General features: G+C 33.0%; 590 protein-coding genes, 4 tRNA genes, 1 other RNA gene and 1 pseudogene (2 of these 596 cut by a window edge). 322 read left to right on the top strand and 274 right to left on the bottom strand.

Translation table 11 applies throughout. From position 1 onward, the window contains the following. A protein-coding gene (locus C5F47_RS03745) for a hypothetical protein (protein ID WP_246271185.1) crosses the window boundary here: on the bottom strand, positions 1–328 show its beginning. 353 nt of this gene lie to the left of the window's left edge; the window shows 328 of its 681 coding nt (coding positions 1–328); its start codon is at positions 326–328; the stop codon falls past the left edge of the window. A gap of 235 nt (positions 329–563) precedes the next feature. On the opposite strand from C5F47_RS03745, the gene C5F47_RS03750 reads away from it, so the two are divergent. From C5F47_RS03750 to C5F47_RS03760, 3 genes are all read left to right on the top strand, one after another. Continuing rightward, positions 564–989, top strand: coding sequence for a pyridoxamine 5'-phosphate oxidase family protein (locus C5F47_RS03750; RefSeq protein WP_179361771.1), 426 nt, complete (start codon positions 564–566; stop codon positions 987–989). 122 nt (positions 990–1,111) lie between these two features. Then, positions 1,112–1,444 (top strand): pyrimidine dimer DNA glycosylase/endonuclease V, encoded by a 333-nt coding sequence (locus C5F47_RS03755; RefSeq protein ID WP_179361558.1) that lies wholly within the window; start codon positions 1,112–1,114, stop codon positions 1,442–1,444. Positions 1,445–1,524: 80 nt separating this feature from the next. Then, entirely contained in the window at positions 1,525–1,842 is a 318-nt protein-coding gene (locus C5F47_RS03760; protein ID WP_179361559.1) for a hypothetical protein, read from the top strand. A 6-nt stretch (positions 1,843–1,848) separates the two neighbouring features. Here C5F47_RS03760 and cysS read toward each other — a convergent pair whose 3' ends face one another. The 5 genes from cysS to C5F47_RS03785 form a co-directional block, all read right to left on the bottom strand. After that, positions 1,849–3,237, bottom strand: a complete 1,389-nt coding sequence (gene cysS / locus C5F47_RS03765; protein WP_179361560.1) for a cysteine--tRNA ligase — start codon at positions 3,235–3,237, stop codon at positions 1,849–1,851. Position 3,238: 1 nt separating this feature from the next. Continuing rightward, positions 3,239–4,030 (bottom strand): NAD+ synthase, encoded by a 792-nt coding sequence (locus C5F47_RS03770; RefSeq protein ID WP_179361561.1) that lies wholly within the window; start codon positions 4,028–4,030, stop codon positions 3,239–3,241. A 187-nt stretch (positions 4,031–4,217) separates the two neighbouring features. Then, positions 4,218–4,850 (bottom strand): hypothetical protein, encoded by a 633-nt coding sequence (locus C5F47_RS03775; RefSeq protein WP_179361562.1) that lies wholly within the window; start codon positions 4,848–4,850, stop codon positions 4,218–4,220. A 14-nt stretch (positions 4,851–4,864) separates the two neighbouring features. Next, entirely contained in the window at positions 4,865–5,248 is a 384-nt protein-coding gene (locus C5F47_RS03780) for a hypothetical protein (protein WP_179361563.1), read from the bottom strand. Positions 5,249–5,391: 143 nt separating this feature from the next. After that, the gene (locus C5F47_RS03785) at positions 5,392–5,694 is read right to left on the bottom strand and encodes a Rieske (2Fe-2S) protein (RefSeq protein WP_179361564.1); all 303 of its coding nucleotides are present in this window, start codon (positions 5,692–5,694) and stop codon (positions 5,392–5,394) included. A 74-nt stretch (positions 5,695–5,768) separates the two neighbouring features. Between C5F47_RS03785 and C5F47_RS03790 the strand changes: the two genes are divergently transcribed. From C5F47_RS03790 to C5F47_RS03800, 3 genes are read left to right on the top strand one after another with little or no spacing between them, the layout of a single operon-like run. Beyond that, a complete protein-coding gene (locus tag C5F47_RS03790; protein ID WP_179361565.1) occupies positions 5,769–7,010 on the top strand; it encodes an adenosylhomocysteinase in 1,242 nt (413 codons plus the stop codon). 37 nt (positions 7,011–7,047) lie between these two features. Beyond that, positions 7,048–8,703: a methionine--tRNA ligase gene (gene metG / locus C5F47_RS03795; RefSeq protein ID WP_179361566.1), complete on the top strand. Its 1,656-nt coding sequence runs from the start codon at positions 7,048–7,050 to the stop codon at positions 8,701–8,703. Between the two features lie 2 nt (positions 8,704–8,705). Continuing rightward, a complete protein-coding gene (locus tag C5F47_RS03800; protein WP_179361567.1) occupies positions 8,706–9,458 on the top strand; it encodes a DUF726 domain-containing protein in 753 nt (250 codons plus the stop codon). Between the two features lie 441 nt (positions 9,459–9,899). Here the strand turns inward: C5F47_RS03800 and C5F47_RS03805 are convergent, their stop codons facing one another. Beyond that, entirely contained in the window at positions 9,900–10,742 is an 843-nt protein-coding gene (locus C5F47_RS03805; protein WP_246271186.1) for a TrmB family transcriptional regulator, read from the bottom strand. A 178-nt stretch (positions 10,743–10,920) separates the two neighbouring features. Between C5F47_RS03805 and C5F47_RS03810 the strand changes: the two genes are divergently transcribed. Genes C5F47_RS03810 through ilvC form a run of 3 tightly spaced genes read left to right on the top strand, consistent with a single transcriptional unit; the run spans position 10,921 to position 13,034 of the window. Beyond that, positions 10,921–11,841 (top strand): EF-Tu/IF-2/RF-3 family GTPase, encoded by a 921-nt coding sequence (locus tag C5F47_RS03810; RefSeq protein WP_179361569.1) that lies wholly within the window; start codon positions 10,921–10,923, stop codon positions 11,839–11,841. Between the two features lie 34 nt (positions 11,842–11,875). After that, a complete protein-coding gene (locus C5F47_RS09740) occupies positions 11,876–11,998 on the top strand; it encodes a hypothetical protein (RefSeq protein WP_281361093.1) in 123 nt (40 codons plus the stop codon). Positions 11,999–12,035: 37 nt separating this feature from the next. After that, positions 12,036–13,034 (top strand): ketol-acid reductoisomerase, encoded by a 999-nt coding sequence (gene ilvC / locus C5F47_RS03815; protein WP_179361570.1) that lies wholly within the window; start codon positions 12,036–12,038, stop codon positions 13,032–13,034. Positions 13,035–13,043: 9 nt separating this feature from the next. Here the strand turns inward: ilvC and C5F47_RS03820 are convergent, their stop codons facing one another. Then, positions 13,044–13,466, bottom strand: a complete 423-nt coding sequence (locus tag C5F47_RS03820) for a cobalamin B12-binding domain-containing protein (protein WP_179361571.1) — start codon at positions 13,464–13,466, stop codon at positions 13,044–13,046. 101 nt (positions 13,467–13,567) lie between these two features. Here C5F47_RS03820 and C5F47_RS03825 point away from each other — a divergent pair, with 101 nt between their 5' ends. From C5F47_RS03825 to C5F47_RS03835, 3 genes are all read left to right on the top strand, one after another. Next, a complete protein-coding gene (locus C5F47_RS03825) occupies positions 13,568–13,831 on the top strand; it encodes a hypothetical protein (RefSeq protein ID WP_179361572.1) in 264 nt (87 codons plus the stop codon). A gap of 141 nt (positions 13,832–13,972) precedes the next feature. Continuing rightward, positions 13,973–14,872, top strand: a complete 900-nt coding sequence (locus C5F47_RS03830; protein WP_179361573.1) for a transcription initiation factor IIB — start codon at positions 13,973–13,975, stop codon at positions 14,870–14,872. 72 nt (positions 14,873–14,944) lie between these two features. Next, positions 14,945–15,274 (top strand): winged helix-turn-helix domain-containing protein, encoded by a 330-nt coding sequence (locus tag C5F47_RS03835; RefSeq protein ID WP_179361574.1) that lies wholly within the window; start codon positions 14,945–14,947, stop codon positions 15,272–15,274. Positions 15,275–15,281: 7 nt separating this feature from the next. Here C5F47_RS03835 and C5F47_RS03840 read toward each other — a convergent pair whose 3' ends face one another. Beyond that, entirely contained in the window at positions 15,282–15,797 is a 516-nt protein-coding gene (locus C5F47_RS03840) for a hypothetical protein (RefSeq protein WP_425489571.1), read from the bottom strand. Positions 15,798–16,061: 264 nt separating this feature from the next. Here C5F47_RS03840 and C5F47_RS09745 point away from each other — a divergent pair, with 264 nt between their 5' ends. Genes C5F47_RS09745 through C5F47_RS03860 form a run of 5 tightly spaced genes read left to right on the top strand, consistent with a single transcriptional unit; the run spans position 16,062 to position 21,707 of the window. Beyond that, complete coding sequence (locus C5F47_RS09745; protein WP_281361094.1) at positions 16,062–16,190, top strand: hypothetical protein; 129 nt, start codon at positions 16,062–16,064, stop codon at positions 16,188–16,190. Positions 16,191–16,236: 46 nt separating this feature from the next. Beyond that, the gene (locus C5F47_RS03845) at positions 16,237–18,738 is read left to right on the top strand and encodes a M1 family metallopeptidase (protein ID WP_179361576.1); all 2,502 of its coding nucleotides are present in this window, start codon (positions 16,237–16,239) and stop codon (positions 18,736–18,738) included. Continuing rightward, positions 18,731–19,138 carry a hypothetical protein gene (locus C5F47_RS03850; protein WP_179361577.1) on the top strand — a complete coding sequence of 136 codons (408 nt, stop codon included), beginning with the start codon at positions 18,731–18,733 and terminating at the stop codon, positions 19,136–19,138. Before C5F47_RS03845 ends, C5F47_RS03850 begins: the two co-directional genes overlap by 8 nt. A gap of 42 nt (positions 19,139–19,180) precedes the next feature. After that, the gene (meaB, locus tag C5F47_RS03855) at positions 19,181–20,101 is read left to right on the top strand and encodes a methylmalonyl Co-A mutase-associated GTPase MeaB (protein WP_179361772.1); all 921 of its coding nucleotides are present in this window, start codon (positions 19,181–19,183) and stop codon (positions 20,099–20,101) included. Positions 20,102–20,105: 4 nt separating this feature from the next. Next, positions 20,106–21,707, top strand: coding sequence for an acyl-CoA mutase large subunit family protein (locus C5F47_RS03860; protein WP_179361578.1), 1,602 nt, complete (start codon positions 20,106–20,108; stop codon positions 21,705–21,707). 38 nt (positions 21,708–21,745) lie between these two features. Here the strand turns inward: C5F47_RS03860 and C5F47_RS03865 are convergent, their stop codons facing one another. Continuing rightward, positions 21,746–22,567, bottom strand: a complete 822-nt coding sequence (locus tag C5F47_RS03865; RefSeq protein WP_246271189.1) for a hypothetical protein — start codon at positions 22,565–22,567, stop codon at positions 21,746–21,748. Between the two features lie 132 nt (positions 22,568–22,699). Between C5F47_RS03865 and mce the strand changes: the two genes are divergently transcribed. Both mce and C5F47_RS03875 read left to right on the top strand, forming a co-directional pair. Further along, a complete protein-coding gene (mce, locus tag C5F47_RS03870; RefSeq protein WP_179361579.1) occupies positions 22,700–23,098 on the top strand; it encodes a methylmalonyl-CoA epimerase in 399 nt (132 codons plus the stop codon). Positions 23,099–23,106: 8 nt separating this feature from the next. Beyond that, on the top strand, positions 23,107–23,289 hold the full coding sequence (locus tag C5F47_RS03875) for a hypothetical protein (RefSeq protein ID WP_179361580.1): 183 nt from the start codon (positions 23,107–23,109) through the stop codon (positions 23,287–23,289). On the opposite strand, the gene C5F47_RS03880 is transcribed toward C5F47_RS03875, so the two are convergent. Genes C5F47_RS03880 through C5F47_RS03915 form a run of 8 tightly spaced genes read right to left on the bottom strand, consistent with a single transcriptional unit; the run spans position 23,290 to position 31,141 of the window. Next, a complete protein-coding gene (locus C5F47_RS03880) occupies positions 23,290–23,916 on the bottom strand; it encodes a CBS domain-containing protein (protein WP_246271191.1) in 627 nt (208 codons plus the stop codon). Beyond that, positions 23,906–24,085 carry a hypothetical protein gene (locus C5F47_RS03885; protein ID WP_179359962.1) on the bottom strand — a complete coding sequence of 60 codons (180 nt, stop codon included), beginning with the start codon at positions 24,083–24,085 and terminating at the stop codon, positions 23,906–23,908. The genes C5F47_RS03880 and C5F47_RS03885 overlap by 11 nt, the downstream gene beginning before the upstream one ends. A gap of 60 nt (positions 24,086–24,145) precedes the next feature. After that, positions 24,146–24,322 (bottom strand): DUF1059 domain-containing protein, encoded by a 177-nt coding sequence (locus C5F47_RS03890; RefSeq protein WP_179361581.1) that lies wholly within the window; start codon positions 24,320–24,322, stop codon positions 24,146–24,148. Positions 24,323–24,350: 28 nt separating this feature from the next. Continuing rightward, positions 24,351–27,029, bottom strand: a complete 2,679-nt coding sequence (ppdK, locus tag C5F47_RS03895; RefSeq protein ID WP_179361582.1) for a pyruvate, phosphate dikinase — start codon at positions 27,027–27,029, stop codon at positions 24,351–24,353. Positions 27,030–27,056: 27 nt separating this feature from the next. Beyond that, positions 27,057–27,713: a triose-phosphate isomerase gene (tpiA, locus tag C5F47_RS03900; protein ID WP_179361583.1), complete on the bottom strand. Its 657-nt coding sequence runs from the start codon at positions 27,711–27,713 to the stop codon at positions 27,057–27,059. 38 nt (positions 27,714–27,751) lie between these two features. Beyond that, positions 27,752–28,042: a SemiSWEET family sugar transporter gene (locus C5F47_RS03905; RefSeq protein WP_179361584.1), complete on the bottom strand. Its 291-nt coding sequence runs from the start codon at positions 28,040–28,042 to the stop codon at positions 27,752–27,754. Positions 28,043–28,050: 8 nt separating this feature from the next. After that, on the bottom strand, positions 28,051–30,609 hold the full coding sequence (locus tag C5F47_RS03910; protein ID WP_179361585.1) for a DNA-directed DNA polymerase I: 2,559 nt from the start codon (positions 30,607–30,609) through the stop codon (positions 28,051–28,053). A 4-nt stretch (positions 30,610–30,613) separates the two neighbouring features. Then, the gene (locus C5F47_RS03915; RefSeq protein ID WP_179361586.1) at positions 30,614–31,141 is read right to left on the bottom strand and encodes a deoxycytidylate deaminase; all 528 of its coding nucleotides are present in this window, start codon (positions 31,139–31,141) and stop codon (positions 30,614–30,616) included. A gap of 98 nt (positions 31,142–31,239) precedes the next feature. Here C5F47_RS03915 and C5F47_RS03920 point away from each other — a divergent pair, with 98 nt between their 5' ends. Together C5F47_RS03920 and C5F47_RS03925 are read left to right on the top strand one after the other, a co-directional pair. Then, positions 31,240–31,398 carry a hypothetical protein gene (locus C5F47_RS03920; RefSeq protein WP_179361587.1) on the top strand — a complete coding sequence of 53 codons (159 nt, stop codon included), beginning with the start codon at positions 31,240–31,242 and terminating at the stop codon, positions 31,396–31,398. A 295-nt stretch (positions 31,399–31,693) separates the two neighbouring features. Beyond that, positions 31,694–33,202: a DEAD/DEAH box helicase gene (locus C5F47_RS03925; RefSeq protein ID WP_179361588.1), complete on the top strand. Its 1,509-nt coding sequence runs from the start codon at positions 31,694–31,696 to the stop codon at positions 33,200–33,202. Positions 33,203–33,204: 2 nt separating this feature from the next. On the opposite strand, the gene C5F47_RS03930 is transcribed toward C5F47_RS03925, so the two are convergent. After that, a complete protein-coding gene (locus C5F47_RS03930; RefSeq protein ID WP_179361589.1) occupies positions 33,205–33,465 on the bottom strand; it encodes a hypothetical protein in 261 nt (86 codons plus the stop codon). A gap of 107 nt (positions 33,466–33,572) precedes the next feature. Here C5F47_RS03930 and C5F47_RS03935 point away from each other — a divergent pair, with 107 nt between their 5' ends. Then, a complete protein-coding gene (locus C5F47_RS03935) occupies positions 33,573–33,719 on the top strand; it encodes a hypothetical protein (protein ID WP_179361590.1) in 147 nt (48 codons plus the stop codon). A gap of 1 nt (position 33,720) precedes the next feature. On the opposite strand, the gene C5F47_RS03940 is transcribed toward C5F47_RS03935, so the two are convergent. Beyond that, the gene (locus tag C5F47_RS03940) at positions 33,721–33,999 is read right to left on the bottom strand and encodes a peptidylprolyl isomerase (protein WP_179361591.1); all 279 of its coding nucleotides are present in this window, start codon (positions 33,997–33,999) and stop codon (positions 33,721–33,723) included. 123 nt (positions 34,000–34,122) lie between these two features. On the opposite strand from C5F47_RS03940, the gene C5F47_RS03945 reads away from it, so the two are divergent. Continuing rightward, complete coding sequence (locus tag C5F47_RS03945; RefSeq protein ID WP_179361592.1) at positions 34,123–34,488, top strand: response regulator; 366 nt, start codon at positions 34,123–34,125, stop codon at positions 34,486–34,488. On the opposite strand, the gene C5F47_RS03950 is transcribed toward C5F47_RS03945, so the two are convergent. Both C5F47_RS03950 and C5F47_RS03955 read right to left on the bottom strand, forming a co-directional pair. Continuing rightward, a complete protein-coding gene (locus tag C5F47_RS03950; RefSeq protein WP_179361593.1) occupies positions 34,485–34,883 on the bottom strand; it encodes a pyridoxamine 5'-phosphate oxidase family protein in 399 nt (132 codons plus the stop codon). The two genes, C5F47_RS03945 and C5F47_RS03950, sit on opposite strands and share 4 nt — an antisense overlap. Further along, a complete protein-coding gene (locus tag C5F47_RS03955) occupies positions 34,876–35,157 on the bottom strand; it encodes a hypothetical protein (protein WP_179361594.1) in 282 nt (93 codons plus the stop codon). The genes C5F47_RS03950 and C5F47_RS03955 overlap by 8 nt, the downstream gene beginning before the upstream one ends. A gap of 71 nt (positions 35,158–35,228) precedes the next feature. On the opposite strand from C5F47_RS03955, the gene C5F47_RS03960 reads away from it, so the two are divergent. Then, positions 35,229–35,630: a DUF2203 domain-containing protein gene (locus tag C5F47_RS03960; protein ID WP_179361595.1), complete on the top strand. Its 402-nt coding sequence runs from the start codon at positions 35,229–35,231 to the stop codon at positions 35,628–35,630. Positions 35,631–35,727: 97 nt separating this feature from the next. Here the strand turns inward: C5F47_RS03960 and C5F47_RS09660 are convergent, their stop codons facing one another. The 4 genes from C5F47_RS09660 to C5F47_RS03975 all read right to left on the bottom strand — a co-directional run bounded on the left by C5F47_RS09660 (position 35,728) and on the right by C5F47_RS03975 (position 38,482). Further along, positions 35,728–35,895, bottom strand: a complete 168-nt coding sequence (locus C5F47_RS09660) for a hypothetical protein (protein WP_246271193.1) — start codon at positions 35,893–35,895, stop codon at positions 35,728–35,730. Next, a complete protein-coding gene (locus C5F47_RS03965) occupies positions 35,892–36,578 on the bottom strand; it encodes a TrmB family transcriptional regulator (RefSeq protein ID WP_246271194.1) in 687 nt (228 codons plus the stop codon). Before C5F47_RS03965 ends, C5F47_RS09660 begins: the two co-directional genes overlap by 4 nt. A gap of 194 nt (positions 36,579–36,772) precedes the next feature. After that, complete coding sequence (locus C5F47_RS03970; protein ID WP_179361596.1) at positions 36,773–37,843, bottom strand: DMT family transporter; 1,071 nt, start codon at positions 37,841–37,843, stop codon at positions 36,773–36,775. A gap of 84 nt (positions 37,844–37,927) precedes the next feature. Beyond that, positions 37,928–38,482 carry a hypothetical protein gene (locus tag C5F47_RS03975; protein ID WP_179361597.1) on the bottom strand — a complete coding sequence of 185 codons (555 nt, stop codon included), beginning with the start codon at positions 38,480–38,482 and terminating at the stop codon, positions 37,928–37,930. 255 nt (positions 38,483–38,737) lie between these two features. On the opposite strand from C5F47_RS03975, the gene C5F47_RS03980 reads away from it, so the two are divergent. Continuing rightward, on the top strand, positions 38,738–39,358 hold the full coding sequence (locus C5F47_RS03980; RefSeq protein WP_179361598.1) for a transcriptional regulator: 621 nt from the start codon (positions 38,738–38,740) through the stop codon (positions 39,356–39,358). 38 nt (positions 39,359–39,396) lie between these two features. Here C5F47_RS03980 and C5F47_RS03985 read toward each other — a convergent pair whose 3' ends face one another. The 6 genes from C5F47_RS03985 to C5F47_RS04010 form a co-directional block, all read right to left on the bottom strand. Next, complete coding sequence (locus C5F47_RS03985) at positions 39,397–40,206, bottom strand: histidine kinase (RefSeq protein WP_179361599.1); 810 nt, start codon at positions 40,204–40,206, stop codon at positions 39,397–39,399. Between the two features lie 97 nt (positions 40,207–40,303). After that, positions 40,304–40,801, bottom strand: coding sequence for a HEAT repeat domain-containing protein (locus tag C5F47_RS03990; protein WP_179361600.1), 498 nt, complete (start codon positions 40,799–40,801; stop codon positions 40,304–40,306). Positions 40,802–40,894: 93 nt separating this feature from the next. Further along, positions 40,895–41,740: a TrmB family transcriptional regulator gene (locus tag C5F47_RS03995; protein WP_179361775.1), complete on the bottom strand. Its 846-nt coding sequence runs from the start codon at positions 41,738–41,740 to the stop codon at positions 40,895–40,897. A gap of 277 nt (positions 41,741–42,017) precedes the next feature. Next, a complete protein-coding gene (locus C5F47_RS04000) occupies positions 42,018–42,947 on the bottom strand; it encodes a type II secretion system F family protein (protein ID WP_179361601.1) in 930 nt (309 codons plus the stop codon). Positions 42,948–42,952: 5 nt separating this feature from the next. Beyond that, positions 42,953–43,876, bottom strand: coding sequence for a type II secretion system F family protein (locus tag C5F47_RS04005; RefSeq protein ID WP_179361602.1), 924 nt, complete (start codon positions 43,874–43,876; stop codon positions 42,953–42,955). Further along, positions 43,873–45,492 (bottom strand): type II/IV secretion system ATPase subunit, encoded by a 1,620-nt coding sequence (locus tag C5F47_RS04010; RefSeq protein ID WP_179361603.1) that lies wholly within the window; start codon positions 45,490–45,492, stop codon positions 43,873–43,875. Before C5F47_RS04010 ends, C5F47_RS04005 begins: the two co-directional genes overlap by 4 nt. 137 nt (positions 45,493–45,629) lie before the next feature. Here C5F47_RS04010 and C5F47_RS04015 point away from each other — a divergent pair, with 137 nt between their 5' ends. The 6 genes from C5F47_RS04015 (at position 45,630) to C5F47_RS04040 (ending at position 53,371) form a co-directional block, all read left to right on the top strand. Continuing rightward, the gene (locus tag C5F47_RS04015) at positions 45,630–46,841 is read left to right on the top strand and encodes a TackOD1 domain-containing metal-binding protein (RefSeq protein ID WP_179361604.1); all 1,212 of its coding nucleotides are present in this window, start codon (positions 45,630–45,632) and stop codon (positions 46,839–46,841) included. Next, the gene (locus tag C5F47_RS04020) at positions 46,838–47,368 is read left to right on the top strand and encodes a hypothetical protein (protein WP_246271196.1); all 531 of its coding nucleotides are present in this window, start codon (positions 46,838–46,840) and stop codon (positions 47,366–47,368) included. The genes C5F47_RS04015 and C5F47_RS04020 overlap by 4 nt, the downstream gene beginning before the upstream one ends. Positions 47,369–47,377: 9 nt before the next feature. Beyond that, the gene (locus tag C5F47_RS04025; protein WP_179361605.1) at positions 47,378–48,061 is read left to right on the top strand and encodes a hypothetical protein; all 684 of its coding nucleotides are present in this window, start codon (positions 47,378–47,380) and stop codon (positions 48,059–48,061) included. Then, a complete protein-coding gene (locus C5F47_RS04030; protein WP_179361606.1) occupies positions 48,061–49,845 on the top strand; it encodes a hypothetical protein in 1,785 nt (594 codons plus the stop codon). The genes C5F47_RS04025 and C5F47_RS04030 overlap by 1 nt, the downstream gene beginning before the upstream one ends. Positions 49,846–49,947: 102 nt before the next feature. Beyond that, complete coding sequence (locus tag C5F47_RS04035; RefSeq protein WP_179361607.1) at positions 49,948–50,598, top strand: archaellin/type IV pilin N-terminal domain-containing protein; 651 nt, start codon at positions 49,948–49,950, stop codon at positions 50,596–50,598. Positions 50,599–50,659: 61 nt separating this feature from the next. Next, entirely contained in the window at positions 50,660–53,371 is a 2,712-nt protein-coding gene (locus C5F47_RS04040) for a hypothetical protein (RefSeq protein ID WP_179361608.1), read from the top strand. On the opposite strand, the gene C5F47_RS04045 is transcribed toward C5F47_RS04040, so the two are convergent. Further along, positions 53,368–53,577, bottom strand: a complete 210-nt coding sequence (locus C5F47_RS04045; protein ID WP_179361609.1) for a hypothetical protein — start codon at positions 53,575–53,577, stop codon at positions 53,368–53,370. The two genes, C5F47_RS04040 and C5F47_RS04045, sit on opposite strands and share 4 nt — an antisense overlap. An 84-nt stretch (positions 53,578–53,661) precedes the next feature. Here C5F47_RS04045 and C5F47_RS04050 point away from each other — a divergent pair, with 84 nt between their 5' ends. From C5F47_RS04050 to C5F47_RS04075, 6 genes are all read left to right on the top strand, one after another. Further along, positions 53,662–54,546, top strand: coding sequence for a prenyltransferase (locus C5F47_RS04050; protein WP_179361610.1), 885 nt, complete (start codon positions 53,662–53,664; stop codon positions 54,544–54,546). 38 nt (positions 54,547–54,584) lie between these two features. Beyond that, positions 54,585–55,685: an aldo/keto reductase gene (locus C5F47_RS04055; protein WP_179361611.1), complete on the top strand. Its 1,101-nt coding sequence runs from the start codon at positions 54,585–54,587 to the stop codon at positions 55,683–55,685. 71 nt (positions 55,686–55,756) lie between these two features. Beyond that, positions 55,757–56,122, top strand: coding sequence for a DUF6659 family protein (locus C5F47_RS04060; protein WP_179361612.1), 366 nt, complete (start codon positions 55,757–55,759; stop codon positions 56,120–56,122). A gap of 69 nt (positions 56,123–56,191) precedes the next feature. Then, positions 56,192–56,383, top strand: a complete 192-nt coding sequence (locus C5F47_RS04065) for a hypothetical protein (protein ID WP_179361613.1) — start codon at positions 56,192–56,194, stop codon at positions 56,381–56,383. After that, entirely contained in the window at positions 56,380–56,634 is a 255-nt protein-coding gene (locus tag C5F47_RS04070) for a hypothetical protein (RefSeq protein ID WP_179361614.1), read from the top strand. The genes C5F47_RS04065 and C5F47_RS04070 overlap by 4 nt, the downstream gene beginning before the upstream one ends. A gap of 53 nt (positions 56,635–56,687) precedes the next feature. After that, the gene (locus C5F47_RS04075; RefSeq protein WP_179361615.1) at positions 56,688–56,834 is read left to right on the top strand and encodes a YHS domain-containing protein; all 147 of its coding nucleotides are present in this window, start codon (positions 56,688–56,690) and stop codon (positions 56,832–56,834) included. Here C5F47_RS04075 and C5F47_RS04080 read toward each other — a convergent pair. Then, positions 56,831–57,775 (bottom strand): asparagine synthase C-terminal domain-containing protein, encoded by a 945-nt coding sequence (locus C5F47_RS04080; RefSeq protein ID WP_179361777.1) that lies wholly within the window; start codon positions 57,773–57,775, stop codon positions 56,831–56,833. The two genes, C5F47_RS04075 and C5F47_RS04080, sit on opposite strands and share 4 nt — an antisense overlap. Before the next feature lie 108 nt (positions 57,776–57,883). On the opposite strand from C5F47_RS04080, the gene C5F47_RS04085 reads away from it, so the two are divergent. Continuing rightward, positions 57,884–58,300, top strand: a complete 417-nt coding sequence (locus tag C5F47_RS04085) for a transcriptional regulator (protein ID WP_179361616.1) — start codon at positions 57,884–57,886, stop codon at positions 58,298–58,300. Here the strand turns inward: C5F47_RS04085 and C5F47_RS04090 are convergent. Together C5F47_RS04090 and C5F47_RS04095 are read right to left on the bottom strand one after the other, a co-directional pair. Further along, the gene (locus C5F47_RS04090) at positions 58,297–58,611 is read right to left on the bottom strand and encodes an AlbA family DNA/RNA-binding protein (RefSeq protein WP_179361617.1); all 315 of its coding nucleotides are present in this window, start codon (positions 58,609–58,611) and stop codon (positions 58,297–58,299) included. The genes C5F47_RS04085 and C5F47_RS04090 overlap by 4 nt on opposite strands. Before the next feature lie 122 nt (positions 58,612–58,733). Further along, the gene (locus tag C5F47_RS04095; RefSeq protein WP_179361618.1) at positions 58,734–59,267 is read right to left on the bottom strand and encodes a DNA-directed RNA polymerase subunit K; all 534 of its coding nucleotides are present in this window, start codon (positions 59,265–59,267) and stop codon (positions 58,734–58,736) included. A 13-nt stretch (positions 59,268–59,280) separates the two neighbouring features. On the opposite strand from C5F47_RS04095, the gene C5F47_RS04100 reads away from it, so the two are divergent. Continuing rightward, positions 59,281–59,667 carry a cyclophilin-like fold protein gene (locus C5F47_RS04100; RefSeq protein ID WP_179361619.1) on the top strand — a complete coding sequence of 129 codons (387 nt, stop codon included), beginning with the start codon at positions 59,281–59,283 and terminating at the stop codon, positions 59,665–59,667. On the opposite strand, the gene C5F47_RS04105 is transcribed toward C5F47_RS04100, so the two are convergent. Beyond that, positions 59,649–59,954 carry a MarR family transcriptional regulator gene (locus C5F47_RS04105; RefSeq protein WP_179361620.1) on the bottom strand — a complete coding sequence of 102 codons (306 nt, stop codon included), beginning with the start codon at positions 59,952–59,954 and terminating at the stop codon, positions 59,649–59,651. The genes C5F47_RS04100 and C5F47_RS04105 overlap by 19 nt on opposite strands. A 123-nt stretch (positions 59,955–60,077) precedes the next feature. Between C5F47_RS04105 and C5F47_RS04110 the strand changes: the two genes are divergently transcribed. Continuing rightward, complete coding sequence (locus C5F47_RS04110; protein ID WP_179361621.1) at positions 60,078–60,290, top strand: hypothetical protein; 213 nt, start codon at positions 60,078–60,080, stop codon at positions 60,288–60,290. On the opposite strand, the gene C5F47_RS04115 is transcribed toward C5F47_RS04110, so the two are convergent. Then, positions 60,287–61,372 (bottom strand): homospermidine biosynthesis protein, encoded by a 1,086-nt coding sequence (locus C5F47_RS04115; RefSeq protein ID WP_179361622.1) that lies wholly within the window; start codon positions 61,370–61,372, stop codon positions 60,287–60,289. The genes C5F47_RS04110 and C5F47_RS04115 overlap by 4 nt on opposite strands. A gap of 48 nt (positions 61,373–61,420) precedes the next feature. Here C5F47_RS04115 and C5F47_RS04120 point away from each other — a divergent pair, with 48 nt between their 5' ends. The 3 genes from C5F47_RS04120 (at position 61,421) to C5F47_RS04130 (ending at position 63,841) form a co-directional block, all read left to right on the top strand. Next, entirely contained in the window at positions 61,421–62,722 is a 1,302-nt protein-coding gene (locus C5F47_RS04120; RefSeq protein WP_246271218.1) for a dicarboxylate/amino acid:cation symporter, read from the top strand. A gap of 47 nt (positions 62,723–62,769) precedes the next feature. Then, positions 62,770–63,102 (top strand): hypothetical protein, encoded by a 333-nt coding sequence (locus C5F47_RS04125; protein WP_179361623.1) that lies wholly within the window; start codon positions 62,770–62,772, stop codon positions 63,100–63,102. Between the two features lie 112 nt (positions 63,103–63,214). Continuing rightward, a complete protein-coding gene (locus C5F47_RS04130; protein WP_179361624.1) occupies positions 63,215–63,841 on the top strand; it encodes a hypothetical protein in 627 nt (208 codons plus the stop codon). Positions 63,842–63,873: 32 nt separating this feature from the next. Here C5F47_RS04130 and C5F47_RS04135 read toward each other — a convergent pair whose 3' ends face one another. Next, positions 63,874–64,371 (bottom strand): pentapeptide repeat-containing protein, encoded by a 498-nt coding sequence (locus tag C5F47_RS04135; protein WP_179361625.1) that lies wholly within the window; start codon positions 64,369–64,371, stop codon positions 63,874–63,876. Between the two features lie 51 nt (positions 64,372–64,422). Then, on the bottom strand, positions 64,423–64,572 hold the full coding sequence (locus C5F47_RS04140; protein ID WP_179361626.1) for a hypothetical protein: 150 nt from the start codon (positions 64,570–64,572) through the stop codon (positions 64,423–64,425). A gap of 142 nt (positions 64,573–64,714) precedes the next feature. On the opposite strand from C5F47_RS04140, the gene C5F47_RS04145 reads away from it, so the two are divergent. From C5F47_RS04145 to C5F47_RS04155, 3 genes are all read left to right on the top strand, one after another. Continuing rightward, positions 64,715–66,583, top strand: a complete 1,869-nt coding sequence (locus tag C5F47_RS04145) for a threonine--tRNA ligase (protein ID WP_179361627.1) — start codon at positions 64,715–64,717, stop codon at positions 66,581–66,583. Between the two features lie 3 nt (positions 66,584–66,586). Continuing rightward, positions 66,587–67,462, top strand: a complete 876-nt coding sequence (gene speB / locus C5F47_RS04150) for an agmatinase (protein ID WP_179361628.1) — start codon at positions 66,587–66,589, stop codon at positions 67,460–67,462. 240 nt (positions 67,463–67,702) lie between these two features. After that, positions 67,703–68,275, top strand: a complete 573-nt coding sequence (locus C5F47_RS04155; protein ID WP_179361629.1) for a CDP-alcohol phosphatidyltransferase family protein — start codon at positions 67,703–67,705, stop codon at positions 68,273–68,275. A gap of 2 nt (positions 68,276–68,277) precedes the next feature. On the opposite strand, the gene C5F47_RS04160 is transcribed toward C5F47_RS04155, so the two are convergent. Further along, positions 68,278–68,565: a 30S ribosomal protein S26e gene (locus tag C5F47_RS04160; RefSeq protein WP_179361630.1), complete on the bottom strand. Its 288-nt coding sequence runs from the start codon at positions 68,563–68,565 to the stop codon at positions 68,278–68,280. A gap of 263 nt (positions 68,566–68,828) precedes the next feature. Between C5F47_RS04160 and C5F47_RS04165 the strand changes: the two genes are divergently transcribed. Further along, entirely contained in the window at positions 68,829–69,698 is an 870-nt protein-coding gene (locus tag C5F47_RS04165; RefSeq protein ID WP_179361631.1) for a PfkB family carbohydrate kinase, read from the top strand. Positions 69,699–69,738: 40 nt separating this feature from the next. Next, on the top strand, positions 69,739–70,737 hold the full coding sequence (locus tag C5F47_RS04170) for an NAD(+)/NADH kinase (protein WP_179361632.1): 999 nt from the start codon (positions 69,739–69,741) through the stop codon (positions 70,735–70,737). Here the strand turns inward: C5F47_RS04170 and C5F47_RS04175 are convergent, their stop codons facing one another. The 3 genes from C5F47_RS04175 to pyrG all read right to left on the bottom strand — a co-directional run bounded on the left by C5F47_RS04175 (position 70,738) and on the right by pyrG (position 73,379). Continuing rightward, positions 70,738–70,893 (bottom strand): hypothetical protein, encoded by a 156-nt coding sequence (locus C5F47_RS04175; protein ID WP_179361633.1) that lies wholly within the window; start codon positions 70,891–70,893, stop codon positions 70,738–70,740. Between the two features lie 123 nt (positions 70,894–71,016). Next, positions 71,017–71,616, bottom strand: a complete 600-nt coding sequence (locus C5F47_RS04180) for a matrixin family metalloprotease (RefSeq protein WP_246271199.1) — start codon at positions 71,614–71,616, stop codon at positions 71,017–71,019. Between the two features lie 158 nt (positions 71,617–71,774). Beyond that, complete coding sequence (gene pyrG, locus C5F47_RS04185) at positions 71,775–73,379, bottom strand: glutamine hydrolyzing CTP synthase (RefSeq protein ID WP_179361634.1); 1,605 nt, start codon at positions 73,377–73,379, stop codon at positions 71,775–71,777. 50 nt (positions 73,380–73,429) lie between these two features. On the opposite strand from pyrG, the gene C5F47_RS04190 reads away from it, so the two are divergent. Beyond that, the gene (locus C5F47_RS04190; protein WP_246271201.1) at positions 73,430–74,269 is read left to right on the top strand and encodes a cupredoxin domain-containing protein; all 840 of its coding nucleotides are present in this window, start codon (positions 73,430–73,432) and stop codon (positions 74,267–74,269) included. 175 nt (positions 74,270–74,444) lie between these two features. After that, the gene (locus C5F47_RS04195; RefSeq protein WP_179361635.1) at positions 74,445–74,864 is read left to right on the top strand and encodes a hypothetical protein; all 420 of its coding nucleotides are present in this window, start codon (positions 74,445–74,447) and stop codon (positions 74,862–74,864) included. A gap of 214 nt (positions 74,865–75,078) precedes the next feature. Here the strand turns inward: C5F47_RS04195 and trpA are convergent, their stop codons facing one another. From trpA to C5F47_RS04225, 6 genes are read right to left on the bottom strand one after another with little or no spacing between them, the layout of a single operon-like run. After that, on the bottom strand, positions 75,079–75,879 hold the full coding sequence (gene trpA, locus C5F47_RS04200; protein WP_179361636.1) for a tryptophan synthase subunit alpha: 801 nt from the start codon (positions 75,877–75,879) through the stop codon (positions 75,079–75,081). Continuing rightward, positions 75,866–77,056 (bottom strand): tryptophan synthase subunit beta, encoded by a 1,191-nt coding sequence (gene trpB / locus C5F47_RS04205; RefSeq protein ID WP_179361637.1) that lies wholly within the window; start codon positions 77,054–77,056, stop codon positions 75,866–75,868. Before trpB ends, trpA begins: the two co-directional genes overlap by 14 nt. Next, positions 77,053–77,829: an indole-3-glycerol phosphate synthase TrpC gene (locus C5F47_RS04210; RefSeq protein WP_179361638.1), complete on the bottom strand. Its 777-nt coding sequence runs from the start codon at positions 77,827–77,829 to the stop codon at positions 77,053–77,055. The genes trpB and C5F47_RS04210 overlap by 4 nt, the downstream gene beginning before the upstream one ends. Beyond that, positions 77,822–78,868 carry an anthranilate phosphoribosyltransferase gene (gene trpD, locus C5F47_RS04215; protein WP_179361639.1) on the bottom strand — a complete coding sequence of 349 codons (1,047 nt, stop codon included), beginning with the start codon at positions 78,866–78,868 and terminating at the stop codon, positions 77,822–77,824. The genes C5F47_RS04210 and trpD overlap by 8 nt, the downstream gene beginning before the upstream one ends. Next, positions 78,865–79,461, bottom strand: a complete 597-nt coding sequence (locus tag C5F47_RS04220; protein ID WP_179361640.1) for an anthranilate synthase component II — start codon at positions 79,459–79,461, stop codon at positions 78,865–78,867. Before C5F47_RS04220 ends, trpD begins: the two co-directional genes overlap by 4 nt. Continuing rightward, the gene (locus C5F47_RS04225) at positions 79,458–80,807 is read right to left on the bottom strand and encodes an anthranilate synthase component I family protein (protein ID WP_179361641.1); all 1,350 of its coding nucleotides are present in this window, start codon (positions 80,805–80,807) and stop codon (positions 79,458–79,460) included. Before C5F47_RS04225 ends, C5F47_RS04220 begins: the two co-directional genes overlap by 4 nt. A 151-nt stretch (positions 80,808–80,958) precedes the next feature. Between C5F47_RS04225 and C5F47_RS04230 the strand changes: the two genes are divergently transcribed. Then, positions 80,959–81,147 carry a hypothetical protein gene (locus C5F47_RS04230; RefSeq protein ID WP_179361642.1) on the top strand — a complete coding sequence of 63 codons (189 nt, stop codon included), beginning with the start codon at positions 80,959–80,961 and terminating at the stop codon, positions 81,145–81,147. Between the two features lie 184 nt (positions 81,148–81,331). Here C5F47_RS04230 and C5F47_RS04235 read toward each other — a convergent pair whose 3' ends face one another. Continuing rightward, a complete protein-coding gene (locus C5F47_RS04235) occupies positions 81,332–83,974 on the bottom strand; it encodes a DEAD/DEAH box helicase (protein ID WP_246271202.1) in 2,643 nt (880 codons plus the stop codon). 235 nt (positions 83,975–84,209) lie between these two features. Between C5F47_RS04235 and C5F47_RS04240 the strand changes: the two genes are divergently transcribed. Next, a complete protein-coding gene (locus tag C5F47_RS04240; RefSeq protein WP_179361644.1) occupies positions 84,210–84,623 on the top strand; it encodes a hypothetical protein in 414 nt (137 codons plus the stop codon). A gap of 36 nt (positions 84,624–84,659) precedes the next feature. Further along, the gene (locus C5F47_RS04245; RefSeq protein WP_179361645.1) at positions 84,660–85,337 is read left to right on the top strand and encodes a PD-(D/E)XK nuclease family protein; all 678 of its coding nucleotides are present in this window, start codon (positions 84,660–84,662) and stop codon (positions 85,335–85,337) included. A gap of 1 nt (position 85,338) precedes the next feature. Here the strand turns inward: C5F47_RS04245 and C5F47_RS04250 are convergent, their stop codons facing one another. Together C5F47_RS04250 and C5F47_RS04255 are read right to left on the bottom strand one after the other, a co-directional pair. Further along, on the bottom strand, positions 85,339–86,019 hold the full coding sequence (locus C5F47_RS04250) for a hypothetical protein (RefSeq protein WP_179361646.1): 681 nt from the start codon (positions 86,017–86,019) through the stop codon (positions 85,339–85,341). Positions 86,020–86,061: 42 nt separating this feature from the next. Continuing rightward, positions 86,062–86,313 (bottom strand): hypothetical protein, encoded by a 252-nt coding sequence (locus tag C5F47_RS04255; RefSeq protein ID WP_179361647.1) that lies wholly within the window; start codon positions 86,311–86,313, stop codon positions 86,062–86,064. A 34-nt stretch (positions 86,314–86,347) separates the two neighbouring features. Between C5F47_RS04255 and C5F47_RS04260 the strand changes: the two genes are divergently transcribed. From C5F47_RS04260 to C5F47_RS04270, 3 genes are all read left to right on the top strand, one after another. Next, positions 86,348–86,551, top strand: coding sequence for a hypothetical protein (locus C5F47_RS04260; protein WP_179361648.1), 204 nt, complete (start codon positions 86,348–86,350; stop codon positions 86,549–86,551). Positions 86,552–86,650: 99 nt separating this feature from the next. Then, entirely contained in the window at positions 86,651–86,836 is a 186-nt protein-coding gene (locus C5F47_RS04265) for a hypothetical protein (RefSeq protein WP_179361649.1), read from the top strand. Between the two features lie 24 nt (positions 86,837–86,860). Next, positions 86,861–87,157 carry a rhodanese-like domain-containing protein gene (locus C5F47_RS04270; protein WP_179361650.1) on the top strand — a complete coding sequence of 99 codons (297 nt, stop codon included), beginning with the start codon at positions 86,861–86,863 and terminating at the stop codon, positions 87,155–87,157. Positions 87,158–87,161: 4 nt separating this feature from the next. Here C5F47_RS04270 and C5F47_RS04275 read toward each other — a convergent pair whose 3' ends face one another. Beyond that, entirely contained in the window at positions 87,162–87,512 is a 351-nt protein-coding gene (locus C5F47_RS04275; RefSeq protein ID WP_179361651.1) for a hypothetical protein, read from the bottom strand. 68 nt (positions 87,513–87,580) lie between these two features. On the opposite strand from C5F47_RS04275, the gene C5F47_RS04280 reads away from it, so the two are divergent. Beyond that, complete coding sequence (locus tag C5F47_RS04280) at positions 87,581–87,811, top strand: hypothetical protein (RefSeq protein ID WP_179361652.1); 231 nt, start codon at positions 87,581–87,583, stop codon at positions 87,809–87,811. A 174-nt stretch (positions 87,812–87,985) separates the two neighbouring features. On the opposite strand, the gene C5F47_RS04285 is transcribed toward C5F47_RS04280, so the two are convergent. The 10 genes from C5F47_RS04285 to C5F47_RS04325 all read right to left on the bottom strand — a co-directional run bounded on the left by C5F47_RS04285 (position 87,986) and on the right by C5F47_RS04325 (position 92,806). Further along, a complete protein-coding gene (locus C5F47_RS04285) occupies positions 87,986–88,378 on the bottom strand; it encodes a roadblock/LC7 domain-containing protein (RefSeq protein WP_246271203.1) in 393 nt (130 codons plus the stop codon). 58 nt (positions 88,379–88,436) lie between these two features. Beyond that, the gene (locus tag C5F47_RS04290) at positions 88,437–88,595 is read right to left on the bottom strand and encodes a hypothetical protein (RefSeq protein ID WP_179361653.1); all 159 of its coding nucleotides are present in this window, start codon (positions 88,593–88,595) and stop codon (positions 88,437–88,439) included. 38 nt (positions 88,596–88,633) lie between these two features. Next, positions 88,634–89,680, bottom strand: a complete 1,047-nt coding sequence (locus C5F47_RS04295) for a hypothetical protein (RefSeq protein WP_179361654.1) — start codon at positions 89,678–89,680, stop codon at positions 88,634–88,636. A gap of 387 nt (positions 89,681–90,067) precedes the next feature. Continuing rightward, complete coding sequence (locus C5F47_RS04300; RefSeq protein WP_179361655.1) at positions 90,068–90,535, bottom strand: hypothetical protein; 468 nt, start codon at positions 90,533–90,535, stop codon at positions 90,068–90,070. A gap of 109 nt (positions 90,536–90,644) precedes the next feature. Further along, entirely contained in the window at positions 90,645–90,878 is a 234-nt protein-coding gene (locus tag C5F47_RS04305; protein ID WP_179361656.1) for a hypothetical protein, read from the bottom strand. Positions 90,879–91,003: 125 nt separating this feature from the next. Continuing rightward, positions 91,004–91,138 carry a hypothetical protein gene (locus C5F47_RS09750; RefSeq protein ID WP_281361095.1) on the bottom strand — a complete coding sequence of 45 codons (135 nt, stop codon included), beginning with the start codon at positions 91,136–91,138 and terminating at the stop codon, positions 91,004–91,006. A gap of 211 nt (positions 91,139–91,349) precedes the next feature. After that, complete coding sequence (locus C5F47_RS04310; RefSeq protein ID WP_179361657.1) at positions 91,350–91,496, bottom strand: hypothetical protein; 147 nt, start codon at positions 91,494–91,496, stop codon at positions 91,350–91,352. 101 nt (positions 91,497–91,597) lie between these two features. After that, on the bottom strand, positions 91,598–91,951 hold the full coding sequence (locus C5F47_RS04315) for a hypothetical protein (protein WP_179361658.1): 354 nt from the start codon (positions 91,949–91,951) through the stop codon (positions 91,598–91,600). Between the two features lie 19 nt (positions 91,952–91,970). Next, positions 91,971–92,558, bottom strand: a complete 588-nt coding sequence (locus C5F47_RS04320) for a hypothetical protein (protein WP_179361659.1) — start codon at positions 92,556–92,558, stop codon at positions 91,971–91,973. A gap of 41 nt (positions 92,559–92,599) precedes the next feature. Further along, positions 92,600–92,806: a hypothetical protein gene (locus C5F47_RS04325; RefSeq protein WP_179361660.1), complete on the bottom strand. Its 207-nt coding sequence runs from the start codon at positions 92,804–92,806 to the stop codon at positions 92,600–92,602. A 65-nt stretch (positions 92,807–92,871) separates the two neighbouring features. Here C5F47_RS04325 and C5F47_RS04330 point away from each other — a divergent pair, with 65 nt between their 5' ends. The 4 genes from C5F47_RS04330 to C5F47_RS04345 all read left to right on the top strand — a co-directional run bounded on the left by C5F47_RS04330 (position 92,872) and on the right by C5F47_RS04345 (position 95,484). Then, a complete protein-coding gene (locus C5F47_RS04330) occupies positions 92,872–93,126 on the top strand; it encodes a hypothetical protein (protein WP_179361661.1) in 255 nt (84 codons plus the stop codon). Positions 93,127–93,341: 215 nt separating this feature from the next. Then, positions 93,342–94,244, top strand: coding sequence for a matrixin family metalloprotease (locus C5F47_RS04335; protein ID WP_179361662.1), 903 nt, complete (start codon positions 93,342–93,344; stop codon positions 94,242–94,244). 506 nt (positions 94,245–94,750) lie between these two features. Beyond that, a complete protein-coding gene (locus tag C5F47_RS04340) occupies positions 94,751–95,284 on the top strand; it encodes a hypothetical protein (RefSeq protein ID WP_179361663.1) in 534 nt (177 codons plus the stop codon). A gap of 56 nt (positions 95,285–95,340) precedes the next feature. Further along, on the top strand, positions 95,341–95,484 hold the full coding sequence (locus tag C5F47_RS04345) for a hypothetical protein (protein ID WP_179361664.1): 144 nt from the start codon (positions 95,341–95,343) through the stop codon (positions 95,482–95,484). On the opposite strand, the gene C5F47_RS04350 is transcribed toward C5F47_RS04345, so the two are convergent. The 4 genes from C5F47_RS04350 to C5F47_RS04360 form a co-directional block, all read right to left on the bottom strand. Beyond that, entirely contained in the window at positions 95,481–95,747 is a 267-nt protein-coding gene (locus C5F47_RS04350; protein ID WP_179361665.1) for a hypothetical protein, read from the bottom strand. The two genes, C5F47_RS04345 and C5F47_RS04350, sit on opposite strands and share 4 nt — an antisense overlap. Before the next feature lie 88 nt (positions 95,748–95,835). Further along, positions 95,836–95,967 carry a hypothetical protein gene (locus C5F47_RS09755; protein ID WP_281361096.1) on the bottom strand — a complete coding sequence of 44 codons (132 nt, stop codon included), beginning with the start codon at positions 95,965–95,967 and terminating at the stop codon, positions 95,836–95,838. 118 nt (positions 95,968–96,085) lie between these two features. After that, positions 96,086–96,328, bottom strand: a complete 243-nt coding sequence (locus C5F47_RS04355) for a hypothetical protein (protein WP_179361666.1) — start codon at positions 96,326–96,328, stop codon at positions 96,086–96,088. A 63-nt stretch (positions 96,329–96,391) separates the two neighbouring features. Then, the gene (locus tag C5F47_RS04360; protein WP_179361667.1) at positions 96,392–96,709 is read right to left on the bottom strand and encodes a GIY-YIG nuclease family protein; all 318 of its coding nucleotides are present in this window, start codon (positions 96,707–96,709) and stop codon (positions 96,392–96,394) included. A 96-nt stretch (positions 96,710–96,805) separates the two neighbouring features. Here C5F47_RS04360 and C5F47_RS04365 point away from each other — a divergent pair, with 96 nt between their 5' ends. Continuing rightward, a complete protein-coding gene (locus C5F47_RS04365) occupies positions 96,806–98,488 on the top strand; it encodes a helicase C-terminal domain-containing protein (protein ID WP_246271219.1) in 1,683 nt (560 codons plus the stop codon). Between the two features lie 12 nt (positions 98,489–98,500). Here the strand turns inward: C5F47_RS04365 and C5F47_RS04370 are convergent, their stop codons facing one another. The 4 genes from C5F47_RS04370 to ilvD form a co-directional block, all read right to left on the bottom strand. Beyond that, positions 98,501–98,722, bottom strand: a complete 222-nt coding sequence (locus C5F47_RS04370; RefSeq protein ID WP_246271205.1) for a hypothetical protein — start codon at positions 98,720–98,722, stop codon at positions 98,501–98,503. Between the two features lie 11 nt (positions 98,723–98,733). Beyond that, positions 98,734–98,946 (bottom strand): hypothetical protein, encoded by a 213-nt coding sequence (locus tag C5F47_RS04375; protein ID WP_179361668.1) that lies wholly within the window; start codon positions 98,944–98,946, stop codon positions 98,734–98,736. Positions 98,947–98,980: 34 nt separating this feature from the next. Then, complete coding sequence (locus tag C5F47_RS04380) at positions 98,981–99,190, bottom strand: hypothetical protein (RefSeq protein WP_179361669.1); 210 nt, start codon at positions 99,188–99,190, stop codon at positions 98,981–98,983. 150 nt (positions 99,191–99,340) lie between these two features. Continuing rightward, positions 99,341–101,014, bottom strand: a complete 1,674-nt coding sequence (ilvD, locus tag C5F47_RS04385; RefSeq protein ID WP_179361670.1) for a dihydroxy-acid dehydratase — start codon at positions 101,012–101,014, stop codon at positions 99,341–99,343. A 124-nt stretch (positions 101,015–101,138) separates the two neighbouring features. Between ilvD and C5F47_RS04390 the strand changes: the two genes are divergently transcribed. The 8 genes from C5F47_RS04390 to C5F47_RS04425 all read left to right on the top strand — a co-directional run bounded on the left by C5F47_RS04390 (position 101,139) and on the right by C5F47_RS04425 (position 106,430). Continuing rightward, positions 101,139–102,191 carry a tyrosine-type recombinase/integrase gene (locus tag C5F47_RS04390; protein WP_179361671.1) on the top strand — a complete coding sequence of 351 codons (1,053 nt, stop codon included), beginning with the start codon at positions 101,139–101,141 and terminating at the stop codon, positions 102,189–102,191. A 166-nt stretch (positions 102,192–102,357) separates the two neighbouring features. Beyond that, a complete protein-coding gene (locus C5F47_RS04395) occupies positions 102,358–102,561 on the top strand; it encodes a hypothetical protein (protein WP_179361672.1) in 204 nt (67 codons plus the stop codon). 201 nt (positions 102,562–102,762) lie between these two features. Next, positions 102,763–104,295 (top strand): DNA primase family protein, encoded by a 1,533-nt coding sequence (locus tag C5F47_RS04400; RefSeq protein WP_179361673.1) that lies wholly within the window; start codon positions 102,763–102,765, stop codon positions 104,293–104,295. A 220-nt stretch (positions 104,296–104,515) separates the two neighbouring features. Beyond that, positions 104,516–104,815, top strand: coding sequence for a hypothetical protein (locus tag C5F47_RS04405; protein ID WP_179361674.1), 300 nt, complete (start codon positions 104,516–104,518; stop codon positions 104,813–104,815). A 201-nt stretch (positions 104,816–105,016) separates the two neighbouring features. Further along, positions 105,017–105,589: a tyrosine-type recombinase/integrase gene (locus tag C5F47_RS04410; protein WP_179361675.1), complete on the top strand. Its 573-nt coding sequence runs from the start codon at positions 105,017–105,019 to the stop codon at positions 105,587–105,589. Between the two features lie 315 nt (positions 105,590–105,904). Further along, positions 105,905–106,060 (top strand): hypothetical protein, encoded by a 156-nt coding sequence (locus tag C5F47_RS04415; protein ID WP_179361676.1) that lies wholly within the window; start codon positions 105,905–105,907, stop codon positions 106,058–106,060. A 2-nt stretch (positions 106,061–106,062) separates the two neighbouring features. Further along, positions 106,063–106,224: a hypothetical protein gene (locus tag C5F47_RS04420; RefSeq protein WP_179361677.1), complete on the top strand. Its 162-nt coding sequence runs from the start codon at positions 106,063–106,065 to the stop codon at positions 106,222–106,224. Further along, the gene (locus tag C5F47_RS04425) at positions 106,221–106,430 is read left to right on the top strand and encodes a hypothetical protein (protein ID WP_179361678.1); all 210 of its coding nucleotides are present in this window, start codon (positions 106,221–106,223) and stop codon (positions 106,428–106,430) included. Before C5F47_RS04420 ends, C5F47_RS04425 begins: the two co-directional genes overlap by 4 nt. Here C5F47_RS04425 and C5F47_RS04430 read toward each other — a convergent pair. Beyond that, entirely contained in the window at positions 106,405–109,557 is a 3,153-nt protein-coding gene (locus C5F47_RS04430; RefSeq protein WP_179361679.1) for a ribonuclease HepT family protein, read from the bottom strand. The two genes, C5F47_RS04425 and C5F47_RS04430, sit on opposite strands and share 26 nt — an antisense overlap. After that, a complete protein-coding gene (locus tag C5F47_RS04435; protein WP_179361680.1) occupies positions 109,557–109,784 on the bottom strand; it encodes a hypothetical protein in 228 nt (75 codons plus the stop codon). The genes C5F47_RS04430 and C5F47_RS04435 overlap by 1 nt, the downstream gene beginning before the upstream one ends. 120 nt (positions 109,785–109,904) lie before the next feature. On the opposite strand from C5F47_RS04435, the gene C5F47_RS04440 reads away from it, so the two are divergent. Beyond that, positions 109,905–110,105 carry a hypothetical protein gene (locus C5F47_RS04440; protein ID WP_179361681.1) on the top strand — a complete coding sequence of 67 codons (201 nt, stop codon included), beginning with the start codon at positions 109,905–109,907 and terminating at the stop codon, positions 110,103–110,105. A 5-nt stretch (positions 110,106–110,110) separates the two neighbouring features. Here C5F47_RS04440 and C5F47_RS04445 read toward each other — a convergent pair whose 3' ends face one another. Next, the gene (locus C5F47_RS04445) at positions 110,111–110,707 is read right to left on the bottom strand and encodes a protein-disulfide isomerase (protein WP_179361682.1); all 597 of its coding nucleotides are present in this window, start codon (positions 110,705–110,707) and stop codon (positions 110,111–110,113) included. A 357-nt stretch (positions 110,708–111,064) separates the two neighbouring features. Here C5F47_RS04445 and C5F47_RS04450 point away from each other — a divergent pair, with 357 nt between their 5' ends. Then, on the top strand, positions 111,065–111,469 hold the full coding sequence (locus C5F47_RS04450) for an HIT domain-containing protein (protein WP_179361683.1): 405 nt from the start codon (positions 111,065–111,067) through the stop codon (positions 111,467–111,469). Here the strand turns inward: C5F47_RS04450 and prf1 are convergent. Genes prf1 through C5F47_RS04465 form a run of 3 tightly spaced genes read right to left on the bottom strand, consistent with a single transcriptional unit; the run spans position 111,462 to position 114,255 of the window. Further along, a complete protein-coding gene (gene prf1, locus C5F47_RS04455) occupies positions 111,462–112,742 on the bottom strand; it encodes a peptide chain release factor aRF-1 (RefSeq protein WP_179361684.1) in 1,281 nt (426 codons plus the stop codon). The genes C5F47_RS04450 and prf1 overlap by 8 nt on opposite strands. 52 nt (positions 112,743–112,794) lie before the next feature. After that, positions 112,795–113,439, bottom strand: coding sequence for a DsbA family protein (locus C5F47_RS04460; protein ID WP_179361685.1), 645 nt, complete (start codon positions 113,437–113,439; stop codon positions 112,795–112,797). 39 nt (positions 113,440–113,478) lie between these two features. After that, positions 113,479–114,255: a response regulator gene (locus tag C5F47_RS04465; RefSeq protein WP_179361686.1), complete on the bottom strand. Its 777-nt coding sequence runs from the start codon at positions 114,253–114,255 to the stop codon at positions 113,479–113,481. A 144-nt stretch (positions 114,256–114,399) separates the two neighbouring features. Between C5F47_RS04465 and C5F47_RS04470 the strand changes: the two genes are divergently transcribed. From C5F47_RS04470 to phnE, 8 genes are all read left to right on the top strand, one after another. After that, positions 114,400–114,627, top strand: a complete 228-nt coding sequence (locus C5F47_RS04470; protein ID WP_179361687.1) for a CbtB domain-containing protein — start codon at positions 114,400–114,402, stop codon at positions 114,625–114,627. 12 nt (positions 114,628–114,639) lie between these two features. Next, positions 114,640–115,368 carry a CbtA family protein gene (locus C5F47_RS04475; protein ID WP_179361688.1) on the top strand — a complete coding sequence of 243 codons (729 nt, stop codon included), beginning with the start codon at positions 114,640–114,642 and terminating at the stop codon, positions 115,366–115,368. Positions 115,369–115,439: 71 nt separating this feature from the next. Next, complete coding sequence (locus tag C5F47_RS04480) at positions 115,440–115,769, top strand: ArsR/SmtB family transcription factor (RefSeq protein ID WP_179361689.1); 330 nt, start codon at positions 115,440–115,442, stop codon at positions 115,767–115,769. Between the two features lie 8 nt (positions 115,770–115,777). Beyond that, entirely contained in the window at positions 115,778–116,128 is a 351-nt protein-coding gene (locus C5F47_RS04485; protein WP_179361690.1) for a helix-turn-helix domain-containing protein, read from the top strand. 99 nt (positions 116,129–116,227) lie between these two features. Continuing rightward, positions 116,228–116,389, top strand: coding sequence for a hypothetical protein (locus C5F47_RS04490; protein WP_179361691.1), 162 nt, complete (start codon positions 116,228–116,230; stop codon positions 116,387–116,389). A gap of 90 nt (positions 116,390–116,479) precedes the next feature. After that, complete coding sequence (locus tag C5F47_RS04495) at positions 116,480–117,568, top strand: phosphate/phosphite/phosphonate ABC transporter substrate-binding protein (protein WP_179361692.1); 1,089 nt, start codon at positions 116,480–116,482, stop codon at positions 117,566–117,568. 17 nt (positions 117,569–117,585) lie between these two features. Continuing rightward, complete coding sequence (locus tag C5F47_RS04500; RefSeq protein ID WP_179361693.1) at positions 117,586–118,416, top strand: phosphonate ABC transporter ATP-binding protein; 831 nt, start codon at positions 117,586–117,588, stop codon at positions 118,414–118,416. Further along, on the top strand, positions 118,397–119,185 hold the full coding sequence (gene phnE / locus C5F47_RS04505) for a phosphonate ABC transporter, permease protein PhnE (protein ID WP_246271206.1): 789 nt from the start codon (positions 118,397–118,399) through the stop codon (positions 119,183–119,185). The genes C5F47_RS04500 and phnE overlap by 20 nt, the downstream gene beginning before the upstream one ends. A gap of 5 nt (positions 119,186–119,190) precedes the next feature. Here the strand turns inward: phnE and C5F47_RS04510 are convergent, their stop codons facing one another. From C5F47_RS04510 to C5F47_RS04520, 3 genes are read right to left on the bottom strand one after another with little or no spacing between them, the layout of a single operon-like run. Then, positions 119,191–120,216 (bottom strand): formate--phosphoribosylaminoimidazolecarboxamide ligase, encoded by a 1,026-nt coding sequence (locus C5F47_RS04510; protein WP_179361694.1) that lies wholly within the window; start codon positions 120,214–120,216, stop codon positions 119,191–119,193. A gap of 26 nt (positions 120,217–120,242) precedes the next feature. Then, entirely contained in the window at positions 120,243–120,455 is a 213-nt protein-coding gene (locus tag C5F47_RS04515) for a hypothetical protein (RefSeq protein WP_179361695.1), read from the bottom strand. 46 nt (positions 120,456–120,501) lie between these two features. Beyond that, positions 120,502–120,681 carry a hypothetical protein gene (locus C5F47_RS04520; RefSeq protein ID WP_179361696.1) on the bottom strand — a complete coding sequence of 60 codons (180 nt, stop codon included), beginning with the start codon at positions 120,679–120,681 and terminating at the stop codon, positions 120,502–120,504. Between the two features lie 120 nt (positions 120,682–120,801). Between C5F47_RS04520 and aspS the strand changes: the two genes are divergently transcribed. The 7 genes from aspS (at position 120,802) to C5F47_RS04555 (ending at position 128,895) form a co-directional block, all read left to right on the top strand. After that, complete coding sequence (aspS, locus tag C5F47_RS04525; protein WP_179361697.1) at positions 120,802–122,112, top strand: aspartate--tRNA(Asn) ligase; 1,311 nt, start codon at positions 120,802–120,804, stop codon at positions 122,110–122,112. A gap of 9 nt (positions 122,113–122,121) precedes the next feature. Next, positions 122,122–122,391: an Asp-tRNA(Asn)/Glu-tRNA(Gln) amidotransferase subunit GatC gene (locus C5F47_RS04530; RefSeq protein WP_179361698.1), complete on the top strand. Its 270-nt coding sequence runs from the start codon at positions 122,122–122,124 to the stop codon at positions 122,389–122,391. Then, positions 122,388–123,833 (top strand): Asp-tRNA(Asn)/Glu-tRNA(Gln) amidotransferase subunit GatA, encoded by a 1,446-nt coding sequence (gene gatA / locus C5F47_RS04535; protein ID WP_179361699.1) that lies wholly within the window; start codon positions 122,388–122,390, stop codon positions 123,831–123,833. The genes C5F47_RS04530 and gatA overlap by 4 nt, the downstream gene beginning before the upstream one ends. Further along, positions 123,830–125,236: an Asp-tRNA(Asn)/Glu-tRNA(Gln) amidotransferase subunit GatB gene (gatB, locus tag C5F47_RS04540; RefSeq protein WP_179361700.1), complete on the top strand. Its 1,407-nt coding sequence runs from the start codon at positions 123,830–123,832 to the stop codon at positions 125,234–125,236. Before gatA ends, gatB begins: the two co-directional genes overlap by 4 nt. Next, the gene (locus C5F47_RS04545) at positions 125,236–125,499 is read left to right on the top strand and encodes a hypothetical protein (protein ID WP_179361701.1); all 264 of its coding nucleotides are present in this window, start codon (positions 125,236–125,238) and stop codon (positions 125,497–125,499) included. Before gatB ends, C5F47_RS04545 begins: the two co-directional genes overlap by 1 nt. 42 nt (positions 125,500–125,541) lie before the next feature. Next, complete coding sequence (locus C5F47_RS04550) at positions 125,542–127,467, top strand: AMP-binding protein (RefSeq protein ID WP_179361702.1); 1,926 nt, start codon at positions 125,542–125,544, stop codon at positions 127,465–127,467. A 69-nt stretch (positions 127,468–127,536) separates the two neighbouring features. Next, positions 127,537–128,895 carry a pyridoxal phosphate-dependent aminotransferase gene (locus tag C5F47_RS04555; RefSeq protein WP_179361703.1) on the top strand — a complete coding sequence of 453 codons (1,359 nt, stop codon included), beginning with the start codon at positions 127,537–127,539 and terminating at the stop codon, positions 128,893–128,895. Between the two features lie 3 nt (positions 128,896–128,898). Here the strand turns inward: C5F47_RS04555 and C5F47_RS04560 are convergent, their stop codons facing one another. The 12 genes from C5F47_RS04560 to C5F47_RS04615 all read right to left on the bottom strand — a co-directional run bounded on the left by C5F47_RS04560 (position 128,899) and on the right by C5F47_RS04615 (position 143,187). Next, entirely contained in the window at positions 128,899–129,867 is a 969-nt protein-coding gene (locus C5F47_RS04560) for an SHOCT domain-containing protein (RefSeq protein WP_246271207.1), read from the bottom strand. An 88-nt stretch (positions 129,868–129,955) separates the two neighbouring features. Beyond that, positions 129,956–131,053, bottom strand: a complete 1,098-nt coding sequence (locus tag C5F47_RS04565) for a sensor histidine kinase (protein WP_179361704.1) — start codon at positions 131,051–131,053, stop codon at positions 129,956–129,958. Between the two features lie 18 nt (positions 131,054–131,071). After that, on the bottom strand, positions 131,072–131,476 hold the full coding sequence (locus tag C5F47_RS04570; protein ID WP_246271208.1) for a response regulator: 405 nt from the start codon (positions 131,474–131,476) through the stop codon (positions 131,072–131,074). After that, complete coding sequence (locus C5F47_RS04575; RefSeq protein ID WP_179361705.1) at positions 131,473–132,432, bottom strand: TrmB family transcriptional regulator; 960 nt, start codon at positions 132,430–132,432, stop codon at positions 131,473–131,475. The genes C5F47_RS04570 and C5F47_RS04575 overlap by 4 nt, the downstream gene beginning before the upstream one ends. Before the next feature lie 76 nt (positions 132,433–132,508). After that, the gene (locus C5F47_RS04580; RefSeq protein WP_246271209.1) at positions 132,509–133,204 is read right to left on the bottom strand and encodes an A24 family peptidase C-terminal domain-containing protein; all 696 of its coding nucleotides are present in this window, start codon (positions 133,202–133,204) and stop codon (positions 132,509–132,511) included. An 82-nt stretch (positions 133,205–133,286) separates the two neighbouring features. After that, the gene (locus C5F47_RS04585) at positions 133,287–135,872 is read right to left on the bottom strand and encodes a hypothetical protein (RefSeq protein WP_179361706.1); all 2,586 of its coding nucleotides are present in this window, start codon (positions 135,870–135,872) and stop codon (positions 133,287–133,289) included. 63 nt (positions 135,873–135,935) lie between these two features. Beyond that, positions 135,936–137,381, bottom strand: coding sequence for a type II secretion system F family protein (locus C5F47_RS04590; protein ID WP_179361707.1), 1,446 nt, complete (start codon positions 137,379–137,381; stop codon positions 135,936–135,938). A 2-nt stretch (positions 137,382–137,383) separates the two neighbouring features. Further along, on the bottom strand, positions 137,384–138,919 hold the full coding sequence (locus C5F47_RS04595) for a type II/IV secretion system ATPase subunit (RefSeq protein ID WP_179361708.1): 1,536 nt from the start codon (positions 138,917–138,919) through the stop codon (positions 137,384–137,386). A gap of 122 nt (positions 138,920–139,041) precedes the next feature. Then, entirely contained in the window at positions 139,042–139,677 is a 636-nt protein-coding gene (locus tag C5F47_RS04600) for a hypothetical protein (protein WP_179361709.1), read from the bottom strand. Positions 139,678–139,839: 162 nt separating this feature from the next. Further along, positions 139,840–140,475, bottom strand: a complete 636-nt coding sequence (locus C5F47_RS04605) for a hypothetical protein (protein ID WP_179361710.1) — start codon at positions 140,473–140,475, stop codon at positions 139,840–139,842. 111 nt (positions 140,476–140,586) lie between these two features. After that, on the bottom strand, positions 140,587–142,158 hold the full coding sequence (locus tag C5F47_RS04610) for a vWA domain-containing protein (RefSeq protein WP_246271210.1): 1,572 nt from the start codon (positions 142,156–142,158) through the stop codon (positions 140,587–140,589). After that, on the bottom strand, positions 142,159–143,187 hold the full coding sequence (locus C5F47_RS04615; protein ID WP_179361711.1) for an AAA family ATPase: 1,029 nt from the start codon (positions 143,185–143,187) through the stop codon (positions 142,159–142,161). A gap of 99 nt (positions 143,188–143,286) precedes the next feature. Here C5F47_RS04615 and C5F47_RS04620 point away from each other — a divergent pair, with 99 nt between their 5' ends. From C5F47_RS04620 to C5F47_RS04650, 7 genes are all read left to right on the top strand, one after another. After that, positions 143,287–143,814: a hypothetical protein gene (locus C5F47_RS04620; RefSeq protein ID WP_246271211.1), complete on the top strand. Its 528-nt coding sequence runs from the start codon at positions 143,287–143,289 to the stop codon at positions 143,812–143,814. A 47-nt stretch (positions 143,815–143,861) separates the two neighbouring features. Next, the gene (locus tag C5F47_RS04625) at positions 143,862–144,362 is read left to right on the top strand and encodes a hypothetical protein (RefSeq protein WP_179361712.1); all 501 of its coding nucleotides are present in this window, start codon (positions 143,862–143,864) and stop codon (positions 144,360–144,362) included. Further along, on the top strand, positions 144,359–147,106 hold the full coding sequence (locus tag C5F47_RS04630) for a LamG-like jellyroll fold domain-containing protein (protein ID WP_179361713.1): 2,748 nt from the start codon (positions 144,359–144,361) through the stop codon (positions 147,104–147,106). Before C5F47_RS04625 ends, C5F47_RS04630 begins: the two co-directional genes overlap by 4 nt. 75 nt (positions 147,107–147,181) lie before the next feature. Then, positions 147,182–147,727, top strand: coding sequence for a hypothetical protein (locus C5F47_RS04635; RefSeq protein WP_246271212.1), 546 nt, complete (start codon positions 147,182–147,184; stop codon positions 147,725–147,727). 2 nt (positions 147,728–147,729) lie between these two features. Beyond that, a complete protein-coding gene (locus tag C5F47_RS04640) occupies positions 147,730–148,431 on the top strand; it encodes a hypothetical protein (RefSeq protein WP_179361714.1) in 702 nt (233 codons plus the stop codon). Between the two features lie 129 nt (positions 148,432–148,560). Then, positions 148,561–149,412, top strand: coding sequence for a TrmB family transcriptional regulator (locus C5F47_RS04645; protein WP_179361715.1), 852 nt, complete (start codon positions 148,561–148,563; stop codon positions 149,410–149,412). Between the two features lie 81 nt (positions 149,413–149,493). Further along, positions 149,494–150,231: an RAD55 family ATPase gene (locus C5F47_RS04650; RefSeq protein WP_179361716.1), complete on the top strand. Its 738-nt coding sequence runs from the start codon at positions 149,494–149,496 to the stop codon at positions 150,229–150,231. Here C5F47_RS04650 and C5F47_RS04655 read toward each other — a convergent pair whose 3' ends face one another. Both C5F47_RS04655 and C5F47_RS04660 read right to left on the bottom strand, forming a co-directional pair. After that, positions 150,232–151,455 carry an ornithine cyclodeaminase, nickel-pincer nucleotide-dependent gene (locus C5F47_RS04655; RefSeq protein WP_179361717.1) on the bottom strand — a complete coding sequence of 408 codons (1,224 nt, stop codon included), beginning with the start codon at positions 151,453–151,455 and terminating at the stop codon, positions 150,232–150,234. Positions 151,456–151,506: 51 nt separating this feature from the next. Further along, a complete protein-coding gene (locus C5F47_RS04660) occupies positions 151,507–151,854 on the bottom strand; it encodes a hypothetical protein (RefSeq protein WP_179361718.1) in 348 nt (115 codons plus the stop codon). Between the two features lie 75 nt (positions 151,855–151,929). On the opposite strand from C5F47_RS04660, the gene C5F47_RS04665 reads away from it, so the two are divergent. Continuing rightward, on the top strand, positions 151,930–152,229 hold the full coding sequence (locus tag C5F47_RS04665; RefSeq protein WP_179361719.1) for a hypothetical protein: 300 nt from the start codon (positions 151,930–151,932) through the stop codon (positions 152,227–152,229). Here C5F47_RS04665 and C5F47_RS04670 read toward each other — a convergent pair. Then, on the bottom strand, positions 152,226–152,450 hold the full coding sequence (locus C5F47_RS04670) for a hydrolase (RefSeq protein ID WP_179361720.1): 225 nt from the start codon (positions 152,448–152,450) through the stop codon (positions 152,226–152,228). The two genes, C5F47_RS04665 and C5F47_RS04670, sit on opposite strands and share 4 nt — an antisense overlap. Before the next feature lie 2 nt (positions 152,451–152,452). Further along, the gene (locus tag C5F47_RS04675; protein ID WP_246271213.1) at positions 152,453–152,983 is read right to left on the bottom strand and encodes an HD domain-containing protein; all 531 of its coding nucleotides are present in this window, start codon (positions 152,981–152,983) and stop codon (positions 152,453–152,455) included. Between the two features lie 52 nt (positions 152,984–153,035). On the opposite strand from C5F47_RS04675, the gene C5F47_RS04680 reads away from it, so the two are divergent. From C5F47_RS04680 to C5F47_RS04690, 3 genes are all read left to right on the top strand, one after another. Further along, complete coding sequence (locus tag C5F47_RS04680) at positions 153,036–153,572, top strand: cob(I)yrinic acid a,c-diamide adenosyltransferase (RefSeq protein ID WP_179361721.1); 537 nt, start codon at positions 153,036–153,038, stop codon at positions 153,570–153,572. 45 nt (positions 153,573–153,617) lie between these two features. Further along, positions 153,618–153,992, top strand: a complete 375-nt coding sequence (locus tag C5F47_RS04685; protein WP_179361722.1) for a hypothetical protein — start codon at positions 153,618–153,620, stop codon at positions 153,990–153,992. A 95-nt stretch (positions 153,993–154,087) separates the two neighbouring features. Further along, positions 154,088–154,161: transfer RNA gene (locus C5F47_RS04690), tRNA-Phe, on the top strand. Positions 154,162–154,169: 8 nt separating this feature from the next. Here the strand turns inward: C5F47_RS04690 and C5F47_RS04695 are convergent. Further along, the gene (locus C5F47_RS04695; protein ID WP_179361723.1) at positions 154,170–154,616 is read right to left on the bottom strand and encodes a thermonuclease family protein; all 447 of its coding nucleotides are present in this window, start codon (positions 154,614–154,616) and stop codon (positions 154,170–154,172) included. Positions 154,617–154,796: 180 nt separating this feature from the next. Further along, positions 154,797–155,087, bottom strand: coding sequence for a hypothetical protein (locus tag C5F47_RS04700; protein WP_179361724.1), 291 nt, complete (start codon positions 155,085–155,087; stop codon positions 154,797–154,799). A gap of 214 nt (positions 155,088–155,301) precedes the next feature. On the opposite strand from C5F47_RS04700, the gene C5F47_RS04705 reads away from it, so the two are divergent. The 4 genes from C5F47_RS04705 to C5F47_RS04720 are packed head-to-tail and all read left to right on the top strand — an operon-like array spanning position 155,302 to position 156,474. Then, positions 155,302–155,538 (top strand): hypothetical protein, encoded by a 237-nt coding sequence (locus C5F47_RS04705; protein ID WP_179359963.1) that lies wholly within the window; start codon positions 155,302–155,304, stop codon positions 155,536–155,538. A 34-nt stretch (positions 155,539–155,572) separates the two neighbouring features. After that, positions 155,573–155,812 carry a hypothetical protein gene (locus tag C5F47_RS04710; RefSeq protein WP_179359964.1) on the top strand — a complete coding sequence of 80 codons (240 nt, stop codon included), beginning with the start codon at positions 155,573–155,575 and terminating at the stop codon, positions 155,810–155,812. Next, positions 155,806–156,024 carry an Lrp/AsnC ligand binding domain-containing protein gene (locus C5F47_RS04715; RefSeq protein ID WP_179359965.1) on the top strand — a complete coding sequence of 73 codons (219 nt, stop codon included), beginning with the start codon at positions 155,806–155,808 and terminating at the stop codon, positions 156,022–156,024. Before C5F47_RS04710 ends, C5F47_RS04715 begins: the two co-directional genes overlap by 7 nt. Positions 156,025–156,060: 36 nt before the next feature. Further along, positions 156,061–156,474: a VOC family protein gene (locus C5F47_RS04720; protein ID WP_179359966.1), complete on the top strand. Its 414-nt coding sequence runs from the start codon at positions 156,061–156,063 to the stop codon at positions 156,472–156,474. Here C5F47_RS04720 and C5F47_RS04725 read toward each other — a convergent pair. Together C5F47_RS04725 and C5F47_RS04730 are read right to left on the bottom strand one after the other, a co-directional pair. Next, the gene (locus tag C5F47_RS04725; protein WP_179359967.1) at positions 156,471–156,857 is read right to left on the bottom strand and encodes a hypothetical protein; all 387 of its coding nucleotides are present in this window, start codon (positions 156,855–156,857) and stop codon (positions 156,471–156,473) included. The genes C5F47_RS04720 and C5F47_RS04725 overlap by 4 nt on opposite strands. A 64-nt stretch (positions 156,858–156,921) precedes the next feature. Beyond that, positions 156,922–157,287, bottom strand: a complete 366-nt coding sequence (locus C5F47_RS04730) for a hypothetical protein (RefSeq protein WP_179359968.1) — start codon at positions 157,285–157,287, stop codon at positions 156,922–156,924. 137 nt (positions 157,288–157,424) lie between these two features. Between C5F47_RS04730 and C5F47_RS04735 the strand changes: the two genes are divergently transcribed. Beyond that, positions 157,425–157,571: a hypothetical protein gene (locus tag C5F47_RS04735; protein ID WP_179359969.1), complete on the top strand. Its 147-nt coding sequence runs from the start codon at positions 157,425–157,427 to the stop codon at positions 157,569–157,571. 9 nt (positions 157,572–157,580) lie between these two features. On the opposite strand, the gene C5F47_RS04740 is transcribed toward C5F47_RS04735, so the two are convergent. Then, positions 157,581–158,375 carry an adenylate/guanylate cyclase domain-containing protein gene (locus tag C5F47_RS04740; RefSeq protein WP_179359970.1) on the bottom strand — a complete coding sequence of 265 codons (795 nt, stop codon included), beginning with the start codon at positions 158,373–158,375 and terminating at the stop codon, positions 157,581–157,583. An 8-nt stretch (positions 158,376–158,383) separates the two neighbouring features. Beyond that, positions 158,384–158,506, bottom strand: a complete 123-nt coding sequence (locus C5F47_RS09760; protein WP_281361055.1) for a hypothetical protein — start codon at positions 158,504–158,506, stop codon at positions 158,384–158,386. 73 nt (positions 158,507–158,579) lie between these two features. Between C5F47_RS09760 and C5F47_RS04745 the strand changes: the two genes are divergently transcribed. Then, positions 158,580–159,422, top strand: coding sequence for a hypothetical protein (locus C5F47_RS04745; protein ID WP_179359971.1), 843 nt, complete (start codon positions 158,580–158,582; stop codon positions 159,420–159,422). 180 nt (positions 159,423–159,602) lie between these two features. After that, complete coding sequence (gene ilvA, locus C5F47_RS04750; RefSeq protein WP_179359972.1) at positions 159,603–160,811, top strand: threonine ammonia-lyase; 1,209 nt, start codon at positions 159,603–159,605, stop codon at positions 160,809–160,811. Here ilvA and purE read toward each other — a convergent pair whose 3' ends face one another. Continuing rightward, positions 160,812–161,387, bottom strand: coding sequence for a 5-(carboxyamino)imidazole ribonucleotide mutase (gene purE / locus C5F47_RS04755; RefSeq protein ID WP_179359973.1), 576 nt, complete (start codon positions 161,385–161,387; stop codon positions 160,812–160,814). Positions 161,388–161,493: 106 nt separating this feature from the next. Between purE and C5F47_RS04760 the strand changes: the two genes are divergently transcribed. From C5F47_RS04760 to C5F47_RS04775, 5 genes are all read left to right on the top strand, one after another. Further along, complete coding sequence (locus C5F47_RS04760; protein ID WP_179359974.1) at positions 161,494–162,636, top strand: 5-(carboxyamino)imidazole ribonucleotide synthase; 1,143 nt, start codon at positions 161,494–161,496, stop codon at positions 162,634–162,636. 34 nt (positions 162,637–162,670) lie between these two features. After that, positions 162,671–163,060, top strand: a complete 390-nt coding sequence (locus tag C5F47_RS04765) for a hypothetical protein (RefSeq protein WP_179359975.1) — start codon at positions 162,671–162,673, stop codon at positions 163,058–163,060. Positions 163,061–163,071: 11 nt separating this feature from the next. After that, a complete protein-coding gene (locus tag C5F47_RS09765) occupies positions 163,072–163,206 on the top strand; it encodes a hypothetical protein (RefSeq protein ID WP_281361056.1) in 135 nt (44 codons plus the stop codon). An 88-nt stretch (positions 163,207–163,294) separates the two neighbouring features. Further along, positions 163,295–163,543, top strand: a complete 249-nt coding sequence (locus C5F47_RS04770) for a hypothetical protein (protein WP_179359976.1) — start codon at positions 163,295–163,297, stop codon at positions 163,541–163,543. Beyond that, positions 163,544–164,212: a nucleotidyltransferase family protein gene (locus C5F47_RS04775; RefSeq protein ID WP_179359977.1), complete on the top strand. Its 669-nt coding sequence runs from the start codon at positions 163,544–163,546 to the stop codon at positions 164,210–164,212. 11 nt (positions 164,213–164,223) lie between these two features. On the opposite strand, the gene C5F47_RS04780 is transcribed toward C5F47_RS04775, so the two are convergent. After that, entirely contained in the window at positions 164,224–164,370 is a 147-nt protein-coding gene (locus C5F47_RS04780; protein ID WP_179359978.1) for a hypothetical protein, read from the bottom strand. A gap of 100 nt (positions 164,371–164,470) precedes the next feature. Between C5F47_RS04780 and C5F47_RS04785 the strand changes: the two genes are divergently transcribed. Genes C5F47_RS04785 through C5F47_RS04795 form a run of 3 tightly spaced genes read left to right on the top strand, consistent with a single transcriptional unit; the run spans position 164,471 to position 166,852 of the window. Continuing rightward, a complete protein-coding gene (locus C5F47_RS04785; protein WP_179359979.1) occupies positions 164,471–165,436 on the top strand; it encodes an LLM class flavin-dependent oxidoreductase in 966 nt (321 codons plus the stop codon). A gap of 1 nt (position 165,437) precedes the next feature. Further along, complete coding sequence (locus tag C5F47_RS04790) at positions 165,438–166,547, top strand: thiolase C-terminal domain-containing protein (RefSeq protein WP_179359980.1); 1,110 nt, start codon at positions 165,438–165,440, stop codon at positions 166,545–166,547. Further along, entirely contained in the window at positions 166,544–166,852 is a 309-nt protein-coding gene (locus C5F47_RS04795) for a PhlB family protein (RefSeq protein WP_179359981.1), read from the top strand. Before C5F47_RS04790 ends, C5F47_RS04795 begins: the two co-directional genes overlap by 4 nt. On the opposite strand, the gene C5F47_RS04800 is transcribed toward C5F47_RS04795, so the two are convergent. Both C5F47_RS04800 and C5F47_RS04805 read right to left on the bottom strand, forming a co-directional pair. Further along, on the bottom strand, positions 166,845–167,672 hold the full coding sequence (locus C5F47_RS04800; RefSeq protein WP_179359982.1) for a hypothetical protein: 828 nt from the start codon (positions 167,670–167,672) through the stop codon (positions 166,845–166,847). The two genes, C5F47_RS04795 and C5F47_RS04800, sit on opposite strands and share 8 nt — an antisense overlap. A 41-nt stretch (positions 167,673–167,713) precedes the next feature. Next, positions 167,714–167,917, bottom strand: a complete 204-nt coding sequence (locus tag C5F47_RS04805; RefSeq protein WP_179359983.1) for a hypothetical protein — start codon at positions 167,915–167,917, stop codon at positions 167,714–167,716. Positions 167,918–168,034: 117 nt separating this feature from the next. On the opposite strand from C5F47_RS04805, the gene C5F47_RS04810 reads away from it, so the two are divergent. From C5F47_RS04810 to C5F47_RS04820, 3 genes are all read left to right on the top strand, one after another. Then, positions 168,035–168,607 carry a PDDEXK family nuclease gene (locus tag C5F47_RS04810; RefSeq protein WP_179359984.1) on the top strand — a complete coding sequence of 191 codons (573 nt, stop codon included), beginning with the start codon at positions 168,035–168,037 and terminating at the stop codon, positions 168,605–168,607. Between the two features lie 50 nt (positions 168,608–168,657). Then, a complete protein-coding gene (locus C5F47_RS04815) occupies positions 168,658–169,107 on the top strand; it encodes a hypothetical protein (RefSeq protein WP_179359985.1) in 450 nt (149 codons plus the stop codon). 70 nt (positions 169,108–169,177) lie between these two features. Further along, the gene (locus C5F47_RS04820) at positions 169,178–169,489 is read left to right on the top strand and encodes a hypothetical protein (RefSeq protein WP_179359986.1); all 312 of its coding nucleotides are present in this window, start codon (positions 169,178–169,180) and stop codon (positions 169,487–169,489) included. 294 nt (positions 169,490–169,783) lie between these two features. Here the strand turns inward: C5F47_RS04820 and C5F47_RS04825 are convergent, their stop codons facing one another. Beyond that, the gene (locus tag C5F47_RS04825; protein WP_179359987.1) at positions 169,784–170,158 is read right to left on the bottom strand and encodes a hypothetical protein; all 375 of its coding nucleotides are present in this window, start codon (positions 170,156–170,158) and stop codon (positions 169,784–169,786) included. Positions 170,159–170,263: 105 nt separating this feature from the next. On the opposite strand from C5F47_RS04825, the gene thrC reads away from it, so the two are divergent. Together thrC and C5F47_RS04835 are read left to right on the top strand one after the other, a co-directional pair. Then, a complete protein-coding gene (thrC, locus tag C5F47_RS04830) occupies positions 170,264–171,601 on the top strand; it encodes a threonine synthase (protein WP_179359988.1) in 1,338 nt (445 codons plus the stop codon). Positions 171,602–171,743: 142 nt separating this feature from the next. After that, complete coding sequence (locus C5F47_RS04835; protein WP_179359989.1) at positions 171,744–172,997, top strand: hemolysin family protein; 1,254 nt, start codon at positions 171,744–171,746, stop codon at positions 172,995–172,997. Here C5F47_RS04835 and C5F47_RS04840 read toward each other — a convergent pair. Beyond that, positions 172,994–174,046, bottom strand: coding sequence for a type II glyceraldehyde-3-phosphate dehydrogenase (locus C5F47_RS04840; protein WP_179359990.1), 1,053 nt, complete (start codon positions 174,044–174,046; stop codon positions 172,994–172,996). The two genes, C5F47_RS04835 and C5F47_RS04840, sit on opposite strands and share 4 nt — an antisense overlap. Before the next feature lie 79 nt (positions 174,047–174,125). Here C5F47_RS04840 and C5F47_RS04845 point away from each other — a divergent pair, with 79 nt between their 5' ends. The 5 genes from C5F47_RS04845 to C5F47_RS04865 all read left to right on the top strand — a co-directional run bounded on the left by C5F47_RS04845 (position 174,126) and on the right by C5F47_RS04865 (position 179,915). Then, on the top strand, positions 174,126–174,314 hold the full coding sequence (locus tag C5F47_RS04845; RefSeq protein ID WP_179359991.1) for a hypothetical protein: 189 nt from the start codon (positions 174,126–174,128) through the stop codon (positions 174,312–174,314). A gap of 50 nt (positions 174,315–174,364) precedes the next feature. Beyond that, positions 174,365–174,673 carry a hypothetical protein gene (locus C5F47_RS04850; RefSeq protein ID WP_179359992.1) on the top strand — a complete coding sequence of 103 codons (309 nt, stop codon included), beginning with the start codon at positions 174,365–174,367 and terminating at the stop codon, positions 174,671–174,673. A gap of 323 nt (positions 174,674–174,996) precedes the next feature. After that, positions 174,997–175,296 (top strand): hypothetical protein, encoded by a 300-nt coding sequence (locus C5F47_RS04855; RefSeq protein ID WP_179359993.1) that lies wholly within the window; start codon positions 174,997–174,999, stop codon positions 175,294–175,296. A 115-nt stretch (positions 175,297–175,411) separates the two neighbouring features. Next, complete coding sequence (locus C5F47_RS04860) at positions 175,412–177,238, top strand: glycosyltransferase family 2 protein (RefSeq protein WP_179359994.1); 1,827 nt, start codon at positions 175,412–175,414, stop codon at positions 177,236–177,238. 1 nt (position 177,239) lies between these two features. Beyond that, a complete protein-coding gene (locus C5F47_RS04865; protein WP_179359995.1) occupies positions 177,240–179,915 on the top strand; it encodes a polysaccharide deacetylase family protein in 2,676 nt (891 codons plus the stop codon). Here C5F47_RS04865 and C5F47_RS04870 read toward each other — a convergent pair. Next, entirely contained in the window at positions 179,902–180,858 is a 957-nt protein-coding gene (locus C5F47_RS04870) for a TackOD1 domain-containing metal-binding protein (RefSeq protein ID WP_179359996.1), read from the bottom strand. The two genes, C5F47_RS04865 and C5F47_RS04870, sit on opposite strands and share 14 nt — an antisense overlap. Before the next feature lie 72 nt (positions 180,859–180,930). Here C5F47_RS04870 and C5F47_RS04875 point away from each other — a divergent pair, with 72 nt between their 5' ends. The 3 genes from C5F47_RS04875 to C5F47_RS04885 all read left to right on the top strand — a co-directional run bounded on the left by C5F47_RS04875 (position 180,931) and on the right by C5F47_RS04885 (position 183,891). After that, on the top strand, positions 180,931–181,638 hold the full coding sequence (locus C5F47_RS04875) for a hypothetical protein (protein WP_179359997.1): 708 nt from the start codon (positions 180,931–180,933) through the stop codon (positions 181,636–181,638). Positions 181,639–181,680: 42 nt separating this feature from the next. Beyond that, on the top strand, positions 181,681–182,385 hold the full coding sequence (locus tag C5F47_RS04880; RefSeq protein ID WP_179359998.1) for a DsbA family protein: 705 nt from the start codon (positions 181,681–181,683) through the stop codon (positions 182,383–182,385). A 111-nt stretch (positions 182,386–182,496) separates the two neighbouring features. After that, a complete protein-coding gene (locus tag C5F47_RS04885) occupies positions 182,497–183,891 on the top strand; it encodes a hydroxymethylglutaryl-CoA synthase family protein (RefSeq protein ID WP_179359999.1) in 1,395 nt (464 codons plus the stop codon). Positions 183,892–183,907: 16 nt separating this feature from the next. On the opposite strand, the gene C5F47_RS04890 is transcribed toward C5F47_RS04885, so the two are convergent. Then, positions 183,908–184,378, bottom strand: coding sequence for a hypothetical protein (locus tag C5F47_RS04890; RefSeq protein WP_179360000.1), 471 nt, complete (start codon positions 184,376–184,378; stop codon positions 183,908–183,910). Between the two features lie 76 nt (positions 184,379–184,454). On the opposite strand from C5F47_RS04890, the gene C5F47_RS04895 reads away from it, so the two are divergent. After that, a complete protein-coding gene (locus C5F47_RS04895; protein ID WP_179360001.1) occupies positions 184,455–185,003 on the top strand; it encodes a hypothetical protein in 549 nt (182 codons plus the stop codon). On the opposite strand, the gene bioD is transcribed toward C5F47_RS04895, so the two are convergent. Continuing rightward, a complete protein-coding gene (gene bioD, locus C5F47_RS04900) occupies positions 185,004–185,687 on the bottom strand; it encodes a dethiobiotin synthase (protein WP_179360002.1) in 684 nt (227 codons plus the stop codon). A 72-nt stretch (positions 185,688–185,759) separates the two neighbouring features. On the opposite strand from bioD, the gene bioA reads away from it, so the two are divergent. From bioA to C5F47_RS04940, 8 genes are all read left to right on the top strand, one after another. Next, complete coding sequence (gene bioA / locus C5F47_RS04905; protein ID WP_179360003.1) at positions 185,760–187,076, top strand: adenosylmethionine--8-amino-7-oxononanoate transaminase; 1,317 nt, start codon at positions 185,760–185,762, stop codon at positions 187,074–187,076. 73 nt (positions 187,077–187,149) lie between these two features. Further along, positions 187,150–188,127 (top strand): biotin synthase BioB, encoded by a 978-nt coding sequence (gene bioB, locus C5F47_RS04910; RefSeq protein WP_179360004.1) that lies wholly within the window; start codon positions 187,150–187,152, stop codon positions 188,125–188,127. Then, the gene (locus C5F47_RS04915) at positions 188,111–189,244 is read left to right on the top strand and encodes an aminotransferase class I/II-fold pyridoxal phosphate-dependent enzyme (RefSeq protein WP_246271030.1); all 1,134 of its coding nucleotides are present in this window, start codon (positions 188,111–188,113) and stop codon (positions 189,242–189,244) included. The genes bioB and C5F47_RS04915 overlap by 17 nt, the downstream gene beginning before the upstream one ends. Positions 189,245–189,442: 198 nt before the next feature. Then, positions 189,443–190,174 carry a cytochrome c biogenesis CcdA family protein gene (locus tag C5F47_RS04920; RefSeq protein WP_179360005.1) on the top strand — a complete coding sequence of 244 codons (732 nt, stop codon included), beginning with the start codon at positions 189,443–189,445 and terminating at the stop codon, positions 190,172–190,174. Between the two features lie 4 nt (positions 190,175–190,178). Continuing rightward, positions 190,179–191,288, top strand: coding sequence for a redoxin family protein (locus C5F47_RS04925; RefSeq protein WP_179360006.1), 1,110 nt, complete (start codon positions 190,179–190,181; stop codon positions 191,286–191,288). Positions 191,289–191,378: 90 nt separating this feature from the next. After that, entirely contained in the window at positions 191,379–192,029 is a 651-nt protein-coding gene (locus tag C5F47_RS04930) for a Snf7 family protein (RefSeq protein WP_179360007.1), read from the top strand. Between the two features lie 107 nt (positions 192,030–192,136). Then, entirely contained in the window at positions 192,137–193,099 is a 963-nt protein-coding gene (locus C5F47_RS04935; protein ID WP_179360008.1) for a hypothetical protein, read from the top strand. Between the two features lie 65 nt (positions 193,100–193,164). After that, positions 193,165–193,530: a hypothetical protein gene (locus tag C5F47_RS04940; RefSeq protein WP_179360009.1), complete on the top strand. Its 366-nt coding sequence runs from the start codon at positions 193,165–193,167 to the stop codon at positions 193,528–193,530. Here the strand turns inward: C5F47_RS04940 and C5F47_RS04945 are convergent. Beyond that, complete coding sequence (locus C5F47_RS04945; protein ID WP_179360010.1) at positions 193,522–193,863, bottom strand: hypothetical protein; 342 nt, start codon at positions 193,861–193,863, stop codon at positions 193,522–193,524. The genes C5F47_RS04940 and C5F47_RS04945 overlap by 9 nt on opposite strands. Positions 193,864–193,983: 120 nt before the next feature. Here C5F47_RS04945 and C5F47_RS04950 point away from each other — a divergent pair, with 120 nt between their 5' ends. Further along, positions 193,984–195,240, top strand: coding sequence for a PQQ-dependent sugar dehydrogenase (locus C5F47_RS04950; RefSeq protein WP_179360011.1), 1,257 nt, complete (start codon positions 193,984–193,986; stop codon positions 195,238–195,240). A gap of 178 nt (positions 195,241–195,418) precedes the next feature. On the opposite strand, the gene C5F47_RS04955 is transcribed toward C5F47_RS04950, so the two are convergent. After that, positions 195,419–195,835 (bottom strand): DUF371 domain-containing protein, encoded by a 417-nt coding sequence (locus tag C5F47_RS04955; protein WP_179360012.1) that lies wholly within the window; start codon positions 195,833–195,835, stop codon positions 195,419–195,421. 80 nt (positions 195,836–195,915) lie between these two features. Between C5F47_RS04955 and C5F47_RS04960 the strand changes: the two genes are divergently transcribed. The 27 genes from C5F47_RS04960 (at position 195,916) to C5F47_RS05085 (ending at position 210,062) form a co-directional block, all read left to right on the top strand. Further along, the gene (locus C5F47_RS04960; protein WP_179360013.1) at positions 195,916–197,670 is read left to right on the top strand and encodes a DUF1214 domain-containing protein; all 1,755 of its coding nucleotides are present in this window, start codon (positions 195,916–195,918) and stop codon (positions 197,668–197,670) included. A gap of 73 nt (positions 197,671–197,743) precedes the next feature. Next, positions 197,744–198,481 carry an archaeal proteasome endopeptidase complex subunit alpha gene (gene psmA / locus C5F47_RS04965; protein ID WP_179360014.1) on the top strand — a complete coding sequence of 246 codons (738 nt, stop codon included), beginning with the start codon at positions 197,744–197,746 and terminating at the stop codon, positions 198,479–198,481. Between the two features lie 31 nt (positions 198,482–198,512). After that, a complete protein-coding gene (locus tag C5F47_RS04970) occupies positions 198,513–199,322 on the top strand; it encodes a putative RNA uridine N3 methyltransferase (protein WP_179360015.1) in 810 nt (269 codons plus the stop codon). A 205-nt stretch (positions 199,323–199,527) separates the two neighbouring features. After that, a complete protein-coding gene (locus C5F47_RS04975; RefSeq protein ID WP_179360016.1) occupies positions 199,528–200,523 on the top strand; it encodes a 50S ribosomal protein L3 in 996 nt (331 codons plus the stop codon). Continuing rightward, positions 200,523–201,335, top strand: coding sequence for a 50S ribosomal protein L4 (gene rpl4p, locus C5F47_RS04980; RefSeq protein WP_179360017.1), 813 nt, complete (start codon positions 200,523–200,525; stop codon positions 201,333–201,335). Before C5F47_RS04975 ends, rpl4p begins: the two co-directional genes overlap by 1 nt. After that, a complete protein-coding gene (locus tag C5F47_RS04985; RefSeq protein ID WP_179360018.1) occupies positions 201,332–201,598 on the top strand; it encodes a 50S ribosomal protein L23 in 267 nt (88 codons plus the stop codon). Before rpl4p ends, C5F47_RS04985 begins: the two co-directional genes overlap by 4 nt. A gap of 44 nt (positions 201,599–201,642) precedes the next feature. After that, positions 201,643–202,038, top strand: coding sequence for a 30S ribosomal protein S19 (locus C5F47_RS04990; protein WP_179360019.1), 396 nt, complete (start codon positions 201,643–201,645; stop codon positions 202,036–202,038). 5 nt (positions 202,039–202,043) lie between these two features. Beyond that, positions 202,044–202,502 carry a 50S ribosomal protein L22 gene (locus tag C5F47_RS04995; protein ID WP_179360020.1) on the top strand — a complete coding sequence of 153 codons (459 nt, stop codon included), beginning with the start codon at positions 202,044–202,046 and terminating at the stop codon, positions 202,500–202,502. A gap of 2 nt (positions 202,503–202,504) precedes the next feature. After that, positions 202,505–203,302 (top strand): 30S ribosomal protein S3, encoded by a 798-nt coding sequence (locus C5F47_RS05000; RefSeq protein ID WP_179360021.1) that lies wholly within the window; start codon positions 202,505–202,507, stop codon positions 203,300–203,302. Continuing rightward, the gene (rpmC, locus tag C5F47_RS05005) at positions 203,299–203,505 is read left to right on the top strand and encodes a 50S ribosomal protein L29 (protein ID WP_179360022.1); all 207 of its coding nucleotides are present in this window, start codon (positions 203,299–203,301) and stop codon (positions 203,503–203,505) included. Before C5F47_RS05000 ends, rpmC begins: the two co-directional genes overlap by 4 nt. Beyond that, positions 203,502–203,768 (top strand): ribonuclease P protein component 1, encoded by a 267-nt coding sequence (locus C5F47_RS05010; protein WP_179360023.1) that lies wholly within the window; start codon positions 203,502–203,504, stop codon positions 203,766–203,768. The genes rpmC and C5F47_RS05010 overlap by 4 nt, the downstream gene beginning before the upstream one ends. Continuing rightward, complete coding sequence (locus tag C5F47_RS05015; protein ID WP_179360024.1) at positions 203,765–204,088, top strand: 30S ribosomal protein S17; 324 nt, start codon at positions 203,765–203,767, stop codon at positions 204,086–204,088. Before C5F47_RS05010 ends, C5F47_RS05015 begins: the two co-directional genes overlap by 4 nt. Continuing rightward, positions 204,088–204,510: a 50S ribosomal protein L14 gene (locus tag C5F47_RS05020; RefSeq protein ID WP_179360025.1), complete on the top strand. Its 423-nt coding sequence runs from the start codon at positions 204,088–204,090 to the stop codon at positions 204,508–204,510. The genes C5F47_RS05015 and C5F47_RS05020 overlap by 1 nt, the downstream gene beginning before the upstream one ends. Before the next feature lie 4 nt (positions 204,511–204,514). Next, complete coding sequence (gene rplX / locus C5F47_RS05025) at positions 204,515–204,967, top strand: 50S ribosomal protein L24 (protein ID WP_179360026.1); 453 nt, start codon at positions 204,515–204,517, stop codon at positions 204,965–204,967. Then, positions 204,967–205,683, top strand: a complete 717-nt coding sequence (locus C5F47_RS05030; protein ID WP_179360027.1) for a 30S ribosomal protein S4e — start codon at positions 204,967–204,969, stop codon at positions 205,681–205,683. The genes rplX and C5F47_RS05030 overlap by 1 nt, the downstream gene beginning before the upstream one ends. 4 nt (positions 205,684–205,687) lie before the next feature. After that, positions 205,688–206,209, top strand: a complete 522-nt coding sequence (locus C5F47_RS05035; protein ID WP_179360028.1) for a 50S ribosomal protein L5 — start codon at positions 205,688–205,690, stop codon at positions 206,207–206,209. Then, positions 206,209–206,388, top strand: coding sequence for a 30S ribosomal protein S14 (locus C5F47_RS05040; protein ID WP_008300270.1), 180 nt, complete (start codon positions 206,209–206,211; stop codon positions 206,386–206,388). The genes C5F47_RS05035 and C5F47_RS05040 overlap by 1 nt, the downstream gene beginning before the upstream one ends. A 6-nt stretch (positions 206,389–206,394) precedes the next feature. Then, complete coding sequence (locus C5F47_RS05045; protein ID WP_179360029.1) at positions 206,395–206,787, top strand: 30S ribosomal protein S8; 393 nt, start codon at positions 206,395–206,397, stop codon at positions 206,785–206,787. Then, the gene (locus C5F47_RS05050; RefSeq protein WP_179360030.1) at positions 206,777–207,334 is read left to right on the top strand and encodes a 50S ribosomal protein L6; all 558 of its coding nucleotides are present in this window, start codon (positions 206,777–206,779) and stop codon (positions 207,332–207,334) included. The genes C5F47_RS05045 and C5F47_RS05050 overlap by 11 nt, the downstream gene beginning before the upstream one ends. A gap of 15 nt (positions 207,335–207,349) precedes the next feature. Continuing rightward, entirely contained in the window at positions 207,350–207,637 is a 288-nt protein-coding gene (locus C5F47_RS05055) for a hypothetical protein (protein WP_179360031.1), read from the top strand. Positions 207,638–207,708: 71 nt separating this feature from the next. Next, a tRNA-Asn gene (locus C5F47_RS05060) sits at positions 207,709–207,782 on the top strand. A 189-nt stretch (positions 207,783–207,971) separates the two neighbouring features. Continuing rightward, positions 207,972–208,220, top strand: a complete 249-nt coding sequence (locus tag C5F47_RS05065; protein WP_179360032.1) for a hypothetical protein — start codon at positions 207,972–207,974, stop codon at positions 208,218–208,220. An 8-nt stretch (positions 208,221–208,228) separates the two neighbouring features. Beyond that, the gene (locus C5F47_RS05070) at positions 208,229–208,456 is read left to right on the top strand and encodes a hypothetical protein (RefSeq protein ID WP_179360033.1); all 228 of its coding nucleotides are present in this window, start codon (positions 208,229–208,231) and stop codon (positions 208,454–208,456) included. 127 nt (positions 208,457–208,583) lie between these two features. Continuing rightward, positions 208,584–209,033, top strand: coding sequence for a DUF2299 family protein (locus C5F47_RS05075; protein WP_179360034.1), 450 nt, complete (start codon positions 208,584–208,586; stop codon positions 209,031–209,033). Between the two features lie 60 nt (positions 209,034–209,093). Beyond that, positions 209,094–209,243, top strand: a complete 150-nt coding sequence (locus C5F47_RS05080) for a hypothetical protein (protein ID WP_179360035.1) — start codon at positions 209,094–209,096, stop codon at positions 209,241–209,243. Positions 209,244–209,665: 422 nt separating this feature from the next. Beyond that, positions 209,666–209,791 (top strand): hypothetical protein, encoded by a 126-nt coding sequence (locus tag C5F47_RS09770; protein ID WP_281361060.1) that lies wholly within the window; start codon positions 209,666–209,668, stop codon positions 209,789–209,791. Between the two features lie 115 nt (positions 209,792–209,906). Continuing rightward, positions 209,907–210,062, top strand: coding sequence for a hypothetical protein (locus tag C5F47_RS05085; protein ID WP_179360036.1), 156 nt, complete (start codon positions 209,907–209,909; stop codon positions 210,060–210,062). 244 nt (positions 210,063–210,306) lie between these two features. Here C5F47_RS05085 and C5F47_RS05090 read toward each other — a convergent pair whose 3' ends face one another. After that, positions 210,307–210,822 (bottom strand): hypothetical protein, encoded by a 516-nt coding sequence (locus C5F47_RS05090; protein ID WP_179360037.1) that lies wholly within the window; start codon positions 210,820–210,822, stop codon positions 210,307–210,309. Positions 210,823–211,209: 387 nt separating this feature from the next. Here C5F47_RS05090 and C5F47_RS05095 point away from each other — a divergent pair, with 387 nt between their 5' ends. Beyond that, the gene (locus C5F47_RS05095; protein WP_179360038.1) at positions 211,210–211,701 is read left to right on the top strand and encodes a DUF4352 domain-containing protein; all 492 of its coding nucleotides are present in this window, start codon (positions 211,210–211,212) and stop codon (positions 211,699–211,701) included. Between the two features lie 102 nt (positions 211,702–211,803). Further along, positions 211,804–212,196, top strand: a complete 393-nt coding sequence (locus tag C5F47_RS05100) for a hypothetical protein (protein WP_179360039.1) — start codon at positions 211,804–211,806, stop codon at positions 212,194–212,196. Positions 212,197–212,277: 81 nt separating this feature from the next. Here the strand turns inward: C5F47_RS05100 and C5F47_RS05105 are convergent, their stop codons facing one another. The 3 genes from C5F47_RS05105 to purC form a co-directional block, all read right to left on the bottom strand. After that, positions 212,278–212,682, bottom strand: coding sequence for a PPOX class F420-dependent oxidoreductase (locus C5F47_RS05105; protein ID WP_179360040.1), 405 nt, complete (start codon positions 212,680–212,682; stop codon positions 212,278–212,280). Between the two features lie 148 nt (positions 212,683–212,830). Beyond that, positions 212,831–213,334 (bottom strand): winged helix-turn-helix domain-containing protein, encoded by a 504-nt coding sequence (locus tag C5F47_RS05110; RefSeq protein ID WP_179360041.1) that lies wholly within the window; start codon positions 213,332–213,334, stop codon positions 212,831–212,833. A 346-nt stretch (positions 213,335–213,680) separates the two neighbouring features. Beyond that, positions 213,681–214,505: a phosphoribosylaminoimidazolesuccinocarboxamide synthase gene (gene purC / locus C5F47_RS05115; RefSeq protein WP_179360042.1), complete on the bottom strand. Its 825-nt coding sequence runs from the start codon at positions 214,503–214,505 to the stop codon at positions 213,681–213,683. A gap of 83 nt (positions 214,506–214,588) precedes the next feature. On the opposite strand from purC, the gene C5F47_RS05120 reads away from it, so the two are divergent. Next, on the top strand, positions 214,589–214,792 hold the full coding sequence (locus C5F47_RS05120; protein ID WP_179360043.1) for a hypothetical protein: 204 nt from the start codon (positions 214,589–214,591) through the stop codon (positions 214,790–214,792). A 152-nt stretch (positions 214,793–214,944) separates the two neighbouring features. On the opposite strand, the gene C5F47_RS05125 is transcribed toward C5F47_RS05120, so the two are convergent. The 12 genes from C5F47_RS05125 to C5F47_RS05170 form a co-directional block, all read right to left on the bottom strand. After that, entirely contained in the window at positions 214,945–215,331 is a 387-nt protein-coding gene (locus C5F47_RS05125; protein ID WP_179360044.1) for a hypothetical protein, read from the bottom strand. Between the two features lie 35 nt (positions 215,332–215,366). Then, on the bottom strand, positions 215,367–215,645 hold the full coding sequence (locus C5F47_RS05130) for a DUF427 domain-containing protein (RefSeq protein ID WP_179361792.1): 279 nt from the start codon (positions 215,643–215,645) through the stop codon (positions 215,367–215,369). 52 nt (positions 215,646–215,697) lie between these two features. Then, complete coding sequence (locus tag C5F47_RS05135; protein WP_425489572.1) at positions 215,698–217,146, bottom strand: amidophosphoribosyltransferase; 1,449 nt, start codon at positions 217,144–217,146, stop codon at positions 215,698–215,700. Between the two features lie 542 nt (positions 217,147–217,688). Then, positions 217,689–217,958 (bottom strand): hypothetical protein, encoded by a 270-nt coding sequence (locus C5F47_RS05140; protein ID WP_179360045.1) that lies wholly within the window; start codon positions 217,956–217,958, stop codon positions 217,689–217,691. Between the two features lie 58 nt (positions 217,959–218,016). Continuing rightward, entirely contained in the window at positions 218,017–218,523 is a 507-nt protein-coding gene (locus C5F47_RS05145; protein WP_179360046.1) for a dihydrofolate reductase family protein, read from the bottom strand. Positions 218,524–218,776: 253 nt separating this feature from the next. After that, positions 218,777–218,911, bottom strand: coding sequence for a hypothetical protein (locus C5F47_RS09775; protein WP_281361061.1), 135 nt, complete (start codon positions 218,909–218,911; stop codon positions 218,777–218,779). 5 nt (positions 218,912–218,916) lie between these two features. Then, positions 218,917–221,094, bottom strand: coding sequence for a phosphoribosylformylglycinamidine synthase subunit PurL (gene purL / locus C5F47_RS05150; protein ID WP_179360047.1), 2,178 nt, complete (start codon positions 221,092–221,094; stop codon positions 218,917–218,919). Then, positions 221,091–221,771, bottom strand: coding sequence for a phosphoribosylformylglycinamidine synthase subunit PurQ (gene purQ, locus C5F47_RS05155; protein WP_179360048.1), 681 nt, complete (start codon positions 221,769–221,771; stop codon positions 221,091–221,093). The genes purL and purQ overlap by 4 nt, the downstream gene beginning before the upstream one ends. A 68-nt stretch (positions 221,772–221,839) precedes the next feature. Continuing rightward, complete coding sequence (gene purS / locus C5F47_RS05160; RefSeq protein ID WP_179360049.1) at positions 221,840–222,100, bottom strand: phosphoribosylformylglycinamidine synthase subunit PurS; 261 nt, start codon at positions 222,098–222,100, stop codon at positions 221,840–221,842. Between the two features lie 139 nt (positions 222,101–222,239). Next, positions 222,240–222,452: a hypothetical protein gene (locus C5F47_RS09665; RefSeq protein WP_246271035.1), complete on the bottom strand. Its 213-nt coding sequence runs from the start codon at positions 222,450–222,452 to the stop codon at positions 222,240–222,242. 9 nt (positions 222,453–222,461) lie between these two features. Next, positions 222,462–222,587 carry a hypothetical protein gene (locus C5F47_RS09780; protein ID WP_281361062.1) on the bottom strand — a complete coding sequence of 42 codons (126 nt, stop codon included), beginning with the start codon at positions 222,585–222,587 and terminating at the stop codon, positions 222,462–222,464. Positions 222,588–222,665: 78 nt separating this feature from the next. After that, positions 222,666–222,821: a hypothetical protein gene (locus tag C5F47_RS05170; RefSeq protein ID WP_179360050.1), complete on the bottom strand. Its 156-nt coding sequence runs from the start codon at positions 222,819–222,821 to the stop codon at positions 222,666–222,668. A 93-nt stretch (positions 222,822–222,914) separates the two neighbouring features. Here C5F47_RS05170 and C5F47_RS05175 point away from each other — a divergent pair, with 93 nt between their 5' ends. From C5F47_RS05175 to C5F47_RS05185, 3 genes are read left to right on the top strand one after another with little or no spacing between them, the layout of a single operon-like run. Further along, entirely contained in the window at positions 222,915–223,382 is a 468-nt protein-coding gene (locus C5F47_RS05175; RefSeq protein WP_179360051.1) for a hypothetical protein, read from the top strand. A gap of 29 nt (positions 223,383–223,411) precedes the next feature. Further along, positions 223,412–224,203, top strand: coding sequence for a twin-arginine translocase subunit TatC (tatC, locus tag C5F47_RS05180; RefSeq protein ID WP_179360052.1), 792 nt, complete (start codon positions 223,412–223,414; stop codon positions 224,201–224,203). Between the two features lie 27 nt (positions 224,204–224,230). Continuing rightward, positions 224,231–224,437 (top strand): Sec-independent protein translocase subunit TatA/TatB, encoded by a 207-nt coding sequence (locus tag C5F47_RS05185; RefSeq protein ID WP_179360053.1) that lies wholly within the window; start codon positions 224,231–224,233, stop codon positions 224,435–224,437. Here C5F47_RS05185 and C5F47_RS05190 read toward each other — a convergent pair. The 3 genes from C5F47_RS05190 to C5F47_RS05200 are packed head-to-tail and all read right to left on the bottom strand — an operon-like array spanning position 224,434 to position 225,628. Continuing rightward, positions 224,434–224,862, bottom strand: a complete 429-nt coding sequence (locus tag C5F47_RS05190; protein WP_179360054.1) for an SRPBCC family protein — start codon at positions 224,860–224,862, stop codon at positions 224,434–224,436. The genes C5F47_RS05185 and C5F47_RS05190 overlap by 4 nt on opposite strands. 7 nt (positions 224,863–224,869) lie before the next feature. Beyond that, positions 224,870–225,427 carry a UbiX family flavin prenyltransferase gene (locus tag C5F47_RS05195; protein ID WP_179360055.1) on the bottom strand — a complete coding sequence of 186 codons (558 nt, stop codon included), beginning with the start codon at positions 225,425–225,427 and terminating at the stop codon, positions 224,870–224,872. Positions 225,428–225,484: 57 nt separating this feature from the next. Continuing rightward, a complete protein-coding gene (locus tag C5F47_RS05200; protein WP_179360056.1) occupies positions 225,485–225,628 on the bottom strand; it encodes a hypothetical protein in 144 nt (47 codons plus the stop codon). 97 nt (positions 225,629–225,725) lie between these two features. On the opposite strand from C5F47_RS05200, the gene C5F47_RS05205 reads away from it, so the two are divergent. The 3 genes from C5F47_RS05205 (at position 225,726) to C5F47_RS05215 (ending at position 227,773) form a co-directional block, all read left to right on the top strand. Next, on the top strand, positions 225,726–226,817 hold the full coding sequence (locus tag C5F47_RS05205) for a formate--phosphoribosylaminoimidazolecarboxamide ligase family protein (RefSeq protein ID WP_179360057.1): 1,092 nt from the start codon (positions 225,726–225,728) through the stop codon (positions 226,815–226,817). A gap of 376 nt (positions 226,818–227,193) precedes the next feature. Continuing rightward, complete coding sequence (locus C5F47_RS05210; protein ID WP_179360058.1) at positions 227,194–227,334, top strand: hypothetical protein; 141 nt, start codon at positions 227,194–227,196, stop codon at positions 227,332–227,334. 178 nt (positions 227,335–227,512) lie between these two features. Next, a complete protein-coding gene (locus C5F47_RS05215) occupies positions 227,513–227,773 on the top strand; it encodes a hypothetical protein (RefSeq protein ID WP_179360059.1) in 261 nt (86 codons plus the stop codon). A gap of 22 nt (positions 227,774–227,795) precedes the next feature. Here the strand turns inward: C5F47_RS05215 and C5F47_RS09670 are convergent, their stop codons facing one another. Together C5F47_RS09670 and C5F47_RS05225 are read right to left on the bottom strand one after the other, a co-directional pair. Next, positions 227,796–228,221 (bottom strand): hypothetical protein, encoded by a 426-nt coding sequence (locus C5F47_RS09670; protein WP_246271036.1) that lies wholly within the window; start codon positions 228,219–228,221, stop codon positions 227,796–227,798. Positions 228,222–228,382: 161 nt separating this feature from the next. Beyond that, positions 228,383–228,775 carry a hypothetical protein gene (locus tag C5F47_RS05225; protein WP_179360060.1) on the bottom strand — a complete coding sequence of 131 codons (393 nt, stop codon included), beginning with the start codon at positions 228,773–228,775 and terminating at the stop codon, positions 228,383–228,385. 36 nt (positions 228,776–228,811) lie between these two features. Between C5F47_RS05225 and C5F47_RS05230 the strand changes: the two genes are divergently transcribed. Further along, complete coding sequence (locus C5F47_RS05230; RefSeq protein ID WP_179360061.1) at positions 228,812–229,018, top strand: hypothetical protein; 207 nt, start codon at positions 228,812–228,814, stop codon at positions 229,016–229,018. Here the strand turns inward: C5F47_RS05230 and C5F47_RS05235 are convergent, their stop codons facing one another. Then, on the bottom strand, positions 229,019–229,237 hold the full coding sequence (locus C5F47_RS05235) for a hypothetical protein (RefSeq protein WP_179360062.1): 219 nt from the start codon (positions 229,235–229,237) through the stop codon (positions 229,019–229,021). 60 nt (positions 229,238–229,297) lie between these two features. After that, entirely contained in the window at positions 229,298–229,726 is a 429-nt protein-coding gene (locus C5F47_RS05240; RefSeq protein ID WP_179360063.1) for a bifunctional nuclease family protein, read from the bottom strand. A 150-nt stretch (positions 229,727–229,876) separates the two neighbouring features. On the opposite strand from C5F47_RS05240, the gene C5F47_RS05245 reads away from it, so the two are divergent. After that, positions 229,877–231,715, top strand: a complete 1,839-nt coding sequence (locus tag C5F47_RS05245; protein WP_179360064.1) for a potassium transporter TrkG — start codon at positions 229,877–229,879, stop codon at positions 231,713–231,715. Between the two features lie 289 nt (positions 231,716–232,004). Continuing rightward, positions 232,005–232,832 carry a hypothetical protein gene (locus C5F47_RS05250; protein ID WP_179360065.1) on the top strand — a complete coding sequence of 276 codons (828 nt, stop codon included), beginning with the start codon at positions 232,005–232,007 and terminating at the stop codon, positions 232,830–232,832. Here the strand turns inward: C5F47_RS05250 and C5F47_RS05255 are convergent. After that, positions 232,829–233,077, bottom strand: coding sequence for a hypothetical protein (locus C5F47_RS05255; RefSeq protein ID WP_179360066.1), 249 nt, complete (start codon positions 233,075–233,077; stop codon positions 232,829–232,831). The genes C5F47_RS05250 and C5F47_RS05255 overlap by 4 nt on opposite strands. 77 nt (positions 233,078–233,154) lie before the next feature. Here C5F47_RS05255 and C5F47_RS05260 point away from each other — a divergent pair, with 77 nt between their 5' ends. Together C5F47_RS05260 and C5F47_RS05265 are read left to right on the top strand one after the other, a co-directional pair. Then, positions 233,155–233,388, top strand: coding sequence for a hypothetical protein (locus tag C5F47_RS05260; RefSeq protein WP_179360067.1), 234 nt, complete (start codon positions 233,155–233,157; stop codon positions 233,386–233,388). 16 nt (positions 233,389–233,404) lie between these two features. Beyond that, positions 233,405–233,971 (top strand): hypothetical protein, encoded by a 567-nt coding sequence (locus C5F47_RS05265; protein ID WP_179360068.1) that lies wholly within the window; start codon positions 233,405–233,407, stop codon positions 233,969–233,971. Here C5F47_RS05265 and C5F47_RS05270 read toward each other — a convergent pair. After that, positions 233,968–234,240, bottom strand: coding sequence for a DUF5615 family PIN-like protein (locus tag C5F47_RS05270; RefSeq protein WP_179360069.1), 273 nt, complete (start codon positions 234,238–234,240; stop codon positions 233,968–233,970). The two genes, C5F47_RS05265 and C5F47_RS05270, sit on opposite strands and share 4 nt — an antisense overlap. Before the next feature lie 83 nt (positions 234,241–234,323). Between C5F47_RS05270 and C5F47_RS05275 the strand changes: the two genes are divergently transcribed. Further along, positions 234,324–234,557, top strand: a complete 234-nt coding sequence (locus tag C5F47_RS05275; protein ID WP_179360070.1) for a hypothetical protein — start codon at positions 234,324–234,326, stop codon at positions 234,555–234,557. Further along, positions 234,541–234,747, top strand: a complete 207-nt coding sequence (locus tag C5F47_RS05280) for a hypothetical protein (protein ID WP_179360071.1) — start codon at positions 234,541–234,543, stop codon at positions 234,745–234,747. The genes C5F47_RS05275 and C5F47_RS05280 overlap by 17 nt, the downstream gene beginning before the upstream one ends. On the opposite strand, the gene C5F47_RS05285 is transcribed toward C5F47_RS05280, so the two are convergent. Both C5F47_RS05285 and C5F47_RS05290 read right to left on the bottom strand, forming a co-directional pair. Beyond that, positions 234,744–235,097, bottom strand: coding sequence for a hypothetical protein (locus C5F47_RS05285; protein ID WP_179360072.1), 354 nt, complete (start codon positions 235,095–235,097; stop codon positions 234,744–234,746). The two genes, C5F47_RS05280 and C5F47_RS05285, sit on opposite strands and share 4 nt — an antisense overlap. Before the next feature lie 24 nt (positions 235,098–235,121). Then, entirely contained in the window at positions 235,122–235,496 is a 375-nt protein-coding gene (locus C5F47_RS05290) for a DUF6659 family protein (protein WP_179360073.1), read from the bottom strand. 95 nt (positions 235,497–235,591) lie between these two features. On the opposite strand from C5F47_RS05290, the gene C5F47_RS05295 reads away from it, so the two are divergent. Then, positions 235,592–236,200, top strand: coding sequence for an O-methyltransferase (locus C5F47_RS05295; protein WP_179360074.1), 609 nt, complete (start codon positions 235,592–235,594; stop codon positions 236,198–236,200). On the opposite strand, the gene C5F47_RS05300 is transcribed toward C5F47_RS05295, so the two are convergent. Both C5F47_RS05300 and C5F47_RS05305 read right to left on the bottom strand, forming a co-directional pair. Then, positions 236,201–237,673, bottom strand: a complete 1,473-nt coding sequence (locus tag C5F47_RS05300; RefSeq protein ID WP_179360075.1) for a coiled-coil domain-containing protein — start codon at positions 237,671–237,673, stop codon at positions 236,201–236,203. Between the two features lie 137 nt (positions 237,674–237,810). Beyond that, on the bottom strand, positions 237,811–238,620 hold the full coding sequence (locus tag C5F47_RS05305) for a plastocyanin/azurin family copper-binding protein (protein ID WP_246271037.1): 810 nt from the start codon (positions 238,618–238,620) through the stop codon (positions 237,811–237,813). A gap of 94 nt (positions 238,621–238,714) precedes the next feature. Between C5F47_RS05305 and C5F47_RS05310 the strand changes: the two genes are divergently transcribed. Next, positions 238,715–238,939 carry a hypothetical protein gene (locus tag C5F47_RS05310; RefSeq protein WP_179360076.1) on the top strand — a complete coding sequence of 75 codons (225 nt, stop codon included), beginning with the start codon at positions 238,715–238,717 and terminating at the stop codon, positions 238,937–238,939. Here the strand turns inward: C5F47_RS05310 and C5F47_RS05315 are convergent. Continuing rightward, the gene (locus tag C5F47_RS05315) at positions 238,936–239,127 is read right to left on the bottom strand and encodes a hypothetical protein (protein WP_179360077.1); all 192 of its coding nucleotides are present in this window, start codon (positions 239,125–239,127) and stop codon (positions 238,936–238,938) included. The two genes, C5F47_RS05310 and C5F47_RS05315, sit on opposite strands and share 4 nt — an antisense overlap. Before the next feature lie 101 nt (positions 239,128–239,228). On the opposite strand from C5F47_RS05315, the gene C5F47_RS05320 reads away from it, so the two are divergent. Next, complete coding sequence (locus tag C5F47_RS05320; protein WP_179360078.1) at positions 239,229–239,654, top strand: hypothetical protein; 426 nt, start codon at positions 239,229–239,231, stop codon at positions 239,652–239,654. Positions 239,655–239,656: 2 nt separating this feature from the next. On the opposite strand, the gene C5F47_RS05325 is transcribed toward C5F47_RS05320, so the two are convergent. The 4 genes from C5F47_RS05325 to C5F47_RS05340 form a co-directional block, all read right to left on the bottom strand. Then, a complete protein-coding gene (locus C5F47_RS05325) occupies positions 239,657–239,887 on the bottom strand; it encodes a hypothetical protein (RefSeq protein WP_179360079.1) in 231 nt (76 codons plus the stop codon). Continuing rightward, the gene (locus tag C5F47_RS05330) at positions 239,884–240,111 is read right to left on the bottom strand and encodes a hypothetical protein (RefSeq protein ID WP_179360080.1); all 228 of its coding nucleotides are present in this window, start codon (positions 240,109–240,111) and stop codon (positions 239,884–239,886) included. The genes C5F47_RS05325 and C5F47_RS05330 overlap by 4 nt, the downstream gene beginning before the upstream one ends. A 57-nt stretch (positions 240,112–240,168) precedes the next feature. Beyond that, positions 240,169–240,732 carry a hypothetical protein gene (locus C5F47_RS05335; protein WP_179360081.1) on the bottom strand — a complete coding sequence of 188 codons (564 nt, stop codon included), beginning with the start codon at positions 240,730–240,732 and terminating at the stop codon, positions 240,169–240,171. 61 nt (positions 240,733–240,793) lie between these two features. Next, complete coding sequence (locus C5F47_RS05340) at positions 240,794–241,999, bottom strand: MBL fold metallo-hydrolase (RefSeq protein WP_179360082.1); 1,206 nt, start codon at positions 241,997–241,999, stop codon at positions 240,794–240,796. Between the two features lie 310 nt (positions 242,000–242,309). On the opposite strand from C5F47_RS05340, the gene C5F47_RS05345 reads away from it, so the two are divergent. Next, on the top strand, positions 242,310–243,584 hold the full coding sequence (locus C5F47_RS05345; RefSeq protein WP_246271038.1) for an RAD55 family ATPase: 1,275 nt from the start codon (positions 242,310–242,312) through the stop codon (positions 243,582–243,584). Here C5F47_RS05345 and C5F47_RS09785 read toward each other — a convergent pair. The 4 genes from C5F47_RS09785 to C5F47_RS05360 form a co-directional block, all read right to left on the bottom strand. Continuing rightward, a complete protein-coding gene (locus C5F47_RS09785; protein WP_281361064.1) occupies positions 243,581–243,712 on the bottom strand; it encodes a hypothetical protein in 132 nt (43 codons plus the stop codon). The two genes, C5F47_RS05345 and C5F47_RS09785, sit on opposite strands and share 4 nt — an antisense overlap. Before the next feature lie 52 nt (positions 243,713–243,764). Continuing rightward, a complete protein-coding gene (locus C5F47_RS05350; RefSeq protein WP_179360083.1) occupies positions 243,765–244,349 on the bottom strand; it encodes a hypothetical protein in 585 nt (194 codons plus the stop codon). Continuing rightward, complete coding sequence (locus C5F47_RS05355; protein ID WP_179360084.1) at positions 244,346–244,855, bottom strand: hypothetical protein; 510 nt, start codon at positions 244,853–244,855, stop codon at positions 244,346–244,348. Before C5F47_RS05355 ends, C5F47_RS05350 begins: the two co-directional genes overlap by 4 nt. A gap of 110 nt (positions 244,856–244,965) precedes the next feature. Further along, complete coding sequence (locus C5F47_RS05360; RefSeq protein ID WP_179360085.1) at positions 244,966–245,265, bottom strand: hypothetical protein; 300 nt, start codon at positions 245,263–245,265, stop codon at positions 244,966–244,968. Positions 245,266–245,363: 98 nt separating this feature from the next. Between C5F47_RS05360 and C5F47_RS05365 the strand changes: the two genes are divergently transcribed. Further along, on the top strand, positions 245,364–246,461 hold the full coding sequence (locus C5F47_RS05365; RefSeq protein ID WP_179360086.1) for a hypothetical protein: 1,098 nt from the start codon (positions 245,364–245,366) through the stop codon (positions 246,459–246,461). A gap of 138 nt (positions 246,462–246,599) precedes the next feature. Here the strand turns inward: C5F47_RS05365 and C5F47_RS05370 are convergent, their stop codons facing one another. Further along, a complete protein-coding gene (locus C5F47_RS05370) occupies positions 246,600–247,013 on the bottom strand; it encodes a hypothetical protein (RefSeq protein ID WP_179360087.1) in 414 nt (137 codons plus the stop codon). Positions 247,014–247,397: 384 nt separating this feature from the next. Between C5F47_RS05370 and C5F47_RS05375 the strand changes: the two genes are divergently transcribed. Next, the gene (locus tag C5F47_RS05375; protein WP_179360088.1) at positions 247,398–247,622 is read left to right on the top strand and encodes a hypothetical protein; all 225 of its coding nucleotides are present in this window, start codon (positions 247,398–247,400) and stop codon (positions 247,620–247,622) included. A gap of 32 nt (positions 247,623–247,654) precedes the next feature. Here C5F47_RS05375 and C5F47_RS05380 read toward each other — a convergent pair whose 3' ends face one another. After that, the gene (locus tag C5F47_RS05380; RefSeq protein WP_179360089.1) at positions 247,655–247,879 is read right to left on the bottom strand and encodes a hypothetical protein; all 225 of its coding nucleotides are present in this window, start codon (positions 247,877–247,879) and stop codon (positions 247,655–247,657) included. A 139-nt stretch (positions 247,880–248,018) separates the two neighbouring features. Here C5F47_RS05380 and C5F47_RS05385 point away from each other — a divergent pair, with 139 nt between their 5' ends. Both C5F47_RS05385 and C5F47_RS05390 read left to right on the top strand, forming a co-directional pair. Continuing rightward, complete coding sequence (locus C5F47_RS05385; RefSeq protein ID WP_179360090.1) at positions 248,019–248,243, top strand: hypothetical protein; 225 nt, start codon at positions 248,019–248,021, stop codon at positions 248,241–248,243. A 322-nt stretch (positions 248,244–248,565) separates the two neighbouring features. Then, on the top strand, positions 248,566–248,922 hold the full coding sequence (locus C5F47_RS05390; RefSeq protein WP_179360091.1) for a hypothetical protein: 357 nt from the start codon (positions 248,566–248,568) through the stop codon (positions 248,920–248,922). Between the two features lie 18 nt (positions 248,923–248,940). Here the strand turns inward: C5F47_RS05390 and C5F47_RS09620 are convergent, their stop codons facing one another. Continuing rightward, a complete protein-coding gene (locus C5F47_RS09620; protein ID WP_218841249.1) occupies positions 248,941–249,696 on the bottom strand; it encodes a hypothetical protein in 756 nt (251 codons plus the stop codon). Positions 249,697–249,804: 108 nt separating this feature from the next. Between C5F47_RS09620 and C5F47_RS05400 the strand changes: the two genes are divergently transcribed. Then, complete coding sequence (locus C5F47_RS05400; protein WP_179360092.1) at positions 249,805–250,023, top strand: zinc-ribbon domain-containing protein; 219 nt, start codon at positions 249,805–249,807, stop codon at positions 250,021–250,023. Between the two features lie 245 nt (positions 250,024–250,268). Here C5F47_RS05400 and C5F47_RS09625 read toward each other — a convergent pair whose 3' ends face one another. Together C5F47_RS09625 and C5F47_RS05410 are read right to left on the bottom strand one after the other, a co-directional pair. Continuing rightward, positions 250,269–250,553, bottom strand: a complete 285-nt coding sequence (locus C5F47_RS09625; protein ID WP_218841250.1) for an SHOCT domain-containing protein — start codon at positions 250,551–250,553, stop codon at positions 250,269–250,271. Further along, positions 250,550–251,182: an SHOCT domain-containing protein gene (locus C5F47_RS05410; RefSeq protein WP_179360093.1), complete on the bottom strand. Its 633-nt coding sequence runs from the start codon at positions 251,180–251,182 to the stop codon at positions 250,550–250,552. The genes C5F47_RS09625 and C5F47_RS05410 overlap by 4 nt, the downstream gene beginning before the upstream one ends. 279 nt (positions 251,183–251,461) lie before the next feature. Here C5F47_RS05410 and C5F47_RS05415 point away from each other — a divergent pair, with 279 nt between their 5' ends. Next, the gene (locus C5F47_RS05415) at positions 251,462–252,757 is read left to right on the top strand and encodes an AlbA family DNA-binding domain-containing protein (RefSeq protein WP_179360094.1); all 1,296 of its coding nucleotides are present in this window, start codon (positions 251,462–251,464) and stop codon (positions 252,755–252,757) included. A gap of 21 nt (positions 252,758–252,778) precedes the next feature. Here C5F47_RS05415 and C5F47_RS05420 read toward each other — a convergent pair whose 3' ends face one another. The 5 genes from C5F47_RS05420 to C5F47_RS05440 are packed head-to-tail and all read right to left on the bottom strand — an operon-like array spanning position 252,779 to position 256,526. After that, the gene (locus tag C5F47_RS05420; RefSeq protein WP_179360095.1) at positions 252,779–253,855 is read right to left on the bottom strand and encodes a hypothetical protein; all 1,077 of its coding nucleotides are present in this window, start codon (positions 253,853–253,855) and stop codon (positions 252,779–252,781) included. An 11-nt stretch (positions 253,856–253,866) separates the two neighbouring features. Further along, positions 253,867–255,648, bottom strand: a complete 1,782-nt coding sequence (locus tag C5F47_RS05425; protein WP_179360096.1) for a DNA polymerase — start codon at positions 255,646–255,648, stop codon at positions 253,867–253,869. Next, the gene (locus C5F47_RS05430) at positions 255,627–255,944 is read right to left on the bottom strand and encodes a hypothetical protein (RefSeq protein ID WP_179360097.1); all 318 of its coding nucleotides are present in this window, start codon (positions 255,942–255,944) and stop codon (positions 255,627–255,629) included. Before C5F47_RS05430 ends, C5F47_RS05425 begins: the two co-directional genes overlap by 22 nt. A gap of 19 nt (positions 255,945–255,963) precedes the next feature. Continuing rightward, on the bottom strand, positions 255,964–256,299 hold the full coding sequence (locus C5F47_RS05435; RefSeq protein ID WP_179360098.1) for a hypothetical protein: 336 nt from the start codon (positions 256,297–256,299) through the stop codon (positions 255,964–255,966). Beyond that, entirely contained in the window at positions 256,296–256,526 is a 231-nt protein-coding gene (locus tag C5F47_RS05440; RefSeq protein WP_179360099.1) for a hypothetical protein, read from the bottom strand. Before C5F47_RS05440 ends, C5F47_RS05435 begins: the two co-directional genes overlap by 4 nt. A gap of 56 nt (positions 256,527–256,582) precedes the next feature. On the opposite strand from C5F47_RS05440, the gene C5F47_RS05445 reads away from it, so the two are divergent. Continuing rightward, positions 256,583–257,224, top strand: a complete 642-nt coding sequence (locus C5F47_RS05445; protein ID WP_179360100.1) for a hypothetical protein — start codon at positions 256,583–256,585, stop codon at positions 257,222–257,224. A 4-nt stretch (positions 257,225–257,228) separates the two neighbouring features. Here the strand turns inward: C5F47_RS05445 and C5F47_RS05450 are convergent, their stop codons facing one another. Continuing rightward, positions 257,229–258,842 carry a hypothetical protein gene (locus C5F47_RS05450; protein ID WP_179360101.1) on the bottom strand — a complete coding sequence of 538 codons (1,614 nt, stop codon included), beginning with the start codon at positions 258,840–258,842 and terminating at the stop codon, positions 257,229–257,231. Positions 258,843–258,924: 82 nt separating this feature from the next. Between C5F47_RS05450 and C5F47_RS05455 the strand changes: the two genes are divergently transcribed. Then, complete coding sequence (locus C5F47_RS05455) at positions 258,925–259,716, top strand: hypothetical protein (protein WP_179360102.1); 792 nt, start codon at positions 258,925–258,927, stop codon at positions 259,714–259,716. On the opposite strand, the gene cas1 is transcribed toward C5F47_RS05455, so the two are convergent. The 5 genes from cas1 to C5F47_RS05480 all read right to left on the bottom strand — a co-directional run bounded on the left by cas1 (position 259,661) and on the right by C5F47_RS05480 (position 265,051). Next, entirely contained in the window at positions 259,661–260,677 is a 1,017-nt protein-coding gene (gene cas1, locus C5F47_RS05460; RefSeq protein WP_179360103.1) for a CRISPR-associated endonuclease Cas1, read from the bottom strand. The genes C5F47_RS05455 and cas1 overlap by 56 nt on opposite strands. Beyond that, complete coding sequence (locus C5F47_RS05465) at positions 260,667–261,572, bottom strand: hypothetical protein (RefSeq protein WP_179360104.1); 906 nt, start codon at positions 261,570–261,572, stop codon at positions 260,667–260,669. Before C5F47_RS05465 ends, cas1 begins: the two co-directional genes overlap by 11 nt. Next, entirely contained in the window at positions 261,569–261,796 is a 228-nt protein-coding gene (locus tag C5F47_RS05470; RefSeq protein ID WP_179360105.1) for a hypothetical protein, read from the bottom strand. The genes C5F47_RS05465 and C5F47_RS05470 overlap by 4 nt, the downstream gene beginning before the upstream one ends. 111 nt (positions 261,797–261,907) lie before the next feature. Beyond that, positions 261,908–264,100, bottom strand: a complete 2,193-nt coding sequence (locus C5F47_RS05475; RefSeq protein ID WP_179360106.1) for an elongation factor EF-2 — start codon at positions 264,098–264,100, stop codon at positions 261,908–261,910. Between the two features lie 48 nt (positions 264,101–264,148). After that, complete coding sequence (locus tag C5F47_RS05480) at positions 264,149–265,051, bottom strand: SIS domain-containing protein (protein WP_179360107.1); 903 nt, start codon at positions 265,049–265,051, stop codon at positions 264,149–264,151. An 80-nt stretch (positions 265,052–265,131) separates the two neighbouring features. Here C5F47_RS05480 and C5F47_RS05485 point away from each other — a divergent pair, with 80 nt between their 5' ends. The 4 genes from C5F47_RS05485 to C5F47_RS05500 are packed head-to-tail and all read left to right on the top strand — an operon-like array spanning position 265,132 to position 266,944. Beyond that, on the top strand, positions 265,132–265,959 hold the full coding sequence (locus C5F47_RS05485) for an MqnA/MqnD/SBP family protein (protein WP_179360108.1): 828 nt from the start codon (positions 265,132–265,134) through the stop codon (positions 265,957–265,959). 27 nt (positions 265,960–265,986) lie between these two features. After that, positions 265,987–266,277 (top strand): hypothetical protein, encoded by a 291-nt coding sequence (locus C5F47_RS05490; RefSeq protein WP_179360109.1) that lies wholly within the window; start codon positions 265,987–265,989, stop codon positions 266,275–266,277. A 47-nt stretch (positions 266,278–266,324) separates the two neighbouring features. Next, positions 266,325–266,600: a hypothetical protein gene (locus C5F47_RS05495; protein ID WP_179360110.1), complete on the top strand. Its 276-nt coding sequence runs from the start codon at positions 266,325–266,327 to the stop codon at positions 266,598–266,600. A 38-nt stretch (positions 266,601–266,638) separates the two neighbouring features. Continuing rightward, entirely contained in the window at positions 266,639–266,944 is a 306-nt protein-coding gene (locus C5F47_RS05500; RefSeq protein WP_179360111.1) for an MTH1187 family thiamine-binding protein, read from the top strand. 129 nt (positions 266,945–267,073) lie between these two features. Here C5F47_RS05500 and C5F47_RS05505 read toward each other — a convergent pair whose 3' ends face one another. The 3 genes from C5F47_RS05505 to C5F47_RS05515 form a co-directional block, all read right to left on the bottom strand. Next, positions 267,074–267,232, bottom strand: coding sequence for a hypothetical protein (locus C5F47_RS05505; protein ID WP_179360112.1), 159 nt, complete (start codon positions 267,230–267,232; stop codon positions 267,074–267,076). A 69-nt stretch (positions 267,233–267,301) separates the two neighbouring features. Beyond that, positions 267,302–268,399, bottom strand: coding sequence for a radical SAM protein (locus C5F47_RS05510; RefSeq protein ID WP_179361797.1), 1,098 nt, complete (start codon positions 268,397–268,399; stop codon positions 267,302–267,304). A 79-nt stretch (positions 268,400–268,478) separates the two neighbouring features. Further along, positions 268,479–268,727: a hypothetical protein gene (locus C5F47_RS05515; protein WP_179360113.1), complete on the bottom strand. Its 249-nt coding sequence runs from the start codon at positions 268,725–268,727 to the stop codon at positions 268,479–268,481. A 115-nt stretch (positions 268,728–268,842) separates the two neighbouring features. On the opposite strand from C5F47_RS05515, the gene C5F47_RS05520 reads away from it, so the two are divergent. Continuing rightward, entirely contained in the window at positions 268,843–269,016 is a 174-nt protein-coding gene (locus C5F47_RS05520) for a hypothetical protein (protein ID WP_179360114.1), read from the top strand. Here the strand turns inward: C5F47_RS05520 and C5F47_RS05525 are convergent. From C5F47_RS05525 to C5F47_RS05535, 3 genes are all read right to left on the bottom strand, one after another. After that, a complete protein-coding gene (locus C5F47_RS05525; protein WP_246271222.1) occupies positions 269,003–269,500 on the bottom strand; it encodes a tetratricopeptide repeat protein in 498 nt (165 codons plus the stop codon). The two genes, C5F47_RS05520 and C5F47_RS05525, sit on opposite strands and share 14 nt — an antisense overlap. Before the next feature lie 136 nt (positions 269,501–269,636). Beyond that, complete coding sequence (locus tag C5F47_RS05530; RefSeq protein WP_179360115.1) at positions 269,637–269,786, bottom strand: hypothetical protein; 150 nt, start codon at positions 269,784–269,786, stop codon at positions 269,637–269,639. A gap of 45 nt (positions 269,787–269,831) precedes the next feature. After that, on the bottom strand, positions 269,832–270,059 hold the full coding sequence (locus tag C5F47_RS05535; protein WP_179360116.1) for a tetratricopeptide repeat protein: 228 nt from the start codon (positions 270,057–270,059) through the stop codon (positions 269,832–269,834). A gap of 123 nt (positions 270,060–270,182) precedes the next feature. Here C5F47_RS05535 and C5F47_RS05540 point away from each other — a divergent pair, with 123 nt between their 5' ends. Continuing rightward, entirely contained in the window at positions 270,183–270,626 is a 444-nt protein-coding gene (locus C5F47_RS05540; protein WP_179360117.1) for an Lrp/AsnC family transcriptional regulator, read from the top strand. Between the two features lie 8 nt (positions 270,627–270,634). Beyond that, a complete protein-coding gene (locus C5F47_RS05545; protein WP_179360118.1) occupies positions 270,635–271,189 on the top strand; it encodes a DnaJ domain-containing protein in 555 nt (184 codons plus the stop codon). Here the strand turns inward: C5F47_RS05545 and C5F47_RS05550 are convergent. Beyond that, positions 271,186–271,590, bottom strand: coding sequence for a hypothetical protein (locus C5F47_RS05550; protein WP_179360119.1), 405 nt, complete (start codon positions 271,588–271,590; stop codon positions 271,186–271,188). The two genes, C5F47_RS05545 and C5F47_RS05550, sit on opposite strands and share 4 nt — an antisense overlap. A 133-nt stretch (positions 271,591–271,723) precedes the next feature. On the opposite strand from C5F47_RS05550, the gene C5F47_RS05555 reads away from it, so the two are divergent. The 4 genes from C5F47_RS05555 (at position 271,724) to C5F47_RS09790 (ending at position 275,307) form a co-directional block, all read left to right on the top strand. After that, positions 271,724–273,013, top strand: a complete 1,290-nt coding sequence (locus C5F47_RS05555; RefSeq protein ID WP_179361799.1) for an HD domain-containing protein — start codon at positions 271,724–271,726, stop codon at positions 273,011–273,013. A 9-nt stretch (positions 273,014–273,022) separates the two neighbouring features. Further along, the gene (locus C5F47_RS05560; protein ID WP_179360120.1) at positions 273,023–274,474 is read left to right on the top strand and encodes an FAD-binding oxidoreductase; all 1,452 of its coding nucleotides are present in this window, start codon (positions 273,023–273,025) and stop codon (positions 274,472–274,474) included. A gap of 69 nt (positions 274,475–274,543) precedes the next feature. Beyond that, the gene (locus C5F47_RS05565) at positions 274,544–274,969 is read left to right on the top strand and encodes a hypothetical protein (RefSeq protein WP_179360121.1); all 426 of its coding nucleotides are present in this window, start codon (positions 274,544–274,546) and stop codon (positions 274,967–274,969) included. 194 nt (positions 274,970–275,163) lie between these two features. Next, on the top strand, positions 275,164–275,307 hold the full coding sequence (locus C5F47_RS09790) for a DUF5679 domain-containing protein (RefSeq protein ID WP_014964934.1): 144 nt from the start codon (positions 275,164–275,166) through the stop codon (positions 275,305–275,307). An 18-nt stretch (positions 275,308–275,325) separates the two neighbouring features. Here C5F47_RS09790 and C5F47_RS05570 read toward each other — a convergent pair whose 3' ends face one another. The 4 genes from C5F47_RS05570 to C5F47_RS05585 all read right to left on the bottom strand — a co-directional run bounded on the left by C5F47_RS05570 (position 275,326) and on the right by C5F47_RS05585 (position 278,113). After that, positions 275,326–275,577, bottom strand: a complete 252-nt coding sequence (locus C5F47_RS05570; protein WP_179360122.1) for a hypothetical protein — start codon at positions 275,575–275,577, stop codon at positions 275,326–275,328. A 57-nt stretch (positions 275,578–275,634) separates the two neighbouring features. After that, the gene (locus tag C5F47_RS05575) at positions 275,635–276,009 is read right to left on the bottom strand and encodes a hypothetical protein (protein ID WP_179360123.1); all 375 of its coding nucleotides are present in this window, start codon (positions 276,007–276,009) and stop codon (positions 275,635–275,637) included. Positions 276,010–276,132: 123 nt separating this feature from the next. Next, a complete protein-coding gene (locus C5F47_RS05580) occupies positions 276,133–277,440 on the bottom strand; it encodes a DUF7482 domain-containing protein (RefSeq protein ID WP_179360124.1) in 1,308 nt (435 codons plus the stop codon). A gap of 52 nt (positions 277,441–277,492) precedes the next feature. Further along, positions 277,493–278,113, bottom strand: coding sequence for a superoxide dismutase (locus tag C5F47_RS05585; RefSeq protein WP_179360125.1), 621 nt, complete (start codon positions 278,111–278,113; stop codon positions 277,493–277,495). Between the two features lie 91 nt (positions 278,114–278,204). Between C5F47_RS05585 and C5F47_RS05590 the strand changes: the two genes are divergently transcribed. Next, positions 278,205–278,819, top strand: coding sequence for a hypothetical protein (locus tag C5F47_RS05590; RefSeq protein ID WP_179360126.1), 615 nt, complete (start codon positions 278,205–278,207; stop codon positions 278,817–278,819). On the opposite strand, the gene C5F47_RS05595 is transcribed toward C5F47_RS05590, so the two are convergent. Beyond that, positions 278,820–280,544: a DEAD/DEAH box helicase gene (locus C5F47_RS05595; RefSeq protein ID WP_179360127.1), complete on the bottom strand. Its 1,725-nt coding sequence runs from the start codon at positions 280,542–280,544 to the stop codon at positions 278,820–278,822. Between the two features lie 398 nt (positions 280,545–280,942). Between C5F47_RS05595 and C5F47_RS05600 the strand changes: the two genes are divergently transcribed. Together C5F47_RS05600 and C5F47_RS09795 are read left to right on the top strand one after the other, a co-directional pair. Then, entirely contained in the window at positions 280,943–281,623 is a 681-nt protein-coding gene (locus C5F47_RS05600) for a PAC2 family protein (RefSeq protein ID WP_179360128.1), read from the top strand. 23 nt (positions 281,624–281,646) lie between these two features. Next, positions 281,647–281,781: a hypothetical protein gene (locus tag C5F47_RS09795; RefSeq protein WP_281361066.1), complete on the top strand. Its 135-nt coding sequence runs from the start codon at positions 281,647–281,649 to the stop codon at positions 281,779–281,781. 30 nt (positions 281,782–281,811) lie between these two features. Here the strand turns inward: C5F47_RS09795 and C5F47_RS05605 are convergent, their stop codons facing one another. Continuing rightward, positions 281,812–282,471, bottom strand: coding sequence for a Rho GTPase-activating protein (locus tag C5F47_RS05605; RefSeq protein WP_179360129.1), 660 nt, complete (start codon positions 282,469–282,471; stop codon positions 281,812–281,814). A 161-nt stretch (positions 282,472–282,632) separates the two neighbouring features. Between C5F47_RS05605 and C5F47_RS05610 the strand changes: the two genes are divergently transcribed. From C5F47_RS05610 to C5F47_RS05620, 3 genes are read left to right on the top strand one after another with little or no spacing between them, the layout of a single operon-like run. Next, on the top strand, positions 282,633–283,553 hold the full coding sequence (locus C5F47_RS05610) for a carboxypeptidase-like regulatory domain-containing protein (RefSeq protein ID WP_246271041.1): 921 nt from the start codon (positions 282,633–282,635) through the stop codon (positions 283,551–283,553). 47 nt (positions 283,554–283,600) lie between these two features. Further along, positions 283,601–283,768 carry a hypothetical protein gene (locus C5F47_RS05615; protein WP_179360130.1) on the top strand — a complete coding sequence of 56 codons (168 nt, stop codon included), beginning with the start codon at positions 283,601–283,603 and terminating at the stop codon, positions 283,766–283,768. Positions 283,769–283,823: 55 nt separating this feature from the next. Continuing rightward, complete coding sequence (locus C5F47_RS05620; RefSeq protein ID WP_179360131.1) at positions 283,824–284,159, top strand: arsenate reductase family protein; 336 nt, start codon at positions 283,824–283,826, stop codon at positions 284,157–284,159. 3 nt (positions 284,160–284,162) lie between these two features. Here the strand turns inward: C5F47_RS05620 and C5F47_RS05625 are convergent, their stop codons facing one another. Next, on the bottom strand, positions 284,163–284,405 hold the full coding sequence (locus C5F47_RS05625; protein WP_179360132.1) for a hypothetical protein: 243 nt from the start codon (positions 284,403–284,405) through the stop codon (positions 284,163–284,165). A gap of 217 nt (positions 284,406–284,622) precedes the next feature. Continuing rightward, positions 284,623–284,964, bottom strand: a complete 342-nt coding sequence (locus C5F47_RS05630) for a CxxC-x17-CxxC domain-containing protein (RefSeq protein ID WP_179360133.1) — start codon at positions 284,962–284,964, stop codon at positions 284,623–284,625. A gap of 95 nt (positions 284,965–285,059) precedes the next feature. On the opposite strand from C5F47_RS05630, the gene C5F47_RS05635 reads away from it, so the two are divergent. After that, positions 285,060–286,109, top strand: coding sequence for an ABC transporter permease (locus tag C5F47_RS05635; protein ID WP_179360134.1), 1,050 nt, complete (start codon positions 285,060–285,062; stop codon positions 286,107–286,109). Continuing rightward, positions 286,106–287,473, top strand: a complete 1,368-nt coding sequence (locus tag C5F47_RS05640; protein WP_179360135.1) for an ABC transporter permease — start codon at positions 286,106–286,108, stop codon at positions 287,471–287,473. The genes C5F47_RS05635 and C5F47_RS05640 overlap by 4 nt, the downstream gene beginning before the upstream one ends. Here the strand turns inward: C5F47_RS05640 and C5F47_RS05645 are convergent, their stop codons facing one another. From C5F47_RS05645 to C5F47_RS05660, 4 genes are all read right to left on the bottom strand, one after another. Next, positions 287,474–287,785 (bottom strand): hypothetical protein, encoded by a 312-nt coding sequence (locus tag C5F47_RS05645; protein ID WP_179360136.1) that lies wholly within the window; start codon positions 287,783–287,785, stop codon positions 287,474–287,476. A 10-nt stretch (positions 287,786–287,795) separates the two neighbouring features. Beyond that, complete coding sequence (locus tag C5F47_RS05650) at positions 287,796–288,137, bottom strand: hypothetical protein (RefSeq protein ID WP_179360137.1); 342 nt, start codon at positions 288,135–288,137, stop codon at positions 287,796–287,798. Positions 288,138–288,214: 77 nt separating this feature from the next. After that, positions 288,215–288,613 carry a Mov34/MPN/PAD-1 family protein gene (locus C5F47_RS05655; RefSeq protein WP_179360138.1) on the bottom strand — a complete coding sequence of 133 codons (399 nt, stop codon included), beginning with the start codon at positions 288,611–288,613 and terminating at the stop codon, positions 288,215–288,217. 31 nt (positions 288,614–288,644) lie between these two features. After that, the gene (locus C5F47_RS05660) at positions 288,645–289,925 is read right to left on the bottom strand and encodes a coiled-coil domain-containing protein (RefSeq protein WP_179360139.1); all 1,281 of its coding nucleotides are present in this window, start codon (positions 289,923–289,925) and stop codon (positions 288,645–288,647) included. A 76-nt stretch (positions 289,926–290,001) separates the two neighbouring features. Here C5F47_RS05660 and C5F47_RS05665 point away from each other — a divergent pair, with 76 nt between their 5' ends. Together C5F47_RS05665 and C5F47_RS05670 are read left to right on the top strand one after the other, a co-directional pair. Beyond that, entirely contained in the window at positions 290,002–290,454 is a 453-nt protein-coding gene (locus tag C5F47_RS05665; protein WP_179360140.1) for an SRPBCC family protein, read from the top strand. Positions 290,455–290,516: 62 nt separating this feature from the next. Beyond that, positions 290,517–290,852: a hypothetical protein gene (locus C5F47_RS05670; protein WP_179361801.1), complete on the top strand. Its 336-nt coding sequence runs from the start codon at positions 290,517–290,519 to the stop codon at positions 290,850–290,852. Positions 290,853–291,008: 156 nt separating this feature from the next. Here C5F47_RS05670 and C5F47_RS05675 read toward each other — a convergent pair whose 3' ends face one another. From C5F47_RS05675 to C5F47_RS05695, 5 genes are all read right to left on the bottom strand, one after another. After that, entirely contained in the window at positions 291,009–291,389 is a 381-nt protein-coding gene (locus C5F47_RS05675) for a hypothetical protein (protein WP_179360141.1), read from the bottom strand. Positions 291,390–291,455: 66 nt separating this feature from the next. Beyond that, positions 291,456–291,632, bottom strand: coding sequence for a hypothetical protein (locus C5F47_RS05680; protein ID WP_179360142.1), 177 nt, complete (start codon positions 291,630–291,632; stop codon positions 291,456–291,458). Positions 291,633–291,655: 23 nt separating this feature from the next. Beyond that, a complete protein-coding gene (locus C5F47_RS05685) occupies positions 291,656–291,889 on the bottom strand; it encodes an Lrp/AsnC ligand binding domain-containing protein (RefSeq protein WP_179360143.1) in 234 nt (77 codons plus the stop codon). 52 nt (positions 291,890–291,941) lie between these two features. After that, entirely contained in the window at positions 291,942–292,589 is a 648-nt protein-coding gene (locus C5F47_RS05690) for a nitroreductase family protein (RefSeq protein WP_179360144.1), read from the bottom strand. A 62-nt stretch (positions 292,590–292,651) separates the two neighbouring features. Beyond that, a complete protein-coding gene (locus C5F47_RS05695) occupies positions 292,652–292,837 on the bottom strand; it encodes a hypothetical protein (protein WP_179360145.1) in 186 nt (61 codons plus the stop codon). 62 nt (positions 292,838–292,899) lie between these two features. On the opposite strand from C5F47_RS05695, the gene C5F47_RS05700 reads away from it, so the two are divergent. Then, a complete protein-coding gene (locus C5F47_RS05700) occupies positions 292,900–293,094 on the top strand; it encodes a hypothetical protein (protein ID WP_179360146.1) in 195 nt (64 codons plus the stop codon). Then, positions 293,087–293,281, top strand: a complete 195-nt coding sequence (locus tag C5F47_RS05705; RefSeq protein ID WP_179360147.1) for a YwbE family protein — start codon at positions 293,087–293,089, stop codon at positions 293,279–293,281. The genes C5F47_RS05700 and C5F47_RS05705 overlap by 8 nt, the downstream gene beginning before the upstream one ends. 49 nt (positions 293,282–293,330) lie before the next feature. Here the strand turns inward: C5F47_RS05705 and C5F47_RS05710 are convergent, their stop codons facing one another. Then, positions 293,331–293,486: a hypothetical protein gene (locus C5F47_RS05710; RefSeq protein ID WP_179360148.1), complete on the bottom strand. Its 156-nt coding sequence runs from the start codon at positions 293,484–293,486 to the stop codon at positions 293,331–293,333. A 444-nt stretch (positions 293,487–293,930) separates the two neighbouring features. On the opposite strand from C5F47_RS05710, the gene C5F47_RS05715 reads away from it, so the two are divergent. Then, entirely contained in the window at positions 293,931–294,131 is a 201-nt protein-coding gene (locus C5F47_RS05715; RefSeq protein ID WP_179360149.1) for an Ada metal-binding domain-containing protein, read from the top strand. Between the two features lie 145 nt (positions 294,132–294,276). On the opposite strand, the gene C5F47_RS05720 is transcribed toward C5F47_RS05715, so the two are convergent. Then, a tRNA-Ser gene (locus tag C5F47_RS05720) sits at positions 294,277–294,358 on the bottom strand. A 43-nt stretch (positions 294,359–294,401) separates the two neighbouring features. Then, entirely contained in the window at positions 294,402–294,668 is a 267-nt protein-coding gene (locus tag C5F47_RS05725) for a hypothetical protein (RefSeq protein ID WP_179360150.1), read from the bottom strand. Positions 294,669–294,779: 111 nt separating this feature from the next. Here C5F47_RS05725 and fen point away from each other — a divergent pair, with 111 nt between their 5' ends. Both fen and C5F47_RS05735 read left to right on the top strand, forming a co-directional pair. Beyond that, a complete protein-coding gene (fen, locus tag C5F47_RS05730; protein ID WP_179360151.1) occupies positions 294,780–295,799 on the top strand; it encodes a flap endonuclease-1 in 1,020 nt (339 codons plus the stop codon). Positions 295,800–295,837: 38 nt separating this feature from the next. After that, complete coding sequence (locus C5F47_RS05735) at positions 295,838–296,368, top strand: PAS domain-containing protein (protein WP_179360152.1); 531 nt, start codon at positions 295,838–295,840, stop codon at positions 296,366–296,368. On the opposite strand, the gene acs is transcribed toward C5F47_RS05735, so the two are convergent. Beyond that, entirely contained in the window at positions 296,369–298,288 is a 1,920-nt protein-coding gene (gene acs, locus C5F47_RS05740; RefSeq protein WP_179360153.1) for an acetate--CoA ligase, read from the bottom strand. A gap of 55 nt (positions 298,289–298,343) precedes the next feature. Next, positions 298,344–299,225: a CdvA-like protein gene (locus tag C5F47_RS05745; protein WP_179360154.1), complete on the bottom strand. Its 882-nt coding sequence runs from the start codon at positions 299,223–299,225 to the stop codon at positions 298,344–298,346. Positions 299,226–299,358: 133 nt separating this feature from the next. Between C5F47_RS05745 and C5F47_RS05750 the strand changes: the two genes are divergently transcribed. From C5F47_RS05750 to C5F47_RS05770, 5 genes and pseudogenes are all read left to right on the top strand, one after another. Then, positions 299,359–299,652: a hypothetical protein gene (locus C5F47_RS05750; protein WP_179360155.1), complete on the top strand. Its 294-nt coding sequence runs from the start codon at positions 299,359–299,361 to the stop codon at positions 299,650–299,652. A gap of 32 nt (positions 299,653–299,684) precedes the next feature. Next, positions 299,685–301,304, top strand: a complete 1,620-nt coding sequence (locus C5F47_RS05755) for an FAD-dependent thymidylate synthase (protein ID WP_179360156.1) — start codon at positions 299,685–299,687, stop codon at positions 301,302–301,304. Positions 301,305–301,340: 36 nt separating this feature from the next. Further along, positions 301,341–301,742, top strand: a complete 402-nt coding sequence (gene msrB, locus C5F47_RS05760) for a peptide-methionine (R)-S-oxide reductase MsrB (protein ID WP_179360157.1) — start codon at positions 301,341–301,343, stop codon at positions 301,740–301,742. 110 nt (positions 301,743–301,852) lie between these two features. Next, positions 301,853–302,872 (top strand): annotated as a pseudogene (locus C5F47_RS05765) (homoserine dehydrogenase); the annotation flags it as partial. Then, positions 302,869–303,345: a PUA domain-containing protein gene (locus C5F47_RS05770; protein ID WP_179360159.1), complete on the top strand. Its 477-nt coding sequence runs from the start codon at positions 302,869–302,871 to the stop codon at positions 303,343–303,345. The pseudogene C5F47_RS05765 and the gene C5F47_RS05770, both read left to right, overlap by 4 nt. Positions 303,346–303,369: 24 nt before the next feature. Here C5F47_RS05770 and C5F47_RS05775 read toward each other — a convergent pair whose 3' ends face one another. Further along, complete coding sequence (locus C5F47_RS05775; RefSeq protein ID WP_246271043.1) at positions 303,370–303,966, bottom strand: Ntn hydrolase family protein; 597 nt, start codon at positions 303,964–303,966, stop codon at positions 303,370–303,372. Between the two features lie 95 nt (positions 303,967–304,061). On the opposite strand from C5F47_RS05775, the gene C5F47_RS05780 reads away from it, so the two are divergent. Beyond that, a complete protein-coding gene (locus C5F47_RS05780; RefSeq protein ID WP_179360160.1) occupies positions 304,062–304,478 on the top strand; it encodes a DoxX family protein in 417 nt (138 codons plus the stop codon). Here the strand turns inward: C5F47_RS05780 and C5F47_RS05785 are convergent. From C5F47_RS05785 to C5F47_RS05795, 3 genes are read right to left on the bottom strand one after another with little or no spacing between them, the layout of a single operon-like run. Next, the gene (locus C5F47_RS05785) at positions 304,475–305,827 is read right to left on the bottom strand and encodes a M20/M25/M40 family metallo-hydrolase (protein WP_179361803.1); all 1,353 of its coding nucleotides are present in this window, start codon (positions 305,825–305,827) and stop codon (positions 304,475–304,477) included. The genes C5F47_RS05780 and C5F47_RS05785 overlap by 4 nt on opposite strands. Positions 305,828–305,832: 5 nt before the next feature. Continuing rightward, complete coding sequence (locus C5F47_RS05790) at positions 305,833–306,696, bottom strand: NAD(P)H-hydrate dehydratase (protein ID WP_179360161.1); 864 nt, start codon at positions 306,694–306,696, stop codon at positions 305,833–305,835. Between the two features lie 50 nt (positions 306,697–306,746). Then, positions 306,747–307,700 carry a tRNA (adenine-N1)-methyltransferase gene (locus C5F47_RS05795; RefSeq protein WP_179360162.1) on the bottom strand — a complete coding sequence of 318 codons (954 nt, stop codon included), beginning with the start codon at positions 307,698–307,700 and terminating at the stop codon, positions 306,747–306,749. 481 nt (positions 307,701–308,181) lie between these two features. Between C5F47_RS05795 and C5F47_RS05800 the strand changes: the two genes are divergently transcribed. The 9 genes from C5F47_RS05800 to C5F47_RS05835 all read left to right on the top strand — a co-directional run bounded on the left by C5F47_RS05800 (position 308,182) and on the right by C5F47_RS05835 (position 311,546). Continuing rightward, positions 308,182–308,484: a hypothetical protein gene (locus C5F47_RS05800; protein WP_179360163.1), complete on the top strand. Its 303-nt coding sequence runs from the start codon at positions 308,182–308,184 to the stop codon at positions 308,482–308,484. A gap of 87 nt (positions 308,485–308,571) precedes the next feature. After that, the gene (locus tag C5F47_RS05805) at positions 308,572–308,835 is read left to right on the top strand and encodes a hypothetical protein (protein ID WP_179360164.1); all 264 of its coding nucleotides are present in this window, start codon (positions 308,572–308,574) and stop codon (positions 308,833–308,835) included. Between the two features lie 198 nt (positions 308,836–309,033). Beyond that, entirely contained in the window at positions 309,034–309,222 is a 189-nt protein-coding gene (locus C5F47_RS05810) for a hypothetical protein (RefSeq protein ID WP_179360165.1), read from the top strand. 51 nt (positions 309,223–309,273) lie between these two features. Beyond that, the gene (locus C5F47_RS09800; RefSeq protein ID WP_281361067.1) at positions 309,274–309,399 is read left to right on the top strand and encodes a hypothetical protein; all 126 of its coding nucleotides are present in this window, start codon (positions 309,274–309,276) and stop codon (positions 309,397–309,399) included. A 47-nt stretch (positions 309,400–309,446) separates the two neighbouring features. Further along, positions 309,447–309,674, top strand: coding sequence for a hypothetical protein (locus C5F47_RS05815; protein ID WP_179360166.1), 228 nt, complete (start codon positions 309,447–309,449; stop codon positions 309,672–309,674). 398 nt (positions 309,675–310,072) lie between these two features. Then, complete coding sequence (locus C5F47_RS05820; RefSeq protein ID WP_179360167.1) at positions 310,073–310,393, top strand: hypothetical protein; 321 nt, start codon at positions 310,073–310,075, stop codon at positions 310,391–310,393. Positions 310,394–310,479: 86 nt separating this feature from the next. Further along, a complete protein-coding gene (locus C5F47_RS05825; RefSeq protein ID WP_179360168.1) occupies positions 310,480–310,617 on the top strand; it encodes a hypothetical protein in 138 nt (45 codons plus the stop codon). Positions 310,618–310,666: 49 nt separating this feature from the next. Then, a complete protein-coding gene (locus C5F47_RS05830; RefSeq protein WP_179360169.1) occupies positions 310,667–311,179 on the top strand; it encodes a hypothetical protein in 513 nt (170 codons plus the stop codon). Positions 311,180–311,246: 67 nt separating this feature from the next. Further along, positions 311,247–311,546 carry a hypothetical protein gene (locus C5F47_RS05835; RefSeq protein WP_179360170.1) on the top strand — a complete coding sequence of 100 codons (300 nt, stop codon included), beginning with the start codon at positions 311,247–311,249 and terminating at the stop codon, positions 311,544–311,546. A 3-nt stretch (positions 311,547–311,549) separates the two neighbouring features. Here C5F47_RS05835 and C5F47_RS05840 read toward each other — a convergent pair whose 3' ends face one another. The 3 genes from C5F47_RS05840 to C5F47_RS05850 all read right to left on the bottom strand — a co-directional run bounded on the left by C5F47_RS05840 (position 311,550) and on the right by C5F47_RS05850 (position 315,053). After that, a complete protein-coding gene (locus C5F47_RS05840; RefSeq protein WP_179360171.1) occupies positions 311,550–312,143 on the bottom strand; it encodes a response regulator in 594 nt (197 codons plus the stop codon). A gap of 328 nt (positions 312,144–312,471) precedes the next feature. Next, a complete protein-coding gene (locus tag C5F47_RS05845) occupies positions 312,472–314,355 on the bottom strand; it encodes an arginine--tRNA ligase (RefSeq protein ID WP_179360172.1) in 1,884 nt (627 codons plus the stop codon). Between the two features lie 2 nt (positions 314,356–314,357). After that, positions 314,358–315,053, bottom strand: a complete 696-nt coding sequence (locus tag C5F47_RS05850; protein ID WP_179360173.1) for a phosphoglycolate phosphatase — start codon at positions 315,051–315,053, stop codon at positions 314,358–314,360. Positions 315,054–315,141: 88 nt separating this feature from the next. Here C5F47_RS05850 and C5F47_RS05855 point away from each other — a divergent pair, with 88 nt between their 5' ends. The 3 genes from C5F47_RS05855 (at position 315,142) to C5F47_RS05860 (ending at position 317,216) form a co-directional block, all read left to right on the top strand. Beyond that, positions 315,142–316,251 (top strand): OBG GTPase family GTP-binding protein, encoded by a 1,110-nt coding sequence (locus tag C5F47_RS05855; protein WP_179360174.1) that lies wholly within the window; start codon positions 315,142–315,144, stop codon positions 316,249–316,251. Positions 316,252–316,523: 272 nt separating this feature from the next. Next, the gene (locus C5F47_RS09870) at positions 316,524–316,928 is read left to right on the top strand and encodes a hypothetical protein (RefSeq protein ID WP_425489561.1); all 405 of its coding nucleotides are present in this window, start codon (positions 316,524–316,526) and stop codon (positions 316,926–316,928) included. A 144-nt stretch (positions 316,929–317,072) separates the two neighbouring features. Further along, positions 317,073–317,216, top strand: a complete 144-nt coding sequence (locus C5F47_RS05860; protein ID WP_179360175.1) for a hypothetical protein — start codon at positions 317,073–317,075, stop codon at positions 317,214–317,216. A gap of 18 nt (positions 317,217–317,234) precedes the next feature. On the opposite strand, the gene C5F47_RS09805 is transcribed toward C5F47_RS05860, so the two are convergent. Next, positions 317,235–318,869 carry a collagen-like protein gene (locus C5F47_RS09805; RefSeq protein ID WP_179360176.1) on the bottom strand — a complete coding sequence of 545 codons (1,635 nt, stop codon included), beginning with the start codon at positions 318,867–318,869 and terminating at the stop codon, positions 317,235–317,237. A 125-nt stretch (positions 318,870–318,994) separates the two neighbouring features. On the opposite strand from C5F47_RS09805, the gene C5F47_RS05870 reads away from it, so the two are divergent. Then, positions 318,995–320,128 (top strand): tetratricopeptide repeat protein, encoded by a 1,134-nt coding sequence (locus tag C5F47_RS05870; protein WP_179360177.1) that lies wholly within the window; start codon positions 318,995–318,997, stop codon positions 320,126–320,128. Here C5F47_RS05870 and C5F47_RS05875 read toward each other — a convergent pair whose 3' ends face one another. Then, positions 320,129–320,926, bottom strand: coding sequence for a sulfurtransferase (locus C5F47_RS05875; RefSeq protein ID WP_179360178.1), 798 nt, complete (start codon positions 320,924–320,926; stop codon positions 320,129–320,131). Continuing rightward, positions 320,923–322,734, bottom strand: coding sequence for a nitrite/sulfite reductase (locus C5F47_RS05880; protein ID WP_179360179.1), 1,812 nt, complete (start codon positions 322,732–322,734; stop codon positions 320,923–320,925). Before C5F47_RS05880 ends, C5F47_RS05875 begins: the two co-directional genes overlap by 4 nt. Before the next feature lie 190 nt (positions 322,735–322,924). Between C5F47_RS05880 and C5F47_RS05885 the strand changes: the two genes are divergently transcribed. Together C5F47_RS05885 and C5F47_RS05890 are read left to right on the top strand one after the other, a co-directional pair. After that, positions 322,925–323,743 carry a sulfide-dependent adenosine diphosphate thiazole synthase gene (locus C5F47_RS05885; RefSeq protein ID WP_179360180.1) on the top strand — a complete coding sequence of 273 codons (819 nt, stop codon included), beginning with the start codon at positions 322,925–322,927 and terminating at the stop codon, positions 323,741–323,743. Positions 323,744–323,766: 23 nt separating this feature from the next. Continuing rightward, complete coding sequence (locus tag C5F47_RS05890; RefSeq protein WP_179360181.1) at positions 323,767–324,540, top strand: DUF6775 family putative metallopeptidase; 774 nt, start codon at positions 323,767–323,769, stop codon at positions 324,538–324,540. Here the strand turns inward: C5F47_RS05890 and C5F47_RS05895 are convergent. From C5F47_RS05895 to C5F47_RS05905, 3 genes are read right to left on the bottom strand one after another with little or no spacing between them, the layout of a single operon-like run. Beyond that, complete coding sequence (locus C5F47_RS05895; RefSeq protein WP_179360182.1) at positions 324,531–325,433, bottom strand: malate dehydrogenase; 903 nt, start codon at positions 325,431–325,433, stop codon at positions 324,531–324,533. The genes C5F47_RS05890 and C5F47_RS05895 overlap by 10 nt on opposite strands. A 16-nt stretch (positions 325,434–325,449) precedes the next feature. Next, complete coding sequence (locus C5F47_RS05900; protein ID WP_179360183.1) at positions 325,450–325,887, bottom strand: universal stress protein; 438 nt, start codon at positions 325,885–325,887, stop codon at positions 325,450–325,452. Then, positions 325,884–326,225 (bottom strand): hypothetical protein, encoded by a 342-nt coding sequence (locus tag C5F47_RS05905; RefSeq protein WP_179360184.1) that lies wholly within the window; start codon positions 326,223–326,225, stop codon positions 325,884–325,886. Before C5F47_RS05905 ends, C5F47_RS05900 begins: the two co-directional genes overlap by 4 nt. Before the next feature lie 110 nt (positions 326,226–326,335). On the opposite strand from C5F47_RS05905, the gene C5F47_RS05910 reads away from it, so the two are divergent. Further along, a complete protein-coding gene (locus C5F47_RS05910) occupies positions 326,336–327,190 on the top strand; it encodes a CBS domain-containing protein (RefSeq protein ID WP_179360185.1) in 855 nt (284 codons plus the stop codon). A 2-nt stretch (positions 327,191–327,192) separates the two neighbouring features. Here C5F47_RS05910 and C5F47_RS05915 read toward each other — a convergent pair whose 3' ends face one another. Together C5F47_RS05915 and C5F47_RS05920 are read right to left on the bottom strand one after the other, a co-directional pair. After that, positions 327,193–327,621, bottom strand: coding sequence for a universal stress protein (locus C5F47_RS05915; protein WP_179360186.1), 429 nt, complete (start codon positions 327,619–327,621; stop codon positions 327,193–327,195). Then, positions 327,618–328,049, bottom strand: coding sequence for a universal stress protein (locus tag C5F47_RS05920; protein ID WP_179360187.1), 432 nt, complete (start codon positions 328,047–328,049; stop codon positions 327,618–327,620). The genes C5F47_RS05915 and C5F47_RS05920 overlap by 4 nt, the downstream gene beginning before the upstream one ends. 111 nt (positions 328,050–328,160) lie before the next feature. Here C5F47_RS05920 and C5F47_RS05925 point away from each other — a divergent pair, with 111 nt between their 5' ends. From C5F47_RS05925 to C5F47_RS05935, 3 genes are all read left to right on the top strand, one after another. Beyond that, positions 328,161–328,598 (top strand): CBS domain-containing protein, encoded by a 438-nt coding sequence (locus C5F47_RS05925; protein WP_179360188.1) that lies wholly within the window; start codon positions 328,161–328,163, stop codon positions 328,596–328,598. A gap of 48 nt (positions 328,599–328,646) precedes the next feature. Next, complete coding sequence (gene trxB, locus C5F47_RS05930) at positions 328,647–329,654, top strand: thioredoxin-disulfide reductase (protein WP_179360189.1); 1,008 nt, start codon at positions 328,647–328,649, stop codon at positions 329,652–329,654. 244 nt (positions 329,655–329,898) lie between these two features. Then, positions 329,899–330,375, top strand: coding sequence for a hypothetical protein (locus C5F47_RS05935; RefSeq protein WP_179360190.1), 477 nt, complete (start codon positions 329,899–329,901; stop codon positions 330,373–330,375). Here the strand turns inward: C5F47_RS05935 and C5F47_RS05940 are convergent, their stop codons facing one another. The 5 genes from C5F47_RS05940 to serB form a co-directional block, all read right to left on the bottom strand. Then, positions 330,376–331,368 (bottom strand): cysteine synthase family protein, encoded by a 993-nt coding sequence (locus C5F47_RS05940; RefSeq protein ID WP_179360191.1) that lies wholly within the window; start codon positions 331,366–331,368, stop codon positions 330,376–330,378. A gap of 8 nt (positions 331,369–331,376) precedes the next feature. Next, positions 331,377–331,613 (bottom strand): sulfurtransferase TusA family protein, encoded by a 237-nt coding sequence (locus tag C5F47_RS05945; protein WP_179360192.1) that lies wholly within the window; start codon positions 331,611–331,613, stop codon positions 331,377–331,379. Positions 331,614–331,696: 83 nt separating this feature from the next. Beyond that, the gene (locus tag C5F47_RS05950; protein WP_179360193.1) at positions 331,697–331,927 is read right to left on the bottom strand and encodes a hypothetical protein; all 231 of its coding nucleotides are present in this window, start codon (positions 331,925–331,927) and stop codon (positions 331,697–331,699) included. Between the two features lie 67 nt (positions 331,928–331,994). After that, positions 331,995–332,720 carry a coenzyme F420-0:L-glutamate ligase gene (gene cofE, locus C5F47_RS05955; RefSeq protein ID WP_179360194.1) on the bottom strand — a complete coding sequence of 242 codons (726 nt, stop codon included), beginning with the start codon at positions 332,718–332,720 and terminating at the stop codon, positions 331,995–331,997. Positions 332,721–332,754: 34 nt separating this feature from the next. Continuing rightward, positions 332,755–333,405, bottom strand: a complete 651-nt coding sequence (gene serB / locus C5F47_RS05960) for a phosphoserine phosphatase SerB (protein WP_179360195.1) — start codon at positions 333,403–333,405, stop codon at positions 332,755–332,757. A 103-nt stretch (positions 333,406–333,508) separates the two neighbouring features. Here serB and C5F47_RS05965 point away from each other — a divergent pair, with 103 nt between their 5' ends. The 3 genes from C5F47_RS05965 to egtB all read left to right on the top strand — a co-directional run bounded on the left by C5F47_RS05965 (position 333,509) and on the right by egtB (position 336,657). Continuing rightward, a complete protein-coding gene (locus tag C5F47_RS05965; protein WP_179360196.1) occupies positions 333,509–333,793 on the top strand; it encodes a hypothetical protein in 285 nt (94 codons plus the stop codon). A 62-nt stretch (positions 333,794–333,855) separates the two neighbouring features. Beyond that, on the top strand, positions 333,856–335,298 hold the full coding sequence (proS, locus tag C5F47_RS05970; protein WP_179360197.1) for a proline--tRNA ligase: 1,443 nt from the start codon (positions 333,856–333,858) through the stop codon (positions 335,296–335,298). Positions 335,299–335,346: 48 nt separating this feature from the next. Further along, entirely contained in the window at positions 335,347–336,657 is a 1,311-nt protein-coding gene (gene egtB / locus C5F47_RS05975; RefSeq protein ID WP_179360198.1) for an ergothioneine biosynthesis protein EgtB, read from the top strand. Here egtB and egtD read toward each other — a convergent pair. Further along, positions 336,654–337,673, bottom strand: coding sequence for an L-histidine N(alpha)-methyltransferase (gene egtD / locus C5F47_RS05980; protein WP_179360199.1), 1,020 nt, complete (start codon positions 337,671–337,673; stop codon positions 336,654–336,656). The two genes, egtB and egtD, sit on opposite strands and share 4 nt — an antisense overlap. Before the next feature lie 96 nt (positions 337,674–337,769). Between egtD and C5F47_RS05985 the strand changes: the two genes are divergently transcribed. Further along, positions 337,770–338,735 (top strand): ABC transporter ATP-binding protein, encoded by a 966-nt coding sequence (locus C5F47_RS05985; RefSeq protein ID WP_179360200.1) that lies wholly within the window; start codon positions 337,770–337,772, stop codon positions 338,733–338,735. Here the strand turns inward: C5F47_RS05985 and C5F47_RS05990 are convergent. Beyond that, complete coding sequence (locus C5F47_RS05990; protein WP_179360201.1) at positions 338,732–342,256, bottom strand: chromosome segregation SMC family protein; 3,525 nt, start codon at positions 342,254–342,256, stop codon at positions 338,732–338,734. The genes C5F47_RS05985 and C5F47_RS05990 overlap by 4 nt on opposite strands. Before the next feature lie 181 nt (positions 342,257–342,437). On the opposite strand from C5F47_RS05990, the gene C5F47_RS05995 reads away from it, so the two are divergent. Further along, positions 342,438–343,175: a carbon-nitrogen hydrolase family protein gene (locus tag C5F47_RS05995; RefSeq protein ID WP_179360202.1), complete on the top strand. Its 738-nt coding sequence runs from the start codon at positions 342,438–342,440 to the stop codon at positions 343,173–343,175. A gap of 2 nt (positions 343,176–343,177) precedes the next feature. Here C5F47_RS05995 and C5F47_RS06000 read toward each other — a convergent pair whose 3' ends face one another. Further along, positions 343,178–344,272, bottom strand: coding sequence for an inositol-3-phosphate synthase (locus tag C5F47_RS06000; protein ID WP_179360203.1), 1,095 nt, complete (start codon positions 344,270–344,272; stop codon positions 343,178–343,180). A 102-nt stretch (positions 344,273–344,374) separates the two neighbouring features. Here C5F47_RS06000 and C5F47_RS06005 point away from each other — a divergent pair, with 102 nt between their 5' ends. The 3 genes from C5F47_RS06005 to C5F47_RS06015 are packed head-to-tail and all read left to right on the top strand — an operon-like array spanning position 344,375 to position 346,738. Continuing rightward, a complete protein-coding gene (locus C5F47_RS06005; RefSeq protein WP_179360204.1) occupies positions 344,375–345,322 on the top strand; it encodes a deoxyhypusine synthase in 948 nt (315 codons plus the stop codon). A 37-nt stretch (positions 345,323–345,359) separates the two neighbouring features. Then, positions 345,360–346,073: a proteasome assembly chaperone family protein gene (locus C5F47_RS06010; protein ID WP_179360205.1), complete on the top strand. Its 714-nt coding sequence runs from the start codon at positions 345,360–345,362 to the stop codon at positions 346,071–346,073. Positions 346,074–346,117: 44 nt separating this feature from the next. Continuing rightward, a complete protein-coding gene (locus C5F47_RS06015) occupies positions 346,118–346,738 on the top strand; it encodes a LysE family transporter (RefSeq protein ID WP_179360206.1) in 621 nt (206 codons plus the stop codon). A gap of 216 nt (positions 346,739–346,954) precedes the next feature. Here C5F47_RS06015 and C5F47_RS09875 read toward each other — a convergent pair whose 3' ends face one another. From C5F47_RS09875 to C5F47_RS06030, 3 genes are all read right to left on the bottom strand, one after another. Then, positions 346,955–347,653: a DNA-binding protein gene (locus tag C5F47_RS09875; RefSeq protein ID WP_246271047.1), complete on the bottom strand. Its 699-nt coding sequence runs from the start codon at positions 347,651–347,653 to the stop codon at positions 346,955–346,957. A gap of 49 nt (positions 347,654–347,702) precedes the next feature. After that, complete coding sequence (locus C5F47_RS06025) at positions 347,703–347,942, bottom strand: hypothetical protein (RefSeq protein ID WP_179360207.1); 240 nt, start codon at positions 347,940–347,942, stop codon at positions 347,703–347,705. A gap of 80 nt (positions 347,943–348,022) precedes the next feature. After that, positions 348,023–349,585, bottom strand: coding sequence for a porin PorA family protein (locus C5F47_RS06030; RefSeq protein WP_179360208.1), 1,563 nt, complete (start codon positions 349,583–349,585; stop codon positions 348,023–348,025). A gap of 121 nt (positions 349,586–349,706) precedes the next feature. Here C5F47_RS06030 and dinB point away from each other — a divergent pair, with 121 nt between their 5' ends. Continuing rightward, the gene (gene dinB, locus C5F47_RS06035; RefSeq protein WP_179360209.1) at positions 349,707–350,801 is read left to right on the top strand and encodes a DNA polymerase IV; all 1,095 of its coding nucleotides are present in this window, start codon (positions 349,707–349,709) and stop codon (positions 350,799–350,801) included. A 6-nt stretch (positions 350,802–350,807) separates the two neighbouring features. Here the strand turns inward: dinB and artG are convergent, their stop codons facing one another. The 4 genes from artG to C5F47_RS06055 all read right to left on the bottom strand — a co-directional run bounded on the left by artG (position 350,808) and on the right by C5F47_RS06055 (position 353,342). Further along, complete coding sequence (gene artG / locus C5F47_RS06040) at positions 350,808–351,725, bottom strand: thaumarchaeosortase (RefSeq protein ID WP_179360210.1); 918 nt, start codon at positions 351,723–351,725, stop codon at positions 350,808–350,810. 238 nt (positions 351,726–351,963) lie between these two features. Further along, a complete protein-coding gene (locus C5F47_RS06045; RefSeq protein WP_179360211.1) occupies positions 351,964–352,449 on the bottom strand; it encodes a hypothetical protein in 486 nt (161 codons plus the stop codon). Beyond that, complete coding sequence (locus C5F47_RS06050) at positions 352,450–353,112, bottom strand: DsbA family protein (protein WP_179360212.1); 663 nt, start codon at positions 353,110–353,112, stop codon at positions 352,450–352,452. It abuts the gene before it with no gap. A gap of 32 nt (positions 353,113–353,144) precedes the next feature. After that, positions 353,145–353,342, bottom strand: coding sequence for a hypothetical protein (locus C5F47_RS06055; RefSeq protein ID WP_179360213.1), 198 nt, complete (start codon positions 353,340–353,342; stop codon positions 353,145–353,147). Between the two features lie 50 nt (positions 353,343–353,392). Here C5F47_RS06055 and C5F47_RS06060 point away from each other — a divergent pair, with 50 nt between their 5' ends. Beyond that, positions 353,393–353,689 carry a hypothetical protein gene (locus C5F47_RS06060; protein ID WP_179360214.1) on the top strand — a complete coding sequence of 99 codons (297 nt, stop codon included), beginning with the start codon at positions 353,393–353,395 and terminating at the stop codon, positions 353,687–353,689. Here the strand turns inward: C5F47_RS06060 and C5F47_RS06065 are convergent. Further along, entirely contained in the window at positions 353,680–354,051 is a 372-nt protein-coding gene (locus C5F47_RS06065; protein ID WP_179360215.1) for a C2H2-type zinc finger protein, read from the bottom strand. The genes C5F47_RS06060 and C5F47_RS06065 overlap by 10 nt on opposite strands. A gap of 82 nt (positions 354,052–354,133) precedes the next feature. Here C5F47_RS06065 and C5F47_RS06070 point away from each other — a divergent pair, with 82 nt between their 5' ends. From C5F47_RS06070 to C5F47_RS06095, 6 genes are all read left to right on the top strand, one after another. Beyond that, complete coding sequence (locus C5F47_RS06070) at positions 354,134–354,520, top strand: hypothetical protein (RefSeq protein ID WP_179360216.1); 387 nt, start codon at positions 354,134–354,136, stop codon at positions 354,518–354,520. 24 nt (positions 354,521–354,544) lie between these two features. Then, complete coding sequence (locus C5F47_RS06075; protein WP_179360217.1) at positions 354,545–355,417, top strand: NAD(P)-dependent oxidoreductase; 873 nt, start codon at positions 354,545–354,547, stop codon at positions 355,415–355,417. 65 nt (positions 355,418–355,482) lie between these two features. Beyond that, entirely contained in the window at positions 355,483–356,244 is a 762-nt protein-coding gene (locus C5F47_RS06080) for an SDR family NAD(P)-dependent oxidoreductase (protein WP_179360218.1), read from the top strand. A 33-nt stretch (positions 356,245–356,277) separates the two neighbouring features. Next, positions 356,278–356,475, top strand: a complete 198-nt coding sequence (locus C5F47_RS06085; RefSeq protein ID WP_179360219.1) for a hypothetical protein — start codon at positions 356,278–356,280, stop codon at positions 356,473–356,475. A gap of 234 nt (positions 356,476–356,709) precedes the next feature. Further along, a complete protein-coding gene (locus tag C5F47_RS06090) occupies positions 356,710–356,919 on the top strand; it encodes a hypothetical protein (protein WP_179360220.1) in 210 nt (69 codons plus the stop codon). 47 nt (positions 356,920–356,966) lie between these two features. Next, positions 356,967–358,181, top strand: coding sequence for an NAD(P)/FAD-dependent oxidoreductase (locus tag C5F47_RS06095; RefSeq protein WP_179360221.1), 1,215 nt, complete (start codon positions 356,967–356,969; stop codon positions 358,179–358,181). Here the strand turns inward: C5F47_RS06095 and C5F47_RS06100 are convergent, their stop codons facing one another. Beyond that, the gene (locus C5F47_RS06100; protein WP_246271048.1) at positions 358,182–361,139 is read right to left on the bottom strand and encodes a hypothetical protein; all 2,958 of its coding nucleotides are present in this window, start codon (positions 361,137–361,139) and stop codon (positions 358,182–358,184) included. It abuts the gene before it with no gap. 403 nt (positions 361,140–361,542) lie between these two features. Between C5F47_RS06100 and C5F47_RS06105 the strand changes: the two genes are divergently transcribed. Together C5F47_RS06105 and rnpB are read left to right on the top strand one after the other, a co-directional pair. After that, a complete protein-coding gene (locus tag C5F47_RS06105) occupies positions 361,543–362,172 on the top strand; it encodes a class I SAM-dependent methyltransferase (RefSeq protein ID WP_179361806.1) in 630 nt (209 codons plus the stop codon). Positions 362,173–362,205: 33 nt separating this feature from the next. Further along, positions 362,206–362,484, top strand: an RNA gene (rnpB, locus tag C5F47_RS06110) — RNase P RNA component. Positions 362,485–362,654: 170 nt separating this feature from the next. Here the strand turns inward: rnpB and C5F47_RS06115 are convergent. Together C5F47_RS06115 and C5F47_RS06120 are read right to left on the bottom strand one after the other, a co-directional pair. Beyond that, positions 362,655–362,798, bottom strand: a complete 144-nt coding sequence (locus C5F47_RS06115) for a hypothetical protein (RefSeq protein WP_179360222.1) — start codon at positions 362,796–362,798, stop codon at positions 362,655–362,657. A 121-nt stretch (positions 362,799–362,919) separates the two neighbouring features. Continuing rightward, positions 362,920–364,284, bottom strand: a complete 1,365-nt coding sequence (locus C5F47_RS06120; RefSeq protein ID WP_179360223.1) for a hypothetical protein — start codon at positions 364,282–364,284, stop codon at positions 362,920–362,922. A gap of 116 nt (positions 364,285–364,400) precedes the next feature. On the opposite strand from C5F47_RS06120, the gene cofD reads away from it, so the two are divergent. The 3 genes from cofD to C5F47_RS06135 all read left to right on the top strand — a co-directional run bounded on the left by cofD (position 364,401) and on the right by C5F47_RS06135 (position 366,982). Beyond that, on the top strand, positions 364,401–365,321 hold the full coding sequence (gene cofD / locus C5F47_RS06125; RefSeq protein ID WP_179360224.1) for a 2-phospho-L-lactate transferase: 921 nt from the start codon (positions 364,401–364,403) through the stop codon (positions 365,319–365,321). 1 nt (position 365,322) lies between these two features. Then, on the top strand, positions 365,323–365,961 hold the full coding sequence (gene cofC, locus C5F47_RS06130; protein ID WP_179360225.1) for a 2-phospho-L-lactate guanylyltransferase: 639 nt from the start codon (positions 365,323–365,325) through the stop codon (positions 365,959–365,961). 112 nt (positions 365,962–366,073) lie between these two features. After that, positions 366,074–366,982 (top strand): transcription initiation factor IIB, encoded by a 909-nt coding sequence (locus C5F47_RS06135; RefSeq protein ID WP_179360226.1) that lies wholly within the window; start codon positions 366,074–366,076, stop codon positions 366,980–366,982. 1 nt (position 366,983) lies between these two features. Here C5F47_RS06135 and C5F47_RS06140 read toward each other — a convergent pair whose 3' ends face one another. The 3 genes from C5F47_RS06140 to yciH are packed head-to-tail and all read right to left on the bottom strand — an operon-like array spanning position 366,984 to position 369,387. Then, positions 366,984–368,033 (bottom strand): hypothetical protein, encoded by a 1,050-nt coding sequence (locus C5F47_RS06140; protein ID WP_179360227.1) that lies wholly within the window; start codon positions 368,031–368,033, stop codon positions 366,984–366,986. A 46-nt stretch (positions 368,034–368,079) separates the two neighbouring features. After that, the gene (locus tag C5F47_RS06145) at positions 368,080–369,072 is read right to left on the bottom strand and encodes a CPBP family intramembrane glutamic endopeptidase (RefSeq protein ID WP_179360228.1); all 993 of its coding nucleotides are present in this window, start codon (positions 369,070–369,072) and stop codon (positions 368,080–368,082) included. 6 nt (positions 369,073–369,078) lie between these two features. Further along, complete coding sequence (yciH, locus tag C5F47_RS06150) at positions 369,079–369,387, bottom strand: stress response translation initiation inhibitor YciH (protein WP_008298941.1); 309 nt, start codon at positions 369,385–369,387, stop codon at positions 369,079–369,081. Positions 369,388–369,490: 103 nt separating this feature from the next. Here yciH and C5F47_RS06155 point away from each other — a divergent pair, with 103 nt between their 5' ends. Together C5F47_RS06155 and C5F47_RS06160 are read left to right on the top strand one after the other, a co-directional pair. Then, entirely contained in the window at positions 369,491–369,820 is a 330-nt protein-coding gene (locus C5F47_RS06155; protein ID WP_179360229.1) for an Sjogren's syndrome/scleroderma autoantigen 1 family protein, read from the top strand. 83 nt (positions 369,821–369,903) lie between these two features. After that, the gene (locus C5F47_RS06160) at positions 369,904–370,956 is read left to right on the top strand and encodes a site-specific integrase (protein WP_179360230.1); all 1,053 of its coding nucleotides are present in this window, start codon (positions 369,904–369,906) and stop codon (positions 370,954–370,956) included. 102 nt (positions 370,957–371,058) lie between these two features. On the opposite strand, the gene C5F47_RS06165 is transcribed toward C5F47_RS06160, so the two are convergent. Together C5F47_RS06165 and C5F47_RS06170 are read right to left on the bottom strand one after the other, a co-directional pair. Beyond that, positions 371,059–371,277 carry a hypothetical protein gene (locus tag C5F47_RS06165; protein WP_179360231.1) on the bottom strand — a complete coding sequence of 73 codons (219 nt, stop codon included), beginning with the start codon at positions 371,275–371,277 and terminating at the stop codon, positions 371,059–371,061. A 54-nt stretch (positions 371,278–371,331) separates the two neighbouring features. Then, positions 371,332–371,892: a hypothetical protein gene (locus C5F47_RS06170; RefSeq protein ID WP_179360232.1), complete on the bottom strand. Its 561-nt coding sequence runs from the start codon at positions 371,890–371,892 to the stop codon at positions 371,332–371,334. 68 nt (positions 371,893–371,960) lie between these two features. On the opposite strand from C5F47_RS06170, the gene C5F47_RS06175 reads away from it, so the two are divergent. The 14 genes from C5F47_RS06175 to C5F47_RS06240 all read left to right on the top strand — a co-directional run bounded on the left by C5F47_RS06175 (position 371,961) and on the right by C5F47_RS06240 (position 382,175). Continuing rightward, complete coding sequence (locus C5F47_RS06175; protein ID WP_179360233.1) at positions 371,961–372,137, top strand: hypothetical protein; 177 nt, start codon at positions 371,961–371,963, stop codon at positions 372,135–372,137. After that, positions 372,127–372,330 carry a hypothetical protein gene (locus tag C5F47_RS06180; protein ID WP_179360234.1) on the top strand — a complete coding sequence of 68 codons (204 nt, stop codon included), beginning with the start codon at positions 372,127–372,129 and terminating at the stop codon, positions 372,328–372,330. Before C5F47_RS06175 ends, C5F47_RS06180 begins: the two co-directional genes overlap by 11 nt. A gap of 20 nt (positions 372,331–372,350) precedes the next feature. Further along, positions 372,351–372,506, top strand: coding sequence for a hypothetical protein (locus C5F47_RS06185; protein ID WP_179360235.1), 156 nt, complete (start codon positions 372,351–372,353; stop codon positions 372,504–372,506). Next, positions 372,503–373,339, top strand: coding sequence for a hypothetical protein (locus tag C5F47_RS06190; protein ID WP_179360236.1), 837 nt, complete (start codon positions 372,503–372,505; stop codon positions 373,337–373,339). The genes C5F47_RS06185 and C5F47_RS06190 overlap by 4 nt, the downstream gene beginning before the upstream one ends. A 125-nt stretch (positions 373,340–373,464) precedes the next feature. Beyond that, positions 373,465–374,919 (top strand): hypothetical protein, encoded by a 1,455-nt coding sequence (locus tag C5F47_RS06195; protein ID WP_179360237.1) that lies wholly within the window; start codon positions 373,465–373,467, stop codon positions 374,917–374,919. Further along, positions 374,916–375,269 (top strand): hypothetical protein, encoded by a 354-nt coding sequence (locus C5F47_RS06200; RefSeq protein WP_179360238.1) that lies wholly within the window; start codon positions 374,916–374,918, stop codon positions 375,267–375,269. Before C5F47_RS06195 ends, C5F47_RS06200 begins: the two co-directional genes overlap by 4 nt. A gap of 16 nt (positions 375,270–375,285) precedes the next feature. Beyond that, positions 375,286–376,710 carry a hypothetical protein gene (locus C5F47_RS06205; RefSeq protein WP_179360239.1) on the top strand — a complete coding sequence of 475 codons (1,425 nt, stop codon included), beginning with the start codon at positions 375,286–375,288 and terminating at the stop codon, positions 376,708–376,710. Further along, the gene (locus tag C5F47_RS06210; protein WP_179360240.1) at positions 376,691–376,879 is read left to right on the top strand and encodes a hypothetical protein; all 189 of its coding nucleotides are present in this window, start codon (positions 376,691–376,693) and stop codon (positions 376,877–376,879) included. The genes C5F47_RS06205 and C5F47_RS06210 overlap by 20 nt, the downstream gene beginning before the upstream one ends. 48 nt (positions 376,880–376,927) lie before the next feature. Continuing rightward, positions 376,928–377,725 carry a hypothetical protein gene (locus tag C5F47_RS06215; protein ID WP_179360241.1) on the top strand — a complete coding sequence of 266 codons (798 nt, stop codon included), beginning with the start codon at positions 376,928–376,930 and terminating at the stop codon, positions 377,723–377,725. A gap of 43 nt (positions 377,726–377,768) precedes the next feature. Beyond that, entirely contained in the window at positions 377,769–378,977 is a 1,209-nt protein-coding gene (locus C5F47_RS06220; RefSeq protein ID WP_179360242.1) for a KAP family P-loop NTPase fold protein, read from the top strand. 60 nt (positions 378,978–379,037) lie between these two features. Further along, complete coding sequence (locus tag C5F47_RS06225) at positions 379,038–379,214, top strand: hypothetical protein (RefSeq protein WP_179360243.1); 177 nt, start codon at positions 379,038–379,040, stop codon at positions 379,212–379,214. Then, entirely contained in the window at positions 379,211–380,626 is a 1,416-nt protein-coding gene (locus C5F47_RS06230) for a zinc metalloprotease (RefSeq protein ID WP_179360244.1), read from the top strand. The genes C5F47_RS06225 and C5F47_RS06230 overlap by 4 nt, the downstream gene beginning before the upstream one ends. 43 nt (positions 380,627–380,669) lie before the next feature. Then, the gene (locus C5F47_RS06235; protein ID WP_179360245.1) at positions 380,670–381,704 is read left to right on the top strand and encodes a hypothetical protein; all 1,035 of its coding nucleotides are present in this window, start codon (positions 380,670–380,672) and stop codon (positions 381,702–381,704) included. A 54-nt stretch (positions 381,705–381,758) separates the two neighbouring features. Next, positions 381,759–382,175, top strand: a complete 417-nt coding sequence (locus tag C5F47_RS06240; protein WP_179360246.1) for a hypothetical protein — start codon at positions 381,759–381,761, stop codon at positions 382,173–382,175. 38 nt (positions 382,176–382,213) lie between these two features. Here C5F47_RS06240 and C5F47_RS06245 read toward each other — a convergent pair whose 3' ends face one another. After that, on the bottom strand, positions 382,214–382,435 hold the full coding sequence (locus C5F47_RS06245; RefSeq protein WP_179360247.1) for a hypothetical protein: 222 nt from the start codon (positions 382,433–382,435) through the stop codon (positions 382,214–382,216). A 99-nt stretch (positions 382,436–382,534) separates the two neighbouring features. On the opposite strand from C5F47_RS06245, the gene C5F47_RS06250 reads away from it, so the two are divergent. Both C5F47_RS06250 and C5F47_RS06255 read left to right on the top strand, forming a co-directional pair. Then, positions 382,535–382,702: a preprotein translocase subunit Sec61beta gene (locus C5F47_RS06250; protein ID WP_179360248.1), complete on the top strand. Its 168-nt coding sequence runs from the start codon at positions 382,535–382,537 to the stop codon at positions 382,700–382,702. A gap of 7 nt (positions 382,703–382,709) precedes the next feature. Further along, positions 382,710–384,458, top strand: coding sequence for a DUF2070 family protein (locus C5F47_RS06255; RefSeq protein WP_179360249.1), 1,749 nt, complete (start codon positions 382,710–382,712; stop codon positions 384,456–384,458). Here the strand turns inward: C5F47_RS06255 and C5F47_RS06260 are convergent. Further along, positions 384,442–385,095, bottom strand: a complete 654-nt coding sequence (locus tag C5F47_RS06260) for a hypothetical protein (protein ID WP_179360250.1) — start codon at positions 385,093–385,095, stop codon at positions 384,442–384,444. The two genes, C5F47_RS06255 and C5F47_RS06260, sit on opposite strands and share 17 nt — an antisense overlap. A gap of 82 nt (positions 385,096–385,177) precedes the next feature. Between C5F47_RS06260 and C5F47_RS06265 the strand changes: the two genes are divergently transcribed. After that, a complete protein-coding gene (locus C5F47_RS06265; RefSeq protein ID WP_179360251.1) occupies positions 385,178–387,631 on the top strand; it encodes an ABC transporter substrate-binding protein in 2,454 nt (817 codons plus the stop codon). On the opposite strand, the gene C5F47_RS06270 is transcribed toward C5F47_RS06265, so the two are convergent. The 4 genes from C5F47_RS06270 to C5F47_RS06285 all read right to left on the bottom strand — a co-directional run bounded on the left by C5F47_RS06270 (position 387,628) and on the right by C5F47_RS06285 (position 392,031). Next, positions 387,628–388,119 (bottom strand): DUF367 family protein, encoded by a 492-nt coding sequence (locus C5F47_RS06270; protein WP_179360252.1) that lies wholly within the window; start codon positions 388,117–388,119, stop codon positions 387,628–387,630. The two genes, C5F47_RS06265 and C5F47_RS06270, sit on opposite strands and share 4 nt — an antisense overlap. Before the next feature lie 34 nt (positions 388,120–388,153). Next, positions 388,154–391,429, bottom strand: a complete 3,276-nt coding sequence (locus C5F47_RS06275) for a lamin tail domain-containing protein (protein ID WP_179360253.1) — start codon at positions 391,427–391,429, stop codon at positions 388,154–388,156. 137 nt (positions 391,430–391,566) lie between these two features. Beyond that, positions 391,567–391,812: a hypothetical protein gene (locus C5F47_RS06280; protein ID WP_179360254.1), complete on the bottom strand. Its 246-nt coding sequence runs from the start codon at positions 391,810–391,812 to the stop codon at positions 391,567–391,569. 142 nt (positions 391,813–391,954) lie between these two features. Beyond that, positions 391,955–392,031: transfer RNA gene (locus C5F47_RS06285), tRNA-Pro, on the bottom strand. A 72-nt stretch (positions 392,032–392,103) separates the two neighbouring features. On the opposite strand from C5F47_RS06285, the gene map reads away from it, so the two are divergent. Further along, positions 392,104–393,000 (top strand): type II methionyl aminopeptidase, encoded by an 897-nt coding sequence (gene map, locus C5F47_RS06290; RefSeq protein WP_179360255.1) that lies wholly within the window; start codon positions 392,104–392,106, stop codon positions 392,998–393,000. Between the two features lie 138 nt (positions 393,001–393,138). Here map and C5F47_RS06295 read toward each other — a convergent pair whose 3' ends face one another. Both C5F47_RS06295 and C5F47_RS06300 read right to left on the bottom strand, forming a co-directional pair. Next, positions 393,139–393,321: a hypothetical protein gene (locus tag C5F47_RS06295; RefSeq protein WP_179360256.1), complete on the bottom strand. Its 183-nt coding sequence runs from the start codon at positions 393,319–393,321 to the stop codon at positions 393,139–393,141. Beyond that, the gene (locus C5F47_RS06300; RefSeq protein ID WP_218841251.1) at positions 393,318–394,439 is read right to left on the bottom strand and encodes a DUF1512 domain-containing protein; all 1,122 of its coding nucleotides are present in this window, start codon (positions 394,437–394,439) and stop codon (positions 393,318–393,320) included. The genes C5F47_RS06295 and C5F47_RS06300 overlap by 4 nt, the downstream gene beginning before the upstream one ends. A gap of 145 nt (positions 394,440–394,584) precedes the next feature. On the opposite strand from C5F47_RS06300, the gene C5F47_RS06305 reads away from it, so the two are divergent. Beyond that, the gene (locus C5F47_RS06305; RefSeq protein WP_179360258.1) at positions 394,585–395,145 is read left to right on the top strand and encodes a TATA-box-binding protein; all 561 of its coding nucleotides are present in this window, start codon (positions 394,585–394,587) and stop codon (positions 395,143–395,145) included. Between the two features lie 50 nt (positions 395,146–395,195). On the opposite strand, the gene C5F47_RS06310 is transcribed toward C5F47_RS06305, so the two are convergent. Both C5F47_RS06310 and C5F47_RS06315 read right to left on the bottom strand, forming a co-directional pair. Further along, the gene (locus C5F47_RS06310) at positions 395,196–395,525 is read right to left on the bottom strand and encodes a tRNA-binding protein (protein ID WP_179360259.1); all 330 of its coding nucleotides are present in this window, start codon (positions 395,523–395,525) and stop codon (positions 395,196–395,198) included. 40 nt (positions 395,526–395,565) lie between these two features. Next, a complete protein-coding gene (locus C5F47_RS06315) occupies positions 395,566–395,763 on the bottom strand; it encodes a hypothetical protein (RefSeq protein ID WP_246271049.1) in 198 nt (65 codons plus the stop codon). Between the two features lie 174 nt (positions 395,764–395,937). Between C5F47_RS06315 and C5F47_RS06320 the strand changes: the two genes are divergently transcribed. The 6 genes from C5F47_RS06320 to C5F47_RS06345 are packed head-to-tail and all read left to right on the top strand — an operon-like array spanning position 395,938 to position 402,574. After that, on the top strand, positions 395,938–396,354 hold the full coding sequence (locus tag C5F47_RS06320) for a type II toxin-antitoxin system RatA family toxin (protein ID WP_179360261.1): 417 nt from the start codon (positions 395,938–395,940) through the stop codon (positions 396,352–396,354). A 5-nt stretch (positions 396,355–396,359) separates the two neighbouring features. Then, positions 396,360–397,568: a glycosyltransferase family 2 protein gene (locus C5F47_RS06325; RefSeq protein WP_179360262.1), complete on the top strand. Its 1,209-nt coding sequence runs from the start codon at positions 396,360–396,362 to the stop codon at positions 397,566–397,568. A gap of 38 nt (positions 397,569–397,606) precedes the next feature. Beyond that, positions 397,607–398,749, top strand: coding sequence for a S1C family serine protease (locus C5F47_RS06330; protein ID WP_179360263.1), 1,143 nt, complete (start codon positions 397,607–397,609; stop codon positions 398,747–398,749). A gap of 42 nt (positions 398,750–398,791) precedes the next feature. Next, a complete protein-coding gene (gene cofG / locus C5F47_RS06335) occupies positions 398,792–399,961 on the top strand; it encodes a 7,8-didemethyl-8-hydroxy-5-deazariboflavin synthase subunit CofG (RefSeq protein WP_179360264.1) in 1,170 nt (389 codons plus the stop codon). Then, complete coding sequence (gene cofH, locus C5F47_RS06340) at positions 399,958–401,214, top strand: 5-amino-6-(D-ribitylamino)uracil--L-tyrosine 4-hydroxyphenyl transferase CofH (RefSeq protein ID WP_179360265.1); 1,257 nt, start codon at positions 399,958–399,960, stop codon at positions 401,212–401,214. Before cofG ends, cofH begins: the two co-directional genes overlap by 4 nt. 1 nt (position 401,215) lies before the next feature. Next, positions 401,216–402,574, top strand: a complete 1,359-nt coding sequence (locus C5F47_RS06345; protein WP_179360266.1) for a TldD/PmbA family protein — start codon at positions 401,216–401,218, stop codon at positions 402,572–402,574. Positions 402,575–402,594: 20 nt separating this feature from the next. Here the strand turns inward: C5F47_RS06345 and C5F47_RS06350 are convergent, their stop codons facing one another. Then, positions 402,595–403,542 carry a calcium/sodium antiporter gene (locus C5F47_RS06350; RefSeq protein ID WP_179360267.1) on the bottom strand — a complete coding sequence of 316 codons (948 nt, stop codon included), beginning with the start codon at positions 403,540–403,542 and terminating at the stop codon, positions 402,595–402,597. A 181-nt stretch (positions 403,543–403,723) separates the two neighbouring features. Between C5F47_RS06350 and C5F47_RS06355 the strand changes: the two genes are divergently transcribed. Next, a complete protein-coding gene (locus C5F47_RS06355) occupies positions 403,724–404,080 on the top strand; it encodes a helix-turn-helix domain-containing protein (RefSeq protein ID WP_179360268.1) in 357 nt (118 codons plus the stop codon). 5 nt (positions 404,081–404,085) lie between these two features. Here C5F47_RS06355 and C5F47_RS06360 read toward each other — a convergent pair whose 3' ends face one another. Further along, the gene (locus C5F47_RS06360; protein WP_179360269.1) at positions 404,086–404,526 is read right to left on the bottom strand and encodes a universal stress protein; all 441 of its coding nucleotides are present in this window, start codon (positions 404,524–404,526) and stop codon (positions 404,086–404,088) included. An 88-nt stretch (positions 404,527–404,614) separates the two neighbouring features. Beyond that, positions 404,615–404,752 carry a hypothetical protein gene (locus C5F47_RS06365; protein ID WP_179360270.1) on the bottom strand — a complete coding sequence of 46 codons (138 nt, stop codon included), beginning with the start codon at positions 404,750–404,752 and terminating at the stop codon, positions 404,615–404,617. Positions 404,753–404,873: 121 nt separating this feature from the next. Here C5F47_RS06365 and C5F47_RS06370 point away from each other — a divergent pair, with 121 nt between their 5' ends. From C5F47_RS06370 to C5F47_RS06405, 8 genes are all read left to right on the top strand, one after another. After that, positions 404,874–405,599 (top strand): proteasome assembly chaperone family protein, encoded by a 726-nt coding sequence (locus C5F47_RS06370; RefSeq protein ID WP_179360271.1) that lies wholly within the window; start codon positions 404,874–404,876, stop codon positions 405,597–405,599. A 49-nt stretch (positions 405,600–405,648) separates the two neighbouring features. Beyond that, a complete protein-coding gene (gene purM, locus C5F47_RS06375; RefSeq protein WP_179360272.1) occupies positions 405,649–406,671 on the top strand; it encodes a phosphoribosylformylglycinamidine cyclo-ligase in 1,023 nt (340 codons plus the stop codon). A gap of 74 nt (positions 406,672–406,745) precedes the next feature. Next, positions 406,746–408,005: a cation:proton antiporter gene (locus tag C5F47_RS06380; protein ID WP_179360273.1), complete on the top strand. Its 1,260-nt coding sequence runs from the start codon at positions 406,746–406,748 to the stop codon at positions 408,003–408,005. 47 nt (positions 408,006–408,052) lie between these two features. Continuing rightward, positions 408,053–408,451 carry a hypothetical protein gene (locus C5F47_RS06385; protein ID WP_179360274.1) on the top strand — a complete coding sequence of 133 codons (399 nt, stop codon included), beginning with the start codon at positions 408,053–408,055 and terminating at the stop codon, positions 408,449–408,451. A gap of 56 nt (positions 408,452–408,507) precedes the next feature. Further along, positions 408,508–410,094 (top strand): elongator complex protein 3, encoded by a 1,587-nt coding sequence (locus C5F47_RS06390; protein WP_179360275.1) that lies wholly within the window; start codon positions 408,508–408,510, stop codon positions 410,092–410,094. Between the two features lie 9 nt (positions 410,095–410,103). Further along, the gene (lysS, locus tag C5F47_RS06395) at positions 410,104–411,693 is read left to right on the top strand and encodes a lysine--tRNA ligase (protein WP_179360276.1); all 1,590 of its coding nucleotides are present in this window, start codon (positions 410,104–410,106) and stop codon (positions 411,691–411,693) included. Between the two features lie 2 nt (positions 411,694–411,695). After that, positions 411,696–411,893: a hypothetical protein gene (locus C5F47_RS06400; protein ID WP_179360277.1), complete on the top strand. Its 198-nt coding sequence runs from the start codon at positions 411,696–411,698 to the stop codon at positions 411,891–411,893. Positions 411,894–411,929: 36 nt separating this feature from the next. Then, on the top strand, positions 411,930–412,712 hold the full coding sequence (locus tag C5F47_RS06405; protein WP_179360278.1) for a DNA repair protein: 783 nt from the start codon (positions 411,930–411,932) through the stop codon (positions 412,710–412,712). On the opposite strand, the gene C5F47_RS06410 is transcribed toward C5F47_RS06405, so the two are convergent. Next, positions 412,707–413,147 (bottom strand): pyridoxamine 5'-phosphate oxidase family protein, encoded by a 441-nt coding sequence (locus C5F47_RS06410; RefSeq protein ID WP_246271051.1) that lies wholly within the window; start codon positions 413,145–413,147, stop codon positions 412,707–412,709. The genes C5F47_RS06405 and C5F47_RS06410 overlap by 6 nt on opposite strands. Before the next feature lie 221 nt (positions 413,148–413,368). On the opposite strand from C5F47_RS06410, the gene C5F47_RS06415 reads away from it, so the two are divergent. The 3 genes from C5F47_RS06415 to C5F47_RS06425 are packed head-to-tail and all read left to right on the top strand — an operon-like array spanning position 413,369 to position 414,055. Continuing rightward, positions 413,369–413,518 carry a hypothetical protein gene (locus C5F47_RS06415; RefSeq protein WP_179360279.1) on the top strand — a complete coding sequence of 50 codons (150 nt, stop codon included), beginning with the start codon at positions 413,369–413,371 and terminating at the stop codon, positions 413,516–413,518. A 29-nt stretch (positions 413,519–413,547) separates the two neighbouring features. Further along, a complete protein-coding gene (locus C5F47_RS06420; RefSeq protein WP_179361808.1) occupies positions 413,548–413,847 on the top strand; it encodes a hypothetical protein in 300 nt (99 codons plus the stop codon). 34 nt (positions 413,848–413,881) lie between these two features. Next, complete coding sequence (locus C5F47_RS06425; RefSeq protein ID WP_179360280.1) at positions 413,882–414,055, top strand: hypothetical protein; 174 nt, start codon at positions 413,882–413,884, stop codon at positions 414,053–414,055. Between the two features lie 2 nt (positions 414,056–414,057). Here C5F47_RS06425 and C5F47_RS06430 read toward each other — a convergent pair whose 3' ends face one another. The 6 genes from C5F47_RS06430 to C5F47_RS06455 all read right to left on the bottom strand — a co-directional run bounded on the left by C5F47_RS06430 (position 414,058) and on the right by C5F47_RS06455 (position 418,036). Continuing rightward, a complete protein-coding gene (locus tag C5F47_RS06430; RefSeq protein WP_179360281.1) occupies positions 414,058–414,390 on the bottom strand; it encodes a hypothetical protein in 333 nt (110 codons plus the stop codon). 42 nt (positions 414,391–414,432) lie between these two features. After that, positions 414,433–414,948 carry a ferritin gene (locus C5F47_RS06435; protein ID WP_179360282.1) on the bottom strand — a complete coding sequence of 172 codons (516 nt, stop codon included), beginning with the start codon at positions 414,946–414,948 and terminating at the stop codon, positions 414,433–414,435. Positions 414,949–415,000: 52 nt separating this feature from the next. After that, positions 415,001–415,690, bottom strand: a complete 690-nt coding sequence (locus tag C5F47_RS06440; RefSeq protein ID WP_179360283.1) for a hypothetical protein — start codon at positions 415,688–415,690, stop codon at positions 415,001–415,003. Positions 415,691–415,723: 33 nt separating this feature from the next. Then, positions 415,724–416,995 (bottom strand): NRAMP family divalent metal transporter, encoded by a 1,272-nt coding sequence (locus C5F47_RS06445; protein WP_179360284.1) that lies wholly within the window; start codon positions 416,993–416,995, stop codon positions 415,724–415,726. A gap of 91 nt (positions 416,996–417,086) precedes the next feature. Further along, on the bottom strand, positions 417,087–417,452 hold the full coding sequence (locus C5F47_RS06450) for a carbonic anhydrase (protein WP_179360285.1): 366 nt from the start codon (positions 417,450–417,452) through the stop codon (positions 417,087–417,089). A 29-nt stretch (positions 417,453–417,481) separates the two neighbouring features. Then, positions 417,482–418,036: a DNA-3-methyladenine glycosylase I gene (locus C5F47_RS06455; protein ID WP_179360286.1), complete on the bottom strand. Its 555-nt coding sequence runs from the start codon at positions 418,034–418,036 to the stop codon at positions 417,482–417,484. Positions 418,037–418,084: 48 nt separating this feature from the next. Here C5F47_RS06455 and C5F47_RS06460 point away from each other — a divergent pair, with 48 nt between their 5' ends. Further along, positions 418,085–418,510, top strand: coding sequence for a hypothetical protein (locus C5F47_RS06460; protein ID WP_179360287.1), 426 nt, complete (start codon positions 418,085–418,087; stop codon positions 418,508–418,510). Here C5F47_RS06460 and C5F47_RS06465 read toward each other — a convergent pair whose 3' ends face one another. Then, positions 418,511–418,909: a CBS domain-containing protein gene (locus tag C5F47_RS06465; RefSeq protein WP_179360288.1), complete on the bottom strand. Its 399-nt coding sequence runs from the start codon at positions 418,907–418,909 to the stop codon at positions 418,511–418,513. 131 nt (positions 418,910–419,040) lie between these two features. Here C5F47_RS06465 and C5F47_RS06470 point away from each other — a divergent pair, with 131 nt between their 5' ends. Continuing rightward, complete coding sequence (locus tag C5F47_RS06470) at positions 419,041–419,292, top strand: DUF5654 family protein (RefSeq protein WP_179360289.1); 252 nt, start codon at positions 419,041–419,043, stop codon at positions 419,290–419,292. Further along, positions 419,289–419,660 (top strand): DUF5654 family protein, encoded by a 372-nt coding sequence (locus C5F47_RS06475; protein WP_425489563.1) that lies wholly within the window; start codon positions 419,289–419,291, stop codon positions 419,658–419,660. The genes C5F47_RS06470 and C5F47_RS06475 overlap by 4 nt, the downstream gene beginning before the upstream one ends. Positions 419,661–420,108: 448 nt before the next feature. Here the strand turns inward: C5F47_RS06475 and C5F47_RS06480 are convergent, their stop codons facing one another. Further along, positions 420,109–420,246 (bottom strand): hypothetical protein, encoded by a 138-nt coding sequence (locus C5F47_RS06480; protein ID WP_179360291.1) that lies wholly within the window; start codon positions 420,244–420,246, stop codon positions 420,109–420,111. A gap of 259 nt (positions 420,247–420,505) precedes the next feature. On the opposite strand from C5F47_RS06480, the gene C5F47_RS06485 reads away from it, so the two are divergent. The 5 genes from C5F47_RS06485 (at position 420,506) to C5F47_RS06505 (ending at position 423,394) form a co-directional block, all read left to right on the top strand. Next, positions 420,506–421,111 (top strand): hypothetical protein, encoded by a 606-nt coding sequence (locus C5F47_RS06485; RefSeq protein WP_179360292.1) that lies wholly within the window; start codon positions 420,506–420,508, stop codon positions 421,109–421,111. 171 nt (positions 421,112–421,282) lie between these two features. Further along, positions 421,283–421,738 (top strand): RidA family protein, encoded by a 456-nt coding sequence (locus C5F47_RS06490; RefSeq protein WP_179360293.1) that lies wholly within the window; start codon positions 421,283–421,285, stop codon positions 421,736–421,738. A gap of 45 nt (positions 421,739–421,783) precedes the next feature. Next, a complete protein-coding gene (locus C5F47_RS06495) occupies positions 421,784–421,981 on the top strand; it encodes a hypothetical protein (protein ID WP_179360294.1) in 198 nt (65 codons plus the stop codon). Between the two features lie 202 nt (positions 421,982–422,183). After that, positions 422,184–423,002: a PEFG-CTERM sorting domain-containing protein gene (locus tag C5F47_RS06500; protein ID WP_179360295.1), complete on the top strand. Its 819-nt coding sequence runs from the start codon at positions 422,184–422,186 to the stop codon at positions 423,000–423,002. Positions 423,003–423,025: 23 nt separating this feature from the next. After that, positions 423,026–423,394, top strand: coding sequence for a PPOX class F420-dependent oxidoreductase (locus C5F47_RS06505; protein ID WP_179360296.1), 369 nt, complete (start codon positions 423,026–423,028; stop codon positions 423,392–423,394). Here the strand turns inward: C5F47_RS06505 and C5F47_RS06510 are convergent. Beyond that, a complete protein-coding gene (locus tag C5F47_RS06510; protein WP_179360297.1) occupies positions 423,391–423,870 on the bottom strand; it encodes a hypothetical protein in 480 nt (159 codons plus the stop codon). The two genes, C5F47_RS06505 and C5F47_RS06510, sit on opposite strands and share 4 nt — an antisense overlap. Next, entirely contained in the window at positions 423,870–424,988 is a 1,119-nt protein-coding gene (locus tag C5F47_RS06515) for a DUF3179 domain-containing protein (RefSeq protein WP_246271053.1), read from the bottom strand. Before C5F47_RS06515 ends, C5F47_RS06510 begins: the two co-directional genes overlap by 1 nt. A gap of 97 nt (positions 424,989–425,085) precedes the next feature. On the opposite strand from C5F47_RS06515, the gene C5F47_RS06520 reads away from it, so the two are divergent. Continuing rightward, a complete protein-coding gene (locus C5F47_RS06520; protein ID WP_179360298.1) occupies positions 425,086–425,508 on the top strand; it encodes a DoxX family protein in 423 nt (140 codons plus the stop codon). On the opposite strand, the gene C5F47_RS06525 is transcribed toward C5F47_RS06520, so the two are convergent. Then, the gene (locus C5F47_RS06525; protein WP_179360299.1) at positions 425,509–426,657 is read right to left on the bottom strand and encodes a DHHA1 domain-containing protein; all 1,149 of its coding nucleotides are present in this window, start codon (positions 426,655–426,657) and stop codon (positions 425,509–425,511) included. 47 nt (positions 426,658–426,704) lie between these two features. Beyond that, positions 426,705–426,896: a hypothetical protein gene (locus C5F47_RS06530; protein ID WP_179360300.1), complete on the bottom strand. Its 192-nt coding sequence runs from the start codon at positions 426,894–426,896 to the stop codon at positions 426,705–426,707. 118 nt (positions 426,897–427,014) lie between these two features. Between C5F47_RS06530 and C5F47_RS06535 the strand changes: the two genes are divergently transcribed. Next, a complete protein-coding gene (locus tag C5F47_RS06535; RefSeq protein ID WP_179360301.1) occupies positions 427,015–428,178 on the top strand; it encodes a citrate synthase in 1,164 nt (387 codons plus the stop codon). A 2-nt stretch (positions 428,179–428,180) separates the two neighbouring features. Here the strand turns inward: C5F47_RS06535 and C5F47_RS06540 are convergent, their stop codons facing one another. After that, positions 428,181–428,387, bottom strand: coding sequence for a hypothetical protein (locus tag C5F47_RS06540; protein WP_026090100.1), 207 nt, complete (start codon positions 428,385–428,387; stop codon positions 428,181–428,183). Between the two features lie 175 nt (positions 428,388–428,562). Between C5F47_RS06540 and C5F47_RS06545 the strand changes: the two genes are divergently transcribed. Both C5F47_RS06545 and C5F47_RS06550 read left to right on the top strand, forming a co-directional pair. Next, the gene (locus tag C5F47_RS06545) at positions 428,563–428,874 is read left to right on the top strand and encodes a hypothetical protein (protein WP_246271055.1); all 312 of its coding nucleotides are present in this window, start codon (positions 428,563–428,565) and stop codon (positions 428,872–428,874) included. Positions 428,875–429,108: 234 nt separating this feature from the next. Then, on the top strand, positions 429,109–429,735 hold the full coding sequence (locus tag C5F47_RS06550; protein ID WP_179360303.1) for a cupredoxin domain-containing protein: 627 nt from the start codon (positions 429,109–429,111) through the stop codon (positions 429,733–429,735). A gap of 22 nt (positions 429,736–429,757) precedes the next feature. On the opposite strand, the gene uvrC is transcribed toward C5F47_RS06550, so the two are convergent. Genes uvrC through uvrB form a run of 3 tightly spaced genes read right to left on the bottom strand, consistent with a single transcriptional unit; the run spans position 429,758 to position 436,099 of the window. Beyond that, complete coding sequence (uvrC, locus tag C5F47_RS06555) at positions 429,758–431,344, bottom strand: excinuclease ABC subunit UvrC (protein WP_179360304.1); 1,587 nt, start codon at positions 431,342–431,344, stop codon at positions 429,758–429,760. After that, on the bottom strand, positions 431,341–434,160 hold the full coding sequence (uvrA, locus tag C5F47_RS06560) for an excinuclease ABC subunit UvrA (protein WP_179360305.1): 2,820 nt from the start codon (positions 434,158–434,160) through the stop codon (positions 431,341–431,343). The genes uvrC and uvrA overlap by 4 nt, the downstream gene beginning before the upstream one ends. Continuing rightward, the gene (gene uvrB / locus C5F47_RS06565) at positions 434,147–436,099 is read right to left on the bottom strand and encodes an excinuclease ABC subunit UvrB (protein WP_179360306.1); all 1,953 of its coding nucleotides are present in this window, start codon (positions 436,097–436,099) and stop codon (positions 434,147–434,149) included. Before uvrB ends, uvrA begins: the two co-directional genes overlap by 14 nt. Before the next feature lie 134 nt (positions 436,100–436,233). Here uvrB and C5F47_RS06570 point away from each other — a divergent pair, with 134 nt between their 5' ends. Continuing rightward, a complete protein-coding gene (locus C5F47_RS06570; RefSeq protein WP_179360307.1) occupies positions 436,234–436,371 on the top strand; it encodes a hypothetical protein in 138 nt (45 codons plus the stop codon). Positions 436,372–436,383: 12 nt separating this feature from the next. Here C5F47_RS06570 and C5F47_RS06575 read toward each other — a convergent pair whose 3' ends face one another. Next, the gene (locus C5F47_RS06575) at positions 436,384–437,016 is read right to left on the bottom strand and encodes a pyridoxamine 5'-phosphate oxidase family protein (RefSeq protein ID WP_179360308.1); all 633 of its coding nucleotides are present in this window, start codon (positions 437,014–437,016) and stop codon (positions 436,384–436,386) included. A 76-nt stretch (positions 437,017–437,092) separates the two neighbouring features. Here C5F47_RS06575 and C5F47_RS06580 point away from each other — a divergent pair, with 76 nt between their 5' ends. Together C5F47_RS06580 and C5F47_RS06585 are read left to right on the top strand one after the other, a co-directional pair. Beyond that, positions 437,093–437,317, top strand: coding sequence for a hypothetical protein (locus tag C5F47_RS06580; protein ID WP_179360309.1), 225 nt, complete (start codon positions 437,093–437,095; stop codon positions 437,315–437,317). Between the two features lie 210 nt (positions 437,318–437,527). Then, entirely contained in the window at positions 437,528–437,938 is a 411-nt protein-coding gene (locus tag C5F47_RS06585) for a hypothetical protein (protein WP_179360310.1), read from the top strand. 1 nt (position 437,939) lies between these two features. On the opposite strand, the gene C5F47_RS06590 is transcribed toward C5F47_RS06585, so the two are convergent. The 3 genes from C5F47_RS06590 to C5F47_RS06600 form a co-directional block, all read right to left on the bottom strand. Continuing rightward, entirely contained in the window at positions 437,940–438,170 is a 231-nt protein-coding gene (locus C5F47_RS06590) for a hypothetical protein (protein ID WP_179360311.1), read from the bottom strand. Between the two features lie 59 nt (positions 438,171–438,229). Then, on the bottom strand, positions 438,230–439,336 hold the full coding sequence (locus C5F47_RS06595) for an LLM class flavin-dependent oxidoreductase (protein WP_179360312.1): 1,107 nt from the start codon (positions 439,334–439,336) through the stop codon (positions 438,230–438,232). 93 nt (positions 439,337–439,429) lie between these two features. Then, entirely contained in the window at positions 439,430–440,374 is a 945-nt protein-coding gene (locus C5F47_RS06600) for an iron-containing alcohol dehydrogenase (protein ID WP_179360313.1), read from the bottom strand. Positions 440,375–440,426: 52 nt separating this feature from the next. Between C5F47_RS06600 and C5F47_RS06605 the strand changes: the two genes are divergently transcribed. Then, positions 440,427–441,701, top strand: a complete 1,275-nt coding sequence (locus tag C5F47_RS06605; RefSeq protein WP_179360314.1) for a glycerate kinase type-2 family protein — start codon at positions 440,427–440,429, stop codon at positions 441,699–441,701. A 120-nt stretch (positions 441,702–441,821) separates the two neighbouring features. Further along, the gene (locus tag C5F47_RS09810) at positions 441,822–441,944 is read left to right on the top strand and encodes a hypothetical protein (RefSeq protein ID WP_281361071.1); all 123 of its coding nucleotides are present in this window, start codon (positions 441,822–441,824) and stop codon (positions 441,942–441,944) included. 188 nt (positions 441,945–442,132) lie between these two features. On the opposite strand, the gene C5F47_RS06610 is transcribed toward C5F47_RS09810, so the two are convergent. Next, positions 442,133–443,095, bottom strand: a complete 963-nt coding sequence (locus C5F47_RS06610; RefSeq protein ID WP_179361810.1) for an MBL fold metallo-hydrolase — start codon at positions 443,093–443,095, stop codon at positions 442,133–442,135. Positions 443,096–443,171: 76 nt separating this feature from the next. On the opposite strand from C5F47_RS06610, the gene purN reads away from it, so the two are divergent. Next, positions 443,172–443,789 carry a phosphoribosylglycinamide formyltransferase gene (gene purN, locus C5F47_RS06615; protein WP_179360315.1) on the top strand — a complete coding sequence of 206 codons (618 nt, stop codon included), beginning with the start codon at positions 443,172–443,174 and terminating at the stop codon, positions 443,787–443,789. Here purN and C5F47_RS06620 read toward each other — a convergent pair. Both C5F47_RS06620 and C5F47_RS06625 read right to left on the bottom strand, forming a co-directional pair. Beyond that, complete coding sequence (locus tag C5F47_RS06620; protein ID WP_179360316.1) at positions 443,786–444,106, bottom strand: cupin domain-containing protein; 321 nt, start codon at positions 444,104–444,106, stop codon at positions 443,786–443,788. The genes purN and C5F47_RS06620 overlap by 4 nt on opposite strands. A 2-nt stretch (positions 444,107–444,108) precedes the next feature. Continuing rightward, entirely contained in the window at positions 444,109–444,393 is a 285-nt protein-coding gene (locus C5F47_RS06625; RefSeq protein ID WP_179361811.1) for an antibiotic biosynthesis monooxygenase family protein, read from the bottom strand. A gap of 92 nt (positions 444,394–444,485) precedes the next feature. Between C5F47_RS06625 and C5F47_RS06630 the strand changes: the two genes are divergently transcribed. Continuing rightward, a complete protein-coding gene (locus C5F47_RS06630) occupies positions 444,486–445,349 on the top strand; it encodes a bifunctional 5,10-methylenetetrahydrofolate dehydrogenase/5,10-methenyltetrahydrofolate cyclohydrolase (protein WP_179360317.1) in 864 nt (287 codons plus the stop codon). After that, positions 445,339–445,902 carry a 5-formyltetrahydrofolate cyclo-ligase gene (locus tag C5F47_RS06635; protein WP_179360318.1) on the top strand — a complete coding sequence of 188 codons (564 nt, stop codon included), beginning with the start codon at positions 445,339–445,341 and terminating at the stop codon, positions 445,900–445,902. The genes C5F47_RS06630 and C5F47_RS06635 overlap by 11 nt, the downstream gene beginning before the upstream one ends. On the opposite strand, the gene purD is transcribed toward C5F47_RS06635, so the two are convergent. Next, positions 445,893–446,673 carry the 3' portion of a phosphoribosylamine--glycine ligase gene (purD, locus tag C5F47_RS06640; RefSeq protein WP_179360319.1) on the bottom strand. 482 nt of this gene lie beyond the right edge of the window, so the window shows 781 of its 1,263 coding nt (coding positions 483–1,263); its start codon lies beyond the right edge, outside the window — the gene reads right to left on this strand; the stop codon is at positions 445,893–445,895. The two genes, C5F47_RS06635 and purD, sit on opposite strands and share 10 nt — an antisense overlap.

Here is a 446,673-nt window from a genome sequence, read left to right on the forward strand (position 1 = left end):
TTCCTTCATATGGAAATTTCTCTGAATTATACTGTCCATTGATTTCATTAACTAGAATCATGGTTGGAGAATACTCTTCTAGTCCTGAAATTTTTGGAATTACTATACTGGCATAAAGAGAATCTCCTTTTTTTGCCTCAAATGTGTAGTATTTTGCCTCATTTACGCCTAGATTTTCATAAACTGCCCATGAGATCTTATGATCAGGAATTCTTAGTGCCGAATCAAAATCCCTATGGGTATCATCATGAGAAATGAGTTTGTGACCATAGGCTGATTGCATTGATAACATTCCTATCAAAAATATCACTAGTAGAATTTTTTTCAACTTGAGTATTTACTTTGTTTAGAATATTTAACTAGTGATAATTATAAAAACTAGTGCTAAATTGGCACTAGGATTAGTTTTTTCTTCTAGTTAAATACAAAAAATGACTGAAAAAAATAATGGGTAAAGTTATTTTACGTTGTACCTCTTGCGGTTCTGAATACTATGATTGGACTTGTGATTATTGTTACACTCAATCTATTATTACTAAAATGGAGACTTGAATTTGCAAAAAATGAATAATCCAACAATTGGGAATAACATTTCTAATAAAAAAATACCTGTTAGAATAGCTTTCATCAAGCCTGACGGCACTCCCAATATAATTTCTCTATGGTATGAACAAATAGATGGAAAAATTTTTTGTGCAACACAAAAATCGGCTAAAATTGTTTCATATTTACAAAACAATCCTAAATGTGGATTTGAAATAGCAACTGATACACCTCCATACATGGGCACAAGAGGAACTGGTACTGCAAAAATCATTAATGATGATGGAGAAAAAATTCTTACAATACTAATGAACAAATATCTTGGAGACAAAAAATCTATCCTTTCTGAATTTTTAAAAAATAACTCAAAATCTGAAATTGCAATAGAGATAACTCCTAGCAAAATTTTCAATTATGATTATTCTCAAAGAATGAAGGATGTTTAAAATAATGAAAGATAACTTATGCCCTACATGTGGTTCTACAAATTTTAAAAATGTAGAAATTTCAAGAACCATGAATAACAAGTTCAAGTGTAGTAATTGCAAAAAATTTTGGTTTATCTAAAATGAGAATTTGGGATATTTCTCCTGCATTGCTTTGCAGAAATCATTTACTTGGAGAGCATCGAGAACTTCATGCGATGTGGACAGTGATCACTGAAAATAAAAAAGGATATTCTAAGCATCCTGAAACCTTAAGGTGGATTGGAAAGCTAAAAGCCATGTATTTTAGGCACGAAAAGTTGGTTTCAGAAATGAAATCTAGAGGTTATAATCACCAAAGCCCTCTAGACAAAAGAAAAGCCGTTGGGGGTGGAATTCAAGATATTTTTATTGATACTCCCATGAATCAAATACGTATTTTAAAAAACAAAAAATGTGATTGTAAATTATCTTAAAAATTCTTTTAAAAGTTAGCACCAGTGAAAAAGTTGCCCCTAGGTTATATTCTATAAAGTGCAAATAGTGTTGAGGAGAAATGCAACAACAAACAACAAACCAAAAAACTCCACAGTTAAAGTTCATAGCAATTTTAGCTGTTGCAATTTCAGTAACATTGGTGTTTACAATTACTCCTTGGAATATTGTTCCTACTTCTGTTACTGAAGATGTGACAGTCATTGCTGTAACGAATTATGGCTGTGTTGGAGAATCCGCTATTGGACGCTCCGTCGTAGTTCCAAATTGCAGTGCTGCAGTTGGCGATTCTGTATCTGCAACATTTAACATTCCTGCAATGGAAATAAACGGATACTATGACAGAATTGGGGATAAATTAGAAATGATTAATCCTTAATCTTTTTTATTTTTCAGCATTAATTTTTTCTTTTCTCATCCAGATTGTTTTTCCTTTATGATCAATTAATTCTATATTCATTTCATTTAATTTATCTCTAATTTTATCTGCGTCATCGTAATTCTTCTCTTCTCTAGCTTTTTCTCTGTTGATAATTAATTTATCAATTTCTTGTATTTCATTTTCCGTGATCCCTGGAATGTTTAATCCTAAAATCTGCAACATTCGTTTTAATTCTTTTTTAATAATTTGTGAATTTTCTTTTCCTAGTTTTTCATCAGCTGCTAATCGATTAGTCTCTTTTACTAGTTGGAAAAATGCAGATAATGCCAAATGTGTATTGAAATCACCATCTAATGCATTATCAAAATCTGTGCCTATTTTTTGTATAAATTCATCAATATTTTCAATATTTTCACTATTTGCATGGATTAATTCGTAATGACACGTTTCTACCTGCCTCCATTTGATTAGGTTTTCTTTTAGCAATTCTTCAGAATAATCAATTGGTTTTGAATAGTGTCCTGACAAACAGAACAGTCTGATGATGTTTGGCCCCCAATTTTCTATTACATGTTTAATTGATTTTACATTGCCAATTGATTTTGACATTTTTTCACCCTCTATAGTTACCATGCCTACATGCATCCAAATTTTTGCAAACTGACTATCTGTACATGATTCTGATTGTGCAATTTCATTCTCATGGTGTGGGAAAATCAGGTCTCGCCCTCCTCCATGAATGTCAAAGTTTTCTCCAAGATACTTTATGCTCATTGCAGAACATTCTATGTGCCATCCTGGCCTTCCTTTACCCCATGGGCTATCCCATGTTGGTTCTTTATCTGATAATTTCCATACTGCAAAGTCTAGTGGATCTTTTTTTTCTTCATCGACTTCTATTCTTGCTCCTGATTGAAGTTCATCAATTTTCTTTTTTGATAATTTCCCATATTCTGGAAATTTTGATACTGAAAAATATACTCCGTTCTTTGTAGCATATGCGATATCTTTTTCAATTAATTTTTCAATAAACTTTATAATGTCTCCAATATGTTCAGTTGCTTTTGGATAGTTTGTTGCACGTTTTACATTTAATCCATCAAAATCGGTATAATAATTCTCAATGTATTTTCTGCTGATTTCTTCTGCTGTTGTATTTTCTTTATTGGCCCTATTGATTATTTTGTCATCTACGTCTGTAAAGTTTTGAATGAACTCAATTTCCACTCCTTTGTTTTCAAGATATTTCCTAAGAACATCAAAAACTATGATTGTTCTTGCATGACCTATGTGGGATTCATCATATACTGTGACTCCACACAGGTAAATTTTGACATTTTTAGAAATATCTACTTCTTGTTCTAATTTTGATAATGTGTCTTGTAGTTTCATTCTACTCTCTATCTGGTTTTTGTGATGGCAATCTTTTATGTTCACTGTTTATGTGTAGTTGATGAATTTTTTCAATAATTTTTCTGTCAATTTGTGTCTCTGTCTCGGTTTCTTCAATTGATTTGTTTTTATCCAACAAACAATATAAAATTGAATCAATTTCTTCGTATTGCACTCCTAGTTCATTTTCTGCCTCATGATCTTTCCATAGATGAGGGCTGCTTTTCTTTGCAATAACATTTTCTGGAACTCCTAAATATTTTGCAATCTCTCTGACTTGTAATTTGTATAATGAGATTATTGGCGTAATGTCTGATGCTCCGTCTCCAAATTTTGTAAAATATCCTATCATGTATTCACTTTTGTCACTTGATCCTAGTACGAGATAGTTTTTGGCATTTGCATAATAGTACAAAATATTAGTTCTTACTCTAGCTCTTAGATTCCCTTTTGCTTTTTCATTGGGTTCAAGATACATTGAATATTCGTTGACAATTGGTTTGATGTCTATTAGCTTGTATTTGATACCTGTCAATGAAATCATTTTCAGAGCATCTTCAGTTTCTGAATTTGGTGTAATTGAAGTGTCTGGCATTATTAGGGCAAGAGTCTTGTCTTGTAATTTTCGCTTACATATGTAGGCTAGAACTGCAGAATCTATTCCTCCGCTTAACCCTAAAATTAATCCGTCAGAATTATTTTTTTCAATCTGACTTGATAGAAAACCTTCTATTGTTTCAGTTATTTGTGAATAATCTTGATTTTTTATCTCATTTATGATACCTTGATTCAATATTTTTTTTATAATATGTGAGAATAAAATCTATTCCTAATATTGGAACAAAATAGTTCATTTTGAACACACATTATTCCATATACTAACTTCGTATAGTAATATTACAGAATAATCTGTGCCCAACATAACCCATACCTAGCACAAGGGAGGGGAACTTTGTCCCTTCTCTTTGCATTCTATCTTTCTAAATTTTACCTGTTGCCAAATTACTCAAAAATACAATTTTTTCAATTGATTCTTGACTGTAATGACCTTCGATCAAATTAACTCTTATCCGCACATCTTTTTTGGCACATTCTGAAAATAGCAAATCATTTTCAATTTCATTTTCTTCTCCATAATAGTCATAATATCCAACAACGCAATTTGGAATCAAATCTAATCCGTCAATAATTTTTTCAGTTTTGGCATCTATCTGTAAAAATATGTTGTTTACTGCATCTTTAGAAATCCAATTAGAAACAAGTTCTCCTTTCCAAATAAAAATCTGATATGTTTCATTATTCTTATATGAATAAGTGTAAGATGTAGACAGTATTTCATTTCCTGCAACTGTTTTTTTGATTATGACTGGATTCTCTCCTTTAATGAATTCTTTACTGGAATCAGACCATAACAAATTCCAGTCTTTTCCTAATTCTCCTCCTCTTGGAAGAATTTTTGTTATCTCTTCATTCCATTCAGAATCGTATATTTTTTCTTTGTATACTTGAATTTTATTTTCAGAATCTGCTTGTTGATCTGATATTACTACTGCTCCTGAAATTATGGCCGCACCAATGATCAAATTTATGCCAATTATTGTAATCGAATTCATTTAATTTCCTATTTTTATTGATTTTCTAAAATATCAAATGATGTTGATAAAGAATTCTCGTAATAATTCAATGTGACCAAATGTTTTCCTATCTGTGAATCCTGGGTGACGTGGAGTAGTGTGTAAATTTCTCCTTTCTTTGAAGCATAAGTATTGATTTCTTCTATAGTTTTATCAGGATATGTAATGGTGATCACAATCTCTTCTCCACGATTATAGTTTTCAACAAATCCGATAATTGTTAATTCTTGATAATTGTATTTTGATTCGGGTTGTTGGAATTCCACCTCGTCTACTGCAATGAATGGTGTTTTTTCAACTTCTTGTCCAAATGCAGTTTGAGCAATACCTACTACCAAAATCCCCAGTAACATTGGGAGTATTACTTTACTTTGCATAAATTAATTTCAATTTTTTAAGATAAAAGGCGTGTGCGAATATACCAGTTTTGGAAGTTTGCTTTAATTGTAATTTTACGAGAATACAGAATCTGTGACTAAAACGACACTGTATTTTTTTTAATTTACAAATAATTTAGAGATTAAATGTCGATGTAAATGCCATCATCTCTGGCCTCAACTGGATAAGTTTCTAGTTTGACTTCTTTTAGATAGTCTGTTAATTCTCCTGTTTTGATATTGTAATGCCAAAAATGTAATGGACATTCTACAATATCTCCTTCTAACTTACCAGGTGCAATAGAGCCATCTTGATGTACGCATAGATCATCCATTGCATGATATCCATCTTGATTGAAAATTGCTATCTGCTTGCCGTCGACTTTGAAAGCTTTACCTTTACCTGCTGCAACTGCTCCTTTATCTGCAACTTTCTTCCAAGCCATACTCATGTGATATACTTGTCATTTATTTACATTCGCATGATAGAATTTTATACTGTAGTCTAAGCGTTGAATCATTGAGTAAAGTAAAGTCTAGTCCAAAATTGATCAAAGAAGGTAAGTTATCTTATGAATGGGCAAGATCTCATATGCAAATTTTAGATAATACTATTAATCGATACAAAAAATCAAAACCTCTCAAAGGAATTACTTTGGGATTTTGTCTTCACATCACTAAAGAAACATCTGTTTTATTGATGGGTGCTAAAGAACTAGGAGCCACAGTTGCTTGTTGCGGTGGAAATCCGTTAACCACACAAGACAATATTGCAGCATTTTTAGCATCTCAAGGAATCAATGTTTATTCTTGGCATGGACAATCTGTCAAAGATTATGATTGGTGTATTGATCAAGTTCTAAAACACAAACCAACTATCCTTACCGATGACGGAGCTGATATGAACATCAAAGCTCATTTTGATAAACGATTCAAAGACATGGAGGTTCTTGGGGCAACAGAGGAGACTACTGCTGGTGTTACAAGAATTAGAGCTGTAGAAAATCAGGGAAAACTTCGCTACCCTGTAATTTTAGTTAATGAAGCATATACAAAACACATGTTTGATAATAGATATGGTACAGGACAAAGTACCATTGATGGATATCTCCGTGCAATGAATCTTCTCATGGCATCAAAACGTGTAGTTGTTGTTGGTTATGGATGGGTTGGACGTGGTGTTGCATCCCGATGTAATGGAATGGGTTCCAAAGTAATTGTAACTGAAGTGGATCCTATCAAAGCTCTTGAAGCTCACATGGATGGATTTGAAGTAATGCCAATGTCACAAGCTGCAAAGATTGGAGATATGTTCATCACTTGTACTGGAATGACCAGTGTGATTCGCAAAGAACACATTATGAAAATGAAAGATGGTGCAATCATGGGTAATGTCGGTCACTTTGATGTTGAAATTGATAGTAAATTCTTGTTGAAATCTTCAAAATCTGTTAAAGAAGTACGACCAAGTCTTGATGAATGTATTTTGAAAAATGGAAAGAAAGTTTATCTCATTGGACAAGGACGTCTTGCAAACTTGGTTGCAGCAGAAGGACATCCGCCTGAAGTAATGGCACAGTCATTTTCAAATCAAATTTTATCTGTTTTGTATATTCTTAAAAATCACAAAAAGATGGAAAATAAAATCATCAATGTTCCTGAAGAAATTGATCAACAAATTGCAGTTGATGCTCTAAAGGCTATGGATGTTAAAATCGATAAATTAACTCCAGAGCAAGTAAAATATGCCAATAACTGGTAAACTTCTTAAGATCAATATCGCCACATGCTAATATCTGATGAACAAAAAAGCTATCATTACAAGTGCGTTACCATATGCAAATGGTGAAATCCATTTAGGACATGTTGCATCCACATATCTTCCAGCCGATGTAACTACAAGATTTCTAAAACTAAACGGTGTTGAAGCATACTATGTTTGTGCATCTGATGATTTTGGAACTCCTATTTTGATTCAATCTGAAAAGGAAGGCAAAACTCCTGCAGAATATGTTGCACATTGGAACAAGAGAGATTATGATGATTTTGCTGCATTCAATATTGGGTTTGACTATTTTTACAAAACAAGCTCCTCAGAAAATATCTCATTTGTTCAAGATGTTTTCAAAAAACTAAATGATTCTGGATATATTTATGAAAAAGAAATAATTCAATTCTATTGCAATAATGATAAAAAATTCTTACCTGACAGATATGTGAAAGGTATCTGTCCTTATTGTAAGGCTGAGGACCAATACTCTGATCTTTGTGAGAGTTGTGGCCGTGTACCTGAAGAAATAACTGATCCAAAATGTTCTCTATGTGGTAAGCCTCCTACTAAAGAAAAAACAACTCATTATTTTTTCAAACTCAAAGATTTTGGTGAACCCCTATCTAAATGGCTAGAAGAAAGTCCACATCTTCAAAAAGATGTAAAAAAATATGTGCAAAATTGGATCAAATCTGGATTAATTGATTGGGATATAACTCGAGATATTCCTTGGGGCGTTCCTGTTCCACTTGATGGTGCTGATGGCAAAGTTTTCTATGGTTGGTTTGATAACCACTTGGCATACATTTCTACTGCAATGAAATTTCTAAATGATAAAGGAATAGATGGAAAAGAATTTTGGAACTCTGCTGATATTTACCATTTTATTGGAAAAGATATTGTATACCATCATTATCTATTCTTACCTGCAATGAGGTTGGGAATCGGCTCTGAGTACAAATTACCTGATTATATTCCAACTCGAGGTCACTTGACATTACAATCAAAGAAAATTTCAAAAAGCAGGAATTGGTATATTGGATTAAAACAATTTTTAGAGTACTATCCTGCTGATTATTTGAGATTCTATCTTGTTTCAATTAATCCGTACTCTCAAGATGATTTGAATTTTGATTGGGATGATTTTACAACTAGAATTAATTCAGAATTAATTGGCAATCTTGGAAATTTCATAAATCGTGCACTTGGATTTACTAAAAAAGCATTTGATGGAAAGGTTCCAGAATCTGATGCCTTTGATGAAAAAGATTCTGAAGCTGAACAAAAAATCAAACAACTTGCAAGTGATGTTGGCATATTAATGGAACAAAATCATCTTGATCGTGCATTGAAAAAGATCATGGAATTCTCATCCTTCTTCAATCAATATTTTCAACACAAGGAACCTTGGAAAAAGGGGCCTGGCACTGCAAACTGTGTTTATCTATCTGTAAATGCAGCTAGGGCTTTGGCTATAGCAATTTGCCCGTTCATGCCTGAATCTGCCCAAAAAATTTGGATTCAATTAGGGTTGGATGGTGACATTGCCAAATCTTCTTGGTTTGATATGTCTGAATTAGGAATTTCAGCAAATCATGAATTAGGTGAAGCATCACCATTATTTGCAAGAGTTGAAGAAGAAGATATTAAAAAACACAAAAGTCAATTAGGTCCTTCTGAATAATCATGAATCCTATTCCAAGAATTTCCACTAGGGGGTATTATGATCTTTCAACTGGTAGTACGTTGAAAAACAATTCTTACTTTACATATCCAAAAAAAGATTTTAAAAAATTGGTAAATTCAAAAGAACTCACAATCATGATTCATGGATTACGAAATGACAATGCAGGAGCAGTTGCTAAGGTTCTTTTAGCAAAAAAACAATTACGTAAACTTGGATATGTTCATCCTGTAATTGGATATAGTTATGACTCAAACACTACAGGAGCTCATTTGATAAAACACGCAAAACATGCTCTTGCCGTAGGTCAAAAAATTGCAAAGAAAAATGGTAGAAATCTTGGTAAATTTATTGAAGATTTCAAATTAACTAGTCCAAAAACAAAGATTAGGCTGATGGGTCATTCTTTAGGTTCTCAAGTAATTTTAAGCACTTTAGAGTATCTTGCAAAAAAGAAACAAAACATTGGAGTTGTTGAAGGTGTTTATTTTTTTGGGGCGTCTATAACTGAAGATGTTCCATCCTCCAAAAAATATGGGAAAATTATCCAATCTATTGTAAATTCAAAAGTTGTAAATCATTATGCTCCAACTGATGAAGTTCTCAACTGGGCAAATAATGAAAAATATGTGAAAGGTCCATTGGGTCTTAATGGTGCCACTGGAAAACCTGTGAAAAAATATCGACAAAAATTGGTAAAACCAAAAAATCACCGATTTGCAAGTTATGCTGATGTTTTGAACTCGTTCCCGTAGGCCAAAACGGTCTCCATGTTTAGTATGATTTGTACGTTAGTCTTTTATATAAAAAATGAACCTCATACCTTATTATGACAACTAGAATGGGTTCTTCAGCAAATAAATCTATTTTATACCATCTTCATATTTTGGATGAACAACAGGATGTCAAAACTGATCTTTCCGAATATCCATGCTAGAACTCTTTTTAGACTTCATTTTCTATGACTATTCATGAATGGAACTAGCTGTGACAGTTGCTTTACTGGATATAGGCCTGGACAACTAATTTCATGTGATCAATGTGGGGATGAATTTTGTGATAGTTGCATAAAGAACCACAAGCATTAATGCTGTTTTCTATATTTTATTGATTTTTTACTTTGGCCTGAATTTTAATTCTGTTTAATATCAAACCTGTCAACTCGTTCAATTTGTCGATATTGGGAATGTTTTTACTCAATATGCTTTTTCTCCTTTTTCCCAAGATAATTCAAACAAAGTACTCATCATGTCTACCAAAGTGTCTGAATCGGACCACCATGCAAAGATTTGTCTTGTAGGGTGATTTGCATTTCTCATAAAAATTAAAACTTCTTTGGAATCATTAATTACAAAACATTTGTTTTCTGTTTTTAGATCACACATTCGAATTTTATTCTGATCTAAATCTGAAAGAAATTCTGGCATTTGTGATGATGGTGAGATGACTATGTCTAATTCTGATGTTGAATCTTTTACCCAATCAAAAACATCTGCATAATACATTCTTAACACATCTGCCATACTTCCTAAAACTTTGATTGATTCGGTACTAGAACTAACCATGTCTTTAATTTTATTTGAAATTGGACCTGAACCATGTAACAATTGCATTTTTTCTGATTTTGATTCATCGGTTTCTACTGCAAAATATGGTATTGCATCCCACATTTCAGATAATGATTCTTCTTTAACTGCAAGTGTGTCGATTCTATCTTGTTCTTGTTTAACTAGAGTTGTAACTGCTTCTTTCATTTCCATTGCAGTGTATTTGGTAGGGTGTGTAAGTTCTGCAGTTACTAGACCCAAATTCTGCAGAGAATTCACAAGATGATATGTTTCAGTTCTTGGCAACTGTAATGCTTTAGAAATCTCTGATGCGGTTTTTGCACCATATTTTCCAAGATAAATGAAAACTTTGGCCTGGCTTTTTGTTAATCCAAAATTGATTAATTCATTTCTAATTTTTTCTAATGTAATTTTGTGCTTATACATTGCAGTGTCTGATTCATTATCAAATAGGTTGAGTTGTTCTTTCATCGTCATTTTTCTTGTATTCCTTAGGTATGTCTATTCTATATCTCCAAAGGAACATTTAACCTTTGATCGCTTCCAGGCTGGTCTTTTATTTTTTTCACACTTTAATTTCAGTTTGAAAATACTTCCAGTTTTTTAGACTCTTCAAAAATTCATAAGGTCTGTTTTTTTGTTATCCGTTATGGTACGATCAATCAATTTTGTTGTTCTAGGAAAACAAGAAATTGCATCTGAGTTTGGAAAAAAAGGTACAGAATCTGATCTTACTCTATATGATAGAAAAGAATCTGACATAATCAAAACCTGGGTAATTCCAAATGGATTTCCTGACAAAATCCAACCTCTCTTTCAGGCAATTAATTTGGCTGAATATGTGATATTACATGTTGATAAACTAGACAAATTTACTGGCGAACAAATTATTGCTCTTGACTCTTTAAAAAAGGAAAAGGGAATTCTATCACATACTTTTGATGTTGATGAATCCAAATTGGAGATGATGATTAAAGGAACAGTTGTAGAAAATTACATCAAAGTTGAACAAGATAAAATTAAAGAAGAAATGGATAAACTAGAACCAATTACCAATGATGATCCATCTGAATTACTAATAGATCATTGTTTTGATGTGAAAGGTGTTGGTACTGTCATTTTAGGTAAGGTGACAAATGGAACAGTAAAACAATATGACAATTTGAAATTATATCCTGCTGGAATTGATGTTTTGATAAAATCTATTCAAATGCATGATGATCCTGTATCTGAATCGATATGCCCTGCAAGAGTTGGGTTGGCAGTAAAGGGCGCAAAACCTGATGAAGTTAGTCGTGGTGATGTTATTTCAGTAGAGGGTGCAGTTGATGTAAAGACTGAGATTAAACTTGATTTTCAAAAGAGTCCATTTTACAAAAGTGATATTGCAGAAAATCAAGGATGTTTAGTTAGTATTGGTTTGCAAATCAAAGCTGCCAAATTTTCATCCATCTCTCCATTAAAATTAACATTTGAGAAACCAATTGTTTGCAAAAAAGGCCAAGTGGCAATAATTCTAAAACCTGAATCCCCTACCATTCGAATTCTTGGTAGTGGCCCTATCCAATAGACTGATTTAATTAAATCAAATCTTGTTATTGCATATGGGAGAACCACTACGTGCATGTCCTATTTGTCCTGAATGTGGTTCAAAGAGATTCATTAGAATTCCTGGTGATAAGGTCACTGTAAAATGTCGTTCTTGTGATAAAGTAATTGAAATCTAAATCATAGTTAATATTTGCAATATTTCTGCCAGAATCTATGGCAAAAACATGGAAAGATACCGATATCAGTCTTGATCCAATTAAAGATCAAACAATTGCTGTAATTGGTTACGGAATCCAAGGTGATGCACAAGCAAACAACATGAAAGACTCTGGTCTTAATGTGATAATTGGTCTTAAGGAAGGCGGTAACAGCTGGAAAAAGGCAGAAGCTGATGGTCACAAAGTAATGTCTGTTACAGATGCAACAAAACAAGCAGACATTGTTCACATATTGATTCCTGACATGATTCAAGGTCAAGTATACAAAGACGAAATCGGACCAAATCTTTCAGAAGGAAAAGCATTGTCATTTTCTCATGCAGCTGCAATCTATTGGAAATGGATTGAAGCACCAAGCAATGTTGATTTAATCATGATTGCACCAAAGGGACCTGGTTCCAAAGTCCGAGAAACTTATCTTGATAATTTTGGTACTCCTGCAATTGTTGCAGTTGAACAGGATTTTTCAGGAAAAGCCTGGGATAGAACATTAGGAATTGCAAAAGGTATTGGAAGTGCAAGAGCTGGATTAATCAAAACTGAATTCAAAGAAGAAGTAGAAACTGATTGGTTTGGTGAACAAGCAGACCTTTGTGGTGGAGCAGCTTCTATGGTAACAAATGCATTTGAAACTCTTGTTGAAGCAGGATACCAACCAGAAATTGCATACTTTGAAGTTTTACATGAACTCAAACTCATTGTAGATATGATTCAGAGATATGGAATTAATGGAATGTGGAGACGTGTTAGTGAAACTGCCAGGTATGGTGGATTAACTCGTGGACCAATGGTCATGGATGCTGCAAACAAAGCAAACATGAAAAAAGTTCTTACCATGATTCAAGATGGTACATTCAACAGCGAGTGGATTTCTGAATATCAGAAAAATGGTAAAGATGCATTTGACAAATACATGAAAGAATATGACGAACACCAAATTGAAAAAGTTGGTAAAGAAATGCGTAAAATGATGTGGCCTGATTCCACAGAATAATCTTTTTTCTTATATTTTTCTTAATTTAGACACGCCAGTTGTAATGTGGTCTATGATTGTTGGTAATGGTGTTCCTGGACCAAACACGTGGTCTACTCCACCTTTAACTAAGTCCTTATGATCAATTTCTGGAATTACTCCTCCTCCAACTATTAGTACATCTTTGATACCTTTCTTTTTGAGATTTTTAACTACTCTTGGGAAGAGTGTTCCATGTGCCCCATTAAGTAAACTCATTGCAATTGCATCTACATCTTCATCTTCTGCAATTTGTGCAACTCTGTCTGGGGTGGCAAAAAGTCCTGAATAGATTACTTCCATTCCTGCATCTCTGAATGCTCTACATAATACAAGAGCGCCTCTATCGTGCCCGTCTAATCCTAGTTTAGCAACTAAAATTTTGATACTTCGTGATGCTGCTTTTTGCTTCATGATGATAGTTGTATTTTGGGATATTTTAAAAGGTTTATTTGATTTACTCTGCTTGACCTCTTCAAATATATTGATTCATCTATCAATAGTGACGACAAGATATGACTGAAGATGTATGTGATTTTTGTAAAGGCGTTGGTTCTTCATCTACAAATATCTGTGTTTATTGTAATGGAACTGGAGAATGGAATCAGGCAGCACAAGCATATGTGAAAAATCATATTTGTCAATGTATTGTGCTTGATAGAAAATTTTGTCCTGTTTGTAACAAAGCCTGTCATCATGATACTTCATTGAATCCCAAACAAACTATTGATCCTGGTTATGGGGGCATGTCGTCTCGTGAAATTATTGTTGGTGCATAAAATCTAAAATCTTTTTGTCATTAATTCAAGAAAATACTCACCCTTCTTATAGATGAGAATTGCTTCTAAATCATGTTTAATTATATTGGTTCATCTATTGTTTCAATTATGACTTTTCAAAAAACCAAGGTAGGGTTCTAAATGGAAAATCCATCTTGTGCACGTTGTGGAAAAAATTCCATTCTGTCTGATGAAGTTACAGGTGAACAGTTTTGTGGAAAGTGTGGATATGTAATTGATGGAAAAACTCAGGAATCTGGTCCTGAATGGAGATCATTTCAAAAAGATGGTGGTGCAGATCCTGCAAGAACTGGTGCTCCTTCGTCATTGATGATTCATGACATGGGTCTCTCAACTGTAATCAATCCTCTAAACAAAGATGCATCTGGAAAACCACTTTCAACATCTATGAAAAGTACTATTGAGAGATTACGAACTTGGGATAGTAGAAGTCAAGTTCATGCTCCTGTTGACAGAAATTTAAGACAAGCTCTAAGTGATTTAAATAAATTAAAAGATAAAGTTGCAATTCCTGCAAACGTTTTAGAAAAAGCAGCTTACATTTATCGAAAAGCTTTAGAAAAGAAATTAGTTCGAGGAAGATCTATTTCTGCAATGATTGCTGCATCCCTGTATGCAGCTTGTAGAGATACAGAAACTCCACGAACTCTAAAAGATGTTGCTGATGCTGCAAATGTTAAACGAAAAGACATTGCAAGATGTTACAGGTTACTCCATCATGAATTGGAATTAAAAATGCCTGTAGTTGATTCCATTCAATGTATTGCAAGAATTTCAAGTAAGCTTGAGATTTCTGAAAAAACTAAACGTTATGCAGTCAAAGTTCTCAAAGAAGCACAAGACCGTAAAGAATCTGCTGGAAAAGATCCTATGGGGCTTGCAGCAACTGCACTTTATCTTTCCTGCGTCAAGAATGGTGTATCAATAACTCAAAGGGATCTTGCAGAGGCTGCAGGAGTGACAGAAGTAACAATAAGAAATCGTTACAAGGGTTTGAAAGCAGAACAGTCGACAAAATAATTCTTTGTATTGTCTTGCAATGCACACATGTGTCTTCTCGGCAATTATATCTTAAAATCACATAGTAATAGTATGCAAATCTTAAATCAATTAAAAATAGAAGAACCAGAAAGAAAAGAATCTTTTCTAGAAATTCTTTCTGACAAATACTGTAGAGCAATATTAGAAGCAATTATGGACACTCCAAAATCTGCAATTGAAGTATCTAGAGAAAAAAACATCCCTCTAAGTACTGTGTATAGAAGAATTCAACAATTACATGATTCAAAAATGATTAGAACTTCTGGAGTGATCACTGATGAAGGCAAGAGATTATTTTTGTATAAGAGTAAGATCAAGGCAGTCAACACCAGTTTTAGTGATGGCAAAATAGATGTGGATGTAGTTTTTAACAAAAACTAATCTTCATTTAATATTCATGCTCGCTAAAATCTCCGCCCAATGCTATTGTTGCAATGACTGTTGATTCAGTAGTTTGACATTTCATTTTTGAATCTGGCAAGAACTCTTTGAATATTTCTTGTAGTAGTTGTTCTGTAAATATTGACCAATTACTTCCTAGTTCATGCTGAATGATAAAGTGGTGGAGTTCTCCTTCTATTCTGTGATCTGACTTCATTCCTGATGCACGCATATAGTCCTCTAATGTTTCAATACATCTTTTCAAATCATATTTTCCTTTGATAAACAACACTGTATCTTTAATTACTGGTTTTATCACATTGATAATTTCATTAATTTCATCTGCAGTCATTTCAATTCCAAGAGTGTCAAGTATTTTTTTAGGAACTGGAATGATGCCTATTTTATCTGCAAATCTGTCCCATTGAACATATTTTTCTAAAATCTGTCTTGCCATAACATTGTGTGAGATATTTTTATTCATAGCTTCTGTTTCTATTTCTTCAACAAGTTTAACAGGCAAACGATAGGTTACACTACGTGTTTTTTCTTTTTTAGGAGGATGCTGCTGGCGTTTTATTGTGGAATCCAATTAACACAACTATCCGAAATAGATTGAATATAAAGTTGATTCAAGAGTGCCTGAAAATCTGTTCTCAAATTTGATAATCGTATTTCACTATAAAATAAAATAATTCTGTAATGTCTAATGAGGGAATAAATGTGGAAATTTCAACATTAATTCATTTGAGACATGGGACAATATTGCAAAAATTGTGAAAAATTTATGAAAAATCCTGATATGACTCATTGTTCTGATGAATGTTTATTGATCTCAATTAAGGATAGCAATTCACTAGATGAATATGGATATAGTGCAATTACTTGGGATGAAAAATCAGATCCTTGGACATGATATAAAATAGAAAATCTACTTAAAGTGTAATTAGAGTACCTCAAATGTGGACGTAATTCCTAAAAATTATCAGTTAACTTTTGAACCAAATTTGACAAAATTTACTTTTTCTGGTAATGAAACTATCACTGCTGATTGTAAAAAACTAACAAATCTTATCACTATGGACTGTGCTGAGATAAAAATTACCTCTTGTACAATAAAGTCCAAAGGGAAAATTATTACTTCTTCTGCAAAAACAGATGAGAAAAAAGAAAAATTGCAAATTAAACTAGGTCAAAAAATTAAAGGAAAAATTTCCATTGATTTAGAATTTCAAGGTATCTTAAATGATAGATTACTTGGATTTTATCGAAGTCAATATGTACAAAATGGAAAAACAAAATATCTTGCAACTACTCAATTTGAAGCAGCTGACGCTAGACGTGCATTTCCTTGTTGGGATGAGCCTGAATCTAAAGCAACTTTTGAGATATCTATAATTGCTGACAATAAATTTACTGCAATTTCAAACATGCCAATTAAATCAAAGAAAAAAATGGGTGGTAAAACACTCTATAATTTTTCAAAAACACCTGTTGTTTCAACTTATTTGATTTATCTTGGTGTTGGTGAATTTGAATATCTCACAGGCAAGATTGGGAAAATACAGATAAGAGTAGTTACTACAAAGGGTAACAAATCTAAAGGAAAATTCTCTTTAGAGTTGGGCAAGAAATTACTTACTTCATATGAAAAATACTTTGGAATAAAATACCCATTACCAAAATTAGATTTGATTGCGGTTCCTGATTTTGCTGCAGGTGCAATGGAGAACTGGGGAGCAATTACATTTAGAGAAACTATTTTGCTTTATGATCCTAAAACTTCTTCTACTAGAACAAAACAATTCATTGCCGAAGTAATTTCACATGAAATTGCACACCAATGGTTTGGAAATCTTGTAACTATGAAATGGTGGAATGATTTGTGGTTAAATGAAAGCTTTGCAACTTTTATGGCTACAAAATTTGTTGACAAATTCTATCCTGAATGGGATTTGTGGAATCAATTTGTTGAGGATGCAATGAATGTTGCAATGGGACTTGATTCACTTAAAACAACGCATCCGATAGACGTCACAGTAAACTCTCCAGCTGAAATTAGAGAAATTTTTGATGCTATATCCTATGATAAAGGAGGATGTGTATTGAGAATGCTTGAGCATTATGTTGGTGAACCTAATTTTCAAAAAGGTTTGAAAAAATACCTCTCTGATTTCAAATATCAAAATGCCCAAGGACAGGATTTATGGAATGCGATTGGCAAGGCATCAAAAATGCCTGTTTCATCAATGGTAAATACGTGGTTAAAGCAGCCTGGATTCCCGCTTGTTGAAATCAATCAGGATGGAAATAATCTGAAATTAAAACAAAAACGATACTTGCTTGAACCTGATAAAAAATTCAGTAAAGGTTTGTGGTCTATTCCTCTATCATTGGGATTAGAATCCGAGATATCTGCAAAATTATTTACAAAGAAATCCATGTCTGTAAAACTACCAAAAAATACTTTGGGCTTTGTTGCTAATTACGGAAGAAAAGGATTCTACCGTGTTAAATATGATGAAGGAATTTTACTTGATTTGAAAATGTTAGTTGATGAAAAACGTATTCCTGCTATAGATAGATGGGCTATTCAAAATGATTTATTTTCATTATGTGTTTCTGGGGATGAACAAGTAAGAAATTATCTTGATTTCTCTGATGCTTATTTTGAAGAAGATAGTTATCTTGCATCAGTTAATGTTGCACATAATTTGGCATCTTTGTATTTCCGTTCTTTTGATGAATCTTTTGCAGAAGAAATACGCGGGTATGCTGTAAACTATTTTAGAAAAATCTTGTTTAATTTAGGATGGGAGCCACAAAAATCAGATAAACATACTGATGCATTACTTCGTGGATTCACAATTTCTGTATTGGGTAAAATGAATGATGAAGATGTAACTGAAGAAGCTCTTAGAAGATATAAAAAATTCTTAAAATCTCCTAACTTTATCTCTCCTGATTTAATTGAACCAATTTGTTCTATTGCTGCATGGAATGGAAATTCTAAAACTCACTCTGAACTAACTAAACTATACAAAAATGCAAAAACAATGGAGGAAAAACTTCGATTCTTAGGTGCATTATGTGGATTTAAAGACAAAAAATTACTTTTAAAATCGCTTGACTTTTCTCAAACCTCTCAAGTTCGTTCTCAAAATATGCAATTACCGATTATGAAAGTTGCAGCAAATCCATATGGTGAAAAAGTCTTGTGGCCTTGGCTAAAGAAGAATTGGAAAAATATCAACAAAAAAGTTGGACATGGAAACCCTCTCTTTAACAGAATTGTTGCAAGCATTACTGCTGTGGCAGATGACTCTATGGAAAAAGAAATTAAAACATTCTTCAAAAAAAATCCTACTCCTGGAACAGAAAGAACTCAATCTCAAACTCTGGAGAGAATTAGAATAAATTCAAAATTCCTTAGACGTATGAGAAAAGAATTCAAAGATGGCTAAAAAATTAGGTCCTCCAATATTTCTTGGAGTTTTCACTGTTTTGGCAATTGTTTTCTTGACTGGAGGTGCATCTGATGATAAGGATGTGTATAGAGAAGCATTTCAAGTAGATGCAGTTTACTATGATACTGGACATGTTGAAGTTTCATATTTTGATAAAACTGATAAAACAACAAATGTTGTGTTGGAGATTTTAGGAATGGATGAGTCGTTTCAAAAAACATTTTCTGATTCAGAATTTATAGAAATTGTTCCATTTCCAAATGTTCCCAAATATGGATGGGAAGTTCATCCGATAGTTTTAGAAATTGATCATGAGGATTTTGGCCACATTCAATTAAAAACTGAAATTCATCCTATGGGTGAGTCTCTTCCTCCTGTAATCTATTCTGCTCCTTAGATCGAACACAAGATTTTATTGCACCTCTAATTCATTTACAATATCTTGGATTTGCTTGTAGATCTCAAAAAAGGGAAACGCGGTGCAATTGCAAAAGCAATAACTGTTGTTGAAAATGATCAAAAAGAATCAAAGAAATTATTAAAAAAAATTTTCAAAGATAGTGGCAATTCTATGATTATAGGAATAACTGGTCCAGCTGGTGCAGGCAAAAGTTCTTTGATAAATAAAACCGCAATTGCTATGAAAAAATTAGGCTCAAAACCTGCTGTCTTGGCAGTAGATCCTACAAGTCATGTAACTGGTGGTGCTATTTTGGGAGATAGGGTTAGAATGAGTGAATCTACTGATTCAGGTACTTACATTCGAAGTATTGCATCTAGAGGTGCCACTGGTGCTGTTTCTCGTTCATTACGAAACAGCATTAGAGTTTTAGAATATGCTGGATTCAATCCAATAATTATTGAAAGTGTAGGTGCTGGACAGACAGAAGTTGAAATTTCAAATATTGCAGACATTACGGTTGTTGTTTTTAATCCAAACACTGGTGATAGCATTCAAACGATAAAAGCTGGTCTAACTGAAATAGGCGATATTTACTTGGTTAACAAAAGTGACCTCAGTGGAACAAATCAATTATTTGATGCTGTACGTGATTTCATTGGAGATTCTGAAAGAAATCCAATTATTCTCAAAACCTCTGTGAAAAAGAATTCTGGAATCACAGTTTTTGCAAAAACTCTCAAAGATATGATGAAATCTAAAAAGAAATTCAAGGATGAAAAGGACCGTGAACGACTTGAAACTGAACTAAAAGATATTGTTTTAAATAACATTAAAGAAAAGATTGATGACATGCTGATTTCTGATAAAACATTCTCAAAATATCTTAAAAAATTACAATCTAAAGGTATTGATCCATATGATGCAGGAGACAAAATTACAAAATCTTTGTTAAAGTGATACTATGGCCACAAAAAAATCTAGCAAATCAAAAACACCTGAGAAGAAAATTTTTACAGATTCTGAATATCCTGTAAAACGAGTCTATCAAAAATCTACTAAAAAAAGACCTGTTGAAGATGCAGGAAAATATCCATTCACCAGAGGAATTCATCCTGGTATGTTCCGAGAACGATTTTGGACTATGCGACAGTATTCTGGGTTTGGTGATGCAAAACTTACCAATGAACGATTCAAATTCATGCTTGAAAAGGGTCAGACTGGTCTTAGTATGGCATTTGACTTACCAACTCAAATTGGTTATGATTCAGATTCTCCTCAAGCTGAAGGTGAAGTTGGAAAAGTTGGTGTATCCATTACGTCAATTAAAGACATGCAGATTGCCTTTGATGGCATTCCATTAGGAAAAGTCAGTTCTTCAATGACCATTAATTCTACAGCATCTACGTTATTAGCATATTATATCGCAGTTGGAGAATCTCAAGGATTCAAAAGTCATGAGCTTCGTGGAACTACACAAAACGATATTCTCAAGGAATACATTGCAAGAAATACCTACATCTATCCTCCTCAACCATCAATGCGATTAATTGGTGATATGATAGAGTATTGTGCAGAAAAAGTTCCATCCTGGTATCCTGTATCTATATCCGGGTATCATATGAGAGAAGCTGGTTGTACTGCGACACAAGAAGTTGCATTTACTTTAGCTAATGCAATAGCATACATCCAAACTTGTATTGACAAAGGATTGAAAATTGATGACTTTGCACCTCGACTTTCATTCTTCTTTTGCTGTACTATAGAATTCTTTGAAGAAGTTGCAAAGTTTAGAGTTGCACGAAAAGTTTATGCAAAAATTCTAAAAGAAAAGTTCCATGCAAAGAATCCACGTTCATTACAATTAAAATTCCATACTCAGACTAGTGGTGAATCTCTAACTGCACAACAACCAAACAACAACATTGTTCGTGTTGCAATCCAGACAATGGCTGCAGTTGCAGGTGGAACTCAATCATTACATACTAACTCTAGAGATGAAGCTCTTGCACTTCCTACTCAGGAATCTGCAAAAATTGCACTTAGAACTCAACAAATTGTTGCCCATGAAAGTGGTATTACAAAGACTGCTGATCCTCTGGCTGGTTCATATTATTTGGAAGAATTATGTGATCAAATTGAGGCTGATGTGTGGAAATATCTCAAAAAAATTGAAAAAATGGGTGGCTCTGTAAAAGCAATTGAAAAAGGATTTTTCCAATCTGAAATTAGAGCAAACGCCTACCGATTAAAGAAAGAAACTGATGATGCTGATAGAGTGATTGTAGGTGTAAACAAGTATGCTGAAGAAGAAGAACAGCCTGAATTACTGAGAATTGATGGTAGAATTGAGATTCAACAAAAGAAGGCTTTGAAAAAATTACGTGCAGACAGAGATTCTAAAAAATTAGAAAAGGCATTATCTGCAATGCAAAGTGCAGCTGATACTGAAGAAAATCTTATGCCATACATTGTAACTGCTGCAAAAGCATTTGCTACCACTGGAGAAATTAGTAACACCTTCCGTGAAGTCTTTGGTGAATATCGTCCAAAAGAGGTCTTTTAGTTAGACTATTCCTGAATTTATTTTAAAATAATGATGAACTATTTTTTGGATTTTGCAATATAAAAATCCGCATAAAAATTATCCTCATCTTCATATTTTTCAGTATTAACTTTCATATCGTGTAATATGGATATAGTTTGTGCCTTTTCTTTAGAATCGGAAAAACTTCTTTGACGGATTGGTTTTATGTCACTTTTTACAATAGAGTAGTCATACATCTCAAAAACTTCTTTAATGTCATTCATATCGAACATTCTGAGCACAGAGAATGCAAAGATTGGTGAGGTATACTCTTTTTCAGATTCGATATAATTGGACTGTCTGTTTTTAATCACTTTTAATAAATTTGAAAATGTCTTGTATCCGATATAACCCACACAACCCGTTGCAATCACTACATCTATTTTTGGAAATGATTCTAGTGGATTTAATTTTTCAGCCTCAAGATCTACATTTATGCCTCTTTCACACAATTTCATATCTTCAGAGAATTTTAGAGCCTCTTCTGAAATGTCTATTTGATAGAAGTTTATGTTATCATTACTTGTACATTCATCATAGAATTGCTTGGTCTCTTTTTTTGTAGGTTCAGTTCCGTTTAAAAAGAAATTATTTAATTCTGCCATTGTTAAATCATATTTCATTAATGATGAATTGATGCCGTATGAACTTCCCAAGTCTAAAACATTGATGGGTCTAGATAATTTATCTTCAAGTTGATTTATGATGGAGTTGTACAATGGTTTTGTAGAATCTGATATGTCATATTCCAATCTTTCCATCTCCTTTAGATATTCATATGGAGAATCCTGTGTGTAAATATTAGTAAAATCTTTTTTCACTTTTAGTTCATTCATCATAGGAGTAACGATACAATTCCACCCTTAATAAAACCCGGACAATACTCTAGTCGTGAAATAGATCTTTTATTATTTTTTATAATTTAAAATAAAATAAATCCATTAATACTGTAATTTGATGAGGTCTTTTAGATGAAAATTGATCATATTGCAATTGCAGTAAATAATGTAGAAGAATCTGCCAAAATTTATCAACAAGCCTTAGGTGTTGATGACATTGAATTTGAAACAGTTGAATCTGAAGGTGTCAAAGTTGCAATTTTACATTTAGAAAATGCACGTGTGGAATTAATGCAGCCTACAAACGATGAAAGCCCAATTAAGAAATTCCTTGATAAAAAAGGTCAGGGATTACATCACATGGCCTTAGATACTGACAACATTGAAGGTGAAGTTGAACGAATGGAAGGCTGCGGAATTCAATTTTTAGGCAAAATACGTCCTGGTTCTGCTGGAACTAAAGTTACTTTTATCCACCCAAAATCACTTCACGGTGTTTTAGCAGAACTATGTTCTCACCCTAAAGAGTGAAAAAACCCTTGAGTGATTCTGAAACACTTTCAAAAATTCAAGCCCATTTGGAAAAAACAAATGAAATTATTGAAAATTCTATAGAACAAGATTCATTATTCCATGACTCTTCTAAAAATAAAATATTCAAACTATGGCTAGAATCAAATCATTTTGCTTTGAATATTTTAGAGAAAAATTCTAAAGAATAATTATTCCATCATTTTCAAAGTGTCAGAGGCTGTAATGATGCCTATTATTTTGGATTTTTTTGAAACTAGTATACATTTAGAGTATCTTATCAGTGGTACCAAAACATTTGCTGGTGTGTCAAAATCCACTATTGGTGGAACTGGCTCCATTGTATCTGATAATTTAGATTTTTTCAATTCTGCTTCCCCTAAATCTGATAAATGTTTTACAATCCCATCTTCTGATACTACTCCAACTACGTCTGAATTATCAAAAACTGGGATTTGGCTGATTGATGATTGATGCATTTTCTTTATTGCATCATGGAGTGTATTGGTAGGTTTTAGTTTTACAATATCTTTACTGCAAAAGTCTCCTGCTGTATGAGATGATGACTCTCCTTCTAATTTTGCTAAACTTTCAAAAATTTTCTTAGCAGTATCATAACTTGGTTGACTTCTTCCTGATTCAATCTGATTGATCATTGACGTACTGACTCCTGTCATTGCTGCAAGTTTTTTCTGAGTTATGCCTATTTTTTGTCTAATTTGTTTAATAGAGTCAATTCTAGGAAGCAATTCATTTAGAGATGATTTTGATTGATTTAAAAATTTATTTTCTGATGATTTTAGAGAATTAATCATCATTTCTTAATCTCCATTTTAGTTCACCTGCTTCTCTTACAAATGTCTGAGGTGATTCTTTGTTGTGATTATTTTTGATATGGGACATGTATGTGACAAGTGGGGAAAAATTTTCATTACATACTGGACATGTTTTAGCAAATCCCATACTGGATAGTACTCTGTAAGGCATATTAGCAAAGTTGTGATTTTCAAGTTTGATATTGTTATAATGTGTGAAATCGTTTGAGATTTAGATTTCTTTGATTAATAATTTAATGCTAGAAATTGATTCAGAATTCAATTCAATTTCTTTATGCTCTTCTTTTACGTGTTCTGTAACTTTGCCCATCAATTCTTCTTCTGTTTGTGCAGTTGCTGACCATCCGCAATCTTTTCCTGCATCAGAACAGCTAATACTTTTTGTCATAATTATACTAATTTGGTCTAGAATTTATTTATTTTTTCTTTGATTTTGTCTTTTTTGGTTGTTCAATTGCTGCTTGTGCTGCTGCAACAATGGCTATTGGAATTCTATGTGGTGATGCACTAACATAACTTAGACCTACACTATGACAGAATTTAATAGAACTAGGATCTCCTCCATGTTCTCCACAAATTCCAACTTCCATGTTTGGTCTGAGTGCACGTCCTGCAGCAACCCCAATTTTGATTAAACTTCCTACACCGTTTACATCAATTGATTGGAATGGATTTCTTTCTAGTAGTTCTTTTTCCATATACTCTGGAAGGAATTTTCCTTCTACGTCTTCTCTACTGAAACTAAATGTGCCTTGAGTAAGGTCATTTGTACCAAAACTAAAGAATTCTGCTGTTGTTGCAAGTTCATTTGCAGTCAGTGCTGCTCTTACAACTTCAATCATGGTTCCAAAGTTAATTTTTAATTTCATTTTGTGTTTTGATTCTGTTTCTTTTTTAATAGAATCATAAATTTTCTTGATGTGATTTAGTTCTGCAATGCTGCTGATTTGTGGAATCATGATTTGGGGGTGTGCTTTGACTTTTTTCTTTGTCAATTCAACTAGTGCATCAAAGACTGCTCGAATTTGCATTTCATAGATTTCAGGATATGTAATTCCTACACGAACTCCTCTATGTCCCATCATTGGATTGATTTCTGCTAATTCTCTTGCTCTTTTCAAAACTACTTTTGCTTGATTAATTTCACTTGTATTTCCACTTGATTCTAGTTTCTGAATTTTTTCAACTAATTCTTCTGGATTAGGCAAGAATTCGTGAAGTGGAGGATCCAATAATCTAATTGTTACCTCATAGCCTTCCATGGCTTTTAGGATTTCAATAAAGTCACTTTTTTGTAATTGACCCAATTTTTGCAAAATCTTACTTCGCTCTTCAATATTTTCAGCCATGATCATTTCTACAAACAAGTTAATTCTATCACTGCCGTTGAACATTCTTTCTGTTCTACATAATCCGATTCCTTGACCTCCAAAGATTCTTGCAAGTTTTGCACCTTCTGGTGTATCTGCATTTGCTCTAATTCCTATCTTCTTTGCTTTTTGAGCCCAATCTAAAATCTGTTCAAAGTCTTTTGTAACTTTTGGTTCTACTGTTGGTACTTCGCCAATGAAGACCGTACCTGCACTACCATCAATGGTGATTGTATCTCCACGTTTGATTGTTACTCCATTTGCAGTACATGTGTTATTATCATAATCGATTTTTAATTCTGGACATCCTACGATACATGGTTTTCCCATTCCTCTTGAAACAATTGCTGCATGGGATGATTTTCCTCCTAGACTGGTCAATATTCCTTCTGATGAAAAGAATGCTGGAACATCTTCAGGTTTTGTTTCTTTTCTTACTAGTATGACTTTGCTTCCTGTATCTCCTAATTCTATTGCTCTTTTAACATCAAATTCTACTATTCCACTTGCTGCACCTGGAGATGCTGCAATTCCTTTTGCTAATTGCTTATGATTTTTAATTTTAGATTCATCCATTGTTCTATGTAACAATGCTTCTAATTGCTGTGCTGGAATTCTTGTAAGTGCTTTATCTTTAGTGATTAATTTTTCTTTTACCATGTCTACTGATGTTTTAACTAATGCTGCTGCACTCATCTTTGCAGTTCTTGTTTGTAAAAGATAGAATTTTCCTTGCTCAATTGTAAATTCTATATCTTGTGGTTCTCTGAAATGTTTTTCCAATTTTGTGCATGCATTACTCAATTCTTTGTGTGATTTTGGCATATCTTTTTTCAGTAATTCTATACTTTTTCCAGTTCTCACTCCTGCAACAACGTCTTCGCCTTGAGCATTTATGAGATATTCGCCTTCAATCTCTTTTTTACCATTATGGCCATTTCTTGTAAATACTACCCCTGTAGCACTATCATCTCCCATATTTCCAAATACCATTGTAACTACGTTAACTGCAGTCCCATTTGCAATGTCTTTTGTAATGTTATTTTTTTCACGATAAACTATTGCTCTTTCTCCCATCCAACTTTTGAAAACAGCTTCTATGGATAATACTAATTGTTCATCAGGCGTATCTGGAAACTTTCTTTTTGTATGTTCTTCACAGATTTTTTTATATTCTGATACAATTGTTTTTAGAGATTCTACGTTTAGTTTACTATCGTCTGAAACTCCTTGTTTGGCTTTTGCTGCATCTAATACATGATCAAATTTTTCATCATTTACACCAAATACCACTTTTCCAAATAATTGAATAAATCTACGATATGAATCCCATGAAAATCGTGGATTTTTAGTTTGTTCTGCAAATCCTTCTACTGTTTTTTCATTTAATCCTAAATTCAAAATCGTATCCATCATTCCTGGCATTGAGATTGCAGCACCGGAACGAACTGAAACTAGTAATGGATTCTTTGTAGAATTCCATTTTTTACCTGTCTTTTTTTCCATCTTTGCAATATTTTTCATTACTGCTGGCATGACATATTTTGGAAGTTTTCTGTTGTTCTCGTAATACTTGTTACAAACTTCAGTGGTGATCGTAAATCCTGGAGGTACTGGCAGCTTTAGTCGAGTCATCTCGCTTAATCCTGCACCTTTTCCGCCTAGAAGCATTCTTTTTTTGCTGTCTGCTTCTTCAAATGCATAAACTGGTTTGTTTTTTGCCATGCAGAAATTTGTAAATTATTTGGCTTTTTAAACTAATGCCTTAGCAAATTCAGAAATTACTTTATCCCAGTTTTTTGCTTTAATTATTCCGCTTGCCACTAAGATCCCCTCTGATCCTAGCTCTGCAGCTTTGGCCACATCCTCTCCCGATACAATTCCTGCACCACAAAGTAATTTTGTTTTATTTTTTGAACCATTCACTATGCTTGCAGCTTTTTCAATCAATTCTGGCTTTTCTTTTGAAACTGCCTTACCTGATCCAATTAACTCCGGTGGTTCTATTGCAATAAAATCTGGATTTAGTTTGACATATTTTTTTACTTCTGCAATATCTTTTACGCAAAGAATGGATGTCATTTTTAGTTCTTTTAATTTTATAATTAATTTTTCAATTTCTTTACTTGAAATTCTATGTTCACTATGATTAATCAATGATCCATTTACTTTTGATTTTTTTAATAATTCTGGAATTACAAAACCTGTGGTACTTCCTATTTTAGAGTCATCAATGTGTTGGGCAAAAATTGGAATCGAACTATTTGATACCAGACCGATTAAGTGCTGTGGTGGGCAAATTGCTATTTTGACTTTATATTTTTTAGAAATTTTTTCTGCTGTTTTTACAAATTTGATTATTTTATCTCCTGCAATTTCTTCATAATTTTTGCAATTTACTACAAACATCTTTCTTTGAAATTTTTTGCATTGTATTTATTCCTTGATTATGATTCTGGTGCTTTGGCTTGAATGTCGTATCGCTTCTTCATTCCTAATACGATGATCATTAAGATTAATCCTGACATGTTTGTACCTATGATAAATACATCTTCTACAATTATGCCATAAATCAGCCACAAAATTGAACCTGCAGCAATGAATATCATTAAAAATTTTGAAACATCTCTGAGTCTTTTTGTCTTGTATCCTTTGTAGATTTGCTCTACCCATCCCATTAAAATCAAAATTCCCGCAGCTATTCCTAACATCGTTAGAAGTGTTCCGTCAACTTCCATTTTCTATTTTAACTCCAAAAGAATTCATCTAATCCTGTTTGTTTTGGTTTTCCTAACATTGTATCAAAATCTAAATCCATTGAAGCTGTAATTTGCTCTAGTGTTGATTCTAAAAATTCCATGTACTTTTTAGAATCTATTTCTTCTTTCTTTGCTAATTCGACTGGTTTTACGCCTGGTTTGTTTAGAATTTTGATAAATGAAATTTTATCTCCTTTTTTTATTTCTCTAATTGATTCTAATTGTTTGGCAGCCCTGATGTGTTGTGGGATTGTTTTGACATATTCTGATGGTGCCTTGCTTAACATAACATTGAATGTTAGATCTTCTAGTGGAATTTCTTTAGCTTCTACTTTTTTTCCACACGTTGCAATTTTTTCAGTAATTTCTTGTTTTGCCTTTACAAAATCTTCCATAGTTTGAACTTTGGATAATACTTCGATTAATTCATAGAATAAGTTTTTGATAAATGCAGGTGTGTGGGATTTTTTCCCTGTTAGTCCTTTAACATCTACTTTACCTGATTTTGTAACTCCTAGATAGTTTTTCTTTCTGTTGCTTAACACACAATATCTATATGATTTATCAATCTCTAAATCTACTCCGTGATCTCGCTTTGCTTGGTCTATTACAATTTGAATTTGTTCCTTTGTTGGATTTTTGATAAATAGTGAATCCGTATCTCCGTAGAGAACTTCTATTCCTGCTTCTTCACATTTTTTGATTGTCTCTAAAATGGTATGTCGTCCAATGGCTGTGGTTGCTTCTGCAACTGGTAAGAAATAGAGTGGAAATATTTCAGCACCCATTACCCCATAACTGGCGTTTAGAATTACTTTGAGTGCTTGACTGACTACTGTGTATTGTTGTCTTTGATCTTCAGTTAATGTCTCTTTTTTTGATAAACTCTTGTAGTAATTTACTCGCAAATCTCTCAATGAACCGATAATCATTGATGTTAGTCCATTTTTCTTTGTACATGCCCAGTGGTTAGTCCCAGGAATTGTATTTGTTTTACACTCTTCATGAGCGCATCTTACTGTTTCATATGACAAGTTTCTAACTTTGATAATACTTGGATACAGACTTGCAAAATCCATCACGACTACATCAAAATGAATTCCTTCTTTTGGTTCAACAACAAGACCGCCTCGATATTTTTTATCTTTAATGACTGCGTCAGACATTACTCCTTCTGATCTTCTTTGCAATTCTTCTCGTTTTGGAATTAAGCAGTTTCTTCGTCTATGCTCATAATACAATAAACTTCTAATCCACTGGGATACCCCCATCCTGGCAATATCGTCAATAGGCATTCTGGCAATCCTTGCAATGATTACAAGTAGGTCCATCATCAAATCTTTGTTAAAACTAGTTAATTCGTATGTTAACAGGGCATCATTGTAACAATAATTTGCAGTTTGATACAATGATAACTCGTCAAACTCTAAACCATAGTCTATCTTTTCTTTTCCTAGAAGTGCCTTCGATACACTATTTAGAGAAAAATCTGTATATTTTTGACTGAATGCATAGATTTGGAACGAACGATTTGAAAGAACCTTGTACAAATCAAGATGAACTCCTTCTTTGAGAGTTGCTGAATCTCTCATCATGTATAATGGGTTTTCAGAATTTTTTACTCCTAGTCTTTCTGCTCTGTTGTATAGATACGGTAAATCAAATTCATCTCCGTTGTATGTGAGAACAAATGGAAATGATTTGATAATTTGAAATGCATCTTGAATCATTTCTTTTTCTTTATCTAAATCATAAAATGTGACTTTGATATTTTGTTCTAATTCGTTGGTTCCTTGCTCAGTTCCTTCTGTTTTTAGCACAAAAATCTGGTCAAATCCATCAGAACCTTTCAATCCTATGGCTGTAACTTTCTTTTCAGCTAGTTTTGGATCTGGAATTCTGCCAATTTCTGCCTCTACTTCTATATCTACACTCAGTCGCTTTATTTTTGGAATTGGTTGGTTTAACAAATCAGCCCATTCAGAAATATATTTTTTAAATTCTTCTGCATCAACCATGCTCTCACTATCCACTTTATCCCAAAGCAAACTTTTCAGAGCTAGTTTAACTTCATCTGAAATATCTAGATCATGTTGTTTAATTTTTCCATCGGTAATTTCATAATATTTTCCAACGATTAATTTTCTATCGTACAAATAATTTTCATAATATTTTATATCTGATTCCCATGTTTCAATTACATTTCTAATACTTTTGTCCCCTGCAGTTCCTCCAATTGCAAGAGGATCTGCGACAGTAATTTTTGACATATCGATTTCACTATCTTTCATCAAATCATATCGTTTCACCGTTTTAATTTCTAAAACATCCTCTCGTTCTTGGAGAAAATCTAATTCGTCTGGTGATAATCTTGAATAACAATATGGTTTGTGACCAATTTCATCTTTCCATAAAAACAGTTTTTTAGATTCTGGTTCGTAGAATTTTAAAACTGCTGATTTTGAAATGTTGTCATATGTAGCAGAAACTAACATTGATGCTGGCATTGAATCAATTCTCTTAGTTTCTGGCAAACTTACTTGCATTTTCTCACTCTGATTTTTCGTACTTGCTTACTAGTTCTCTTGCCCATTTTGCAATTTTATTTTTATCTAAACTAATCACCTCTACTCCTGCTTCCTTTAGTAAATCATAATCTGTTTCAGGATATGCGTCTAGACAAACAAATTTTCTAATCCCTATGGTGATTGCCATTTTTGTGCATTCTAGGCATGGAACAAATGTGGTGTAAAGAATTGCTCCTTTTATGCCAGCTTCTATTCCTAAAATTGCACAATGCATTATTGCATTAGCTTCTGCATGATTACATAAGCAGCGGTCTAATGATGCACCTGATTCAATTTTTCCTTCCATTCTAAGTTGACATCTTTTACAACCTCCTTCAAAACAATTTTTGATTCCTGGTGGAGTTCCATTATATCCTGTTGCTAGTTGTCTGTTGTTTCTAACAATTACTGCTCCAACTTGTCTTGTCATACAATTTGAACGAAGTTTAGCAAGTTCTGCCTGAAGCATAAAATATTCGTCCCAATTTGGTCTGTCAAAAGAACTGCTCACACGAATTCTGTTTGTCTGTTCAATATATGGATCACGTTAATCTGCATTTGATTTGCGATCAAATATAGTTATTATCTGGTTGAGACAAAAATTTTGGTATGGGATTCAAAAAAGGCATTAACAAATGTGTAGAATGTGAGAAAAAAATGAAAGAGAATCCAGATGACACAGGTATGTGTAGTAAATGTGGTGCAACAGAAACTCGTATTGAAAAAACAGTTTACAAAGAATTAATCGATGAAGGACGATTCCCTTAATCTGGATTTTTGTTGTATTTTTAATTCATGATGAATCTATTTGAGGTGATTCTTTTCTATATTTTATCAAAAGCGAGATTGAAAGAACTGAAGAGGTCCTTCCAATCTCATGAAGAATGGAGAGAATCCGTTCTTCAAAATTGCGTTTGATTGCCCGATTTGGCAATCGCGATTTTTGGAATCACGCAACAGATTTTCTGCATAGTGCTGTAAATACTTGATGAATGGTACCCATTAGCTAACATGTGACAATACGAAAGCATAAAATCAATAAATTATGATCTTTGAATGGCTGATGACTGAATTTGTCGAGAAAAAGTATGTGAAAAAAAATTCTATTGAAAAACGTGATTACCAAATTAACCTTGCAAATCAGGCTATTGATGAGAATTGTATTGTGGTTTTGCCTACTGGGCTTGGGAAAACAGCTGTTGCTTTACATGTAATTTCAGAATTTTTGTCAAAAGGAACTGGCGGAATTTTATTTTTAGCTCCTACAAGAGTTCTAGTGCATCAACATTATGAATTTCTAAAAAACAATTTGACACTAGATGACATTTCTCTAATTACGGGTGAGGATCCCATACTAAAAAGAACAAAACTTTGGAATAATAGTATTGTTTGTGCAACTCCTGAAATTGCCAGAAATGATTTGAATAGAAAAATCGTTTCCCCAGAGCAATTCAATTTAGTTGTGTTTGATGAAGTTCATAGAACTGTGGGTGATTATGCATACTCTGGAATTGCTGAATGGTTTGCTGAGTCCTCTGCTCGATTACTTGGAATGACTGCAACTTTGCCTAGTGAAAAAGAAAAAGCCACAGAGCTTTTGACAAAGTTACGAATCTCAAGTGTTGCCGAGCGTACAGAAGACAGTCCTGATGTAAAACCTTACACTCAAGAAACCAATACAGAATGGATTAACGTTGAACTTCCATCTGAACTCAAAGACATTCAAAAATTATTAAAATTAGCATTAGATGAAAGATATGACACTCTAAGAAAAAATGGAATAAAATTAGCAGAACAACAATCTCTTTCAGCACTGTTAAGAATTAGACAGTTTGTTCTTAATCAGAATAGACGTTCTGCAAAACCTTTGTTCACTGCAATTAGAATACATTATGCTCTCAATATGCTGGAAGCTCATGGTGTTACACCATTTCTAAAATTCTGTGAACGTGCAAAAGCAAAGAAAGGCGTTGGAGTAAAAGAATTATTTGAAATTGATCCTAATTTTACACGTGCAATCCATTTGGCAAATGAAGCTCAATCTAAAGGAATTGAGCATTCAAAAATTCCTAAATTAAAAGAAATTATTGAATCCGTTCCTGGCAAAGCACTAATTTTCACAAGTTATCGAGATTCTGTTGATCTGATTTACTCAAAACTTACTGAATTGGGCATTCCTGCAGGAATTTTAATTGGTAAGGCAGGTGACACTGGTCTAAAGCAAAAGAAGCAGATTGAAACGGTACAAAATTTTAGAGATGGTGTATTTCGTGTATTGATTGCAACTCGTGTTGGCGAAGAAGGATTAGATATTGCCGAAGTAAATCAAGTGATATTTTATGATAATGTTCCAAGCTCTGTTAGGCATATTCAGAGACGCGGAAGAACTGGTAGAAAAGACACTGGTAAACTTGTTGTCTTGATTGCAAAAAATACTATTGATGAAACATACTATTGGATTGGCAAACGGAAAATGACTGCAGCAAAATCTATGGGTGATAAAATGACTCAAGTTTTAGAGAAAAATCAAGAAATTGAATCCAAAAAGTCTGGACTAGATGCTTTCATCTGATTTTAATTTTGTATATTATCCAAAATAGATTGTTTTCTTTGGATGACTTTGTTTTTCATACCTGATTCTAAATGATGAATACTGCTTTTCTTTGCTACTAGCAAATTCTCCAACCTGATGTCAAATTGACTTTGAATAAAATCTTCTACTCCTTGAAATTCTCCATCTATTTCCAAATTCTCTAATGCATCTTTTGCTAAATTTTTCATTGAGTTATCCAAATATGCTAAAATTTCATCCAAATCTTTCTCAGTTAATACCATGATTGGCCTTGTTTGTGAACTGAAAAAAATGTTGTGTATTTTATTTTGGTTTTTTAGGTGTGTAAATTGATAATTATCTTCTAAACTATTATTTTTAATCTTACAGTATGTCTGATACTGACAAATCAAAAGAAATGAAGGATTTGCTTGAAAAAGAAAAAAAATTACACAAAGAGATAAAAGAAGATTTTAAAAAAATCAGTGAAAAAATAAATTATGATTTTGAAAAGGTCAAAGAATCAAAATCTTCCTAATCTATCCTAATCTTTTGATAATATGATATCCAAATTCTGATTTGACTGGTTCTGAGATCTCTCCAACTTGAAGTTTGAATGCTGCCTCTTCAAATGGTTTGACCATCATTCCTTTAGTAAAATAGCCTAAATTCCCTTCTTTTTTTCCACTGCCTGTATCTGTTGAGAACTCTTTAGCCAAATTCCCGAATTTTTCACCATTTTTGATCTTCTCCAAAATAGTTAGAGCTTCATTTTGTTTTTCGACAAGTATGTGTGAGCATTTTATTTTGTTAGACATACTGAATGTTCATATTTCCAATCTTTATCTGTTAGGAAAAAACTATGTTCCTTATTCATAAATCTCCTAGTTTGTTCAAATGAGCAAACTTGTTTTTATCAGTTTTAACTTATTTCATATTGTATGAAAATCCTTCATGTTGAAGATGTTCCTGAAATAAGTCAGATTTTTGCAGATATTTTATCTACTAAAAATTATGATTTTGATAGCGTCTCTGATGGTAGAGCCGGTTTGGAATTGGCAGTGTACAAAGAATATGATTTGATTTTACTTGATATGTGCATGCCAAAGTATAGTGGCGTAGATTTTTTATTGGACCTAAAACATAGACGCCCTACAATGTTATCCAAAGTGGTAATTGTCAGTGCACTTGAGATGAGTACAATGCAAGAACAGGAATTATTGAATTTGGGCATACGTGCTGTTATGAGAAAACCTATTTCAGTTCAGGGTCTGCTGTCTCAGATTGAGCAAGAAATTGCCTTCTAACTGATTCCCCAACTGGTTTTATTTTTTGTAATAATTTTCAAAAATGGTGCCTCATTCTCTTTCCAAGGATCTTTTCTAACCCATGAAAATTTTGAATAAAAAATATCGTATATTTTTTTGAATTCTTCTCCGTTTTCAATAATTTCACAATCTCCCTGAATGCATATTGCTTTATGATTTCCTGACTTGTAAACATCTATTACAATTCCTACATTGGGATTTGATTTTAAATTCAAAAATGTACGTGTTTTGTAATCTGTTGCCACAACTATTGAATTATCTATGAACACAAATGATACTGGTTTAACATGTGGAATATCATCATGTGATGTAGCCAACCGTGCTTCTTCTATTGAATTTAGAAATTGTTTTTCTTTATCGTTAAATTCAATCAACGAAAATTCGTTCTCTTATCTCTGGAATGTGTTTGTAAACAATTTCTCTGATTTTCATTTGATCTTCTTCAGTTGGTGTTTCTTTTTGTGCACTAAGAATTGCACCTCCCATCCCTAATGCCATACCCATAACAATTCCATAAACAAATTCTTGTGGGTTTTCCACTTTTAGTACTTCTTTGTTTGCTTTAATTTCGTCTAAATATGATGGGATGGTAGTTACTGCCCCATTGATAACTTGAATGATTAATGCTTCTAGTTGATCTTCACTCATGAATAGTGTCAATTGGATTTCTTAATAAATCTGCACCTAAGATTTTTAATCTCTCTTTTTTGACAAGATACATGTTCTCTTTTTTTACCACCAATGAAGCAAACTCTGCATTACCTGATGTGATAAAAAAATATGAGTATGCTTTAGCAAAAAATGCCGAAGTAAAGAAAATAGAGCAAGAATTACAAATTAGCATCTCGACTTCGAATTCTTTTGAATCTTATGTGAATCTGAAACAAAAACTAAATTCTGCAATTACAAAATTCTATGAATCTGTTGAAATATTGGAAAATACAGGTGTGGTAGTCAAAAGTATAGAACAAGGCTTACTTGATTTTCCTTCAAAAAGATTTGATGAGGAAGTGTGGCTCTGTTGGAAATATGGTGAAACTGAAATAAAATTCTGGCATGAAAAAGATTCGGGGTTTATGGGTAGAAAACCAATTGAAGTAAGTGATGATACTTTAGTTTGAAAATTTTAAATCGTGAACGTTTCTAACGTCGTTCCAAGTATTTGCTAAATGAGCACAAAATTCATCTCTGCATTTTGTACTGTAACCACAACTACATCTACTCATTAGTATCTACCTCAGTTGAATCTGTTTTTGACCAAATATTGTTAAACAATAATGCCTTGGAGTAGATGATAGTTTCTGAATTTGTCCAAATTGCTCTCATCTCTTTATTGTTACCTTCGTTTTTGATAAAGAATAAAACTTCATCATCATCTTTTATCAAAAAGCATAGGTTTTCTTTAACTGATGAGAGCATAATTGCTTAATTTTTGATTTATCGATATCTTCAAAGATGTATTTTGATTTTTTTGAAATTGGAGTTAATAATTTGTAATCAATATCATGTTCTTCTAATGCATCAAGGAAATTTGCATGATAGAATTTCATAAAGTCTTTTTCTGAACCTAAAATCCTACACTCTTTTTTAGCATTTAGAATCATGTCGAAAATTTTACTATTGACTTGATTTCCTCCTTGTAGTACTTTGAATTTCTCTTCTTCATCTTCCTCATTAGTTGTTTCAGCACCTGGAATCTTTTTCCAAATTTCTTCTAACACTGGACCTGATTTTTTTAATTTGTTAAGTCGTTCTGTTTCTGTACTGATTAAAAGATTGATTGCTTTTTTTATTGGTAATGCTGTAAATTGAATTGGGTGCTGAAACGATGCTTCTACAATTCCTTTGTTTTGTAGTGCTGTAAGTAAATGATATGTTTCACTTCTTGGCACATTAACTGCTTTAGCAATATCTGATGCAGTTTTGGCACCTATTTTTCCTAAATAAAAGAAAACTTTGCTTTGATTTGGAGTTAATCCAAATCCTACTAATGCATCTCTGACTTCTTCATAATGTGTTTTATCCACAGGGAAAGTTCCTAACTGCATAGTATTTGCCACAATTACCATAAATGGAAATGATCGATTTTGTCTTAAAAGACTGATCGTTCAATCGTATACATTTCATTACAAATTACTACATTTGAAAAAATACTTGATTTTTCATGCCTAACTACAAGTAGTTTTTTATGATTATTTTATTTTTAAGGAAAAATAATGATTACTTTTTAACATTATCCAATATTGAAAATGAATGTTTATGGTTAGCCTGCTCCAATCCAACCATGGAAAACAATCTTTTCTTCTATCTTCTTTGGGATTGATGTTTTAGGCACATATTTGCCACGTTTGATTGATGATGATTTCCTTGCCGTTGTTACTATGATTTCTTCTTCTGTACCTGAATCATGTTCTCCTTCAGCTAATCTGTTTCTAAGCAAAAATATACCTGCCAAAACTAGTACGAGTGAAATAACATCCAATGCAGTAATTGCCTCTGACAATATTATTCCTGAAAATAATACTCCGAATACCGACGTTGTAGAATACAGCAAAACCGTTCTTACTGCTCCTATCAATTTTAGACCTACTAAGAAAAACAATGTTGACATACCTGTTCCTAGGATAGACATTACTAAAATTCCTGGTAACTGGGCTATGTCTATATCCATTGGAATTTGAAATAGTACTATGACTGAAATTGCTGCTGCTGCACAAACAAATGAAACAATCTGTGTCACTCGCTTAACATCAAATCTGTCTCCTACGTATTTACATAATGTGATATCTACTGCATACAAGAATCCTGAAAATATTATCAACAAATCCCCTATGACCATATTTCCTAGAGTGAAATTATTATGAATTAAATCATTGCCAATTGGAATAACCATCATTCCTATAATGATCATGGAAAATGGAATGCATTCTTTGATGCGTAATTTTTCTTTAAACACTAACATTGCAATTACTAATGCAAAAATTATTTCACTATTACTGAAAATTGATGCATTTACTGCAGTCGATGTTGATAATCCGTAAAAATACGTGATTAATGCTGCAACTTCTGTAATTCCTATAATTCCCATAAACATCCAATCTTTTTTCCCAAATTTGGAAATTGAATGTGTTTTTTTTGCAAGTGGAGTAAAGAATATTCCGCAGATAAAATATATCAAAAATGCCATTACAATTGGGTTGATTTCAACTGAATGTGTTGAATTTTCAAGCATAGGTTTTGAAATTACATGAATAAGAGCAGATAATGCTGCAGCTATTATTATGAAATAATATCCATTCTTAGATTTTTTTAACGAAAGGCCCTTTGGTATCATTTATTCCCATTTTTGGAAATGAGATTATCCTTAATAGGTGGATCCTCAATTTTCTGGGAATGTTAGGCGTAATTTACGATCTTCTTAAATCTCCTCAATCTTGGCAATTTCAAAGGAAAATCCTTGTTTATTGTATTCGTCATTCAAAATTCTATACCCGATTTCATTTAGAATTGAATTCATCTGTCCCACGATAAAAAATGGCCAATTTTTACCTAAATCATGTTGAATGATAATTTTGTTTTTACCATTTACTTCCATCTCTCTATATTGAACATTCATACTGAGACATCTTTTTTTGAACAAATCTAAAATTGAATCTAAATCTACATAGCCGTAAAGATAGTTCAATGAATTTTTTAAATCTGATGTACCTGTGGTTTCTGCAATTTTTTCGATTCTTTCTTTTGAAATTGAGTCTGATAATTCCCTAAATGTTGATCTAAACATTGGAATCCATCCCATCTGAGCAGTTAACTCATTCCAATTGACTTGCTTTTCTAATAGATGATTGATGAGTGTATTCAAACTAATTTTTTGTTCTATACACTTCTCATGAAGCTTGCCACTGAGATCCGAATCAATTCTAATTGATACGTTATCTGTTTTTTTTAACATTTGTTTTTCTTGAGCGGTCATTTTTTAACCTCCTTTAAGATCAAGCCTGTTCTTTTCATTTACAGTTATCTTATTTCCAAATTTGGTGATATCAGTTAGTATGTTATTTTCGATACATACAGGATTGTACATTTAACTACAATGTAGTAATTTGTGATCGATCAGTTATGTAATATTGAATATAGATCGTGATAAATTATTTTTGATATAAAAAGAAATGTTTGTCATAATTGTTTTGACACACTGTTTATTATCTAATAATTATCAATCTTGATAATGGAAAACGGTTTAGACAATCTACTTGTACCATCTTTAAGAAAATCTATAGAGGAAAATTTAGGTAAGGAAACGTTACACAAAATTGAAGAGAGATTAATGGAAAGACATGGTCTTGGTTTAGTTCAGGCAATTAAAAATTTCAATAAATTTGATAGTGTATTAAGAGAATTCTTTGGTGCAGGTGCTGATGGTTTAGAACAAAAATTCTTGCAAAAAATTGTTGATGTTGAATCCTCAAAACAATCTACATCTAATTGGATTTCAATAAAAGATCCTGAATTGTCAAAAGTTTTCTTGGAATCATTTGCTGATCAAGATAAAAAAGCAATCTTAGGATCTGTAATGGATGAATCATTGATTATTGCTAAAATTTTGGAAACTTGTAACATTCCACAAACATCTGGATATAGAAAAATCAACTTTTTGATCAATAATGGACTACTTGTTTCAAATGGATTTGAATTAGCTCATGATGGAAAGAAAGTTAAAAAATATGAAACCATATTTGATAATGTTAAAGTTGATATTATAAAAAATGATGTTGCAGTTAAAGTACAACTCAAAAAGACTTTGTTAGCTGAAAGTTCAATTTTACAAACTGTTCAAATTTCTAATTAATTATCTTAAACTCTTTTTGATTGAATTGATTTTTTGGCCTAAAGTGTTTTCTTGTGTTTTACTAGAGCATACATTACTAACCAATAACCTGCATACCAAAACATGTTAACAGGGTGCAATAGATCATATTTGCCAAATAATTCCAAATTGTAATACCAGGTGTCTCCAATTGTGTTAAACAAAATTCCCATTACTAGTAGGAACCATGCTTTTCCAATTACTCCTTCTTTGAAAATTATGGCTCCGAGTACTGCAAAACTTAATGTCAAAGTTGAAAAATAAACAAAAATTACCCCATAGTAAAAATCAAATTCAAAAATGCTAATGTCTGCTTGAGTAGTAGATATTATTGAATATCCTATTAGAACTGCTATTGGCATAATTATTACCCATAATTTTGCTTTACGACCAATTTTAGGTGTGAAGAACTTGATATTCAGAATCAAATGAACTAGTAATAGAGGGTATGACATGAAAAAGAAGACATCTGCAATTGATGGAAAAGGTTCAATGTTGAAAACAATATCATATATCATGTAGGTAACTTCGCCTAGAAATAATCCTAAATATCCAATCGCTAATGCAGCATATGATTTTCCAAAAATTAATGATTTTCTATATCTAATCGCTATGGAAAATCCAATCACTGAAACTATCAGTGGATTAAGAAATGAAAATACTGATGCGATGGAATCTGAATTCTCTTCTGAAATTGCAAAGTTGATCAAAACATGAAATGAAATTACTATTGCTGCAATGATGATGAATATTTTAAAATTATATGGACTCTTGATCTTTTCAGGTACTACTTCTGGAACTTCATTTGGATCAATTTCAGGATCTCTCATACCTTAGGAATTATTTGTTAAGTTAAATTAATTCCGGGTTAAACTAATATCACTATGCCAATTGATTTTTTAAACAAAAAGTTGTATCTATACAATATTACAAAATATTGTATGGTTTGTATTCGCCTTGATTTTTCATTCTGGCGAATCTTTTGAGTACAAATTCAGCAGTTTCTCTAACATCTGTGCTTGGATCTTTAAGTGCTTCTTTGATCAAATCTTCTACCTCAAAAGCTCTCATCAATCCTAATGATTCGATTGATTCATGTTTTGTTAGAACACTCTCACTGTGTAATGCTGCATCAATAAGTACTGGGATCTTTGAACGCATGTTTCTTGCTGCAATTTGAAATGATGCTTCATGTTTTACTACTCCATTGTTATCATGTTTCATAACCCATTCAATGACGTCTGCCACTCTGTTAAACATTGGATCTTCTTCAGTTTTGTTTTCTGCCAATTCTCCGATTAGCCATACTGCATCCCAACGTTTTGACTCATCCTCTTCATTTTTCAAAATTTGCTCACAAGCATTGAATCTATCTTCGTCTGATAGCTCTCTCATCTTGCTTTCATCGAATACTTCTATTGCCATTTCCAATTTTGGGAATTAGTGCCTTTTAACGATTTCTAAATAGTTAGGCTCGATTTTTATGAATATCTTATTTTTGTATAATATTATGACTTTCTATCTTTTTGTTTTCTTTACAAAATTCTTCACATCAATGGTTTTGAGTGTCTTTGATGAATCCCACAGGAATGAACATAATGTGAAAATATTGTCGACCATTTCTGATGAATTTGTACATAGGGAATAATCTGAATCAGCACTTGCATTTTGTGAGGATGCTGCAGAATCTGACATTATCATTTTCTTATTTTCTTGCACTACCATTCTTCCTTTAGATGGTAGTTTTCCAATTCGTGTTTCAGTAGCATTAAATCTTTTAACAAATGGTGCCAATTTTGGATCATTCATATCGACAAGTAATCTAACTTTACCCCCGTTTTTTTCACAAATACTAATTTTTTCTGGAATGGTACTGTGATACATTCTTGATACATCATCAAGTGTAGTTGCTATGTATGTGATACCTGTAGAATTTTCAATTAACTGAGCAATATCTGCATAGATATTTTGCCTTCCTTGAACTACTCTGAATGTAGGTACTGTACTACTTTGGTTTGTTGTAATTTCATTATTAATTTTATCAATAATTGCTTCCCCTGATTTTTTTATTTTGTTTACCTCGTCTTCTTTTTTCCCTAATGCAATCTTTAATGCATCATGAGGATCAGCTGCAATACATAATTTAGGACTAGAAAGTGTTGTTGAAATAATATTTCTACTTACTAACTTGTCGACTGTTCTGTACATTCTTGCTCTGTCAATGTCAAGCTCTTTTGCAAGTGCACTTGCTGTAATTGGTCCTGCTCTAAGTAAGTTGAGATATACTTTAGCTTCTAAATCATCTAAATCTAAAATTTCTTCTAGTTCGGATGCAATTCCTGTTACTTGCTCTTGATAAGACATCATTTTATTTTGTCATCCTCTTTACCCTAGGCTCATTTTTCATGATTGCATTTAGTACTTTCGTACAATTCCTCAGTCTATCATAATGTATCATTTCCATTTTTGGTACTTTCTAAAAGATCGATTAGAACTAAAGCGTGTGGTTGTATGGAATATTACAAACAAAAAAAAATTGTATTTTTTTAAAATTACAGTTTATCATTTTATTATCCTACTATGTTATGAGTATTTGTTAACATTTAGAACAATTTTTGGGAATAAATGTCTGATTTGTATTTTACATTGGAATGTTAAATGCAATTACTGCGATGACAATCATGGCAACTACGTGTTTTGTTCCTGCAACATATGAGCCCGCTCCTATTTTTCCCGCCGCTAGACCTCCAAAGAGTGCCTCGATGATTGCCATGTTGAATAATGCTGATTCTAATTTTTCAATTTCCATACTTGCTAATGAACCAAACAGTCCTTCGGTTCCACTACCTGATGCAAGTAATCCTTCCTGAACTTTTTCAATTTCTGTAAAAAAGCTTGTAGTGAGTAAAACTGCAACTGCCAAAAATACTCCAAATGAAATGTAAATTGTGTAAGTGTAAGGAGCTAAAGCTGATTTTCTACTTTTTTCAATATTTTGCATTTCTGAAACATGTTTTTGAATCATCTCTAAATTTTCAGAAACATCGCCTCCAATTTTCATTGCCATTTCTAATAGTACTGTAACTCTTCTTGCAACTCTAGTTCCGGTTCTTTCAGCAAAATGCTCAAAAGCTTCCTCGATAGGTGTTCCCCAACTGATATTTGCCCTGAGATTTTTTAATTCTGGTGTCAATGCTCCTAAATTTCTGTCTCCTGCCTGCTCTATGGCCTTGATCAGATTTGCACCACTTTGAACGGAGCTTAGTAATGCCAACAAAAATACGGGCAGATTTCTATCAATGTTATCTTTTCTTTGAACTTCTTTTAATTGGTGAATTGTTAATGGAATTATTCCTACCATTATACCAAAGATTAATCCGACATCTCTAATTGTGGTGGAATCTGAATATTCAGAAAAATAGAAACTCATGGAAAGTACACTAATTGACGCAACTAGAGAAAATGTTATTGTCTTTAAAATATTATTTTGAAAGATGGATTGAGTTGGCTCTAATGTTTTGAACCTTTTTACACTCTTTCTTTTCCTTTCTTTTCTTTTTACTACTTCCATTTTTTCTACCTCTTTGGCACCATTGTATCCATCATCACAAGCATCAATACACCGCTAAGTGGAATTACTGCAAATGTCAGAATGTTCATCAATGTTAACAAATCAAATCCTGCTAGACTTGGACTCATGATGCCCATAATTGATAACATAATTACTGCAAGTAAAGGAAAAACAATTAGTAAAATCGTATAAATTTCTGCAACACTACCTAAAGATTCTGTAGTTTTTTGCATGAGCATCTTTTTTTCTTCAAGTTGAACTTTTGCAGTTGCATTGAAATATTCTTTGAGATCTCCTCCTGATTGAACTGTCACAATTGCCCCTTCGAGTAGTTCGGAATATGGCCCAGAAGGAGTCCTGTGGACTAGATCTTTGATAGCGCTAATCAAATCCATTCCTAAAATATCTATATTTCGTACGATGAATCTTGCATCTTTAACGATGTCTTCGTCTGTATCTTCTTTAGATATTGCTTTGAAAATTCCTTCCAAAGTTAGACCACTCGTGGCCAATGTTGACATGTATCCAATAAAATGAGGAATTTCTTCAATTAATTTTGCTGATCTATTTTTTACTCTGATGGCAGGAATCATTTGTAAAATGCCAAATGTCATTCCAAAAAGCATCAGTCCACTTAACAACGGAAGAAGCATTCCAACACTTGCTGGTTGTATGTTGATAAATTGAGCTGCAATGATGCCCATTATTGCCCCACATCCTCCTGCAATTAAACTAAAAAATACCATGCTTGACACATACACTTCAAATGGTATTGGCATCATTGCTTGTTTGATTGCTTTATCTAGAGAACTTAATTTTGGATGTAGAAATTTCACATGATCATTTAGTAACTTGTAGCTGTATACATGAAGCTGACCGACTGATTCTTCTTGTATTTTCTTTTTTTGTTTATTACTTGCTAGTTTCAAACTTGAACCTCTAATCTTTTTCTTTCATAGTATCTCTCTGGGTCAGCATAATAGTCCATGACATTTGATGATACTTCTTTATGATCTCGAATGTCATTTTTAACCATCCATTCTAAAGCTAATCTTCTTTTTGTTAATTCATAATTGATTTTTTCTTCTGTATCTCCATCTCTCTCTTTTAATTTTCTAAATAGAACACTGTTCCCTGCATAATCATGAGCATCAGTTTTTGGGTTCCATTTAAAAATTTCATGAGTTTTAATTTCTCCCGTGTTTTCATCAATACCATCAATTTCTGAAACTTGAATTACTCTTCTAAGCGATTTGTCACCTACTCTGATTTTTAATTGAAGTGTAATCAAATCAAGACTATTTGCAATTAGTGCTTTTGGAACATCCATTGGAGATGAAGTTAATCTTGTTAATGTAGCGTCAACTGAATCTGCGTGAATTGATGAAAAGCCACCGTGACCTGTTGCCATTGCTTGAAATAATGTATATGCTTCTCTTCCTCTTGTTTCTCCTACGATGATAATGTCTGGTCTTTGTCTTAGAGCTGCTCTTAGAAGATCAAATTGGTTAATTTCGCCTACTTGAGTATCTGTAAAATTTTGTCTTGAGACTGCTGGAATCCAGTTTTCATGAGGGAGATTAAGCTCTTGAGTATCTTCTATGCTGACTACTTTTTCTCCTGGTCTGATGAATGTGGCAAGTGCATTTAATGCAGTTGTTTTTCCACTTGCTGTTCCTCCTGCAACAAGCATGGTAGATTTTTTTTCAGCCAAATACCACATATAGGCTGCAATATCTATTGAAATTGTTCCAAATTTAATTAAATCAATCACTGTAATTGGGTCTGCTCTGAATCTTCTAATTGTAAAAGTACTTCCTCTTTTTGTAATTTCATGACCTAAAGTTAAGTTAATTCTACTTCCATTTGGCAGTGATGCATCAATAATTGGGTCTGCCATGGATACATGTTTTCCACAGACATATGCCATTTTTCTTGAAAAATTATTTAATTCTGATTCTTTTTCATAAATGATGTTTGTTGGCATCGATTCATGTTCTCTATGCCAAATGTATATTGGAATATTTGTTCCATCACAACTAATTTCTTCAATCATATGATCTCTCATCAATGGCTCGATTCTTCCAAGATGAACAAAGTCTCTTATAGCAAAATAATTTATTTTTGCTATATTTTTTGGTGGAATTTTTAATCTATATTTTTTAATCATTGATGATATTTTCTTTTTTAATCTTCGTTCCGCATCTTTCTTTGATTTTATGTCGTGTAGAGAAACAGTAAGCTCTGTCATGAGGAGTTTTTTAATAATTTCAAAGGCTTTCTGGTCTCTTTCTGAAAGTACTGGTTCAATTACTTGGTATCTTAAACCTCCTTTAGCTGTTGGATCTTTTATAATGCCTGCATGGATATCATTATTGTCCCAATCTAGTTTTGACAATGTCATGTATTGAGGGATTTTTATCTCATTATCCATTCCATTTGAAATATTTTTTGATATTTTTTTATCTAATTTGAGGTCTGGTTTTTTGACTGTTTGTATTTTTTGTATAACTGATAGGCCATCTTTTAAAATATTGAATTTCAATTTCGACTTTTTATGCACAAGATATGTGTTTTAACGCTTGTTCGTCCATTTGAACAACCTTTTCCTTTTACTCTTCAATGTGCTAAGAAATCTACCATGGTTAGTGATATTTTCATATCTTGTGAGGTGTTTATTTGATGTTTAGAAAAAAATCTATGCCTAATGATGAGAAATCAGGCTCAAAAATTGAACATAAAATGCCTGGGTTTGATAATATTTCATCTATTTTTAAAGGAAATTCAAAAAATGAATTAATCATAGAGGATTCTCTCATTGAAGAATCTCTTCCTATATCTGAAACTGATTTACCTAAACCCTCTAACAATAAAGCAGTACAATTAATTCAAGAAGTTCAAAAACTTGAAGATAGGACGATTAAACCCTTTGTTGATTATAACGAAGGTAGATTATTTTATCCAATTTTATCCAAGATTGGGGAAGTTCAAGATAACATTACATGTCTTGATGATTTAGTTGCTGATGGAATTTTAGAAAAAAAAGTTTATGAAAAATTGATTGTTTGCCCAATTCATCCAGATACCTTTTCATCTAGCATGCGACTGTATTGTCCAAAATGCCATTCTATGAGTGTAGAGAAATTAAATCTTTTTGAACACAAGAAATGTGGTTATATTACTGAGAGTGCAAATTTTGATTTTACTGATAGTGGTAATTCTAGTTGTCCTTCGTGTAACAAACTTATCAAAAATTTTGAAAAAGAAATACGTGTACCTGCAATGTGGTATCAATGTGATGATTGTTCAGAAAAATTTGATAACGCTGTAATTAAATTACATTGTAGAAAACATGAACATGATTTTGATACTAACTCTGGTCAGTTCGTAACTACATTTAGCTACAAATTGAAAAATTCTGAAATTTCAATTAACTCTGATACAAATCAAATTAAAGATGAATTGTTAAAATTATTAGAAGGATTCAATTTCACTGCAAAATTAAACATATCGATTAAAGGAAAAAGTGGAAATGTGCATGATATCCCAATATATGCAAAAAGTCAAACCAGTTCTGAATCAATCCTGATTTTTATCAAAAATCAAAATAATGGAATTGATCAAACTGACATGAATTCAATTCTTGTTCCAAAATTGGATATTGATCCAACTCATACTGTATTGGTAACTGTATCTGGCATTAATGATGGGGTTGAAAATCTTGCAAAACATTATGGCATACATCTAATTTCAGAGCCTGATTTCTCACAGATTCTTACTAGGGTGGAAGAATTTGTTTCTGAATGGTATTCTCAAAATCATTCCAAACCTGCTAGTTCATCCTTTGAATCTCTAGTATCTGATTTAAAATCAAAAAAGGGTGGAAAAAAGTGAAAAATGTCTTCTCATTCATGCCTGTAAAAAATCGACGTGCTGTCAGTCAAGTTATTGGCAGTGTTGTAATTCTTGGCATTGTCAGTTCTGTAGGTTCAGTGATTTTGTTTAATGGTATGGATAGCATTAGTGCATTTACCTATGACCTTTCTTTTCATGAAAAATCTAAAAATCAAATTCATCGAGAAGATGTGATTTTTGAACATGTTAGATTTGAACCTCTTACTGATAATATGGAAATAGATTTGGCAAATATTGGTACTGTCGAATCCACTATCACCAATATCACTATTCTAAAAATTGACACACAAGAAATAATTGCAGAATGGGTTGATGTAAATGAATCTGTTGCAATAAAAGACAATCAAAAAATTATTCTTGATTTATCTGATGATTCTGATATTATTCTTTCAATCGGTTCCAATACTTGGGATGATCCATATTATGTTAATTCAGAGTATAAAATATCATTAACAACTTCAAAAGGTAACTTCATCACAACAGTTGCAAGTCCATATAATACATAGGAAATTTAAATGATGTCAAAAAATATTGAAAAGAAAAAGAAATCTCGTTTAAAGACTAGACGTGGAGTTGCAGATGTAATTAGTACTATGATGTTGATGGCTGTTACTGTTACTGGTGCAAGCACATTAACTTATTTTATGAATGATGCATTTGTATCTGGTAATCTTGGAACTGTTTCTACTCTTGAATCCTCATCACTAAATTTACTTCTTTTAGGATATGATACTAGAGATTCATTTGATTTACTGACATTATCTGAAGTAGACAATTTAACAAATTCTTATTTATGTAGGTTATCTTGTAGTGGAAATTCTGATACTATTCCAGCACTTGGCGGAACTGAATTTATTGTAATACAAATTCAAAATAACGGCCTAAATTCAATATTTTTGGAAGATGTATTCATTAGCGGTGAACGATATTCATGGGACCCTACTACAACTGGTTCTACACTAAATTTACTTGGTGGTGAATTTCCTCGCGATGGAATGTATTCAATTTTAGAAACAGGAAATAATCCTAATCAACACACTGATAATATTGAAATTGAAAATGGCAAGATTGTTAATGTTCTAATAAAACTTGATTCAACTAACCCTGACATTCAACTAAACAAAGGACTTCCCATATTGCTCAATACAGGTGGTACTCATCCTGTTGAATTCCTTATTGAATCTGGTGATGCTCGATAATGGTTAACAAATTCCCTTTTTCACCGAAAAATAGGCGTGGATTATCCTCTGTTGTAGGTGCTTTATTTTTCACTGTTTTAATGATTGCTGGATTTTCTGTATTGAGTTTAGCTTTGGATGCACAAACTGATATTGTAACAACTCAAAGAATTGTTTCAGATATTGAAATAAAAAAACAACAGGAAACTTTTGGAGTTTTTGCATCTACTGATGCAAATGATATCTTAAATCTTAGTATCAACAATCAAGGTCAAAATCCTGTTGAAATTTCTAGTATATGGATTACAAACAAAACATTACCTACTCAACCTACACAAAGATACACAATAAATTACGATGATGCATTTGTTCCTCCTAATTTTGTTACAAATGTTGTTTCGACTCAGACATTAGAAATGATTCCAGACACCTATGATATCAAAATTGTTTCTGCATTAGGAACAATCAAAACAGTTGAAATGGATAATAATGGTGGTGCTACTTCTGATTTACGTGTTGAATTAATTACGGATCCCCCTGATCCTGTAATTGGAAAAAATGTTACAGTTGCATTGATGGCTACTAATACTGGTCTTGTTGATACTATTTACAACGTACAACCTTACAATTTTGACTTTAGTGCACCTGGTGGAGTTGTTGTCACTCCTGATCCTCTTTCCAACCCTCCTTCCACCCCTGCATTTGCTAATCTTAATCCTGGAGCATCTGTATTGTTTAGTTGGGATTTCCAAATAACTGGTGATAGTGGAGATGAACTAACTTTTTCATCTGCTGCAACTGGAGATGGTGTTGGAAGTAGTAACACTGCTTCAGATACAAGTCTCTTAAGATTGGCAGGTGAAGGTGGCGGTACTCCTGATCCTGATATTGTAAATGATGATTTACTTGCACGACCTCAGATGTTTTTTATTATTCCTTCTTCTCAGGGAAAATCTACTGCTGATCAAGCTATTTGGGGAGTTAATGTTGTAAATCCTGTTAATGCCCCTATGAAAGTGAGTAAAATTGTAATTACTGCATTTGCTCCTGGTGCAAACAATAATGATAAAATATTTGATGGTTCTTGTGATACAAATCCAATTTATCCTGTAACTGGCCCTGATTCTAATTGGACTTGTCCTAATGAAAATGCAATAATGTGGAAAAGTTCTACTCCTATAACGATTCCTGAAAATTCTACACAGGCTTTTTTGCTCAAAATTGAGCCTGGAAAACCTAGCGGCTCTTCATCTTTGGAATCTATAGTTGTTCAAGGTTCTGTATTTACTGATTTTGGTTCCTTTGGAAAATCTGGCTACCAATCTACCATGTCTGGAACGACGTCATCGCTCGTTAATGTATTTTTGACTGATAACATTTCTAATCCTCGACTTGATGCCAATATTGAATCTACACGTATAGGAATATCTCCTAATAGTGTCCAAACTTTTGATATGATTTTTGCTGATATGGATGATGATGAAGATACTTACGTCAATACTGGTGCACAATTGATCATTAATGTCCCAAAAGATTGGACAGAAGTTTCAGTTGTTAGTGATAATGGATTTGTGGGTACTCCTTTAGTAACTCAATTTGGTGACGGTTCCCATCAAATTGTTGGAATCACTGATGATCTCTTAGGTGATGGTGATAATGTGGCAGATAGAATTACTTTTACTGCACGTGCTCCCAATATCACAGAAGATGAACTTTTTATAATGTATGTGTTGGCTCAAGGAAGCACTGATTCAAATTTCTCTATAGGCCCATTAAATGAAATTGTATTACAAGTTGATGGTTAATTTTTTGTTCATTTTCATACACATACGCACACCCTATCCAATTGTAGTCCATTTTGAACAAAGATCTCTTTAACACCTTTTTTAATTCTAAGAAATTCAGAAATGACAAAACTACAGTCAAAACAAAACAAATTGACTTCAAGAAGAGCAGTTGCTCCAGTTATCGCAACACTTCTTTTGGTAGCAATCGCAGTCGTTGGTGGAAGTATTGTCTTTGTGTTCTCACAAGGATTCTTTAGTTCCGCACAAATCAGTGGTGCCCCAACAATTGAGTCACTCCAAATTAATGGATATGACGCAACTGATGTGACTAACCTACAATTACACGATGGTGGTTTAATTGATCAACAAGCAACTCCAAATGTATTCTCTGGTGCTGCAAATGATGGTCTTTTGACCGGTGAAAGAGTTGCAATCTTTGTAACAAACCAAGGTGTTTCACAAGCAGCATTAACTGAAGTACGATTTGCAGGTAGTGTATACACATATGCAACCGCAGCAACATTAGATGACTTTGCAGCCAACACATGGTTAGATGCAAATGAGTTTACAATTCTTGAAAGAGGAGTTGCATTAGGTGTTGCAGATGTATCACAAAACCCAACTGCTATCCTACAACCAGGTCAACAAGCTACACTTCTACTTGAATTGGAACAAGACGTTTCATTTGGTAGAGATGCACAAATCAAACTAACTACAGCTAATGGTGCTGTGTTTGTTGGAACTGTCGTAGCTGGACAACTAAGTGGATAACTCCACCCTTTTTTCATTTTTATGAAAAATCAACGGAGTAAAATGAAAAATGGAGAAAAAAATGAACACAAAAAAACCAACCATCATACTACTTGCGTTAACATTACTTTTAGCTGGAAATTTACATACTGCTGCGGCACAAAACTTGGAAGCGTTATCTGATTATTCAATTAAACTTGCAATATCTCCAGATCATTTGGAGAGTGGAATGGCTGAACATCCAGTTGGTTATCTCTATGTTCTAAGTAAACATGGTGTTCCAATAACCTCTACATATGATGTACCAGTTAGTCTAAACTCCGATGATCCTTCAGTTGCTTCAGTTCCAAAAAAAGCAATTTTAAAAGCAAATGAAGAATATGTTTCCTTTCCTGTAATTACTGGTGAAAAATCTGGTAAAACTACCATCACTGCTAGTTTAAACGGTAAAACAACATTTCAAAAAATCGAAGTAGGGACAGATGAAAGTCATCTTCCTGATGATTTAATTTTAGAATTGAATTTACCAACATCTGAAATGCATGTAAACTCTGAAATGCCTTTTTCAGTATATCTTACAACTATGGATGGTGTGATAGTTAGGGCTCCAAATGATGTTGAGATTTTACTAGATCATGAGGAATCCTTAGCATCTCCTAATTCTGAAATTTTGACAATAAAGCAAGGACAATACTATGCTTGGGGTGTATTGTCTGCTCATGAAAGAACAGGAAATACCTTTTTGCGGGCAATACAAGAAGATTCTGGACTAGATGTTGCAAAGAGTGTAAAAATTTCTTCTACATTGCCAACTGCAATCAAATTATCTATATTTCCCGAACTTGTTCCAGCAGAGATTGATAGACAATTAAATATTTTTGTAACTGTTGTAGATTCTGAAGGCAATCCTACAAAAACTCCTGATGATATTCCATTAGAATTCTTTTCTAGTGAACAATACCCAATTGGTGAAACTTTGGCTGATTTTGGAAAATCTGAAAAACCAGTGATTGAGAAAGGCCAATTTGGTTATTTGCTTCAAGAAAAATTTAGCTTACAAAATTTACTTGAAAATGATATTTTGATTGGTGTAACATCTCCTGGATATGGTACGGCAACTGATACTTTTAGAACTGTTGGAACTTCAATAGAGGGTATCAATAATATAAAAAAATCTATGAATCATGTATTTGATTATGGGTTTGACATAAAAAATTATGAACATACAGTTGGAGTTTATGGGCTAACACACATTCCAAGTAACTCATCTGCATATTTTACATATCAATTATCTGTAATCGAAGATGACGATGATGATGATGGAACTCGTCCTGATGGTTCACCTATAACAATTCATCCCGAATGTGCCGAAGAAACTGATGAGAGTGGTGGTTCTGATGATGATGTGGAGAGTAATGCAAATTTAGATTTTGAGGATAGAACTTTGTACTCTGTTGATTGCATGGATGATGAAATGCTTTATCCTATTCAAGCAGAAGAAAATCAATACAGTGATGGCTATGTTCAACAAATTTCTATAACTTCTAGTGATGCTGATTTGGCAAAAATTACAGATGGTGGAAAAATAACTAGTTCATATTCTTTTGGAACTACTGAAATTTCGACTGGACAAAAAACAGGACCTGTCACCATTTCCACTTCGGTAAATGGTGTTGGAACTGGCTCGTTTACCACTAATGTGATAAACACATTGGAGCAAAAAGAGGTTAGGATATTTTCTCCTACTGGGGAAGATAGTTTAATTTTTGATCGAGATGGATTCTTTGATGTATTTTTAATTGCACTTGATGGAAATGAGAGACCTAAAGTGATGAAGGAAACTGAAAAATATTTAGTTACTCCTACCAACGGTCTTGTTGAAATTGAAAAAGGTGCAACCTTTACTTTTACTCAATTACGTAGTGATACATTTGATGTTGCAATAGAGGAAACCCGTGTAACTCTAAATGTGGAGCCAATTGGCGAGAAAACAAATTTTGATTTAAAGGGAACTAAAACATTCATCACACAGCCTTCTTCTAAAATACAAGTAACCTTACCTTTATCAAAAATAAATTCTGAACATACTCAGAACATAGGAATTATTCAGTTGGTTGATTTACAAGGAAATCCCGTAATCCCAAAACTTCCAGTTAAATCCAAAATCACATCCTCTGTAGATTCTATTGTACAAATAATTGATGATTCTATAATTCCTACGGGTACATCATATGCTACATTCCCAATTAAAACAACTGGGTCTATTGGTAATTCTATGATTTCTGCAAGTGCTAAGGGTGTAAATGGAACATCAAATTTGATTACTACTGCATCTTCTCAAACTCAATTACAAATATTCACAGGTGGATTAGCTAGTGAAATTAAAGTTGATGAACCTTTTGAGTTTAGGTTATTTGTAGATGATGAAAATGCTGATTCAGTTTCTGGTGCATCTCTAAAAATTATAACAGGTGATGATGCAATAATCACCCCAGAAGTTGTACGAACAAGTTCTGATGGAAGTGCCATTGTTAGTTTAACTGCATTTGAAGGACCAGATATTTCATTTGAAATTATTGCTACTGCAGAAGGTTATGCTGAAGGAAAAGATTCTTTCACCGTCAATGTTGATGCCCCAGAAAAAGTATTTGATGCTATAGATCTAGAATTACCTGAGTGGATGATTTACATTGTGATAGGTGGAATTCTACTGGTTGGTGTAATTGTATTCATGTTCTTACGAAAATCAAAAACTGATTTAGAAGAAGAATGGGAAGAGGAAGAAGAGCTCTAATTATTATCTAGTCTTTTCTTATCTCTACATATTCCGCAAAGATATTTTTTTTTAAATTCTTTAATTTCTATTTCAAATTCCTTAGTTTGAGAATATTTCTCTCCAGTTTTTAGCCCTCCTGGAACTTGTTTTCCACAGTTTGTGCAGTAAATTTCAGCCTGAATTTTAATCATTTTTTCATTATCTGAAATTTTCCCTATTCTCATAATCTCTACTCATTCAATTTTATTATAAACAAGTTTTATTTGTAATCTCATGAATATTATATTGAAAAAGAATCTTAGTTTTTAATGCTATCCGTTTGGCTTAGGGTGATACGTGTTAGATTCCTTCTAGCCTCTGTAATTGCAGTTTCAGTAGGGCTTTCATTAAATTGGTGGCAAAATTCATCATTTGAACTATTTGAAGCAGTATTGACTTTTGCAGGAGTTATGGCTCTACATGCAAGTGTCGATTTACTAAATGATTTTTGGGATTTTAAAAGAGGAATTGATACAAAAACCACAAGAACAAAAATGAGTGGTGGAACTGGTGTTTTGCCTGAGGGTTTACTTAAACCATCTTCTGTTTATCGTGCTGGTATTGCATTTTTAATTATTGGAACTGTGATTGGTGGATATTTTGTAATTACAGATGGTATTATCATTGCAATAATTTTGGGATTTGCAATTCTATCTATCTATTTCTACTCTACAAAAATTGTTGATTCTGGTCTAGGTGAATTTTTTGTTGCTGTGAAAGGATCAATGATTGTCATTGGTACATTTTTCATTCAATCTGGAGAGATAACTTTTGAATCCATTCTTGCAGGGATAGTTGTGGGTTCTTTATCTTCACTAGTTCTTTTCATTGCATCTTTTCCAGATCATGATGCAGATAAATCTAAAGGAAGAAAAACATTGGTTATTGCATTAGGAAAACATAAAGCTGCAAAATGTTTTTGGATTTTCCCACTGGTGTCTTATTTGGCTATTCTCATTGGAGTTTCTACTGATGTATTTCCTGTTTTTTCATTGATTAGTTTTCTGAGTATCCCTTTAATGATAAAATCTGGTTTAGGTTTACAAAAAAATTATGATTCTATTGAGAATCTTGTTCCATACATGTCATCTACACTGATGTTTGGAAGAATTACTGGTGCTCTGTTTGTAATTGGATTTTTAATTGATTTTTAGCACTCTAAACATAAATTTAGCATCATATGAGAACCTTCATGATTTCTGGATGTGCTAGCGTTGAGGGTACTGAAAAATTTGCTCAAAATTCAGGCGTAAATAAAGAAAACTTTAAGATATTTGCAAATTTATCTTTGTCAAATATTGGCATTGGAACTTATCTGGGTGAACCTGATGCAAAAACTGATGAATTAGTTACTAGTGCAGTAAAACAATCTGTTTTATCTGGAATTAATGTAATTGACACTGCAATCAATTATCGATCTCAAAAAGCAGAGCGTTCTGTTGGAAAGGCTATTGCTGAATTAATTCAAGATGGAAAAATTTCACGTGATCAAATCTTCATTAGTTCTAAAAATGGATATGTTACAAATGATGCTGATGTTGATCTAGGTTTTTGGGAATACGTAAAAGAAGAATATTCTAAAAAAGGTGTGATTCAAGAAGGAGATGTTACATCCGGTTATCATTGTATGACTATTCCATATCTATCTGATCAATTAGATAGAAGTTTGAAAAATCTTAATGTTGAATGCTTAGATTTACTCTATCTTCACAATGCTGTTGAGGGACAAATTAAAGATGTATCAAAAGAAAAATTTTTAGAAAATCTAAAATCTGTTTTTAAATTATATGAAGAAAAACGAAAAGAAGGAAAAATAAAATTTTATGGAATGGCAACTTGGGAGTGTTTTAGAGTTGCACCTGATAATCCTCAATATCTTTCACTTGAAGAAACAGTAAACATGGCAAAAGAAATTGGTGGTGAAAATCATGGGTTTAGATTTATTCAATTACCTTACAACATGAATTATGATCAAGCGTTACTTTCAAAAACTCAAATCCTTGGAACCGAAAATGTTTCTGTATTGGAAGCTGCAGTTAGATTGGGAGTTGGGGTATTCACTAGTGTTCCTTTCATGCAGGGAAGATTGTTGTCTCCGGGAGTAATGCCTGAGTTTGATGAATTAAAACCATCGTCACGTGCTTTACAGTTTATTCGTTCGACTCCTGGGGTTATTGCTCCTTTGGTTGGGCAAAAATCCTCTGAACATGTTTCAGAAAATCTTGAAGTGATGACTATTCCTCCGATGTCTGAGGATGAATTTCTTTTATTGGTCAAAAAATTGACTTCTTGATTTGATTGTTGTCAGCCTCAAAAATTTGTATAAAGATAATAAATGAGTGATATTTAGTGTGACTTAGTAATTTGTCTGCAAAAATTTATGATTATACCAAAATCTGTGATTCTATACTGGCTGTTGATCCTAAAATTAGATTCGCTGGTGTGATTAACGAACGTGGTCGTCTAGTTGCAGGTGGCATGAAAGAAAATGTCGAACCTTTGGAAAGTGAAAAAGATGACGAAATGATTTTCATGGAACTAGCTTTACGTGTTAAAATGAGAAAAGAGTTTGATAAGCAACTAGGGCAAGTAAATTTTGCTATGGCCTCTAGAGAAAGAGCACTAGCAATTAGTGTAATAATCAATGATGACATTTTGTATGTTGTAGCCGAACCTGACTCTGATTATGGCATACTCCCAAAGAAAATTATTGAAATAATTCAATCTTAAATTGATCGGGTTTCCACTTTTGGGACTTTATGATCTTCTTAATTAATGATAAAATATCAAATCGATCACATGAATTATTCGAAACTTGATTTTGATTATTTTGCAATATCTGAATTAACTAAAGAGATTGGTTCAATTGTACAAAATTCATTAGATGCTGGAAATACTGATTTGTCCTCGTCTGACGTTGAACATATTTTGAAAATCACCTCTGATGTAACATGTAAGATAAAATCTCAACCTGAGGAATTAACCGTATGAATCAGTGCAATGATAGACATGAATCAATATACAAAATAAAATACAAACCCACAAAGCTTGGCGGAATTACGAGTGAATGGTTAGTTTGTGAAAATTGTTTTGGTAAGAAAGAATTTTTTGGTGAAGCAGAAGAAATTGAATCAATAATATCTCTACGTAATCATAATGAAATTAGGCTGGAAATTAATCATCTATCAATCCTGACTAATACAGTAACAAAAAAACTCAAAAAAATTCTATTGCTTAATTAGCTCGCTGATTCTATTTACTGAATCTATAAATAGAAATTAAGAGAGGAAAATTTGTGCCAGTAGATCCTGTATGTGGAATTGAATTTGATGAAGATTTAGCAGTTATTCATGAACATGATGGAAAAAAATTCTATTTTTGTTGTAATGGCTGTAGACGTATTTTTATCAAAAAACCTAGAAAATACAAAAATAATGTTTAGATTGGGAAAGCCCCGCACATTCTACAAAACTTTGATGTACCTACATGGTGCTTGCAATATGGGCATAACTCATCTGATTTAGTATCTGCTGGAGATCCAAACAACTTCTTGAAAATTTCATAATAATGCATTGATTCTCTACTCCTAATTACCACTCCGTCTGTTTTTTCAACTGTCAATTTCTTTTCAACATATTTTTCTTCTCCTATGATTGATTCAAACAAATTGGTCAATCCTGCAGTTCCTGAACCATCTTGCATTGGTGATTTATCTCTCCAAGCAATCTGTTGTGGAATATTTTTTTCAAAAGTTTTACGCAATATCCACTTCCCATGTCGTTTTCCATTCTCTTCTTTAACTTTGAATTTGACCGGAATATCTTCAGCAATTTTTATTACTCTTTCATTAAGAAATGGTGATTCAACAGTTATTCCTAAGGCATTTCCAATTTTTTGGGTTGGAAAATGCATAACTGAACATATTCTTTTAATTTCTTTTTCTAATTCTTCTTCTGATTTGTTGACTAGGAAACTATATCCTGCAAATAATTCATCAGCCCCGTCTCCGGTAATGATTGATTTTTCTCCATTGTCTTTTGCCCATTTCATTGCAAGGTACATGACTACATTGTTTCTAATTTCTATGTCATTGAAATTTTTTAAGATTTTGATTGTTTTTTCTACTGCTTCAAGAATCTCTGCAGTTTTGACATTGAAAATTGTTAATGGTAATCCTAAATCTTTTGAAATCATTTGACAATATGTTAAATCTGTAGATACGAAATCTTCTGCAATAACTGCAATTGCTTTAGGCTTTTTTTGCTTTAACAAATACGCTATAATGGAACTATCTAGGCCTCCTGACAATGAAATTAAATTTGATGTGCATTCCTTACATGATTCCTCTAAAGCAGTGTACAGATTTTGAGAATATTCTTCCAACACAATCAATCTAATTTTGAAATTAAAATAGATATGCCTAAAGAGGCTCAGAAAATTGTATTGATGACATTGCAAACTTTAAATTCGTTATCAAATTCTTGAGGGGTAATGCTACTTCCTGCTGAAATAGAATCTAAAACTCTAATTCCTGCTTTACGTGCAATTCTTGCCAAAAAGCTTGCCGAAGATCATAATATTAGAGAAGATGAAATTTCTAAAATGCTTGGAGTAACACAAGCTGCTATTAGCAATTATATCCGTGGTACTAGAGGTGACCCTTCTTTGATTGCTAAACTGTTAGCAGAAAAACAAGTTGCAATTATGATTGATGAATTAAGCGATAACCTCTCTTCTGATATGGCATACACTCCTTCTAGTCTTTCCAAATTCATTGGTTTGTGTAATTATATCAAATCAAGTCTGCTAATTTGTGAGATTCATCATAATTTGGAATCCAACATTGATGAACAAGTATGCAAAGAATGTGAAAATATGCTTTTAAAAGGTCCTGGAAGCGTTTACTAGATTTTAATTAATATAATTTCTATTGTTGATGTCATATTTCCAATTCCTGCAGCAGCTACTGTATCCAAATTAATTTTTTGAACTTTAGAATTACCTTTTAACATTTTTTCGGTAATGATATTTGCCACTGCAACTGCATTTGGAATTGAATTTCCTTTTGATTTTAAAATTATTTTATTTTTTTTGCCTAAAAATGTCAATACATCTAGTGCAGATTCCATTACAGGATAGTTTCCAATTTGTATCGTGGTATCTTCAGACTTTTCGGTCTGCTCTTGACCACTCGGTTCGATTGTCTCGTCCATGAGCATTATTCAATATCTAGAAATTTTATGTTCTTTTAAGTTTTATCGACGATAGGTTCATGCCAATTACTCCATATTCAATTTATTTTAGGATTATGAACAACGGATAATTTTTTGTTTGTTATTGATTATTTCTCAAAATAATCAATTGGAATATTTTGATAATCTCCATTTGGTAATACTCTTCTAATTGTGATTGGAATTACTCTTTCCTCTAATTCTTCCATGGATATGTCTAGTGAAATTCTTGCTGATTTTGGAATTGGAATAAATGGTGGTGCTCCTAATGATAATTGTAATGCTCTTGCTCCCATAATTCTTGCTTTTTCAAATCTAGTTAATGTTGGTGGTCCAATTGTGATTTTGTTTTTTTCACAAGGGATTTCTACTGGATCGTGCTCTTCAATTTTTTCTACGACTTCTCTATTTTCAATTTCTTTAATTCTTTTTTCTAAACTGTCTTGTTCTTTTTCAGTTAATGGTTCAACAAGATCTTTTCTATCGATTAATTTTCGATATGTATCTAATGCTTTGTTTAATCCTGCGTTTTCTTCTATTTCTGCATCAAGCTCCTCTTCAGGTTGTGGTGCTTCAATGATTGCAGGATCTTCAACTTTAGACAAGTAAGAAAATTTCCTTAAAACGTTATATAATCTAATCATTTTAAAGTACGAATTGAGCACATCTTCAGTCTCCCGAAAACAACTAGTTTTAGAAATTCGAGGAAAAGCAAAACTTTCATGTGATCTTAAACGACATCTATCTCCTAGAACTGTTGGAACTATCATGAGATCTTTACCCTTAGAGGGACATGCTCATTTGTTGGGAAAAAGTATTTTGTATTTTGAAACAAGTGTTGATAGCGGGATTGAAAGATCTAGGACTGAATTCAAAAAAGGTGATGTTGCTTACTTACCATCCTCTGGAAGTGTTTGTTTTTTTCTAAATGATGCAGTCTTTACAAAAGCAATGACTCCAATAGGTAGGTTAACTGAAAATATTGATGCATTAAAGGATGTTAAATCTGGAGATGTATTTTGTATCTATGAAGAAACTGATTGATACAAATGATGGCCTGAATATCCGCCAACTTTTTTCACAACCCCTTTGGTTGTAGATTCTTTAAGAAATGCATTTGCTGCAGAAATTTTTACTCCTGTTTGTCTTGCAAGATCTTGAACCGTGATAACTTTGGAATTTTGAATTATTTTTAATGCTTGAGCTTCGTTTACCTTTACAACTATCTCTGCTTTCTTTGGTCCGCCTTCACCCTTGTCTTTCTTTTTCTTTGTGTCTTTAGAACCACCTGATTTGTCTTTGTTTGTTGTAGGTTTCTTTGCTCCGGCCATAAATTAGGAAAAAAATATTCCTCTTATAAACGATGAATCTATCTTTTTTTAATATTATTTATCGTTATTTGAAAACTAGAAAAATATTTTCAAGTATAAATAACATCTTGATTACTATTGAATATGGGAATAGTATCCAAAGGTGCAAAATGCAATTTTGAAGGCTGTGATCAAGATGGTGCACGTTCTCTTAATACAAGTAAAGTTGAAAATGCTGGTTTGCGAGTAAATTCAACTGGTAAAAAAACTGTTCTTTGCAAGGAACATTACAAAGAATACAAGAAGGAATCTAAAGATGATCGTGATCTTGAACGTGCACGATTTGACAAGTTTTAGTTTTTCTTTTTTATTTTGTTATCTGGGTTCTTGAAATAATCTTCACTGAGACTTGAATACAATCCATTTAATTTCTTGTACAGTCTTTTTGGCTTTCTTGTTTTTTGATTACTTAGTACGTATAATGCAAGAATTGGAAATGCTATAGTTGCATCTGCATAAACTGTGACCATTCCATTATGCGCATCCTGAACTTTTCCCCAACTCTTTCCTTCTTGTAATGTTGCACCTGATAGTCCACCTGTATCTGGACGTGCATCTGTGATTTGAATAATGTAATCCTGACCTCCATCATCTCGTTTTAATATTTGATCTAATAGAGGACCTGTTTGCTGTGCTGTATTTTTTGGAACCCCTCCTCCTAATTCTAAAATGCCTGATTTTTTTGAACCATATAGAATTGCAGCTTGTTCTATGATTTCTCGTACAAAATCCAAATTGTATGTTTTATCTTGTAATCTATGAACGGCTAAATTTAGTGCAAGTGATGAATCTTTCATAGTTGAAATGTACACTGGTACATCATAATCGTATGCAGTTGTAATGAAACTTTTTTCAGGATGCTTTGATTTTTCTTTACTTAATTTTCCCATTAAATTACAAAATTCTGCAGTTGTAAATGGCTTGTCTGGAAAATCTTCTCCGAACATTTTTTGAACTAATTCATCTTGTGCCTCTAATGTTTCATGAAATTTGATGTAAACATCTCTGATTCTGACAATTTCGTTTTCATACAATTTCATATCGTCTACATTGAAACTTCCTTGTTTGACTGGTAATCCCCATGCAAAATGATCCTCATGATACACATTTGCCCCTGTTGTTACAATCCAATCCACAAATCCTTTCTCTATGAGAGTTTTGATTATTCCTCCAAATCCCACGGGTGTCATTGCCCCAGAAACTGTAAGACAAATTGTTGCATCTTCTTCAATCATTTTTGCATAAAGTTTTGCTGCATCTCCTAGTTGTCTTCCATTGTATCCTGAACTTGCAAATACATTGACCAAGTCTTCTATGGTCATTTTTGGATCTAATTTTATGTGAGGAATATCCTTACCATGAAATTCATGTGGATCCATGTTTGAAAAACTAATTTTTTAGTAAATAATACTATCGAATCCTTTTTGATGGATGTTGAAAATCTAAGAATATCTCAAATGACGTTAAAAAATTATATTTTTAAAAATTTGTGGCTACAAGTTGTTTTATCTTTAATCATAGGGCTTTGTGTAGGGTTAATTTTAGGTGATGATGTAGGTGTTGGGTTAGATGATGATTCTTTAGATTCTTTATCATCATATCTAAAAATCCCTGCCAACATATTTTTGAGTGTAATTTTGATGATAATAGTCCCATTGATCTTTGCATCAATTGTTGTTGCTATTGCTAATTTGGGTGCAAAAGAAAAACTAAAAACTCTGGGGTTGGGCATTGGTGTTTATTTTGTTATTACTACCACAATTGCAATTCTCATTGCAATCACTCTTGCATCAATTATTGCTCCTGGAAGTATTCTTGATCTTACTGCGCTTCAAGAATCACATGATCTTTCTGAGGAAGATTTGAAAGTTACAGAAGGTTTTTCATTAGATGATATTCCTGAAGTGGTATCAAACATTATTCCACGAAATCCGATTGTTTCTTATCTTGAAGGACAAATGTTTAGCATTTTGATAATGGCTCTAATTGTTGGTTTGTCGATGGCGGCTCTTCCAAAAGATTCCGTTAAACCTTTACTTGATTTACTAGAATCTATTCAAAAAATTACGTTATACATTCTACTCATGGCTATGAAGATTGTACCCTTTGCCGTTTTTGGTTTAATTGTAGGTATGGTTGCCACAGTAGGAATTGGAACAATGGTTGGACTTGGAGTATACATGGTCACCGTAGTTTTGGGACTTGGAGCTATGTTGTTGGTATATGCAATGTTCATAAAGTTTGTAGCAAAAAGATCATTTTCTTCTACATTTTCTAAATTCCGCAATCCTCAAACATTGGCTTTCTCAACTGCAAGTTCAATGGCAACAATGCCAATGACACTAAAGACTGCTGAGGATGATCTAAAATTAGATCCTCGTGTTTCAAAATTTGTGATTCCTCTAGGAACAACTGTGAATATGGATGGTACTGCTCTGTATCAAGTAATTGCCGTCTTCTTTTTGGCACAACTCTTTGCAATTGAATTGAGTATGCTCTCTATACTTGTGATAATTGTTACTTCTCTTTTGGCATCTATTGGAACTCCTGCTGTTCCGGGAGCTGGAACAATTGTTTTATCTACAATTTTAATAACTGTAGGAATTCCCCCTGTTGGAATCTTACTATTGCTGTCTGTGGATAGAATATTGGATATGATTAGAACTATGGTGAATGTCACTGGAGATCTTACCGCGTCTTGCGTATTTGATAAAATAACGCGAGATTAAGATTTTTGTGTTATTACTTATTTAGGAATGATTCTAAATAATACAGAATGAATATTGTAGATTTACATGATCCTAAGCGAGTAGATAAGATTCCTGATGATGTGGAGGTTTTACTTTCAGATGGAAATTTTATTCAAGATGAATTTAAAATTTCTAGAGTTGAATTACGACTTTACAATGAAAAAACTGATAATCAATTAGGTATTTTTTCATTGATTACATCTTTTGTTGAAACTGATAGATGTTCTATAGAAATGATTTATGATGAAGGGTTTCGTGGAGAAAATTCTCTTTTGAGGGCAAGTGAATTTCTTAAATCTAATTTAGGAATTTCTGGTTTAATTTTACGTTCAGTAATTGCATTACGAGAAAAATCTTAATTTTATTTCAGGCTCGTTTTGAAATTATCTGTAATTTCATTTTCTGACACAGAGAATCAATACTGATAATTTCTGCTTGTTCCTTAAGTATTATTTTTCATTTTTTCCCTCTATGAAACAAACCAGTAAAAAACATTCATTGCTTTTTGCACTACCTGTGTTGGCAGTACTTGTTTTTGGTTCAATAGGAACAACTAATGTATTTGCAGAAGATGCAAACAATGGTTTTATCCCTACTACCGTTTCATCAGTGACTACTGATACATTATCTGATGTAGCAGTAGAATCTCCAGATAGACAAGCCGAAGTAAAATTTGATGGTAAAACTAGTGGCTGGGCAATTGTTGCCGGTCAGGCATTCCCTTCAAGTATAGCACTTGATGGTAAAGCAGTTCATCAAAATAATGGTGTTTGGAAAGTAAAATCAACTGCAGAAATTTCTGTAGGTGATAGAGAAAACATCGAATTGGATTTGAAAGGCAAAGCAGTCAATGGAAAACTTAGACTACATGGTACAGGAACCTTAGATGGTGGCGATACTTTTAGAATTATTCTAAGAGGACATTATGCCCCTGTTGCTGATTCTCCTGGTACCTTTATCCTTGACTTCTCCACTGCTAAAGTCCAAAACATGGAAAACGGTTTGAGAATACCGCTATTTCAACATGGTCCAATCACTGTTGAACCTGTAGTCTCAACTGTAGATGATTTAGTAACTGATTCAAACGTAGAGGAATAATTCCTTTCTTTTTCTTTTTTTAAAATAATTTTTTACCATGAATTGCCTTGTTTCTTTAATTCTTCTTTTGTAATTTTTGATAATGTATCTAATGTATGGGAATCATAATTTGCATTTGATAAATCTGCTTCATTTAGAATTGCCCCTTCAAAATTTGCATGTCTAAGATTTACTCCGCTTAGATTTGCTTGACTAAAATCAACACTTCGTAAATCTGTATAAAATAAATCAGCACCTTTCAAATCAGCTCCTCGCAAATCAGCTCCGTACAATTCTGCATCCCATAATTTTGCATTTGATAAATCCACCCCTCTCATGTCAGCTCCTCTTAATTTAACATAGAATAGAATTGCTCCGCTTAAATCAGCCCCAGAAAGATCCGTACAACTCAAATCTGCATTGTGAATATCTCTGTTTTTGAGGTTTACTCCTTTCATGTTGGAGTCTGATAAATCCCTGCCAATCAATTCTTCATATTCAAAATTTACTTTTGAAAGATTTCTCTTTCGAAAAACATCTGATGGTTCCATGATGATTATTTGTTTATTTTAGTACATTTGAATTTAATTCAAAAATAATGGTTAATTGTATAATTCCAATTCTTGCAAGATTTTGCCCATAGTATGCTTCCAACGTCTCATTTCCTCAATTCCGTGAGGTCTATTTTGCTCTAATTCTTTTTTTTCTTTTAGCAATTCTTGATGTCTTTTCTCATTTTTCTTAGACTGCATGGATCAGTTATGCTTGGGCAACATAAATTTCGTTATGGGTAAAACCCTCAATTACTTTCAATAAACACATCTGTCTTCTGTGATTGGATGCCTGCGCTTTTTTGAGAATCGTATATTTATGCCACTTTTGACATCTCTAATCATGCGTATATTGCAACTTCATTGTGATCATATTGAGTATACTCCAACTAAAAAGGAGATTAAATCTGCTGAGGATATTGAAAATCCTCAAACTCAAAGATTAGAAGAACTTGTAGTTGTATTTGTTGCTATAGAAGATGGTGATGATTCATCTGTTGCCCAAAATGCAATTTCTCAAATTAAAGCATCCATGGAAAAAATTGGATCTAAAAAATTATTGTTATATCCTTATGCACACTTGAGTTCTAATCTTGCAAAACCTTCCATTGCAATGTCTTTACTAAAAGAAATGGAAGATGGTGCATCTGAACTAGAAGTTTCACATTCTCCATTTGGTTGGACAAAATCATATAAAATTCAAGTCAAAGGTCACCCTCTTGCAGAAAGCTCCAAGGTTGTAACAAAAGATTCTGCAGATTCTAAACCTGACGAGGAAATAACATCAGATGCTCTTAAGGGAGAATCTAAAATACGCTCATACTGGAAAATACTTTCTCCAGATGGAACCATGACTAACATTGGTGATTTTAATTTCTCAAAATATCCTAAATTAGAAATTTTAGCAAAATATGAATCTGCAAAAATTAGAAAAGTTGATCAACCTCCACCTCATGTAGCATTGATGAAAAAAATGGGCATTTCTGATTATGAACCTGCATCTGATTCTGGAAATATGAGATTTTATCCAAATGGAAGATTGATCAAATCCTTGATTGAACGTTATGTTACTGATAGAGTTAAGGAATATGGTGGATACGAAGTTGAAACTCCGATAATGTATGATTCAGAGCATCCTAGTATGGTTAGTTACTTTAATCGATTTCCTGCAAGACAGTACAATATTGATTCAGAAGGCAAAAAACTATTTTTAAGATTTGCTGCATGTTTTGGTCAATTCTTAATGGCTAACCAATACCAATTATCTTACAAAAATTTGCCCTACAAACTCTATGAACTTACAAGATATAGCTTTAGACGAGAACAATCTGGAGAATTAGTTGGTTTAAGACGACTTAGAGCCTTTACCATGCCTGATTGTCATGCATTTTGTAAAGATATGGCTCAAGCAGTTGATGAAATCAAGGTTCGTTTTGATCTTTCACAAAGTGTTCTACGTGAACTTGGTATAGATGAAAATGATTATGATATGGCAATTAGATTTACTGAGGACTTTTACAATGAGAATAAAACTGCAATAGAAGAACTAGTCAAGAAACATGGAAGACCTGTGTTGGTAGAGATGTGGAAAGAGAAATTCTTTTACTTTGTTTTAAAATGGGAGTTTAACTTTATTGACGGTCATGGAAAAGCATCTGCATTATCTACAGATCAGATTGATGTTGAAAACGGACATAGATATGGAATTGACTTTGTTGATGAAAACAATACAAAACAACATCCTATCATTTTACACAATTCTCCTAGTGGTGCAATTGAGAGAATCATCTATGCATTATTGGAAAAAGCTGCTAAAGATTCCTATGAAGGACGTAAACCTCAATTCCCCCTGTGGTTAGCTCCTACTCAAGTTAGGATAATTCCACTTAAAGAAGAATTTAATGAGTTTACTGAAACTCTGAGTGATAAAATTTCAACAAATGATGTACGTGTTGATATTGATGATAGAAATGAAAGTATTGGAAAAAGAATTCGTGAAGCTGAAAAAGAATGGATTAGATATATTCTTGTAATCGGTGAAAAGGAAGCAAATTCACAAAATCTTAGCATACGTGATAGAGTTTCTGGTGATGTCCGAGAATTACCCTTTGATGATTTCATTAAAGAAATTAATGATCAAACTAGTGGAAAACCATTCACTGGATTGAACCTGCCAAAACATCTCTCTAAGAGACCTAATTTGATGGTGTAAAAAATGAGTTTTCTAGATCTATACATGAACAAAAACCCCCTAATTACTGCCTCTGATGATGATTCTGAGCCTGTAGCTACCATATTTGGTATTCCTTTTGATGCCACTCATTCATACAAACCTGGATGCCGATTTGGACCTGATTCAATTCGTGATTCATTTAACAATATTGAGATTTTTCATCCTGATCTTGGAATCGATTTAGAAACTGTAAATATTGAGGATTTAGGAAATACTCGACATACTGTTGTTGCATCTGAGATGATTGACATGGTTAAAAAAATCACCACTGAACTTGTTTCAAAACAAAGACAATTGTTCATTTTGGGTGGTGAACACTCTATCACATATGGAACGTATACTAGTTTTCCAAAAGATACTGGATATGTTGTATTTGATGCCCATTATGATTTACGTGATGAATTTGCTGACATTAAATTAAGTCATGCCTCCTATTTGAGAAGAGTTGTTGAAGAACGTGGTTCTGAAAATATCTTACATGTGGGTGCCAGAGCATTTGTAAAAGAAGAGTTGGAATTTCTTACTGAAAATAAAATTAAAACTATTTCATACAAACAAATTCGTGAAGGTAAAGGACCAAGCCTTCTAAAAGACTATGTTTCTACATTTGATACAATGTATTCAAGTTTTGATCTTGATGTTTTGGATCCTGCATATGCCCCTGGTGTAGGTAATCCTGAAGCTGATGGAATTACGTCTAGGGAATTATTTGACATGATTCGTACTTTAGAAAATACCGAAGTAACTGGTGTGGATATTGTGGAGTTAAATCCCTATCATGATAATGGGGCTACAGCATCTTTGGCTGCAAAAATTATCTCTACTTTGATTGCAATTAATTTATCTCAAAATAATTAATTTTATTTCAAATTTACAAATATGATTTTATCACTAACGTAAACAATATTGAAAAAGCCACTATTCCTGAAAAAGCTATTTTCATATATGTATCCATAATATTTTCATATTTACATCAAGTATTATTATCTTCTTATTTTTATTCCATGGCTAAAATTAGACATTTTAATTGATTTTTGCCCCTTTTTGGCTCATTTTGACTCCTGTTCACTTTATTAGATGGTATTTTGGGTGTAACTCGTGTTAAACAATCTCAGAGAAACACTTCGCCCTACTTTAGAAAAGATTGGAAAAGGATTTGCATCTACTGGATTATCTGCCAATTTCTGGACTTTTGTAGGTTTAGGGTTTGCACTAGTTTCTGCAGTTGTTTATGGGATGGGAATTGAATTTGGATTAATTATTGGTGGTATACTATTGCTTGTTTCTGGATTTTTTGATATGGTCGATGGTCAAGTTGCACGAGTTACAGGAAAGACCTCGAAAAAAGGTGAATATCTTGATTCGATGTTTGACAAGATTTCTGAAGTTGCAATCTTTTTAGGTATTCTTGTAGGTGGATATGCAGAACCATATCTAGTATTACTTGCAATCACGTTATCTTTGTTAGTTAGTTATGCTAGAGCAAAATCCGATATTATCAATATCAAACTTCAAGGTATTGGAATTGGAGAAAGAGCTGAAAGGCTCTTGGTAATTGCAATAGTAGGAATAATTGGTTTTATGGATTATGCTGTAATTATAGTGGTGATAATAGCTGGAATAACTTTAATTCAAAGAATGATTTTCACTGCAAAAAATATTAAAGAATAATACTAACGAAGTTTTCCACGTTTTCTTCTATTGTCTGCTGATCTAATTTTTAGAATCTTAAAGTGAATTGCACATGAAATACAATAATGTTTCAAAACTGTTGGTGATGCGATGTAAGCGCCTTGTGCACGGAGTTCTTTGGCTAAAGTATGTTCTACTAGATTTAATCTAGAAGTTACTTTTTTTGCCTTGTCTTTTGGAACTGTTTGTCCGCAGTTCGTACATTGTACAACTCCTGAGGAACCTTTTCCTCCTTTTGTTCGACCTCTACTTGCACGCTTAAGTGGCATGCACATGAACAAATTTGCCTACTTATATTCTTGTAGAATTTTCTCAAAAACAGGGTAATCTGTGCCTAGATTATGAGTCAAAATCCTTTATGTTTTAATCTTAGATCGTCTAATTTCAATTGATATATCATGCGTGGTTTATGCCATACTTGTCTAAGATCTGGAGTTGAATTGGAGATAATCAAGGGCGAGATAATTTGCCATAAATGTATGTCTGAAATCAATGCAAAAAACTAAATCTATACTAAAACAAATCTAGGGAAATGAAATTAGCAGTATTTTCTCACTGTGCAATTGATACTATTACTATTGGCGAAAATAACTATGAACAAATTGGCGGAGCTGCTTGTTATTGTGGGATTACTGCCAGACAATTCAAATTCGATGTTGATTTGTTTACAAAATTTGGACCTGATTTTCCAAAACAATATCTAAGTGAACAAAAAATTAATTTTCCAAATTCTGAATCTAAAATAAATACCACAAAATTTGCAATTTCGATTACTGGTTCAGATAGAACACTAAAACTTGAAAATAAATGTGAGGATATTGATTATCCTGGAGTTGATGCTGATGGGCATTTGGTCAGTCCTATTTTTAATGAAATTTCTACTGATACATTCAAAAAAATAAAAAATGATTCCAATTTCCTTCTTGTTGATCCACAAGGATTTTTCCGACAAAAAGATTCACAAAACAATGTATTTTTACAAAAAACTGATCTTGATTTATCTCAAGTTAATGCAATAAAAGTAAACCCTGAAGAATCAAAACAAATTGTTGATGGAACTCCTGATGAAATTATGTTATCTTTACAGAAGAAAGGGATTGAATATGTATTGTTTACAAACAAAACTGATGTTTCATTATTGGTAAAAGATAAAATTTATTCTATTACTTTGCCCAATAAACAAGTTCACGATACTACTGGTGTTGGAGATATTTTTTGTGCTGCATTTACTTGTACAATGCTTAAAGAAAAAGACTTTTTGTGGGCTCTTTGTTTTGCTGGAGGGGCAGCCCAAGCTGCATTAGAATCTAATAAAGTGGGCTTGCAAAAAATTCCTAAAAAAGGCACAATTGAAACTAATGCTTCATATTTTTACAATTTGGTAAAATTCCGAGATTTGTAATACATTATTCTTTTATTGTACTGAATTGAATGTTTCTTCTATGCAAATAGGGATTTATGGTTCAGGTACAGCTGATTCTGCTGCAAAGACAATCAAAAAGATCCTTGACGAGTCTGGAATCAAATCATTCCCAATCACAAAATCCAAGAACAAACCTGCAGACTGTATTATTGTATTGGGTGGAGATAAGGGTGTCCGAAATTATTTTCATAGAACATTTGATTCAACACTGCCAGTATTGGGAGTCAGTGAAGGTGAAGCAAGTGGATTTTTGGCTCAAATTGAATTAAGAGAATTTTCAACATATGTCAATGTTTTAAAAAAACAAAACTACACTGTGGAAGAGGTTCCACGTCTTGGCGTAAAAATAGATGGAAAAAATGTTTACCCTGTACTAAATGACGTTGCAGTTTTTTCATCAAAAAGTGCAATGTTGATGGAACATACCCTACGTGTTAATGGTGATGAAGTATGGCACGATAACAGTGATGGAATTATAGTTTCAACTCCTATTGGTTCTTCTGCATATTCCATGTCTGCAGGTGGGCCTGTACTTTTTCAAGATTCTGCTGTGTTTGAAATAATTTCAGTCAACTCCCTTGATGTAACTCGTAGACCCATTATTGTTTCAAATGATAGCTCAATTGAGATTGATGATATTTCTGCAAGATTACATTGTGAGGTAGTTCTTGATGGTTTGGATAGATACAAAGTTAACAAAACTGTTGAATGCACCCAATTCTTTCCTCCTGCAAAAATTATCAGATTAAAAAAAGATTCTACTGCTATTTCAGCACTTGCAAAAAAGGTACATTTGGCTGAAGAATTACTCAGTATGCCTCCAAGTTCAAAACTATTGCTAAAAACTCTAGAATATGAGGGGGCACTTACTCAAAAAGATCTGGCCAACAAAACTTTGCTTCCTGATAGAACTGTTAGATTGGCATTAAGTCATTTGTTGAAAAAGGGATATGTGAAAAAGAAAGTTTCCATTCGAGATGCAAGACAAAAAATTTATGAAATTTCTAAAATAGAATAATTAAGAATCTTCTTTGGTTAGTTTACTTGTGTGTGATTTTTCATTTGCAGTGGCATCGTCAATTCTTTTTTGAATATTTTTTTTAAAACAATCTTCTGAACAAAACTCTCTTACCCCAACCTCATATCCATTACCACATTCCTTACACTGCGTCATTGTTCTTACGTTTGCAAGAATTGTAAGCTATTTACTATATATGACAAATTCCCATTTTTGGAACTTTTAAAAAGAAATCTGCTTGCTTGCCTATTTGAAAACAAAAAGTGGTTCATCTACTGTTTAGTAGATGAGTGCAAGAGCTTGCAAATCAAAGAGCGATATTGCATTGTAGTTCATGTTGATTTTTGGTTGCATTAGATCATTTTCAACATTTGTATGTCCTAATCCCAATGCATGTCCTATCTCATGTCTTATGATTGACTCTAGTTCTGATTTGTTTAGATCATCAGTGTTGTAAATTGTCACGAGTGCTCTTTGGATTTTCCCATTTTTGTCATAAAACAGATTTGTATATCCGTTGAAGTTGTTTTGACTGGGTTTGTCTCTCAGGAATATCGTGATGGCTTCTGTTCTGTCTAACTTGTGTTGGATTTCTAATGTAGGAACATTTACTCCATATGATTCTGAAATTTCTTTTATTCCTTCATTCCATCCGAGAAATAGAGTTCTTCCTGAATTTTTTTCTTTAGAATTGATTGCATCTTCTACAATGTCAACCTGAGTTTCACTGACTTTTGCATCTCTAATAATTAAGACTGGAATTTTGTTGTCTGTTGACTCTTTCCACACTTTTAATTCATTCCATTGCTTATCATCTTCTGCCCACACATCTAGCGGAACAAAGATGATAGTTGCCACTGCTATACTTAGCAGTATCATACCTCTCACAAAGTATGATTATCATAGATTATATTATTCATAAGTTTGTAATTAGTATTACATACATATTTTCATACAAATTTGTAATCTGAAAAATTTTACAATGATTTTTAGGCGATAGATTTTACAACAAAAGTTGTAATAATTTCAATTTACATTCAACTTTTTTCAGATGATGCTTTTACAAAAGCTAAAAATGCTTCTTCGGGAAATCCTGGTCTACTGTTAAATTCTGGATGAAATTGAACTCCGAGATAGAATTTATGTAATGGAATTTCAAGCATTTCCATTCGTTTACCTCCATCACTATCTGCAGAAAATATGAGTCCATTTCTTTCAAATTCAGGAATGTAATCTTTGTTTATTTCGTATCTATGTCTGTGACGTTTACTGATTGTGGATGAATTGTAAATTTTCTGAGCATTTGTATTTTCTTTAATGATTACGTCGTTAGCTCCTAGTCTTAGTGATCCTCCCATATCTGAAATATCTTTTTGTTCTGGTAATAGGTCTACAATTGGATTCCTTGTATCTGATTTTATTTCTGTAGAATTTGCATCTTCTAAATTCAAAACATTTCTTCCAAATGCAATTGCTGCAAGCTGGAATCCAAAACATATTCCAAGATATGGTATGTTTTTCTCTCTAGCATAGTTTGCAGTTTGGATGATGCCTTCTGATCCTCTGGTGCCAAACCCTCCTGGAACCAAAATTCCATCATAGTTTGATAATGTACTATAATCTGTAATTGATTCAGAATCTATCCAATCAATGTCTATTGATTTTCCAATTTTTGCCCCTGCATGTTTTAATGCATGATTTACACTCACATAGCTATCAGTTAATGTTACATATTTTCCAACCATTGCTATCTTGACTTTATCATTTTCATGATTAACCATATTTTCAGCAATTTCATTCCATTTGTCCCAGTTAGATGATGCATTCACCATTCCTACTTTTTCAAACTTTCTAAATATGGAATCCATAATCCCTTGATCATACAACATTTGAGGAACTTCAAAAATTGATTTTGCATCATGGCATGATAGCACATCTTTAGTTGTAACATTTGTAAACATTGCAATTTTCTTTTTTGTTTTCTCTTCTAATGGCAAGGTACATCTTACTGCTAAAAAGTCCGGTTGAATACCAATTCTTCTTAATTCTTGAACGCTATGTTGAGTTGGTTTTGTCTTTTGTTCTCCAACTACATCCAGTGATGGGGCCAAGGTTACATGAACAAATATTACACTTTGAGGTCCCTCTTCCACTCTCATTTGTCTTAATGCTTCTAAAAATGGCAATGATTCAATATCTCCAACGGTTCCACCACATTCCACAATTAGAAAATCTAATTTTTCATCTTCTGCAATCTTTGTAATTCTATTCTTAATTTCATCTGTAATGTGGGGGATAATTTGGACACATGCTCCTAGATATTCTCCTTTTCTTTCAGCTTCGATAACTGAGGAATACACTTGAGCAGTTGTAATGTTGTGGCTTTTAGGTATGTTCTGATTTAGAAATCTTTCATAATTTCCAATATCCATATCACATTCTCCTCCATCATCTGTTACGAAGACTTCTCCATGAGCTACTGGATTCATAGTTCCTGCATCATAGTTGAGATAAGGATCTATTTTGATACAGGATACCTTTTGATCTGCCAACTGTAATAATTTTGCAATCGAGGAAGTTGTTACACCTTTTCCAAGGCCAGACATCACACCACCTGTGACAAAAATAAACTTCGTCTGCACATTAAACTAACGAATATCTGGTTTTTGTATGTTTTGTCGATCCTGATTAGTTGAAATACTGGATATTGTTTTGTTTTGTTGTGAGAACTTTATTCTATATTCTTCCATTGATAATTACATTAATTGCAAGTTCTGGCGGGGTGGCTTTTGCTGAATCCTTTGAAATAGTCATGCCTTCTGGAGCCTCTGATCCTGGAGCTCCGTTCTTTTGGAAAGAGAAATCTACTGGCGTCACTACCGGTGAAATTACTATATTCCCTAATGATTCGGTAATTTGGAAAAATGCTGATACTGCATTTCACACCATTACATCTGTTACACAATCAGGAGAAGTTGATGGTCTTTTTGATAGTGGTTTCATAAATGCTGGCGATTCATATGAAATGCAATTTTCTGAATTAGGTGATTTCTATTATTTTTGTAGTCTTCATCCTTGGATGAGCGGAATTGTCCATGTAGTAAAAAATCCTGGCAGTGTCCAGTCTATTGATAATGTCGGTTCAGGATATAGTGAAGATGGTTTAGGTTTTGAAGTAAAATACATCCTTGACACAAATTTGCAAAAAGCAGTTCATGTAAATCCTGATGACAGAAGTTTGACCTTTAGGGTATCTGGTGATACTGAAAATGAACAAATTACTTTTGTTCTACCTTTTGAATTAATCGAAAATCCTAATGCTGTGTGGATTGATGGGGTAAAAACTCCATTTGAAATGTTGTCCACTTCTTCTGGAAGCCAATTGATTATTCCTATGCCTCCACATTCTCAAGAAATTAAAATTATGGGAACAAAGGTAATTCCTGAATTTGGATTTTTGGCATTGAGTATTTTGAGTATCGGTCTTATCTCTACACTATTTTTAGCCCGCTCAAAACTGTCTATTTTCTAAACATCATCCATATTCTAGATCCTACAAAAATTCCCACTGCCGATATTATCAATAATGGAACTATTATTTGTCCTTCTTCCATATCTTATACTCGTTATTCTTTCTTCTAAACTCTTTTCTCACTCTGCCTATGATACATGATTTTCATAAATAAGAGAAACAAATCCGTATTTCATTGAGCAAAAATTCTGAATCAAAATCTTACAAAGAACTAGAGAAAAAACTTGGTAGAGAATTAAAAAATGTCTCTGAGAAATTAATTAAAGAAAAACTAGACAAGAAAAAACTTGATTATGATACTGTGTCTCTAGTTCTGGAAGTTTTTAGAAAATCTAATTTTGAATGGAAGCCTGAGCATTTTGATACATTTGATTCTACTCCTGATACTTTTAGAGGAAAGACATTGCCTACCAATTATAGAGAATGTGTCATGTTGGGGATTAGATTAGGAACAATGCGCGGAAAAATTATTTTTAATTTACGTGGTAGCCAAATTACCGAAAAACAACGACAAGAAATTGATGATTTAACATGGAATTTAATTTGGTATTCTTGGCAAGAGGCAAGAATTCTACATGATCGTAAAAATAATTAATAAAAATCTCGTAACAAAAATCTAATTCCTTGTCTTTAAACTTGTAAGATATTTTGCTTTTTTTCAAATGAATTTTAGAATTTTCAAACGTTGTTTTTTTATTTTTCTTATGGTATCATAATATGAGAACCTCTAGTTTGGCGGCCACTAACTGAAATTGAGTTCCCCTCCATGAAGTATGAATATTTGACCGCCAACTTAGACGATTATGTTGTTACAGAATAGTTTGTTTTTTCAGACTTTTTGTAAATGATGCAATCTTTGATTCAAGTTGATTTTGAGGTGTTTTTTCGATCAGTTTCAAATATGCACTCCCAACAATTACTGCATCTGCCCCTGCTTTGATGTATTTTTTTACATCATCCGGTGTTGAGACGCCAAATCCTATTCCTATTGGAATTTTTCCTTTGGTTTGTTTTTTAACTTGCTTGATTGCATCTAATGTGTATTTTTTAATTCCTGATTTTACTCCAGTTGTTCCAAATACTGCAACAAGATACAAAAAGCCTGATGATGCCTTTGCAATTTTTTGAATTCTTATTTTACTGGTATTTGGAGAAATTAGAAATATTGTGTCTGCTTTGTTTTTTGCTGATTGGAGATATTCTTTTGATTCCTCAACTGACATGTCTGGAAGGATGAATCCGTCAATACCTGCTTTTTTAGCCTCTGAAATGAATTTTGCGTATCCTTGATGGTATAGTATGTTGGTGTATGTCATTAGGATTAATGGAATGTCTGTTTCTTTTCTGATCTTTTTTACAAGTGTGAAAAACTTTGCAATCTTGGTTCCCTTTTCTAGAGATATGGTACTTGCATTCTGAATTACAGGACCATCGGCAAGCGGGTCTGAAAATGGAAAACCTAATTCAATAATGTCTACTCCTCCTTTTACAAGACCTCTAACTGTGGATAATGTGGCTTTTTCATTTGGAAACCCTGCCATGATATATGAGATTAAGGCTTTTTGGTTTTTGGCCTCCAACTCTGCAAATTTTTCTTTAATTCTTGTCATGTTTATTCAAATAATTTTGTACTTCTTCGATGTCTTTGTCTCCTCTTCCAGAAAGTGTAACAACAATTGATTCTGACTTTTTACTCTTTCTTGCAACTTTGATTGCTTCAGCAATTGCATGTGATGATTCTAAAGCTGGAATAATCCCTTCAGTTCTTGTTAGTGTCAGAAATGCATCAATTACTTCTGCATCTGTTGCCGCATGATATTTTACTCGTTTAGTGTCTTTATAGTAAGAATGCTCAGGCCCTACTCCTGGATAATCTAATCCAGCTGAAATACTATGAGTTTCAGTAACTTGACCTTCTTTATCTTGTAATAGATATGTCATCATTCCGTGTAAAACTCCTTTACTTCCAGCTGATAGTGTAGCTGAATGCATTTTTGATTTTAATCCATGACCTGCAGCTTCAACTCCTATAATTTCTGAATTAGAATCTACTAGTGGATAGAATGTTCCAATTGCATTTGAACCTCCACCCACACATGCAATTACTGTGTCAGGTGTTTTGTTGTTAATTTTTTTCATTTGTGATTTTATTTCATTACCGATAACACTTTGAAAGTCTCTAACCATTACAGGATATGGATGTGGTCCGACTGCTGATCCTAAAAGATAGTAAGTATTTTCAACATTCGTTATCCAGTCACGGATTGCCTCATTAATTGCATCTTTGAGTGTTTTTGAGCCTGATTTTACTGGATGAACTTCACACCCCAACATGTTCATTCGAAATACGTTTTGTTTTTGTCTTATTGTATCTCTATAACCCATGTATACTTCAGCTTTCATTCCTAGTGCTGCACATGCCATAGCAGTTGCAACTCCGTGTTGTCCAGCACCTGTTTCTGCAATGATTCTTTTCTTGTTCATTTTTTTTGCAAGTAATGCTTGACCTAATGTATTGTTTATCTTGTGAGCTCCTCCGTGAAGTAGGTCTTCTCTTTTAAGGTAAATTTTTGCTCCTCCGATTTTCTCAGACAAATTTTTTGCATAGTACAACGGAGTTGGTCTACCTGCGTAAACTTTGAGATAGTAATCTAGTTCTTTTTTGAATTTTTTGTCATTTTTGAATTTCAGATAATTCTCTTCTAATTCTTCAATTGCTGGAACTAGTGTCTCTGGAATGTATTTTCCTCCAAATTCTCCAAATCTGCCATTTTTAGGATATTTCAATATGCATTCACCAATTTTTTTACTTGTTCTTCAATGTTGTCACTTTTCATTATGCTTGACCCTATCAAGAAAGCATCTGCTCCACATTTTTTTAGATATTGAATATCCTCAGATGTATTGATTCCACTCTCTGATAAAATAGGTCTTGATTTCTCTATTCCTGAAAGTATGGATTCTGTAGTTTTGATATCTATTTCCAAAGTGTCTAGATTTCTGTTATTAATCCCGATTAAATCAGCTTTTGTGTTTAGTGCATTTTCTAATTCTTTTTTTGTATGAACTTCAAGTAAAATTTGCAATCCTTGTTTATGCCCATAATCTATGAATTCATCAATGTCTGAGAGGAATTTCTGATCAAATAAAGACTGAATCACTAACATGTAATCTGCTCCTATCTTCTTTGCAGCATCAATCTGAATTTTGTCTATCATGATATCTTTCATTAACATTGGTACATCTACTGCCTCCCTAACTTTCATGAAATATTCCGGTGAGCCCTGAAATAGGTGTGGTTGGGTCAATACTGATAATGCTTTTGAGCCTCCAGCAATCATTTGTTTTGCAATGCTTACAGGATCAGTCAATGTCTTGATTTTACCTAACGATGGTGATGCAAATTTTATCTCAGTTAGCAGTGTGGCATGTGGGTTTGCATTGATAATTTGAATAAAGTCTTTACTTGATTTTTCCAAATTTGCGTCTATATCATAAACTCCATCATCAATTGCCATTTGAGAATTGTTCACTAGTTTTCGTAAAATATTTTCAGCCATCTTTAATCTCCTTTAATTTTGCAATGTCTCCAGTGTCTTGAACAAATTTTTCCAACAATGAAAATGCTTTGCCACTTTTTATTGTGTTTAATGCTAATTCTACAGCTTCCTCAAAGTTTTTCGAAATATTTGCAACAATTAATCCTCCAGCTGCATTTAGTGCTGTAGTTTCAATCATTGCTTGATTTGCGGTGTTGTTTAATACATTGACAAACGACTTGACAGCATCTTCTTTTGAATTGATTTGAATATCTTGTAATGATGATTTGTGTAATCCTACGATTTCAGGATCAATTGCATTCATCAATACTTTGTCATTTTTCAACATACAAACTCGATTAACTGAACTGGTAGAGAATTCATCCATTCCGTCATCCGAACGAACTGTCATGATGTTTTCAGCTCCCTTTCTCTTTAGAAGTAATGGGAGTCTATCTAGATACTCTGTAGAGAATACGCCTACTAGTTGATTTTTCACTCCTGCAGGATTTGAAAGTGGTCCTAGAAGATTAAATGCCGTTCTTTTTCCTAATTGTTTTCTTGCTACAGATACATGCTTCATTGCTGGATGAAATTTTTGTGCAAACATGAAACAAATATTGTGTTTTTGTAAAATATCTGCAATTTTCTCTGGTTCTATATTCAAATCATATCCAAAATATTCAAAAATATCTGCACTTCCAGAAACTCCTGAACTAGAACGATTACCGTGTTTTGCTACTATCCCGCCTGCAGCAGCTACGACAAATGAGGCTGTAGTGGATATGTTGAATGTTTGGAGTTTATCTCCGCCTGTACCACACATGTCTATGACTGGGCCTTGATTTGTTGTATCCACCTTTAATGAAAATTCCTGCATTTTATCAAGCATTCCTAATAATTCATCATCTGTCTCTCCTTTTTCTGCCAGTAGTGATAAAAAATCGGCATTCTGTATATCATTAGTTTTACCCGATAATACATCTGTCATCACTTGATTCATTTCGTCATATGTGAGGTCTGTCTTTTCTTGTAATTTTGAAATTAATTCTGAAATCATTTTTTTCTATCCTTTACTTGTTTGATAAAATTTCCAAGAATAATTTTTCCATCTTCAGTCATGATTGACTCTGGATGAAATTGCACTCCTTGAATAAGATATTCTTTATGTTGGATTGCCATTACTTCTCCATCATCTGATGCTGTTGCAGTTACCTCTAACACATCGGGAATTATTGTTTTATCTCCTACCAGACTATGGTATCTAGTAGCTTTGAATGGATTTTTTACATCAGAAAATAATTTTGAATTATTGTGATCAACTGGACTTGTTTTCCCATGTCTCACACATCCTGCATTAGTTACCTTACCTCCAAATGCATCAATTATTCCCTGATGTCCTAGACAGACTCCGAGAATAGGTGTGGTTGGTCCAATGTCTTTGATAACTTCAGAACATACTCCAAAGTATTTTTTATCTTCTGGCGTTCCAGGTCCTGGAGAAATTATTATTGCGTCATAATTTTTTTCTTTAATTTGTTGTAATGTAATTTTGTCATTTCTTATTACATCGCACTCTACTCCCAACTCTCCTAGATATTGCGCAATATTGTATACGAATGAATCATAGTTGTCTATGATTAGAAAATTCATTTAGATGCCTCCTTTAATGCTTGTAGCATTGCCCCTGCTTTGTGCTCTGTCTCCTTGAATTCATTTTCTGCAATTGAATCTGACACAATTCCTGCACCTGATTGAACAAATCCTTTATTGTTTTCAATGAATATGCTTCTAATTGCTATTGCAAAATCACAACATCCATTGTATGAGAAATATCCTACAGCCCCTGCATATGGGCCTCTTGCCTCTGTTTCCAGCCCATCAATTATCTCCATGGCTCTAACTTTGGGTGCTCCTGAAACAGTTCCAGCTGGAAATACTGCCTGAAATGCATCAAACATGTCATTTTCAGGAGCCAAATTACCTACTACGTGACTAACAATATGCTGAACATGGCTAAATCTCTTGATTTCCATCAGGGATTCAGGATGTACACTTCCATATTTGCAGACTCGACCAATGTCATTTCTTCCCAAATCTACAAGCATTGTATGTTCTGCAAGTTCCTTTTCATCATGAATTAACTCCTCTGACAATGCCTTGTTTTTTTCTTCATCATCTGTAATTTTTCTAGTTCCTGCAATTGGAAATGTCTCTACTTTATCATCTGTAATTCTAACTAACATCTCAGGGGATGCTCCGATTATTGTCTTGGTATCTTGTTTTAGATGATACATGTATGGTGATGGATTTAGTTTTCTTAGTGTTTTGTATAATGTCAAATTATCTCCATCTGTATCAAAAGTAAACTTTCTAGATAATACCACTTGGAAAATATCTCCATCATGAATGTATTTTTTTGCCTTGTTAACTATTTCAGAATATTTTGGTTCATCCATGTTTGGTGTTACTTCACCTGCATGAAATTCTCCAAATGCCCCGTCATCCATCACAAATTTCTCAAACCTATTTTCATCATGATAAAAATAAAATAATTTTTCATGTATTTTGTCATATAGTATTCCGTCATCATAAATTCCAAATTCAATTAACGGCTGTGGTGAATCGTGTGAATCTTCTATGTTTTCAACTAGTCTAATTGCATCATAATTTACTACTCCTACTGCTCCTCCCAAGTATCTATAACTTTGATCGTCTGATTTTCCTAATAATTTTTTTAGTTCCTCAAATGGTTTTGTGGTTTGAATAGTTTGTGTTTCTCCGTTTTCAATAATTTCCACTTTGTCTGAATATCCTTTGAGAATGATTTTTGGATCAAAACCCATTACCGATGTTTCAGCTAATACTTCTGGCCCTGTCAGTGATTCAAATAGAAATGAATGTGAATAATTTCTTGAAATTTTATTATAAATTTGAAATTGATTTTCAGATAAATCTAGAGGTATTACTTTTGCTTGTGTTTTTCCAAAGGTGTCCACCCATAGACAAATTTCTGGTGGTTTATTATTTAAAGTGATGAGATGTTTGTGATCTCTCTACTATTGTCTGAAATTATTGATTTCTTAGGCGTATAACCATTACGGTATAGTACGGTACCTTTATAGTCTAGTAGATCGTATTACAATCATCATGCAGGGGGCAAATCAGACAATCATACAGGATATGCAGATTCTAAAATCACATTCTGTTTCAACATCTGTTAGTAAGGTGGAGTGTTACGTTTGTGGAAAAGGATTGCAGGATGGTCATTCTATTACTGCTAAAACATTACCTAACGGCATAGTGCTATTTTGTGATGTTCACTATTCATTACAGTAATTCTTCGATCTAGCGTGCCATTTTGGAATTGCATTTTTAATGAAAATTCCATCATCATTATGTGCTTATGGTGTATTGTATAATCATGGTACAATGCCCTCATTGTGAAATACAGTTATTGAGTAATGGTTTTCTAAACCGTCATGTAAGAACTATTCATGCTCCTGAAAAACTTATTTCAAATTTACAATAATTGAAACGCAGAAAAAAATTCTTTTGCACCATTTTTAGTTAGTTCTTTGTTTTTTGTTTGACAATAGTTTGTGGTAAATGTACATTTGGGACATCCTCCCCAATTTTTCCCATCCTCTATTTGGGATTTATCTGTAGGACAATCACAATCTTGTAAAAGAGAAAATCCTGTATTCAGAACTTTTTCAAATTCATCATAGACTATCTTACTACATCCATTAAACCCGTCTGATGAATTATCATAAAGATAGATTACCCCTTTCTCATAATAAACATCAATATCACTAGATTCTGATTTTGTTAAAATTTTACTTGCATTAACTAGGATGTGTGATATAGTGTGAATTCTAGGATCATTGACTATGGGGCTTTTAGAATCTGAAATTGCTTTTGAGATGAATTCTGGTGGAATTATTATGCTCACTGATGAATGCTTTGATTTCCAGTGGAAGTTTCTCCAACCTGAAATATTACTACCATTATACATTGCAAATTTATCTGCTGATTCATTGTAGTTTCCTTTCATGTATCCTGTAATGGTTCTATCAAGTGAAATCATTCCATATCTTAATGATATTTTGTTAGATTTTACTTCAATTTCTCTATGAATTGCCTTACCTTCTGAGGTTTGAATGATGGATGTTTTAACTACTGGAATTGTTCTTTTTCCTTTTTCATTTGACCTCACAAGATATGCTCTAGCACCATTTTGAGATTTTATGAGTGAGTTTACCTCATAGTTTTGTTTGTTAAAATGATAGATTGCCTTTTGATGAAGCTGATAATATCCTACAGGAACCCCTCTGGTTCCAATTTTTCTAGAATTATAATAGATGGAAATTTCTCCTGATGCTCCTCTAAGATTTACACTGTTTGCAAAATCAAAGAATTGTGATTTGTCTGATTCCTTTGCAGATTGATCTTCAATTTCTACTGACTCTACATGTCTTTCTGAAATAATTGGATTCTTTTTGTTGATTGGAATTATGTGGTTTTGTTTTAGATATTCATCTATGTGTCGTGCAAAATAGTGACATGCTGCATCTTCAGGATCAAAAACACAAATTGCATATGATTTTTGACCCATTCTACCTGCTCTTCCAATTCTTTGAATAAAGGAATCAAATTCATTTTTGAATGCAGATATTACCACATCTACATGGCCAATATCGATACCAAGTTCTAGTGTAGGGGTACATGATAGTACATCAAGTTCTCCTGCCTTCATTTGAGATTCATACATTTTTCTATCTCTTTGGTCAAGACCTCCCCTGTGGATTTGAATTCGCATTCCTTCATTTGCAGACTCTACATTTGATGCAAGAAATTCTGCATCGTTATGAGAATTACTAAAGACAAGTTGAGTTGATTTATTTTTGTAACATACTGATGAGAGCATTTCCATAGTGGTTCTTTGTTTGAATTTTCTTGGCATGATGAAAAACATATGCATGTTTTGTTTTCGTCTGAACTGACTTTTGATGTATGAAAAAGAATCTTCAGGTAAATCAAACATGTTTGAAAAGAATTCTTTTGAATTATCCAAGGTTGCTGATGAGCCTACAAACTGAACTTTGCCCATAAATCGCTTCATTCTTTTTAAAACATGGTATACATTGGAACCATGAAAACTTGTGTAAGAGTGTGCTTCATCCATAACAATTATTTTTGCATTTTTGAATAATTCATTCCATTTTTTGTCTTGTAAAATCAAATGATAATTAATAAAATCAAAATTTGTGGCAATGATTAAGGATTTACTACTTGCATCTGATATGATCATGTCTTTGTATTCTGTACTTTGCCCTCCGTGAATGGAATACACTCCCACTTTGTCACCTAGTTTGCATTTCTGAACTAAATCTGCAATTTTTGAAACCTGATCATCAATTAGTGCATTTAGTGGGTATACTAGTAATGTGAATACTCCTGGTGTCACCTTTTCTGAAATTTTCTGCAAAATTGGTATGGCAAATGCCTCTGTCTTTCCAGATCCTGTTGGTGCTGAAATAATTGTATTATTTCCTTTTAGAACTTCTCGAATTGACTCTTCTTGAAATGGTAGAACTCCTGTGAACCCATATTTTGCTAATCCTTTTAGAATATTTTCTGATAAAACATCTTTTAGTGAATCAATTGGAATTTTTTCTGCTTCTGGCGCAATTAACCTTTCATAGTGAATTAATGCAAGTGACTCTTCTTTGTGACCTTGAATGATTTCTCGAATAATACTGTCGTTGTCAATTAATGATTTTGGAATTTTATTTATATCAAATAGAATGCTTTCTGGAATTGGAATACTCGGTGTCGGATCTTTTACTTTTGGTTTTGAATACTTTTTAATCTCATCTGGGAAGTATTCTCCGCCTTCTGTGGGTCCGTCACATCTGTGTGGTTCATCTGTTCTTGAATCAATTGGAATGAATTTCCCACTGTCTGATTTGAAACCTTCATCCCAGTAAATTTCTGCACCGCAACCTTTGGAGCATTGCTTTGTTCTTCCAGAATAGTTTACTCCATATGTTGGGGCTTTGATTTGGATTTTTTCAGGGTTACATTTGGGACAAACCCATGGTCCTCCAACGTCTTCATAACTTTGTACCAGTCTAGAATCACAGTTAGAACAAAACTTCATGAATAAGATTTGAGGTAAATTTACCATTAATGAACATATGAGACTGTGTTATTACCCAAGAGTTGACTGGTTTTATCAAACACACTTAAGAATCTGTTATGTACAATCTAACTATGGGATGGAAAAAGACCTTGAGTAAATTTTGTGTTATGAAAAAGGTTAGAGACAAGGCAAACGAGCCTGAAGAAGATTAATTCTTTTAAAAAATTATTAATCAAACGTTTGAAATTTGATTATGCCTTTAGACAAAATGCCTGATTCTGAAGAGTTTGTACTTACTCATGAATCTACGGTTTTACACACTCAAGGCGTGCCTGTAGCGTGCATTATTGATAAAAATGGATTAGAATCTAGTTATCAATCCCTCCCAAATGATCTTTCTTTGAAGGCTGGTCTTACTGGATTTTTGAATAAACATGATGATTTGGGATTACTTATGGGATTCAAACTGCAAATCAAAACTGATTCAGAATTTTTTGAATACACTGTGTATCCGAATGATGAGTTTATTGACACTGTAATTTTCAATGAATCTATTTCTATTATTGATGAAAAAATGAAAAACTTGTTTACATTAAGAAAAATCGTAACGGATCAATTTGTAAAAACTAGATCCGAGTTTGATAAATTTAAAAAAATGATTTCTTGATCTGTCTTTTCCAAATCATTCAATAACTACGATTCTATGCAATTTTTAGTGACAAACTTTACTCAGATGTTAAAGGCCCGAGAACCTGAATTGTTAGATAGAGAAGATGGCCATTGGTATGAAACAAAATTTGACAAAGTTTACCCTTCAATTAGTACCATTTTGTCTGCCACTGCACCAGAACATAAGAAAAATGGATTGGCCCGATGGAAAGAAAATGAACCTGCTCATGAATACATTACAAAACAAGCACAAGATATTGGAACTCAATCCCATAAAATGATTGAAGATTATTTGAGTAATAGTTTGGCTATGGACGAATTTGATTTATTGCCAATTGCCCACTTTAACAATCTGAAACCTTTTCTTGAAAATATAACAAATGTTACCTGTATTGAACAGAGAATGTATTCAGATAAACTAAAGGTTGCAGGTACTAGTGACTTGATTGCTGAATATAATGGGGAATTATCTATTATAGATTACAAAACAAAAAGAAAACCTCAGGTTGATGAATACATGTATGAGTACTATTTACAAACTACCTGCTATGCCCACATGTTCGAGGAAGTCACAGGACAAAAAATCAATCAGGTGGTAATTCTAGTTAGTAGTGAGAAAAATACTAGGCAGGAATTTATCAAAACCTGTGATGCTTATGTTGAGCCTATGATGGAAAGAGTTGAAAAATACTATTTGAATAATTTAGAATAATTTAAGAAATTTTATCGAGTTTTTTATCTAGTTCTTGTACTTGTTTTGCTAAATCACTAACTATGTCGTCTAATTTATCTGGTTTCTTTTCTTGATTTTTTGTTATTCCATTTGACCAATCAAACATTGCAGCTAGTATTTCCATTGCTTGCGATGAATAGTCTGCTAAATCTTTAATGTCAAACTGTTTTTGCATTTTTGAATCATTTGGATTAATTATCAAATAACCTGTTTTTTCAATAACAAAATGCTCTTGTGTAATTGCATCTTTAAAATCAAGTAAAAATAAACCTCTGATTGAATTTTGTAATTTTTGATTATAATTCATTTTTTTACAAATCCTATCAACCATTTGCTGCAGTGTGGTATCTTTACCAAAACCGTCATCTAATTTTATTGGGTTGATGATAATTTTCAAAAATTTCTTTATTGCGTCTAAATGAGAATTGATAAATGACATTTCTGAATACACCATGAAACTTGTCATTTCCTCATGTTTTATTTCAAATGTGTCTAGATTAGTAATTAATTCACTAATTGAATGCGAAAATACTTTTCTGAATTTCATAAAATTTTTGAAGAATTTTTCATCTGCATATTCTTTGTTAAATTGTACTAGTCCATTTCTTTCAATATCATTTAAAATCACTAGTGTTGCTTTGTAATTGGGCTCAAAACTCAATAATTTTTTGGATTTTCTGTGAACTTAAGCTTATTGATAATTTTATTTCCAGCCCTTCCATCTACTTTTGAATTCGATCTCTTCTTTTTTCTCAATTATTTTTCTGCGATTCATTTCTAGGTTCTTCTTTTTGTTTTCTAATTTATCCCATTTTTCTTTAATCTCTGCCCTGAGTACTGGATCTTTACTACTTCGATATTCGTGTTTTAGCACTGCCCATTGTTTTGATATGGCATCGATCTCATAATCTGCTGCTATCAATTGCTTGGATATCTCTACTATGGGATCTTCCATCTATCTTTTTTTGTAATTTCCAAACTTAAGCTTATTGATAATTTTCCTAATTGGTATGTTGTTAGCTATTGGTTTGTACTATTTGAAAAGAGAAGATTATCACAAAGAGAATCCATATTCCTATATGAAAACTGAAAAAGAAATCAAGTTGCTAAAAATGGAATTGATGGAGTCATTGAAACCTGTTGATAATTCATACTATGGATTGTCTCTTGAAAATTTAATTGTGAACAATTAATTTACTATGACTAAAAATTAGTGTAAACTAATTAGAAGAAGCTAATTAGGATTGTCTAATTTTCATATTGTTTAAATTCAATATTGTACATACTAATACATGAAACAAGATTCATGCAGACGTTGTGGACACGAATTAGAATTGAACAAAAAATGTGAAGTGTGTAATGAAGTGAACCAATTCTATTGTCATGAATGTGGATTTGTTTCTGAAGAACAAATTCATTTTCAATGTATGATGATTAGTATGGATCATGCATTACTATCAAACCAAGTGCAGAAATAAATTACAGAACATCTTTTAGTATTCATGGCAGATAAAATTACTGCAAATGATCTAAAAACACAACAAAGTGATTTTGTGATAATTGATGTTCGAGAAGCTGATGAATTATCTGGTGGAGTTGTAGAAGGCTCTGTTCATATGCCCTTAGGACTATCAATTAGAAATGCAAAGAAAAAACAAATTGAAGATATGAGAGACAAGAAAATTTGTACCTATTGTGGCACTGGTTATAGGGGAAATATTGCAGCTGATGAATTAATCAAAGAAGGATTCAATGCAGTTACTCTTGATGGTGGGTACGGTTCTTGGAATCAATCTTAATTTTTTATTCATTCCATATTGCCTGAGTTTTCAGCCAAGCAATGAGGTCTTGATATAATTTGCTCTTTTGCATATTCAAAACCCCTATCTCTAAATTTGTTGATGATTTTACTGTCTTTGAATAATTTTCATATACTGCAAAAATTATCTTATCAAGAAACATTTCGTTCTGCATCTCTTTTTTTGCCAATTCTTCAGACTCAGTCATAGCAAAACTGGCAAATAACACTCCATCAACCCAGTAAGCATTTGCGGCTTCAAGTGATGACATCATACCAATCAGATCATCTAAACTGAGTTTGATCATGTCTCTGACATAGATTTTGTCATATGGTCTGTGGACAAATTCTGTCATATCATTTTCATTTTGTATGGTCTAATAAATTATGGAAATTTTATATCTGGTTTTTATGAAATTAAACTATGAGTGAAAAACCTGATGATCTTTCAGAACATGAAATGTTTGTAACTGAATTCCCAAAAACCGGATTTGGAATAGTCGATTATCTTCAAGGTAGGGTTCATTTTTCATTAATGGATCAAATGAAACTAATGCACAAATCGGGGATGAGTCAAACCCAAATCAAAGAAACAATTCTTACCAGTGTGACTGAGATCATTGATAATTTTGAACCTGAATCAAAAAGTCCTTGATTCAAGTTTTGAAGATTCTGCCATGATTATTTTGTGACATTGGCAATAACAATTTGTATGTGGCATGTCGTTATTCATTCTGTATTTGCATTCTTTTGTATGCTCGATCATAGTCATTATTGATAACTCTCATTATCATCTATCAAATTTATAATCTCTTTTCAAAATAATTTTTTATTGTTTTGTAGGATCTTTGCTTAAAATATTCAACACGTGCTCAATAATCTGTTTTTGTCCTCCTTCATGTAAGTCTGTTCTGACTGTATCAGAACCCATACTGACAAAAATCAAATTATCTTCTCCTAATGGGAATGTCATTCTTGTAATTTTTTCAAATGTTGCAACCGCATACAATCCATGACCAATTTTTGGGGCTAACTCATTCCTGCCTTTCCATGCAACTGATGCTCTTTTCAAAGAAGCCTCTGTCTCTTCTGCAGAAAGATAATTTGTAATTCCTTCCCTGTGACTGGTTGCTAAAATATTACCATCGCTATCTGTTACTACACTATGTCTAATGTTTACATCTGAATCCATAATTCTCTTTAGAAGATTTTCAAAATTCATCTTCATCTGTTACGTCAAAATAATACTTAAGATCTACCCCTAAAATCATACGTGATTTTTATTCTGATGATGATTTACATTCAAAATATTCTGTAACTATATTGTTAAAATCTTCCAATAATTGCTGATCAGCAAATCCAGATTTTTCAAGCAATTTCCATGATTTGTAGACCTCTTCTTTTAACACATACAACGTTCGTTTATCATCGCAGTGCATATTGATATTGTTCTAAAATAGAATTTAATCTTTGTAATTTACACAGTTGATTCTACTGGCAGAGTGATTTTCTTTTTTGCAATTTTTACTGCTATGATGCCTGTTATTGCACTTGGTATACTCATTATTCCAAATACTATTGCTAGGGTTTCTGAGAAATCTGGGAGTAATGAATATCCTGAGACCTCATTGAACACATAAAATTGAATAAAAGACATTCCAACAAGAGGCATACTGTTTATGATAAACACAGCACCTACTAATCCTCCTGAAATTTCCTCTTTGAATTTTCTGATTTTGATCTTATCATTCATTATTGCATCTGCAATTACTGCTACAATCATTGGCACTGCAAACCATGGCAAAAATCCAAACAAATTTTCATTTGGAATCACATTTGCTGTAATATTCATAATGATTAATCCTGCAACTGCTGTACTTGCCCATCCAAAACCTTTCATTGATTTAACGGCTCCCCAAAAAATCAATGTGCAGAAAAATGGTATTGTAATGCCTAGAATGATTGCTCCCACATATGGATCTGGGTTTAAGTTGATTGTTTCTCCATTAGATATTGGCAATCCAAATTGGAAACAAAATGCAATTACGATAAACCATAATGCTGAAAATCCTATAGTCGTTGCAGGTTTTGTTGCTTTGAAATTATATGGAATTAATCTTGTTAACCCGACAATAATTCCTACCGACTGAATCAAAATGCCTGTAATTAGTGTCAAATGAGTTGGACTGAGTAATCCATCTGTTCCAAAGAGTTCATGCCACAAATAATCTGAAGGCCCTGCGACAATCTGTATCATGCTTCCAACCAAAATTAATTTTAAACCTAGGGAAAATGATTCACGACGGATTTCTTTATCTCTGCCGATGATTCCTAGAGATGCAATTGCTGCAATCAGGGATATCCCTACCCCTGAATACAATACTGCATGTGGTGGTGTGAAAAATGACTCTGGCGCTCCAACTGCGTGACTAGTAATATCCCAACTTCCTCCCCAAATTTCTAAAACACTTCCAAATAATGAAACGAGTAAAACAATCAAAACAAATTTTGGTGTCATTTTCATACAACAAGACCAAAATATTACTTTATGAATATTGTGAATTAAAAAATTAAAGCCTTAGAAATTTCTAAAGCTGGTCGTCGATGTTTTCAGATTTCTCTATTTTACACCAACAATTTGGGCTGCATATTGAATTAAAACTAGACATTTTATTCATCTGATACTAGCCATGAAAGGCCTATTGCTTCTTCCCATTCTGATTGATTGTTATTATTTTGCATATTTTGTTGTGGCAAAATTTCTATTTAATGAAGATGAACGATTTATCAGTACAATTTCTCAGTAAAAATGAGTAGTGATTCTTTATATTGAATTTATGATAATTCTATTACCCGACCATACCTGGTGATGATTCAAATCCTAGATTCATTTTTGAATCTCACCTTTTTCTTAATTTAGAGAATTTGCAGTTTTTTCATAATAGTATTCTTGTTTCTTCAAATCTTTTTCTGAAATTATTCTGCATTTTCGCATTGGGACTAGTCTTGATATTTGCTCATATGTCTTCATATCCCTTACATCTGCTGCATATGCAATTTGTAACAGAGGTGGTTTCTCTACAATCATGGGTTTTGCTTGTTCATATCCTCCACTTTGTCTCATACCTGTTCTGAATAATCCTAAATGGCTATCATTTTTTGAAATCTGCGGATCTTGATATACACAAATTGCAAATTCATCATTGTCTTTTTCAATAATTGTCAGTCGTGTAAATTTATCACTCCAATCCTCAATTTCTTTGGCAATCAAAATTGCTTCTTTTTTATCCTCAAACACAGTTGATACTACCAATCTGTCCTTCTCATATGCCCAGGATATGCCGTAGAAATTATTTTTCCAATCAATATCTAATGACATGAATATCTGTAGAAAAATATCCCATTAATGCTTTCTAATTGTGTTCATTTCTGGTAGTCTGCACAAAAATCTCAAGAAAGCAATTATCTGCCTAAAATAAAAAATGTGACTAGCATGTTTTGTCACATTCGCATTGTCTACTTGTAAACAAATTTTTGAATGTTTCAAATTTTGACTGACCAATTGATGGTTTTTGTCTTCCGACAATTTTGAATAAATTAATTCCAGTCTCTGAGCTAGTTCCTTTTAGTGCCCATGATCCATTTTTCATTAGATATGGCTGTGGATTTTTCATTGATACCTTTTTTCGTGCTTTGATATCATATGCCTCTATTTTTGACATGTGCCCTTATGACAAAATCACTATTACAAATTCAAAGTAAGTTTTTTCACATCTAATAGCTGAAAATTAATCAAATATTATGCGTAAGAATTTTTTAAATTATTTTTTAGGCTCGTAAAAATTCACTATGATGATGACAATGTTGCCATTTCACAATTACAATCTTCACGTTTTCCACAATACGGACAATTACAATCACAGTAAATTAATGCCTGATCACATGAGATGCATTTTGTATACTCTGCAAAATCCTCATTCACTTTGTTTTACCATCCGTGAGTATTATGTTCATTTTTAATTGATAAACAACATGTTGTAAATTCTAAAAATTAGTTTTATTTTTTCATCTTTAGTGAACAAATGTTTGATAATCACATGATTTGTCTTTTATATCTCGAGCCTAAAGTAATATTGGCGCCTTCGATTAGTGGTCTAGGCATGCTATAAACGACCACTATTCCAAGACGTTAATTATCGTTTTTTTAATAATGCGTCTTCTGGTGTTTTATCTTTATTTGATTCCCAATGCCAACTGTGATGTTTTTTCCAGTGAGTCTCAAGTTCTTCTGTAGTTGGTTCTTTTCCTAATGGGGTTCCACATAATTTACACTGTATCATGATTTGGCTCCTTTTGTTTTTTCTTTTTTGATTTTGGAATTGGATGACATTGTGCAGGTAAATTCTCTTCATCCATTAAAATATGTCAAACTGAATTGAAATTAAGAGTTTGCTTTTGGTGGTGATTTCTTTTTTGATTGTTTTTTATTATTTCTATACTTGTCTTTTTTTCTTTTTCTTTCTAAATCTAGAATAGAATATGTTTTGCCATTTTCACAAAGCTTCATCTCTCCAGAATATTCATCATGAATTGATTCGAAAGATCCACTTGATAATAATTCTCCAACAATACTCCATGCCATGTCTTCTGATACATCAAATTTGTATGAAATGGTTGATACTTTGGTAAAATACCCGTTTTTAGAATTACGAATTACAAATTGTTCTACCTTTTGCTCTGTTGTCAAGCTAGGTTCACGTTTTTTGAAATTTCTATATGGTTTTCTTTCTGACATTTTTATCTGATTTTAAATTTTAACTCTCAGCATTAAGTGTGTCAGGATCATTATTTCCTGGCATATACTTGTCTCCTAGTTTATTTTTCATTTTTTCGTCAAATTCTTCTTGTAATCTGGTTAGATACATTTCTGCCTCTGTTTCATCATCTGGAATTCCTGTATCTGTATCAAAATTAAATCCTGTTGCTAGGTGATAAAATTCTTCAAAAAATTCTTTACAGTCAATGACGTCTGCTTTTTCATCCATTGTGGATACAAGACAATTATTTTCAATTCTAAAATTTAGGCATATTTCTTCTTCAATCATCACATCTGCCATGACTGACATGAGGTATGCCACGTACTTTTCATCCAATTTTTCGTCATTTTTGTTTGCAATCCATAACTCATTTCCATCCAAAAAATTATCAAAAGTTCTAACTACCATTTCACGGATATCTGAATCTGGATAAGATAATTTTGATTTCCAAGATTCAAAATTACCTGGTTTAGCATAAACTGCGTCAAATGTCAAATCTTCATTGATTTGTTCAAATTCCCAAATCTCTCTATTAGTCCACATTGGTGAAAAATCAACAATTAGTTTTCTTGTAGTCTGATCCAATGTCTTATCTGATTTTTTCTATAGTTTAATCTTATCTTGAATTAGTTGCTAATCCCTGATTTGAGGAACTCTATGGTACATTCTGCTAGTTCTTTACTGGAGTGCTTTTTGATATCATGTTTACAATTAGGACATGTTCCTGTTTCTTCATCTGAAACCCCTTCTCCTACTTGTTTCATACAACATTCCATCAACTCTTCAGTTGAATGTGATTCCATTGCAAGTTTACACGTAGGGCATTCTGTCAAATTGAGATGACTTTAAGATAATCTAGTTGCTAATAAATTATATTTGATTTTTTAAAGAAATTGTTATGGATTTGAATGGAAAATTTCAAAATAAATTACGATGTATTTGTAATGAGAATATCGTTTTTGAAATAATTGAAGATATTGAATGTGATTGGGGTTCTCACTTTGTTGTTCAATGTTCTAAATGTGAAGAATTGTTTTCTGCTGATTGTGAGTGTCCTGCATTTTCAAATATTTTATCTCTGTTAGAAAATAATCCTTTGTTATATTCTGATACAGAAAAATCTGAATATTTGACTAATTCACATCCAAAGTAAAATTTTTGGCCACAGATAAAATTGGTAATCAATGTCGAATTGCGTTAGCGATTACCAACATCCAGCTATTCTATGGCAATGATTATTCTGTGATTATTCTTTTAAAATAAAAAAAGTGTGTTAAAGTTGATTTATGTTGTCAAAAAAATCCATCCAGCCTATACACTGCTTATTTCATGGAAAGTTTTAGGTAATGCGATGTTTTTCTTTTATTATTGAAAGCAGTTTATGTGATAATTGCACTAGTTGTAATTGTTGGTTATGCCTGGTATGCTGATTTATTGCCTATAGGAAACGATTCTTCCTCCATAGGCTTGTCCCCTTCTATTGAAAACATACAACAAATCTCCAATGTTGTAACTTCTGAAGATCATCAGATCATTTACTATTCATTTGAGAATGTTCCGGATGTTCCAGATAAACAAATTCCAGTAAATGCATTAATGAAAGCAATAGAAAATTGGGAAAACTCTAATCCTAATTTGGAGTTTATTGAATCCGAAAATTCTAACATTGAAATTAGATGGCAAAAATATGCATCCACTACACACACTGGACTTGCAACATGTAATTCTGTTCTTTTTGGAATTCTTAGTCATTGTGTTTTAGATATTTCAATTGGAGCCGAAGATTGTAATTCTAATTTTGTTCAAAACGATGAAAACATGGTCGTAAATATATTGATGCACGAAATAGGTCATGCCTTAGGTTTAGGTCACACTAGTGAAGAAAATCATTTAATGTATTCAACTGAATCTCCAGAAATTAATTATGATACACAGGGATATGTTATTCCTGATAGATTAGAAGAACTTTATGTTGGACAAAAACTATTGTTGGTTCAAGAAAAAGAAATTCAATCTGAAATTGAATCTCTGGATGTTAAAATTTCGCGTGAACAAACTCAGTATGATGAATATTACAAACAGTATGAATTCTATGAAGGAAAAACACTTTCCCAAGAAGACTACAAAAAAGCACAAATTGCATATGATAGAATAAATTCACAAGCTGAAAAAGTCAATGGATTAATTGATCAACAAAATGAATTGATACACGAAATCAATGATATTATCAATCAATTAGGTTGTGATCCTAACTTTGAAATTCAATCTTAACTAGCTGAATAATAAAACTAATCCTACTACTAAAGCTGCTACTGAAATCCCCATTGTAACATAAAATCTTGTCATCATCAAAATATGCTCATATTATCTGAGATTAATAGTTTAGAATTGAGAAAGCAAGCAAATTTGATATCCTTATCATCAGCCCTTTGGGGGTTACAGCAGATATCAAATTCGCAATCACCTTGCTTTCAATATTTGTATTAATTGCTATTTTCAAAAATTCTTAAAATAAAACATGTCTTGAATATTGATCAAAAAGGGTTGAAAAAATGATCCATTTTTTACTTAAGCCTAAAAATGACTCTTTTTTTGAAATATTGCGTTTGTTCAAAATGGACACACGTTTTCTTTTAGTCTATTTTGTATCATAAATAATAGAGTCATCTGTTTGACGGCTTCATACATTTGCCTTAATCGACCATCTTGGAATTCATTTGCCGTCAAACACTCTTTTTCTAAAAATAATTTTATTATCAATTAATTGACCATCTATTATGGGCGATAGTGTTACTTTGGATTGGACTCCAAATTTTGCACTAAAATGGTCTGATTTTCAAGCAGAATCAAATCCTGCAGTTTTTGAAGACTCTCACAGTGTCGTAAAATATCGATTTACGTGGATTGTAAATTCTGATAAGATAAATGACAAAATTGTTTTCATGATTGAAGATATTCGTATTTTTACTGAGTTTCATCCTCTATTGTCTTGGGTAAGAATATCTGAATCAAACGATATGTTGCTTAATCATGAGCAAGGTAAATTTGATCTTGCAGAATTGGTAAAGGTTGAAAATCTCCCGAAACTAAAAGCAAAATTCTACAATAAACATTTTCCAACTAGAGGTCAAAATGAGCCCCAACAAAAACAGTTTGCAAAAGAGGATTCAGGAAAAATGATACATGGCGAGGTTGAAAAATTGCAGAAATTGTTTGAAGAAAAATGTCTAAAATATCATGAAGATACTAAATATGGTCAGAATTTGGAAGAGCAATCAAAATATGACAGGCTCAATAATAAAATAAAATAAAATTTGTCTTGCAGTGTATGCTGGTATGTTATTTACTAATTATTCTAACATCCTACATGGAAACTGCAAATTTACCCAAATTCAAATGGAATGAATTATCCGAACAAAATTCAGGCCATACTCCAAATGAATGGGGTGAAAAAAAGAAAGAATCTTCTCCTAAGACTTTTGTATCTTACACTGTATCTTGGGATGCTTAGGTTCTATTTTCTATAATTTTATTTTCTGGAATTGAATTAATGTAATTTACTAGACTACGATAATATTTTAAATGAAAATTTAAATCTCTCATCTCAGTTTGTTTCAATTCTTCTAATTCTGGGCCAAAATCTGTATTGTTTGATTGAATATGGCTTAGTGTATTCTCATTAACTTCTATCATGTGAAATAGACTATGCAATACTTCTCCTTTTGTGAGTGTTCTATCACATGATTTTTGCAACAAATTTTCAACCCAATCCATATTGTATGTGAAATTAATTCTTATATCCGCTCCAGAATTTGATAAATTCTGACCTTTGCTCTATTTTTTTTAGTCTAGGCTGAAATGATTATTTTTTAGCTGCCTGTTTCTTTCTTTCCATGATTTCCTTGTTACGTTCACTGTCTGAATGAATTTCAACATGCTCGTAAAGCTGTTCTTTGGAATCAAAAATTTGTTCACAATAATAGCACTGATGCATTGTTAAATTACGTCTATCTCAGATAAATTGCTTTACCAATAAAATGTATAATTTATTCCTGAATTTGATTTAATTAGTAAAAATTTTGAAAATAATATGGATGATAATCTATATGTGATTATCTCCCATTTTGTTCTCTAACTTTTTGTGCTAAATCGCCGAAAGGATCTTCATGCCATTTCTCCTTGTTTAAATCGGCTCCAAAAGTCCCAGTTTTAGGTAAGAGTCCCTCTTCTGCTGCTTGAGACAAAACTGCGTCTTCTGGTATGTAGTTTTTTTGGTTTTCAGTACCGTATGCAATTGCTGCACCCATTGCTATTACACCTACGGCAATTCCAACGTAAATCATCGCGTTTGACATGAAATAAGATAATGATTTTTTATATTAATCTAGTAAGACTTCATTGCAACGCAGTGAACTTGTCTAAGGCGTTTCTATCTTGATCTCTGAATTACAGACAGGGATATTGCCTGTTTCATTTTTAAAATCATCAATCAATTGCATTTGCATTTCTTTTGGATTTTCAGCAAATATCCTTTGATATGATGATGTTTTTTGTTTACATTCATCTCCGTCAAATTCAGTATCTACATAATTTGCAAAAGTTTTCTCTAGATTATCAGTTTCACCAATGAATATTGGATCTTTACTTCTGTTATACAAAACGTATACTCCTGGATTTGGTTTTACATATTGAGCACTATCTGTCCAAACTCTCATTTTGTCATCTAATAGTTCCATAACATAGCAAAGTAACACTAGATATTAAACTAGATTGCAAAAATGACGATTATCCAATAACCTCTATGCTTTTAATATTGAGCTGAAAAAGATGTAATCCTGTCCTTATTAGAAAAATTTCCAGATCAGTTTACTCCTAGATCTATCCAAAAAGAAATTCTCACAGAAATAGAAGAAAAACTCCAATCGGGATTTAAAAAAATTATTCTATGTGCTCCGACAGGAGTGGGAAAATCACTGGTAGGTGCAACTGTCTCCAATTATTTTGATAGTTCATTTACTGTAACTGCATCAAAACATCTTCAAGATCAATACATCAAAGATATTCCGTTTTTAAAACCCGTAAAAGGCAAACAAAATTTCCCCTGTCTAAAACTAATGTCTGCAGAAAAGGTGGATAATGAAAGACGAGCTATGAGATGGGGTTTAACCTGTGATAAGGGAGAATGTCAGGAAAGAGTCACAAAAAATGGAAAAGAAGTTTTTGAAGTGTGTAAATTCAAGCCCACTATTGGCCAAGTAGCCGATAATACTCAGGATACTCCATCATGTCACTATTATTTGCAAAAATATGATGCTCTTGCATCAAAACATTCTCTGTGGAATTATCACGCATTTTTCACAATTATGAAATTTAACAAGAAACTCTTTGAGGATTATCTAGATAGAAAAGTTACTGTCTTTGATGAGGCTCACAAAATAGAAGATCAAATAATCCAGTTTGTTGGATTTGATATTTTCAGTGGTCAGGTTGATGAATGTAATCTTAATTCAGAAAAATATGATTTCACTGATTTGGATTCAATGATAAAGCTAACTGATGATATGGCGTTTGCATATGCTAAACAAATTAAAGATATCAAAGAAAGTCCTGCATTTCAAAACAATCCTGATTTTGAATTAATCACGGGATTGGAACGTCGTCATGATAGATCTGCTCAAGCTAAAATTGACATAATGTCTGATAAAGATAATTTTATTGTAAATGATCCTCAAAAAGATTTGAATGGGAATTTTAGAACCATTTCTGTTAAACCAATTGATGTCTCAAAATTTGCAAACTCTTTCTTTGAAACAGAATACCAAATTTTCATGTCTGCAACCATTGACAAATCCAGTTTTTGTGAAAACATGGGATTGGAAAAAGATGATGTAGCCTTTGTCGATACACCAAAATCCCCATTTCCAATTGAACATAGAACAATTGATCTTCTCAATATTCGACGATTAAGTTATGGTTCAACTGATGAGGATGAACTTGAAATTATTAAAACAATTGATAGAATTATGGATGAGCATTCTAACGAGCGAGGATTAATTTTGACTTCGTCTATTCCTAGATGTCAAAAAATCATTAGACACCTTTCTCCTAAAAATACTCAAAGAATTAGACTTTGTCATAGTAAAAACAAAGATGGCAAAACACAAGATGAAGTGATATCTGAGCATGCCTCTGATCCTACTGGTGTTTTACTGTCTTCATCTCTATGGGAGGGTGTGGATTTGAAAGATGATTTGTCTCGATTTCAAATAATTGCAAAAGTTCCATACCCGAACTATACTGAAAAACGTACTAGGGCAAAAATGAATAAATTCCCTCAATGGTATACTTCACAAACTCTTACAAAGATATTACAAGGATTTGGGCGTTCAATTCGAAGTGATGATGATTGGGCAAAAACATACGTTTTGGACACTGCAGTAAATAATGTATTTTTCAAAGGACAGTCGATGATTCCAAAAGCATACTATGATGTTTTAGGCATGGATTCAGTTTAATTTTATAATTACTTATTTTCTATTTGCACAAGCACATTTCACATAAACCATTTTGAATTCTCCATCTGTTTTCACGTTATGTGACATTGGTTTTCTGCATTGTTGACATTCTGTAAATCCAAAATATTCATCCACTTTGATCATTTTATAATCCCATGATTTTTTTTCTTCGTTCCAAAATACAGAATTTATTTCTGACGGTCCTTCCATGTTATGATATGGAAATAGTTTCATTAATTAATTTTCTATGTGTTTAGATTTTTAAAATCTAGGCATTTTTGATCAAATTCATTAAGATATTGTTTTGCATTAATCTGAGAATCCATTATGTATAATTCACAAGTTTCAGCATCGATTAGTTGTGCGGAATTGTTACTATTTGTTAACACTTGTAAAGACAAAATGGTAACAAGTACAATTATTACAATTATTGCAAATTTACTAGAGTAGATATCCATGATATTGTGAGGGTCTTGTTCAGTTTAATTCTTTTTAATTTTTTAATAAATTGATTACGTCATTATTTGTTTTAATCCATGTTTTAAGATAAGCCGAAAACAAATTTTCAATCTCATCCATTGGAAGTCCTGCAAATCTAGGATCTTTTGCAAGGTCTTCAAACTGTTCATGAAGTTGGTCTAACGTATTTTTCTGTTCTTCATTTAATTGCTCTAATTTTGCTACTACTTCTAAAACGACCATGGTTTTCTTGAGGTAAATTCAGTTAAAATATTTTTAGAAAACCTGTAGTAGACAACAGTAATTTGATAAGCATAAGTCGTTTCTTTTTCCTGTTATCTCTAAATCTTATTTTAGATCGCGATCTATAAAGCTTGTGGACAATTTGTTCTTCTAAGGATTGGCTGTAGTAATTGCACCTTGAGCGGCTGAACCAACAAGTGTTGCATATTTTGCCAATGCTCCAGAGGTATAGTTTGGTTGAGGTTTCCTCCAAGATTCTTTTCTTTTTGCTAATTCTTCTTCTGAAACATGAAGATCAATTACTGTAGTTTCTGTATCAATTGTAATTTCATCACCATCTTTGACTAGTGCTATTGGTCCTCCAACATATGCTTCTGGTGCAACATGTCCTACCATGAATCCTCTGGTTCCTCCTGAAAATCGTCCATCTGTTACCATTGCCACTTTTTTACCTAAACCTTGACCTACTAGTGCTGCAGTTGTTGCAAGCATTTCTCTCATACCTGGTCCTCCTTTTGGACCTTCATATCTAATCACAACAACATCTCCTTCCTCGACATCTCCTTTTGCAACTGCATCAAATGCATATTCTTCTCTATCATAGACTTTTGCTTTACCCGTAAATTTGGTCATTTCTACACCTGCAGTTTTAATCACTGCTCCTTCTGGAGCAAGACTACCTTTGAGTACAACTGCTGTTCCTACTGTGTGGATTGGATTATCAACAGGTCGGATAATGGACTGTTCAGGTTCTGGAATTGTCATTGCATCTAGATTTTGTTGAATGGTTTTTCCTGTAACTGTAATACAACCTCCGTTGAGTAATCCCTTAGCAGCTAATTTTTTTAAGACAAATGGAATTCCCCCGATTTTATCTAAACTATTCATTACATAGCTGCCACCTGGTTTCATATCTGCAATATGTGGTGTCTTTTTTCTAATTCTTTCAAAATCATCATAAGTTAGTTTTACTCCAGCTTCATTTGCCATTGATAACAAATGCAAAATTCCATTCGTTGAACCTCCAACTGCATTAAGCATCACGATTGAATTCTCAAATGCTTCAAATGTCATAATGTCTCTTGGCTTGATGTTTAATTCTAATAATTTTGCACATGCAGCACCTGTATCATAAACCATTTTGTTTCTTCTTTCATCTTCTGCAGGCGGACTTGCACTTCCAGGTAATGCCAATCCAATAGCTTCTGAAATTGATGCCATTGTGTTTGCAGTAAACATTCCACCACATGAACCAGAACTAGGACATGCTGTGTTTTCAATATTTTTTAGCATCTCTAAAGAAATTTGTCCTGCATCATATGCTCCAACTGCTTCATAAACATCTACAACTGTAAGCTCTTTTCCATCTAAAATCCCTGGCATGATTGTTCCACCATATACAAAGGCTGATGGTAAATTTAGTCTGGCCATTGCCATCATTGTTCCAGGTAAACTTTTGTCGCAACCTGCAATTCCTACAATACCGTCGTATTGATGTGCTCTTACCATTAATTCAATAGAATCTGCAATAACTTCACGAGATATTAGAGATGATTTCATTCCTTCATGTCCCATGGCAATTCCATCACTAACTGCAATTGTTGAGAATATTCTTGGGGTTGCACCATTTTCTGCAACTCCTTTTTTTGCCTCTTCGGCCAATGTTGGTAACAAAATGTTACATGGAGTTGCCTCATTTCCTGTGTGACAAACTCCGATGAATGGTTTACTAAGATCATTATCATCTAGCCCCATAGCTTTGTACATTGCTCTGTGTGGCGAACGTGCTGTACCTCCTACTACGTTTTGACTAGATATTTCCATAACATGTCAAATTCAGATTCCTATAATTTAGACTTTATTGCAATTATCTGATAGAAAACTTTCATTGAGTTTAAAATGAATACTCTATAGTTTTATTTTAATAGTTTTCAATTGTTTTTGGGTTATGGCATTAAAGAAACTTCTAAGAACTAAAGAAACTTTCATGGCTAAAATGATTACTCGTGACCCTAAAACCTTAGAAGGTTATACCCACACATTACAAAACTTTGAGAATTATTGTATGGAAAAGACTGGAAAAGTTGATTGTATTGAGGATTTAAAGAAATTTGATGAGACTGACCTATTTGAATTTCTACAGGGCTGGATTAATCAAAACCACGATAGGGCACCAAGGACAGTAAAGAACTATTTCTCACAAGTGAAAAAGTACCTACATTATAGGGGAATCAAGCTTCATCCCCAGGATATCAAGGAAGAATTAGACTTTAGACGAAATATGCAAGAGGATTTGTATGGATTGTCTTTAGAGGACATACAAACCATACTAAAACCCCTAAGGTACAAGCATAGAGTCCAATTCCTATGCCAGTTATCCGGATTAATGAGGGTTGGTGAAACTGTCCAGTTAAGAAAAAAGCATCTTGATGGATCTGGATTAAACATTATTGTGAAAATCCCTCCAACAATTGCCAAGTTCAAGAAAGGCCGTACTACTTTCTTTAGTAAAGAAGCAAGCAGATTGTTAAGACCAATACTAAGAAAGTTAGATGATGATGATTTAGTCTTTGGTACAAATGAGAATCATATCTTTTCAGAGTTAAACGTTGAGCAGATTATGAGAAGAACTTTGAAAAAGGTCGGTCTTGATATGAGATACGAATCAAATAACAGATTTATGATTAACACCCATTCATTCAGGGCATATGGCATCACCAAAGTGTCTAGACATGATTCAAACTTTGCCAAGAAGCTTGCAGGGCAAAAAGGCTACCTTGATGAATATGATAGAATGACAGATGCAGAAAAACTAGAACTATACCAAAAGATAGAGTCTGACTTGACCATTGATGATACTGCAAAACTAAAAGCAGAAAATGATAAACTTCAAGAAGAAAGAAAAGAAATTGACGAATTAAGAGAAATGGCCAACATGGATAGAAAACTTATTGAAAAGTTGATGGAACGTTTAGACCTGAAATTAGATAAGAAAGAATAATCTTTAGTATATTTTTTAGAAATAATTGACGTTTTTCGTATATGATTAACTGATATTGGGTACTATCCATACTATCATAGTAGTAATAGTACGGATATCAATAAAATATACTAAAGATAGTACGATATTCGTACATATTAAATACTACTTGTGTTATTAGTATGATATGTCTCAATTTGCTCGCCGTACAACTAACATATCCATAACATTGTCAAACGATACTCTTGACAAATTAGATAAAGCTCGTAAGTTAATTCCTAGAAGTACATTAATTGATTATCTTATTTCAAAGTCATTAAAGAAAAAAAATAGTTTTCCGTCCAAAGAAAACCAAACCATCACCAATGGAGATGATTCTATAATTGAGTAGCATAAACATCAACTTATCCGTGTCACGTTCAAAAACAGGACACAATGAAATCCGTATTGTCTGTTGTTATTGTAATAAGATTTCTAAAACCTATGAGGGTTTTAGAAAACATATTGAAAGAAGTCATAGAAATGAATATGGAATCAAACACATAAAGAAACAAGCTTCCAAACTATGCAGACTATACAAGGAGGTTTATTCTTGACCGTTCAACTAATCAATTGTAATGAATGTTTAGGGGATAGACATGATAATTGCCTTAGTGACAGTTGTTTATGCAGATCTGATAATCATGGTGTCAAAAAAGAAAGTATCTTAGGAAATTGTAAAGTTGACCCAACAAAGAAGATTTCCCAGGCTAATCTAATGGAGATATTCATCGTTGATAATAATTTGAGATTTGATAATGAGGAAAAGATAGACAATGTTGCCAAAGTTCTTAGAAATTTCTATAATTTTGTCACACTAAGAAAAACTGAAAAGGTTTTACTATTCAATGGAAAAATCTATGATTCCCTACATGCAGAATCAATAATCAAAGAAGAAACTAACAAGTTAATTCCAAACTGCACTAAACATGACCGAGCCGAAGTTATTGATAAAATCAAAGTTCAAACCTTTACAGACCTTGAAGATTTTGACAAAGACCCTAATCTAATCACTGTTGAAAACGGCATACTAAACTTGGAAACTTTGGAATTAAAACCACATACACCAGAACATCTAAGCCAGGTATTACTTCCGGTAGAATACAGTTTACCAGATTATGATAACATTGAGGATAATCTAAAAGATACTTTGTTTTGGAAATATCTAGTAAATTCATTTACTGTCAAGGATAAATTTAGAAAAGAAGATTTTGAGACAGTATTAGAAATTATTGCAAGCCCAATTGTAAAACGCCATATTGACGAAAAAGCTTTCATGTTCTTAGGTAATGGGGAAAATGGAAAGTCTGTTTGTTTATCTTACATTGAATCACTATTAGGCAAAAACAATGTCACACATATCCCACTTCAAAAGATTGCATCTGATAAACACATGTCAGCCGATTTGGATGGAAAGTCTGCAAACATCTTTTCGGACCTTGAAAAGAATGAACTAAGACATACAGGTGAAATCAAAGATATTGTATCTGGTGAAGGATTACAAGTACAGAAGAAGTACAAAGACCCATTCACATTATATCCATTCTGTAAGCTAATGTTTAGCTGCAATAGATTTCCAAAGAGTTTCGACCAAAGTCAAGGATTCTTTAGAAGATGGATAATTATCAAATGGGAAAGAAACTTTGAAAATGATTCTGAAAGAATCCCATATCTTAGAGAAAAACTAGAAGCCAACCAAACCGAGAAAAACCTAGTATTTTCTTGCCTTGTACGAATTGCCAATAAATTGAACAAAGTAGGCCAATTTACCCATACTAAGGATTGGAAAACCATTCAAAGAGATTGGAATGAAAACGCTGATCCTATTGATTATTTTGCTTCAAACTGCATAATTGACAGTGAAAACCACAAGTCAAAAAGAGAAACTTATCAATTCTATAAGGAATATTGTCTAGAAAAGGGTGAAAATCCTTTAGGATTAGGACAATTTGGTAAGGCTTTTGCTGAATATTATGAAGAAGATAAGCAAAGAATTGATGGAATTAACCAAAGAGTCTGGCTAAACATTGATTTCAAGCGACCTCAACAAACCACTCTAAAGGAGAATGAATCTGATGTTTGTTGACATTTTTAGAAATAAACTTTTTTCAAGTATTCTATTTCTAAAAACAGTTTATTATCATAAATGTCAACAGGAGATTCCTCATGTCTTGTAATTGTTCTGAATGTTTAGACACTATTTGTCCTAATTGTGATAAAAAGTTAGTAAGCAAAACATTGCTTAGACTTCACCTTCAATGGTTACACAACATAGACGAACAAACATCTCTAGAGGGCTTTTTGAAATGACGTTAGATATGTCAGACCTTGAAAGCGTTGATAGACGTTACAAACGAAAGTTAAACCAATTCAAGAAATTATACAAGCAAAAGAAACAAGGTGTTACACTTTATGATTATGCGTTAAAGCTTGCACATGAGAAGTGGAGCTATGCTAGAAAGTGTTGTTGTATTCGTTGCATTGTAGCCGGTACAGCCGTTTCTAAGTATGAATATTTCTTTAATGTCGTTAATGATTTGTTTAACGATGAAAATTTCAAAACAAAAAGAAAAATCCCTGATTCCTATTACCATGACACCGATTAAACGTTGAATCTAGTGTTAGTATAGTGACATGCTGATTTGTATGTGTGCCCGACTGATATATAGAAGGATTTTTTATAGTAATGGGTAGGGTAATTATTTGTATTATTCTACACTCTATACTTCGTGCCTGTAAACCCTCTGTTACACATAATACATATTTTCTGATATAGAGCTAAATAGTAGTAGTGTGTATTAGAATTATTGAACAGTAATCCAAACTACATCAATCAACATGACTTTAACAGGATATTAGATGCAATACCTAGGTTAAACATTAGAAAGTGGGATGATTTAGACATACAATTCCTAATGAAGATCCTATACCACATGGCCTTAAGACCAATGGAAGGAATCAAACTAAAGAAAGAGGATTTTGATTTAGAAAATAGAATCGTTTACCTAGGTAAAACAAAGACAAGTACATCAGACAGGGCAGTAATTCCTAAAGTATTTCTCATGGAACTAGATGGCTATCTATTACTCAAGGATGAAGGTCCTTTGTTTCCTGGATTAACATACAGGACATTTTGGATTTGGTGTAAGCGACTTGGTGTTATGTTAAACATTGAAGCTTGGATGCCACAAAACAGAATCAAGATGAAGGAGAATACCGTTGGACATATCTTTAGAAAGTCATGGGGTAAGGATGCACTTGATAGTTTAGGCTTTGATAAGATTGATGTTATCAGTACACATCTAAGACATAGCAAACCATCAATGACCTTTGACCACTATCTAAAGGGAAACATCAAGAAGGTTCATGACACTATTTAGAAATAAAAAAGAATAGAGTTAGATCATAACTCTTGGTTTTTTCTAAGGATCTTTCGCATATAGACCTGATATGCAACCATAATACCGGCCACTATTACCCCAGCTACTAACAAAACAATGCTAGGATGGATTGGCATTACACCGACGATGCTTAGGATTGAAGCTGCAACGTAAATCAAGACCAAAGTCGAGATATAGACTTTGAATATTTTCTTGACGTTGCCGCCCATTGGATTAGATATTATACTATCCATAGTATTCTATAGATATCTATGGATATATATCTTTATATCTACGGATATCTATTGATATATAATGCCAGAAATAACAGAACCCATGCGAAAATTCATGCAATCAGTAGGAGATAAGACATGGAAAGAATTAGTCAAGGAAGCTAAGGACCGAGACATATCTATTCAAGAATTAATCAGGGTTGAGATTATCCCAATGTGGTTAAAGAGTAGAGAATAGACATGTTAGATGTTAGATTTCTTTGTAGTAATTGTAACAAGATTACATCGTATAGACCAGGGTTAACCAATGAATATGCTACAGAACCAATAAACTGTGAACATTGTGAATCATATGTTGGTGACTTTGTATATTCACCAAATGAAAAGAAGGTAGACCAATGAGAACTTCATTAAAGATAATGTTGGGTGGTACTGCTATTTGGGTAATGTTTGGTTTAGCTATTGCACCTCAAGAAGTTATAGATGAATTTGGTTATGCAGAAAGTATTGGTAGTTTAATGGGTGGTCTTTTCTTTCCTTGGATTGGGTTTACAGTTTACTATTTCTTAACTAGAAACAAAACTAAAACAAAGAAAACTTCTGTTTAGGTTTCTTTGATCCTGTAATTTTCTTAGTGGTCTTTTTGATATCTTCTTCATAGAGTTTCTTTGTTCTTTTATCTCCAACTGTGATATCTGACTTACCTGTTCTAAATCCTGTAATCTCTGCAACTCTTGTACTTCCAAGAAAGTTATGGGATACTTTACCTGGCTCTTTGTGTTTCTTTGTTGAACTTCGGAAATTAATAATTCCAAATGGTACTACTGGTCTTTTTGGAATGTATGTGTATGGTTGTTTAGTAATTCCTAATGAACCAAATGAACCCCCTCGACCACTTGAACCCGTACTGCCAATAGAACCGATAGAACCGATAGAACCAATTGAACCGATAGAACCAATTGAACCAATTGAACCGATACTGCCAGGACTACCTTTAGAACCCAATGAACCTTTAGAACCGAACAATGAACTAGATTTTCCTTTAGAGTTTGAGCCTTTACTTACTCCTTTTGAGCCTGTTATTTTCTCAATAGTCTTACTGATTCCTTTGGAATCTAACACTGTTTTTGATTTTGCTTTAGATATAGACCTTGAATCCAATACGGATGGTCTTTCAATATTACTAATGGATTTAGAATCAAATACAGATTTAGAATTATCCTTTGATTTAGGGTCTTGAATGTTAAGACTATTTTTGATTAATGGTGGTAGAATTGCTTTGGTTTCTCCTAGTTTTGCATAGCTTGACGGATAAGATTGGGCACTGAACTCTTTTGGATAATCAAATTTCTTAAAGTCAATTTCCGGATAGAGTTCTTTCCATTCTTTTGTTATTGATCTTGTTTGTTTGGCTTCTGATTTTAATCCAATTATCTCAAAGTTTCTTGCTATTTGCTCGGCATCTTGAGACAATAGTTTAGACATATCTTTGAGTCTGTGTTCACTTGGTAGAATTGTAAAACCTTTTTCTGTTGTTTGAACACCTTTTTCTTTAAAGGCATCACTAAGATATGGAATATCTTTTGTTTCTCCTTTGAATTTGTCAGTCTTTGAGCTTTGTAATGATAGAACAGATTCAATTCTATTCATTGTGTTTTGTTCTATTGATACAAACTTTGTATCTTTACCCCCCTCTTTTGCTGGAACTTTTACTATTCTTTTCTTTAGTTTAATCTCAAATGGTTTACTAATTGGATTAAGATAACCACCTTTAGCATCTCTCTTTGTAAGTATGTTGAATAACTCTTTAGATTCCTCTCCTTTAGTTTCTGAAAATACGTTTGTTCCTTGTTTGTAAAATCTTCTATTATCACCTGATATTTTGTTTAAGATGTCAACTGCTTTATCTCCTGCTCTTTCTGCTCGTTTAGTTCCAAATGTTAAATGTCCAAAATCAACATCAATATCTTCTGTACTATCCGACCTTAAGATACTGTTTCTTTTTCCCAGATTACTTGTTGGACTTTTAGAATGACCTAACTGATTTAGAATTTCTTTTGTTTCCTTTGACGTTCTAACTAAATTGGTGTCAAGCTGTAACGTTTCTGATAATGTACCTTTGATTGGTGGGAACCCAGGTAAGATATCTTCTTTGAGTGTGGTTGATTCAATGCCCTCAAGAATAGATGTGGTTGGTTTTTCTGGTAAGATATCTGCTTTCTTTCTGATATTGTCAGGTACTTTCTTTGCTGATGTTTGAACTAATCCGGCAAATGTTTTACCTAGATGAATTGCCTTGACATCTCTAGGTAATAGTTTACCCTCACCTGACAATATTTTCAATGCTGCATCACTTGTTAGAATCTTAGATCCTAGCTTGCCAGTGGTTGAAAACTCTAATCCTCTATCAACGGCTTCAATATCTTTTAGACTTGATTTAACCAGAACCTTTTCTTTTGTTGGGTCGCCAAAGAAAAAGCCCTTGTCGGTTTTTCCACCTATTGTTTTGACTTTACTACCATAACCAACATCTAAAGTTCTGGCAATTGTTTTAGAACCTGATGAAGTTAAGGCTTTGAATGATGGGGATGAAACAGGTAAAACTCTAAGGGGGTTTTTCCCTACAGGTGCAACAATTGCGATACCTTGACCAAATGTTTCAGCCAAGCCTTGTGATCGTACAAGGCCATATGCTTTAGAGATTGAACCACTGAAAGATTTAGTCAAGTCCTCAACATTTCCAGATTTATAAGATTTGAAAATTCCTTCAGTTGTGCCACCTGTAATAATTCCGAGAGGTGTTTCTGATACTTTGTTTTCTAAAACGTTACCGTATCTATCACTCTGTATTGATTTAGTCGAGCGAACTTTAGAATTTGTTAGTTCTCTTTTATTTGTAAATAGATTGTGAAATTCAACCCCTAATTTTTCTTCAAGGTTGACACCTGAACTCATTGTAGTAAATACTTCTTTTCCAAACCCACCTAGAATATCGATGAATGGATTATCGGATTCCTTGGTAACTCTATCAAAATAATTAGTAACATCATCTAAAGGTGATGTTTTTGGTTTACGTGGACCAATGAACATATTCTTTTGTGTGATTTGTGTTGAGCCTGGTTTAACAAGGTAGTCACCTGTCAATGATGTAAACCCAATTAGTTTTGCTGGGTTTTGTGTAACATCAGCATTTCTGACACTTTGATTCCTTTTGGTATCGTCTCCAACGCCAATATTCTCATTTAATGATAATGTGTATTGTCTTGAAAATCTGTTTTTGTTTTGATTCATGTTTTGTTTTAGTAATGGGGAAACTAAACCTAAATCTGGTTGAGTGTTTTTGTAAGGATTTGTAGTAGTTCCTAAGCCTATTCTGTTTGTTGGTGTACTTGATTCTGCTTTCTCTCTTGCATCTGTAAAACTGCTGGCATTGCTTCTTGACTGTCTTTGCTTTTTCAAAGTCTGTGAGTCAACGGTACCGGCTTGTTTGATTTGTCTGGTTTGTTGTAAGGAAAGATTTGGTTGTTTTAATTGGGCTAATCCAGCTTGAGCTCTGTCAATATTTCCCTGTGCTTGATTTCTCAATTTTCTTTTAATCCTTCTTAATCCAGCACTTGATTCCGGTCTGCGTTTGATTGATTCTAATTGTCTTTTTGAGTTATTGATAATCTGTAACATTCGTTTTTCTGCTGCTTGAGCTTCTCGTTCTTGTTGAACTACTCGGCCACTAACCATTAGTTAACCCTCACTAATTGACTGATTGTTTGCTCAATTTCTTCGGTTGTAACTTTTTTCTTGTTTACTGCACATCTAATACAGTGAAACCCCTTATCTTTTGCTACTGAAGTTGAATAGACTATCTTGACATCATTATAGGTGCTACAGTGTAAAGGTAAGTCACATCTATCGCATCTTAGACTAGCTCTGCAAGTATCTGTTAATCCATAATTTGATTTATCCATGAATCATTATGGACTAATCTCCTAAAGATAGTGACAAACCCAAAAACTGGACAAACTGAATTTCACTTAAAACTTTTTGACTATCATTGAGTTTAAATTGTAAATATTTTGAACCTCTTTATGGAACAAAAGGCACTAGAATGTCCTGTTTGTAAAAGCAACAAAGCTGAGATTGCTGGAGATAATGTCAAACTTAGCGGTCGTTTTGAGGATAAAGAATTTCTTACTACTGATTTGACTGTTCTTCGATGTGTGCAATGTGGATTTTACATGTTCTTTGACAAAAATGCATCATCATTTACAACTAAAGATGAATCTTGATAATTCTATTTGATTAATTCTTGATTGTCTAATTGTAACAAATATGCTTCAATCTCTTCTGGGGTTTCAGCACCAAATACAATTAATATTCTGTCATCTTCTTGGACTTCATAATCTCTAATGTCTGATACTTGTTCTCTGTTGATAAAAAATTTCAATTTGTAGTCTTCATCAGAACAGAATTGTTTTCCGTCAGGGAATATGTAACATTGATCATCTAGGCCAATTGCCAGTGTTTCAAAGAGATATCCTAAATCAACACCAGTTGCATGTTTGTGTATTGTAGACCCGTCTCTTCCTTCAAAATGAATCCAACTTGATTTGATTTGGAAAGCTGGACTAGAAAATTCAAAAGTATCTCCAAAAATCTTTACTAATAATGCTGCATGTGCGTGATCACTACCTAATGCTCCTGCATTTTCTGGACCTCCAGGTGCAGTTTCAGTCATATTCAAAAACAAAAAGGCTGCATAACCGACGATTACTGCTATTACTCCTAACACTCCAATTGCAATTAGGGTTTGTTTCCTTTTTTCAGCAGAATGTTTTGTAGCGTAATTCTCACGTTTTACTTCACGTTCTCGTCTTTCTTTTCGGCCCATTTGTTAACTCCATTCAAAAATTTACCCTAATTAACCATTCGTCACTATTTGCTATCTGTTACATTTTGTAATTGATTTTCTATATGTCTGGAAAAGAGTTCATGCAGATCGATACTGTTTTTGACTAGACTCTTTGTAATGGTATTTCTTTTACAGTTCATGTGAGTTGCAAAGAGGGATTTATTCATGATTTTGTGTGGTTTGAGATTCTTTCCACAAAAAGATGCATGCATTGTGGAGAAGAAGAAAACTAAAACTTTGGGTTTTACTTTCTATCATGATTAATTTGTGCCTGATAAAACAATAACTTCATTCTTGATTAAAACCAATAAATAAAATCATCAAATCTTGTTTTCTATGTCTTGTATCTTTTGTGATATATTAGATGGAAAACGAGAAGGCTATTTACTTTATGAGGATGAATTCCATATTGCATTTTTAGATAAATATCCAATTGATGTTGGTCACAGCTTGGTAATTCCAAGAAAACATCATGAAAGAATTACAGATATGAATTCAGAAGATGTAGGCAAAGTTTTTTCAATAGTTCCAAAAATTGCTAAAGCTATTTTGGAAGCAACTGGCGCTGATGCATTTAGTCTTGGTCAAAATAATGGAAGGGCTGCCAAACAAATTATCCCTCATGTTCATATTCATATTATTCCAAGATACAATAGTAAAGGAACAGTTTGGACAAAACGTCAAATTTCAAGTGATGATGAATTATTAGAATTATCTAAGAAAATTCGTAGTCTTATTTAGAATGACCTGGATTATATCTCAAAATTGCTCCAACTTTGCCCAAACTTGCCAACATGTTTCCATGTTCAGCACTCCCTGAAATAACTTCTAGTTGAGAACCTGTTTTAGCTGAAAGTAATTCTAAATAATCTACAATATCTTGTTCGTTAACTTCTACTTCCATTGAATTACATCCGGGACATGGTTTGTTTGCATATTCTGTTTTTTTAGGAATAACTAGAGGTCTTTCTACAATCTCTTCTTGGATGTGTTGACATCTTTTGCATTTACCTTCAACTCTGTGCAAATTTGTATTATCTGTAATTAGCAAAGTTTGAACCACATTATTTTTTAAAAATTCAATAACTTCTTGCAATCCATATGATCCTTTTCCTGTGTTGGTGTTGATTTCTCTAAACAAATCCTCCACCATTTTCTTTTCTTCTACCAGTCGGAAATCTCCTAAAATATCTGCTGATTTTGCAAATGCTTCTCTAATTCCTTCTGCTCCAGAATATGAGGAATCAATTGTACTGATAATATTATTTTGTAATCTATATTCTAGATAATTGCCATTGATGAAATCTTCTTTGGTTGGTCCTGGTCCTGAAATAATTAATCCTTTAACTGGGTAGATGTCGATAAAATATTCTCTAGTAGTTTGTGCTACTCTGTTGTAAAAGTAGGTTAATTCCATCTCTCTTAATTTTTGGAATCTTTTTGCAGATTGTCCTCCTTGTCTATGTTTTCCTGCAACTCCTGAACCTGTTTGGGATAATACTTCAATTTTATCGCCATGTAATAATCCCCACCCTGCATCTTTTGCATCAATTGCTAAAAATCCAATAAGATTGTCATCCTTTAGCATATCTTTTAGAATATCTACATGGAAATGATCATCACATCTGTACAAATACTGATTCAAATCTTTTGGTGGGTCTACTTCCCAAACTGTTACAACTTCACTTCCTAACGGTCCTCCCTCTTCTGGGGGCAATGCTCCACAGAACATTACTAGTCCTCTTTCTGGAGTTTTTTTGTAGAGCTTTAATCTTTGTACAACTTTACCTAATGAATCAACTACATGTGATCTTGTCAAATCTGATTTTATGTTATCTGCAGTTCCTTGCTCTTGTTGTAGTGAACCTATGATTTCATGTAATTGCTTTCCTTTTGGAATGTATACTGTAATTAACTCTGTTCCTCTGCCTGATTTTTTTGATAACTCTTCTAGGGTTTTTCTAATTTTGTAGAGTTTTACTGAATCTTGTTTTTCAATATTTACCTTAGGCATTGCAAATTTACCTTAATTTGCGAATATATCTTTTTGATTAATTGATTTTAAATTATAATTCATCAAATGTTTTTAGAAATACTTCTAAAGGTTGATTTCCTCTAATTTTGATTATTTTCTCATCATTGAACACCAAAAATGATGGTGTTGCATCAATGCCTATCTCTTTTCCAAATTCATGGATGTTTTTAACCTTAGTTTGGTATTTTCCCCTGTCTAAACATTCGTTAAATTCTGCTAAATTCAGGTCTATTGTAGTTGCAAAATTATTTAGAGATTCTCTTGTAACCCAACCTGTTCGTTCTCCGCCCCAATTTTTATACAATTCATCATGGTATTGCCAATATTTTCCTTGATCATGAGCACAGAATGATGCTTCTGAAGCAAGTAATGAATCAGGACCGTTTAGTGGAAAGTCTTTGAAAACTAATTTCACTTTTCCTGTTTGGATGAAATCTTCCTCAATTTGACCTAAAGTATTCTGGTGAAATTTATAACAAAATGTACATTGATAGTCCCCCCACTCTAAAATTGTAATTGGTGCATTAGGATTTCCCATAATTGGAGAGCCCCCCTCAATCAGTTTTGCTGTAGTCAACAAACTTGATTCATGTTCTGAATCCGGATAAAATGCTAAAAACATACCTGCAAAAATTCCAATTAAAATAGGAATTACTAACAAATAGAATTTTGTCATACTGAAATGAATTTAATTTCAAGTAAATATCTTATCTATTCAAATTTGATTTTGTAATACTGTCATAACTTCTGACAATTTACGATCTATGTCTTTTTCTTCTTGATTGATGCTTATTTTATCTAGTTTTTCAAATACTTCATTGTTGTTTATCGTGTACTCTAAAACATCTAGAGAGAAGGGTTTTTCAATCACTGCAATTGCTCTGTTTAATTTTGTTAATACTTCCAACACTGTTTGTTCAAGACCTCCAGAAGCAAAAACCATTCTTTGTTGTGGGTTTATTTTGAGTATTTCAATCGCTGCTTGTAATCCTGTCATTATTGGCATTTTTTGATCTAATATTATTACGTCGAAATAACTTTCTTGGTTATTCTCTTCAAACTTTTTCTTGTATGCTTCAACACATTTTTTCCCATCTGTTGTAACTGTCACCTCTTTCCCTTTTGCTTCTAAATACGTCTTGTATAATGCTAAAATTTCTGTTTCATCATCGGCAATTAGTAATCGCATGGATTTCTTTTCAATCGTGTTTTCTTGTTGAATATTCTTTTCACCAATTTTATCCATCTCTAGTTTAATTGGTCCTAGAATTTTTGATTCTGCCAGTCTACCAAAAACTCCTTCAGCCATTTCTGCAAATAATTCATAATTTGTAATAATTTCTCTTTCTTTTCTGCCGCAAATTTTTACCATTGTCTGCATAATCGATTTGTATCCATCTCCTCCATAGAGATCAATTAATTCCCCTTGAATGATCTCTGAAAGTTGCTTTTCATACTCATTATTCTTTGGATCTGTGCTTGGTGTACTCATTTTCTAATATTCTCAGAAAAAAATAAGTCTAAAAGAACAGTATGTTAGATCTTATACAAACAGATTTTGTGTAGATAATCTGATTTCTTTATAAACAAAACACCTATCCAAGAGCTTAAATATATTCAGAGAAAGATGATTTTCATGTCTGAAACTAGACAAATTAATGTCTCAAAAACTGGCGTATCAAAACTTGCAATTCTTGCATTAGCAATTGTATTTGCAGCAGGATTATTCGTTGTTGGATTTGATAATGGCCATATTGTAAATTTTGTATTTGCTGAGGGTGGAGCAGCCGGTGGTGTTGATCCTTTAGTGATTCATGAATTTACTCATGATATGAGACATGCAGCAGGCTTTCCTTGTCATTAGGAAATAACTCTCTTGAAAACATCTTATTTTATAATCATTGTTTTGCTCTCCGGGGCATTTGCTGGATTAATCCATGGAACTGTAAACTTTGCTCTAGTAGAACCTTATCTTGATCAAGCGATAGGAATTGAAAATCAGAATTTATTTGAATCTGGTGAGGAATTGGATACTCCTGAATTTTGGGTTGAATATGAAGGGTATAGAGTATGGCAAAAAAGTGGCCAAATTTTAGCTGGGGTAGTTTTGGGAACTTCTGTAGGTGCATTATTTGGAATTGTATTTGCATTATCAAAAAATTCCTTACCTGGAAATAATTATCTAAAAAAATCTCTAACATTAGCAGGAATTATGTGGTTTACAATGTATCTAATTCCGTTTCTCAAATATCCTGCAAACCCTCCAACTGTAGGTGATGCTGAAACTATAGTGTTACGGGCAATTCTGTATTTGTCATTTATTGCAATTTCTGGTATTGGCGCATTGGTCTTTTTCAAATTATCTAAAAAATTCCAAGATAATAAAAAACTTGTATCTTTAATTGGATATGGTGTTTTTATCTTTGCCGTGTTCTATATCATGCCTGAAAACCCTGATGAGATATCTGCACCAATGGATTTGGTTAATGAATTTAGATTAATGTCTGTACTTGGTGTTTCTTCATTCTGGTTATCTGTTGGTATAATTTTAGGGGTTCTTTGGAATAAAGTAGAACCTCATAAAGAAACAACTCAATATTCTTAATTGTTCTGACTCTATAGAATGAGAATTATTTCATGTCGTTTAAATAGATGTAGGGTATTTTTGATATTTAAATGTCAAGAAAATTAACTTTACCACAATTAAAAAAATATGATATTACTCAAAAAGTAATAGAGGCATTAGCTGATTCTGAATCAAGAGCAATTCTTTTTTCAATAATCAAAAAAGGAAACACTGCTGCTGAATTATCTGATAAACTCAAAATTCCTCTTAGTTCTGTGTATAAGAAATTAGCAGATCTTGAAGAATTAACATTAATTGAGATTGAAAAATGGATGCTTTCTGACAAAGGCAGAAAATACAAAGTTTATCGTAGTAGAATCAGCAAGGCCGATATTTCCATTAGAAAGCCAGAACCTACTTTGACATTAATTCCAAATTGAGAAATATTATGCAAAAACCAACCATCATCCAACTCTCTGAATTTGATATTACTCAGAAAATTATTGAATCTCTAAGTAATGTATGCACACGATCTGTCTTATTTTCTGTAAAAAATGAATCAAAGGATGCAACTCAAATTGCTGATGAATTAAAAATTTCACTTTCAACAGTTTACAAAACTTTGTCAACACTTGAAGATCTTGCTTTAGCAGAAGTTGACAAGTATGTAATTTCTTCAGAAGGTAAAAAAATCAAATTGTATAGAAGTAGAATCGGAAAAGTTGAGATTACTTTGGATGATTTAGAACCAAGCCTGAATCTTTATTCCAACACTTCAAATCCTAAATCAAATTCCTAGAATTTCGTACAAAAAAATAATTACAAAATTTAGAATTTCTCTTTTTTGGGATTTTTGTTATTGGATTATATAGAAAAATTTGTTATTCTGCAAGTATAGATGAATATTTGTAGTGAAGTACATACGCCTGCTTTCAAAATTATTTACAAGGGTGCAAAAGGCAGTTCTTATCAACCAGAATGGCTAGTATGTGAAAATTGTCATGAGAAAAGACATTTTGGCACTCTTGAAGATATTGTTTCAATTGAGCCTGTAGACTAGTATGATATTCTCATTCTATAGATTTAGAATGATGATTTAGAATGAAACCCTGATTTAAATAATTTAGCTAAACCTAATTTTTTGTTAATCATGAAACGACAAATCACATTAACATTGATTGCTGTATTTGCAGTAATTGGTGTATTGTCTGTACCATTAACTCAAACAGCACAAGCTGAAAGTTTAGTTCCTGATTGGATCAAAACAAATGCTGGCTGGTGGGCTGATGGTACTTTGGATGATGAAACTTTCCTTAATGGAATTACATTCTTGTTGGAAAATGGAGTCATCAATGTTTCATCTGAATCTAACACTGTAGATGTCGATACTCTTACCATTGGATTTATTCCAGTTGAAAAAGCTGATGAATTAACTCCTAAAGCCCAAGCATTGGAAACATTTCTTGAATCTGAACTTGGTGTAGATGTTGAAATCGTTGTCCCAACAAATTATGAGACTATAATCGAAGGAATGAGATTTGGTCACATTGACGCTGCCTTTATGGATACTGGTCCTGCATGGATTACACACCAAAGAACTGGTGCAGAAGCTGTAATGGCAGAACTTGTTAAAGGTAAAGTAAATTACCAAGCAACCGTTTGGACACTTGCTGAAAATGATTCAATTAATTCATTGGAAGATACAGTTGGCAAAAAAGTAGCATTTACCAGCATTACTGGTTCATCTGGTTTTGTTAGACCTATGGGAACTCTAGTTACTGAAGGTCATGTTACCATTGAAGGTGATGATATTGTTGCTTTAGAATCTGCATTGGCAAATAACTTTGAAAGTTATACTTTTGCAGGTGGATACAAGGCTGCATTACAATTACTATTAAATGAGAACGTAGATGTTGCATTTGGTTCAGATATTGCTCCACAAAAATATCTTGAATTAGAAGATCAAATAAAATTACGTCCAGTTACAACGATTGGACCTGTACCATCACATGTGTTTATGGTAAGTGCTGACATGTCAGAATCTACCAAAAATGCTCTTGTTGATGCACTAGTCGAACTCAATTATGATGAAAATAATCATATTTTGACTGATTTGTATGGTGCAGAAGCTTTAGTCCCAACAACAACCACTATGCATATTGGTGAATTTGGAGACTTTATTGATGCTTTAACAGGACTTGATCAGTTAATTCTTGACAAATATAACAAGAGCAAATAAAACCCGGTATTCTGAAAATGAAACAAATTCAGATGACCCAAAATCCTTCTTTTTCATTAATTTCTACAAATAAAATTATTCAGATGAATGATGTATGGACATCTTATGACTCAAAGAGTTTTGCACTAGAGGGAATTAATCTATCCATTGATAGGGGAACCAACTATGCAATTGTTGGTCAGTCTGGTTCAGGAAAGTCAACTTTACTAAAACTCATGAATGGCATGATGATTCCAAGTAAAGGAACCATCAAAATTGATTATGTAACACCAAACATGAATGATAAAAAATTTAAAAAAATGATGCATAGTATAGGATACATTCCACAAAATCTGGGGCTGGTGAAAAATATCCCAGTTATAGAAAATATTTTGATAGGTGCATTACCTCGATTAAATACAATTCAATCTTTACTCAAAAAATTCCCAGAACATGAAATCAAAGAAGCTCAGAGAATCATATCTCTTGTTGGATTGACTGGAAAAGAAGATAGAAAAGTCTACATGTTAAGTGGAGGTGAAAAACGTAGAGTTGCTATTGCTAGAGCATTAATGCAAAAACCTACTATTTTACTAGCAGATGAAATCGTATCTGAATTAGATCATGTAACTGCTCGTGAAATAATGAATTTGATTGCAGATGCTCAAAAAAGAATGAACTTGACTGCAATAATGGTGCATCATGATATGCAATTGGCATTAGAATATGCAAATAGAGTCGCAGTGATCAAGGAAGGCCACAAAATACTGGAAATTGGAGTTGAAGGTGAAACTATAGTTGATTTTCAAACTGGTGATATGAACACTGAAGAAATTATGGAGATGTATAATGATGACTCCGAAAAATAACATTGTTATTGGAATTATAGTTGCACTTGTAGTAGTTGCGTCATACAACGTAGATGCAAATCCTTTAGAATTTGTCGAGGGATTGCCTAATCTTGTTATTGTTGTTGAAGAAATGTTCCTTGTTGAACCAAAGTATATTCCAACTGCACTTTGGGCAATGTTTGAAACTATTCAAATGGCATTCATTGGAACTGTGGTTGGAACTGCAATTGCTTTACCTCTTAGTATGTTGGCTGCAAGAAATCTAAACAGCAAATATGTTTATGCTCCAGTTAGAGCTTTGTTGGCTGCAATTCGTACATTCCCTTCTATTCTTTGGGCAATTTTATTTGTAATAATGGTTGGATTGGGAACATTTGCAGGTGTTTTGGCAATTGTAATGTATACAGTTGGGTTCGTTGCAAAATTACAGTATGAGGCAATAGAGACAATTGATTCAGATCCAATGGATGCTGTTAGTTCTATTGGCGTATCAAAGTGGCAATTGATTCGTTATGTTGTAATTCCTGAATCTGCTTCTCATTTGCTAAGTCAAATTTTATACATGTTTGATTACAATGTACGTCAAACCAGTATTTTGGGGTTGGTAGGTGCAGGTGGAATTGGATTTTATATTATTAATTATATCAAATTCTTTGAATATGGAAAAGCAGCAATATTCATGTTAGTTGTATTGGTAACTGTATTGTTTATTGACTGGGCAAGTGTAAAAATTCGAGACAAATACATTATCAAATCCCAACACGGTATGGAAGTTACAACAAAATAGAATTTCTAAGTTGTAATTTTATCTAATTGATTAGATTCTGTGGCTGTTTTTACTTCTCTTGCAATTCTTTTACCCATACTCATTGTTTCATTAAACAATAATGAATAGTATGGTGAGCCATCCATGTAGATATTGGAACCTGCAACAATTCTTGCTGAAAATTCAAAAGATGTGAATTTTGCATTCTCATCATAAACTCCTTCAATACAAAATGGACCATTCATTCCTGGTTTTACTACTCTTCTAGCAGCTTCAACAAAATTTTCTCCCATTTTATACACTTCATCTAATAGAGATTCTCGTAAAACTAGTGGACTATTACCAATAACGTTGAATGATGGAACTTTGTCTGATTTCATTTGTTGCTCTGCTGGAATTCTGCCCAATCCTTCAATGTCTGATTCATGTCTTTGATCAACTCCAAAGAACTCCAACTCTTCTTTTAATGGAGAATAGAAAAATGTCAAATAAGCTAAAACCCCCGCGGCATATTCTTGAATGTACAGAGTTTCATCCTTTGAAATTGTTCCTTCTGAAATCAATTGATTTCTTTTAGCATTATAATCCCCTTCGTTTGCAGCCATAAAGTAACCTTTACCGCCAGCTGCTCCTTGTCTTTTTACAATTACTAGTTTTTCAATTTCACTTGGTTCTGTAACTGGTTTTGGCATTGGAAGTTTTGCTTCTCTCATGAGTTTTTCTTTCATTTCTCTATCTGACTCCCATCTGAGAATCCACTTGTTGCCAAATACTGGAGTCTTGATTGATTCAATTTCTTCAGAACTCATTTGTGCAACTAGGGTACCATGAGGAATTAGGACTGCATTATTTTCTTCAAGAATTGATTGGCATTTTTGATCAAGTACTTCTTTGAATGAATCTACGATGATTAACTCATCAATAAATGGGAATCTTTTGTATAATTTTTCACGTTTTTTTTCACATACTAGAATTGTTTTCAAACCTTCATCTTTTGCTCCTTTTAGAACCTGTAAAGAGCAATGGGAGCCTAATGTTGCAATTGAAGTCATTGATATTTTGAGTATGTTATTGGACTTTATGAACTATTATGTGCTGATGTAACGTATTGAAATACTTCGTCAATTAACTCTACACTCAATTCTGACTTGATATTTTCTGGGATTACCTTTAATACGAAATCGTACATTGTTGTGTTTTTTGGCAGTTCGTCTCTTTCCTGTAATAGTGAAAAAACTGCAATACCGTTTGAAATCACTGCTACCATTTTTTCTTTATCTGAAAGTACCATGAATATATGATAATTTGCTATAATTTAATCTAAATCTGATATAATCTCACAGTATTGATTTCTTGAGTTCTGGATTTTGAAGAATTTGTACTAGCCCCATATCTTGATCAACTATCTCTAAATCCATATTGATTCTATGTGCGTCTCCTTCTTCTTCAACTTGCTGTGACGCATGATATCCAACATAAACTCCTACAATTACAAACATTGCAATTACTAGAGCCATCAATATCATCGTATTTTTTTTGGAATTTTAACTGGCTATAAGCATTATGAAAATTAAGGTAAAGGTTCACTATTTTGTATAAAAATTAATTACACCATGATATCAGGAATAAAGTAAATTATGATTGAAACTGAACTAGGATCTTTACGCAGATCTCACTATTCAAATGAAATTAACTCCTCAATGGATGGCACACAGGTAACTATAATGGGTTGGGTTTTGACAATTCGAGGTCATGGAAACATTAGTTTTGGTACAATTCGTGACAAAAATGGAGATCTTTCGATTGTGGCAAAAAAAGGAGATTGTCCTGATGAAATACGAGAAAAAATCTCATCACTAAAAGCACATTCTTCTATTGCAGTAACTGGCAATGTTAAAGCATCTGAAAAAGCACCTAGTGGATTTGAAATAATTCCAACAGAATTAAGAATTTTCTCAGAGGTTGAAAAAATACCTCCTTTTGAGCCTACTGTTAAAACTGTAAAAAATATTGATACGAGATTAGAAGTAAGACCAATTGATCTAAGACGAGATGTTCTTCAACATGTCTTCAAAACTCGAAGTTTAGTTTTAAAATCAATTAGAGAATACTTTGGAAATCAAAACTTTGTGGAAATTAATACTCCAAAAATGATTGCAACAGCTACCGAAGGTGGAGCAGCACTATTTCCAATATTTTACTATAACAAAGAAGCATTCTTAGCTCAAAGCCCCCAATTATACAAAGAACAACTCACTATGAGTTTTGAAAAAGTTTTTGAGATTGCTCCTATTTTTAGAGCGGAACCCTCTAGAACAAATAGACATTTGGCTGAAGCAATATCTATCGATTTAGAAGAAGCATTCGTTGATTACAATGATGTAATGAACAGAATTGAAGAAATTGTCAAAGTTTCAATTCAAGCAGTCAATGAATATGTAAAAGACAACCCTTCATCTGAATTTCCTGCAATTGATGTTCCTGAACATATTCCAAGATACACATACGATGAATTGGTAGATAAGATGCAAAAAGCTGGTGCAAAGACTGAATGGGGTGATGACTTGTATCCATCAAATTTGAAAAAAATAGGTCTTGATGGTTTTTATTTTATTACTGATTGGCCTCTTGCACCAAAGCCTTTCTATGTAAAAGATAGTAAATCCAACCCAAAAGTTTCAGAATCATTTGATTTGATGTATGGTGATTTAGAATTATCTTCTGGCAGTACAAGAATTGAAAAACGAGATGAGTTAGCTGAAAGAATGAAAAATAAAGGGATGAAAACAGATGCATTTGAATACCATCTTGGAGCTTTTGATTATGGTGTTCCTCCACACGCTGGATGTGGTATTGGGCTCGAGAGACTAATTATGGTCTTGACAGGCACTGAAAATATTCGTGATACTACATTCTATCCAAGAGATGTGGATAGGCTAACCCCATAGGTGTGAATAATGGTTTCAGAAGAAGAAATTGAACATGTTTCAAAATTGATGAAAATTGATATTGATGATCATAAAGAATATGTTGAAAAAGTCCATACTATGATAGACTATTTTGATATTCTAGATTCTGCCGGAGTTGAATCTGAAGAAATCTCGATGCCTGAAATTTCTTTATCTAATCTTAGAGAAGATGAGTATGTTCCATTTGATGATAAATTAATTGAAAAACTAAACCATTACAAGGGGACATACGTTCGTGCACCAAAGATGTCTTCATGAATCTAAAAATTTCTGCCCTTGATTACATTCAAGAAGTAAAAACAGGAAATATTTCTGTAGAAGATTTTGTTGCAGCAACAATTGAACGAATTCAAAATGTAGATGATAAATTACATGCTTTTCTGTCTGTAAATGATAAATCTATAGATCAAGCCAGAGAAATTGATAAAAAAATAAAATCAGGTCAACAAGTTGGTGATTGCTTTGGAATGCCTATCTCAATTAAAGATAACATGTGCATCAAAAATTCTAAAACTACATGTGCATCAAAAATGCTTGAAAATTTTGTAGCACCTTATGATGCTACAGTAATAACAAAATTAAAACAACAAGATGCCATTTTCATTGGAAAAGTAAACATGGATGAATTTGCCATGGGGTTGACCACTGAATTTAGTGCATACGGTCCAAGTAAAAATCCGTGGAACATTGATTGTGTTCCTGGAGGTTCTTCGGGAGGAAGTGCTGTATCTGTAAGTGCGTTTGAATGTATTGCATCCTTAGGCTCTGATACTGGAGGATCTGTTAGAAATCCTGCAAGCTTTTGTTCAACTGTTGGTTACAAACCAACATATGGATTGATTAGTAGATATGGGTTGATTTCATATGCAAACAGCATTGAGCAAATTGGCCCTTTTACTAGAACTGTAAAAGATACTGCATTCATGTTGAATAAGATTACAGGACTTGATCCAAACGATAACACTACTGTAGATAACAAAAATGAAGACTATCTAGCAGGAATAGATGCTGGAATTGAGGGTAAAAAAATAGGCATAATCAAAGAAATGATGGGGGATGGAATTGCTCCTGAAGTTCTCAGTGCAACTAAAGATGCAATTGCAAAGCTAGAAGGGTTAGGTGCGATTTGTGAGGAAATTTCTCTTGACATGGTAAAGTATTCTGTTGCTGCATATTATACAATCACTGCAACAGAAGCTGGTAGTAATCTTGCAAGATATGATAATCTAAGATATGGTTATGATTTCCCATTAGAAGGATACGAATTCAACTCATACATATCGAAAGCTCGTAAAAAGTTTGGACCCGAAGTTACAAGAAGAATGATTATTGGCGGATTTGTTCCTTCTGCAGGACACGCTGGAAAATATTTCTTAAAAGCATTAAAAGTAAAAAGTAAACTTACTAAAGAAATCAATGAAGCATTTAAAAAATTTGATTTCCTAATTGCTCCTACTGTCCCTATTCTTCCATTTAAAATTGGAGAAAAAATAGATGATCCTATATCTTTATTTTTAGTTGATATCAATACCGTAACTGCAAATCTTACTGGAAAACCTGCAATATCTATTCCATATTCTATTTCAAATGGATTACCTATCGGAATACAATTGATAGCAGACTCAATGAATGATAAATTACTATTGCAAGCCGCATATGCATTAGAACAAACTGTTAGTTTACCGGAGGTTCCAATATGACTATGATAGGTTTAGAAATTCACTGTCAGTTGACTAATTTGAATAGTAAATTATTTTGTTCTTGTAAGGCAAACTATAGAGAATTTGAAATCAATGAAAATATCTGCCCTATTTGTATGGGTTTGCCTGGGAGTTTGCCAAGATTAAATCAAGAAGCAGTTAAAAAAGCCACCATTATTGCAATGGCGCTAAATTGTTCAACTCCGGAAAAAATTGCATTTTTTAGAAAAAATTATTTTTATCCAGATTCTCCAAAAAATTTTCAAACTACTCAATTGAACATTTACGGTGACACAAGCGTGGGTGGCACTGGTTCTATCATGGTTGGAGACAAAAAAATTAGAATCACTAGAATTCAACTAGAAGAAGATCCTGGACGTTTAATTTACGAAGGAAGTTCATCTAAAAACCAAATTACGTTAGTAGATTACAATCGTGCAGGCACACCTTTAGTGGAAATTGTTACCGAACCTGATTTTGAAACTCCTAAAGAAGTAAGAGATTTTCTTAATATCCTATCTGATATTCTAACAAATCTTGGTGTTGCAGATCCTAGTTTAGAGGGGGCAATGAGGGCTGATGCCAATATTTCAATTGAAGGTGGAAAAAAAGTTGAAATTAAAAATATTGGTTCATTTCATGATTTAGAAAAAGCAACTCATTTTGAAATTACAAGACAAGAAAGTTTGCATTCAAGAGATATAGAAATAATTCAAGAAACTCGTCATTGGGACGATAAAAGAAAAATTACAGTTTCATCTCGTTCCAAAGAGGAAGAACTTGATTATCGTTATTTCTTAGAAGGAGATATTCCTTGGATAAAGATGGATCCTGAAATTCATAAAAAATTACAAACCCAAATGCCTGAAAGTATTAGATCTAAAAAAGAAAGGTACATTACAAAATATAACATACCTGCACAAGTTGCAGATGTCTTATCTTCAGACAAATATTATTCTGATTTATTTGAAGAATCTCACACAGAAACTAATGCAAAAGAAGTTGCAAATATTATTACTACTGATTTAATGGGATTAGTTGATACTCGAGAAAAACGTGAAGCATCCAAATTTACAGCAACTCATTTGAAAGAACTTGCAGATTCAATTCAATCAGGTAAGGTATCTCGAAATTCTTCAAAGAATGCATTACATGAAATTTTAAAAACAGGTAAGGATTTAACTACTGTGATTTCCGAATTAGATCTTGGTAATGTATCTGATGAATCTGAATTATCTGGAATAGTTTCACAGGTAATTAAGGAAGAATCACAAGCAGTTGAACAAGCAAAATCTAATCCTCAAACAATAAACTTCTTGGTGGGAAAAGTAATGCAAAAAACAAAGGGCAAGGCAGATCCTATATTGACATTGGAATTATTGAAAAAACAAATTGGAATCTAATGGCTGATCTTTCGTTAGAAAATATTGAATTTATCAAAATATTAGCTACTTCTGATGCAACCATTCTTCAGGCAGGCATGAATGATGCTACTAGACATAGATTAGATGATGAAATAGGCACGATTTTACGAGAATATTATCGAGAAAACACTATGGGAATACAAACTGGCTGGACTGAGAAATTATCCAAAGTTGGAATTGATGAAGATGCTGGAAAGGCAGCAATTGCATGTGCTAGACGATTAGGAATTGATATTTCATAACAAAAAATCTTTTTACCTTCATTGAATGGAAAAAATTATCCCTTGTCTGATTTTGAATTCATTCCAACAGAAAAACAAATTCAAGAATCAAATATTTTTAAATTCATGAAAAAACATAACCTATCTTCATTAGAAGAATTGTCTCAAAAAGCAAAAAATGATTTAGAATGGTATTGGAAATCAGTTGATTCTGATATTGGAATCATTTGGGATAAACCTTACTCAAAAATTTTAGATGATTCAAAAGGAATTGCGTGGTCTAAATGGTTTGTTGATGGTAAAACAAATATTTACAAATCATCTGTTGAAAAATTTGCTAAATTAACACCTGATAAAACTGTATATTATTTTGAATCTGAGGATGGAGCAAAATCAAAAATTTCATATTCTGAACTTGATTACAAAGTATCTAAATTTGCAAATGGGTTAAAATCATTGGGTGTAAAGAAAGGAGATGTAATTGCAATTTACTTGCCCATGATTGAAGAGGCAATACTATCCATTCTTGCTGCTGCTAAAATTGGAGCAATCCAAACTGTAATTTTTTCTGGATATAGTTCAGAATCATTACATATTAGACTACAAGATTGTAAAGCAAAAATTCTTTTAATTTCAGATGGTTTTCACAGAAAAGGTAAACCAGTATCCCAAAAAGAATCTGTTGAAACTGCATTAAAGGACACGTTTGTAGAAAAAACTATTGTTATCCCATACAAAGGAATTGACAAATATGAAAAATCTGAACAATTTGTTTTTTATGATGATCTTGTATCTTCTCAAAAGGAAATTTGTGATACAGAAATTTTAGATTCTGAAGATAAATTATTTATCTTGTATACTTCGGGCACTACTGGTAAACCAAAAGGTGTGGTCCACACCCATGGCGGTTTTTCAGTATTTGCAGGTCATCAGGCAGCATATCTGATTGATACTCAGGCACAAGATACTCTATTTTGGCCTGCAGATATTGGTTGGATTACCGGATTAGTGTGGAATGTGTACGGTTTATTGATTTTGGGTGCTAGTGCAGTAATTTACGATGGTGGATTAGATTTTCCAAAAACTGATAGAATTTGGAAAATGCTTTCTGATTATCAAGCAACCATATTTGGGATTTCTCCAACTGCAGTACGATTGTTTAAAAAAAACAATGTTGAACCTTTAAAATTATTTTCATTAGATAAAATAAAAAATATTCCTACAACTGGTGAACCTCTTGATGAGGATTCATGGTGGTGGTTATATGAAAAAGTTGGAAATAAAAAAATCCCAATAATGAATCTTTCTGGTGGCACTGAAATTGGGGGTGCAATGCTTTCTGTTTTACCTGGAATGAAACTAAAACCATCTACAGTTGGAATCCCAGTCCCTGGAATGAATTTAGATGTAATTGATGATGATAAAAAAAGTGTTAGAGAAAAAAATGGTTATTTGATAATTAAATCCCCTTGGCCTGCAATGACTCGTGGATTATTAAATGATGATGAACGATACATTGACACATACTGGTCCCGATTTGAAAATATTTGGTTTCATGGTGATTATGTGTATGTTGATAAGGATGATTTGTGGTATATGCGTGGAAGAACAGATGATGTAATCAATGTGTCTGGTCATAGAATGAGTACTGCTGAAATTGAACATACTGTAATTTCACATAATAAAATATCTGATGCTGCATCAATTGCAATACCTGATGAACTTACTGGTGAAGCGATTGTAGTATTTTTTGTTCCAGATGATAAAAATGAAATTGATTTAGAATCTGAAGTATCTGATTACATTAGTAAAAAAATTGGCAAGGTTGCAAAACCTAAATTTGTTTTTCAATTAACTGATTTACCAAAGACTAGAACTGGAAAAATTATGAGGCGATTGCTGAAATCAAAACTGCTGGGAACTGATCTTGGAGATTTATCATCTTTAGAAAACCCTCAAATTTTAGATGAAATTTTAAAAATTGGTTAACATTTACTAACTTTTTGATTTTTTCTATTTCACGCTTTATGTAATAATCAAAATGCCTGATTACAGGCATTGAGATTTGTAGTTGATCAGCAAGTAGAAGACATTGAGATGCCTGAGAATCTAAAATTAAACACGTTTTTGCAGGAATTTCACTCAGATTGCACTGATCCTGACTGTGGATTTGGCTTCTATGGGTTTGCCTTTGGGCAATCACCGTTCCCTGTGCCTAGACTCATACAGGAAGCATTGATCAAAAATGTAAACAAAGGAGAATATGCTCCTGTACCTGGTATCCCAGAATTAAGAAATGCAATTTCAAAATACAATAAACATTATTTTCAAATGGATGTCTCTCCAGACAGAATCTATGTTGGTCCTGGAACAAAGGAATTAATTTTTAATCTTTTAGAGATATTACATGGAACTGTAATTTTACCAACTCCTGCATGGTTAGGGTATCTTCCACAAATTAGATTTTTAAAGAAAAATTATCATATGTTACCAACCAGAGCAAATAAAAAAATTGCACCAAATGATCTTCGACGTCTTGCCTTAAGATTACAAGATAGACAAAAGATCTTAATCTTGAATAATCCTCATAATCCAACTGGCTTACTATACAATCGTTTAGAATTAGAAGAAATTGCAGATGTTTGTAGAGAACTAAACATTACTGTGATTTCTGATGAAATCTATGCTCAAACTACCTATGATTTTTCAAAATTTGTCAGTATGGGAAAAATTTACCCTGAGGGAACATTTGTAACAAATGGATTATCAAAATCTCATGCAGCTGGTGGATACAGATTAGGATATGTAATCTTTCCACAACATGCAACTGATCTAAAATCTCAATTCAAAAAAATTCTTGCAACTGAATATACTGCGGTATCTACACCAATTCAACATGCTGCAATCCCCGGTTTTGAAATAAGTCATGAAATGGATGAATATTTTGAAACTACTAGAAATATTCACAAGATTATGGGTGAATATACTTACAATACCTTAATTGCAATTAATGGAATCAAAGCAACAAAACCTGAATCTACATTTTATTTACTCGCTGATTTTAATGCATATGCCCCAGAATTACAAAAAGCAAAAATTACAACATCTCAAAAATTATCTGAAGCATTCATTGTTCATCCTTATCATACTGCACTAGTAGGTGGTGATAGTTTGGTATTGGAGAGAACTGATTTTAGTGCAAGAATTGCATATGTAGATTATAATGGTGCCAAAGTCTATGAAAGTTATCAGAAAGAAAAACCAAAAACACATTCTGAAAGAACTGAATTTGTTAAAAATAATGCTCCCAAAGTGGTAGCAGGTCTTGGGATGATTGAAAAATTCTTTGAAGCATTGAAAAAAAACGCAGTGGATGAATTATTACTTCTGAAAAACAGCGTTAAAATCCCTAATTAGGTTTCATTTTAGTTTTTTTTCCAAGATTTCAAATTCTTCTAATGTGATTTCCCCTTTTACTAGTCTTGTTTGGAGAATTTCTTTGGGATTTGAGCCTCTAATTGGATGAATTATTTTCTGCATAATGATATCTTTGTTGAGTGAAATTTGTCTTGAATTGCTGTCAACCTGTCTTTTTACTCCGTATACTGCACCAAACAATATTGCCAACCCTGCTATGGCTAATGAAATCTGTGCAATGTCTGAATTGTCCGTGACATTTTGTCTTGTATCGACAATTGATGATGCTTGAGCCTCGGGAATAATTTCGTTATCTATAATTTCTTGAACTGATGATTTAATTTCAACTATTGTATCCGTATATCCTACTGCTTCTTCTATTGTCAAATCTGGATAATTTTTATCAAACCAACTTTTGTAAGTAGGTTCTGAATAATATCTTTCAATGTAATGAGATGGTTCTTTACTTGAATCAACAAAATCTGCATAATTTGTTTTAGTATCCTTTTGTATTGGTTCTTGAATTTCTATGGGTATTTTTTTAATTATTTGGTCTTTTACTTCCAATTCTTCTTCATAATTTACTTCAACATTATTTATTGGAATTCCATCTAATGAAACAGAAAATTCTGTTGAGATTCCTTTTGTCATATTGAGAATAAATCCATTTGCAGAATAAATCCCATGTTCTGTAAATCTATCCTTGATAATTAGACTTTTTTCAAAAGTATTATCATGATTTATTATTGCTTGAGTAAGTAAAACAAATTTGTCATTAAGATCTCGAATTACTATTGTTACCAATCCTGATGAATCTTTTTCAACAGTACCTGAAAATATTATTTGATCATTTTTTAAAAATGAGTCCTTATTCACTTCTAAACTTGAAAGTTCAGCATATGCTGGGTTTAAGAATAATCCTAACAATACCATTATGCCTAATGAATAAGACCCAAACCTAATCTTGCTCAATGGTTTTAATCAAATTATTTTTAATTTAAGAGAAACGTAGTATTCATCTGAGTTAATTATACGAAATAGTTAAATTCAATTTTATCTTTTAAGAAGAATCATCTTTTACAGATATTTTGATAGGTTTTTTTGGAATTTTAAAAAAGAATGTTGTTTTAACATTTTTTTCACTTTCAACCCAAATTTCCCCTCCTAATCCTTCTGTAATTCCTTTACAAATTGCCAACCCTAGTCCACTTCCTCCTTTTTTTCTCTTTGATGATGTGTCTACTTGGTAGAATTTCTTGAAAAGATCTTTTTTATTATCCTCTGAAATTCCAACTCCGTTATCTTGGACAAAAAATTCTACATCGTTTAAATTATTTTTCATTCCTATGGTCACACATCCTGTGCCTGGAGAAACATAATCTATTGCATTTTTTATCAAATTGGAAAATACCTGGTTAATTCTATCTCTGTCACTGAAAATTTGAACATCTTCATTAAAATTTGCAGTTATTTCAATTTCTTTCTCAATTGCTATTGGATCAAATTCTTTTATTAATCCATGTAGTAATTCTGAAATATTGATATTTTCATGATTAAAAACTAATTTACCCAAATCTAGTTTTTGCGTAGTCAAAATATCTCCGATTAATTTTTCTAGTTTAATCGTTGAAGTGTAAATTTCATCTACTGCATCTTTTTGACCTTCATTTAATTTTCCTAACAATTCTTCTTTTTGTAACATTTGTACATATCCTAAGATGGGAACTAGTGGTGTTTTTAATTCATGTGATACCATTGATGAAAATTCTACTTTTTTTCTATCCATATCTTTTAATTTCTGCACATATTCATTTTGTACTTTGATTGTTTTTTCAACTTTTTCACCCATGCTTACAAAATTTTCATTTAATTCAAAAATTTCTTTTACATTTGTTTTAATTTGGTTTTCATTTGATAATTTGTTTGATTTTGAAAAATCTGACATGTTTTTTGCTAATTTTTGAATTGGTTTTGTAATGCTTGTTGAAATATGAACCGTTCCCAATAAAGTACCAGTTGCAACAAAAACTGAAAATATTAGTAATATCATTCCTGTTGATTCCTCTACAGATGTTAGAAAGTTCACAATTCCCATATAGAAAATAATGAAACTAGAAACTCCTGATACTATAAACAATGTATTTTTTATTGGAAGCATATGTTATACTCCTAAATGTTACAAGTTAGCAGTTTCAATAAGTTTTGAATGTAAAATATCGATGTCTATTGGTTTTAGAATATATGATGTAACTCCTCTTGTAACCAATTCATCTAATTCATCTTGTGTTATGGTAGATGCAGTAAACACAATAATTTTGTGATCTTTTAATGCATTATTGTCCTCCAAATCTTTAATCACCGAATATCCATCAAATTCAGGCATGGCTAAATCCAATAACACTACATCGTGTCTATTTTCTTTTATAATGGATAGTCCTTCTTTCCCATCATTTGCAATGGTGCATTTGTGATCTTTTAATTCTAAAAATGTAGTTAACATTTTTGTAATTTGTTCATTATCATCAATTATTAAAATATCTAAATTCTTTATCTCTTCTTTTTGTTTCCCTGTCTTACTCAATTTTTACCTCTCCCTGTATCTAATATTTTGAAATTCTCTTGCAGATAACTTAGAATCATTTTTTCTTGTTCAATTTCTCTTAATCTATGTTCATAAGTAATTTCTGAACCTAATAGCGACTCTGCATCTGTTTCGTCAATATGGTGTGATTTTTTCCACATTAAACTAAATAATGATCTTAATGTAGTTACAAATGCTTGAGAATCTGTCCAAACAGCAAGCATATCTTTTACTTTGTTATTACTAATAAAGAAAATAACTTCACTATCATCTTTTATGATGAAACAAAAATCTTCTCTATTCTTATCTTCAATTTTTTTAACTTTTTTTGGTGATACACTTTCAAAAATATGTGGTGTGTCTGGTGTATGGTCTGTTAAAATTCTAAGTTCTGATTTTGTTTTGTTTAATAATTCAGTAAATTCTGTAAAGTAAAATCTTTTAAAATCTGCCTCAGTGCCTAATACCAGAATATTTTCTTTAGATTCTTTAATCATTTGTTCTAGTTTTACTAGAATAGAATTTCTTCCTTGCAGTGATTGGAATTTATTATCCTGTACTTCATCATCTGTTTCCCCATATTTTGGGATAATGTTCCAAAGTTTGATAAGTGATTCTTTGCCTGCATCTAGTTCATTAATTCTGTTTTTTTCGTTATTTAGCAAAATTTCTAATGATTCTTCCAACCCCACTGCATTGAATTTTGTAGGTTTTCCAAATACTGAAAAAATTACTCCTTTTTGTTGTAATGTCGATAACAGGTGATATGTTTCGGTTCTTGGGATTTTTAGTGCTTTTGATATTTCTGAAGCTGTTTTGACACCTATTTTACTCAAAAATAGATACACTTTGGCTTGATTTGGAGTAAGATCATACCTGACAAGCATTCTGTTTAGTTCATGAATGGGATTTTCAGTTTGAAATAATCCCTCTTCTACTGTCTCTGTAACTGTCATTGAATTTGTTATATTCATTTGTGACATAAGGGGGTGTGTGTTATTGCATATTACAGATCATCTGTCTAATCAAAAATCACATGCCTAGGAATTTGCTCAAAATTATGTCTCCGTAGAATAATTGTATGATAAATCCTCCTGTAATTAGTAGCAAATAGGGAATTCCAGGTGTTATCCATGTATTGGGGGTGGTACAAAATTCTTGATTTTCAGCATGGTGAATGGTAAGATCTAATCTCTTTTTCCCATTTTCTTTTTTTTCTATTGCAAAACAAAACTTTGGATTTTTTGCTTTATATCCCATTAATGAGGCAACAATTTTTTTGAATTTACTTTCATCAAACCCGTCAAAAATATTTTCACCTCTTGTTTGTGCAATAATGTTTCTTGAGATATTAATTATAAATGGAATTACAAATAATATTGCTGCATTAGATAATGTAGTAAATGGAGATACTGGAGATTCACTAAGTGTAGCCATTGGTGCAATTACTGCTAATGCAATTAGTGCAAAAGCATCTGCACCACCAAACAGTCCTATTCTCCACACTAAAATTACAAATGGTGCTACAATTAACGCAAATCCCATTTTCAGTAAATCTGAATAAATGTCTTGACTCATAAATACAAGTAATAACCCTGTTACTCCAAATCCAACCCAATAATAATCATGGATTTCTCTTTTCCATATATCAATTATTGAACCCGCAATCAACATTATAGTTGCCAATACAATTCCTAATGTGCTATAATCCAGTAACTCTTCAATCATTTACATCATATCTGATTTAATTACATTACAAATATTTTAAGAAATAATATATCATATTTTGAAATTTTTTTCATATTGTTGATCATCGATTCCTAATATCTGAAACTCTTTCTTTAATCTCTTCAATTTTCTCTCCAAATGAAATTCTATCTGTTATTATGTCTAGTTTATCCATTTTCTTTAACATTACCAATGAACCTCCAACGGCAATTGGGATTATGATCATGATGATGGTATTCATGTCTATGGGTAATCCAAATCCTTGCTCTTCTGGTACGTTTTCTACAACTTCATCTATTGGAATGTTTTGAATTTGCGCTGTTTTTGACAATGTAGATGAACTTAGTCCATTTCCTGAAACAATTGCTGAAATTGTGATTGTTTCTTGATCATTAGCCATGACATTCATGATTGCAACCCCGTTAGAATCTGTAGTTTCATCAAATTGTAGTACTTCTCCTCCTTGAACTTCCCATTCCACATTAAACCCATCTAGTGCTGTTTCAATTTCAGGTATGCTGACGGATAATTTTCCTTCAAGTCTTTCATTCCAATTCATCCCCCCAAGAAGATCCAATGCTAGAACTGGAGTGATATCTATTACTTCGATATCGTATTTTGTTAAAGCCATATCTTCGGAAAGTATTGCCAGCTCAATTTCCCCTTCATCAAATGAATTAATATCAAACATGGCAAAATATTCTCCACTTTTAATTGTCAATTCTTGTGGAATTTGAATAATGTTTTCATTATTTGATACCAATTTAATTATTACATCATTTTTTGCGTATACTGGATTTTTGGCTGAATCTAATAGTTGAATGGTTGCTAATGTGTTCGAATTTGCTAAAATTATTTTTGGAAATGACAAATGTATGTCTGATGGATCAGTAGTATGACTTATGATATTGGTTGTACCTGAAAATCCCCCTAACTGGTATGGCAATGAAGTTGTTCCAACTTTATTTGACAGCATGTTCAAAATTGCATAATCTTGATTCTTCTTAATTGTGACATGATCTGTCTCGATAAAATCATTTGCTGAAAATGTTAAAACTGAATCCTCAATAAACGGTGTCACTCCAAGTCGTGGATCTGCTTCTGCATCTTCATCCTCCCCAGTAATAACAACGCCATCTTCACTATTTTCGCTTTCTAGCATATATGCAATAACTGGAAACTCTTTTTCTGCTAAAATCATTGGCAACAATGGTTCAACAGTCAACCCTAGGTCTTCTTCAATGGGTCCTATGGGGTTTCCTGTCACCGTCTTTATTCCTTCATTATCTGTGATTGAAAAAATTGTGTCTCCTTCTGACATCAATGGTCCTGTTTCACCAAATACTAGTACTACGTTATCTGATTTTTTCATAATTGGGTTAATTGGATTTACAACATCTATTTCAGATGAGGAAAATGTAATACTGTGATTTTCTTTTGCTGTTACTGGAACAGTCACAGTAATCAACTCTCTACTTTGTGAACCTCCAATATTTCCACCCACTTGTCTGGCTACTTCAATATCTGTTTCATAATATGTAACAGCTATTATCTCATTTTTACCTGTTGTCAAAAATGGCAATACTTTGGTAATTGATGGTCCATCTCCTTCTAAAGATCCAATTTGATCATGTGCTATGGTAATTGAATTTTCACTAGTCAAATAATTCTCAACTGAAACAAATATGTTAAAAGTCTGTACTAGTTCTTCCGTTGAATCTCCTAAATTTAGTCTTGGAGTAAATTCTGTAAATGCAGAATAACTCCCTTTTTCAATAACTAATTCTTTCTGTGCAAAATTTATTTCTTCAAAATCATGACTTGTATTGATAGAAACATCTGGGTTTTCTACAGTTAAACTAAAATGAATATCTTCTTCAGATAGAACAGGAATACCTTCACCATCTACTAATTGAACTATTGCAAATCCTTTTGTTCCACTGTAACTATTATAATTCTCCGGAAAAGTATATAGCTTAAGCGTAAGAGGTTTTTCGGCTTCAAGAATATTTACTACACTACTAATTTTTTTCATATTTTCTGTTTCTGCAAATATGATGGCATCTCCCGTACCAATTATTTCAAATTCTGTAATTGCATAGTATTCTCCTTCAGATATAACTAGTTCAGAATCTTTTATTTTTATAATTTCATTGTGAGGTGTATCTAATTGAACTACAATGTCTTCAGATGTAACCGTTGGAATTCCTCCTGTTGTTGCAATTTCTATTACAATATGTCCATATTTTGGTCCATCGATTGGAAATACGTTGGGTGTAATCTTCATTAACATTTGAGTAGGATAATTATTATTGTTAAACACTTCTAGACTAATTTCTTTTGATGAAAAACCTTCAGCTGCTAATGCTATGCTAGTTATCCCCGGATTATTTGCTTTTAATAAAATATTTTTTGTATATTTATCACTCCCATCTTTGATTTCCAAAATCTCTATGATTGAATTATCTGAACTAATTGCCTTAAGATTTGTAATCTGTTTTGGCACCATCATTTCATTTGATGTTACAAAAACTTGTAGTGTCCCCTCTGTATTTTCTAGTAATTTTTCAGGATGAAGTTGATATCCAAATTCTGAAGTTGTTTGAGCTTGAACTGGAATTATGAACATGCCTAAAATTAGTCCTAGGATGAGTAGTATTCCCTTCATAATATGATAAAGTTGCTAAATTTTTGATATATTGAATAGTGTGAAATATTACAATACATACAGTTATCCAAAAATAGCGGAAACACTGAATATTTTCATTTGAATAATCACTATTGCCCCTATGGATATGCCTACTAAAAATATTGAATACATAAAACCACCCGAATACGAACCTGTGGTAATTTTACCTAAAAATAATCCTGATATCCATGATTGGACTAAAATTGCGATTCCTAATAATTCAAATCTTGATTTTGATTCTAATTCTAACGCTGCTCTTTTTACTTCATTTTCTTCTAATTGAGATCCTAAACTTGTTATTGATTCAATTACTAACAAGGTGGTAAATCCCGTAATTGCAATAAGCATGAAACCTACCATTACATATGGTTTTAATTTTTCTCGTTTCTCTTTTTCAATATTATGCATTTTTTCTGCAACTCCTGCAAGTGTATTCAAGGTATTTACATTTCCTCCTCCTGCTGAAATTATTTCAAATAAAACTCTAAAGTTAATTAATATCTGGAAATCATTAACTTCTTTTTTAATAAATCCAAAAATATCTTCCAAAGTCATCCCCCATTCTAATTTATTTGCAACTCCGTTTGCTACTGGATTAAATAATCCGTAATCTTTTCTTTTGGTGGATCGAATTACACATTTTTCTGGACCTAATCCTGCTTTTCTTGCTTCAGCTACATCTCTCATAATTTGAGTTGCTCCTGATTGTGCATCTAGTGAAAATTGATATTTATTTTTAAATTTTAACGCTGGCCAAATTGCTGACACAATTAAAGCTGCTCCTAGAATATACAAATTATAATCCGGCAACAAGCTCATTGGATTTAATGCAGCAGCAACAATAATTCCTGGAATTCCAAACATTAGAATTTTTTTCCAATCTAATTCACTAACTTTTGATTTGTTTAGCTTGTGAGCTATTACTAAAAATAATGCAGATACAGCTGGGGGCATTATGATAACCAGATACAATGGATCAATGTCATTAGGACCTGGAGTAGAACCTACTCCATCAGTGGATGTTGCTGTTATGATGATGTAAACTGCCAACACCACAACTTGCATTGTCATATATGTCTCAATTACAGTTTCAACTTTTTTTGCCAATTCTGATTGTTGTGATTCATAGAGCTCAAAAGCTGAATTCATTTTTGTCGTAAGATAATTTACCACATCTCCCCCACTTTGAATTGCGGATACCCATCCATTCAAAAAATCTCCAAAATTAGATCCTCTTTCATTTGTTTCAGTCATGACTATGAGGGGATCTTTTCCTAACAAATCAATTCTTTTTAAAATCCTCATTGATTCTAATCTCACATTGGGTAAAAGTTCCATATCTTTAATTTTTAAAAATATGGTATATGGACCAAATCCACTTGTAGCTAACAGGGTTACAATTGTGATGAAAAAAGGCAATTCTGCCTGAATTTTCTTATTTTGCTTTTTCTTCTTGTCTGCCTCTTCGTGTTTTTTTATGAAAGACATGATTATACACCGTACTCTATTTTTTTCATCACTTTTTCTGGATCTCTATAATATTTTCCAATAAATTCTGCAACTTTATCATATGCTCTAACTCCCGTTTGAACTAAATATTTTAAAATAATTTTTCTTTTTTCATATTCTTCTAAAATTTCATCCATGCTTTTTCCAGTTTGAGTTGAAATTCTTTCCAACATTTCACTATTTTCTAGTTGTGGAAGGAAATAATCTGTTTTTGGATCCCATTTGAAAGCATTATGATATGAATCTGATGTTTTAATTTCTTGAACTGAAATTGCTCTTCTGGTACTCTTTCCATCTTGCCCTTTTACTCTTCTAATCACTATGGCACAGTTCATCAATGCCATATATGCAGGAGGTATGTCCATTGGTTTTTGTTGCAATCTTTTACTTGCTGATTCTAGACTGTCTGCGTGCATCGTACATAATCCTCCGTGTCCTGTAGCCATTGCTTGAAACATTACATATGCTTCAGATCCTCTAATTTCTCCTACTACGATATAATCTGGTCTATGTCTAACTCCTGATTTAATCAAATCATATAACCCAATTTCTCCTTCCCCACTATTTCCAAATCCTACCCTTGATACAAGACTAAACCAGTTTTGATGTTTGATGTTGATTTCAGCAACATCTTCCACCGAAAATATTTTGTAATCTGGATTAACTAAACCTGTGATTGCATTAAGAATTGTTGTTTTTCCACTTCCTGTAGAACCAATCACCATGATGGACATCTTGGATTCCATTAACATCCAAAGATATGCTGCAATTTCTACACTAATTGTATCAAATGAAATTAAATCAATTACTGAATATGGATCTTTCTTAAACTTTCTAATTGTAAAACTAGTTCCTTTTGGTGTGATTTCTTTTTGATAAAGAACTGATATTCTGTGATTTCCTTGCAATGCTAAATCTGAAATTGGATGTGCAGAACTGATATGTTTTCCTGCTCTAAAGACAATTCTGGATACAAATGAATTTAATTTTTCATCTTCAAATGTAATATTACAAGGAATACTATCATATTTTCTATGCCATACATAAATTGGTGTTAATATTCCACTACAACTCACATCTTCTATGTTGGGATCATTCATTACAGGATCAATATTTCCAAATCCATCGATATCTCTTTCAAGATAATACTTTACTTTTTCAATACTAGCAAGGGGTTGCTCTTGAAATAATTTCTCATTTTCTTTAAGAATTTTATTAACAAAGGACATAAATCCAAAATCCTTTTCAATGTTTTCTGGAGAATCTAGATTTTCCTCAATTAGTCTGTATAACTGATTATACACAATCTCTTCAGATGGGTTTAGTTTTGTTTCGTCAACTTGGTAGGATATACTTCCTGTATCTAGGTCTTGAATAATGTTGGCATAACTAAATGGAGCTTTTAAGGGATATTTTTCTAGTACTTTAGAACCTTTGGGAGTTTCATTGTTTAATTCACTTAAGAATTCACTTTTTAGGAATGTCTCCAATCCTTGTTCTTCTTTCTTTTTACCCATAATGATCAATTGTTATGGATGATTTTTTGTTATATTGAACAGTATGAAATATTCTAATACATACAAAGTAGTCTAGAATAAAATTAAAAATAGTTACAGGATAATTAAATAAAAAAATTCTATTATCCTGTATTTGTTACACCTGATACGGTTACACTTTGTGGTGCGCCTGCTTTGCCTGCAAATATGTTAACTGTAGTTTGTGCACCAGAGTCTAATGATGTAAGTGTACCATTAGTTAACTTGAAGTATATTACTCCTGATTCTCCAGGTGACAATCCAATAGGTCCTGTTGCGGCATTAGCACAGATTGATGATGCATCTGTTTTTTCAGAACTCAAGCCAATTTCTACTGTACTTGATGTTGTACATGTTGTATCATCTACAAGGTTACCTGCAGTACCAGACCATCCAGTGAAGTTTAATGCAAGTTGGAATGTGGTTGCATTAATTGAAGTATCTGCATACCATTGTGAAAATGGTACATCTGATCCTCTAACTGAGATCTTGTCTACTGACAAAACTTTGTCTCCTGTGTTTCTTATTTTTGCTGCGCCCCAAGCTAAACCGTCTGATGCAGTACCATGTACCCACATTTTTACACCTGATACGGAAATTGCTTCTGATTGCGTACCGCCTTGGAAAAGACTGGTACCATACAAAACAACACCTGAACCAAGTACAACTGATGACACCAAGATGATGACAGTTGTGAGCACTGTACTGATTGCACGTTTTTTGCTTAGTTTGGTTTTCATTTTATTATTTCCATTTTTGGTTAATAGGATATCTAGTCGCGTATGTAATTTTTTTGAATTACAGAGTAAAAACTATCACACATGATAGGCTCAATATTCAAATCCTATGGCATGTTTTCATTAAATTTTGTATTTTTATCCGTTATTTGGCGATGAATTCTATTATCCTGTATTTGTTACACCTGATACGGTTACACTTTGTGGTGCGCCTGCTTTGCCTGCAAATATGTTGATGGTTATGTTTGAACCTGAATCTAATGATGTGATTGTACCATTAGTTAACTTGAAGTATATTACTCCTGATTCTCCAGGTGACAATCCAATAGGTCCTGTTGCGGCATTAGCACAGATTGATGATGCATCTGTTTTTTCAGAACTCAAGCCAATTTCTACTGTACTTGATGTTGTACATGTTGTATCATCTACAAGGTTACCTGCAGTACCAGACCATCCAGTGAAGTTTAATGCAAGTTGGAATGTGGTTGCATTAACTGAAGTATCTGCATACCATTGTGAAAATGGTATTTCTGATCCTCTGACATCTATTTTGTCTATTGACAAAACTTTGTCTCCTGTGTTTCTTATTTTTGCTGCGCCCCAAGCTAAACCGTCTGATGCAGTACCATGTACCCACATTTTTACACCTGATACGGAAATTGCTTCTGTTTGCGTACCGCCTTGGAAAAGACTGGTACCATACAAAACAACACCTGAACCAAGTACAACTGATGACACCAAGATGATGACAGTTGTGAGCACTGTACTGATTGCACGTTTTTTGCTTAGTTTGGTTTTCATTTTATTATCTTATTACTTTCGTGTAATGTTATAAACTAGAACCTAACTTCCCAATATTGGGGAATTGTAAGCTTTGTAAGCTTTTTTTATAACATTTTTTATTATTGAATATCACAGATCATCTCCTGCAAGCATTGTATATGCGCCCAGGAATCTTGCAACTGTTTTTCTTAATCCCTCATAAGGCATACACATTGAAAAAATCTTTGTTACTCCTGTAGGCATTCCGATTGCCACCACACTGATTCCTTTTTTCCTAGCTGCTTCTACTGCCTCTTCCATTTTTTTATCTGCTTCATACGTTCCTAATGCTTGACCATCTGTAATCAAAAAGATGTATCTTCTCTCAATGTTTTCTCTTTCTAAAATTCTAGAACAAAGCTTTACTGCATCTGCAATAAATGAGAATCCTTTGATTTCAATTCCTCCGATTCGAGACTTTGAATTTGCATCAAAATTCTCATAGTGATCTTTTACAATTGTAAAATTATTGTTAAAGGTAAAAAATCCCCATTTTCCGTTCTTTGAATTAACTTCATTTGCAGCTTCTCCTAAACAAATGGCAAATTTTTTCATTTCATCAAATTTTAGCCTCATACTACTGCTTGTATCTACCACAATTGCCCATTCTTCCTCAATCCTTCTATAATCGTCTTGTTCAAAAATCTGAATACTGTTGTTTTGAGCCGCAACTGCTTGAATGGCAGCTTGCATTTGTAATAATCCCATATCCTCAGGCATTCCTTCATCCATAACATTTGGAGTCATTTTCATTTGTGATGACATTTTCTTCAAAAACAAGTGGGTTGCATTTTTCAGTCTAAGGTACTCTCCAATATTCTCTGGAGCAAAATCTATTTTATCAAATTCTAAATCATCTGTAATTCCACCGTATTTTTTTCTGACTTTGGCTCGGCGTTTTAGTTGTTCAAACCAAACATCATTGAATCTTTCAACGATACTCAGAAACTTTCCCTCTGTTGACAAATTGATATTTTCAATCCATTTCTCAATTCTTTTTGGATGACTATAGTGATCAGTAAATGGCAATCTAAAATCCGATATTATGTTTGATGATTCATAAACCTCATCTGCAATTTTAATAAACTCTTCATCCTCTTCAGAATTTAGATTCAAAATCTTTTCTTGCAATTGCTCTCTTTTGATTTTAATGTCTGAAACAAATCTATTTGAAAATACTTTTTTTGAATTTTTTTTGACATTTTCTAAATTTTTTTTTTCATAAATATTTGTAAAATATTCTTGAATTTTATTAATTTCTGTATGATACTCTGAGAATTCTTTTTTCAAAAATTCATTGACTCGTATATCTTCAATAAATTCAAATGTTTCATATGCACGTTTTTTGTTTTTATTTACCATCCATTTTTTATATTTTTTAAAATCCGTGACTTTGGCATGACCTGCTGCATGACACACTGATGATAAAAATAATGAAAAAATTGTAGATTGATAAGTTTCTAAATTTGAAAAGGCACACCCTTGTATAGTTTCTAATCCTTGAATTGCCCTTGGCATTGGAAAAAATACAGTCATTCTTGGTTCATAATCAATTTTTGGGAAATACTGTTGTTCTAAAAAAAACATGTCTATATCAATTGGTTTTTTTCCACAAATCTCAAAGAATAATTCATGTGCAATCTGTTGCACTGTTTCTTTCATCTAGTTTACACCTTTTTTTTTAGCAGCAGCTTGACTTTCAAGAACTTTTTTTACGATGTGCCTTACTTCATCTTGCACTTCTGGATCATCACTGGTCATTGGAATTAGTGTTTCATTTCCACCATCCATTATGGACATACCATCAGAACAAATCTTTGCCCAGTTAACCAAATCCCCTACAGATGGACCATAAGGTAAATCCCCCATCTTGTATTCTTGTCTTAGTTTGGCCCCTACTTTTACAATACTTTCTGCATCAACCATTGGGATGCCTCCTTTCTTTGAAACCATGCTGATTTCTTTTTCATCAATATTGTCCCCAACACTCATGTAGTCAAAGTTTAACCATACACTCATTCTTCTCCTCATTGCTGCATTGATTGGTTTAGTACCTGCGAATTCTGATGAAACAGGGTTCATACTAATTATCATGTAAGCGTGTTTATGTCTATGAATAATCTCACTATCTTTTTCAGTTAATACCATATGACCTCTTTGATCCAGCAATGGGTTGAGTTTTGTAGCAACATCTTGCTTCATCATGTTTGCTTCGTCCAGATATAGAATTCCTCCTTTTCTACACCATCCTGTAATCAAACCATCAATCCAATTTTCTTTTCCCAATCCAACATAACGTCCAAACAAATCAAAAACAGATGTTGCCAAACCACAGTTAATTTCCCACATTGGCAACCCTGCTAGTTCTGCTACAAGGTACACGATGTGAGTTTTTCCAGTTCCACTGGGACCAATTAATGCACATTGTTTGAAAAATTTTAGAGCCCTCCCAATTCTTTCAACATAATGCTCACCATTGTCCAAATAGGGTGGTGTGTCTTTTGGAATCATCTCATCCATTTCTTCAGGGAAATTCATGTCAGATGAATCCATGTATTTTTTAAAATCATACATTTTTGATAATTCATGGGTATTTTTTTTGATTTTTGAGATTGAAACTGAAAGGTTTACTTTATCTGAATTAATTCTTGAGCGATTTGTTGATGAAATAAGTTGTTTATTGGTTTCCAACGGTGCTAATTTTACATTCAGATATAGTTAATGCTGTTATGTGTGTGTAGATGTTACATACACCTTCTAATAGATAGATTTACTACTATTTTCTTTAAGATGAATGCACAAGTTGAGTTAACTTCTATAGCTATGAGTAAAAATGATCCTAAAATTACAAAATTGGACAAATATGATGTAGAGGCCAATATTGAAGAAGTTGATAACAGTGAGGACCAATCTGTTTTCAAATATGGATTTACTGCGTTATCTAATCCAAAAAATGTGCGTTTAGCAATTGAAGGTATTGCTAGAATTACAGGAGATTCTGTTGAACGAAATGAAATTTTAGAAAAAGACGAAAATAACGTTCCAAAAATTCTCACTATGATATATCATGAACTTTTTCCTACATTCTTTGTACTTTCAAAAAATTTGAATGTCTCATCTCCTCCACATACAATTGGCGAGATGGGTGATTCACCTGTTGAAACTGATGATGTTTTAGAAACAGAATCATCTGAAACACAATCTGCTGATAATTTACCTGAAGAACTTTTGGAATCTAATTCTGAAGCATCTTCTGAAGTAACTGAATCTCCTACTGATTCTATAGAGAATCCAGACATTGCCCAGCCTGGTGTGTAAGTTCATTTTCTTACATACTAGTAATAATACCATAATTTTGACTGATTATGACATTGCAATATAGAACAAATAGACATCCCCATTTTCGAAATCGTAGAGGTATTGCACAAGTTGTAACTAGTGCAATAATTTTATCTTCAGTTAGTATTATGGGTGTGATGATGTTGGGGTGGTCTCAGACCAATATTGCTACACAACAACAAGAAATGGATGATGTGTTTAACACTCAAATGAATAAAATTAATGAAGATTTGATTTTTGAAAATATTTGGTTTGCAACCCCTGCAGGTGAAATGACTGAAAACCATCTTAATGTGACAGTTGCAAATATTGGAGTTTTAGGATTAAACATTACATCTATTCAGGTCACAAATACTACTGGAACAAATACTACTGCATTTGGATATACATACACTGATGCTGGAGTTGTTACGGGCGATTCTATTTCTCTAAACACTACATATCCTTGGCAATCATCTGATGAACTTGATGTGAGAATATTTACAAATCGAGGAAACCAATTCCTTTCTCAGGTGGTTGCCCCATGAGTTCTCACCGAGGTTTAAGTGCTGTAGTTGGTACTGTATTTTTAGTCGCAGTGGTAATTGGAGCACTATCTTATGTTTCGTATAGTTTGGATGTGATGGGAAATTTCTCTGAATCATTAATTGTTGAAGAATCAAGACAAAGGGACAAACAAGCAGAATCTTTTACAATAGAATCTATTGATGTTACTGATGCATCTAAACTAGGTGGAGTCATAAAAAATACTGGTGAAATCCCATTAGAATTAACAACTCTTTGGATTGATGAACAAGGAGTAAATGATGTTGTCCAAAAATTTACTTTAAATGAAGAAATAGCTCCTGGAGGTACAGTTGACATTTCTAGTTTGGTTGACTATACAATGGATTCTGCCAAAGGCTATAACATGAAAGTTGTATCATCTCGAGGTGAAGTAAATTCCTTCACAGTAAATTCTTTAGCAGACGAAAATGTGTACATGAGTTTGACTGCTACTCCATCAGTTATCCCAAGTACGTTTACTTCTACACTTATCTATACTGTCGTAAATAATATGTCCAATGGAAATTATTTGTACAATTTAACACCCGTAATGAACGATACAAAACAAACTCTTGATGTAAGCTCTTCTGGACTTACTTATGATATGCTTAATGGTGGTAAACCTACTCCAGAATCCTATGAATCATTAGGTCCGGGTGAAGTTGCTATTTTTACCTATGAAATTCAACTTACTGGTGAGACAGATGGGGATCTACAATTATTTAATGTAACTTTGGCAAATGCAAATGAAGGGAATGAAGCATTAGCTAGTGTAGGGATTAGCACAGTTCCATTAGCAACTGATGCTGGTTCTGCACTGACATCTTTGGGACTCACTGAATCTGATTCAGACTTGACTGATGTTTTGTATTTTCATGAAGACACAACATTATCGCCAAATGGTGAATATACTATGGATGGTTCATCTCCAAATGCTGATGGCGAAACAGCATCTCCTAATGGAAATACCATGTCATTTATTTCAGCCCCTATGACTGCTGAAACAAATGTTCCAATTGGAGGATATAATGTAACTATGACTTATTATTCTAGTATTGTTCCACTCGGTTTTCCTGAACCCTCATTTGCATTTATGATGGATTGTTTTGAGTGTGGAGATACTGGTGATAATGAAATTGCAGACAGTATGGGTGCCTTTGGCAATCAAGGAATGGACTCTGGTGGCGGACATCCTGAATTTTTTGACACTGGAGGACCTGATGGGGATGGGTATTATCATTTTGATGATGATGATGATGATTACTTTTGGGATGAGTGGGGGTTTGGAGGTTCAGCAGCCGATGTTGGTAACTATCCAGATGCTACTGCAATTTGGGTGAGAGTAGAAAGTGGTTCAGAGGATGATGTTTCGATTGTAGAGATGGGTGAATGGGATAATGAAATAGAACATTTAGAATATTATGGACTTTACCTTGCTGATGGATATGAGTTTAATTTTGGTATGGCATCTAGACACGGCCATCAGGGGTTAGAGAATCACGTCGAGTGTCAAACTCCAAATGAATCAGGAACTGATATTACATACAATGATGATCAATGGCATCACGTAGTTTTGGTAAGAGATGGTGTGCTCAGTTGCAAATTATATGTTGATGGTGTTCTAATGGATAGTGCTGTTGAATCAGGCTATGAGGATGATGACATAGAGTCTGATTTTATGTCATTTGGATACACACTGAGATATTGTAATGATGGAGATGAATATCCAGAAGATGATGACTGTTATCCCGCAGGCGCTGATTTTGATGGAGATATTGCATCTGTAATACATTGGAATGGAGTAGATGGTGATCTTGATAGTATTCCATTTGCAGAAGCAGAGGGTGCTGCTGAAGTAGAGGATCTATTCTATACAAATTATGGAAATAATGCTACTAGGTTACACTATAAGATAGAGGTAATTGATACTGATGGAACTCCTGTTGAACCTGAAATAATCCCATTAACAAAAATAGAACTACCTTTCAAAGACGTTGTACTGGGCAATTTTGATGATCAGGGAATCTGGATTGATGTTGATACAACTAATGGCACTGATCAAAAATATCATGGAGATGCTGATGATGACGATATAGTTTTCTTCTCTGCCAATCTGACTGCACATTCTACTAGTATTGCCAATTTACAAATAGGTGAGAGATTAAAAGTAACATTGGATTGGAATGGATTTGATGAACAAAATCTACCCATCAACATAATGTTTGATGATACAACTTTTATCGATGGAACTGGGTGGACTTTTCCTGATGGACCAACATTCCTACAAACTCCAGAACCTGATCCTAGATGGCCTACTTTTCTTAGCTTTGGTTCTCAAGACCCAGTAACATATCGTGCATTCAATGAAGGTCCTGAAGGAGTCTGGTTCACTTACGGTGGTACTAGGCTAGTTTTGACATCTTTAGATGGTTTAACGTCCTATGGGGCTACTCCACGCTATGTAAATGGCTCAGATGCGAGTGCAGAAATTGATGCATCACGAGATAGTCTGTATATTCCAGATCAATATTATGCTGAAATTACATTTTGGCCTATTCAAGCTCCTCCTGATGACAATGATTCAATTAATCCTTGTTCAGCTACATGTGAAGTTCCAAATGGTGACTATGATGCAGCACTGTATTTACAAGGGTATGATGAGGCAGGAGAGACTTTCAAGAAAACAGTAAATCTGGGCTTGGTGCACATTTATGGTAATCCCTAATCTGAGCCTATTATTAGATCTGTAACATTAAGGTACATACAACTTTTAATGTGATCTTTTGGCATTTGAAAGACATTGCAATCTGCAGAATCTACTGATAATGCCGCAGCTCCAGAACAACAAGCAGCTCCAGAACAACAAGCAGCTCCAGAACAAGTCTCAGTGGATCCTAATGATGTCAATGCAAAAACTTTGACTCAGCTAAACACTCTGATGGAAGAATCTTTACAAATTTATGAACTTGAAGATCAAAAAACAAACGTAATTGATGATTTACATAATGCGTTACAAGTAATCACCCAATTTTTGTCATTTTCCACCGATGTCAACCCTGTAATTTTCAACCTTCCTCAAGATGCAACTGTTACAATGTTGCCAAATTTGAAATTAGTAATTAAATTAGTAAATGGTAAAACAGAGACAAAAAAATTCACGGATTATCCTCCTGAGGTTATCACCGCAATTGTAGAATATGTTACTCCTCAATTATTAGAGTTGATTCAGAAACAAAAATCATACTTGACTGAGAAAATTACTTTCTTACGAACTGCTACTAAACAACTTAGTACATTGTCTCAACTCAAAGAAAATTTGCCATCTATTGTCCCTATGGATGAATAATCTTGAAAAGCCTAATAGAGCGATTTAACTCAGTTAATTCACTCAAAGTTAATTTAGAAAAAGAAATTGAAGATACTGAATTCCAAATTCAAGAATATTCTAATTTACTGGGTGAAAAAATAAGAATCAATGAAGAAATGTCTTCTGATGATCCTGATTTTCTTGCGTTAAAAGCAAAATTTGATGGAGATGTGCCTGGTAAGAAATCTGATGATAAGAAAGCTGATGATAAGAAAGCTGATGATAAGAAAGCTGATGATAAGAAAGCTGATGATAAGAAAGCTGATGATAAGAAAGCTGATGATAAGAAAGCTGATGATAAGAAAGCTGATGATAAGAAAGCTAAAGCAAAATTTGAAAAAAAGAAGAAAGGAAAGAAAGGTGTTAGCGATAAATGGTATAATCTAAATGAAATCCTAATTTATAATGGAATTGGTTTGAAAGGTGAAATGGAATTGTACTTTAAAGCCGTAGATGAATTAAAATCTAAACTTGAAAATCTTCAAAGAACACTATCGACACTAACTACAGTAATGGAAAAAGGGCTAAAGGAAGATATGGGATGTGTGGCTTTTAGAGGATCCGATGGGACCTTGGAAATCTCTTTCTTAAAATCAACAGGTGTTAGAGAAAATTTTACATTAAAATCGATCTATTCTGGAAAGGCAATTTCAGTACAAAATATGATAAAAATAGGTGCATAGCATAAAATCATGCCTAATTCTTCATCTATGAAATGTCAAAATATTGACAAAAACGATCAACTCGATCTAACAAATTTAGCTATACATCAATTTAGCCTAGTCCATTCTAACGGAGGATCCTGAAAAAACATGGCAAAAGAAACAACTCAATCATCAGTATTTGACTCAACACCCGACTCACAAATGTACGAGTACAAGCTTTCTGTTGAAAAAGTACAATCAGAATTATTACAATATGGATTAACATCAAACCAGAGTAAGGTATTCATTTATCTTGGAAAGTATGGTTCAAAAACTGCTCCTGAAGTATGCAAAGCACTCAAACTCCCTAGAACTGAAACATATCATTTGTTATCTGCATTACAAAATAAAGGCGTTGTATCTGCAACATTCCAACATCCAATCCAATTTACAGCATTACCATTAGATAAGGCAATTTGGATTTTAGTCAATTCAGAAAAAGAACGAGTAAAATCATTAGAACAAATGGAAAAAGGATTATCTGAATTATGGGAAAACATTCCTGCTTTTGATTCAATGCATGAAGAGGTTGAAGAAAAATTCCAAATGCTTCAAGGCTCAAACCAAATTCATTCAAAAATCACTGAAATGACTGATAGTTACAATGATGAATTTTTAATTCTTGGTTCAGAAAAAGATTATCTCAAACTATATCACGGTGATTTCTTAGAATCATTTGTAAAATCTAAACAACAATTCAGATTACTAAGTGCATGTTCTGATAAAACATCATACATCTTTGATGATTTGGAAAGAAAGAATATCAAAAAGTTAAGCAAAGACATTGAAAATCATCTGTGCTTTATTCTCAAAGATAATGGTGAAATGTTGTTCTTTACAAAGAATGCAAATTCTACTGAAGAATTATTCGCTATGTGGACAAATTCAAAATCCATGGTGTATTCAATGAAATTACTATTTGAATCTCTATGGACTAGTTCCAAGAATATTCATTTGTAATAATTTCATACAAGAATATTTGTTAGAATCAAACTCGTCTCCGTCTTTATATACAAAATTTACCCTAGTTTTTCTATAGAAATGGATTCTACATATTCTAAAGTGAAAACGGGAATACCTGGATTAGACTCTGTAATTTCTGGAGGACTAAAACCTGGAAGATCTGTGACTGTTTCAGGTCCTCCTGGAAGTGGGAAGACTACTTTGGGATTACAATATCTTCATTCTGGTGCTAAAGACTTTGATGAACCTGGTATCTATGTTACAATGTCTCAAAATATTGAAGAAGTAAAAAATGATTGTAAATCATATGGTTGGGATTTTGATGATTTAATCTCACAAGATAAAATTTTGATGATTGATGCTAGACCATTTAAAATTCAAGATGAATTGATTGGGAAAGATGATTCATTATACCGAGGAGAACAATTACCTTTTGAGCATTTGACTAAATTATTACTTAGTAGCATTAAACGCATTGAAGCAAAACGTGTTGTAATTGATTCAGTTACGATATTGGCTATGCAGTATTCGGACAAGTTTTACATGAGACAGGGATTGCAAGGAATGGTTCAGGCTCTAGAAAATTTTGGAGTAACAAGTATTGTTCTGTCAGAGTATTCTGAAAATGATAAAATTCCATTAGAGTGGTTTGTCACTTCAGGCATTATTCAACTTCGCCATACTAGAATAGAAGATACTATGGAGAGAACTATTCAAGTTACTAAAATGCGTGGAATAAAACACAGTGAACAAATTCACCCAATTGATCTAAATTCAGATGGGTTACAGTTGCTCCATCCTAGATTGATGCCGTGATTATTTCTTTCTTCTAATTTGTTGTGCAACCATTGGTAAAAATGCACCAACATCAGATACAATTCCTAATGCTTGCCATGTGCCTCTATCCATGAGTTTGGTGACCGTTGGTTGACTAATGTCTACTACGATAACTTTGACATTGGCAGGTAACATGTTCCCAGTAGCTATAGAATGAAGCATTGTAGAAATCATAATCACCATGCTGGCATCTTTTAGTACTTTTTTGTACTCTCTTTGGGCTTGAGCAACATCTGTAATTACATCTGGTAATGGTCCGTCATCTCTGATTGAACCTGCCAAAACAAATGGAACTTTGTTCTTTACACATTCATACATTATTCCTTTAGTTAGTTTCTTTGATTTTACCATATTGGCAATTGAACCTGCTTTGAATACTGCATTGATTGTATCCATGTGGTTTCTATGACCATGATATGCTAGTGTTGCATCATGAACATTCATTCCAAGTGAAGTACCTAGCGTAGCATACTCTATATCATGAACTGCTAATGCATTTCCTGCTAAAACCCCGTCGATATATCCTGATCTAATTAACTCTGATACTGAATCATCCGCCCCCGTATGTACAATTGCAGGCCCTCCGACAATGACAATTTTCCCGCCATTCTTTTTAGTATTGTAAATATCATCTGCAACTTTTTTAGCAATGTGTTGAGTTGGTCTCTCACTAGAGCTTGAACTTCCCATGAATTCAAAGACATTAACTCCTTCTCTTGGACGTTCAGGGGGTGTGATTTTGATACCTTTTTCTCCTACAATAATTTGATCATTTTTTTTCACATCCCTTACTGGAACACAAAATGCTCTATTTCCTTTAACAACTATACATTTGTCCATCATCATATTTTCTACTGGAATCCATTTTCCTTTATGAAATACATTGGTGTGATTGTTAGTTGTGCTGTAAAAATTATCTGGCATTACATAATTTTTTGGTGCTTTTTTTAGTGTAATTTGTTGTTGAATTTTTGATACTGCTCCTAATCGATAAACTGTTTCTAAAATCTCATCAAGATGCTTTTGATTTTTACCTGTAATTAATAATCTGGCAAAAGATTCGTCTCCTTTCTTTTTACCAATATTAATTTCATCAACTTCGAATTCTCCATGCAAATCCATGATTTTATCAAAGATCTTAGTCAAAATTGAAGAGTCAATTAGATGTCCTCCTACCTCAATTTCTTGAGAAAATTTGCTCATTTTATTTATCAATATTATATCATAACTAAAGCTTACGTTTTTTTCTTGATACTAAACAGGTAAGATTACTTTACCTTCGAATTTTGGAATATTGTCCTTTTCAAAGGATTTTTCTAATATCTCTTTTTGTTGTTTAGTGACTCCTTGTACAATGGTTTTTGAGGAGCCTGTTTTGTCAACTAGTGCCAGAATATATCCACTATTATCTGTCAATACAAAGCCTGCTGATTCATCCACAAAAGCATACAAGTTTTCCTCTCCTACTGGCGCCCAATTACTAGATGAATTACTTGCAAGGGCTAATGCCGGCATTGCCTTTCCATTAGTTAGGGTGTTAAGATATTCTCTTGCTTCTGCAACTCTTTTTTGTCCTAATTTTAGAGCCTGAAAATATTGCATATTTCACATGAAATACAATTGCTATAACAATTTTTGCTCTAAAGATTGTTATAGAATATTATAGTTAGCAAAAATATGCCTTTGACTAATTCTGTCATAATAAAACTAAATGAAATTACTACCATGGTTGAGGATAAATCAAAACTTTCAGAAACTGAAATTGACGAAATTAAATTAATCTTCAAAAGTTTAGTAGAACAAAATGAGCGATATGACCTAAATGAGATAGAGTTTTGGTTTGAAAATGAGGGTCATTGGACAACAAAAGAACCTAGAGTACGAATTGTTAATTTAGCAAATTATGTTCAAGACAAATACATGCAAACTGCACATCTGAGAATAATCTCTGATGATGATTGCGGTTGTGGAAATTAAATTTCTAATTGTTCTAGTAATCTACCAACAATCTTTGCATTTTCTGTTCTTTCCTTTTGAATCTCAGTGATGCGGTTTTCATTTTTTGCACCATTTGATAAAATTTGAAAATACTCTTCATCCAAGTCATTATTTTCTTGTAATCTTTTGATAACCTCAAACAAGATTCCAATTACTTGTTTTTGAGCCTCAATTAATTGGTCTTTTTCATTCTCATCCATGTCTATTTTTCATCTATGATGTTTCTAAATAATTCTTTTAATTTTGGATGGATAATTTCCTTTTTTGCTGATTCAAAAAAAGTACTCAGTTTTTCTTTAGAATGGCCTTCATTTTGATATATTTTGGCTTGAAAGGCCATCTCTAATCTGTCAAGTTGATGAACAATTTTTGCTTCTGATGATTCCTTTTTCTGATAATCATTCCATAGTGTCTCATACTCTGTTTTTACGTTATCTGGTAATGTCTTGATGATTTTAGAAAATGCATTATTTTCCAGTTTATTTTTCTCTTCTATGGGAATTTCTCCAGGGATAAAATCTCCAATTTCTGATTCTGCCAAATCATGAAGTAATATCATTTTGAGAATTTTTTCACTATTGTAATTTTCAGTATCTGAAATAATCATACCCATCATGGCCATAGAATACGAATGATCAGCAACTGATTCAGGATTTTCTATGGATAGTTTATCTATCCATCCCTGCCTTTGAATTTTTTTTAAATTTGCAGCTGCATTGAAAAATTCCTTCACAATATTATGCCATTACGAATCACATATTACTTATTTCAAAAGTAGTAGATTATTGAAAATATATACAAAAACTGGTGATGATGGCAGTACAGGATTACAAGGAAATTATAGGATTGACAAATCCCACCCTCGAATCATCTCGTATGGAACTGTAGATGAGGCAAATGCTACACTTGGAATTGTTTTAACACATTCTTTGGATGAAGATGTTAAATCACTATTAACGCAAATTCAAAATGATTTGTTTCTAGTAGGTGCAGACCTCTCAAATCCCAATCTTAATGATACTAAAAATAGGGTGTCATTAGAAATGATTGAAAATTTAGAGACTCATATTGATAAATTTGAAACTGAATTGCCCCCCTTAACTAACTTTATTTTACCGGGAGGTGATGAATCTGCTGCTCAACTGCATTATGTTCGAACTGTCGTTAGAAGAGCAGAATCTCAAACTGTACTATTAAGTGAAAAAGATGAAATCAATTCAAATTGTATTAAATATCTGAATCGACTATCTGACTTGTTTTTTGTTATGGGACGTTTGATCAATAAACGAAAAAATATACCGGATGTTCCTTGGAAAATTTAACAGACTGACCTTAAAGATACATGAATTCTCTATTGGTGAATCTATATGATTAATTGGTTTATGGTTATTGCGATTGTTTTAATTCTACTTTTTGTAATAGTTGGCATATCCATTGCTTTGCCTCCATTGCTCAAATATGCTGATGATGAAGCTAGACAAGCAGCATACAACAATGTACCTGAAAAATATAGAATGATGTGCAATACACCCTCAGAACTTGAGATAATATTTGATAGAATGGATACAATATCATCAGATAATTTGGATACTCAGGCAAAAGGAATCTATCAATCAATTCTTTGGGGTAATGATATTGAAAGCTGTGATGTACTGTATTTGTATAATCAGTTAGATGACAATCAGAAAGAAAAACTTCTCTGGTTAGAGATATCTTGTACTGTAAGTCATTGTATTCCATAGATTTCAAAGATCGCGATCCCAACTTTAGAAAAAAGTAATCATATGCCATAAAATGACAAACTTTAATTCCTCAACACAATCCTTTTTTTCTAAGTGCCGTGGTAGCTCAGCCTGGGAGAGCACTCGGCTGAAGACCGGGCTGTCGCGCGTTCAAATCCCGCCCGCGGCACTGTTTTACTAACATCCAAACTTCTTAGCCCAGGATTCTTCCTTGAATTCACTGTCAAAACAATGAATTGTTTTAATCTCTCCGTGCCCTTTTTCTAAAATTTCCTCATTAAGTAAAACTCCTTGGCAGTACACTTTGGCTATTACCCCGCCATAACTTCCTTCAATTTGCCCATCATCTTCATCAATTAATACCTCTGAATTAATTGGACATTTTTCTTCAACGAAAATCTTTGATTCTATACCTCCTAAATCATTTAATTCTGGAGTGGATGTGAGTGCTAATCTCACTCTGGTTTCTCCCACATCAATTGTATCTCCATCAACAACATTCGTGATTTTTCCCTTTAGACATAGGGCATTCCCTGTACAATCTAGAGCTGTTTGGGGTGTTAGTATTATGAACATTAATGGAATGCTGCACAATAAGACCACAATTGAAATTTTAGAAATCATACATTTTACTACTTTGTATGGGATTTAAGATATTATGAACAAAATATGTCGTCATTTTTTAAAATTACAATAGAGTTAAGTAGATTTTTGATGTAGCATATTTGGTTTTCATTTTATTCCCTTTTCTTAAACAAAATAAAGAAAAGGTGGAAAACCTTTTTTTCTCAAATTTTTCTAAAATTATGCATCTACAAGATTAAAGAAATTCTTTCCTGATGCTGATTTTTCAGAGATGCATTTGACGGGTCCTAATGGAATTTGTTTTACGTTAACATCTTCTCGTAATTTTTCATTCTTGAATCTGTTAACTATTGCCACTCTAGTAGTATGAAATTTGTTGATGTGATTTCCATCCACTTCAAACATTTCTTTTGTTGTGATTTTCACTCCTTTTGTGACTGTTTCACCCTGTGTATAGTCAGAATCCTCTACAAATGTAATTGTAAATGATTGCTCCCCTATTTTTGCCAATGATGCACTATCTCCGATTATTTGGTAATCTGCTAATGTTGCTATGTCCTTTCACCTCCAATAATGTGGATATAGATCATTAAATGATAAAGTCAATTATGCGTCAAAACTTGACTCAGGTGGCCTCTTTGATCGATGATGTGTTGAGAAATTGTTCTAAATTCCATTCTGCATAATCTTTAAAAACCACCCCACCTCTTGATTTTCGAGATTCATGGCTGAAAAAAAAGCAGTAAAGAAAACTACAAAAAAAACACCTGCAAAGAAAACAACCACAAAAGCTAAAACCACAAAAGCTAAAGGTACTAAAACTAAAAAACCAAAAAATGAACCTCCAATCGATATGGGTATTGTAATAGTAGATGATGATATTAAGATTGATCAAGAACAAATCAATGAAGAACGACGAGCATATCTTGAAGAGGCTCGCTCTCAAGAAGCATCTGACTAGGAATCTTTATCAGATTCGGTAACATACACTATTCATGCGTGCATTATGTTTAATCACTGTTAAACCTGGTAAGGTTGATTCTGTTGTTGCAATTTTAAAGAAAAAACGAAAAATTGTAAAACAGATTATGGTTGTTGCAGGAAGAGCTGATATCAGTGTTCTATTACAGGGAAATATTGATGAAATAAACAGTATTGTAATTGATTTTAAAAAAATTAAAGACATTGTAACAACTGAGACATTGATAGAAGTGGAGGTTGATTTGGGATGGTAAGGGCAATCATTTTAGTTAAATCTCCTAAAAAACTAATAGCAGCTAGATTAAAAAAAATTACATCTGTCACGGATTCATTCCCAACTAGTGGTCAATTTGATGCAGTTGCAATAATTGATGTTGCAGAATTAGTAGAGATTAAAGAAGTTGCAAATCAGATTCAAAAAATCAGTGGGGTTGATAGAACTGAAACCATGGTTGAAGTGCAATGAGCAATGGATTTAAAGAACTTCTGACTAAGTATATCTGTGAACATCAAAAAAGTAGGCAATGTAATTTTAGCAGTAAAAGACATTGACAAATCCCTACAATTTTACCATGAAATCATAGGTCTTCCAATTAAGAATCAAAGAAGATCCTGGATTGATTTGGGTACAACTGGTGCTTTATTGAGTTTACATCCCGCATCGTTAACAGCTCAACATGTTGGTGATTCTATTGATAGTGGAATTACTTTGGGATTTCTTGTTGGCGATGTTCAGTCTGCAGTTGACGAATTAAAAGAAAAAGGTGTCACAATACATCGTGATATTATTGAAAAAGATGCAGGAAAAAATGCGATCATTTTAGATCCTGACGGCTATCTTATTTCTTTATTCGAACCTATCTTTGATGATAAAGATCAACAAACAGGCGGATATCAAGGATTTACACCAGCTTAGATTGCTTTCTTAATTGAAGAAACAATATTCTCTAAGTCTTTTTCTTTTCTATTAAGTGACACATAATATGTCACATTATTTTTCTGTAAAATTAATATTGTAATTTTTTGATGTTGTAAAATCACATGTTCTAATTTTCCAACAGAACTGACTGAGTCTTTTCTTAATGAGATTAGTGTGGATATTACAAATAATTCATTTTTGAAATCTTCTGATTGTAATAATGGTTTAAGGTTGGGCTTTATCATTCCAGTTAAAGTTCTACCATATGCGTTTACAACTCCAGCATATCTTACACTGTTTGATACTTGAAGAATTTTTTGACATTGTTTTCTATATTTGATAACAGTGTCTTTCCATTTATCTGCAGGAGTTTTAACCATGATCAAACTAATATTCGAAATTAATAAGGATGTTGTCTAATTGCAATTTTTAGAACTAGATATTTTATTTTGTTTCTTTTTGTAATTTTTTCTTCAATTCCATGTTTTCTTTTATCAGTTTGTCATTTTCTGTTTGGAGTGTTTCTATGGAATTTTGTCTTGTATATGCTGGATGTCCTGGTGGAATTACTGTTGAATTCATTGTAAGTAGTCCTGCTGCATATTGTTGATACATGTGTTGGAATCCTTGAAGTTTTTGAGCCATATTCTCAGCATTTTGTAAAAATTGTTTTTTCATTGGATTTTCATGGTTTTTGAACATTGGATTTGCTAACCCTGGTGGAAGTCTTGGGAATTGAAATGCTACATGTGGGATATTTGGATTTAATCCATACAAGTCACGTAGGTGATTTGTTACCATATTATCCATGAATATCCTCGATATTTGCTATATTTGTGGCTTGCTTTAGTCATTTGATAAACAATGAAGCTAAATGTCAGTCGTTTTAGCTCAACTTGAGTTGATCGCAGATCCTTATAGATTCCCACTTTGGATCGCTGATACACATGGACGCATCAAAAAAAGCATGTCTAAAATGCAAAAAGGATATTGGAGAAAAAGATCTTCATAAAATTGTAATTTATGTTGTTCAAGAAAAATTCACTGAGCATCATTATGAACATGTAGAATGTCCCGATAATTTTACAGTTTAATTTTTAAATTTATCCTTTGAATTCATATACATTGTAGGTTTCGCCCGTAGTTCTTGAACGATACTTCCATTCTTCTTTTGTCCAAACAACTTGAATGAAGTCTTTTTGATAACTGGGATGCAATCTTTGGTACACATCACTGCCAATCAAAATTTGATTTGGTTTTGCCATGTTTTGAATTTTTGCTGCAATATTCATAGCAGGACCCATTAAATCCACATGAGAGTTATCAACATCTGCCCCATATCTTACAACAATATTTTGACCAAAATCAACTCCAATCTTTACCATCAAATCAGGATAATCATATTGATTTAGAATTGGGTTAATTCCTTTTTGAATAATTGAAATCATTGACTTTGCACAATTTACAGCATTGTCTCCTGTTTGCATTTTATCACCTACGAAATAACCAATAACAGCATCGCCTACAAATTTTAAAACATAACCATGATGTTGTCTGATAACAGCTGCCATTTCTTGAGAGAATGAACTTATGATAATTGCAATTTTTTCTGGAGGCATTTCTAATGTCATTGTGGTGGAGCCCACCAAATCCACATAGAGCACAACCATATCCAATTTAGAAAAAACATTTTTTCTTAGAAATTGGTCTGACTCGTCAATCAGTCCCGAATATTCGTAACCTTTTTTGAGGGCAGCCCAAACTCGCTTTTGAGTTTCTAAAATCATAGTTTCAGAATCTAGTGTCTGCTGTTGATTCTTGCTAAGTAGCATATCCACTACGCTGTTACTTTTTGTTTCTTCAGTTTCAGGATTGCTCTCAATTTTTTCTTCAGTCATATTTTACCTCATTCTAAGGGGAAATCTACTCCACATTTGGGGCATTTACCTCTTTTTCCCTTGTATCCATCATGATAATACTCTGTAATATTTTCATTACAGTTATCACAAGTATTTTTTAATTGCCCCATGCCTATAATTGCCATCCAATCTATTTAGATTTGATCATGAAGGTTTAAGGAGAGCAGTTTCTCGATATTTCATGTGAGATTAGGTTCAAGATCATCTAATGAATTCATTCAATTACTTAATGAAAAAAATGAATTAATCCAAAAATCATATCTGCCAAAAATGATTGATTTGACAAAAATGATTGATGTCAAAGTAATGATGGGAGATTCTACAATTACTGATCAAAAAACATTTGATCCAAAATTAATATCAGACTATTTTCAAAAAATTAATGATTCATTAAAAGATTGGTCACTACAAGATGTTTCAATTACAAACAATCAAGATGTAAGAAGAATTTTTACAAAATTTGAAATCAGAGAAGGAAATTATTTGATTTCAGGGCATTTATCATTACAGTTTCATGTTTTGTTATATTACAAACCCGATCAACGAGTTATTGATTGTCAAAAAGAGCTTTCGGAGATTGTTGATTTAACAAAAAATGAGCAAGAGCAACTTTCAGATAATAGTGATCAAATTGTATTAAACAAACTCAAAGAAATGGGATACAAGGATTTTGATCATCAGAAATTATTTGAAGTATTTTATGAAAATGATGAATTTAGAGAAAAAGTTTTTTCAGAAATTCAAAAAGATGCTGGAGTTGATTTTCAAGAATTGTCTGAAAAAAAGTCTAAACTCTTTTCTGAACTTGATTCATTATTGGTAGAAACATATCAAACATCTCCTGTACTAATAGATGATCCTAAATTAGTTGGAGGTGAAGAGGGTTGTTTGTTATCAATAGATTTAGAATTTATTAAAAACGATACTCGTGAAGGAGTATTTGATCCTAGAAAAATGTCTGATTCCACCAAAGAACATATTCTAAATAGATTAGTAGAACTTGAAACAGTAATTCAATCTTCATAAAACCCAGGAAACCGGAAAATGAGATATTCTCTCAAAGGGGAGATCCGGCTCCTGTGTATAATTTCAACGACAATTTCAAAGTATTTAGGCATTCCTGAAATTTTACACATAAAATTTGACTAATGATGCAACTTTTCCGTAGAAGAAGTAAAATACACCAAACCGATAGCATCATTTCCAATGAACCCCACATATGATGACATACTAGCTGCAAATGCATTACGAGGTAATGAAATTAAAAAAACACCTCTGATACATACTCCTACATTTAGTGAGATTACTGGTTCAGATGTATATCTAAAAGCAGAGTTTCGGCAAAAGACCGGTTCGTTTAAAATTCGTGGAGCTTATTTTAAAATAAAATCATTAACGGATGAAGAAAAAAAACATGGTGTTGTTGCAGCGTCAGCAGGTAACCATGCACAAGGAGTTGCCTTTGCATCCTCATTAGAAAAAATACCTTGTACTATAGTAATGCCAAAAAATGCATCTCCTGCAAAAGTTGCTGCTACTAGAGGTTATGGTGCTAATGTAATCTTAGAGGGAGTAAATTATGATGAATCATCATCAAAAGCAAAAGAGATAGCCAAAGAGACTGGGGCTACAATGATACATGCATTTGATGATCCACAAATAATTGCAGCACAAGGAGTTATCGGATTAGAGATACTAGAAGATCTACCGGATGTAGATGAAATCTATTTGCCCATAGGTGGTGGCGGATTGGCTGCAGGAACATTGATTGCAATAAAAGAAAAAAATCCAAATATCAAAGTTATAGGAGTACAGTCAAAATCATTCCCATCAATGCATGACTCTGTAAAACAAGGTTCAATCACTTCAAGTGGTGGCGATAGAACTATAGCTGATGGCATTTCAGTTAAAGTGCCAGGACAATTAACATTTACAGTGATCAAAGAACTCATCGATGAAATAGTTCTAGTGGATGATATTGAAATCACAAAGGCAATGTTCCTCTTAATGGAAAGAATGAAGTTTGTTGTAGAGCCAGCTGGTGCCTCAAGTTTAGCATATCTAATTTCAAAAAAACCGGCTGTTGGAAAAAAGGTCGTAGCAGTTTTGGCGGGAGGAAATGTAGACATGTATCTTTTGGGTCAAATTGTAGACAAAGGATTAGCTGCAATGGGCAGATTACTCAAAATCTCTGTTTTACTGCCTGATAGACCTGGTGCTTTCAAGGAAATAATTGATGAGATATCTCTAGCCAATGCAAATATCATAGAAGTTGTACATGACAGACTAAGTTCGAATATTAATGCAGGATCAGCTGGAGTTACCTTAAGTTTAGAAACACAAGGAAAAGAGCAAGCTCAATTATTAATTGATTCATTAAAGAAGAAGAATATTCAATTCACTTTATTGACTTGATTAATTGAATTTCTTTTTAGCAAATTTTGAAAGGCCTTGTTTTTGTAACTGATCTGATTCTTTCATAACTGAATTATGTTGATTTGATTTATGTAATTTTAATTTCTTTTTTAAATCTGGAAATTCATTTGCAAGAATTTTCATGGCGTAAATTCCAGCATTACCTGCTTTGTTTACTCCAACTGCAACGACTGGAGAACCAGAAGGCATTTCAGTTATAGACAATAATGAATCCAGCCCCCCAAATGCAGAAAATTTCTCAGTATCTGTTTTTTTATGATGTTTGTCATTGTATACCAAGATTGGTACGCCAATTACAGGAATGGTTGTGTGTGATGCTATCATTCCAGGTAAATGTGCAGCTCCTCCGGCACCAGCTATGATAATTTTAAATCCCATTTTTTCAGCATGTTTTGCATATTCTGCTAATCTTGCAGGAGTTCTATGTGCAGATACGATTTGATCCTCATGTTTAATTTTATGCTCATCTAAAATTTCTGCTGCTCCCTGCATAATTCTACTATCAGAACTAGATCCCATAATGATTCCAACAAGTGGTTTTTTAGAATAGGCCATGATATTAGGAAAAACTAGAGAGTAATTAACAATTCTATTACAAAAAATTAGATATATTTTGTATATCGACATTAGATTTTTTTAATCGAAAAATACACATTTGGCTATGGGGAAAATTCTTGGCATTATTGGTGGAGGTCAATTAGGAATGATGATTGCAGAAGCTGCGAAAAAAATGCCTAATGAGATATCTGAAATTATCGTATTGGATCCTACTGAAAATTGTCCTGCAGCTCAAGTTGGTGCCACACAAATTATTGCAGATTTTAAAGATAAAGACGCAATAGTTGAACTCTCTGAAAAATCAGATATCATCACATATGAAATAGAGTCTGGAGATAGTGATATTTTAAAATCAGTTGAAAAAAATGCAGAAATTAACCCGTCCCCCGAAACATTAAGAATTATTCAAGACAAATATTTACAAAAAACTTTTTTGAAGGAAAATAATATTCCCGTCCCAGATTTTGTTAAAATTGAAAATATTGAGGATGTCAAAAATACATTAAAAGAATATGGATATCCTGCACTACTAAAAGCTAGAAGAGACGCATATGATGGTCGTGGGAACTACAAGATTGATTCTGAAGAGATGATTCAAGAGGCTTATGATTATTTTAAGGGACAAAAATTATTGTTGGAGAAATTTGTTCCATTCAAAATGGAAGTCTCTGTAATAGCATCAAGAAATACAAAAGGTCAAATCAAAACATATCCACTAGTTGAAAATATTCATGAAGAAAACATATTGCGTGAAACTATAGCTCCTGCAAGAGTTTCAGAAGAAATTACCAAAAAAGCAGAACTTATTGCAGAAAAGACCATGGCCGTACTAAAAGGTGCAGGAATATTTGGAATTGAGATGTTTGTAACCCAAGATGATTCTATAGTGATTAATGAAATTGCCCCACGTGTTCACAACTCTGGTCATCATTCACTACAATCAAGTGAAACATCACAATTTGAGCAACATCTCAGAGCAATTTTGGGTTTAGAATTAGGCAGTACCAAATTAATTCACAATACAATAATGTACAATATACTTGGCTCAAAAGAATTTCAAGGGGAGTACAAACCACTAGAAATTTCTGATGAGGGTGTATTTTTGAAAATGTATGGAAAAAAAGTTTCAAAACCTCTAAGAAAATTAGGCCATTTCAACCTAGTAGGAAGTAAGGGTGAATCAATTGCGCAGTTGATTGAAAAACTAAACACCCTCAAAGATAGGGCAGCAGTACAATCAATCTGATTAAGTTTATTAATTGTGAAAAATTCATTTTGGTATGGCATTAACTGTTTCATTAATTCTTGCTGGAATAGCAATTGGATTGCTTTCACTTTATGCTGCAGATGTAGCAGTTGCAATGTCTTCAGATAGTGATCATGGATTTTTGCCTCTTGATCATATGCAAAGAGGTATGGGTCTTGGTGGACCTGCATTGATATTACCAATAATTGCATTTTTCATATCTAGAAAAGAACCTTCAAAGGGATTGGGAATTATGATAATCATTTCAGGGATTTTGATCATTCTAGGTGGAGTTGTAGTTTTAGCAAATCCTGCTCCTGCTGCAGAAACTTCAGATAGAGATCCAATGGCCTCAATGGCAATGATGTTTGTTCCAGCTGCAATCCAATTAGCATTAGGCGGCATCAAAATTTCAAAATCATAAATAAAAATACCATGCCTATTTGTGCAAAATGTGAAAATGATGTGAATAAAGTATATGATTGTGATCATACAGATTATTTAGATTACTGTAAAGAATGCTATACAGAGTTACATTACAATATAACAGAAGAAGGTAAAACATCATGAAAAAACTAACTTTAGATTTCCCATATTGTCCTGAATGTTATACTGAATTACATTACTACGTTAGCGATACAACTGAGAATGAATGATCATGTTAACTGAGAAAGAAATTGCCATTTACGCTTTAGGAAAAACAGAAGGAGTTCACTCTATAGCTGAAACCCTTGGAAAAGGACTAGATGATGAAAAATATATTGAATCTTGGAATAAAACAATGAAATTACTTGGTATTGAGATGCCATTAAAAGATCTTGAAAAAATCTATAACGAGTTTGCAAAAAAGATGGAAGATCTAGTAGATTATGAAAACATAAAACCTGAAAAATCTACCACAAAATAGATGAAAGCAATAATTTTAGCTGGTGGTAGGGGTAAAAGACTAAGACCCATTACAGATTATGTTCCAAAACCCCTTGTCCCAATTAAAAATATACCAATAATTGAATGGCAGTTAAGATATCTTAAAAAATATGGAATCAACGAAGTAATAATTTGTACTGGATACAAACAAGAAATGATTGAAAATTATCTAGATACAAAAAAAATTGGAATAAAAATTAATTATTCAATTGAAAAAACACCACTAGGTACTGGTGGTGCAATCAAGAAAGCTGCAAAAATGATCAAAGACAAGACATTTTTTGTAATTAATGGAGATACAATAACAAATATTGATTTGAAGAAATTATCTAAAACAGACAATGCTATAGCTGCAGTGGAATTACGAACTAAATTTGGAATTTTAGAAACAGATGAGGATAAAATTACAAAATTCAAAGAAAAAAAAGAAATTTCGGATTTGTGGATGAATGCAGGAATTTATCATCTAGAATCAAAAATTATCAAAGATTTGCCGATAAAAGGAGATATTGAAAAAACAGTCTTTCCAGATTATGCAAATAAGGGAAAACTTCATCTTGTAAAATTCAAAAATGTGAAATGGTATTCAGTTGATTCATTCAAAGATATGGAAGAATGCTCTTTAGAAGTAGAGAAAATAATAAAATAGATTTTTAAAATTTATGCGCCTGTACGGTGCAAAGTCACCATACAATATGCTATTTCTTCAACAAATGATTCGTCTTTGCTAACTGATGCATACTTTGTGGCATCATCCCAAAATGATGGTTTTTCCGCATGTTTTTCTGAGAATAATTGTAAACTCATGATTGTATTTGTGATCTGATCTGATAATCTTCAGCCTCAATCAAAATTAACCTATTACTAAAACAGATACACTAGAATATCCAAAAGTCATACTAAATTCATGCGTGTTGCCTGTAGTTTAGGATCATTACTCACGATTGATGAGGTGATACAATGCTCTGAAATCATATCAAACACAAAAATAGACACTATCTGGGTGCCTGAAACATGGGGTATGGAGAACTTTTCTATGCTTGGGGCAGTTTCTGCAAAAACCCGTACTCAAAAAATAGGCTCATCCATAATCAACATCTATTCTAGAAGTCCATCAACTATTGCCATGGGGGCAGCCACAATTGACACATTATCAAATGGACGATTGATTTTAGGATTAGGCACAAGTAGTATTCCAATTGTAGAATCATTTCACGGAAACAAATTTGAAAAACCAGTACAAAGAATGAAAGAGTATGTGGAAATAATCCGCCTAGCATTATCAGGTAAACAAATCAAATATGATGGAGAGATTTTCAAACTAAATAATTTCACATTATTGATAAAACCAAAAAGAAATGAAATTCCAATCTATGTTGCAGCAATAAACAAAAAAATGGTAGATTTAGCTTGGAGTATTGGAGATGGAGTAATTTTCTATCTACGACCTCTTAAAGAAATGAAAGAAACAATATCTAAAATGCAATCAAAGAAAAAGATAGACGTTACATGTCAGTTGATAACGTGTGTTTCAGAAAATCCAGATGATGCAATTCAACGAGCTAAAAAGACAATAGCATTCTATGTTTCAGTTGGTGAAATATATCGTAAATTTTTGGCAAATAATGGATATTCGTCTGAAACAGAAAATATTTTTGAAGAATTTAAAAAATCTGGATTTAAATCAAATCATGAACTAGTTACAGATTCTATGCTACAATCCCTATCCATTTGTGGCACACCAAATGAATGTAAACAACAACTTGACAATTTTATAAACGCCGGAATTGATCAACCAATTTTACAATTTAACCCAATTGGAAAAACATCAGATTCTTTTCAATTATTTAAAAAAACATTTTTGGATGAATGACATGAACAAAGTAGGAATAATTGGTTATGGGATTACGCCGTTTTCCAAAGATGATCAAAAAATTGAAACAGTTATGCTCAATTCAACAAAAGAACTTTTCAAGACTAATCCTCAAATTGATAGGAAAGATATTGACGCAGTTTTAGTATCTACTAATAATAATTCAAAATATCTCTCCCCTGTTTTGTCTGAGATGGCAGGAATTCAACCAAACATCTCCCACACCATAGAAAGTCTATGTAATTCAGGCACAAATTCTATTGTTTCAGCCTATTCCTACATAGCATCAGGATTGGCAGATATTGTGCTGATTTCAGGAGCTGAAAGATATGATAGCCCAGGACAAATTTTAGAATGGGACAACTCCAGAGGAGAATACAAACACCCCATATTTTGGGCATCCATATTTGCAAAATCATACAAACGAGAATATTCAATTTCTGACGAAGAGTTAGCAGTAGTATCTGTCAAAAACCACAAACATGCAAAAGAAAATCCCAACGCCATGTCAAATAAAACATATTCAATAGAGGAGGTATTAAATTCTAAAAAATTAACAGATGATCTAAAATTACTAGATTGTTCAAGACCTTGTACTGGAAGTGCATCCATAATACTTGGTTCAGAAGATAAAGTAAAGCAACTATCTGAAAACCCAGTTTGGATTGCAGGGATTGGTCAAAAAACAATTTCAGCAGGATTTACAAAAAATATTTCATTTAGTTCTATGGAGTCTACAAAACTTGCAGGTCAATCAGCATTAAAAATGGCTGATAAAAAAATTGAAAATATTGATGTTGCTGAAGTTCATGATGCATTTTCTGTTTGTGAACCTATGGCACTAGAATCTTTAGGATTTGCAATGGATGGTAAAGGAACTAACATGGTTAAAGAATTACACGAGACAAATAATTTTAAAATAAATCCTAGAGGAGGGTTAATTGGTTCAGGACACCCTTTAGGAGCTACAGGAATTGCACAAACTATTGAAATAACTCAACAACTTCAAACAAAAGCAGGTAATAGGCAAATAGAAAATCCACAAGTTGGATTGATTCACAACATGTCAGCTGCTGCAACTTCTTCAACCGTGTTGGTATTAGAAAAATGAGTTTTGAATCTAAATTAAATGAAGGCAAATTTTGCATTCCAGAATGTGTTGAATGTAAAAAAATCGTGTGGCCTCCATCAGATACTTGTAATCATTGTTTTGGTAATGTTCATCTAAAAGAAGGGGATTTTGAAGGTAAAATAATGGAATTTTCAAGGCAAAATGAACAATATTTCTGTATGGTTGAATTTGAAAATACTATCAGAATAATGGCCAATATTTTAGAACCTCCTGAAATTGGAAAAAGAGTAAAAATTTCAAAATGTGGAATTGTTAATGGAAATTATTCTTTTCAGGTTATTTGAATTCTGTAAAAATGTAAGGAGTTTCAACATTCTGATCAAAAGTCCAAATTGTAGGTAATGAAACAGTATCAATTACTTTTAGATTATGTTTTTCAATTAATGTACTCCATCCTCCGTTTTCCAAATTACCTGATAGTTGACGTTTGGTGTTAGTTCCTGCAAAAACTATTGCAGTGTCATTTCTCAAATTTTCAATAGAATTTATCCTATCGATAATACTAGTAGCTAATACATCTCCCCCCATTTGAGCTAGACCACCAATAAAAAATACAGGTTTTTTTAGATTTAATGTAGAATAATCAAATTCCAATGCATCATGACAAATGGGATTAAAATTTTGATCAGTGGATGAACTAATTATTTTTTGTAAATCAACTAAAACATCATCAATTTCAATACTATGGGAATTCATACCAATGGCACTTCCACAAAATGCAATGCGTCCATCACCAGAACCAATATCTACTAATTCTAAATATCCTATTTTTTTTGCAATACTTGCCATTAAAAATGCAGACATAATCCATGTAGGATAAAATGGTTGGCAGCTTGAACCGTGTTTGATACTGTTTAACCAGTATTCGTTAATATCCCCCTCATAGACAGTACATAAAATACCGTCTATCTCTTCTTCAAAATGATTAAAGTAGATGGGATTTTTTAGCGCAAAATCATGAAGAGAAACTAAATCTATTGTGTCTATAGGGAATTTGTCGGATGTAGATGTTGGAATTACCTCCTGAATGTGAGCATTTCCAGAGTAATTTTTTGCAAAAATTTGTTTCGTTGAGACTAAATTTTTTACAAGATCATCAAACATAATTTTGGTACATTTTCAGGGTTTGATAAACTCATTGTATTCTAAGATTTTTTAGCAGTCAAAAATGCTATTTCTTGTTCTATTTTTTTTAATTCTTCAATGGTGTTTTTTTGCAACTCTTGAATTTTTTCAATTTCTTTTTCTGTAGGATCCATCAATAATTCAAAATCAAGATTCTTTAACATACTAAGATTCATGTCTCTTTGTTCAAAGAGCTTTTCAATAATAATATCCTCAGATGACATAATTGATATTTGATATTAACAGTTTAAAAGATTCAGAAAATCAATATGACTCACATCTAAGATTTCTTTGAGTTATTATGTAATTACCTCCTCTACTATACTAAATAGAAGTAAAACATGGTATTGAGACATAAACGCCCATCATTTACAATTACAAAACAAAAGACTGGTGAAAAATCCATACTGAATAATCAAAAAGCTGCTAGAACTCGAAGACAGAGAGGATATCAATGGGAAGATACCATAGTTAAGAGATTCAAAAGTACTTCAGATTGGAAAGCTTTCAGATTAGGATCACCAAGTATTGCATTACCTGATGTTTTAGCTGTTAATACCACCAACAGCACGATATTCACAATTGAAGCAAAATCAGGCACAAGTACATCTTTACCAGTACCTGCAGATCAAATTGAACGATGCTTGGATTGGATTAAAACATTTGATATTTACAAAAAAAGAAATGTCTTGTTGGCATTCAAATTCCTTTCAAAGAAAAGAATAGGGGTTGGAGAGTATGAAAGTCGAGAATTACGAGAATATTTCAAAATTTGGGATGAATCTCTAGAAATTACTGACTGTGTATGTACCTATGAGGGTAAATTTTTTGCAAAAATAGATGGAACTAGAAAAGAGCTTTTTCTAAAAGAATGTAAAATGCCATTTAAAACAAAACAAAGAACTAGTGCCTAACATGAAAATATCTTCAAATCGTTTTTAAGGATAAGATGTCAAGTAAGTATATGTCTGAAGATAACATCAATACAGAATCATCTGACAAGATTACTGAATCCTTACTTGAAACAGTATCAGATGCAGAAGTAAATTCAAGAATTAGTTTTGAGGAATTTACTGATGAAAGAGCACTAATCAGTCATGATGCATTTGGTAAAAAACAGATGAAGATCAAAGTGTTAGAGGTTTCAGATGAAAACCCAGTATTGAAATGGAAATTTGGAGATCGTGTGAAAGTTACAAAAATCATGGTTACAATCAAACATCTTACTACTCAACAAGTTGAAGAGGCAGAATTTGATATTGAAGCAATTGAACGAGAATTAGCTGAAAAAAGACACTACTCATCCACAAACCGATGGATACCTGCTGAAGATATTAAAAATGGCTATGTTGTAGGTTCAAAACACACTAGATTGATCAGTGATGCCTCAGCATTAGACTACATAATGTTTTGAGCATTACAACATACAATATAATTAATTTTTAGCTGAAAACATTATAAACTAAAGATTTTGAAAAAGCATTATGAGTTCAAAAGAATTTGACGTAAATGGAACCGATTACAAAATAGTAATCACAGAGCAAGTAATTGGCCATGTAAATAACCTCAAAAATCTTTACAATGCAGCATATGAAGATCCTGAAAGTTTTGAAGATGTTAGTTCTGAAATTTCCAATACTATCAATGAAATTGCTAGTACCGTTGAACCGGAAGCTGAAGATAGTGATTTAGATGGATTAATTCAAGAGATAATCAAAGCAGTAGACAGTAAAGCAGAAGAAATCAAAAAAGAGCTTGAAGGCAAACCTGCAAAAAAGACAAAATCTAAAAAATAATCCTATTTTGACCTTAAACTCATAAAAAATTAGTGCATAAATTATATTCGAAATGTATCAATCATTATCATGTCAAGTAGCTGTGAATGCGGTATTTGTGGTCATCATAATGAATCAGAATGTTTGCAAAAAGAATGTAAATGTTGTTTAAATTTTCATGAAAGATCTGGGCCAAAACGAAAATAAGTATTTCAAATTAATTCTTAAAACAACTACATTTTTTTGACATGTGTCTATTACATCCAAAAATTTTGTGATCACGGCATCCACACAGAATACATTTTTTTTCTTCAGTCATAACTTTTCTATCAAATCCTCTATACTTTCAATCATTTTCCTATCATCTAAGGCTTCAATGATTTTTAATCTCATGTTTTTCATTCGGTGAGAATCATTAGAGTATAATGGAGCCATGGTGTCAATTTCTTTTTCAAAGAAATAATTTTCTAAATAATGATTAAATTTAGATTTTAAATTTTTAAAATCAGACACAGTAATTTTGTATTCATCAATATTATTTGTGGATACTTTGAGAAATCCATTGATTTTCAGCATTTCCCTTTTGATAACTTCTAGATCTCCTGGTTTGTCTTGAATTTCTTTAAGAATTGCATAAGAATCAAGAGTTTGAGAAAGAATTTTTTTTAGATGATCATTATATGAAACCATATTTTGATTTATGATGCATCCAATCTATAGTTTATCAAATATAGCTAAACTCAAACAAAATTTACAGGATTTCCTTTAAATTATCACTGATTATCTGTAATTACGATGCAAGGTGACGCCTATCTCAAATGTATTGATCCTCAATGTGGATTAGAATATCCAATTGAACATACACAAGTTCAATGTGAGAAAGGACATCTATTAGATGTAAAATACAAAAATAAACCCCCTACATCGCTAAAAGAAGTTTTTTACAAAAGACGAAATTCAGAAGGCAGTATTTTTAATGAAAGTGGAGTTTGGAGATTTAGAGATTTACTAAATTTTTGTCAAATTGATACAGAAAATATGGATGAGTGTGCAAAGTATCTTGTATCATTAGACGGTGCTGAAGGCAGACAATCAAAACCATATCAAATGTCAAAAGCTGCAGAATTTATCGGGATTTCAAGTAATAATTTATGGTTACAACCTGAGGGATACAATCCAAGTGGTTCATTCAAAGATAATGGTATGGCTACTGCTGTAACTCATGCAAAGATGGTAGGTGCAAAAAAAATTGTTTGTGCATCTACTGGAAATACATCTGCATCAGCTGGAATGTTTGCCGCAAATGAGGGAATAAACTGTGATGTGTATATTCCTGCAGGACAAATAGCTCCCGGAAAACTCAGTCAAGCATATCAATTTGGAGCACAGATTGTAGAAATTGATGGGAATTTTGATGATGCATTAAAACAATCATTGGACGATGCACAAAATCATGACGGATATACAGTAAATTCAGTTAATCCATTTAGAATTGAAGGTCAAAAAACAATTCCGTTTAGAGCATTAGAATATTTGAACTGGGAAGTACCTGATTGGATAGTATATCCTGGTGGAGCATTAGGAAACACATCAAGTTGTGGTAAAGCATTAATGGAATTATATGAATGGGGATGGATTAAGAAAATTCCAAGAATTGCTGTGATCAATTCTGAAGGAGCAGGTACATTATCTGATTTGTATAATGGTAAATTTGAAGGTGAAGAACTTAGATGGAATAAAGGAAAACCAAATACGGAACTTATTTCAAGATATTATGATCACTTGGATAAAGAAGGCTTAAGACCTAAAACAAAAGCTACAGCAATACAAATTGGAAGACCTGCAAATATTTTGAAAGGCTTACGTGCATTAGATTTTACTGATGGTGTTGCCACTACTGTAACTGATTCAGAAATGTTAGACGGTATGTCAGTAGTAGGCCTAAACGGGTTTGATTGTGAAATGGCATCCGGTGCATCCGTAGTTGGGATTAAAAAATTAATGAATGAAGGAATAATCAAAAAAGATGATGTGGTAGTAGGTATACTAACTGGAAGACAAAAAGATGCAATGATACCTGTGGATTATCATAGAAATCCAGAAAATAAATTTGCAAAACCTCCAAAAAATTAGCCTTGATTTTAGGCACGTTAAATTATGAACATCTCAAGCCTTAAATTCCAGTTTTACAAAACAAGTACAACCAAAAGATGGTGCAAAAAAACTAAATGAGTAATTGTTACAATTGTTCTAAGAAATTTTCTAGGAGAATAATATGGTAGATTTATGGATTGAAATATCAGCACTAGCTGTACTTATTGGATTATCCGGATTCTTCAGTGGATTAGAAGTAGCCCTGGTAGGAGTAAGAAAGTCCAAAGTAGTTCAGTTGTTTAACGAAGGGAAAAAAGGCGCCAAAGCACTTCACAAATTAAAAATGAATCCAAGTTGGATGATGTCAAGTGTAAATCTTGGAAATAATTTGGTAAATGTGGGAGCTTCTGCATTAGCTACAAGTTTAGCAATCAGATTGTTTGGAGATGATGGGCTAGGAATTGCTGTAGGAGTAATGACATTTTTGATACTTGTATTTGGTGAAATCACTCCAAAAACATACTGTAATGCAAACTCTACAAAAATTGCACTAAGATATGCACCAGTATTACTAGCATTTAGTTATGCATTTTATCCAATTGTGAAATTCTTTGAAATTATCACTAGAGGGGTTGTTAAAATTACCGGCAGTAGTCATACCCCACCACCAATTACCGAGGAAGAAATCAAAGGTGTTATTGATCAAGGGTTAGAAGAAAAAGCTTTGGAAAAAGACGAAATGGAATTGGTTCATGGCGCTTTAAAATTTGATGATACGGTAATTCGTTCAGTTATGACTCCTAGAACAAAGATGTTTTCATTAAATTCTAAAATGTTATTGTTTGAAGCATTACCACAAATTAATCAAAGTGGACATTCAAGAATTCCAATTTTTGGAGATACTAGTGATGACATTGTAGGATTTATTCACGTAAGGGATGTTCTAAAAGAGTTAGAAAAAGACAATAAAATGACTAGTCTTGAAAAAATAGCAAGAAAACCTGTATTTGCATCGCAGGAAAAAATGGTCAGTGCATTGTTGAAAGAAATGAAGGGAAGAAAAACACACATGGCCATTGTAGTTGATGAACATGGTGGCGTAGAAGGTCTTGTAACTTTAGAGGATCTGCTTGAAGAAATTGTAGGTGAAATTGAAGATGAAACTGATTTAACTAGACAGGCAGGATATGAAAAAATTGATCAAGACACTATTGTAACAAATGGAGATATTGACATTGACACAATAAACGAAATTTTCAAAACAAGAGTTCCTGAGGGGGATGACTATGCATCACTAAATGGATTGTTACATGAAAGATTGCAAGATATACCACAAGAAGGAGATAAGGTAGAGGTAGATGAATTGCGAATCATTGTTGAAAAAGTTTCAAAAAATATTCCTAAAAAAATTAGAATTGAAAAAATTAGAACCTAGTTATTTTTAGCAAAATGTTCTTGTAACTTTTTTTTCTTTTCTTTCATATGAAATATTGATTCAGTATGTGCAAATGCATCTTGATATGATTTATCAAATAACATTGCCTGCATTAACATGTGATTTTCAGGAATTACAATCCCAGTTTGATCATCCGAATACATCATTTGAACCGTATCACCTATGGAAGTAGTCATGTTTGCATGAATGTGAATCATGTTTGTATCTATAAAGTTAAATCCCATATTTTGCGCATAATCTCTTACATCTTTGGTACCTTTTGCAGTCCATAATGTAGCCACACCAAACTCATTAGTAAATACATCATGGATTTCTGAAGGTTTAGGTGCATTATTTTTGAATCTAATATCCATTATGTGTAAGTGCATTTGTCTTGTTGGGACTTTGATTGCACGAACATATAGAGGGGCATCTTTTCCAAAGTATAGTTTAACATCATCCCCGTGATGAGGTTTTTCAGTCATCTCAATTGTGTCAGATAGTTTTTTTTCAGTTTGTTCAATATCTGCCCATCTTCTTACAAGAGTCACATCAAATCTAACTAATTGATCCCCAAATTTATCACGTAATGGTTCTAAAATTCTTCCCATACCAGTAACATTGCAACTGCCTTGCATTACATGGTATTTTCCAAGTGCTTGATCATAATTTGCTCGAGAATTAAATAATAAATCAGAAACTGCTTCAGAGCCAATTGTAGATTCACCACCCTGATAAATGGCAGGAATATTTTTTGGTTCGTAAAGATTTTTTTTATTTTTGTAACCATGTCCGCCAGGAGCTGCATCAATAACTAAATCTGATTTATCTAATGCAGATTCTATAGAACCTGAAATCTTATAATTTGAAAAGGATTCCATTTTTGATTCTGGAACATAAACATCTAATCCTTTAGAAATCGCCTCTTGAACTTTTTCATCAGGAGAATATTTCCCAATTCCAACTACTGAAATTTCTGGATCATCTTTAAGAAATGAAACTATTCTACTTCCAATAGAGCCATACCCATTAACGAAAATGTTCTTCATAAACAAGATTTGTTTAGCCCATTTATTTAGATTAGTTTAAAGGAAAACACGCATAAGTTGATCAAAACCCCGCAAAACCATGAATTGTATGATATGTTCTAAAAGAAAAGAAGATTTTGAAGTATGGCATAATAAAGTAGTAGTTGCAGCAACATATGATTCAGAATTTCAAAATCATGAACAAATTCGTAAAATGGATGATAAATCCATAATTTGTCATGATTGTATACTATCAATAAAAGAAGAAGTGGAAAAAAATAGAAAATAAATAGAATTTCATATCAATACCCTTAAGTTGATTATCTGAAAAGTATACTTATGGTGAAATCACTAGGGGATTATAATAAAGAAAAATCATCATCATCGGATTTAAAAAATATCGTATGGAGTAAGAAAGATTTACAGAATTTGGATAAACCTAAAACTAAAAATAAAAAAAAGATTTCACCTACAAATAATCTACCTACAAAAAACAAAAAAACAAAAGAATCAATTGAAAAAGTTTTCAAAATAGAATCAAATACAAATGAAGAAAAAGCTAAAAGTACGATAGATGGCAAAAAATTTAGAGAATCATCAGCTACTAATTGTAAAATAGAGCGAGGATACAAAAGACCTGCAAGATAAACTGTAAAAATAATTTATGATTTAACCAAAGGCTTAAGTTCATTATTTGTGTAAAGAAATCATGGAAGAGGAGAATTTCTATACTTGTAAGAATTGTGGTACAGAGTTCCCTTCAAAAGAAATAAGACTGTATTGTAAAGTTTGTAAATCAAATTTAGATAAAACAGGAAATTTGCCTAAGCTATAATTCATCAAAGATTATTATCTAAACAAAGTTATTTCACAATATGTCGTCATTCATGAAAATATCCATAGCCATAGTTACAGTTGCTTTTATCATTGTGTTTGTAACGCTTTAATCATAGATTTTTGATATCTACAATATGGGTTTTTTATCAAATTTGAAAAAAGATCTTCAATCAACTAAAAGAGAAAAAGCTGCGAAAATGAACGGTAAACAATTAAAGGGATTATTAAAAAAATTCAAAGAAGAACGAGACAGAGTTGAAAAAGAGACCGGAATTAGACCTCAAATTGATCAAAGCACACAAATGTTTATGCAAAAAATTCTAAATGTGTGGATTGATGAGGGTCGCAATATAGATGAGGAGAAATTTTGGCATGAAGTTGATCATTATAGACAATTTACCCACTCTGTAGAATTTTATGAATTATCCAAATAGATCACAATTTAAAAAATAACATTTTCATAATTTTGCATAAAAAAATAGACTGAAAGGAAAACTTTCATGACGAACTCACATATAATCACAAATTATGCTTTAACAATTACAAAAATTGGATAAAAATCTCATCATCTCAAAGCTAGCAGATGCTATGGAACAATCAATAGGAGATAATGGAAGAAATCAATACCTCATAAAGAGACTAAATCAAAACAGAGAGATCATTAATTCTGATAGATTGTATTTAGAGAGAATTCTAGGGCTAGAGATTAGGGATATAGAATCTAAAAAAGATAAAACTGTTCAACATACTACAAGAAAAGATAAATCCGTTTTTTTAAATCCAAAAATGATAAAATGTTCTGAATGTAAAATTGAAATCAAGCTTGATGAGAAATCATCTAGGTACAAGAATAATTGGTATCATGAAATTTGTGTTAAGCCACTTTTAGAAAAAAACAAGATAATTCCTCCTAAAATTCAAGAAATTGACAAAAAGAAACCAGATCCAATTCAAATTGGATTGACTGTGGCAATTGTTGGGTTTCTAGTAACTAGTGTGTATTTCATTTTAGGTCCATTAAGCATGATTGCGATGGGCATGGGTGGAGTTATCACATTGTATCAAGTCTTAGGATCAACTGGAAAATTATATTCAAAAAATGAAACAGGTAGACGTGCACCTTCAATATTTTTAATATTTCTTTTAGGATCACCGTTCATCATAGGTACTATGATTGCGTATGAGGGATATACACTACTTGAATCACCTGTAAGAATAATTTTGTTATGGGCATTAACCATATCCTTTTGGTCAGTTATGTTGTTTGTTCCAATGGCAGTTGTTAGTAAGTATAGAGAAGATGCACAAGCAGATGTTAAAACATTTCCAAAAATTTCAGTTGTTATCCCTGCATACAATGAAGAAAAAGTTATTGCAAATACAATTGAAGGTCTGTTAGAAACAAAATATCCTAACAAGGAAATAATATTTGTAGATGATGGCAGTAAAGATGCGACATTGTCTATTGCATCAAGGTATAAGGATCAAATCCGTGTTCTTCATAAAGAAAATGGAGGAAAAGCTACTGCATTAAACTATGGTATGGTGTATGCTAAAGGGGAGATAATAGTAATTGTAGATGCAGACACTATCATTGGACGAAATGCCTTAAAAGAAATTGTGAAAGGTTTTGAAATAAATGAACATGTTGCAGCTGTTGCAGGAAATATCAAAGTAAGAAATAGAATGAATTGGATTACAAAATGTCAAGCATTGGAGTACATTACCGGAATCCAAATTATACGAAGAGCATTCGATGTATTTGGTTCAATCACTATAGTTCCTGGTGCATTAGGTGCATTTAGAAAATCATTTTTGACTGAAGCCGGCGCATATGGTAAAGATACTATCGTGGAAGATTTTGATCAAACAATAAAACTTCTCAAAGCAGGATTAATCACTCAGGGAAGTAGCAAGGCTACAGCATATACTGAAGCGCCAAACACCCTGAAAGATTTTGTTGCTCAAAGAAAGCGATGGTACAGAGGCAACATTCAAGTTTTAAAGCGTCATTCGGATGCACTCACAAATCCCAGATTCGGTTATTTGCAGCGATTGTCATTACCATATCTTTTCTTAGGCATGGTTGTGACTCCAATAATTGGATTTATTGCCACAGCTAATGCCATTTTAGGAATTATCATGGGAGATGGATTGTATATTCTTCAAATTTCATTAATTTTCATAGTAGTACATTATTTGATGACTGCATTAGCACTAAGAATAGATGATGAAGATCCAAAATTGCTTTGGCATACAATCTTTTTGGTTTTTGGATTTAAACAGATTGTAGATTTCTTACTACTAAAAGCAATTATAGAACAATTGAGAAACAAGAAAGCTACTTGGACAAGTGCAAAAAGAATAGGTGTATAAATTGAATGTTATTTTTTTAGTATCCCTAATCGCATTGTTTCTAAGTTTTTCAATATCTGTACAGAATTCATATGCAGAGGAAAATGAAACAATTGAAGTAGAAGTCAAATATACCAATGGAGACATTGCAGATTTCAATTCAATGAAAATTTTAGTTTATCAAGATTTTGAAAAAGAAGTATTTTTAGAAAAGAAATTAACAAGTAACCCTGATTTTATTTCTGTTCCAGAAAATCATAGATATAAAATTGAAGTGTATGCAGACGGAGTTTATGGAGATGTGGAATATATCCAATTAGAAGACAAATCTGAAAAAATTAACATAGATATTCCGTTATCTGGAGGTTTACAGTTTAATGTTTTTTATAAAAATGGAGAAACTCCAATTGAAGGTGCAACTGTAATTCTAAAATCACATGATAATTCAGAATTAAGACGAGGGTTGACAAATGATGAAGGAAATACAATGCGTTATTGGATTCAATCTACACATTTACAAAATGATCATTATATTGCTGATGTATATTTAGAAGACTTGTTTCTAACATCTTATTTTCCAATTAAGCTACTTCCAGGGATAGCTACTGATCAAAAAATTGTTACAGATATTCCAGAGATAATTGAAGAACTAGTTACAATTAACTTGTTTTCAGGCACAAAAAAGATTACCAGTAATGATGGAGATTATAAGATAATTTTAACAAATTTGAATGGAAATCATGTTGTTTCATCAGATGTGAATTTTAGAGGGGATGCACAATTTGGAAATTTGAAATCTGGAACATATGTTGTAAAAATAAAGTCTCAGAGTAATTTTGAGAATCTACTTTGGCCAAAAACAATAATTCATGTTACAGGAGACATAGATAATTTTAACATTTTCAAAAATCAAAATAACTTTAATTTAAAAGAAAATCCATTATTATCCTGTAATTGTATATCATTTCGATTAGATGACATACAGGATCATTGGTTGGCAGATACACAGATAAGAATTATTAAATTATTTGCAGAAAAAAACATCCCATTGACAGTTGGAATTGTTGGTGAATTAATAGGAACAGATGAGAAATTAGTTTCAACAATTAAAGATCATGTTGAAAAAAATAATATTGAAATTGCAAATCATAGTTGGGATAATGATGCACTAGTTAATTTAAATGAGAATGTGCAAAAAGAGAAAATTCTAAATACAAATCAAAAGATCATAGAAATTTTTGAAACTACACCAACAATATTTGTACCGCCTCAAAATTTATACGATTCTGCTACAATTGACATTTTAAAGGAAAATAATTTCTCATATTTAATTTCTCATGTAGATGATAATGATTCAATATTCATAGATGATGATTTATTTTATAATGTTCCTGCAACTACTGAAACTGGAATACTGATTGATTCAACTCAATGGAAACTACATGACAAAGAATATGTCAAAAGTAAAATAATTGAAAATTTGGACACCAAGGGATATTCAATAGTAATGATTCACCCACAAGAATTTTCATTAAATGATCAAGGGGAATACGACATACCGAATGAAGAATCTCTCGAAATGCTAAGTCAACTATTAGATGAAGTTGTATTACTGGACTCTAATATTGTCAATATTAGTAAAATTGAGCCTACAGAAGCGATTATTGAACAAGATGTTATTGAAGAAGAGGTAATTGATACATGCAATTGTGTGGCATTTAGGTTGGATGGAGTGCAAGATTATTGGCTAAATGATGTTCAAATGGAAATAATGAGTGCATTTGCAGAAAAAAATACACCATTAACTATAGGAATAATAGCAAATGCTTTTGGAAATGATCCAAAAATTACTGAATTTGTGAATAGCCAATTAGAAAATAGAAATTCGGAATTAGAGATTGCAACTAAAGGAATAGGGTTAACGCCATTTACAAATTATAATAAAGAAGAACAAAATCAAAATCTAAAAGATTCTATTGATATGATCAATCTTAACATAGGAGTTAAACCCAAAATATTCATTCCGCCAGATAACAAATTTAATTCTGATACATTAGAAATCCTACAAGAAAACAACATCACACACATTAGTGTAAGTTTAGTTAATGGGGATTCACCACCATTTCAGTTTACAGGTGAAGAAATATACAGATATCCTCAAACAACTGCTACTGGAAAATATGTTTCATCAAAAAATATTTTTGAAGGAGTAGAAAACCAACAAATAGTTTCTGAAACAACTCAGAGCATTAAGAATTATGGGTTTTCAGTAATTTCTATTCAGCCTCAAGAATTTTCAAATGTAGAAAATTCCACATATGTTAATTCATTTAATGAAAAACAAATTGATGAATTAAAAAAATTAATTGATGAATTAAACTCTATGGAATATAGAATTGTTCCAATTGGAAAAATAAACTCCAATCTAGTTGTGTCAGTTCCCGAATGGATTAAAAACAATGCAGGGTGGTGGGCAGATGGGTCTATCGATGATAAAACATTTGTTCAAGGAATAGAGTATTTGGTAAAAGAAGAAATCATCAATGTAACTGAACAATCAGAAATATCTAATTCAGAACAAAATGTTCCCGAATGGATTAAAAACAATGCAGGGTGGTGGGCAGATGGGTCTATCGATGATAAAACATTTGTTCAAGGAATAGAGTATTTGGTAAAAGTTGGAATTATTTCGTATTAACTACTTTGTAATTCATGCTTGATTTCCAACGAGCATCTTCTAATTTGAATTTGTTTTCACATTTCAAACAAATGTAACTAGTAGATATTTCAGGGAAAAATTCATTACAATCATTACAAGTGTAATGATTTTGCATGACTCTATAATCAACACCTAATGCTTTAATCTCTTTTTTACAGTTAGGGCATGCATCATTTTGATATGTGTTTTCTTCAGAGATATTTCCACAGTCATAGTGTTCAATTAGTTTGCCCAATTTGAAATTTGATCCTTTACAATTTGGGCAATAAAATACTTGAGAAGTACGAATAGAATCACATTGATTGCATGCAATTTCTTTTTTGTTATCTAATTGAACTATTTTCCCTTCATTTTCTAATTTTTTTAAATATGTTTCAATGAAATCATTTGAGAATCCTAAAATTTGTATGATTTTATTTAGACTAATTTGATGTGTTGTTTTTAAAATAAAATTAATATGTTCAACAATTTTTTCTTCATCAATATCATCATCTTTTGGTAATTCTGGTTGTTTTGATTTTTTTTCAAGATAAGATTCTTCTTCTTCTAAAATGGTGATAATTTTTTCAACTTCATTAAAGTGAATTGGTTTTTGTAAATAGTGATATGCACCTAAACCAATTACTTCTTTGATACTATCTTCTTCTTTACCATTTGCAGTTTCAATTATGATTTTTGTAAATGGTTTAATCGGTAAAATTTGCGACATGATAGAATTTGCAGTGCTATCAGGAAGATTGTAGTCAAGGAAGATCAAAGGCGTGATGTCTTTTTGAACCATTTCTTTGAATAGAGAAATACCTGCATGGCCAGATTCAGCAGTTTTGATGTCTTCATAGCCTAACTTTCTCATAAATTCAGCCAATAGCATTCCTACAGCAGGGCTATCCTCAATTATCAATACTGAACCTTTGGAACCCAATATTCATTCACCAGTTTAAACTAAAATAAAAATTGTTTATAAAATGAAACATGTATTCTTTAGACATACAAGATGAATTTTTTCAGTATTTGTGGAATATTTCTATTATTCGCAGTTGGTCTTGGAATAAATTCAACATATGCGCAAATTGATCCTAATTCAGACATTGAATTTTTTCAAACTGGAGAAATACAAACAGTAGAAAATCAATTTCTAATCAGTAATGAATTTGAAATTAGAGAATTTTTTAATGGAAATATCTTACGTGTTTCAGGTCAAACCATAGAAGGATTTCCATACATCATATATTCAAAAGTTAATGATGATAAATTAGACGTATTTGGGAAAATTTTCATAAGTGGGAAATTTGTCAAATTGGTTTTTAACGAAATTAATAATAATCAAGAATCAGTACCAGAACAAAAACAAGACAATCTATCAATAATAGTGAAATATTCTCAAAGAGTTTATTCTAATCAAGATATTTTAATTCAGATTAAAACATTTGATTCAGAAATAAATACTAAAAATGATTTTACACAAAACTATGGTTTAATCCCAAATACAAACATACAAGTTGACATTATTGATGATGAAGGAATAACAATTTTTTCAGAGAAGGGCAAATCAAATGAAAATGGTTCATATGAAACACAGTTTAGAGTACCCGTAGATAAAATTAGTACCTACACTATGAAAATTGAATCAAGTAATGATAGTTCAAAATCATCAAAGATTTTACAGATTATTCATGCAGGGGCAGACCCCACAGATAAATAAAATTAACAAAGACTAAATGTACCAAAAGAATTTTTGTGTTCAATGATACATGGACCTTCACTTGCCATAGGAGCTATCATTTCAGCTATAGTAATTATAATTGCATTTATTGGGTTTGATGGAATGTCAAATCCTACAGAACTAAAAATTGAACCCACACCAACTGTCCAGCAAGTTGGTCCTGCAAAAATTACCATGAATACATTCTTGGCAAACGGTTCCCCAATTCTAGGAAATCCAACTGCCCCAGTTACATTAATTGAATTTGGTGACTATCAATGTCATTTTTGTAATGTTTTCTTTCATTCTACTGAAGATGACATCTTGAAGAATTATGTAGAAACTGGCAAAGTCAAGATGATCTTCAAAGATTACAACATTATTGGTCCAGATTCAGTTAATGCATCTCATGGAGCCCACTGTGCTAGTGATCAAGGACTATTTTGGGAATACCATGACATTTTGTATTCAAACTGGACTGGAGAAAATAATGGATGGGCATCATCAGAAAATCTAGGCAAATTTGCACAAGAAATTGGATTAGACATGGATATTTGGTCAGAATGCATGTTGAAAGGAAAACATTCTCAAACAATACTTGGAAGCAATGAGGATGCAAAAAGTTTGGAATTAACTGGAACCCCAGCATTTTTTGTCATAGGTCCTGATGGAAAAACAACCCGTCTCTTTGGAGCACAACCATATGAGACATTTGAAAAAGTTTTTGAAAATGAATTGCAAAAATAGGGATTTGCGATCAGATTATGAATAGATTGTCAAAAAAAGTACTAAAATTTCCTTCCTAGTTACTTAGAATTTACCCAATATCCTTATTAATGAAATTTCGTGAGCTAGCTTATGACAGCTGGAATAGACGACATTGCAATATACATTCCCAAATTGTATCTCGATGCAGCTGATTTTGCAGATAATAGAGGATTAGACCCAGTAAAATTACAAAAAGGTTTAGGAGTTTCACAGATGGCAATAGTTGATGCCAATCAAGACCCAGCATGTCTTGCAGCTAATGCATGTTTACGAATCATGCAAAAAAATAAACTTTCACCTGATGATATAGGCAGATTATACGTTTCAACTGAATCTGCATTTGATGAATCAAAAGCAATGAACTCGTATGTCATTGGAATGTTAGAACAAGTTTACGGTCAAGGTGCATTTGAGCACTGTGGAGGTGTTGAAACAAAATTTGCATGTGTGAGTGGCTCATATGCTCTTTATGACAATGCAAATTGGATTAGAGCAGATGAAGCAGATGGCAAGGCAGCACTTGTAGTAGTTTCAGATATTGCAAAGTACGATATGGGTTCTAGTGGTGAAATGACACAAGGTGCAGGAGCAGTTGTAATGCTTCTAAATGATAATCCAAGATTACTAGCATTTGATCCTAAAGTAACTTCAACATCAATTAAAGATGAATATGATTTCTATAGACCGTTTGGAAAAGAAACTCCAATTGTTCATGGTCAATATTCCAATTTACTTTACATGATTCAGGTAAGAAAAGCACTTGAAGCATACAAGAAAAAAGTTGTCTCATCAGGACTAATCAAAATGGAAGAAGGGGAAACAATTTTGGATCATATGGATTACATCAATATGCACTTACCATACAGCAACATGGGAAAGAAAGCCTTAGCATATCTAGTCAGACATGAATGGAGACAACTCCCAAGATGGAAGAAAATTTTGCAAGAGATTGGAATTGAAGAACCAATTCCAAAAGACCCACGAGGTACAATTGAGTCAGTGTTAGGAGATGAAGAGTTTATGGCAAAAGATCATGAATTCACAAAATTGTTCACCAAAACACAAGCATATCAAGAAGTATACGAATCAAAACTATCAAGCTCACTTATTGCATCAAGTATGATTGGTAATTTGTATACGGCATCACTTTACTTGGGATTCAGAAGTAGTTTAGAATTTGAATATCAAAAAGGAATTGATTTGGAAGGAAAGAGAGTAGGGTTTGGTTCCTATGGTAGTGGAAGTAGTGCAATGGTGTTTAGTGGAGTAGTACAATCAACCTACAAAGAAATGGTAAAAAATATGAATTTGGAAGCAGAAATTGGAGATAGACGAAGACTGACTTGGGATGAATATGAGGAATTACACGAAAATAAACTAACTCCTGAAGAATCAATGATGCAATCAAAGAAAGAATTTGTCTTGGTACATGTAGATACTGAAAAGGAATCTAGAGGAGAAAGACGCTACATCTTTAACGAATAATACGAATTAATTAAAATTATAATAAAGAATTTTTTGGAAATTTACTTTTAAATTCATTCACTTTTTCTAGAATTTTTTCCTGGGTATTTTTGGTAAGGCGAAATTGTTTATGTCGAATTTTTATCACATGATTCTCTTTTAATGCGTTAAAAAAATCGCTTGCTGGAACTATTCCAAAATGTGAAAATTCGAATTGATCTATATCTTTTTCAATAGCAAATTCAAAAAACAAGATAAATAATTCATCATAAGGGTAGATATGCGCATAAACATTGCTAAATGATGATTTTTCAATTGCGTTAAAAACTTCAGTTTTTAATTCAGTAATTTCAATACTTGCAGAATCAATCGAGTACAAAGATAACGTTTCAGGATGAATCTTTATGCCTTCATGAAATTCCCAAGGAATTTTTTCCAAATCTTGTTCTTCAGGATGGATAATTGAATCATCTTCAGTTAATTCAATCAAATCTCCATAAATTGTCATTAATTAGAAAAATGTAATGCGCTTTTTAAAATCATCTAACAAGGGTTAATTAAATGAAAATTCAGATTCAAACAACATGGATGAAGAGTCAAATCCAATCAAAGATTACTTGTTTGAGTATATTGAAAATTCAAAAATTATTCCTAAACTGATATCTGAAAAGAAATTTGATATGATTATAGAAAACATAACAAAAAACTGCTATGACAAAATCCTAACAATGGGAGAAAAAGATGAATCAGTAGGAGTATTAGCTACAGGATTACTACATTATTTGCTCACAAATAGTCTAATTACAAGTCAAAGAAAAGTGGACTATAACGGGAATGAATTAGACATAGTAATCCCAGATATCAAAACACTTGAAAAAGATCATAAAAAGACTCTATTAATTTGCATAACAAAATCATCCGACATTGTGATTATTAAAGAAAAAATTGCACAGTTAGAAAAAATTCAACCAGAAAAAGAGAACATATGGTTAGTATTATCAGAAAATATTCAGACAAACAAAAAAACATTCGTATTATCTAAAGATAATAATTCATTTTCAAGGATAATTTTTGAAATTGCACAGTTTAGCAATGTTGGTGGCGCAAACAAGTTTAAAATTTTAAGAATATAATCATTTTAATAACAATTTTAAATTTATGTTCTTTTTGAAAATTCTATTCAAAGATTCATCACTCATGTCTTTGATGAACGGAATAGAGCCTAAAACAGGAACGCCAGTAAGATTTTGCAAATCTTTTGTCAGGTCTTTTACAGGATAGCCCTTGTCAAAATCATTGATAATAATTCCCTTAACAGGAATTTTATATTTTTCACACATCTTTATTGTCATTATTGTGTGGTTCACTGTTCCCACTTTGCTCCTAGTTACAATCACTGTAGGAATTTTCATTTCTTTAATCAAATTTGTAATAAAATAGTCTTTGAGTATCGGAGTCATAATTCCACCCATCCCCTCCACTAGAATCATCTCATGAAGTTTTGTTAATTTTTTAAAACTAGATAATACAATAGGAATTCTTGGTTTTATTTTCAATTTCTTCCATGCAGTATATGGGGATGCAGGAATAGGAAAGAATTGTGGATTTACTAAATTTTCAGGATCACATGCATGTGCAGCACGAGATAAAATTTCAACATCTTCTGATTTGTAACCTTTTTTTTGAGCAGAACCTGCTGCAAAGGGTTTCATTACACCAATATCTACGCCCATTTTTCGAAGTACAACTGCAAGTCCTGCAGTGATGTATGTTTTTCCCACATCAGTATCAGTTCCTGCAATAAAGAGAGATTTCAACAAAAATATTCAGACTAATTCATTGATTAACTCATCGGTTAATTATTAAGATCTTAAACCATACAAAATCCGTTGAAAAGTTCTGTTTGGCATCCAAACACCCAGATGAAAGAATGGGATTCTTTTGATAATATTGTAAAAGCCAAAGGTGTATGGTTAGAAGATTCTAAAGGCAATAAGATAATGGATGCTGTTGCATCAATGTGGTGTAACGTATGGGGACATTCAAATCCACAACTAATCAAAGCAATTAATCAACAAAGCAAGAAACTGCAGCATTCCTCACAGTTTAATTTAACAACAGATCCAGTAGAAAAACTTGCAGACAGCCTTGTAAAAATATCACCTAGAATGCACAAGGTGTTTTATTCAGATAATGGTTCATCTGCAATGGAAATTGCAATCAAAATAGCACTACAGTATTGGAAAAATATGGGCAACAAAAAGAAAACTGAAATTGCCACGATTGAAAATGGGTACCACGGAGATACATTTGGGGCAATGTCTGTAGGATATGTACCTGAATTTTTTGGCAAATTTAAAAAACAATTATTTTCAACAATTCAATTTCCAGTACCAAACAAATACAGAATGCCAAAGGGAATAACATTGGAAGACTATCAAAACCAATGCTTAGATAAAATTGAAAAAAGATTTTCTAAAAAAGATAACATTGCAGCGTTTGTAATGGAAAGTGGTGCACAGGTTGCAGGAGGAGTCATAATTTATCCCAAAGGATTTCAAAAGAAGATTAGTCAATTATGTAAAAAATATGATATATTGTTTGTTTTAGATGAAATTGCAACAGGTTTTGGTAGACTGGGATCAATGACACAGTATGAAGAACAAAAAAGTATTCCAGATATTGTTGCCTATGGAAAAATGTTAACCGGGGGATATCTAACTATGGCTGCCACTCTAACAAATAAGAAAATTTATGATTCATTCTTGGGGGAATTTAATGATTGGAGACATCTATTCCATGGACATACATATACTGGAAATCCAATTGCAGCAGCTGTTGCAAATGAAAATATTCTAATGTATAAAAAAAATAATTTAATTAAAAAAATTCAAAAAACATCTAAAATATTTGAAAAATTCTATGATGAAATTTCAGAGATAGACATTGTTGGCGATATTAGACACAAAGGAATGCTTATGGGGATTGAGCTAGTCAAGGATAAATCAAAGAAAACTCCAATATCACCAAAAAAATCCATAAACAAAATTTTCTTTGAGGTAGGAAAAAAGAATGGAATCTATCTTCGAACTCTGGGAAACATAGTCATGCTTGTTCCACCTTTAGCAATATCAGAATCAGAACTGGATTTACTCCTAAAAAGAACAATATCCACAATCAAATCTGCAAAATCAAGTGTGATTTGACTGTTAACCCCCCATATCAAATAGGGTTAACCTTTCCATTATTTTTATAAATGGAATAATGGTGAACAAAATAATGAATACTCTAGAATTTATCAAAGAGTGTCAAGAGAAGGTATTTTCAGGAAATCATATATCAGTAGATGATGCAAAAAAATTACTAGACGTTCCTGAAGAATATCTAAAAGATTTAGCAAGATGTGCAAATGAAATTACCCGAGATTTCAATGGTGACAAAGTAGATGTTGAACAATTAAACAATATTAAAAAAAATGCATGTAGTGAAGACTGTACATTTTGTGGACAATCTGCATTTTTTGATACAGGAATAGAATCTTATCAATTGCCAGAGCCAGAAGATGTCGTTATCAAAGCACAAAAAGCAAAAGAAGAAGGTGCAGAATCATACTGCCTTGTTGCCGCATGGAGAGAGCCATCAACAAAAGATTTTCAAAAAGTGTGTAAAATTATTACTGAAATTAATGAAAAAGTAGGAATCAGTGTAGAATGTAGTTTAGGTTTTCTCACAATAGAACAAGCAAAAAAACTAAAAGAACTTAAAGTAAAAAGATATAATCATAATTTAGAAACTGCAAAATCAAAATTCTCAGAAATATGTACAACTCACACATATGAAGACCGTTTGAAAACTCTTGGAATTGCAAGAGATGCTGGACTGGAATTATGCACAGGTGGAATCATAGGTCTTGGAGAAACAAGAGAGCAGAGATTAGAGTTGACATTAGAATTAGCTAGACTTTATCCAGAAGAAGTAACAATTAACATTCTAGTACCAGTTCCAGGAACACCATTAGAATTACAAACAGATTTACCAAATTCTGAAATTGTTAGAATGTTTTCTGTGATCAGATTCCTGTTACCTGAATCAGTTATCAAAATTTCAGGAGGTCGTGAAACTAATCTAGATGATTCTGGTGAAGAGTTGCTTCAAAGTGGGGCAAATGGAATTATCACAGCAGGGTATCTCACAATGGGTGGGAATGAGGCTGAAAAAGACCGTAAACTAATAGAGAAAATTGGCCTTAAAGCATAAACTAAATTTTGTAGATAAAGAATTAGAAATTTTAAAGAAAAACAACCTCTATAGAAAATTACGATATGGTACTAGTCAAGGCTCTGTAATTACAATAAATAATAAAAAATTGATCAATTTGTGCTCCAATGATTATTTAGGAATACCAACGACAAAAATCCAAATCAAACAATTGCAATCAAGTTCAAGATTAGTCTCAGGTAATGATGAGTCTTATTGGAAATTAGAAGAAGCACTTGCAAAACACAAATCGCATCAAAGTGGTTTAATTTATCCAACTGGATATATGGCAAACTTGGGAGCAATTTCAGCAATTGCAAAAAAAGGGGATCTGATTCTTAGTGACGAACTAAACCATGCAAGTATTATCGAAGCTTGTAAATTGACAGATGCAAAAATTTCCATCTACAATCACAACGACATGGATGATTTGAATAAAAAATTAAAACAAAAAGGAAAAAACAAGTTTGTAATTACTGAAGGTGTTTTTAGTATGGATGGCGATATTTCAGCATTAAAACAAATTACAGAAATAGCAGAAAAAACAAAAGCAATAACAATTGTTGATGATGCACATGGAGATTTTGTTTTAGGGAAAGATGGGAAAGGAACTCCAAATCATTTCAATGTTTCTAAAAAAATAGATTTGTACATAAGCAGTCTAAGTAAAGGGCTAGGATCATTTGGAGGGTATCTTACATCACATAACAACATTGTCGATTTGTGTATAAACAAATCAAAATCGTTTATCTATACTTCGGCATTGCCATCCTTTTTGGTAGAATACTCTTACAAAAGATTCCAATCAAATAGAGAAAGACAAAAGAAAAAGCTGGAAAAAAATACCAAGCATCTAGTGAAAGGACTAAAACAACTAGGATATGAAATAAAATCTCCAACTCAAATTATTCCAATAATAATAGGAGATGAAAAGAAAGCATTAGAATTTGGGAAATATTTGTACGATAATGGAGTATTTGCACAACCAATCAGATATCCAACTGTGCCCAAAAATCAAGCAAGATTAAGAATTTCAGTTACTGCGTGGCTTTCAGGAACAGATATTGAAAAAGCATTAGGCATTTTTGAAAAAGCACATAAAAAATTCTACGATTAGCGTAGTCCATCAAAGCCACCAATTGCAGGTGAGCCTATAATTACTGCAACGGTAACGACAATTCCCAAAGCAATTCCTACAATGATGAATCGTTTATTCATATCAAAATTATTAATTGCCCAGTTAAAAAGGGATTGAAAATTAGATTTGGGCAAGATATGGAAGAACGCTTTAAAGGAAAAATTACAAAATGCAACTATGGCAGACCCTACAATCCTTGTTGCACTAGTGGCAGGTCTTAGCTCATTTATTGCTCCATGTATTCTACCTATGATTCCAGCTTTTCTTGCATACATTTCAGGAACCACTGTAACTGAATTGGGTTCCAAAAATGGAACAGTTCTATCAATTAAAAGAATCAATATTATACTAAACACAATATTTTTTGTTTTAGGATTTTCCGTAGTATTTTCTACATTAGGGGTTTTGATCAACAGTGTTTTGTCAAGTACTGCTAATGAATTTACTGAAAGTCTCAATATGGTAGCAGGGATCATTATTGTTGGATTTGGAATCTTTTTGCTACTATCTACAAAAATTCGTTCATTAAATGTAGAGAAAAAATTCTTTCCTCAAAATTCAAAGTCCAGCTATCCAATGTCATTTGTATTTGGTTTAGCATTTGCAGTAGGATGGACACCATGTGTAGGGCCAATACTTGGAACAATTCTCACGCTAGCTGCAACGACACCATCTATTTCATTTACTTTGTTACTTGCATATTCATTGGGTTTGGGAATTCCATTTATTTTGATGGGAATCTTTTTTTCAAGGGCAACAAAATTAATTCGCTCAATGTCAAAACATCTAAAATATTACAACATCATCTTGGGAGCATTCATCATAATCTTAGGAGTTTTAGTATTTACAAATCAACTTGCTTATATTGCAAACTTTCCACTTCTTAATGAGCTGGTACTTTTAGGGTGATTAAATGAATTCAGAAATTAAAACAGGATTAATTTTAGGAGTCATAATTGCTGCAGGTTTAGGCATATTAGGCATGATTTTCACTACATTAGACCAAGATGTACAATCAACTACCACATTTACTGAAATGAATTCACTTTCACCAATTGATAAATCAGGATTTAAAAAAGCTCCTAAACTTGTCGGGATTGCAAATTATCTAAACACCACACCTGAAGAATTAGCCAAAGAGATAGAAGGTAAAGTTGTACTGTATGACATTTGGACATATAGTTGCATCAATTGTATTCGAACATTACCATACATTACTGCATGGGATGACAAATATTCTGATCAAGGATTATTGATTGTCGGAGTTCATTCTCCAGAATTTGAATTTGAAAAAGATCCTGAAAATGTAAAGATGTCAATAGACAAACATGGAATAGACTATCCAGTTGTGATGGATAATGACATGGAGACTTGGAAAGCTTTTGAAAATAGATACTGGCCAAGGAAATACATTGCTGATCATGAAGGATTTCTAAGATATGATCACATTGGTGAAGGAGGATATCAAGAAACTGAAAAAGTTATTCAAAAATTATTAGAAGAGAGAGCTACATCATTAGGTTTGCAAATGTCATCCACATCATCACTTGTAGAAATTGAAGAATTCCAACATTCGTTATTTAGAACACCAGAATTATACTTTGGTTACAAATTTGCTCAAAATAGAAATCAATTAGGAAGCGATGAAGGGTTCCAACCAGGAAAAACTATTTCATATCTAGAGCCAGAAAAAGTGGATTTACATAAATTCTATCCAATTGGAACCTGGAAAAATTATGATGACAGTATGGAATTGATCTCAGAGACAGGAACAATCAAACTCCTTTACAATGCAAAGGAAGTAAATATTGTAACTGAAAATTCTGCAGAGTTAGAAATATTCATCGATGATGAACCGCTATCTGAGGAATATTCAGGAAAGGACATCAAAGATGGACAAGTTCTAAAAGTTTCAGAAGCAGGACTGTATAATATCATCAGTAGTGACACTAGTTCTTCCCATATTCTGGAAATCAAGGTAAAGGGCAAGGGTTTCCAAATTTTTACATTTACCTTTGGTTAGTGTACCTACTGTATGTGTAACTCCAGTGACACTACCTGGGGTGACAAATCTGTTTAAAACAAAAAATTCAAGGTTATTCAGGATAAAGGCATGATCAGTAACTCTTGGAATAAAACAGAAGGAGAAAGCATCTCTCAAAAGGTTATTGGCAAAGTAAAGCCCGATGAACCACTAAAGAACAAGATTGATTTTGCACAAAAGAAATTACAATTTCAAATTTCCAAATTAGAAGGAATTAATGAGAAATTACAGAAAAAACATGATGTAATTTTTGAAAAAATAGTAAACGCTCAAAGAAACAACAAAACAGGCTATGCACAAGCATATGCTGGAGAATTAACTCAAGTTAGAAAAATGAAAAACATGGTAAGTGGAGCAAAACTATCCATGGAACAAGTAAAACTAAGATTAGATACCGTTTCAGAATTAGGAGATGTTGTTGTAACACTAAGTCCATGTATGGCAATTATCAAAGGTCTCAGCCCATCACTTAGTGGAATTATGCCAGAAGCAAATGCTTCAATGCAAGACTTGTCACAAATTCTAGGCGATGTTATGTCTGGTTCATCAGTAGGCATAGGAGATAGCATGAGTACCGTTCCAGAAGCAAATGCAGATACATTAGCAATTCTAGAAGAGGCACACAGTGTAATTGCTGGACAAACAAAATCATCCATACCAGATGTTCCAGAATCTCTCAAACAACAAATTGTAGAGAAAAAAACAGACATCTTCATCTAGAAACAAATTAAAAAATTAGTAGACATCGTTCTCAATCTATAGAACAAGAATTTGTAGGAATGATTAACGTAAGAAACATTTTAAACAAGATGTAAAAATTTCATGGTATGAACAAAATCGCATTAGGGATTTTATCCATAATTGTTCTAGGAAGTTCACCATTAGCTTTTGCAGACTCTGATTTTGATGCAAAATTAGAATTTGCAGGAACTCTTGAAGAAACCCTTGGGCACTTTTGGGCATTAGAAATGAATCTGGATGAAAGTAACACAGAACTAGCAATAGTTCATGCAACACATCCAATTTCAGAATTGTATGATACGATGAGTACACACTTGGATGCAAATCCTGAATTTAATGAAGAACTAGAGATGACATTGTTAGAGTTGAAGGATAATGCAAGTACCAGTGTTACTAGAAATGACGCACAAGCTGCAGTTGAAGATGCTAAAGCAATCATTCAAGAAGCAAGAGAAATTGTGATTGGAGAAGAACTCAGTGAAGATTCAGCATTCAAAGCACAACTAATCAACGGTTTACTTGAAACATCTAAAGTTGAATACATGGAAGCAATTGAAGATGGAAACATTGTTGAAATGGCAGAATTTCAAGACGGTTCTGCATTTATTTGGAGATCACAGCAGATCTTTGAAGAAATAAGATCAGACGTTGCAAATTCTGGCAAAGTCAATGACACGTATGTACAAATTTGGGAAGCTTATGAACAAAGACATTCTCCTGAACAAGTTACATTACTTGTTGACGAATTAATCGCAGAATTTGAAATTGTTAGTGGAATAGAATCTGAAGAATCTTCTCATATGGAAGAAGTTTTCGGGACTGATGATGTACCATTACAATTAGAAGAAACAATTCATATGGATTCAGAAATATCTGATGAAAAAGATGTTGCAAGTTTACCACCTCTAAAACAAATCAAAGAAGGTGTTGAACCAGAAAATATTCAATGTAAAGAATCATTTGAATTAATTTTCAAACCATCAGGTGGACCAGCATGTGTTAATACAACTAGTGTTCAAAAATTAGTTAGTTGGGGATGGACCCAATAACCTATTTTTATTTTTAAGAAGTAATCTTTAGCAATACTAAATAGCAATCATAATTTCATAATTTCATGCCTGCAAAAGGCCCTGTAAGTATAACATGGCAAACAATTTTTTGTTTTATTCCCATAATGGATATTGTTGCATCATATCGTATCAAAAAAATGCGATGGTATCTTCTAATCTTTACTATATTTGGAGCAATATCTATGTTAATCCAATCAATTGTTTATCCACTTGATGAGACATCAATATACAATGAAAGAATATACTCGGAGATCAATGGTGTTGATTGGAATTATGCAATCTTAGGAAGTAACCCAGATTTAGGAATATTGAATATAATCATTCATCATGCGATTGCATATGTAATTGCAGTTTATTTGATTAGAAGATGGTCAAAAAGATGGAATCAAAATTTTAGTCAATCACTTTGATTTCTTTTTACTTTTCTGAATCAGGATTTTCTTTATTCTAGATATGGTAGGATAGCTATATCCACGTCTACGATAATTTGCAATCATCATCTTCCAATTTTTCAATCTCCATTGTGCTTGTTCAGTTGTAACAGAGTGTACTTCTTTCTGAATAATGCTTTTTCTTCCAACTTTAAGAGTTCCAGCATCTTTGGCAGACCACCTATTTTTTGCAAATTTTAGACCCGTAAGAATTTCAGTTACAGGCATTTCTTTAAAATAATCTTTGAGTTTCTTCAACTCAACATCAGTAGGTTTTTTAGAAATTGGTAATTCAATGGTGGGTTTTACCATGATAATTGAGTTGTATCATGCCTTAAGAGAAACTTGCTAAAGTAGAATTAACAAAACATGATCATTTTTGATAATGATTATCTAACAAACATTTAATGTGAAATAATAGTAATTAGATTAATGAAAAAACTCGTATTGAGTTTAGTGTTATTATCACTAATTCCTGTTGCATTTGCACAAGAATATCCAGAACTTCAAGTAAAAGTAGAAGTCATAGCAGACAATCTAATCATTCCATGGAGCATAGACTGGTTACCTGATGGAACTATTCTGTTTACAGAAAGAAATGGCAATCTAAGAGTTATTCAGCATGGAATATTGTTGCAAGAGCCACTTCTGTCATTAAGTGTTGGAGGTGTTGAGGGAGGAATGCTAGGAGTAACAGTGGATCCAAATTATTCAGAAAATAATTACATCTACTTGTATTATACTTACAATGAACTTTTAACAACAAAGAACAAACTAGTTCGTTATCAATTTTCTGATGGGATATTAAATGAAGATAGGATATTGATTGATGGTATTCCAGGAGGGCCATTTCATGATGGAGGAAGAATACAATTTGGTCCGGATGGAAAACTGTACGTTACAACAGGAGAAGCAGGACTACCTGATTTGTCACAAGATTTGAATTCATTAGGAGGAAAAATTCTAAGAATTAATTCAGACGGTACAATTCCAAATGATAATCCATGGAAAAACTCTCCTGTTTATTCAATAGGACATAGAAACCCTCAAGGAATTGATTGGGATGAATCAGGAAATTTGTTTGCAACAGAACATGGACCATCAGGTTGGAGAGGGGTAGCTCATGATGAAATTAATAAAATAGTTGCAGGTGCAAATTATGGTTGGCCAGATGTTATTGGTGATGAGAAAAAAGAAGAATTAGTAAATCCGATTTTACATTCTGGAAAAGATACATGGGCACCATCAGGAGCTGAATTCTATGATAGTGATAAAATTCCACAGTGGAAAGGAAAATATTTTGTTGCAACATTACGTGGTAGTCATTTACATATGATTGAATTTGATTCTGAAAAGAATTCAGTAAACTCACATGAAAAATTATTCCAAGATGAATTTGGAAGATTAAGGGATGTACAAACAGGCCCTGATGGATTTTTGTATATTCTAACTAGCAATCAAGATGGCCGAGGTACACCAAAAACAAATGACGATAAAATCTTACGAATTGTTCCAATAGATTACAAATCACCACTCAAAGACCATACACTCAATGATCCAAACCCAATTGACTTTAGAGAACCTAGAGGTTATGTTGGTGAATTTTATGCATTTGCAGGAGTGGGATTGGTTGGAATGATAATTGGTTTTATTATCATTAAAAAATTGAAGAACAAAGACAAGAAATAGAACTTTTGGAGAGAATTTTTAGCAGTTTATTGGAATGTTTGAATTTTTACAGATTGTCATGTACATTCCAAAGCCGATAACGATTGCAGCAAATGCTGCCAATGGTACTAAAAGAAAGAAATTAGTTTTACGACCCATATCTAAAGCCAATTAAATTACCTATAAAATTGTCACAGTATTACTCAACTGTAATTCTAAAGGTACCAATAGTTTTTGGATTTTGTAATTGTTTTACCATGTTTCTAGGTAACAAATCAGAAGCCTTGTCACATTTTACAGCCAATGTTCGAGGACAGATGAAATCACTTTTTCTAATCACTATGTCTTCAGTGTGAGATAAGATAAGATCAGGATGACCTTTACCTTCAATTTCAAAAGAATCATCGCCAACATTAATTGAGAAAATCACTTTTGAATTAGGATTTTTTAATTTGGTTTTTAGTTCTTCGGGCAAATCAGCACAGCTAGATTTTGCATTTACACCTACGATACAATCACCTTGGGGAGTTAAGTGAGATTCTTTGGTGATTTCAATAGTTTTTTGATGGTTAGAGCGAATATTTTCATGTCCAGAGAATTGGATTTCAAATTTCATAATCAAAAATTAATTTGACTTCAAATAAACTTACATTTGAAAAATAAATTATTTTAATAACAGTATTTTACACACAAATTGTGTATAGTAATACAATTTTCATTTTAATTCCATTAATTCTATCAATTGGAATTATTCCATTTGTTGATGCAGTAGAGAATCAAATTTGTGTTGATAAAGTTTGGATTGAAAATAACAAAGGAAAAATTGCTTGTGTAACACAAAATACAGCAGAGAAACTTGTCGAACGAGGATGGGGAATCATGTTAGACGAGTCTGAATCAAAAATGAAAGCATGTACAAAGGATTATCGACCAGTATGTGGTGTAGATGGGAAAACATATGGAAACATGTGCACATTGGAATCTTTTGAAATAGATTATGCATATGATGGAGAATGTTCTGAAATAGGAGTGGAAACCATTGAAACTAGAAGTGGAACGATAGTAATTGATCACGATTATCTTACACCAGATTCTTCAAAGATTCTTTCAGATGAACTCTTTTTCCAACGAGCAATTCAAGTTTACCATTTAGCACTTCCTGCAGTTAGTGGTGCAGGAATTTTTTATGATCTAGAAAAAGCAGGTGGAGAAGTAGGAGACATTCTATATTGGTCAGACTTTATGAATTCAGAAATTGATCTGTTAACAGGAAATACTTCTGTGCTTTACTTTATGTCACTACAAGATCTGTCTAATGGTCCAATAGTAGTTCATCTACCAGAAGGAAATCTGCAAGGACATGCAGATAACATATACCAACAAGTCATGACAGATTGGGGGATAGTAGGACCTAATGAGGGTCAAGAAGCATTGTTTTTGTTTTTGCCACCCAATTTTGATGAAGATATTCCAAACGAATTCAAAAATGAAGAAGAGAATAATTTCGTAATTCAGTCAGATACAATGCAGTTTATTGCAATGGGTAGAGCTTTTGTTAATGCACCCGATATGGATGCGGCTGAAGAACTGATCAAAAAAGTAAACATCTATCCTTTATCTGAAATCGATAATTCACCACAAGTAAAGTTTATTGATGTTGCAGGCAAATCATTAAAGTTATCATATCCAACAACGGATGGTTTTTGGGAATTCCTACATGAAGTATATTCAAAGGAAACTATAGTTAGACCAGATGATAAAAATCTCTTCGGATTAATGCATGCAATTGGAATAGTTCCAGGAGAGCCATTTCAACCAGATGAAGATTCTAAAAAATTACTAAACAAAGCTGCAGTTGTTGCAAATTTGATGGCAAGAAACATTGCATATGATTCCCCAGTGAAAGAACCGTTCCTATATTGGCCAGATAAAAATTGGGAATTAGCATTTCAAACTAAAAATCCAAAATATGAAGATGAAAGAGGGATAACACAAATTGAACCAAGAATGTCTTTCATGTATCAAGCAATAACAACAGCTGATGCAATGGTTCTTGAACTTGTAGGAAAGGGTTCAAAATATGTTGGAACTTATCGAGATTCTGAAGATAATTTCCTAATTGGTTCTAGTACATATCATTTGAACATACCAGCAAATGTTCCTGCAGAAAACTTTTGGTCCATAGTAGTTTATGATGCAGATACTCGTTCAATGATCAAAAATGATCTACAACCACTTCCTGCAATAAGATCACTTAATCCAGATTTAATGCAAAATGAAAATGGCTCTTATGATGTCTACTTTGGACCTGAAGCTCCTGAAGGTTTTGAAAATAATTGGGTAAAGACTAACGAAGGTGACGGATTCTTTGTCTACATGAGATTTTACTCTCCAACAGAAGCATACTATGACAAAAGCTGGCAATTACCAATGATTGAAAAAATAGAATAGGCTCCGATCAAAGTAACAATTACTCTCAATTGTGGGCATGGTTTAAATTGTATAATCAAAGCATTGCAATCAAATGCTTCCTGCACAACAAGGTTACGATAGAGCAATCACAGTATTCTCACCAGACGGTAGACTATACCAAGTTGAATATGCTATTGAAACTGTAAGAAGAGGTACTGTTGCTGTAGGTGTAAAATGCAAAGACGGAATTGTAATTGCCGTAGAAGAAAAACCAAGAAAATTACAAATTTCAGAAACTGCTCAAAAGATCTTCCAAATTGATGATCATGTAGGAGTAGCTGCTGCAGGATACATTCCAGATGCAAGAAGTCAAGTAGACAATGCAAGATTCTTTTCTCAAAGTAACAAAATGATTTATGATGAACCAGTTGAAGTTGAAACCATTGCTAAACATTTAGCAGATCAATGTCAACAATATACACAGTATGCAGGTGTAAGACCATACGGTGTTGCACTTATTCTCGGCGGAGTTGTAAATAACACACCACAATTGTATTTGACTGATCCTAGTGGAACATACATCTCTTATGATGCAATTGCAATAGGTTCTGGTTCTGATCAAGTTACAGACTTTTTAGAAAAAACATACAAAGAAGATTTATCACTTGATGATGCTGCAACATTAGCTGCTGCAGGAATTTATCTTTCAAGTGAAGATAAAGAAGGAACAAGTCACATCAGAATGGCTCACATCAAAAAAGAAAATGGATTGTATGAATTAGTTTCAGATGAGCAGATTACAAAATATGCAAATGCTGCTAAAGAAAAATACCCACACGAACAAAAATAGTTATTTTAAGAGCCTGCGAGATTAAATTACATTGAAATTATCTGTTGCAATTCCTGAATCTTCTTTATCAGATGAATCCCTCAAAATCGATAAAACTAGAAAAATATCTATTCTAGCAAGAGCTTGTGCAATTTTTAAAATTGACACAATCTATGTCTATCAAGAAGGTGGAAAGAAAACAGACCCAGGATTAATGATCATGATTCTAAAATATTTAGAAACGCCACAATTTTTGAGAAGAAGGCTATTCCCAAAAATGAATGATTTAAAATTTGCAGGAGTTTTGCAACCATTGAGAATTCCAAGTCACGTTACACCAGTAAATTCTAAAAAAATTAAAGCAGGAGACATTAGAGAGGGGATTGTAGTTAGTTCAAAAGGTAAAAAATTCGTCGATGTTGGAATTAATCAATTAATTCAATATTATGGAAGTGTGTCAACAGGGAAAAGAATAACGGTGCAATTTAAAGAAGGATATCCAAGATTGTCAATAAAAGAAATAGATAGAAAAGACATCAAATCATACTGGGGATATTCAGTCAAAGAAAGAGCAAACTTGTTTTCAATATTATCAGAATGGAAAGGAAATATAATTTTGACATCAAGAAAAGGTAAAACAGTTACAAATGAACAATTATCAAAATATGTAAAATCAGATGATCCCACACTAGTAGTATTTGGATCTCCTGAGAGAGGAATTCATGAAATTATTGGTGGGAGAATGAATAAAGTTCAAAATGCAAAATCACTAAACTTTTTCCCAAATCAAGCTACAGAGACTGTACGATTAGAAGAAGCACTTTTGGGTACTTTGGCAATAATTAATGCTCAAGATATTTGAAATGGCTGAAAAGAAAAATTTCTTAATCATGGCTATAGGATTCGGTGCACTAGGGATCATTATTGGAGGATATACAATTTGGAATTCTGTGTCAGAATTATTTGCACCTTAACAAATTAGGCATAGATGGTTAACCAAAAAATAATTACAGGTTAACGATATCTCACATGGTTTAATAGAGGGATTTCGATGATTCGTTTTAATCATGGGAGCTCGAAAACGACATTCACCACGTAGAGGAAGTCTTGCATACTCACGTAGAGTTCGTGCAAAGACAATGGAAGCAAGGATTAGAGCTTGGCCAACAAGATCAGCAACAGATGAACCAAAAATTTTAGCACATTGTGGATTCAAAGCAGGGTGTGTTCAAATTGTAAGTATTGATGATCGTGATAAAGTTCCAAATGCAGGAAAACAACTTGTAAGTCTTGGAACAGTACTAGTAACCCCACCAGTATTGGTTTTAGGAATTAGAGGATATTCAAAAGATCATGATGGAAAACATGCAGAGTTTGATGTCTATGCAGAAGATATTCCAAAAAATATTGCAAAAGAAATTACAATTAAAAATATTGCAGGTTCAATTGAAAATGCAGAATCAAGATTAAAAAAGATTAAAGAAATTTACGCAATTGTTGCAGTTTCTCCAAGAGCTGCAGGATTAGAGATGAAGAAACCATACATTTTCGAAGCAATGGTTAGTGGCGGAGATATTCAAACTCAATTTACTCATGTTAAAGAATCACTTGGAAAAGAAATTAAAATTGATCAAATCTTTGAAACTGGTGCAACAGTAGATGTTGCAGCAATTACAAAAGGTCACGGATGGCAAGGTGTCATGCGAAGATGGAACGTAAAAAAGAAACAACACAAATCAAGAAAGACCGTAAGAGAAGTTGGTTCATTAGGTCCAATTTCACCACAAAGTATCATGTATACAGTTCCAAGAGCAGGACAAACAGGTTTCCATCAAAGAATAGAATATGATAAAAGAATCATGATCATGGGTAATACAGAATCAGATGAAATTAAAATTAATCCAGATGGCGGATACAAACATTTTGGTTTAGTAAAAGGTGATTTTATTATTCTAAAAGGTTCAGTCCCAGGAACTTACAAAAGATTGATCAAACTAAGAAGTCAAATCAGAAACGCCCCAGCCAAAGTTAACAAACCAAACATTTTGGAGGTTGTAGTATAATGAAGACAACATCTTACACAACTACAGGAACAAAAGATGCTGAAGTAGAGATTCCAATAATTTTCTCAACACCATTCAGAAGAGACTTGATTCACAAAGCTGTTACTAATTTAACATCACATAAATTCCAAAAGCAAGGTAGAAAACCAATGGCAGGTATGGATGTAGTAGCAGACTCTAATGATCCACCAACAGGTCAAGGTGTTTCTCGTGTGGCAAGAATGCAAGGTGGTGGCGGTGGAAGACAAGGTCAAGGTGCAGAAGTCGCATCAACTAGAGGTGGAAGACAAGCACATCCACCAATTGTCGAGAAAGTAATCTACAAAAAACTAAACAAAAAAGAGAACAAATTAGCATTATGTTCTGCAATTGCAGCAACAGCCTCAAAAGAATTGGTAGAATTAAGAGGTCATAAAATAGAAGGTATAGAATCATTCCCAATAGTTGTATCTGATGATATTGAATCAGTTTCAAAAACAAGTGAAATTAGCAAAATTCTTGATTCATTGAAATTAACACAAGATGTCAAGAGACTAAATGCAAGAAAACCACGTTCGGGTCAATCTAGACTAAGAGGAAGAACAAAGAAAGTTGGAAAAAGCGTATTGTTTGTAACTAAAGATTCTTCAAACTTGTCAAAAGCAACTGGTGCAATACCAGGTGTGGATGTAACAAATGTAAAGAATCTAAGTGTGTTAGATTTGGCACCTGGTTCTGATCCAATTAGATTAACAGTTTATTCCAAAGCAGCATTAGAAGAAATTGCAAAAATAAAATCAACACATCTGGAGATTATGGTGAAAACACAATGAATGTAGATCAAGCAATGAAAATAATCATCAAGCCATACATTACAGAGAAGACCTTTGCAATGGTTGAAAATGAAAGTAAGATTTGTTTCATAGTAGAAATTTCCGCTAATAAAACACAAATTTCAGAAGCAGTGAAAACACTTTACAAACAAAATGTCAAAAAAGTAAACACTGCAAGAACAATTTATGGCAAGAAAGCTTTTGTTCAGTTTGAAAACACCGAAAAAGCCAGAGATTTGGCAACAAAGATAGGAATGCTATAATATGGACCATAAAACTCGAAGAATACTAACAGGAGAAAAGAGAAATGGTTAAAGAATTTTTATACAGAGGCATTCCAAAAGAGGAACTTGAAAGTTTGTCCCTTGAAAAATTATTCATGTTATTTAATTCCAGACAAAGACGATCACTTACAAGAGGAATTACAGATGGAAAAAGAAAACTAATTGAAGAAATTAAAGCCGCAAAAGCAGGCAAATTAAAAAATCCAATCAAGACTCACATTAGAGAATTGATTATTCTACCGTACATGGTAGGAGTTACAGTAAACACATTCTCAGGAAAAGAATTCCAACCAGTTACAATTACAACTGAAATGATTGGACATTATTTGGGAGAATATGTAATAACAAACAAGAGAGTTTCACACGGTGCCCCAGGTGTAGGTGCATCAAGATCCAGTCTCTACGTGCCATTGAAGTGATTATTATGGGTAGATTCAATTACGCTTTCCAAAATTATGACCCAACTAGACATGTACGTTCTTCATTAAGAGAAAAAGACATCTCACACAAACATGCTCGTGAAGTTGCAGTGTCAATCAAAGGGCTATCAATTGAAAAAGCAAGAGATTATCTCATTGCAGTAATTGACAAAAAAAGAGCAGTTCCATTTAGAAGATATAAAAATCAAGTAGCACATAGACCAGACCCAGGAGTAATGTCTGGAAGATATCCACAAAAAACTGCAAAAGAGTTCATTAAAGTTTTAGATAATTTAGAATCAAATGCAGAATACAAAGGAATGGATTTAGATAGATTAAGAATTGTAAACGCAACTGTTCACAAAGGAGTTGTTGTAAAAAGATTTATCCCAAGAGCAATGGGAAGAGCAACTCCAAAGAATAATGTATTAACACACGTCGAATTGGTGGCAAAGGAGATTTAGAAATGTCTGCAGTGAAAAATGTAATTAAAGATAACTACAACATGATGTTACTCAAAGATTATCTTAGAGAAGCAATTAAAGACGCAGGATTCTCACATGCAGAAATATCAAAAACACCAGTAGGAACAAGGGTCGCATTACATGTTACAAGACCAGGAATTGTAATTGGTAGAAAAGGTTCAGGAATTAGAACTTTAACAGAAAAACTAGCAACAGACTTTGGCTTAAAGAATCCTCAAATTTCTGTAGTAGAGATTGAAAAACCAGAACTTGCACCTAGTGTAATGTGTAACAGAATGGCATCTCACTTGGAAAGAGGCACTGCATTTAGAAGGGCAACCATGTGGACTTTGAAACAAATTATGGAAGGGGGAGCAATGGGAGTTCAAATTACAATTTCAGGAAAACTTAGAGGTGATCGTTCAGCATTTGAAAAACACACTCAAGGAATTCTACCAAGAGCAGGACATCACGCAGAAATTATTGTTGATGAAGATATTGCCCACGTAAAAACAGCAATGGGATTAATCGGAATTAGAATTAGAATTGCAAGAAAAGAAAAACTCATTCCAGAATTTGAAATGAGAGTTGAAAAAGAGGAAAAGTCAAAGAAAGGAAAACAAGCACCAGAAGAAAAAATCAAAGTTGAAGAAATTGAAGTTGAAGGTGCTAAAGTTGAAGTTGTTAAAGTTCAAGGAAAAGAAGATACTGCTAAATCAGAATCAGAAAGAATTGCTCTTGAAGCAAAGAAAATGGAGAAAATTGAAACATTAGAAGAAGAGGAGGCCAAATTGAAATGACCAGACTCAGTATGAAGACAATTAGACAGTTAAACGAGAAAGATCTAAAAAGTAAAGTTCAAGAATCACGTTCTGAGCTTGCAAAACTTAGAATTGACGCTTCAAAAGGAACATTAAGAAAAGAAAGTGGAAAATTAAAGCCAGTACGTCGCGACATTGCAAGAATGCTTACCAGATTAAACGAGGAGAGGAACGAGAAATGATTACCGCAGACAACATAACATCACATGAATTTTTGGGATTAAACACTGAGATCATCAAATCAACTAACCCTCAAGTAATAGGATTAAATGGAAGAATTGTCAATGAAACAAAATCCATGTTCACAATAAACACCGAAAAAGGTCATAAATCAATTGCAAAATCTACAAATAATTGGAAATTCTCTATCGAAGGAAAAGATGTCGTAGTTGAAGGTACTAAAATTTCAAAAAGACCATTTGACAGAATAGGAGGAAAAGCATGACTCAAAATATAGGACTAAAAGTAAAAGAACCAACTAGAGAATGTGAAGACAAACATTGTCCATTCCACGGAGGTCTTTCAATCAGAGGAAAACTCTTTGATGGAAAAGTTACAGGAGCAAAAGCAAAACAAACTATCACATTACAAAAAGATGCACCAATTTACTTTAGTAAATTTAAGAGATATGCAAGAGGTACAAGTACAATTCATGCACATGTTCCTGGATGTATTGATGTTGAAGCAGGAGATCATGTATTGACTGCAGAATGCAGACCATTATCAAAATCAGTCTGCTATGTTGTTGTGGAGGTTAAAGCATAATGGCAAAGCAAGCAGGTAAAGGAGTAGAAGAATTCCGACCATATGTAACTAAAGTAATACCAGTTGGCGCAAACATTGTTTGTGCAGATAATTCGGGTGCAAAAATATTAGAAGTAATCAATGTTCCAAGACATAAAACAAGAGCATCAAGACTTCCTTCAGCATCAGTTGGAGACTTTTGTAATGTTGTTGTAAAGAAAGGACCAGCAGAGTTAAGAAAGCAAGTTTACGGTGCAGTAATAATTAGACAAAAATATGCAGTTCGCAGATTAAACGGTGTAAGAGTTTGTTTTGAAGATAACGCAGCAGTGTTAATCACTCCAGAAGGAGAAACCAAAGGAACAGACATCAAAGGACCAGTAGCAGCTGAAGCAACAGAGAAATGGCCAAGAGTAGCAAACTTGGCATCAATGGTGGTATAAGAAAATGAAACCAACAAAAATGCGTAACCAGATGATTTATCAGGCAACTTACAATACTAAAAGTAAACAACTTGCAGCTGCTCTTTCAAAAGATCTTCATAAAAAATACGGTAAAAGAAGTGTAAGAGTTGTTGAAGGCGACAGCGTTACAATTCTAAGAGGAGAATTCAAAGGAGTGGATGGTAAAATAGAAAAAGTATCCACACAAAAAAATAGTGTTGCAATTGGAGGAATTAAAAAAGAAGCTACGAAAGGAGAAAAATATGATGTCTACATTCACACATCCAACCTAGTTGTAACTTCACTTAATGGTGATGATAAATGGAGAATTGCAAAATTAGAAGGCAAAGATCCTAGAAAACAACCAAAGACAGAAACAAAACCAGAAGCAAAAAATGAAGCCCCTAAAGAAACAAAAGTAGCAGATAAGCCAAAAAAGAAGGAAGATGAGAATTAATGGTAAGTATTTCAGGTAGTAAGAAACTCAAACGTCAAATGGCCCCACAGTTTTGGGGAATTACCAGAAAAGACAAAAGATTTGTAATTACAGTAAAACCAGGTCCACACAAAAAGAGCTATTCTGTTCCAACAGCAGTATTTCTTAGAGATATGCTAAGTATTGTTACTAGTTTAAGAGAAGCAAAAACTTCAATTTATTCTGGACGAGTAAAGATTGACGGAGTTGTTAGAAAATCACTTCATCATGCAATTGGATTAATGGATGTAGTTGAATTACAAGATGTTTCAGATATTTATCGTCTAGTACCAACTGAAGATAAATTACTAAAACCAATTAAGATCAATGAATCAGAAAAATCTAAAAAATTAGTAAGAGTTACAAGTAAAACAACAATCAACAAAGGAAAATTACAAATTGGATTCCATGATGGGCGTGCAATTATTTCAGATACAAAAGTAAATGTCGGAGATGCTTGTTTAATACAAATTCCAGAACAAAAAATTATTGAAGTAATAAAATTAGAAGAAGGATGTCAAGGTTTAGTCACACGCGGAAACAATGCAGGACAGATTGGTAAAATAGAAACCATAGAAGAAGGAACATTCATTCTACCAAAAAGAGTTATTCTTGCATTAGGTGATAGAAAAATCGAAATCCCTGCAGACATCATTATGCCAATTGGAAAAGAGGAGCCAATAATTCAATTAAAGTGATCTTATGTCCCAAGTAACAGAATCCCCAATGAAAAAAATCTCATTAGAGAAAGTTGTCTTAAACATGGGTTTAGGCAAATCTGGTGATGTAATTAACATTGCAGAAAAAGCATTAGAACAAATTTCAGGTAAAAAACCATCTAAACGTTTAGCAAAAGCAGCTTACAGAGATTGGGGAGTCAGAAAAGGTGAACCAATAGGAGTAGCAGTTACAGTTCGGGGGGAAGATGGAGTTGCATTACTAAAACGATTACTAGAAGCTAAAGGTAACACAGTAAACGGAAAATCATTTGATAACTTTGGTAACTTTTCATTTGGAATTAACGAACATATCGACATCCCAGGAGTAAAATATGATCCACAAATCGGAATTCTTGGTTTAGGGATTTCAATTACATTGACAAGACCAGGATATGGAATTAGAACTAGAAGTAAACACAAAGCAAGTGTTGGTAAATCTCATGTTATCAAAAGTCAAGAAGCAAAAGATTATCTATCAAAAGAATTTGGAGTCACCATAACATAATGGCAAAAGATAGATCCTACGAGGCAACTGGTAGAAAGAAACATGACTTTGGACGAGGTTCAAGATGGTGTAAAAGATGTGGAGATTATACTGCAGTTATTCAAAAATATGATTTAATGTTATGTAGACGATGCTTCAGAGAAGTAGCAACATCTTTAGGGTTCAGGAAAAATAAGTGAGATAACATGCCTGCAACAAACATCTTAGCAAATCTATTTGTCACATTATACAACAATGAAACTAGAAGGAAATCAGATTGTGTTATTCTTCCAACATCAAAATTAGGAATTGAAGTTCTCAAAACATTACAGAAAGATGGATACATTGGAGAATTTGAACACATTGATGATAAAAGAGGCGGAAAATTCAAAATAAAACTATTAGCAAAAATAAACAAATGTGGAGCAATATCCCCAAGATTCAAAGTCAAAAATGACGAATACAATAGTTGGGAACAACAATACTTGCCAGCATATGACAGAGGAATGCTTCTTGTTACAACAAACCAAGGAGTAATGTCTCATCACGACGCATCACAAAAAGGGATTGGAGGATTTTTGATAGGATATGTCTACTAAACAAATAGAAGAATTCAAAGATCAGGTAGATATTCCTGAAGGAGTTACAGTTACAGTTAACAAACACATGGTATCATTTGTTGGACCACTAGGAAAAACTCACAAGAGTTTCAGAACCATACCAATCAAAGTAGAAGTTACTGAGGGAAAAATATTACTTACAGCAATTGAACATAAAAAAAGAGATTATGCAATTTTACATACAGCAAGATCAATTATTAGAAATATTTGTGAAGGTCTAGTTAGTGGATATACAATTAAAATGAAACTTGTATTTTCTCACTTTCCTATTACAGTAAAAGTTGAAGGGAAAAAGGTCTTGATTGAAAACTTCCAAGGAGAACGTGCTCCAAGAATTACACATATTGTTGGCAATACCAAAGTAGTTCCAAAAGGGGAAGACGTAATTCTTACAGGAGAAGTGTGGACTGACATTACTCAAACTGCAGCAAACATTGAACTAAAATCTAAAGTTAAAAACAAAGATCATAGAGTATTCTTAGATGGTATCTATGTATTTGAAAAGAAAAAAGGCATAGACAAATAGAATCTTCATTATCAAATGACCCTAGACCCTGAATTTTCAAAACAAACAACTGATTTAATTCAACAAACATTAGAATTATACAAATCTGCAGGAGCTTCTCCAAGAATTGGTGAAACATGGGAGTGTGGAAACATTGGAGATTTTTTGTGTGGTTTTTTTGTTGGTGAGATGGTAGGTTCAGCACTAAGTGCGTTCCAAATCGTCCATCAAAGAGAACCAACAGCAGATGAACACTTGGAAATTATTGAATTAGTGGAAAGTCACGCAAAAGAAATCAAAGAATTTTTTGCCAAATTTAACTGAACATTTACAAACTTTAGTCTATTTTCCATAGTCGCAAAGATTAAATCACTTTTGCCAAGGTAAAATCGTGTGCCTCCCTAGCTCAGCGTGGTAGAGCAACCGGCTGTTAACCGGTTGGTCACCAGTTCAAGTCTGGTGGGAGGCGCTCTTATTTCTAAACTCGAGTTTTGAAACATTATTTTTCTATACTTGTAGCATAATCATAGGACATAATAAATTATATTTCTAAATTCGAATTTAGAAACATTGATCGGTTGTTAGTAATTAGTTTACTCTATTAGACAACATAGATCTAATAGATGATCGCACATTAAGAATATGCAGGAGGTTTACATTGGTCAGAACTAGAAGGGCCAACAGATATTGTGTTGATTGCGGTGCAAGATTAGTGTATTACCCAAGATTATCAAACCCTAAAGCACCAAACGAACACAGAGTTCTAGTTTACGCTTGTCCTGATTGTACAGATGACTTTGAAAAACCAAAAATGTTTTCAATAAGAAGAAATCAAGTAGAAGATCCATTGGAAACAGTTGAAATTGAAATAACTCAACTACAGAAAAAAGCAATTGTTGCAAAATAGAGAAAAATATGTCCCGACCTGAAAAACAAAGAAGCAATGTTTGGTTTTTGTTACCAATTTTCTTTGGAGTGATAGGAGGAATTATTGCATTTTTTATCATCAGACAAGATGATCCACGAAAAGCAAGAAATTGTCTCTATCTAGGAATTGCATTTATGATCATGGGAATAATTCTCAACGTATTCATGATAGCAACAGTTCCAGGTTTAGATTCAGGTTTCAATGTAAACATCTAGATAATTTTCATTTGTTTTTCAGGTAAAGAAAATCATTATTTCTAAACTCGAATTTAGAAACATTATAAATTCAGCATGGCAATCATATTGTTTTAGAATCATATAGAACTAAGTAGAGGTATTTTTTATGAGTGCATCCAGAATGAGAGATAACGTAGAAAGATGGGTAATTCATGAAGGACTTTCCTTTGAAGAAGTAAAAAATCCAGAGAATAGTTTTCAAATTCTAGTTAAACATGCAGGGCAATATGGGATCCCAGTAGATGTGTTTGAACCAAAAGGTCAACCAGGAATTCTAGTAATAGGTGCCAAAGTAGTGATGAAAAATAATCAAATTGCAAGATATCTAGGGTTTAGCCCGGATGAAAAGGAAAAATTTGAGAAAAAAGTGTCAGATTTTTGTTATTCAATACAAGCGATTAACAAAATCATTACAGAAGATGGAAAACAAAAGGTGGGAGTATATGTTGTAATGGATGATAAAGAAAACATCAATCAACAAACAATGCTTGAAGCAATAGACAGTGTTTCTGAAAAATATGATAAAACTGCCAGATTTTTGTTAAAAACATTCTAAATTATAGACGATTTATCAGTTCTACGCGGGCCTTTTATCATAAATTCACCAGTATAGAGTATGAAAACAACAATTTTTACAAGAAAAAACAAACAAAACCAAACTTCAAAAGCAAATTTTTTACAAAACCAGGTTTTGAAATTCAAGGCTTCAAAAAATAAAGTGTTTATTTTGACAGCAGTCGCAACTATGATGGTGTTTATAAAATGAACATCTTCAACGTGTTATTCAGACATACAGCAAAAAACTATGAAGTTAGCGTCAGCATCAATGTGAGTAAACTCAGATTAGAGCATGCAACTTCAAAATTGGAGGTAATTCAGAATTGAATTTACTCAGTATGATAGGAGAAATTCTTGACACATACGAAAAATCTGAAGGTGAACCACCTTGAGTAATTTTTTCAAAGTAATGGGGATTGCATTGGCAGTACACTTCATTGTGAAAACAGTTCAGAAAGAATTGAAACAATTTGAAGCGTAATGGTCAACAATACCTCTTTTGGGGGACATCCCCCCTATTTTGAGTAAAATCCACCATATCACAAGATATCACAGGGTATCACAGGGTAAATTGAGTGTATTTTCATCAAACATACAAGTGGTTAATACAAAAATTATCTACATAAAATCATGGATTTAGGGGCATTATTCAATTCAGATGCATTAATGGAAGCAGCCACCGGAGTAGCCAATCAGATGATGACGGCAACAACAGGTTTGGTTGACAAATTAATGTCATCAGTGATGTTGGGTTAAAGTATAATTGCAAGATTTGGCGGTATTTTTTCTAAAAAACCCCCCTTATTTGGCATAAAATGTGTGTCCAAAAATGCACACATACAGTCAAATCAAAATTTTTCATAAATGAATGATGAATAAAATAGCATTACAAATTGACGAGACAAAAATCAATGAGACGTTTGAATCTACAAACAATATTTTTGATGAATTCAGAGAGTTATCATCAAGTCTTTTTCTGCAAGTTTTTGATTGGATTACATCAATTACAGAAAATTTGATCAATTGACAAAATTTACAAAATTAAGCCTAGGCGTTAAACCCCCCCTGAAAATTACCATGTTTAGTCACAATGTGAAATTTTCAAAATCAGGCGTTTTGATGGGGGGTTGAACACTTGTGCCTAGATACAATATGCAACCCTAATTCCACCAAGATCTCCCAGCTAAACATACCCAAACTATTATTGTCGTGCGTAAAAGCTCAACCCCCTAAATTTTGTCAAAAAATAAAGAAAAAAGATAAAGTTTTGGTTATTCAGTATCGTATAGAGTTGTAATACCTAAACCAGTAGCAGTACATTCAGCACGAGGGCCAACAGTTCCAGTTGCTGCAAAATCAAAGGAATTTTCAGATTCCAATGTTACTGTTTTGTGCTGAACCTTAAAGTCTGCTTTTGGACTATCAAGACCAACAATACAGTTGTCTGCATCAAAAGTTACTCCATGAGGATGATAACTTTGTACAGGTGATGATTTTGCGGCTTTTCCAAATGCCTGATGATCATTTACACCATGATGAATAGTAATTGCATCAGCTTGTAATCCATCATCAGTGATTGTTACCCAAGCATAGAAAGTGATTAAATCATCTGCTTTGTTTGCTGGAATTTGTTTGATTTTATCTTCTACGGTCATAGTGAGAGTTTCACCATCAGTAGAAGCAGATGTAATTTCAAACTGACCAGCATTTACTGCATATACTGCAGAGAACATACCAATTGCAAAAATTGCAGTTAGGGATGCCCCTAAAAAGACTGTTTTTGTCATTGGTACAAGTCCCGAACTTGGGAAATTTAAGCATTATAGCTGTATGATGAAAATATGACATTGTGTATTGTGATCTCAAAAAAATGATCAAAAACCAAGAGACAAAGAACAATGACGAAATCGTCCCAGGGCCTGATCAAGCATTCTAAAACAAAATTATAGATAATCCTGTGTCTGTTTTGAAAAATTACAGTTTTAGTCACAATTTAGGCCAAAATGGTAGGGGTTTTAGGGCAAAATTTCCGTCGATTTTAAGTTATTTTGTATTATAGTATTATCAGAGTTCAGACCTTCACCTCTCACAAGGCGCAATTTTTTGCGTTAGGTCTGGGCTATTTTTTTCAGAATTTGCGTTTCAACTATATACCAAATTAATTCAAGAAATTTATGGCAAATATGGGAGTTGTAATTGTAATTGGTGCAATTATAGCTTCAATGGTACTTGCAAATTACATGTATACGCAATATACTACAAATTATATCGAATCAGAATCTGGCGAGATAATTACAGTGGGTCCAGTGGAATATGTGATAACATTTGAAGGAACACACCAAGGAACCAAAGAAATTGTACCTGAAAACACATTTGTTATGATTGGAATTACTGCAAAAAATATCAGTGATGAAAAAACGATGCTTACAGGAGGGCAATTCTACATTGTTGATGAAAAAGAGCAAAAACATGAAGCTGTCTTTGGCGAGGGTGAATTTGATGCTAAAGACTTGTACATAGAATGGTTAGAACCAAACAAGCCAATTGAAAGAACCACACAATTTGACATTCCATTTGACGAGGAAAAACAATACAAAATAATTATTCGTCCACAAAAAGAACAATCAACTGTTGATACAGCTGTTGTTTGTATTACAAATTGCTGATCGTTAAATTTTAAAAATCAAAAAAAGTGTCAAATTTTTCTATATACTGCGTAGTAATGTGTGACTTTTACCATATAACACATATGATTTTCGGAAACATTCATGGCAATATCTAAAGCCAAAAGAGCCGAAGCAGCTAAAAAAGCAGCAAGAACTCGAAAGAGGAATGCAGCTAAAAAAGCAGCTGAAGCACTAAAAGCAGCAGCAACTCGTAAGAGAAAGGCAGCAGCAACTCGAAGGAAGAATGCAGGTAAAACTGCACCAAAGAGAAAAGCAGCAAAAAGAAAAGCCGCTCCAAAGAGAAAAACTGCAGCTAAAAAAGCAGCTCCAAAGAGAAAGGCAGCTAAACGCAGAGCCGCTCCAAAGAGAAAAACTGCAGCTAAAAAAGCAGCTCCAAAGAGAAAGGCAGCAAAAAGAAAAGCAGCACCAAAACGTAAAGCTGCTACTAAACGCAGAGCCGCTCCAAAGAGAAAGGCAGCTAAACGTCGACGTTAAGCTGTCTATGCTATCTTTTTTAAATTCACCCTACTGAATGTATTATATTTCTAAATTCGAATTTAGAAACATTCTAGATTATTACTCTGACATCTTTAGTTCAGGCAAAACAAAAACTTTGTTTGGTTTTATTTTTAGAACAACTCTTTTTTCATCATCACGTTTGAACGGATAATGTTCACGACCCATGTACTGTTGTGTAAGTTTGTCTGCATGTTTGTATTCATTGTCTGGAATCAATTCTTCAACAGTACCACGAATTGTTGTCATGTCAAGAGGATTATCTTTTGAGACAACTGAAACTGCAACTCTAGGATCTCGTAAAACATTTTTGTGTTTAATTCTCCCTTCAGCTGTATTTACCAAAACATAGCCATCTTCATAATTTGCCCATACGGGGGAGACTTGAGGAGAACCATCTTTCATTACAGTTGCAATGAACACAAGATTTTTCTCTGAAAATAGTTTGATTGCCTTATCATCCATTAATTTTCACAATCCAATATGGTAGAGGATGAATTTACACCCCCATTCAAAACAAATGCTTTTTGAGAGTATTTTTTGTTCATTTTGTATCCCAATACAAAAAATGAATTGATCGGTTTTAGATGATTAATCATTTCTATTACAGATTTCACTTTTTGGATGATTTTTCAAGAACATTAGTCATTGCCCTATTCATTATCTCCATTACAAGATATTGAGAATACTCTTCTGATTTTTTGCCCTTTGATTTTGTAGTTTTTGGCGTTAATCCTTTGAGGATTTTTTCAATTTTAGTGGATGTGTTGTTGATGATTTTGGAATATGTAGAATCAAAATCTTCAGGAGTCTGAAAATCCAACAATTTTGTAGATGTGCTGTAGAATTTTGTGATGGCTCCACGAGATTCTTCAATTCTGGCAATTTCAATCAATCCAGATTCTTTTAGGATTTCTAAATGATGACGGACAGTAGTTAGTGCTTTTTTGTATCCAGTCTTTTTTAGAGCAGTGGAAATCTGATCAGCTGATAATGCTTGATGATATAGAATTTCAACAATTTTTGCTCGTGCAGGGTCTTCAATTGCACGTGCGTGTCCAATACTTGTCGTAACAATACGATTAACTTTGATTTGCTTTTCTAGTAACGTAGACATACAGAATTACCTTTCAAACCGATCTAAAAGATCCTTGTATCATATTTTTTTGTCTAATCGCATCAATTTTTGTTTACTTTTACAAATGTTGTACTGCTACCATATGGATAGTAACCAGTACAATCTTTATCGTAATGCTTCTAATATTTTCAATAGCACTACAATGAATATAGTATAGGAGGAATAATTATTGTAGTGGTTTTAAAATTTTGAAAAAATATCAAAAAAGGCAAATCCTGGAAAACATATTGTCAAATCACCTAGGATGTCAGTATTTTGTAAAGGGTCAGAAATAAAATTCGAGTTGAGAGTTAGCTTCTAGTCAACAATGAATCAAGAATCAGGGTTACAGAGAATTACCAGTTAGTTTTTCATATGCAGTAACATATCGTTTGGTCATTTTTGAAATGATGTCTGCAGGAATTTCAGGTGCTATAGGTTCTCGTCCTGCATCACGTTCATCATCAAATTGTTTTTGATATCCATTTGCTGTCAGCCAATCACGTAAGAGTTGTTTGTCGTAAGCCTCTTGGATTTTTCCAACCTCAAAGGAATCTTTTGGCCATAAACGGTATTCGTCAGGACCTATGGAATCACCCAAGGTAATTTTTCCATCAAGTAAGCCAAATTCTAATTTCAAATCAGCCAAGATAAATCCCACATCATCTGCAACTTTAGCCATCTTTTTGTAAATTTCAATTGATGTTTGCTCCAACCAATTGTATTGTTCTTCAGTTACCAAATTCATCTCTAATGCTTTTGTTTTGTTTATTGGGATATCATGTTCAGATTTCGTGGTAGGATCAAATATTGGTTCAGGTAGTTTTGCTGCTAATGTAGGGTCAGTGCCTTCAGGAATCGACACCTCACCTTTCTTCCATCTGCTAACTAAACTGCCATAGAAATAGCCTCTAACCACACATTCTATTGGAAGCATTTTCATCTTTTTTACAACAATTTCAGTATCAGATTCTCGTCGTATGAAGTGATTTGGCACAGATAATTCATTGAACCAAAACTCTGCAAATTTACAAAGAACCTCCCCCTTTCGTGGAATATCTTGTTTGAATTTTACATCATATGCTGAAACCCTATTAGAGAATTTGAATAAAATACTAGATTCATCAACATCATAAAGATCCTTTACTTTACCACTGGTAAGAAACTTCAAGCAATTATGCCTACTTTTGATAGAATTTAACTGCTAGGTGTGAAATAAAGAAGAAATATACCAGATTTTCAAACAATTAGAGTATGAGTAACCTAGATGATTCCATAGGAAAAATACTGTTAGAACTCCAAAAAGACGATCCCGACACTTTCAATAAATTAATGAAAAAAGCTCAAGAAGAAAACCCAGAATTGTTTGAGGATGATACCGATGAGGAAAACAAGTCAATTGACGAATACAATCGTGAAATAGATGAATACAACGAAAAAATAGACAAAGACAACTAACTATATAGATATTATAAAAAACGGTATCTACATACCTTATACCCATATTCTCATTAAATCATAAATAAATTATGAAATATCACGAATTTGATTTCGTTGAATGTTATGATGATGACGATTATGACTTTGACGAAGAATAATACTCAATAAAATTACGAACCCATCATACCAACCATTTTTGGCATTTCACGATATGCTTTACTAACAAAAACACCATTATCAGCATCAACCATTACAAACTCCATAGAATTTTCAGGTGGGGGTGAAACGATAATTTTTTGACCAGCTTTTAAAGTTCCAATATCCAAAGTATCACCATCACCAAAATTGATATGAATATTGGTAAGTGGTTGTGAGCCCGTATTTTGAATTGTTACTCTCCCCATTACAAACAAGCTTTGTTTATCCAAAATTGGATCTACAAAAATGTCATATTCTTGAGTTGAGACAGACAATTTCAAAATATCCATTCCAAAAATAACCCCCATAATTGCAATGCCTCCTACACCAACAGCAATTATCACAGTGTACTGTTTCACTGAAAGTGTATAGAATTTCTAATAATTAAAATAGATTATTTGATTTTAACACCATTCCAAAATGCCACCATTCCTTTAATTTTGGAGGCAGCATCATTAGGTTCTGCATAATACCAAGCACAGTCTTTGTTTGTTTTTCCATTTACTTCTACAGAATAATAGTTAGCCATTCCTTTCCATCCACAGAAAGTTGTCAAGTCAGTTTTTTTGAAATATTCTTGTTTGATTGAATCAAATGGAAAATAAGGATTACCTTCTACCTCGATAGTATCATCGCTTTCTGCAATTACCACATCATTCCATATTGCTTGCATGAATATTGGAAATTCTAAACCATATTTAATCAAATCTCCAAATAGGAAAATTTTAGATTTTTGCCTTTACTTGTTCACGTTTTGTAAAATCAGGTTTTATTCCCAAGGAATCATAATTTCCTGAAGAACATGTGAAACACATGGAATCTTTTGGAATTCCTACAGCATTAGCTAGATTTTCAGCGTCATTATAGCCCAAAAAGTCAACACCTATACTTTGTCTGACCATCTCAGTAATCTCATCACTAGTCATAGTTTTTCCATCAGTGTATGTGGCAAGTTCTTCTTGAGAAGGGAAATCAATTCCAGCATAACAAGGATAATTAATTTGAGGATATGTTATCAACATGCTAATTTTTTTAGCACCGGCACGACGAAGAGCCTTGATAATTGCCTTGGAGCTCGTACCTCTAACTAGACTATCATCAATTACAACTACATGTTGGTCTTTGATTATTTCGCTAATTGGGATAATCCAACGATTAATTTCAACCCTGTCACTTTGGTGAGGCTCAATGAAACTTCGCAGTGGACCTTTCTTGCTGTATCTGTCTTTTAGTAAACCCTCATCAAAAGATACGCCAAGTTCCTGAGCATATCCTAATGCAGCAGGTCTTGCCGAATCAGGAACAGGTATTACTAAATCGGCATCATTGATTGGGAATTTCTTTGCCATAAATTGGCCAATTCTTTTTCTTGAAACGTAGATATTTTTTCCCTCCATTTTACTTGAAGGATGTGCAAAGTAAGTGAATTCAAAAGAACAGTGTGCACGAGAATCATCAGTTGAAAACTTTTCAGTTTCCAAACCAGTTTTACTTAGTTTGATTAATTCACCTGGAACTACATCTCTTTGAAGTTCAGCACCAACTGCAGTAACTGCTGCAGATTCGGATGTTACAATGTATGTATCATCAGATTCCTTATGTCCTAAAACCATTGGACGAAATCCCTTAGGATCACGTGCTGCATAAACAGAATTATCATCAGAGATAAATGTGAAACAATAAGACCCAACCATCTCATTTTTGAGGATAGAAAGTGCTTTTCCCATTTCACCATTTTCAGAAATTAGCGAAACAAGACGTTCAGCTGCAACCAAAGTATCACTTGCATTTTGAGGAGTAAATGAACAACCTCCAACCAAATTAGATAATTCTTGGGCATTTGCAATGGTACCATTGTGTGCAATACAGAGGTCTTTTACTTTCAAGGGTTGGGCATTATCCAATGTGCTAGTACCCATTGTAGAATATCGGACATGACCTATGACACATGAGGATTCATACTCTTTTGCAATTTTTTTAAATTCAGATGAAGAATGTGAAACTAGTCCAACTTTTTTAAATGGAGGTTTGTTTGGGACGGCAAAACCCCAGGCTTCTTGTCCTCTGTGCTGTAAAGCACGTAAAGCATCAAAGACCATAGGAACTACATTCTTTCCAGACAAACTGTAAATTCCAACTACACCACAGTTTTCCTTGACTTTAGGCAAATCTATAGTGCCTCCAATACAGAAAATGATGAGAAAAGGTTAGAAAAAGTGTAAAACTCATCTGAAAAATCAGTCAATGCTCTCATCCCCTGATCCATAACTAACTTTGAACAATAAAAATGCTGATCACTTTATGCGATCAGAAAACAATTTTTGATTCCTGATTTTTTTCCTATTCCGATAAGTGATCAAATGATATTTGATAATGTTTTTGAGTTTATCCTCAACAGATAATTCCTCATCAACACATACAGATAGAAAATCAAGATAGTCTTTATCCAAAATATCAATTTTGATCTCCCTCATTGCAATACTTGAACCCGAATTACAGAATCATCATCAGAAATTTGTTTAGCATGAATAATACAAAATCTCATGATCTGCTTATAGGGCTTTGAGCTCCCCATCTCAAAGTGATAGAACATTACCTGAGCATAAGCTTCGGTATTGCATCCTAGCATATTGCAAATCATGAGAGAATATCTAGGATATTTTGAGCCTAAAAGAGCAGGTTATTATGAAAAACTATAGACCACCAGGCTTGTAATTTACAGATCACATATTTTAGGATCAAACAAGGTTACTTTCTGCTCAAAACATTCACTGGCAGATTCAAATCTAAAATCTTCAAAATTAACTGGACATTCCTTATTGAAAAATTCTAAACGATCTTCAATTTCTTGTTCAGTTAGGCAAGTTTGGTCGTTATCGGCAGTTTCTGCAATATCGGTTTGAGACAATACGGCGATGACAATAATCACCATTGCAGATGCAATACCAAGATTTCTCAAGAGTATTTTGTCATTACTGCCCATCATGATTCTATAATATCAACCCATTTAGAAATGTTGCAAGCCTTCAAAGAGAATTGCGGTTTTAGTTTAGAACCTTGTAATGTAAATCGACTAATTGACCATACTTTTCTGTTTTAACAAGTTCAAGCTTTGTTTCATTTTCAATACTCTGGAATAGTGAAATTCCTTTTCCTAAAAGAACAGGAATAACAGTTGTGATTATTTCATCTACAAACCCTATCTTAAGAAACGACGCAATAATTTTGGCTCCTCCAACAAGCCAGATATTTTTTCCTGCTCCGGGAAAACCATCTTTAACGAATTTTTCAATATCAGATACAAATTCCACATGGTTATCGTTATTCATACTAGTTCTACTAAAAACAAATGATTTCTTATCCTTGTATGGATATTCTCCAAATGTTAACACTTGATCATACGTAGTTTTGCCTAGCATGACAGTATCAATAGACTTGTAAAATACGTCATAACTTGATTCAGAAGATTCTGGCAACCAATCAATGTCACCATTTTCTCTTGCAATGTATCCATCCAAGCTTGTTGCAATGTAAAGCAGAACCTTTGTCATATCAAATACTATGATTTCTGAGTTATAATCTTAGATTAAATCCATGGAGGCTGACAAAGAGAATTGTTATTTTAATTCAAAACCCTTCTTCGTTTGAATTTGGTTCCCTATTGACTTGTTCAAAAGACATTTCCTTTTTTTGACAAGATTCACATTTTTCCATAATGCCAAATTGATTTTTGTACTTGCCTTTACCATCACATCTAAAACAAACCAATCTGATCTGATGAGTAGGAATACAAGTTAAGGTTTTCTAATATTTCTTGGGCTTTTTCCCTTTTTTCTTTTTTTGTTGCTCAGACTTGTATTTTTTAATACGTTCTTTTTGTTTAGCTAACTTTTCACCTTTCTGTTTTCGGTCAGATTTTTTCTTTGATTTTTCAGCCATTGATATCAAAGAGTTTTCTTACCATGAAGAACCAAATTAGGAAGGGAATGCAACCATATTTTGTGAGAGGACTCAACATCTACATTGATGATAGATTCTGAAGCATTGTTAAATTGAATTTTCTCACCTCCAAACTGACCAATTTGTCTAAAAGAAACTTTGTGGGTTTTGAGAACACTCTCAAGTTCTGAGAGATTTTTCTTCTCAAAAGATATCAGATATCTAGAATGACTTTCAGAAAACAAAATTCTATCAACGTCCAATTTTTCTCCAGGAACTTTATCCAAGGATACCTGACAACCAATTTGATTAGTCATACAAATCTCAGATGCAGCAATTGCCAATCCGCCTTTGGAGCAATCGTGAGCAGATTTTATGAGATTTTTGTCAATTATGTCAAGAACAGATTCCATATTCTTTTTTGAATCCTCAAAGTTAACTGTAGGGCATTTTCCACCCACAAATTTGTGCACATATTCAAAGTATTCAGAGCCACCAAGCTCATCTTTGGTATCACCAATAATTAGAAGACAGTCATCTTGAGAAACCCTTTGAGGTACTGATGGTTTCTTGTCAATTAGTCCAATAACGCCAATAACGGGAGTTGGTTTTATCGAGCCCTTTGGAGTCTCATTGTACAAACTGACCTTTCCGCCAACACATGGAATTTTAAAGAATTTTGCAAAATCAGTCAACCCCTTTAAGGATTCCAAAAATGTCCAGAAAATTTCAGGATCATTAGGATTGCCAAATTGAAGATGATCAAGCATTCCAATGGGTTTTGCTCCAGTGCAAACAACATTTCGACATGCTTCCTCAAAGCATCCAATTGCACCTTCACGTGGATTAATGTAACATTGTTTGGGGTTGCCATCAATTTTTGCTGAAAGATATTTCCCATTATCTAATCGAAGTACAGATGCATCAGATCCAGGTTTTACTACAGTTCTAATTCCAACCTCATGATCATATTGTCCATAAACCCAAATCTTACTTGCAATGTTTGGAGACGAAAGTAAATTCATCAAAGTTTCAGAGTAATTAGAAATGGATTCAAATTTCTTTTCAGTTTCTATAGTTTTCAAATAAGCAGGTTCCTTTGAAGGTAAATCAAGCAGTGTTGCATTTGCTACAACATCAGCAGGTAAATTCGCAACAGTGTTTTCACCTTTTTTGATGTGGACGTTATTGTCAAATTTCACATGGCCAATTACAGAGCAACCAATACGAAATTTATCACAGATTTCTTGTAATTTTGAAAGTTTCTCTTTACTGGTAACAATTAACATTCTTTCTTGGGATTCAGAAACCATAATTTCATCAGGGTGCATGTCAGACTCTCGGGTGTGAACTTTGTCAACATCCATCTCAATTCCAACTTCCATGGCATCAGCAGTTTCAGAAACGGCACAAGATAAGCCACCACCACCAAGATCTTTCATTGCATGAATAAGACCATCATTTCGAGCCTGCAAAACGGCCTCTATGATTAATTTCTCAATGAAAGGGTCAGGAATTTGAACAGCAGAACGGTCTTCAGATTCTAAAGAATCAGATGCAAATTGAGAGCCACCAATGCCATCTCTACCAGTAGAGCCTCCCATCAATACAACAATGTCGTCTTTTTCAACATGATTTTTAATCAAATTTTCTTTTTTACCAAAACCTAATGCAGCAACATCAACCATTGCATAGTTTTCATAGCATTCATCAAATTCCACTTCACCGCCAATTGTTGGAATTCCTAAACAATTTCCATAATCAGCAATTCCAGTAACTGCATTTTTGAAAAGCCATCTAGCTTGCAAATCAGTTTCAATATTTCCAAATCTTAATCCATCAAAAATTGCAATAGGTCTAGTTCCTGCAGATAAAATATCACGAATTACTCCACCAACACCAGTTGCTGCACCACCGTATGGTTCTACTGCAGAAGGATGGTTATGACTTTCAATGTGAGCAGTGACCACATATCCATCACCAACATCCAAAACGCCTGAATCATATCCTTTCTCATTAATTACAAGAGGACCATCCATTGGCAACATTTTCAAATGTTTTTTTGATGATTTGTAAGAGCAATGCTCAGACCACTCAGCAGCTACAATTTGTAATTCAGTTGAAGTGGGGTCTCTGCCAATTTTTGATTTGAGCTCAGAGAGTTCTTGATCTTCCAGACTCATTTGGCGACACCCATTTGCGTTAATAGTGATTCAAAAATTAGAGAAGAAGGTTTGTTATCAATTGGATTAATATCAGATTCAACTGCTCTTTCAGGATGAGGCATCATACCTACAACATTCCCATCCTCATTACATACGCCTGCAATTCTATTTGTAGAACCGTTTACAACTTCAGAATATCTAAAAACAATTTGGTTTTTTTCTTTTAATTTTTTCATAGTTTCATCATCAACATAGTAGCGCCCTTCACCATTTGCAATCGGGATAGGAATTTTTTCATTTAATTGGAATTGATTTGTAAACGGAGTCTTGTTATTTTCAACAATAAGATTAGTCCATTCACACATAAAATTTAGAGATTCATTTTTGAGCAAAACTCCAGGAAGTAATCCTGATTCGACTAGAATTTGAAATCCATTACATACACCCAAGACAGGAATTCCTTTTTCAGCTATTTTCTGAACATCTTTGATTATTGGACTATGTGCTGCAATCACACCTGCTCGCAGTCTGTCACCATATGAGAAACCACCAGGAAGAATTACGGCATCAATATTTTCAGGCAATCCTTTTTCATGCCAATAATATTCAGCATTAAGATGAAAAACATCAGTCAACACATGATACATATCGCGATCACAGTTACTACCTGGAAAAACTACAACTCCAACTTTCACAATTAGTTTAACATTCAGAGATGTTTATACTATATGATTAATTATTCATTTTTTACGATCAGAGTAATTTAATTTTCAAAAACATCAACAGTTACTTTACTCACCATAGGATTGTAAATTCTCAAATCATCACAAATTTCTTGAACTTTAGACTGAGCAGTTTCTTTATCGCTTTCATCGATAGTGAATTTTAGCATCTTTGCTGTTTTAATTTTTGAAACGCTCTTGTGAGTTCCTTTAAGGACTAAGTCATTTAGAATTGTTTCTCCTTCAGGATCACTGATTCCAGGCTTGTTTTCAATTGTTACATGAACATTGTAAGTTGTCATAAACAAGTTGAAAAATAGAATCGAGGTTAATCAATCTTCTGAATAATTTTGTGCTTTTATAGTTATTTTGAGATATCAATCAGGTTTCCGGATCTGAGGACTAGTGTTGTTTAGATATCTCCCAGCCCAGTTCCGGTTACTATGAATTCATGTTTTCTTTAACAAATTCAGTGTATTTTCTATAGAGACCAGATTGATAATTTGGATTCTCTATAATCAATAATTTATTTTTCAAATCTTCTTTTGATAGAAACATATCTTTTTCAAAAATCCCTTGGTCATCAAGAGTTATGCAAATATCTTGCCAAGCAAATACATCCTTTGGATTTCGATTTGCAGTTGCATAGTACACATAGAGTAATCAAAGTTTATTGTATTCATCCAAAGCCATCTCTTTTCCAAGAACATATTTTCTTTTCAAAGATTGAAAGAAAACTAGACCGTCAGAAGTTAGTACATAATCAAAGAGTTTAGGATAATCATTCACATTAATTGAATATAGAGGATTTTCTGATTTCACCGTATTAGAAATAGAGTCAATACTTGAATAATTTTCTTTTTTTGATTATGCCTTGAATTTCTTCAAACCTTCATGTACAACAAGATTTAGAACGTGTGAAAAACTGACAGATTTTGGAGATGTTTTGATCATCTTTGCTTGTATGTTTCTGAGTTTTTCAGCATTTGAAGGATTCAGCACTACTGTAATTCTTGATCCCACATAGACAATACGTCAATTTACTATAAAAAAAGACAATATTTACCAGTCACATAGAGATGGAATTTATATCAGAATAATTCTCAATATTTCATAATGGCAAAAGGTAGAATGAGATACTGGAAAATCACATCTGAAGAACTAGGCGGATATGCATATGATGAAAAAAATCTGTTAAACTGGGAGATCAAATGTGTTAGAGAACCAGAAGACGAGGCTCATTTTATCGGGGTATTCATGTATAGAAATGGAACAGCCTATGATTATGAATCAGTAAAAGGAATCTGTTATTTTCACAACAACATAGACAGAAAAGAATTACCTGAAATTACAAAATTCCTACAAAGCAAATACAACGGAAAAGAGATGGAAAAAGGAGACAGAATATTCCTTAAAGATTCAAAAGAAATCTACTCTCCCAAAGACATTGCAGAATTAGCAAAAGAAATGGAAGTGAAATTTAACACCAAAGCTATCATATCATTGGAATTTGGAGGAATTACTGCTGAAGCACTCAAAGAAGCAGGACTGCCAGAAGCAAAATTATTGCCAATTCCCACATAATTGATATAGTTTAGAATCAAAGATATCAGATGTCCGAATTGGAAGGCATTAATCAGCATCTTGAAGAATTAAGAAAACGTCTAGTTCGAATTGTTATTGTAATCGGTGGGATTGCGGCATTTTTGTTAATGTTTCATGCAGAACCAATACAAATCAATCAATTTACTTTGTATTATCCGACGCTAGAACCAACTCACAACATTGCAGCTCAGATTACAAATCACATGAGATTAAATCTTGTTCCAGAAAATGTAGATTTGATTCAAACAGCACCAGGACAAGCATTTTTTGCTCAAATGTATGTTGCAGCACTTGTAGGAGTTGTTGCAGGAATGCCTGTAATCATCAAAGAGCTTGTAGGATTTATCAAGCCAGCACTGAAAGAAAACGAAATCAACGTTAGTAGAAGTATCTCATTACCTGCTTTAGGATTATTCATTGCAGGTTGTGTATTCTCATATAATTTTGTCATCCCATACATGTTAGATTTTTTGTATAGATATGGAGAAGGGGCAGGACTCATCACTTTCCTAAACGTAATGGAATTTGTAACATTTGTATTACAATTTTTGTTAGCTTTTGGTTTTTCATTTCAACTTCCTCTTGTAATGTATGCAGTGTCTGCATCAGGAATGGTCGATGTAGATTTTTGGAGAAAAAATATCAGATATGCAATAGTAATCATAGTAATTTTTGGTGCAATAATTACTCCGGATGGAACAGGAGTCACAATGATGTTTGTTGCAGGTCCAATGATTGGGTTGTATGCTGCAGGCATGTTATTGATTGAGCGTAAAGAACGAAAAAAGTTGAACACTTAAATCTGAAATCAGCCAAGTTTGTATAATATGCTAGGAAGTACTGAGATCATCGTATTAGTAGTAGTGATTGGTGTATTGATTTTTGGTGCAAAGAAAATTCCAGAACTTGCAAAAACATTTGGTAAAGCCAAAGGAGAATTTGAGAAAGGAAAAATCGAGGCAGACAAAGATCTCAAAGAATTCAAAGATGAAATTGACGGTACATCTAAGGATAAAGAGATTAAATCTGACTAGTTTTCAGCAATTTTTACAAAATCATCTAATATCACATCATAATCATGTTTGAAATTATTTTTCCCAAACATCATCGATAATTTCATTTTCCCTTTAAATTTTAAATCAACATCCACAAGAACTTTGGTTGCGTTTTCAAGTTCAATGAATTCTTGCTTTATTTTACTTCCTTTTGCATCGCCACCAATAACAAAAATTTCATGTATGATAGGTTTTTGAGAAACGTGTTTTGCCATGATTAACAATTCCAAATCCCCCAAAATCAAATGCTCTTCAACTACAGACACTGCACCACGCATTGAGCGAACTCTAATTGAGGGATAATGTTGTGGGATTATTTTTTGATAGTTTTCAAAATCAGAGAAAATATCAAAAACACTGGTTCTATCTTTGTTAACTATTTTTTCTAAAGAAAACTTTGGCAATGGTAATTTAGAGAGTACCCCATCGAGGGTATAAATCGTGCTCTATGTTAAATTGATCTAGACATTTTCCTACACCATGATTTACAATATCATCAATAGATTTTGGTTTGGTATAAAATTCAGTTACAGGTGGCAAAATTACAATTCCCAATCTTGCAAGTTTTAACATATTCTCTAAATGGATTGCAGATAGAGGAGTTTCGCGCACCATTAAAATTAATTTTCTAGATTCTTTTATTGTTACACCTGCAGCTCGTGCAACTAGTGTATCATCATAGCCATTTGCAATTGCAGCCAACGTCTTCATGCTACATGGAGCTACAATCATCCCATCAATCCTATGAGTTCCACTAGAAACACTGGATGCCATATTTTTTTCATCAGAAGTATTAGTTGCTAAAGATTTTACATATTCAGGAGTGAATTTAGTTTCCATAGAAATGCATTTTTCACCCCATTCAGAAATTATCAAATGAGTTTCAATGTTTAATTTTTTTAAAGTTTCAAGCATTCGGATTCCATAGATTACACCAGTACTGCCAGTAATTCCAATTACAAGTTTCAATATGTTATATGGGAAACCAGAGTATTTTATGTATTAGATAGAAAGGATTGCTTACCACTAGAGGTTTTGGAATTCATCATTTTCAGCATTTTCTAATTCCCGATTTGCTTTTCTTCGCTTGTACCACATGATAATACCACCAGCAAGCATTACAGGAAGAATGATTGCACCAAGCATTTGAATTTCAAAGTGGTAAAGCATGATTCGTATCAAACGCCAATTGAGAAAAGTCTATTGATTGCACCCGATCTAATTTTTCAAAAATTAGCTATATTAGATCCCAATATCTAGGCATAATGTGATTAAGAGTTCTGAGATCAAAAAGATAGTCAACGATTATTCTGATGTGAAAATCGGAGTTCTTGGTAGTCACTCTGCACTTGAAATTATGGATGGTGCAAAAGATGAAGATTTCCAAACCAGAGTCTTTTGTCAAAAAGGACGAGAAGGACCTTACCAAAGATTTGGCAGAATTGCTGATGAGATTACAGTACTTGATAAATTCAAGGATATGGCATCAGCAAAATATCAAAAAGAATTACGAGATTCAAATACAATCATAGTCCCACATAGATCACTTACAGTCTATTTAGGTTACAAAACAATTGAGAACTCGTTCAAAGTTCCAATATTTGGAAATAGAAAACTATTCCAAGCTGAGGAAAGAACGGCAAAAAAAGGTCAATACTATCTTTTAGAAAAAGCCAGAATAAAATATCCCAAATTATTCAAGGATCCTAAACGAATCAACAAGCCATGTATTGTCAAAGTACAAGAAAAAAAGAGACCATTAGAAAGAGCATTCTTTACAGTTTCATCTCACAAAGATTATGTACAAAAATCTGAAGAGAAAATAAAACAAGGGGTAATTGCCAGAAAAGATCTTCAGCAAGCAAGTATTGAAGAATTAGCAATTGGAACATACATGAATTTTAATTTCTTCCACACACCAATTTCAAACCAAGTAGATTTTATTGGGATTGAAAGAAGATTACAAACTAACATCCATGATTACAATGCACTTCCAGCAAGGGAACAATTGGAAATAGATATTGATTTACAAAATATTGAAGTAGGTCACACACCGGCCAGCATACGAGAGTCACTACTTGAAAAAGTACTCAGAATGGGAGACAAATTTGTTGCAGCAGTCAAAAAAGAATACGCCCCAGGAATCATAGGGCCATTTTCACTACAAAGTGTAATTACAAAAGATTTGGAATTAATCGTATATGATGTCTCATTAAGAGTTCCAGGGAATCCAATTGTAGCTACAACTAGCCCATACACAAAATATCAATATGGACAAACATTTGGAGTCGGCAGAAGAATTGCCATGGAGATTAAACGAGCTCAAGAAGAAGACAGACTCGATGAAATAGTTACATAGACAATTTTTAAAATATACTAAAACCAATTTTGAAAAAATACATCAATTTTACAAAAGAAATGAAAAGGCGCAAACCCCTAACTGCAGAACTATGAGAGATTCCCTCTCGTGGTCAAACGTCTAAACGTTTGATTGCCTTGTTTGTTCTGCGGGGCAGCGCAATCTAATCGCCAGATTTTATAACTAACGACATCAATTAGTATAAGACAAATAACTATTTAACATTTAGTATGAATTATTTCAAGAAATATTTCAATATATTGTAAATTATAATCTACCTTAACTAAATAACATTTCTGTCTTTTAAACATGAAAGGAATTACCACTAGCAGAAAAAAGATGCCTTGTATTAATACAGAAAAATGAAAATTTGTTCATGGCAAGAAGAGTCACCATAATGATTGAAAATGATTTGGACAAAAAAATCAGAGCATATCAAGCAAAAAAAATTCAAAAAGAGAATGCCACATTTAGTTATTCCAAAACAGTCAATGAATTACTAAGAAAAGCAATCTAACATGCCCAAAAATTTATTTTTGAGAAATACTACAAAATAGTGTTAATTGGTTAGTGTGGGAATATACTGAATACCACTCGTTCTAATTTTGAATGATTAAAACGGTTTGACATTCAAAATGGAATGCTGATACCAATTAACAATATCATTCTTTAGAGGCTTGTCTTAACAATGAACCATGGGCAGGACGATATTCATCAAAGAAATTATCACCATTCTAAAGGAGCCAAGATTATGCCCCACATGTCAAAAAGAAGACAGACTGGAAAAAGACATAGTTAGAGAAGAAAGATCCAGCGGCAAAACAATTCTTTGTTCAAGATGTGAGGCATTAATTGTGATAACAAATCATAATCTTAGTCAAGTGGATTTGTCATCAACTAAAGATGATACAATTATGTTAAAAGAACCGCATTTGATCAGAAAGGTAGGTTACTGATCATCATTATTTCAAAGTAAAATCATTTCTTTGATTTTGAAATGGGTTTTCTTGTAGTTTTGTTTGTGGAATCTTTTTTGTAAATTCGTTTCTTTGTAGCTGATTTCTCTGAAATTGGTTTCTTTGAGAATTGCACATCGAATAATCGTTTGTTAATTTTATTTTCTTTGCTATCAGGAGCTAATCTTGTAGATAACAAGCCTTTTTTATCTTCTAACAACATAGCGATAATGCGAGGTCTAATGTATCTAGCAACTTCCCATTCTTTCAAACCAGCATTTCGGCATTCTTCTTTGATTATTAGACCAGCTAAACCATGACTCCAAATGTGACGTTTGGTATCATATACTTCAATGACTTTACCATGTTTAGTGATTTTGATTGCCCCATGACATCTTTGAATTATTTGTTCAGATACTCGTTGATAGATTTTTTCAAAATTTGCCAATACTGTAGTGAAAATCAATCATGAGAAAAACGTTCTCATTTTTCATATGGAATGAAAATATATCCTAGAGAATATGAGTAAAAATGCTGATGATTATTCAACCTTCTAAGCTATACTGATAGATGATGAATTTGCCGAATTATGAAGCGTGTTTTATTTAATCATATTTGACGTTCGCTGACATTTATCGTCATAGATAATGGTGGTGATAACGCTGAAGGATTGTCAATACTTTCCCAAACATATACCTGAATTTGATATGTTCCAGGTTCAGTAGGTATCCAGGATTGTGTAGGAGAAAATGACTGTCTAGGAGATAACGAGCCAGTCAGCCAAGATAAAGAAATTACAACATTGTCATCATTTCTCACCTGAGTGATATATGCAAAAGTTTGCTGTGTGTCTTGATTGTTTGAAATATCAGCCATTATCATGATTTGTTCATCAACAAAATGGATTTTATCTTCTGATGTAGTTTGTGCAGTTATGGGAGCCGCATATGCCATGCCCATTCCAGATATAATGACAAGTAAAGAAAGTAGTAGAATTTTCATAACCAGTATTATTAGGATGTCTATTTAATCTAGCTAATGGGCGATGAACTACCTGAAAATTTTCCAGAATTTTCAATAATGTACAAGACACTAACAAAACAAATCAAAATTCTCCAAGAATCATTAGAAGGAAAACAGGGCAAAGAAAAAGAAGAGATTCGATTAAAAATTCGTAACTATGAATTAGAAATTATAAAAATAAAGAAAAAATTTCCAGACAATTTTTTTGAAGAATTAAGTTGATTATTCATGTGCGTGGTCATGGCCACAATCACAAGAATGATCATCACCTTTCATAGACATTAATTTTTGAACCATCTCATCACGAATTTTCAATAAATCTCCAACCTGCTCTTTCATAGATATTGAATCCCAATTTCCCTGATGTAGTTCTCTTACAACATCAATAATTTCAAGGTCAACATTGAGTAAATTATCCATTAGTTGCTCTTGTTCATTCATGAAATTTCACCATCACACTAGAAGAAAAACCATTCGAATTAAAAATAGTCAAATGTATAACTATTCTGCCTCTACACTTTCTTTGAGAAGATTTTTCCTAACAAGGATTGGAATTTTGTAAAATGCCCCCAAAGCCATTGCATCAGATGCACGATAATTTCTCAAAACAAGGTCAGTTTTACCTGTAAAGTATAGATTTGCACGTAACACCTCACCGCTTTCATAAATTTTCACTTTGACCAATACCAGTTCGCTTTGCTCACAAATCTCTTCAATCATTTTGTAAATTGACGGAGGTGCCTCACCTTGAGTTTCACTAAAACTTGAGATGTGTTTTGCAACTTCACCAGAAAATGCACGCATATGGAATTCTTTTCCATTATCTGCCTTTAGAACAACCATTCCTTCAACAGCGTAAGGATCAACAAATCCGACATAATTGATTTTTACAGAGTCATAATCAGGCTCTTGTGCTTGATCGATTTCCATTGTATTACGCATAAACTTCCTCTTTAGTGCTTATAAAGATAGCAAAAATTACAGATCAATATCTGTAAAATAAAAGGGTAAATTATTTTTAGACGATCAAGATTCACGCGTAACCCCAAATTATTTAAAATCCCCAACTAAGGTAGCTTCATGTCAACAAATCCAGAACGTGCTGTATCATATGTTCTAAACAAGTATGTTACAAACTACATGGACAAAGACGTTCTGATACTTGGAAAAAATACACAAACAAGAGAAGCTGCAAGAATGTTACGTCACTATGAGACAGACGACATCATAGTTACAGATGAAAATAATCTCCCTGTAGGAATTGTTACAGACGAAGATATTCTAAGTAAAGTAAGTGATGTTACAGTGTACGCAGAAGCTACAACATTAAAAGACATTATGAGTGCCCCATTAATTACAATAAATGAAAAATCAACTTTACAAGATGCTTTACACATAATGAGAGATAACAATATTAGAAAACTTCCAGTAATCTCAAAGAAAAATCAAGTCGTTGGGATGATTTTCCAAACAGTGATTGCAAATGTAATCAGAGATGCAACAGCTACTGCTCCTCGTCTTCTCAGTCCACCAGTAAAAGCGGTTTTAGGTAATCTGGGATTTGTGTTACAATTTGCAGGAGTGCTACTTTTGGTACCAGCAATTGTTGCAACAGTGTTAGAAGATACACTAACTGCTACTGGAATTTACCTTACTACGGTTCTTTTACTCGTTACTGGATTTTTCCTCAATTCTTATGGTGAAAAATCTAGTCTAAATCTCCAACAGGCGTCAATTTTGGTATTTTCAAGCCTGTTTTTGCTGTCATTATTTGGAACAGTTCCATATCTGTATGTATTTCCAAGTGATGAAACAAGTTTCGAGGTATTTGGTAATGCATTCTTTTCAAGTGCTGCAGGATTTACCACAGGAGGAATATCATTATTTGATGAACCTGAAGAACTAACTCGGAGTTTCACATTTTTCCGAAGTTATACCCAACTAGTGGGAGGAATGAGTTTCATTTATCTGGTAATTACCGCATTTTATCCAGAATCAAAATTACAATCAATGCGTGGTTTTATTTCTGGAAGAACATTACACATGAAAGAATTATTCTTAACCATTACAGTCATCTTTGCAATCTACATTGTCATTGTAGCATTTCTGCTACACATATTTGGAGAAGGAGATATCATAGATATTTTCTCGTTATCTATGATAGATAATTTTTCATTGGCAATGAGTACATTAGCAACTGGTGGATTTACACCAACATCAACAATTTTAGATGATTTGGTATGGCAAGAACACATCATCTTAATGGGTGCAATGATTCTAGGAGCATTACCATTTACGTTCCATTATGCATTTGTAAGAAAAAAATTCCTATCGCCAAAACTTGGAAAAGAAGTTTTAACATATTTTGCAATTTTAGGAAGTGCAACTGTTTTGTTCTTAGGAGTAAGCGGATTAGATCCAATGCAGAGTGCATTTTATTCAGTATCAGCAAGCACTACAGCAGGACTTCAAATCGATAGTCTTGCGGGATTAAACGGTGGTGCACATACAATCTTGATAATTCTAATGTTCATTGGAGGATGTGGATTTTCAACAACAGGAGGTTTGAAAATATTCAGACTATTCCATCTAAAAGATCTTAAATCTTTACTTAGTAAAGCAAGAAGAGCAGAACTATCATCACAATCAAAAAAAGAGATAATTTCAACTCTTATCATCATAGCACTATTTCCCACAATTTCAGCAATCACAGGGGTACATCTAGCAGCAATAGAAGATGTTCCATTTCAAGATGCATTTTTTGAAGCAGCTGGCGTCATTACCACAGGAGGGCTCTCTGCAGGAGTGATTGATTTTGATACAGATCCTGCAACAAAGATTGTTTTGGGATTCTTGATGATTTTTGGAAGATTGGAGATAATTGCAATCATCTACATCTTTGTTCCTAGACTAAGCTAAAATTGTGCCATTTTTCAAATCAATATTTCATTTTAGGAACAGGTTTTGAGGCTAAAATTGTGTAACAGATCTAACTGACGTATGCTTATCAATACAATTTACTACAGATAGTACATGAGCATTCTAGAAGAAACAAGTCAGGATTTTGTATTTTTACAGGATATGACAAAACATGTCTTAAAAGAAATCAAAGAGTCTCTCAATACTCAATAAGCCATTAAAGTATAGACAAAATCATCATCAAATCCATTAGAATAGAATTTAATGTCGTAGTAAAAAATTCCAAATTGTGGAAACTAGCGTCAATAAAAGCACCAATCAAGGAAAAAAATTAATCATTTTAGGATTTGGCACTATAGCAGTTTTATTTTTGATGTATGGACGATATCAAGATCCTGAACTTTTGACTCCAAGTGCAATTGATTCAATTCAAAGAATTGCTTATGGGTTTTACATTGTTTTACTAGCATCATTTGGAGCCATTGCATTTGGAATCTACAGGTATCATAGAGAAAAAGTTGAAAACAAAGGTAAAGATCTTTCTACAATTATTGCACTTACAACATGGAATTCTAAATCAAGGAAAATATTTGTTGCAACATTTATCGGATATGGGATATTCTTTTCCCTAATTTCTGGAACTCTAGTGTATCAACCAGAAGTAGATTTTTCATATCATTATGGGGCTAAAATTCCATCAGGATTTGTAGCTCCATGTTGTGATGGACCAGGATACATGCCTCAAATAATTATTTATCTTACAGAACACATAGGATTGAATGTAATTCCAGTTAACTTGGTGTTACAAGTAATTGTATCATATTTGGTAGGATTAAACGCAGCAATTGCAGTAAACGCATATACAATTTCTAAAAAAGGCAGAGGAGCAAGCAGTATAGGGGCTGCAGCTGGTTTATTCATTGCTTGTCCTACATGTGCTGGAACATTTTTGTCAGTGTTTATCGGAACAGCAAGTGGAATTGCATTATCAATTGCACTAACACAATTACAGACATTTTTTATTGCCATATCAATTCCAGTTCTACTCATTACACCATACATCATGGCAAAGAAATTAAGAAATGATGATGGCAGTTGTAAAATTAGCCCAAGTTAAAATTTTTTTACTTCAGGTATTTTGTGATTCCCAATGTCATAACCATCACGACGTAAAAATTTGAGCGTGAGTTTGTAAACAATTTCATCATGATCGACTTTTTCTAAAATTTCACTCCATAGAACCTTGCCATTATCTTCAATGTGTTTTTTAAAATCAGGGTTCAGGGATTCTGCCATGTCTCTGCATTGATCAAAGGTTTTTCCATTTTTGTAAGCACGTACACGCCTATCACAACTATCCATAGGACTATTTTATCAAAATTGTAAATAAACTTAGATTGAAGGATTTCAAACAAATACTAGGATACAGTGTATAAAACATGGCAATCAAATCTACTGAAGAGTACATTGATTTTTTCACAAATTTGAATATGGGGGAAAATGTCCCACTGTTAAGTTTTGTAAATAATGAAAGAATGGTATTAAAACAAAAATTAGAATACAAAAACTTGGAAAAAGAACCCATACAAAAGGGGATTGGAATTCTAGAAGACCTAGTAACAGAGATTAATGAGATTGGAGAGAAAGCAGTACTAGAAAAATATCAAAAATAAAATCTAGGAGAAAATTATGGATAAAAATTCAGAAATTATTAAAACAGAAATTATCAGAGTATTAAATGAAAACGGGAAAATCAGGGGGACAGAATTAGCAAAAAGAGTAATAGAAAAAGTAGGTAATGAAAAAATTGTCTATAGGGAAATTAGTGCTCTAGTTGAAGCAGGAGAGATTGACAAAAAAGTACACAGTAGATCACATATTGAATACGAGTTGATCAACTTGTCTGAATCAGTAAACAGTCAACTCAAAAATTTACATAAAGAAGTAGAAATGATATATGAAGAAATATCAAATTTTGAAAAAATGGTCAAAGAAGAGAAATTCTCATTTCATGAAAGACTACGCTCAATAATTCATCAAATACACATCATTCAATCAACTGATGGAATAATGAAATTATTATCATATTATCCTGCATTTAGAAAAGACCAAATGTATTCTCAAATAACTAGAAAAATCAATGATTGTTGGGAATCAATTATGAATAGTATCATGCATCAAGAAGAGGGGGATTTTCTCAATGAAGTTCTCGCAAATTTGAGAATAGCACAAATAGATTCAAAGAATGTAAACTAGGAATTTTTTAGTTTCTCTAAAACAATCTTAAAAATTTCATCATTATCTAATAATATGTATGGAAGATCATTTTCCTCACATGCTTGACCACTTTCAGTATCACGAGTAACTAATACCATATTGTGTTCTTTAGCATAGTTAATCACAGAATAGTCTGTTCGTAACTTGTGTCCATCACTCCGGAGCTTTTTAACACTGTAAGCATCATATCCTAATTCTTTGAGTTTCTCATCCCATCCATCATCCATTTCATCAATTAAGATTTTCATGAAATACAATGACATAATTTCAATATTAGTGTAAACTGATAATCAATGATCAAGTACTTATTTTCAACAGATAATGAAAAATCATGGATGTAAAAGACGAAGATACTTCAGAGGAATCAAAGAAAAACCACATCTCATATTACAAATCACTAACTAAAGTAATTTCACAAATAGAAGCTGAAAAAAAGGAAGAAGGAGAACCTGCAATTCTTAGTCATTTAGATAATAGAATTGACGCCATGGAGAAAGATAAAAAAAGAATAAGAGACATGTTTCCAGATATTACAGAAGAGGAATGGAATGACCACACCAACTGAGAAAAACCACAATAAACATCTAGATTTGCTTCATGACTACAAAATTCACCTAGTCAAATACATCGAAGAATTAGAAAGAATGGATAAACAATCAGAATTTGCCAAAGAATGGAATCAGTCCACAATTAAAGAAAGAAAACAAGAAATTCAAGTAATTGATAAAATATTGAAAAATCTAATTCGATTTTAATTGTGATTTTTTTGAGTCAAATCATATAATGCATTACAAAATTTATCCATGTGTTCTGAAGAAACACCATCAAACCATGCAAGTTCTTTATCGATACTAAAACCTTGAAAATCATAATTTTTATTTGATTTGACATAATTAATTTCATCATCAATCATTTTTTGAACTTGTTTTTGATCATTTTCTAAGAAATTATAATCACATGTCATCAAATCTATTTGAACAAAGTAGTTCTGATGTATTAGATTAATTTTTGCTTTGATGAAAGGCTTGTTTTGTTGCTGACATTCGCGGTAATGTTTGTCAAACTCAAACATCTTAGAGTCGCCAAGATATTTGTGAAATGTCATGTATTAAAAAATCCGCTATTAACTTTAAAGGTCTGCAGTAATTTTTTTGATTTTTGTAATTAGTCTAATTTTAGTATTAATTGGCATTTCAGGTTCCATGGTAAAATATACAATATTTCTTTTTGTGTAAATTACCATTTGAGAAACTTTTTCTCTTTCAACATGCACATATCTGACTTTGCCAAGTGATCTATCAAACTCTTTTCTCATTGCACGTCTTTGTGCAACTTGTTTACAGAAATGTTCTTCTTCTTTTTGAGATTTAAGATTGGTTTTACCTGCATTCATAATGGCTTCTCTAATATTTCCTTTAGAATCAATAATTGCGGCAAATCTCATTTTAGAATCTAGTTTGAGAATCTTCTGTACCACATCAAGTAGATCGATTTTTTTTACCATGAACAATATTGAAAAATTATTCACTAAATATAAGCTATCAAATATTGAAACAAAATAAAGAGACATTATTAAATCTCAAAATTTATTGTTAAAAAATGAACAAAATAATTTCAAATGTTCTCAATGAATTAGAAATTCAGTCAAACTTAGAAAAAAATAGAATGGTAGATATCAATCCAGAAGACAGAATGTTAGCAATTACTAAAGAAACAGGAGAGTTACTAAATATGATTTTACGCCTCAAGAATGCAAAAAATATGCTTGAAATCGGGATGTCAGTAGGGTATTCAACAATTTGGTGTGCTGAGGCCATATTGGAAAATTCAGGAAAAATTACTACAATTGAAAGAAATCGCAATAAAATTGAAAGGGCCCGAAAAAATTTTCAGAAAGCTAACGTGGGAAAAGCTATTGACATTAAGGAAGGAAACGCAATGGAGATTCTAAAGAACATTAGGAATAAAAAAGAGAATTTTGATCTGGTGTTAATTGATGCAGATAAAGAAAATACAAAAAAATATTTTGATTTAATTCTTCCCATGGTCCCAGTAGGAGGAGTCATTATAACTGACAACATGTTATATCCAGAAAAATACAGGGAAGATATGAAAAAATTTTCAGATTATATTAAAAAGAACGATAGTCTCAGAACAATTACATCCCCAATAGGATTTGGGGAAGAAATAACAATTAAAATTAGATAATTATTTCTTATTGACAGTCTTTTTATTTGTTGATTTTTTAATAGGTTTTTTTGAAGATATTTTTTTAGTAATGGATTTTAGTTTTTTATCTTTTTCAGCAATCTTCTTTTTTAATTTCTGCTGTTTTTCTTTTAATTTTTGATTTTTATTTTTTATTTGAATTTCAATTTTCTCACGTTGTTTTTTTAACAAATCATATGTTTTTTCTTCTTTTTTGAGTTGTTTAGTTAACTCTGTTTGAGATTTCAATTTTGCTTTTTCCTCAACAGTCTTTTTGGTAATTAATTCTTTTTCAGCTGCAATTGTATTGATTAATTTCAATCTATCTTCTTTTGCTTTTATCAAATCTTTTTCTTGTGATTTTATCAATTTTTTGAGTTTTTCAGATTCTGCAAATTTTGCTTTTTCTTCATTTACTTGGGAAACAATATCATCAAAATCCTGCTTTGTTTTTTCTAATTCCTTCTGCTTAGACGCAATTTCATGAGCAATCTGTGCCTGTTCTACCAACCTAGATTTTTGCTCAGAGGCCATTTTTGCCAATAAATCTTGCTCACGAGCAACCTGTTTTTCAATTTTTTCTTGTTCTAATTGAGCTTGAACAAGTTGTCTTTTTTGTGAGAGTAAATCTTTTGAAATTTTTGCTTTTTCAGCAACAATTTTTTTAATTATAGATGTTCTTTCTTTTTTTACTTTGTCAAGTTCTTCTTTTTGGATTATAATTTCATTTGAAAGTTTTGTTTGAGTTTCAATTTTAATTCGTTCTTCTTTAATTTGGGATTCAAGTAAAGATTTTTGTTGAGTGATTTTTTGTTCGTTTTCTTTTCTATGAGAAATTAATTGAGACAAGTTAGAACGTTGTAGATTAATTTCTTGATTAATTTTTTCTTGAGTTTTAATTTTCTTTTCTTCTTCAGATATATTTTTAGTGATTTTTTCTAATTCTTCAGGTTTATCTTCAGGAGACCAACCTTTTGGCATACTTCCTTTAACTTTAAGAGATGTTTTGATTTCTTCAATAATTTGTGTAGGTTTTGGAGGAATTATTTCGGGTTTAGGTTTAGGTGATTCTGTTTTAAGTGTAGTTTTTGGAAGAGTGATTTTTAGAGTGTCTGTAATTTCAATTGAATTTAGTTTTGATTCCAAATAAACAGAATCTGAATGATATAATGGCTTATTATTTTGAATTGTATCATAGATGTATTGTAATCTGCCAGGATCACCATTGCCACTGTCAATTAATTCTTTAATTTTTGGTAAAAGTTCATTTTCTTCTATAGGTTCATCTTTTACAGAAAAGGAAGAATTTAATTTAGTTTCAAGATAAACTTTGTCAGAGTGATATAATGGCTTATTATTTTTTAAGAATTCTAAAATGTGATATAATCGTCCCGCATCACCATTGCCACTGTCAATTAGTGCATCAACTTGTTCAATAGTTTGAGATAATGAGAGATGTTGTAATTGAGTCACCTTGCTACAGTTAATTTTTGATTGAATCTAGTAAAAATAACTTTTCAAAAAGAATTCACACAAAAATGAATTTTAGGTGATTAAGATTATGAATGAAATACTTGATTTGTAGAGAGATTCGGAGGCTAAATCTGGACTTAGAACTTGATTTTTGATTTTTGGCTTAGAATAAGCATGGAAATTATTGACGTTACAAGGATCATCATACTTAATGACCCAAATTCAGGAACAACAGAAGTTCCAATAATTGTTAGCAGTTCGGAATCAGGTTCTAATGAGACATACAATATGTTAAGATCACCATCTTTTGTTTGCTCAAAATTAGAAATTTTTTCACCGTCAATCCAAATTACAAAATTCCCATCAATTAATTCTGAATGAAGTCTTAATTCTAAATCATGTATATCGGATTGTGCATCACCAATTATTTCAAAACTGATGGATTTTTCATCCTCGTTAATTTCAGGATTTGCCAACAGTCGATTAAAATCATATTCTACATCAAAGTATGTTTCACCATTACCTACTAGTTTTCCAACATTTGGGACAATTGAATATCCTTCAGTTACCAAAATAGTACCATCCATCCAAGGATGAAGAAGACAATAGTAAGGATAATCACCGGTTTCTGTAAATGTATATGAAAAAGATTTTCCAGGACCAAATAAGTTACTATCAAAAATATCATCAGGTCCTTCAGAGACAATTCCAGAAGTTACTGTATGTGCAGCAGAATCAGCATTTTTCCAAATAATAGTATCACCAACTAGAATATCCACATTTCCTGTTGTGCTGCCATCTTTTTCACTTTGCCAGAAGAAGGGAGCATTTGGATTGGCAGCCCCCGTTGGAATATTTACATCATAGGTAGTTTGAGCAAATATTTCTGAGGATAATGGAATTGTAAGTAAAAATGCAATTGCCATGAAAAGAATCATTGTGAACATGCTAAAATTCAACTTCAATTAATTAAAAGGGTTTACAATGAACAGTGAAACGAACATTCTTGTTATTTATTAATTAGAAAAATACAGTTGTTTTATGAAAATGAGTGTAGGCATTGCAATTACAGGGATTGGCATGTTTGTTACAGGTTTGATAATGTTTTACTCTATTGAACTAGGTCAAACAGATCCAGTTCTAAGGTTTATTAAAAATACAGGCACATTTGGAGGCATTAGTGGAATGGGTGTCTTTCTAGCAGGAATTCTACTATACATAATTGGCAAAAATGAGCCACAAATGAAAGAACATGTAGATGTTTAAGCTTGGGATAAAATGTTCTTGTATTCATCTACTGCAATTACAAATTTGCAGCTCTTGCAAAATAGTACTTCCTTGTTTGTTAATGATTTGATTTCAGTTGGTATCATGCCACAATATACTGTATCAACATTACACTGAGGGCAACTAGCTGCAAGTTTTGTCATTCCAAATTCTTTTGTCAGTTGCATAGTATACAGTAAGTTTTTCTAATATATTAAAAATAAGTAGAATTCATACTAGTGGTAAATCAAGAACAAATTATAATACAACTTGAATTACACAATAAGAAATGACTGAAAAAATATGGCTTGGAGGAGTATACCTTAAAGAAGAAGGAGGTTATGAAATTATTTTAAAATCTCTGAATCATTACAAAAATAGATTAAAAACTCTAAACGACAGTCCAGAATTAAAAGAGTCAGCAGCAATGTTTGCATCAGTTTTGAATCAACAAGCAAGAAAAACAGTTCCAAAAATCAACGAAGTGATAAAAAAAATCATCGACAATCTTGAAAATAACAAAAATACTGATGAGATATTTGAAGAAAAGTCATTTTTAGAAAAGGCCCTATCATGTTATGAAGCAGACATTCACAAAGCTGAAGATACAGGTTATGAATATTTTGTAAAATTAGTAGGAGACATGTTACAAGCACGAAAAGATCTCAGTACAATCAAAATTGCATTAGATAAAATTAATAATTTTTCAGAGTGATTTTACAGACCTTGCAGATACCAATCAAAATAAGGCGTTAGTGCCTTGCATTGCTTCTTTTTCTCAACCTCATCAGGAGAATCTAAGATTTTCTGAATTTTTCCCTCCAGATATTCAGAAATTAATTCATTTTTAAAATGAGGTTTGATCTGATTTAGAATTTTAAATATTTTTTCAGATGATGAATTCTCAAAATCATCCAAAACAGATTTTATTTCATCTTGTAAAGTCATAATATATCATCATCATCCCACGTTAAACGAAATTTTCCAACTACCCTGAACATGTGAATTTTCCCTCCTTCTTTAAATCGAAGTTTGTAAGATTTGTGAGAAGTATCTTCAATTTCTAAACTTACATCATTTTTGATTGTTTGGAATACTATAGGATTATTGGAAATTTGATTCCATTCATCTTCTTCAAAATCCATGTAAAATTTGGTATACAGCAATCCCATGATTTTACTAAAAAGTAGCTGAATAAATAACTAGATAATTGTACATTTATCAAATAATTAAGGAGTTAAAGACATCATGTTATTCGCAATTGAAGGAAAGATAATCTCAAAGTCATGATCTTTTTTGATTATTTCAAATACTTGATAGATTAATTGTTGTATCATCAAATGTTCATCACGATAAAGGGTTTTTTTAGGATTTTTGATGGAATCTAAAAAAGTAAATCCATTATCTGTAAATATCAAATTTTGCAAAATAGAATTAGCAAGATTGATTTTTTCATCAATGTCTTTATGAGGATAATCAGTGTTTAATCGTTTAATTTGTAATTTTAAATCATGAAATGAATTGTTTGTTTTTTGCTCTATGCGGTGTTGAATTTTTTCATCATAGTTATTTTCAGGCAAATAGAATTTCATATTGCCTTGCTTTTTGACGAAAATAATTTCTTTATCCAATAAAGAATTTCGAGTCTTTTCAAAAGTTGTTTTTGCCATAAATTTTGGAACAATTTTTTTGAGCAGTGCATTATGGTGTAAGTTAGGGTTTTTTTTTATTATTTCAAAAACAATTCGTTCACGCCCATGTACTTCAGAGTTAGGCTGGATTTGACTCACCATATCTAGGTCAACCTATTTGTAATAGGTCAAGTATTAAGGGTTATCGGAAATAAATTTTCATCTATTCAGTATTAAAGAAGGGTAAATAATCAATATTCAAAATAAATGGGAATACGCCATAGTTACTATTCCCAACTAATATTCCATCATGTCTTGGTAGAGAAAGGTATGTTTGAGCAAGTCCAACTTCAGTTTCAGTAACAATATCAATTAGAACATTAGACACGTTTAATGAAATTTCATATTCATAAATGATGATATTTTTTAAAGACAAATCATGATCGTGAGTATAAATATCCAATAATTTTTCACTGAGAACTATCTCAACAGAACTATCACCTTCCTTGATAAATGAAGTTAATGCCGAAACAATTTCAGGGCTAATCGTAGTCAGAACAATACTTTTTATTTTTTTATCAGAAATTGTTTTAAATTCAGTTATTGCTTTTTCGTTGGATTTATACGAATTCAAAGAATCAATTACAATTATTCCATTCTCGCCCTCAATGAATATGCTAGAAGATTTATCAAAATCAATAATGGACCAAATGCCATCTGCAATTCGTTGAATTTTTGGAAAATCAGAATCATCAATCAAATTATTTTCAACAGGTAAAGTTTGTTCATCCTCAACAGGTAAAGTTTGTTCATCCTCAACAGGTAAAGTTTGTTCATCCTCAACAGGTAAAGTTTGTTCATCCTCAACAGGTAAAGTTTGTTCATCCTCAACAGGTAAAGTTTGTTCATCCTCAACAGGTAAAGTTTGTTCATCCTCAACAGGTAAAGTTTGTTCATCCTCAACAGGTAAAGTTTGTTCATCCTCAACAGGTAAAGTTTGTTCATCCTCAACAGAATCAGTTACTGTAAAAACATCACCAGGGTCAATCTCAAGAACATGGTCTTGTGGTTTTTCAGTTTCAACAATTTCAGCCATTCCTAATCGCTCCCAAGTTAGGGCTGTAAACATATTTGCACAAATCGTATCTCGATATGAAAATTGATATATCAAAACTTGGCCACCTCTACATTCAGAAGTATAATTTACTTCAGGTGATTTCACTGGTGGTGGAGGAGGGGCACCAGGATATTTTTCTTCATATGATGCAATATCAATTTCAGATTCATCCTTCTCAGTAGAAGTAGAATTTTGAACAATTTCAGCAATACCTAATTCTGCCCATCTTTCAGCAGTGGTTGGATCTACACAGATAAAATCAAGATATGTAGAGCGGTAAACTAGACTTTGATCATCTCTACATCCAGCCATAAGATCCTCCTGTGCCTCAGATTCCACAGAAGCATAAGAAAAAGAAACAAAGATAGAAGTAAATAAAATCACCATAATGGCCAAGAATGAGAAAGTCCTAGTCATCATATAGTGAAGTTAGTAGTCAATTTCGATATATCCATCTAGGTGTAATATTCTCACTCATACTGTTTTTTTGGTTTAGTCTATCAAAGATACAAAATAGACAATTTTTAAGAAAAATCTGAAATTGATCGTGCAAATTTTTGACATCTAAGAGAATTTTGGTTATTCATAACTGATTACTTGAAAAAAGATCAAAAAAGAAGTATTGGAATCATCTGAAATCATTTCAAAGCTTCAAGATAGTCTAGAAATGGATTATGGAGATCAAGGAAGAACTCTATACATTATTGAAAAATTAGAAAAAAATGCTCAATTACCAAAGTCAGATTTCCTATACATTGAAAGAATGATAGAATTATGCAAGCCTATTTTTGAAGAGCCAGTGAAGGAGGAAATTATTGAAAACATTCTATCTGAAGATCTGATAAAATGTTATCATTGTGATTTAGAAATAGGATTAACTGAAAAATCAATAAGAAAAAATGAATTTTGGTTTCATGAAAAATGCTTCAAAAAAATTCCAATAGTGCAAAATGAAATCAGAGAAAAACCTATCATAGTTCAAAAAGAACCCAGACCACAAATCAAAATTATACAAGAGAAAAGATCACATCCTCAAATGGTATTTTCTGGAGTATTACTAGCATCGCTAGTAGGTACAACATATTTGGCAGCTGGCGAGATTATTGCCACCATTGTAGGGGTTTGCGGAAGTGTTTTGTATGTAACGACTTTTAAAAATCAAATAATTCAAAATAAAAAACAAAACTCAAAGTTAATCAAAACAGGAATTCCAGGATTTGATTCAACATTATCTGAAGGTATCAAAAAGAACAGTTCTGTTCTAGTTTCAGGGCCACCAGGTAGTGGAAAAACCACATTTGGATTACAATTCATTTATTCGGGTGCAAAAGAGTTTGATGAACCAGGAGTATACATTTCATTATCACAAGGAATTAATGAAATCAAAAATGATTGCAAATCGTTTGGATGGGACATTGAAAATTTGATAGAGAAAGGGAAAATATTATTGATAGACTTGAGACCATTTAAAATCAAAGACGAAGTCGTAGGCAAAGATGATTCTCTGTATAGAGCAGAGCAAATACCATTCGAACATTTGAACAAATTCATCTTAAACAGCATTAAAAAAATCAAAGCTAAAAGGATAGTTGTTGATTCTATCTCCATTTTAGGAATGCAGTATTCTGATAAATTCCACATGAGACAAGGATTACAAGGAATGATTCAATCAGTAGAGAATTTTAATGTCACATCATTACTTGTTTCAGAAAATTCTGAGGGTAGCATACCACCTGAATCATTTGTAACCTCAGGAATCATCCAATTAGACAATCAAATTGTCAATAATCAGATGAAGAGAACCATACGAATTAAAAAATTACGAGGAGTAGAACATGATGAGAATGTGCACTCTTTAGATTTAGATAGCAATGGATTGTACGTTTATGAGAATTAAGATTCATTGTCAGACTCTGAAGATTCAGCCAGTTTCTTTCTGACAGCATCTGCAACTTCTTGTTTTAGCTTGTCTTCTTCTTCAACAAGTTCTTTTTTGAATTTTTTTTCCCAGTAATTTTTTACCATACCTAATGCTGATTCTGATCGCTTGGAAATAAGGGCATCGAAGATTCTGAGCCTAGGAAATTATCTTTAGAGGATCAGAGTTTGTAATTTCATTTATTGTAACATACATCTGAAATTGGCCCCCTTCAGTTTTGACTGAAAAATTATCAATTACTGAACAGTATTTTTTGTTGTGTTCAAAATCTGTCAAATCACTAGTTGCAAGTAATCCGTGAGATATCAGATATGAGATATTCTCAGACACAATACTTGGTTCAAGATTAGTTCGTGAGGCAATCTCCCAGATTGTGAGAGGATAGTCAAATGCAATGTCTAGGATTTGCTTTTTCACATCATCCTCAAAGGAAGTTAAAATTGCATTTTTGATTGATTCGTCTTTGATTTCTACGGTGTGTTCAGATTTTGATTGTAATGTACAAATTGCATCTAGTGTTTTTTTAATTATAGGAGTTCCATCATCACCTAAAACTTGTGCTGTAATTGATTGGAATTTTTCAAAATCTTTGATAGAGGATAATAAGGTCATATGGTATTTTTCAAACACTGAATCTTTGATTTTTGTTACATCATCATTGTCTACAAAATCGTAAAACTTTTTCTCAAAAGAAGTGGCTAGGAGAGTCTCCATTGAGGTCATGGATATATGGGCTCTCCTATTGGAAGTTTTGGTAAACGCGATAAATTTACCTGAAGTCGTATTTGACTTATTTTTGTAGATACGCTAAACTCAGCCTTTGAGATTATCTTGTCATATAGACGGACACGTTTTGTAGATTTAGTGTATCCAACTGGCAAAATAAAGCCATCTTGCAACAACTCATTGAACTTTCGATAAGCTGAAGATTGCGATGCACCACATTGATTTAACATCTCGTCTTTCGATATGGGGCTATCAATTAACAACAAGATATGGCGCTTTACTGGATCTGAATAAATTCCAATAATCTTTTCAGCTAGGTTGTGTTCGTGGAGTTCAATCCAAAGTGCATAATCATGATCTTTTAGAATCGTCAATGCGGCCTTTACAGTGGACTTTGGAAGCTTGTTTTCACAAGCAAGCATAGCTCGTTGTCCTGGCTCTAGATGATTATTTGCATTTCTTATTGTATCCATGCACAATAGTTGAGAGAACTGGTTTGGCATTACCATACAATAGGTGAAAATGATACTTAAGAAATGCTACATTTTCCTATTTATGAGAAAAAATTTTTCTTTTAAATAATTGAGTCATTTTAGGTACAAAAAGAGGGGAATTATCCCCGTCCGATTGCAGCATATTTTCCTTTTTTGCCTCTGATGAAAAGAGTTGCAGCAATCCCTCCAAATATTCCACCTGAGAGTAATGATGCACCTAAGACACCATCAGCAGCAAAATATGGAGTACCAGAACCTTTAGCACCATCTTTTGTAGCAATCTCTACTTTGTTTTTTGCAGTTTCCATCTCATTGTATAGTCCTTTTTCCAGAACATCATACTGTGCAAATGCTGGTTGTGATAATGTAACCATCATTGTTACAACAAACAGTCCTGAAAGGATTGTGTATTTTCGCATGAGGATGTAATGTAAAAATGATATAAAAAATGGAAAACGTTTTCCCAAAGAAAATAATTTCTTATTCTTGTTTTATAGAATAAGAGACAATTTATGGTATGAATAAGAAATATGTTACAATTAGTCTAATGTTGGTTCTAGTTTCATTTGTAGTACCAGCCCATGCAGTTCAATTAGATGTTGCAATCCCTAAAGGTTCTGAAGAATTTTCACCAGTATACACATTTACAAGAATTATATCAATTCAATATTCTGAAGACAGTAGACTAGCAGAACTATTTGGCGATGTACAGCAAAAAATATTATTTGATTTAGATTCTAAAAATGCTGCTGTTTTAATTGAGAAAATAAACTTACAATTAGCAGAAAAATCATTTGTTATAGTTGATGATGTATCAGGAGAATATTCGGCTACTATAACTCCACAGGTAAAATCAGTATCAATAGAATACAAGATTACAATACAGCCAACCATGAAAGGTCATTTCATTTCAGATAATGTACTGGATGCACAATGGAGAGGATTTGAGATATTAGATAAAGTTCCAATAGAGACAGAATATGGAATTATAGACATCAACTCTCCAATGGCAGCAGTTTCACAAATGCCTGAATTGAAACAGTATCTCTCAGACTCAGAGGCCATGCAGGTTCTAGAGTTGAGTATTCTAGACGCATCAGGGTTAGAACTGTCACTATCTAGTTGGGAATCGATGTTTGATCCTACAGGAAAGATGAGTGAGGCAGAAGAATATGGATTTTCAGGCACAGTTATCACAAATTATTCCATGGGAATCTGCACCGTATACCGCGGAGTTTGTCAAGACAGAGACATTTCTGTGTCATTTGAGAGAGATGGAGAAGAGTATTCCATTCGCTCAATAGAATCCCAGGATGATGGTACCATAGTCATTGATGGATATGTTCAAGAAAGCAGTGGAAGAACAGAGTCATTTCTTGTTACGGATGATAGGCCAGAAAATAGGCCACCAGAAGAAGGGCAAATTCCAATTTTGTATACAGCCTCTGGCGCAGGCATTGCAATTGCTGCAGGCTTTTTTGTCTGGAGTGACAAGAAATCAAAAAAGATCAGTACGGAGCAAACAGGTATTGACCCAAGTGATTTGTTTTCAGTAGCCATTGGCAGTGCTGCGGGAAGTTACCAAACTAATAGGGGTACTGCAGAACTGCGATAACTCACTGATGAATCGTCCATCGGGGTTAAATAGAAATTTTGAAAGACAAATTACCTAACACACCGTGAGATTTGATGAGTAATCATCAAATTTCATGAATTTGTATTCTAAAAAAATAAAAAAGAAAAATCAATCACACTATTTTGTTTGTGTGAAAGGAGTTACCCAGGTTTGGATAATGTTTTTGTTTAGTTCAGCAAATGCATTAACGTTGTCGTTAAATGTTTTGAAATTTTGAACAGTTGCTTCAAAGGCAGTTTTTACCATTTGATTATTAACTGTACTTGCTTGAACAAATTGCTTGTTGGTATCAACGATTGCAGTTTTTGCAGAGTCTGGAATTTCAGTGTTGATTCCTGCTTTCTTTGCAAATTCTTGTTGCATTGATACTGTAGCGTTAATTGTTTTTTGACAAGTTTTCATACATTCGTTTTGCAATTCTGTTGCAGATTGAAAATATTGTGGGGTTAGTTTTGTAACATTTTCAAAGTATTTCTGAACATTTTGCGTGTACATTGCAAATGCATCGTTGTTTTGAGATTGTGTACTCATAGTTTGAGGACTACATCACTGGTATATATACTATTGGTAATGAGTGGTAATGAGAGTCATTGAATGGTGTATAATGAGCAATTTTGGCGAGTATAGACGTGAAGAATGTTTGTTCAAATGCACAAACAGGTGTTTGTTCAAATGCACAAACAGGTGTTTGTTCAAATGCACAAACATTTCAGGAAATCAAGAAGGATATTATATCAAATTCTTAATTCAAAAATTGTTCAAAATGGATAAACGTGATGCAATGGTATTAGCAGGAATTTTTGTCGCCGGAGGAACGGTTGTAGGATTGGTAGTTCTCTTGTCAAATGGGTTGATCAAAAATCCATTCATCTAAGAGATTAAGTTTAATATTCTAAATTAAAGAACTGAATATCTATGAATTTTATTACAAAAAAAGTCCTAGAAATGCAATACAAGAAACTAGATGATTCTAAAAAGAGATTAAATCAACATTTAGAGAAAAGGGAATCTCTAGTTAATTCTGATTCTAAAAAAGAACTTGAAAAAATTGAAAAATATATTGAAATTTGGAAAAAGAATATTAAAAAAATAGAAAAAGAGATTAAGAAAATAGAAGACAAGGAATTAAATTCTGAATAATTGGATTTTGAGGCTTGTTGTTGAATGAAATTCTAACATTTATCATCACAACCAAAATCCTTTGTTTGGTTTGCCAGCATTAATTGTCCTAGTTCTAAATCAGTAAATCCTGCTTTTTTCTTTGCGCAATCAAGACAGTATCTTTCCTCAGGGGCTACAGGGTTTTCAATAAAATTCTCCTCACCCAACACACATACGTTACAATCTATGCCTGAGCAAGTAAATTGATCTAAATGATTCTCACAATTACAAGTCATTCATTGATTAGTTTTATTCCGAGGAATATAGTTTATTCTTTATCGATAAAAATAGAATGCCCCCCGTTTAGGCGCTAAAACAGACAGGTAATTAGAAATCCATTTCTAACTTTAAATCATCTGAAAATGAAAATATCTTATGAAAACTTGGAAGGCATTAGTGATTTCTTCAAGTGTAATTATTGTTGCGAGTTTATTATTTTTTTATATGGTAAATTTATTGATGTTTTCTGAATCCTTTTCAGAACCAGGTAGTAGAGACAGAGATAAAATTCTCATTGGCGCGATTGGATGTCTTTTTTTTATTTTTATTGGAGTTGTTTCTCTTTTGTCTACTTTTAGATTCAGGAAATTTTCTTCATAAGGTTCATCTTGAAATAGAATGCCTCCTTTCTAGGCAGGATTTTAGACGGTACTAGATGATTTTCATTTTTGGAACATTTAGGATCTTGTTATATTATTGAAGGTTCAATATACCCCATGGAAAAAAATTCAGAAGAATTTGAATCCTATGAAGAATATGATTGGACTTCGCAAGAAGACCACGATTAATTCATAGGATGACAGATTTCTGTTTTTATTTCGCATGACATTCTGGGGCTATGGGTTTGGTATCCCTAGCCTTTTTTCATTTTCAAAAAGAATATTTCCACTATGCTTAAGTTCACACAAAATCCAGATAATTATTGGGTTTTAAGAAAAGACGAAACAATCGTCATAACAACTACAATAGAAAAAAAGGAGGAGCACGTCCAAAGTTAGCAGTTATTGGTGCTATCTCTTTAGTAATTGGAATTTTACTAATCCACTATGTCGGAGTGCCAGAGTTGCGTGCAGATAGAATGTCCGATAACCCTGCATTGATTGCAGGTTTTGTAGGCGTTGTGGGAGGAGTTTTGATGTTATTGCTTAGTTTGAGTAAAAGAAATCAAGTTCGAGTGGGAAACGTAATAGATTCTGCAAGAGAGGCATTTAGAGATGATTGTATGTGTTGTAAATGCCAGAATTGTGACAGAAATCACAATCACTGGACACATGATTAATTCATTTCAAATTAGATTTTAGGATTCACAACCGATTCCATCATTGTCCCTATCAAATCCATGAGGGTCACTTCCAATTACTCGGAAATTAGAATATCCAATATCCCCACAGTTTAGGTCTGGAGGATATGGTGGGATGCAGACATCAGGATATGATGGGTCACATTTTGGTGCATCATCAGTTGGTGGATTATAGTTTGATTCTTTTATTGTATAACACAACCCATCAGACCAGAGATACGGATAGTCGTTGTGACAACCATTTGATAGATATTCAGGCGAATTGTAACAGAATCCATTAGACCAATAGTATGGCTTGTTTACAGGACAATCAGGTTCTACCGTACTATGGCAGTAACCATCAGACCAGAGATACGGATTATTTTTGTGACATCCATTTTCTAAATAATCAGAGTACGAATCAGATGAACTAGTTCCTAAAAGATCATCTAGTAAATCATTTAGTTTTGCATTTTCTGTTTTTAGATTTTTATTTTCAGATTCTAAATCTAAAATCCTAGTTTCTAGGTTGTTTACCTTTTTTTGTAAAATAGAATTATCCTGATTTGGCATGTCAACTTTTATGATATTTTGCTCAATTAGAAATGAGATAGATTCTCCAAAATCACTATCAGAAATATTCCCTTTTACCCAATAATCAGCCACTCCTTTAACCCATGCAGGAATCTCTGATTGAGATTGTGCAGAAATTGAGGTAATTGAAATGCTAGAAATTACAATGCCAAGTATTGCAAATAATAGTAATTTTCTCACAAATTATTCAAGACATACTGTAAATTAAGAATTTAAGAGAAAATCAGTTTTGGTTCTATGAAAAAAGAGTTCCAATATGCTTAAGTTCACACAAAATTTATCAAAATTATGACATTTTGTTCTTATTGCGGTCATGAATTAGAAGCATACTCTAACTATTGCTCAGAATGCGGAAAACAAGATAAATCAAAAAAGGAAATTCTCCATGATTTCAATATAGGACAACAATCAGTTGAAAAAATGTTTGAGAAAGGAAATCGTTGTGAAAAATGCAGACATTTGATAACTGGAAAATTTTGCAAGAATTGTGGTTGTAAAAATAGTTAGAATAATCTGCAATTACTATATGATTACTTTTGATCATACTCCGATAGAATACGATAATATCCCGAGTTAATGCGATTATACTCCGATATGACACAATTATGGTAATAATCGTGAGAGGCTCAGCTTTTGCTCGGGCACGATGGTTTTGCGATTATGGGTGGCTCAGCTTTTACTCAGGCACGATGGTTTTGCGATTATGGGTGGCTCAGCTTTTACTCAGGCACGATTATATGGAAAACAGGGCTCTATTGGAATTCTTTTTTCAACTCATCGTATTCTGCTTTTGTAATCTCGCCTTTTGCCAATCTAGTTTTTAGAATATTCAATGAATTGTTGTTTTGATCATTTTTGATTTTATCAGGATTCTCTTCAGTTACAGGGGGATTGGATTGTAAATCAGACATGTCTTCTTGAAATGTGTTTTTTGATTTTCTGCTTGCTACAATTGCGATAACTACAATTATTGGAATTACAAATAAAATCAAAACTAGCAATTCAGTAGTGCCAATCATATTGACATATTGCATCATTTCTCAAATTCCCCCTTTAACTCATCATACTCTGACTTTGTAATCTCACCTTTTGCTAGTCTACTTTTTAGAATTCCTAAATTACTTAGATCATCATCTTTAGGATTGACATATGCTTTAGCAGATTGTGATTGTTTTGGTCTGGAATGATATGCTTTTCTTTTTTCGCAAGTCGTATGATGATTATGCAGTTCTTTACCGTTTTCTGCTAAATAATTACAGTATACACATCGCTCATAATCACTACGTCCTTTGAAGTAATCTACTACATGTGGTCTCCACATGTAAAATAGAACTATTACATCTATCACGATATATCCAATTGCAAATACATTTCCTCCAAATAGTGTCATTAGTTGAATTATCAAATTAACTATTGCAAGAATGATTACAATTACTCTACCACCACTTCTTCCGCTGAACAATGCACCAGCAATTGTAAACTCGATTAATGCTGCAATAACTATTGCAGATGCAATCCAACCTGCAAATTGACCAATTCCACCAAGAAATGAATTACCCATCATACTATTTGCAATATATCCAACCCCAATTGCCAGAGCAAACAAGGTCAGCCCTTCAAGAATATACCAAACTCCTAGAAATGAAACGCCTAGAGGTCTACCCATTAGATATCCCTCTTTTGAGAAATCATAGAGTTTACACTAGAAATCTGAAACTCTGTCAAGTGAAGAAAATATGAATTTCTCAACATAGGGTTTGCCAAAAAATTGCATATAAACAATATTGTAGTTTAAGATGTTACAATTACGTTTACGAGTATTCATGCGTCAAACCCTGAATAAATCGATGGCTCAGATTTTACTCAGGCACGATTGTATCAAAAAGAGTAGAATTTGAGGGTGTTTTGTAGAAGAGTTTAGAAATCACTTTACAAATCATAAGTTATGAATGTCCAAGACAAAAGAAAGAATGGGATAAACAACGATACAATAATTTCTGAATTAGAAAAAATTCCCACTATCAATCAATATGAAGATGTTCTCATTCGATTAGCAGTTGACAAATTAACTGATTCTAATAATCTCTATTTTGCAAGGATTGATTATCTCTGTAAAGGAGATCCTTTACCTGAAGAATTTACAAAAAACTATGATGATATAATCATTACACAGTTAATCAAAAAACGTGGCGAGTTTATAGAATTTTTATCAAACTTACTGAAAAACGGTTCATCAAAAATTAATGAGATTACTGTCAGTGCATCAATGAAACAAAACTGGGATTTTGTATCTAGACCAAGTAATTCATCTCACGGTTATGTAAAAAGTGATTTTCCTCATTTAGGTGCAGAAACTCAATTAGAATATGATCGAAATAGAGATCCTTATGCCCTAGTTTCGGGGAAAAACCTCCCTCCATTTCCAAATACATCTAGGGCAATAATTGATTTGTTTGATTTGCATCATGGAGGAAGAGAAGGAGGATGGTTAAATGAAAATAAATTGATTATAGATGTACCTGATTATCGGGTAGGAATAAAGAAACTTAGAATTGGAAAAAATAAAATTTCAGTAGAAATTAATTCAAAATTATTAGATGAATCAAAATTAGTCTGTCAGTTTTACACAGAAAAGAAACAAGAGGTTTCATCACGCATACAAAATGGAATTTCTGAAATGTCTTGTGAGGATATCCCTAAAGAAATTCTTGCAGTGATAAAAGAAAAGGAAACTGATGAGGTTCTAGATTTTTTTGATTACACTGTAAGTTGGGCAATGTCTGAAGAAGCAGTAGAAAAAGAGGTTCCTGAAGATGTGATTCGAGGCTGGATTAATGGGGGAGAAAATGAAACAGTGGAATTCAAGGAAGTGCTCAAACATGCAGATGATGTCATGAAGTCAGTAGTTGCTTTTGCCAATACAGAGGGGGGCGTAATTCTTGTTGGAGTATCTGATGATTGTTCTATACTGGGATATGATGTTCCAGTAGAAGATGTAAAAAATAGATTTGGCAGAATGGTTGCAGACAAATGTGATCCTCCCATAGAATTTGAAATAGAAGAAGCCGATTTGAATCCACGAATAATTGTGATAAAAATTCCTAAAGGAAAAAGCAAGATCTATTCAGTAACTAATGGTGCAATCTATGTTAGAAGACATAGTTCGGATAGATTCATCAAAACTACTGAGTTGATGGAAGTTTTTGGAGATAAGTCTCGAAATGATAATAATTCTGTTTAAGTAAACTATTTCAAAATTAAGTCAAGGTTGAATTTGTTCAAATAATTCCGGATAAAGTGTAATAATTATCGAAGCAATTTGTGGGAGAGATACAGATACTGAAATAATTATTCCGATAAGAGGACTCCACTCTATGACTTTATCTTTGAAAGAGATTCCAGTTAGAACATCATCTTTAGAATCATTTGTAGGGTATTTCTTTTTTAATATTTGAATTAATTCTACATTATTTAGATCAAATGAATCATAAATTTCTTGTATATTGTCATTCATTGAACCATTCGAATTTGAAATTATTTGTGAAACAACCTCATCAGTCTTTTGAATTTGTAATTTCATGACCCTGCGCAAATATTTGTTGTAAGAATTAATCCCGAAATACAAATAATTAATTTTCTCAAATTCGTTTTCCAAATGTAAGCTTAATTCTAAACTCGATTTTGCCAGATAGTACCTATAATCAGTGTAAATCAACAGCATTAAAAATTTCCAAATTGCAGATAATGAAATAATTGCAGATGCTAATGTAATAACAAGGAAAATTGTTCGTAAATATAACGAATCATTTTCAGATAGTTGTACATCATAAGAACCCAACACCAAGGCCATCATTGCAAATATTATCATTATTGGAATGGATGCCATCAAAACTTTACTTACCCATCTAAATTCAACTACAGTTTTCATGGTGCCATTTACATCAAAGAATACTCTTGCCGATATTGTCGTAGGGGAAAGGAAATATCGTATTGGAGCTAAAGTAAAAATAATAGGATAAAAAATTACTCCCAAAAATGCAAAAACAACATATTCGTTATAAAATATTGAAGGCGCGTAAACAATCAGGGCAAATAAGAATGCAAATGCACTGACAGCTACAGATGGAATGGATATCAAATAGCGAGCAGGTCGTTCAAGGGCATCCTTTTTAATTTCATTATGAGGGGTTTTATCCTCATAAACTAATTTTAGAATCCATTTGATGTTTAATGTATTGTATATTTCTCGATTTATTTTTACAGGAAGTTTTTGTACATATGAAGGAATTTGTTTAATTTTTGAACCTAAGTTTAATTCCACAATTTTACATAAACTCATACTTTAATATATTAGATCGTAATTTTTTGTATATAATTTAATGAAATAGACATTGAATCATTACATTCCTTTTGATCAATTGATTCAATTGTACCCAACCACAATCTTTTCCTATCCGCATTAAGATTAACTTCTCTAGTTATTGGTGCAATCTTTCCAATGTCTTGTATCCTATCTGATAGTATGCTTGAACGTAATCTAGAATTTCTCAACACATTAAATTTGTAAAATAATTTCCCGTCTTTTTCAAATGTATCCAAGTGTTCAATTTCCTTAGACCCTAATCGTCCCAAACCACGTTGTTTCCAAATCCCGTTAAATCGATAGAATCCATTTTGTAAATAGAAGGTATCTTGACTCTCACCATCATATGAGAAATCGCCTAATCGTTTAGAATCTAAATTCAGTTTCTTGGTAGTACAGATTGAATCAGTCGCAAAGGCCACAATGTCTCCCTCAAGCCTGTTTCTAGTCACAAATTCGTACAATTTGGCACGAGTATACCCTGTGATGAATGCAAACATTACAGGATTAAACAAATTCCCCATTACACCATTGATCTTTTGGCCAGTCTTCCCATAAATTGAATTTAAGATAATTTTGATTGGTTGCTCTAATGGATTATTTTCTTTCTTTAGTTTCTGTCTTTTTTGATACAAAGATTGAATGAATTTTCTGTATGGATAAATATCAGATGTACTGATAAATTGATAACCTTCAAGAATCCTGTAAAGATTTTTTTTGCAGGCTTGGAGTTCTGATAACGTACAATACGTTACAAATTTCCCTGAAGGGTACAATATGACATTATTTGTTTTAAATGGGAATGGTGCCACTATACTATCATCTGGAATATCACATAATACTTTGAAGAATCCCAACTTTGTATCTGCGTGTATTGATTTTCTTTTAATCCATTTACCTTTAGATAAATCTGGAAAGTGGGCAATGGCATCAGGGTATGCAGAGTTGATATCATAAAGATAGGCCTTGCCAATGTATCCTCGCTTGATTAATTCAATTCGTCCTCCAAAATATGACTTGAATGCTAACTCTTGAATTGGATAAGGAGTATCAACGAATCTAGGTAGATTGATCCCATTGTTGATCAGAACTTTTTCTGCCAAATATCCTGCACTGGTCCATTTGGCAGGATAAAATGAAAATGCATTGCTAAATAGTGTAATCCATTTTTCAGATAATTCTTTTGTAAATTTACAATCTTGTATACAATAGTTTCTAATTTTTTTCTTGTTGTGATTGTAAAATCGTAATGTAAATTCTTTACGCTTTTCTTTCATAGAGAGATATTCTGAAGATAATTCTCCAATGTTTTTCTGATATGCATTACTTAGAGAACCTCCAAAGAATTGCATTATATCAAAAAACAATACTGAATGATGACCTTTCTTGATTCGAAGAGATTTGCCAGGAAAATATTCTAGATGGTAATCCCCCCACCAGAAATCTAATTTTCCAGTGAAGCGATATCGATACAGTTCTGAGCCTAGCAGTTTGAGGATAACTTCGGCATCATAGGATAGATTATAGAAAAAGTTCCATGAACCGTGATATTTTTTACAAAATAGCCATTTTATCACGGATTCAGGTGTGATTTTGTCTAAATATCGCCCATCAGAGTCCGCAATTAGAAAGATATCTCCTTTGTAGGTCTCAGTGTCTAAGGCATGAATTTGTCGTAATTTAGAATGTGCAGAGTTGCGATTTTGAGGCCTTTTGGTGTAGACCTTGGATAAATCCCGGCACTCTGTTACGGGGAAGGATTCTGCCATATTGCATCAGGTATTGATACTTGGTTTCCTCTACGTCGTTGGGATAGTTGAGAGCGAATCTGGTTGTACTTTAATCCGGGAAAATTATTTCTGATTTGTCTAATGTAATTGTGATATCGTCTTAACTTTCCAGAACGTGTAAGATTTGCTTTTCTTTTTTTAATCAGAGGTTTTTGTTTTCTATCTATCTTTTCTAACTTCTTTTTAATTTGAAAACGAAGTTCTTTGACAAGTTTGGTATTTGGGAATATTTTTAATGCTTGTAATTGATCAAGCAAGTCTTGTTTTGTAGCCATGATAAAAAAGAAAAAGAAGTCAGAGAATAATCTCTGATCTTCTAATTGGACGATTGTTTTTAGATAATCCCAAGTATGTTTTGAGTTGGAATTTTGTATCTGCAACAATCTTTTTGTGTTTTACTAGTTCATTCCAGGACTTTAGTAGAGAACTATTGTGTGATTCATGTGACTTTAGTGGAAGTAATCGGTCTTCCCATGAATCATGTATTCTTTGTTGTACGTGAACATTTGTAGTTAATTCTGAATCCATTGTTTCAGTTTTTACTACTTTACATTCAAGTACATCTGGTTTGTCAGGATTTTTGGAATGACATTCACCCCATTTGATAAAAGAGATGCTTTCAGTACTCATTTTTTATCTCCCTTTGAAGGAGAGAGTTTGATGAATTTTTCTCCCTTTTCCTGTACTAGTTCAACCTTGAACTTTTTGGTTCTCCCATCAATACAGTTTTCAAGTGCTACTCTTGGAAGAGTGACTGTGTTTGTTGTATTGTTTTTAGAGATTTTTCGCAGACCAAATGATGTGGTCGTTGAATTTGTAGTCCTTGGTTCACATGTTTTTGTGGATTTTTTCTCCATGAATAATATAAAACAGATTTTAATATAGGCTATTTCTAACGATATATGTAAGATATATGGCCAATTATAGACGAGAACTATCTAAAATTGAGCAAAAAGATGTCCATTCCAGATACAAAATACATACAGATGATTATGGAGGAATTTTCACCAAAGACAAACGTCGAAAGTTACTTGGTCTTAAACAAAAACAAGGAAAGTATCATGAAGATACTGCGGATTTTTGGTATGATGTGAGGTCTAGTGTAAAAAGTGGTTTGATGGATCTAGAGTTATTTTTTGAAGTAGCCGATAAAAATCAAATCAAAGATGTACTTTATGATGCAGAACAAAAAGCACAATTAGATTTACTAAAACAAAAACTTGAACTTAACAAACAATATGAACTAGAAAGACAAATTCCATCCTTCACACGTGTCTTATCTGTATTATTTCAAAAATATTACAAATCTCGCAAGTACAAATTATCTACAGGTGAAACTAGAAAATATTCTGAACATGTTGAAGAAGATGATACATGGAGGGCAGAAATTATTGAAAAAATGATCAACACTTGTATTATTTATTTAAGAGATCATAATTTGATTTCTTCAAAAGCACATGAACGATTGACTGATGAATTTATTGATATGGTTAATGTTGAAATTGCTAGAGGAACAAAACTGTCTTTAAATGAGAGAGTAAAAGGTTCTGTTTAAAAAACTATTTTTCATCATGATCAATACTGTGTTTTGAATAATATTTCTCTAGAAAATTTAACTTTATGTTTTCTTCTTTGATACACCTTATTACAACCATTAACCCTTCATGTGAAAAACCTATTTCACCTTTTTGATTTTTACTATAAAGATGAGGATACTGTTTCAAAATTTGCTTATATTTTACCTCATTTACAAATTCATCATTGAATATTTTTTTATAATCTTCAGAAAGATAATTATCTTCCAACCACTTTGCTTTTTCATCGGATAAATGCATAATTTTTAGTGGTTCGCTTAATTCTTTGTATTGTTTTACAATTTCTGCGATATTTTTAATTTTATTTTTCAAAATTTTTCCAAAATCAGGATCATAAAATCCTGCAGACATTATTGAAACAAACAAACGTTTGCTAAATTTCTGTATCGTATCCATATCTAGAGGGTAATGAGCCAGAAACTTGGTCATTTTACCATCGACATAGTGACCAAAGTCAATATGTAAAAATTTCTCCCCTTTAGAAACATCAAATCGTAGATTATAATCGATTTTTTTCTCATCTAAAAGATCAAAACGAATTACAGCGCTTCCTCTTGAATTTTGAGTTACATTCTGATAGTAAAAACTATCTTCGGTATTGAGTTCCTTTGATATTCCAAATAAGAAAAATTCAGGAATAGTAATTTGAGATGTATGATCATTGTCAGATTCGTATTCAAATGGATATAGCGCAGAAAAATACATCCAAGGTAAAGGAGTATAATTTGCATGAAAAAGAGATACATGCATCATACTTAGAAAATTTTCTTGCTGGTATGATTTTTCAAGTAACATTTTACAGGATTTGATAAATAATTCAGGAGTCTTGACTTTTGGATTAGGTTCATTTTCATATCTACTTGATAAATTGAATGAAATCGTCTTTTCATTTTTCAAATCATAAAATATGCAACCCAGAAACACATCAGGACTAAATTTTGATTTATTGGATTTTGAATAAATATAGAAATAACTGAATGCAAAACAATTTTGTATTTCTTTTGATTTGTTTTTTAATTCCAAGATTTTTTGAATAGAAGTACGATTTTTATCAATTATTTCACAATCAATTTCATCATTATTTTCATAAAGTATCAATACATTAGAAAATAAATTAAACATGTTTTTTCCGGAATTGTTTTGTTGATATAATTTAATTTCAGAATCTGCATATTCTTTAAGAAAATCAATTATTTTTTTGAAATTTTTTGAATTTATTTTTTCAACATGAACACAAGGCTTTCGCCGCTTGTCAAAGTGCTCATAAGTATACATTTCAACATCGGATTTGGCAGTATGATCTGAAATTTTATCCATGTAGACTCCATCGATATTTGCAAATTGATTATATTGTAAAGCAAAAAGTGCACCTAATTCTGAGCAATCAACTGTTATTCGTTCATTGTTTTTTTCTAAAAAAATATGTCCAAAATTCTTTGTTGTTTCAAGTTCCCCTTTTTCATTTTTCGCCATAGCGATAGTCCCGCTTCTGTCAACTACGATGTACCCTTGTGAAAGTAGTTCTTTGAATTCTTCCTCGGTTTTAATTTTAATTAGTTTCTTACTTTTTTTATCCAATTGCTTATTTCAATCAAATTATGTATTTCAATTTAATTATCCAAGTAAAACATTATTTGTCAATAAAATATGAAGATAATACATGTGGTTTGATAATCCTTTGTTACCGCCTTTACTAGTTCTTGTTGCTATTGGTATTGCTGTTGGATATATGATAGGATTTGTTGATAATGATGTAGATTCTGCAAGTGAATTGGGGATTTATCTTGCTGCAATTTCAATTGGATTGACAGGAGCAGTTTTCATATTGCAAAGTAAAACTAGCCATGAAGTTAAAGATATTGTTAAGAAAATGGATGATGAAAAAAAGGATAGAAAAGAATATGTCCTCAGAGGATTGGTAAACGCGTTTAGAGAAACACGTTATAATCTGCAATTGATGCGTTCAGAATTACTGACATTGGCACGATCCAATGGAGTAAATGGAAATAAGCAAACAATAGAAAACAATTGGAAAATTATTAACAATTCAGGAGTTGACAGAATTCAATTTTTAATAACATTGTCTCATGATGTTATTTCAACCTCTAAATTAGATCAAATTGAAACTGTCAAAAATATTATGAAATCCGAATATGATTCAGATTATAACACCATGAGTACTATAGTATCGTTCTTGTTAACTCAATCAGATTATGTATTTAGAGATGATCTTAAAGAATTACGACTTAAAATGGCAAAAGAAGAAATTTCAAAATTAGTATCAGAATTAAAAAGTGGGGCGGATGAAAATTCATTAAGTTTTCAGAGAAATAAAAGGCGGTGGGAATCCTATCTATATTTACCAACAGATGATGAAATCAAAAATGAGTGTGAATCTAAACTTGAAGCAACTTCTTCTGAAGACAGCACTCTGCCAGATTTTGAACCATGACCTTAGCAACAGTAATCTCTTGAACTGATTTCAGACCTGATTTTGTCTTCTTTCCGTGCCTAAAATCATACTTTCTTTCCTGTGAAAATTGCCTTTCTAATAATTCTAAAAACCTTCTAATCAAATCGTATTCAATTACTACAGTTCCATCTTTGGTGTAACTATACTCTTTGAGTTTGATTCTATTTCTCTTCTCTTTGTTATTTGCAATTTTATACACAGAATAGTCCACTAACCATCTGAATGGCTCAATCAAATCATAAACTAGGGGTTGAAATCCTGTGTGAGTTTTATGCATAAATCCAAAGTAAGGATCAAGACCAATTCCACAGACAAATTTTGATATCTCACCTGCCAAAACAGAATACCCATAATTCAGTAAAGCATTGATGATGTCAGTTGCATCATTTTTGGCAATTCTGATAGAGGATTGATTCCTTGAATGAAATCCATATTTTTCCGGGATGAATTTGGCATATTCTCTAAAGTAGATTATGGCGGCAGATGATTCTCTATCAGGTAATGAAGTAATGCCACTACCAATTAGTTTGAGCAGTTTTAGTTGAGATTCTTTTTTGGCCGAGATGATTTGTTTTCTCAGATATCCACATTTTGACTCGTTTCGAAACGTATCATATTGTGCTATTCGGTATTTTGTTCCAGTTAGAGAATCCATCATGCCATTACAGAAAGTGACGGGTTTTCCGTGATTATCAAGTAAAATGACATTTCGGTTATTTTGAGAAAGTAGCGATAATGCCTCAGTGGAGACGTAGCCCTTTCCTGAAATAACAATTTTCTCATATGGCATGTTTTTGACAAACCATTCCTCAATTTCAGGCTCAGAAAATGGGTCGTGATTTGATTTTAGGATAATTTTAGAATTTTTAACAGAAATAGAATGACCATAGCCTTTGAGGAATTTTATGTTATAGTGGTTTTTTTGACCTTTAAGAGTCAAATTCTTTAATTTGATATTCTACATCTTCAAACGGATTTTCTAATTGATTAAGCTGATTGTAAATCAGAGTAATTGCAATGTTCAAACAATTCCAAGCATTCTCTTGAGTCACTTCTCTTTTTTTCCTATGAACAATATCATTTCTTAATTTTCTTAATTTTGTAAAGCATTCATATCCTTTTGAATCAAGTTTCTCAGAAAACGTAAAGGCCTCAATATAATGACTAGTGCTCCAAGAATGATGATTTTTTAATGCTTGTCTTTCCTCCTTTGTTCTCTTCAAATCTTTGACAAATTTTTCCCAAACTCTTTCTATAACACTTTCAATAACAATCCAGGAATTAAGAAAAGATATGCTAAACAATTCATCTTGATACATTCCACCAGATTCACCAATTATCAACAAATCATTTTTGAAACTATCATTGTCAAGGAAACGAGCTGATTGATCAATTAACATTTCCATAAGATGTTTTTGAATTGGTTGTCTTTCAATTGTTGACCAATATTCATAGTCTACATCATCTTCACGTTTACTTTCTTGAATTACCCGTAAAGATTTACTCAAACTACCTGCAGCTACAACATAATCCCAATCTTCTTTCCAAGTAAATCCACAGATATCATTTTTTGTAATAAATCTGGCCCGATGAAATTTTGTGATAAATACTGCAAAAAGTACATTGAGAAATTCAAATGCTTCATCTTCGTTTTTCCCAATAGGACAAACAAAACAATCATCAGTTACTAGAACTCGCAATCCTTCGGATGTAGTAGTGTCGATAACAATGGGTCTTTTAATCGTCGATATTCGTGGTAGTTTCTCAGGATTTGCTTCATAAAGTTGAGATGGTGGATAAAAAAATGTGCCAAAACCAATCGTTCTTCCAGTCATGTATTGTCTCTAATCTTAGTCATTTTTACAGATTTCCTAGTTAATTCATCAATTGCACTCTGAATAATAGAATGATCTCTATTTGCCATTTGACTTAACATTTGAGCAGTTTCTTTCAAATCTTGATTGTTAAATCCTTGAGCACTTTGCTTCCAATTCTCAGCATAGAATTTTAGCATATTTTGATAGTTGGACAATATCTCAATTGCCTTGGCTTTTGTCATTACTTTGTCATAATGAACATCATGATCTTAAAGAATTTGCAACAAAATAGAATCTGAAAAATCATCTAGTGTACCGTCTAAAATTAGGCGTAAAAGGGGGGCATTCTATTTTTATTCTTTATCGATAAATTCTGAAACACCTGGTGGTTCTGGTGCCAATCCTTTTCTCTTTCTAATATCAGCTACTGCTGGTCCTAACATTGATTTTGGAACTTCAGTCCATTCTTTGAAAGAAGTATTCCAAGTTGCACGACCGGCAGTCTGTCCTCTCATAGCTTCTGATAGTGTAAAAGTTTCTGATGCAGGAATCTCTCCAACGACAATACTTGTTGCACCTTTTTGTGACATATCAAGTACTTTACCTCGTTTACCTGAAAGTATAGTTGCAACATTTCCAACCAAATCAGTTGGTACACGAACTTCAATTGCCAAAGTTGGCTCCAACACTGCAGTACCTGCTGTTAGCAAAGCACCCATACATGCACGTCTTGATGCAGGTCCTAATTGTGACAAACCTCTGTGTGCTGTATCCTCGTGAGGAACAAAGTGAGTAAAGATGAATTTACAATCCCTCATCTGTTCTTTACAGAGAGGACCTTCTTTCATTACTTCTTCAAATCCTGAATTAATAGAATCAGTGGACTCTTGTACAAATTGAACACCTTTTGTTCCATTAATCAAAACATTACCACGTGAATCAAATTTCATAATTCTCTTGATTGTGTCAGTATCCCATCCTGCACCTTTGAGTAAATCAGATACCACCTTCTTATCTTTGATGTCAGATATTTCACCAGTTCTTAGCATATGTGCAATTTCAGGTTCTAGTGGTTCTACTTTCATGAAAATTTTATTGTGACGGTTTGGTGATTTTGCCATGATTGGCTCACATGGACCTTTTACAGTTTCTCTGTAGTTAATCAAAGGCTCTGATGTTACAATCTCAACTTTTGCATCTTGGATTCTGTGTGTTGCAACATCCAAGTGTAGCACACCCATTCCTGCAACAATTGTCTCACCTGATTCCTCATCAATTTTTACAACAAGGTTAGGATCCTCAATGGTTAATTGTCTTAAAACTTCGACTAGTTTAGGTAAATCTTTAGGATGTTTTGGCTCGATGGCAATTTGAACAACTGGTTCTGACACATACTTTACACCTTCAAACATTGGAATGTCTTTAATTGATGATAGAGTGTTTCCTGCTCTACACTCAGTTAATCCTAATAATGCTGGAATATTTCCTGCTCCTAGTTCACCAACTTGTTCTCTTTGGTTACCCATAAAGAAATTGACGGATTGAACTCTGCCTTCTCTTTTCTCATCTATAATGTTCAAAGTTTGACCATCTTTGATAGTACCAGAAAATAATCTTCCAATTGCAACAGGACCTGCTGCAGGATCTAACACCATGTTTACAACCATCATAATTGTTGGACCATCATCATCTCCTGCAAGCAATGCTTTACCTACATCAGATTCTAAATCGCCTTTCCAAATTTGTGGGATTCTGTACTTGATTGCATCGTGTGGTGCTGGATGATGTTTTACAACCATTCCAAGAACAGCATCAGCTAGTGGTGCTTTCTCAATAAGGTCTGGAAGTTTTTCATCAGTGTATGCATCAATTACATCTTTGAATGTGATTCCTCTTTCTTTCATTAAATCAGTGTTAATTGCCCATCTGTCTTTTGCTGAACCAAATGTCACACTTGCATCTTGAATAGATACTTTCCATTTCTCTTTGTATTCAGGTTCTGCATAAGTGTCAACTAGAGTATTGAAATTTGAAACAACTTCAGCTAATTGTGCTTGCATTTTTTCTGGAGTTAATCTTAGTTCTTTGATTAATCTGTCTACTTTGTTGATAAACAAAACGGGTTTTACTCTCTCCTCTAGTGCCATTCTAGTTACTGTTTCTGTTTGAGTCATGATACCTTCTACTGCATCACAGACAACTACAGCACCATCAATTGCTCTTAGTGAACGAATTACCCTTCCACTGAAATCTACGTGGCCTGGAGTATCAATCATGTTAATTACGTATTCTTGGTCTTTTTGTGCAAAGAGCAAAGTAACGTTTGCTTGGTAAATTGTAATTCCTCTTTCCTGCTCTTCTTTATCAAAATCCATTGCAAGGGCTTTTCCAGCAGCTGAAGGGGCAATAATTCCAGAATTTGCTAAAAGACTGTCAGACATTGTTGTCTTTCCGTGGTCTACGTGAGCAATGACACCAAAGTTACGAATGTTGGCTTTGTTTTTGATAATCTTCATTACGTCTTGTGTAGACTTGAATTTTGCCATATTCGCAAAACTTTGGATTCAGGTATTAAACCTTAGTTTTTGAAAAGATCAGTAGATCATACGGTTAGAAACATCACGAACCTTTTCTGCTGTGACAAAATGACATTCTTTCTTGCGTGTTCTTTTGGCCTCATATAGCGAGATTAGTTGAGAGAAGAAAACACAAAAGATCACCTGAGATAATTTCTCTTTTGGTACATCAGGATGAACTACATTAATGCCAATATTTTTGAGATTTTTCCCTAGCTGTTTTGTGTGAGGGTTTTTCTCCTCAAAAATTATTACAGTATCTCCTCTTTTAGCTGAAAACAACTCCATGTGAGAAAATTGTTCAATTCTTGAATAATGTACATCATACCCTAGAATTTCATAAAACTTTGCTGCACAATACATTGCAATTGGAAATGTATGGAAATTCCCTAGAACAAAAATTCTCTTTGAGAGTTTAGCCTTTTTTGCAGAAGTTGCAGCTTTTCTAAATAGGGAAATATTTGGAATTTTAATATTACTCACTAGAGAGATACAAGTTAATGCACTTTCCAAAAAGGAAATGCTGCCAGCAGTGAATATACCAGAATTTGTAGATTTGAGAAGAATGGTTCTATCTGATGCTTTTGCCAATTTGCTTTGAGGCTGAGAAGTAATTGCAAGTGCCTTTTTTGCAATCTTTGCCACCTTGATGTTAGTTATAGTATTTCCAGAAATTGAGACAAAATAGACTTGTTTTGATTTTGCTAGAGATTTATTCTGATACAGGTCTAGTGGATCCATGGCTTTTGTCAAACCATTAGAAAAGGATTCAGCAAGTAAAGCAGAGACCAGAGAATCTCCACTACCAGAAAATAAGATATTTTTTTGGCTAGATGCAGAGAGTGTTTTTTGTTTTTTGAAAGACTTTAGAAAATCAAGCTGCAATTGGATATCATTCTCATAAGCCTCAATAGAATTCATGATTGGGAATTAATTATCAACATAGAAAAACTATTCCAAGGAGGTTTTGGTATTTATTACCAGAATCAAGGAAGACAAATATGGAAATTTCTGTCGGACACACTCCTGATTCAGATGACGCATTCATGTTTTATGGAATGTTTACAGACAAGGTCCCATCTCCAGATTTTAAGGTAAATCACGTTATTGAAGATATTGAGAAATTAAATCGTAAAGCAACTGATCCAGAACTTGATGTAACAGCAGTTTCAGTACATGCATGCGCATTCATTCCAGGATATACAATCCTGAGGAGTGGTGGAAGTTTTGGAATAAACTATGGTCCAATTGTAACTGCCAAGAAAATGATGACCATAGATGAGATTAAAAAATGCAAAATTGCAATTCCAGGAAAAATGACATCAGCATTTTTGCTACTCCAATTAATGATTGGAAAATTTGATTATGTAGAGATGAATTTCAGCGACATTCCAGAAGCTGTCAAATCAGGCAAAGTCGATGTAGGATTGGTAATTCATGAAACTCAATTATCATATGAGCAAGAAGGCAATGTCAAAATTTTAGATGTTGGAGAATGGTGGGATAAAACAACAAATGGACTTCCAGTACCCCTAGGAATCAATGTAATGAGAACAGACCTAGGCATGGATACAATAGTAAAGTTTGACAAATATCTTCAAGCATCTATAGAATTTGGAATTGAACATTTTGATGATGCCATTGAATATGCAATGCAATATTCAAGAGGTAAAGAGAGAAGCCTAATTGAGAAATTTGTAAAAATGTACGTAAACAAAGTAACTGTAAACATGGGAGACCCAGGAGAGGAATCCATCAGACGAATGTTTGCAATGGCAAAAGAGAAAGGACTAGTTCCAGACTTTGAAATCAGTATTGCCAACAAGTAATTATAGAACAGAAAAAAAATAATCACCATGGGAGACGGAATTGGTGGAGCAGTACTAAATATTCTTACAAACAATGCTTTTGAATTACTAGTTAGCCATACAAGAAAAGACAATCAAGAGCAATACGGTAAAGTTGAAAAAGTAATCATGAGCAAAATTGATGATCCTGAACAACCACAGTATGAGGAAAAAACTAAAGAAGACTTAGAACGAGCACTCAAAGGAAAATTTGTTTCATGTAATGTACAATATAGAGATGAGAAAACAGATGCACTGGTTTGTAATGTCTTTGTTCAAAGACCACCTGAAGGATTTTAGAAATTACAAAATACCTAATATATGGTAAAAGTCAATTAGAAATAGAAATGGTTCTTGTCGATAAAAGAATACTCGCAGGAGGAATTGCAATGATAATTGCAGGAATTATAGTTACTATCATATCTGCTGAAACACCAATTGGCCAATCAGGGATGAGTGAAGAAGAAGTTATTGATTTGCTTATTGCAGAAGACCAAAACCAAGCTTACCAGATGTTATCAGGAATTTTAGTGGGAGTAGGATTTTTACTAGTTTTGATTAGTTTTGGCGCAAGAAGAAAAAAAGACAGTGCAACAAGAAAAGAAAAAAAGCCTGCAGAGTAGTTCAAAACTTTTAATCCCAAATCATCTTACCAACACCATTGATTCAAGCAGAAATTAGCATTTATCCGATGGCGACCAAAACCACCAGTGCCAGTTTTTACATCGCAAAGGCAATTGAATCAATCCAAAAAATAGAGAATCTAAGATATGAGATCAATCCAATGGGGACAATTTTAGAATCAGATGATATCGATGTGATAAATACGGCCAGTAAACAAATGATGGAAACAGTTCACAATCTAGGCATAGCAAGAGTCGAGGTAATTATCAAAATAGATTCGAGACGAGACAAACACGTCAAGATGGAAGAAAAGTTGGATTCCATTAAAAAACAGATGAGTTAGAACTAAAAATGGAATCAGAGCAAGCTCAGATAACCATCCCACTTGCGATAATTCTAGGAGTATGTTCGGTTATTTGAGTCAGACTCTGGTTGATGTTTGGAGACAAAATAAAGAAAAAATAACTTGTAATTACAAATCTTTACTCAAAGTTTTCAATGCAAAATTTCCACATTTTGGACACCGATGTTTTTTCAAAAGATCTGAATGAGTTTGCATAGATTTTTTAGAATATGTGATTTGGGCCCCACAATCCATACATTCACCAGGAATGTCACCTTTAGGAAGCATGCCTTTTCTAATATTCCGCGAAATATAATCCCAACAAATAGAGTCTAATCATCAAAATCAAAGAGAAAGTTAGAATTTTTTCAAAATATCAAAATGAGTATTTCTTTGTGCAGGGCTGCGACCAATTTCTTTTACCATTGTTGCCAATTCATCAACTGATGAAGATGTTGCTTTTCCTGCAGCTTTGTAAATTTCCTCAGAGAAAGCAGTTCCTACCAAATCATTACCGCCATTAGATAATGCAACTTGAGCCAACTTTTTACCATATGCAACCCAGTATACTGAAATGTTGTTTAGAACATTTGCAAGCATCAGTCTAGATAGTGCAACTATTCTCAAATCATAAACTGAAGAGCATTCATTATTCACCAAATGTTCTTGTTCTAATTCAGTGTTATCCAAACTAAATTTCAAAGGAATCAAAGTAAGAAAACCATTTGTCTTCTTTTGTAATTCGCGTACTTTGATTAGATGGTCTACAACATGTTCAGGTTTTTCAATGTGTCCGTAAAGCATAGTTACGTTACTTTTGATATCCATATTATGGGCCTCTTCAATAACATCAAGCCATTGTTGCCCAGTACATTTTCCACGAACTATCTTTCCTCGAATATCAGGATGGAACAGTTCGGCTCCACCGCCAGGCATCGAATCAAGTCCAGCATCCTTTAGACGAGATAAAATTTCTTTGGTAGAATTTTTTGTTAATTTTGATAAAAAGTAAATCTCAGCTGCAGTCAATGCTTTGATGTTTAATTGAGGATGACTCTTTTTGATGGTCCTCATCATGTCTTCATAATATTCTAAAGGTAATGATGGATGAAATCCGCCGACAATGTGAACTTCGGTTGCACCCATCTGTTTTGCAATTCCAACTCTAGTTTCAATTTCTTGAGGAGTCAAAGTGTATGCATCATCTGCACCCTCTTTTCTGTAAAAGGCACACATCTGGCAACTAGCAGCACAGACATTGGTGTAATTCATGTAGTATGATGCTGCAAAAGTTACAGTATCATCAACTAGTTTTTTTCGGGTATTGTCTGCTACTGCACCAAGTAAATGTAAATTATCATAGTTCATTAATTCAAGACCATCTTTGTAAGAGAGTTCCTCACCTGCTAATGCACGATCTAAAGCTTGAGAATCTCCAACTAGTTGTTCTAACATATTCATACTTGGCTCTTTCATGATATATTCCTTAGTGAAATGAATATCATTTTTCTTTTCAAATCAGACTAGATTGTCATTAAAATCCAATTTTGTTCAAAAAGGAATTTAGCATATTGTTACCTTTTTCATTGTCTTGATTTTCAGAAGAATCTACTGGAGTTATTTCCTTCTCCACAGGGATTTCACGGAATTGAGGTTGTGGATTTTTGGCAATTCTAAATTGTTCTTTTTTTATCGCCATCTCCAAACCCATTAATGTCATTTCTTCATTAAGCATCTTTCTTGATTTTTGCTCAGGTGTTCGCATTTTTGGGATTTGAGACATGTTTTTCATAACATATAATTCAACTTAAGCCAATGTCTGTCTCAAAAAAAACAGGACATCCTTACAATAAGGAAACAAGCTCAAGAAATAAGTAGTCATACAAGATAGCATAATCATGGTACTTCCTCTAGTTGATGAACACAAACCAAAATGTTACTTGTGTCATGAAGGGTTTGAAAACATAGAGAAACTAAGAGAGCACCAAAATTCAGCACATAGGGACTTTTTTGAAGAAAACAAGAAACAAAATAACCGAGAGCCAGCACCTGGCGATGTTACTGTGTTTTAGATTTTTTTTCTTGAATAGATTTTAGTAATTCCTGAGCAAGATCTTTTGAAATACTTGCCAAATGGTAATCTTTGTCAATAGATAAAGCCTTTTTGAAATGTTTGATTGCATCTTTTAATTCCCCCATCTCTCCCAATGAGAGACCCTTGTACGCAAGTGCCATGGCGCATTTTTTATCAATTTTCAAAGCAGTGTCATAACAGTCAATTGCTTCCAAGTATTTTTCATCTGAATGCAAAGTGGCCCCCTTGTTTAGTAATGCATCAATATTATCAGGGGAAATTTCAAGTGCTTTGTCATATGATTTAATTGCAAGTTTGAGTTTGCCCATATTTTGTAGAGTTGCCCCTTTGTCAATTAACACATTAGCATTAGCAGGTTCTTCTTTTAGGGCCAAATCATATAATTTCAAAGCATCAGAATAGTTTCCATCCTCTACACATTCTAGAGCTTGAACAAGCAGCCTCTCAATTTCATTACTCACGGTATTTGACGATATTTTGTTAATAATATAATCTTCTTTGATCTGATTTTCGCCATACATTAACAGTTTTTGAGACATAAAATAAGAATAATTTCTGAACTTATTATAGCGAGGTAATTATGATAAAAGAAAAAAATTAAGGCGTTGGGTCGTTGAGCCAAGCTTTTACATGTAGTTTTCTCATGCATCCAATAAAGATTCCATTCATAAAAATTGAGAATATTGCAAACATGTTTCCAGATAGAATATTGAGGATTACAAAGATGAATCCAGTTACAGCCAACATAATTTACAAAATAAACCAAATCTCAAAAAATAGACTCAACTGGAGTTATGAGGAATATTTGTCTCGAGGCTCAATTTCTAATGATTTGTTAAAACAGTACATAGACTCTTCGTATCGTCCTAGACTGCGTAATGCGATTCCTTTGTTATTCCATAAATCAGGATCATCCTGATTCAAAAGAAGTGCTTGCTCAAAACACCCTAGAGCATCATCATATTTTCCATCATCCATTAAGGACTGTCCTTTCTTGACAAGATCTTCAATTTCGCCCATAATTCAACAGAGATTCCATTTGTATTAAATTTGAAAGAGATATCTGAAATTGTTACAGAAAAAATCAAACAAATTTACACTATTTTCATGAAATTTTAAATATATTTTTCACCAATATACTGTATGACCCTAGATGAGACAGATGAAAAGATTCTCAAAAATTTACTAGTTGATGCAAGACAATCAGCTAGACAACTTGCACTCAAACTAGGAATGTCTACAGTGACAGTTCTATCAAGGATTAAGAAATTGGAAAAAGAGAAGATCATCAAAGGATATACTGCAATAATTGATCATGAAAAAATAGGATATTCACTAACTGCAATAATTGAGATCATGGCAAAAAATGACAAGGTGGTAGATATTGAAGATGAAATTTCAAAATTTGAAAATGTCTGTGGAGTATATGACATTACAGGCTCAACTGACACAATAATTATTGCAAAGTTCAAAGAAAGAAACGAATTAAGCAAGTTTGTAAAGGGTCTAGCAGCCATTCCTAACGTGGAAAACACAATAACACATGTGGTACTAAATACTGCAAAAGAAGATTTTAGATTATCATAGGAGAAAAAATGGACAAGTTCAGTATTTTTGTAATTTCAGTAATTATCTTTGGAACAATGCAAATAGCATATGCCCAAGAAAAGAATCTAGATATGGAATTAGAAGTAAGTGATGAAGAAAAAATAATTCTATTTTCAGGTTTTGCAATTGCAGTGATTGGTCTCTTTTTATTTTTAGCCAGAGACATCATACTAAGGAGAAAGACATCCTATGATAAAGAAGAATTAGAATCAAAAAAAGACAAAACATTTGAAAAATACCATTCTGATTGGGGAGATGACTATGAAGAACTAGGACATAGAAGTAATACGAAAGAAGACAAAGAATTCAGAGATGCATTAAACAATGACGAATTACCAAACTATTATGAAATAATCGGAGTTGAAAAAGATGCAACACCTGAAGAAATCAAAAAGAAATTCAGAGAACTTGCAAAAAAGACACATCCTGATAAGACGAAAGAAGATTCAGAAGAAGAGATGGCAGAATTAAACAAAGCATATGAGATATTATCAGACAAAGAACTCAGAGAAAAATACGACAGGTATTTCAAAGTAGATTAACTAGTTTCTAATTTTACAATAATCAAACTAAGTTCTATGGATGTAGGGGTCTGAACACTGTTTGTAAGATTAGTAAAAATTTCAATGGGTAAGGGTTTACCGTCATCTTCAATTTCCGTAGTAATTTTGAGTTCACCAAATTCGGTGTTGGGACCAAGCATTTTCTTAGTTAGCAGAGGAACAACTGAAAGATCATCCACCTCACATTTCATTTTGTAGGCAAACTTGTCTGAAAAATATACTCCACCACGAGTGGTTGGTTCATTTACTGGAATCGGAGAATTGGTAATGGATGTACTTGATATTGGATATGTTTTATCATTAACATAAAGAACGAATTTTGGGGAATTTTGTTCGTTAAAATTCATCAATTTTTGCAACAAATCGGTATTAAATGACATTCAAAAATTACCAATCCCGAATTCTATTGAATCTTTCTAACTATTATCAACATTTGATTCAAGATCCATAGATCATCTTTAAAAACTTGAAATCAGATCGAAATTATTGCAACAATTTGCAAATACACACTCTATGAGAAATGAAATTCTCAGTCTGATGGTAGAAAACGGTTTAGAAGATGACTGTTATGTAGAAATGCTAGATTACACTATAGAATTGTTTGAAAGTCAAGGTCTTGGAACAGAATATTATGGATATCACAATATCAATCACGAATTAGAAGTAACATATGTTTCACTTTTAGCAAACAAACAAAAGAAAATTGAATTTACCCCAGAGGATCTAAAGTATCTATATGTTGCAGCATTATTCCATGACTTTGATCCACAAAAAAGTGTAGATAAACCGCATGAAGAAAGTGTTTTAAAATTTATTTCAATGGATAGAAAACTCCGTCAATTAATTAACGATGCAAAAATAGATTTAGAAATTATCAAAGTTTTGATTTTAAGAACAACATATCCTTGGAGTGGAAAATTAAAAGAGAATGCAGAAATTCAAATCAAACAATCTTTTGACAGTTCAGATTTAACAAGAAACAATCTTCCATATCAAGAACACATCATGGAGATGGGATGGTATCTATCAGTGGTAGATAGAATCAGTGGTTACGCATTAGGGGATTTTGCAAAAGCAATGGAAATGGCAAAAATGAATGCACATGCTTTAGCATGGAGACCATCACTAATTGTAAGAAGTGCAGTTGCATATTTTGAAGAATTACTAAACAAGGAAACAGATATGGCAAAAGGAATACTCAAGGTATTACCAAAAGAAATGAGGAAAAATTTCTTTGACACAGTGTTATCATTTATGAAAATTAGACAACAAGAAATCACCATTCAAGCAAATTATTCTTATGAAAATCTAAAGATGATTCCAACAATCGAATCAATGGCAACAAGAGAAGATCCCAAATTCATAAAAACACTATATGAAATATTTTTAGAATTACCAACTCCATTGCAATTTGAAAAAGAAAATTTTGAAAAATCTCTAAAAGATCCTCAAGTTATCATCAACACCCTAAGATTAAATGACAAAGATGGAGAAATCATAGGATTTTCTAAAGGTGGACCTTTAGAGAATTACAAATTACGTGAAGAAATTAGAGATGAAAATTACGGAATAGGAAATACAATATTTTTAGAGCCATTAGCACTGAAAATGGGCTATTGGGGACTAAAAGGAGGCAGTGAAATGCGTCACTTGTTCATCATGCAAGCAAATTCTATGAAATACAAATTCATGTCAAGTTTTGCATTACGAGATGTGATTAGAGCAAGGATAGACAAAGAACAAGCAGAATTTGTAACATTATTTGATCCTGAACGATGGGATTACTATAGAATCAAAGTATAGTTTCACCACATGAAAATATCAATTTTAAAGCAATTAGAATCAAAGATTCACGGAGAAGTATTCTCATCAAAAGAATTTAGAGAATTTTATTCAGTAGATGCAAGTTCATATAAAATAATTCCAAAAATAATTGTAGTTCCAAAAAATGAGGTAGATGTTCTCAATACAGTAAAGATTGCAAGGAAAAGAAAAATCAGTGTCACTGTACGTGGTGCAGGAACTGGTCTTGTGGGAAGTGCATTAAATTCTGGAATAATCATAGATATGAAAAATTTCTCTTCGATTAGGCTCAGTAAAAATCAGGTTAATGTTGAAACAGGAGTAATAAAAGGAAATTTAGATAAAAAATTAGAAGCATCAAAAAAATTCTTTCCTCCAAATCCATCAATAGGATCATTTTGTTCAGTAGGAGGAATGATAGGAAACAACTCTAGTGGAAGTAGAAGTCTAAAGTACGGAAGTGTAATTGACAATGTAATAGAAATTACATTTGTTGACGGAAATGGAAATAAAATTACTTTGCCAAAAAATAAAAAGATTGCAAAGCAAATCAAAAAAATTGTGAACGGTATAGATTTAGAAAAATTTCCAAAAGTTTCAAAAAATTCATCAGGTTATAGATTAGATAGAATAAAAACAGAAAATGACATTCATAAAGCAATTATAGGTTCTGAAGGCACACTAGGAATAATATTATCTGCAAAATTACAAATCAAAGATAAACCAAGAAAACAAATTCTGTTCGTTGCAGAATATAATTCAGTTATCGAAGCTGCCAAAAATTGTTTAGAAATTAACAAGACCAACCCATCAGCAATAGAATTTGTAGACAAGACAACTTTTGATCAAATAAAATCTAAATTTAACAAGAAAAGTAAATGTCTATTATTTGTCGAATATGATGAAAAAATTAGTCTAAATGAAAAAAAACTCAAAGAAATCATTACAGGGAAAATTATTAAGAAATTACAAACAGAGGAAGAAATTGAAAAATGGTGGAGATATAGAGATTCTTCATTACATTATAGTTTAAAATCAATTAAAAAAGAAAATAGAATCCCACATATTATTGAAGATGCAGTAGTCCCATTAGAAAATTTTCCAAAATTATTTTCCATATTAAACAAATTAAATAAAAAATACAAAACAAAATCAATTGTTTATGGGCATGCAGGAAATGGCAATGCACATGTGCGATTAATTTCTAAAAGGAAAAAAAGGGACCTTATCAAAAAGATCGCAACAGAGTATTTTGATGAAATACTCAAACTTGGAGGCTCAATTACTGCAGAGCATGGAGATGGACTTGCACGCTCAGAATTCATCAAAAAACAATACGGCTCAAAAAACTATCAAGCATTCAAAAAAATCAAAAAATATTTTGATCCAGACAACATCCTCAACCCAGGAAAAATCATCACTTCTAAAAGTAGTATAATAGAAAATTTAGAGCAATTTTGATTTTTTAGAGCCATAGTAAAAATTTTCAATGCAGAAAGGCTTTTGTAACTAAAAAATGTCCAGAAAACCGTGTTAGGTAAAGGCATAGGTCTGTTAGTAGTACTAGTGGTTACTGTAAGTATTACACCAGCTTTTGCATTAACAGAGTTAGAAAGAGCAACAATGGAAGATCCAAGATTAGAAAATGCATTTGGAGCACCAATAGTTGACAATGTAAATGTCAGTCAACAAGTGCAGATTTCATCAGACATTACAAATCATCAGACAAAATCACAGAATTTTGTATATCTTGTTCAAATCAAAAATGATGCAGATCTTGTTGTATCATTAGGTTGGATAAGTGGTCAACTAACTCCTGATCAAAAACTTAGTCCATCATTGTCATGGACTCCAAATAGTTCCGGGAAATTTACAGCAGAGATTTTTGTATGGGAAGGTTTGAACAATCAAAATGCATTATCAGAATACACAACAATGCAGATCAGTGTTAGTTAGAATTTACAAAATATTTTTGCCAAAAATTTAATCATTATTTAAAAAATACTAATAATTTGTTCCTAAATTGATCAAAAAAATATCCGATACGAAAAAAATCGTTCTGCAACGCAATAATTGAGATCGGAGATTTGTCTAATAGTGAAAAAAGTTTAACAAGTTCTCGGTAATACGACCTCGAGCCTAGTAGATTTATGACAATAGGATATTGTGTTAAGTGTCGTGACAAACGAGAAATCGGCGGCCCTAAACCATACACCATGAAAAATGGTAAACCTGCAATCAAAGGCACATGCCCAACATGCAGTACAGCCATTTTCAGAATCGGTAGAGGATAAACTTCTCACTAGAGAAATTTAGTACTGCCATTCATCAGTAAGGCCATTCCATAGTGAACGCATTGGGGATGGATCTTTTTCTATTTCTTCAGTAATTCTATTTTTTAACACAAAAAAGAAATTCTCTAAAGCGTCAACACCACCATCGGCAAACAACTCGTGACCAATTTCAGTAATTCTTTTGTGTTTATCAGATACTTCTGTAGAATCAGGATTCTGAAGACAAAAAGTCATCAAATCAATTAGTTCTTCTTCCAACATGAAATCCATATAGTTTAGTTGGAAATTCAGTAGAATTTAGAGATTTAGATTAAAAAGAAAAAGAGATTATTTTAGACGTCTATAGATCTCTTTGAATTCACACGATATGTTGTATGACATATTTAGTAAATGTGCAAGTTGATTCATGGACGTCTTATCATGTCCCAATTGTCTTAACAAAGTCAAAGCTTTTTGTGGAGAACTGGGAGCCAAAGGACTTTGTCCAGACCAGGTCTTAAAAGCATCCTCAACATCCAAACTGAAATTCAAAACAAATTCTTTCCAATTGGGCATTGCCTTTAGAGCTTTTTCATTTAGAAGAACTTCAGACAATTCACGAAATTCATTTTTCCTGTCAAGATACAGCATGTCTAAAACTTCATGAATTTTAGATTCTTCGTATTCTTCTGTGTTTAACATGTACATTCCCGCAATACTCATGTTCTATTATTATCATAATCAAAGATAAGTTAGATAGGTAATTCCCAGAAAAAATGTTAAAAAAAATCTTTAAAAATGAACAAATGTTCAATTTTTAAAAAAATAAAAAAGAAAAAAAAGATCTTATTGGAATGGGTCAATAAATGGACAGTTGACAATATGGTCACTATCCATTGGACGTGCAATACCAATGTTGATCAAACCAGCTTCGTTGTATGCGTTCATATCATCAATAGTTTCTAACAATTGAGCATCATCTGGATTTTCCCAGCCAATCATAAAGATTCTCCACATAGGAGAATAGTTAGCATCGCCAGGAGCTCCTGCTGCAATTCCAGGTTGGAATCCCAAAGGACCAGTACCTGTTAAACCATTTTTGAACTGATACAAGTCTACTGCTGCTGAATTTGCAATCAAGCTTGCAGAGGTTGGTGAACTAACAACACCCATCATTCCGGCAGGACCACTAGGAGTAGCATCTGTTACAATGTAATAGATAGTTCTACCATCGGGACCCCATCCACGATGAGCTATGAAAGTTACATTCATCTCTTCTGTATCGATATCAAGAACTTGGCCACCGCCGTAAGGAGTGACATCAGTTAATGTTTTGTCTTCCTTAACCATCATCTGACCTTCAGGCCAAACAATTTGTGGCATATTCAAAACTACATCAATTTCTGTTAATGTAATTTCATTATTCTCAGCTGCTTCCATAACCATTGCTTCTGAATCAAGTACTCTTGCAGTTGCACCGTCATTCCACATAACATGGACATGAGAAGTCAATGCACTGTACACATCTGCTTGTGCAGGAGTACTAGTGAATACTTGACTTTGGTATCCGTGTATACCATCGCCTTCAATGCCGTTGGTAAACAAGTATACTGTTGAAAGTGCTTCTTCAGGAGTGTTCTTCAACAAAGGAGCAAGTTCTACTTGCCATCCTTGGTTTGCAGTAATTATGTCTGCATGTGTTGGATCACTAGAGTCAGTGATGATATAGTAAACATCTTCACCGTTGTAGTATCCTTGATGCATAGGAATTGTTGCTGGAACATTTGCTCTTGATAATCTAAGTACAGAACCCAAGTCTGCTTCAGTTTCTTCCATGTGTTCTTCTTCATGGGTTTCTTCCATAGTTTCTTCCATAGTTTCTTCCATGTGTTCTTCTTCATGGGTTTCTTCCATGGCCTCTTCAACTGGAGCTACAGGAGCGACACCACCTTGTTCTGCTTGCCAAGCGGCTTTACCGCCAGGATAGTTAGAACACAAGTCTAATCCACAGATACCAGTACTTGAACCATATTGAGAGGTTCCAGTACCTTTGCTTTTGAGGGCTTCAGCATCTGTAAAATAATCTGTCGTCATACCTGCTGTAAACAAGGGTAAAATTGCAAGAAGTGCAATGTATCTTAGACTCTTGTTCATAAGTGCAAAATCATGATTTTTGTTTAAAAGAATTTGTCCAAATCAGACAAAATTATGCGAGCTCTGAAAATCTATTTCCCACATAATCCCAATTGACAACATTCCACCAAGCTTCAACATAAGCAGGTCTCTTGTTTTGGTATTTCAAATAATATGCATGCTCCCAAACATCCAATCCAAGTAACGGGAATTTTCCCAATGTCCAAGGACTAGTTTGATTTTCAGTTGTAATGATTTCTATTTTATGATATGTGGAATTGAAAACTAACCAACACCAACCACTACCTTGAATTGTAATTGCTTTTTCAGAAAAGACTTTTTTGAAATTCTCAAAGTTATCAAAATAAACATCAATTTGATCAGCAATTTGACCAAAAGGTTTTCCATCACCATTAGGAGTCATAGTTTCCCAAAACAATCTGTGATTCTCAAAACCACCACCAAAAAAGTTGATTGCAGAACGTCCAGATTCTGGAATAGATTTCAAATCAGATAAAACAGATGAAATGTATTGAGGGTGAGAAGCACTTCCAACATCTGCAAGAGATTTGTTTAATCCATCAACATATGCCTGATGATGTTTTTGATGATGAATTTTCATTGTTTCAGTATCAATGAAAGGTTCTAGTTCATCATACCCATAAGGGAGTCTCGGAAGTTCGTATAGAACCATGAGTCAATTTTAGATAATCCACATATATTCTTCAAGAACAAAAATTGATTCTAGTGCAAAGAATGATAAATCTTGAGGAGATATTAGCAATATGAGGAAATTAGGAACTATAGATTTGGAAATTTTGCATTTAGCCATTAATGAAAATGGAACATTTAATGAAAACAACCTAGAAAATTCTGAATTAAAAAGATTAGGAGTTGGAAAAATTTTGGATTCTCTTGCAACATTAAAAGACAGAAAAATGTTATCGTTGAATAAAGACGGATCATTTTCAATTACAAATTTAGCAAAAGAGATTCTTTGGAGCAAAAATATTCCAACATGGGCAAAAATATTGAGACTCTTACAGGTAAAATCTTGCAATATGGGCCAGATGGAGGACATTCTCAAAATATCAAAAAATGAACTAGTAGAAGAAATAGAAAAACTGAGGAAAAGTCAATTCGTGCTAATGTCCCCACAAAGACTAGAAGATAAACTAGTCAAAGTATATGAAATTCTTCCAGAAGGAATTGAAGAGATAGACAAAACAGAAACTGAAGGATTTGACAAAATAAACTTTGGAGAAATGAAATCAGAAGTAGAAATTCTAAGTATCATAGATGGTCTGATAAAAGAAATTCAAGATACCACTTTGGAGCAAACTCAGAAAGATTCAATCAACGAAAAATTATCAAAGTTAAAAGACAAATTAGAAATTTAATTATTTTGCACGAACTTTGTCTTGAATTTGGGCCAAGATAAGTTCAGCCTTGTCTTTGTTCTCATAATTTTCTTTTGATTCATCCATAATTTCATCAATCTCATAGCTCTTGTCAACTAGGACATTTGCAACGTGATCATCCAAAGTACCATTCCCAATTAAATAATATGCAAATACAGTATTTTTCTGGCCAATTCTATGAAGTCTATCTTCAGCTTGTCTATGGATTGCAGGACTCCAATCAAGCTCTGCAAAAATTACATATTTTGCCCTAGTCAAATTGATACCCACATTTCCAGCACGGATTCCGGCAATCATTAGTTTTGATTCACCTCTTTGGAACTTGTCTATTTGGTCTTGACGAACTGAATCAGTCTGTCCACCAATTATGGATACAGGAGAGAATTCTTGGAGACTCTCATGAAGTAATTTATGAATCACTTTGTGATGACAAAAGACTACAACACTTTCTTCAATCTCCATAATGTTTTTAACAAAATTGATTACATGAGGTAGTTTTGCAATACCTGCAATTTGTCTTTCACTTTGAATTGCTCTATGATAGGATGCAGATTTGGAAAATTCAGAGTCAGCATCTTTTTGTTCTGTCTCAACTTTCTTCCAAATTTTATCTAATTCTTCTAAATAGTAATCAGTATCAGCTGCAATGACCTCTTTGTAACGAACTTTGTCCTTTAGTTCTTTTAGCACATCTGCTTTTTTCCTTCTTAGCATCACATGTTTTTGTAATTCATTTCTAAGAGATGCACGTTTGTTTTCTAAAACAATTGCTTTGCCTTTATCATTGACATAGCAAAAGTATTCACAGAATTCTTTAAAGCTTCCAAGCAGGCCAGGTTTTATGATATCTATAATTGGCCAAATTTCAGAACCACGATTATAGATAGGAGTGCCAGATAGACCAATTCTGTACAATATTGAAGAAAGTGCTGCCAATTTTTTTACTGCCTTGTATTTTTGAGTAGTTTTTGATCTCAAATTGTGAACCTCATCACAAACAATTGTTTTGAGACCTAACTTTGACAAATCATCATTTCGTTTGAAAAGTAATTCATAGTTAATTATGTAAATGTCAGTTTTTGGAAGTTCTTTGGATTTTCCAGTTCTAATTATTGTGACACTAGGAGATTCAGATTCAATTATTCTACCATTCCTGCTTTTCTTTTTTAGAAATTTTGCAATCTCACGTTCCCAGTTGTTTAACGTCACCAGTGGGGCAACTACAAGAATGGGGAATGTTTGTTTTTCTGTTGCAGCATAAGAGAGTGTTTGAACAGTTTTTCCCAAACCCATCTCATCAGCAAGTAATGCATTACCCGAGGATTTTAACAAAAAATCCAATCCCTCTTTTTGAAAGTTAAGAAGTTTTCCTCGGAATTGTTCACCAGTTTTTGCTCGTTTTAGTTTTAGTTTTACAGGCGGTAAAGTTGGTTTTGGAGCATACGTTTTTACAATTTTTCTTTGCCAGGTGGATTTTGAAAGGATTTCAAGTGGATATCTATCCATGATTAATTTTAGTTGTTTTACAGTTTCAGTGCTATCAGGAATAATAATTTCATTTACGTTTTCACCATACCATGCTTCAGAGACCAATCTAGAGATCATACTTACGGCACGATCACCAGTGACTTTCCAGCTCCAGATTTTGGAATATTTGTCAAGCACATATTCCAGTGTACCAATGTTTTCCATGGATGTTTCCATAATTTGAGGACAGAAAGTTTTTTTGCCTTATGAATCTTCACGTTTTTTTCGATCATTAAAAAGTAGAGCAAAAATCTACAAGAGTTAAAATATGATAGCAGTTTCTACTTTTGGGTAAAATTATCATGATAGATTTTCAGGCTCAAAATTGGATGAAATAATCAAAAATTGGAATTAAAAGAAATCAAAAAACCAAATAAAAACATAAGAGGATCTAAAAAATTATTAAATAATAATTTTAAAGAAAAGTTTTAGTTTTTCCATTAATCAGACAACTAACAAGATAAAATCAAATTTGTTGTTAATTCAATTTTTAAAATGTTACCAAAATTAGATCAGGAAAATCAGACAATGAATTTTCAATATACGTTTAAAGTTCATTAGATTTTAGAATCAATGTGGAATTTATTCAAAATGAAGAACCAGATGTTGAAAAACCAATTATCATTGCAGCAATGCAAGACATGGGAAACGTAGGCAGTATTGTAGTTAATTTCATAAACGAATCACTAAGAACAAAAACATTCAGAACAGCTAAAACGCCATTTCCAACATATATTGTAGACAGGGGAGGATACATTGATCTTCCCGATGAGAAGTGGGAATACCGATACACAGATGATTTAATTATTTTTGGAGGAGGAAAAGGCCAACCTCAAAGTAATAGTGAATTAAACGCATTGTGTCAAGATGTAATTGATGTTGCAAAAAAATATTCAGCAAAATTCATCTATACATTAGGAGGATTTCACACAAATAGAATATTTGAAAATACTCCAAAAGCATACATCACTACAACATCAAAGGAATTAACAAAACAAATGGAAGGGTTAGATGTTGAAACAACTCCTCAAAAATCAATTATTACTGGATTCAACGGGTTGATTTTAGGATTTGCCAAAAAGAACAACATTCAAGGAATTGGAATGTATGGGGAACTAAATGAGCCAGAAATCCCACAATATAGATCTGCAATCAGCATAATCAAAACACTGGAAAAGTTGACTTATAGGAAATTAGGCGATACAAGTCAATTAGAAATTATGGCTCAAGAAATAGAAAGAAAATTTAAAAATTAATTTTAATGGGTTTTCCCAACTTCATGAGCTTCAGTATTTTCATCATGGCAATCACAGCTGCAAAGATGAGTTTTATGATTGTTCATACAATCAATGCATTCAAAATGCTTTCTTGTTTCACAAGCTGCACAAATCATTCTACAACTCCTAAACAATAGGAGAATTTGAGCTTTTTCTCTGAGACATACCTAATATTCAACTTCACTTCTCTCAAGAAGACTACCAGTCAAATCAACATATCCTTGTGGATCAAGTTCCTTAGCAAAACCTTTGTCAATATTTATCAAAAATATAGAATGAAGATGGGCATTTAGAATATCATCAAATTCTACTGGAGGATTTTTGTAATAACGATCACATAGATCCTTTATTTTTTGCACATCCTCTTTTTTTCGAGCATTGGGAGGAAGTAAGAAAATTTTTGAAATGGGCAAAATACCAACTGCAGGAGTTGCCAAAGAAAACTTTGAGCAATGCTGACTGTATCTTGCAATCTTGCTCATTATTCTTGCAGAAAAATAATCTATTGTGTCCATTGCATGTTCTGGAGGAGTAAAGCCAGTTTCAATTTCAATGATGGTGTTTCCTCCGCCTTTTTTTGCAAAAATATCACAAACCAGAATGTCAGATACATCTTTTTCAACCTCAACAGCATAACCTCTAGAAATCAAAGTACTAGCACAAATCAATTCCAAAATAGAATGGTTGATTTTTACCAAGTTTTTTTTGTACATTCCAATCAATTGCGCTTTAACATAATTCAGTTTAGAAACATCATTTTCTTTGAGATGTTTTGAGAGTTTCCCACTCATCACATCTACATCATCTTGGAATTTTTTCAAATCCATAATTTAAGATAGGATGATTTTTGGGGTTTAAGAAGTAGTAGGGATTGTAAATTTGACCAAGCCCAAAGGTACGAAAGAAAGTAAATTACTCAATAAAAATTGAAAAATAGCGAATTTTTATTCATACTTTGTCTTAACTGCATAAATCAAAATCATGCCATGTGTATAACAAGCCTGTAATTATTGGATTATTTTCATTTTTGATGATATTTTCATTTGCACCTAGTTCTCAGGCAGAACTATGGGAATTTGTGGTTGAATTAGACATGGAAAAAGGAGTAGTCTATTCAGGAGATACAGTGGTAGTTACAGGCAGAGTAGTAGACCACGCATATGACCCAACTAGAGGAGTCGAAGTATTAATCAGAACAGGTGCAGATACCACCAAAGCATTTACAGATACAGATGGAACATTTAGAGGAGAATTTGTGGACTTTGAAAGAGTTCCAGGAACTTACACTGTCAATGTTATTGCATCATGGTATGGAATGACAGGATTGGCAAGTACAGAATTTCAAGTGAAAGGAGATAGTACCCCAGTATCACTATTACAACAGCAATTATCAACTGAGCAAGCAAGAAAATATCTCAGTTCAAATGAAAGTGACTTTGAAAAAGACCCCATAGGTCAAACATTATTCAAGTATTATCATGATTTACATGATCAATTAATTGCAGAGAAAAAAGAAGCTGCAAAGCCAATTGCTGAACAAGTTCTATTAGAGCAACAAAGAAGAATTGCAGAAAATCTCAAAAATCAAGCAATTGAGGAATACAAGCCAGGATATGGTACCTACGGAGGATACCAGTATGAGGATTACATTAGAGGATTGAATCCAGAAATCAGAGATTTGATAATTGAACAATTAGATTTTACAAGAAGCAACTTTGAGGAAGCTCAAAAAATTAAAAATGAAATTCTTGAAAACGGAGGCACAGCAGAAGAGGCAAGACAAGCATATCTTGATAGAATTTCAATTCCAAAAGAAACTTTGGAAAAATTCAATGATGAATATCTAAATGAAGAAACAGAAGATGAAACAGTAGATGAGGTTGAAGATACAACTTCAGAAGAAGAGTAGATAATTTCTACGCGGGCCTTATATTCAAAATTCCCATATTACAATTGATGAAAATAGATATCCCATTACCATGTCCCTCATGTGGAGGAAAAATGTATTCTGTCTCTTACGAGTCATCATTCTCAATCCTCAAAAAAAGAAGCTGGCAAGCATGTAAAGAATGCAGTTTTGAGAGGAATTCTGAAGAATTCAAAAAAACCATCTGCTGTGCATAGCAGCATTTTTCATTTTTCTAAAGGATTTTAATCCAACCTAATCAAACTAAATGGAATGAAAGTTTATCACAAATCTGCCTGCATTACGTGTAAAAAAGCCATATCAGAAGTGGAACGAATGAATGCAGATATTGAAAAAAGAGATTTTTTCAAAGACCCATTCTCTGAGAGTGAATTGAAAAAAATTATCAAAATGTCAGGTAAAAAACCCATAGAACTAATACGAAAAAGAGACAAAATGTACAAAGAACTTGATTTGGAAAATAAAAAGAAAACAGATTCTCAGATGATCAAACTAATGGTAAAACACCCAGGACTCATCTTACGACCCATCATCATAGTAAAAAACAAAGCATTTGTTGGAAAAGTAGATACTAAAAATCTAAAATAATTACTAAGAGTTTTCTTGTTTGAATATTCTAATTGCTTCTAAATGAGAGCAGTTTGCCTTTAGTCCTTTACCATGATGGAATTTATAGAAATTTTTGAATCCAGGACATTCACATGTATCAAATGTTACAAAGTAGGATTTCTCAGGATCTGATGATGATTTTATTTGAAACAAATCATCTTCAATTTTTACAACACCACCGCTTTCAACTAGTTTTTTGGCCTTTCGAATTGTGTTTGCACTCATAGAAAATTAAGAAAAAATCAATGTTTTATCTGTTATTTTTCACATGTTCATAAAATCTTTAAATGATATGATCGCGTATATACTACAGACGAGAGACTTGCTTTTCTGCCTTAGTGAAGCCTAGAATTCGTTTCACTCTCGTCTAATTAGATATTTGGCAAGATTGAAATTTTTAATTTAAAATAAAGGAGTTTTGAAATTTACTCAAAACGATTTTCTAATTTCTGTGATTTTGGAAGCACTCTCTGCAATAAACAGGTCTGTCTTCTTTTGGTTTGAATGGCACTTGGGTATCAGTTCCACAGTCACCACATTTTGCGTCATGCATTTCACGTGGTCTGTCATCTCTTCTACCAAATCTAGAGCCTCTGTCGCCACCAAATCCGCCAGATCTTCCACCAAATCTACCGCCACCTTGTCTTGGGGCTGGTTTGTGATTTTGGAAGCACTCTCTGCAATAAACAGGTCTGTCTTCTTTTGGTTTGAATGGTACTTGACATTCATTTCCACAGTCACCGCATGTTGCGGTATGCATTTCTCTTTCTCTATCAAAGGACATGTGTTTTCTAAATCTCAGTATTATCGTACAGTAATAAACTGTAGGAAAAAACATGTATTGTTATAAACTAATTCTCTTCCTTGAGATTATTGAGCATGAAAAAATATGTTGCCACAAGGGTGGCAACAATGTTTGGAGTTTTGATGATTACATTGCTAATTACAATTTCACTAGTCGGCTCCAATATGGATACCATACTAAAACAGGGTATTGTGTTTCAAGTAAGATCTGAGATTACAGAAAACCCAGCAATTGCTGAGAGCTTTTCATCAGTAGAAGAGTTTGACGTATTCATTCAGAGTCAAATTGACCAAAGAATTCAGACGCTGGGGCTTGATGAGCCGTGGTATTCCCCTCAACGAATTGGAATAACAATGTACAAAATTATGCTGTTAGACTTTGGACATGCAACATTTTTGACTAGTGATGAAGGATCGTCTGATGTCAAAGACATACTATTTGAGAAACTACCTAGAACCGTTTTACTATTTACAACTGCGACAATCATTATATCAATTATAGGGATTTTCCTAGGGGCATTTTCAAGTAGTAAAGTTGGTTCAGGGATTGATAGAATAACATCTAGTTTTGCAATAATTAGTTCTAGTTTTCCAGTATGGTGGATAGGAATGCTAATGATTTTCCTATTTGCATTCACATGGCAAATATTTCCTGCAAGAGCAACACCAGATATCCCGTCATCAGATCCTGCATATATTGGATCTCTACTATACCACATGGCATTACCATTAATCACAATTGTAATGATTGGTTTTGGTTCATGGGCATATCTAGTAAGAAATTTCATGGTCGGAATAATGCAAGAAGATTTCATAATGGCAAAGAAAACAATTGGAATCAAACAAAAAAGAATCATCTATACACATGCATTAAAAAATGCAGCACCCCCAATTGTTACAATTCTAGCACTTAGTTTATCAGGTTCACTAGGAGGAGCAATAATCACAGAAGCTGTTTTTGATTGGCCTGGAATGGGAAGGCTTTACTTTGAGGCAATCACTGTGATGGATTTGCCAGTAATTATTGGAGCAACATACCTGCTTACAGTATTTTTCCTAATTAGCATATTCATTGCAGATTTGCTATACGGATACTTTGATCCTAGAGTGAGGACAGGTCAATGACTAGTATTACTCCTCAAGAAATCAAACAAGAATTTCTCAAAAGCAAGATGGGAATTGCAGGAATTACAATTCTCGGAATTCTTGTTGCAACTTCAATTATCGCAATGGTCGCAATTCCAGTTGAAACATTTCAAGAGTGGAATAATCCAGGGAATTGGATTTCAAACCCCAAAGTAGCAATTCCAATTTGGGTAAATATTTTCATGACTGATAAAATCCCAGAGCACAAAATTCTAGAAGACCCATTAATTCAAAATATCTCTGAAGGCGAAGTGAATCTAACATCACACCAATTTGGAGTGAATTTTGATTATGACGAGTTTCCAAATGACTTTATCTATGAATTCTCATCAGAATATTCTGGTTCGCCACTATTACAAATGACAGTGATAAGACCAGATGGAATCAAACTAGATTTGCTAACAACATCTTTACCATATTCTGATGGAAAGACAAAACATAGTGAAAGGATTTTTTCAACTGATGACGCAATAAAGAAAAATTTGTCATTGCAATCAGATACTTTTGAATTTGCATTTGAAAGGATTTCTGCAGAAGATGTTGTATTTTCAAAAATTCAATCAAATGAGCCACTAAAGGGAAATTATATTTTCTCAATTGATTTGTACGGAATTAATTCAGAAAACCAAATTCAAGAATCAAATCTGATCATCGGAGGCAAAGCGTTTGGAATAATGGGTACTGATGAATTACGAAGAGATTTGGCAATTGGATTACTTTGGGGGACACCTCTAGCACTATTCATTGGATTAGTCGTGTCAATTGCATCAGTAATCATGGGATTGCTATACGGAGTGTATGCAGGATACAAGGGCAAAAAGACAGATGAAACAATGATGAGATTAAATGATGTCATCTATGCCTTGCCAGCCTTGCCATTTCTCATCATACTATCAGTTACAATCAGCAATAGCATCTTTGTGATGGTAGGGTTTTTGATGATTTTTGGATGGGTAGGCATTGCAAAAGTCTCAAGAAGCATGTCGCTTCAAATCAAAACTCGAGGCTATGTAGATGCTGCAACCATGATGGGTCAGAAAGATTCCAAGATCATTCTCAAGCACATTGTCCCTCAATTGTTACCATATGCATTTGCAAGTATTGCAATTTCAGTCCCAGCTGCAATTACCACAGAAGCTGGTCTTAGTTTTCTAGGATTGGGAGACCCCTCTTTTCCAACATGGGGGCAAATTTTGCATGATGCAAATACATTCGGAGCTGCTGCCAGAGGAATGTGGTGGTGGATTATGCCACCAGGAGTAATGATTGCAATCACAGGATTGGCTTTTGTGTTTATTGGAAACGCACTTGATGCAATAGTTAATCCAAAGTTAAAGAGATAGTCAGATAGAATAACTGCGGATAATATCTAAAGCAGCATCATTTAGTTTGATGGTGTATGTTAGAGAGTTTGGATCTTCTTTAGTTTCAGCCAAAGTTTCAGTGAATTTTACTTTTTCATCTTCAGTAGCACCTGCTTCATGGGCACATAGATTAAACGCCTTTAGATTCAGATTGTTCTTTAGTAAATGAGCAATGAATTTTTTATAATCCTCAGGGTTTGTCCAATCTGAATTTTTTTCAGAACATGTTGCAATCCACACATCAACAGAATTATGAAAAATTACCTTTTTACGAATCTCATCTAAGGACATTTTAATTCAGTTAAAAATCCGCTCTTTGCATTTTAGAGCCACATCTAGGACATGTGCCACCTTTGTGTTTGTTGTTACAAACTAGACATACGTATCGTACTCCACCGGAATTTCCTTGTGAACCCATTCCAAAGAATCCACCTCCACCGGTTCCAGAATCGCTACCATAACTTCCCATTTTACTCATTGCACGTCTTCTCATAATCATAGGGAGTAAGATGAAAATTGCCATTACTGCACCAATACTGAAATACCATGGAACGCCAAGCATTCCAAGTCCAATTTGTAATCCAATACTAAACACCAAAGAGGCACCTAGGAAAATATAATATCGTTTAAGCTGAGGGTTCAATTCAATAAAAGTATCTTTAAAACGGATATAAAGTTTCTTCAGTTTTATTCAGTCTGGACAGCATGGATTTTAGATAATTACTCTATCAAAAGTGGAATGGAACTTCCATTACTATCCCATGCGAAAATAGAATTATCATCATATGGAGATTTTACAATCATCGAAACAAGACCAAAGAAATTATGTAAATCAGTAACAGAAGGTTCAGCAGATCCGCTAGGATGAGAATGAACAATTCCAACATAGCTCATATCAAAAGGCAAGAATGAATGTGGAAATCCTGCAAAAGTTGGACCAGTTTCACTAAAGGGAGGAATTACGAGTCCATCTATTTTGATTTCTCCATTTTTTGATTTTCCTTTCAAAATCAATATTCCTTCATTAGGATGTTTCATTTGACAAAAAGACAATATGCTATCCAACACATCTTTTTTCAACAAAACTTTACGTTCAAATTTTTTCTTTTTGAATAACACAGCAAGTCTCTAGCTTTGAACTAATTTAATTTTAAGATGTCAAGATAGTATATCGTGTATTAGAGAATTCTCGGAGTTTTTGTTCAATTTCAGAGACTAATTCAGGTATTTTTGAATCAATTTCATCTATTTCACCTTGAAAAGTTTCAGATTTTAGCTGAGAATCTTCAAGAGAGGAGGTGTTTTTTGCAAGATCATTCTCCAAAGAAATCAATTCCTCAGGTTTTAAAGAAGCAAGTTCACTTTGAATCTCTTGATATTTTTTATGATATTCAGAAATTTGATTTACAAATCCATCAAGGGATTCTTCGGTTTCAGTAATCTGAGAAGATGTTTTTTCTACATCCTTTACAGAGATAGATCCTGATGATACTCCTTTACGGACATTTTCAAGAATTATAATTACAGAATCCTTATTTTCACTAGTCAACACATCAAAAGGTTCTGAAACCAATGTAGATAGAATATTTTTTTGGTCCTTATCTAATGAAGAAGCATATTCGTATCTACTCAAAGGACGAGAGATTTTTGTGAATTGTGTGTTTATTTGATTTTTAATTTTGGATTTTTCTTTACTAAATTCATCCAAAGTGTTTTTCAATGTTTGATATTTTTTGTAGTTCTCAGAGGATTTTATCTCGTCAATATTAGTTTGAATTGAAGAGATTTTCTCATTAATTGAAGTAAGATTTTCGGTAATTTCTGTAATTCTTTGAGATTTTTCTTTACGTAATTCTGTTTGATTGTTAATTTGGTTTATGGTATCAAGTATTTCTTCAGAAAGGGATTTTGTAGAATGGTAATTTTTTAACAATTTTTGGATTTCAGAATGATTAGAATTCATCACTTCAAGATTGCTTTTTAGCTGTGCGGCATATTTTTTGGCAAAAATATGAATGACTCTGGTTTGACGACCCAAGACATCGCCCACTTTTTTTAAAATAAGGTTTAGTGTGGAATTTAATTTTTCAGCATCTTCAAATGAAGATATTTTGGGTAATGAAACAACATCTTTTTTGATCATATCAATTACCTGTTTTTTACCACGAACCACGATAATTGCAAGATGTTTGTCAATATCATCAATATTGAGACTATCTTTCTCCAAGACATTTCCAATTTTTATCAAATCGTCAATTAAGGGCATAGTACTATTTCTCAAACTGTTTATTTCAGAGAGAGTTTGGGTTTTTCTCAAAGTGCCAAGGTCAGATATAATTTTTGGAACATCTACAAGGGAGATTTCTTTATTTTGTGGAATTTCTTCTGCAGGTTTTTCCTCTTGTTTCTTTTTACCCCATCCAAAGACCATTTGATTTTATTTCCCTCAGGGGATTAAAAATGATTGTCAACTAAAATTTAAAATTCACCATAATTCAGAGATAGACATGGTAAAGAAATCATTCCAGACAGGAACAGTGAAAAAAACAATCAAAATCAAAGCATCTAAAGACAAAGTTTGGAAAAAGATTAGTAATATTGCAGGATTGCCTACATGGGTAGTAGACGTTAAAAAAACAGTTTACCTTTCAAAAAAGAAAAAAGATGTAGGAGCAGTAAGATTGATCACTTTCGAGGATGGAAATCAAATTGAAGAACATGTGGTTGCATGGAAAAAAGGGGAATATTTCACCTATATTGCAACTGAAGGATTACCGTTAAGAGCATATGTTGCAACAATTTCAATCAAAGCAAAATCAAAGAATTTGGTTGAATTAACATGGCAATCATATCTCAATAGTCAAAAAATGACTGAAAAGGAATTTCTGGAATTCATTGTATTCATGGGAGCATTTTATGAGGCATCTCTGGAGAACCTAAAAGTATCTCTTGAAAAATAACACTAGAAAGCAATCAGGTCAAAGTGTAAATACGATAAATTAAGAAAAAAATCATGGGCGATATGAGATTCATCATTATCGGCATTGTGCTAATTTTTGTGGGATTTATTATCCTAGGAGGTTTTGGTGGAAATTATCAAGCTGCAACTCTAGAATCAAATGAATTTGGAACATGTTATGAATATTCAGATGATGCACCACCAGCTGAAATTAATTGCTCATACAAAATATTTGATCAAACGGTATTCTTTGCACTAATCATAGGATTCATCGGGGCAGGTATTTTTTCCTTGATTAAAGGAGTCAGAGGAGATTGGGACAGTAAGGTCAAACCAGAAGACATTGTAGGTCCAGGAAATAATCAAAATGGAAATTCTGATGATTCCAAAAAAGACTAGAATTATTTTTTAGATTTTAATTTCTTATAATCTTCAGGACTTTCTTCGGCTAATCTCTGATAGTATACTTCTTCATATGGCATATTTCTTCAGTATTGTATTACAAAATTTGCATTTAAGCTTGAAGAACGATTTGTACTAGTCTAGGCAGAAAAATTAGGATTCAGATTCAATAAGATTTTTCATAGAATTAAACATCTCACCAATCTCAGTCATTCTAGTATCAAACTGCTCATCAGATAATTCATCAGGTTTGTTCAAAGTGATGATAACTTCAGAAACATCTCCATTTGATACAACCCTCATTGGGACATCCCAAGAAGATTCTTCATCCACATATTGGTGGTCTAAAATTCCCAAAGACTTGTTTTCATTAAATTTCAACATGGACTTTCCATGAGGTCCAGTAAAGGACCACCAGCCAGAATCATTAATTTTAGCATCAGGCATCATTTTAGGAGGCATTTTCAGGATTGCATCAAATGCATCACCAGTCTTCTTTTCCACAGTAATGGAAATAGTCCTAGATCTGACCATAGTAGAGAAATCAAATGATGATTAAAAAGGATATAGTAGTAATCATAGGAAGTAGTGCTACTAGAACTATTTGTTTAGAAATTCTTTAATCTTCTTTAGATTTGTAACATTAGATTCATGAAACATCACCATTGATTCAGATAAGGAGTTTGGCAAGACAGTTTTGAGGTTATCAACTAGTTCATCTCCACTAGTAATCATATTATCAATAAGCTTGTCAATCTCGTTTTTGTCATCAGCCATTTGAATAGAGTAAGGACCTAGTCTTAGTTATCTTTTTTTATCAAAGTAGCAGTAGAACGTACTTTTTTTAATTTTTGAATATTCCAAGAAACAATCTCACGGATTTTTTCAAAATTCTCTGCTTGTAATTTCACCATCATGTCATGAGTACCAATGGTTTCAAAAACATCTGCAACTTGTTCAATCTCTTTTAGTTGTTCAATAATTTCAGCTTCAGCACCTAATTCACAATTTAACATCACATATGCATCAGTCATAAAATAAACAATAATCAATGATTATTTAAAGATGGAGAATTTTAGGTAAAGCTTACCATGTAACATGAACCAAATCTTTAAGATTTCGTCTTGGTTTAGGGAATTTTGTTTGTTCAGGATAGCCAATACACAATACAGATGATGGCACAAGATCAGTTCCTATTACATCCATAACTTTTTGCTCATCAAACATTCCAATCCATATTGAACTTAATCCCAAAGCCTGAGCTGCCAATTGAGAATATCCAGCAGCCAGAGTTGCATCCTGAATAGCAAATTTTTTCAGAATATACTCTGGAAAATCAAATTTTACTCTAGAGGGATTTTTACAAAAAACCAAAACTATTGGGGCGTCAACATAGGGCTGTTTGTTACAAGCATCAACTAGAAGTTTTTTCTTTTCAGGGCTTTTGATGTAAAAGATTTCAAATCCTTGAAAATTACCTGCAGTAGGCGCAGTGTCAGCTGCTGCAATTATTTTATCAACTTTGGTAGTTTCAACGGGTTTATCTGAAAACTTTCTTGTAGAACGTCTTTTTGCCATTACGGCAAACAAATCAGTGTCCACAACTTCAGAAGGGCCAGATTGTAAAATGAGATCTAGTAAGTTATTCCGTACATTATCATCAGTAGCTTCAGAAGTTATTTCTGGCTCATAACCTTGAGGATAGATTTTTTCTCCATCATTTCCTGAACTCATAGAAAGAGTACAAAAAATATCCTATTAAAGAATTAGAATAATCTCAGAATTGAAAAGATCACTCATTCTGCTTCAAACTTGTCACAGCCAGATGTACAGGGTTTGTTCATTACTCCCTCACATGCACCTAATTCATTATGCATTATACGATGATGGCCACAAATTTTACATTTTTCTCGAAAATGTGAAATTAATTCAGCAGTTGAAATGTTTGAATCTTGAATTTTTGATTCAGTTTCACTAGTCATGAAGATTTTCAGCAATCAAGTTAGTTTAAACATTTTGAACAGAAAATCTAATACACCATAAAATGCAATTTTCAATATTGGTTGAGTCAGATCAAGATAAATATGAAACAATAATGATTGAATCAAAAATCAGGGAAGGGGTTTTTCATAAAGTCGTCAAAGATTTGGAAAGTGGAAAAGCTGTTTCTTGTTCTTGTAAATGCTGGAGCAAAGGAAACAAGCCATGTGTAGGCATGAGAACTATTGGTTATGAGTAGCCCCCCACCCAGAAACAAATTGACAGTTGGTATGATGGTTCAGATTATACAAAAACATGATCAACGTACAGGAAATCTAACAGATGGAAAAGTTAAACGAATTCTTACTTCTAGTCATTTTCATCCTCATGGAATTAAAGTAGAATTAGATTCTGGAAAGATTGGAAGAGTTCAAAATATCATTTGAGGTAAAATGAACTAAGGCATTCTAGAAAAAAGAGCAAACAAAGGTGAAATTACTCTTTATAATGAACTATCAAAGAATTTTCCATTACCGGCATCACTGCAATTATGTTATCACCTTTTTCTGCTAGAAAGTCATTTACCACATCTTGAAGATATACTCCTTTGGACAGTGTCTTTGTTTCAAAATAACGAATTTTATGAATCATCTATATTTGATGAAACTAATGTGTATTAAGAATTCAATCACATACATGAAATTATAGATTCTAAATCTTGCATCCCATATGCCAGGGCTTTTATGATGTGTTTTCTTATAATCTGGATGGCTGATTTTATTATTTGTTCAAATTGTGGTTTATCTTATTCTACACAAGAAAATGAATTATGTAGTCATTGTGGATTTACCCTTAAAGAAAATTAAATTTCTTTACATACCTAAAGCAAACCAGTTTATAGTTAAGATAACATCACGAAGTAGATTGATTTTTTGTAATACTGTTCAATTTAGAATCCTCCCGATTCAAATCCATCTGGGCTCAATTAATGATTAGATTATCAGGTCTTAGTTATTGTGATTATAACAGATCCATACATAAAAAATTTCTTTTTTCACAAAGTGGTTTGAAATTAGATAACGAGCAAAAAGTATCATGACAGGTCATATGGGAGATAAAGCAAGGATGATTGTACACAATTTAGCAATGATGTCTCCAGATTGCAGAATTTATGATGTAAAAAAAGAAAATATGAAATATTTTATTCCTGACACTCTTGTTCAAGCAAAAAAAGAAGGTTTTGTTATGTGTGAGCAATGTAAAGAAACTACTAATAGAATAAGTCAAAATGATTAAAAAAAAATGCGACAGATGTGGTTCCGTTTTAGGAGAAGAAAGTAGGAAAACAAAACAACATTTTTGTGGCAAATGTAAAAAGAAATTTCAATTATATCAATAAATTACTAATTTTAAATGAATAATCTCTATAGATAGAAGATAACGCCGAGAGAGGGATTCGAACCCCCGCACGCTTGCGCGTAGCCGTTTTCGAGACGGCCGCCGTACTACTTGGCTATCTCGGCATCTATTCTGAGAATACCTCCATAATAAAGCGAATTGATAAGATTAAATTTTATCAATATCAAATAATTCATCTTTGAATTTCTTTTTGATTTGATCCTTTGTTCTATTCCATTCATCTTCAGTTACAGAATCTGTAAAAATGGAATGGAATCTATCAAAACTTGAATCATTTAGAATTGAAATGATTTCATGTTTTTCAGATTCAGAAAAAGGAAAGTATGAGATAATTTTGGATGCAGAGTCATTAGAATCAGAGCGTATTTCAAAAATTTTATCCTGTAAATGATCTGGAAATTTTTCTTGAGGCATTCTAAGTTTTGAATAATTTGCATATTAAAACCGATTTTAAAATTATGCAATACAATTACCGATCAATTTGAAAGGATAAACACAAAATACCTGAAAACATCAAGAATTCTCATGGGATTAAACCTAAAAGAATTGGTGATAAGAGAGAAAACAACTCTAGAGGCATTTTCAAATAAAGTGATAGCAATTGATGCTTACAATGCAATTTACCAGTTTTTGGCAAGTATCAGAGGACCGGATGGATTACAACTAACAGATGCAGAAGGGAGAATTACCAGCCACCTAAGCGGATTATTATACAGAAATGTGAATTTCTTATCACTAGGAATTAAACCAGTTTATGTTTTTGATGGAAAACCCCCATCACTGAAAACTGCTGAAATTGAGCGCAGAAAACAAATCAAAAAAGATGCCACTGTAAAATATGAAAAAGCAGTTGCAGAAGGAAATATGGAAGATGCAAGGAAATTTGCACAGCAAACAACTAGCATGAAAGATGGAATGGTAAAAGACTCAAAAGAATTTCTAACATATTTTGGGATTCCATACATTGAAGCACCATCAGAAGGTGAGGCAACTGCAGCTCATCTAACAAATACAGGTCAAGCATATGCATCTGCCAGTCAAGATTATGATTCTATTTTATGCGGGGCAAAAAGACTAGTAAGAAATTTCACCAGTAGCGGAAGAAGAAAAATTCCAAATAGAAATACCTACATTGACGTATTACCAGAAATTATTGAAACTCAAAAAGTATTAGATTCCATTGAAATGACAAGAGAAGAATTAATCGATGTAGGAATTTTAATTGGTACAGATTTTAATCCAAACGGATTTGAAAGAATTGGCCCAAAGACGGCAATGAAACTAATCAAACAACATTCCAGATTGGAAGACATTCCCCAAATTCAAGAACAGTTAGAAGAAATAGATTTTCAACAAATAAGAGAGATATTTCTAAATCCAGAAGTTGCAGATGTGGATGAAATTGTATTCAATGATGTCGATCATGAAGGAGTAATGAAATATCTTAAAGAAAGGAGTTTTTCTGAGGATAGAATTCAATCAACTCTAAACAGATTAAAAAAAGCTTTAGAGAAAAAGAGTCAAAATCTCGATCAATGGTTCTAAGATTTCAATTTAATAACTAGTCAATCCAATTTTAAAAAATGCCTCAAACTGAAGCAAGAAAGACACTCAAAGATGCCCCAGTTATGTGGAGAAGAATTAACTCCATAGGCGTGATTTTGGACTGTAATTCAACATATGCTGCAAATCTAGGCTACGCAAAATCAGAAATCATAGGAAAAGCAATCTTTGAGCATGTCCCTAAAGAATCCTGGGAAGACATGAATAATTCTCTAAAAATTTGGTTTGAGACAGGCAAGGTAACAGATAGAAAAATTACATTCAAAAAGCAAAACGGAGATACATTTTCAGGATTATTGCAAGCAACAAGTCTTTATGACGAAAACAAAAACTTGCTTGGAAGTAATACAGTAATCTTTGATTTAGAACAAATGACAGATGAAAAAATTAAAGAGTATCAAGAATTTTTCAAAGAATCAAACAAAAGATTAGATGACATTAAAGAAAAAGAATATGATCAACTAGATGAGAATTCAAAATCAGAGTATGATGGATTGAAGAAAATGTTTGAAATGCTATCTTCAATTAATTTAGAAGAGTTGAAAAAATAATTATTTTAAATTTTCTTTAATTGATTTTTGGAGTTCGTCAAAAACTTGTTTAACTTCAGTTACAGCAGCACCGTCTTCGAGTGTACTAACATCTCCAATTTGTTCATTATTACCAATTGCCTTTAGTAATCTTCGCATAATTTTTCCACTTCGAGTTTTTGGTAATTTTGAAACAAAATAGATTTGTTTAGGAGTAGCAATTGCGCCAATATCGGTTCTAATTTTATCAACTAGTTGTTTTTCTAAAACATTAGAATCATTTATCACACCTTGTTTTAAAACTACAAATGCGATTATCACCTCACCTTTAATTTCATCAGGAATCCCACAAGCTGCAGATTCAGCAACATCAGGGTGAGAAACCATACAACTTTCAAGTTCGGCAGTCCCAATTCTATGACCGGCAATTTTTAGAACATCGTCGGCTCTTCCCAATAACCAAAGATATCCATCATCATCTTTTAGAGCATAATCTCCAGGATAGTAACAATTCTCATATTTTGACCAATAGACAGTCTTGTATTTTGCATCATCATTCCACAAAGTTAAGAGCATTCCAGGCCAAGGATTTTTGATTACCAAGTATCCTTTGGTATTTGGAGCAACATCATCACCATTTTCATCAACTACAGTGATATTCACGCCTGGAATTGGGCGCGTTCCAGATCCAGGTTTTAGAGGAATTGTCTCAATTCCAGGAAGAAATGAAATCAACATACCTCCAGTTTCAGTTTGCCACCAAGTATCGATGATGGGACATTTTTCCTTTCCAATGGTTTTGAAATACCATTTCCAAACTTCAGGATTAATCGGTTCACCGACGGTTCCAAGCAATCGTAAACTTGAAAGATCAAATGAGTTTGGAATGTCATCTCCAAATTTCATAAACATCCTCAGGGCAGTAGGAGTAGTGTAAAAAATTGTAACTTTGTATTTTTGTAATATATCCCACATTCTCGATGCATCTGGAAAATCAGGTGCACCCTCATACATCACTTGAGTTGCACCATGAAGAAATGGAGCATACACAACATAGCTATGTCCTGTAACCCAACCAATATCAGCAGTACAGAAAAAAATATCTGAATCTTTAATGTCAAAAGCCCATTTGAATGTAGAATGTAAATGAGTTAGATACCCACCAGTACCATGTAAGACACCTTTTGGTTTTCCTGTGGTTCCAGAAGTATACAATATGTAAAGAGGATGATCACTAGGCAATTTTTCAGCAGGACATGAATCAGAAACATTATTCATTAATTCAGTCCAAAGTTTATCTTTAGAGGTAATGGAAATTTTATTTTTTGTTCGCTCAAGAACTATGACATGCTCTACAAAATCAAGTTCTGTAATTGCATCATCAACAACATCTTTGAGTGGAACAATTTTTCCTCTTCTATATCCACCATCAGCAGTTATGATGACTTTGGATTTTGAATCAAATACTCTATCTTTGATTGAGGTTGCACTAAATCCAGAAAAAATCACAGTATGAGTAGCGCCAATTCTAGCACACGCCAACATTGCAATTGGTAGTTCTGGAACCATGGGAAGATAGATTGTTACTCTATCACCTTTTTGAACACCAAGGGATTTGAGAACATTTGCAAATTTTTGGACTTGGATGAATATTTCCCCATAGGTAATATTTCGAGAATCCCCATTTTCACCCTCCCACAAAATGGCAGATTTTGAGGATTTGGTCTCCTGATGGATGTCCAGGGCATTGTACGAGGCGTTAATCGTGCCTCCAACAAACCATTTTGCAAAAGGAGGTTGCCAATCAAGGGTTTTCTCCCAAGGTGAAAACCAAGACAAATTCTTGGCCTGCTCATCCCAAAAGGATTCAAAGTCAGAATCAGCCTTTTTTCTTAAATTATTATCATTATTTCCTAATCCAATTTCAAATGTCTCTGACATCAAAAAGTGTATGAAGTTAGATCTTTCTAAATGTTAAAAAAATAATTTAAAAAAATTATTGTGCTTCCATTCTAGCAAGCCAATCGTTATCATTGTCGTCTTTTGAAGTATCTGCTGTCACCTGTTGGGGTGGTTCTGGAAATGCAAATGTTACCTCAGATTCAGTAGGAGGTTCTGGTATAGGGGTACTAGGGGCCTCAATTGGTTCTGAAGGTATTATTGTTGATTCGACTGGTACTTCTGGAAGTATTGTCTGAACTACTTGTTGTTCTTGTTCAGAAGTCTCCAGATATGAACGGGCTGATTCTTGGATGTCTGGTGTTGGAGGGGCTGTTATCTCTTGCACTTCCAATTCAAGGTCTGCAATTCTACTCTTTACATTTGCGATTTCTGCGGTTTCGTGAGTTACATGCTCAATTACCTCAGTTGTGCATGATTTCACAGTCTCAAATGTTGCATCAGAGATTTCATTGCTCTTGTATTGTACTTTTGCATCAAACGATAACATTTTTGCGGACTTCATTTGATCATTTAGCTCAGTCAATCTTGCCTCAAGAATTGCTTTGATTTCGTGTTCTGTTTCATCTAATGATACAAGTTTTGACTTGTATTTTTCATGAATGATTTCTGCATCTGCTTTCATGTCATCATTTTCAGAAACTATGTCAATCAATGCTTTTAATCGACGTAGAGTTAATTGTTTTTCTCGAATGAGTCTTTGTGAGTCTAGTCTCCATTTTGGAATGAATATAACAACTTCGCCTTGAACTACTAATTGTTCATATTGGATTTGCTGTAATCCTTGTGAACCGCAGTCAATGCCAACGGATTGAATACTTCCGTCAATATCTGTTATTGTTCCTACGACTTTACCCATGAATGTTCCGTACATGTCTTTGACATTTTTACCGATAATTTCGATATCGTCGTTTGTCATGTGTGATAGTTTAGAATTTTGTATAACCGACAAAGTGTAAGAAATGTTTTTAGTTTTAGTAAGATTAAATTCACAAACTCAAAATCGGCCCATTTTTAGCAATTTTAAAATTTAGAGACAAAATAGTAGCCTCATGATTCAAAAAGAAGAACTTGAGCAAATTTTGAATTTTGTTGCAAGTAGATGGATTGAAGCTCCAAAAGACCCAAACAACAAAGCAATGGAGACATTGCCAAATGATTTTTGGATGAATTCAATCGGCGGCAAAACTGCCAAAAAAGGATATTGGGTTACAACTTTGATGTATACCGAAAAAGAAGAAGATGCCGAAGCCTTCAAACAAGTATTACTTAGATGGCAAGCAAAAGGTCAAGACAAAGATAGAGACAAAGGCCCCGATCTAATTCAAATTGGAAAAAAGAAATAGAGTATTAATAATTGTGAATCAACAGAACGTTATTGTCTGAGTTCTCAATTAAAGAAAAAAAAATTCTATCAGATCACTTTTCAAATACAGAAGGAAATGTCTTTGCAATAATTACTCCACGGCAAGTTGATCGTGGTGCATTGATGTCACGATATAGTAGAACTGACAAAAGTATGAGACGAATATTTCTTGACGAATTTTTACAAAACAAAAACAGAGGTGAGGAATTTTACAATCGAGTACTTTTAGAATATGGCGATGATTCAGTTGCAGAGTTAGGTGAAGCACAGATTGCAATTGAAGGATTGTCAAACATTGCAGTAAAAAAAATTGAAGATAGAAGAATTGGATTGTCATATTTAGAAAAATCTTCAAGATATGTTGCATGGAATAAAAAAGAAAATGGAAAGTACAGATTTTACAGAGATCCTGAAATTATGAAATCAAGATATGCAGACATGTATGAAGAAAGTTGTAATTTTTCATTTGACATTTATTCAAAAAATATAGAACCTATGGTGAATTATGTCAGAGAAAAATATCCAATAGAAAAATATAGTTTTAAAGATTCCAAAGACGGAAAAGAAAAATTATTTTCTAAATTAAAAAATGAATCAGACATAAAATCAGCAAATATGATTTATCGCGGTTCAACAAAAGCTAAAGCACTAGATATTCTTAGAGGATTACTACCAGCATCCACATTAACTAATGTTGGAATAACTGGGAATGGACGAGCATTTGAATATCTTTTAACAGTTCTAGGCTCATCTGAGCTAAAAGAAGAGCAAGAATTAGCCTCAAAAATCAAGAAAGAGCTTGACACTACAATCAAATCATTTGTCAGAAGAGCAGACGACAAGTATGGAAAAGCATTCCAAAAATATCTCAAAGATATTAAAAATAAATCAAAATCAATCACTGCAAAAGAAATTAAATCAAATCCAAAAAAAGGAACAATAACAAAACTTGTAGATTATGAATCAGAAAAAAATGCTATTGACAAAATAATTACCAGTATTATGTATGAGCAATCACCAAGTACTTCTTATCAAAACATTTTCCAACAAGTCAAAAAAATATCAAAGGAAAAGAAAGTCAAAATAATTAATGAATTTACAAAAATTCGAACAAATAGACGCCATAGACCATCAAGAGCATTTGAAAATGTCTATTATACATTTGATTTGTGCAACAATTATGGGATGTTCAGAGACTTTCATAGACACAGGGCATTAACTCTTGAAAGACAACTACTAACAACAGATCATGGTTACAATATGCCAAATGAAATTAAAATTCTTGGAATCGAAAAGGATTTCAAAGATAGTATGAACAAAACAAAAGAAACATTTGATAAAATTAGAACAAAATATCCTGAACAAGGACAGTATGTTGTAAACTTTGGATACAACTATCCATACTTCATGAAATTCAATTTAAGAGAAGCTTGTCATCTGATTGAATTAAGAACAGTCCCACAAGGACATGTAGATTACAGAAGAGTTGCACAACAAATGTTCAATCAAATAAACAAAGTTCATCCGAATCTAAGTAAAATTATGAAATATGTAGACATGAAAGAATATGATTTAGAAAGATTTGAATCTGAAAAAAGAACAGAAGAGAAGAGAAAAAAACTGAAAAAATAGAAAAATATTCTAATATTTGAAAGAGAGAAGAACAGTATGGCAGAAAAAATAGAAAAAAGCCCAGAAGAATGGAAAGAGCAGTTAACACCAGACCAATATGAGATTTGCATAAACCATGGAACAGAGCCACCATTTTCTGGAAAATACAACGATACAAAACTTGAAGGGAATTTCAAGTGTACTTGTTGTGGAGAAGAACTTTTTTCATCAGATTCAAAATTTGATTCAGGTTCAGGATGGCCAAGTTTTTGGAAACCAATATCTGAAGACAAAATAGAATACATTTCAGACACAACTTACGGCATGGTTCGTACTGAAGTGAACTGTAAAAAATGTGGAGCACATCTTGGTCACGTATTTGATGATGGTCCAAAGCCCACAAATGAAAGATATTGTATAAATTCAATTTCACTTCAACACGAAAAAGACAAAGAATGACAGTCACAAAATAATTGACATGATAAATTCAAAAATATTTAATAAAACGCAATTAATCATAAGAAAATCAAGAGAAATAAAATGAGCTACAACAATACTTCAAAAAGGAAAGAAATGATTTGAGAATAATACTGTGTGGATTTGGGGTAGTAGGTCAAAGCCTAGTTAAATTATTTGATTCAAGATCAGAGGATCTTTATGCAAAATACGGATTAAAACCAAGAGTTGTAGGAGTGTTTGACAGTAAAGGAAGTGCAGTAGACAAGTCAGGATTAAATTTCAATAAATTAATTGATGTAAAGAAAAAATTTGGCACTGTAAAAAATTATGCAGATACCCAAAATTCAATGTCAGGAATAGACATGCTCAAAAATATCGAAGCTGATGTACTTATTGAGACAACTGCAAGTAATTACAAAGATGCAGAACCAGGGATGACCCACATTACCACTGCTATGAAAAAAGGAATGCATGTAATTTCAGTAAATAAAGGTCCATTGGCTTTAGCATTTCCATCACTACTGGAGCTTGCAACATACAATCAAGTTATGTTCAAATTTAGTGGAACCGTAGGTGGGGGAACCCCAATTCTAGACTATGCTAAAAATAGCCTTAGTGGAGAAAGAATTACATCATTTGCAGGAATTCTCAACGGTACAACAAATTACATTTTGACAAATATGGGAACAGGTGTATCATATGAAGAGGCACTAAAAGATGCAAAAGACAAAGGATACGTCGAAGCTGATGAAACTTTGGATTTAGATGGATTAGATGCAGCAGCAAAGCTAGTCATTTTGGCAAACTGGATAATGGGAATGAAAGTTACATTGCCAGATATCAACTGTACAGGAATTCGTAAAGTTACATTAGATGATATCAATAAAGCCGCAAAAAAGAATTCTTCAATAAAATTAATCGCATCATGTAACAAAGAACTAGTGGTAGGTCCAAAAGAAGTGTCTACAGACGATCCTCTATGTGTCAATGGAACACTAAATGCAATTGCCTTTACTTCAGAGCATTCAGGCACTCAAACAATTATCGGTAAGGGTGCAGGAGGCATGGAAACAGCTAGTTCAATTCTAAGAGACTTGTTAGACATCAGACAAGAGATTGCAAGAGATTGAAATCAAATTTAATTTCAAAAAGTGAAACTTCATCACTTTTAAAAACAGTTTCAGAAAGATGGGGAATTGAAATTCCTAAAATGAAAAATGTGAAAGTTCATCAAATTTTAGATGATGCACAAATAATCACAGGTGATGGAATAAAGATACTAAAAGTAGAAGATGATTATTTACCATTTTTATCAGAAACAGAAATGTTGAAAAAATTTCCAGCAGTTACAGTAGATATGGGCGCCGTCAAATTCATGTGTAAAGGTGCAAATTTGATGCGACCAGGAATCAAAGAGTTCGGAGAATTTGAAAAAGACAAGTTGGTTTGCATAGTAGAAGAATCACAACACAAATTTTTAGCAGTAGGTAAATCACTAGTATCAAGTTCAGAATTAGAAAGTATGGAAAAAGGCGAAGTCATTAAAAATATACATTATATTTCAGATAGATTCTGGGAAACAGGCAAAACGATTTACGATTAAATATTTTTAAAATTAAGAATTTAGTTATTTGATTTCTTCAGTAAACTCTTCAGTACCGTCTTTTGTAATAACTAGCACATCCAAACCATCACCACTTGCTGAATCTCTAAGTGCGGCTGAACGAACTGCTCGTTTTGCCAAATCAATTGCTTCATCTTTACTCATGTTTGGTTTGAATTGTGGGTCTAAGACACCTAATGCCATTTCAGCTCCAGTTCCTACTGCAGCATATTCATCAGGAAGTACTGAACCTAATGGGTCCAAAGTATACATGATTGGTTTATCGACAACACCACCAACAATTACCTGAGTCAATAATGGGAAATATCTTCTTTCATACATCATATTTGACATCATTTTAGCGACAGTGTTTGGAGGAACATCTCTTTTGAGTTCCATTTTTCTAATTTTAGCAAGAGCAGAAATTTGTAAAGATAGAATTTGCATATCAGCGACAAGACCAGCACAAGTTGCACCAACTTTTGGAGTAATTGGGAATGTTTTCTTTGTAGATTTACTTACAAGAAAGTTTCCAAATGCGATCCTTTTCTCACTAGCAAAAACTACACCACCATCAAAAGTAATTCCAACAGCAGTTGCTCCTGGCATATACATTGACATATTTCAAATAATTTTGCCGCATAATAAAGGGCTTTCTACATTTCACGTGTAATTTGTGGGCAAAATAATTATACTGAAAAATTAGGAATATCGTATTGACTACTGCTGAGATTAGAGAAAAATTTCTAAATGATATCGTCTTCATGGGATTAAGATCTACCATAGGTGTGATCTTTATTCTTCACAGCATAGGAAAGTTTAGTCCAGGATTTGCAGAAAACTTACCGAATATGGGATTACCAGCTGAAATGGCAATTCCAATTGCATTGGCAGAATTAGTTCCAGGGATTTTGTTAATCATCGGAGTACTAAGTAGACTATCAGCATCTTTGATTTCAATAATTATGCTAGGTGCAATATTCATGGTCAAAGGAGCATCAGCCATTACAGGAAAAGGTGGTGTAGAATTAGATTTGATTTTACTTGCATCAGCATTAGTAATTATGATTGCAGGTCCAGGAAGAATTTCACTTGCTCAAGCCATCAAAAAGATTCCTAGATGTTTACACTAATTTTTTCCAAAATTTTCCATTATCAAACACATACACTTTGTTGTTTTTTTGAGTAAATCAACTCGTGCAAATTCATTTGGAGAATGAATTCTTGAAAACATGTATGTGCTGCCTATAGAAATGCAGGGAGCTTTTAGAATTTCAACAAAAGGATACATCGGACCAGTTCCAGCATTTGAAACATTCAAAATAGAAGTGCCAAAAGATTTGTCTGCCGCATCTTTGACTTGAGAAACAAAGGGATGTGAAGAATTTGTTCTAGCAGCTGCTTCACCATGGAACACTTTGATACCAACATCAGAGAATCCTTTTGATTTTAGATGTTTTTTTAATCGTGATACCTGTTTTTTAGGATCCATTTTAGGAATCAATCTAAAATCAATTTTCACTAAAGCACTACCTGGAAGAACAGTTTTTGCCCCATCTCCAGTATATCCTGAAACAAATCCAGCAATATTGCATGTGGCACCACCGACCATCGCTTTTTTTGCCTCCAATCCTTTTTTGTCCCCTACAAAAGATTTTATCCCAAATTCTTGTTTGAATACATTTTCATCAAATGGCTCTTTTTGAATAATTTTCAAATCATTTTTTGATAAAGATGAAACATCTTTGTACCAATCTTTTATGAGAATTTTCCCATCAGTGTTTCGAAGTGTATTTACAGCCTCAATTAATCGCCATGCAGGATTTTTTATCAAAACAGCTAAACTAGAATGTGCATCTCTGATAGATTCTTTGACGGATAATTCTACAAAAAGTAGTCCCTTCATTCCAAGACCAACTATAGGTCTATTTTTTGCATCAACATATCCAAATTCCCAGATAACACCATCGCATGAAAATTTCTTTTTGTATTTTTTTAGATAATCTTCAATATGTTCACTGCCAGTCTCTTCTTCTCCTTCAATTACAAATTTTATGTTACATGGAACATCACCAGTTGTTTTTAGACAAGCCTCAACTGCTTTGATTCGAGTAATGAGTTCGCCTTTATCATCAGTTGCACCTCTTCCAAAAATTTTATTGCCTTTTCTGACACCACTAAATGGAGGATCATCCCACAAATCAAAAGGTTCAGCTGGTTGTACATCGTAATGATTGTAAAACATTAAAGTTTTTGAGGGATTTTGTTTTGATTTTATTTCACCATAGACAATTGGAGCAACACCTTTCTTTAATTGTAATATTTCAGATTTGATTCCAGATTTTTTTAATAGTTTTTGAACTAGTTTTGCACATTCCTCAATACCCTCATTTTTTGCAGACACACTGGGTTGACGAATTAACGTCTGCAAATCTGAAACAAGATCATCCATGTGGGAATCAACATATTTTGTATGGATCATACTAGTCACACAATTCTATCAAATGGCTTCATCACATAGGGAATTTCATTCAATAAATCCATCGAGGTCATATGTAATCCGAGCTTCTTTTGAGCGGATTTACCTGCCAATCCATTGATGAATGTTGCAGCAGCAGCAGATTCTAAAGGATTTCTATTATTTGACAATAATCCAGCAACTAATCCAGATAGAACATCACCAGTACCACCAACAGTCATTGCAGGAGTCTTTTTCTCATTGAGATAAGTAGTCGAGCCATTTGAAATCACATCAGTTGCACCTTTTAGTAATACGGTAATTCCAAACTCTTTTGCTTTATTTTCAACAAGTTTGATTCTTTCATTTTTAGAGTTGGAGGGTGATTCACCAAACAATCTTTTAAACTCTCCAGCATGCGGAGTAACTACAACATTCTTGTTTGCCAATATGGGCAACACTTCAGGAATCAGAGCACTTGCATCTAAAGATAAACGAACATCTCTATCCAATAATGATTTAACAAAATGTAGCAAGGAATTTCTTTCTTGAATTGCCAACCCCATTCCAATTGTTGCAGAATGAAGATTGCGAGGTAATGCACCAATAAGCTTGTTTACAGCACCCAAAGTTAGTTTTTGATCAACTAGAGGAATGACAATTAGATTTGGAGAAATAGCGCGAGTTGGAGTGACATTAATTTTAGGAACTGAAGTGTAAACAAGATCCGTGCCACATTTCAACGCGGCAAGTGAGGATAAAATTGGAGCTCCATGGTAGATGTAACTTCCACCTACAACCAATGTAATTCCATTGTCACCTTTTCGTGATTTTGCTTTTCTAGCAGGAATGAATTTTTTTACAATAGATAAAGTTAGATTTTTTCTCACCATACAGAATATCATAGTAAATAGCCGAATAAATCTTGTTTTGTATTAAATGCCTAAGAAGATTTTTTGGTTGTTTTTTTAGCAGGTTTTTTGGTAGTCTTTGTAGTCTTTTTTGTTGTTTTTGAGGCAGATTTCTTGGTTGCCTTTGTAGATTTTTTAACAGTCTTTGTAGAAGGTTTTTTCTCAGTTTCAACAGATGGTGGTTTTTCAGTAGTTTTTCTAGCTGATCTGCCAAAAAAGGCTTTTCTTGCAAAACAAAGGTAAGTAGTATGACCAATGCCTTGAAAAGAATGTCGTGTTTTTCCTTCCCTAGCTTCGATATTTCGAATAATGTGTTCTGTTGATTCTATATCTGTAAATTCGTTTTCGACCAAAGCCATAGTTAATTTCTCTAACTGATTCATAGTTGGACAAATTGCAAATATACTACCACTGCCTTTTAGCATCTTTCTAACTTGAGGAATTACAACCCATGGATCCCCCAAATCAATTAATGCTACATCCATATCTTCAAGAGGCATTTTTTTGGCAGTCTTTAAATCCAAATTGTGTTGTGTAACATATTTTGAAACTCCTGCTTTTTTGATATTTTTCTCAGCAATTTTCATAAATTTTTCATCCACATCAAATGTGTATACATGTCCACGAGGTTTTACAACACTTGCAACAAAAGAGGTCAAGGAACCACTTCCGGTTCCAATTTCTAAAATTTTTTGACCATCACCAATGCCGGCTCTTGCAATAATGTAACCAATATCTTTTGGATATACAATTTGAGTTCCATGTTGAATTCTCATCACATAGTCATACATCGTAGGTTCAAGAAGATAGACATACTTGTCCTTGTTTGTAATTAATTTGGAACCGTATTCTTTGCCAATTGCATCAGAATGTTTTAGGATTCCAATATGCGTATGAAATGATTCATTTTTAGAAATTTTTGCCAACCATTTTTTTGAGTTATTATAGAAGAATAGTACTGGAGAATTTTGCTTAATTTTAGCCATATATTTTGCCTAGAAATTTTAGATAAGAATCTACTGGTTTTTCTTGACGTTTTAACAATTAGTCAACATAGTAGTTTAGGTGGCACTATCCTAAAGAAACTACAAAGGTATACATGAACGACAGGAAGACAGTAGATATGACTAAGAAATTACCAAAGGGCCACAATATTGGCGGCGGCGCTAAACAGAAAAGACGCAAAGAGCAGAAACAAGAATCTAACAAAAACTAAATCAATAAACCACAAATTAGTTAAAATCAATAATCCAACCCCAGGGTTTTTCTTGAAAGTTTAGTCAGAACCTGAAATGATTTAAAATCATGCCTAAAAACAAGTTCATTTGCCTAAAAAATTATCAATAGGGTAAAATCAGCACCATCATGAACACTTTAGATTATCTGATAAAACAAAATGATCAAATTTCAATGTCAATGCCTGAATGTGATAACATTAACACTGACGGACAAGATGAGGAATAAGACATGGTTGAAGCATCATTATCAAAACTGGATGACAAAGGAGTGTTCACCATTGTGAAAGTTGAAAATGTTGAAAAAAAAGTAGGGAAAGAAACCATCACAGAAATAAACATCGAAACTGAAGAAGAATTTGACGGCGTAAAGAACTTCTATACTTCAAGAAAGATGATTGTATCAAAATTTTATGATGATGGGAAATCAACTACGCTAACTCAAGATATTCAAAAAGGTAAAAAACACAGAGTGAAAATAATTACGCAAAGGTTTGGTAATGGGAAAGAAGATTATGACATTGCAAAGTCATGATTTTAGATTCTGAAAAACTCAGTTTTATCACTGTAAAACCAGATTAATATCAATAAGATTAATTTGATAAAATTATAGATATCAGGTATGGCAGATTATGATCCAGATGGACGTCTTTTAATATGCAGAGCTAAACAATTAGATGAAAAACCAACGAGATGCCACAATTGCGATAGTGAAGATATTCAACAAATAATGGAACATGTAGAAGGGGGAAGTTGGATATGCATGGAGTGTAATTTTCTAAATTCATACGAACCGGTGATGAAGTTAACAAAGAACATGTCTTATTCCATGGTAAATTTAGGAAATGATGAGATTGTTTTTGTTGATGGGTGGGATTTTGAGTAAACCTCACATGGCATCAATAGGCTTAATTTGATAACTTTGGGGAGAAAATTCATGAGTTTTAGAACAAGTGTGTTTTCAAGAAGAGAACTAGTGATAATTGTAGGAATTTCAGTCGTTGTTTCATCAATTTTGTATGTATCTTATGTCACAATGAGATAATTGAAAATTCTTAAAAATAATTAGTAAAGATTAAGATTATTGAATTTCAACTGCATCTTCCCATCTTGTAATTACAAAAGAAATGATATCGAAGAAGAAGAATTTCAAAAACATTTGGAGGAAGAACACGGTAATGAAATTAAAGATATTTCTGAGAAAGAGAGCATACCAATTAAAATGGCAGAAATGATGACCATATCAAATTCCAAAGTATTCATCAATTCATAAATTTTAAAATCCAATACGCTTAAGTTCAGAATAATTTTAGAGATTTTAGAATTGGAAGAAGAATATCGCAAAAAAATGATTAAGCAGAAAAAAGAATTTGAAGAATGGAAAAAGAAGGAAGGAGATTCAGATCTTTTGTTTAATAAAAAAGATAATAAGAAAAATAGTAAAAATTAGAATTTAAATTCCAATATGTTTAAGTTGATAAATACATCAGAATAGATATGAATGAAATTTTTGTTTATTGTAAGACATGTAATAAAAAAGTAAAAGCAGTGATTTTAACAAAACACGATGAAGAGTATGATGAAGTTACGGGCAGTCGTAAACTATATGGCATGGTTAGAATCTTACAGCACAACATAGGATTTAGAAAAAACTGTGAAGACACATCTCAAATCAAAGCAATAGTGGAATCAGATTCAAAAGATGATAACGGAGTAATGGTCTAAACCACAACATTGTTTGTTACAGGATAATTCAAAGTGTTATTTACCTCAAAAAGAAACAGCATATGCTGATGATTATTACAACGGGTTCTATCTGATTTCCTCAAATTTGATGAATATTGCCGAATAATGAAGCTGTTTTTCTTTTAGGCGAGGAAAATGTTGATCGGACGTTTAGAAATTTAACCTAAAAGTAATTATTTTTGATTCCGGTTTTTTAACAAAAACATCACCCTAAGAGAATCATTGAGTCAGAGACATCTCGCGGTGTTAGCTGGAAGAGCCCAATGCTCACATAAACTAGTTAATACATTTCAGAGTCTCCACAGTAAAGGAGACTGACTTTTTTTCCGTGATGGGCACAAACAGTATTTTAATGCCAAACAAAGAACCATAGCAAATTGACAGAAATTCAACTAGCAGGTTCAGGAGGATGGGTAAATGCAGATCTTACAGATGAACAAGTAACTAAATCAAAACTTGTACCAAACATAGACAAGCATTTTTTGTCATCACTTGAGAAACTTGACACAGCAAAAATGTCAAAGCATTTTTGCAATCAATGCAATTCAGAATTTGATGGTCCTACTCAGATACAAATTGAGGAACAACCTAACGAGGCTGTTGCAGACGGATTAACTTTGATAGAGAGAGGGCAATACACTTGCCACAAATGCAACTCAATCATTGGAGAATACCGAGTATTTCAGAAAAAAGAATAGGGAAAATCTTTAATTCTGAACTTTATTATTTTCATTCAGCCTAAATAATGCGTATTCATTAAATACGGCAATTTTTTACAGACAACATGTCAAACCAAAAATGCGTATCATGTGGAATTGGTTTCTTTTCCCCAACAGGATCAGACAAATGTTCCAAATGTGCAGGTAAAGAATCAGAAGGCCATGGCGGACATGACTCTTGTGGTTGTGGACACAGCCATTAATTCTTTTTTTCTATAATAGGGATATAACTAACAGAGGATAACTAAACTCATGGCAAAAACATCTCAAGAAATGAAAGATTTGATTGAAGGATTTATCAAAGTAACAAACATCAATTATGAAGATCAGACTAAAAAAATCAAGGAAAAAAGCCAAATTATTGACTGGCAATTTCATGTGGGAACAAATGTCATAGTTAGTAAAAATGCCAACAGAGAAGACAGAATTCACGTAAACGTGAATATGCGATTTCCTCCTCAAGATTCAAAATTACTAGTAATGAAAAACCCATCATTCTCTAAAGCAATTATGGAGATTAGTGAAATTTGTACAACGTGTGGTGTCGGACATCAGTGGATAAAAGATGGGGAAAATATTGCAGGTTTAGCAATATTCTCACATGTTGATGAAGAAAATCTAAACAGAGTGTCATTTCATAATACTTGGGATAATGTTGCAAGAGTATCAGGACATGTTCAAAAAATCTTACGATCAAATTTCAGTGGTTTTTCAGCACAAAACAATACAACTGATGCAACAATAGACAAGTCAATGTACGGATAATTTCATAAAATTTGAGATATCCAAGTACCGAAATGAACATACACTAGTGAAATACAGCAAAAATGAAATGATATCTTTTGAACACAGAATTCTTAGCGAATACAGAATTAAAATAGCAAAAATTGAGACACTTGCAAAATCCATAATGACTCATCATACTCCAAAAGGAGATGAAGCTAAAGGCGCTTCAGAATTTTTAGATGTTCTGATCAACGAGACAGACAAATTCTATGAGACCAATAGTACAATATTATCAAAAAATGGGAAAAGACCTCATGCTCGCTCACGTCTACCAGAAACTAAAGAATGGAATGAAAACGTAGAAGAATTTTATGAGAAAAATCCACGAAGAAGACCTAGAAAATAATCATCAAACAAGTTGAGATAGTTTTTGAATATGACTGACGTCATTTTTTGCTGCCAAGTCTAATGCCTCTTGCATCTCATTTTTGTATGCTTCAACATTTTTTTCATCGTTTTTAATAATTCTACATTCTTGAAGTACAGGTAATTCTTTGAAATTCTTGTATTGATCATATGTCAGAATGCAAGTATATGATTTTGGATCATCTTTGAAGACATATTGAATTTTAAACGGCATTAAATTATGAGACTCCTCAAATATTGACTCAACTAAGATATTTACGTCGACTGGTTTGAAAACAATTTTTGTAGGCTCTAATGATTCAATTTGATCATTCATAGACATTGGAGAGCCGCCAGTAACTATAATGATAATACTATTGGGATCTATTTCTCTGATTTTTTTTAGTGCATATACTCCATCATATTCAGGCATCATCAAATCTAGCAATACTATATCAGGATGTAATTGATTAAACAGTTCAACTCCTTCTAATCCATTGTATCCTTTTCCAACAACATCAATTCCATACATTTCTAAAAGTTCAGACATTGAAAAAACAATGTCTTTGTTATCATCAACTACAATTACAGATGTCAAATTGATCCCATGCCCTTCCTAATTTCGATCAATTATGAAATTAAATGGTGTCTGTTTAGAAAATAAATAACACATGAATAATATCTATTTGCGTACAAATATTTAAAATAACATATTCATACTTTGTATGAAAATATGAAACAAGTGTTTACACTCAATTTGCAACAATTTGGAAAATACATACAGGATTTAGACAGTAATTTTCCAAACATTTATGACTAAATTACTTTTAATGGAAACCAATTGGTTTGCACGCCAAGATACTTTTTCAGAGTTTCGGCTCTGTTGAGTATCCCTAGGGAGAGAACACTGTTTTCTCCCTAGGACATTACATTCTTTCTGGTGCTTTGATCCCTAAAAGATCTAATGCCTTTTCTAAAACAATTTTAAAAGAATTCACCAAACAAATACGAGAATTTTCTAATTCAACATTACCTAAATCCAACACCTTAGATTTTTCATAAAAGGAATTGAATGCAACTGCTAAATCATGACAATATCTTGCAATAACTTTAGGAGACAAGTTGTTTGTAGCATCTCGTACTTGCAAATTAAAAAGACCCACAGTTTTAATTAACTCTAATTCAGATTTTTCTTTCAATAAAGTAAAATCAACATCAATAGTTGGAGTTCTACCAGATTTCTCCAATATTCTTGAGGCCCTTGCATGAGTATATTGAATATATGGAGCAGTGTCACCTTCCAAACTAAGTGATTTTGTTAAATCAAACGTGATGATTTTATCTAAATCTTGTTTAATCATTTCATATCTCAAAGTACCAACAGAAACAGAATGAGCAATTTTTTCAATTTCAGAGTCATCCATTTCAGGATGTCGTTTTTTTGTTTCGACACGAGTTTTTTCTTTTAAAAGATCATAAACAGAATCAGCATTAACATACAATCCTTTACGTCCAGACATTTGAGCTTGTTTTCCATCAGTTTCCAAACCAAGAGTTTTTGCAGTTTCAGAACTCAAAGTTACAGATTCATACCCAAGGTGATTGTATGCATCAGGAACGGATTTGAATTTCCCCATTAAAGTTGTGATTATTTTTTGTAATCTAGCTTGTCTAGAATCAATAACAGTGACAACTTTTTCTCCCGTGAAATTCTTAGAAACAGGAGTTGTTTTATCCAAAGTTGTTTGCCACAAAATACGAGAATTTGGTTGCTCACAGTATTTTTCATAATTGAATGGATCCTCAAGCAATCCTAGTTTCCAAGCAGCATATGGAATATCTTTTGCAATATAGGTTGCAGTACCATTACTACGAACAATCACTTTGTCTTCTTCTTTACCATCACCACGAATTACCCAACAGCCAGCATTCTTTCCTTCATTTTCAAATTCGACAAGTTTCATTGCTTGTAATTTTTCAAAAATATTATTCCATAAACCAGAGCGGATTATTTGAGATTCAAAATTCAGACAATCGTAAGTAACTCCTAAATTCCAACATGTTTCAAGTTGGCCTGCCAATACTCTTCGAGTGATTTTATCAGCAAATTTTGCAGTTTCAGAATCACCATCTTCAAGTTCTTTAAGAACATTTTTTCTTATCTCTTCAAGACTAGAATCAGTCTCATATTTTTCAGTAGTTTTAACATAAACATCATCTCCACAATAATGATCAAATTTCTTTCCATTTGGAGGCTCTTGATCATATCCAAAATGTTTGAATCCAACTATAATGTCAGCAACTTGTAATCCAGAATCATCGATATAGTTCAACACATTTACTTTGAACTTTGCTTTTTCTAAAATTCTAGATACCGTATCTCCAATTATGATATTTCTGATATGCCCTATGTGTAATGCCTTGTTTGGATTAACACTAGTGTGTTCAACTACAATTGTAGAGTCGTTTCCAATATCAACATCACCACATGTTTCAAGATAAGATTCAGACAGAATCAGTTGACTAAGCTTATCCCAATTTGCGAAAAAGTTGAGATACCCAGATGGATGTGCTTCAGATTTCAAAACTAGTGTATTAGTGCAATTTTCATATTTTGTAGATAACATTTCTGCTATCTCTTTAGGACTTTTTTTGAGCTGTTTGGCAAGCAAGAAGGAAATATTTGAGCTGACATCACCAAAACCAGGTTTTGCAGGTTCAACAGAGAAATTTATTTCAGAAATAGAAAGTTCAGATAAGATCTTGTTAAGATTATTTTCAATTTCATCAAGTATTGATTTGAATGTCATGATTACATCTCAGATAACTTGGGTGCTAATTTATCTAATGCCTCAAGAACCCCATCCCCAGCTTTTGCAGAGACCACCATAGTGGCCTCAGATTTTACCTGATCGGATGCGTTACCTAAAGCAATGCTTACTTTTGCCACCTTAAACAACGGAATGTCAGTAGCACTATCACCTATTGCAATTACATCTTCAGCAGAAATAGATAGTTTTTCCATGATTTTTGTAAATCCAGTCCCTTTATCAATTCCAGGGGAATTGATATGATATGCATATTGACTGTCAGATAATTCAACATTGATATTTTTTTCAGCAAGTAATTTTCTGGCAAGATCTAAATCAAAAGTTCTCTCTAAAACAACTTCAGTCATCCTAGGAAAAACACGCTTTTCTTTTACATTATCAATATTATTTTTAATAACATCAAATGCCTTTTTGCACTCTTCAAGATTTCCTAACAATATATGATCATCAGACTCTAATGTAATGCATCCACCATTTTCCCCCACTGCAATTTTTGTAGTTCCACCAAAAACTGAAAGTAAGAATCCTTCAACAGAAGAACGTCCTGTAACATAGATAACATTGTGACCCATATTGGTTAAACGACGTAGTGCATCAAGGGCATCAAGATGAATTCTACCCCCTCCATTTTCAGTAATTGTTCCATCAATATCGACTGCAAAAGTTCTCTTTTTCACAAAAACTGTTTTTTTAACCGAATAATATTTGCTACTAAGTGAAGTAATACGGTTTTATTTGAAAAGAATGTTAAAGAATTGATCAGTCTTGGGAATTCCTGAAAAAATTAAAGCCATTCAAGATGAGATGGCTAAAACTCAGATTAACAAAGCAACAGAGCATCACATAGGCTTACTCAAAGCAAAAATTGCAAAGCTCAAAAGAGAGCAAGAGTCGGAAGTTGCCAAAAAATCAGGGATGAAACAAGACGGGTTTGATGTTAGAAGAACAGGAGACGCCACAGTTGTTTTCATAGGATTGCCAAGTGTGGGGAAATCAACATTACTAAACAAAATGACAAGTGCAAAATCAACTGTAGGAGCTTTTCAGTTCACAACATTAACAGTAGTTCCAGGAATGATGGAATATAGAGGTGCAAATATCCAAGTATTAGATCTTCCAGGGATCATCAAAGGAGCATCAACAGGTAAAGGATTAGGAAAAAGGATTTTGTCAGTTGCAAGAACTGCAGATCTTGTCCTATTGGTACTAGATGTATTCCAACCATATCACGAGGATGTCTTAACAAACGAATTAGGAAATATAGGAATCAGATTGAATCAATTACCTCCAAACATCACTATTGAAAAAGCATCAATGGGAGGAATAGCAGTTGCACAACAAGTAAAATTAACAAAAATTACAGAGAAACATCTTAAAGATATTTTGCATCTATATGGATTAGTAAGTGCAAGAGTAGTAGTTAGAGAAGATATTACGTCAGAACAATTAGCTGATCATATTGCAGGAAATATTAGTTATTCAAAAGCCCTTACAGTATTAAACAAAATAGATTTGGTAGATAAAGAATTTCTAAAAGATTTGAAAACAAAAATAAAATCAGATGTAATAGAAGTATCAGCAAACTCAGATACCAACATAGAATTATTGAAAGAAAAAATTTATGAAAAATTAAAGTTCATTAGAATTTACATGAGACCAAAAGGTGGAGAAACAGATTTCAAAGAACCATTTATTGCAAGAGAAGGAGACACAGTAGAAGACATTTGTAATAAAATGCATAGAAGATTAAGAAGAGAATTCAGATATGCATTAGTTTGGGGAAAGAGTGTAAAGTTTGGAGGACAAAGAGTAGGATTGAATCATGTTTTAATTGATGAAGATGTACTTACAATCATCAAAAGACGCGGCATTTAATCCAAAATAGATCAAGAAATAAAAAAAAATAATTATAATTGAAGAGTCAAAAACAAATTTTAAAAAAATAATTTAAAAAAAACAGTTTAGTTACGCGCAATTACATTGTAATTGTTTAATTTTTGAAAACATGTTGTGATTTAGGCTCTAAATGTTGTTTTGAATTACATTAATTGAAAAAATAACGATCAAAATAAAAAAATAGAAATGAAATTACTTGACAAATTGTAATCAAATTGTGTAAATTTCTTTAGTTTAACCACTGAAAAACGATGAAAATGCCGAACTCATTAATGGCAGCTAAACGAAAAGCCGCTCCAAAGAGAAAAGCAGCTCCAAAGAGAAAAGCAGCAGCAAAACGCAAAGCAGCTCCAAAGAGAAAAGCAGCTCCAAAGAGAAAGGCAGCTAAAAGAAAAACCGCAGCTAAAAAAGCAGCTCCAAAGAGAAAAGCAGCAGCAAAACGCAAAGCAGCTCCAAAGAGAAAGGCAGCAAAAAGAAAAACTGCAGCTAAAAAAGCAGCTCCAAAGAGAAAAGCAGCTCCAAAGAGAAAGGCAGCAACTAAACGCAAAGCCGCTCCAAAGAGAAAGGCAGCTCCAAAGAGAAAGGCAGCTCCAAAGAGAAAGGCAGCAACTAAACGCAAAGCCGCTCCAAAGAGAAAGGCAGCAAAAAGACGATAATCTCGTCAATAAACTAACAATCGTCATAAAGACGACGAATTGTTTCCATTTTTCTAAACTCTTAACAGTGTAAACTATAGACATGTATTTTTGGAAAAATAATTGCAGATGAGTTAATATTGATTAATTTTTGAAAAAAATTACATGTCTGAAGATGACAAAATTGAAAAAATGTTACAAATGTTAAAAGAAGAAAAGAAAAAACTTTTGGATGAAGTTGATGAAACTATAATGAAAAAGAAATCTTTGTCAGATCCAAATTCAGAAAATGAACTTTTGAGAAAATAAATTAGAATTAAAAAATTATCAGTAAAGATAGCTCATTAATTTAATTTGTTCTTCAGTAGTGATAATGTCTTTGTTAGTTAAAATTTCTAACAAATCTTTGAAGATTGCTTTTTGTTCAGAAGACATTCCACCTGATGGACCTTTTTCTCCGGGAGGACCTGGCGGACCTCTTGGACCTGCAGGACCTACTGGACCTTGTCCTCCTACTGGACCTTGTTCGCCTATAGAACCTATTGGACCTGTTGGACCTCGTTCACCTTGTGGTCCTTGAATTCCTTGTGGACCTTGCGGACCTTTTTCTCCAGAAGGACCAGTGGTTCCACGTTCACCTTGAGAACCTTGTGGACCTTGCGGACCTTTTTCTCCGGGAGCACCTATTGGACCTGTTTGTCCCTTTTCTCCAATTGGACCTACAGAACCTTTTTCTCCTTTTTCACCTTGTGGACCTGGAACACCAGTTAATCCTTTAGAACCAGCAGGACCTTGCGGACCTTGCGGACCTTTTTCTCCAATTGGACCTTCAGTACCTTTGTTTCCTTTTTCTCCAATTGGACCAGGTGGACCTATCGGACCTTTGTCACCAGCTGGTCCGTTTGGACCAGTTAATCCTTTATCACCATGTGGACCAGGTGGACCTATCGGACCTTTGTCACCAGCTGGTCCGTTTGGACCTTTGTCACCAATTGGACCAGGACCACCTTGAATTCCTTTTTCTCCTTGAACCCCAGATAATCCGGTTGGACCTTTTTCTCCAGGAGGTCCAGACGGACCAGTTAATCCTTTATCGCCAGAAACACCTTGTGGACCTTTGTCACCTTTTTCTCCAGGGACACCTCTTAACCCAGCTCCACCTTTATCACCAACAGGACCTGTTGGACCTTTTTCTCCTTTGTCACCAAGAGGACCTTTTAATCCAGATAATCCTTTATCACCAATGGGGCCAGTAGGACCTTTTTCTCCTTTGTCACCAGGAGGACCAGTAATTCCTTTATCGCCTTTATCGCCTTTATCGCCTGTAATTCCTTTATCACCAGTTAATCCTCTATCTCCAGAAATTCCTTTATCACCTTGAGGACCTTTGTCACCAGTAGCTCCTTTGTCACCAGCTGGTCCCTTTGGACCTTCAGGGCCTTTAATTCCGACAGGACCTTGTTGACCAGGAGGACCTATCGGACCTTTGTCACCAGCTGGTCCGGCTGGACCAGTAGGACCTTTGTCACCAGGAGCTCCGGCTGGACCAGGAGAGCTAGCAACAGATGTTTTTTGAGAACGTTTAGGTTTTGGAACATCTTTTGTTTGAGAAACAGATTCAGTTTTTGTTTCAGTTTTAACTTCAGATTGTGATGCAGTTCTTGCTAATGGAACATCAAACACAGTATGTAATGATGAAAAGAGATCAGTTACAACAATCCAAACTTTGTCAAGATTTGCAATAGTTGCAGGAAGAGGATTTGCAGGAGAACCTATGGTCTCTGAAAACATGCCATCTTTAACTCTAAGATGGAAATTACCTCTCCATAAAGAAGAAAATTGTTTTGTTCTAATATCATCATCAGTGGGTTTACTGTCAGTAATTGCAATTTGAGCTTCATATACACCAGATTGTTTGAAAGGTGCCTGTCCTTGAATCTCTAATCGTGGCTGAGATGACACAACCGTTTGTGTATATTTCAAGTATTTCTGTATTTAGATCGCTTGAACCTAATTCAATTCAGGTACGAACAGCAGCAGGCTCGATTAAGGTTGGTATTTATCTAGATAAAACACCATAATGAGCTGTGAAAAAACCATTTGGTAGAAAATCAAAGGAAGAAAAGAAATCACTAGACGAATCAAAACCAGAGGAAATAATCCCCAAAGAGAGAAGTTTAGTGGATATAGACTATAATCGTAAAAAATTATTCAAAAAAGGCGTCAATTTGATGGCAGATGAGAAATTAGAAGACGCCATTGAAATGTTTGAGCAAGCACTAAGAATCGACCCAGATAATGTAGAAACTTTGATGAAAATAGGGTATGCAAGATTTCATCTAGACGAACATGCAGAAGCATTGAAAGTATATGACAAAGTTTTAGAAATTGATATTACAAATCCAGAAGCTTGGAATCTTAAAGGATTAGTACATTATGAACAAAAAAATTATGCTAAAGCACTTGATTCAGTTCAAAAAGCAATTGAATCAGACCCAACATATGGCATGGCACAATACAATCAAGCTTGTTTCTTGTCATTGTTAAATCAAGTTCCTGAAGCTTTAGAAGCACTCAAACGTTCAATTGAACTGGATGTCAAAAATGCCAGAAGATCAATTAGAGATAAAGACTTCATGAATGTAAGAATTGAAGAAGGATTCAAAAGAATTGAAGAAGTAGTAGTTTTAGAATCAATTAAACAAGGATACCACACTTTAGGTGCAATTGTTTGGACAACGTTTCTAGATAAAGTCGATGCAGAAACTGCATTGAGAAAATTATTAGAGAAAGGATTAATCGTACAAAATGAAAAACGAGATGGTCTAAGTAAAATTCCAATATATGATCTTGCAGACAATATTGCAGAAAAACTTGGAAAAGAAAAGAAAGGTTTGTTTGGAATTACCAAAAAAACATTACCAAAACCAGTAAAGAATTTGAAACAACTAAGCCAAGCAATTCAATCAGCTAGAGAAGCAATTGAAGAAAAAGATGTTGATAAAACCATTGAAATCTTTGATGAGTTCATAGACCCAACAAAATCAGGAGAACAGATGATAGAGAACTTCTTTGAAGAACATAGAGAAATAAGATTATGGAAAATTAGACTAAAAGATAGAGGAGTAGACTATCTAATTGATAACAAAGAAAAAATGATTGTTCTCTTTGACAACATTGAAGGAACAGTAACAAAAAAACTTAGAAGCGAAATTTCTTAATTATTCAGCAGACAAATCCCAGTAATTGGCATCTTCTTGTTTTTCAGTAGGTTTTTCAAGATTTTTCCATTCCTTGAATGAACGAACATACAATTTTGCGTTTGGTAATCCAGTTGATTTTAGAGCATAATATGCCAATCCAGAGAGAGTACCCACACTTCCACAATAGGTAATGATTTCAGAATTACCAGTCACGCCTCGATTTTCCAATAATCTCTTCATATCTTCTTTTGAGCGCAATATTTTGTCATTTGAGGCCAATGTTCGATAAGGCAAACTGATGGCACCAGGAATATGTTGTTCAAGGAAATTGAGACGTTCTCGATTATCAATTAAAATTACATCATCTCTAGATTTTGCAGTTTCTAAATAATCCGAAGTTGCTAAAATATCAGATTGTAAATTCATAGAATGTTCTTTTGCTTGAATGTCGGGAGTTTCAGAATCATTTTCCAACCCAAGGGATTTCCAATTACCGTATGTAGTTTCAAGTAAAGTTACATCAGAATGACCAAGGTATTCCAGAGTCCATGCCACTCTTGATGCCAATGCACCAAATGTATCATCATAAACAACTACGGGGGTTTCATCATCAATCCCCATAGAGTTTACTAGTTTCAAAACTCTCTCTGGACTATCATCAGATAATAGATTAGCAAGGGGCAAATTTACAGCAGACGGAATATGATCTTGTTTGTAATCTGCCTCTCGTCTAACATCAATTACTCGAACACTTTTGTCTCTTATTTCTGAGCGTAAAGAGTCTACATCAGTTGTGACATTACTTGAATCTGTCAAGCAGCACATTCACCTTTTCCAGTCTTTGTATGGTAACTAGAATCACTTCCATAGTCCAAGTAAAAGTCAGGATCTTCTTCAATTGTTGGCGGAACAATTAACGGCTCCAATATTTTTTTAATCTCAGCAATAGATTTGATGGCAGAATCTTCATTTCCATTAACAACTCTATGAATCCATGTTTTCAAAGTATCATCAGATTTTTTATGTTCTTTGAAAATTTCAATTACTTTTAGAATTACAGGAATTACTCGCTTTGCGGGGACTCTAAGAAGTGTTTGACCAAGCATAGTGTCTCCATCAGAGCGTCCACCAATAGACATTTGATAATTAGCATACATGTCTTTTCCAACACGACCACCACCACCAAAGAATCCAAGAGTTGCAATACCATGTTGTCCACAAGAGTTTGGACATCCACTAATTTTGATGGTAGAATCACTGAGATCATCATCTTCATCTAGTTTTAATTCGAGGAATTTTCTTTGGATTTCTTTTGCCAACCTATGAGAATTGGTTAGTGCAAGATTACACGAAGTAGTTCCAGAACAGCCTATCGGAGCAGTCATTGTTAAAGCGCCAGATTTTGCCAATCCCACTTCAAGAAGCTTGGAATATAGGCGTGGTAAATCATCTTCATGGACATATCGTAAAGCAATATCTTGAGTAAAACCAGCTCTGCCTTTACCTTCCGAAGAAAAGTTACGAATAATATCAGCTAATGCATGAAGTTGACTAGCAGTAATATCACCAGCTTCAAGAGTAAGAAATACAGAACGATAATTAGATTGAGTTTGTTTTACAGTATTTGTTTTTAGCCATCTAGCATATCCATCAGGAGTTGTATCTCCTCCATTTTCATCAGAAATTCTAATTGGTCGTTTAATTTTATTTGGAGTATGATCAACATCTAATTGTGTAATCACGGATTGTGTAGCTCTAACAATAGCTCTTTCTTTCAAAACAAGGTTTTGGAATTTTTCCCAACCCATATCATTTACAAGATATCGCATTCTGTTTCTTGCAAGGTTTTTTCTATCACCTAGTCTATCAAATATTCTCACAACAGCAATAGAGGTGTAAAGTAAATCTTCTTCAGGAGTAAAGTCTTCTAATGAATGTCCTACAAAAGATTTGTTTCCTAATCCACCACCGAGGAAAATTTTGAATCCTCTTTGAGGAGTACCATCAACTTCTCTAATATGAGGAATTAATCCCACATCAACCATTCTTACCATCCCATGTTTTTCACAACAAGTGAAATTGAATTTAAATTTTCTAGGCAAGTTTTGAGCCATAGGGTTTCTCAAAAAGAATTTTGCAGTTGCAAGAGCATAAGGAGTTGCATCGAATTCTTCATCAGGGCAAACTCCAGATAGAGGACTACACATTACATTTCTAACAGAATTACCACATGCTTCTCTAGATGTCAAACCAACTTCAGCAAGACCTCGGAATATTTCAGAAACATCCTCAAGAATTACCCAGTGAAGTTGAATATTTTCCCTAGTAGAGAAATGAGCACTTCCTATAGAGTACTGTTCACTAAGTTGGGATATTTTTTCAATTTGATCAGGGTAAATTTCTCCAGCAGGAAGTTTAACTCTCACCATTGCATAATCACCAGTCATTCTAGTACCATATGCTCCATGTTGCAGTCTAAATCGTCTAAAACTATCTTCGTCATACTTTCCCTGACGGAATAATTTCACAGTTTTAGCAAAATTATCAGCCTCCTCAATTCTAGCCCAATTTATTTTGGATTTTACAGAATCAGGAGAGGTTTGTTTAAGATCAGATATGGTCAATACAAAGAAATTCCATTTAGTTTGGATATAAATTTTTGATATTTGGAGTTTTTAGGAGAAATATTTTCCTCAAAGTACAAAATTTTCCTATATCTATGAAGAACTAGGAACCAAAAATAATTAGCATCACCTAATTTTTTGAAAAAAATATGTGGCAAAGTATTAATTGTTAACAGAATTCATGATTTTCATGCAAGAAGCAACTGTTGCAGAAAAAACAGAGAAAATTTTTACCGATGTACGTGAAGTTGAAATCACACGTGCAATTGCAAATGAATTTCATGATGTATTAATTGACAGAGCAGAATCAGATGTCATCATTATTGGTGCAGGTCCTGCAGGATTAACAGCTAGTAGAGAACTATCCAACATGGGTTACAAAGTTTTGGTAATTGAACAAAACAACTACCTTGGAGGAGGTTATTGGTTAGGAGGATACATGATGAATCCAGTTACAGTTAGAGAACCAGCCCAAAAAATTTGGGATGAATTGGGAGTTCCGTATAAAAAAGTTCAAGAGGGATTATACATGACACCAGGACCACATGCAGTTTCAAAATTAATCGCAGGTGCATGTGATGCAGGAGTGAAATTTTTACAATTAACAAAGTTTGATGATTTAGTACTAAAAGGCGGAAGAGTTGCAGGAATTGTTGTAAACTGGATGCCAGTTTCAGCATTACCACGAAACATTACATGTGTAGATCCAGTTGCTTTTGAAGCTAAAGTGATCATTGATGCATCAGGTCATGATTCTGTTGCAGTAAAAAGACTAGTAGATAGAGGATTAGCAGAATGGAAAGGTATGGAACCAATGTATGTTAATGATGGAGAAGAACACGTTGTACACAAGACAGGTGAGATTTATCCAGGATTAATTGCAGCAGGAATGTCAGTCACTGAAACTCATGGATTAGCAAGAATGGGACCAACATTTGGTTCTATGTTATACTCTGGAAAGAAAGCAGCACAAATTGCAGCAGATAAAATCAAAGAGTTAGAAAGATAAACAAACAATACATTTCACACATAGTGAAAATATCTAAAATTATTCTATATGATGAACCCACAGTTCCTGAAATTCAATTAAAGCGACTAGAGAAATACATTTCAGATACATTTTCAGTTAAAACAGAGACAAGAAGTAATTTCTTTCAGAATTCAAATCAAAACATGTATGAAAAAATTGCAGGCACCAGGATTTTTGATTTAAAAAAACCGTTTAAAACACATGTGCCATCAACAGATGAAATTCAAATTGAAACACAGAACTTAGACATGTCAAACAAAAAAGAGATGACTTTGTATGACGGATTTGAATTTCAAAAAATAACTTCAGAGTTTATTTCAACAGATGAAAACAATCAGAATACACTACATGTAATTTTTACAAACAAATTGACATGTACATTTGATGAAAATGATTTCAGATATCATGCAAGAGCATTGATTGGTTCAAATCCTACAATAATATCCACCACAGGCATAATAGAAGCACCTGCAAAACCAAAACAGTACTATCTTGATCTGATGACAGATTTTACCAAAGAAAAAATTGACGAAATCAAAGAAAAATACAAGGGAGAATTTTTAGAATATAATGATTCAAGAACATCTGAAATTATAGAAGGATATGTTTTACAAGCCATCATGTATTATGAAACAGGAGAGGGATTTTGTGAAAACAAAGAATGCCGACTATACAATGCCCATTGGCAAAAAGATCTTTTCTACTCACAATTAGAAAACAAAAAACTTTGTAGCAAACATCAAGAAGAATTCAAAAAGTTAACAAATCAAGTATGAATGGATTGAATATCATTACGAATCTTTACAGAAGATTTTTTCAGAGAAGATGATTCAGTGTCATCAAGTTTTATTTTTTGAATTTCAGATATACCATTTTGATTAATTTTTACAGGTACGCCCATGGCAACATCACTTTCGCCATATTCACCTTGAAGAACTACAGACGCAGGGATGATGATTTCTTTTTTGTGTACAATAGAATCAATGACATCAAAGGTATTTTTAGCAATACCAAATTGAGATCTACTCTTAAAATTCCTCAATTTTTTCCAATAATTTCGAACACCGTCAGTGATTGTATCTCTATTATCAATCATAGAAAAAAGAGGATTGCCCCCTACAGTAACTCTAGAAAACACAGGAACCATAGAATCACCATGTTCCCCTAAAACAATAGCATTAGAAATTGAAGATTGTGGAACTGATAGAGTTTCAGATATGAGATAACGGAATCTACTTGTATCAAGGCTAGATGCAATTCCAATGACTTTGAATCTAGGAATAGTGGATTCTTTTTGAAAAAAATAAGTCAAAACATCAAGAGGGTTAGAAACTATCAAAACAACTGCAGAAGGACAATACTGTTTGATTTTTTGTGCAATTTCTTTTATCATCCTCACCTGAAGTACAATATTTTCAGTTCTATCTTTCATGTAAACACCAACACTTGCAGTAATCACAACAATATCAGAACCAGATATTTGTGAATAATCATCAGTTCCTCGAATAGTAAATTTAGAGTTTTCAGGAATTGCACTTGCAACATCTAATGCCTCACCAATTGCTTTTCTTTTATCACGGTTAACAAGTAAAACATCATCTAATCCATTAGACACACAAAGAAATCCTATAGACGTACCAACACGACCACTACCAACAATTGAAATCAACTATTACACATCCTAATTATTTTACAATCAATACAGGGCATCTAGTTTTTTGAGAAACACCATTTGCGACACTACCTAAAAGTAATTTATCAAAGCCAGTTCTACCATGAGAGCCAATAACTATCAAATCGTATTTTCTAGATTTTGCAAAATTTACAATATCATTAACGACAGATTTTGATGTCAGTATTTGTGATTTTACAGAAACATTGTTTTTTTCTGCCAATGATTCTAATTTTTCAAGATGTTTTTTTGAAACTTCTTTCTGTTTTTTAATAAGTTCAGAATCAGCTCTTGCATCATAATACTTGTGATGCCATGCATCACCTTCAAGGCAAGTAAGTAGGGTTATTTTTGAATCACGACACTTTGCAATATCTAATGCAATTTTGAAGGCTCTGGTGGATTGAGTGGAAAGATCAAATGGAACAAGAATATTTTGAAACAATCTCAATACTCCCTTTTTCGAATACTTTCTCTTTGTCGATTATTATCATGTTTAGATAATTCGCCCTCTAATTTTCTACACAAATCATCAGCAATTTTTAGTATATCCCATCCAGATTCAGTATAAACAAGTTGATTTTGAGAGGTTGTAACAGTGGCAGTGGCATCATAATGAGTTCTAGAACCTTCTGGGTTTTGAGTCTCTACGGAAATTTTGGCCTCTATTATGTGAGACAAAACTTGTTGGACTTTATCTAAAGAACTACCAAATTTTGATGAAAGAGTTTCATTTGCAGGGTCATCTTTAGGCAAACCAATTACAAACAAAGGGATTTTTTCAGTCATATTCAAACAAATCAATCAAAACTAAATAAGTTTCTAGTAATTACCAATCATGATTTTCAGAAATGATTTTGTTGAAAGACATTTATCAAAATGTTAGATAGAATATCTTTATGGATGTAAAAAATTTAACATTAACAGAGTTTATTACAAAACCCATCACAGTTGGTCCCAACACATCATTAATGAAAACAAGAGAATCAATATTAAAAAATAAAGTAAAACGAGTTATAATCGTAGACAAGAAAAAACCTATCGGAATAATAACTGAAAAAGATCTAGCAAAAAAAATTTATGAATTAGGAACAAAGCCAATAACATCTGTAAAAGCAAAGGATTTCAAACCAAGAAAATTATTTGTCTTAACAAAAGAGAACAATGTAAAAGAATGTGCAAAATTGATGAAAAAACATAGAATTAGTGTAGTAATCATTCTAAATAAAGACAAAACCCTAAAAGGAATTGTAACAAAAACAAATCTTGTAAAGGCATTCCTTACAAAAGGTTCAGATGCAAGAAAAGTTTCAGAAATAATGAAATCAAAGATAATCACATCTGCTCCAAGTGATCCAATATTACATGTTGAAAGTTTGCTGTTAAAATATGGGATTTCGAGAATCATAATCAAACGAAATCAAAAGCCAGTAGGCATCATAACATTTAGAGATTTTGTGCCTGCAAAAATCCCACAATGGATTGCAGAATCAGCTGATCCTAAAGAAGTTCAAGAATACAAATTCAAAAAAGGATTAGAAGAAAAGCATTCAAATCAAATGAGTTATCTTTTCCCATTTCATGCAACAGACATTATGGCAACAAATCCAATTACAGTTGAGGCAGATAAAGATGTTAAATTTGCCATTACAAAAATGATCAAGTATGACATTAGTGGATTACCAGTAGTTAAAAATGGAAAATTAGTGGGAATTATTACAAAATCAGATATAGTAAACACATTAGCAAATTAATTTTATTTTACAATTAGAACAGAACATGTACAGGATTGTGAAATTTTATTTGAAACACTACCCAACAACAACCTAGCTACTGACCCAAGACCTTTGTTGCCAACAATAACAAGATCACATTTTTCTTTTTTTACAACTTTTTCGATTTCATTGAAGATATTTCCTTCCTTTAGCAATAGTTTTGCAGAAATTCCATTTTTTGATAGGATAATATTTGCTTTCTCTAAAGTTTTATTTCCAAACTTTCTTAGAATTTCAAGGTACTCCTTATGATCTAGTAAATTTATTGGGATTGATTTCTCTACAACATAAATCAAAATTATTTTAGAATCAAACACTTGTGCAAGTTCAGATGCACGTGTTAATGCTTTTTCAGAATATGGGGAACCATCAACAGGGACAAGAATTTTCTGAAAATTATTCCGAGTCATTTTACAACCAAAACAGGTTTTTTTGATTTATGTAAAACATGATTTGATACACTTCCTAAGAAAAGCTCTTTTGCAGAACCTCTACCACGGGCACCAATAACTACCAAATCAATTTTATTTTTTGAATTATTTGCAAATCGTGCAATATCATATCCAGGATCTCCTGCAATAGCTTTTCCTGTTAGCATAATTCCTTTTTTTGCGGCTCGTAGCTTAGCATCTCCAAGTAATTTTTTTACTTCCTTCATAGAGTTAAAATCTAAAAATCCAAGAGGATGAATTGCATATATTCCAGGCACGGATTTTACAGCCAAAGCAGTTATGGTTCCTTGAGATTGCCTAGCTAGATGGATTGCCATATCCAACCCACGTAAGGAATTTTTGGATCCATCAAGAGGGACAAGAATTTTCTTGGTTTTAATTGCCATATACTAATGAAATGCAAATCATAGTTTAAACACTTATGTGATTATCTTTATTGATTTTCAATCTTGGGAATTTAGAAATTATATCATATAATTGAAAGTAAACGTAGAGGTATGAATAGTACATTTGTAAATGAAGTAATGAGTAAAGATGTACTAACGTTAGACAAATCAACATCACTACAAGAAGCTGCAGAAAATATGAAAAAATTAAGGGTTGGATGCGTCATTGTAACAGAAGAGAACAATCCAATAGGGATTATTACAGAGAGGGATTTTGTAACAAAAATTGCAGCAGAAGGAAGGCCCCTTTTTACAGAAATTAAAGAAGTAATGTCCACACCTTTGATTACAGTAGATGCAGAAGACACGATCTGGGAAGCATCGGAGTTAATGAAGGAGAAGTTAATCCACAAACTTCCAGTAAAGGAAGATGGCAACATTACAGGAATCATCACTACTTCAGACATTGTAAGAATTTCCAGTGTTGGATCAGATTCAGAAATGCGTAGAATATGTGATCAAATTCTTTTGAGAATGGAAAAAGAGTAATCAATAAGGATATTCACTTAAATTATTGAAACTAAGACCAGAAGCATCATGATGGCTGGAGATACAGCAGGGGAAGCAGTTCTTGAATCACGAGACAGTGAACCAAAAATTCCAGATAAAAGTAAAACAAAATACGATGTAATAATTATTGGTGCAGGACCATCAGGATATACGGCAGGGATTTATTGTTCAAGGGCAGGTTATGACACTCTAATATTATCAGGACTTTTGCCTGGAGGACAACTAGTAAACACTACAGAAGTCGAAAATTATCCAGGATTTGAAAATGGCATAATGGGTCCAGATTTGATGATTGATATGAGAAAACAATCTCAAAGGATGGGAACAACCATTGTTGATGACGTAGTAGTAGATGTAGATTTTAGACGTAAACCATTCAAAGTTTTAACAGCTTCTGAAGAATATGAAGGACGTGCAGTAATTATTGCAACAGGTGCAAATCCAAGAAAACTAGGTGTTGAAGGCGAGGAAACATTCAGTGGAAAAGGAGTATCTTATTGTGCAACATGTGATGGACCGTTCTTTAGAAATCAAGAAATAGTTGTAGTTGGAGGAGGAGATTCAGCAATTGAAGAGGCAACATTTCTTACCAAATTTGCAACAAATGTACATCTGATTCACAGACGAGCAGAGTTACGAGCAAGTAAAATTATGCAAGAAAGAGCATTTAACAATGAAAAAATAAAATTCCATTTTGATTCTGCAGTTACAAAAATTACAGGAGATCAAAAAATACAACAAGCAGTTTTAAAAAACCTAAAAACAAATGAAGAGACCATACTTGATGCAGGAGGATTGTTTGTTGCTATCGGACATGAGCCAAATACTCAACTTTTCAAAGGTCAAATTGATTTAGATGATGAAGGATATGTTGTTTTAAAAAATAAAACACATACAAACATCGAAGGTGTTTTTGCAGCAGGAGATGTACATGATAGAAGTTACAGACAAGCAATTACAGCAGCAGGATTTGGATGTATGTCAGCAATTGATGTGGACAAATATCTCACAGAAAATGCAGACACTCAACAATGAAGAATGCTCAATGCAAGAAATGCTTGAATAATTTTTATGAAAAGGAAATCTACACAATTCAACAATTTCAATATAGAAAAGAGCCGCCTTACAAGTGGTCAGTAGAATATTTTAAAAAATTAGGAATTACAGAATGGGATTCATTCTGTGAAAAGTGCATATCGGACCATTCAAAAGTATCAGAGAGAGAATGGAAAGATTTGAAAATCTAAACTCTTTATTGTGAGAAAAAACACTGAGAATAATGAGCCAAGATCCAGAAAATCTAAAAAAATCAGCTAAAGAGCATAGTGACAAGCTGGCAAAATTAGGAATGGAATTAGGAGAAATTCAGTTCAGTTACAGAATCGAAGAAAAAGTAACCAAAGAATACTGGCAAAAGAGAATGGATGATTTGAAAAAATATAATGAAAAAGGCTTAGAATATTACAATCAAGTACATGCCATGATGAATTTAGTTAACAAAGAAGAAGCACAAATGTTTCTTTTACGAGTAAGTAAATTCAGACAGTTAAGCAATACATTGTCTGAAACAATGGAGAAAATCAAAGATAATCCCTCAATTATAGATTCAAAAGATAAACAACAAAGTCAATGGAGTAAAGAAATTAAAAATCAAATTACAGAGCAAAGTAACCAATGTTTACGACATGAAATGGATATGAATGGATCATTTAGAGAATTTTATGACAAACATTTGAAAAAAATTCTTGAGCAATAATCAGTAAGCTAACTCTGACATGTATTTTGCATCTTTTAGGGAATTATCAAATTCTTCTTCAGACATTACATTTTGAGATGCATATACACTCTTGAATTTTCGTCCATCGTCAGCAAAAATTCCTACTACACATGCATTACCATCAATAGGATATTTTTTCATACATGCATACACAGCTGCAGATGAAGGACTGATTAGTAATTTGTCTTTTGCATAGACTTCTTTTACAACTGAAAATGCCTCGTCATTATCAGCAGAAACCCAATCATCTACTACGTTTTCTCGCTTTAAGAATAAATCAGGTTTTGCAGATTCTTCAAAATTTCTCCAACCTTGAATCAGATGATTTTGTTGCGGTTGACAACCAATAATTTTAACATCAGGATTTTTTTCTTTAAGAAAAGATCCAATGCCAGTTATAGTTCCACCAGTACCAACCCCAGTAAAGAAATGAGTAACTTTACCCTCAGTTTGTTTCCAAATCTCAGGTCCTGTTCCAACATAATGCCCTTTGAAATTTGCTTCATTAGCATATTGGTTAGGAGAATAATATGTGTCAGGTCTCGATGATGCAATTGAAGTAGCAAGTGCAATACTTTGATCAGTTCCAGCACCAACCTTGGGACATAAGTCATCACTAGTCTCAAACACTTTTGCTCCCAATTTTCTGATGATATCTTTAGTTTCATTACTTGCTTTTTCTGGAATAACAATCTCAACTTTGTAACCAAGTACATTTGCAATTCCAGTTAATGCAATTCCAGTATTACCAGAAGTAGGTTCAATGATTATGCTTTTGCCTTTTGTTAAAATTCCTCTTTCTTCACCATCTTTAATCATCCAATATGCAGCCCTATCTTTTACAGACCCAAATGGATTATGGCCTTCTAATTTTACAAAATATTCTATATTATCATGAGATAGAGAATCCAAATGTACTAGAGGAGTGTTACCCACACGATTCAAAACATCTGTATCAGTAACAGTAGTCATGTTTTTGATTATTTCACCTTTTTAATTTTGAATGTAATGGTCTCGCCATCTTTTGACATATCTAATAATTCGTGACCATTTCTTGTCACCCATCTAGAAATATCATCTTCAGCTGCAGGATCATCAGCAGATACAATTATGATTTCTCCAACTTGCATTCTTTCAATTTCAATTTTTGTTCTAAATACAGGCTCTGGACAAAATAATCCAGTTGCATCTAATTTTTTTTCAGGAGATTCAGACATTGTAACTATTTCCTAAAGTCGGATTTGTCATATTAAAAGCTATTTGAGTTTTAGAAAGATGGAACTGAAAAGAAGGAGTGTTTTCACAGTTCATCAGAAAGGCGTTTAATGTGAGAGGTACTATTTGCAAATGCTGCATCAATTGAGCGTTGCATTTCATCCTCATATTCCTTCATCTCATCTTGATTTCTTTTGAGTATAGTTAATTCTTCAATAGTAGGTAATTCTTTGAAATTGACGTATTGTGAATGAGTCATGTAACAAGTGTAAGATTCGTCTTCATCAAAAAACTTGTACATTACTTTAAAAACCATAGAAAATTTTTTGCAAGAGTTAGAATATAACATTAACTCATAATTTCATAAAGAGGCCACTAGGATTTTATCTGAAAAGATCTTCAGATTCAGGACGAATTAGTTCAGTGATTGAACTTCCCTTATCATCAAAAGAATAACCACGAATTATTGCTACAGGGCATTTCAAAGACTTGCCCATAACTAATTCAGAAGCAGATGAAAGCTCATCAGCAATAGCAATTGCAGTTACACGCAATATTCTATTAAAAGAATCAAGAGTTCCTTCATAATCCAAAATAGGATTTAATCCAGAGACACCAATTGCATGATTGGTTTGCCCCATCCTAAATGGACGTCCAAAAGTATCAGAAATAATCACTGCGACATTTTTGTTTGACTGTTCTAAGATTTTCTTTCTAATTCTCTGCGCAGAGGCATCAGAATTGACAGGTAACAAAGTTGCATAGCCTTCTTCTATATTACTTTCATCTATACCGGCATTGGCACAAATGAAACCATGATTTGTTTCAACTATCAGAATACCATTATTCATACGTACAATTCGTTTTGATTCAGATAAGATCAATTCAGTAATTTTAGGATCTTTATTGTATTGAGAACCAATGCCTTCAGCCAATAAAGAAGGAGTCACAGTAGATAGATCAACTAATCGCCCTTCTTGTTTAGAGATTATTTTTTGAGCAACAACTACAATGTCGCCATCTTGTAATTTTTCAGATTCTAAAATAATTTCAGAGATATCATCAGAGGGACTGATCTCTTTTTCAAAATGGATGGGAATTATTTGCAAGTATAATGTCTGAAATAATGTACTAAAAAATTGTTTATGCAGGAGTTGCAGCTTCTAACTCAAGTTTGTAATGTTTGTTGATAATATCTATGATTTTAGAAAGATCTTTTTCTTCCAAAGTTGTAGTTGCCAAATCTTTTACTAAATCTTGGGCACGATAAGCAATTCCCAGTCCACAAATATCAAATAATTTGATATCATTAGCACCATCTACCACACAAACAATATCTTCTTTTTTCTCACCCCATTCTTCAATTTTTACTCTAGCAGATTTTGATTTATCCGAATCAACATTTATTGTGACACCATCTAATTTCCCATCCTTGAAAATCAGATCATTAGAATAAACATAATCTAAATCCAATTCTTTTTGCAACCTATGCATCATCAAAGTAAATCCACCAGATACAGCCATAAGTTTCCATCCGGCAGCCTTTAATGCCCTACATGCTTCTTTTGCACCAGTCATAATTGGTAATGCATCAGAAACTTCTTGACATGTTTTTTGATCAAGGCCCTTTAGTGCTGCAACTCTAGTTCGCAATCCTTCTTCCCAGTTAATTTTTCCTTGAATTCCCTGTTTGGTAATTTCCCAAATTTCATCTTGTTTGTTGAGTTTTTCTGCAAGAATTGGAAGATACTCTTCATCATACAAAACACCTTCAACATCAAAAATCACTAACAATGGTTTTCTGATTTGGAAAAAAATCGCTAATTATATTAAAGTTTAAACTGTTTTTAGATCTAAAAAACGCTAGTAATAAATCACCGAATGTTTTCTAAATGATATGGCTGAATTAGACCGCAAATATGAAGTAGAAATTCTAGAAAGAGAAGGCAGACAAAAACTCCCTGATCCTGTCAAAGAGGAATTAAAAGCATCAGGAATGATGGATGAAAAAGGAAAATTAAAACTAAAAGGAGTCAGCCCAAAAATGCTCAAAAGAATGAAACAAGAGTATGTTGAATGTCCAGTTCTAAAAGAAGATATTCACTTCATCCAGTGTTTTGTGTGTCCAAATTTCCAAAGTAGAGTAATGGGAAAAGTACTTTGTAAAGGCGAAAAACTATAATCATCTTAATTTAAAATTCTCACGAAAGGCTCATTAGTTAATTTAATTCAATGAATTCTAGTTTGGGAAAAGAAGACGTAGGAATCACAGTTTCAAAAAATGATGATTTTAGTGAATGGTATACTCAAGTAGTACTCAAGGCCAAATTAGCAGATTATGCACCTGTAAAAGGACTAATTGTCCTCAGACCAGATGGATATTCAATTTGGGAATCACTAAGAAGCACATTTGATAAGAAATTTGCTAAAAATGGAATCAGAAACGGATTCTTGCCAATATTGATTCCAGAATCACTACTGGGAAAAGAACAAAAACATTTTGCAGGATTTAATCCAGAAGTATTTTGGGTAACACATTCAGGAACTAATGAGATAGGGGACAGACTAGCATTAAGACCAACATCTGAGACATTAGCATATACACTATATTCAAAATGGATCCAAAGTTGGAGAGATTTACCATTAAAGATCAATTTTTGGAATACAGCTTTGAGAGCTGAAATTAAAGCAACAAAACCATTTCTTAGAACTTCAGAATTTTTGTGGCAAGAAGGTCACACAGTACATGTCACACAAGAAGAAGCAGAGAAAGAAGTAATGAAAATTTTAGATATTTACAAAAATACAGTAGAAGAAGAACTTGCAATCCCAGTAAGTACGGGAAAGAAAAGTGAGAAAGAAAAATTTGTTGGCGCAGTATATACAACAACCATGGAATCAATAATGCCAGACGGTAAAGCACTACAAATGGGCACATCACATTTCTTGGGACAAAATTTTTCAAAACCATTTGAAGTCAAATTTGCAGACAAAGATAACGTAGAACATTTTGCATGGCAAACATCATGGGGGGTGTCATGGAGATTAATTGGTGCAATGATAATGGCTCATGGAGATGATAAAGGATTAGTATTACCACCAAAAGTAGCTCCAATGCAAGTAGTAATTGTACCTATTTACAGAAATGACGAAGGTAAAAATGCTGTATTACCAAAAGTTGAAGAAATCAAAAATACACTAGAATCTAAAGATATCAGAGTACATGTAGATGAAAGAGAAGGATTATCTCCAGGATACAAATTCAACGATTGGGAAATGAAAGGTGTGCCATTAAGGATTGAGATTGGACCCAAAGACATTGAAAAAGAAAGCATAGTTGTTGCAAAACGTTACAATTTAGAGAAAATTAATTTGAATTTCAAAGAGATAGAAAAAATCCCCACAATATTAGAGGAAATTCAAGTTGAGATGTTAAAAAAAGCCAAAGCAGAAGCGAAAAATAACACATTAGATATTTCAGATTATTCAGAATTCAAATTAAAAATAGAGAAAGGAGGTTTCTTCAACTCTCCATGGTGTGGAAAATTAGAATGTGAAGATAAAATTAAAGAGGAAACAGGCGCTGAAATAAGAGTAATTCCATTTGGAAGTGAAGATACAAATCAAAAATGCATTTACTGTCAAGAACAAAGTGCATCAAGACCAATCTTTGCTAGAGGATATTAGAAAATAATACCCACAAATATAATAATAGAAAAAAATAATTTTTCAATATTGACATCAAATCCAGAACTTGATTCAAGAAATGCACTACTAGAGCAGTTTAAAGAAACACGTAGTAGAACATTGGAACTTGTTAAAACTTTGGAAAAAGATGATTTTGTTGTACAAACCGCATTTTTCATGAGTCCACCAAAATGGCACATAGGTCATGTAAGTTGGATTTATGAAGCAATAATGAGTAAAATTGATAAGAATTATGAATTTTATTCAAAAGAATTTTCAGAATATCTCAATTCATACTATCAACAGTTTGGAGTTCCACATGATAAAGGATTACGCGGAGTAGTATCAAGACCAACAACGGATCAAATTTTCCAGTACTTTAACACAATAAACCAGAGAGTGGAGAAATTTATTGGCTCTCAAACATTAAGTGAAGATGCCACAAAAATGATAGTGATGGGATTCCATCATGAATGTCAACATCAAGAGCTTTTAGTTTATGATTTACAACATTTACTTGCAGAGCAATATAGACCTGTAAAGAAAAATCAAATTCCAAAACCAATTAACATTGAAACTGAATCAAAACAAATCAGGGGAGGAATATACACAATGGGTAACAATGGCAAAGAATTTTGCTATGACATCGAATTACCAGAACACAAAGTTTTCTTAAATGATTACAAAATAGATGTATTTCCAATTACGAATAAGCAGTATCTAGAATTTATCGAAGCCGGAGGATATGAGACATACAAATATTGGTTATCAGATGGCTGGGAAAAAGTCAAATCAAACAAATGGAATTCCCCAATGTACTGGGAAAAAATTGACGGCATTTGGCATGTAAGGGATTTTGCAGGAATCAGAAAAATAAATCCAAATGAACCGGTATGTCATGTAAGTTACTACGAAGCAGATGCATATTGTAAGTGGGCAGGAAAAAGACTTCCAAATGAGGCAGAATGGGAAAAAGCAGCTTGTTGGAATGAAGAAAAACAAGAAAAAACAACATTCCCATGGGGAAATGAAAGACCCACATCAGACAAATGTAATTTGCTTGAATCATACAATTGGAGTTGTTCAGAAGTGGGATCTTATCCAGAAGGAGCAAGTCATTCAGGTTGTCAGCAAATGATTGGAGATGTTTGGGAATGGACCACATCAGAATTTACAGGCTATCCAGGGTTCAAGTCAGGATTTGATGAGTATAACGACAAGTGGTTTACCAATCAAAAAGTTTTACGAGGAGGGTCATTTGGGACTCCAAAAATGTCAATTAGAGGAAGTTATAGGAACTTCTTCAGATTAGATGAGCGATGGTTGTTTTCAGGATTTAGATGTGTAGAAGACGTCTAGATTTTAGTTACTAAACTAAGCGAAAAATGCTTTTTCTCATCAAGCCAAGTATGTTTTAATTCAAATCCAGCATCATCAAGAAGATCATGAATTTCAGATAAACGATATTTATGAGAATACTCAGTATGGATTAATTCATCTTTTTTTAGTTTTAATTCTAAATTAGATTTTGAAATTATTACCGATTGGTCATGGATTGATTTAAGATACATTTCAATTCGTTGATCTTTTTCATTGTAAATTGCATGATGTAAAAAATTATTTAGATCAAAATCAGCATCAAGTTCATCATTGATTCGAGACAATACATTGAGATTAAATTTGGCAGTGACTTTTTGTGAATCATCATATGCAGATTCAAGTATTTCTTTTTCTTTAACAAGATCAAGACCAATCAAAAATAAATCACCGGGTTTCATTGCCGAATAAACTTTTTCTAGGAATTTGTAACCATCGATTGGAGAAAAATTACCATAACTAGAACCTAGAAAAATTATCAAGTTTTTCTTTTTATCATATGTTTTAAGAAATTCCAAACCACCTTCATACGTATCAATAATTCCAGTAATAGTCAGATTATCATAATCACGAAGTAATTGTTCAGAGCTTTCAGCAAGAATTTCAGAGATATCAATTGGAAGATATTCTATGTTTTTTTGAGAGGTTAGAATATCTAACAATAATCGGGTTTTGACTGAAGAACCACTTCCCAACTCAACTAATCGAAAATCATCATCTAGAAAAGGAGGTAATTCATTTTTTAGTTGTTTTAGGATAGAAATCTCTGTTCTTGTCGGATAATATTCAGAGGTTGAGCAGATTTTCTCGAATAATTCAGAACCATTTTTGTCATAAAAGAATTTTGGAGAGATGAACTTGGAATTGCGATTCAAACTGGATGAAATCTCTTCTGCAAAAGTTTTCTCAATTTGCGTTGCATGGGGTTTGAAATACTGTAGATTAGAATCAACTACATATTTTTTGTAATCAAGATTTTTTTGGATAATATCGGTCAAGTATTAACCCGGCCATTATTTGACATAAATGCTTTATCCCAATTCTTTATGCGTAAATCATATTTCTTGATATACCTCTTAATGTAACAATAATTGTTGAATGAAATCCTAAAAGTTGAACATTTGAAAAAATACTTTACAAAAAAAGGAATGTTTGGAGCCAAATCAACTACAGTTAGGGCAACAGATGATGTTTCATTCTCATTAAAAGAAGGAGAAGTTTTTGTTTTAGCTGGGGAATCAGGTTCAGGTAAATCAACTATTGCAAAATTAATTTTAAAGTCAATTGAATTAGATTCAGGTAAAATATTTTTTGAAGATCAAGAGATTGACAATCAAAAAGAAAACTTGGCAAAAATTAGAATGAATTGTCAAATGATTCATCAAGATCCATATGATTCAATAAATCCAAGAATGAAGATTGGAGATATTGTATCAGAGCCGCTAGAAATTCACAAAATAGGCAATAAAGAAGACAGGTACAAAAGAGTTATCGAGGTATTGCAAGAAGTAAAGCTTGAACCAGCAGAAGATATTGTGAAAAGATATCCACATATGTTATCTGGAGGACAAAGGCAAAGAGTTGTTTTAGCAAGAGCACTTGCACTAAAACCAAAAATAATTCTTGCAGATGAACCAGTCTCAATGTTAGATGTATCCATCAGAGCAGAAATGTTAGAATTGATGCATGAATTACAAAAAAAATACAATATTTCATTTATCTATATTACACATGATTTAGCCACTGCCAGGTATTTTGGTCAAAGAATAGGGATTTTGTATATGGGCAAAATTGTAGAGATTGGTCCAGTCAACAAAGTGTTGGTAAACCCCAAACACCCTTACACGCAGGCATTAATTGATGCAATTTCAGAGCCAGACCCAGAAAATTTACACAGAGAAAGAAAAATCAGAATCAAGGAAGCTCTAGATATTGATGTGTATCAAGGATGCCGCTTCAGAGCAAGATGCCCATATGTCATTGACAAATGTACTGTAGAGCCAGAATTAGAAATGACAAGTGATGAACATTACTCTGCTTGTTTTGTAAAATTAGATTAGGAAGTTTTCACAGATGGCATTCGTTTGTCTTTGTATGTAACAACATTGGATACACCATTCTTTGGAAATACACCATAGATCAGTTTTGCCTTTTGTATGACAGAATCTTTTAAGGACACCATGATAAATTGACTTTCTTTGGATCTTTCTTCTAAAATTTTTGCTAGTCTTTCAGAGTTTGGAGCATCAAGATGTGCATCAACTTCATCAAACAAGTAAAATGGTGAAGGTTTTAGTTTTTGCAAAGCCAAAACAAATACAATTGCAGCTAGTGTTTTCTCACCTCCACTAATTGATGTAGATTCTCGTTTTGGTTTATTTGGGAATTGAATCAAGTAAGAAATTCCAGAATTAAATATATCATCTTCATTTTGCAATTCTAACCAAGCATTTCCATCAGTCATTTTATTGAAAATTAAACGAATTTCTTTATCGACCTTGTCAAAAGCATCCAAGAAAGTTTGACGTTTGTCTTTTTCAATGTCTTCGATGAATTTTACAATGGAATTTCTTTCTTCTTCAAGAGAATTCTTTCTAGTCGACATTGAACGATAACCATAAGATACTTCAAGATATGTTTCAGGTGCTTTTGCATTTAATGCATTAAGAGAATTCAATTCAGTTGTTAATCCATGTACAATAGATTCAACATCAAATGTCTCCATGTCTTTATCAAATCCAAATGCAGATAGCAATTGTTGTAATTTGGTCTCTTTTTCAGTCAATTCATGCAGATCACGTTTCAAAGCATCAGATTGTCTTTCAATAGTATTGATTTGCTTTGTAAGTTCTTTATCTTTTTCAATTAGAATATTTAATTTGTCATCATATTCTTTTAATTGACCAATAGAAGAACCAGATGAGGAAATCAATTCTTGTTCTTTTTCTCTGAGTTTTACAAGTACTTCATTTTTAGATTCTTTTTGAGTTTCTAATTCTTTAATTTTTGTTTCCAATTCTTGTTGTTCTGTTTTCAAAGAATTTTCTTCATCATGAAGACGGTTAGATTGAGATTTTTCTCTATTATCCTGTGTCTCCATAGTTGTAAGTTGTGAGGATTTATCACGATATTCATTCATGAGAGTAGTATGTAATTTTTCAATCTCTGTTTTTTTAAGATTAATTCTTTGTAATTCACTTGCGATTCTAGTTTGTTCTCCACTAGCATAGTTTTGTTCCATAATTGAAATTCTATCATTTAGGGAATCAATGTGAGATTCATCAGTACTAACTTGAGATTCAATGAGGTTATTTCTTGTAGTTAAATCAGAAATTCTCGTTGTCAGTTGTTCTTTCATTTTAAGTGCAGATGAAATTCTGGATTTTAGATTAGAATAATTTTCAGTCGCAGAGGATAGAGATTTTTCAGATAATGAAAGTCTATCAGTGTTTAATTGAATAGCATTATCCAATTTTTTTATTTCTTGTTTTTTATTTAGCATTACTTTTTTAACCAAACTTATAGATTGAAACAAACCTTCAATATCGCTACTTAGAGAAATCAATTTTGTGAGTTTTGAAATTTTGGAATTATTATCAATTGTGACAGTGCTGCCTTTAGATTCAAAGAACTCACCATCAATTGTTACTGCTTTGTAGCCAGATTGTGATAGATTGTAGGCAGATTCTCGAGTTTCAGTGAGGATAATATTGCCAAATAGGAAGGTTTTGAGGGCAGAGTAGGCAGGATTGCATCTCACATTATCAGATAAGACACCCAAAATTCCAGGTTCTTTTGGAAGAGTTAGTTTGAATTTTGGAATAGCATCAAGGGGAATGATTTTTAGTTTTGGAAGTTTCTTGTTTCGTGCAACTTCAGCAATTCCAAGTAGAGTTGCAAAGTCTTTGACAACGATTGCTTTAATCCAATCAGAGCTTGCTGCTAAAACAGAACGCTCGTATTTTTTATCCCAAGAAATCATTTCGTATACTAAACCTTCAATACCAAGTCTTTCTGCATCTTCCTTTAATTTTGCAACAGTATAATCTTCATGCATAAATCCTTTGACAGTTTTAATTTTAGATTCATAACGTGTTGCTTGTTGATCTGATTTTTCAATAATTTGTGCCCATTCATCTAAATCATTAAGAGTGCGAGATTTTTTTGTTTGGTGTTTTTTTATTCTAGATTTTAATTCAGTGATGGTATCATTGTTATTTTGCATTAAAGATTCCAGTTGAGTTTGTGCTTTACTTAATTCTTCAATTCCAGATTCCATGTCAGATAATTTCAAAGAGTTTATTTCAATAATTTTTTTAGATTGTTCTTTTTCATGTTGTGCCTTGGAGAATTTTAATTTTGCATTGTTTAGTTGTTCGTTTAGTGTTTTGATTTTTTCATCAATTTCAGATTTTTTAGCAGCAGCCTCTGATTGTTCAGATAGTACTTTTTGTCTTTCAGAGTCTACAATTTCTAATTCTTTACTAATGTTATTTTTCTTTTCATTTGTTTCTTGTATAGATTCTTTGATCTTTTGAATTTGAATATCGATGTCAGTTCTAGCATTATCAATAGATTCCAATTCCATTTTAAGCTCAGGGAGTCTTGCAGAAATTCTTTCAATTCTTTTTTGAGATGCAGAGATTGCACTGTTATCAATTTCGTATTGTTCCATAGCAGTAGAAATTTCAGAGTCTAATGCAGATTTTGTTTGGTTGTATGCATTGGCCTCCCCCATCAATTTTGATTTTTCAGTTTGCAGCGTTTCAATTTCAGTTTTTAAAAGAGTGCTTTCTTCTTCAAATTTTGTGACTTCAGCAGTCAAAGTGTGTAAAGTGGTCTCTTTGGAGACTTTTTTGCCAGAAATATCCTTCATTTTGTTGGCTGCATCAATAGCTTTGTACCTGTTTAGTTCTCTTTCAAGAATATCATGGCGTAATTTTTGATTTCGTTCTTCTTCAAGTTCATCAATTCGTTTTTTAATTTCACCCATTTTGGCCAGAGCAATCTCTAATCTTCGGTCTGCCTCATCAAGTTGCTTTACAGATTCTAATTTTTTTTCATCAAAATACGATAGACCGATTAAATCTTCAATTGTTTTTCTTTTTTCTTCAGAAGTAAACTCAGAGATTCTAGTGACAGTTCCTTGCTGTACTGCATTTAATTGTCCTAATCCAGCATTTGCCATATCAAGCAAATCAAGAACTTGGTTTCTTTGTACTTTCTTTTTGTTTAGATAGTATGTGTTCTCACCTTCACCATTCATCTCTCGGGTAATTTCAACAACATCGGAATCTACAGGAATTTTTCTATCAGAATTATCAAAGTGAACACTTGATCTTGCCATTTTTGGTCCACGTCTATTTCCTTCAATATCATGAATCAGTGATCGTAGTTTATCAACCCTCATAACTTTGGGTTTGTTTTCACCCATTGCAAAAATAATTGCATCCAAGATGTTACTTTTACCAGAACCATTTGGTCCAGAAATTGAAACTAGTCCAGGTTCAAACTGGACTGTAGTATTCTTAAATCCAAATGACTTGAAACCAAAGATCTCAACTTTTTTAACATGAACCAATGATAATAATTTCTCAATACGTAGGATAATCGATGGTTAACAAGTTTAGTTGACATAATTGCATAATTTTTCTTGTTGTGTTATGATATTTTTCGTAGCGGTGCAAGTATATTGATTATTTTTTTATGAATTGATCGCACGTTTACGCCTACTATAATTACTGAGAAAGAATTGTAAATGTATGGTAAAGCTTGGATTAATTCAAACTAAATCACAAAGTACAAATCAAAAAGGAATTGCACAGGTTTCAAATATTTTAAAAAAATTAGGAAGGACTGGCACGGATGTAGTATGCCTGCCAGAACAATGGCTCAAAAATAATGAGATCAGTGATTTTGATGCAGAGTTTTCAGAGTTTAAGAAAATAGCAAAGGAATTTTCCATGACTGTTATTCCAGGGGCATTTTATGAAATTACTAAAACCAAGACATCGATAGTTTCCCCAATAATAGGACCAAAAGGGGAAATCATAGGAAAACAGGAGAAAATCCACCCATTTGACTATGAACGTGATAATGTCAAGCCTGGAAAAGAGGCTAAAATCTTCGATACAGCATGTAAGTTTGGAGTGATAATTTGCTATGACATGGTATTTCCCAAAGTCGCCAACACATTTGTGAAAAAAGGAGCCCAAGTACTGTTTTCACCAAGTAGAATAGTCAGACGAGGGATTGAGCCATGGCAAATGTATGTTCAAGTACGTGCATTAGAAAATAGAATTCCAATTTTGGCCGCAAATGTTGAAAATCATAGATATGGAGGAAATAGTCTCATCATAGACTTGACTGAAAATAACAAAGTAATGACAACCAAAATTATGAAATTAAATGGTGAATGTGGGACAAGTAAAGAATTTGATTTAAAGAAATATGAAAAGAGTAGAGAGATAAGATTTTCAGATTCAAATAAATTTCAGTGACACTAGTCACCTGCAACAAATTTTTCACAAGCAGCTTTTGCTTTAACATCAGAAGTCTGCTCAATCGGATGTTTCATCAAATAAGCACTAGCAGGTTTTATTGGACCGCCTATTCCTCTATCTAGTGCAATTCTTGCTAATCTAATGGCATCAATTACAATACCTGCAGAATTTGCTTTGTCATCAACTTCTAAACGTACTTCCATATTGTAAGGAATATTTGCCCATTGACGACCTTCAATTCTCATAAACATGAGTTTTGTATTGCCTAAGAACGGAATAAAGTCTGAAGGACCAACATAGATTTGATCATCATCTAATCTTTCTTTAAGTTGACTTTGAACACTTTCTGTTTTAGAGATTCTCTTTGATGCTAATCTATCTTGTTCTTTCATGTTTAAGAAATCAGTGTTACCTCCCACGTTGATTTGGTATGTTTTTTCAATTTTTGTTCCCCTATCACTACAAAGTTTAGCCAAAGTTCTATGAACAATTGTTGCACCAACCTGACCTTTGATGTCATCGCCAATACAAGGAATATTTTTCTCTTCAAACTTTTTAGCCCATTTTTCATCAGATGCGATAAAAGAGGGAATACAATTTACAAATGCAGTATTAGTATCAAGACAAATTTGAGCCCAAAATTCAGTTACCTTGTCAGAACCTACTGGTAAATAAGATACAATAATTTCCACACCTCTTTCTTTGATGATTTGTTTCACCTCATCGGCAATTTGTTCAGGTGTTTTTGTGCTGGTGATAGGTTTGATTCTATTTTCAACCCATACTCCGACACCATCTAAAATAGGACTTTCATAGACTAAAGCATCATTTTTTGGTAAATCATCTTTAGCAATCCAATCTACCATGTTTGGATATTCATAAATTGCCTCATGCAAAAGTTTGCCAACTTTATTTTCACCAACATCAAAGCCACAAACAAAATCAATATCATGAATTCCATATCCTGCTAATTTATCATGAATAATTCCAGTGACTTCTTGAGAAGGATTTTTTCTATAGTATTCAATCCCCTGAATAAGTCCGGAAAAACAATTTCCAATACCAACTAAACCAACTTTAATTTTATCAGACATTTAAAATCCGTTGTCGTTAGGGAGGTTTAAAGTTTCCTTAGAAATATAATAAAATGATAACATCGAAGGCAGAATTTTATACTTGACACAGACAAACAGTTCATGGTAGAACCAGGTCGTCCAGTAAAAGACATAGAAATCGATGCAAACACATCGTTAGAAGGAATTTTTGACGAATTGTCCCAATCAGGAGGATTTGAATCAGTGAATCTATCAGACGGATTAGAAATTTTATCAGAAATGATTTCAGACAAACAATGTTTGAAATTTGTTTCATTTGTAGGAGCAGTGGTATCTACAGGTCTAAGAGGGATAATCAAAGACATGATCAAAAACAAATGGTTTGATGTAGCAATTACTACCTGTGGAGCATTAGACCATGACATTGCAAGACATTTTTCACATTACAAAGAGGGTTCATTTACAATGGACGATATGGAGCTAGCAAATCAAAATATTCACAGGCTAGGCAACGTTCTAGTTCCAATGGATAGTTACGGACCACTAATTGAAGAAAAAATGCAATCATTCCTAGAAGAAGAATATCAAAATGGAAATAAAGAAATGAGTACTGCAGAACTATGCAAAATGATTGGAAAGCATTTAGGAGAAGATTCATTTCTTTATTGGGCATACAAAAATGATATTGACATAGTAGTTCCAGGAATAATGGATGGAGCTGTAGGGAGTCAAATTTGGTTATTTACACAAAAACATAGTGATTTTAGATTAAACATGGCAGGAGATGCAAACTTACTTTCAGGATTAATTTTCAAAGCTGAAAAATCAGGAGCATTCATGATAGGGGGAGGAATTTCTAAACATCATACATTGTGGTGGAATCAATACAGAGAAGGATTAGATTATGCATTTTACATCACAACTGCACAAGAGTTTGACGGAAGTTTAAGTGGTGCATTAGTTAGAGAAGCAATTTCATGGGGAAAAGTAACACAAATAGCAAAACAATCAACACTACACGCAGAGGTAACAACCATACTTCCATTCATTTATGCGGCATTACTTTCGAAATTACAAAAAAAGAATTAGATAAAAGCTATTATTTGATCAATACTCAAAATATTTAGTGTTCCCAAAAATCAAAATTAGAGAATTAAAGAAAATAAATTTAGAAGAAGGATATCTTATTGACGGATTTCCATCAATGGGATTTAGCAGTGCAATTGCAACTGAATCGATGATTCATACTTCAGAATTTGAATTAAGTGGTGTAATTTCTTCAGAAAGTTTTCCACCAATAAGCGTAATAAAAGAGGGAAAACCAAATTTCCCAACCAGAATATTTGTTAATGAAAATTTGAAAGTAGGAATTTTTCTTTCTTACTTAACTTTAGAACAATCTCTACACAGAATTATTGCCAAAACAATGCTATCATGGGCAAAAAAACACAAGATCAAATTAATTCTTAGCAGTGTTGCAGTAAAATCACCCAATGGGGAAGGAGAGACAATAGGAGTTGGAAGTACAGAGTCAGCTAGAAATAAAATAAAGGATGCAGGTTTGAAAGTGTTAGAACATGGAACTGTTCCAGGAATTCCCGGGATATTACTAAATGAAGGAAGTATATCAGGACAAGATGTAATTGTGATAATTTTTCATACAGACGGACAAGGTCCAGATTTTAAATCAAGTGCAGATCTATGCATGGCAATGACAAAATTAATTCCTGGTGCAACATGCGACATTTCATTATTACAAAAAGAAGCTGAAAAAGCCGAGAAAATCATTAAAGAGGCAGAAGAAGAGTCAGTGCAAATGAAAGATTCCATGTATAGATAAAATTCAATCAAGTTTATTTCATGATCAGATAGTAAAAACATAGATTGATTCAAATTTTTGAATTTGCAGTTATTGTAATAGCCATTTCAGCATCAGGAGTAATGGCACCAGGCCCACTATTTGCAGCCAATGTCTCATATGGATTACGCGGCGGAGTAAAGTCAGGAATTAAAATGGCCATGGGACATACCATCGTAGAATTTCCTCTAGTAATTTTGTTAGGAGTAGGAGTATTTTCTTTAGAAATATTTCCAGAATTTAGAACATTGATTTCAGTTTTTGGAGCAATCACATTATTTGTATTTGCAATATTGCAAATTAGGACAGTTTTACAGAAAAAAGAAAACATCACAACAAAACCAAAACATGGTCCATTAATTACAGGAATTGCATTAAGTGCATTAAATCCATTTTTTATCATTTGGTGGATAACAATAGGATTCAAATTAATTTCAGATGCGATGTTAATTTGGGCATTTTCAGGCATACTAGTAATGTTTTTTCTTCATATTTGGATGGATTTTGTGTGGTTGGGAGGAGTTGCATTCCTTGCATCAAAAAGCTCGCGTATCCTTTCAAATAGAAATTACAAAATTTTGATGATAGGATTAAGTTTGATGTTAGTTTACTTTGGAATAACTTTTTTGACAGATTTGTTTTCTTAACCACAATCCAAAATTTCTATTTTGGATTGACATTGATCATTATACAAATCAATTCTTTCAAGGATATTTTCACAGTATTCAGGGTCTAATGATTTTTCATACGAATTAATATCATTTGAAATTAAAATATGATCAACACTACAAGAGTTATTTGTAAATATAGAAATCCCCACCAAAATTGAAAATCCAAACAGAATTAAGAATAAATATTTTAAATTAGTTTTTTGAAATATCAATTTCCATAGTAGAAACATTACGCTGTTTTCCATCTTGAGATGTTAAAGAATCAGATGAGATTCTAACATCACTAATTACATATCCTACAGAATCCATTCGTTTTACTATCATTTGTGAAACATCAACAGCTTGTGTAATACGTTTACCTCTAGCTTTAATGGTAACGGTTGGTCTTGTAGAAAGTTGAGTTAAAGTTGCCGATACATATGTCATGATAGGTTTTGTTCCAACGAAAATTACATCACGTTCCTCAGGAACTTTTTTTGTTTCAGTAGAATCATTTGCCGGTTCTGGTGTTGGTTCAGGTTCTGGTGTTGGTTCAGGTTCTGGTGTTGGTTCAGGTTCTGGTGTTGGTTCAGGTTCTGGTGTTGGTTCAGGTTCTGGTGTTGGTTCAGGTTCTGGTGTTGGTTCAGGTTCTGGTGTTGGTTCAGGTTCTGGTGTTGGTTCAGGTTCTGGTGTTGGTTCAGGTTCTGGTGTTGGTTCAGGTTCTGGTGTTGGTTCAGGTTCTGGTGTTGGTTCAGGTTCTGGTGTTGGTTCAGGTTCTGGTGTTGGTTCAGGTTCTGGTGTTGGTTCAGGTTCTGGTGTTGGTTCAGGTTCTGGTGTTGGTTCAGGTTTAATTCTTGAATCGAATTCAGATAAGATGTCTTCTGCGTCTTTAGATTTTTTATTGCTGCTCAATTTTAAATTCCTGTTATAACAAATTTCTCTCTCGCTTTTATTTAATTTTTCAGGTATTTCCTTTCAAATAGTCTTCAAATAATTTTTCAAGATCGTCATCATTGTCAATTTTCTTAATTTGGTCGACTAGATCTGTTTCTTCGATTTCATAGCAATTTAGAACATCTTGAGAATCTTTGAAAATTAACATTGCTTTATTCTTAAAAATACAATGATAGAGTTTTTCTTTCTCCATTTTTTCAGGTTTTAGATTTACTCCATTTTCATCTACAGATAAGGGATATTCCATGAAAAGACTTTCTTTTTTTGTTATTTAGATTGTTCTAAATATTACAGCAAAATTTTGTATTAATATCTTTTAAAACAACATCAAGATTCAATTTTTGGAGTTTGTGAAATCTGTGATTCTCTATCATTTAATGGCAACATTATTGTGAATCTAGTAAATTCACCAACTTTTGATTCTACAGTTATTGTTCCGCCATGCATATCAACGATTCCTTTTGTAATAGACAATCCTAAACCAGTCCCACCATACTCTCTTCTTAACGAGGAATCAACTTGATAATATTTTTGGAATATATGTTCAAGTTTATCTTCAGGAATTCCCGAACCATTATCCTCTACAAACAATTTTGCAAACTTACCTTCTTTAGATAATGAAATAATTATTTCTCCATCGGAAGAAGGAGTAAAATCTATAGAATTTGTAAGTAAATTTAAGACAACTTGAGAGATTCTAGATTTATCACAAAAACATCCTACATGATTTAATTGCAAATTTATTTTAATTCCTTTTTTATTAAAATCAGGCTCGAGTTTGATTACAGTTTCATTGATGATATCAGATAATGAATTGATTTCCCTATGCATCTTCATGTTTCCTGTATCTAATTTTTGAACATCAGATAAATCATCAATGAGTTTATTCAGAGATTCTGCGCTTGAACGAACAATTTCCAATTTCTCTATTTGTTGTGGTGTGAGTTGACCAATTTTCCCTGAAATTATCATATCTAAATAACTCTTTATTGGAACCAAAGGAGTTTTTAGCTCATGGGCAATCATAGATGAAAATTCATCTTTTCTAGTTTCTGTTTGTTTAAGTTCAACTATCTCTTTAGATTTAGTTTCAACTTTTGCTTTAGAATAAACAATGATTGCGATGGCAAGTGTACCGATTGCAATAATTACAGGTACAACATTATGATACAAATCATGAATTCTTTTTTGGGTCTCGGCCTTTTGAACCAAAATCTTTTGAGAAAATTCAGAAGGACCATCCCAAGCATCTAAAATTGGAACTTTTTGATTATCAATTATTGCATAATCTGTAAACCTTTCTGTAAACGATACTTCGATTCCAGTTTTGGGTTCAATGAAATTGGTAGCAGAATAATCTTCATAAATTGGGACATCAAAATCAGGATAGATATAAGAAACTTCAAAAGTTGTTTCACCTGAAAATTCATAAACTTCCAACCCTTCAATTTCGGTCACACCTACAAAATTATAATTCAATACGGAGCCACCAACATCATAAACTTGATAGTTTTTTTGTTCTAAATCACTTGGGAACATAAAATGGCCAGGCTTGTCAATATACTTTCGAGTAGTTGCATCTACAGTTTCATCAAGAGTGGTTTCCCAAAGAATTTCGTCAGTAAGTATATCTCTGTATGTATATGATGTTTGCATTTTTATTTCATTTCCAATTCTTTCAACTACATTTCCATTCCAAACAAAAACCATTTTGATAGGATCAGATAAGGGGGAACCAATATCATCAGCAATCTGAATCATGCCAATATTTTCAGCTGAAACTTCGAATACTTCAGGAGAGGTTGACAACTCAGGTACGGCATAAAAGAACCAAATCAACATGACAACAACACCAGATGTTAAAATTCCACCCAGAGTGATTTTGCCCATAAAAATAAACAAAATTTGATTGAATATAACCGATCAGTTGTAAAAAATTGTACTTACCATCAAACTAGCCTCAAAAAGAAAATACACAATCTAGTAATAATCAAAGTATCTTCAAAGAACATTGGAAACAAGAATAGTTTTCCACATAGATTTTGATTATTTTTATGCACAATGTGAAGAGACAAGGGCCCCAGAATTAAAATCAAAACCAGTATGTGTTTGTGTTTTTTCAGACAGGGGAGGAGATAGCGGAGCGATTGCAACTGCAAATTATACGGCAAGAAAATACGGAGTAAAGTCAGGAATACCAATTGCTTTTGCAAAAAAAAGATTAGAAGAAAGAAAAGATGCAGTGTTTTTACCCGTTGATTTTGATTTCTATTCAGATATTTCTGAAAAAGCAATGGAAATCATGAAAGAAAATGCAGATATTTTTGAATATGTCGGTCGAGATGAAGCATATTTGGATGTAACAGAAAGAGTTGAAAGAGATTTTGAGAAAGCAAGTCATCTTGCTCAACAAATTAAAAATTCCATAAGAGATAAAATAAAACTTAGTTGTTCAATAGGGATTTCACCTAACAAACTTATTTCAAAAATAGCATCAGATTTTCAAAAACCAGACGGATTAACAATAGTTTCACCTGAAAAAGTTGAAGCATTTTTAGAGCCATTAAAAATTAGAACGATACCAGGTATAGGTAAAAAAACTGAAGATAAATTTTCAGAGATGAAATTAGAAACAATTCAAGATTTAAAAAAAATTGATATATTTACATTAAACAAATTTTTTGGAAGAAAAACAGGAGCTTATATTCATAACGCAGCAAGAGGATTAGATAACGAACCAGTAAAAAAACGAGAAGCGCGTATTCAATATAGTAAAATTACCACATTAAAACAAGATTCGAAAGATTATGAATTTTTATCAGAAAATATTTCAGAATTATGTAAAGAAGTTCATAGTGTAGTTAAGAAAAATAATCAAATGTTCAAGTCAGTTGGAATACATTTTGTCCAGTCAGATTTGTCAAATAAATCAAAATCTAGAATGTTAAGAAACCCAACATCAGGTATTGAAGAATTAGAAAAAACATCTGATCAATTACTAAAAGAAGCATTAGAAAATCAAACCATTACAATTAGGAGATTAGGCGTAAAGGTTTCAGAACTTTCAGATGTGCAAGGCCAAAGCGATATCACTTCTTATTTTTAGAAAAAGTTATTTTTCAGATTTTTTGAGTCGCCTTGATTCTATCAAAATTACTACCAAAATGAATGCAAATAGCCACGGCAAGAACATTATTTCACCGGCTATTTTGTGATATTCTTCCCATGCAACAGGATCAGTTGTTACTTTGAGAGCATACCAAGACAAGGAGAAAATACGGATCAAATTAACAATAATCGTACCGATAATTCCCAATACAAAATAGATGATTTTTCTATTTCTCGGAATGTTTAGTTTTAACATGAATGCCCCAATGACCAATGAAAAAATTATGATACTATGTACACCAGCTGAAGGCCAAAATACTTGAAGAGCCATTGAACCGTGTTCTCCTCGCAAAAACATTACATTGTCACGTGCAACTGCAGTTCCAAGATCAAGTGCAGTTACCAACCAAACATTTGCTTGAACAAAGTACGGGACAACATATTGTAATGGGCCAAGTGTATCATATGGGAAAAATGCATCAAGTGAAAGGATTATCGCAGTACCAGTTAGAAATATTGGACCAGCTGGAGCAATTCTAATCCAACGTTTTCCAAAGAATATACTTAATGCTGCAACGACAAAGATTGCCATTACAACAAAGTCCCACATCCAAGTCCAAGAATAAATTAATTGTACATCAAATTGTTCTGCAGATGAAATAATGTATTCTCTTAAACCATATTCTAAAGAAACCAAGTATACAATAGTTGCAAGAGCCATTGGAATGACTGCAAGTAATTTTTTCTTTGAAATTACAATTTTTAATCCAATTAATTCAGCGACAATAAAGATAAGAGCAAAAAAGTAACCACCACGCCCCTCATTCCAACTCCAAGCTATAGAATCAGGAAATGCAATCATTGAAAATAGAATCGGACTTGAAATGATCAGAATTCCAAAAATTAAATTCCAATTCTGCATTAAATTAGATCTAAAAAAGGCAAATAAATATCTCGACTTTAATTAATTCAAAATTTATCAAATTGTAATAGAAATTTGGGAGTGATGCTAGTCTTCAGCATCTTCAATTTCATCAGCTTCTGGATCTCTCCTACTAGGTCTGATTGGCACATAGATGAATGTCACAATAATACATGAAAAGGCTGGAAGATACATTCCAAGGTTGCAAAAGTTTGCCTAATTGGTAATTTCTTATCCATTATGAATTGGGATCAAACTTGCATTCTATTTTCAAGGATTTTACAGTTGTAAAGTAAGTAATAGCAAGAATTCCAATGGCAATTATTCTAATTGGAATTTCATAGTTTGTTAGAAATGCTGTTGCAGTAGCTCCAACTGAGCCAAATGTAGAGATCACAGCAAAACCTATTGGACCACAACTACATGCTCCTGCAGCTGCACCAATAATAGAACCAAAAATACCTCCACCCATTTTCTGTTTTGATTTTTTTAGAATATTTATACGAAAAATATTCATCGGCAAGACCAATGCAGAAAGTGCAGATATAGTTACAATCAGCACAAACCCAAATTCAGTTCCAGAAGGAAGATGACTAACAACATATGGTTCCAAAAAGATGTATTCAGATAAAATTAGCAATCCAACTAGCATAGAGGAAAAGATTACCAGTGAAAGTATCAGATATTTGAGATTTGAAAAAACGAGACTAATTACAGATGTCATCTAAACCATAGAATCCAATACTTGTTTGAACACAGAAAATGGTTGTGCACCACCAAGTTGTTGTTGTCCATCAGGGCCAACTACAATGAAATTAGGAGTTCCACGAACATTGTGATCTCTAGCTTGTTGTGTATTGTATTGAACACGTTTAGTATATTTCCCAGAATCAAGACAACTCTCAAACAAATCAGAGTTTAGACCTAAATCAAGTGCAATAGCTTTGAGTCTTTCAGAGTTTGCCCAACCACCATCAATTTTGTCTTCTTGTAAAGTGTAAAGCATATCATGATATTCCCAATACATTCCTTGTTCTTCTGCACAATATGTTGCTTGAGCAGCCTTTGGAGAATCACGTCCTAAAAATGCCATGTCGACAAAAACTAAATTAACTTTTCCAGTTGCAATGTAATCTTCAAAGATTGCAGGTTTTGTATTATGAAACCAATTGTAGCATTGGTGGCATTGGTAATCTCCAAACTCAATAATAGTGATTGGTGCTGAAGGATCACCTAAGATAGGAGAGCCCATAGCAGTAGAAATTGTACCATGAGTCCTACTCATGTCCAAATTAACAGTTTCGGAAGGAGATGAAGATACAGATGCAGCAATTCCAGATATAATTGCAATTGCAATCACGCCTAAAATTACTCCTTTTTTATTCATAATTCAAAACAGATAGAGTAGGTTAAAAAAACTTATTCCAAATTATGTGAAGATTTTCGTCTGAAGAGATTCACAAATTTGGCAATGGCTGTATCAATTGGACAAACCTCGCATGTAACAGTAGAAGAATGACCATCAAGATGTTTTTCAAATTTTTCACGAGACTCTAAAATGAGATCACATTTTTCACAATACACTTTTGCAATGTTATTTTTAGGGGATTTTGTCACAATCATTTTGAGTAATTAGTGCTTATAAAGATCCTGTTGAAAATCAAAATATGAGAAAAATTGCAGATAAAATAGTAACAATATTTTTTATAATTTTACTAGGAACATTGTGGTATTGTACAAAATGCTTTGTCAAACCCACAAAGTACAAAATAATCATTTATGATATTTTAGGAAATCAAGTAAATGTTGATGGGGTTAGAACAAGTTTCAACACACCAAAAGTTGCAAATAATTACATTTCAGAATACCAAAACAGATTTTCACAATATAGCTTTTCAATGGCGTCAGATATGCCAATCATTAAAAGAAATTGGTTGTTAGAAAAACTAAAAATTCAAAGATAGTGTATTCTCATATGAACATTTAGTTCAACCTGATACTGAGTAACATATCCACAGTGAGTACATGAAAACAATCCAGATTGTGATTCAGTTTCTGTTTTCTCTATCACTCTACCAGAAATAGATGTAATGTTAATTACATCATTATTTGAAATTACAGCAAAATTACGACCTTCATCTATAGAATCTAAATATTCCTTAATTGCAGAAATGACTTTAGTAGTATCAAGAATTTCGTCATCATCCAATGATGATAAAGTAAATTGGTTATTCTTCAAAGTAGGAATTGCAGCCACCTGATCAGCCACATACACAAGCAAATCATTTTTTACTGAAATTACATCTTTACAGTCAATAGTAAGCATAAGATAATGTGGTTGAATCAATATTTTAGTTTAACAATCATAGAAAATGATTATTATGGATTAAGATGGTGAATGAGATGACATGGGAGATTCAGAGACATTTGGAGTTGAAAAAGATCATGGTGAAGAAGTTGTTTCATGGTTAAATGAACAAGCTAAAGCACAATCCAAGAAATTAGAAGCCAGATTATACGGATATACTGTAACAACGGAAAATTTCGGGGATTTTGAAATGTTTTCATGGATTGGCGATGTACAAAATGCAAGAAAAATGATTATCAAAGCAAGTAAGAGATTCAAAGTAAAAGTTATCGAAGGAGGATACAAACCTAAAGAAAAAATGATCAAAATGAAAAAATTTGATTTTGCCAAAGTCAAAAAAGGAGATAAAACAATTGGGCAAATACAATTTGTAGCATCAAGATTCGGTAACAAAAATTGGGAAATTCAAGATGAAGAGCGTCATTAAAAATAAAATATTGGATATGGTTCAATGAAAAAAATTGGAATTATAGGATTAGGGATGTTAGGCAATGCAGTTGCATTACATTTGTTGAATTCAGATTTTGAAATAATTGCATACAATAGAACTAAAGAAAAAACAAATGAATTAAGAGAGAAGGGAGCCATAATAGCATCAACACCAAAAGAAGTTGCAGAAAAATCAGAATTGGTGATCATCGTAGTAAAGGATGCAGATGCAGTAAAACAAGTTTCATTTGAAGGAAATGGAATTATCAAAGGAATTCATGAGAAATTAATTGTGGCAGATATGAGTACAATTGACCCATCAGAATCAAAAAATATCACAAAAAAATTTCTTGAATACAACATAAACAAACTAGACATTCCAGTAATGGGAGGGCCCAATGTTGCAATTACAGGAAATTTGGTCATGATGGCATCTGGAAATAAAAATAGTTTTGAGGAGTGTAAAATAGTCTTTGACACTATTGCAAGCAAAGTTTTCCACCTGGGTGAAAGTGGAGTGGCCCACTCAGTGAAACTGGCAATGAATCTTCAAATCACCATGTTAGCATTGGCATTATCTGAAGGTATCACTCTTGTCAAAAAAGCAGATGTCGATCCCAAAATATTTCTCGAAATTTTAAACTCTACATATTTCAAAACAGGAATGAGTGAAAAAAAGGCATACAAGATGATCGATGGCAAATACAATACAACGTTCACTCTAGCTAATTTGAAAAAAGATATCACCACGATTACAAATACTGCAAAAACTCTAGGAATTGAACTACCTATGATTAGCAAAGCTGAAGAAGTATATGAAAATGCAATCAAAGAAGGTCTTGGAGATATAGATTATACAGGAATTATCGAGTATCTTAAAAAAATTAATAGATAAAATAAGCAAAAATCACGAATAGAATTCAACAAAAATTCTATAAGTTATGAATACAGCATAGTATTATGCGATTAAATGAAAAAGTTGCCATAGTCACAGGAGCATCTAGTGACATTGGAAAAGGTATTGCAAAGAGATTTGCAGAAGAAGGTGCAAAAGTAATCCTAGTTGCAAGAAATTTGGAACGATTGGAAGCAACTAGAAAAGAAATTGGCAATGAAGAGTCCACAGCATCAATTTCATGTGATTTGACAGATGAATCCCAAGTATTGCAAGCTGTAAATCAAATTATGGATACATATGGAAAAATCGATATTTTGGTAAATAATGCCGGAGCAATTAATGACCCAATACATTTTCACGAAATGCAAGATGCAGATATTAAAAAATTAATTGACGTAAACTTGTTAGGAGTGTTTCATATGACAAAAGCAGCTTTAACAAAAATGTCAGATGTTAAAAATGGTGCAATAGTTAATGTGGGCTCAATTTCTAGTGAAAGAGCAATTCCAAGAGTTCACTTGGCAGTATATTCATCTACAAAAGCTGCAATTTCGATGTTTACAAAATCAATTGCAGTTGAATATGCAAGAAGAAACATCAGATGTAATTGTGTAAATCCAGGAATTATTAATTCTGGAATGATAAAACCATATCTTGATGATCCTCAAGCAAGAAAAGTTCTTGAAGAAAGATTGCCACTTGCAAGAGTTGGAGAACCAGAAGATGTTGCAAATGCTGTACTTTACTTGGCTTCAGATGAAGCAAACTGGGTTACAGGAACCATTCTAAATGTAGATGGCGGCAAAACAGCTTCAGAAGGATGAAAATCTTAAATTTGAAATTCACATACCTTATTTGTGGCAACTAGAGATGATCTAAAAAACGATATTCTAAAAGCTACAGAAGAACAGGAAAAATTAATGGCCCTAAGAAAACCATATCTCGGGTCTAAAGACAACGAAGATCAAATGAATGCATTTAGAATAACAACTCAGATTATGAAATATGAGGATTTTATTCGAGATACAGAAAAACAACTTAGAACAATGAAATAATTTTATACAAACGGATCAAGATGAAGAGATCTTATTTTTTTTAGAGTAAGCACGATAACTAACTCCAGTTACTAGCATTACAACCCCTGTGATTACAGACCATATCAAAAAAGATACAAGTTCAGATTCATCCATAGTTTCCTATGAAATGATAAACATCTAAAGTTTAGGTTGAGAACAAATTTTTCTCTCAAAGCATGAAACATCTAAATAGATTTGAAACTGACGGAATTTATGCCTGAATTTACATGTCCAGACTGCGGAAAACGACTATTTCATGAAAATGAAACAACATTAAAAGTCGAAGAGACAATTCATTCAAAATTCTGCAGAAAGGCAGAAGGAGAAACTCACAGTTTCATGCATAGAGATCCAGCACATATGGAAACTTTTGATTCAGAAAGAGAAAACGATTCCACAGGCACACCGGTATTAAAAAAATAACTAAACGACCTCAAAATTATATCCTAGGTAATCATCATTGAAATTAATTGTCTGAAGAACATAATTATGATTTAGTAGTTGTTGGGGGAGGACCTGCAGGATCGTCAGCCGCATTTGCAGCTGCAACAAATGGAATCAAAGTTGCGCTACTTGAAAAAGAAGAATCCATTGCAGAAACAGTGAGAACTAGCGGAGTCACATGGATTCAAAATATTAAAGAATTTGGAATTCCAGATGATTGTTTTAATCCAATCAAAAATTTTTCATTTTGTTCACCAAATAATGAAGTTACAATTAGCGATGTTGTTCCAAGAGCTGCAGTATTGGATGTCAGAAAAACATACAGATGGTTAGCTAATGAAGCAAAAAAACAAGGAGTGGATATTTTTGTAAAGATGAATATCAAAAATATAATCAAAAATAAAAACGGAGACATTATAGGAGTTAAAGGAATAGGTTCCAACGGAGAAACAACATTTCATTCCAAAGTGGTAATTGATGCAACAGGATTTCCTTCAACAGTTTGTAAAGCAATGGGATTTGCAACTCAATGGGAAAGGTTTGGCGCAGGTGCAGAATATGAAGTAAAAGCTGAAAATGTTGATGAAGATACATGGTGGTTAATGGTAGGGCAAGAATATTCCCCAGCTGGATATGCGTGGATTTTCCCATTAGGGAATAATATCGTAAGAATCGGTGTAGGGGTAGGAAAGCCTGAATCAAATGTCGACCCCACACAAAGACTCAAAGAAATCATGGAGAAAAAATTAGGCCCAATAAAAAAACTAGGAGAATTAACTGAGATAGAATTTCACTATGGGTTAATTCCCAATGACGGATTGTCTAGAAAAACAGTTTTCAATAATTTGATTCTGGTTGGAGATTCAGCAGGACAAGCAAATCCATTGGTATTGGAAGGAATCAGATATGCAATAAAATTCGGAAGAGTTGCAGGAAAAGTAGTAGCAGATGCAGTAAAGTCAGGAAAAACAGATGAAAAATCACTTTATCCTTATGAGGAGAATTGGAGAAAAGAGATTGAATCAAAAATTAATTCAGCAGGAAAAGTTCAAGATAGATGGATAGGGTTAACAGATGATGAATGGGACAAAGAGCTAGACATCATTAAAGAATTAAAATCTGAAGAATTCATTGATTTTATCAAAGCAGATTTTGGATTATCCAACATGATCAAACTAGCAACTCACCATCCAAAACTTGCGGTAAGACAGCTCTTTAATTTAGTAAAAGGGAAAAAATAATTATTTTACATTAAAGAAATCAGTGACTACTACATCATGATATTGTAATTGTGTAACATATACACCTGGTTCAAATGCTCTAGAAACAGTTTCAGTGAATAATCCCGAAGAATTATCTTTTAATGAAATCTCTTCAATCAAAGTTCCTCGTTGATCATAGACATCCACAAACAAATCCTCTCTAAAGGCAAGAGTCTTTTGAACAGCACCAGATACAATCAACTTGTCATCATCATAAATGGCTTCAACTACTGCCACACGAGAACGTACTGGAAGATATCTTTCTATGATAGTTTTTAATTCATTTAGATTGTCATCAACATCCTCAGCATCTTTATCTTTGAATGCAAATTCGATTTCATTAATTACAGAAGCAAATCGAGGATTTTCAAAATAACTCTCACCACCAAATGCTTCAGCAAATGATTCTAATTCTTCAAATTCACGTGCAAGTTCAACCATACTCAAATCAGTAGCATTGTATTCATAGTCAAATTCTTCTTCAATATGCACGATTTGTGAAGCCTTTGAATCCTTATATTGCAACATTACAACATATAGTCCAGGATCAGCAGGAGCAATCCATTGTGTGAAAAAGTTGCCTTGTTTAGTATCAGTGAATTCAAGACTACTGTGTTTTGTTCCATCCATATTATAGACAGTGACATAGAGATTTTCTCGTCTATCAAAGGCAGATTTTTCTGTAGCCCCATTAATTACCCAAATACTTTTTTCAGCATCAAAGGAAATATCGTAAATAATACTAGAGTTATCTAATACAAGATATTTACTAAGATAATCTCCAATTTCAGAGATTTTTGATTCTGCATCAACAAAGTTTGCTAGTTCAATCATCTGATTGGCATCTGCCATTTTTTGATTATATTCATCCACATATTCTGAAAATCCTGTATTGTAAAATGAAGAAACCATGTTTGAGAAAGCATCTAGCTTTTTGCGGAATTCAATACGCTTGATTTCATCAGCAGTGTAACCCACTTCAGATCCTAATGGATCATCAGTGTATGCTTTTGAAACTTGACTCCATTCATCAAACAAATCACGAACTAATTCATCTGCCTGATCAAGATCATTTTTAATCACAAGATCTCTCACATTATCAATTTTTTCATTGAATGTTTCTGTAAATTCAATATAATTTGGCAAGAATCTGTTTTTAGTTAAACTCAACTCAACTAAATTTTCAAGAGATTTTGCACGTTGTAAAATATCACTGGCTCTTACTTTGTATGCATCTTTATTGTAAGCATCCAAATCTTCTTGTATTTTTGGAGACATTTCACTAACCCAACTTAGTAAAACTTCAATTCTATCAATTCTAGTAATAGATGGATTTCCAGATTCCATTTGTTTGGCAGTATCCAAAATTCTCAAAGCATTATCAATCAAAAATAAATTTTCATAATCTGCTTGCAATTCAGCCTTTTCTTTCATTGTTTTGTACTGAAACTCCAAAACTACCAAAGGATTTCTTTTCTCACGTAGTTCGGTCATAGATTCATCAAACTCTAAAACAATTTCTAAAATATCATCAACTGAATCCGCATTTTCAACTCGTTCTAAAAGAGATTTCCAGTCTTCAACAAGAGAAGAGTCAATCCCACTCATTTGAGAAATTTCTACACTCTTACTGATTCGTGATGAAATATCTATAATCTGCACCATTTGGTGGATTTGGGATTCAGATTCCAAAATATCCTCAACTGAAGAGGCTAAAGCCAAATCCCGTTCCAAGGCACTCCAATCAGGTTGAATTAGATTGGCAAGATCCCCATTTTCTTCAGAATCAGAGGAAATGAACCTATCAACACTATCAAGTTCTCGTAGCAAAATAGCTGCTTGATGTAATTCCGTAACTCGTATAGATGAGGCAATTAATTCATCAATGGATTCTTTGCCCATCAGAGAAGGCTTTAGAGACTCCCAGTCATTTTGAACCAATTTGTAAAGGTCACTTTGTTTTCTTGAAACCACGTCAAGATAGCGGGATTTTGAGAGAACATCAATTAGTTCTCCAATTTCATCAGAATAAACAGGAGCAGTACCTCTTGCAAAAATAAATCCAACTTCGTTTTTGACAGATTTGCTCATCACAGTGTCAGATTTTTTCATTAAATTTAACAGAGTTTCTTCTAATTCATCAAAAGTTGGAGCTCTTTGATTGGATACTTTTTCAGGATTTACGTTTCTTACATCTACAAAGGCATCAGTTAGCAAATCAATGGCTTTTGTTTTATCTCCTATCTCATAATAAAATACAGATGCAAAGATAATTTCATCAATAGATTTTGCAATTTCAAAAGAAATTTCATCGTCATCTAATAATTGTTGTACAGAATCTAACGATGAAGATACAGCAGGTCTAATTAACGGATTAATTTCTGTAATTAAATCATCTACAAAGAATTCATTCCAAAGTGAAACATACTCAGATTCTAATTCAGATAAATTGCTAGATGTTTGATTTGATACAGGGGAAGGAATGTCATACAAATTGCCAATAACAGATCCTTGTTCAGATAACAAATTTTTGGCAGATGAAATCATTTGATCTTTTGTTGGTTCAGAGAAAGAACCAGATGAGACACTAAATGTTGTAGATGTAGAGTAATCCCCATAGAATAATTTAATTTCATATTCACCAGGAATTCCACAAATTCTTCCCTTTAGAGGGATTACATCTGTGATAAATGCACCATTAGACAGAGGCATCAATTGTTGAATTTGGCATATGTCACCTTGGGGATTAAAAATCTGCATAATTAGAAAAGAATCATCAACTATACTTGCAATCTGTCCATAAACAAATAACGGCTCACCGCTTTCGTAATTTCCAAAATTCTCCAAGAGAGTAATTCTATCTGGAGTCTGAGCAGATGCATATACAGGCATCAAAAGAACAACAAACAGGCTCAATACTACTGGAATTCGGCTCACAAGGATCCAAATCGAGGCTCATACTACTTAAAACTTGAGCAGCTATGATATCATAGATTTTTGTTTATTTCGTAAATTAAGCCATGGCAACTACCATCGAGTAGTTACCAGACTCAATTGTTGGCACAGCGTTGGTTTGGTTGGTCTGGTAAGACATACAAAATGAATGGAATTGCACTTGAGTACATTTTTCACAGTGATTACAAATCATACTAGTTGGCTTGAAGCATTGAGAGCACTTTGTATTCTCAGATAAATTTCCACCACAATTTCGGCATGATTCATCAGGCAATTCTCTTCAGAATTAATTAAAAGAAATTGAATATAAGAGACACTGAGAAGTTGTTCATACTAAAGCTCAGTGAAAAGAAGATTATAATTGAAAGAAAAAAGATTTGAAAATATGGATGGAGTGAGAAAAACTTTTGATGAATGGGCTCAAAATGGAAGAGCCGAATTAATGGAGATGGAGCATGGCAAAAATGTTTTAAAATTTTTAAAAACAATATCTTTTGAAAAACCATTTACCTTTCTAGATGTAGGGTGTGGTAATGGATGGGTAGTTAGAAAAATTGCCAGTGAAAAAGAGTGTAAAAAAGCAGTCGGAATTGACAAGAGTAAGAAAATGGTCATTCAATCTAAAAAAAAGATTGAAAGTAAAAAAGAAGAGTATATTCACACAGACATTGAATCAATGAAATACAAAGGGAAATTTGACTTTATTTTTTCAATGGAGTCATTGTATTATGCAGACTCTATAGAAATAGCACTAGAAAAAATATACAAATTATTAAAACCAGGGGGACAATTTTTCTGCGGTACAGATTTCTATACAGATAATAAATCAACAGCTAGGTGGGCAGGAATTATGAAAATACAGATGCACCTTCATTCAAAAAAAGAATGGAGGAGTTTTTTCAAAAATGTAGGATTCGATGTAAAAACAAAACACATCAAAGATTTGAAAAATAAGAAAAAATGGAAAAGAGAATACGGTACATTGTTCATCATAGGCACAAAACCTGCAAAGTAATACTCAAATTCAATGAGAGGTATGAGTTTTCATGTGAGCTGGAGCACGACACGCTGCTACGGCAGAGGAAACTCCTCCCTCCAAACAGGAAATGTGATCTGGAGATAGATAATCAGAGATGGTTGGCAACGGAGCAGAAAAGAATCCAATATGGCGCACAATGATGGCAAAACCTGAGGTTTCCATAAAAGGAATGAAACAGACGACCCACATGGAGCAAAGCCAAACAGAACTAATAGTTCCTGTACTAAGTTCAGGTAGGCTGCAAAGCGAAATATCGTGAAAACAGAAGGAGGGTTACTCCCAGCACACATTTTTAATATTTTACAATAGTTAATATATGAATTTCATAAAAAGTATGAATATAAGATGGTGAAACGAATTCAATGCCCCCATTGTAAAAAACATCTAGCTGGAGAAGGTCATCTCAAAAGACATATCATGACAATTCACAAAATAAAAATATCAAAAAAAGAATAATTCTATTTTAATCCTTTTTCTAAGACTTCATTTACAATTCTTGAAAAACTAACTGTTGAAGAAGATTCTTTGATTTTCTTTGCTTGAAGGGCTCTAAGCTTTTTTGCAATATCGCTGTTTAGCATTATTGTGAGTCTCTCAGACATTACTAATCATGGTATTTACTAGTATTTTGAATAATGAGAAAATGATTTTTTAACAAAAACATTAAACATCGTGAATATTCCCATTTGTGGAAATATTAAGAGTAGAAAATTACGGTAAGAATTAACTCATAGAGTTAGCTTGTTCTTTACAAATATCTGCACCACATCTACATGTAGCATCACATAGACAAGCACCTTGCATTGCACAATCACATTCTGAGCCCATTTCAGCAGAAGCTGCACAGCCACATGCTGCTTCTTCTTCAGTTGAAGGAGTTGCTTGTGGAGGAGGACTTTGAGTAGAATCACCCTCATATACGCTTCGGGTTTGCTGATAATCAGTATCATCTTTGAGTTGAGCCTCACCTCTATTGGTTTGATAACCACCAGAAGAAGCACTTGTTTGGTAACCTACCAATCTTTCAGGGTCAATTCCTTGCTGGCCTTGTTTCTCATTTTTGAGTGATCTGCTACTCACAAAGAAAAATGCAATACCTGCAACAGCTGCTATTCCAGCCATTCCATAAACTATCATTACTGGGAAATCACCAGTTGAGGTAGTCATATAATCCTCAGGAGGAGTTGGAGTAACACCGGCAATTTCAATTCCATCCAAATTATCTAAAGCACCAAAACCAATTGTTGACAAGTTTGCAGTATCAGTTGATTGAACACTTCTAACAATGTATGTTTGATCAGAAGTTACTGAAGCCTCAAAAACTCTTTCAACTTGTCTTCCTTCTCTGATACTACTTTCACCCATGGTCCAAGATGAAACTACAAATCCTGCAATTTCATCATCCAATCCAAAAGTTCCAGCATCTACATTGATACCAGTGGGATCAAATAGAAAGTGCCAGTTAGTTAATGGTTGTTCTAAAATAAAATCAGCATTAATGAGATGTTTACCTAAAACATTTTCTGCTTCAGTACCAGCAAAGAAAGTATAAACTTCAGGTTCTTGGTCTCTCAGAATATTAATTGGAATGTTAATTTCGACTCCATCAATTACAATTTCTTTATCAGTAGACATTGCTCTCCATCCTAAATCAACTAGAGTTCTTTGTCCATCATCAGTAATTACATAATCAGCTAAAGTTCCCTCTAAGATTACACGATAATCAATTGAAGTGTTGATGTTTCTTGCTTTAAGGTGAATTTCATAATCTACAACTAAATCATCGATTTGAGCTTGACTTCCATCATTTGCAATACCACGATTTAGTTCATTTTTTAATTGTTGAACTCCAGGATTTGATATATCTGCAGTTCCAGAAATGGTCCATTCTTTTCCTTTAAGTTCATCAAAGAGATTTCCACCATTTGGATATTCAATAAAGACAGTTTTCAGATAAGTCATCTTAAACGGAGATGTTTCAGTATTAGGATTAATTCGAGCATCTAATTGAGCAGCCCACACAGGAGTGCTTGTACCTACAACGATGAGAGTTGCTAACAAAACAGACAATAATACAGCCCGAGACACGAGTAAAATCCATGAAATTACCGTAATAAACTTATCCTAAATAACTAGATCGGCATTTTTTGAAAAAGTAATATTGAGTAACAAAGTCAGTAACTTCAGTTTTAGAGGAATATGATATGATTACAGTTTTAGCAGGAGGAACAGGGTCGGTGAAACTAGTTAGAGGGCTAGTTGCACAAGAATCCAAAGTCAACGTAATTAGCAATGTTGGAGATAATTATTGGCTATACGGACTTTACGTATGCCCAGATATCGATACAATCGTGTATGGATTAGCAGATTTACTTGATCAAGAGCGAGGATGGGGAATGAAAAAAGACACATTCAACTTTTTACGTCAAATGGAAGTCTTTGGAGAAGAGACATGGTTTAGAGTGGGAGATAGAGATGCTGCCACTCATTTGATTAGAACAAACATGCTAAAAAATGGAAAAAATCTAAGTGACATTACAAAATGGATGTGTGAGAAATTTGCAGTTAGTGCAAATATCATTCCAGTTACAGACAACAGTATTGAAACAAGAATTACTACAGACAAAGGTGAATTACACTTACAAGAATATTGGGTAAAACATAGAGGAAAAGATCCTGTCGAGGGGATTCAATATATCGGAGCAGACAAAGCCCGTCCAAATCCTGAAGCAGTGAATGCAATTCATGATGCAGACATGGTAATATTGGCACCAGGGAATCCACTAACGTCAATTGGCCCAATGTTGCAAATCAAAGGCATTAGAAAGGAATTATCAAAAATAAAGAAAAAAGTTGTTGCAATTAGTCCATTAATAGGAGATAATGCAATTAGCGGACCTGCTGCAAAATATATGCAAGCTGCAGGTATAGAATCAAATGCTTATGGATTAGCAAAGATGTATTCTGATGTATGCTCAAACATAATTGTAGATACAAAAGATAGGATGCTAGTAAATAAAATTCAAAGTTTAGATATGAAAGTTTTTGAAACAAAAATCACCATGAAAAATAAACTTGCTGAAGACGCATTGGCAAATTTCATTTTAAAACAAGTACACGTATAATTTGAAAATAGCGGCAATCATTCCTGTAAAGACATTTTCAAATGCTAAAACACGTTTAGATTTATCACAAAAACAAGTTGAAGAATTATGCATTGTCATGTTAGAGGAAATTTTGCATACATTATCAATATCCCCTCAAATTGAAAAAACAATCATGGTGACAAAAGAAGCAAAAGCAATAGAGATTGGAAAAAAATTCAACACTGAAACAATAATAGATGAAAAAGAAGAAAGTGTCAACAGTGCAGTTGCGTTGGCTGACAAGTATTTACTTGATAATAATTTTGATGCATCAATTGTTTTTCCTCAAGATATTCCATTTATCAAAACTCAAGATATCGATTTTATGTTAAACTACAAAATGCATCCAAATTTTGCAATCATTGTTCCATCAAGAAGATTTGATGGCACTAATGCCCTAGCTAGAATGCCAATAGATTTGATGAAAACCCATTATGATGAAGATAGTTACAAAATACACATGAATACTGCAAAAGAGCATACACTCAATGTCGCCATGGTTTTTGTAAAAAGAATAATGTGGGATGTAGACAATGCAGAAGATTTGAAATTTTTACTTGAACAAAATGAGAAACCAGAAATTTCTAAAAAAATTAAAAAAATACTAGAGTATAATTAAACAAAAAACTCTCAAACCATAAAAAAATTCCCATTTTAGGTATGAAATTACAGACATACTTATATATGATAAATTAGAAAATGTTAAATATTATCATAAAAGGTTTTGAAAAATGGTTAAATCAACGAATCCAAAAGACAAATGCCCCAGATGTGGAAAGGGAACACTAGTTACAGATGCAAATACGGGTGAAAATTTTTGTGGAAAATGTGGATTTGTGATCACTGACAAAGTAGAAGAATCAGGACCAGAGTGGAGATCCTTTTCAAATGAAGGGGAAAACAAAAGCAGGGCAGGAGTTCCAACATCACTTGCCATGCACGATATGGGATTGGCCACAGTAATTAATCCACAAAATAGAGATGCGACAGGCAAACCATTAACTGCTGCAATGAAAAGCACCATTGAAAGATTAAGAACATGGGATAGTAGAAGTCAGGTTCATGAACCTGTTGATAGAAACTTTAGACAAGCATTTAGTGAATTAGACAGATTAAAAGACAAACTTGCTGTTGGAGATTCAGTAATTGAAAAAGCAGCTTATATTTACAGAAAAGCACTTGAAAAAGGTCTGGTTAGAGGTCGCTCTATTTCAGCATTAATTGCATCAGCATTGTATGCAGCATGCAGAGATACAGAAACTCCTAGAACGTTAAAAGACATTGGTCAAGCAAGCAATATTAAACGAAAAGACATTGCAAGATGTTATCGATTATTACTAAGAGAGTTAAATTTGAAAATGCCAGTAGTAGATCCAGTAAAATGTATTTCAAGAATTGCAAGTAAAGCAGGACTATCTGAAAAAACAAAAAGAAAAGCAACTAAAATATTACAAACAGCAGAAGAGCAAAAAATATCAGCAGGCAAAGATCCAATGGGATTAGCAGCTGCAGCATTGTATGTTGCATGCGTGACAAATGGTGAAAATAAAACTCAAAGAGATGTTGCAGAAGCCGCAGGGGTAACAGAAGTTACAATTAGAAATAGATACAAAGGTTTGAAAGTAGCATTAAATTTGTAAGTTATTTGTTTATAGTAAGAGATTTAATTTCTTTTAGTAATTCAGAGTCATCAATTATAAGATGTTCAGGATAACAGTTTAACATTTTTCCATTAGATATAGAATAAAATTCCCAATTCAAACATTCAATATCAAATTCGTATGGATGTGTATTTTCATTTTTCCAATTAAATCCATTTTGGATATTTTCATCAGGATAACCATGACCTGAAATTAGTGAAATGGTATCATCAGAATAATTAACTGAAATATGCCCATATAGTGAATTGGGATACAAATGCAATACATGAGGATGAGTCGTAATTGCATCAAATTCATTTTGGGTCACATATTCATTATGAAGAACAATTACTGAATCAAATTCACTTAAAATTTCAGGATTTTGATCAACATCAATATCATAAACAAATGGATACCCAAGTAATGATAAAATTTTTACAGCATTATCAGATGCATTGAAACCAAAAAATTTGGAAAATTCAATATTTGTAGTTAGACATTCAATACCACATTCGCCTCTAAAAAAATTATAAAAACCAGGCTCCCAATAAGCACTGGAAGTAAAAATTGGGATTATAACCACAACATTTTGTTTTGTGGAATCATAGGTGATTTCTTCAAGATCAAAATAATCTGATTTTAATTCAAATTGGATATCTTTAGGAATTGGAACATCATTATCAAAGTAAAAATCTTTTTCATAAGCATATATTTTAAAAATTTCATTAGTTCCAGAAAATCGATGTTCTTTGTAATCAGATATAGATATACTGCGTTGAATTGAAATTATATTTTGATCAAGTAGATATTGTAATCCATCTATGAATTCAACATTAGAAATTAAATCATTTGTCCAATAAGATGCAACATTTTTGAACCAATGAGGGATGTTATTTTTTGAAGAGACCGAAGAAGACTCCAAGAGAGTATCAAATAACAACCAATCAACACCATGAGCAAATTCATCATCATTTATTTTATCTAAAGACCACCAATGAGCATTATTTTGGATCCAAAAAGGAATATCATTATCAGCATATACATACGACATACTTCCAAAACAAAACAAAAATAATAAAAATAGAAATGATTTCATTTTAGGAACCCACACTCAGGGTTTCTTTTTTGGAATAAAATCTATTTACAAATAAAATACAAACAGAAAATATGCCAGCAGCTAAAAGTAGAATTTCTAATGTAAACATCAAAGAATGAGAGAATGCATCTTCAATAGAAATCACATTAATTTGAGAAATAAAAGTAGCATATGAAAATACAAAATAATTTGCAGCCCAATGAATCAAAAGAGATGCCACAAATCCATATCGAAGATAAACCCAACCTAGAATAATTCCACTAGCAGTAGCTTGGGCAAATTTCCCACTACTCCAAGAATCCCCAAAGGCAATATGAGAAAAACCAAAAAGAATTCCAACAAAAATTATCAATAAAAATGCCTTTTTCGAATCATGAATGTTCAGAGTATCAGGAGTCCACAAGCACCTTAGAAAATATTTCACAGAAGACCTTCCAGAATGAAGAGCAAACAAGGGTATGCCTAGTAAAATCAATCGAAAGCCAAATTCTTCAATCAAAGGAGCAAGACTAACATAGAAAAACTGAATCAGATCATTGTCATCTAGTGGGGGAATAATTTCGATTCCAATTCCCTCTTGAACAAAGTTAATCACGGCAGAAATTAAAATCAAAATTGAAAACCATTTTGTGATTCCAATCATATAATTTGCACGAGTGTCATATCGACCAAATGAGATAATTGGAGAAAGAGTTTTCAGAAAATCATGTTTAGGACCTAAAATAGCAATTACAAATAGTATAAGATAGAAAATCCACAGTATTACAAATGCATCACCCAAACTCACATCAGTCGAGGCTTGATAGAAATCAGTATTTTCAAATAATTTTAGATGAGTGATAGGATATTCATAATTGATATCTCCCCCAACATCAGTTTCAAAAACAACAAAGATACCAATAGGGAATGATACAAGTAGTAACCCAAAAATTACTGATAATAATGCAGTGAATGGAATTCCAAGTGATTGGAGAAATTTATTTGAATTTTGCAATTCACTCTAGTGTAATTCTATAGTGTCTTCTGCAAACCCAAGGTGGATCAATGTATCTTTAATCGTATCTCTATGATCACCCTGTAAGAAGATATAACCTTCTTTGGCAGTTCCACCACACGCATATTTATTTTTGAGTTCTTTTGCAACAGTTTCCAGATTATTTAGTTTAGGATCTAATCCTTCTATCATAGTACCCTTTTTCTTAAATCGTCTAGTTTCTAATCGAATAATTATTTTAGTACTATCTTTGGCAAGTTCACCACATGCGCATAAATCTTCTGGAAGACCACAAGTATTACAAATTACTGCCATACGTTCGAAATCAATTCAATTATTCGCACTATTAAGCCTTGTTTGAATATGAAGAAAAAATAGAAAACAAACTAATTTTTAGATAGAAAATATACAAAAAGTAATGCCAGAAGAATTAACTAAAAAAGCAGCAGAAATGTTACTAAAAGGAGCAACATTACTAAGCGAACCATGTCCATATTGTAAAGGAGTTAGAGTCATGAAGGAAGGTCAGGCTTTGTGTATTGGGTGCGGTCGTCAACCAGAGAAAAAGGAGGTTCCAAAACCAGAATTATCAAAAGATCCTACATTGATAGAGAAAACATTTGAGAAAAAATTGGAATCACTCTCAAAAGAATTAGAAAATGAAAAGGATCATGAAAAACAGCAAAGTATACTCAAAACGATCAATTCGCTATTGGAAACAATAGACAAAATGAAAGGGAAACAATAAAGAAAAACTAGACAAAACGGGGTATAACCATCAGGCATGTACTGTACACATTGTCTTTAATTCGTGAAAATGACTTTAATTCATTGCAACGAAGTCTACTTCTCTTTGAAAACGCCATTCATTCAGATGCTACAATGAAACTCTACACAAAAGGCTTGCAGAACTTTATGCAATTTGTTGGATACGAGAATAAACATGATGAGTATGCCAGTTTACATTCCAAAGTTATCGACAAACATCTAGAAGATTATGTGTTGTATCAAAGTCATAGAAAAATCAAAGGAATAACAGTTAGGAATTATCTAAAACCAATCTATCTTTTCTTGGATGTGAATCGAATCCAGTATTTTCCTAAAGCAATTAATCGATTAATTCCCAGAGACAAAACAAAGAAAGGAAGTTCCAAACCATTTACAGATAAAGATATTCAAGATATGCTAGATTACACAAATAGTTCACGTAACAAAGCATTGGTCTTATTTTTTAGCTCTATTGGAGGTCGTCCTGCAGTGTTAACTGATCCTATCTTGTGTTTCAAACATCTTCATGTAATGCCACATGGTTGTAAGGCAGTCTTGATGTATGAAAATTCAGATGAAGAGTATTGGGGATTTTTAACACCTGAAGCATCAAATGCTCTTGAAGTGTACAGAGATGAAAGAATCAGAAATGGGGAAATCATTTCACAAGAATCACCATTGTTTGCAATTCAAAAGAAAAACAGATTCAAAGAGGAATTGTATCTGAGCATACCTGCACTGAATTCAATTTTTGAAAACTTGGAGAGAAAGGCAAACATTGAGAAAATCAAAACAGGTTATCGCTATGACAAGGCTTTGATGTATGGGTTCAGGAAGAGATTCAACACTATCTTGAAGATTGAATCTACAGTGAACAGTAACATTGCAGAAAAATTACTTGCTCACAAAAATGGACTTGATGGAGTATATCTCAAACCAACAAGAGAGGAATGTTTTGAAGAATTTCTAAAGGCGGTACCAGAGTTGACAGTTTCAAAAGCCGAGAAATTAAGCCTGAAATTAGAGAAATCAGAGTCTGAAAAAGACAAAAAGATTTTGAAATTAGAATTAGAGATGAAAGAAGTCTACAAATTATTAGAGCAGATTAGAAATTGATGAAAATCACTTGTGTCTAAAATAAGAGCTTTGAAAATACGAAATATGTCTAAAATGTGACTAAAATTGAATAATTAAGCAGTATGTTAAGAGTCTAAATTCTTACCTGTTGAACTTCTTTCGTATATCTTTACGAAATAAGAATACATTTACAATTATTCCAGAAATTACAAAAATAAGCATACTTGTAATTTGATCATCAGATAATCCCTTTTCTCGAATTTCTCCAAAAAATTCCCAACGTTGACCATTCACATCATCTACAAGTGTAGGTAATGTAAACAAACCAAATATTATTGCGATAATAATTACAGGTTTCATCTAATCCAGTATTTTACTAAAAGTAATAAAATGATTATGCCTAAAAGCCATGTTTTAGGATAGGTTTTGGAGTTTGAAATCTTTAGGAAGTGGATAATGTCCAACTCTTCTTCTATAACCTAGACTATCGTATTCTAGGGATTTTTTTAGTTTGATGCTAGGAATTTGTTTTATCGTTCTTCGTTTATCTTTAGGAACTACTGTAATGATTTCATATTTACCAATTCTATGATGCTTTCCATCTTTGTGATTATACCTTAACCAACGTTCTGGTTTTCTTTTACGAATAACGTTTCCTTTGAAATCTTTAATGATGTCACTTGCTCTTTTAGTTTCAACAATTATCGGATTGCCAACTTTGCCACAGTCAGGACATTTTTTTGGTAAGTCTATTGTTAAAGGAGTCCATTTGATATGGGTCAGTCTTTCTTTTTTCAAATCTGCAATTGCTCTCTCTAAATTCTCTGCATGAATAATGTGAGACGTTCTAATATTCATGGTGTTTTTCTTTACTTGTTTGTCTTTGATGTGTCTAGTTGATGGCTGATATTCTATCTTAAACCATTCAACATACATCAAATTACCAGTGATGGTTTCTTGAGATAATTTTTTCATTGTTTAACTCTCAGGCATACATTGTACACACTCGGCTAAAAGGGTTAACGAGAAACCTTTCTTCAAACATGTCGGAAAAGATTCAAGCAAATCTAAAACCTGAAACAGTACAACGAATTGCAAAGATTGCAGACAAACCAGTTACTCGCGGAATAGACAAGATGATCAATCTATGCATCGATGAATTAGAACATCGAAACAGCAGTCAAGAAATAACAGTCGAGGGTGAAAGCAATGTCGAGTAACTCTTTTTTTCCTAATGATAATTCAATACCAGACAAGCCGGAGCCAATAGAAGATGATTGGAGTATAGACGATATTTCTGAAAAATGCTCTAATTGTGGTCAAATTTACGCCTACCATTCATCAAATCAGGCTCTTTTTTGTGCTAAACTAATAATTGAAAATTCAATCAATCATGGAGCCGGTGCTGTATGAGCTGGTGCAATCTCTGCAAAATGGAACTAGGAGATATTTCAGCATCTAGAAAATATATTCATGACATTATTTATCATCAAGGAAATTTTGAAAATCAAATAGTTGATTTATCAAAGGAACAAATTATCATTATTCTCTGTAATGTTACAAAGACGTTTTACTTTGATGAAAATTGAATCAAGAAACGTATCCTGCAAAGACGCAAAGTAAATTTTCTGATTGGTATGATCAAACAAACTATGCTAGTATAGAATGGGATGGATGGAATCTACCAAAGTCAGGTGAATCAAAAGATGATTGCGGTCAATGGGCATGGCGTGGATGTCTTGATTACAAAAAACATTCAGATGGAATGATTCAAGCTCAGACTTACAAACTTTGTTGTTTCAGAGCAAGTTGTCCTAAATGTGCAGGACAATGGGCAAGTCGTTCCACTGCAAGAATACTAGACAGATTAAAAGCATCAAAGAAGAATCTAAAATATCTAAAACATGTTGTAGTATCCCCACCAACCTGGCTACAGCACAAACCAATTGAGTTCTTGAGAAAAGAAGCAAGAAAAATGGCAAAGCGTGCAGGGATACAAGGAGGACTAGACATTGTACATCCATTTAGAAAGAAAGGTAAACAGTGGTATCTATCACCGCACTTTCATTATCTGGCATTTGGTTGGGTAACACTTACTGATGAAATCTTTCAGAAAAACGGATGGTTGGTAAAAAACATTGGAATACGTGAGAATCCAATTGGCACTGTAATGTATTTGCTAAGTCATGCAGGAGTAAAGAAACGTCGTCACACAATTACTTGGTTTGGTATTTTATCATATAGCAAATTGAAAATCGAAAAGTTGGATTTTCATATCAAATGTCCTGAATGTGAGGCTAATTTTCAGAGATTGATATGTTTTAGGGAAGGATGGGCAGTAAAACCACCTCCAATCAGCATGGAAATTAGTGATGAACCAAAGGGATGGAAGTATTGGTTAGATCATCTTAGAGGATTCTAAAATAAGTATTTGTTTGACAATATACAGAAAAGATAAACTAAGATGTGATATGATTTAATAATGATAATAAGATATTATGAAATTTAAAAGATCATGGTTAAATATTTAGAGTGCTTCACGATGTTATGGAAACTGATAGTCCTGAAGAATACAATATCTTAATCAAATTATTAAAAAAATATCCACAAGATACTGAAATGTACAATCCATGTAATACTAGAGATTTGCAGTTAGAAGCAGGTCGCTTAACTGTAAATCGCACATGGGATGAATTATCCAATTTAGGTAACAGATTAAGAGCTCGTAGTAATTCAGATTGGAATTTATTTCTTGGAGAATATGAAGTAAGAAAAACATTAAGGGAATTTGGATGTAATATATGCGGCACCGGTGGTCCGTATGATAAATTATCATCAAATTTAAAAGATGAAGAATTTAGAGCTAAAGTAGCTGCAGAATTAGAAAAACAAGGTAAACCACCAGAATTAATTGATAAAGTAATTTCTGCTGTGGATGGTGAATTTAAAAATAAATTAAAGGATATTTTGAGATATCCAATGCATTTCATTTCTCTAAGGAGTCAGTTTTCTATTGCTTTGGGATATACGGGATTATTATCAGGGTTTCATAGTGTATTTAACAAACATTTTTCTGTAATTGACATTCCAACATTTGAAAGGAAGGAAATTGATTTTATTAAAAAACTCATTGATGAATTTCAAGAAAAAAATATTTTAGGATTATTAGAAATTCACTCTGCCTTTTCGTTAGGTGATCGCGAAAAAATTCGAAATATATCCACATCTGTTTTTAATGAACAGGAATCTACGATGAAATGGTATGCCATAGTGTCAGCTACAATTGCAAAAGCAGTAACAAGTTATATTTCAGAAGATCCATCGTTGGCAAGAGCATTTGGAAAATTAGAACATTTATTGAGTCACGCTGTAAGAAGTTGGATTTTAACTAGCGTAGTTGCTATGTATGGAAAACGTATAGCATTACTTCGAGATGACGATGATGAATTCGAAGATGAAATAAAAATGGCAAGAAAGTTAGCATTTAATTCAAAAATACCAAATGGAAAAAATATTACTATTCGTGAATTATATAATAATAGTGATGAAAATGATGGGAAATATTTGGAGATAAATGGTTTCGTAAAAGATATTGCGATTCAAAGAGAAGGTGAAAAACTCCTTACAGTTTTTAAAATTTATGAGCCAGGAAAAGATGAAGAAATTCCAGGAGTGGTAATTTTTGAAAATATGCCACGCCATGGGATGGTAAATAATGGTTTTATCAAAATGCATGGAACTTGGAAAAAAGATTCCAACGTGGTAGATTATCCTGTTTTTCAAGTTGAGAGAATCAATTTAACAGAGTTATCTAAAGAAAGTTGGTATGATTATATTCTAATGAAAGTTAGACCGTGGTTTGATTTCTATCCAAATTCAAATCATGTTGAATGGTCAATTAGACCACAAGAAGAGTGGAATCCGGACGTAGAGAATCTCAATACAGGTGCGGGCGAACTTATTTTTATAAAACCTTTTACTCAAAACAAGGTGATACCATGAGTGAAAGTTGTGAAGATTACCGCGAATCGTGTATAGAAAATTGTGAGGCAATTGTTGACAGAAATGCAGAATGTGAAGATATGCAATGGGATACAGCAGAAGATTGTGCATTTGCTGCAGGGGAATGTGCTCTTTTAGCTGCTGCTACAGGTGCAACTGGGGGCGCCGCGGGAGTAATAGCAACTGCATTGTGCGTCGGTCGAGTAGCGTCTTGTTGGGACAGTGTAATGGATATTTGGGATTGTGAAGCAGAAATGGGTGATATGGAAGATGTATGTTTAGAGTCATGTGATGAATATCATTCATGTTTACATAGAGCTGAATATGAGCATCATCCAGATGATCCATAGATTTTAAATATTTGTTTTGTCAAAATACAATTTTTATTTTAATCTAGGTCGTTCAACTTACAATGCACGAATTAATGGATTTGTAAATCCTGATGGTTATTTGTTATCTGTTCATCGATACACTCCTCAAAGAATTAAATTTTGTTTAGAATTAGGATTGGAGTTTGATGAACTTATTTTTGCAGATAATGGTTTTTTTAAACATATCAATTTACTAAAAAAAGAATTCAATAATTTATCAACCCCCCTTTTAAAACAAATTACAGATATTGAAAGATCCTTAGATCATAGCATATATCCTAATGAGGTTCCAACTGAGTTACGAGAAAAATATAGAATTCTCATCAACAATATCAAGAACAAATTATCATCGATAGAAAAAGAAATAATTCCAGAAAATACAGTATCTGAGCAAAATAAAATCAACCCAAAACGATTAATCTGTAGAGAAGACATCCTTTTGGCATCCCTAATTGGTCTCAGTATTGAACCAGAATATGTAAAAAAATATAGTTCATTTTACACATATCGAAACAAACGTTCAGCCCGATTCTATAATAATACAATTTCAAAAAAATATGGAAAATATTTTGGTAAACCTTATGGAGTTATTTCAGCAGTTGATTATGATAGTGCATTTAATGCTGGAAAAGAGATGGCAAAAAACAATGTAAGGAATTTAGCGCTTGGTGTAGGGGCTTCAATGGCAGATAATAATTGGACTGATTATTACATTAAACAAAAAAAAATTGTTGAATTACCTAGAAAAGTTCCCAGAAGATCTTTGCGAACTCCTTTAATTGTTAAGGGTATATGTGACGGATATTATTCTTGGAATAAAAAATACCCATCAAAATTCCATTTTCTGGGGCTAGGCTCTCAAATTATGATTTTAATTTGTTCATTAATAATGCATAAAACTAGAGAAGTGAGTTTTGATGCCACTAGTCCCATAAAAGATGGTTTTATGGGTTTGATTTATTTCAATAAACCTGCCGAAAAGAAAGTTTCTGCAAGAACATTATCGTTGATGTTTTGTAAAAACCCTGATTCAGAATGGGGGTGTAACTGTAAATATTGTAAGCATTACTTGCCAAATTATCCTTTTGATTATGAGCAAGCAGTAGAATGGTATGAACAAAACGATCGACCTAAAAAAATTCTTGCAAAACATCTAAAAGGAAATATTGGACTGCCCGAGTCTCTACCAATGTTCAGTGAACCAGATAAAGGCCAAAGACGGACAGATATAAGAGATTGGAGAATGGGCCATAATCACATTATGATAAAAAATTTAGTAAAGGAAATTGAAAAAAACGATAAAGAAATGAATCTAAAAACATTCACAAAAAATAAAGTTATTGAATACGCCGATTCAACTACAGCACCTCATGCTTATGGTGCATCATTAGGTTATTCCATTGCAATCGGACAATTTTAAAAATAAAAAATTAGAATTTGTAATCAAATGTCCTGAATGTGAGGCTAATTTTCAGAGATTGATTTGTTTTAGAGAGGGATGGGTAGTAAAACCGCCTCCAGTAGGCATGGAAATTTCTGACAATCCAGAAGGATGGAAGTATTGGGTAGAGCATCTTAGAGGATTCTAAGGAGAATTTGCAGAAAGCATAAACTTAGGCAGGATATGATATGAAAATATGAATAAACAAAGTATTGGGATTTTTTTAATTGTATTAGGGTGTGTTTTGGTCACGACAGGATTGATGGTAGTTTTGACATCAACAAATTATGCTCAAACAACAAATGCTGAATCTTCAGAAAACATCAGACCAATTGAATTTACAACTTTAGAATATGTTTCAGGAGATCCTGAAAATCCAACTAAAATTCAATTAAAAGTTGTTTTTTCAACATTATATGATTTTGCGGTTAATAATAAAATTGATTATGTCTTCCAAGCAAAGGTTTCTGGACCAGAAGCAATAGAACGAATTCTAATATTTTTTATGATTCCCAAGGGGGATTATTCAGGTATTAATGAATCAAACATCATTGCTACTTTTGAACAAGAAAAAGAAGAAGATAGTGCAGTAGAGCTTTTTGAAAAAGGTTCAATGAATGATGGTTCAATTCTTTTTGAAAGGACTGGATTTATCACATTCCCAATTGAACATGGATTATCATTATATCCTATCACGATTGGAACGCACGGAGAGTTTGCCCCATTGGATAAAATGGAAAATATTGTTGAAATTAAACCTTCAACGGTTATTAAAAATGCAGAAGCCAATGAAATGATTGTAGAATCATTCTCACAACAAAATATTTTTTCTATACAGCAAATTGGGTTGGCTGTCTTAGGGTTATCAGGAGTTCCATTTGGAATAGGCACGTCATTAATTTTATCTGTAAAAAATCAAAAACATATTGAATTAGTGATGGATGATCTAGCAAGCAAAATTGTTGAAAAAGTAAATAATTCTAAAAACTTTTGAGTATAGACAATACGCTTAAGTTCATAGTTCTTTGAAAAGGCATATGGAAAATAGATGGTCATTAATTAAATCAATTTCAGATGAACCTACAGGAGAAACAAAATATCTTGGAATTGGTGACGTTTGTAATACTCTTGTAAATTATATTCAATCAGAAAAAATTGTAACGCCCATGTCTATTGCCATTCATGGTCAATGGGGCAGTGGTAAAACTAATCTGTTAAAGGCTTTACAAAAAAATCTACATGAAAATAAAACTAAAGTAGTTTATTTTGATGCATGGAAACATGAATCAGGCAACCCTTCTGTGGCATTAGTTGGAAAAATCATGAAAGAATTATCAGGAGATACCACCATGATAAAAAATGTTGTCAAATTAGCAGCTGATGCATTGATTAGAAAAACATTAGACATGCAATTAGATGAAGTGGCAAATAGATTATCTGAAGGAATGGAAGCATCAGAATCATTATCTGAAGTATTAGAAAAAAAAATTAATCGAGAAATTGGAGATGATAAAAAATTGATAGTCCTAATAGATGATTTAGATAGATGTGATATTGAAAATACATTACAAATTTTATCGTTGTTGAAATTATTTTTAGATATTAAGAATTGTGTTTGTATTGCTGCAATTGATTTTCATAGAGTAGAGCAAGCTTGGTTTTCAAAATATGGTATTAAAGAAGCAGAAGAATCTGAATTAAAAAAAGAGGGAAGACAGTATTTAGAAAAAATATTTCAAATACGCGTACCCATCCCTCATCCAAGAAATGAACAAAAATTTGAATATATTGAAAATTTAATGAAAGATGTACCTAGAGAGTATCTCGACTTGTTTGTAAAATTTGGTCCTTCAAATCCTAGAGCAATAAAACGTACAATAAATCTGATTTCGTATAGAAGTATTTTATGCACATCAGATGATAAAGAAATGACAGCTTTCATTTGGACATTGTTAGATGAGAATTTTGGATCTAAAGAACTGATTAAAGTATATGATAAATTTGAATCCGAAGGAGGATTCATTCAAGTGATTGATGGAATACAAACAGATGGCAATAGATTTCAAAATACAATGAGCTCAGTACATAGACCTCAAAATTGTAAAATAAAATTTCAGAGCATGGGAAACATTTTGGAGTTTTTCAAGACAACTTCAGGTATGTTTAGAGAGATGACATCACCTAAGGGTTCCATAGTGAAAGATTTTAGCAAATTGTATTCATCTACTAAACAATTGCAAGATTAGATTCAAATCTCTTTTGAAAACAGCCAACATGCTTAAGTCAATTAATTTTTTAAAATAGTCATGGGAAAATGTCAATGCCAAGAATGCCGATGTGAAGAAAAAATAGACATCCTTGATGAACATAGACATGGACAAGAAATCAATTTAGCAAAGTTAAGAGGCAAACCTGAACCTCAACATTTGTGTTGTCAAAGATGTAAAGCAGGTCAGCATTGGAAACAGGAATTTAAAAAATGAGATTTATAATAATTATTGCAATAGCATTTGTTTTGTTAATTCCATTATTTGCAATTCCTACATTTCAACAAGAAGCATTTGCAAAGGCAGATTATGGTCTTAGTTATTCACAACATAAATTTTCAAACCAACCTATAGTGTGCATCTATGAACCAAATGTTCCTAATGCCAGAGATGTAATTGTGGAATCTTGGATTAAAGAAACAGTTCTAGGAGTTGAAAGTTGGCAACATGATTTAGCAGCATCAGAATACAATCTTAAAGACAGATGGAATATTCACACACAAGTAATTTCATTAGAAGACCAAGTCTTCTTTGATAACAAAGATTGCGATGTTGAGATTAGATTTGTAAAACTAGACCCAAACTATACAGCAGCAGGATGGCACATATTTCAAAATGGTAAAAGTCAGATTAGTCTAGTATATACTGAAACTGAAGTTTGCAGGACATGGATTGAAGGAAACATCAGATATACTGAATGGTGTTACAAAGATGATCTAGTTCGCTCTAAAGCATTAGGCAATACTGCAACACATGAATTTGGTCATGCAATTAGTTTAGGACATTACACATCTGATAATCCATATGAAAATGCAGAGTGGAGTTCAGATCCTGTACGCAGTCCATCTGTAATGACTGAAGCAGTTCATTACAATGAAGAAAAAAACAAAATTCGCCCCATTGATATTAACAAAGTCAAAGAAATCTATGGAGGAGAAGGATTTGGAGAACCAAAACAAACAACTCCTCAAAATAGCCCTGTTTTTGAAAGTAAAACTCTAGGAGGATTTGAATCCCTATTCACTTTAGAATCTACATACTACAAAGAACCAGGAAATACATACTATCTTACAATAAGTGGCAAAGTAACAGAAAAGGCATATTCCAAAGGACAAAACATTCTACTAACAACTACATTTCCAGACGGACATGATGAAGAACAAAAAGTTCTAGCTGTTGGCAGTAGAAACTTTGCAACTCAGATGAGAGTAGATTCTTCTGCTGAAACTGGTAAGTATACAATTTCTGCAAGATACATGGGATATGATAGTGAGACCATAACTTTTAGCATTCTTGATGCATCTGAAAAACCAATTCCAAAGGCAATTCCCAAAGTAACACCAGAGCCAAAAGAAATCAAATCACTACCCACATGGTTAAAAAATAATGTAAAGTGGTGGTCTCAAGGCTCAATTGATGACCAATCATTTACTCAAGGAATTGAATATCTAATTTCAGATGGAATAATCAACGTTCCAATTACTGAAAAAACAGTTAGTCAAACAGATGAAATTCCATTATGGGTTAGAACAAATGCCAATTGGTGGGCAGAAGGAATGATTACAGATTCTGATTTTGTTAAAGGGATTGAATATTTAGTGAACAGTGGAATAATTCAGGTAAAATAATGAAGTTTGAAATAATTATTGTAAAAATAGAGTGTGAAAAATAATGGGAATTTTTTCAAGAAAGAAAAAACCAACAAAAGATGAGGAAAAAGAACTTGAATTAGCACATGAAGAATTAAAAAAATACAAACAGAAAATTAAAGAAAATGAGGACGAGGAAAAAATTACTCTAAAAAGAAAACCTAAAGAAAAAAACACAATAAAAAAGGAATCTCAAGACAGTGGGAAAAGTACAGATGAGGTAGCAGCAGCGTACAAGCCAGAACATCCTCTCAAAAAATTTCAATATGCGTTAACTTTAGAAAGATGGCAAAAATATCAACAGTCCTTAGAGTTATTTTTAGAATTAGAAGACACGCTTGAACAATCCAAAATTGAAGGGATTGATTTGTGGGAAGTTAAAATGAAAATCCCCGTACTGCATTCTAAAATGGGCAATGATCAAAAAGCATTAACACGGATTTTCTCATATTGTAATTCCATGAACAATTACACGATTGAAGATAAAATGAAAATAAAAAAACTAATTCAAACAGAAAAAGAATTTAAAAAATTTTATACAAATTCTGATTTTCAAAATTCAGTACACATACTAAAATCCATTATACCTGAATCTGAATTTTCTGAAGAAGAGCAAGTAGAAGAGCAAGTAGAAGAGCAAGTTCGTGTAAATCTAGATTCATGGGCATATCATTGCCTAGAAGATGCAAAATACATCATAAGAAAACATCATACAGATTACGATACTGCAGAATTTTTTTCAAATACAACATATAGATTGTTTCCACAAACAGATAGACCAAATGCGTATGGATATATCGAACTTGAACCAAATTCAAATCATTTCAACATTGGAATTCACGAAATTCTCTTGGAACAAAACTCACAAAATGAAAGAATGCTTGTGATTGTTTTAGTTCATGAGTTACTTCACGCAATTCACGATAGAGAAGGTTGGGAACACGATAAAATCAATCCACTTGAGAGAAAACTTGCAAATTTGGCAGGTTATTTTGATGCATTAATTGAGATGGAGAATCTAGCAATTAGTGGAAGAATGCATTTCTGTAACGAATAGACTGATTTCAAATTACAATACGCTTAAGTTCATAGAGAATTGTGATAATTATTCATGAAAACCATGTTCGTAGGAGTAATCGTAGTTGCAATAATCATGCTAGTTGTTCTTTTGATTGTAGTGGCTTCACAACAAATGCAAATTAATGAAATTAACAGACAAGATATTCTAGAAGTAGAATTGACCAAATGTAGTTTCATTATCGCTAATTCTAATCCATTTAGCATGGATTCACAAAATCAAGCAGAAATTGAATGGGAGAATTGTTTTACTGCCGCAATAGAGGAACATGGTAATGATGAACAAAAATTACAATGGGAAAATTCACAGGTGGAAAAACAACAAAACCAAGAAAACAAAAATGAAATGGCAATATTGATGATTCAGGATTGTAGACAAAAATACATTGGTCAAATTCAGGAAATGAATGATTGTCTTGATGATGTGGAATTTTTTAGATATATGCCTTGAGCCTTTATCAACTTTGAAAACTCCTTAGATTCTAAACGCTAATCATACACAATTCTAACATTTTCTAATTCAGGGATAACCTCGATTGTAGGCTTTACATCTTCAACCTTAATCTCTAGATCTTCTTCATTTTCCTCCAATTCACAGACATTTTCAATCAAATCTCGAAGCATTTCGGACTGACATTTACCCTCATTATTACAGACTTTGAGGAATAATTCTGCTGTTTTAGAGTCTAGTTTGGTGGATATGGTCCTCATATTCTCGAATAGACTTGAGTAGACTGGATCAAATGGTTTATGGGCAAAAAGTCTTAGCTTACAATAAAGTTTTTATGTTAAAATCCGTGTTGTCGAATTATGAGCAGCAATAAGAAATCAGCACCACTTCCAGCATCAAGTGGAGGTCTCATGAGGTTCTTTGAAGATGAGACGAAAGGATTCAAAATAGATCCAAAAATTGTAGTGTCAATTCCAATTAGCTTAATTGCTGTTTCATGGATAATCGATTTATTTTTTGCTCCGTGAAGAAACAATGGAAAAAGATCCAGACGATGTTTCAAATATACATAATAGATTTTCTCTTACTTTAGTCAACCCATCATCACATTATTTTTCATTAGTTGTATCATTAGTAGTTGCAACAGTAACAGTTCTTGCAACATATTTTGGGTATTTATTTAATTTTGGTTTTGATGAAAACTGGTATAGACTTCCTTTAGTTTTAGGAGTATTAGTCTTAACACAATTACTAGATACACAATTTACAAAGAAAAAAGAATATTCAAAGTCTCTCCATTCTTCACTTTTTGGAAATATGTTATGGACGGTGACTCTATTGATGGGAATTCTATCAAGCATAGTATTATCAAAAGAAATAGAATTATTTTTCATCGTATTTGGATTGCTATTATTTGCAAGTTTTAGAATTGGAATCTATACTACAACATTAGGAGTAAGTCTGAAAAAAGCATGGGCCATTTGTTTAATCCAACCTATGGCAATGTATTTGGTATTAATTCCACAAGAAATGTGGATTTCAGTACTAAGTGAACCTATTGGACTTGGATACGGTATATCATTTTTGATAATTGCTAGCATATGGTCATTTGTAACAGATAGGGCAGGAAGACCGGCAATGGAAAGTACACATAAAACAATTCAAGCATATTTGGCATCTCAAGGAAATGATTTTGCAGATGCAGAGGAACTTATGGAACAACGTTCAAGTGAAACCAAAGTATCTACAGCACAAATAAAATTTTCAGCACAAAATGGGCAAAAAGAATTCAGGATGGTATTACCAGAAATTCATCCAGGTCCATATCACCCAGTAGGAGGAAGCAACATTCCATATCTGATTTACAAAAATTTGTCATCTTCAGCAATGGTCATGCACAGTATTTCAGATCATGCATTAAATTTGCCATCAAGAAATGAGGTTAAAAAATATTTAAAAAATTTAGAAAATAGCAAAGTTACAGAAGAAGGAGTGAAATGTACAGAGCCAGTAACAGTTCAAATTAACAAAACTAGAGTTACAGGATTACTTTTTGGAAATAATCCATTATTGTTTTTGTCACGATCTCCACACGGAATGGAAGATATTCCAAGTTATATGAAAACGGAAATTGTTCAATATGCCAATAATAGAAACTATGGAAGAACAATGATTGTAGATTGTCATAATGCAATGGGGGAAGAAATTTCAAAAGAAGATGGTGAAGACATGCTAAAAGCAGCTAAATCATGTTTAGATACTCTGATTTCCAAAGAAAGTTTCCCAATTGAATTAGGTTATGCAAATACAGATGAGATGGATGTTTGGACAGAAGACTTAGGAATGGGAGGATTGGGAATTATTTGTCTAAAACTCAATGATAAAAAATATTTTCTTGGATGGGCAGATGCAAACAATATGGAAAATGGAGTTAGGGAAAAAATTATAGAGATTTTTGCAAAAAAAGATTATCAACTATTAGAAATTTGTACATCAGATACACACTATGCTCCAGTTAAAGCAAGAAATAGAAATGGATACTATCAGTTGGGCCTAATTACTAGTGCAGAAAAACTTGCAAAATGGTTCTTTGAAATTGCAAAAAATGCAGAAGCAAATACCATATCAACAAAATTTGAGATTTTAGAAAATGAAACTAATGTAAAAGTAATGGGACAGGGAATTTATGAAGATTATTCAAAGGCACTAGACAATTCATTAAAAATTACCAAGGGATTTGTGATTGGAGGAGTAGTGTTTTTTGTCACTAGTCTGTTCCTATAGTCTTCATTTGATCTATATTTCCATAAAATTCATCAATAAATGAAGCAAATTGGAAAATTGGGACTATTGGCACATTATCAATAAAATCAATTTTGTCCTGATATAATGTCACAATTACAGGTACAGCCATGGCTCCAGGAGTCTTTGAAACATAATGTTTTGTTCTCTCAACCTGTTTTTTGACAGCAGTAGATAGAGAAGACGCACTGTAGCGTTTCCAGTGTTTACAATCAATCAAGATTGCAATTCCAAGTCTAATTCCCACAACATCAATTTCCATCCTGGGTTTTGTAAGCATCATATTTTTTATTACTGCAAAATTCTTTTCAGACAAAATTGCTCCAGTCAATCCCTCAAAATCACGCCAGTCTAATGCAATTGAAATTTCATCTATAGGAAAACCTTTTTCCAGTAAAGCAACAGCAATTTTTAGTTTGTCTCCATCTTCAAAATAATAAAAATCATTTTCTAAATTTCCAATACCATTTTTAACAAATTCATCTAAAATTGTTTTAGAATCAGTAGAACTCATTTTTGTAACGACTGAGAAATCTTGCACAGATACACCACCAGGAATAATTCCTTGTAAACCAATTGTCATTTTTGGATGAATTTTCAATTGTAAGTTTTGAATCATATTAGAAATATAGGTTTTAGGAAATAATAACAATCAAGGTATTATGATATAGGTTTTATTACATGGCCTGAAAAGAATGATTATGAAAAAAATGCTAGTAATACTACTAGCTGTTTCAGCAATACCATTTTTACATAATGAATCATTTGGAGAGAGAAACACATTTTTTGATTCAGTAAAATTCATTCAATATCTAGATGAAAATACAGCATTAGAAGAAATAAGGAATGGAAATCTTGATGCGTATTATTATACAATTTCTCCAGACAGATTAGAAAACAATCAAGGAAGAGAAGGACTCCAAGTATTTGACTCTACAGGAGGCTCATATAGTATTCTAGTAAATCCATCAGAATCAGAAAATTTTAATCCATTTTCAGAAAAAGAGATAAGATTTGCTTTGAACTATTTGGTGGATAGAAAATTAATCGTAAATGAATTGATGGGAGGTTATGGGTCTCCAATCGTATCTTACTATAGTCCATCAGATCCAGAATTTCTTACAGTAGTCGAACAGCTTGAGACATTTAATTTCAAATACAATCCTTCATTTGCAGAAGAAACCATATCAAGAGTTCTAAAAGATAAAGGAGCAATCAAAAATGATGGAAAATGGGAAATCAACGGAAAATTAATTGAAATCACGATTTTTATCAGAAGTGATGATCCAGTAAGAAAATCAATTGGTGAAATCTTATCGGTAGAATTAGAAAATATTGGATTTACAGTTAAGAAAGATTTTGGGGATTTGAACAAAGCATTTGTTGTAGTTTATGGTTCAAACCCAGCAGAACAAAAATGGAGTCTTTACACAGAAGGATGGGGGCGCTCAGCATTTGTAAAATATGATTCAGTGGGTTTAGGACAAATGTATTCTCCGTGGTTTTCAAACATGCCAGGATTTAACGATCCTTCATACTGGAATTATGAAAATGAAAAGTTAGATGATTTAACTCAGAAAATTTACACCGGGGATTTTGAAACGTCTCTACAAAGAACTGAATTGATTCAAGACGCAGTTGTTGAAGGAGTAAATGAGTCAGTTAGGATTTTTTTGGCAAGTAAAGTTGATCAGTATGTAGTAAATGAAAAAGTCAGTGGAGTTGTAAATGATTTTGGAGCAGGAGTACCCAGTAGATTTACACCAATCAATGCACAAAATGACAATAATGAGTTAGTAATAGGAGTCAAACAAATCTACCAAGGGGCATGGAATCCAATTATGGGATTAACAGATAGTTATAGTAGGCATATTTGGGGAATCATATCAGATCCTGCAACATTCAAACATCCTTTTACAGGTGAAACTTTTCCAGTTAGAGCAGAATGGATAGTTGAAACAGACGGTCCAAATGAGAAAATAAACATTCCAAAAGAGGCTAAAATTTGGAATCCCAAATCACAGAAATGGGAAAACATTGGAAATAATTCTCAAGCAACTAGTAAAGTGATATTTGATTTTAAATTCAGTAACTGGCATAATGGAGAAAAAATGGATCTCAATGACATTTTACATTCATTATATTTTACAATTGAATGGGGAACACAAACAGATGATAACGATAAAACTTTTGACACCGAATTTACCCCAAGAGCTGCTCAAAGCATACAAACAATCAGAGGAATCAACATAGTTGATGAAAATACCATTGAGGTGTATGTGGACTATTGGCATTTTGATGAAGGGGAAATTGCAGAATGGGCAGCATTATGGAGTGTAGTCCCATGGGAAATTACTTCTGCAATGGAAAAAGCAGTTACAGATGGTAAAGTATCATTTTCAAGATCAGGCGCTACAAACAAGAATGTGAATTGGTTATCACTAATTATCCCTAATGATGCAAATACGATCAAAAGCAATTTGGAAGAATTCAAAAAAAATAATCACATCCCTAATTCATTAAAAGAAGAAAATCTAACATCAGAATATTATCAAAAAAGATATGATGCATCAATAGAATGGATTCAAAAAAATCAACATGCAGTCATTAGCAACGGTCCATTTTATTTAGAATCATATTCCCCAGAATCACGAACCATCAAAGTATCAGCATTTGAAGATAGCACTTATCCATACAAAAAAGGAGACTGGAACACATTTGAAAACGCAGAATTTCCAATTATTGATAAAATTACTATGAAAAAATCAATGCAACAAGGTGAAGAAATTAGCATAAAAATTGAAACAGTAAATGCAGATGAAATATTATATTTTTTGACAAATAGTCTTGGAGAAAAGATAGTATCAGAAACCAAAAAAGTGAATGAAGATAATGTAATCATTAAGATTTCAGCACAAGATTCTAAAAATCTAGGCATAGGTGCAAATAATATCAAAATATTTGCAATTTCAAACTCAGTATTGAAACCCGATTTTTATGAATCAACATTTATCATCACAGATAACAAAGTAGAGTTGCCAATTGCCAGCAATGAAAGTGTAGAATTTACTACAAACCAAATAAACTATTGGTTTTGGGCAATTCCAATTTCAATAATTATTGGAATCGTAATATACCTAAAGAAGAAAAATTAAACCAATCCATAATCTTTTAAAATTAATTCTATTTGTGATTCATTTTCTAGTTTAGAATATTCATCTAAAAGATTTTGATTAAGTTCATAGAATGTATGACCCCATTTGAATTTGTTAAGTAATTCTAAAGACTGTTCTTGAGAACCCAAAATGAATAATGATGCTGCTAGAGCCTCAACAGTAGTCAACTTGTTTAATTTAGAATAATTCACAGGGTTTCCAGCTAATAATGGAGGAAGTTTTCTTTTGATTCCAGCAAATTTTTTTGAAAAGGCTTGATCTGCAAGATTCCATGAACAATCAATTCCAATTATAGAATGGATTTTAGATTTGTCTTTTGGAAGTAATGTTTTTTCAGAAAATGGATCTAATACTAACCCTTTAGAGCCAATTTTTTTGATGTTTTGTGCAAGACCGAATTTGACCATTTTAGCAGCTGTACATTTTTTTGGGTCATCTTGATAGAACATTAAAACTTGTAATTTCATTTCAATTAAGAGAAAGTTGGGAAGTATTTTGAATTTACTCTAATGTCTTGTAGGTAACTTTATAATAAAATCTTGAAACTTGGTCGTCTTTTATCACTTCAACATTCCAATTTGCATCAGGTAGAAATTCTATTGAAGATTCTGGCAATATACTGAATTTCTCAAGACGTACATCAGGACCACTATATCTCACATTTAGACTAAGTCCATCAACTTCTACAACATCATAAATTTGTCCTTGTTTTCGAGTAGATTCACTAACTAAGCAGTCAGCATCAGGTCCAATAATGCAAATTCCAGTCACAGTTGATACTTTAAGATTAACTGCAGATTCATCCCCACGGATTGGGGTTACTAATGAACCAGAAATTACTCTAGGAGCAAGTTCCACATCATCAGTTTTTTTCTCTTCGGTGAATATCGGAATTACTTTTTCTGCGATTCTATTTTCTTTTTCAATTACAGTTTCTAATTTTGGAGTATATGGTTTTTCAATTACATTGAATTTCACTGAACTAGTTTCAAAATCGGCATCAACAGTAACTTCATAGGATCCAATTGCAGTCAATTTATCAGGAATTACATATTGATGTGTAAATGAACCAGAAGGACTAGGACGTATTGTTTTTACAGGTCCAGTGTTAGTTCCACAATAAAAAGAGCCACAAGTTATTTCAGTTTCTGCTTTTTTAATTACACTTACCTCAAATTTTTCTAAATACACAAGCTTTGAGGGTTTTCCAGAGATTACTACAACATCGCCAGGATAATATTCAGATTTGTCAGTACTCAATAGTAATGTCAAATCTATATCGCCGCCAAATGAAAAGTCATTGGCAACACTGAATCTAGATTCAGTTTGAGTATTCACATAATTGGCACGAATAATGTATTCACCTTCTTTGAAAAGAGTTGCAGGTAATTCGAATAGACTAGAAAAATCCCCACCTTGTTTTGGGTACACTGAAGATTGATGAATTTGCTTGTATGGCCAAGTACCATCAAGTACTTTGATGCTCACTCGTTCAGGTACAACTAATCCTTCATCACCTTGAATTCGTTTGATGACATTACCAACTACTTTGAGTTTTTCACCAGCCTTATACAGTGATTTTTCAGTAGTAACAAACAAAGGATTTGCAGATAGCGTATCATGTTCAGGATCTTTAGAAACCTTAAAGAAAAGATCAACATTATTGGAAGCGATTGCAACTTTGATCTTGTAAATACCATAATTGGATAATCTTACATCTCTACCTTCATCTACCTTTAATTTTTGTGGTTTTTCATAAATTGGCAATTTCCAATCCCATGAAAAACGTTGGTTTTCCACAGTAGCACCAGAGTCATATCTAGTGCCGCTAGGATTTGTTACTGTAATAGATACAGAATTATCACCAGTTGGGGGAAGTAATCCAGTTACATGTACAGTCTCACCTAGACCATACACTTCTTTATCAGTAGAAATTATTGCACTAGTTACATCAAGAGAATCCACAATAGTGAAAGTTTCAGTTTTCATATGAGAGCCATATTGTGATTTTACAACATAGTTTCCAGCAGTGAAAATATTTTTGCTTACATCCACATCCACAGAATATAATCCAGATGTTTCAGGAATAGCTGAAAAAGTATAACCAGTAACTACACCACCAGATGACAAACCACTATTTTTTCCTTGTGTAATAATTTCTAATGGTTGTCCATTTTCATGAGAGATGGAGACTTTGACTCCAGCACCAGTACCATAGCTTGAATTAGAATAAGGGTCTTCTACAAAACCAGCAATCCTGATAGTTTCTCCAAATTCATAAGTATCTTTGTCAGTTCTAACAGTCAGAGGTTCACTAACCTTGATGAAATTTTTAGGATCTTCTACGACAGGAATGACAACCTTTGCTGTACCAACATCTTGAGATACAGTAATTTTGTAAGTACCTAATCTATTCTTATGATCAGGTATAGTGAAAGTGTATTTGAATGAACCATCCCCTAAAATAGTAACACCATCAAGAATTTTAAAACCAGCATCACTGCCGGAGCCAGAAATAGTAGAAGTTTGTTTTGTTTGAAGAATTTCCAAGTTCAAATTACTAACAAAAACATGATTTAGTCTACCGTTGATAGTAACTTTATCGCCTAATCCATAAGCTTCTTTGTCAACCCATAGAGAAATTGGAACATCTTCTTTGAAATCCTCAACTACTTCAAATACAGTAATGGCAGATTTGTCAAAATACTCTGCAACAATTTCATATGTACCAAATTTAGGATCGACAGTTGTGAGAAAAACACTAGTGCTAAATTTACCATTTGTAGGATACAAGTTCCCATTAGAAATCAAATTGCCGCTAGAATCAGTTACAGTGAATTTCATTCCTTCAAATGGAATTATGTCTGTTGCAAATCCAGTTATCGATACAGTCTGTCCCGGTATGTATTGGGATCTATCAGTGATTACAGAAAATTCTTCATCTTGCATAATTGCTTGTTCAATTATTTCATATCCGACTGAAAAACTAGTACTAGTTGTTGTTCCAGCATAACTTACAGAAACATCATAAGTTCCTTCATTAATTCCAAGGACTTGATGTAAACTAAGAGTTGTTTTATAATTTAATTTAAGATCAGGATAAAGTGTTACAATTTTATCAAAATTGGGTCCATGAATCTCAACAACAATCTGTGCGGGTTGAAAGAAAGGTTTTTCAACAAATATTTTTTCAGAAACAGTTCCAGAAATTACAGCAACCTCACCAAACAAATATGCAGGTTTTTCAGATGAAACAGTTACATCTATTGTTTTAGATTCTTGAGTCTCTACCAACTTACCATTTGAAGAGCCAGCTGTAGATGTTACAAATTTCCAATCATCTACATTGTCAAAGTCATATCCATCATAGAGTCTCTGCCATGAAGTAAAATCATTTTTGATATCAGAGATAATAGGAGTTTTATCAATTACAATATTATTTGCATCTCGTAGTTCAACTGATTCATTTGCATCAGTGAACCAAACATTTTGATATGAATATGTCATAAATTGTCCAGGTTTTATTACAGTACCAAGTGGAATAGTCATTGTTTTCTTTAGAACGGTAGTAGATGCTATCTTCCATCCACTCATATCAATATCAGAATCAGTTGGATTGTACAGTTCAACCCATTCAGAAATAGATGTTGAATCATCTCCAGGAGGATTAATGTCGACTTCGTTAATTACAACATTGTCAGACGTCTGTGCATATGCAGGTATCAAAATTCCTGCAAATAGAAGTACAGAAAATACTAGCAATATGTTACGATTCATCGTGATTCCTGATTTGATTGCCTAATAGACTCATTTTAGAATGGGATTGAGGAAAAGTTGAGCTAATTGTTAAAGTCATATATCTTAAAACCATCAAAAGATATTACGACTTTTTAGTATTAAGGGGCACGAAGGAATTATTCTTCCAAATAGTCACATTTTGGGCATTTTTTATCAGTAATTTTAGAACCACATTCAACACATATTCCTTCAGGGAGGGCATTTGTGATGGATTGACGTCTTTTTTCAACATACAATTTGACTCCAAAAAATAACAACACCCCAATCAAAGCAGAATAATGAAACGGAACATACTGAGTAATTCCAAGCACAACTAGGAAAATACCTACAATTAAAACAATGTCACGTCTCTCAAATTTCATTAATCCCCAGCAGCCAAATTATTCATAAAAACATGCCGGAGCTCAGACTCAATTAGTTTACTTCATTTCAAAGTCATTACTCTAACTCTTCCTCATTGCTCGGCAGTTAGATTATGCAATGATTTGTTAATAAGATAATGAATGGTGGGATCGGCGAAATTTGAATTCGCGACCTCTGCGTCCCAAACGCAGAATCATACCAAGCTAGACCACGATCCCAGTAAAACCAAAGAATTGCCCAATTTAAGCTTCACAGATAATCATTTTAAAGGCAAATTTAGGATCGAAATTGTGCAGACAGAACAATACATCAAAGCTGGAAAAATTGCAGCTGAAGTCAGAGAAATGGTCAGAGTCAAAGACTGGATTGGTAAAACAGTTTTTGAGATATGTGAAGAAGTAGAAGGCGAAATAAAAAAACGAGGGGCAAAATGTGCATTTCCAGTAAATGCAAGTATAAATGAAATTGCAGCTCACTACACTGCAGAACCAGATGATCCTATCACGATTAAAGATACAGATTTAGTAAAAATTGATCTTGGTGCACAAATTGATGGGTACATTGCAGATACGGCAGTAACAGTATGTTATGATGCACAGTATGATGGACTAGTACAAGCTGCAGAAGAAGCATTAGGAAATGCAATGTCTATGATAAAGTCAGGGGTTAAAGCAAGTGACATTGGACGAACTATTGAAACAACAATTAAAAAAATGGGATTCAAACCAATTGCAAATCTCAGTGGTCATTCTTTAGAACAATATACAATACATGCAGGAAAATCAATTCCAAATATTTGGTCAATTGGCGGATTTTCACTTTCGGAAAATTCAGCATATGCTTGTGAACCATTTGTAACTACAGAGCAAGGAGGCGGTTTTGTTAGAAATGGGCAAATCAAAAACATTTTTGCAATAAATTCACGAAAGAAAACAAAGAATGCCGAAGCTGACAAACTCTTAGACTTCATTTGGGAGAATTGTAACATGCTTCCATTTGCATTAAGATGGCTTACAAAAGAATTGGAAGTAAAAGAAGCAAGAGAATTATTGGATTTTCTAGTAAAGAAAAAAGCAGTACAAGCATATCCAGTTCTAATAGAGGTAAACGAGCAAAGAGTTGCACAAGCAGAACACACGTTCATTCCAAATGAAACAGGTGTAACTGTCACAACAAAGGCCGAATGAAAATTTTCAGGAATGGTAAAATTTGAGTGAAGAAGTCAGTCCTTGCCCCAAATGCAAAGGATTCATGTTCAGAGAGCAAGGAGAAGCAGTATCATGGTTTTGTCCAACCTGTAATGTGAAATACAAAACAGAGTAAGATTATTGTTCTATAGTTTCGCCAAAGATTTTTTCAATTCTTGTCAACCCATCACAGGAATTACACTTTGAATTTTCTGCAAATAACACATCACCATCTTTGAATTTTCTCCTAGTCAGAGTACCACATTTAGTGCATTGCTCTACAGTATATTCAGTAGTAATTTTTTTCTTTGAAAATATCATTGTGGCACTCCTGATGTATTCCCTACTCCAATAATGACTACAGATTGACCTTCAGCGGTATTTTCACGAATCATTTCATGTACTTGTGAACGAACATCATCAGCAATGTCAGCAATTTCTTTAGTCATCAGTGTAATTGCCTCTTTAACAGATTGTTTAATGACAATAGAGAAAATTGGAATTTCTTTACTAGCAGCGATTGCTTCAATTTGGAATCGTTCTGTACCAATGCCACCTATTGCTGCACCAAATCCTTGAGCAATAGTTGCAGAATCCTCACCTTCCATTTTCAATGCAGCATCAATCATAATTATTGCATCAATTTTGTTTTCTGTGATGATTTTTTCTAATCCATCTGCAGGTCTTCCTACAGTTGAGCCAGGACCTTCAGCTTTTAAAAGATGCAAATGTCTATTTTCAAACTCAGTTTTCGCCCAAGATGTTTCCAGTGCAACTGTTTCTTTATTACAATCCAACATCATTTTTCCAACAATCATTGGACCAATTCCATCACCCACAGGTTGACCTGCTTTAAATGCAGGAATTGCTTCTTTCATTGCTTCTGCCTGCTCCATTATAAAAGGCAGAATCATTTGTAAAGGTAAAATCAACGGATAGTTGTTTTGTTTTTTCGCAGTCAAGAACATGTGATTGATGATTTTGTAAATCATTTGTAGCGAGGATGCAATTTCAAGTAATGTTTGGACTTTGGTTAATTCTATATCAGACATTTCAGGAGATAATGACTTTACATGATTTCTAGTATAGTCTTCTCTAGACCTAACTGTATGTCGTACTTTGTCAACAATCCCATTAGGATCCATATCAACTGGCATGATTGTAAAATAATCTAAAAATTTATCAATTTTTTTTACAGGATCTTCTTTTGGATTTAAATTATTTTTAATGTAATTGATTAGTTCAGTTCTGGATTCTTCTCTAAAACTATCTAATTTTTTGAGTCCTTTTTTGATTTCTCGTGAAGTAACAAACAATTGAATTTGTTGTCCATAAAACACAAAGAGGATTATCGGAAGAATCCAAACTAACATCATAAGCGGATTTGAATCATCACTCATCGAAAACAGCTGATCAAAATCAAAATTTGTAAAATTCACTAGAATCAAGATTTCTTAGAACCAAATTAAAGCATTCGTCCCAATTTTAGAGATCAGTGGACTAGTCAAAGTGTAGAAAATGTGTATTTGAGAGTGAATAATGGCGAGTGCTTTTATTATAGTTAAAATACAAAAAAAGCCGAATATGCCACAAACAAAACCTATCGTAAGTGTAGAAAATGTTGTAGCTTCAGCAGACGTAATGCAGAAGATGGATTTGAATGAAATTACTAGAACATTCCCAGATGTTGAATATCATCCGGATCAATTTCCAGGTCTAGTTTTCAGATTAAAAACTCCAAAGACAGCAACTTTGATTTTCACATCTGGTAAAATGGTATGTACTGGTTCAAAATCTGAAGAAATGGCCAGAAAAGCAGTAAAAACTGTAGTCCAGAAACTTCGAAAAGGAGGGATTAAAGTCAAAAAAGACGCAGTAGTAACAATCCAAAATATTGTTGCATCAATCAACCTAGGTGGAAAAATCCATTTAGAGCAAGCTGCAAGAACCCTACCAAGAAGTATGTATGAGCCAGAACAATTTCCAGGCCTCATTCACAGAATGCTAGATCCTAAGACAGTGATTTTGTTATTTTCATCAGGAAAACTTGTCTGTACGGGTGCTAAACAAGAACCAGATGTATATCGTTCTGTAAACAACTTACATGCATTACTAGAAGAGAAAGAATTAATGATTTATGACTAAATCATAAATCTAAAATCTATTTCCATTAATTTTTAATTTTAAAAAACTAGTTATTTTATTGGACTTCCCAATGGAATGTCTTCAGTTACAGTCAACCAAAAGGGTTTGTCATCAACATCAGCAGCTAACAGCATTGCATTTGATTCTACTCCAGCCATTTTTTTGGGTTCAAGATTTGCAAGTACAATAACTGTTTTTCCTACAATGTCTTCAGGTTGAAAATATTGTGCACCGCCAATAATTACTTCGCGCTGATCATCATTTCCCAAATCAATTTTACCTTTGATGATTCGTGATTTTCCCTCAATTGGTTCAGTTGCAATAATTTTTGCAACTCGAATATCTAACTTTGCAAAGTCATCATATGATACTGTAGACATGATTAATCGTAATTACTCCTGTTAAAATGAATTTCGAATGTCATTGTAAATCTTTTTTGTTTATCCCACTAGTTTCAATTTCATATCTTAATGCAGCAGGAATCTCCATGTATTTTTTATTCACCATTTCAATAATTTGATCTTCAGGGACATTTACTTTTTTCAATAATTTTCCTCGTTGATGCGCATATGCATTTTTCCAAAAACCAGCACCATCTAATGTTTCAATTTTTGGCATGTATTTTGTCGGTTTCATTTTCTTTTTAAATTTTAAGTGACTGTGACGGAAGAATGGCAAACGCCATTGGAACTGGAGTTAATGTTCCGGATTTTAGGCATGTTACCCATCACAGTCTATTTCAAATGTTGTTGGAATCTAATATATTTAATGCGGACTAAATGATTCTAGAGCATGGCTACAATCGAAGTAGAAGTTGAAATTGATGCAAGTATTGACAAAGTATGGGACGTTGTCTCAGATATAGACAATGAACCAAAATTTTGGAAGGGAACTAAAGAAGTCAGAAATATTTCAAAAGAAGGAGACACAGTTAACAGAGAAGTTACAATTGCTTTTAGAGATCAAAAATGTTTGCAACAAGTGAAAATCTTTCCTAAAGAGAAAATTCATGCAAAATTCACAAAAGGTATCATTGACGGTGAAAAAATAGTCTCATTGTCAGAGAAAAACGATAAAACTACACTTACCACGTTTTGGGACATTAGGTTAACTGGCATGATGGGGATGTTTACAGGCATGATTAAGAAGCATATCAAAAGTGGAACCGAGCAAGCCATGCAAAGCATCAAAGAAGAAATCGAGAGATAGGTTTCATGGATTTACTTGTAGACATTTTCAATTATTCATTAGCAGCAATTTTAATTGGAATTTGTGGGGCTTGGATATTTCTTATCAAATCAATGGTTGATTCTTTTAGATTGACACCATATTTGGATAAATTTGAAAACACATCAAAAACAAATCCCAAAGTCTCAATAATTCTTCCAGCAAGAAATGAAGAAGAATTTATCGGTAAATGCTTAGATTCTCTAACCAATCAAGATTATGAAAATTATGAAATCATCGTAATTGATGATTCATCAGTAGATGACACATGGAAAATAATTTCTGAATATGCAAAAAAACATTCCAATGTAATTCCAGTTTCTGCAAGACCTAAACCTGATGGATGGATGGGCAAAAACTGGGCATGCATGGAAGGTTACAATAAAGCAACGGGGGAATTGTTACTATTCACTGATGCAGATACCACTCATGCAAAAAATGTCATAACACTTGCTGTAACTCATTTGAACTCTTTTAATTTAGATGCATTGTCATCGATTCCAAAAATGCTAACATTTGATTTTTGGACAAACATCACACTGCCAATGATTTCTACATTTTTGCATACAAGATTTTCTGCATTAAATGTAAACAATCCAGCAAAAAAGACAGGGTATTTTTTTGGAAGTTTCTTTATTTTGAAAAAAACTACATATGAAGAAATTGGCATGCATGAAGGAGTAAAACACGAAATTATTGAAGATGGTGCATTAGGAAAAAAAGTCAAAGAGTCAGGATATAAAATGAAGATGGTTCGCGGTGAACACCTTATTGAGGCTATTTGGGCACGTGATAAGAGTACTTTGTGGAATGCGCTAAAGCGTCTAATGGTTCCATTGTATCTGCAAAGTGGAAAAATTGCAATTGGGATATTTTTTGCAATAGTATTTTTGTTATTTGTCCCATTTCCAATATTTGCATTTTCTGCCTCACTACCAATAGAATCTATTTCTGGAAAAGTAGTTTGTATCACATCAGCAATTGCATCAATTTTGATTTACATTGGTGCAATAATCGAAGTCAAAGTAGGACTAAAGTTAAAGTTGGCATATGCATTATTTGCACCACTAGGTAGTTTTGTAGTAGTATTGGGTTTTCTAAGTGGATTACTCCAAGCAAAGAGAACATCATCAGTCACTTGGAGAGGTAGAAGTTATTCCATGAAAGATCATTCTCAAAGTTCAATCAGTGTATAGCAAGCCTTTTAGATAGAAAATAGCGAATAAAAAATCTCATGGACAAATCAGGTGTGTTTGTAGGTGGGGTCATAGGAGCTGCCATAGTAATTGCCATTGTTGCAGTGTTGTTTATTCCTCCACCAGAATCACTAAAGCCAGAAATTTCTGTAACTAACGGACATTCGACTAACACAGTAGGGGAAGTAACTCCAATGTTTTCAAAGAGTTTGTCATTAATTGAAATTTTTGAAAAATCAGAGCCAGGTGTTGTCAGAGTGAATGTTCAAAGAGGCGAAACTGAAGACACATCAGGAGGAGTGGGTTCAGGATTTGTTTTTGATAAGAAAGGACACATAATTACAAATGCACATGTTGTCAAAAATGCAAACAAAGTAGTAGTTACTTTTCTTGATGGCAGATCATACAATGCAGACATTATTGGTACTGACGAGTATACAGATATTGCAGTAATCAAGGTTAACGCAGATTTAGTTTTACTTAATCCGTTATTAATCGGGGATTCTTCTAATCTCAAAGTGGGGGAAGGAATTGCAGCTATTGGAAATCCATTTGGGTTATCAGGCTCTATGACTTCAGGTATTGTTAGTCAACTAGGGAGATTACTCCCTTCAGGTTCAGGTTATCAAATACCTGACGTAATTCAAACAGATGCTGCAATCAACCCAGGTAATTCAGGAGGACCACTACTAAACATGCGCGGAGAAATTGTAGGAATTAATACAGCAATACAATCAGCAACAGGGGAATTTACAGGTGTAGGGTTTGCAATTCCATCACAAACAGTTGCGAAAATTGTTCCGACATTAGTTGAAACAGGAGAATACAAACACCCATGGATTGGAATTGCCGGCAGGGATATTGATCCAGACATGGCAAATGTCCTAAACCTAAAAGATGCAATTGGATTTCTAGTGATTACAGTTGTAGAGGACAGTCCAGCATTTAATGCAGGATTAATTGGTTCAAACAAAACAACTACAGTTGATGGAGTAAACTATCCAGTAGGAGGAGATGTGATTTTAGCAGTAGACGGCAATGAAGTTAGAAAAATTGACGATATTTTGATTCATCTGCAAAGGGTAAAATCAGTAGGAGATGAAATGGTTTTGGAAATTCTAAGGGACGGTAGAACAACAAATGTCACAATCATACTTGATGAAAGACCAAATGGAAATTAATCCAATACAAGCATAAATACTTCTTATCTAGAAATCCTTCTGTTGAACAATCTTGTCTTTGACTCTGAGAGTTTAAACAACATTTTAGAGAACAAAGAAGTATCTCGCCAAGAAGTAACTGAGATTTATCAAAAAGCAATGAACAATCCAAATGATCTATTTTCAGTCTCACAAAATTTAAGAAAAAAATTCAAAAAAGATTCAGTGACATTTTCTAAAAAAGCATTTTTCAATATTGTTAATTTATGTAAAGATACTTGTTCTTACTGTACTTACAAATCAGAGCCAGGAGAAGCAAAACTTTCTTTGATGTCAAAGCAGCAAATATCAGAATTATTACAACTTGCAAAGAAATACAGATGTACAGAAGCACTTTTTGTAACAGGAGAAGCACCTGAACAAAAATACCAAGAAGCAAGAGATTGGTTAAAAGAAAATGGATTCAAATCAACTGTAGAATATCTAATTCATTCCTCAGAGTTGGCATTAGAGACAGGATTATTCCCACACACAAACGCAGGAAATCTAAATTATGACGAGATGAAGGAATTAAAAAAAACCAATGTATCAATGGGAGTGATGCTTGAAAATGTTAGTGAAAGACTAACTGAAAAAGGAATGCCACATCATTTAGCAGCAAGTAAGAGACCAAAAGCAAGATTAGAAATTTTAGAAAACTCTGGGAAACTTGGAATTCCAATGACCACAGGCATTCTTGTAGGAATTGGAGAAACAATGGAGGAAATTATTGATTCATTATTAGCAATTAAACAACTAAACGACAAACATGGAAATATTCAGGAAGTAATTTTGCAAAACTTTCAACCAAAACCAGATACAAAGATGAAAGATGAGCCATCTGCAGATGAAAAATATTTCAAACTAGTTGTCGCATTATCTAGAATCATCATGCCACAAATGAATATTCAAATCCCTCCAAACCTATCACCAAAATCATATCAGAGTTTCTTAACTGTAGGAATTAATGACTGGGGAGGAATCTCCCCGTTAACACCTGATTTTGTAAATCCAGAATTTGCTTGGCCAGAAATTAAAAAAGTTGATGAATATTCCAAAAATGCAGGCTATGATTTAAAATGTAGATTCCCAGTATACCCAGAATACTTTTCTTTTATTAGCAAAGAGTTAAGAGATAAGATATCAATCATTGAAGATGAGGAAGGATTCGTAAAAGAGGAATATTGGAGATGACAATCAACATAGATTCACTTTTCAAAAATGCCGATCCTGTAGTAGCAAATATTCTCAATAACGCATTATCTGAAAAAGAGATATCATCTGAGGAAGGATTAGAATTATTCAAAGTCAACGGAATTGATTTCCACCTAGTAGGTCTAGTTGCAGACGAACTAAGAAGAAGAAGGGTAGGAGACACAGTATCATATGTAGTTAATAGAAATATCAATTTCACAAATGTCTGCATCAAACAATGTGGTTTTTGTGCATTTAGTAGAGACTTTAGAGAAGAAGAAGGATATTTCCTACCTAATGAAGAGATTGTACGCAGAGCAAAAGAGGCGCATCAGTTAGGAGCAACTGAAGTCTGCATTCAAGCAGGACTCCCACCAGACATGGAAGGAGATTTGTATGAGAAAATTTGCAGTGACATCAAAAAAGAGATTCCAGATATTCACATTCATGGATTTTCCCCTGAAGAAATTCTATATGGTGCCACTCGCTCCAATGTTTCAATTCCAGAATTTTTGAAAAGAATGAAAGAAGCAGGAGTCGATACACTTCCAGGAACATCAGCTGAGATTCTAGATCAAAAATTAAGAGACAAGATTTCGCCAGGAAGGATTAGCGTAGAGGATTGGGAGACAGTTATCAAAAGTGCCCACAAAATGGGAATCAATACAACCTCAACTATGATGTTTGGACATTTAGAAACACTGGAAGATAGAGTAAAACACATTGCAAGACTAAGGGAAATTCAGAAAGAAACAGGAGGATTTACAGAATTTGTTCCGTTGAACTTCATCCATACTGAAGCACCAATGTACAAACATGAACTACATGAAGGAATAAGACAAGGTGGAAGTGGAAATGATGTTTTACTTACCCACGCAGTCTCTAGAATAATGCTGAACAATTCCATAGATAATTTACAAATGTCATGGGTTAAGGAAGGGCAAAAAATGTCACAGCTTTTGCTAATGTGGGGTGCAAATGACTTTGGAGGAACTCTAATCAACGAAAGCATCTCAACTTCTGCGGGTTCAGAATACGGTCAATTACTAAAGCCTAAAGAAATTAGAAGAATGGTAAAAGAAATCGGAAGGGTACCAGCTGAGAGAAACACACACTATGAAATTCTAAAAAGATTTGATGGCGATGAAGAAGTCGAAGACAAGCTTGATACAGTTACAAATTCACAGTTTGGATCATATGTAGAATTGATAAAAATAAACAAATTCAATTATACAAATCCTAGGAAACAATAATTTGTCAGCCTTAGAAAAGGCACTCAGTCATTCAAAGAAAATAGGAATAGATGAATGCGATATTGTTAATGTAAAGAAAAAAATCACAACTGTAAGAATAACAGATTCAGAAATTGCAGAAATTAAACAGAATTTTGATGAGAGTTTTGGAATTAGATTAATTCAAAATAAAAAAATCACATCATTGGAAACAACAAACGAAGAAGAGATAGAGCAAACAATCGATAATGCGGCAAAGGCATTGATGAATCTTAAACCAAGAGAGTTTTGGGGAGGATTGCCACACAAAGTAGAACAAAAAACTCTAGAAGGCACGTTTGATGAGAAGCTAGATCAGATTTCAGGCTCCAAGAGTATGGATATCGCACAAAGTATGATTAATTCAGCCAATAATGAAAAAATCAATACGATTACAGGATCGCTAAATATTGTATCAGAGAATTTTGAGTTGGTGAATTCAAATGGATTAAATTTCAATGATAAAGCCACATACATTTCAGGAATAATTAATGCAGAATCCGAACTAGGAGAAATCTCCGTATCAGGAATAGGACATGCAAGTGGACGAACATTGGCAAACTTTTCTTCAGAACAAATAGGAATTGACGCTAAAACAATGTGTGTAGAATCAATAAACCCACAAAAAATAGATTCAGATACATATTCTATAATTTTTGAACCATATTCAGTTGGAGAATTATTGGCATTTGTAGTTGCTGCAAATTTCAATTTTAAAACATTTAGAGAAAAGAAAAGTTGCTTTTCAAATAATTTTGAAAAAAAGATTGCAGTAAATGAATTTAGTTTGGTTGATGACCCACATACTCCAGAAGGAATTGGAACAAAGTCAATAGATGACGAAGGAATTGAAACTAGGAAAAAGAGTCTAATAGAGAAAGGCGTTTTCAAAAATACGTATTCTAATCTCTTTGATAGTTACAAAGAAAGTGCAGAGTCAACAGGCAATGCATCACGACCAGGTTCACCAATGGGAAGAAGTGCAGAACCAATTCCAATGTCAGCCCCACACAATCTCAAAGTTATTCCAGGAGACCAATCTCAAGACGAGATGATAAAAAATACAAAACACGGAATATTGGTGGGGAGATTATGGTATACGTATGCGGTAAATCCAATCAGAGGGGATTTTTCATGTACTGCAAGAAGTGGGATTAGAATTATCAAAAACGGAGAGATAATTGGTCCAGGCAAATCAGTTAGAATAATTCATAACTTGCCAACAATGATGAAAAATATTTCAGCCATTGGAAATAATCAAAGAAACGTCATCCAGTGGGCATCTCTGCCATCAATTACACCATCAATAAAGGCAGAAAATATTGCAGTAAATTCCATCTAAACCTGGAATTCAGGCACAAATTACTTGAAAAACGTGACTATCAAGTATGAAACATAGCCTATCGTCAGAGCAATGCCCATGGCTCTGCCAATAATTCCAGTTTTCATCGCAATCAATAAGGATAGACTGAAAACAATCATGATTGCATAATCTACATAGACATCAGCACCAACCATCACTCCACCTAGCGCCGCACCAACTCCCATGATCATCAAAATATTGTAAATGTTACTTCCAATAATATTTCCAACTCCAATATCTGCATGGCCTTTTCTAATTGCAATAATTGATGTAATTAATTCTGGAAGGGAGGTTCCAATTGCAATTACAGTTAAGCCAATTATTTTTTCTGACAATCCAAACTCTTTTGCTAAAACTACTGCATTGTCAACTGTAAGTATTGCACCAACATACAACAAAACAATACCAATTCCAATTAGTCCTGCAGATTTTAGATAGAGATTATTATTCCCTTGTTCAATTTCTACATTATTTTCTTTCTTGTTTTTGGCTCTTTGTTTCATTGCGTCCCTTAATGTATAATATGCAAATACACCCAAACCAGCAAGTAGTATTATGCCATCATATTGAGAAATTTCTCCATCAAGAGATAACAAAACCAGTAAAAATGAAACGCCAAGCATAATTGGAATGTCTTTTCGTAATGTAGACTTGCTTACTGCAAGTGGAACCATAATTGCTGCAACGCCAATAACCATTCCAACATTTGCAATGTTGCTTCCAATAATATTTCCAAGAATTATTGCACTATGCTCTCCAGCTGCTGCAACACTTGCTGCAAGTTCAGGAGTTGATGTACCATATGCTACAATAGTCATTCCAATTACCAAGTTACTGATACGAAACTTTCTTGCAATTGCCACACCGCCGCTAACTAGCCAGTTACCACCAAAACACAACATAACTAATCCAACTACAGTCAATACAGCACTTATTGCAATTTCCACAAATTGAATTTGGATTTTGGTTGTTTAAATCAGGTGATATACTATAATTTCACAATTCAAACAATTCAAGCTAATTTTGAAAATATCCGATCTAGGCACGATCAGGTGTAAAAAAATCAGCTGAGAAGATCAACAAATCTCATGTCAAACACTAATAAGGTAATGTACCGTACTATACGGTATGATGCGAGCAAGACTAACATACGTACCACTAGAAGTGGCAGACCAATTCGATGATTTTATCATCCACAGAGATGAGCAAGTTCTCGATGCAGTAAAAGCAAGAACAAAAGATTACAGCACGTTATCTTTATTGAAATTACTATACCAATTGAGAGGCAACCCTATGACATTCTCTGATTTGTATTCAAAGTCAAAGATTAGAATGAAAAAATCATTTCTAAACTATTTGCACTTGTGTGTGGATTACAAATTCATAGAAAAAGAAGCAAAGGGTTCAAACGTGATCTATACAATTACAGACAAGGGAAGAGTAATGCTGAATCTATTCATGCAAAAAAACGACTACATATGTTGATTTGATCAAAGAGATTTTGTTGTTAAAAGATGACAGTGTGATTTGTGATGAATCACATTTATGATATCATCAAACAAAGTAATTTCTTCCATAGATAATTTTGGATAATCCACAATTAACAAGTCAATCTTGTTATCTTTTACATAATCAATTACCCAATGTGAGATATTGTCAGTTAATGCCAATTTTGTTTTAATTGGAACTCCTTGTTTTTGGGCAAGATTCTTCCAAGTCTCCAATTCTGCTTTGAGTTTGGCCGTCTGATTTTGGGTAGTTTTTTTATCAGACTTTGTTTCAAAGAAATAAAATTTTGGGGGTGTCTTATACATACATTCTATAACAGTTAATTCAGAGTCAAATTTCTTAGCCATCTCAAGACCAAGGTCAAAAGAAGTCTTGGTATGTCTAGGAGTGATAATTGCGACAGCAACTTTACGAAAGGGCATTTACTTCATCATATCATAGTAAATTACACTATTTAGATGAATCTGAAAAAGAAAAAGAGGAATTTTAAATTATTATTGAAATAGAGGGTCAAAATGGCTCTAAGCCTTGTTTTTTTCTCCATTCTTTTTCAAAATTTTCTTTACATGAAACATGACATCTTTTGTTATCAAATTCTGTCAGCCCTTCAGACAAATGCATTTCTTTTTTACAAATAGAGCAAATCATCAGGAATGTTTATTTTAAAAAATATTTAAAAAAACTAGTACATCTATCGAACAAATATCCAATATTTCAAAAAATCATAAATTAAACAAAAGTAATTAATCAGAACAAATCGACGTAAGCAGTGCAAAAAGAATTTCCCGAAGCTGAAGTCTTTGAAATTAAAAAGACAGAATTAAAGAGTCCGATAATATTTGCAGGATTTGTAGGAGCAGGATTGGTCGGACCAGTTTCAATCAATCATATTATTTCAGAATTAGAGATGGGAGAAATTGCAGTCATGAGATCAAAATATCTTCCACCGTCAACTGTTTTCATGAGAGGCAGATTACGACATCCTTTCCGATTTTATGCAAACAAGGAAGGAACAGTTTGCGCAATTATTTGTGAGATAACATTGAGAATGGAGGGACTGTACTCATTGGTATCTTCCATTTTAGACTGGGCAGCACAAAAGGGCTCTAAAGAAATTGTGATTTTAGATGGAGTTGCAAGTACTGAACATGATGACAAAGCATACTGTGCAGCTGAAGAAGACCTAGTTAGAACAATGGCGGACAAAGACATCAGCATGATTCCCCAGGGATTCATCACAGGTATTCCTGGAGGCATACTAAATGAATGCCTGGTTAGAGAAATTCAAGGATTAACACTGTTGGCCAAAGCAAACAAAGAAGCTCCAGATTCGGCAGCTGCTGCCACATTGATTGAGGCATTAAATCGATTTTATGACATGAAGATAGACACAACTGAACTCAAAAAAGAAAGTGATAGGATTCATTCGGAATTCAGTGAATTATCTCAGAAATATGCAGAGCATAGAGAAGAGATAACTGGCATGTACATGTGATCGAAAAACAGGGCAAATTCTTTTATTCACATCAGATGAGCAACAAACTATGGCCTTAACCTACAAAAAAGCAGGTGTAGACATTTCTAAAATTAAACAAAGTCAAAAAGCAATTGGAAAATTAATTTCATCAACTCACAAGCTGCAAAAGAAAGCCAAGATGACACATGGATTTGGTCATTATGCAGGAATTGTAGAAATCCCAGGAGGAAAACTTTTAGCTACACACACTGATGGTGTTGGAACCAAAGTTGTGATTGCAAATATGATGAAAAAATACAACACAATAGGAATTGATTGTGTTGCAATGAATGTTAATGATATAATCTGTATTGGTGCAACACCAATTTCATTTGTAGATTACATTGCTGCAAACAAAAATGATGTGTTGATTTTCAAAAAAATTGTGGAAGGTTTGGTAACAGGTGCAAAAAAATCAGCAATGCCAATTGTTGGCGGGGAAACTGCCATCATGCCAGATGTAATTGAAGGTAAAGGATTTGCATTTGATTTGGCAGGAATGGTTGTAGGGATGTTAGAGAAAAAAGAAATGGTTTTAGGAAATAAAATCAAAGCAGGTGATATAATCATTGGAGTAAACAGTTCAGGAATCCATTCAAACGGATATTCTCTTGCAAGAAAGGCATTATTAACAAAATATTCTGTCAAAGACAAAGTCAAAGGTGTAGGAGTAATAGGCGACGCATTACTCAAACCAACTGAAATTTATACAAAACCAGTTCTAGAGATTAATCAAAAATGTAAGATCAACGGATTTGCCCACATTACAGGGGGAGCATTTACCAAATTATTACGCCTGAAAAACATAGGATACGATATTGATTCACTTCCAAAAATCCCACCAATCATGGGACTAGTAGAGGAACAAGGAGTAAAGCCTGAAGAAATGTACAAGACGTTTAACATGGGTGTAGGATTCTGCGTGGTTGCACCTAAAGATCAAGCAACAAGAATCAAATCAATTTTCAAAAAGCACAAGATCTCAAGTCAGGAAATAGGACAGATCATTTCCAAGAAAGGAGTTTTTGTAAATTCTACAAAAATTGCTTAAATTAACAATAGCAAAATTATTTTCGACTCGATATCACCTTATATGACAGAATTTTTAGGAGTAAACAGGAAAAGATGGCAGCAGAAGCACATTTCATTGAAACAATCATAGGAGTAGGCATTCTTCTATTTGCAGCAAAGCTGATGGCAGAGCTTTTCCTTAGATTAAAACTTCCAATTGTTTTAGGAGAATTATTAGCTGGAATGATTGTAGGTCCATTTGCATTAGGACAATTTTTCATACTAGATGGGAAACAGCTTTTACACATTAACGATGAAATTAAAATTTTAGGAGAGATGGGTGCAATTGTCATTTTGTTTATGGCAGGGTTAGAAATGACACCAAAGGAATTTCTCAGAGGAGGTAAAGCGTCATTTACTGTTGGAGCGTTAGGAGTAATAGTTCCATTCTTTGCAGGTCTTGTAGTATTCCAAATGTTTGGATTTGATGCATTACAATCGATGTTAATTGCGACAGCACTTACTGCAACAAGTATTGCAATTTCAATTCAAGTGTTAAGTGAATTTGGTAAAATCAAAACACCAGAAGCTAGACTCATCATTGGAGCAGCAGTGGTAGATGATATTTTAGCAATTGCAGTATTATCAGTCGTATCATCAATTGCAGGTTCAGATGGAGGGGTTGACAATATCGACATTACAGAAGTCACAATCACAATTTTGAAAGTATTAGGATTCTTTGCAATAATGCTAGTTGTTGCAGTAGTGGTAATTCCAAAAATCATTACACCAAGACTATGGAAGGCAAAGGGAAGTGTGGAAGGAATAGCGACTGCGTCGTTCTTTGGCGCGGCAGCACTAGCAGGCTTAATTGGACTATCACCGATTGTAGGAGCGTTTGCGGTAGGAATGGCATTATCAACTACCAAAGTATTTGAAAAAATTGAAAACTATATTGGAAAAATAGGATTAATTTTTGCACCATTGTTCTTTGCAATCATAGGTGCACAAGTAGACCTAAGAGCAGTTAACTTTGAAATATTAATGATAAGTGCCGTAGTTATCTTAGTTGCAGTTGTAACAAAATTAGGCGGTTGTGGATTACCAGCAATGTTCTTTTTGAAAAGTAAGGCACAAGGAATGAGAGTAGGTATTGGAATGATTTCAAGAGGTGAAGTAGGATTGATTGTTGCAGGAGTTGGAGTGACAGCAGGAATTCTAACATCAGAAGTATACTCTACGATTGTAATCATGGTTGCAGTTACTACAATCATTACACCAATCTGGCTTAAAATGGAATATAGAAAAGAGCAAAGAAAAGGAAATGGGGATGATATAGCATCTGGAAAAAGCATAGAGCAAAAACCAGAATAAATCATCAACAAGTCTTAAATTACATAGAAAATTCTTCAGGTCAACTCATGTCAGAGGCAAACAACGATTCATTTAGATCAGAAATAATTGCGGAAATTAAAAGAATGCAATCAGAATTAAACCAACTAAAAGATATCAAAAAAAGTATTGTAAAAAAAGCAAAGAGAAAACCAGCTAGAAAGACTGCAGCAAAGAAAAAGGTTGCAAAGAGAAAACCAGCTAGAAAGACTGCAGCAAAGAAAAAGGTTGCAAAGAGAAAACCAGCTAGAAAGACTGCAGCAAAGAAAAAGGTTGCAAAGAGAAAACCAGCTAGAAAGACTGCAGCAAAGAAAAAGGTTGCAAAGAGAAAACCAGCTAGAAAGACTGCAGCAAAGAAAAAGGTTGCAAAAAGAAAACCAGCTAGAAAGGTTTCCAAGCCTAAAAGAAAGACAACTAGGCGTAGATAGACGTCAAGTATCCCAAATTATTTAACGAATTTATGTCCAGATCAGTGTGAATATTCATGAATAAGTTAGATCCTGTCTTATCCAAAGCATGTAATGAGATTACTCAGAATTTGCTAACAATTCAAGAACCAAGTAAAAAACAGGTTAAAGAAGAAATTATAAAAATTTGTACAAAATATGCATTAGAGAGAATTCCAAGAAATTATGAGATTCTATCTATGGCTAAAGAATCAGATTTTGATAAATTAAAAAAAGTATTACTTAGAAAACCTGCAAAGACTGCATCAGGAGTATCAGTAGTTGCATTGATGCCAAAACCATATGCATGCCCACATGGTCGTTGTACATATTGTCCAGGAGGAATTGAATTTAATTCTCCAAATAGTTACACAGGTAAAGAACCATCATCTCTTAACGCAATTGAAAATGAATTTGATCCTAAATTACAAATTACATCAAAGATTGAAAAATTAATTGCATTTGGGCATGACCCATCAAAAATGGAAATCGTCATTGTCGGTGGAACATTTTTGTTCATGCCAAAAGACTATCAAAAAGATTTCATCAAATCATGTTATGATGCCCTAAACGATACAGATTCAAAAGATTTGGAAGAAGCAAAATCAAACAATGAACATGCAGCAATAAGAAATGTAGGATTTACAATTGAAACAAAACCAGATTATTGTAAACAAGAACATGTTGATTTAATGTTAAGTTATGGAATAACAAGAATTGAAATCGGAGTTCAGTCATTACAAGAGAGAGTTTACAAAATAGTAAACAGAGGACACAACTATAATGACGTAGTAGAATCATTTCAGATTTCAAAAGATGCAGGATACAAAATTGTTGCACATATGATGCCAGGGCTACCCACAATGACGCCAGAAGGAGACATTGCAGATTTTAAGAAATTATTTTCAGATCCCCAATTACGTCCAGACATGTTGAAAATTTATCCTTCATTAGTAATTGAAAATACTCCACTGTATGAAGAACACAAACAAGGAAAATACATACCATATTCAGATGAAGATATGATCAAAGTTCTAACTGAAGCTAAAAAGGACATTCCAAAATGGGTCAGAATCATGAGAGTTCAGAGAGAGATTTCGCCAAAAGAAATCATTGCAGGCCCAAAATCAGGGAATTTGAGACAAATCGTGCACCAAAATCTTGCAAAACAGGGACTATCTTGCAAATGTATCAGATGTAGAGAGGCAGGGCTTTCAAACAAGAAAACAGACGGAGGAGACGTAAAATTAAACAGAATTAATTATGATTCCTCAGGAGGAAAGGAAGTTTTCTTGTCATATGAGGACAAAAACGAATCAATTTATGGATTTTTGAGATTAAGGAAACCAAGCATTGATGCACACAGAGATGAAATTGATCAAGACACATGTATTGTTAGGGAAATTCACGTGTATGGAAAATCATTAAAGCTTGGAGAGAAAGGTGGAGATGAAATACAGCATTCAGGATTAGGAAAGAATTTGATGAAAGAAGCTGAAAAAATATCCAGAGAAGAATTTGATGCAAAGAAAATTTTAGTAATCAGTGCAGTTGGCACAAGAGAGTATTATCAAAAATTAGGGTATTCGTTATATGGGCCATACATGTCCAAGACATTGAACTAGTGAAAAGAAATGGTAGAGCAAGAAACAATCGGCAAAGGAACTTGGATTGATAAATTAGCATCAGAGTTACTTGAACGTGAAAAAGCACTTGGAAGAAATACTGATCTTCTAAGAGTTGAAAGCGGTCTTGGAGCATCAGGAATTCCACATATTGGTAGTTTGGGGGATGCAGTCAGGGCATACGGTGTAAAATTAGCATTAGAGAATTTAGGATACAAATCAGAATTAATCGCTTATTCAGATGATCTTGATGGATTGAGAAAAATTCCAGAAGGCATGCAAAAGTTTGGTTTAGAAGAACACATTGCAAAACCTGTTTCACTCATTCCAGATCCTTACGGATGTCACGACTCTTATGGAATGCACATGAGTAGTATTCTTTTAGAAGGATTAGACAAAGTTGGAATAAAATACGAATTCAGAAGGGCAGTTGATACTTACAAACAAGGATTACTAAAAGATCAAATCCACACAATATTACAAAACAGTACCAAAATTGGAGATAAAATTTCAGAACTAGTAGGTCAGGAAAAATATCAAAAATATCTACCATATTTCCCCGTATGTGCAAATTGTAATCGTCTCTATACAGCAGAAGCTACTGAATACATTGCAGATGAAAGGAAAGTAAAGTACACTTGTCATGATGCGGAAATAGGTGGAAAAATGGTCAAAGGATGTGGCCACATAGGAGAAGCAGATATTGGAAAGGATCTTGGAAAATTAGCCTGGAAAGTAGAATTTGCAGCAAGATGGACTGCTTTTGACATTAGATTTGAAGCATATGGAAAAGACATTATGGATTCAGTCAAAGTCAATGATTGGGTAGCAGATGAAATTTTAGGATTTCCACATCCTCATCATGTAAAATATGAAATGTTCCTAGACAAGGGAGGAAAAAAGATTTCAAAATCATTAGGCAATGTAATCACTGCACAAAAATGGTTAGAATTTGGTTCTCCAAAATCAATTCTATTATTACTATACAAAAGAATTACAGGTGCAAGAGAGTTAGGATTTGATGACATTCCAGGGTTAATGGCAGAATATAATGAATTAGAAGATATTTACTTTGGTAGAATCAAAGTAGACAACCAAGCAAAATTAACAAAATCAAAAGGATTGTTTGAATATGTGAATCTCCTAAACCCTCCAAAACAATCAAGCACACATGTAAACTATAGGCTAGTTATTGAATTGGCAAAAATTTTCAAAGAAAACAGAGCAGAGAGAGTAATGAAAAAATTATTAGATTATGGTGTAATCAAAAATCCAGAACCAGAAATAGAAAAACTCATTGAACTTGCTGGAAATTATTCTGATGAGTTCGATGAACAAGAAAAAACAGAAGTGGAATTAGATGATACTGCAAAAAAGGCATTAAAATTACTAGTTGATGAATTAGGAGGAGATAAAGAACTAGAGGATATTCAAAATACAATATACCAAATTGCAAAATCAAATGATGTACAACCTAAAGATTTCTTTAAAATATTATATCAAATAATTCTTGGAACTTCAAGAGGTCCAAAGATAGGGCCATTCATTTCAGACATTGGAAGAAAACAAGTAGCAAAAACACTTTCAGAGTATACATAATCATGGTTCACGGAGAACATAATAGATCAAAAAATAGTGGAGGATTTGCACTAATCATTCTAGGAGCATTATTGCTGTTTCTTGCCCCTCAGGAGGTCACCACAGCCACAGGATTAGGTCCAATTGCATGGATTGCAGGAATTGTTATTGGAAGTGTAGGATTTTATCTGAAATTCTTCAGATGGCGAAAGAAAGGATAAGAAAGGTTCATCTTTTGGAGAAAGACGACTAGAGATATGGGATTTTTCGGTAAGAAAAAGGTAGAAGAAGAAACCATAGAGGATAACGAAGAAGCAGTTCTAAAAACAGAACTTGAATCAGAAGTTGAAAAATTACAAAATAATTTCAGAGAAAAACAGGAGGAATTAGACCAAATTACTCAGAGAATCACCACTGTAAAAGAAGAATATGATTCAACAGTTGGCAGTTTGATGTTAGTAAAGAAAGAACTTAATCAGAAAAAAATGGAATTAGACATCATTAAACGAGAATACAGAGAAACAAGAGAGAGAAGTAAAAAATCAGAATTAATTAAAGATACAGAGTCAATTGACAAATTCAAGAAAACCCAAGGAGACCATTCAAAAATTAAAGAAGAATTAGTTGAGGTTACAAAAAAACATGAAGAAATTAAAGAGCAAATTGCAAAAGAAGAGAAAAAACTGCACAACATTAGAAAACAACAAGTCGAAGTGGGTAAAGAACTAGAAGAGGCAAATTCAAGACTATACAATGCAAAACAAGAATTAGATAAAAAAGACACGTTTGAGGATACCAGCATCCTAACACCATCTGAAAAAGAGCAAATTGGAATTTCGGGTGAAAATCCAAAAAGTTCTGAAGGAATTATAGAGGCTGCAAGTGCAGTTGTAGGCTCGTTAAAATCAAAACTCAACACTACACAAAAAGAACTTGATGCAATGCAAACACTTTTGGAAAAAGAAAGAGAAGAGCATGAAAGTACCAAAAAAGAATTAGAAAAACTAAAGCAAATTACAAATCAACCAGACGAATCATAAATCTGTAAAATGTTTTTTCCATTTTGATTTTATTTCTTCTTCAGAAATTCCCAGGTCATACAGCGGAGAAGTTACAAGGGAAACACTTGATACATCAATTAATACGATAGAATCAATTGGACTTTTTATTCCACTTGTCCTATAATGATTTATAATTTCATCATATAGAATTCCTTCATGAAGAATTCTTGCCTTTCCTTGAAACAAGTATCCTTTTCTAAGTAGAGGATCAATTACATTGATTTCAACAAAGGGATTACCATTAAGATTTTTCATAGTATCAGGAGAGCGAATATCTGCAAAAGCCAACGTCTCGTCATTCCAACCAATTACAGTACCTTTTGGAGAAATGTTTGGTTTCCCATCAGATGTCACAGTTGCGACATAAGCAAGTTTTTGTAAATTTAGAAAGTTTTTGATTTCCTCAGTAATCATAATGATAATTTTAGAATAGAATGTATTTAGTTTTCACAGTTAACGCATGAATTCAGCCATCTCAATAGAGAAGAAGAAAAACCCTATTCCACCACCAATAATTGCTATCCAGGCAGCAATTTGTTTAATTTTAGACATCTAATTGGAAATTCTCAAACTCATTATTGAATCTAATTGCTTATCTTAGGCAATTATAATTAGACAGTAGGAGAGAAAACGGTGTGTCTAGTATCAAAGATGTCGGGAAATTATTTTTATTTGTAATTACAGGATTGGTAGCCATAATTGTAGGCTCATTTATGGTCAGGGGTACAATGCACATGTGGGATAATCCAGGCGATAACAAAAAAGACAAAAAGAAAAAGGACTAAAATGCAAGGGATTGCAATTTACACTTGAGTTGCTACAAGATTCTACAATTAGAAAATCATTAGATCAATACATTCAAAGAAGAATTTTAGAAATCCCAACAGAAATTAAACAAACATTTCCAGCAATAAAACAAATTTGGAAATGTGAAAACGAAATAGATTTTCTATATGGATATTATGTAGGGAAAATCGAAGAAGGATCTTTGCATTACTTGCTTAAAGCAACAAGAGCATCAGCTGGAGGTTATGTGGACACTTTTGAAATCAGAGGAATCATTGAAACACAAAAGCAAGATTTGCAAAAGGCAATAAAATCAGCAATCAATTAGTGAAGTAGAAATAGAACCTCAATGCAGTAAATACATGGTAGGACCACAAGATGGGGGTTTTGGATTTGATCAATCTAAAAAATACACCAGCGTAGAGAACATTGAAGAAATTTGTGTTCAATGCCAAGCAGGTCAACACAAAAAATGTCTAAAGAAATCAAAAGAGCAAGAAGTTTGTGAATGCGAACACTGTATGATTTATGGTTAAAATTAAAGGGCAGATAATTTATTTTCTAATTCTTGAATTTCTTTCTGATATGAATCAGAAACATGTTGTGCAAATTCCTTATGTGCCGATATAATAGCAATCAATGCTTCCTTGTATTCTGAATGACCTTTCTTTAACACATCACAGGATTCAAGTTCAGTAATATGTCCAGTGACAGTCGCTATTGCATTTTTTTGATTGAATTTTACAATTCCCCCAAAGGCCTCAATGAGCATGTATGCAGATTCGGCCTTACACTTGTAAGTAACTCTACCAGTTTCAGTGTTAAATAATTGAGTAACACCACCTGGTTTTCTAGTTACAGTAACGGTCATAGTATGCCTGAAAATTATGAGGTATTAATTATTTTAGAAAAATTATGCTACAGGATCTGCAGGTGCAGTAGCCTCTGTAGCAAGAAACTTGTCAATCTCATTAATGCCCAGTTTATCTCTACCAAGAAGATCAAACTTTTGTAAAATTGTTTCAAACTTTGTTTCTTCTTGTACTTGTTCGTTTACAAACCATTCTAGGAAAACATATGTTGAATGATCTTTTTCTTTTTGAGCAATCTCAACCATATGATGAATTGCTTTTGTTACAGCTTGTTCATTTTTCAAAGCAGTTTTGATTAACAGTTCAAGAGACTTGTAAGAGCCAGACGGAGCTTTTGTTGCAGGAATTGTTGCAATGCTTCCAAGTGAATTAAGATAACGAACTATTTTTAGCATATGTGTTCGCTCCTCATCGGACTGGGCATAGAAATAATCTGCAGCCCCCTGATATCCAGTAACTTCACACCAAGATGCCATTGCCAGATAGCTATTTGCAGCAGAGGCTTCAAGAGTCACTTGATCATTTAGGGCTTTTTTCATTTTAGTAGATAGTTTCATGACTTCTCATTAACGTAGATTCGTTCTATTAAAAAAACTTACTAAATAGAACTCAAGGGGTTTCTAAAGAAACACCAGTACATGAGAAATTTGTTCTATCTCTGATTTCAGTGTCCTGAATTCCAGAATATGAATAAATGAAAGTAGTGTCATGAAGATAAGTTCCATAGCCGGTTATCTCACATTTCGTAAAGGCCCAGGTTTGAATAACAATTCCATAGCCATCAATAACCTCAACATCAATATCAAATTCATTAAGGGAGGCACCTTTATCCATCCAATCTGAAATAAAATTATAATAATTTATTTTGCCACTACTTGGAAGAGATTCTAAATAAAATTGAGGGTTAGAATCACGAAAATCATATACTCTTCCACGGGGATCGTTTGGATCTGCTGAATCAGCACTAGCAAATGCAAATTTTTCAAAAAAATGAACAGAGAAAGGTTCTACAATATTTGAAATCACAATTCTAAAAGACTGAGCGTTTTCTTCGTTAGGATACATTGTTTGTGCAGCAGTAACTTCAGTGAGTGGAGATGGAATTTCAATTATTTTATTTTCTATCAAATATTCTAATGATGAAATATAATCAGTTTCTGAAATTGAACCTTCTGACCACCATTTTGCATTATTTTTTACCCAATCAGGGATACTCGAATCAGAAGCTGAAACAGTTAATGATAAACCAAGAATGGAAATAATAGAAATTGTAAAAATTATTGTCAATCTAAAATTCATAAAAAATGTTGAAGAGTGTAGAATTTAAATGATTTAGAAGATAGGTCCAAATTTCAAGAATGCAAATATGACTGCAAATCCAATCAAGAAAATAATTCCAGACACACTTATTATTTTTAATCCAAGTGAAGGCTGATGTTCTTTATCAAGGAATTTTCCTGTAACTAGTCTAAAATTAAAAATTGCAATTATTGGTGCAATAACAAATGACAAAACAGTTGCAAAGTCAACTAGTTCTTTGAGGTTGTTTCCAAACTGAAATACAACTACAAGAGACCCAGTGGAAATAACAAGTAAGAAAATCACATAAAAAGTGCGGAATTTTGTGCGTATTTTTTCCTCTTTTTTAGTAAAAATGAGTTCAATAGTTCGTTGCAATGATCTAGAATAACCATCTAAAACTGCAATGATTGTACCAAACATCACAGTAAAAGCAGAAGCTGCAATGATGATATAGCTCCAATCACCAATAGTATGTGTGTATAGTTGAACTATTTCATTTGCAAATTGAGAATTACTATTTGGTAATTCTTCTCCAGAACCATGAAAAATAAAGGCACCAAGTGTAACAAACATTATTGCAAGAATTCCAGTGATAAGATAAGATAGTCGAAATTCAAACAGAGTTTCTTTAAGTGTTGGTTTGTATTTTGTTTGTTTTATTCTCTCCAATGTCCACAAGCTATTCCAGCTTGAAAGATCAACTGCGGTTGGCATCCATCCCATCAATGCAAGTAAGAAAAAGATTCCAGAGATATCCCATAGATCTTTTGGTTCAAAACCTGCAACAGGTTCTAGTGGACCGTTATACAATGTAAGCAAGAATGCAGAAACTGTAGATACGACTAGAACAATTGCAATAATTTTGATAAGACTATCAAGTACATTGTATTTTCCAATAGCCAAAACAGATACACAAACTGCAAATAAAATGATTACAGTCCATTCTCCAAGATAATCAATTCCAAACAAGTTTTCAAAAAAACCTGCAGTGACAAATCCTACTGCACCTGTAACAAAAAACATTGAACTAATCGTTAATAGAAAATACAACCACAGGGCAGGCTTGCCAAGTGTTTTGTAACCATCAATAATACTTGTTTGTGTAGAATTTGCATATCGCGAACCATATTCAAAGAAAGGGTACTTTAGTAGAGTTACCAATATCACAAACCCCACAATGAATAAACCATAATCCGCTCCAGCCCGAGTAGACTGTACAAGATGAGATACACCAATTGCAGTACATGCAAACAATATTCCAGGTCCGGCAGTCTTTGAGAAACGAGATAGATTCAGATTCATGCTCAAAAAATTATGAAAAATCCTGCATATAACCTAAAATTCTTTGAATTTCAACCAGAAGCACAATTCTAATTTTCCATAGCCTAGAAAACTAGACAGGGTTAACATTCCAAGAACCATCTACCCAAACACCAATTACTTTGGCATTCAAATTCCATGATGAAATAACTTCAACTGCATTTTTTATTTGAGATATGTGTTCCTCATCAGATACAGGATTTGCTGCACAGTCATAGTGTCCAGATACAACAACTAGTTCAGATTTGTGCGCATTTATGGAGATTCCAACTTTGGTTTTAACTGATTCAGCAACATCAGTGATTTTTTTGTCAACACCAGGTTCAGTTATAGTATCAACAAAATCTGCAGAATAGTTTTCTTTAATCCATTTGTTCAGGTGGATTTGAATTCGTCCATCCATACAAGATACAGATGTTGCAAATTTTCCTTCAGCCATACCAAAATGAAAACAAACTTCCTTAAAAATTATTTTTTATACATAAAGCAATCAGATGTATGATCATTTACCATTCCTACTGCCTGCATCAAGGCATAACAAATTGTAGGACCTATGAAATTAAAGCCACGTTTTTTTAGATCTTTGCTCAATTTTTCTGAAATATCGCTGGTTGCAGGTAAATCAGATTGTTTTTTGAATTTATTTTTGATTGGCTTGTAATTTACAAAACCCCAAAGATATTTGTCAAATGAGCCAAATTCATCCTGAACTTTTAAGAATAATTTTGCATTATTTATTGCAGAATTAATTTTCAGTTTATTTCGGATAATTGATTCATCTTGGAGTAGTCTTTCTACGTGTTTTTGAGTGTATTTTGAGACTTTTTTAACATCGAAATTAGAAAATGCCTTCCGATATCCTTCCCTACGATTAAGTATTGTAGTCCAAGATAGTCCAGCTTGCGCGCCCTCCAATATCAAAAATTCAAATAATTTTTCATCATCATGTTGCGGCGTTCCCCATTCATTATCATGGTATGTGGTGTTGGGTTCATCTTTTGCCCACAAACATCTCTTTTTCACAGTTTAGTTTATGAAATGATTCAAAATAACAGTTACCAAAGAATAACCATGAAATTAAATCCACAACTATTACAAATCAATAGGAATTTTCTCATATGCTTTATCATTTCAGCCTCATTATCTGCAGTTGCCGCTCAACTATTAGGGGATCAAGAAAATTATATTAATACAACAATTACAATAATTATCGGATACATTATTTATTTTGGAATATTTTCCATTCTGTTTTATTTTGATAACAAAGATAGATACAAATCTATGAAATCAAAATTAATCAAAAAAGAATTACTAGCTTTGATTTCATCATTTGGAGTAGGGGAGATTATTTATCTTGGAATAAGATGGCCCACACTCTACTATTTTCTTGAAATTGGAATTGAACCATACTTGGCATCATTAATTTCAGAAGTAATTGCTACAGGATGCTATATGGCATCAGTAACAGTTTTTCTTAGAAAAACAAAAACGTTCTAGTTATTTTGCTAATTGTGTAACTAAATCAGTAGAAGTTATTATTCCAACTATTTTTCCATTTTCAGTAACAGCTAATTTCCTAATCTTTTTTGTAGTCATTCTTTCAGCAGCAGCTGAAATTGGTTCATTGTGATTTATTGTGATTAATGGAGAAGACATTATATTTTCTACAGCAGTGTTAAGGGGAAGATCATTTGCTGCAATCCGTGTTGCATAGTCTCTATCAGTTACAATACCTACAGGATTATTATTATCTTGAACCAATATTGCACCAATTCCACCTTGTTCCATCATTTTTGCTACTTGTAGAGCAGTAGTAGAACGATTAACAGTAATTAATGCTCTAGTCATTATGTCTTGAATCAAGATAGAAGAAGAATTGAAATCCTCACGACCCATTACTTGCGTGAGGAATTGTAATATTTAAGATCTTCATAATTAAATATTTTAAAACATGCTTGAGATTACCATCAAAACGAATCCAAAACATATCAAATGTTTTTATATTAACTTTGAAAAATCAATTTACAATGGGTGACGAAGACAAATCAGCACCTCTAAAACAAGAAATTCTAGATAAAATAGCAGCACTAGTTACTGCAGCCTTTGGTTTAGTTGCAGCTCTTGCATGGAATGATACAATCAAGGCAGTCTTCAAAGAAATTTTTGGTACTGCGGATGCAATTGGTCCGATGTTGATTTATGCCATCATGGTTACAATTATCGCAGTGATTCTAACAATTATTGTAGCACGTGCAGCATCAAGGGCAAAAAGTTCGTGAGTGCGTTGAGTACAGAAAAGTCATCATTATACAAAGAGATTTTAGATAAAATAGCAGCACTAGTTACTGCAGCCTTTGGTTTAGTTGCAGCTCTTGCATGGAATGATGCAATCAAGGCAGTCTTCAAAGAAATTTTCGGTACTGCGGATGCAATTGGTCCGATGTTGATTTATGCCATCATGGTTACAATTATCGCAGTGATTCTAACAATTATTGTAGCACGTGCAGCATCAAGGGCAAAATCAATGATGAGACAAGAAATTTTTCAATGCAAGTTGTGTGAATTTACAACAAAGATTGAATCTGAATTCATAGAACACACTATGAAAGAGCATGCTGCAAGTCAAGACAAATTCTTATCAAAATAGATTAGACCAGTGATGGTCTGTCATAAAAAAAGATAAAAATTACACCGCCTAAAATTACAAAGGAGGCCATAAAGTAGATTAACACATGTAAAATCCCTAAAATTTTACTATAGTAACTTCCGACAAAAATTATTACAACACCTATCAATACAAGAAAAATTCCAATGCCCAGATTTACAAAATCCACAAGTAAAAGAAAACCAAGTAAGGATAAGTAGATTTCATTTTTCTAAAAATATGAACAATCCAAAAAATGCATGGCATTGCAGTCTCATTTCTTAAATAAATTTACAAATAATTTTGAATATATCACAAGGGGAAGTTGAATATGACCAATTTCTATGAGCAACAGCACAGAAAATCATAAACACAGATGTCAATATGCTAGTCAAAGTAATGTTTTTGGAAAGATAACTTCTAGATGTACACTAATCTACACAACAGAATTTCATGAGAATTTTTTCTTAGTTTCCTTATACGCAATATAGGAAAGAAAATCAGAGACGGTTTGAAAAGGAGTATTTCCACTCAGGTTTTTCTCAATATATGCAGAAACTTTTTTAGCTAATTTTTGACTATCAGTCATTTTGATACTCCTTTTGAAGTAATTCAATAGTTTCAGGAGTTAATTTGGCAAAACATTTGTTTAATTCATCTTCATCAAGTTCTTCATCATGAAATAGCATGCTGAATTAAAATTGGAATTCAATATTCATTACATTAGTTAGTAAGAAACATGTACAAAATACTCAAAAATATAGCAGTTTTTAACTAAATGATATATCAATTTAGAATATACGTGCGTGACTCACCACCAATAAATAATTCCTAGTTAAAGGCTGATCATGCAAACTATTTCAATAAATTATATTTTAGAATCCATGAATGACGGAAAAAATTATTTTGGCGACATGTGGGAAACTTGCTTAAACAATAACAAAAGATTCAACAGAACTAAATTAAAAGAAATCTTGAAAAAAATGGAAGAGTTAGGACACATCAAAAAACACGGATACAAAAATGATGCATATTATGAAAAACATTATCACTATTCTCTTGAAGAAAACATAGGATTCGTTAATAATTTGATTTTCACATATGAATCTAAAATAAATTCAGCATTAAGAAAATTAGAAAGTAAGAAAATATTTTTAGACATATCAAAAAATTTGACTTCCTATAAATTCAGCAAATATACAAAAACAGATTATGAGTCATTGTTAATTGCCATGACAAGTATGTTTGAATTAGCATCATCTATTTTATGGACAAAAGAAAATAGTGAAGATGCAGAGCTAAAAAAAGAATTGAAAAATTGCTTTAAGCAAATTAATGATTTCATGGATGAAACAAATCAAAAATTGTTAGAAGGAAGAAAAACTCAAGAAAGAATTTTACTACAAAAAGACTTTAGCAGTAAAATTCCAAAAGCAGGATATCTCAAAATTTAGAATAAGATTGACAAATGTCACTAGAGACACTTACTAGATCCTCATCATAGTGCCCCTAGCAACAGATTATTTCAAATTCTGTGATATATACAATAATCCACTATAAGTTTAGATTTCAAAATAAATTATAGAGTAAAAACTAAAATCACAGAAAAATTTAGCAACATAGTCATGATTGAAGAAAAACTTGAATCGATGGGAATTAAACTTCCAAATCCACCTACACCTGCAGGATCATATGTACCTGCAATAAAAACAGGAAATCTGTTGTTTATTTCGGGACAAATTCCAATGGAAGATGGCAAAGTGTTATTCACAGGCAAAGTGACTGACGATAATTTAGAGACTGCACAAAAATCAGCAAGAATGTGTGCAATTAACCTTCTAGCTCAAATGAAGAGAGAATTAGGAAATCTAGATAAAGTAACACGAATTGTAAAGGTTTCAGGATTTGTAAACTCAGATTCAGAATTTTACCAACACCCAAAAGTCATCAATCCAGCATCAGATTTGTTCTTTGAAGTGTTTGGAGAAAAAGGAAAACATGCCAGAATTGCATTAGGTGCTGCTTGTTTGCCACTTAATTCAATGACAGAAATTGATGCAATTGTAGAATTTTCAAATTAATCAATTTGGAAATTTTCTTAAATAGATTTTTTCATTTATTCAGTCATGGTACAAATGTGTCGAGGTTTATGTGAACGCCTAAAATCAACTTCGTTTACAAATAATTTACGATACAAAATTGGACAAAAGTGGTGTTCATTGTGTGCATTGTTTTTCTTCACTGAAGAAAATACATGTCCATGTTGTAAAACAAGATTACGAACAAAAGCTAGGAGTAAAAAACATGAATTGCCCCGAATGTAAACATGAAAAAGGCAAATGCGAATGTCTATGTTGTTGCTCAATTTCACAAATTGGTTGTGTTTATTGCATATTGCCAGTACTAGGATTAAGGCAAATTAAGAAATTCCTAAGAAAAAGAAAATCAAATAAAAAAATCCAAAGTTAAGAAGATTACTATACATAAAGAGAAACAATTCATATACCGTAATGATTCAGTGAAAAAATGCTAAAAATTTCATTGTTTATGTTAATGGCAGTTTCAATGTTTTCGACTTTGGCTTTTGCAGAATCAACTTTAGAATTAGAAGTATCTTCAGATGAAATTAAGGCTCTTGATTCAATATGGATTTCAGGGGAAATTACAGACGTATCTCAATTCAAACCAGTAAAACTCAAAATAATTGGTCCAGACGGAGCCCTAGTATTTGCTCCTCAGGTTGCAATTGAAGACAATGGTGAATTTAAAAAATTACTAAATCCACCAATTCCAAGTTTCAAAGCAGGAACATACCTAGTTACTGCAAGTCATGATGATTCAGAAGTTACGGCTTCAGTAGAATTTACGGTCATAGCCCAAGAAATTCCTAGAAATCCAGATGCAGTTCTAATTCAAGAAGAAATAATTGAAAAAGAAATTCCAGTACCTGTAAGCAGTATTGCAATGTCAGCAGATGCCATTAATGGCTCAGATGTCATCACCATAACAGGCAATACCAGTTTTAGAGGAACAGATATCACATTAATTGTCAATTCTCCTGTTGGTAATTTAGTAACAATTGCACAAGTAACGCCTGGAATTTATGGAGACTTTGAAATAGAAATCAAAACAGGAGGCCCAATGTGGAAAGAAGATGGAATGTATACCATTACTGCAAACCAAGGGGCTTCATCTGAGCATAAAGAATCAATTCAAGTTGAAATAAAAGATGGAGTAGTTGTGCCGGAGTTTGGAGTTATTGCATCACTAGTATTAGCCATATCAATAATTTCAATCATAGCTGTTTCAGCAAAATCAAAACTTGCCATACTACCTAGATATTAATTCTAGAGTAACATAACGATATCATGTTTAATCCAAATGAGATTAAATCAGAAAAATGCATCTCACTTGAAACATATAGGAAAAACAATAATTCTGTGAAAACTCCAGTGTGGTTTATAGTTAAAAATAATTTGATTTATGTTGTCACACGAAGTAAAACAGGGAAAGTAAAACGATTACAAAATAATTTAAAAGTAAAATTTGCAACATGTACAGCTAGAGGGAAAATAACAGGTAAGTGGATTTCAGGTACTGCTAAAATTATCACAGATGATCAGACCAAAGAAATTGTCAAATTGCGAGATAAGAAATATGGATTCATGGCAAAGATTGCAAAATTTTTTAGCAAAAGCAAAGGAGAATTTTTTGGATTCTCAATTAAAATAGATTAAACAGTATTAGATAATTTCATTTCTTTTTTTAGTTTGTATGCAGTTAATCCTGCAAATCCAAAAATTATTGCCAAACCCAAATAAGCTAAAACTTGACTATATTCAATTAATACAGCAGATACTCCGGTCCCAACTATTCCAGGAAGTAATGATAATGCATAGAGCCACCAACCACAGCAACCTAGAGGCACCAAAGAGAAAAACGAAAAAAATGAGGTCGTAGCAACACTCCCAGAATTACCTCCAAATGCTTTTTTCTTTATAGATAATCTACATCCAAGCAATTTGCTTTTCTCAGAAAGAAAAACTTGTAATCCAATTCCAACCCCCATTCCAATAATTACTATAGAGTTTAGTTGAAATGCAGCGCTAATTGCATCAAGAGGATCAAGAGCAGGAGTGGTAATTACAACAACTACAAGATAAAGAACTATAGTAACTATTCCAATTAGTATTGCTTTTTGAAGAGGTTTCATTATTCATCACCATAGACTAAAGTTTGAGGATGAAATGCAACCCATTCAAACCAAAATCCAGGCTCAATAGGCAATCTTTCTAATTGGATTCCATCATAATTCCCAGATATAGACAATCCATCATAATTCCATTCAGATAAGGTTTGAGAATCAAAAATTTTAGCATCACGATATACAAAATCCAAAGTTTCATTATCAACAATTCTCAAAAATGCACGAGAATTTTCTGGAAATAAAGACACTAGCATTAGTGGAACATCCCCAATTGAATCATTGATTAAAATTTCTTTTTCAATGTCATTCTGTTTGTAGGCTTTATAGACACCATCATGATTAAATCCAATGATGATTTCTTTTGGATGTAATCTTTCATCATTATGTTCTACAGGGAACATTATTCTTGGTTCAGTGTAATAATTTCCATATGGATCTGTTGCGTAGGATCTAATGTGTCCTGTATCGGTAGTTAGAACTTTGGTTTCAGGATGAAGTTGTTTCCAATCACCCCAAGTAATTACATCAAATGGGATTAAATTCAATTCATATCCTGTCAATTCTCCTTTGACTGCAATTCCAAGAGCCTGACTCCAATAGGATTCAGTGTATCTATCATACATCAACAAATTACTGTTGTATAATTTCCCCGAAGTTCCAAACTCCACTTCTTGTCCATCAATTACTCTCTCAAAGACTTGATTAGTATAACAAAGAGGGCAATATGTTACAGATACAGGAGTACCACCCACATTATCATTTACAATTTCATGCCAAACTAAAATAAAAATAGGATATGCTCTAGCATCACCATTAATTTCTAATCCAATAACAGTATCAGAATCAGACATAAAACGAGAATCATCAACATTAGTAAATTTGGGATTGTCAATTGAAGGGATTCCATCTTTAGGAGGTCCTCCACCTTTGATTTTATCAAGAGGTATGCTGTGTTTGACGCCATCGGTTTCCATGACAGTCATTAAAGTAGGCTCAAAAACATCATTTGGTGAATTTGAAAATGCAGAATCATTTGAAAAGGCAGAATCGGTTTGTACAGAAATAGTGAAAAACGCAATTATAGCACCAACGACAATAATTGGTACAACTACCTTAGAATTCAATTTTGAATAATTTTAGTCATTAAATTATTAAAAAATTGTTCCAACTTTGATTCGGATTTGGACAAATCCTTTTAATAAATTTCTAAAGCGTTAATCCATGAATACAGAAGCAAGCCTAAAGGAAAATGTATTACATGACATCACACATTGGGGCATTAGTGCATCAATAGGAGTCATATTCATTGTACATAGTTTGAAAAAATTTGATCCCAGCTGGCAAGAATGGCTAATCAGCATAGGTATTCCACCAGAATTACAACTCCCAATAGCGTTAGCAGAATTCATTGGAGGTATTTTCTTAGTTACAGGAGTACTTACTAGAATTACAAGTTCAGTATTTGCAGGGATTTTACTTGGTGCTATATTTCACATTAGATGGGAAAATGGATTTTTTGTTTCCAAAGGAGGATGGGAATGGGATCTTGTAATGCTAGCTGCAGTTCTTGCAATTATAGTTGCAGGGCCAGGAAGAATTTCAATTGCTCACGTAGTGAAAAAAATTCCCAGATTCTTACAATAATTATTTAATTTGTTTATTTAATTCTGTAAGGAATTTTTTTATTTTTGGTTTTGGAACAACTGCACCGCATGCTTTATCATGTCCACCACCAGAACCACCAAGACTTGTTGCTAAAAGATTGACAATTTTCCCCAAGTGAACTTTACAATTTTTAGAACCCCTCACAGATACAGCATAAATTCCATGGTCCACTCTTTCTTTGTATGCAACACCTACATCCTTACCAGATAAACCCATAACAAAATTCACTGCACCACTTGCTCCAGCATCTAAAATTTCCATATGACCCAGATTTTTCATAGTTTTCATACCTTTCTTTACTTTAGCAATCATTTGAGATAGTTTTTCTACTTGAATCTGTGCAAATTCAAAAGTATTTGGGATATCATGAGGGAATTTAGATTCAGCTAATTCTTCAACTAAGTATTGTAGATAATCTGGTTCTTTTTGGTGTCCTACAATATTGTAAGTCATTACAGTGGCACTGATCAATGCAAATTGTCTATCATAGATTTGTAATAATTTGGAACCAATCGGTCTGTCTTCCATGTAATCGGTAATAGCAGCACAAGTTGCAACAAAGGATGCATGATCATTAAGTTTTGAAGTATAAGCATTGTAAACTTGAACAGTAGTACATTCATTGATATCATGAATAACTTTAACTTTGATCTTTTCTAGTGCCTTTACAACATTAGGATCAATATCGTGATGATCAATGTAGGTGACTGAAACTTTGTTTTTTCTCAAAGTTGTTAAAATGTCAATAAATTCATCTTGTGTTTTTTTACTTAATCCTAAATCACAAATAAATAATGACTTTAACTTTTCATCTGAAACTACTTGGTTTAATGCTTCCATTTGTCCAGGGTAATCAACTAAGATTGCATCTCCACCAAATGCTTGACGGATAAGAGCTGCAGAGCTAATACCATCACAGTCTTCTTTATGTGAAATGCAGATAACTTTAGTTCGTTTTGATTTTACTGCTTTTTTAGTTGGTTTTTTGGTTGTAATTTTTCTAGTTACTTTTTTTATGGTTGTTTTTTTAGTTGGTTTTTTGGCAGCTGTTTTTTTAGTTACTTTTTTTCCAGTTGTTTTTTTAGTTGCTTTTTTTGCAGTTGTTTTTTTAGTTTTAGTGGCTGCCAATACAAATTGAAAAATCACCAACCCTCATTTAAATGAAGAAAGTAAAACTAGGATTTCTTTGAAGGTTTTTTGATGCTTTGATTTACCAATGAACTTGAATCAAGATAAACGTCATAAAATGACAAACCATCCATCTGAGTTTGATGATCAATTTCTTGAATTTTCTTCAACTCTTCAGATGATGCGTTTAAGACCATATCATCTAATTTTTTCAAATGTTCTCGCTCTTTAGGAGTCACTAAATTTTGATTAAAAATTCTCATTTATGACCAAAAGTTGCCATATTAGACTAATTACTAAACTTCATAGACATAATTTTAGCGAAAATATAATAGAAGATTTCCTTGTAGGCTCATTATGGAGACAAAAAACATAGGTCTGCGAGGAATTGAAGTTGCAGATACCAGAATTTCCAACATTGATGGGGAAAAAGGCAAACTAATCTATCGAGGATTCGATATTTTAGATCTTACTAAAAATTCAACATTCGAGGAAACAGCATATCTCTTACTATATGATCAATTACCAAACAAACTACAATTAGATGAATTTAATTCAAAATTAGTCGATGCCAGATACATTCCAAAACAGATGCAAAAGAATATGGGAAATTGGAGAAAAGACGCAGACCCAATGGACATGCTTCAAGCTTTTGTGTCTGCTCTTGCAGGATACTATGATGAAGAATTTTCAAATAAAGATGCAAGTTATGATAAAGCTATCAATCTAATTGCCAAAGTTCCAACAATTGTTGCAAGCTGGCAAAGAATAAGAAATGGGTTAGAGCCAGTGGAACCTGATTCATCACTTGGTCATGCTGCAAATTTCCTATACATGATGTTTGGAGAAAAACCAGACCCCGAAGTTGAAAGAATATTCGATGTTTGTTTAATTCTTCATGCAGACCATACTTTCAATGCATCAACTTTTACAGCTAGGCAAGTTGCATCTACAAGAGCACACATGTATTCAGCAGCTAGTGCTGCAATAGGTGCACTTAGTGGAGAATTACATGGAGGAGCAAATACAGAAGTCATGAAAATGCTCTTAGAAATTGGAGATATAAACAAAGTAGAACCCTGGATTAAAGAAAAAATGTCGGAAGGAGATAGAATTATGGGGATGGGTCATGCAGTTTACAAAACATATGATCCTAGAGCACAAGTACTAAAAGAATTATCATGTAAACTTGCCGAAAAAACTAAAGAGCCATGGTTTGACATTACAGAAAAAGTGGAAACTACAACAATTTCTGAAATGAAATCACAAAAAGACAGAGACATTTATCCAAACGTAGACTTGTACAGTGCATCATTATATTACATGTTAAAAATTCCAATGGACCTCAATACTCCAATCTTTGCAATTTCAAGAGTAGTAGGATGGGCAGCTCACATTATCGAAGAAAAGTTTGCAGAAGCTGCACCTAAACCAGCACTATACAGACCAAAGGCAACATATGTCGGAAAATACTGTGGACCCGAAGGTTGTGAATATCAAACACTAGACTTGAGAAAATAGATTTAGTTTCTTGTACTTAGCCAATCTTTAGCTTTTGAGTTTACATCGTGTTTGTACAACACTTCAAAAACCATATCATAAAATGTGATACCTTTTTTCTGAGCCTGATCATCAAGCCACTTGATTCCGTCAGCTAATTCTGGATCATATTCTGAAAATTCCACTAATTCATCTACCATTTTTGAGAAGAATGCGTGAGATTCAAGCATGAATACATCTTTCAAACTATGATCATAAGTAAGGTATTCAAATTATATAGACAAAAGACCCCTTTTTGGTTGACAATTGCACCATGTTTTCTACCTAGATGGAAATGCAAGGAAAACTTCATGGGTTATTCAGACAAACGAATCAATTTCTGAACAAAGCCGTGAACATATAGAAATGTATAAAGATAAAATTTCAAATTTACAATCAAAATATGTTGCATTACACATTGGCTTGTTTTGGGGGATTGGAGTATTCATAATAAAAAATGATGATCATGTCAAGGTAAAATTAGATGATGAAAAACTGTTTGAACAACTTACAGTAAATCAAAATATCAATAATGAGTTCATTGTAAAGAGAATTAAATTTATCAATCAATTAATCGCTCAAAGGAAATTAAAGGTAGAATATGAGTTAATTCAACAAGAAAACAACCTAGCAAAAAAAACACTTGATGCAAAAGAGCTTAAGACCAAAAACGATTAGTTACTTGGTGAGAGCTCATTTGCAGTTTGTAATCATATTTAGTACTAGATTGATAAAAGAAATATCTGTTCATTAACATTGACAACACTTTGTCTTCAATTAGAGCGATCTTATGAGATTTTCAAAGGATTGATAAGAATGCTGTAAATATTTCATAGAATTAAAGAAGATTAAGAATAGAGTCAGATTTTGACGATTAGATTTATTTAGATCTTAGCAAGTCATGGATCAATTATGGCAGGTATAGACAAAGCAGCTGTAGTATTCTCAATTGCAATAGCCCTAGCAGGTGTAGGAATTGCAGTTGCAGGAGACGCTGCACAGAACAATCCAACATATTCTGCTCCTGTAGAGGCAACTCCAAAAGTTTCAACTGAAACTTCAAAGTCAGAACCTCAAGCAGATCCATTTGCAGGAATTGCTGAAAAAGTAAAATCAGGAGATAGTATGAAGGAAGAAAAAGCTGTAAAACTGGAAGAAAAAGTCATCATGAAAGATCCTAAGGTTGAAAAACCAATGGTGAAAGAAGAGAAACCAATGGTGAAAGAACCAACAGGACCAACAACTCACACAGTTGATATCCCAGTAGGTACTTCAGTTCCAGGATGTGAAGAAAGTAATGCATGTTACTTACCAGCAGACATCACAATCAATGCTGGCGATACAGTAGAATGGATTAATGTCGACACAGCAGCACACACAGTAACTGGCGGAAGTCCAGCCGATGGACCATCTGGCGTATTTGATAGTAGCCTAGTCATGGCAGATGCAGTTTATGCATTTACATTTGATGACGCAGGTAGCTACGATTACTTCTGTATGGTACATCCATGGATGGTCGGCAGTGTCACAGTGAACTAACCAAGAAAAAATTCTTTTTTTCTTATTTTATTTGATTCTTCCTTATTGTTCTGTTGTATGCCACACCAAATCTGTGAGTTTCATCACGAGCATATTGTAAAATTTTCAAAGATGATTTGTATTTTGGAATAATTATTGGATTTTTGTTTTTAGGTACATAGACTTCTTCATTTTCTTTTGCCAATGAAATACAAGATAAATCTAATCCGAGGGATTTTAGAGAATTTATTGCAGCACTGAGTTGACCTTTACCGCCATCAATTACAATCAAATCAGGTAATTCTGAATTTTCTTCAAGCAATCTATAATATCTTCGTTTAATTATTTCACCAATCATTGCAAAATCATCTCTGCCAGAAACAGTTTTAATTTTGAATTTTCTGTATCCAGATTTATTTGGGATGCCACCAACAAATCTAGCCATTGACCCTACAGCAAAGTCTTCACCATGGTTAGAAATATCAAAACATTCAATGATGTTAGGAATTACAGACAGATTCAAAATTTCTTTTAGTTCAACCAATCCAGGATCCCCACCCTTAGAATGAACTAACTTGATATTTTTTAAAATTAAATTAATAATATCTTTTTTCTTGCCTTTTGTAGGAATAGAAATTTTTACATTTAATCCAGATTGTTCAGAAAGTAGAGATTCTAGCAATTTTTTATTTTCTGGAAGTTCACTTACAAGAACGAGTTTTGGAATTTTATGTGTGGAATAATATTGAAACAAAAAATTTGAAAAGGAATTATCACCAACTAAATCAAAAAAGAATTTGTCACTATCTCGAATAACGCCATTAATCATTCTAAAATTCATCACGATTGCAGATTGTTCTTGAATTCCAATCCCAAAATATTCCTCATCAGAGTTTTCAACATATTCCATTTTTTGTTTAGTTTGAAGACTTCCAAGCCTAATCAGAGTGTCACGGATGTCTTTTGCACGCTCAAATTGTTGTAATTTTGCAGCCTGTTGCATTTCTTCTTCTAATTTTTTAGTGAAAATTTTGGTTTGATTTTTACCTTTTAGAACATCTTGTAAAGCTGCAACATGTTTTGGATATCGTTCCTGAGCATCTTTAAATTCACAGGGCCCCTCACAATTTCCTAAATGATATTCCAAACAGACTTTTTTTGGAAGTGTTTTACAAATTCTAATTTGGAATGCTTTTCGCAATGCACCTATAGTAAGTAATTTTGAACTACCTTGAGTGAAAGGTCCAAAAGTTTTTCCCTTACCTAAAAATTTACCATCCCTAGTTCTTCTAGAAACTAATAGTCGAGGATATTTTTCATCTGAAATTCTTAGGTAGGTGTATCTTTGTTGATCTTTTAATTCAATGTTGAATCGTGGGCGATATTTTTTGATCATGTTTGATTCTAAAAGAAAAGCTTCACTTTCATTATCAGTTAAAACAAATTCAATTTCAGAAATATTTTCAACTAGTTTTTGAGTTTTGTAATTTTGATTTTTGTTAAAATATGATCTTACTCTGTTTTTCAAATTTTTGGCTTTACCAATATAGATAATTTTTCCATCAATATCCTTCATCAAATAGATTCCAGGATCGGTAGGAATCGTGATTTTAGATATATCAAAAGTCATTTTTTTAGTAATTTCTTAAGATACTTTCCAGTATAACTTCCAGGAGCTTTTGAAATTTCTTTAGGAGTACCAGTGGCTACAACTTTGCCACCTTCATCCCCACCTTCTGGACCTAAATCAATTAGCCAATCAGAATTTTTGATAACATCCATGTTATGCTCAATAACAACTACAGAATTTCCCAAGTTTACCAAGCGGTTAAGAACATCTAATAATTTTTGAACATCTGCAAAATGCAAACCTGTTGTAGGCTCATCTAAGATGTAAAGGGTTTTTCCAGTTCCTCTTTTTGATAATTCAGATGCAAGTTTTACTCTTTGAGCTTCTCCCCCAGATAATGTTGTAGAAGATTGTCCAAGTTTGATATAACCTAATCCAACATCATATACTGTTTGTAATTTACGTTTTATTGCAGGGATATTTTCAAAGAAATTTAATGCTTCATAAACAGTCATGCTCAATACATCTGAAATATTTTTGCCCTTGTACAATACAGACAAAGTTTCAGTGTTGTATCTTTTGCCTTTACATTCATCGCATTTAACATAAACATCAGATAAGAATTGCATTTCAATTTGTTTTACACCATCACCATCACATGCAAAACACCTACCATCAGCTACATTGAAAGAAAATTGTCCAGGTGCATATCCACGTTCTTTTGATAATGCAGTATTTGCATATAGTTCTCGTATTGGAGTAAACGCACCAATGTAGGTTGCAGGATTTGAACGTGGAGTTCTTCCAATAGGGGATTGATCAATGGCAATGACTTTATCAATATTTTCCAAACCAGATATTTCTTTATGTGCACCAGACCTGACATTAGATTTGTAAAAGTGATTTTCTAATGATTTTAATAAAATATCATTTATCAGAGTTGATTTTCCAGAACCAGATACGCCAGTAACTGAGACAAATAATCCAAGAGGTATTTCTACATCAATATCTTTTAAATTATTTTCAGAAGCTTTCTTTATTATAATAGAACCTGATGGATTACGAATTTTCTCATCTAAATTTATCAAAGAATTGTCTTTCAAATATGAGCCGGTAACAGATTTCGTATCTTTTAGAATTTGATTAACCGTACCTTCAAAGACAACATTTCCCCCATGAACTCCCGCTCCCGGACCCAAATCCACCATCCAGTCTGAATTTCGTATAACTTCTTCGTCATGCTCTACAACAATAACAGTATTTCCCAGATTTCGTAGCTTATTTAGCGTTTTAATGAGTCGAGTATTATCTCTTTGATGTAAACCAATAGTAGGTTCATCTAGTACATACAAGACACCAGTCAAATTAGAACCAATTTGAGTAGCAAGTCTAATTCGTTGTGATTCACCACCAGATAATGTTGAACTTAGTCGGTTCAAGGTTAAATAATTTAATCCAACGTTCATCAAAAATTCAAGGCGTTCCTTAATTTCTTTTAGGACATCTCGTGCAATGTATTGCTCATTTGCAGTTAGTTTCAATGAAGAAAAGAAATCATAGCAATGATCAATTGACATATCACAAACATCCATTATACCCTTTTCATTTATTTTCACAGCAAGTGATTCTGGTTTAAGTTTTTTACCATCACAAGTATTACATGGAGTGTCTCTCATGAATTGTTTCAACCACTCTCTTTTTGATTCAGAATCAGTTTCCATAAATGTACGTTGAAGATTTGATAATACACCCTCAAACGTATTTGTTGATTGCCAAGACGAATCGCCAGATTTTGAACGATATGTAAAATCAATTAATGCATCCGTGCCATGCAATATAATTTGTAGATGTTTGGGTTTTATTTTATCAAAAGGAGTCATCAAGTCAAACCCAAATTTTTTACCAACTGCTCTTAGTGCTTGTCGTCGGAATGCAGAGAATCTTCCACTCCAAGGAACTATAGCCCCATCTAAAATGGATTTTGATTTATCTGGAACAACCAAATCAGCATCAAACTCCATTTTTACACCCAACCCATTACATGTTTTACACATTCCAAATGGAGAATTAAATGAAAAAGATCTTGGTTCTAACTCACCTACAGTTAATCCACAATATGGGCATGCATTATTTTGTGAGAAAATTTTTTCTGATTTATCAGTGGCAATCATCACATCACCTTTGGATGCTTTGATAGCAGTTTGCATTGCTTCAAAAAGTCGTGATCTTTCAGATTTGTCAGTAGTTATTCTATCAACTACAATCTCAATATTGTGCCACTTTTGCCTGTCAAGGGGTGGAATATCATCATCTAGGCTCAAAATTTCACCATTTAGGCGTATTCTAGAATATCCATCTTTTTTGATCTGCTCAAATAATTTTTCATATGTGCCTTTTTTCCTCTGCACAATAGGGGCCAAAATTAGAATTTTTTTCCCTGCAAAATCTTTCAATACAGAATCACATATTCTTTCTACTGATTGAGTTGAAACTTTCCGACCACAATTTGTACAATAAGGAATTCCAATTCTAGCAAACAATAATCTCATGTAATCATAGATTTCAGTTGTAGTACCAACTGTAGAACGTGGATTTTTACTAGTTGTTTTTTGTTGTATTGAAATTGCAGGAGATAAACCTTCAATTGAATCCACATCAGGTTTATCCATCATTTCTAAAAATTGACGTGCATAAGCTGAAAGGGATTCAACATACCTTCTCTGACCTTCAGCATAAATTGTGTCAAATGCCAAAGTAGATTTTCCTGAACCAGATAATCCACTAATTACTACAAGTTTGTTTTTTGGAATATCAATATCTAAATTTTTTAAATTATGATGACGAGCACCACGAATTTTTAATTTATTTTCGGTCATTTTTAAATTCAATCTCCTTTTCTAGTCTTTTTATTCTATCTCTGCATTCAATTGCACGCTCAAAATCTAATTCTTCAGAATATTTTTTCATTTGTGCATCTAGATCAATAACTTCTGTTGCAAGATCATGTACAGATTTTAGTTTTGAATCATCTAGTGATACTTCTTGTTCAGGTACAGATTTGATAATTGTTTTAGGAATAATGTTATTTTCTTTATTGTATTGCATTTGTTTTTCTCTACGACGTTTAGTTTCATTCACTGCATTTTTCATTGATTGGGTAGTGTTATCAGCATACATTATGACGGTTCCATTAGAATTTCTTGCAGCACGCCCACAAGTTTGAATCAAGCTAGTAAAATTTCTCAAAAATCCTTCCTTGTCAGCATCCAAAATAGCAACTAAAGACACTTCAGGGATGTCAAGGCCTTCTCTGAGAAGATTAATTCCCACTAGAACATCAAATTCACCTAGACGTAATTGCCTAATTATCTCAGTTCTCTGTAATCCTTCAATTTCAGAATGCATGTATCTTACTCTAACCTGTTTTTTGGAAAGATATTCAGCCAAATCTTCAGCCATTCGTTTGGTCAAAGTAGTAACTAAAACACGTTCAGAATTAGCAACTCTTTTGTTAATTTCGTGAATTAAATCATCCATCTGGTCTTTGCTAGGCCTAATCTCAACTTGAGGGTCTAACAATCCAGTGGGTCGTACCAGTTGTTCAGCAATATGAGATGAAATTTTTTTCTCATAATCTGAAGGAGTTGCTGAAACAAAGATGGTATTTTGAATATATTTTTCAAATTCTTCAAACTTTAATGGACGATTATCAAATGCACTTGGCAATCGAAATCCATATGTTATTAGTTCATTTTTTCTTGAATGATCACCCTTGTACATCCCATGCAATTGAGGCAACGTAACATGAGATTCATCAATAACTAAAAGATAATCATCTCCAAAGAAATCCATTAAACAAAATGCTTGTTCACCTGCTTTTCTCCCATCAAAATGTCTTGAATAATTTTCAATTCCAGAACAATATCCCAATTCTTCAATCATTTCTAAATCATATTTTGTTCTCATCTCCAATCTTTGTTTTTCTAATTCATTTAATTCAGGTAAACGATGTTTCAATTCGTCTCTAATTGACTTGACAGCTTTTTTTCTAACATCTTTTGCAATAAGATAGTGTTTTGCAGGATAAATTTTCATTTGACTGATTTTCTTTTTTTCTTTTAGAGACACATGATCTAAAAGGGCAATTTTTTCTACCTCATCTCCAAACATGGAGATACGTACTAAGTCTTCAGAATATGCAGGTGTGATGTCAATGGTATCACCCTTTACTCTAAAATTTCCAGGTGCAACCTCAGTGTCATTTCTTTCATATCTAGCATCTACAAATCGATGAATTAGATCACTTCTTTTAATTTCATCTCCAGAGTTTATTGTAATTGCCAAGTCCTCCCAATCCTGAGGATTACCAAGAGAGTAGATACACGAAACGGTAGATACAATAATTGTCGGTTCTCCTGAGAGCAACATTGCAGTAGCTTCTAATCTTAATTTTTCAATTTTTTCATTAACTTGAGTATCTTTTTCTATATACGTATCAGTTTGTGGAAGATAGCTTTCAGGTTGATAATAATCATAATAAGAAACAAAATACCCAACATTGTTTTTTGGAAAAAATTGTTTTAATTCAGAATAGAGTTGTGCTGCCAAAGTTTTGTTGTGAGATATAACAAGTGTGTTTTTTCCAGTTCTTGCGATGACATTTGCAACAGAAAATGTCTTTCCACTTCCAGTTACCCCAAGTAGAGTTTGAACAGATCCTTTCTTTACACCTTTTACTAGTGCATCAATAGCTTGAGGTTGATCTCCTGTAGGAGTATAATCAGATGCCAATTCAAATTTAGAGACTTGTTCCAACAGAGACAATACTTGAAAACTGAACTTATAGCTAACGTTTACACAATAAGAACAACAAGTCAATAAAGTACTAAATTTGGGAAATTTGATGAAATTTTAAATGTAAATATTTCAGAATCGAAATAGTGCTCTAAATGGAAAAGGATTCAAAAAAAGAGCTAAAAGACACTCAGCAAGAAGTCATGATAGAATTAAAGATCAAGACAAGCGAATTTCTTAAAAAATTAAAAGAATCTCAAGAAAAGAGTAGAGTTAAAATGGACAATATCTAAATTAATCAAAAATTACCATATAGGCTCATCAACCATTTTCAAACCAGAATCAGTTATCTCAAACCCCATAATTTTTAGCGTTTCAATAGCAGAGGGAGAATTTTTCTTTAGAATTTTTTGAGCCAAAACCATTCTATCATCAGGCCTCATGTGTTGACCAATTTTGTATTTACCGTGAAGGGTTTGTGGAGTTACTTTGATAACACTAACAGCATCTAAAACACGCATATCAGATTGTATAGGATCATACTGTCCTTCTGGTTGATATTTTTTCATTAGACCATTTAGTGCAAGTGTTTTTTCTTCTCTATCAGATACAAAAGTTCCCACACCTTTGATTACAATACTGATGTACAAGGTATCAGCAAGAGAGGCATTATGAGGATCCTCAAAATACGATGGTAAAAATTCTAATTCCCTGTCAGCTTCAAACCCTACTTTATCATTTCTAGAAATATTTTCTAATTTTTCACCCTTTACATGAGAATGCATGTAAACTGCATCATTTAAAAAAACAAAATTCATAGGAATTATTTGTGGAAATCCATTCTCATCAATACTTGCTACACGACCAACATGTTCTTCATTTAGAAATTCTTTAACTTTTTCATAAGAGCGGATTTGGAGTATTCCAGTTAATTGCATAAATTAATTTGGTAAAATAATATTATAAATCCAGATCATAGATACCACTAAAATACATGACAAATGAAAAATTATCATGGATGATCCGTATCTAAATGAATTACGAGATGACTTTAAAGGATATTCCAATCAACTAAAAAAATTAAAAAAGAAATTATTAAAAACAAATTCTCCAGAAATGCAAGCCAAAATCATAAAGCATATTGATTCGATAGCTAACAAGATGGAAAATAATCAAAAACAATCAGTAAAGGTGACAAAATCAAGAATCAGGGAAAGAAAAGCAAAAGCAAAGAAATAGAATTATTCTTCTTCATCCATTTCTTTAGCCATTGCTTTAATTTCTAAAATTCTACATTCTAATTTGTTACATTCAGTTTTAAATTCTGTGTCCATAGGACAGAATTACAAAAATAATCAAAAACAAACAACATTCTAAAACTTGACTTTTTTCATCCAAATTCTTCATTAATGTAAATTGCTAAATTTAGGACCAATGTAACACAAGAAAATGAGTGAAATTGATGAAGAACGTGAAGAAGCCACTAAGATTGTTTTGAAACTTTTAGAAGAATGGGGGTCAGATTCAAGGTTCATCTGGTTTAGAGAAGTGCATAGAATTACGGATATTGACAAAGGTTTGCTTAGAAATATTCTAAATGATTTGAAAAAATCAAAGGAAGTTAAAGAAATGCATGGCACAAACAATAGAATATTTTTTTGTCTAAGAAGATATTACATTAAATGCAGAGATGTGGAATTTCGATTCAAAGGTAAAGAGATAATGCTAAGAGACGGAAGTAAAACGAAAATCATTCAAGGTGAAACAAAAGCAACTGAGCGCACAAGGAAAAGATTAGAGAAACAAAGAAACAAGCGCAAAGCTAAATCACTTACAAAAACAAAGACCAGCAGACATTAAATTATAAAGAATCTTCTGCTTGTCTTCGTGTAAAATTAGATTCTGCACGTTTTAGTTTTGCAGATTCTGCAACATCTTCAGTCATATCATACAAGTTGTGTAATTCCATGTCATGGGTAAGTTCATCTTCCTTTTCCTCATCTAAATCAAATTCCAGGTTTGCCAAAATTTCTACATTTTCTTCTAGAATATCTAGACATTTTTTTACAGATTCAGGAAGATCTTCATCCATTACATATAGAATAAGACGCTTAACTAAATGATTTGCTGTATGTTATTGTAAAGAACGTCTTATTGTTGTGCTTTTTTACGTAATGCAGGCATTACATGGCTTGCAAATTTATCAATTGAACCAAAGTAGTTCTTACCCCAGAATCTTATGACAAAGTGATTTACACCAGCTTCCATAAATCTCTCAAATACTGGAATCATATCTTCAGGAGTTCCAACTGCAGTTGATGAACGTGCAACAGCGTCAGGGATTTTTGTTGCAGCTTCTCTCATCTTTACAATCCAACTCTGATCAGACATTGAATATTCTGTAAAGTATTTTACGAAATCAAATCCTTCAATTTCTTTTAATCCGTGAACTCTCAAAATCTCAGGCTTGAATAAACTAACTTTTACTGCTTCCTTCATTTTAGCCCAAGAAGCTTCAGCATCATCAGAAAAGTAAACATCAATATCCAAAGCCATTTGGAAATTGTCTTTTTCTTCTTGGGTTCTGTTGTTTGTATCCATTGAAACTTCAATTTGCTTTCTGTGATCTTCAAACAATTCTGGAGTATAACCAATTGGTAACCAACCATCTCCAAGTTTTCCAGTTAATGCTAATGTTCGTTTACCACCAGATGCCATGTATGTTGGTGGACGTGGTTTTCTAATTGGAGGAGCTTGCAAACATGCGCCTTCAAGTTGATAATATTTTCCCTTGTAATCTACAGTGTTATCAGGAGTTGAAGTGTATAATTTATGAATAGTTTCAATTTGTTCTTCCCATTTTGAAACAGGTTTTTCAAATGGAATACAAAATTCTTTTAGATTTTGTGCTTCACCTGCACCAATACCCAAAATTGCTCTACCTTTTGAAACTCTATCAAGAGTAATTGCAGCTAGTGCAATGTTGGAAGGATGTCTTCGGATAGCATCAGTTACACATGTTCCTAGTTCAACATTACTTGTTACTGCTGCAATTGCAGATAACATTACCCAAGGATCAAGAACTGTTGCATTTTTCCATTGAGGGACATTTGTGTGGTCCATATAGAAAATAGAATCATATCCAGTTTTGTCAGCAAGTATACATGCTGTTAAAATTTGGTCTTCAGTATAACCAGCTCTTGCTACATTTAGTCCATTTTGAATACCAAATTTGAGTTCTTTTGAAGCCAAGTACAATTACGTTAAATTATTAGAATAAAAAGTTTCATCAAGCTGCCAATTTCGCAGTTTATCAATAAAATAGAAAAAAAGTAAAAAATATTGAATTTTTTACAAATTACCTGCTTTGATATCTTCAAGACATTTTACAACATCGTCTTTGACTATTGGTATTGGATTTGGATCCAAATGTCCTTTATCAGTCATTACGGTGTCAGCGGCTTCTGAAACATCAGCTTTGAGTTCTAGTTTATCAAAACCGAGTTTATCCATTGCCTCTTTGAATCTATCATAGAAGATTGACTTGTTATGCTTGTGTGCAACGGTGGTACATGAGGATAATGAATATCCGTGTGGTACACCCTCATTTGAAAACACATAGGACAATGCATGTCCTAAAGTTGTAGAACAATTACCAAATCCCATTCCAGACAACATTGATCCGTAAGGATAGTTTTCTGGTTTGTCATTCATAATTGCATCATACAGAATATCAAATGCTTGTTTGCATAGAGTTCTTGTCAAGTCGTTACCGAGTTTGCTATCATAGCCTTCGGTTGCTTGAGCACATGCATCACAGACAGAATTTTTCAAGACTTGTTCTGGAGTGCCATCCATAAAGTATGAATCCACTACAGCCATGTCAGCTAAAAATTTGTCTTCGCGTAACAATTTCTTTTTACCGTCAAATTTCAGAACACAATAAGTTGTCATTTCAGCTCCAGTTCCAAATGTTGTTGGAATTAAGATTTTCTCTTTTTTCATCTCAGGTGCAGCATATTTTACTACATCCATTGAACTTCCACCACCAAGTCCGATTAGACATGATGGATCTTTGTCCTTGAATTGTGAAATAACAGTATTGACATCTTCAATTGATGGTTCAGGTTTTACTTGATCATACAACATGTAATCCTGGATACCCATTTTTGCTAACCATTTGTCAGATAGTGCTGGCGGAACGGTTGTGACAACTAGGGCATTTTTTGGATACTCTGTTTCACCAAGTGCATTTTCTCCAAAGTTGATAACTTTTGGAATGCGTACTGTTTGCATAAATCTGAGGCATCATTGATTATTATTATATCTTGCATTGTTGAGTGACAGTATGATTATTCAGAATTTTGATGATTTAGCAACTACTACTAAGAAAAAAGAATGTTTAGAAATTCTAGAGACAGGACTACAAGCAGCAAATCCTGAAAACATCATTCAAAATTTTGTCAGACCAAATGAAATCAAAATAGATGGAAAAACTATCAATCTTGAGAAATATTCCAACATATACTCAGTTGCTTTTGGAAAAGCAGGAGATTCCATGACTAGGGCACTAAATGCCATTATTCCAATCAAAAGTGGAATTATCGTCATCCCCAAAGGCTCAAAATCAATAATCAAGGGTAAAAAATTTCAAATTTTCAATGCCAGACATCCTAAACCAGACCAAACAAGTGTAAAAGCAGCAAAAGAAGTCATGAAATTTGTTCAAAACAAGCGCAGTGATGAACTGATAATTTTTCTAGTTTCTGGAGGAGGTTCATCATTACTTGCAATGCCAGACGATATTACTTTGGAAGATAAGGTCCACGTGACAAATGTATTGCTCAAATCAGGAGCTACAATTCAAGAGTTTAACTGCATACGAAAGCATCTCTCCAAAATCAAAGGAGGAAAACTAGTAGAAAACATGAAGTGTGAAGGAGTTAGTTTAGTAATGTCAGATGTGGAAGGAGATGATCTTTCATCCATTGCTTCGGGAACTACATACATGGATGACACCACATATGCAAATGCCTTAGAAATTATTGACAAATACAAAATCCGTTGGAAAATGCCACAGGAAGTTTTAGATCTTTTAGAAAAAAGAAAAAATGAAAATATAGAAACTCCAAAAAAAGCTAAAATTGAAAATTTTGTTATTGCAAGTAATAAGGATTGTTTACAAGCAATGAAAGAAAAAGCTCAAGAAAAAGGTTACAAAGTTTGTATGATGCAACTTTTTGGAGACATTAAAGAAGCAGTAACAAAAACCCTAGAAAAAATTTCAGTAGAGGAAAAAACATGTATAATTTTTGGAGGCGAAACCACAGTCAAAGTTTTAGGAAAAGGAATGGGAGGACGAAATCAAGAATTAGTTTTAAGATTATTAAAAAATACTCAAAAACTAGAAAAAATGGTTATTGCATCAATTGGTACTGATGGAATAGATGGTAATTCAGTTTTTGCAGGGGCAATTACAGAAAATGTCAAAATAGATTTGGATGTAATGAAAGAATTTCTAAAAAATAGCGATTCAGGACGATTCTTTCAAAAACAAAAAGGCAATGTAATTACCAATGCCACTCACACAAATTTGATGGATATAGGCATGATTTTAAGATAATTTTTTGAAATAATCTAAAAAATATCAAATTTTAGAATGCAAATTAAACAAATGCCAACTCAAAAAGAAGAGTCCTTCAAATATCATAAATGCCCAATTATAATATGTTAGAAAATAATCATGGGTTTTGCAACGATGAATTCTGTAAATGTGACTGCCATGAGGGATCAAGTTTTAGAAGAGGGAACAGGAAGAGACAATATTGTTAGAAAAACAATTCAACCCAGAGAAGATTTACAATAGAGTAGTTCATTTCTATATTGATAAAAAAGGATACACGAAAGACAAAGCAAATGAAATTGCCCAATCAATAGTACAAAAAGAAGCTCAAAGAAGAATATGTAAAAATGAAGATTGCAAACATTTCTCACATGATCATATCAGAAATTCAGAAACTTGTCTAGTAGAAGATTGTAAATGTAATGAATTTACTAAGTAAAGTCATCTAGTGAATTTTCCAATAAAGGCTGTGCACTAATTCCTCTCTTTCTCAAATCCTCTGCAAATTCATCAACAAATCCATGTATAGTGTAAACTTGTTCTGCTCCAGACTGTATCACCATATCAATTAGTTCATTGTAATCACAGTGATCACTCATTGGAATAGAATAATCTGTTCGTCGTCCAAAAGAGAATTTTGTAGATTGTGCCCATCCACTAAATCCAATTGTTACAGCACCATATTTTGATTTCATATCTTGAACAAATTTATTTTTGCTAGATAACATAGGGGCAACCATAATCCACGGCTTTTTATCAAGTAGACCATTTTGCTCTGCTTCAGTATGTCCAATTCCATCAGTTAATGGAACCCCAAATTTTTGATGAAGTGAATTCATATCTTTTACAGAGTCATGAAGGTATAGCGGACCCCAATGCCCAAAGAATTGAGTGATAGTTTGGGCTTTGCCCAATTGATATCCCATCAAAATTACAGGAATTCCTTTTCCATAAAGTTCAGAAATTAATTCATTTACTTGTTTGAGAGTATCCTCAAGTTTAGGAAAAACAAATTCAGGCAAACCAAATGTACATTCAGTAATCAGAGTTTTGCATTTTGGAACTTTTGCACCTTTAAGAAATCCGCGGTCTCTTGTGCAAATATCTCCAGTATAGAAAATATCATCAAAGAGCAATCCTTTGGCACCTAAAATATGACCACTATCAATTAAAGAGAAATTATCTAGTGAATCAATGTGATTTTCCATCTTGAATCCTCTTAGATTGGCTATCTCGTTTGTCTCAATAGATGAGAGAATAGTTCCACCATTTTTTGAAGGAAGATGATCAGAATGAGCGTGAGATACAAAATTGATTCCCATAGAATCGCTATTTTTTGGATCCAAACAAACTCGTTTGTCAGCAACTTCACACAGGATTCCATTTTTTGTCATCCTGACTTTTCTAGGCAATGAGAATGATGCTTGTTGGATTTGATATAAATTGCAGGTTTGATCTACTATTGACTAGTTGCTAAATCTAGGAATTCTAATCTCAGGACGCGGGAGCAACATGGAATCCATCTTAAAGGCAATTAAGAAAAAAAAGATCCCAATCAATCCAGCAGTAGTTATTTCTAACAAACAAGATGCAAAGGGACTAAAAATTGCACAGAAACTAGGAGTACCTGTAGAAGTAATTGAAAGTAATGGATTCAAAGGTACAAGGGCAGAATATGATAAAAAAATTATTTCAATTTTAACAAAATACAGAGTCACACAAAAAAATGGCCTAGTATGTCTTGCAGGATTTATGAGAATAATTAGCCCAGAATTTGTAAAAAAATACAAGAATAGAATCATCAATATTCATCCAGCATTACTTCCTGCATTTCCAGGATTAAATTCTCAAAAACAGGCATTAGATTATGGTGCCAAAGTATCAGGATGCTCAGTACATTTTGTTGATGCTGGAATGGATACAGGACCAGTAATTATTCAAGCAGTTGTCAAAGTAAATGAGAAAGATACAGAAGAATCACTATCAAAAAAAATACTAAAAGAAGAACATAGGATTTATCCTGAAGCTGTTAATCTTTTTGCAAGAAAGAAAATCAAAGTTTCAGGTAGACGAACAATAATCAGTTAAGAATCAGGACCGCCAAAAAAATACAAGACTTTTAGTTCCTTTGTATTTCCATGGAAATAATGCTCCACATCTTTTGCTACAAAAAATAGTTTGTCTTTAGATAATTTGTAATCTTTATCTTTAATTTTCAGATATCCGTTGCCAGAAATAACACAATACACTTCATCACTATCATGAGGTGTTTGAGTATCTTCTTCTCCAGGTTTTAAGACTAAAACACCAACAGCTAAACTGTCTTTATTGATAAAAGTATGAAAGTAAGAGTCGCTGTTTTTGATTTTTCCAAGGTATGCATCTAAATCATACTCTAGTTTCAATTTTATTCAGCAGCTACTGTGTATGTTTTTCTTTGAGGATCAGCACTCATGAAAGAATGTCCAGTAGGGTGAACTTTTTCATGTTCAGGACTTTGATGCATTTTGATAAATGTCTCTTTGCTCTCATGTTCTACGAGAATCCTATAGCTTCCATCAGAAGATTTTAAGAATTTTCTTGAGATAAATCCTGGAAAATTACACAATACCTTGTTTGATTCTGCAAACCAGTTTTTGAAATCCTCTTCTGCGCCATCTTTGAGTTGAATATCTGCAATCATCACAAACATGATATGACTAGGAAAATAACCATTTAATTTCTTTTCTAAGATTTCCATCAAAGAATTCCAAGAATTAAATATCTACAAATCAAAAACAGAGCATGGTAGGAGTAAAAATTGATGGTAAAATTATCGCTCAATCAGTTAAAGACAGGGTCAAAAAAGCAGCTGCAGAGTTGAAAAATCAAGGAATTTCACCTTGTTTAGCCACGGTTTTGATTGGAGATAATCCAGCATCTGCAACATATGTGAGAAATAAGCACAAGGCATGTGAGGAGGTTGGAATTACAACTAAAGACCACAAACTAGATGCAAATATCACACAGATAGAATTGACAAAAATTATCGATGAGTTAAATTCAGATAATTCAGTTCATGGAATTCTAGTTCAACTTCCATTGCCAAAACAATTAGACGAATTTGCAACTACATCAAGAATATCACCAATAAAAGATGTGGATGGTCTAACACCACATAATGCAGGACTACTTGCAATGAAAAAAGCAGCCCTTGTTGCTTGCACACCTTCGGGAGTAATGGAAATGTTTGATTACCATGGAATTCATTTGGAAGGCAAAAATATCGTATTAATTAATCGAAGTAATTTGGTTGGAAAGCCACTGTATCATTTACTCTTAGAAAAAAATGCCACGGTACTAACATGTCATTCTAAAACCAAAAACTTGACAGAACTGTGTCAAGCAGCTGATATTGTAATTACCGCAGTTGGAGACAGGACCAAATTCAAATTAACATCAGATATGATCAAAGAAGGAGCAATAGTTATCGATGTTGCAATTTCAAGATTTGAAGAAAAACTAGTAGGTGATTCAGATTACGACGATATTATACAAAAAGCATCTTTTGCAACACCAGTTCCAGGAGGAGTCGGACCCATGACAGTTGCCATGCTATTAAAAAATACAATCACAGCCGCATCATTGAGCAGTCAAATTGGAAAATAATCCCGAAAAAGAATCACTTCGAAATCGTCTATTAGAGCAAAGAGATAACACATCGTTTGATTTAATGAAGATCATAAGTGGAAAAATTCAAAAGAAATTAAAGAAAATTTTTGCCTTCAAAAACGCTCAAAAAATTGGAGTGTATTATCCAATAGGAAGTGAAGTATTCACCCAAGATATTATCCAAGAATTAATCAGTCAAGGAAAAGATGTATTTCTCCCCAAAGTCATTGGTGAAAAAATGGAATTTAGAAAAATTGTTGATTTTTCGAGCCTAGAGCAAGGAAGTTTTGACATCATGGAACCAAAAGACGACTGTCCAGTAGATAACAACCTGGATGTTATTTTGGTTCCAACTGTAGGAATATCCCCATCAGGAATTCGACTCGGATATGGTCATGGATTTTATGATAAATTTTTAGCAGAAAATAAAACTACGACAATTTCTCTCACATATGAAAAACAAATAATTAAAAATATTCCAAAATCAGATCACGATATCCCAATAGATTGGATTGTAACTGAAGATAGTACTATACAAACTCAGAGATAAGCAAGTCCTTTTTTACCAATGTCTTTTCGATTGAACTTTTGGGACCATGAAATTTTCTCAGTTGCAGCATAAGCATTTTTGATTGCAGAATTCAATGTATCACCCAATGCAGTAACCCCCAGTACTCTGCCACCATTAGAAAGAATTTTTCCATCAGATTTTTTCGTACCAGCATGAAAAACAAATGCACCTTCTGGAACAGAATCAAATCCAGAAATTTCATCATTTTTAGAATAAGATTCAGGATATCCTTTTGATGCCAAGACAACACATACGGCAGATTGGGATTTCCATGAAGCTTTGGGCATGGAAGATAATGTTCCATCTATACTTGCAACAAAATAATCATACAAATCAAAATCCATTCTCATAGTTATTGGCTGACATTCTGGATCACCCATTCGGACATTATATTCTAAAACATAGGGTTTGCCATCACGTATCATTATTCCAGCATACAAAAATCCCTTGAAGGTTATTCCTTCATTTTTCATAGCATGAATCGTTTTCTCAATAATTTCTTCTTGGATGATTTTTGCTAAAGCATCATCTATTATCGGCGTAGGAGAATATGCACCCATTCCTCCGGTGTTTGGACCCTCATCATTATCAAAAATTCGTTTATGATCCTGGCTAGTGGCCATAGGAATTGCAACATCGCCATCGGAAAGTGCAATGTAAGAGGCTTCAATCCCATCAATTCTCTCCTCAATAATTATTCGATTTCCAGCATCGCCAAATGTCTTTTTTACCAAAATTGTTTGAATTGCA

This window comes from Nitrosopumilus cobalaminigenes (assembly GCF_013407145.1).
In the GTDB taxonomy this organism is placed as follows: Archaea; Thermoproteota; Nitrososphaeria; order Nitrososphaerales; family Nitrosopumilaceae; genus Nitrosopumilus; species Nitrosopumilus cobalaminigenes.

Excerpts from the sequence above, each read along its gene's own strand:
- C5F47_RS04120 (WP_246271218.1), top strand. The coding sequence starts at position 61,421 with ATGGATGTTGAAAATCTAAGAATATCTCAAATGACGTTAAAAAATTAT.
- C5F47_RS05100 (WP_179360039.1), top strand. The coding sequence starts at position 211,804 with ATGGCAATATCTAAAGCCAAAAGAGCCGAAGCAGCTAAAAAAGCAGCA.
- C5F47_RS06470 (WP_179360289.1), top strand. The coding sequence starts at position 419,041 with ATGGGTGACGAAGACAAATCAGCACCTCTAAAACAAGAAATTCTAGAT.
- C5F47_RS06260 (WP_179360250.1), bottom strand. The coding sequence starts at position 385,095 with ATGATTCAAAACTTACAATTGAAAATTCATCCAAAAATGACAATTGGT.
- C5F47_RS05275 (WP_179360070.1), top strand. The coding sequence starts at position 234,324 with ATGGATGTAAAAGACGAAGATACTTCAGAGGAATCAAAGAAAAACCAC.
- C5F47_RS06255 (WP_179360249.1), top strand. The coding sequence starts at position 382,710 with ATGGAAAAAGATCCAGACGATGTTTCAAATATACATAATAGATTTTCT.
- C5F47_RS06520 (WP_179360298.1), top strand. The coding sequence starts at position 425,086 with ATGAATACAGAAGCAAGCCTAAAGGAAAATGTATTACATGACATCACA.
- C5F47_RS05830 (WP_179360169.1), top strand. The coding sequence starts at position 310,667 with ATGGCAAAAACATCTCAAGAAATGAAAGATTTGATTGAAGGATTTATC.
- C5F47_RS05375 (WP_179360088.1), top strand. The coding sequence starts at position 247,398 with ATGAATTTTATTACAAAAAAAGTCCTAGAAATGCAATACAAGAAACTA.
- C5F47_RS05000 (WP_179360021.1), top strand. The coding sequence starts at position 202,505 with ATGTCTGCAGTGAAAAATGTAATTAAAGATAACTACAACATGATGTTA.
- C5F47_RS06425 (WP_179360280.1), top strand. The coding sequence starts at position 413,882 with ATGGTAGGACCACAAGATGGGGGTTTTGGATTTGATCAATCTAAAAAA.
- C5F47_RS05075 (WP_179360034.1), top strand. The coding sequence starts at position 208,584 with ATGAGTGCATCCAGAATGAGAGATAACGTAGAAAGATGGGTAATTCAT.
- C5F47_RS06050 (WP_179360212.1), bottom strand. The coding sequence starts at position 353,112 with ATGAATAAAAAAGGAGTAATTTTAGGCGTGATTGCAATTGCAATTATA.
- C5F47_RS04070 (WP_179361614.1), top strand. The coding sequence starts at position 56,380 with ATGAATCAGTGCAATGATAGACATGAATCAATATACAAAATAAAATAC.
- C5F47_RS05920 (WP_179360187.1), bottom strand. The coding sequence starts at position 328,049 with ATGGCAATTAAAACCAAGAAAATTCTTGTCCCTCTTGATGGATCCAAA.
- C5F47_RS04025 (WP_179361605.1), top strand. The coding sequence starts at position 47,378 with ATGATGTCAAAAAATATTGAAAAGAAAAAGAAATCTCGTTTAAAGACT.
- C5F47_RS04820 (WP_179359986.1), top strand. The coding sequence starts at position 169,178 with ATGAGTTCAAAAGAATTTGACGTAAATGGAACCGATTACAAAATAGTA.
- C5F47_RS04665 (WP_179361719.1), top strand. The coding sequence starts at position 151,930 with ATGCCTTTGACTAATTCTGTCATAATAAAACTAAATGAAATTACTACC.
- C5F47_RS05295 (WP_179360074.1), top strand. The coding sequence starts at position 235,592 with ATGAACAAAATAATTTCAAATGTTCTCAATGAATTAGAAATTCAGTCA.
- C5F47_RS06430 (WP_179360281.1), bottom strand. The coding sequence starts at position 414,390 with ATGACCGTTACTGTAACTAGAAAACCAGGTGGTGTTACTCAATTATTT.
- C5F47_RS09765 (WP_281361056.1), top strand. The coding sequence starts at position 163,072 with ATGCCTATTTGTGCAAAATGTGAAAATGATGTGAATAAAGTATATGAT.
- C5F47_RS09775 (WP_281361061.1), bottom strand. The coding sequence starts at position 218,911 with ATGGCTGAAAAATCAAAGAAAAAATCTGACCGAAAACAGAAAGGTGAA.
- C5F47_RS04360 (WP_179361667.1), bottom strand. The coding sequence starts at position 96,709 with ATGGAACTATTAGATGACAAAATGAGAGTTTGGACAGATAGTGCTCAA.
- C5F47_RS04985 (WP_179360018.1), top strand. The coding sequence starts at position 201,332 with ATGAATGTAGATCAAGCAATGAAAATAATCATCAAGCCATACATTACA.
- C5F47_RS03755 (WP_179361558.1), top strand. The coding sequence starts at position 1,112 with ATGAGAATTTGGGATATTTCTCCTGCATTGCTTTGCAGAAATCATTTA.
- C5F47_RS06460 (WP_179360287.1), top strand. The coding sequence starts at position 418,085 with ATGAAATTAAATCCACAACTATTACAAATCAATAGGAATTTTCTCATA.
- C5F47_RS04135 (WP_179361625.1), bottom strand. The coding sequence starts at position 64,371 with ATGGAACCATCAGATGTTTTTCGAAAGAGAAATCTTTCAAAAGTAAAT.
- C5F47_RS05360 (WP_179360085.1), bottom strand. The coding sequence starts at position 245,265 with ATGCGAAAATACACAATCCTTTCAGGACTGTTTGTTGTAACAATGATG.
- C5F47_RS05640 (WP_179360135.1), top strand. The coding sequence starts at position 286,106 with ATGACTAGTATTACTCCTCAAGAAATCAAACAAGAATTTCTCAAAAGC.
- C5F47_RS05475 (WP_179360106.1), bottom strand. The coding sequence starts at position 264,100 with ATGGCAAAATTCAAGTCTACACAAGACGTAATGAAGATTATCAAAAAC.
- C5F47_RS06310 (WP_179360259.1), bottom strand. The coding sequence starts at position 395,525 with ATGTCTACAGTATCATATGATGACTTTGCAAAGTTAGATATTCGAGTT.
- artG (WP_179360210.1), bottom strand. The coding sequence starts at position 351,725 with ATGCAGAATTGGAATTTAATTTTTGGAATTCTGATCATTTCAAGTCCG.
- C5F47_RS05785 (WP_179361803.1), bottom strand. The coding sequence starts at position 305,827 with ATGATCCATACAAAATATGTTGATTCCCACATGGATGATCTTGTTTCA.
- C5F47_RS06625 (WP_179361811.1), bottom strand. The coding sequence starts at position 444,393 with ATGTTTGTGATGATTGCAGATATTCAACTCAAAGATGGCGCAGAAGAG.
- C5F47_RS04285 (WP_246271203.1), bottom strand. The coding sequence starts at position 88,378 with ATGAATTTTGAAAATCTTCTAAAGAGAATTATGGATTCAGATGTAAAC.
- C5F47_RS04275 (WP_179361651.1), bottom strand. The coding sequence starts at position 87,512 with ATGACAGAATTTGTCCACAGACCATATGACAAAATCTATGTCAGAGAC.
- C5F47_RS06185 (WP_179360235.1), top strand. The coding sequence starts at position 372,351 with ATGGAACTAGGAGATATTTCAGCATCTAGAAAATATATTCATGACATT.
- C5F47_RS05950 (WP_179360193.1), bottom strand. The coding sequence starts at position 331,927 with ATGGTTTTTAAAGTAATGTACAAGTTTTTTGATGAAGACGAATCTTAC.
- C5F47_RS05815 (WP_179360166.1), top strand. The coding sequence starts at position 309,447 with ATGAATGAAATTTTTGTTTATTGTAAGACATGTAATAAAAAAGTAAAA.
- ilvC (WP_179361570.1), top strand. The coding sequence starts at position 12,036 with ATGGCAAAAACATGGAAAGATACCGATATCAGTCTTGATCCAATTAAA.
- C5F47_RS04955 (WP_179360012.1), bottom strand. The coding sequence starts at position 195,835 with ATGAAATTTGAAATCCAATTCTCTGGACATGAAAATATTCGCTCTAAC.
- C5F47_RS06045 (WP_179360211.1), bottom strand. The coding sequence starts at position 352,449 with ATGACATCTGTAATTAGTCTCGTTTTTTCAAATCTCAAATATCTGATA.
- C5F47_RS03995 (WP_179361775.1), bottom strand. The coding sequence starts at position 41,740 with ATGTCTTATCAAGAGCAAGTAACAGGAATTGCATCCGAACTAGAAGAA.
- C5F47_RS03930 (WP_179361589.1), bottom strand. The coding sequence starts at position 33,465 with ATGGTATTAACTGAGAAAGATTTGGATGAAATTTTAGCATATTTGGAT.
- C5F47_RS04930 (WP_179360007.1), top strand. The coding sequence starts at position 191,379 with ATGATCAGTAACTCTTGGAATAAAACAGAAGGAGAAAGCATCTCTCAA.
- speB (WP_179361628.1), top strand. The coding sequence starts at position 66,587 with ATGAGTTTTCTAGATCTATACATGAACAAAAACCCCCTAATTACTGCC.
- C5F47_RS06365 (WP_179360270.1), bottom strand. The coding sequence starts at position 404,752 with ATGATTTGCTCTATTTGTAAAAAAGAAATGCATTTGTCTGAAGGGCTG.
- C5F47_RS04420 (WP_179361677.1), top strand. The coding sequence starts at position 106,063 with ATGTTAGATGTTAGATTTCTTTGTAGTAATTGTAACAAGATTACATCG.
- C5F47_RS06230 (WP_179360244.1), top strand. The coding sequence starts at position 379,211 with ATGAGATTTATAATAATTATTGCAATAGCATTTGTTTTGTTAATTCCA.
- C5F47_RS04380 (WP_179361669.1), bottom strand. The coding sequence starts at position 99,190 with ATGGTCGTTTTAGAAGTAGTAGCAAAATTAGAGCAATTAAATGAAGAA.
- C5F47_RS05530 (WP_179360115.1), bottom strand. The coding sequence starts at position 269,786 with ATGTTGGCTGTAACTGGATTCATCTTTGTAATCCTCAATATTCTATCT.
- C5F47_RS05790 (WP_179360161.1), bottom strand. The coding sequence starts at position 306,696 with ATGGTGAGAAAAAATCTAACTTTATCTATTGTAAAAAAATTCATTCCT.
- C5F47_RS04265 (WP_179361649.1), top strand. The coding sequence starts at position 86,651 with ATGAAACAAGATTCATGCAGACGTTGTGGACACGAATTAGAATTGAAC.
- C5F47_RS04885 (WP_179359999.1), top strand. The coding sequence starts at position 182,497 with ATGACAGCTGGAATAGACGACATTGCAATATACATTCCCAAATTGTAT.
- C5F47_RS06495 (WP_179360294.1), top strand. The coding sequence starts at position 421,784 with ATGGTACAAATGTGTCGAGGTTTATGTGAACGCCTAAAATCAACTTCG.
- C5F47_RS04145 (WP_179361627.1), top strand. The coding sequence starts at position 64,715 with ATGCGTATATTGCAACTTCATTGTGATCATATTGAGTATACTCCAACT.
- C5F47_RS04295 (WP_179361654.1), bottom strand. The coding sequence starts at position 89,680 with ATGAAAATGACACCAAAATTTGTTTTGATTGTTTTACTCGTTTCATTA.
- C5F47_RS04530 (WP_179361698.1), top strand. The coding sequence starts at position 122,122 with ATGGTTTCAGAAGAAGAAATTGAACATGTTTCAAAATTGATGAAAATT.
- C5F47_RS03830 (WP_179361573.1), top strand. The coding sequence starts at position 13,973 with ATGGAAAATCCATCTTGTGCACGTTGTGGAAAAAATTCCATTCTGTCT.
- C5F47_RS05465 (WP_179360104.1), bottom strand. The coding sequence starts at position 261,572 with ATGACTGGAAGAACGATTGGTTTTGGCACATTTTTTTATCCACCATCT.
- bioB (WP_179360004.1), top strand. The coding sequence starts at position 187,150 with ATGAATACTCTAGAATTTATCAAAGAGTGTCAAGAGAAGGTATTTTCA.
- purS (WP_179360049.1), bottom strand. The coding sequence starts at position 222,100 with ATGACAACTTACAATGTTCATGTAACAATTGAAAACAAGCCTGGAATC.
- C5F47_RS04585 (WP_179361706.1), bottom strand. The coding sequence starts at position 135,872 with ATGAAGGGAATACTACTCATCCTAGGACTAATTTTAGGCATGTTCATA.
- C5F47_RS05560 (WP_179360120.1), top strand. The coding sequence starts at position 273,023 with ATGAAAATATCAATTTTAAAGCAATTAGAATCAAAGATTCACGGAGAA.
- C5F47_RS04670 (WP_179361720.1), bottom strand. The coding sequence starts at position 152,450 with ATGGATGAGAATGAAAAAGACCAATTAATTGAGGCTCAAAAACAAGTA.
- C5F47_RS04345 (WP_179361664.1), top strand. The coding sequence starts at position 95,341 with ATGGAAACTGCAAATTTACCCAAATTCAAATGGAATGAATTATCCGAA.
- rplX (WP_179360026.1), top strand. The coding sequence starts at position 204,515 with ATGAAACCAACAAAAATGCGTAACCAGATGATTTATCAGGCAACTTAC.
- C5F47_RS04445 (WP_179361682.1), bottom strand. The coding sequence starts at position 110,707 with ATGGGCCGAAAAGAAAGACGAGAACGTGAAGTAAAACGTGAGAATTAC.
- C5F47_RS04310 (WP_179361657.1), bottom strand. The coding sequence starts at position 91,496 with ATGATACAGTGTAAATTATGTGGAACCCCATTAGGAAAAGAACCAACT.
- trxB (WP_179360189.1), top strand. The coding sequence starts at position 328,647 with ATGATGGCTGGAGATACAGCAGGGGAAGCAGTTCTTGAATCACGAGAC.
- C5F47_RS06540 (WP_026090100.1), bottom strand. The coding sequence starts at position 428,387 with ATGCTTGAATCTCACGCATTCTTCTCAAAAATGGTAGATGAATTAGTG.
- C5F47_RS04085 (WP_179361616.1), top strand. The coding sequence starts at position 57,884 with ATGCTACTTCCTGCTGAAATAGAATCTAAAACTCTAATTCCTGCTTTA.
- C5F47_RS03820 (WP_179361571.1), bottom strand. The coding sequence starts at position 13,466 with ATGAAGCAAAAAGCAGCATCACGAAGTATCAAAATTTTAGTTGCTAAA.
- C5F47_RS05410 (WP_179360093.1), bottom strand. The coding sequence starts at position 251,182 with ATGGGTAGACCTCTAGGCGTTTCATTTCTAGGAGTTTGGTATATTCTT.
- C5F47_RS06500 (WP_179360295.1), top strand. The coding sequence starts at position 422,184 with ATGCTAAAAATTTCATTGTTTATGTTAATGGCAGTTTCAATGTTTTCG.
- lysS (WP_179360276.1), top strand. The coding sequence starts at position 410,104 with ATGGTAGAGCAAGAAACAATCGGCAAAGGAACTTGGATTGATAAATTA.
- C5F47_RS09785 (WP_281361064.1), bottom strand. The coding sequence starts at position 243,712 with ATGGTAAAAAATTACTGGGAAAAAAAATTCAAAAAAGAACTTGTTGAA.
- C5F47_RS05175 (WP_179360051.1), top strand. The coding sequence starts at position 222,915 with ATGGCAAAAGGTAGAATGAGATACTGGAAAATCACATCTGAAGAACTA.
- C5F47_RS04950 (WP_179360011.1), top strand. The coding sequence starts at position 193,984 with ATGAAAAAACTCGTATTGAGTTTAGTGTTATTATCACTAATTCCTGTT.
- C5F47_RS05805 (WP_179360164.1), top strand. The coding sequence starts at position 308,572 with ATGGCAGATTATGATCCAGATGGACGTCTTTTAATATGCAGAGCTAAA.
- C5F47_RS05355 (WP_179360084.1), bottom strand. The coding sequence starts at position 244,855 with ATGCCAAACCAGTTCTCTCAACTATTGTGCATGGATACAATAAGAAAT.
- yciH (WP_008298941.1), bottom strand. The coding sequence starts at position 369,387 with ATGGCAGTAATTTGTAATACTTGTGGTCTTCCAGAAGATTTATGCGCA.
- C5F47_RS06410 (WP_246271051.1), bottom strand. The coding sequence starts at position 413,147 with ATGATTACTGAGGAAATCAAAAACTTTCTAAATTTACAAAAACTTGCT.
- C5F47_RS04575 (WP_179361705.1), bottom strand. The coding sequence starts at position 132,432 with ATGACAGTTACAGAGACAGTAGAAGAGGGATTATTTCAAACTGAAAAT.
- C5F47_RS06390 (WP_179360275.1), top strand. The coding sequence starts at position 408,508 with ATGAATAAGTTAGATCCTGTCTTATCCAAAGCATGTAATGAGATTACT.
- ilvD (WP_179361670.1), bottom strand. The coding sequence starts at position 101,014 with ATGGAAATATCTAGTCAAAACGTAGTAGGAGGTACAGCACGTTCGCCA.
- C5F47_RS04840 (WP_179359990.1), bottom strand. The coding sequence starts at position 174,046 with ATGAAGAACATTTTCGTTAATGGGTATGGCTCTATTGGAAGTAGAATA.
- C5F47_RS05605 (WP_179360129.1), bottom strand. The coding sequence starts at position 282,471 with ATGGATTTGAAAAAATTCCAAGATGATGTAGATGTGATGAGTGGGAAA.
- C5F47_RS06385 (WP_179360274.1), top strand. The coding sequence starts at position 408,053 with ATGTCAGAGGCAAACAACGATTCATTTAGATCAGAAATAATTGCGGAA.
- C5F47_RS06200 (WP_179360238.1), top strand. The coding sequence starts at position 374,916 with ATGAGTGAAAGTTGTGAAGATTACCGCGAATCGTGTATAGAAAATTGT.
- C5F47_RS05670 (WP_179361801.1), top strand. The coding sequence starts at position 290,517 with ATGAGATTCATCATTATCGGCATTGTGCTAATTTTTGTGGGATTTATT.
- C5F47_RS09870 (WP_425489561.1), top strand. The coding sequence starts at position 316,524 with ATGAAAATGCCGAACTCATTAATGGCAGCTAAACGAAAAGCCGCTCCA.
- C5F47_RS05675 (WP_179360141.1), bottom strand. The coding sequence starts at position 291,389 with ATGGTCAGATCTAGGACTATTTCCATTACTGTGGAAAAGAAGACTGGT.
- C5F47_RS06550 (WP_179360303.1), top strand. The coding sequence starts at position 429,109 with ATGGCAGGTATAGACAAAGCAGCTGTAGTATTCTCAATTGCAATAGCC.
- C5F47_RS05585 (WP_179360125.1), bottom strand. The coding sequence starts at position 278,113 with ATGGTTCTATACGAACTTCCGAGACTCCCTTATGGGTATGATGAACTA.
- C5F47_RS05210 (WP_179360058.1), top strand. The coding sequence starts at position 227,194 with ATGGCAAGAAGAGTCACCATAATGATTGAAAATGATTTGGACAAAAAA.
- C5F47_RS06445 (WP_179360284.1), bottom strand. The coding sequence starts at position 416,995 with ATGAATCTGAATCTATCTCGTTTCTCAAAGACTGCCGGACCTGGAATA.
- C5F47_RS03775 (WP_179361562.1), bottom strand. The coding sequence starts at position 4,850 with ATGAATTCGATTACAATAATTGGCATAAATTTGATCATTGGTGCGGCC.
- C5F47_RS04645 (WP_179361715.1), top strand. The coding sequence starts at position 148,561 with ATGGCAAAAGAAACAACTCAATCATCAGTATTTGACTCAACACCCGAC.
- C5F47_RS04760 (WP_179359974.1), top strand. The coding sequence starts at position 161,494 with ATGGGGAAAATTCTTGGCATTATTGGTGGAGGTCAATTAGGAATGATG.
- C5F47_RS04835 (WP_179359989.1), top strand. The coding sequence starts at position 171,744 with ATGGTAGATTTATGGATTGAAATATCAGCACTAGCTGTACTTATTGGA.
- C5F47_RS04235 (WP_246271202.1), bottom strand. The coding sequence starts at position 83,974 with ATGAAGTTTTGTTCTAACTGTGATTCTAGACTGGTACAAAGTTATGAA.
- C5F47_RS04510 (WP_179361694.1), bottom strand. The coding sequence starts at position 120,216 with ATGACTTCAATTGCAACATTAGGCTCCCATTGCTCTTTACAGGTTCTA.
- C5F47_RS05445 (WP_179360100.1), top strand. The coding sequence starts at position 256,583 with ATGGCCAATTATAGACGAGAACTATCTAAAATTGAGCAAAAAGATGTC.
- C5F47_RS04500 (WP_179361693.1), top strand. The coding sequence starts at position 117,586 with ATGAAACAAATTCAGATGACCCAAAATCCTTCTTTTTCATTAATTTCT.
- C5F47_RS06080 (WP_179360218.1), top strand. The coding sequence starts at position 355,483 with ATGCGATTAAATGAAAAAGTTGCCATAGTCACAGGAGCATCTAGTGAC.
- C5F47_RS06405 (WP_179360278.1), top strand. The coding sequence starts at position 411,930 with ATGGGATTTTTCGGTAAGAAAAAGGTAGAAGAAGAAACCATAGAGGAT.
- C5F47_RS06075 (WP_179360217.1), top strand. The coding sequence starts at position 354,545 with ATGAAAAAAATTGGAATTATAGGATTAGGGATGTTAGGCAATGCAGTT.
- C5F47_RS05310 (WP_179360076.1), top strand. The coding sequence starts at position 238,715 with ATGAAAATGAGTGTAGGCATTGCAATTACAGGGATTGGCATGTTTGTT.
- C5F47_RS05245 (WP_179360064.1), top strand. The coding sequence starts at position 229,877 with ATGTCAACAAATCCAGAACGTGCTGTATCATATGTTCTAAACAAGTAT.
- C5F47_RS04240 (WP_179361644.1), top strand. The coding sequence starts at position 84,210 with ATGCCTTTAGACAAAATGCCTGATTCTGAAGAGTTTGTACTTACTCAT.
- C5F47_RS05040 (WP_008300270.1), top strand. The coding sequence starts at position 206,209 with ATGGCAAAAGATAGATCCTACGAGGCAACTGGTAGAAAGAAACATGAC.
- C5F47_RS05630 (WP_179360133.1), bottom strand. The coding sequence starts at position 284,964 with ATGTCCTTTGATAGAGAAAGAGAAATGCATACCGCAACATGCGGTGAC.
- purE (WP_179359973.1), bottom strand. The coding sequence starts at position 161,387 with ATGGCCTATTCTAAAAAACCACTTGTTGGAATCATTATGGGATCTAGT.
- C5F47_RS03835 (WP_179361574.1), top strand. The coding sequence starts at position 14,945 with ATGCAAATCTTAAATCAATTAAAAATAGAAGAACCAGAAAGAAAAGAA.
- C5F47_RS04545 (WP_179361701.1), top strand. The coding sequence starts at position 125,236 with ATGGCTGATCTTTCGTTAGAAAATATTGAATTTATCAAAATATTAGCT.
- C5F47_RS06320 (WP_179360261.1), top strand. The coding sequence starts at position 395,938 with ATGGCTACAATCGAAGTAGAAGTTGAAATTGATGCAAGTATTGACAAA.
- C5F47_RS04775 (WP_179359977.1), top strand. The coding sequence starts at position 163,544 with ATGAAAGCAATAATTTTAGCTGGTGGTAGGGGTAAAAGACTAAGACCC.
- C5F47_RS03800 (WP_179361567.1), top strand. The coding sequence starts at position 8,706 with ATGAATCCTATTCCAAGAATTTCCACTAGGGGGTATTATGATCTTTCA.
- C5F47_RS04800 (WP_179359982.1), bottom strand. The coding sequence starts at position 167,672 with ATGTTTGATGATCTTGTAAAAAATTTAGTCTCAACGAAACAAATTTTT.
- C5F47_RS05535 (WP_179360116.1), bottom strand. The coding sequence starts at position 270,059 with ATGGGCGAAATTGAAGATCTTGTCAAGAAAGGACAGTCCTTAATGGAT.
- C5F47_RS05070 (WP_179360033.1), top strand. The coding sequence starts at position 208,229 with ATGTCCCGACCTGAAAAACAAAGAAGCAATGTTTGGTTTTTGTTACCA.
- gatB (WP_179361700.1), top strand. The coding sequence starts at position 123,830 with ATGACTATGATAGGTTTAGAAATTCACTGTCAGTTGACTAATTTGAAT.
- C5F47_RS06275 (WP_179360253.1), bottom strand. The coding sequence starts at position 391,429 with ATGAATCGTAACATATTGCTAGTATTTTCTGTACTTCTATTTGCAGGA.
- C5F47_RS06360 (WP_179360269.1), bottom strand. The coding sequence starts at position 404,526 with ATGCCCTTTCGTAAAGTTGCTGTCGCAATTATCACTCCTAGACATACC.
- C5F47_RS03945 (WP_179361592.1), top strand. The coding sequence starts at position 34,123 with ATGAAAATCCTTCATGTTGAAGATGTTCCTGAAATAAGTCAGATTTTT.
- C5F47_RS04920 (WP_179360005.1), top strand. The coding sequence starts at position 189,443 with ATGGCAGACCCTACAATCCTTGTTGCACTAGTGGCAGGTCTTAGCTCA.
- psmA (WP_179360014.1), top strand. The coding sequence starts at position 197,744 with ATGCTTCCTGCACAACAAGGTTACGATAGAGCAATCACAGTATTCTCA.
- C5F47_RS06450 (WP_179360285.1), bottom strand. The coding sequence starts at position 417,452 with ATGGCTGAAGGAAAATTTGCAACATCTGTATCTTGTATGGATGGACGA.
- C5F47_RS05750 (WP_179360155.1), top strand. The coding sequence starts at position 299,359 with ATGATTCAAAAAGAAGAACTTGAGCAAATTTTGAATTTTGTTGCAAGT.
- C5F47_RS04435 (WP_179361680.1), bottom strand. The coding sequence starts at position 109,784 with ATGGATAAATCAAATTATGGATTAACAGATACTTGCAGAGCTAGTCTA.
- C5F47_RS06025 (WP_179360207.1), bottom strand. The coding sequence starts at position 347,942 with ATGGAATATCCCTTATCTGTAGATGAAAATGGAGTAAATCTAAAACCT.
- C5F47_RS05645 (WP_179360136.1), bottom strand. The coding sequence starts at position 287,785 with ATGTCCTTAGATGAGATTCGTAAAAAGGTAATTTTTCATAATTCTGTT.
- C5F47_RS05905 (WP_179360184.1), bottom strand. The coding sequence starts at position 326,225 with ATGACTGAAAAAATCCCTTTGTTTGTAATTGGTTTGCCTAAAGATGAC.
- C5F47_RS04770 (WP_179359976.1), top strand. The coding sequence starts at position 163,295 with ATGTTAACTGAGAAAGAAATTGCCATTTACGCTTTAGGAAAAACAGAA.
- C5F47_RS05935 (WP_179360190.1), top strand. The coding sequence starts at position 329,899 with ATGAGCCAAGATCCAGAAAATCTAAAAAAATCAGCTAAAGAGCATAGT.
- C5F47_RS06170 (WP_179360232.1), bottom strand. The coding sequence starts at position 371,892 with ATGAAAAAATTATCTCAAGAAACCATCACTGGTAATTTGATGTATGTT.
- C5F47_RS05185 (WP_179360053.1), top strand. The coding sequence starts at position 224,231 with ATGCTAGGAAGTACTGAGATCATCGTATTAGTAGTAGTGATTGGTGTA.
- C5F47_RS05700 (WP_179360146.1), top strand. The coding sequence starts at position 292,900 with ATGCAATTTTCAATATTGGTTGAGTCAGATCAAGATAAATATGAAACA.
- C5F47_RS04600 (WP_179361709.1), bottom strand. The coding sequence starts at position 139,677 with ATGAAAACCAAACTAAGCAAAAAACGTGCAATCAGTACAGTGCTCACA.
- C5F47_RS04415 (WP_179361676.1), top strand. The coding sequence starts at position 105,905 with ATGCCAGAAATAACAGAACCCATGCGAAAATTCATGCAATCAGTAGGA.
- C5F47_RS05105 (WP_179360040.1), bottom strand. The coding sequence starts at position 212,682 with ATGGATGATAAGGCAATCAAACTATTTTCAGAGAAAAATCTTGTGTTC.
- C5F47_RS04465 (WP_179361686.1), bottom strand. The coding sequence starts at position 114,255 with ATGAGTACACCAAGCACAGATCCAAAGAATAATGAGTATGAAAAGCAA.
- C5F47_RS03890 (WP_179361581.1), bottom strand. The coding sequence starts at position 24,322 with ATGACAAAAAGTATTAGCTGTTCTGATGCAGGAAAAGATTGCGGATGG.
- C5F47_RS06325 (WP_179360262.1), top strand. The coding sequence starts at position 396,360 with ATGGATTTACTTGTAGACATTTTCAATTATTCATTAGCAGCAATTTTA.
- metG (WP_179361566.1), top strand. The coding sequence starts at position 7,048 with ATGAACAAAAAAGCTATCATTACAAGTGCGTTACCATATGCAAATGGT.
- C5F47_RS05085 (WP_179360036.1), top strand. The coding sequence starts at position 209,907 with ATGAATAAAATAGCATTACAAATTGACGAGACAAAAATCAATGAGACG.
- C5F47_RS05265 (WP_179360068.1), top strand. The coding sequence starts at position 233,405 with ATGGATAAAAATTCAGAAATTATTAAAACAGAAATTATCAGAGTATTA.
- C5F47_RS05615 (WP_179360130.1), top strand. The coding sequence starts at position 283,601 with ATGAAAATAGATATCCCATTACCATGTCCCTCATGTGGAGGAAAAATG.
- C5F47_RS05315 (WP_179360077.1), bottom strand. The coding sequence starts at position 239,127 with ATGCAACTGACAAAAGAATTTGGAATGACAAAACTTGCAGCTAGTTGC.
- C5F47_RS05575 (WP_179360123.1), bottom strand. The coding sequence starts at position 276,009 with ATGAGTATTGCGGGAATGTACATGTTAAACACAGAAGAATACGAAGAA.
- C5F47_RS04875 (WP_179359997.1), top strand. The coding sequence starts at position 180,931 with ATGAATTTTTTCAGTATTTGTGGAATATTTCTATTATTCGCAGTTGGT.
- C5F47_RS04520 (WP_179361696.1), bottom strand. The coding sequence starts at position 120,681 with ATGGCTCTAGTAATTGCAATGTTTGTAATTGTAGGAGTTTATGTTGGA.
- phnE (WP_246271206.1), top strand. The coding sequence starts at position 118,397 with ATGATGACTCCGAAAAATAACATTGTTATTGGAATTATAGTTGCACTT.
- C5F47_RS04405 (WP_179361674.1), top strand. The coding sequence starts at position 104,516 with ATGACGTTAGATATGTCAGACCTTGAAAGCGTTGATAGACGTTACAAA.
- gatA (WP_179361699.1), top strand. The coding sequence starts at position 122,388 with ATGAATCTAAAAATTTCTGCCCTTGATTACATTCAAGAAGTAAAAACA.
- C5F47_RS04780 (WP_179359978.1), bottom strand. The coding sequence starts at position 164,370 with ATGAGTTTACAATTATTCTCAGAAAAACATGCGGAAAAACCATCATTT.
- C5F47_RS03810 (WP_179361569.1), top strand. The coding sequence starts at position 10,921 with ATGGTACGATCAATCAATTTTGTTGTTCTAGGAAAACAAGAAATTGCA.
- C5F47_RS06000 (WP_179360203.1), bottom strand. The coding sequence starts at position 344,272 with ATGTCTGATAAAATTAAAGTTGGTTTAGTTGGTATTGGAAATTGTTTT.
- C5F47_RS04065 (WP_179361613.1), top strand. The coding sequence starts at position 56,192 with ATGAATTATTCGAAACTTGATTTTGATTATTTTGCAATATCTGAATTA.
- C5F47_RS04845 (WP_179359991.1), top strand. The coding sequence starts at position 174,126 with ATGAATTGTATGATATGTTCTAAAAGAAAAGAAGATTTTGAAGTATGG.
- C5F47_RS04630 (WP_179361713.1), top strand. The coding sequence starts at position 144,359 with ATGAGTTCTCACCGAGGTTTAAGTGCTGTAGTTGGTACTGTATTTTTA.
- C5F47_RS04935 (WP_179360008.1), top strand. The coding sequence starts at position 192,137 with ATGAACAAAATCGCATTAGGGATTTTATCCATAATTGTTCTAGGAAGT.
- C5F47_RS05270 (WP_179360069.1), bottom strand. The coding sequence starts at position 234,240 with ATGAAAATCTTAATTGATGAAATGGATGATGGATGGGATGAGAAACTC.
- C5F47_RS06535 (WP_179360301.1), top strand. The coding sequence starts at position 427,015 with ATGGAGACAAAAAACATAGGTCTGCGAGGAATTGAAGTTGCAGATACC.
- C5F47_RS05420 (WP_179360095.1), bottom strand. The coding sequence starts at position 253,855 with ATGAGTTTATGTAAAATTGTGGAATTAAACTTAGGTTCAAAAATTAAA.
- C5F47_RS04940 (WP_179360009.1), top strand. The coding sequence starts at position 193,165 with ATGCCTGCAAAAGGCCCTGTAAGTATAACATGGCAAACAATTTTTTGT.
- C5F47_RS06330 (WP_179360263.1), top strand. The coding sequence starts at position 397,607 with ATGGACAAATCAGGTGTGTTTGTAGGTGGGGTCATAGGAGCTGCCATA.
- C5F47_RS06060 (WP_179360214.1), top strand. The coding sequence starts at position 353,393 with ATGAGAAAAATTGCAGATAAAATAGTAACAATATTTTTTATAATTTTA.
- C5F47_RS09745 (WP_281361094.1), top strand. The coding sequence starts at position 16,062 with ATGAAAAATCCTGATATGACTCATTGTTCTGATGAATGTTTATTGATC.
- C5F47_RS03780 (WP_179361563.1), bottom strand. The coding sequence starts at position 5,248 with ATGCAAAGTAAAGTAATACTCCCAATGTTACTGGGGATTTTGGTAGTA.
- C5F47_RS09625 (WP_218841250.1), bottom strand. The coding sequence starts at position 250,553 with ATGATGCAATATGTCAATATGATTGGCACTACTGAATTGCTAGTTTTG.
- acs (WP_179360153.1), bottom strand. The coding sequence starts at position 298,288 with ATGTCAGAGACATTTGAAATTGGATTAGGAAATAATGATAATAATTTA.
- C5F47_RS05415 (WP_179360094.1), top strand. The coding sequence starts at position 251,462 with ATGAATGTCCAAGACAAAAGAAAGAATGGGATAAACAACGATACAATA.
- C5F47_RS06105 (WP_179361806.1), top strand. The coding sequence starts at position 361,543 with ATGGATGGAGTGAGAAAAACTTTTGATGAATGGGCTCAAAATGGAAGA.
- C5F47_RS05120 (WP_179360043.1), top strand. The coding sequence starts at position 214,589 with ATGAGTAACCTAGATGATTCCATAGGAAAAATACTGTTAGAACTCCAA.
- C5F47_RS05835 (WP_179360170.1), top strand. The coding sequence starts at position 311,247 with ATGATATCTTTTGAACACAGAATTCTTAGCGAATACAGAATTAAAATA.
- C5F47_RS06220 (WP_179360242.1), top strand. The coding sequence starts at position 377,769 with ATGGAAAATAGATGGTCATTAATTAAATCAATTTCAGATGAACCTACA.
- C5F47_RS06610 (WP_179361810.1), bottom strand. The coding sequence starts at position 443,095 with ATGACAAAAAATGGAATCCTGTGTGAAGTTGCTGACAAACGAGTTTGT.
- C5F47_RS03935 (WP_179361590.1), top strand. The coding sequence starts at position 33,573 with ATGTCTGATACTGACAAATCAAAAGAAATGAAGGATTTGCTTGAAAAA.
- C5F47_RS05330 (WP_179360080.1), bottom strand. The coding sequence starts at position 240,111 with ATGGGATTGCTGTATACCAAATTTTACATGGATTTTGAAGAAGATGAA.
- C5F47_RS06465 (WP_179360288.1), bottom strand. The coding sequence starts at position 418,909 with ATGGGTCGTGAGGATTTCAATTCTTCTTCTATCTTGATTCAAGACATA.
- C5F47_RS04590 (WP_179361707.1), bottom strand. The coding sequence starts at position 137,381 with ATGTCTTTCATAAAAAAACACGAAGAGGCAGACAAGAAGAAAAAGCAA.
- C5F47_RS03750 (WP_179361771.1), top strand. The coding sequence starts at position 564 with ATGAATAATCCAACAATTGGGAATAACATTTCTAATAAAAAAATACCT.
- C5F47_RS09810 (WP_281361071.1), top strand. The coding sequence starts at position 441,822 with ATGGGTTTTGCAACGATGAATTCTGTAAATGTGACTGCCATGAGGGAT.
- trpA (WP_179361636.1), bottom strand. The coding sequence starts at position 75,879 with ATGACAAGAATTAAAGAAAAATTTGCAGAGTTGGAGGCCAAAAACCAA.
- purL (WP_179360047.1), bottom strand. The coding sequence starts at position 221,094 with ATGAGTCTGGAAGATCAAGAACTCTCTGAGCTCAAATCAAAAATTGGC.
- C5F47_RS05305 (WP_246271037.1), bottom strand. The coding sequence starts at position 238,620 with ATGTTCACAATGATTCTTTTCATGGCAATTGCATTTTTACTTACAATT.
- C5F47_RS05795 (WP_179360162.1), bottom strand. The coding sequence starts at position 307,700 with ATGGCTAAAATTAAGCAAAATTCTCCAGTACTATTCTTCTATAATAAC.
- C5F47_RS04090 (WP_179361617.1), bottom strand. The coding sequence starts at position 58,611 with ATGCTCATGGACGAGACAATCGAACCGAGTGGTCAAGAGCAGACCGAA.
- trpD (WP_179361639.1), bottom strand. The coding sequence starts at position 78,868 with ATGATTTCAGAATTAATTTCAAAATTACAAGAAAAGACAGACCTCACA.
- C5F47_RS05660 (WP_179360139.1), bottom strand. The coding sequence starts at position 289,925 with ATGGTCTTTGGATGGGGTAAAAAGAAACAAGAGGAAAAACCTGCAGAA.
- C5F47_RS04565 (WP_179361704.1), bottom strand. The coding sequence starts at position 131,053 with ATGCTTCCAATAAAAAATACATTGTTTATAGTATCAGGAGTTTCTAGT.
- C5F47_RS05385 (WP_179360090.1), top strand. The coding sequence starts at position 248,019 with ATGAAAACTTGGAAGGCATTAGTGATTTCTTCAAGTGTAATTATTGTT.
- uvrA (WP_179360305.1), bottom strand. The coding sequence starts at position 434,160 with ATGACCGAAAATAAATTAAAAATTCGTGGTGCTCGTCATCATAATTTA.
- C5F47_RS04290 (WP_179361653.1), bottom strand. The coding sequence starts at position 88,595 with ATGCACTGCGATGATAAACGAACGTTGTATGTGTTAAAAGAAGAGGTC.
- C5F47_RS06065 (WP_179360215.1), bottom strand. The coding sequence starts at position 354,051 with ATGCTTACTATTGACTGTAAAGATGTAATTTCAGTAAAAAATGATTTG.
- C5F47_RS09760 (WP_281361055.1), bottom strand. The coding sequence starts at position 158,506 with ATGGGGCAATTAAAAAATACTTGTGATAACTGTAATGAAAATATTACA.
- C5F47_RS04815 (WP_179359985.1), top strand. The coding sequence starts at position 168,658 with ATGTCTGAAGATAACATCAATACAGAATCATCTGACAAGATTACTGAA.
- C5F47_RS04255 (WP_179361647.1), bottom strand. The coding sequence starts at position 86,313 with ATGGAAGATCCCATAGTAGAGATATCCAAGCAATTGATAGCAGCAGAT.
- C5F47_RS04280 (WP_179361652.1), top strand. The coding sequence starts at position 87,581 with ATGAGTGAAAAACCTGATGATCTTTCAGAACATGAAATGTTTGTAACT.
- C5F47_RS04375 (WP_179361668.1), bottom strand. The coding sequence starts at position 98,946 with ATGGATATCTACTCTAGTAAATTTGCAATAATTGTAATAATTGTACTT.
- C5F47_RS05620 (WP_179360131.1), top strand. The coding sequence starts at position 283,824 with ATGAAAGTTTATCACAAATCTGCCTGCATTACGTGTAAAAAAGCCATA.
- C5F47_RS04430 (WP_179361679.1), bottom strand. The coding sequence starts at position 109,557 with ATGGTTAGTGGCCGAGTAGTTCAACAAGAACGAGAAGCTCAAGCAGCA.
- C5F47_RS05470 (WP_179360105.1), bottom strand. The coding sequence starts at position 261,796 with ATGACAAAAGCCAAGGCAATTGAGATATTGTCCAACTATCAAAATATG.
- C5F47_RS06435 (WP_179360282.1), bottom strand. The coding sequence starts at position 414,948 with ATGAAACTATCTACTAAAATGAAAAAAGCCCTAAATGATCAAGTGACT.
- C5F47_RS04270 (WP_179361650.1), top strand. The coding sequence starts at position 86,861 with ATGGCAGATAAAATTACTGCAAATGATCTAAAAACACAACAAAGTGAT.
- C5F47_RS05885 (WP_179360180.1), top strand. The coding sequence starts at position 322,925 with ATGCAAGAAGCAACTGTTGCAGAAAAAACAGAGAAAATTTTTACCGAT.
- C5F47_RS05690 (WP_179360144.1), bottom strand. The coding sequence starts at position 292,589 with ATGAGTTCAGGAAATGATGGAGAAAAAATCTATCCTCAAGGTTATGAG.
- C5F47_RS05705 (WP_179360147.1), top strand. The coding sequence starts at position 293,087 with ATGAGTAGCCCCCCACCCAGAAACAAATTGACAGTTGGTATGATGGTT.
- C5F47_RS04975 (WP_179360016.1), top strand. The coding sequence starts at position 199,528 with ATGGGAGCTCGAAAACGACATTCACCACGTAGAGGAAGTCTTGCATAC.
- C5F47_RS04740 (WP_179359970.1), bottom strand. The coding sequence starts at position 158,375 with ATGACTGAAGAAAAAATTGAGAGCAATCCTGAAACTGAAGAAACAAAA.
- C5F47_RS03865 (WP_246271189.1), bottom strand. The coding sequence starts at position 22,567 with ATGATGAATGAACTAAAAGTGAAAAAAGATTTTACTAATATTTACACA.
- C5F47_RS04825 (WP_179359987.1), bottom strand. The coding sequence starts at position 170,158 with ATGGTTTCATATAATGATCATCTAAAAAAAATTCTTTCTCAAACTCTT.
- C5F47_RS04355 (WP_179361666.1), bottom strand. The coding sequence starts at position 96,328 with ATGTCAAACGCGATGATTTACGTTGGAATTGCCGTAGGTGTAATAGCA.
- cysS (WP_179361560.1), bottom strand. The coding sequence starts at position 3,237 with ATGAAACTACAAGACACATTATCAAAATTAGAACAAGAAGTAGATATT.
- C5F47_RS04895 (WP_179360001.1), top strand. The coding sequence starts at position 184,455 with ATGGATGAAGAGTCAAATCCAATCAAAGATTACTTGTTTGAGTATATT.
- C5F47_RS04490 (WP_179361691.1), top strand. The coding sequence starts at position 116,228 with ATGAATATTTGTAGTGAAGTACATACGCCTGCTTTCAAAATTATTTAC.
- C5F47_RS03960 (WP_179361595.1), top strand. The coding sequence starts at position 35,229 with ATGTTCTCTTTTTTTACCACCAATGAAGCAAACTCTGCATTACCTGAT.
- C5F47_RS05320 (WP_179360078.1), top strand. The coding sequence starts at position 239,229 with ATGACTGAAAAAATATGGCTTGGAGGAGTATACCTTAAAGAAGAAGGA.
- C5F47_RS05845 (WP_179360172.1), bottom strand. The coding sequence starts at position 314,355 with ATGACATTCAAATCAATACTTGATGAAATTGAAAATAATCTTAACAAG.
- C5F47_RS04785 (WP_179359979.1), top strand. The coding sequence starts at position 164,471 with ATGCGTGTTGCCTGTAGTTTAGGATCATTACTCACGATTGATGAGGTG.
- C5F47_RS06580 (WP_179360309.1), top strand. The coding sequence starts at position 437,093 with ATGGATGATCCGTATCTAAATGAATTACGAGATGACTTTAAAGGATAT.
- C5F47_RS06355 (WP_179360268.1), top strand. The coding sequence starts at position 403,724 with ATGATGCGAGCAAGACTAACATACGTACCACTAGAAGTGGCAGACCAA.
- C5F47_RS04110 (WP_179361621.1), top strand. The coding sequence starts at position 60,078 with ATGGGAATAGTATCCAAAGGTGCAAAATGCAATTTTGAAGGCTGTGAT.
- thrC (WP_179359988.1), top strand. The coding sequence starts at position 170,264 with ATGCAAGGTGACGCCTATCTCAAATGTATTGATCCTCAATGTGGATTA.
- C5F47_RS05130 (WP_179361792.1), bottom strand. The coding sequence starts at position 215,645 with ATGCAAGCAATATGGAATGATGTGGTAATTGCAGAAAGCGATGATACT.
- C5F47_RS03825 (WP_179361572.1), top strand. The coding sequence starts at position 13,568 with ATGACTGAAGATGTATGTGATTTTTGTAAAGGCGTTGGTTCTTCATCT.
- C5F47_RS06180 (WP_179360234.1), top strand. The coding sequence starts at position 372,127 with ATGTCGAGTAACTCTTTTTTTCCTAATGATAATTCAATACCAGACAAG.
- C5F47_RS06175 (WP_179360233.1), top strand. The coding sequence starts at position 371,961 with ATGTCGGAAAAGATTCAAGCAAATCTAAAACCTGAAACAGTACAACGA.
- C5F47_RS05435 (WP_179360098.1), bottom strand. The coding sequence starts at position 256,299 with ATGAGTACTGAAAGCATCTCTTTTATCAAATGGGGTGAATGTCATTCC.
- C5F47_RS05570 (WP_179360122.1), bottom strand. The coding sequence starts at position 275,577 with ATGGATTTCATGTTGGAAGAAGAACTAATTGATTTGATGACTTTTTGT.
- C5F47_RS05495 (WP_179360110.1), top strand. The coding sequence starts at position 266,325 with ATGGTTCTTGTCGATAAAAGAATACTCGCAGGAGGAATTGCAATGATA.
- rpl4p (WP_179360017.1), top strand. The coding sequence starts at position 200,523 with ATGAAGACAACATCTTACACAACTACAGGAACAAAAGATGCTGAAGTA.
- C5F47_RS04030 (WP_179361606.1), top strand. The coding sequence starts at position 48,061 with ATGGTTAACAAATTCCCTTTTTCACCGAAAAATAGGCGTGGATTATCC.
- C5F47_RS06090 (WP_179360220.1), top strand. The coding sequence starts at position 356,710 with ATGCCTGAATTTACATGTCCAGACTGCGGAAAACGACTATTTCATGAA.
- C5F47_RS05045 (WP_179360029.1), top strand. The coding sequence starts at position 206,395 with ATGCCTGCAACAAACATCTTAGCAAATCTATTTGTCACATTATACAAC.
- C5F47_RS04035 (WP_179361607.1), top strand. The coding sequence starts at position 49,948 with ATGACAAAACTACAGTCAAAACAAAACAAATTGACTTCAAGAAGAGCA.
- C5F47_RS05505 (WP_179360112.1), bottom strand. The coding sequence starts at position 267,232 with ATGCTTCCTAAAGGTGACATTCCTGGTGAATGTATGGATTGTGGGGCC.
- C5F47_RS03925 (WP_179361588.1), top strand. The coding sequence starts at position 31,694 with ATGACTGAATTTGTCGAGAAAAAGTATGTGAAAAAAAATTCTATTGAA.
- C5F47_RS05010 (WP_179360023.1), top strand. The coding sequence starts at position 203,502 with ATGATTACCGCAGACAACATAACATCACATGAATTTTTGGGATTAAAC.
- purM (WP_179360272.1), top strand. The coding sequence starts at position 405,649 with ATGGCCTTAACCTACAAAAAAGCAGGTGTAGACATTTCTAAAATTAAA.
- C5F47_RS04705 (WP_179359963.1), top strand. The coding sequence starts at position 155,302 with ATGGCTGAAAAAAAAGCAGTAAAGAAAACTACAAAAAAAACACCTGCA.
- C5F47_RS04050 (WP_179361610.1), top strand. The coding sequence starts at position 53,662 with ATGCTATCCGTTTGGCTTAGGGTGATACGTGTTAGATTCCTTCTAGCC.
- C5F47_RS06440 (WP_179360283.1), bottom strand. The coding sequence starts at position 415,690 with ATGAATTTTAGATTGACAATAATTTTTACAATTTCTATTATTTCCATT.
- C5F47_RS06240 (WP_179360246.1), top strand. The coding sequence starts at position 381,759 with ATGAAAACCATGTTCGTAGGAGTAATCGTAGTTGCAATAATCATGCTA.
- C5F47_RS05110 (WP_179360041.1), bottom strand. The coding sequence starts at position 213,334 with ATGTCTACGTTACTAGAAAAGCAAATCAAAGTTAATCGTATTGTTACG.
- C5F47_RS03760 (WP_179361559.1), top strand. The coding sequence starts at position 1,525 with ATGCAACAACAAACAACAAACCAAAAAACTCCACAGTTAAAGTTCATA.
- C5F47_RS05015 (WP_179360024.1), top strand. The coding sequence starts at position 203,765 with ATGACTCAAAATATAGGACTAAAAGTAAAAGAACCAACTAGAGAATGT.
- C5F47_RS05625 (WP_179360132.1), bottom strand. The coding sequence starts at position 284,405 with ATGAGTGCAAACACAATTCGAAAGGCCAAAAAACTAGTTGAAAGCGGT.
- C5F47_RS04340 (WP_179361663.1), top strand. The coding sequence starts at position 94,751 with ATGGGCGATAGTGTTACTTTGGATTGGACTCCAAATTTTGCACTAAAA.
- C5F47_RS04130 (WP_179361624.1), top strand. The coding sequence starts at position 63,215 with ATGAAACAAACCAGTAAAAAACATTCATTGCTTTTTGCACTACCTGTG.
- C5F47_RS04655 (WP_179361717.1), bottom strand. The coding sequence starts at position 151,455 with ATGAGCAAATTTTCTCAAGAAATTGAGGTAGGAGGACATCTAATTGAC.
- C5F47_RS06115 (WP_179360222.1), bottom strand. The coding sequence starts at position 362,798 with ATGTCTGAGAGACTCACAATAATGCTAAACAGCGATATTGCAAAAAAG.
- cofD (WP_179360224.1), top strand. The coding sequence starts at position 364,401 with ATGATTACAGTTTTAGCAGGAGGAACAGGGTCGGTGAAACTAGTTAGA.
- C5F47_RS05080 (WP_179360035.1), top strand. The coding sequence starts at position 209,094 with ATGAAAACAACAATTTTTACAAGAAAAAACAAACAAAACCAAACTTCA.
- C5F47_RS06225 (WP_179360243.1), top strand. The coding sequence starts at position 379,038 with ATGGGAAAATGTCAATGCCAAGAATGCCGATGTGAAGAAAAAATAGAC.
- C5F47_RS05710 (WP_179360148.1), bottom strand. The coding sequence starts at position 293,486 with ATGATTCATAAAATTCGTTATTTTGAAACAAAGACACTGTCCAAAGGA.
- C5F47_RS05425 (WP_179360096.1), bottom strand. The coding sequence starts at position 255,648 with ATGGCAGAATCCTTCCCCGTAACAGAGTGCCGGGATTTATCCAAGGTC.
- C5F47_RS05680 (WP_179360142.1), bottom strand. The coding sequence starts at position 291,632 with ATGGCTGATGACAAAAACGAGATTGACAAGCTTATTGATAATATGATT.
- C5F47_RS05255 (WP_179360066.1), bottom strand. The coding sequence starts at position 233,077 with ATGGATAGTTGTGATAGGCGTGTACGTGCTTACAAAAATGGAAAAACC.
- C5F47_RS03980 (WP_179361598.1), top strand. The coding sequence starts at position 38,738 with ATGGAAAACGGTTTAGACAATCTACTTGTACCATCTTTAAGAAAATCT.
- C5F47_RS05335 (WP_179360081.1), bottom strand. The coding sequence starts at position 240,732 with ATGGTGAGTCAAATCCAGCCTAACTCTGAAGTACATGGGCGTGAACGA.
- C5F47_RS05520 (WP_179360114.1), top strand. The coding sequence starts at position 268,843 with ATGGTACTTCCTCTAGTTGATGAACACAAACCAAAATGTTACTTGTGT.
- C5F47_RS04725 (WP_179359967.1), bottom strand. The coding sequence starts at position 156,857 with ATGGTTAAAACTCCTGCAGATAAATGGAAAGACACTGTTATCAAATAT.
- C5F47_RS03860 (WP_179361578.1), top strand. The coding sequence starts at position 20,106 with ATGGCCACAAAAAAATCTAGCAAATCAAAAACACCTGAGAAGAAAATT.
- C5F47_RS05735 (WP_179360152.1), top strand. The coding sequence starts at position 295,838 with ATGCCTCAAACTGAAGCAAGAAAGACACTCAAAGATGCCCCAGTTATG.
- C5F47_RS04810 (WP_179359984.1), top strand. The coding sequence starts at position 168,035 with ATGGTATTGAGACATAAACGCCCATCATTTACAATTACAAAACAAAAG.
- C5F47_RS04805 (WP_179359983.1), bottom strand. The coding sequence starts at position 167,917 with ATGTCATCTGAGGATATTATTATTGAAAAGCTCTTTGAACAAAGAGAC.
- C5F47_RS04610 (WP_246271210.1), bottom strand. The coding sequence starts at position 142,158 with ATGAAAGAAACAGTGCAACAGATTGCACATGAATTATTCTTTGAGATT.
- C5F47_RS03905 (WP_179361584.1), bottom strand. The coding sequence starts at position 28,042 with ATGGAAGTTGACGGAACACTTCTAACGATGTTAGGAATAGCTGCGGGA.
- C5F47_RS06215 (WP_179360241.1), top strand. The coding sequence starts at position 376,928 with ATGAATAAACAAAGTATTGGGATTTTTTTAATTGTATTAGGGTGTGTT.
- C5F47_RS05095 (WP_179360038.1), top strand. The coding sequence starts at position 211,210 with ATGGCAAATATGGGAGTTGTAATTGTAATTGGTGCAATTATAGCTTCA.
- C5F47_RS06270 (WP_179360252.1), bottom strand. The coding sequence starts at position 388,119 with ATGAAATTACAAGTTTTAATGTTCTATCAAGATGACCCAAAAAAATGT.
- C5F47_RS05540 (WP_179360117.1), top strand. The coding sequence starts at position 270,183 with ATGACCCTAGATGAGACAGATGAAAAGATTCTCAAAAATTTACTAGTT.
- C5F47_RS05515 (WP_179360113.1), bottom strand. The coding sequence starts at position 268,727 with ATGTCTCAAATCCCAAAAATGCGAACACCTGAGCAAAAATCAAGAAAG.
- C5F47_RS04480 (WP_179361689.1), top strand. The coding sequence starts at position 115,440 with ATGTCAAGAAAATTAACTTTACCACAATTAAAAAAATATGATATTACT.
- C5F47_RS03970 (WP_179361596.1), bottom strand. The coding sequence starts at position 37,843 with ATGATACCAAAGGGCCTTTCGTTAAAAAAATCTAAGAATGGATATTAT.
- C5F47_RS03965 (WP_246271194.1), bottom strand. The coding sequence starts at position 36,578 with ATGGTAATTGTGGCAAATACTATGCAGTTAGGAACTTTCCCTGTGGAT.
- C5F47_RS06380 (WP_179360273.1), top strand. The coding sequence starts at position 406,746 with ATGGCAGCAGAAGCACATTTCATTGAAACAATCATAGGAGTAGGCATT.
- C5F47_RS04730 (WP_179359968.1), bottom strand. The coding sequence starts at position 157,287 with ATGGATAATATGGTAACAAATCACCTACGTGACTTGTATGGATTAAAT.
- C5F47_RS04315 (WP_179361658.1), bottom strand. The coding sequence starts at position 91,951 with ATGTCAGAAAGAAAACCATATAGAAATTTCAAAAAACGTGAACCTAGC.
- C5F47_RS05695 (WP_179360145.1), bottom strand. The coding sequence starts at position 292,837 with ATGACTAGTGAAACTGAATCAAAAATTCAAGATTCAAACATTTCAACT.
- C5F47_RS04095 (WP_179361618.1), bottom strand. The coding sequence starts at position 59,267 with ATGATTAGATTATATAACGTTTTAAGGAAATTTTCTTACTTGTCTAAA.
- C5F47_RS06630 (WP_179360317.1), top strand. The coding sequence starts at position 444,486 with ATGGTAGGAGTAAAAATTGATGGTAAAATTATCGCTCAATCAGTTAAA.
- C5F47_RS09755 (WP_281361096.1), bottom strand. The coding sequence starts at position 95,967 with ATGCATCAGTGCTATTATTGTGAACAAATTTTTGATTCCAAAGAACAG.
- C5F47_RS04795 (WP_179359981.1), top strand. The coding sequence starts at position 166,544 with ATGAGTTTTGAATCTAAATTAAATGAAGGCAAATTTTGCATTCCAGAA.
- tatC (WP_179360052.1), top strand. The coding sequence starts at position 223,412 with ATGTCCGAATTGGAAGGCATTAATCAGCATCTTGAAGAATTAAGAAAA.
- C5F47_RS05280 (WP_179360071.1), top strand. The coding sequence starts at position 234,541 with ATGACCACACCAACTGAGAAAAACCACAATAAACATCTAGATTTGCTT.
- C5F47_RS06005 (WP_179360204.1), top strand. The coding sequence starts at position 344,375 with ATGGTAGAACCAGGTCGTCCAGTAAAAGACATAGAAATCGATGCAAAC.
- C5F47_RS06165 (WP_179360231.1), bottom strand. The coding sequence starts at position 371,277 with ATGAAACCTGTAATTATTATCGCAATAATATTTGGTTTGTTTACATTA.
- C5F47_RS05590 (WP_179360126.1), top strand. The coding sequence starts at position 278,205 with ATGAGGAAATTAGGAACTATAGATTTGGAAATTTTGCATTTAGCCATT.
- C5F47_RS04140 (WP_179361626.1), bottom strand. The coding sequence starts at position 64,572 with ATGCAGTCTAAGAAAAATGAGAAAAGACATCAAGAATTGCTAAAAGAA.
- C5F47_RS04595 (WP_179361708.1), bottom strand. The coding sequence starts at position 138,919 with ATGGGTAAAAAGAAAGAAGAACAAGGATTGGAGACATTCCTAAAAAGT.
- C5F47_RS05915 (WP_179360186.1), bottom strand. The coding sequence starts at position 327,621 with ATGACTCGGAATAATTTTCAGAAAATTCTTGTCCCTGTTGATGGTTCC.
- ppdK (WP_179361582.1), bottom strand. The coding sequence starts at position 27,029 with ATGGCAAAAAACAAACCAGTTTATGCATTTGAAGAAGCAGACAGCAAA.
- C5F47_RS04625 (WP_179361712.1), top strand. The coding sequence starts at position 143,862 with ATGACATTGCAATATAGAACAAATAGACATCCCCATTTTCGAAATCGT.
- C5F47_RS09790 (WP_014964934.1), top strand. The coding sequence starts at position 275,164 with ATGACAATAGGATATTGTGTTAAGTGTCGTGACAAACGAGAAATCGGC.
- C5F47_RS05480 (WP_179360107.1), bottom strand. The coding sequence starts at position 265,051 with ATGAATTCTATTGAGGCTTATGAGAATGATATCCAATTGCAGCTTGAT.
- C5F47_RS05020 (WP_179360025.1), top strand. The coding sequence starts at position 204,088 with ATGGCAAAGCAAGCAGGTAAAGGAGTAGAAGAATTCCGACCATATGTA.
- C5F47_RS04735 (WP_179359969.1), top strand. The coding sequence starts at position 157,425 with ATGGACGCATCAAAAAAAGCATGTCTAAAATGCAAAAAGGATATTGGA.
- C5F47_RS04220 (WP_179361640.1), bottom strand. The coding sequence starts at position 79,461 with ATGAATTTTCTAATCATAGACAACTATGATTCATTCGTATACAATATT.
- C5F47_RS04390 (WP_179361671.1), top strand. The coding sequence starts at position 101,139 with ATGGCATTAAAGAAACTTCTAAGAACTAAAGAAACTTTCATGGCTAAA.
- C5F47_RS03940 (WP_179361591.1), bottom strand. The coding sequence starts at position 33,999 with ATGTCTAACAAAATAAAATGCTCACACATACTTGTCGAAAAACAAAAT.
- C5F47_RS04305 (WP_179361656.1), bottom strand. The coding sequence starts at position 90,878 with ATGTCAAAAATAGAGGCATATGATATCAAAGCACGAAAAAAGGTATCA.
- C5F47_RS04125 (WP_179361623.1), top strand. The coding sequence starts at position 62,770 with ATGAATATTGTAGATTTACATGATCCTAAGCGAGTAGATAAGATTCCT.
- msrB (WP_179360157.1), top strand. The coding sequence starts at position 301,341 with ATGGCAGAAAAAATAGAAAAAAGCCCAGAAGAATGGAAAGAGCAGTTA.
- C5F47_RS04350 (WP_179361665.1), bottom strand. The coding sequence starts at position 95,747 with ATGGATTGGGTTGAAAATTTGTTGCAAAAATCATGTGATAGAACACTC.
- C5F47_RS03955 (WP_179361594.1), bottom strand. The coding sequence starts at position 35,157 with ATGAGTGAAGATCAACTAGAAGCATTAATCATTCAAGTTATCAATGGG.
- C5F47_RS06490 (WP_179360293.1), top strand. The coding sequence starts at position 421,283 with ATGATTGAAGAAAAACTTGAATCGATGGGAATTAAACTTCCAAATCCA.
- C5F47_RS06265 (WP_179360251.1), top strand. The coding sequence starts at position 385,178 with ATGAAAAAAATGCTAGTAATACTACTAGCTGTTTCAGCAATACCATTT.
- C5F47_RS03975 (WP_179361597.1), bottom strand. The coding sequence starts at position 38,482 with ATGACCGCTCAAGAAAAACAAATGTTAAAAAAAACAGATAACGTATCA.
- C5F47_RS06510 (WP_179360297.1), bottom strand. The coding sequence starts at position 423,870 with ATGAAACCTCTTCAAAAAGCAATACTAATTGGAATAGTTACTATAGTT.
- C5F47_RS04450 (WP_179361683.1), top strand. The coding sequence starts at position 111,065 with ATGTCTTGTATCTTTTGTGATATATTAGATGGAAAACGAGAAGGCTAT.
- C5F47_RS05665 (WP_179360140.1), top strand. The coding sequence starts at position 290,002 with ATGGTAAAGAAATCATTCCAGACAGGAACAGTGAAAAAAACAATCAAA.
- C5F47_RS06400 (WP_179360277.1), top strand. The coding sequence starts at position 411,696 with ATGGTTCACGGAGAACATAATAGATCAAAAAATAGTGGAGGATTTGCA.
- C5F47_RS05260 (WP_179360067.1), top strand. The coding sequence starts at position 233,155 with ATGGCAATCAAATCTACTGAAGAGTACATTGATTTTTTCACAAATTTG.
- C5F47_RS05800 (WP_179360163.1), top strand. The coding sequence starts at position 308,182 with ATGGTTGAAGCATCATTATCAAAACTGGATGACAAAGGAGTGTTCACC.
- C5F47_RS05775 (WP_246271043.1), bottom strand. The coding sequence starts at position 303,966 with ATGTCAATGTATATGCCAGGAGCAACTGCTGTTGGAATTACTTTTGAT.
- C5F47_RS04170 (WP_179361632.1), top strand. The coding sequence starts at position 69,739 with ATGCAAATAGGGATTTATGGTTCAGGTACAGCTGATTCTGCTGCAAAG.
- C5F47_RS04055 (WP_179361611.1), top strand. The coding sequence starts at position 54,585 with ATGATTTCTGGATGTGCTAGCGTTGAGGGTACTGAAAAATTTGCTCAA.
- C5F47_RS04765 (WP_179359975.1), top strand. The coding sequence starts at position 162,671 with ATGGCATTAACTGTTTCATTAATTCTTGCTGGAATAGCAATTGGATTG.
- C5F47_RS04850 (WP_179359992.1), top strand. The coding sequence starts at position 174,365 with ATGGTGAAATCACTAGGGGATTATAATAAAGAAAAATCATCATCATCG.
- prf1 (WP_179361684.1), bottom strand. The coding sequence starts at position 112,742 with ATGCCTAAGGTAAATATTGAAAAACAAGATTCAGTAAAACTCTACAAA.
- ilvA (WP_179359972.1), top strand. The coding sequence starts at position 159,603 with ATGAACCCCACATATGATGACATACTAGCTGCAAATGCATTACGAGGT.
- C5F47_RS06305 (WP_179360258.1), top strand. The coding sequence starts at position 394,585 with ATGCCACAAACAAAACCTATCGTAAGTGTAGAAAATGTTGTAGCTTCA.
- C5F47_RS05595 (WP_179360127.1), bottom strand. The coding sequence starts at position 280,544 with ATGGAAACATCCATGGAAAACATTGGTACACTGGAATATGTGCTTGAC.
- C5F47_RS04015 (WP_179361604.1), top strand. The coding sequence starts at position 45,630 with ATGTTTAGAAAAAAATCTATGCCTAATGATGAGAAATCAGGCTCAAAA.
- C5F47_RS04230 (WP_179361642.1), top strand. The coding sequence starts at position 80,959 with ATGCAGGGGGCAAATCAGACAATCATACAGGATATGCAGATTCTAAAA.
- C5F47_RS05230 (WP_179360061.1), top strand. The coding sequence starts at position 228,812 with ATGGGCGATGAACTACCTGAAAATTTTCCAGAATTTTCAATAATGTAC.
- C5F47_RS04115 (WP_179361622.1), bottom strand. The coding sequence starts at position 61,372 with ATGGATCCACATGAATTTCATGGTAAGGATATTCCTCACATAAAATTA.
- C5F47_RS04175 (WP_179361633.1), bottom strand. The coding sequence starts at position 70,893 with ATGACGCAGTGTAAGGAATGTGGTAATGGATATGAGGTTGGGGTAAGA.
- C5F47_RS04330 (WP_179361661.1), top strand. The coding sequence starts at position 92,872 with ATGGATTTGAATGGAAAATTTCAAAATAAATTACGATGTATTTGTAAT.
- C5F47_RS05860 (WP_179360175.1), top strand. The coding sequence starts at position 317,073 with ATGTCTGAAGATGACAAAATTGAAAAAATGTTACAAATGTTAAAAGAA.
- C5F47_RS05380 (WP_179360089.1), bottom strand. The coding sequence starts at position 247,879 with ATGACTTGTAATTGTGAGAATCATTTAGATCAATTTACTTGCTCAGGC.
- C5F47_RS05825 (WP_179360168.1), top strand. The coding sequence starts at position 310,480 with ATGTCAAACCAAAAATGCGTATCATGTGGAATTGGTTTCTTTTCCCCA.
- C5F47_RS05370 (WP_179360087.1), bottom strand. The coding sequence starts at position 247,013 with ATGAGTACACAATCTCAAAACAACGATGCATTTGCAATGTACACGCAA.
- C5F47_RS06600 (WP_179360313.1), bottom strand. The coding sequence starts at position 440,374 with ATGCAAACAGTACGCATTCCAAAAGTTATCAACTTTGGAGAAAATGCA.
- C5F47_RS05090 (WP_179360037.1), bottom strand. The coding sequence starts at position 210,822 with ATGACAAAAACAGTCTTTTTAGGGGCATCCCTAACTGCAATTTTTGCA.
- C5F47_RS05430 (WP_179360097.1), bottom strand. The coding sequence starts at position 255,944 with ATGGCTACAAAACAAGACTTGCTTGATCAATTACAAGCATTAAAAATA.
- C5F47_RS06245 (WP_179360247.1), bottom strand. The coding sequence starts at position 382,435 with ATGAGGACCATATCCACCAAACTAGACTCTAAAACAGCAGAATTATTC.
- C5F47_RS06505 (WP_179360296.1), top strand. The coding sequence starts at position 423,026 with ATGTTTAATCCAAATGAGATTAAATCAGAAAAATGCATCTCACTTGAA.
- C5F47_RS06195 (WP_179360237.1), top strand. The coding sequence starts at position 373,465 with ATGGAAACTGATAGTCCTGAAGAATACAATATCTTAATCAAATTATTA.
- C5F47_RS04880 (WP_179359998.1), top strand. The coding sequence starts at position 181,681 with ATGATACATGGACCTTCACTTGCCATAGGAGCTATCATTTCAGCTATA.
- C5F47_RS04460 (WP_179361685.1), bottom strand. The coding sequence starts at position 113,439 with ATGACAAAATTCTATTTGTTAGTAATTCCTATTTTAATTGGAATTTTT.
- C5F47_RS04485 (WP_179361690.1), top strand. The coding sequence starts at position 115,778 with ATGCAAAAACCAACCATCATCCAACTCTCTGAATTTGATATTACTCAG.
- C5F47_RS05715 (WP_179360149.1), top strand. The coding sequence starts at position 293,931 with ATGACAGGTCATATGGGAGATAAAGCAAGGATGATTGTACACAATTTA.
- C5F47_RS04945 (WP_179360010.1), bottom strand. The coding sequence starts at position 193,863 with ATGGTAAAACCCACCATTGAATTACCAATTTCTAAAAAACCTACTGAT.
- C5F47_RS05140 (WP_179360045.1), bottom strand. The coding sequence starts at position 217,958 with ATGATGGGCAGTAATGACAAAATACTCTTGAGAAATCTTGGTATTGCA.
- C5F47_RS04660 (WP_179361718.1), bottom strand. The coding sequence starts at position 151,854 with ATGCAATATTTTCAGGCTCTAAAATTAGGACAAAAAAGAGTTGCAGAA.
- C5F47_RS06140 (WP_179360227.1), bottom strand. The coding sequence starts at position 368,033 with ATGTCGTATGTATATGCTGATAATGATATTCCTTTTTGGATCCAAAAT.
- C5F47_RS04515 (WP_179361695.1), bottom strand. The coding sequence starts at position 120,455 with ATGGTACTTTCAGATAAAGAAAAAATGGTAGCAGTGATTTCAAACGGT.
- C5F47_RS04425 (WP_179361678.1), top strand. The coding sequence starts at position 106,221 with ATGAGAACTTCATTAAAGATAATGTTGGGTGGTACTGCTATTTGGGTA.
- C5F47_RS09740 (WP_281361093.1), top strand. The coding sequence starts at position 11,876 with ATGGGAGAACCACTACGTGCATGTCCTATTTGTCCTGAATGTGGTTCA.
- C5F47_RS05145 (WP_179360046.1), bottom strand. The coding sequence starts at position 218,523 with ATGACAAAGGTTCTGCTTTACATTGCAACAAGCTTGGATGGATACATT.
- tpiA (WP_179361583.1), bottom strand. The coding sequence starts at position 27,713 with ATGTTTGTAGTAAATTGCAAAAATTATGAAGAAATTGCAGGAGATAAA.
- C5F47_RS04715 (WP_179359965.1), top strand. The coding sequence starts at position 155,806 with ATGGTAAGGGCAATCATTTTAGTTAAATCTCCTAAAAAACTAATAGCA.
- C5F47_RS04395 (WP_179361672.1), top strand. The coding sequence starts at position 102,358 with ATGTCTCAATTTGCTCGCCGTACAACTAACATATCCATAACATTGTCA.
- C5F47_RS05940 (WP_179360191.1), bottom strand. The coding sequence starts at position 331,368 with ATGACTACTGTTACTGATACAGATGTTTTGAATCGTGTGGGTAACACT.
- C5F47_RS05050 (WP_179360030.1), top strand. The coding sequence starts at position 206,777 with ATGTCTACTAAACAAATAGAAGAATTCAAAGATCAGGTAGATATTCCT.
- C5F47_RS04855 (WP_179359993.1), top strand. The coding sequence starts at position 174,997 with ATGGGTTTTTTATCAAATTTGAAAAAAGATCTTCAATCAACTAAAAGA.
- C5F47_RS03990 (WP_179361600.1), bottom strand. The coding sequence starts at position 40,801 with ATGGCAATAGAAGTATTCGATGAAAGCAAGATGAGAGAGCTATCAGAC.
- C5F47_RS04650 (WP_179361716.1), top strand. The coding sequence starts at position 149,494 with ATGGATTCTACATATTCTAAAGTGAAAACGGGAATACCTGGATTAGAC.
- C5F47_RS06480 (WP_179360291.1), bottom strand. The coding sequence starts at position 420,246 with ATGACTGATAGTCAAAAATTAGCTAAAAAAGTTTCTGCATATATTGAG.
- C5F47_RS05510 (WP_179361797.1), bottom strand. The coding sequence starts at position 268,399 with ATGTTAGAACAACTAGTTGGAGATTCTCAAGCTTTAGATCGTGCATTA.
- C5F47_RS05580 (WP_179360124.1), bottom strand. The coding sequence starts at position 277,440 with ATGAACAAGAGTCTAAGATACATTGCACTTCTTGCAATTTTACCCTTG.
- C5F47_RS05290 (WP_179360073.1), bottom strand. The coding sequence starts at position 235,496 with ATGGTAAAAAAAATCGATCTACTTGATGTGGTACAGAAGATTCTCAAA.
- C5F47_RS06250 (WP_179360248.1), top strand. The coding sequence starts at position 382,535 with ATGAGCAGCAATAAGAAATCAGCACCACTTCCAGCATCAAGTGGAGGT.
- C5F47_RS05285 (WP_179360072.1), bottom strand. The coding sequence starts at position 235,097 with ATGACATTTCACAAATATCTTGGCGACTCTAAGATGTTTGAGTTTGAC.
- C5F47_RS05945 (WP_179360192.1), bottom strand. The coding sequence starts at position 331,613 with ATGTCTGAATCTCCTGAAAAAAAATTAGATGCAACTGGATTATTTTGT.
- C5F47_RS06280 (WP_179360254.1), bottom strand. The coding sequence starts at position 391,812 with ATGAAATTTGAGAGACGTGACATTGTTTTAATTGTAGGTATTTTCCTA.
- C5F47_RS05030 (WP_179360027.1), top strand. The coding sequence starts at position 204,967 with ATGGTAAGTATTTCAGGTAGTAAGAAACTCAAACGTCAAATGGCCCCA.
- C5F47_RS04620 (WP_246271211.1), top strand. The coding sequence starts at position 143,287 with ATGAATGCACAAGTTGAGTTAACTTCTATAGCTATGAGTAAAAATGAT.
- C5F47_RS05240 (WP_179360063.1), bottom strand. The coding sequence starts at position 229,726 with ATGGAAATCGATCAAGCACAAGAGCCTGATTATGACTCTGTAAAAATC.
- C5F47_RS04470 (WP_179361687.1), top strand. The coding sequence starts at position 114,400 with ATGTCTGAAACTAGACAAATTAATGTCTCAAAAACTGGCGTATCAAAA.
- C5F47_RS04695 (WP_179361723.1), bottom strand. The coding sequence starts at position 154,616 with ATGATTTCTAAAATTTCAATTGTGGTCTTATTGTGCAGCATTCCATTA.
- mce (WP_179361579.1), top strand. The coding sequence starts at position 22,700 with ATGAAAATTGATCATATTGCAATTGCAGTAAATAATGTAGAAGAATCT.
- C5F47_RS03880 (WP_246271191.1), bottom strand. The coding sequence starts at position 23,916 with ATGATGATTAATTCTCTAAAATCATCAGAAAATAAATTTTTAAATCAA.
- C5F47_RS05055 (WP_179360031.1), top strand. The coding sequence starts at position 207,350 with ATGACCCTAGACCCTGAATTTTCAAAACAAACAACTGATTTAATTCAA.
- C5F47_RS03885 (WP_179359962.1), bottom strand. The coding sequence starts at position 24,085 with ATGCCTTACAGAGTACTATCCAGTATGGGATTTGCTAAAACATGTCCA.
- C5F47_RS05995 (WP_179360202.1), top strand. The coding sequence starts at position 342,438 with ATGGTAAAGCTTGGATTAATTCAAACTAAATCACAAAGTACAAATCAA.
- C5F47_RS06570 (WP_179360307.1), top strand. The coding sequence starts at position 436,234 with ATGGAAAAGGATTCAAAAAAAGAGCTAAAAGACACTCAGCAAGAAGTC.
- C5F47_RS04040 (WP_179361608.1), top strand. The coding sequence starts at position 50,660 with ATGAACACAAAAAAACCAACCATCATACTACTTGCGTTAACATTACTT.
- C5F47_RS05455 (WP_179360102.1), top strand. The coding sequence starts at position 258,925 with ATGTGGTTTGATAATCCTTTGTTACCGCCTTTACTAGTTCTTGTTGCT.
- C5F47_RS03920 (WP_179361587.1), top strand. The coding sequence starts at position 31,240 with ATGGGATTCAAAAAAGGCATTAACAAATGTGTAGAATGTGAGAAAAAA.
- C5F47_RS03850 (WP_179361577.1), top strand. The coding sequence starts at position 18,731 with ATGGCTAAAAAATTAGGTCCTCCAATATTTCTTGGAGTTTTCACTGTT.
- C5F47_RS09770 (WP_281361060.1), top strand. The coding sequence starts at position 209,666 with ATGGATTTAGGGGCATTATTCAATTCAGATGCATTAATGGAAGCAGCC.
- C5F47_RS05725 (WP_179360150.1), bottom strand. The coding sequence starts at position 294,668 with ATGCCTCAAGAAAAATTTCCAGATCATTTACAGGATAAAATTTTTGAA.
- C5F47_RS04580 (WP_246271209.1), bottom strand. The coding sequence starts at position 133,204 with ATGATTGAAGAGTTACTGGATTATAGCACATTAGGAATTGTATTGGCA.
- C5F47_RS05490 (WP_179360109.1), top strand. The coding sequence starts at position 265,987 with ATGGGAGACGGAATTGGTGGAGCAGTACTAAATATTCTTACAAACAAT.
- rpmC (WP_179360022.1), top strand. The coding sequence starts at position 203,299 with ATGACCAGACTCAGTATGAAGACAATTAGACAGTTAAACGAGAAAGAT.
- C5F47_RS04710 (WP_179359964.1), top strand. The coding sequence starts at position 155,573 with ATGCGTGCATTATGTTTAATCACTGTTAAACCTGGTAAGGTTGATTCT.
- C5F47_RS05910 (WP_179360185.1), top strand. The coding sequence starts at position 326,336 with ATGGATGTAAAAAATTTAACATTAACAGAGTTTATTACAAAACCCATC.
- C5F47_RS05965 (WP_179360196.1), top strand. The coding sequence starts at position 333,509 with ATGGCTGAATTAGACCGCAAATATGAAGTAGAAATTCTAGAAAGAGAA.
- C5F47_RS06295 (WP_179360256.1), bottom strand. The coding sequence starts at position 393,321 with ATGATATTTTCAAAGAAAAAAATTACTACTGAATATACTGTAGAGCAA.
- C5F47_RS06135 (WP_179360226.1), top strand. The coding sequence starts at position 366,074 with ATGGTTAAATCAACGAATCCAAAAGACAAATGCCCCAGATGTGGAAAG.
- C5F47_RS05200 (WP_179360056.1), bottom strand. The coding sequence starts at position 225,628 with ATGCTTTACCACTTTGAAATTCAAATGCTTGGTGCAATCATTCTTCCT.
- C5F47_RS05325 (WP_179360079.1), bottom strand. The coding sequence starts at position 239,887 with ATGACTTTACAAGATGAAATAAAATCTGTTTTGGATGATTTTGAGAAT.
- C5F47_RS05550 (WP_179360119.1), bottom strand. The coding sequence starts at position 271,590 with ATGTCATTTAATACCGATTTGTTGCAAAAATTGATGAATTTTAACGAA.
- C5F47_RS04605 (WP_179361710.1), bottom strand. The coding sequence starts at position 140,475 with ATGAAAACCAAACTAAGCAAAAAACGTGCAATCAGTACAGTGCTCACA.
- C5F47_RS06585 (WP_179360310.1), top strand. The coding sequence starts at position 437,528 with ATGAGTGAAATTGATGAAGAACGTGAAGAAGCCACTAAGATTGTTTTG.
- C5F47_RS04370 (WP_246271205.1), bottom strand. The coding sequence starts at position 98,722 with ATGAAACTATTTCCATATCATAACATGGAAGGACCGTCAGAAATAAAT.
- cofH (WP_179360265.1), top strand. The coding sequence starts at position 399,958 with ATGACAATCAACATAGATTCACTTTTCAAAAATGCCGATCCTGTAGTA.
- C5F47_RS05440 (WP_179360099.1), bottom strand. The coding sequence starts at position 256,526 with ATGGAGAAAAAATCCACAAAAACATGTGAACCAAGGACTACAAATTCA.
- C5F47_RS03910 (WP_179361585.1), bottom strand. The coding sequence starts at position 30,609 with ATGCAAGTAAGTTTGCCAGAAACTAAGAGAATTGATTCAATGCCAGCA.
- C5F47_RS03785 (WP_179361564.1), bottom strand. The coding sequence starts at position 5,694 with ATGGCTTGGAAGAAAGTTGCAGATAAAGGAGCAGTTGCAGCAGGTAAA.
- fen (WP_179360151.1), top strand. The coding sequence starts at position 294,780 with ATGGGATTAAACCTAAAAGAATTGGTGATAAGAGAGAAAACAACTCTA.
- C5F47_RS05685 (WP_179360143.1), bottom strand. The coding sequence starts at position 291,889 with ATGACTGATGCATATGTGATGTTAAATTGTGAATTAGGTGCTGAAGCT.
- C5F47_RS03805 (WP_246271186.1), bottom strand. The coding sequence starts at position 10,742 with ATGAAAGAACAACTCAACCTATTTGATAATGAATCAGACACTGCAATG.
- C5F47_RS06155 (WP_179360229.1), top strand. The coding sequence starts at position 369,491 with ATGCCAGAAGAATTAACTAAAAAAGCAGCAGAAATGTTACTAAAAGGA.
- C5F47_RS04440 (WP_179361681.1), top strand. The coding sequence starts at position 109,905 with ATGGAACAAAAGGCACTAGAATGTCCTGTTTGTAAAAGCAACAAAGCT.
- C5F47_RS06315 (WP_246271049.1), bottom strand. The coding sequence starts at position 395,763 with ATGCCAAAAATTGAAACATTAGATGGTGCTGGTTTTTGGAAAAATGCA.
- uvrC (WP_179360304.1), bottom strand. The coding sequence starts at position 431,344 with ATGACTTTTGATATATCTAAAATCACGATTCCTACCGATCCTGGAATC.
- C5F47_RS05350 (WP_179360083.1), bottom strand. The coding sequence starts at position 244,349 with ATGACCTCAATGGAGACTCTCCTAGCCACTTCTTTTGAGAAAAAGTTT.
- C5F47_RS06070 (WP_179360216.1), top strand. The coding sequence starts at position 354,134 with ATGGGAGATTCAGAGACATTTGGAGTTGAAAAAGATCATGGTGAAGAA.
- C5F47_RS05555 (WP_179361799.1), top strand. The coding sequence starts at position 271,724 with ATGAGAAATGAAATTCTCAGTCTGATGGTAGAAAACGGTTTAGAAGAT.
- C5F47_RS04165 (WP_179361631.1), top strand. The coding sequence starts at position 68,829 with ATGAAATTAGCAGTATTTTCTCACTGTGCAATTGATACTATTACTATT.
- C5F47_RS09795 (WP_281361066.1), top strand. The coding sequence starts at position 281,647 with ATGAGCTTCAGTATTTTCATCATGGCAATCACAGCTGCAAAGATGAGT.
- C5F47_RS04995 (WP_179360020.1), top strand. The coding sequence starts at position 202,044 with ATGGGTAGATTCAATTACGCTTTCCAAAATTATGACCCAACTAGACAT.
- C5F47_RS04890 (WP_179360000.1), bottom strand. The coding sequence starts at position 184,378 with ATGACAATTTATGGAGATTTGATTGAATTAACTGAAGATGATTCAATT.
- C5F47_RS04210 (WP_179361638.1), bottom strand. The coding sequence starts at position 77,829 with ATGGCTGAAAATATTTTACGAAAACTAGTGAACAATTCTCAAATGGCA.
- C5F47_RS04000 (WP_179361601.1), bottom strand. The coding sequence starts at position 42,947 with ATGGAAGTAGTAAAAAGAAAAGAAAGGAAAAGAAAGAGTGTAAAAAGG.
- C5F47_RS04990 (WP_179360019.1), top strand. The coding sequence starts at position 201,643 with ATGGTTAAAGAATTTTTATACAGAGGCATTCCAAAAGAGGAACTTGAA.
- C5F47_RS04300 (WP_179361655.1), bottom strand. The coding sequence starts at position 90,535 with ATGTCATTAGATATTGATTGGAAAAATAATTTCTACGGCATATCCTGG.
- C5F47_RS06485 (WP_179360292.1), top strand. The coding sequence starts at position 420,506 with ATGCAAACTATTTCAATAAATTATATTTTAGAATCCATGAATGACGGA.
- C5F47_RS04045 (WP_179361609.1), bottom strand. The coding sequence starts at position 53,577 with ATGAGAATAGGGAAAATTTCAGATAATGAAAAAATGATTAAAATTCAG.
- C5F47_RS04495 (WP_179361692.1), top strand. The coding sequence starts at position 116,480 with ATGAAACGACAAATCACATTAACATTGATTGCTGTATTTGCAGTAATT.
- C5F47_RS05485 (WP_179360108.1), top strand. The coding sequence starts at position 265,132 with ATGGAAATTTCTGTCGGACACACTCCTGATTCAGATGACGCATTCATG.
- C5F47_RS05340 (WP_179360082.1), bottom strand. The coding sequence starts at position 241,999 with ATGGCTGGATGTAGAGATGATCAAAGTCTAGTTTACCGCTCTACATAT.
- C5F47_RS05635 (WP_179360134.1), top strand. The coding sequence starts at position 285,060 with ATGAAAAAATATGTTGCCACAAGGGTGGCAACAATGTTTGGAGTTTTG.
- C5F47_RS05745 (WP_179360154.1), bottom strand. The coding sequence starts at position 299,225 with ATGACAAACGACGATATCGAAATTATCGGTAAAAATGTCAAAGACATG.
- C5F47_RS04790 (WP_179359980.1), top strand. The coding sequence starts at position 165,438 with ATGAACAAAGTAGGAATAATTGGTTATGGGATTACGCCGTTTTCCAAA.
- C5F47_RS05035 (WP_179360028.1), top strand. The coding sequence starts at position 205,688 with ATGTCCCAAGTAACAGAATCCCCAATGAAAAAAATCTCATTAGAGAAA.
- aspS (WP_179361697.1), top strand. The coding sequence starts at position 120,802 with ATGATTGAAACTGAACTAGGATCTTTACGCAGATCTCACTATTCAAAT.
- C5F47_RS04245 (WP_179361645.1), top strand. The coding sequence starts at position 84,660 with ATGCAATTTTTAGTGACAAACTTTACTCAGATGTTAAAGGCCCGAGAA.
- C5F47_RS04685 (WP_179361722.1), top strand. The coding sequence starts at position 153,618 with ATGATTAATTGGTTTATGGTTATTGCGATTGTTTTAATTCTACTTTTT.
- C5F47_RS04160 (WP_179361630.1), bottom strand. The coding sequence starts at position 68,565 with ATGCCACTTAAGCGTGCAAGTAGAGGTCGAACAAAAGGAGGAAAAGGT.
- C5F47_RS05225 (WP_179360060.1), bottom strand. The coding sequence starts at position 228,775 with ATGAAAATTCTACTACTTTCTTTACTTGTCATTATATCTGGAATGGGC.
- C5F47_RS06030 (WP_179360208.1), bottom strand. The coding sequence starts at position 349,585 with ATGGGCAAAATCACTCTGGGTGGAATTTTAACATCTGGTGTTGTTGTC.
- C5F47_RS06605 (WP_179360314.1), top strand. The coding sequence starts at position 440,427 with ATGATTATTCAGAATTTTGATGATTTAGCAACTACTACTAAGAAAAAA.
- C5F47_RS06235 (WP_179360245.1), top strand. The coding sequence starts at position 380,670 with ATGGGAATTTTTTCAAGAAAGAAAAAACCAACAAAAGATGAGGAAAAA.
- C5F47_RS04105 (WP_179361620.1), bottom strand. The coding sequence starts at position 59,954 with ATGGCCGGAGCAAAGAAACCTACAACAAACAAAGACAAATCAGGTGGT.
- C5F47_RS05365 (WP_179360086.1), top strand. The coding sequence starts at position 245,364 with ATGAATAAGAAATATGTTACAATTAGTCTAATGTTGGTTCTAGTTTCA.
- C5F47_RS04180 (WP_246271199.1), bottom strand. The coding sequence starts at position 71,616 with ATGATACTGCTAAGTATAGCAGTGGCAACTATCATCTTTGTTCCGCTA.
- C5F47_RS06590 (WP_179360311.1), bottom strand. The coding sequence starts at position 438,170 with ATGGATGAAGATCTTCCTGAATCTGTAAAAAAATGTCTAGATATTCTA.
- C5F47_RS05545 (WP_179360118.1), top strand. The coding sequence starts at position 270,635 with ATGGACAAGTTCAGTATTTTTGTAATTTCAGTAATTATCTTTGGAACA.
- C5F47_RS06545 (WP_246271055.1), top strand. The coding sequence starts at position 428,563 with ATGTATAAAGATAAAATTTCAAATTTACAATCAAAATATGTTGCATTA.
- C5F47_RS05925 (WP_179360188.1), top strand. The coding sequence starts at position 328,161 with ATGAATAGTACATTTGTAAATGAAGTAATGAGTAAAGATGTACTAACG.
- C5F47_RS05400 (WP_179360092.1), top strand. The coding sequence starts at position 249,805 with ATGACATTTTGTTCTTATTGCGGTCATGAATTAGAAGCATACTCTAAC.
- C5F47_RS05235 (WP_179360062.1), bottom strand. The coding sequence starts at position 229,237 with ATGAATGAACAAGAGCAACTAATGGATAATTTACTCAATGTTGACCTT.
- C5F47_RS04925 (WP_179360006.1), top strand. The coding sequence starts at position 190,179 with ATGAATTCAGAAATTAAAACAGGATTAATTTTAGGAGTCATAATTGCT.
- C5F47_RS03985 (WP_179361599.1), bottom strand. The coding sequence starts at position 40,206 with ATGAGAGATCCTGAAATTGATCCAAATGAAGTTCCAGAAGTAGTACCT.
- C5F47_RS05215 (WP_179360059.1), top strand. The coding sequence starts at position 227,513 with ATGGGCAGGACGATATTCATCAAAGAAATTATCACCATTCTAAAGGAG.
- C5F47_RS06575 (WP_179360308.1), bottom strand. The coding sequence starts at position 437,016 with ATGCAATTAACTGGAATACTCCAAATCCGCTCTTATGAAAAAGTTAAA.